Annotated in this window: 378 protein-coding genes, 1 tRNA gene, 3 pseudogenes and 3 riboswitches (1 of these 385 cut by a window edge); of the genes and pseudogenes, 155 read left to right on the forward strand and 227 right to left on the reverse strand. The window is 73.1% G+C overall.

Annotated features, from left to right (window positions below; genetic code table 11):
• A protein-coding gene (locus Mco01_RS00290) for an ABA4-like family protein (RefSeq protein WP_204054895.1) crosses the window boundary here: on the forward strand, positions 1-152 show its final stretch. It extends 304 nt beyond the left edge of the window; only the last 152 of its 456 coding nucleotides appear in the window; its start codon lies beyond the left edge, outside the window; the stop codon is at positions 150-152.
• A 124-nt stretch (positions 153-276) separates the two neighbouring features.
• On the opposite strand, the gene Mco01_RS00295 is transcribed toward Mco01_RS00290, so the two are convergent.
• From Mco01_RS00295 to pyrG, 9 genes are all read right to left on the reverse strand, one after another.
• Positions 277-1,374, reverse strand: a complete 1,098-nt coding sequence (locus tag Mco01_RS00295; protein WP_204054896.1) for a prephenate dehydrogenase — start codon at positions 1,372-1,374, stop codon at positions 277-279.
• Between the two features lie 97 nt (positions 1,375-1,471).
• Entirely contained in the window at positions 1,472-1,831 is a 360-nt protein-coding gene (gene aroH, locus Mco01_RS00300; RefSeq protein ID WP_204054897.1) for a chorismate mutase, read from the reverse strand.
• Between the two features lie 111 nt (positions 1,832-1,942).
• On the reverse strand, positions 1,943-3,832 hold the full coding sequence (locus tag Mco01_RS00305) for a pseudouridine synthase (protein ID WP_204054898.1): 1,890 nt from the start codon (positions 3,830-3,832) through the stop codon (positions 1,943-1,945).
• Complete coding sequence (scpB, locus tag Mco01_RS00310; protein WP_204054899.1) at positions 3,829-4,551, reverse strand: SMC-Scp complex subunit ScpB; 723 nt, start codon at positions 4,549-4,551, stop codon at positions 3,829-3,831. The genes Mco01_RS00305 and scpB overlap by 4 nt, the downstream gene beginning before the upstream one ends.
• Positions 4,552-4,638: 87 nt before the next feature.
• The gene (locus tag Mco01_RS00315; protein WP_204054900.1) at positions 4,639-5,541 is read right to left on the reverse strand and encodes a segregation and condensation protein A; all 903 of its coding nucleotides are present in this window, start codon (positions 5,539-5,541) and stop codon (positions 4,639-4,641) included.
• Positions 5,542-5,626: 85 nt separating this feature from the next.
• Positions 5,627-6,520: a ParA family protein gene (locus Mco01_RS00320; RefSeq protein WP_036321220.1), complete on the reverse strand. Its 894-nt coding sequence runs from the start codon at positions 6,518-6,520 to the stop codon at positions 5,627-5,629.
• A gap of 120 nt (positions 6,521-6,640) precedes the next feature.
• Entirely contained in the window at positions 6,641-7,627 is a 987-nt protein-coding gene (locus Mco01_RS00325; RefSeq protein ID WP_239103227.1) for a site-specific tyrosine recombinase XerD, read from the reverse strand.
• Positions 7,628-7,662: 35 nt separating this feature from the next.
• Positions 7,663-8,286 carry an NUDIX domain-containing protein gene (locus Mco01_RS00330; protein ID WP_239103228.1) on the reverse strand — a complete coding sequence of 208 codons (624 nt, stop codon included), beginning with the start codon at positions 8,284-8,286 and terminating at the stop codon, positions 7,663-7,665.
• Positions 8,283-9,953: a CTP synthase gene (gene pyrG / locus Mco01_RS00335; RefSeq protein WP_204054901.1), complete on the reverse strand. Its 1,671-nt coding sequence runs from the start codon at positions 9,951-9,953 to the stop codon at positions 8,283-8,285. The genes Mco01_RS00330 and pyrG overlap by 4 nt, the downstream gene beginning before the upstream one ends.
• A 156-nt stretch (positions 9,954-10,109) precedes the next feature.
• Between pyrG and Mco01_RS00340 the strand changes: the two genes are divergently transcribed.
• Positions 10,110-10,811 (forward strand): acyltransferase, encoded by a 702-nt coding sequence (locus Mco01_RS00340; RefSeq protein ID WP_204054902.1) that lies wholly within the window; start codon positions 10,110-10,112, stop codon positions 10,809-10,811.
• Positions 10,812-10,964: 153 nt separating this feature from the next.
• Positions 10,965-12,128, forward strand: coding sequence for an NAD(P)H-dependent flavin oxidoreductase (locus tag Mco01_RS00345; RefSeq protein ID WP_204054903.1), 1,164 nt, complete (start codon positions 10,965-10,967; stop codon positions 12,126-12,128).
• 167 nt (positions 12,129-12,295) lie between these two features.
• Here Mco01_RS00345 and Mco01_RS00350 read toward each other — a convergent pair whose 3' ends face one another.
• From Mco01_RS00350 to uvrB, 3 genes are all read right to left on the reverse strand, one after another.
• Complete coding sequence (locus Mco01_RS00350) at positions 12,296-12,910, reverse strand: DUF4126 domain-containing protein (RefSeq protein ID WP_204054904.1); 615 nt, start codon at positions 12,908-12,910, stop codon at positions 12,296-12,298.
• A 105-nt stretch (positions 12,911-13,015) separates the two neighbouring features.
• Positions 13,016-13,603, reverse strand: coding sequence for a hypothetical protein (locus tag Mco01_RS00355; protein WP_204054905.1), 588 nt, complete (start codon positions 13,601-13,603; stop codon positions 13,016-13,018).
• Positions 13,604-13,793: 190 nt separating this feature from the next.
• The gene (uvrB, locus tag Mco01_RS00360) at positions 13,794-15,905 is read right to left on the reverse strand and encodes an excinuclease ABC subunit UvrB (RefSeq protein ID WP_204054906.1); all 2,112 of its coding nucleotides are present in this window, start codon (positions 15,903-15,905) and stop codon (positions 13,794-13,796) included.
• 274 nt (positions 15,906-16,179) lie between these two features.
• Here uvrB and Mco01_RS00365 point away from each other — a divergent pair, with 274 nt between their 5' ends.
• From Mco01_RS00365 to Mco01_RS00375, 3 genes are read left to right on the forward strand one after another with little or no spacing between them, the layout of a single operon-like run.
• Positions 16,180-17,217, forward strand: coding sequence for a hypothetical protein (locus Mco01_RS00365; protein ID WP_204054907.1), 1,038 nt, complete (start codon positions 16,180-16,182; stop codon positions 17,215-17,217).
• A complete protein-coding gene (locus Mco01_RS00370; protein ID WP_204054908.1) occupies positions 17,214-17,867 on the forward strand; it encodes a hypothetical protein in 654 nt (217 codons plus the stop codon). The genes Mco01_RS00365 and Mco01_RS00370 overlap by 4 nt, the downstream gene beginning before the upstream one ends.
• Positions 17,840-18,685, forward strand: coding sequence for an inositol monophosphatase family protein (locus Mco01_RS00375; RefSeq protein ID WP_204054909.1), 846 nt, complete (start codon positions 17,840-17,842; stop codon positions 18,683-18,685). Before Mco01_RS00370 ends, Mco01_RS00375 begins: the two co-directional genes overlap by 28 nt.
• Positions 18,686-18,751: 66 nt before the next feature.
• On the opposite strand, the gene Mco01_RS00380 is transcribed toward Mco01_RS00375, so the two are convergent.
• On the reverse strand, positions 18,752-19,315 hold the full coding sequence (locus tag Mco01_RS00380; protein ID WP_204054910.1) for a TetR/AcrR family transcriptional regulator: 564 nt from the start codon (positions 19,313-19,315) through the stop codon (positions 18,752-18,754).
• 96 nt (positions 19,316-19,411) lie between these two features.
• Between Mco01_RS00380 and Mco01_RS00385 the strand changes: the two genes are divergently transcribed.
• Positions 19,412-20,308: a zinc-binding dehydrogenase gene (locus tag Mco01_RS00385; protein WP_239103229.1), complete on the forward strand. Its 897-nt coding sequence runs from the start codon at positions 19,412-19,414 to the stop codon at positions 20,306-20,308.
• A gap of 13 nt (positions 20,309-20,321) precedes the next feature.
• Here the strand turns inward: Mco01_RS00385 and Mco01_RS00390 are convergent, their stop codons facing one another.
• The gene (locus tag Mco01_RS00390) at positions 20,322-21,512 is read right to left on the reverse strand and encodes an ArsB/NhaD family transporter (protein WP_204054912.1); all 1,191 of its coding nucleotides are present in this window, start codon (positions 21,510-21,512) and stop codon (positions 20,322-20,324) included.
• A gap of 166 nt (positions 21,513-21,678) precedes the next feature.
• Here Mco01_RS00390 and Mco01_RS00395 point away from each other — a divergent pair, with 166 nt between their 5' ends.
• Positions 21,679-27,372, forward strand: coding sequence for a WD40 domain-containing protein (locus tag Mco01_RS00395; RefSeq protein WP_204054913.1), 5,694 nt, complete (start codon positions 21,679-21,681; stop codon positions 27,370-27,372).
• Between the two features lie 18 nt (positions 27,373-27,390).
• Here the strand turns inward: Mco01_RS00395 and coaE are convergent, their stop codons facing one another.
• The 4 genes from coaE to Mco01_RS00415 form a co-directional block, all read right to left on the reverse strand.
• Positions 27,391-27,984: a dephospho-CoA kinase gene (gene coaE / locus Mco01_RS00400; RefSeq protein ID WP_204054914.1), complete on the reverse strand. Its 594-nt coding sequence runs from the start codon at positions 27,982-27,984 to the stop codon at positions 27,391-27,393.
• Between the two features lie 66 nt (positions 27,985-28,050).
• Positions 28,051-28,509, reverse strand: a complete 459-nt coding sequence (locus Mco01_RS00405) for a GNAT family N-acetyltransferase (protein WP_239103230.1) — start codon at positions 28,507-28,509, stop codon at positions 28,051-28,053.
• 248 nt (positions 28,510-28,757) lie between these two features.
• The gene (gene rpsA / locus Mco01_RS00410; protein WP_204054915.1) at positions 28,758-30,221 is read right to left on the reverse strand and encodes a 30S ribosomal protein S1; all 1,464 of its coding nucleotides are present in this window, start codon (positions 30,219-30,221) and stop codon (positions 28,758-28,760) included.
• A gap of 217 nt (positions 30,222-30,438) precedes the next feature.
• Positions 30,439-31,488 carry a polysaccharide deacetylase family protein gene (locus Mco01_RS00415; protein ID WP_204054916.1) on the reverse strand — a complete coding sequence of 350 codons (1,050 nt, stop codon included), beginning with the start codon at positions 31,486-31,488 and terminating at the stop codon, positions 30,439-30,441.
• A 74-nt stretch (positions 31,489-31,562) separates the two neighbouring features.
• Between Mco01_RS00415 and Mco01_RS00420 the strand changes: the two genes are divergently transcribed.
• Positions 31,563-32,330 carry a DUF2127 domain-containing protein gene (locus Mco01_RS00420; protein ID WP_204054917.1) on the forward strand — a complete coding sequence of 256 codons (768 nt, stop codon included), beginning with the start codon at positions 31,563-31,565 and terminating at the stop codon, positions 32,328-32,330.
• 152 nt (positions 32,331-32,482) lie between these two features.
• Here the strand turns inward: Mco01_RS00420 and polA are convergent, their stop codons facing one another.
• Positions 32,483-35,164: a DNA polymerase I gene (polA, locus tag Mco01_RS00425; protein WP_204054918.1), complete on the reverse strand. Its 2,682-nt coding sequence runs from the start codon at positions 35,162-35,164 to the stop codon at positions 32,483-32,485.
• Positions 35,165-35,262: 98 nt separating this feature from the next.
• Here polA and Mco01_RS00430 point away from each other — a divergent pair, with 98 nt between their 5' ends.
• The 6 genes from Mco01_RS00430 (at position 35,263) to Mco01_RS00455 (ending at position 40,717) form a co-directional block, all read left to right on the forward strand.
• Positions 35,263-35,646 carry a hotdog fold thioesterase gene (locus tag Mco01_RS00430; RefSeq protein ID WP_204055192.1) on the forward strand — a complete coding sequence of 128 codons (384 nt, stop codon included), beginning with the start codon at positions 35,263-35,265 and terminating at the stop codon, positions 35,644-35,646.
• 411 nt (positions 35,647-36,057) lie between these two features.
• On the forward strand, positions 36,058-37,341 hold the full coding sequence (locus Mco01_RS00435; RefSeq protein ID WP_239103231.1) for a branched-chain amino acid ABC transporter permease: 1,284 nt from the start codon (positions 36,058-36,060) through the stop codon (positions 37,339-37,341).
• A gap of 12 nt (positions 37,342-37,353) precedes the next feature.
• Positions 37,354-38,346, forward strand: a complete 993-nt coding sequence (locus tag Mco01_RS00440) for a branched-chain amino acid ABC transporter permease (protein ID WP_036321259.1) — start codon at positions 37,354-37,356, stop codon at positions 38,344-38,346.
• Positions 38,336-39,259, forward strand: a complete 924-nt coding sequence (locus tag Mco01_RS00445) for an ABC transporter ATP-binding protein (RefSeq protein ID WP_036321261.1) — start codon at positions 38,336-38,338, stop codon at positions 39,257-39,259. The genes Mco01_RS00440 and Mco01_RS00445 overlap by 11 nt, the downstream gene beginning before the upstream one ends.
• Positions 39,256-40,095 carry an ABC transporter ATP-binding protein gene (locus Mco01_RS00450; RefSeq protein ID WP_084369506.1) on the forward strand — a complete coding sequence of 280 codons (840 nt, stop codon included), beginning with the start codon at positions 39,256-39,258 and terminating at the stop codon, positions 40,093-40,095. Before Mco01_RS00445 ends, Mco01_RS00450 begins: the two co-directional genes overlap by 4 nt.
• A 124-nt stretch (positions 40,096-40,219) precedes the next feature.
• Positions 40,220-40,717, forward strand: coding sequence for a hypothetical protein (locus tag Mco01_RS00455; protein WP_204054919.1), 498 nt, complete (start codon positions 40,220-40,222; stop codon positions 40,715-40,717).
• A 73-nt stretch (positions 40,718-40,790) separates the two neighbouring features.
• On the opposite strand, the gene Mco01_RS00460 is transcribed toward Mco01_RS00455, so the two are convergent.
• A complete protein-coding gene (locus Mco01_RS00460; protein WP_204054920.1) occupies positions 40,791-42,086 on the reverse strand; it encodes an ABC transporter substrate-binding protein in 1,296 nt (431 codons plus the stop codon).
• Between the two features lie 311 nt (positions 42,087-42,397).
• Positions 42,398-42,994 (reverse strand): ANTAR domain-containing response regulator, encoded by a 597-nt coding sequence (locus Mco01_RS00465; protein ID WP_269750553.1) that lies wholly within the window; start codon positions 42,992-42,994, stop codon positions 42,398-42,400.
• 118 nt (positions 42,995-43,112) lie between these two features.
• On the opposite strand from Mco01_RS00465, the gene Mco01_RS00470 reads away from it, so the two are divergent.
• The 3 genes from Mco01_RS00470 to Mco01_RS40045 all read left to right on the forward strand — a co-directional run bounded on the left by Mco01_RS00470 (position 43,113) and on the right by Mco01_RS40045 (position 44,013).
• Positions 43,113-43,186, forward strand: a tRNA-Leu gene (locus Mco01_RS00470).
• Between the two features lie 56 nt (positions 43,187-43,242).
• Entirely contained in the window at positions 43,243-43,728 is a 486-nt protein-coding gene (locus Mco01_RS40040) for a helix-turn-helix domain-containing protein (RefSeq protein ID WP_307825535.1), read from the forward strand.
• 33 nt (positions 43,729-43,761) lie between these two features.
• Positions 43,762-44,013 (forward strand): hypothetical protein, encoded by a 252-nt coding sequence (locus Mco01_RS40045; protein ID WP_307825536.1) that lies wholly within the window; start codon positions 43,762-43,764, stop codon positions 44,011-44,013.
• A 135-nt stretch (positions 44,014-44,148) separates the two neighbouring features.
• On the opposite strand, the gene Mco01_RS00480 is transcribed toward Mco01_RS40045, so the two are convergent.
• Positions 44,149-44,325, reverse strand: coding sequence for a helix-turn-helix domain-containing protein (locus Mco01_RS00480; protein WP_239103266.1), 177 nt, complete (start codon positions 44,323-44,325; stop codon positions 44,149-44,151).
• 44 nt (positions 44,326-44,369) lie between these two features.
• Between Mco01_RS00480 and Mco01_RS00485 the strand changes: the two genes are divergently transcribed.
• Complete coding sequence (locus Mco01_RS00485) at positions 44,370-44,513, forward strand: hypothetical protein (RefSeq protein WP_204054921.1); 144 nt, start codon at positions 44,370-44,372, stop codon at positions 44,511-44,513.
• A 27-nt stretch (positions 44,514-44,540) separates the two neighbouring features.
• Here Mco01_RS00485 and Mco01_RS00490 read toward each other — a convergent pair whose 3' ends face one another.
• From Mco01_RS00490 to pyk, 3 genes are all read right to left on the reverse strand, one after another.
• Positions 44,541-46,355, reverse strand: a complete 1,815-nt coding sequence (locus Mco01_RS00490; RefSeq protein WP_204054922.1) for an ABC transporter ATP-binding protein — start codon at positions 46,353-46,355, stop codon at positions 44,541-44,543.
• Entirely contained in the window at positions 46,352-48,127 is a 1,776-nt protein-coding gene (locus Mco01_RS00495) for an ABC transporter ATP-binding protein (RefSeq protein ID WP_204054923.1), read from the reverse strand. Before Mco01_RS00495 ends, Mco01_RS00490 begins: the two co-directional genes overlap by 4 nt.
• Before the next feature lie 199 nt (positions 48,128-48,326).
• Entirely contained in the window at positions 48,327-49,757 is a 1,431-nt protein-coding gene (pyk, locus tag Mco01_RS00500) for a pyruvate kinase (RefSeq protein ID WP_036321283.1), read from the reverse strand.
• Positions 49,758-49,967: 210 nt separating this feature from the next.
• On the opposite strand from pyk, the gene Mco01_RS00505 reads away from it, so the two are divergent.
• On the forward strand, positions 49,968-50,714 hold the full coding sequence (locus tag Mco01_RS00505) for a hypothetical protein (protein ID WP_204054924.1): 747 nt from the start codon (positions 49,968-49,970) through the stop codon (positions 50,712-50,714).
• Here the strand turns inward: Mco01_RS00505 and Mco01_RS00510 are convergent.
• The 4 genes from Mco01_RS00510 to gltB form a co-directional block, all read right to left on the reverse strand.
• Positions 50,641-51,054 (reverse strand): DUF2784 domain-containing protein, encoded by a 414-nt coding sequence (locus Mco01_RS00510; RefSeq protein WP_204054925.1) that lies wholly within the window; start codon positions 51,052-51,054, stop codon positions 50,641-50,643. The genes Mco01_RS00505 and Mco01_RS00510 overlap by 74 nt on opposite strands.
• Before the next feature lie 88 nt (positions 51,055-51,142).
• A complete protein-coding gene (locus Mco01_RS00515) occupies positions 51,143-52,825 on the reverse strand; it encodes a S8 family peptidase (protein WP_239103232.1) in 1,683 nt (560 codons plus the stop codon).
• Positions 52,826-52,977: 152 nt separating this feature from the next.
• Positions 52,978-54,462, reverse strand: a complete 1,485-nt coding sequence (locus Mco01_RS00520; protein ID WP_204054927.1) for a glutamate synthase subunit beta — start codon at positions 54,460-54,462, stop codon at positions 52,978-52,980.
• A gap of 15 nt (positions 54,463-54,477) precedes the next feature.
• The gene (gene gltB, locus Mco01_RS00525; RefSeq protein ID WP_204054928.1) at positions 54,478-59,004 is read right to left on the reverse strand and encodes a glutamate synthase large subunit; all 4,527 of its coding nucleotides are present in this window, start codon (positions 59,002-59,004) and stop codon (positions 54,478-54,480) included.
• A 428-nt stretch (positions 59,005-59,432) separates the two neighbouring features.
• On the opposite strand from gltB, the gene Mco01_RS00530 reads away from it, so the two are divergent.
• Positions 59,433-60,719, forward strand: coding sequence for a bis-aminopropyl spermidine synthase family protein (locus Mco01_RS00530; RefSeq protein ID WP_239103233.1), 1,287 nt, complete (start codon positions 59,433-59,435; stop codon positions 60,717-60,719).
• A 41-nt stretch (positions 60,720-60,760) separates the two neighbouring features.
• Here the strand turns inward: Mco01_RS00530 and Mco01_RS00535 are convergent, their stop codons facing one another.
• From Mco01_RS00535 to Mco01_RS00605, 15 genes are all read right to left on the reverse strand, one after another.
• Positions 60,761-61,495, reverse strand: a complete 735-nt coding sequence (locus Mco01_RS00535) for an SDR family NAD(P)-dependent oxidoreductase (RefSeq protein WP_204054929.1) — start codon at positions 61,493-61,495, stop codon at positions 60,761-60,763.
• Between the two features lie 212 nt (positions 61,496-61,707).
• Positions 61,708-62,631: a hypothetical protein gene (locus Mco01_RS00540; protein ID WP_204054930.1), complete on the reverse strand. Its 924-nt coding sequence runs from the start codon at positions 62,629-62,631 to the stop codon at positions 61,708-61,710.
• Entirely contained in the window at positions 62,628-63,347 is a 720-nt protein-coding gene (locus Mco01_RS00545) for a VIT1/CCC1 transporter family protein (protein ID WP_036321294.1), read from the reverse strand. The genes Mco01_RS00540 and Mco01_RS00545 overlap by 4 nt, the downstream gene beginning before the upstream one ends.
• On the reverse strand, positions 63,344-64,489 hold the full coding sequence (lgt, locus tag Mco01_RS00550; protein WP_204054931.1) for a prolipoprotein diacylglyceryl transferase: 1,146 nt from the start codon (positions 64,487-64,489) through the stop codon (positions 63,344-63,346). The genes Mco01_RS00545 and lgt overlap by 4 nt, the downstream gene beginning before the upstream one ends.
• A 181-nt stretch (positions 64,490-64,670) precedes the next feature.
• The gene (locus tag Mco01_RS00555) at positions 64,671-65,423 is read right to left on the reverse strand and encodes a DsbA family protein (protein WP_239103234.1); all 753 of its coding nucleotides are present in this window, start codon (positions 65,421-65,423) and stop codon (positions 64,671-64,673) included.
• A gap of 55 nt (positions 65,424-65,478) precedes the next feature.
• Entirely contained in the window at positions 65,479-66,144 is a 666-nt protein-coding gene (locus Mco01_RS00560; RefSeq protein WP_204054932.1) for a MauE/DoxX family redox-associated membrane protein, read from the reverse strand.
• Between the two features lie 136 nt (positions 66,145-66,280).
• Complete coding sequence (gene trpA, locus Mco01_RS00565) at positions 66,281-67,075, reverse strand: tryptophan synthase subunit alpha (RefSeq protein WP_204054933.1); 795 nt, start codon at positions 67,073-67,075, stop codon at positions 66,281-66,283.
• Between the two features lie 23 nt (positions 67,076-67,098).
• The gene (trpB, locus tag Mco01_RS00570) at positions 67,099-68,304 is read right to left on the reverse strand and encodes a tryptophan synthase subunit beta (protein WP_372444741.1); all 1,206 of its coding nucleotides are present in this window, start codon (positions 68,302-68,304) and stop codon (positions 67,099-67,101) included.
• A gap of 65 nt (positions 68,305-68,369) precedes the next feature.
• Positions 68,370-69,194 (reverse strand): indole-3-glycerol phosphate synthase TrpC, encoded by an 825-nt coding sequence (trpC, locus tag Mco01_RS00575; RefSeq protein WP_204054935.1) that lies wholly within the window; start codon positions 69,192-69,194, stop codon positions 68,370-68,372.
• A 144-nt stretch (positions 69,195-69,338) separates the two neighbouring features.
• Positions 69,339-69,770, reverse strand: coding sequence for a DUF2752 domain-containing protein (locus Mco01_RS00580; RefSeq protein ID WP_036321303.1), 432 nt, complete (start codon positions 69,768-69,770; stop codon positions 69,339-69,341).
• 4 nt (positions 69,771-69,774) lie between these two features.
• Positions 69,775-70,173 (reverse strand): CD225/dispanin family protein, encoded by a 399-nt coding sequence (locus Mco01_RS00585; RefSeq protein WP_036321305.1) that lies wholly within the window; start codon positions 70,171-70,173, stop codon positions 69,775-69,777.
• A gap of 148 nt (positions 70,174-70,321) precedes the next feature.
• Positions 70,322-71,008: a TIGR02234 family membrane protein gene (locus Mco01_RS00590; RefSeq protein WP_204054936.1), complete on the reverse strand. Its 687-nt coding sequence runs from the start codon at positions 71,006-71,008 to the stop codon at positions 70,322-70,324.
• Positions 71,005-71,367 carry a phosphoribosyl-AMP cyclohydrolase gene (gene hisI, locus Mco01_RS00595; RefSeq protein WP_204054937.1) on the reverse strand — a complete coding sequence of 121 codons (363 nt, stop codon included), beginning with the start codon at positions 71,365-71,367 and terminating at the stop codon, positions 71,005-71,007. The genes Mco01_RS00590 and hisI overlap by 4 nt, the downstream gene beginning before the upstream one ends.
• Positions 71,368-71,462: 95 nt before the next feature.
• Entirely contained in the window at positions 71,463-72,227 is a 765-nt protein-coding gene (locus Mco01_RS00600) for a cache domain-containing protein (protein ID WP_204054938.1), read from the reverse strand.
• A 5-nt stretch (positions 72,228-72,232) separates the two neighbouring features.
• Positions 72,233-72,982 (reverse strand): FadR/GntR family transcriptional regulator, encoded by a 750-nt coding sequence (locus Mco01_RS00605; RefSeq protein ID WP_239103268.1) that lies wholly within the window; start codon positions 72,980-72,982, stop codon positions 72,233-72,235.
• A gap of 124 nt (positions 72,983-73,106) precedes the next feature.
• Here Mco01_RS00605 and Mco01_RS00610 point away from each other — a divergent pair, with 124 nt between their 5' ends.
• The 4 genes from Mco01_RS00610 (at position 73,107) to Mco01_RS00625 (ending at position 77,189) form a co-directional block, all read left to right on the forward strand.
• Positions 73,107-74,165 (forward strand): ABC transporter ATP-binding protein, encoded by a 1,059-nt coding sequence (locus Mco01_RS00610; RefSeq protein ID WP_239103235.1) that lies wholly within the window; start codon positions 73,107-73,109, stop codon positions 74,163-74,165.
• A 58-nt stretch (positions 74,166-74,223) separates the two neighbouring features.
• Entirely contained in the window at positions 74,224-75,450 is a 1,227-nt protein-coding gene (locus Mco01_RS00615; RefSeq protein WP_204054941.1) for an ABC transporter substrate-binding protein, read from the forward strand.
• A gap of 61 nt (positions 75,451-75,511) precedes the next feature.
• Positions 75,512-76,372 carry an ABC transporter permease gene (locus tag Mco01_RS00620; RefSeq protein ID WP_204054942.1) on the forward strand — a complete coding sequence of 287 codons (861 nt, stop codon included), beginning with the start codon at positions 75,512-75,514 and terminating at the stop codon, positions 76,370-76,372.
• A gap of 10 nt (positions 76,373-76,382) precedes the next feature.
• Entirely contained in the window at positions 76,383-77,189 is an 807-nt protein-coding gene (locus tag Mco01_RS00625) for an ABC transporter permease (protein ID WP_204054943.1), read from the forward strand.
• A 292-nt stretch (positions 77,190-77,481) separates the two neighbouring features.
• On the opposite strand, the gene Mco01_RS00630 is transcribed toward Mco01_RS00625, so the two are convergent.
• Both Mco01_RS00630 and Mco01_RS00635 read right to left on the reverse strand, forming a co-directional pair.
• Positions 77,482-79,200: an ABC transporter ATP-binding protein gene (locus Mco01_RS00630; RefSeq protein WP_204055196.1), complete on the reverse strand. Its 1,719-nt coding sequence runs from the start codon at positions 79,198-79,200 to the stop codon at positions 77,482-77,484.
• Between the two features lie 71 nt (positions 79,201-79,271).
• A complete protein-coding gene (locus Mco01_RS00635) occupies positions 79,272-81,050 on the reverse strand; it encodes an ABC transporter ATP-binding protein (protein ID WP_204055197.1) in 1,779 nt (592 codons plus the stop codon).
• A 292-nt stretch (positions 81,051-81,342) separates the two neighbouring features.
• On the opposite strand from Mco01_RS00635, the gene Mco01_RS00640 reads away from it, so the two are divergent.
• The 4 genes from Mco01_RS00640 to Mco01_RS00655 all read left to right on the forward strand — a co-directional run bounded on the left by Mco01_RS00640 (position 81,343) and on the right by Mco01_RS00655 (position 84,163).
• Positions 81,343-81,978, forward strand: coding sequence for a TIGR03085 family metal-binding protein (locus Mco01_RS00640; protein WP_204054944.1), 636 nt, complete (start codon positions 81,343-81,345; stop codon positions 81,976-81,978).
• Positions 81,979-82,065: 87 nt separating this feature from the next.
• Entirely contained in the window at positions 82,066-82,230 is a 165-nt protein-coding gene (locus tag Mco01_RS00645) for a hypothetical protein (protein ID WP_198167017.1), read from the forward strand.
• A gap of 206 nt (positions 82,231-82,436) precedes the next feature.
• Positions 82,437-82,598: a hypothetical protein gene (locus tag Mco01_RS00650; protein WP_198167018.1), complete on the forward strand. Its 162-nt coding sequence runs from the start codon at positions 82,437-82,439 to the stop codon at positions 82,596-82,598.
• A gap of 161 nt (positions 82,599-82,759) precedes the next feature.
• Positions 82,760-84,163: a glutamine synthetase family protein gene (locus tag Mco01_RS00655; protein WP_204054945.1), complete on the forward strand. Its 1,404-nt coding sequence runs from the start codon at positions 82,760-82,762 to the stop codon at positions 84,161-84,163.
• 9 nt (positions 84,164-84,172) lie between these two features.
• Here the strand turns inward: Mco01_RS00655 and Mco01_RS00660 are convergent, their stop codons facing one another.
• Entirely contained in the window at positions 84,173-84,550 is a 378-nt protein-coding gene (locus tag Mco01_RS00660; RefSeq protein WP_204054946.1) for a DoxX family protein, read from the reverse strand.
• A gap of 103 nt (positions 84,551-84,653) precedes the next feature.
• Here Mco01_RS00660 and Mco01_RS00665 point away from each other — a divergent pair, with 103 nt between their 5' ends.
• Entirely contained in the window at positions 84,654-85,673 is a 1,020-nt protein-coding gene (locus Mco01_RS00665) for a LacI family DNA-binding transcriptional regulator (RefSeq protein WP_204054947.1), read from the forward strand.
• Here Mco01_RS00665 and Mco01_RS00670 read toward each other — a convergent pair.
• Both Mco01_RS00670 and Mco01_RS38830 read right to left on the reverse strand, forming a co-directional pair.
• Positions 85,670-86,617, reverse strand: coding sequence for a hypothetical protein (locus Mco01_RS00670; RefSeq protein ID WP_204054948.1), 948 nt, complete (start codon positions 86,615-86,617; stop codon positions 85,670-85,672). The genes Mco01_RS00665 and Mco01_RS00670 overlap by 4 nt on opposite strands.
• 122 nt (positions 86,618-86,739) lie before the next feature.
• On the reverse strand, positions 86,740-87,027 hold the full coding sequence (locus tag Mco01_RS38830) for a chorismate mutase (RefSeq protein ID WP_036323709.1): 288 nt from the start codon (positions 87,025-87,027) through the stop codon (positions 86,740-86,742).
• A 298-nt stretch (positions 87,028-87,325) separates the two neighbouring features.
• Here Mco01_RS38830 and Mco01_RS00680 point away from each other — a divergent pair, with 298 nt between their 5' ends.
• Positions 87,326-87,634: a hypothetical protein gene (locus tag Mco01_RS00680; protein ID WP_204054950.1), complete on the forward strand. Its 309-nt coding sequence runs from the start codon at positions 87,326-87,328 to the stop codon at positions 87,632-87,634.
• A gap of 49 nt (positions 87,635-87,683) precedes the next feature.
• Here the strand turns inward: Mco01_RS00680 and hisF are convergent, their stop codons facing one another.
• The 9 genes from hisF to hisD form a co-directional block, all read right to left on the reverse strand.
• Positions 87,684-88,454, reverse strand: coding sequence for an imidazole glycerol phosphate synthase subunit HisF (gene hisF / locus Mco01_RS00685; protein WP_204054951.1), 771 nt, complete (start codon positions 88,452-88,454; stop codon positions 87,684-87,686).
• Positions 88,451-88,894 carry a RidA family protein gene (locus Mco01_RS00690; protein ID WP_204054952.1) on the reverse strand — a complete coding sequence of 148 codons (444 nt, stop codon included), beginning with the start codon at positions 88,892-88,894 and terminating at the stop codon, positions 88,451-88,453. Before Mco01_RS00690 ends, hisF begins: the two co-directional genes overlap by 4 nt.
• On the reverse strand, positions 88,891-89,616 hold the full coding sequence (gene priA, locus Mco01_RS00695) for a bifunctional 1-(5-phosphoribosyl)-5-((5-phosphoribosylamino)methylideneamino)imidazole-4-carboxamide isomerase/phosphoribosylanthranilate isomerase PriA (RefSeq protein WP_036321331.1): 726 nt from the start codon (positions 89,614-89,616) through the stop codon (positions 88,891-88,893). Before priA ends, Mco01_RS00690 begins: the two co-directional genes overlap by 4 nt.
• A 5-nt stretch (positions 89,617-89,621) precedes the next feature.
• Entirely contained in the window at positions 89,622-89,960 is a 339-nt protein-coding gene (locus Mco01_RS00700; RefSeq protein WP_204054953.1) for a hypothetical protein, read from the reverse strand.
• A 176-nt stretch (positions 89,961-90,136) separates the two neighbouring features.
• The gene (gene hisH / locus Mco01_RS00705) at positions 90,137-90,775 is read right to left on the reverse strand and encodes an imidazole glycerol phosphate synthase subunit HisH (RefSeq protein ID WP_204054954.1); all 639 of its coding nucleotides are present in this window, start codon (positions 90,773-90,775) and stop codon (positions 90,137-90,139) included.
• Positions 90,766-90,918 (reverse strand): CG2302 family histidine operon protein, encoded by a 153-nt coding sequence (locus tag Mco01_RS00710; RefSeq protein ID WP_198167020.1) that lies wholly within the window; start codon positions 90,916-90,918, stop codon positions 90,766-90,768. The genes hisH and Mco01_RS00710 overlap by 10 nt, the downstream gene beginning before the upstream one ends.
• Positions 90,918-91,532: an imidazoleglycerol-phosphate dehydratase HisB gene (gene hisB, locus Mco01_RS00715; RefSeq protein ID WP_204054955.1), complete on the reverse strand. Its 615-nt coding sequence runs from the start codon at positions 91,530-91,532 to the stop codon at positions 90,918-90,920. Before hisB ends, Mco01_RS00710 begins: the two co-directional genes overlap by 1 nt.
• Positions 91,529-92,605 (reverse strand): histidinol-phosphate transaminase, encoded by a 1,077-nt coding sequence (locus Mco01_RS00720; protein ID WP_204054956.1) that lies wholly within the window; start codon positions 92,603-92,605, stop codon positions 91,529-91,531. Before Mco01_RS00720 ends, hisB begins: the two co-directional genes overlap by 4 nt.
• Positions 92,602-93,909: a histidinol dehydrogenase gene (gene hisD / locus Mco01_RS00725; RefSeq protein ID WP_204054957.1), complete on the reverse strand. Its 1,308-nt coding sequence runs from the start codon at positions 93,907-93,909 to the stop codon at positions 92,602-92,604. The genes Mco01_RS00720 and hisD overlap by 4 nt, the downstream gene beginning before the upstream one ends.
• A gap of 190 nt (positions 93,910-94,099) precedes the next feature.
• Here hisD and Mco01_RS00730 point away from each other — a divergent pair, with 190 nt between their 5' ends.
• Genes Mco01_RS00730 through Mco01_RS00745 form a run of 4 tightly spaced genes read left to right on the forward strand, consistent with a single transcriptional unit; the run spans position 94,100 to position 99,027 of the window.
• Positions 94,100-94,873, forward strand: a complete 774-nt coding sequence (locus Mco01_RS00730) for a DeoR/GlpR family DNA-binding transcription regulator (protein WP_372444733.1) — start codon at positions 94,100-94,102, stop codon at positions 94,871-94,873.
• 52 nt (positions 94,874-94,925) lie between these two features.
• Positions 94,926-96,380: an FGGY family carbohydrate kinase gene (locus tag Mco01_RS00735; protein WP_204054959.1), complete on the forward strand. Its 1,455-nt coding sequence runs from the start codon at positions 94,926-94,928 to the stop codon at positions 96,378-96,380.
• Positions 96,377-97,786: an NAD(P)/FAD-dependent oxidoreductase gene (locus tag Mco01_RS00740; protein ID WP_239103236.1), complete on the forward strand. Its 1,410-nt coding sequence runs from the start codon at positions 96,377-96,379 to the stop codon at positions 97,784-97,786. The genes Mco01_RS00735 and Mco01_RS00740 overlap by 4 nt, the downstream gene beginning before the upstream one ends.
• The gene (locus tag Mco01_RS00745; RefSeq protein ID WP_204054960.1) at positions 97,783-99,027 is read left to right on the forward strand and encodes an NAD(P)/FAD-dependent oxidoreductase; all 1,245 of its coding nucleotides are present in this window, start codon (positions 97,783-97,785) and stop codon (positions 99,025-99,027) included. Before Mco01_RS00740 ends, Mco01_RS00745 begins: the two co-directional genes overlap by 4 nt.
• Positions 99,028-99,044: 17 nt before the next feature.
• Here Mco01_RS00745 and Mco01_RS00750 read toward each other — a convergent pair whose 3' ends face one another.
• Together Mco01_RS00750 and Mco01_RS00755 are read right to left on the reverse strand one after the other, a co-directional pair.
• Positions 99,045-100,382 (reverse strand): ThuA domain-containing protein, encoded by a 1,338-nt coding sequence (locus Mco01_RS00750; RefSeq protein ID WP_204054961.1) that lies wholly within the window; start codon positions 100,380-100,382, stop codon positions 99,045-99,047.
• 175 nt (positions 100,383-100,557) lie between these two features.
• Complete coding sequence (locus Mco01_RS00755; protein WP_204054962.1) at positions 100,558-101,163, reverse strand: hypothetical protein; 606 nt, start codon at positions 101,161-101,163, stop codon at positions 100,558-100,560.
• A 154-nt stretch (positions 101,164-101,317) separates the two neighbouring features.
• Between Mco01_RS00755 and ybaK the strand changes: the two genes are divergently transcribed.
• Both ybaK and Mco01_RS00765 read left to right on the forward strand, forming a co-directional pair.
• Complete coding sequence (ybaK, locus tag Mco01_RS00760) at positions 101,318-101,815, forward strand: Cys-tRNA(Pro) deacylase (RefSeq protein WP_204054963.1); 498 nt, start codon at positions 101,318-101,320, stop codon at positions 101,813-101,815.
• A 96-nt stretch (positions 101,816-101,911) separates the two neighbouring features.
• Positions 101,912-103,300 carry an amidase gene (locus Mco01_RS00765; RefSeq protein ID WP_239103237.1) on the forward strand — a complete coding sequence of 463 codons (1,389 nt, stop codon included), beginning with the start codon at positions 101,912-101,914 and terminating at the stop codon, positions 103,298-103,300.
• Between the two features lie 13 nt (positions 103,301-103,313).
• Here Mco01_RS00765 and Mco01_RS00770 read toward each other — a convergent pair whose 3' ends face one another.
• Complete coding sequence (locus Mco01_RS00770; protein ID WP_204054965.1) at positions 103,314-103,799, reverse strand: hypothetical protein; 486 nt, start codon at positions 103,797-103,799, stop codon at positions 103,314-103,316.
• An 80-nt stretch (positions 103,800-103,879) separates the two neighbouring features.
• Between Mco01_RS00770 and murA the strand changes: the two genes are divergently transcribed.
• The 6 genes from murA to Mco01_RS00800 all read left to right on the forward strand — a co-directional run bounded on the left by murA (position 103,880) and on the right by Mco01_RS00800 (position 110,589).
• Entirely contained in the window at positions 103,880-105,184 is a 1,305-nt protein-coding gene (gene murA, locus Mco01_RS00775) for a UDP-N-acetylglucosamine 1-carboxyvinyltransferase (RefSeq protein WP_036321352.1), read from the forward strand.
• A gap of 52 nt (positions 105,185-105,236) precedes the next feature.
• Positions 105,237-107,825, forward strand: a complete 2,589-nt coding sequence (locus tag Mco01_RS00780; protein WP_239103238.1) for a transglycosylase domain-containing protein — start codon at positions 105,237-105,239, stop codon at positions 107,823-107,825.
• Positions 107,826-108,190: 365 nt separating this feature from the next.
• Positions 108,191-108,778 carry an LGFP repeat-containing protein gene (locus tag Mco01_RS00785; RefSeq protein ID WP_204054966.1) on the forward strand — a complete coding sequence of 196 codons (588 nt, stop codon included), beginning with the start codon at positions 108,191-108,193 and terminating at the stop codon, positions 108,776-108,778.
• A 66-nt stretch (positions 108,779-108,844) separates the two neighbouring features.
• The gene (locus tag Mco01_RS00790; protein ID WP_204054967.1) at positions 108,845-109,522 is read left to right on the forward strand and encodes a response regulator transcription factor; all 678 of its coding nucleotides are present in this window, start codon (positions 108,845-108,847) and stop codon (positions 109,520-109,522) included.
• Positions 109,497-110,177 (forward strand): response regulator transcription factor, encoded by a 681-nt coding sequence (locus Mco01_RS00795; protein WP_307825539.1) that lies wholly within the window; start codon positions 109,497-109,499, stop codon positions 110,175-110,177. The genes Mco01_RS00790 and Mco01_RS00795 overlap by 26 nt, the downstream gene beginning before the upstream one ends.
• 52 nt (positions 110,178-110,229) lie before the next feature.
• Positions 110,230-110,589: a response regulator transcription factor gene (locus tag Mco01_RS00800; RefSeq protein WP_204054968.1), complete on the forward strand. Its 360-nt coding sequence runs from the start codon at positions 110,230-110,232 to the stop codon at positions 110,587-110,589.
• On the opposite strand, the gene Mco01_RS00805 is transcribed toward Mco01_RS00800, so the two are convergent.
• Genes Mco01_RS00805 through Mco01_RS00825 form a run of 5 tightly spaced genes read right to left on the reverse strand, consistent with a single transcriptional unit; the run spans position 110,555 to position 118,371 of the window.
• Positions 110,555-111,991, reverse strand: a complete 1,437-nt coding sequence (locus Mco01_RS00805; RefSeq protein WP_204054969.1) for a phytoene desaturase family protein — start codon at positions 111,989-111,991, stop codon at positions 110,555-110,557. The genes Mco01_RS00800 and Mco01_RS00805 overlap by 35 nt on opposite strands.
• On the reverse strand, positions 111,984-113,879 hold the full coding sequence (locus Mco01_RS00810; protein WP_204054970.1) for a sensor histidine kinase: 1,896 nt from the start codon (positions 113,877-113,879) through the stop codon (positions 111,984-111,986). The genes Mco01_RS00805 and Mco01_RS00810 overlap by 8 nt, the downstream gene beginning before the upstream one ends.
• 2 nt (positions 113,880-113,881) lie before the next feature.
• Positions 113,882-116,320 (reverse strand): ABC transporter permease, encoded by a 2,439-nt coding sequence (locus tag Mco01_RS00815; RefSeq protein WP_204054971.1) that lies wholly within the window; start codon positions 116,318-116,320, stop codon positions 113,882-113,884.
• Between the two features lie 52 nt (positions 116,321-116,372).
• The gene (locus Mco01_RS00820) at positions 116,373-117,068 is read right to left on the reverse strand and encodes an ABC transporter ATP-binding protein (protein ID WP_204054972.1); all 696 of its coding nucleotides are present in this window, start codon (positions 117,066-117,068) and stop codon (positions 116,373-116,375) included.
• 1 nt (position 117,069) lies between these two features.
• Entirely contained in the window at positions 117,070-118,371 is a 1,302-nt protein-coding gene (locus tag Mco01_RS00825) for an adenylate/guanylate cyclase domain-containing protein (protein WP_204054973.1), read from the reverse strand.
• A gap of 131 nt (positions 118,372-118,502) precedes the next feature.
• Between Mco01_RS00825 and Mco01_RS00830 the strand changes: the two genes are divergently transcribed.
• A complete protein-coding gene (locus Mco01_RS00830) occupies positions 118,503-119,501 on the forward strand; it encodes a cyclic nucleotide-binding domain-containing protein (RefSeq protein WP_204054974.1) in 999 nt (332 codons plus the stop codon).
• On the forward strand, positions 119,498-120,271 hold the full coding sequence (locus Mco01_RS00835; RefSeq protein WP_204054975.1) for an MBL fold metallo-hydrolase: 774 nt from the start codon (positions 119,498-119,500) through the stop codon (positions 120,269-120,271). Before Mco01_RS00830 ends, Mco01_RS00835 begins: the two co-directional genes overlap by 4 nt.
• A gap of 12 nt (positions 120,272-120,283) precedes the next feature.
• Here Mco01_RS00835 and dnaE read toward each other — a convergent pair whose 3' ends face one another.
• Together dnaE and Mco01_RS40050 are read right to left on the reverse strand one after the other, a co-directional pair.
• Complete coding sequence (dnaE, locus tag Mco01_RS00840) at positions 120,284-123,802, reverse strand: DNA polymerase III subunit alpha (RefSeq protein WP_204054976.1); 3,519 nt, start codon at positions 123,800-123,802, stop codon at positions 120,284-120,286.
• An 87-nt stretch (positions 123,803-123,889) separates the two neighbouring features.
• Positions 123,890-124,828 carry a chorismate mutase gene (locus Mco01_RS40050; protein ID WP_204054977.1) on the reverse strand — a complete coding sequence of 313 codons (939 nt, stop codon included), beginning with the start codon at positions 124,826-124,828 and terminating at the stop codon, positions 123,890-123,892.
• 322 nt (positions 124,829-125,150) lie between these two features.
• On the opposite strand from Mco01_RS40050, the gene Mco01_RS00850 reads away from it, so the two are divergent.
• The gene (locus tag Mco01_RS00850) at positions 125,151-128,129 is read left to right on the forward strand and encodes a serine/threonine-protein kinase (protein WP_204054978.1); all 2,979 of its coding nucleotides are present in this window, start codon (positions 125,151-125,153) and stop codon (positions 128,127-128,129) included.
• A gap of 34 nt (positions 128,130-128,163) precedes the next feature.
• Here Mco01_RS00850 and Mco01_RS00855 read toward each other — a convergent pair whose 3' ends face one another.
• Positions 128,164-129,585: a M1 family metallopeptidase gene (locus Mco01_RS00855; protein ID WP_204054979.1), complete on the reverse strand. Its 1,422-nt coding sequence runs from the start codon at positions 129,583-129,585 to the stop codon at positions 128,164-128,166.
• A 67-nt stretch (positions 129,586-129,652) separates the two neighbouring features.
• Positions 129,653-132,418 (reverse strand): M14 family zinc carboxypeptidase, encoded by a 2,766-nt coding sequence (locus tag Mco01_RS00860; RefSeq protein WP_204054980.1) that lies wholly within the window; start codon positions 132,416-132,418, stop codon positions 129,653-129,655.
• 311 nt (positions 132,419-132,729) lie between these two features.
• On the opposite strand from Mco01_RS00860, the gene Mco01_RS00865 reads away from it, so the two are divergent.
• Complete coding sequence (locus tag Mco01_RS00865; RefSeq protein ID WP_204054981.1) at positions 132,730-134,469, forward strand: serine/threonine-protein kinase; 1,740 nt, start codon at positions 132,730-132,732, stop codon at positions 134,467-134,469.
• Between the two features lie 96 nt (positions 134,470-134,565).
• Positions 134,566-136,134 (forward strand): serine/threonine-protein kinase, encoded by a 1,569-nt coding sequence (locus Mco01_RS00870; protein WP_204054982.1) that lies wholly within the window; start codon positions 134,566-134,568, stop codon positions 136,132-136,134.
• Positions 136,135-136,348: 214 nt separating this feature from the next.
• Here the strand turns inward: Mco01_RS00870 and Mco01_RS00875 are convergent, their stop codons facing one another.
• From Mco01_RS00875 to Mco01_RS00885, 3 genes are read right to left on the reverse strand one after another with little or no spacing between them, the layout of a single operon-like run.
• Positions 136,349-137,278, reverse strand: coding sequence for an RluA family pseudouridine synthase (locus tag Mco01_RS00875; protein ID WP_036321385.1), 930 nt, complete (start codon positions 137,276-137,278; stop codon positions 136,349-136,351).
• A complete protein-coding gene (gene lspA / locus Mco01_RS00880) occupies positions 137,271-137,837 on the reverse strand; it encodes a signal peptidase II (protein ID WP_239103239.1) in 567 nt (188 codons plus the stop codon). The genes Mco01_RS00875 and lspA overlap by 8 nt, the downstream gene beginning before the upstream one ends.
• Positions 137,810-138,205 (reverse strand): TraR/DksA family transcriptional regulator, encoded by a 396-nt coding sequence (locus Mco01_RS00885; RefSeq protein WP_036321391.1) that lies wholly within the window; start codon positions 138,203-138,205, stop codon positions 137,810-137,812. The genes lspA and Mco01_RS00885 overlap by 28 nt, the downstream gene beginning before the upstream one ends.
• 678 nt (positions 138,206-138,883) lie before the next feature.
• Between Mco01_RS00885 and ileS the strand changes: the two genes are divergently transcribed.
• Positions 138,884-142,042 carry an isoleucine--tRNA ligase gene (gene ileS, locus Mco01_RS00890; protein ID WP_204054984.1) on the forward strand — a complete coding sequence of 1,053 codons (3,159 nt, stop codon included), beginning with the start codon at positions 138,884-138,886 and terminating at the stop codon, positions 142,040-142,042.
• Positions 142,043-142,145: 103 nt separating this feature from the next.
• Here the strand turns inward: ileS and Mco01_RS00895 are convergent, their stop codons facing one another.
• From Mco01_RS00895 to mraZ, 18 genes are all read right to left on the reverse strand, one after another.
• Positions 142,146-144,239: a hypothetical protein gene (locus tag Mco01_RS00895; RefSeq protein ID WP_204054985.1), complete on the reverse strand. Its 2,094-nt coding sequence runs from the start codon at positions 144,237-144,239 to the stop codon at positions 142,146-142,148.
• Between the two features lie 46 nt (positions 144,240-144,285).
• The gene (locus tag Mco01_RS00900; RefSeq protein WP_204054986.1) at positions 144,286-145,149 is read right to left on the reverse strand and encodes a DivIVA domain-containing protein; all 864 of its coding nucleotides are present in this window, start codon (positions 145,147-145,149) and stop codon (positions 144,286-144,288) included.
• A gap of 49 nt (positions 145,150-145,198) precedes the next feature.
• Complete coding sequence (locus Mco01_RS00905; RefSeq protein WP_036321398.1) at positions 145,199-145,486, reverse strand: YggT family protein; 288 nt, start codon at positions 145,484-145,486, stop codon at positions 145,199-145,201.
• 82 nt (positions 145,487-145,568) lie between these two features.
• The gene (locus Mco01_RS00910) at positions 145,569-146,096 is read right to left on the reverse strand and encodes a cell division protein SepF (protein ID WP_204054987.1); all 528 of its coding nucleotides are present in this window, start codon (positions 146,094-146,096) and stop codon (positions 145,569-145,571) included.
• 127 nt (positions 146,097-146,223) lie between these two features.
• Entirely contained in the window at positions 146,224-146,964 is a 741-nt protein-coding gene (locus Mco01_RS00915) for a YggS family pyridoxal phosphate-dependent enzyme (protein WP_204054988.1), read from the reverse strand.
• A 39-nt stretch (positions 146,965-147,003) separates the two neighbouring features.
• The gene (gene ftsZ / locus Mco01_RS00920; RefSeq protein ID WP_204054989.1) at positions 147,004-148,410 is read right to left on the reverse strand and encodes a cell division protein FtsZ; all 1,407 of its coding nucleotides are present in this window, start codon (positions 148,408-148,410) and stop codon (positions 147,004-147,006) included.
• Positions 148,411-148,686: 276 nt separating this feature from the next.
• Positions 148,687-149,358, reverse strand: a complete 672-nt coding sequence (locus tag Mco01_RS00925; protein WP_204054990.1) for a cell division protein FtsQ/DivIB — start codon at positions 149,356-149,358, stop codon at positions 148,687-148,689.
• 31 nt (positions 149,359-149,389) lie between these two features.
• Entirely contained in the window at positions 149,390-150,787 is a 1,398-nt protein-coding gene (gene murC / locus Mco01_RS00930) for a UDP-N-acetylmuramate--L-alanine ligase (protein WP_204054991.1), read from the reverse strand.
• On the reverse strand, positions 150,784-151,863 hold the full coding sequence (gene murG, locus Mco01_RS00935) for an undecaprenyldiphospho-muramoylpentapeptide beta-N-acetylglucosaminyltransferase (protein ID WP_204054992.1): 1,080 nt from the start codon (positions 151,861-151,863) through the stop codon (positions 150,784-150,786). Before murG ends, murC begins: the two co-directional genes overlap by 4 nt.
• A gap of 61 nt (positions 151,864-151,924) precedes the next feature.
• Positions 151,925-153,175, reverse strand: coding sequence for a putative lipid II flippase FtsW (gene ftsW, locus Mco01_RS00940; RefSeq protein WP_036321411.1), 1,251 nt, complete (start codon positions 153,173-153,175; stop codon positions 151,925-151,927).
• Positions 153,172-154,548 carry a UDP-N-acetylmuramoyl-L-alanine--D-glutamate ligase gene (gene murD / locus Mco01_RS00945; protein ID WP_204054993.1) on the reverse strand — a complete coding sequence of 459 codons (1,377 nt, stop codon included), beginning with the start codon at positions 154,546-154,548 and terminating at the stop codon, positions 153,172-153,174. The genes ftsW and murD overlap by 4 nt, the downstream gene beginning before the upstream one ends.
• The gene (mraY, locus tag Mco01_RS00950) at positions 154,530-155,603 is read right to left on the reverse strand and encodes a phospho-N-acetylmuramoyl-pentapeptide-transferase (RefSeq protein ID WP_204054994.1); all 1,074 of its coding nucleotides are present in this window, start codon (positions 155,601-155,603) and stop codon (positions 154,530-154,532) included. The genes murD and mraY overlap by 19 nt, the downstream gene beginning before the upstream one ends.
• Positions 155,600-156,967, reverse strand: coding sequence for a UDP-N-acetylmuramoyl-tripeptide--D-alanyl-D-alanine ligase (locus Mco01_RS00955; RefSeq protein ID WP_204054995.1), 1,368 nt, complete (start codon positions 156,965-156,967; stop codon positions 155,600-155,602). Before Mco01_RS00955 ends, mraY begins: the two co-directional genes overlap by 4 nt.
• A 75-nt stretch (positions 156,968-157,042) precedes the next feature.
• Positions 157,043-158,614: a UDP-N-acetylmuramoyl-L-alanyl-D-glutamate--2,6-diaminopimelate ligase gene (locus Mco01_RS00960; protein WP_204055201.1), complete on the reverse strand. Its 1,572-nt coding sequence runs from the start codon at positions 158,612-158,614 to the stop codon at positions 157,043-157,045.
• A 41-nt stretch (positions 158,615-158,655) separates the two neighbouring features.
• Positions 158,656-160,335, reverse strand: a complete 1,680-nt coding sequence (locus Mco01_RS00965; protein ID WP_204055202.1) for a peptidoglycan D,D-transpeptidase FtsI family protein — start codon at positions 160,333-160,335, stop codon at positions 158,656-158,658.
• 914 nt (positions 160,336-161,249) lie between these two features.
• A complete protein-coding gene (gene ftsL, locus Mco01_RS00970) occupies positions 161,250-162,098 on the reverse strand; it encodes a cell division protein FtsL (protein WP_204054996.1) in 849 nt (282 codons plus the stop codon).
• Positions 162,095-163,060, reverse strand: a complete 966-nt coding sequence (rsmH, locus tag Mco01_RS00975; protein ID WP_275410455.1) for a 16S rRNA (cytosine(1402)-N(4))-methyltransferase RsmH — start codon at positions 163,058-163,060, stop codon at positions 162,095-162,097. The genes ftsL and rsmH overlap by 4 nt, the downstream gene beginning before the upstream one ends.
• A 242-nt stretch (positions 163,061-163,302) precedes the next feature.
• Complete coding sequence (gene mraZ, locus Mco01_RS00980) at positions 163,303-163,734, reverse strand: division/cell wall cluster transcriptional repressor MraZ (protein ID WP_036323766.1); 432 nt, start codon at positions 163,732-163,734, stop codon at positions 163,303-163,305.
• A 414-nt stretch (positions 163,735-164,148) separates the two neighbouring features.
• On the opposite strand from mraZ, the gene Mco01_RS00985 reads away from it, so the two are divergent.
• Genes Mco01_RS00985 through Mco01_RS00995 form a run of 3 tightly spaced genes read left to right on the forward strand, consistent with a single transcriptional unit; the run spans position 164,149 to position 168,943 of the window.
• A complete protein-coding gene (locus Mco01_RS00985; protein ID WP_204054998.1) occupies positions 164,149-165,186 on the forward strand; it encodes an AAA family ATPase in 1,038 nt (345 codons plus the stop codon).
• A gap of 10 nt (positions 165,187-165,196) precedes the next feature.
• The gene (locus Mco01_RS00990) at positions 165,197-166,423 is read left to right on the forward strand and encodes a DUF58 domain-containing protein (protein ID WP_036321431.1); all 1,227 of its coding nucleotides are present in this window, start codon (positions 165,197-165,199) and stop codon (positions 166,421-166,423) included.
• A 36-nt stretch (positions 166,424-166,459) separates the two neighbouring features.
• Entirely contained in the window at positions 166,460-168,943 is a 2,484-nt protein-coding gene (locus Mco01_RS00995) for a transglutaminase TgpA family protein (protein WP_204054999.1), read from the forward strand.
• Positions 168,944-169,058: 115 nt separating this feature from the next.
• Here the strand turns inward: Mco01_RS00995 and Mco01_RS01000 are convergent, their stop codons facing one another.
• The 6 genes from Mco01_RS01000 to Mco01_RS01025 all read right to left on the reverse strand — a co-directional run bounded on the left by Mco01_RS01000 (position 169,059) and on the right by Mco01_RS01025 (position 173,753).
• Positions 169,059-169,442, reverse strand: a complete 384-nt coding sequence (locus Mco01_RS01000) for an SCO2097 family morphological protein (protein WP_036321436.1) — start codon at positions 169,440-169,442, stop codon at positions 169,059-169,061.
• A gap of 147 nt (positions 169,443-169,589) precedes the next feature.
• On the reverse strand, positions 169,590-170,831 hold the full coding sequence (locus Mco01_RS01005) for a DNA polymerase IV (protein ID WP_204055000.1): 1,242 nt from the start codon (positions 170,829-170,831) through the stop codon (positions 169,590-169,592).
• A 58-nt stretch (positions 170,832-170,889) separates the two neighbouring features.
• Entirely contained in the window at positions 170,890-171,609 is a 720-nt protein-coding gene (locus Mco01_RS01010; RefSeq protein ID WP_239103242.1) for a methyltransferase domain-containing protein, read from the reverse strand.
• A gap of 89 nt (positions 171,610-171,698) precedes the next feature.
• Positions 171,699-172,109, reverse strand: coding sequence for a transcription antitermination factor NusB (nusB, locus tag Mco01_RS01015; RefSeq protein ID WP_036321445.1), 411 nt, complete (start codon positions 172,107-172,109; stop codon positions 171,699-171,701).
• A 1-nt stretch (position 172,110) separates the two neighbouring features.
• Complete coding sequence (gene efp / locus Mco01_RS01020) at positions 172,111-172,671, reverse strand: elongation factor P (protein WP_204055002.1); 561 nt, start codon at positions 172,669-172,671, stop codon at positions 172,111-172,113.
• Positions 172,672-172,694: 23 nt separating this feature from the next.
• Positions 172,695-173,753, reverse strand: coding sequence for an aminopeptidase P family protein (locus tag Mco01_RS01025; RefSeq protein ID WP_204055003.1), 1,059 nt, complete (start codon positions 173,751-173,753; stop codon positions 172,695-172,697).
• Positions 173,754-173,933: 180 nt separating this feature from the next.
• Here Mco01_RS01025 and Mco01_RS01030 point away from each other — a divergent pair, with 180 nt between their 5' ends.
• Together Mco01_RS01030 and Mco01_RS01035 are read left to right on the forward strand one after the other, a co-directional pair.
• Positions 173,934-174,488 (forward strand): RNA polymerase sigma factor, encoded by a 555-nt coding sequence (locus Mco01_RS01030; RefSeq protein ID WP_036321452.1) that lies wholly within the window; start codon positions 173,934-173,936, stop codon positions 174,486-174,488.
• A 2-nt stretch (positions 174,489-174,490) separates the two neighbouring features.
• Positions 174,491-175,099, forward strand: a complete 609-nt coding sequence (locus tag Mco01_RS01035; protein ID WP_204055004.1) for a hypothetical protein — start codon at positions 174,491-174,493, stop codon at positions 175,097-175,099.
• A 145-nt stretch (positions 175,100-175,244) separates the two neighbouring features.
• Here the strand turns inward: Mco01_RS01035 and Mco01_RS01040 are convergent, their stop codons facing one another.
• The 6 genes from Mco01_RS01040 to Mco01_RS01065 form a co-directional block, all read right to left on the reverse strand.
• Positions 175,245-176,279 (reverse strand): LLM class F420-dependent oxidoreductase, encoded by a 1,035-nt coding sequence (locus Mco01_RS01040; protein ID WP_204055005.1) that lies wholly within the window; start codon positions 176,277-176,279, stop codon positions 175,245-175,247.
• A 91-nt stretch (positions 176,280-176,370) separates the two neighbouring features.
• Positions 176,371-177,174, reverse strand: a complete 804-nt coding sequence (locus Mco01_RS01045; protein ID WP_239103243.1) for an SAM-dependent methyltransferase — start codon at positions 177,172-177,174, stop codon at positions 176,371-176,373.
• 78 nt (positions 177,175-177,252) lie between these two features.
• Entirely contained in the window at positions 177,253-177,894 is a 642-nt protein-coding gene (locus Mco01_RS01050) for a nucleotidyltransferase family protein (RefSeq protein WP_204055007.1), read from the reverse strand.
• Entirely contained in the window at positions 177,891-179,021 is a 1,131-nt protein-coding gene (locus tag Mco01_RS01055) for an XdhC family protein (RefSeq protein ID WP_204055008.1), read from the reverse strand. The genes Mco01_RS01050 and Mco01_RS01055 overlap by 4 nt, the downstream gene beginning before the upstream one ends.
• Positions 179,014-180,198, reverse strand: a complete 1,185-nt coding sequence (locus tag Mco01_RS01060; RefSeq protein WP_204055009.1) for a vWA domain-containing protein — start codon at positions 180,196-180,198, stop codon at positions 179,014-179,016. Before Mco01_RS01060 ends, Mco01_RS01055 begins: the two co-directional genes overlap by 8 nt.
• Positions 180,191-181,126 (reverse strand): AAA family ATPase, encoded by a 936-nt coding sequence (locus Mco01_RS01065; protein ID WP_239103244.1) that lies wholly within the window; start codon positions 181,124-181,126, stop codon positions 180,191-180,193. The genes Mco01_RS01060 and Mco01_RS01065 overlap by 8 nt, the downstream gene beginning before the upstream one ends.
• Before the next feature lie 137 nt (positions 181,127-181,263).
• On the opposite strand from Mco01_RS01065, the gene Mco01_RS01070 reads away from it, so the two are divergent.
• Positions 181,264-181,887: an HD domain-containing protein gene (locus Mco01_RS01070; protein ID WP_204055010.1), complete on the forward strand. Its 624-nt coding sequence runs from the start codon at positions 181,264-181,266 to the stop codon at positions 181,885-181,887.
• Positions 181,888-181,905: 18 nt separating this feature from the next.
• Here the strand turns inward: Mco01_RS01070 and Mco01_RS01075 are convergent, their stop codons facing one another.
• Positions 181,906-182,169, reverse strand: a complete 264-nt coding sequence (locus Mco01_RS01075) for a DUF4031 domain-containing protein (RefSeq protein ID WP_204055011.1) — start codon at positions 182,167-182,169, stop codon at positions 181,906-181,908.
• 117 nt (positions 182,170-182,286) lie between these two features.
• Between Mco01_RS01075 and Mco01_RS01080 the strand changes: the two genes are divergently transcribed.
• Genes Mco01_RS01080 through Mco01_RS01095 form a run of 4 tightly spaced genes read left to right on the forward strand, consistent with a single transcriptional unit; the run spans position 182,287 to position 185,961 of the window.
• The gene (locus Mco01_RS01080; RefSeq protein WP_204055012.1) at positions 182,287-183,120 is read left to right on the forward strand and encodes an ABC transporter permease; all 834 of its coding nucleotides are present in this window, start codon (positions 182,287-182,289) and stop codon (positions 183,118-183,120) included.
• The gene (locus Mco01_RS01085; RefSeq protein ID WP_239103245.1) at positions 183,093-183,833 is read left to right on the forward strand and encodes an ABC transporter ATP-binding protein; all 741 of its coding nucleotides are present in this window, start codon (positions 183,093-183,095) and stop codon (positions 183,831-183,833) included. Before Mco01_RS01080 ends, Mco01_RS01085 begins: the two co-directional genes overlap by 28 nt.
• On the forward strand, positions 183,830-184,831 hold the full coding sequence (locus tag Mco01_RS01090; protein WP_204055013.1) for an ABC transporter substrate-binding protein: 1,002 nt from the start codon (positions 183,830-183,832) through the stop codon (positions 184,829-184,831). The genes Mco01_RS01085 and Mco01_RS01090 overlap by 4 nt, the downstream gene beginning before the upstream one ends.
• A complete protein-coding gene (locus tag Mco01_RS01095) occupies positions 184,828-185,961 on the forward strand; it encodes an LLM class flavin-dependent oxidoreductase (RefSeq protein WP_204055014.1) in 1,134 nt (377 codons plus the stop codon). Before Mco01_RS01090 ends, Mco01_RS01095 begins: the two co-directional genes overlap by 4 nt.
• A gap of 36 nt (positions 185,962-185,997) precedes the next feature.
• Here Mco01_RS01095 and Mco01_RS01100 read toward each other — a convergent pair whose 3' ends face one another.
• From Mco01_RS01100 to ribD, 6 genes are all read right to left on the reverse strand, one after another.
• Positions 185,998-186,420: a PH domain-containing protein gene (locus tag Mco01_RS01100; protein WP_239103246.1), complete on the reverse strand. Its 423-nt coding sequence runs from the start codon at positions 186,418-186,420 to the stop codon at positions 185,998-186,000.
• Positions 186,421-186,573: 153 nt separating this feature from the next.
• A complete protein-coding gene (gene ribH / locus Mco01_RS01105) occupies positions 186,574-187,044 on the reverse strand; it encodes a 6,7-dimethyl-8-ribityllumazine synthase (RefSeq protein WP_204055015.1) in 471 nt (156 codons plus the stop codon).
• A complete protein-coding gene (locus Mco01_RS01110) occupies positions 187,041-188,264 on the reverse strand; it encodes a bifunctional 3,4-dihydroxy-2-butanone-4-phosphate synthase/GTP cyclohydrolase II (protein WP_239103247.1) in 1,224 nt (407 codons plus the stop codon). The genes ribH and Mco01_RS01110 overlap by 4 nt, the downstream gene beginning before the upstream one ends.
• A complete protein-coding gene (locus Mco01_RS01115) occupies positions 188,261-188,899 on the reverse strand; it encodes a nicotinamide mononucleotide transporter family protein (protein ID WP_204055016.1) in 639 nt (212 codons plus the stop codon). Before Mco01_RS01115 ends, Mco01_RS01110 begins: the two co-directional genes overlap by 4 nt.
• On the reverse strand, positions 188,896-189,498 hold the full coding sequence (locus Mco01_RS01120; protein ID WP_204055017.1) for a riboflavin synthase: 603 nt from the start codon (positions 189,496-189,498) through the stop codon (positions 188,896-188,898). The genes Mco01_RS01115 and Mco01_RS01120 overlap by 4 nt, the downstream gene beginning before the upstream one ends.
• A 1-nt stretch (position 189,499) precedes the next feature.
• Positions 189,500-190,588, reverse strand: coding sequence for a bifunctional diaminohydroxyphosphoribosylaminopyrimidine deaminase/5-amino-6-(5-phosphoribosylamino)uracil reductase RibD (gene ribD / locus Mco01_RS01125; protein WP_344056224.1), 1,089 nt, complete (start codon positions 190,586-190,588; stop codon positions 189,500-189,502).
• Positions 190,589-190,707: 119 nt separating this feature from the next.
• A riboswitch (FMN riboswitch) is annotated at positions 190,708-190,856 on the reverse strand.
• A 340-nt stretch (positions 190,857-191,196) separates the two neighbouring features.
• Here ribD and Mco01_RS01130 point away from each other — a divergent pair.
• From Mco01_RS01130 to Mco01_RS01150, 5 genes are all read left to right on the forward strand, one after another.
• Positions 191,197-192,216 (forward strand): ABC transporter permease, encoded by a 1,020-nt coding sequence (locus tag Mco01_RS01130; protein ID WP_204055019.1) that lies wholly within the window; start codon positions 191,197-191,199, stop codon positions 192,214-192,216.
• Between the two features lie 30 nt (positions 192,217-192,246).
• Positions 192,247-194,040 carry an ABC transporter substrate-binding protein gene (locus Mco01_RS01135; protein WP_204055020.1) on the forward strand — a complete coding sequence of 598 codons (1,794 nt, stop codon included), beginning with the start codon at positions 192,247-192,249 and terminating at the stop codon, positions 194,038-194,040.
• Positions 194,041-194,127: 87 nt separating this feature from the next.
• The gene (locus Mco01_RS01140) at positions 194,128-195,108 is read left to right on the forward strand and encodes an ABC transporter permease (protein ID WP_204055021.1); all 981 of its coding nucleotides are present in this window, start codon (positions 194,128-194,130) and stop codon (positions 195,106-195,108) included.
• A gap of 41 nt (positions 195,109-195,149) precedes the next feature.
• Complete coding sequence (locus Mco01_RS01145) at positions 195,150-196,214, forward strand: ABC transporter ATP-binding protein (protein ID WP_204055022.1); 1,065 nt, start codon at positions 195,150-195,152, stop codon at positions 196,212-196,214.
• Positions 196,211-197,242, forward strand: a complete 1,032-nt coding sequence (locus Mco01_RS01150) for an ABC transporter ATP-binding protein (RefSeq protein ID WP_051457866.1) — start codon at positions 196,211-196,213, stop codon at positions 197,240-197,242. Before Mco01_RS01145 ends, Mco01_RS01150 begins: the two co-directional genes overlap by 4 nt.
• 66 nt (positions 197,243-197,308) lie before the next feature.
• On the opposite strand, the gene rpe is transcribed toward Mco01_RS01150, so the two are convergent.
• The 7 genes from rpe to Mco01_RS01185 are packed head-to-tail and all read right to left on the reverse strand — an operon-like array spanning position 197,309 to position 206,174.
• Complete coding sequence (rpe, locus tag Mco01_RS01155; RefSeq protein ID WP_204055023.1) at positions 197,309-197,968, reverse strand: ribulose-phosphate 3-epimerase; 660 nt, start codon at positions 197,966-197,968, stop codon at positions 197,309-197,311.
• Positions 197,969-198,016: 48 nt separating this feature from the next.
• Entirely contained in the window at positions 198,017-199,414 is a 1,398-nt protein-coding gene (locus tag Mco01_RS01160; RefSeq protein ID WP_204055024.1) for an RsmB/NOP family class I SAM-dependent RNA methyltransferase, read from the reverse strand.
• Positions 199,415-199,433: 19 nt separating this feature from the next.
• The gene (fmt, locus tag Mco01_RS01165) at positions 199,434-200,363 is read right to left on the reverse strand and encodes a methionyl-tRNA formyltransferase (protein ID WP_204055025.1); all 930 of its coding nucleotides are present in this window, start codon (positions 200,361-200,363) and stop codon (positions 199,434-199,436) included.
• Entirely contained in the window at positions 200,363-200,911 is a 549-nt protein-coding gene (gene def / locus Mco01_RS01170) for a peptide deformylase (RefSeq protein ID WP_036321499.1), read from the reverse strand. Before def ends, fmt begins: the two co-directional genes overlap by 1 nt.
• A gap of 43 nt (positions 200,912-200,954) precedes the next feature.
• Positions 200,955-202,169 (reverse strand): hypothetical protein, encoded by a 1,215-nt coding sequence (locus tag Mco01_RS01175; protein WP_204055026.1) that lies wholly within the window; start codon positions 202,167-202,169, stop codon positions 200,955-200,957.
• Positions 202,170-202,192: 23 nt separating this feature from the next.
• Positions 202,193-203,869 (reverse strand): hypothetical protein, encoded by a 1,677-nt coding sequence (locus tag Mco01_RS01180; RefSeq protein ID WP_239103248.1) that lies wholly within the window; start codon positions 203,867-203,869, stop codon positions 202,193-202,195.
• Between the two features lie 40 nt (positions 203,870-203,909).
• Positions 203,910-206,174, reverse strand: coding sequence for a primosomal protein N' (locus Mco01_RS01185; protein WP_204055027.1), 2,265 nt, complete (start codon positions 206,172-206,174; stop codon positions 203,910-203,912).
• Positions 206,175-206,255: 81 nt separating this feature from the next.
• On the opposite strand from Mco01_RS01185, the gene Mco01_RS01190 reads away from it, so the two are divergent.
• Positions 206,256-206,924 (forward strand): DUF1345 domain-containing protein, encoded by a 669-nt coding sequence (locus Mco01_RS01190; protein WP_204055028.1) that lies wholly within the window; start codon positions 206,256-206,258, stop codon positions 206,922-206,924.
• 77 nt (positions 206,925-207,001) lie between these two features.
• Here the strand turns inward: Mco01_RS01190 and metK are convergent, their stop codons facing one another.
• The 14 genes from metK to pyrR all read right to left on the reverse strand — a co-directional run bounded on the left by metK (position 207,002) and on the right by pyrR (position 221,424).
• On the reverse strand, positions 207,002-208,189 hold the full coding sequence (metK, locus tag Mco01_RS01195; RefSeq protein WP_204055029.1) for a methionine adenosyltransferase: 1,188 nt from the start codon (positions 208,187-208,189) through the stop codon (positions 207,002-207,004).
• Positions 208,190-208,369: 180 nt separating this feature from the next.
• A complete protein-coding gene (locus tag Mco01_RS01200; protein WP_036321516.1) occupies positions 208,370-208,738 on the reverse strand; it encodes a hypothetical protein in 369 nt (122 codons plus the stop codon).
• A gap of 79 nt (positions 208,739-208,817) precedes the next feature.
• Positions 208,818-210,029, reverse strand: a complete 1,212-nt coding sequence (gene coaBC, locus Mco01_RS01205) for a bifunctional phosphopantothenoylcysteine decarboxylase/phosphopantothenate--cysteine ligase CoaBC (protein ID WP_204055030.1) — start codon at positions 210,027-210,029, stop codon at positions 208,818-208,820.
• 60 nt (positions 210,030-210,089) lie between these two features.
• Complete coding sequence (gene rpoZ, locus Mco01_RS01210; protein ID WP_036321521.1) at positions 210,090-210,353, reverse strand: DNA-directed RNA polymerase subunit omega; 264 nt, start codon at positions 210,351-210,353, stop codon at positions 210,090-210,092.
• Between the two features lie 12 nt (positions 210,354-210,365).
• A complete protein-coding gene (gmk, locus tag Mco01_RS01215) occupies positions 210,366-210,911 on the reverse strand; it encodes a guanylate kinase (protein WP_051458076.1) in 546 nt (181 codons plus the stop codon).
• 138 nt (positions 210,912-211,049) lie between these two features.
• Positions 211,050-211,373, reverse strand: a complete 324-nt coding sequence (mihF, locus tag Mco01_RS01220) for an integration host factor, actinobacterial type (RefSeq protein ID WP_030450375.1) — start codon at positions 211,371-211,373, stop codon at positions 211,050-211,052.
• A gap of 219 nt (positions 211,374-211,592) precedes the next feature.
• The gene (pyrF, locus tag Mco01_RS01225) at positions 211,593-212,291 is read right to left on the reverse strand and encodes an orotidine-5'-phosphate decarboxylase (protein ID WP_204055031.1); all 699 of its coding nucleotides are present in this window, start codon (positions 212,289-212,291) and stop codon (positions 211,593-211,595) included.
• Complete coding sequence (locus tag Mco01_RS01230; protein ID WP_204055208.1) at positions 212,288-213,262, reverse strand: dihydroorotate dehydrogenase; 975 nt, start codon at positions 213,260-213,262, stop codon at positions 212,288-212,290. Before Mco01_RS01230 ends, pyrF begins: the two co-directional genes overlap by 4 nt.
• A 21-nt stretch (positions 213,263-213,283) precedes the next feature.
• The gene (locus Mco01_RS01235) at positions 213,284-214,141 is read right to left on the reverse strand and encodes a dihydroorotate dehydrogenase electron transfer subunit (protein ID WP_239103250.1); all 858 of its coding nucleotides are present in this window, start codon (positions 214,139-214,141) and stop codon (positions 213,284-213,286) included.
• A 64-nt stretch (positions 214,142-214,205) separates the two neighbouring features.
• Positions 214,206-217,484, reverse strand: coding sequence for a carbamoyl-phosphate synthase large subunit (gene carB / locus Mco01_RS01240; protein ID WP_204055032.1), 3,279 nt, complete (start codon positions 217,482-217,484; stop codon positions 214,206-214,208).
• Entirely contained in the window at positions 217,477-218,598 is a 1,122-nt protein-coding gene (carA, locus tag Mco01_RS01245; protein WP_036321543.1) for a glutamine-hydrolyzing carbamoyl-phosphate synthase small subunit, read from the reverse strand. The genes carB and carA overlap by 8 nt, the downstream gene beginning before the upstream one ends.
• Positions 218,595-219,899, reverse strand: a complete 1,305-nt coding sequence (locus Mco01_RS01250) for a dihydroorotase (RefSeq protein ID WP_204055033.1) — start codon at positions 219,897-219,899, stop codon at positions 218,595-218,597. The genes carA and Mco01_RS01250 overlap by 4 nt, the downstream gene beginning before the upstream one ends.
• Positions 219,896-220,870 (reverse strand): aspartate carbamoyltransferase catalytic subunit, encoded by a 975-nt coding sequence (locus tag Mco01_RS01255; RefSeq protein WP_204055034.1) that lies wholly within the window; start codon positions 220,868-220,870, stop codon positions 219,896-219,898. The genes Mco01_RS01250 and Mco01_RS01255 overlap by 4 nt, the downstream gene beginning before the upstream one ends.
• On the reverse strand, positions 220,867-221,424 hold the full coding sequence (gene pyrR / locus Mco01_RS01260; protein ID WP_204055035.1) for a bifunctional pyr operon transcriptional regulator/uracil phosphoribosyltransferase PyrR: 558 nt from the start codon (positions 221,422-221,424) through the stop codon (positions 220,867-220,869). Before pyrR ends, Mco01_RS01255 begins: the two co-directional genes overlap by 4 nt.
• A gap of 388 nt (positions 221,425-221,812) precedes the next feature.
• Here pyrR and bldD point away from each other — a divergent pair, with 388 nt between their 5' ends.
• From bldD to Mco01_RS01275, 3 genes are all read left to right on the forward strand, one after another.
• Positions 221,813-222,307, forward strand: a complete 495-nt coding sequence (gene bldD / locus Mco01_RS01265) for a transcriptional regulator BldD (protein ID WP_036321552.1) — start codon at positions 221,813-221,815, stop codon at positions 222,305-222,307.
• Positions 222,308-222,514: 207 nt separating this feature from the next.
• Positions 222,515-223,759, forward strand: coding sequence for an arginine deiminase (locus Mco01_RS01270; RefSeq protein WP_204055036.1), 1,245 nt, complete (start codon positions 222,515-222,517; stop codon positions 223,757-223,759).
• An 81-nt stretch (positions 223,760-223,840) separates the two neighbouring features.
• Entirely contained in the window at positions 223,841-224,143 is a 303-nt protein-coding gene (locus tag Mco01_RS01275) for a YciI family protein (RefSeq protein WP_204055037.1), read from the forward strand.
• A gap of 327 nt (positions 224,144-224,470) precedes the next feature.
• Here Mco01_RS01275 and Mco01_RS01280 read toward each other — a convergent pair whose 3' ends face one another.
• Positions 224,471-224,908: an SAV_6107 family HEPN domain-containing protein gene (locus Mco01_RS01280; protein WP_204055038.1), complete on the reverse strand. Its 438-nt coding sequence runs from the start codon at positions 224,906-224,908 to the stop codon at positions 224,471-224,473.
• A 478-nt stretch (positions 224,909-225,386) separates the two neighbouring features.
• Positions 225,387-226,187 (reverse strand): L,D-transpeptidase family protein, encoded by an 801-nt coding sequence (locus tag Mco01_RS01285; RefSeq protein WP_204055039.1) that lies wholly within the window; start codon positions 226,185-226,187, stop codon positions 225,387-225,389.
• Positions 226,188-226,305: 118 nt separating this feature from the next.
• Between Mco01_RS01285 and Mco01_RS01290 the strand changes: the two genes are divergently transcribed.
• Both Mco01_RS01290 and Mco01_RS01295 read left to right on the forward strand, forming a co-directional pair.
• Entirely contained in the window at positions 226,306-226,782 is a 477-nt protein-coding gene (locus Mco01_RS01290) for a YbaK/EbsC family protein (RefSeq protein WP_036321564.1), read from the forward strand.
• Between the two features lie 49 nt (positions 226,783-226,831).
• Positions 226,832-227,380, forward strand: coding sequence for a GNAT family N-acetyltransferase (locus tag Mco01_RS01295; protein ID WP_204055040.1), 549 nt, complete (start codon positions 226,832-226,834; stop codon positions 227,378-227,380).
• A gap of 39 nt (positions 227,381-227,419) precedes the next feature.
• Here Mco01_RS01295 and metF read toward each other — a convergent pair whose 3' ends face one another.
• Positions 227,420-228,349 carry a methylenetetrahydrofolate reductase [NAD(P)H] gene (metF, locus tag Mco01_RS01300; protein WP_204055041.1) on the reverse strand — a complete coding sequence of 310 codons (930 nt, stop codon included), beginning with the start codon at positions 228,347-228,349 and terminating at the stop codon, positions 227,420-227,422.
• A gap of 141 nt (positions 228,350-228,490) precedes the next feature.
• On the opposite strand from metF, the gene Mco01_RS01305 reads away from it, so the two are divergent.
• Positions 228,491-229,558 (forward strand): polyprenyl synthetase family protein, encoded by a 1,068-nt coding sequence (locus tag Mco01_RS01305; protein WP_204055042.1) that lies wholly within the window; start codon positions 228,491-228,493, stop codon positions 229,556-229,558.
• 42 nt (positions 229,559-229,600) lie between these two features.
• On the opposite strand, the gene thiE is transcribed toward Mco01_RS01305, so the two are convergent.
• The 3 genes from thiE to Mco01_RS01320 are packed head-to-tail and all read right to left on the reverse strand — an operon-like array spanning position 229,601 to position 231,875.
• Positions 229,601-230,254, reverse strand: a complete 654-nt coding sequence (gene thiE / locus Mco01_RS01310) for a thiamine phosphate synthase (RefSeq protein WP_204055043.1) — start codon at positions 230,252-230,254, stop codon at positions 229,601-229,603.
• 27 nt (positions 230,255-230,281) lie between these two features.
• Complete coding sequence (locus Mco01_RS01315; RefSeq protein ID WP_036321575.1) at positions 230,282-230,656, reverse strand: Rv2175c family DNA-binding protein; 375 nt, start codon at positions 230,654-230,656, stop codon at positions 230,282-230,284.
• Between the two features lie 43 nt (positions 230,657-230,699).
• Positions 230,700-231,875: an NAD(P)/FAD-dependent oxidoreductase gene (locus tag Mco01_RS01320; RefSeq protein WP_204055044.1), complete on the reverse strand. Its 1,176-nt coding sequence runs from the start codon at positions 231,873-231,875 to the stop codon at positions 230,700-230,702.
• A 129-nt stretch (positions 231,876-232,004) separates the two neighbouring features.
• A riboswitch (TPP riboswitch) is annotated at positions 232,005-232,115 on the forward strand.
• Between Mco01_RS01320 and thiO the strand changes: the two genes are divergently transcribed.
• The 4 genes from thiO to pknB all read left to right on the forward strand — a co-directional run bounded on the left by thiO (position 232,104) and on the right by pknB (position 236,417).
• On the forward strand, positions 232,104-233,267 hold the full coding sequence (gene thiO / locus Mco01_RS01325; protein WP_204055045.1) for a glycine oxidase ThiO: 1,164 nt from the start codon (positions 232,104-232,106) through the stop codon (positions 233,265-233,267). Its footprint overlaps the riboswitch before it by 12 nt.
• Complete coding sequence (thiS, locus tag Mco01_RS01330) at positions 233,264-233,464, forward strand: sulfur carrier protein ThiS (RefSeq protein WP_036321579.1); 201 nt, start codon at positions 233,264-233,266, stop codon at positions 233,462-233,464. Before thiO ends, thiS begins: the two co-directional genes overlap by 4 nt.
• A 2-nt stretch (positions 233,465-233,466) precedes the next feature.
• Positions 233,467-234,267 carry a thiazole synthase gene (locus Mco01_RS01335; RefSeq protein WP_204055046.1) on the forward strand — a complete coding sequence of 267 codons (801 nt, stop codon included), beginning with the start codon at positions 233,467-233,469 and terminating at the stop codon, positions 234,265-234,267.
• 170 nt (positions 234,268-234,437) lie between these two features.
• On the forward strand, positions 234,438-236,417 hold the full coding sequence (gene pknB, locus Mco01_RS01340; protein WP_204055047.1) for a Stk1 family PASTA domain-containing Ser/Thr kinase: 1,980 nt from the start codon (positions 234,438-234,440) through the stop codon (positions 236,415-236,417).
• Positions 236,418-236,498: 81 nt separating this feature from the next.
• On the opposite strand, the gene alc is transcribed toward pknB, so the two are convergent.
• From alc to uraD, 9 genes are all read right to left on the reverse strand, one after another.
• The gene (gene alc, locus Mco01_RS01345) at positions 236,499-237,464 is read right to left on the reverse strand and encodes an allantoicase (RefSeq protein WP_204055048.1); all 966 of its coding nucleotides are present in this window, start codon (positions 237,462-237,464) and stop codon (positions 236,499-236,501) included.
• Positions 237,461-238,774 (reverse strand): allantoinase AllB, encoded by a 1,314-nt coding sequence (gene allB / locus Mco01_RS01350; protein ID WP_204055049.1) that lies wholly within the window; start codon positions 238,772-238,774, stop codon positions 237,461-237,463. Before allB ends, alc begins: the two co-directional genes overlap by 4 nt.
• A 76-nt stretch (positions 238,775-238,850) precedes the next feature.
• Complete coding sequence (locus Mco01_RS01355) at positions 238,851-240,107, reverse strand: glycerate kinase (protein WP_204055050.1); 1,257 nt, start codon at positions 240,105-240,107, stop codon at positions 238,851-238,853.
• A gap of 111 nt (positions 240,108-240,218) precedes the next feature.
• A complete protein-coding gene (locus tag Mco01_RS01360) occupies positions 240,219-241,586 on the reverse strand; it encodes an 8-oxoguanine deaminase (RefSeq protein WP_239103251.1) in 1,368 nt (455 codons plus the stop codon).
• A 144-nt stretch (positions 241,587-241,730) separates the two neighbouring features.
• Positions 241,731-242,222, reverse strand: coding sequence for a (2Fe-2S)-binding protein (locus Mco01_RS01365; RefSeq protein WP_204055051.1), 492 nt, complete (start codon positions 242,220-242,222; stop codon positions 241,731-241,733).
• Positions 242,219-243,082 (reverse strand): FAD binding domain-containing protein, encoded by an 864-nt coding sequence (locus Mco01_RS01370; RefSeq protein WP_204055052.1) that lies wholly within the window; start codon positions 243,080-243,082, stop codon positions 242,219-242,221. The genes Mco01_RS01365 and Mco01_RS01370 overlap by 4 nt, the downstream gene beginning before the upstream one ends.
• A 2-nt stretch (positions 243,083-243,084) precedes the next feature.
• On the reverse strand, positions 243,085-243,969 hold the full coding sequence (gene pucL, locus Mco01_RS01375) for a factor-independent urate hydroxylase (RefSeq protein WP_204055053.1): 885 nt from the start codon (positions 243,967-243,969) through the stop codon (positions 243,085-243,087).
• Positions 243,970-243,971: 2 nt separating this feature from the next.
• Positions 243,972-244,319: a hydroxyisourate hydrolase gene (uraH, locus tag Mco01_RS01380; RefSeq protein WP_204055054.1), complete on the reverse strand. Its 348-nt coding sequence runs from the start codon at positions 244,317-244,319 to the stop codon at positions 243,972-243,974.
• On the reverse strand, positions 244,316-244,789 hold the full coding sequence (gene uraD / locus Mco01_RS01385) for a 2-oxo-4-hydroxy-4-carboxy-5-ureidoimidazoline decarboxylase (RefSeq protein ID WP_204055055.1): 474 nt from the start codon (positions 244,787-244,789) through the stop codon (positions 244,316-244,318). Before uraD ends, uraH begins: the two co-directional genes overlap by 4 nt.
• Before the next feature lie 124 nt (positions 244,790-244,913).
• Here uraD and Mco01_RS01390 point away from each other — a divergent pair, with 124 nt between their 5' ends.
• Complete coding sequence (locus tag Mco01_RS01390) at positions 244,914-245,753, forward strand: deoxyribonuclease IV (protein WP_204055056.1); 840 nt, start codon at positions 244,914-244,916, stop codon at positions 245,751-245,753.
• 610 nt (positions 245,754-246,363) lie between these two features.
• On the opposite strand, the gene Mco01_RS01395 is transcribed toward Mco01_RS01390, so the two are convergent.
• From Mco01_RS01395 to Mco01_RS01405, 3 genes are all read right to left on the reverse strand, one after another.
• Positions 246,364-247,101, reverse strand: a complete 738-nt coding sequence (locus Mco01_RS01395; RefSeq protein ID WP_204055057.1) for a LytR/AlgR family response regulator transcription factor — start codon at positions 247,099-247,101, stop codon at positions 246,364-246,366.
• A gap of 77 nt (positions 247,102-247,178) precedes the next feature.
• On the reverse strand, positions 247,179-248,300 hold the full coding sequence (locus tag Mco01_RS01400) for a sensor histidine kinase (RefSeq protein ID WP_204055058.1): 1,122 nt from the start codon (positions 248,298-248,300) through the stop codon (positions 247,179-247,181).
• Positions 248,301-248,327: 27 nt separating this feature from the next.
• Entirely contained in the window at positions 248,328-248,939 is a 612-nt protein-coding gene (locus Mco01_RS01405) for a molybdopterin-dependent oxidoreductase (RefSeq protein WP_204055059.1), read from the reverse strand.
• A gap of 257 nt (positions 248,940-249,196) precedes the next feature.
• Between Mco01_RS01405 and aroF the strand changes: the two genes are divergently transcribed.
• Complete coding sequence (aroF, locus tag Mco01_RS01410) at positions 249,197-250,237, forward strand: 3-deoxy-7-phosphoheptulonate synthase (RefSeq protein WP_204055060.1); 1,041 nt, start codon at positions 249,197-249,199, stop codon at positions 250,235-250,237.
• A 75-nt stretch (positions 250,238-250,312) separates the two neighbouring features.
• On the opposite strand, the gene thiI is transcribed toward aroF, so the two are convergent.
• The 4 genes from thiI to Mco01_RS01430 all read right to left on the reverse strand — a co-directional run bounded on the left by thiI (position 250,313) and on the right by Mco01_RS01430 (position 254,957).
• Complete coding sequence (thiI, locus tag Mco01_RS01415; protein ID WP_204055061.1) at positions 250,313-251,509, reverse strand: tRNA uracil 4-sulfurtransferase ThiI; 1,197 nt, start codon at positions 251,507-251,509, stop codon at positions 250,313-250,315.
• A gap of 277 nt (positions 251,510-251,786) precedes the next feature.
• Positions 251,787-252,425, reverse strand: a complete 639-nt coding sequence (locus Mco01_RS01420) for a response regulator (protein ID WP_204055211.1) — start codon at positions 252,423-252,425, stop codon at positions 251,787-251,789.
• A gap of 74 nt (positions 252,426-252,499) precedes the next feature.
• Positions 252,500-253,765 carry a MacS family sensor histidine kinase gene (gene macS, locus Mco01_RS01425; protein WP_204055062.1) on the reverse strand — a complete coding sequence of 422 codons (1,266 nt, stop codon included), beginning with the start codon at positions 253,763-253,765 and terminating at the stop codon, positions 252,500-252,502.
• A gap of 166 nt (positions 253,766-253,931) precedes the next feature.
• Entirely contained in the window at positions 253,932-254,957 is a 1,026-nt protein-coding gene (locus tag Mco01_RS01430; RefSeq protein WP_204055063.1) for a 6-phosphofructokinase, read from the reverse strand.
• Positions 254,958-255,228: 271 nt separating this feature from the next.
• On the opposite strand from Mco01_RS01430, the gene Mco01_RS01435 reads away from it, so the two are divergent.
• The 5 genes from Mco01_RS01435 to Mco01_RS38845 all read left to right on the forward strand — a co-directional run bounded on the left by Mco01_RS01435 (position 255,229) and on the right by Mco01_RS38845 (position 260,283).
• Entirely contained in the window at positions 255,229-256,137 is a 909-nt protein-coding gene (locus tag Mco01_RS01435) for a bifunctional helix-turn-helix transcriptional regulator/GNAT family N-acetyltransferase (protein ID WP_204055064.1), read from the forward strand.
• An 84-nt stretch (positions 256,138-256,221) separates the two neighbouring features.
• Complete coding sequence (locus Mco01_RS01440; protein ID WP_204055065.1) at positions 256,222-257,415, forward strand: LLM class flavin-dependent oxidoreductase; 1,194 nt, start codon at positions 256,222-256,224, stop codon at positions 257,413-257,415.
• A complete protein-coding gene (locus tag Mco01_RS01445; RefSeq protein ID WP_204055066.1) occupies positions 257,412-258,287 on the forward strand; it encodes an ABC transporter permease in 876 nt (291 codons plus the stop codon). Before Mco01_RS01440 ends, Mco01_RS01445 begins: the two co-directional genes overlap by 4 nt.
• Positions 258,288-258,302: 15 nt before the next feature.
• Entirely contained in the window at positions 258,303-259,361 is a 1,059-nt protein-coding gene (locus Mco01_RS01450; RefSeq protein ID WP_204055067.1) for a taurine ABC transporter substrate-binding protein, read from the forward strand.
• Positions 259,342-260,283, forward strand: a complete 942-nt coding sequence (locus Mco01_RS38845; RefSeq protein ID WP_239103252.1) for an ABC transporter ATP-binding protein — start codon at positions 259,342-259,344, stop codon at positions 260,281-260,283. The genes Mco01_RS01450 and Mco01_RS38845 overlap by 20 nt, the downstream gene beginning before the upstream one ends.
• 420 nt (positions 260,284-260,703) lie before the next feature.
• On the opposite strand, the pseudogene Mco01_RS39690 reads toward Mco01_RS38845, so the two are convergent.
• Positions 260,704-261,435, reverse strand: a pseudogene (locus tag Mco01_RS39690) (alkaline phosphatase PhoX); the annotation flags it as partial.
• A gap of 565 nt (positions 261,436-262,000) precedes the next feature.
• Here Mco01_RS39690 and Mco01_RS01460 point away from each other — a divergent pair.
• From Mco01_RS01460 to mmuM, 3 genes are all read left to right on the forward strand, one after another.
• On the forward strand, positions 262,001-262,981 hold the full coding sequence (locus Mco01_RS01460) for a helix-turn-helix domain-containing protein (RefSeq protein WP_204055069.1): 981 nt from the start codon (positions 262,001-262,003) through the stop codon (positions 262,979-262,981).
• On the forward strand, positions 262,978-265,542 hold the full coding sequence (locus Mco01_RS01465) for a VIT domain-containing protein (RefSeq protein ID WP_204055070.1): 2,565 nt from the start codon (positions 262,978-262,980) through the stop codon (positions 265,540-265,542). The genes Mco01_RS01460 and Mco01_RS01465 overlap by 4 nt, the downstream gene beginning before the upstream one ends.
• Before the next feature lie 603 nt (positions 265,543-266,145).
• On the forward strand, positions 266,146-267,036 hold the full coding sequence (gene mmuM, locus Mco01_RS01470; protein WP_204055071.1) for a homocysteine S-methyltransferase: 891 nt from the start codon (positions 266,146-266,148) through the stop codon (positions 267,034-267,036).
• A gap of 183 nt (positions 267,037-267,219) precedes the next feature.
• Here the strand turns inward: mmuM and Mco01_RS01475 are convergent, their stop codons facing one another.
• Positions 267,220-268,758, reverse strand: a complete 1,539-nt coding sequence (locus Mco01_RS01475) for an MDR family MFS transporter (protein WP_204055072.1) — start codon at positions 268,756-268,758, stop codon at positions 267,220-267,222.
• A 213-nt stretch (positions 268,759-268,971) separates the two neighbouring features.
• Positions 268,972-269,670 (reverse strand): lysophospholipid acyltransferase family protein, encoded by a 699-nt coding sequence (locus Mco01_RS01480; RefSeq protein ID WP_204055073.1) that lies wholly within the window; start codon positions 269,668-269,670, stop codon positions 268,972-268,974.
• 129 nt (positions 269,671-269,799) lie between these two features.
• Here Mco01_RS01480 and Mco01_RS01485 point away from each other — a divergent pair, with 129 nt between their 5' ends.
• Together Mco01_RS01485 and Mco01_RS01490 are read left to right on the forward strand one after the other, a co-directional pair.
• Entirely contained in the window at positions 269,800-270,564 is a 765-nt protein-coding gene (locus tag Mco01_RS01485; protein WP_204055074.1) for an alpha/beta hydrolase, read from the forward strand.
• Between the two features lie 12 nt (positions 270,565-270,576).
• Positions 270,577-271,026 (forward strand): hypothetical protein, encoded by a 450-nt coding sequence (locus Mco01_RS01490; RefSeq protein ID WP_204055075.1) that lies wholly within the window; start codon positions 270,577-270,579, stop codon positions 271,024-271,026.
• Positions 271,027-271,072: 46 nt separating this feature from the next.
• Here the strand turns inward: Mco01_RS01490 and Mco01_RS01495 are convergent, their stop codons facing one another.
• The 7 genes from Mco01_RS01495 to Mco01_RS01525 all read right to left on the reverse strand — a co-directional run bounded on the left by Mco01_RS01495 (position 271,073) and on the right by Mco01_RS01525 (position 277,002).
• On the reverse strand, positions 271,073-272,236 hold the full coding sequence (locus Mco01_RS01495; RefSeq protein ID WP_204055076.1) for a hypothetical protein: 1,164 nt from the start codon (positions 272,234-272,236) through the stop codon (positions 271,073-271,075).
• 165 nt (positions 272,237-272,401) lie between these two features.
• A complete protein-coding gene (locus Mco01_RS01500) occupies positions 272,402-273,100 on the reverse strand; it encodes an endonuclease/exonuclease/phosphatase family protein (RefSeq protein ID WP_204055077.1) in 699 nt (232 codons plus the stop codon).
• A 4-nt stretch (positions 273,101-273,104) separates the two neighbouring features.
• A complete protein-coding gene (locus Mco01_RS01505; protein ID WP_204055078.1) occupies positions 273,105-274,046 on the reverse strand; it encodes an ROK family glucokinase in 942 nt (313 codons plus the stop codon).
• 112 nt (positions 274,047-274,158) lie between these two features.
• Complete coding sequence (locus Mco01_RS01510) at positions 274,159-274,617, reverse strand: hypothetical protein (protein WP_204055079.1); 459 nt, start codon at positions 274,615-274,617, stop codon at positions 274,159-274,161.
• An 8-nt stretch (positions 274,618-274,625) separates the two neighbouring features.
• The gene (locus Mco01_RS01515) at positions 274,626-275,786 is read right to left on the reverse strand and encodes an ArsA family ATPase (protein WP_204055080.1); all 1,161 of its coding nucleotides are present in this window, start codon (positions 275,784-275,786) and stop codon (positions 274,626-274,628) included.
• Positions 275,783-276,220 carry an SRPBCC family protein gene (locus Mco01_RS01520; protein ID WP_204055081.1) on the reverse strand — a complete coding sequence of 146 codons (438 nt, stop codon included), beginning with the start codon at positions 276,218-276,220 and terminating at the stop codon, positions 275,783-275,785. The genes Mco01_RS01515 and Mco01_RS01520 overlap by 4 nt, the downstream gene beginning before the upstream one ends.
• A 14-nt stretch (positions 276,221-276,234) precedes the next feature.
• A complete protein-coding gene (locus Mco01_RS01525) occupies positions 276,235-277,002 on the reverse strand; it encodes a metallophosphoesterase family protein (protein ID WP_036321646.1) in 768 nt (255 codons plus the stop codon).
• Between the two features lie 244 nt (positions 277,003-277,246).
• Between Mco01_RS01525 and Mco01_RS01530 the strand changes: the two genes are divergently transcribed.
• The gene (locus tag Mco01_RS01530) at positions 277,247-279,031 is read left to right on the forward strand and encodes an AMP-dependent synthetase/ligase (protein ID WP_204055082.1); all 1,785 of its coding nucleotides are present in this window, start codon (positions 277,247-277,249) and stop codon (positions 279,029-279,031) included.
• A 95-nt stretch (positions 279,032-279,126) separates the two neighbouring features.
• Here the strand turns inward: Mco01_RS01530 and Mco01_RS01535 are convergent, their stop codons facing one another.
• Positions 279,127-279,852, reverse strand: coding sequence for a FadR/GntR family transcriptional regulator (locus Mco01_RS01535; protein WP_239103253.1), 726 nt, complete (start codon positions 279,850-279,852; stop codon positions 279,127-279,129).
• Positions 279,853-280,201: 349 nt separating this feature from the next.
• Here Mco01_RS01535 and Mco01_RS01540 point away from each other — a divergent pair, with 349 nt between their 5' ends.
• The 4 genes from Mco01_RS01540 (at position 280,202) to Mco01_RS01555 (ending at position 284,798) form a co-directional block, all read left to right on the forward strand.
• Positions 280,202-281,494: an ABC transporter substrate-binding protein gene (locus Mco01_RS01540; RefSeq protein WP_204055084.1), complete on the forward strand. Its 1,293-nt coding sequence runs from the start codon at positions 280,202-280,204 to the stop codon at positions 281,492-281,494.
• 152 nt (positions 281,495-281,646) lie between these two features.
• Positions 281,647-282,594, forward strand: coding sequence for a carbohydrate ABC transporter permease (locus tag Mco01_RS01545; protein WP_204055085.1), 948 nt, complete (start codon positions 281,647-281,649; stop codon positions 282,592-282,594).
• Positions 282,591-283,421 carry a carbohydrate ABC transporter permease gene (locus Mco01_RS01550; protein WP_036321653.1) on the forward strand — a complete coding sequence of 277 codons (831 nt, stop codon included), beginning with the start codon at positions 282,591-282,593 and terminating at the stop codon, positions 283,419-283,421. The genes Mco01_RS01545 and Mco01_RS01550 overlap by 4 nt, the downstream gene beginning before the upstream one ends.
• 36 nt (positions 283,422-283,457) lie before the next feature.
• Positions 283,458-284,798: a glycoside hydrolase family 36 protein gene (locus Mco01_RS01555; protein WP_204055086.1), complete on the forward strand. Its 1,341-nt coding sequence runs from the start codon at positions 283,458-283,460 to the stop codon at positions 284,796-284,798.
• Here the strand turns inward: Mco01_RS01555 and Mco01_RS01560 are convergent.
• From Mco01_RS01560 to Mco01_RS01580, 5 genes are all read right to left on the reverse strand, one after another.
• Positions 284,752-285,903: a glycosyltransferase family 4 protein gene (locus Mco01_RS01560; RefSeq protein ID WP_204055087.1), complete on the reverse strand. Its 1,152-nt coding sequence runs from the start codon at positions 285,901-285,903 to the stop codon at positions 284,752-284,754. The two genes, Mco01_RS01555 and Mco01_RS01560, sit on opposite strands and share 47 nt — an antisense overlap.
• Before the next feature lie 89 nt (positions 285,904-285,992).
• Complete coding sequence (locus tag Mco01_RS01565; protein ID WP_204055088.1) at positions 285,993-286,874, reverse strand: hypothetical protein; 882 nt, start codon at positions 286,872-286,874, stop codon at positions 285,993-285,995.
• 171 nt (positions 286,875-287,045) lie between these two features.
• A complete protein-coding gene (locus Mco01_RS01570; RefSeq protein WP_239103254.1) occupies positions 287,046-287,594 on the reverse strand; it encodes a C40 family peptidase in 549 nt (182 codons plus the stop codon).
• A 70-nt stretch (positions 287,595-287,664) separates the two neighbouring features.
• Positions 287,665-287,829: riboswitch (cyclic di-AMP (ydaO/yuaA leader) on the reverse strand.
• A gap of 317 nt (positions 287,830-288,146) precedes the next feature.
• On the reverse strand, positions 288,147-289,109 hold the full coding sequence (locus Mco01_RS01575; protein ID WP_036321659.1) for a C40 family peptidase: 963 nt from the start codon (positions 289,107-289,109) through the stop codon (positions 288,147-288,149).
• Positions 289,110-289,245: 136 nt separating this feature from the next.
• Positions 289,246-290,562: an NYN domain-containing protein gene (locus Mco01_RS01580; protein WP_204055089.1), complete on the reverse strand. Its 1,317-nt coding sequence runs from the start codon at positions 290,560-290,562 to the stop codon at positions 289,246-289,248.
• 173 nt (positions 290,563-290,735) lie between these two features.
• On the opposite strand from Mco01_RS01580, the gene Mco01_RS01585 reads away from it, so the two are divergent.
• Entirely contained in the window at positions 290,736-291,824 is a 1,089-nt protein-coding gene (locus Mco01_RS01585) for a phosphotransferase family protein (RefSeq protein ID WP_204055090.1), read from the forward strand.
• A 7-nt stretch (positions 291,825-291,831) separates the two neighbouring features.
• Here the strand turns inward: Mco01_RS01585 and Mco01_RS01590 are convergent, their stop codons facing one another.
• Both Mco01_RS01590 and Mco01_RS01595 read right to left on the reverse strand, forming a co-directional pair.
• Positions 291,832-292,512 (reverse strand): response regulator, encoded by a 681-nt coding sequence (locus Mco01_RS01590; protein ID WP_204055091.1) that lies wholly within the window; start codon positions 292,510-292,512, stop codon positions 291,832-291,834.
• On the reverse strand, positions 292,509-293,906 hold the full coding sequence (locus tag Mco01_RS01595; protein ID WP_239103255.1) for a sensor histidine kinase: 1,398 nt from the start codon (positions 293,904-293,906) through the stop codon (positions 292,509-292,511). The genes Mco01_RS01590 and Mco01_RS01595 overlap by 4 nt, the downstream gene beginning before the upstream one ends.
• 110 nt (positions 293,907-294,016) lie before the next feature.
• Here Mco01_RS01595 and Mco01_RS01600 point away from each other — a divergent pair, with 110 nt between their 5' ends.
• From Mco01_RS01600 to mtnB, 10 genes are all read left to right on the forward strand, one after another.
• Positions 294,017-294,274: a hypothetical protein gene (locus tag Mco01_RS01600; RefSeq protein ID WP_204055092.1), complete on the forward strand. Its 258-nt coding sequence runs from the start codon at positions 294,017-294,019 to the stop codon at positions 294,272-294,274.
• Between the two features lie 163 nt (positions 294,275-294,437).
• Positions 294,438-294,998 (forward strand): GNAT family N-acetyltransferase, encoded by a 561-nt coding sequence (locus tag Mco01_RS01605; protein ID WP_204055093.1) that lies wholly within the window; start codon positions 294,438-294,440, stop codon positions 294,996-294,998.
• Between the two features lie 117 nt (positions 294,999-295,115).
• Complete coding sequence (locus Mco01_RS01610; protein WP_204055094.1) at positions 295,116-296,159, forward strand: BMP family ABC transporter substrate-binding protein; 1,044 nt, start codon at positions 295,116-295,118, stop codon at positions 296,157-296,159.
• Between the two features lie 2 nt (positions 296,160-296,161).
• Positions 296,162-297,751 carry an ABC transporter ATP-binding protein gene (locus tag Mco01_RS01615; RefSeq protein WP_204055095.1) on the forward strand — a complete coding sequence of 530 codons (1,590 nt, stop codon included), beginning with the start codon at positions 296,162-296,164 and terminating at the stop codon, positions 297,749-297,751.
• Positions 297,748-298,863: an ABC transporter permease gene (locus Mco01_RS01620; RefSeq protein WP_204055096.1), complete on the forward strand. Its 1,116-nt coding sequence runs from the start codon at positions 297,748-297,750 to the stop codon at positions 298,861-298,863. Before Mco01_RS01615 ends, Mco01_RS01620 begins: the two co-directional genes overlap by 4 nt.
• Entirely contained in the window at positions 298,860-299,795 is a 936-nt protein-coding gene (locus tag Mco01_RS01625) for an ABC transporter permease (RefSeq protein WP_204055097.1), read from the forward strand. Before Mco01_RS01620 ends, Mco01_RS01625 begins: the two co-directional genes overlap by 4 nt.
• A complete protein-coding gene (locus Mco01_RS01630; protein ID WP_204055098.1) occupies positions 299,792-300,832 on the forward strand; it encodes a translation initiation factor eIF-2B alpha/beta/delta subunit family protein in 1,041 nt (346 codons plus the stop codon). The genes Mco01_RS01625 and Mco01_RS01630 overlap by 4 nt, the downstream gene beginning before the upstream one ends.
• Positions 300,829-301,785: a nucleoside hydrolase gene (locus Mco01_RS01635; protein ID WP_204055099.1), complete on the forward strand. Its 957-nt coding sequence runs from the start codon at positions 300,829-300,831 to the stop codon at positions 301,783-301,785. Before Mco01_RS01630 ends, Mco01_RS01635 begins: the two co-directional genes overlap by 4 nt.
• Positions 301,782-302,477, forward strand: a complete 696-nt coding sequence (gene mtnC, locus Mco01_RS01640) for an acireductone synthase (RefSeq protein WP_204055100.1) — start codon at positions 301,782-301,784, stop codon at positions 302,475-302,477. Before Mco01_RS01635 ends, mtnC begins: the two co-directional genes overlap by 4 nt.
• The gene (gene mtnB, locus Mco01_RS01645) at positions 302,477-303,112 is read left to right on the forward strand and encodes a methylthioribulose 1-phosphate dehydratase (protein ID WP_204055101.1); all 636 of its coding nucleotides are present in this window, start codon (positions 302,477-302,479) and stop codon (positions 303,110-303,112) included. The genes mtnC and mtnB overlap by 1 nt, the downstream gene beginning before the upstream one ends.
• 2 nt (positions 303,113-303,114) lie before the next feature.
• On the opposite strand, the gene mtnK is transcribed toward mtnB, so the two are convergent.
• From mtnK to Mco01_RS01665, 4 genes are read right to left on the reverse strand one after another with little or no spacing between them, the layout of a single operon-like run.
• Entirely contained in the window at positions 303,115-304,359 is a 1,245-nt protein-coding gene (gene mtnK, locus Mco01_RS01650) for an S-methyl-5-thioribose kinase (RefSeq protein ID WP_204055102.1), read from the reverse strand.
• Positions 304,356-305,387, reverse strand: a complete 1,032-nt coding sequence (locus Mco01_RS01655) for an ABC transporter permease (RefSeq protein ID WP_204055103.1) — start codon at positions 305,385-305,387, stop codon at positions 304,356-304,358. The genes mtnK and Mco01_RS01655 overlap by 4 nt, the downstream gene beginning before the upstream one ends.
• Entirely contained in the window at positions 305,384-306,895 is a 1,512-nt protein-coding gene (locus Mco01_RS01660) for a sugar ABC transporter ATP-binding protein (RefSeq protein ID WP_204055104.1), read from the reverse strand. Before Mco01_RS01660 ends, Mco01_RS01655 begins: the two co-directional genes overlap by 4 nt.
• A complete protein-coding gene (locus Mco01_RS01665; protein ID WP_204055105.1) occupies positions 306,892-307,971 on the reverse strand; it encodes a substrate-binding domain-containing protein in 1,080 nt (359 codons plus the stop codon). Before Mco01_RS01665 ends, Mco01_RS01660 begins: the two co-directional genes overlap by 4 nt.
• Positions 307,972-308,066: 95 nt before the next feature.
• On the opposite strand from Mco01_RS01665, the gene Mco01_RS01670 reads away from it, so the two are divergent.
• Positions 308,067-308,657 (forward strand): 1,2-dihydroxy-3-keto-5-methylthiopentene dioxygenase, encoded by a 591-nt coding sequence (locus Mco01_RS01670; protein WP_204055106.1) that lies wholly within the window; start codon positions 308,067-308,069, stop codon positions 308,655-308,657.
• On the opposite strand, the gene Mco01_RS01675 is transcribed toward Mco01_RS01670, so the two are convergent.
• The gene (locus Mco01_RS01675; RefSeq protein ID WP_204055107.1) at positions 308,658-309,851 is read right to left on the reverse strand and encodes an acyl-CoA dehydrogenase family protein; all 1,194 of its coding nucleotides are present in this window, start codon (positions 309,849-309,851) and stop codon (positions 308,658-308,660) included.
• A gap of 114 nt (positions 309,852-309,965) precedes the next feature.
• Here Mco01_RS01675 and Mco01_RS01680 point away from each other — a divergent pair, with 114 nt between their 5' ends.
• Together Mco01_RS01680 and Mco01_RS01685 are read left to right on the forward strand one after the other, a co-directional pair.
• Positions 309,966-311,687 (forward strand): DEDD exonuclease domain-containing protein, encoded by a 1,722-nt coding sequence (locus Mco01_RS01680; protein ID WP_204055108.1) that lies wholly within the window; start codon positions 309,966-309,968, stop codon positions 311,685-311,687.
• Between the two features lie 69 nt (positions 311,688-311,756).
• Positions 311,757-312,044 (forward strand): Lrp/AsnC family transcriptional regulator, encoded by a 288-nt coding sequence (locus Mco01_RS01685; protein ID WP_036321673.1) that lies wholly within the window; start codon positions 311,757-311,759, stop codon positions 312,042-312,044.
• Between the two features lie 216 nt (positions 312,045-312,260).
• Here Mco01_RS01685 and Mco01_RS01690 read toward each other — a convergent pair whose 3' ends face one another.
• The 3 genes from Mco01_RS01690 to Mco01_RS01700 all read right to left on the reverse strand — a co-directional run bounded on the left by Mco01_RS01690 (position 312,261) and on the right by Mco01_RS01700 (position 314,712).
• Positions 312,261-313,055: a sensor histidine kinase gene (locus Mco01_RS01690; protein ID WP_204055109.1), complete on the reverse strand. Its 795-nt coding sequence runs from the start codon at positions 313,053-313,055 to the stop codon at positions 312,261-312,263.
• Between the two features lie 141 nt (positions 313,056-313,196).
• Entirely contained in the window at positions 313,197-314,240 is a 1,044-nt protein-coding gene (trpD, locus tag Mco01_RS01695; RefSeq protein WP_204055110.1) for an anthranilate phosphoribosyltransferase, read from the reverse strand.
• Positions 314,241-314,316: 76 nt separating this feature from the next.
• Positions 314,317-314,712 carry a hypothetical protein gene (locus Mco01_RS01700; protein ID WP_036321676.1) on the reverse strand — a complete coding sequence of 132 codons (396 nt, stop codon included), beginning with the start codon at positions 314,710-314,712 and terminating at the stop codon, positions 314,317-314,319.
• A gap of 161 nt (positions 314,713-314,873) precedes the next feature.
• Between Mco01_RS01700 and ctaE the strand changes: the two genes are divergently transcribed.
• From ctaE to qcrB, 4 genes are read left to right on the forward strand one after another with little or no spacing between them, the layout of a single operon-like run.
• Complete coding sequence (ctaE, locus tag Mco01_RS01705; RefSeq protein ID WP_036321677.1) at positions 314,874-315,491, forward strand: aa3-type cytochrome oxidase subunit III; 618 nt, start codon at positions 314,874-314,876, stop codon at positions 315,489-315,491.
• Positions 315,492-315,508: 17 nt separating this feature from the next.
• A complete protein-coding gene (gene qcrC, locus Mco01_RS01710; RefSeq protein WP_204055111.1) occupies positions 315,509-316,321 on the forward strand; it encodes a cytochrome bc1 complex diheme cytochrome c subunit in 813 nt (270 codons plus the stop codon).
• Positions 316,318-317,391 (forward strand): cytochrome bc1 complex Rieske iron-sulfur subunit, encoded by a 1,074-nt coding sequence (qcrA, locus tag Mco01_RS01715; protein WP_204055112.1) that lies wholly within the window; start codon positions 316,318-316,320, stop codon positions 317,389-317,391. Before qcrC ends, qcrA begins: the two co-directional genes overlap by 4 nt.
• A complete protein-coding gene (gene qcrB, locus Mco01_RS01720) occupies positions 317,391-319,025 on the forward strand; it encodes a cytochrome bc1 complex cytochrome b subunit (protein WP_204055113.1) in 1,635 nt (544 codons plus the stop codon). The genes qcrA and qcrB overlap by 1 nt, the downstream gene beginning before the upstream one ends.
• Before the next feature lie 229 nt (positions 319,026-319,254).
• Here the strand turns inward: qcrB and Mco01_RS01725 are convergent, their stop codons facing one another.
• The 4 genes from Mco01_RS01725 to ctaC all read right to left on the reverse strand — a co-directional run bounded on the left by Mco01_RS01725 (position 319,255) and on the right by ctaC (position 323,475).
• Positions 319,255-320,430, reverse strand: coding sequence for a L,D-transpeptidase (locus Mco01_RS01725; protein WP_239103256.1), 1,176 nt, complete (start codon positions 320,428-320,430; stop codon positions 319,255-319,257).
• A 164-nt stretch (positions 320,431-320,594) separates the two neighbouring features.
• Positions 320,595-320,990, reverse strand: a complete 396-nt coding sequence (locus Mco01_RS01730) for a cytochrome c oxidase subunit 4 (RefSeq protein WP_204055114.1) — start codon at positions 320,988-320,990, stop codon at positions 320,595-320,597.
• Complete coding sequence (ctaD, locus tag Mco01_RS01735; protein WP_239103257.1) at positions 320,987-322,648, reverse strand: aa3-type cytochrome oxidase subunit I; 1,662 nt, start codon at positions 322,646-322,648, stop codon at positions 320,987-320,989. Before ctaD ends, Mco01_RS01730 begins: the two co-directional genes overlap by 4 nt.
• Positions 322,645-323,475: an aa3-type cytochrome oxidase subunit II gene (ctaC, locus tag Mco01_RS01740; protein ID WP_036321714.1), complete on the reverse strand. Its 831-nt coding sequence runs from the start codon at positions 323,473-323,475 to the stop codon at positions 322,645-322,647. The genes ctaD and ctaC overlap by 4 nt, the downstream gene beginning before the upstream one ends.
• Before the next feature lie 187 nt (positions 323,476-323,662).
• Here ctaC and Mco01_RS01745 point away from each other — a divergent pair, with 187 nt between their 5' ends.
• Positions 323,663-324,796 carry a cysteine desulfurase family protein gene (locus Mco01_RS01745; RefSeq protein WP_036321716.1) on the forward strand — a complete coding sequence of 378 codons (1,134 nt, stop codon included), beginning with the start codon at positions 323,663-323,665 and terminating at the stop codon, positions 324,794-324,796.
• Positions 324,796-325,101, forward strand: a complete 306-nt coding sequence (locus tag Mco01_RS38855; protein WP_204055116.1) for a sulfurtransferase TusA family protein — start codon at positions 324,796-324,798, stop codon at positions 325,099-325,101. The genes Mco01_RS01745 and Mco01_RS38855 overlap by 1 nt, the downstream gene beginning before the upstream one ends.
• A gap of 19 nt (positions 325,102-325,120) precedes the next feature.
• Here Mco01_RS38855 and Mco01_RS01755 read toward each other — a convergent pair whose 3' ends face one another.
• Together Mco01_RS01755 and erpA are read right to left on the reverse strand one after the other, a co-directional pair.
• Entirely contained in the window at positions 325,121-326,107 is a 987-nt protein-coding gene (locus Mco01_RS01755) for a carbohydrate kinase family protein (RefSeq protein WP_204055117.1), read from the reverse strand.
• Positions 326,108-326,372: 265 nt separating this feature from the next.
• Positions 326,373-326,726, reverse strand: coding sequence for an iron-sulfur cluster insertion protein ErpA (gene erpA, locus Mco01_RS01760; RefSeq protein WP_036321717.1), 354 nt, complete (start codon positions 326,724-326,726; stop codon positions 326,373-326,375).
• A gap of 244 nt (positions 326,727-326,970) precedes the next feature.
• On the opposite strand from erpA, the gene nadA reads away from it, so the two are divergent.
• The gene (gene nadA, locus Mco01_RS01765) at positions 326,971-328,125 is read left to right on the forward strand and encodes a quinolinate synthase NadA (protein WP_204055118.1); all 1,155 of its coding nucleotides are present in this window, start codon (positions 326,971-326,973) and stop codon (positions 328,123-328,125) included.
• 79 nt (positions 328,126-328,204) lie between these two features.
• Here the strand turns inward: nadA and Mco01_RS01770 are convergent, their stop codons facing one another.
• Genes Mco01_RS01770 through Mco01_RS01790 form a run of 5 tightly spaced genes read right to left on the reverse strand, consistent with a single transcriptional unit; the run spans position 328,205 to position 331,499 of the window.
• The gene (locus tag Mco01_RS01770) at positions 328,205-328,951 is read right to left on the reverse strand and encodes a maleylpyruvate isomerase family mycothiol-dependent enzyme (RefSeq protein ID WP_204055119.1); all 747 of its coding nucleotides are present in this window, start codon (positions 328,949-328,951) and stop codon (positions 328,205-328,207) included.
• A 31-nt stretch (positions 328,952-328,982) separates the two neighbouring features.
• A complete protein-coding gene (gene pspAB, locus Mco01_RS01775) occupies positions 328,983-329,531 on the reverse strand; it encodes a PspA-associated protein PspAB (protein ID WP_204055120.1) in 549 nt (182 codons plus the stop codon).
• On the reverse strand, positions 329,531-330,430 hold the full coding sequence (gene htpX, locus Mco01_RS01780) for a zinc metalloprotease HtpX (RefSeq protein WP_204055121.1): 900 nt from the start codon (positions 330,428-330,430) through the stop codon (positions 329,531-329,533). The genes pspAB and htpX overlap by 1 nt, the downstream gene beginning before the upstream one ends.
• Entirely contained in the window at positions 330,430-330,708 is a 279-nt protein-coding gene (gene pspAA / locus Mco01_RS01785) for a PspA-associated protein PspAA (protein ID WP_036321727.1), read from the reverse strand. Before pspAA ends, htpX begins: the two co-directional genes overlap by 1 nt.
• The gene (locus tag Mco01_RS01790) at positions 330,705-331,499 is read right to left on the reverse strand and encodes a PspA/IM30 family protein (RefSeq protein WP_204055122.1); all 795 of its coding nucleotides are present in this window, start codon (positions 331,497-331,499) and stop codon (positions 330,705-330,707) included. The genes pspAA and Mco01_RS01790 overlap by 4 nt, the downstream gene beginning before the upstream one ends.
• A 145-nt stretch (positions 331,500-331,644) precedes the next feature.
• On the opposite strand from Mco01_RS01790, the gene Mco01_RS01795 reads away from it, so the two are divergent.
• Positions 331,645-332,271: a DUF3043 domain-containing protein gene (locus tag Mco01_RS01795; protein ID WP_204055123.1), complete on the forward strand. Its 627-nt coding sequence runs from the start codon at positions 331,645-331,647 to the stop codon at positions 332,269-332,271.
• Between the two features lie 25 nt (positions 332,272-332,296).
• Here Mco01_RS01795 and Mco01_RS01800 read toward each other — a convergent pair whose 3' ends face one another.
• Positions 332,297-333,520 carry an SMI1/KNR4 family protein gene (locus Mco01_RS01800; protein ID WP_204055124.1) on the reverse strand — a complete coding sequence of 408 codons (1,224 nt, stop codon included), beginning with the start codon at positions 333,518-333,520 and terminating at the stop codon, positions 332,297-332,299.
• Between the two features lie 104 nt (positions 333,521-333,624).
• Here Mco01_RS01800 and Mco01_RS01805 point away from each other — a divergent pair, with 104 nt between their 5' ends.
• Positions 333,625-334,623 (forward strand): aldo/keto reductase family protein, encoded by a 999-nt coding sequence (locus tag Mco01_RS01805; protein ID WP_204055125.1) that lies wholly within the window; start codon positions 333,625-333,627, stop codon positions 334,621-334,623.
• Between the two features lie 282 nt (positions 334,624-334,905).
• On the opposite strand, the gene Mco01_RS01810 is transcribed toward Mco01_RS01805, so the two are convergent.
• Entirely contained in the window at positions 334,906-335,112 is a 207-nt protein-coding gene (locus Mco01_RS01810; protein WP_204055126.1) for a hypothetical protein, read from the reverse strand.
• 192 nt (positions 335,113-335,304) lie between these two features.
• On the opposite strand from Mco01_RS01810, the gene Mco01_RS01815 reads away from it, so the two are divergent.
• Complete coding sequence (locus tag Mco01_RS01815) at positions 335,305-336,369, forward strand: bifunctional adenosylcobinamide kinase/adenosylcobinamide-phosphate guanylyltransferase (RefSeq protein ID WP_204055215.1); 1,065 nt, start codon at positions 335,305-335,307, stop codon at positions 336,367-336,369.
• Positions 336,370-336,491: 122 nt separating this feature from the next.
• Entirely contained in the window at positions 336,492-337,325 is an 834-nt protein-coding gene (locus tag Mco01_RS01820) for an adenosylcobinamide-GDP ribazoletransferase (RefSeq protein ID WP_239103258.1), read from the forward strand.
• A 30-nt stretch (positions 337,326-337,355) separates the two neighbouring features.
• Here the strand turns inward: Mco01_RS01820 and Mco01_RS01825 are convergent, their stop codons facing one another.
• From Mco01_RS01825 to Mco01_RS01835, 3 genes are read right to left on the reverse strand one after another with little or no spacing between them, the layout of a single operon-like run.
• Positions 337,356-338,369, reverse strand: a complete 1,014-nt coding sequence (locus Mco01_RS01825) for a CPBP family intramembrane glutamic endopeptidase (RefSeq protein WP_239103259.1) — start codon at positions 338,367-338,369, stop codon at positions 337,356-337,358.
• Between the two features lie 13 nt (positions 338,370-338,382).
• On the reverse strand, positions 338,383-339,375 hold the full coding sequence (locus tag Mco01_RS01830) for an SdpI family protein (protein ID WP_204055127.1): 993 nt from the start codon (positions 339,373-339,375) through the stop codon (positions 338,383-338,385).
• Positions 339,372-339,719, reverse strand: coding sequence for a GntR family transcriptional regulator (locus tag Mco01_RS01835; protein ID WP_036321740.1), 348 nt, complete (start codon positions 339,717-339,719; stop codon positions 339,372-339,374). The genes Mco01_RS01830 and Mco01_RS01835 overlap by 4 nt, the downstream gene beginning before the upstream one ends.
• Before the next feature lie 136 nt (positions 339,720-339,855).
• On the opposite strand from Mco01_RS01835, the gene Mco01_RS01840 reads away from it, so the two are divergent.
• From Mco01_RS01840 to Mco01_RS01880, 9 genes are all read left to right on the forward strand, one after another.
• A complete protein-coding gene (locus Mco01_RS01840) occupies positions 339,856-341,364 on the forward strand; it encodes a leucyl aminopeptidase (RefSeq protein WP_204055128.1) in 1,509 nt (502 codons plus the stop codon).
• 144 nt (positions 341,365-341,508) lie between these two features.
• On the forward strand, positions 341,509-342,888 hold the full coding sequence (gene lpdA, locus Mco01_RS01845) for a dihydrolipoyl dehydrogenase (RefSeq protein WP_204055129.1): 1,380 nt from the start codon (positions 341,509-341,511) through the stop codon (positions 342,886-342,888).
• A 32-nt stretch (positions 342,889-342,920) separates the two neighbouring features.
• Positions 342,921-344,435, forward strand: a complete 1,515-nt coding sequence (sucB, locus tag Mco01_RS01850; RefSeq protein ID WP_204055130.1) for a 2-oxoglutarate dehydrogenase, E2 component, dihydrolipoamide succinyltransferase — start codon at positions 342,921-342,923, stop codon at positions 344,433-344,435.
• Positions 344,436-344,555: 120 nt separating this feature from the next.
• Positions 344,556-345,449: a TIGR01777 family oxidoreductase gene (locus Mco01_RS01855; protein WP_204055218.1), complete on the forward strand. Its 894-nt coding sequence runs from the start codon at positions 344,556-344,558 to the stop codon at positions 345,447-345,449.
• A gap of 31 nt (positions 345,450-345,480) precedes the next feature.
• Positions 345,481-346,227 carry a Type 1 glutamine amidotransferase-like domain-containing protein gene (locus Mco01_RS01860; RefSeq protein ID WP_204055131.1) on the forward strand — a complete coding sequence of 249 codons (747 nt, stop codon included), beginning with the start codon at positions 345,481-345,483 and terminating at the stop codon, positions 346,225-346,227.
• Positions 346,224-346,886, forward strand: a complete 663-nt coding sequence (lipB, locus tag Mco01_RS01865; protein ID WP_204055132.1) for a lipoyl(octanoyl) transferase LipB — start codon at positions 346,224-346,226, stop codon at positions 346,884-346,886. Before Mco01_RS01860 ends, lipB begins: the two co-directional genes overlap by 4 nt.
• Before the next feature lie 184 nt (positions 346,887-347,070).
• The gene (gene lipA / locus Mco01_RS01870; protein WP_204055133.1) at positions 347,071-348,012 is read left to right on the forward strand and encodes a lipoyl synthase; all 942 of its coding nucleotides are present in this window, start codon (positions 347,071-347,073) and stop codon (positions 348,010-348,012) included.
• 29 nt (positions 348,013-348,041) lie between these two features.
• Positions 348,042-348,713 carry a DUF4191 domain-containing protein gene (locus tag Mco01_RS01875; RefSeq protein WP_036321775.1) on the forward strand — a complete coding sequence of 224 codons (672 nt, stop codon included), beginning with the start codon at positions 348,042-348,044 and terminating at the stop codon, positions 348,711-348,713.
• A 6-nt stretch (positions 348,714-348,719) separates the two neighbouring features.
• The gene (locus tag Mco01_RS01880) at positions 348,720-349,511 is read left to right on the forward strand and encodes a class I SAM-dependent methyltransferase (RefSeq protein ID WP_204055134.1); all 792 of its coding nucleotides are present in this window, start codon (positions 348,720-348,722) and stop codon (positions 349,509-349,511) included.
• On the opposite strand, the gene Mco01_RS01885 is transcribed toward Mco01_RS01880, so the two are convergent.
• Complete coding sequence (locus Mco01_RS01885) at positions 349,501-349,962, reverse strand: RDD family protein (protein WP_036321779.1); 462 nt, start codon at positions 349,960-349,962, stop codon at positions 349,501-349,503. The genes Mco01_RS01880 and Mco01_RS01885 overlap by 11 nt on opposite strands.
• A 129-nt stretch (positions 349,963-350,091) precedes the next feature.
• Here Mco01_RS01885 and Mco01_RS01890 point away from each other — a divergent pair, with 129 nt between their 5' ends.
• Both Mco01_RS01890 and glnA read left to right on the forward strand, forming a co-directional pair.
• On the forward strand, positions 350,092-351,153 hold the full coding sequence (locus tag Mco01_RS01890) for a hypothetical protein (protein ID WP_204055135.1): 1,062 nt from the start codon (positions 350,092-350,094) through the stop codon (positions 351,151-351,153).
• Positions 351,154-351,358: 205 nt separating this feature from the next.
• Positions 351,359-352,783, forward strand: coding sequence for a type I glutamate--ammonia ligase (glnA, locus tag Mco01_RS01895; protein WP_204055136.1), 1,425 nt, complete (start codon positions 351,359-351,361; stop codon positions 352,781-352,783).
• Positions 352,784-352,810: 27 nt separating this feature from the next.
• Here glnA and Mco01_RS01900 read toward each other — a convergent pair.
• The 5 genes and pseudogenes from Mco01_RS01900 to Mco01_RS01920 all read right to left on the reverse strand — a co-directional run.
• Positions 352,811-353,080, reverse strand: a pseudogene (locus tag Mco01_RS01900) (tyrosine-type recombinase/integrase); the annotation flags it as partial.
• Between the two features lie 37 nt (positions 353,081-353,117).
• Entirely contained in the window at positions 353,118-353,297 is a 180-nt protein-coding gene (locus Mco01_RS01905; protein WP_204055138.1) for a hypothetical protein, read from the reverse strand.
• Between the two features lie 842 nt (positions 353,298-354,139).
• Positions 354,140-354,292, reverse strand: coding sequence for a hypothetical protein (locus Mco01_RS01910; RefSeq protein ID WP_204055139.1), 153 nt, complete (start codon positions 354,290-354,292; stop codon positions 354,140-354,142).
• Between the two features lie 263 nt (positions 354,293-354,555).
• Entirely contained in the window at positions 354,556-354,981 is a 426-nt protein-coding gene (locus Mco01_RS01915) for a type II toxin-antitoxin system VapC family toxin (RefSeq protein WP_182902976.1), read from the reverse strand.
• Positions 354,978-355,223, reverse strand: a complete 246-nt coding sequence (locus tag Mco01_RS01920; protein WP_169953045.1) for a hypothetical protein — start codon at positions 355,221-355,223, stop codon at positions 354,978-354,980. The genes Mco01_RS01915 and Mco01_RS01920 overlap by 4 nt, the downstream gene beginning before the upstream one ends.
• Positions 355,224-355,417: 194 nt before the next feature.
• Between Mco01_RS01920 and Mco01_RS01925 the strand changes: the two genes are divergently transcribed.
• From Mco01_RS01925 to Mco01_RS01955, 8 genes are all read left to right on the forward strand, one after another.
• Positions 355,418-355,654 (forward strand): S66 peptidase family protein, encoded by a 237-nt coding sequence (locus Mco01_RS01925; protein WP_307825545.1) that lies wholly within the window; start codon positions 355,418-355,420, stop codon positions 355,652-355,654.
• Between the two features lie 345 nt (positions 355,655-355,999).
• Positions 356,000-356,761 (forward strand): globin domain-containing protein, encoded by a 762-nt coding sequence (locus Mco01_RS01930; RefSeq protein WP_204055141.1) that lies wholly within the window; start codon positions 356,000-356,002, stop codon positions 356,759-356,761.
• Between the two features lie 302 nt (positions 356,762-357,063).
• Entirely contained in the window at positions 357,064-357,474 is a 411-nt protein-coding gene (locus tag Mco01_RS01935) for a dihydrofolate reductase family protein (RefSeq protein WP_239103261.1), read from the forward strand.
• The gene (locus Mco01_RS38860) at positions 357,474-357,638 is read left to right on the forward strand and encodes a dihydrofolate reductase family protein (RefSeq protein ID WP_239103271.1); all 165 of its coding nucleotides are present in this window, start codon (positions 357,474-357,476) and stop codon (positions 357,636-357,638) included. The genes Mco01_RS01935 and Mco01_RS38860 overlap by 1 nt, the downstream gene beginning before the upstream one ends.
• A 204-nt stretch (positions 357,639-357,842) precedes the next feature.
• Positions 357,843-359,396, forward strand: a complete 1,554-nt coding sequence (locus tag Mco01_RS01940; RefSeq protein WP_204055142.1) for an MFS transporter — start codon at positions 357,843-357,845, stop codon at positions 359,394-359,396.
• Between the two features lie 46 nt (positions 359,397-359,442).
• A complete protein-coding gene (locus Mco01_RS01945) occupies positions 359,443-359,772 on the forward strand; it encodes a YciI family protein (protein ID WP_204055143.1) in 330 nt (109 codons plus the stop codon).
• Positions 359,769-361,049 (forward strand): RNA polymerase sigma factor, encoded by a 1,281-nt coding sequence (locus tag Mco01_RS01950; protein ID WP_204055144.1) that lies wholly within the window; start codon positions 359,769-359,771, stop codon positions 361,047-361,049. The genes Mco01_RS01945 and Mco01_RS01950 overlap by 4 nt, the downstream gene beginning before the upstream one ends.
• Before the next feature lie 53 nt (positions 361,050-361,102).
• The gene (locus Mco01_RS01955) at positions 361,103-362,788 is read left to right on the forward strand and encodes a hypothetical protein (RefSeq protein WP_204055145.1); all 1,686 of its coding nucleotides are present in this window, start codon (positions 361,103-361,105) and stop codon (positions 362,786-362,788) included.
• Positions 362,789-362,842: 54 nt separating this feature from the next.
• Here Mco01_RS01955 and Mco01_RS01960 read toward each other — a convergent pair whose 3' ends face one another.
• The gene (locus Mco01_RS01960; protein WP_204055146.1) at positions 362,843-363,565 is read right to left on the reverse strand and encodes a VOC family protein; all 723 of its coding nucleotides are present in this window, start codon (positions 363,563-363,565) and stop codon (positions 362,843-362,845) included.
• 274 nt (positions 363,566-363,839) lie between these two features.
• On the opposite strand from Mco01_RS01960, the gene Mco01_RS01965 reads away from it, so the two are divergent.
• Positions 363,840-364,391 carry a hypothetical protein gene (locus tag Mco01_RS01965; RefSeq protein WP_204055147.1) on the forward strand — a complete coding sequence of 184 codons (552 nt, stop codon included), beginning with the start codon at positions 363,840-363,842 and terminating at the stop codon, positions 364,389-364,391.
• A 180-nt stretch (positions 364,392-364,571) separates the two neighbouring features.
• Entirely contained in the window at positions 364,572-365,099 is a 528-nt protein-coding gene (locus Mco01_RS01970) for an ester cyclase (protein ID WP_204055148.1), read from the forward strand.
• 54 nt (positions 365,100-365,153) lie between these two features.
• Here the strand turns inward: Mco01_RS01970 and Mco01_RS01975 are convergent, their stop codons facing one another.
• Entirely contained in the window at positions 365,154-365,813 is a 660-nt protein-coding gene (locus tag Mco01_RS01975) for a TMEM175 family protein (RefSeq protein WP_204055149.1), read from the reverse strand.
• 126 nt (positions 365,814-365,939) lie between these two features.
• Here Mco01_RS01975 and Mco01_RS01980 point away from each other — a divergent pair, with 126 nt between their 5' ends.
• Positions 365,940-366,467: a GNAT family N-acetyltransferase gene (locus Mco01_RS01980; RefSeq protein WP_204055150.1), complete on the forward strand. Its 528-nt coding sequence runs from the start codon at positions 365,940-365,942 to the stop codon at positions 366,465-366,467.
• On the opposite strand, the gene Mco01_RS01985 is transcribed toward Mco01_RS01980, so the two are convergent.
• A complete protein-coding gene (locus Mco01_RS01985; RefSeq protein WP_204055151.1) occupies positions 366,437-366,955 on the reverse strand; it encodes an SRPBCC domain-containing protein in 519 nt (172 codons plus the stop codon). The two genes, Mco01_RS01980 and Mco01_RS01985, sit on opposite strands and share 31 nt — an antisense overlap.
• A gap of 123 nt (positions 366,956-367,078) precedes the next feature.
• On the opposite strand from Mco01_RS01985, the gene Mco01_RS01990 reads away from it, so the two are divergent.
• Positions 367,079-367,720: a GNAT family N-acetyltransferase gene (locus Mco01_RS01990; protein ID WP_204055152.1), complete on the forward strand. Its 642-nt coding sequence runs from the start codon at positions 367,079-367,081 to the stop codon at positions 367,718-367,720.
• An 11-nt stretch (positions 367,721-367,731) separates the two neighbouring features.
• On the opposite strand, the gene Mco01_RS01995 is transcribed toward Mco01_RS01990, so the two are convergent.
• The 7 genes from Mco01_RS01995 to Mco01_RS02025 all read right to left on the reverse strand — a co-directional run bounded on the left by Mco01_RS01995 (position 367,732) and on the right by Mco01_RS02025 (position 378,992).
• Positions 367,732-367,935 (reverse strand): hypothetical protein, encoded by a 204-nt coding sequence (locus Mco01_RS01995; RefSeq protein ID WP_204055153.1) that lies wholly within the window; start codon positions 367,933-367,935, stop codon positions 367,732-367,734.
• A 168-nt stretch (positions 367,936-368,103) separates the two neighbouring features.
• Positions 368,104-369,336 carry a sensor histidine kinase gene (locus Mco01_RS02000; RefSeq protein ID WP_204055154.1) on the reverse strand — a complete coding sequence of 411 codons (1,233 nt, stop codon included), beginning with the start codon at positions 369,334-369,336 and terminating at the stop codon, positions 368,104-368,106.
• 256 nt (positions 369,337-369,592) lie between these two features.
• A complete protein-coding gene (locus Mco01_RS02005; protein WP_204055221.1) occupies positions 369,593-371,590 on the reverse strand; it encodes a hypothetical protein in 1,998 nt (665 codons plus the stop codon).
• A 99-nt stretch (positions 371,591-371,689) separates the two neighbouring features.
• On the reverse strand, positions 371,690-372,526 hold the full coding sequence (locus Mco01_RS02010) for a hypothetical protein (RefSeq protein ID WP_204055155.1): 837 nt from the start codon (positions 372,524-372,526) through the stop codon (positions 371,690-371,692).
• A gap of 375 nt (positions 372,527-372,901) precedes the next feature.
• Positions 372,902-374,791, reverse strand: a complete 1,890-nt coding sequence (locus Mco01_RS02015) for a sigma-70 family RNA polymerase sigma factor (protein WP_204055156.1) — start codon at positions 374,789-374,791, stop codon at positions 372,902-372,904.
• 187 nt (positions 374,792-374,978) lie between these two features.
• Complete coding sequence (locus Mco01_RS02020; RefSeq protein ID WP_204055157.1) at positions 374,979-377,978, reverse strand: bifunctional [glutamine synthetase] adenylyltransferase/[glutamine synthetase]-adenylyl-L-tyrosine phosphorylase; 3,000 nt, start codon at positions 377,976-377,978, stop codon at positions 374,979-374,981.
• A 315-nt stretch (positions 377,979-378,293) separates the two neighbouring features.
• Entirely contained in the window at positions 378,294-378,992 is a 699-nt protein-coding gene (locus Mco01_RS02025) for a type 1 glutamine amidotransferase (RefSeq protein ID WP_204055158.1), read from the reverse strand.
• Between the two features lie 68 nt (positions 378,993-379,060).
• Between Mco01_RS02025 and Mco01_RS02030 the strand changes: the two genes are divergently transcribed.
• Entirely contained in the window at positions 379,061-379,927 is an 867-nt protein-coding gene (locus Mco01_RS02030; RefSeq protein WP_204055159.1) for an alpha/beta fold hydrolase, read from the forward strand.
• Between the two features lie 10 nt (positions 379,928-379,937).
• On the opposite strand, the gene Mco01_RS02035 is transcribed toward Mco01_RS02030, so the two are convergent.
• Both Mco01_RS02035 and Mco01_RS02040 read right to left on the reverse strand, forming a co-directional pair.
• The gene (locus Mco01_RS02035; RefSeq protein ID WP_204055160.1) at positions 379,938-380,699 is read right to left on the reverse strand and encodes a hypothetical protein; all 762 of its coding nucleotides are present in this window, start codon (positions 380,697-380,699) and stop codon (positions 379,938-379,940) included.
• 179 nt (positions 380,700-380,878) lie between these two features.
• On the reverse strand, positions 380,879-381,487 hold the full coding sequence (locus Mco01_RS02040) for a TetR/AcrR family transcriptional regulator (protein WP_204055161.1): 609 nt from the start codon (positions 381,485-381,487) through the stop codon (positions 380,879-380,881).
• A gap of 66 nt (positions 381,488-381,553) precedes the next feature.
• Between Mco01_RS02040 and Mco01_RS02045 the strand changes: the two genes are divergently transcribed.
• The gene (locus Mco01_RS02045; RefSeq protein WP_204055162.1) at positions 381,554-382,354 is read left to right on the forward strand and encodes an SDR family NAD(P)-dependent oxidoreductase; all 801 of its coding nucleotides are present in this window, start codon (positions 381,554-381,556) and stop codon (positions 382,352-382,354) included.
• 532 nt (positions 382,355-382,886) lie between these two features.
• On the opposite strand, the gene Mco01_RS02050 is transcribed toward Mco01_RS02045, so the two are convergent.
• Positions 382,887-384,068: a S66 family peptidase gene (locus Mco01_RS02050; protein WP_307825546.1), complete on the reverse strand. Its 1,182-nt coding sequence runs from the start codon at positions 384,066-384,068 to the stop codon at positions 382,887-382,889.
• A 201-nt stretch (positions 384,069-384,269) separates the two neighbouring features.
• Here Mco01_RS02050 and Mco01_RS02055 point away from each other — a divergent pair, with 201 nt between their 5' ends.
• On the forward strand, positions 384,270-384,617 hold the full coding sequence (locus Mco01_RS02055; RefSeq protein WP_204055164.1) for a VOC family protein: 348 nt from the start codon (positions 384,270-384,272) through the stop codon (positions 384,615-384,617).
• 221 nt (positions 384,618-384,838) lie between these two features.
• A pseudogene (locus Mco01_RS02060) lies at positions 384,839-385,075 on the forward strand (IS5/IS1182 family transposase); the annotation flags it as partial.
• Positions 385,076-385,077: 2 nt separating this feature from the next.
• Here the strand turns inward: Mco01_RS02060 and Mco01_RS02065 are convergent.
• Positions 385,078-385,791, reverse strand: a complete 714-nt coding sequence (locus tag Mco01_RS02065; RefSeq protein WP_204055165.1) for an SDR family oxidoreductase — start codon at positions 385,789-385,791, stop codon at positions 385,078-385,080.
• A gap of 71 nt (positions 385,792-385,862) precedes the next feature.
• On the opposite strand from Mco01_RS02065, the gene Mco01_RS02070 reads away from it, so the two are divergent.
• On the forward strand, positions 385,863-386,678 hold the full coding sequence (locus tag Mco01_RS02070) for a helix-turn-helix transcriptional regulator (RefSeq protein WP_204055166.1): 816 nt from the start codon (positions 385,863-385,865) through the stop codon (positions 386,676-386,678).
• A gap of 490 nt (positions 386,679-387,168) precedes the next feature.
• Here the strand turns inward: Mco01_RS02070 and glnA2 are convergent, their stop codons facing one another.
• Positions 387,169-388,530, reverse strand: coding sequence for a gamma-glutamylpolyamine synthetase GlnA2 (gene glnA2 / locus Mco01_RS02075; protein ID WP_204055167.1), 1,362 nt, complete (start codon positions 388,528-388,530; stop codon positions 387,169-387,171).
• Between the two features lie 218 nt (positions 388,531-388,748).
• Between glnA2 and Mco01_RS02080 the strand changes: the two genes are divergently transcribed.
• The gene (locus Mco01_RS02080) at positions 388,749-391,004 is read left to right on the forward strand and encodes a sensor histidine kinase (RefSeq protein WP_204055168.1); all 2,256 of its coding nucleotides are present in this window, start codon (positions 388,749-388,751) and stop codon (positions 391,002-391,004) included.
• 7 nt (positions 391,005-391,011) lie between these two features.
• Here Mco01_RS02080 and Mco01_RS02085 read toward each other — a convergent pair whose 3' ends face one another.
• Complete coding sequence (locus tag Mco01_RS02085) at positions 391,012-391,974, reverse strand: ArsR/SmtB family transcription factor (RefSeq protein WP_239103262.1); 963 nt, start codon at positions 391,972-391,974, stop codon at positions 391,012-391,014.
• A 73-nt stretch (positions 391,975-392,047) separates the two neighbouring features.
• On the opposite strand from Mco01_RS02085, the gene Mco01_RS02090 reads away from it, so the two are divergent.
• From Mco01_RS02090 to Mco01_RS02105, 4 genes are all read left to right on the forward strand, one after another.
• The gene (locus tag Mco01_RS02090; protein ID WP_239103263.1) at positions 392,048-393,262 is read left to right on the forward strand and encodes an MDR family MFS transporter; all 1,215 of its coding nucleotides are present in this window, start codon (positions 392,048-392,050) and stop codon (positions 393,260-393,262) included.
• A gap of 53 nt (positions 393,263-393,315) precedes the next feature.
• Positions 393,316-395,349 (forward strand): sensor histidine kinase, encoded by a 2,034-nt coding sequence (locus Mco01_RS02095; RefSeq protein ID WP_204055170.1) that lies wholly within the window; start codon positions 393,316-393,318, stop codon positions 395,347-395,349.
• A gap of 88 nt (positions 395,350-395,437) precedes the next feature.
• Complete coding sequence (locus Mco01_RS02100) at positions 395,438-396,898, forward strand: BTAD domain-containing putative transcriptional regulator (RefSeq protein ID WP_204055171.1); 1,461 nt, start codon at positions 395,438-395,440, stop codon at positions 396,896-396,898.
• 191 nt (positions 396,899-397,089) lie between these two features.
• Complete coding sequence (locus tag Mco01_RS02105; RefSeq protein WP_204055172.1) at positions 397,090-398,841, forward strand: NAD+ synthase; 1,752 nt, start codon at positions 397,090-397,092, stop codon at positions 398,839-398,841.
• A 135-nt stretch (positions 398,842-398,976) separates the two neighbouring features.
• Here Mco01_RS02105 and Mco01_RS02110 read toward each other — a convergent pair whose 3' ends face one another.
• From Mco01_RS02110 to Mco01_RS02120, 3 genes are all read right to left on the reverse strand, one after another.
• Entirely contained in the window at positions 398,977-399,606 is a 630-nt protein-coding gene (locus tag Mco01_RS02110) for a TetR/AcrR family transcriptional regulator (protein ID WP_204055173.1), read from the reverse strand.
• A gap of 7 nt (positions 399,607-399,613) precedes the next feature.
• Positions 399,614-401,128: an MFS transporter gene (locus Mco01_RS02115; protein WP_239103264.1), complete on the reverse strand. Its 1,515-nt coding sequence runs from the start codon at positions 401,126-401,128 to the stop codon at positions 399,614-399,616.
• A gap of 301 nt (positions 401,129-401,429) precedes the next feature.
• Entirely contained in the window at positions 401,430-402,656 is a 1,227-nt protein-coding gene (locus Mco01_RS02120; RefSeq protein WP_204055175.1) for an MFS transporter, read from the reverse strand.
• A 157-nt stretch (positions 402,657-402,813) separates the two neighbouring features.
• Here Mco01_RS02120 and panB point away from each other — a divergent pair, with 157 nt between their 5' ends.
• Positions 402,814-403,677 carry a 3-methyl-2-oxobutanoate hydroxymethyltransferase gene (gene panB, locus Mco01_RS02125; RefSeq protein WP_036321890.1) on the forward strand — a complete coding sequence of 288 codons (864 nt, stop codon included), beginning with the start codon at positions 402,814-402,816 and terminating at the stop codon, positions 403,675-403,677.
• A 112-nt stretch (positions 403,678-403,789) separates the two neighbouring features.
• Here panB and Mco01_RS02130 read toward each other — a convergent pair whose 3' ends face one another.
• Positions 403,790-404,713 (reverse strand): serine/threonine dehydratase, encoded by a 924-nt coding sequence (locus Mco01_RS02130; RefSeq protein ID WP_204055176.1) that lies wholly within the window; start codon positions 404,711-404,713, stop codon positions 403,790-403,792.
• 44 nt (positions 404,714-404,757) lie between these two features.
• Positions 404,758-405,060: an ArsR/SmtB family transcription factor gene (locus Mco01_RS02135; RefSeq protein ID WP_157099347.1), complete on the reverse strand. Its 303-nt coding sequence runs from the start codon at positions 405,058-405,060 to the stop codon at positions 404,758-404,760.
• Between the two features lie 129 nt (positions 405,061-405,189).
• On the opposite strand from Mco01_RS02135, the gene Mco01_RS02140 reads away from it, so the two are divergent.
• Positions 405,190-406,041 (forward strand): expansin EXLX1 family cellulose-binding protein, encoded by an 852-nt coding sequence (locus tag Mco01_RS02140; protein WP_204055177.1) that lies wholly within the window; start codon positions 405,190-405,192, stop codon positions 406,039-406,041.
• Positions 406,042-406,065: 24 nt separating this feature from the next.
• On the opposite strand, the gene Mco01_RS02145 is transcribed toward Mco01_RS02140, so the two are convergent.
• Positions 406,066-407,247: a trans-sulfuration enzyme family protein gene (locus Mco01_RS02145; protein ID WP_204055178.1), complete on the reverse strand. Its 1,182-nt coding sequence runs from the start codon at positions 407,245-407,247 to the stop codon at positions 406,066-406,068.
• 114 nt (positions 407,248-407,361) lie between these two features.
• Here Mco01_RS02145 and Mco01_RS02150 point away from each other — a divergent pair, with 114 nt between their 5' ends.
• On the forward strand, positions 407,362-408,063 hold the full coding sequence (locus Mco01_RS02150; protein ID WP_239103265.1) for an alpha/beta hydrolase: 702 nt from the start codon (positions 407,362-407,364) through the stop codon (positions 408,061-408,063).
• Positions 408,064-408,127: 64 nt separating this feature from the next.
• Here the strand turns inward: Mco01_RS02150 and Mco01_RS02155 are convergent, their stop codons facing one another.
• The 3 genes from Mco01_RS02155 to Mco01_RS02165 all read right to left on the reverse strand — a co-directional run bounded on the left by Mco01_RS02155 (position 408,128) and on the right by Mco01_RS02165 (position 411,439).
• A complete protein-coding gene (locus tag Mco01_RS02155) occupies positions 408,128-409,423 on the reverse strand; it encodes an esterase-like activity of phytase family protein (RefSeq protein ID WP_204055179.1) in 1,296 nt (431 codons plus the stop codon).
• A gap of 86 nt (positions 409,424-409,509) precedes the next feature.
• On the reverse strand, positions 409,510-410,178 hold the full coding sequence (gene npdG / locus Mco01_RS02160) for an NADPH-dependent F420 reductase (RefSeq protein WP_204055180.1): 669 nt from the start codon (positions 410,176-410,178) through the stop codon (positions 409,510-409,512).
• 115 nt (positions 410,179-410,293) lie between these two features.
• Entirely contained in the window at positions 410,294-411,439 is a 1,146-nt protein-coding gene (locus Mco01_RS02165) for a lipase family protein (protein WP_204055181.1), read from the reverse strand.
• Positions 411,440-411,570: 131 nt separating this feature from the next.
• Between Mco01_RS02165 and Mco01_RS02170 the strand changes: the two genes are divergently transcribed.
• Positions 411,571-412,149 carry a hypothetical protein gene (locus Mco01_RS02170; protein WP_204055182.1) on the forward strand — a complete coding sequence of 193 codons (579 nt, stop codon included), beginning with the start codon at positions 411,571-411,573 and terminating at the stop codon, positions 412,147-412,149.
• Positions 412,150-412,177: 28 nt separating this feature from the next.
• Here Mco01_RS02170 and Mco01_RS02175 read toward each other — a convergent pair whose 3' ends face one another.
• Positions 412,178-413,134 (reverse strand): LysR family transcriptional regulator, encoded by a 957-nt coding sequence (locus tag Mco01_RS02175; protein WP_036321906.1) that lies wholly within the window; start codon positions 413,132-413,134, stop codon positions 412,178-412,180.
• A 103-nt stretch (positions 413,135-413,237) separates the two neighbouring features.
• Between Mco01_RS02175 and Mco01_RS02180 the strand changes: the two genes are divergently transcribed.
• Positions 413,238-413,696, forward strand: a complete 459-nt coding sequence (locus Mco01_RS02180; RefSeq protein WP_204055183.1) for a CBU_0592 family membrane protein — start codon at positions 413,238-413,240, stop codon at positions 413,694-413,696.
• Positions 413,697-413,729 lie beyond the last annotated feature (33 nt).

Consider the following 413,729-nt stretch of genomic DNA (forward strand, 5'->3'; position numbering starts at 1 on the left):
GCGAACGGGGCGTCCCGCCGCTGGTGACGAGCCCCATCCTGGTGGTGACGATCCTGCTGTCCCCCATCGGGACGCTGCTCTACCTGGCCGCCCGCCTGCTCGCCCCGGCCCGCGCCGACCGGGCGCGGGTGGTGAGCCTCCAGCGCGGCTGACCTCCCGCCGGGCCCGGCCACGTCGTCGCGGGCGTGACCGGGCCCGGACGGGCCGCTGCGGCATCGGATCGGGTCGCGGCTCGCGCCACCGGCCCAGCGGCAGAGACGGCAGGAGGCCCTGGCGTCAGCTGGTGGGCACCTGCCAGCCGCGCTCGCGCAGCCCCTCGGTGAGGGCCGCGGCCGCCTCCGGCTGGACGTACAGCTCGGCGGCGCCGACCGGCAGCCCGGGGGCGTGCTCCAGCCGGATGTCCTCGATGTTGACGCCGGTCTCGCCCGCGGCCTGGACGAGGCGGGCCAGCTCTCCCGGCCGGTCGCCGATGACCACCTGCACCACGGCGTACGTGCGGGCCGGGCCGCCGTGCTTGCCGGGGATCCGGCTGGTGCCGGCGACGCCCCGGGACAGCAGGTCGGTGACGTCCCCGACGGCGTTGCCGTCGCCGGCGAGCGCCCGCAGCGCCCGGGCCGCGGCGGACAGGTCGGCCACGACGGCCTCCAGCACCTCGGCGACCGGGATCGCGTTGCCGGACAGGATCCCGGTCCACAGCGCCGGGTCGCTCGCCGCGATCCGGGTGACGTCCCGCACCCCCTGGCCGGACAGGCCGAGCGCGGCGTCCGGCGCCTCCGCGAGCCGGGCCGCGACGGCGGCGGCGGTGACGTGCGGCGCGTGGGAGACCACCGCCACCGCGCGGTCGTGCTCGCCGGCGTCCACCCGCACGGCGTTGCCGCCGCACAGCGCGATCAGCCCCTCGACGGCCGCGACAGCCTCAGGGGCCGCCTCCGGCGTGGGGCAGTACGCCCAGGGACGCCCCAGGAACAGGTCGGCGCGGGCCGCGGCCGGCCCCGACCGCTCGCGCCCCGCCAGGGGGTGTCCCGCCACGTACGCCGTCAGGTCGCAGCCCAGCTGGGCCGCCTGGGCGAGCGGCAGCACCTTGACGCTGGCCACGTCGGTGTAGACCCGGGCGGCGTCCCTCTTCTGCAGGTCGAGCAGTTGCTGGGCGACGAACTGCGGGGGCACCGCGACGACGGCGAGGTCCGCCCTGCTGTCGCCCGTCCAGTCCTCCCCCGCGCCCAGCTCCCGGGCGAGCCGCACGGCCGCCGGGTCGCGGTCGGCCAGGAACACGCGCACGTCCCGCTGGCGCAGCGCCAGCGCGATCGAGGTGCCGATCAGGCCCGTGCCGACAACGACCACGCTGCCGATGGCGGCGTCCTCGATGGGAGTCATCGTGCTCTTCCTACATGCCGTACGGAGGCCGGCGCGGGACCGGCCCTGGTCGATGTGTCCCCCCGTCCCGCCGGGCGCCGGCCCGGCGGGGGCCGCCCTACTGGGCGATGTCCACGCGCAGCGCCACGGCGCCCCGCAGGTACACGTGCTGGATGTCCTGCCGCGGCTTGCCGGTCCACACGTGGGCCATCAGGCGGACCACGCGCGGCAGCGCGCCGGGAACGTCGATCTCCGACGCGCACAGCAGCGGGACGTCGTGGAAGCCCAGCTTGCGCGCGGCGAGCGCGGGGAACTCCGCGGTGAGGTCGGGGGTCGCGGTGAAGATGACGCTGATGACGTCGTCCGTGGTGAGGCCGTTGCGCTCCATCACCTCGGTCACCAGCTCGGTCGTCCCGGCCAGGATCGACTCCCGATCATTGCCGTCGACCTGGATCGCCCCTCGGATCGCCCGCACCATGTCGTTCCCCTCTCGCCCTCTGGCAGGGGACGGGCGGAACCGCACCCGTCCCCTATCGCGCATATGAGCAATTGTCCCCGGCTTGCGCGTTTCGCCTGCCAGGCGGCAAGGCTACAGGCCGACGGCCGAGTACAGATCGCCGACTTCCTGCACCGTCAGCGTCCTGACGGTCCCCGGCTTGAGCCTGCCGAGCTTGACGGGCCCGAACTCGATGCGCGCCAGGTCGATCACCCGGTGGCCGACCGCCTCCATCATCCGCCGGACGATGTGCTTGCGCCCCTCGTGCAGGACGATCTCGACCAGCGCCTGCTGGCCGTGCTCCTGCACGATGCGGAACTCGTCGACCTTGGCCAGGCCGTCCTCCAGCTCCACGCCCTTGCGCAGGACGCGGTGCAGGTCGCGCGGGATCGGGCCGGGCACCTTGGCCCAGTACTTCTTCTGCACGCCGTAGCTCGGGTGCGTCAGCCGGTGGGCGAGCTCGCCGTCGTTGGTGAACAGCAGCAGGCCCTCGGTCTCGGTGTCGAGCCGGCCGACGTGGAACAGCCGCGGCGCCAGGTCCTGGACGTAGTCGTGCAGGCACGGGCGGCCCTCGGGGTCGTCCATGGTGCTGACCACGCCGATCGGCTTGTTCAGCGCGTAGTACACGGTCTCCGAGGACGTCGGGACGCGCTTGCCGTCCACCCGGATGACCTGCTTCACGGGGTCGACGCGGGCGCCGAAGCGGCGGACCACCTGGCCGTCGACCGTGACCCGGCCGTCGCCGATCATCTCCTCGCAGGCCCGGCGGCTGGCGATGCCCGCCGCCGCGAGGACCTTCTGCAGCCGCTCGCCGCCCGGCACCTCGGTGGTGTCGCGCTCGTCGGTGTAGTTCTCGTCGTAGAAGTCGGGGTCGCGCAGCGGCTGGCGCGCGCTCTTGAACGGGTTGCCGCCCTGGGCACCCCGGCCCTGCCGGGTCCCGGCGCCGGAACGGCCGCCGGCCGCGGACGAGCGCCGCGGGCCGTCCGAGCCGAAACGGCCGCGGGAGGCGCCTGCGCCGCCGATCGTCTGCACCTCGTCGCGGTCGCTCCCGGTCCGGGCGCCGCCGCGCGCCGCGCGGAGGCCCGGTGCGCCCTCGCGGTCGCCCGCGGTACGCCCGTAGCGGCCGCGCGTGCCGCCGCCCTCGCCGCGGAAGGAGGCGCGCTCCCGATCTCCACGGCCCGCGGCGTCCCGGCCGCCGTCACGGCCGAAGTCGCGACCTCGCCCGGAATCGCGCCCGGCGTCACGGCCGGAGTCGCGGTCGCGGCCACCGGAACGGCCGGGCTCACGGTCGCTGGACCGGCCGAAGTCGCGGTCACGGTCGCGCCCGCCGCCCGTACGGCCCGCGTCACGGTCACGGCCGAAGTCCCGGCCACGGCCGGAATCGCGTCCGGACTCGCGGTCACTGGAACGGCCGAAGTCGCGATCACGCTCGCGCCCGCCGCCCGTACGGCCGGACTCGCGGTCACGGCCGAAGTCCCGGTCGCGTCCGCCGCCCGTACGGCCCGAGTCACGGTCACGGCCGAAGTCGCGGTCGCGGCCGGACTCACGGAAGGAGTCGCGGGAGCCGTCGCGGTCGCCTTCTGGGCGGCCGTAGCGGCCCCGGGAGCCGCCGCGCTCGGCCCGGAAGGCGGCGCGGTCGTCGCCGCGGGAGAACGCGCCGGAGAAGCCGCGCGACGGGCGGCCCTCGTCGCGCCGGTCGCCCCCGCTCCGGGGGCCCCGGTCGGCGTCGCGGTAGCGGTCGCCCCGCGCGCCGCCGTCGTCGCCCCTCGACGGGCGGGACGGCCTGGAGTCGGCCCGGAAGGGCCGGGAGTCGGAACCGTGTCCGGATCGGGAACCCGTGCCGCGGGAGCCGCCCCGCCGGTCGCCCTGGGAGCGGAACTCGCTCCCGGACCCGCCGCGGGATCCGCGGGGTCCCTCCTGCCGACCGGTGTTCCGGCTCCGACCGCGTCCCTCACCGGACGGGGTGCCACGCCTGCTGTTCACTGCTTCTCCTCAAGGGTTTCCACGTCGTCCGGGAGGAACGGGGCGAGCTCGGGAAGCTCGTCGAGGCTCTTGAGCCCCAGTTTCTCCAGGAAGTAACTCGTCGTCCGGTAGAGCACGGCCTGGCTCTCCGGGTCGGTGCCGGCCTCCTCGACCAGCCCGCGCGCGACCAGCGTCCGCATGACGCCGTCGCTGTTCACACCGCGTACCGCCGCCACCCGGGCCCGGCTGACCGGCTGCCGGTAGGCGACCACGGCGAGGGTCTCCAGCGCGGCCTGCGTGAGCCGCGCCTGCTGGCCGTCCCTGACGAACCGCTCCACCAGCGGGGCGCACTCCGCCCGCGTGTAGAAGCGCCAGCCTCCGGCCACCTCTCGAAGGTCGAAACCCCGTCCGGCGGCCGTGTATTCCGCCGACAGTTCGCGCAGGGCCTTCGCGATCTCGCCCGTGGGCCGTTCCAGGACCTGGGCGAGGGTGATCTCGGCCACCGGTTCGTCCACGACCATGAGGACGGCCTCCAGGGCCGCCCGCAGGCTCTGGACGCCGTCGGGACGCTCGCCGGAGGCCGCCGAGTCGTCCCCGGAGGCTGGGGCGTCGTCGGGGCTCGGGACGTCCGGCACGTCCACGGGGACGCCGGGGGATCCCGCGGCCGGGCCGGCCGCCGGGTCGTCCCGGTCGTCCGTACGGGCGGGGCCGGCCTCGCCGGTTCCCTCGCTGCGTTCCATCGCTCCTCGCTCGTCCTCGACAGGCGACCCGGGGCGGCGTGCGCCCCGCCGCGGCCCGGTCACCGGAATCCGTCCCGCCGGCCCCAGTCAGGAGCCCGGACGGGCGTCGCCGGGGGCGGGGTCGCCGCCGTCGTCACCGTCCGCGGGCCCGTCCCCGCCGGGCCGGCCGCCGCCCTCGTCGTAGTCGTCGCCGACCGTCACGTCGCCGTCCGCGGCGCCCGTCCAGGAGACGTACAGGTCGCCGAGCGGTTCGAGCTGCTCGAACGCGACGGCGGACTCCCTGAACAGCTCGAGGACGGCCAGGAAGCGGGCGACGACCTCGTACGTGCCCCCGCAGTCGGCGGTCAGCGCCCGGAAGGTCGCCTTCTGGAGCCGCCGCAGCCGCTCGACAAGGATAGCGGCTTGCTCGCGGACGCTGGCGAGCGGTTGGTAGATGTGGGAGACCGACACGGCCGGCGGGGCCTTCGGCGTGAACGCCCTCGCGGCGATCTTGGCGAGCTGCTCGGGGCCGATGCCCAGCACGAGCTCCGGCAGCAGGTCGGCGAACCGCTTCTCCATCGGCACCGAACGGGGGAAGCGCAGCGCCTCCTCGGCCATCCGGGCCGTGAAGATCTTGCCGACCTCCTTGTACGCCCGATATTGCAGGAGCCGGGCGAACAGCAGGTCGCGGGCCTCCAGCAGGGCGAGGTCCTCCTCGTCCTCCACCTCGCCGGTGGGCAGCAGCCGGGCCGCCTTGAGGTCGAGGAGGGTGGCGGCGACGAGCAGGAAGTGGCTGGTCTGGTCGAGGTCCCACTCGGGGCCGCGGGAGCGGATGTAGGCGATGAACTCGTCGGTGACCTTGTGCAGGGACACCTCGGTGATGTCCAGCTTGTGCTTGGAGATCAGGCCGAGCAGCAGGTCGAAGGGGCCCTCGAAGACATCCAGGTGGACCTGGAAGCCGCCCTGGGCACCCGGCTCCTGCTCGGTCGCCTGATCCGTCACGCCTGCCATTCTCGCTCACCCGCCGGGCCCGGCCGCCGCCCCGGCGGCGGCCGAACGGGACCGGGCCGGGACGGAGACGGGGGCGCTCCGGTGGTCAGACTCGGGCGGGCCACCGGGCGAGCAGCTCGCGGGCCAGCTCGCGGTAGGCCGTGGCGCCCATCGACGCCGGGTCGAACTGCGTGATCGGCTCCCCGGCCAGGGTGGCGTCGGGGAAGCGGACCGTGCGGTTGATGACCGTGTGGAAGACCTTGTCGCCGAAGCCCTGCATGATCGTCTGGAGCACTTCCCGGGCGTGCAGCGTGCGCGGGTCGTACATGGTAGCCAGCAGGCCGTCGATCTCCAGGCTCTTGTTCAGCCGCTCCTGGACCTTGGTGATCGACTCCATGAGGAGCGCGACGCCGCGCAGCGCGAAGAACTCGCACTCCAGCGGGATGATCACGCTGTGCGCGCAGGTGAGGGCGTTGACCGTGAGCAGGCCGAGGGACGGCTGGCAGTCGATCAGGCAGATGTCGTAGTGCGGCAGGAGGGGCTCCAGCACCCGCTGCAGCGCGTACTCCCTGGCCACCTCGTTGACGAGCCTGATCTCCGCGCCGGACAGGAAGATGTTACTCGGCAGCAGCTGCATGCCGTCGACCGTGGTGTCGAGCAGGACATCCTCCAGGGTGACGTCCGGCTCCTCCATGAGCAGGTCGTAGACCGTGGCCTCGAGCGGCCGGGGGTCGATGCCGAGGCCGACCGAGAGCGCGCCCTGGGGGTCGAAGTCGACGAGCAGGACCCGCTGGCCCACCTCGGCCAGCGCGGCGCCGAGGTTGATCGTGGTCGTCGTCTTGCCGACGCCGCCCTTCTGGTTGACCATGGCGACGATGCGCGCGGGCCCGTGGGTCTGCGGAGGTGTGGGATCGGGGAACACCGGGCGGGGACGGCCGGTGGGCCCGATCGCGCCGGCGGCGGCGCCCGCGGTCCACGTCCCCTCTGTGGTGGCAGTCACCTGTTGGTCCTCCCTGACGGCGTCGAACCTGATCGAATCTAAAGGGTCGGCACCCGTGCGGCAAGGCGGCGCGCCCATGCCGCGGCGATCGGGGCCGGTCCGGGGGCGGCGCGCGCCGCCTCAGTGCAGCGCGCGGGGGTGGGCCGCCGCGTAGACCTCCCTGAGCCTGTCGACCGTGACCAGGGTGTACACCTGCGTGGTGGTCACCGAGGCGTGGCCGAGCAACTCCTGGACAACCCTAACGTCGGCGCCGCCGTCCAGGAGGTGTGTTGCGAACGAATGCCGCAACATATGCGGTGAAACCCCAGAAAGTCCGGCCCGTTCCGCGGCCGCCTGGAGCACCTCCCAGGCGCCCTGCCGGGTCAGCCTGCCGCCCCGCGCGTTGAGGAACAGGGCGGGCGTACCCCGGCCGTGCGCGGCGAGCAGGGGACGGGCCCGGACGAGGTACGCGTCGAGCGCGCGGCGGGCGAAGCGGCCGAGCGGCACGATCCGGGTCCGGCCGCCCTTGCCGCGCAGGCGCACCTGGTCCTGGTCGGCGTCCCGCTCGCGTGGGGACGAAATGAACGACGGCACCGGCCAGTCCGGCGAGCCGGACGACGGGAGCGACGTGCCGGACGAGGTGGGCACGTCGTCCACGGCCAGCCCGACGGCCTCGGAGATCCGGGCGCCCGTCCCGTACAGGACCTCCAGCAGCGCGCGGTTGCGCAGGGCGAGAGGGGAGTCCGCCGGGCCGCACGCGGCGATGAGCCGCTCGACCTCGGCGACCGTGATGGCCTTGGGCAGCCGCCGCAGCTGCCGCGGCGGCCGCACCTCGTGCGCGGGGTCGTGCCCGGACACGCCCTCCCGCAGGGCGAACCGGTGCAGGCCGCGCACGGCGGACACGGCGCGCGCGGCCGAGCTGGCCACCAGGGCCGGGTGGTCGTCGTCCCCCTCGCGCAGAGCGGCGAGGAAGGCGACGACGTCCGACTCGGCGACCTGGGAGAGCGTGTCCAGCCCCCGGGCCCGGAGATGGTCGAGGTATCGACGCAGGTCACGGCGGTAGGACGCGAGCGTGTTGGCAGACAGCCCCCGCTCCACCGCCAGATGGGCGAGGTAGCTGGACAGCACCGCCTCGGCCTCGCTCAGGACGTCCCCCTACGGACTCATGCCTCCGGCGCGTCGGCGGGACGAAGGCCCTTGAAACCGTCGGCGGAAGCGGCGTACGCGGCGAGGATACCGGCGACGGCCGGAGAATTGTGGATCATTCCGTTCAGGGCGCGGTCGACCGCCGCTCCCAGGGGAATCCACTCCACCGGCATGTCGGTCTCCTCGTGCTGGCGGACGAACCCGTTCTCCTCGTCGGGGATCGGCTCGAGGTCACGCGCGAGGAAGACCCTGATCCGCTCGTTCGACATCCCGGGCGAGGTGTAGAGGTCCACCAGCGTGTGCCACGTCCGGGCGCGGTAGGACGCCTCCTCGGCCAGCTCGCGGGCGGCGCAGGAGACCAGGGGCTCGCCCGGCACGTCGCGGATCCCGGCCGGGAGCTCCCACAGCAGGCGCCGGCAGGGGTGGCGGTACTGCCGCAGCAGCAGCACCCGGTCCTCCCCGTCCAGCGCCAGCACCGCGACCGAGCCGGGGTGGACGACGTAGTCGCGGTCGGCCGTCACCGCGCCCGGCATCACCACGGTGTCGGTCCGTACGGTGATGACCCGCCCGGCGAACCGGTCGGCGGAGGCGACGACCGGCCACGACTCCTCGGTGTCCTGGATGTTCACCTCGGGGTTCACTTGGCCCGGCCCGCCTTCGCGGAGGTCTCCCGGGCGTCGGCGTACACCAGGGCGGCCTGGATCAGCCCCTTGAACAGGGGATGCGCCCGCGTCGGCCGCGACCGGAACTCGGGGTGGGCCTGGGTGCCGACGAAGAACGGGTGCTGCTCGGCCGCCAGCTCCGCGTACTCGACGAGCCGGCCGTCGGGCGACAGGCCGGAGAAGACCATGCCGACCTTCTCCAGCCGCTCCCGGAAGGAGTTGTTCACCTCGTACCGGTGGCGGTGCCGCTCCTCCACCTTGGCCTTGCCGTACAGCTGGCGGGCGAGGGTGCCCTCGGCCAGCTTGGCCGGGTAGAGGCCGAGGCGCATGGTGCCGCCCATGTCGCGCTCGCCCGCGACGACGTCCTCCTGGTCGGCCATCGTGGAGATCACCGGGTCGGGGGTCTTCGGGTCGAACTCGGTGCTGTCGGCGTCCGGGATGCCGGCCAGGTTGCGGGCCGCCTCGATCACCATGCACTGCATGCCGAGGCAGATGCCGAGCAGCGGCACCTTCCGCTCGCGGGCGTGCCGGACGGCGCCGACCTTGCCCTCGATGCCGCGCACGCCGAACCCGCCGGGGATCAGCACGCCGTCGACGCCGTCCAGCTCGCGGTCCGCGCCCTCGGGGGTCTCGCAGTCGTCGCTCTTGACCCACCGGATGTTGACCCGGGCGTCGTTGGCGAAGCCGCCCGCGCGCAGGGCCTCGGTGACCGACAGGTACGCGTCGGGCAGGTCGATGTACTTGCCGACCAGCGCGATCGTGACCTCGGTGGCCGGGCGGTGCACGCGGCGCAGGACCTGGTCCCACTCGGTCCAGTCCACGTCGCGGAACGGCAGGCCGAGCCGCCTGACGACGTACGCGTCGAGGCCCTCGGCGTGCAGCACCTTGGGGATGTCGTAGATCGAGGCGGCGTCGACGGCGGACACGACGGCGTCCTCGTCCACGTCGCACATCAGGCTGATCTTGCGCTTCAGCGACGTCGTGATCGGCCGGTCGGAGCGGCAGACGATGGCGTCGGGCTGGATGCCGATGCTGCGCAGCGCGGCCACCGAGTGCTGGGTCGGCTTGGTCTTCAGCTCGCCGCTCGGGCCGATGTACGGCAGCAGCGACACGTGCAGGAAGAACACGTTGTCACGGCCGACCTCGTGGCGGACCTGCCGGACAGCCTCCAGGAACGGCAGCGACTCGATGTCGCCGACGGTGCCGCCCACCTCGGTGATCACGACGTCGACCTCGGGACCCGCCATGCCGCGGATCCGGTCCTTGATCTCGTTGGTGATGTGCGGGATCACCTGGACGGTGTCGCCGAGGTACTCCCCGCGCCGCTCCTTGGCGATGACGTTGGAGTAGACCTGCCCGGTCGTGACGTTCGCGGACCCGTGCAGCTCGGTGTCGAGGAACCGCTCGTAGTGGCCGACGTCGAGGTCGGTCTCGGCCCCGTCGTCGGTGACGAACACCTCGCCGTGCTGGAACGGGTTCATGGTGCCGGGGTCGACGTTGAGGTAGGGGTCGAGTTTCTGCATCGTGACCCGGAGGCCGCGAAGCTTGAGGAGGCGCCCGAGGCTGGAGGCCGTGAGCCCCTTGCCCAAACTGGAGGCGACGCCGCCGGTGACGAACAGATGCTTGGTTTGTGCGGCGCTGCGCAAATAAGGCTCCCGTGGTCGTTGCCGATCCGGCCGCCCGGATCGGCGGTCGCGATGCCCACGGGCTCTCAGAATATCAAACGCTTGGCATAATCGGGCCCCCCACGTGCGCTGATCCGCCATAGCGGGTAAGCCGACCAACCGGTAGCTTGTCCGATTATGTCGATCGTGAAGCGAGCCGTCGGCCGGCTGGTCCACCGCGGGTGGGCCTACATGCGCGAAGCGGCCGCGATCAGCCCCGGCTCGACCGGCGGATATCGGTTCCGCAGCCTCGGCGAGGGCGCCTGCATCGCCTTCCCCGTCGGTGCGATCTTCGGTGAGGCGTGGATCGAGATCGGCGCCCACACGCTGGTCGGGGAGCGCGTCTCCATCTCCGCCGGGATGGGTCCCGGCGTGGACCTCGGCCCCGCCTCGATCGTGCGCATCGGCCGGGGCTGCTCGATCGGCCGGGGCAGCCACATCGTCGGCCACCAGTCCATCGACATCGGCGACGACGTCTTCACCGGCCCGTACGTCTACATCACCGACCAGAACCACGTGTACGACGATCCGGACACGCCCATCGGGCGGCAGTGGCCGCGCAACAAGCCGGTCGTCATCGGCTCGGGCTCCTGGCTGGGGACGGGGGCGATCATCCTGCCGGGGACGAGGATCGGCCGCCAGTCCGTGGTGGCGGGCGGTGCCGTGGTCCGTGGCGAGTTCCCCGACCACTCCGTCATCGCCGGCGTCCCGGCCAAGGTCGTCCGCACCCACTCCCCCGAGCTCGGCTGGCACAACCCGTCCGGCCTCCGGCTGTCCGGCCCCCTGACCGCGCCCCGCCCCCCGGCCGAGAGCCTGACCTGGACCGACCGGCTCTCGTAGCGCCCTCGCCCCGCAGCCCACGACCTGGACCGACCGGCTCTCGTCGCGTCCTCGTCCCGCAGCCTGCGAGTTGGACCCACCGGCTCTCGTCACGCCCTTGCCCCGGAAGCCCGCGACCTGGACCGACGGGCCTGCCGGACGTAGGTTCACGGCATGCGCACCCGACTCACGGAGCTGCTGGGCATCGAGTTCCCGCTGGTCGCCTTCAGCCACTGCCGCGACGTCGTCGCCGCCGTGACCAACGCGGGCGGCTTCGGCGTGCTCGGCGCGGTCGCCTACTCCCCCGCCCGCCTCGACCGCGAGCTGTCGTGGATCGACGAGCAGGTGCGCGGCCGGCCGTACGGCGTCGACGTACTGCTCCCGGGCCGGGTGGACGCGGCGGCCGCGGACCCGGCGGCCCGGCTGGGAGAGGCGATCCCCGACGCGCACCGCGACTTCGTCGCCCACCTCATGCGCAAGTACGACGTGGGCCGTCCCGACATCTGGCCCCCGGACGGCGGAGCCTGGGCGCCGCCCACGACGGCCGCCGGCCGCGCGGCGGACGAGGCCGGCCGGCGGGTGACCGCGGCGGGGGCGATGGGCCTCGTCGACGTGGCCCTCAAGCATCCCGTCCGGCTGATCGCGAGCGCGCTCGGCCCTCCCCCGCCGGAGATGGTGGACAGGGCCCGGTCGGCGGGGGTGCCCGTGGCGGCGCTCGTCGGCACGGTCGAGCACGCGCGGCGGCAGGTGGCCGCCGGGGCCGACGTCGTCGTGGCCCAGGGCACGGAGGCCGGCGGTCACACCGGGGAGATCTCCACGATGGTCCTGGTCCCCCAGGTGGTCGACGCGGTCGCGCCGGTGCCGGTGCTCGCCGCCGGCGGCGTCGCGTCCGGCCGCCAGATGGCCGCCGCGATCGCGCTCGGCGCCGAGGGCGTGTGGTGCGGGTCGGTCTGGCTGACGACCGAGGAGGCCGAGACGCCGCCGGTCGTCCGGGACAAGCTGCTCGCCGCCACGTCACTCGACACGGTCCGGTCCCGGTGCCGTACGGGCAAGCCGGCCCGCCAGCTGAAGTCCGCCTGGACCGAGGAGTGGGACGAGGCCACCGAGAGCCCCGGCCCCCTGCCGATGCCGCTGCAGATGCTGCTGGCCGAGCCGGCGCTCGCCCGGGTCGTACGGGCGGCGGAGGCGGGCGGCGAGGGCGCGCGGGACCTGGCGAACTACTTCGTCGGCCAGGTCGTCGGCCAGATGAACCAGGTCAGACCGGCCCGCGAGGTCGTCTACGCCATCGTCTCCGAGTACGTCGAGGCGGTGGCCCGGCTCAGCCGTCTGAGCGGCTAGCGACCTCGCCCGGGCGGGCATGGCCGGCCGTCAGGCCATGCGCCCCGATGCCCGGACCGCCCGTCATCGCACGCGTCGACAAGCTGGAGGCGTGAGCGGCGCCGGGCACGCCCGTATGGGCCACGCGGGCGGGCGGAATCCGTCAGGGCGGGCCGTGAACGGGGGCGTCAGGGCGCGCGCCCGGGATCGGCGGCGGCGCGGACCCGGCGGTTCTCGCGGTAGCGGCGCACCCGCCGGACCAGCCGCCACGCGACCACGGCGAGGACGACGAGCGCGACGATCACCAGCACCGGCACGAAGATCGCGATCAGGCTCATGCCGAGGGAGCTCACGTCCTCGACCGTGCTGACCACCGGCGCGCCCACCCCGGCCGTGGTGGCGTTCACCACGGGCCGCGCCCCGGCCTTGATCAGGTGGACGGTGAGGGCGACCACGATGCCCAGCACCCACCCCACCGCCGGGTGCTCAGCCATCCAGGCCGAGTTGTCCAGCTTGGCCGCTGCGGCCGTCGCGCTGAAGACCACGCCGCCCGCCGCGGGCCGCACGGCGGTCTGGATGATGTCGTTGACGTGGTCGACCACGGGAACCTTGTCGAGGACGAACTCCGCGACCAGCAGCACGGCGATGATCGCCAGCACCCAGCCGTTGGACAGCCACGCGTACTCGTGCGGCAGCCGTACGGCGTCGCTGAAGTTGGCGAGCAGGCCGACGACCATCAACGGGATGTACGCGTTGAGCCCGGCCGCGGTCGACAGTCCGAGCCCGGTCAGCGCCGCGAACATGAACCACCTCCTCCGCTACGCGAGACACCCTCGCGTTCACTCAACGGACGGGCGGCCTCGCGTGTCCCCGCTTACTACCTCGGATCGCGCGGCCGACACACGGATTCACGCCCCCGGCGCCTCGACCAGCGCGTCGAGGAAGCGGGTGATCTCTTCGGCACGGGCTCCTCTCTTGCCGAGGGCACTCATGCGCTGCGCCTGCTCGGTCGTCGGGAGGAACCCGACCAGCAGGGCCGGCAGGAACAGCCGCCGCATGAGCAGCTCGGGGGCCGACACGCCCTCGGGACGGCGGACGACCGAGACGTTCACCCGGACGGCGTGCTCGTTGCCCGGCGGCACCCCGGGACGGTCGGCCTCGATCGCCGCGTAGCGGAATCCGTGGGCGAGGTCGCAGCGCGGGCATCCGGCCCGGCGGCCGAGGGCGCCGCCGCACTCCCCGCACGTCAGCCGGTCGAGGGCGGCGTCCACCACCCGCCAGTCGTGCCGGTGCGGCTCGTCGGCCACCATCCCGGCGACGGCCCGTTCGTCGTCCGCCGACGGGCTGCCGAACTCCGCGAACAAGAACCCCCGCCAGCTCTCCTCCACGACGGCGTCCACCAGGGCGGCGCACCGCGGGCAGCCGGGTGCTCCCCCGTACTCCCAGCCCCCACAGGACAGGCATCGCCTCAGGGGTTCGCCGACCGCCGGTCGCATACCGGACCTCCTTCACCGCGAAACGGCCGCCGGGCGAGCGACGGACGTCGAATCCGGTCGCCGGATCGCGCGGGACGTGACGGTGACGGCGCGCCGGGGGCCGCCGCCGGCCGCAGGCTAACCGCCCGCGACCGGGCACAGCCACCCGTTTTCCCGGCCCTGCCGGCGGCTCCCGAGTGGCGGCGGGCGCCTACCGCACGCCGGCTTCGCGCATGTCCCGGACCTCGCGCTTGAGCTCCTTGATCTCGTCGCGCAGCCGGGCCGCCACCTCGAACTGGAGGTCGGCCGCCGCCGTGTGCATCTGCTCGGTGAGCGATTCGATCAGCGACTCCAGCTGGGCCCGCGGCATCTCGCCCGCGATGGCCTTGGCGTGCTGCCCCGCCGTACGGGACGCCACCCCCGGGACCGGAGCCTTGCCGCGCGACTGCTGCCGCCCGGCGCCGCCGAGGAGCTGCTCGGTGTCGGCGTCCTCCCGCGCCAGGCTGTCGAGGATGTCCGCGATCCGCTTGCGCAGCGGCTGCGGGTCGATGCCGTTGGCCTTGTTGTAGGCGATCTGCTTGGCCCGGCGCCGGTTGGTCTCGTCGATCGCCCGCTCCATGCTGGGCGTGACCTTGTCGGCGTACATGTGGACCTGGCCCGACACGTTGCGGGCCGCGCGGCCGATCGTCTGGATGAGCGAGGTCTCCGAGCGCAGGAAGCCCTCCTTGTCGGCGTCGAGGATCGACACCAGCGACACCTCGGGCAGGTCGAGGCCCTCGCGGAGCAGGTTGATGCCCACCAGCACGTCGAACTCGCCCATCCGCAGCTCGCGCAGCAGCTCGATCCGCCGCAGAGTGTCGACCTCGCTGTGCAGGTAGCGCACCCGGATGCCGTTCTCCAGCAGGTAGTCGGTCAGGTCCTCGGCCATCTTCTTGGTCAGCGTGGTGACCAGCACCCGCTCGTCCCGCTCGGCCCGCGCCCGGATCTCCTCCATGAGATCGTCGATCTGGCCCTTGGTCGGCTTGATGACGACCTCCGGGTCGACCAGGCCGGTGGGCCGGATGACCTGCTCGACCACGTCGCCCTTGCTCCGCCCCAGCTCGTACGGCCCGGGGGTGGCGGACAGGTACACGGTCTGGCCGATCCGCTCCAGGAACTCCTCCCACTTCAGCGGGCGGTTGTCCATGGCGGACGGCAGGCGGAAGCCGTGATCCACAAGGGTGCGCTTGCGGGAGGCGTCGCCCTCGTACATGGCGCCGATCTGCGGGACGGTCTGGTGCGACTCGTCGAGCACCAGCAGGAAGTCGTCCGGGAAGAAGTCGAGCAGGGTGTGGGGCGCGGTGCCCGCCTCGCGCCCGTCGATGTGGCGGGAGTAGTTCTCGATGCCGGCGCAGGTGCCGATCTGACGCATCATCTCGATGTCGTACGTCGTGCGCATGCGCAGGCGCTGGGCCTCCAGCAGCTTGCCCTGCCGCTCCAGCTCGGCCAGCCGGTCGACCAGCTCGGCCTCGATCCCGGCGATCGCCCGCTCCATCCGCTCCGGGCCCGCCACGTAGTGGGAGGCCGGGAAGATGTGCAGCTCGTCGTCCTCCCCGACGACCTCGCCGGTCAGCGGGTGGAGGGTGGCCAGCTTCTCGATCTCGTCGCCGAACATCTCGATGCGGACGGCCAGCTCCTGGTAGACCGGGATGACCTCGACCGTGTCGCCGCGCACCCGGAACGTGCCGCGGGTGAAGGCCAGGTCGTTGCGCGCGTACTGCATGTCGACGAGCTTGCGCAGCAGCTGGTCGCGGTCGATCCGCTGGCCGACCTTGAGCCCGACCATCCGGTCGACGTACTCCTGCGGGGTGCCCAGGCCGTAGATGCACGACACCGAGGCGACCACGACGACGTCGCGGCGCGACACCAGCGACCAGGTCGCCGAGTGGCGCAGCCGCTCCACCTCCTCGTTGATCGAGGAGTCCTTCTCGATGTAGGTGTCGCTCTGCGGGACGTACGCCTCGGGCTGGTAGTAGTCGTAGTACGACACGAAGTATTCGACGGCGTTGCCGGGCAGCATCTCCCGCAGCTCGTTGGCGAACTGCGCGGCCAGCGTCTTGTTCGGCTGCATGACCAGCGTCGGCCGCTGGACCCGCTCGATGAGCCAGGCCACGGTGGCCGTCTTGCCGGTGCCGGTCGCGCCCAGCAGGACGGTGTCCTTCTCCCCCGCCCTGACCCGGCGCTCCAGCTCCGCGATGGCGGCGGGCTGGTCGCCGGACGGCGTCATGTCGGTGACCACCTCGAACGGCGCCACCCTGCGCTGCAGATCCGCGATAGATGTCATCGCCCGCTCACCACTCCTCGCTCGTCTCGCGGTCGCCCCGTCCCCCGGCTGCCCCGCCGGACGCCGCGCCGCCGGCCGTGCCCTTCGGCGCCCCGGACCGGCTCTCACCGCACCTCACATAACCTACGCGCCGCCACCGACAATTCCGCCGCCCTCCAGCGGCGGCGCCCGGCGGAGGACCGGGACACGCGTCCCCGTCCGGGCCTTTGCCCGCGCGTGACCCGGTGGTTACGATGCGGGCGGGGGCCGACACCGGCGGATGCGGGGCTGACTCATGGCGGGGTTCAAGGAGGCCGCTGGCCGTTCCCTCTCATGGGCGGCGAAGAACGTCGACGGCGCGATCGCCCTGGTGCTCGCCGTCGCGGTGGGCGTGCTGGGCGTGCTGCCCGACTCCGTCCTTAAAGACACGGTGAAGTCCCAGCTCGTCAGCAGCAGCACCCTCGTCATCCTGGCGCTGGTCGCCACCGCCCTCCTGCGCGACCGCGTACGGCAGGAGCCGGTCGAGGAGGCGATGAACGCGACCTCGGCCGCGATCACCGGGCTCCCGGAGCGGCTGCGCCGCCTCGACGAGCTGGAGGCCCTGGTCGGCGACACCCGCCGGGCGCTGGAGGACATGTCGGTCGTGCGGGTGCTCGGCAGCCAGCACGAGATCGCCCAGGCCCACGCGGACGCGCGGCGCGGCACCGACCGGTGGACGTTCAAGGGCGGCACCGGCACCTACATCCGCGCCGTAACGCTCCCCGAGTGCGTCGCCGCCGCCCGCCGCGAGAAGCGGCACCTCACGATCCGGCTGGAGATCATCGACCCGGCCGACGAGGAGGTCTGCGAGAGCTACGCGCACTACCGCCGGTCGCTGTCCGACCGTCCCGACGGCACGGGCGAGGTGTGGACGACCGACCGGGCCAGGAAGGAGTCGTTCGCCACCGTGCTCGCGGCGTTCTGGCACCGCCAGCGGTACGGCCTGCTGGACATCGCGGTCGGCCTGTCGTCGGTGATGACGACGTTCCGCTGGGACCTGTCCAGCCACGCCGTGATCATGACGGTGGAGGACCCCAACCGCGCGATGACCGCCCTCGCCGGCACCTTCTACTACGAGAGCTGCGACACCGAGCTGCGCACCAGCCTCGAACAGGCCCGCCGGGTGCCGGTCGACCGGTACAAGACCGTGCCGCTCAGCGACGAGCCGACGGTCGAGGAGGTCCGCCGGCTCTTCGACCGGATCGACCTGCCCCTGCCCAAGTCGTTCACCGACCGGGACGTCGTCCAGATCACCCGGAAGGCACTGCGGGCGAAGGACCCGTACGGATCATGAGATACCAGGACGTGCTGGACACGATCGACGGCGGCCGCACCCGCAAGTGGGCGCTGGAGGTCCTCGGCGAGATCGCCGCGGGCGGGTCCGGCGTGCGCGCGGTCCGCCACCCCCTCGGGTTCCTCTGCCTGCCGGTCGAGCGGGCGGGCGAGTTCGGCGTGTGCGTGCACGTGTGGTCGGCCGGCGCCGCGCACGCGGTGAGCACGACGTCGCAGGTCCACTGCCACAGCTGGGACCTGGTCAGCCACGTGCTCTACGGCCAGGTCCGCAACGTCCACGCGGTGGTGGCCGACGCCGCCGACCACCCCACCCACCGCGTCTTCGAGGTCGTCAGCACGCCGGACGGCGACGTGATCAGGCCGACCGGCCGCACCGTCCGGTACGCCGCCGGGCGGGCCGAGCTGTTCGGCCCCGGCGACACCTACACGCTCGGGGCCGGCGCGTTCCACAGCAGCGTCATCCCCGAGGGCGGCGAGGCCGCGACCGTCGCGCTGGGCCGGGGCAGGCCCGGCCTCGGCGACCTGTCGCTCGGCCCGCTCGCCACGCCCCTCCACCACGTGAGGCGCGAACGCCTCGACGACGCCGAGACCGCCCGCGCCGCCGAGCTGGCCAGGAGGAGCATATGGACCTCGAACACGCGCGGCGGGTAGCCGTCGAGGCCGCGGAGGCCGCCGGGACCGCCCTCCGGGCGGGCGCCTCCGGTCCCGTCGGCGTCCACCCCAAGGGCCGGTCGGGGGACGTCGTGACCGACCTCGACCTCGCCGCCGAACGCATCCTCCTCGACCGCATCCGGGCCGCGTTCCCCACGCATCGGATCGTCGCCGAGGAGTCGGGCGTCCACGGCGGCGGCGACTGGACCTGGCTCATCGACCCGCTCGACGGGACCAACAACGTCGCCATCGGGCTGCCCGCCTACGTCGTGGGGCTCGCCCTGTGCTCCGGGGGGCGCCCGCTGCTCGGCGTCGTCCACGACCCCGTCACCGGGCACACCTGGTCGGCCGTGCGCGACGCGGGCGCGCTCGGCCCGTCCGGCCCGCTGTCCGGTCCCGCGCCGCGCGACCTGCCGCACGGCCCGGTCCTCGCGTGGACCCAGGGGTACGGCGTCGCCCGCGACGACCCGGCCGTACGGTCCCTGAAGATGACGATGGAGGTACGGGCCCGGCGGGTGCTCCAGCTGTGGGCGCCGCTGCTGTCGTGGGCCATGCTGGCCCGGGGGGACATCGACGGGATGATCGGCTACCGCGCCGAGGCCGTCGACCTGCCGGCCGGCGCGCTCATCGCGCAGGAGGCGGGCCTGGAGATCCGCGCCCTCGACGGCGGCCCGTTCGAGGAGGACGTCGACGGGCCCCGGGAGGACCGCAGCTTCGTGGCCGCCCGGCCCGAGCTGATCGGCGACCTGCTCGCGCTGGTCGCCGAGGCGCGCGTCCTCGCCGCCGCGCTCCCGCCCGCCCCGACCGCGCACGCCTGACGGCCCACGCCCAGCGCCCCGACCGCGCACGCCTGACGGCCCACGCCCCGGCGAACAGCCGGCCGGTCAGGGGCCGAGCAGGGCGACGGCGAGGTCGCGGACCGACCGCCTCAGCCGTTCCACGCCCCCGTCGGCCATGACGTGGCGCACCAGGTCGCCGTCGAAGAGCGCGAGCAGCGCGTGCGCGGCGAAGCCGGCGTCGAGGTCCGGGCGGATCTCCGCGACGAGGGCGGTCAGGTGGCCGTGCCAGCGGACGTACGTCGGGTCGGCGTACCGGTCCTCGGCGCACACCCGCTCGTGCGCGGCGAACAGGGCAACGTTCCGGCCGGCGAGCTCGGCGAGCTCACCGAGGAAGCCCAGCAGCCGGGAGCGCGGAGGGGCGCCGGGGCCGAGCGCCGTGCCCGGGGTCGCGACGGCCTCGGCGAGCCGGGCCGCCCTCTCGGCCAGCAGTTCCTGGAACAGGCCCGCCCTGCTCCCGAACCGCCGGAAGACCGTGCCCTTGCCGACGCCCGCCCTGGCGGCGACCTGGTCGAGGGAGAACCGCTCGGGGCCGTGCTCGGCCAGCAGCTCCTCCGTCGCCCGCAGGACGGCGAGGCGGTTGCGGGCGGCGTCGGCGCGTTCCCGGACCACTCGACCACTCCCTCTTGTAACCGGACCGGCGGTCCTCCTAGTATCCCATGGGAGGAATGCGGACCATTGGTCCGGATAATGACGGAAGGAAGTGGCGTGCGCGCGCTGATCGTCTCCCCCGGCGGACCCCTGCTCACCCAGGACGTGCCGGAGCCCGAGCCCCGCCCGGACGAGGCGCTGGTGGAGGTGCGGCACGCCTCCGCCAACTTCGGCGAGCTGCGCCACGCGGCGGGCCTGCCGCCGGGCACGGTGATGGGCTACGACGCCGCGGGCGTGGTCCTGCGGCCGGCATCCGACGGGAGCGGGCCGGGGGCGGGCGAACGGGTCGTCGCCTTCGGGGCGGGAGCCTGGGCCGAGCGGGCCGCGTTCCCCACCGGCTCGCTGGCCGTCGTGCCCGCGGGGGCGGACCTGGCCGAGGCGGCCGCGCTCCCCCTGGCCGGGCTCACGGCCCTGCGGACGATCCGGGCGGCCGGGCCGGTCCTCGGGCGGCGGCTGCTGGTCACCGGGGCGTCCGGCGGCGTCGGCCGCTACGCCGTCCAGCTGGCCAGGCGGGCCGGGGCGTACGTGATCGCCTCGGTCGGCGCGCCCGGACGCGGTGAGGGCCTGCGCGAGCTGGGGGCCGACGAGGTCGTCGTCGGCCTCGACGGCCTGGCGCCGGTCGACGTCGTGCTGGAACTGACCGGCGGCCCGGCGCTGGTGCGCTGCTGGGAGCTGCTGCGCCCGGGCGGCAGCCTGCAGAGCGTCGGGTGGGCCTCCGGCGAGCCGGCCGTCCTGCCGCCCGGGTGGAACTTCTCGCTCGGGCCGGCCCGGACGCTCAGCTCGTTCGGCGACGTGTCCGAGCCCGGCCCCGACCTGGCGTACCTCGCCGGCCTGCTGACGTCCGGCGGCCTGTCCGCCGAGGTGGCCTGGCGCGGGTCGTGGGAGCGGATCGGCGAGGCGTCCCGCGCGCTGCTCGGCCGGCGCCTGGCCGGGAAGATCGTCATGGACCTGTAGCGCCGGAGGCGGCTCAGGCGGTGGCGAGGAGGACGGCGACGGTCGCGGCGATGGCGGCCGCGGCGAGGCCGGCGCCCGTCAGCACGAACTTGACGAGCGGCACCCGCACCTCGCCGCGGCGGCACCACTCGAACCACAGCAGGGTGGCCAGCGACCCCCAGGGCGTGACGACCGGTCCCAGGTTGGTGCCGACGAGCAGCGACAGCAGCTGCGTGTGGTTCGCCGCGGGGATGACCTGCTCGCCCGCGACGTAGGCCGGCAGGTTGTTCACGACGTTGGACAGGCCCGCCCCGGCCGCCGCGGCCCGGTAGGCGCCGTCTCCGTCGCCGCCGGAGCCGACGATCGCGTGCATGACGTCCGCCAGCCCGAGCCTGCTGAGCGTCGGGACCACGAGGAACAGCCCGGTCACGAACACCAGCAGCCGCCACGGCAGCAGGCTCCAGACGAGCTTCGACCGGTCGCGCCACGCGAACGCCGCGACCACGGCCACCGCCGCGACCAGCGCCGCCACCCCGATCTGGACGCCCGCGAGGATGGCGGCGACGAACAGCACGCAGGCCACGCCCGCCACCCCGAACAGCACGCGGTCGGCCACGGCGACGGGGGGCGGCGGCTGGTAGCGGGCCTCCCCCCGCTCCCCGCGCCGCCAGTAGAACACCCACAGGAACGCCATCGTGACGACGATCGAGACCAGCGTCGGCGCCCACATCCGGGCCGCGAACGCCCGGGTGTCGAGGGCCACCCGGTTCATGGCGAGCAGGTTGGTCAGGTTGGAGACCGGCAGCAGCAGGCTGGCGGTGTTGGCCAGCCACGCCGTGGTCATCGCCAGCGGCAGCGGCGCGATCTTGGCGCGGGGGGCCAGCGCCAGCATGACCGGGGTGAGCAGCACGGCCGTGGTGTCCAGGTTGAGGACGATCGTCACGAGGGACGCGAACGCCGTGCAGAGGAGGAACAGCGCGAAGTAGCTGCCGCGGCCGACGATCGCGAGGCGGGTCGCGATGACGTCGAAGACCTGCGCCTCCTTCGTCAGCTCCGCCAGCACGATCACGGCGCCGAGGAACAGCAGCAGGGGCGCGATGCGGTCGATGCTGTCCCTGGCCGTCGCCGCGGGCAGCAGGCCGGTGGCCACGAACACGATCCCGGCTGCCAGCAGCCCGAACCGGATCCAGTCGAGAACGGACACCCGCCGAAGCCCACCCGCCACGGGGCACACCCTATATCGGTGTGATCGGCCCGGTACCACCGGAGATCGCGCAAGCCCTCCAAACCGTCGGTGAGAGCGGGGATACTGGCGTCATGACCCGTGGCGATCTCCCCCGTCGTCCCCGCCCCGCCGTCCCCGCCCCGGGAGCGGGCGCACGGGAGACGGCATGAACGGCCGCGAGGACGCCCGGACGGAGATCTTCATCAGCTACTCCCCCGCCGACGAGCGGTGGGCGACGTGGATCGCCTGGCAGCTGGAGGCCGCCGGCTACCGCACCATGCTCCAGGCGTGGGACTTCGTGCCCGGCACCAACTTCATCGACTTCATGGACCGCGGCGTCAGCGAGGCCGACCTCGTCGTCGCCGTGCTCACCCGCAACTACCTCCAGTCGCGGTACGGACGGCTGGAGTGGCAGGCCGCGCTGCGCGCCGATCCCGACAACCCCTCCAACAAGCTCGTCACCGTGCGGCTGGAGGACTGCCCGCTCGAGGGCCTGCTGTCGACGATCACCTGGGTCGACCTCCTCGGGGTGGCCGATCCCGACGAGGCCCGGCGGCTGCTGCTCACCCGGATCCGCCAGGCGCTCGCCGGGCGCGCCAAGCCCGCCGAGCAGCCCCACTTCCCGCCGGCGGCGGTCGCGGCGCGTCCCGGCCCGCCGGACGAGCCGCCCCGGGAGCCCGCCGTACGGGTGCCGCGGCCGCGGCGCACCCCCGCGACGGCTCCCGCCTTCCCCTCGGCGGCCCGCGCGGGCGGCGCGGCGACGGTCAGCATGCTGCACGTGGCCGGGCCGCGGTTCGGCCGCGGGCTCGCCGAGGCCGACGAGCCCATCGACGCGGGTGAGCTGCAGGCGAGCATCTGGGCCGACCTGACCCGGCTGGCGGACGCCGGGGTGCCCCGGCCCGACCTGCTGGTCGTCACCGGCGACCTCACCGAGTCGGGCAGCATCCGGGAGTGCGAGCAGGCGCTGACGTTCCTGACGGGGCTGCGCGTGCTGCTGGGCCTGGAGCCGGGCCGCCTGGTGGTCGTCCCCGGGCCGCGCGACGTCACCAGGGCCGCCTGCCGCGCCTACTTCGCCACCTGCGAGGCCGACGACGTGGCACCCCAGCCGCCGTACTGGCCGAAGTGGCGCCACTTCTCCACTCTCTTCAAGGAGATCTACCAGGGCCTCGACGGGCCGGCGTTCGACAGCGCGCAGCCGTGGACGCTTTTCGAGCTGCCCGAGCTGCGGACGGTGGTGGCCGGGCTCAACTCCACGATCGCGATGAGCCACCGCGAGGAGGACGACCACGGGTTCGTCGGCGAGGCCCAGGCGGCCTGGTTCGCCGAGCGGCTGCGGCAGTACGACGGCTGGCTGAAGGTGGGGGCCGTCGCGCACCCGCCGCCGGGCCTGCGCGACGCCGGCACGCTGGAGCGCCTGCTCGGCTCCCGCCTCGACCTCCTCCTGCACGGCCGCGACCCCCGCCGCGGCCCCGAGGACCTCTGGGAGCTCGACGGGCTGCCGTGCCTGCCCGCCCTCGCGCCGGGCCGCCACCAGATCGTCCAGCTCACCCCGGAGGGGCTGCGCCGGTGGCCGCGCGACCGGGCCGAGCTGGGCGGGCCCGAGGTCGTCCCGTACGCCTGGCGGCTGTGGCGGCCGCAGAGCCCGCCCGCGCCGGCCGAGCCCGGGCCGCCGCCCGAGCCCGACACCCAGGCCGGGCCGGCCGACCTGCTGCTCGACCGGATCGTCGAGGTGTGCGAGACGCGGTTCGAACGGGCCAAGATCCGCCGGGTCCCGGGCGACCCGCCGCACCTGCTCGTCACCCACCCCGAGGACGGCTTCGTCCGGCAGTTCCTCATCGGCGCCCACGCCGGGCCGCTCACCCGCGACCGGGTCGAGGCGTTCCTCGCCCACGTGCACGCCGCCGGGCTGGAGCACGGCTCGGAGCTGGTTTACCAGGGGCCGACCCCGGCCCAGGCGCTGCGGGACGACGCGCTGCGGCGCGGGCTGCGGCTGCGCAGCTTCACCGAGTTCCAGGGGCTGCTCGACCTGTCCGACCACGTGGCCGGGCAGACGGCCCGGCTGCGGAGCGACCGACGCTACCCGCCCGACCTGTACGTGCCGCAGCGGTTCCGGGAGCTCGACCGGGCCGGGGAGGGCGTCCGCGACGACCTGGCCGGGGAGCTGATGCGGCTGCTCGCCGCCGACCACGGCCGGTTCGTGCTCGTGCTCGGCGACTTCGGGCGGGGCAAGACCTTCGCCCTGCACGAGGTGGCCCGGCGCATCCCGTCCGAGCTGCCGCACCTCACGCCGATCCTGATCGAGCTGCGCGCCCTCGACAAGGCGCACTCGGTCGACGGTCTGGTCGCCGCCCACCTGGCCAACCACGGCGAGGAGCTGATCGACCTCAAGGCCTTCCACTACATGCTGCGCCAGGGCCGGATCGTGCTGCTGTTCGACGGCTTCGACGAGCTCGTCACCCGGGTCACGTACGAACGGGCGGCCGACCACCTCGACACCCTCCTGCAGGCCGCGGAGGACAAGGCGAAGATCGTGGTGGCCGGCCGCACCCAGCACTTCAAGTCCCGCAGCCAGGTGATGACCGCGCTCGGCGAGAAGGTCGGGCTGCTGCCCAACCGCCGGGTGCTGAGCATCGAGGAGTTCACCCAAGACCAGATCAGGGCGTACCTGGTCAACCGGTACGGCTCGCAGCGGGCGGCGGACGATCGCATGGACCTGCTGCGGGGAGTCGGCGACCTGCTCGGCCTCGCGCAGAACCCCCGGATGCTCAGCTTCATCGCCGACCTGCCCGAGGAGCGGCTGCGCGCCGTGGCGCAGGCGGGGGAGGCGATCAGCGCCGCCGGCCTGTACCAGGAGATCCTCGACACCTGGCTGGCGTTCGAGGAGAACCGCACCCGCGGCGTCGCCGGCTCGCCCGGCGGGCTGACCCGCGACGAGCTGTGGCGGGCCGCGACGACGCTCGCCCTGCGCCTGTGGGAGACCGGCGAGACCTACCTGCGCCCGTCGGAGCTCTCCGAGGTCGCCGACACGCTGACCGGCCTGACCGGTTCCGCGGACCGGCCTGGCGGGGCCGAGACCGAGCAGGAGGGCGCCGGGCGCGCCGCGGTGTCGGGCGACCGGCTGTCGCCCGGCCAGGCGGCGCACGCGGTGGGGGCCGGGAGCCTGCTGGTCCGCACCGACGAGGGGCTGTTCGGCTTCATCCACGCGTCGGTCGTGGAGTGGCTGGTCGCGCGCCACCTGTCGGGCTCGCTCGACGACCTGGCGCTGCGCCCGCTGTCGGCCCTCACCGTCGACTTCCTGTGCGACCTGGCCGACGCCGCCCGCCTGCAGTCGTGGGCCGCCCGCACGCTCGCCTCCCCGGCCTCCGGCGACGCGGCCAGGGCCAACGCGATCAAGGTGACGACCCGGCTGCGCACACCGGCGCGGACCGACCTGCGGGGCGCCCGCCTCAGCGGGGAGGACCTGTCGTACCGGGAGCTGTCGGGCGTCGACCTCACCGGCGCGGACCTCACCGACGCGCGGCTGGTCGGCGCCAACCTGGCGCACGCCGTGCTGCGCGACGCCACGCTCGCGGGCGCCCGGCTGGACGAGGCCGTGCTGGCGGGCGCCGACCTGCGCGGCGCCGACCTGTCGCGGGCCCGGCTCGCCCGGGCCGACCTGCGCGACGCGGCCGTCGAGGGCGGCACGTGGGACCGGGCCGCGTTGATCGACGCCGTGGGCGTCCCGGCCGACGCCCCCGAGCTCCGCGGCGCCGCCGTCGCGCCCGGCCGGCCCGTGACCGCCGAGCTCGCGCCCGCCCTCGTCGGCGTGCCGTACGGCTACCACTTCGAGAGCAGCCGGCTGCCCGAGCCCGTCGCGTACAGCCCCGACGGCGGGATGCTCGCGGTGGGCAGCGAGGACGGCGGCGTGCTCGTCTGCGACAGCGTGACCGGCTCCGCCCTGCGGACGCTCCAGGGCCACCGCGGGCGGGTCTACAAGGCCGTGTACGGCGCGACGGGACTGGTGACCGGCGCCGCCGACGGGACCGTCCGCGTCTGGGACACGGCGACCGGCGCCGCTCTCCACGTCCTGCAGGGCCACCCCCAGGGCGTCTGGCCGGTCGTGACGTCCGGCGACCTGATCGCCGCGGGCGGAGCCGACGGGGTGGTGCGGGTGTGGTCGGGCGGCGAGCCGCTGCTGGAGCTGCCCGGGCACGCTGCGCCCGTCTACACGGCCGTCTTCCTGCCGGGCCTGCTCGTCACCGGCGACTCGGCGGGGGCGATCCGCGTGTGGGACCTCGCCACCGGCCGGGTCCGCCACCACCTCCACGGCCACAGCGGCGCCGTCTACCGGCTCGTCCTCAGCCCCGACGGCACGCTGCTCGCCGCGGGCGACGGTCAGGGCGTGCTGCGGATCTGGGACCCCCGCACCGGCGAGCCGATCCACGAGCTGACCGGCCACCCCGGCCGGATCTACGCCATGGCGTTCCACCCCGGAGGCCACCTGCTCGCGTCCGGCGACACGACGGGAGCCGTGCGGCTGTGGGACCCGGTCGCGGGCACCCCGGCGGGCGACGTCCCCGGCCACCGGGGCGCCGTGTACCAGGTGCTGTTCAGCCCGTCCGGGGAGCTGCTGGCCACCGGCGACAGCGACGGCGTCGTACGGACCTGGGACACCGCGACGGCCCGGCCCCGAACCGAGCTGACCGGGCACCGCGGTTCGGTGTGGCCGTTCGCGTTCCGCCCGGACGGCCGGCAGCTCGTGACCAGCAGCAACGACGGCACGACCCGCCTGTGGGACCCGCTCACCGGGCAGTGCAGGCAGACGCTGCGGGGGCACGGCCGCCGGATCACCTCCGTGCGGTTCTCCGCCGACGGCAGCATGCTCGCCACCTGCGGCAACGACGGCTACGTGCGGCTGTGGGACCCCCGGACCGGCCGCCGGCACCGCTCCCTCACCGGCGCGGCCGACCGGCTGGTCTCGGCCGTCTTCAGCCCTGCCGGGCCGCTGCTGGCGACCGCCAGCAACGACGGCGGCGTCTACCTGTGGAACCCGGCCGCCGGGACGTACGAGCGCGAGCTCAACGTCGAGACCGACCACGTCTGGGCGGAGGCGCTGAGCCCGGACGGCGAGCTCCTCGCGACCGCGAACGACGACGACAGCGTCCGGCTGTGGTTCCGCACCACCGGACGGCAGGTGGTCAACCTGGCCGGCCACCGGGGCCGGGTGCGCTCGATCGCGTTCAGCCCGGACGGCCGCCTGCTCGCCACCGGCTGCGACGACCGGAAGGTCCGGCTGTGGGAGGTGCCCTCCGGGGCGTACGTCGCCACCCTGGACGGCCACGAGGACCGGGTGTACTCCGTGGTGTTCCACCCGGACGGCCGGTTGCTGGCGAGCGCGAGCAACGACGGCACCGCCCGGCTGTGGGACGTCACGAGCGGCCGATGCCGGCACGTGCTCGAACGCGGAGCCGGCCGGCTCTGGACCGCCGCGTTCAGCCCGTCAGGCGACCTGCTGGCCACGGCCGGCGACGACCTGACCGTGCGGCTGTGGGACCCGGTGTCGGGGGCGCACGTCCAGTCGCTGACCGGGCACACCCGCCGGGTCTGGTCGGTGGCGTTCCACCCCTCCGGCGACCTGCTCGCGAGCGCCGGCGACGACGGCGTGGTGATCCTGTGGGACGTGCCGGCCTGGACCCGGCGGGCCACCCTGCTCGGCCTGCCCGAGGGCTGGGCGGCGTTCGCGCCGGGCGGCCACTACAAGCTGGAGGGCGACGTGTCCGGCCAGTTCTGGTACGTCGTCGGCATGTGCCGCTTCGAGCCTGGCGAGCTCGACGAGTACCTCCCCGAGGTGCGCCGCCTGGCCCTCGACGAACCCTTCTGAGCGCCTTTACGTCGTAGATCAGCGACGGGTGGTCAGGTCGAGCCAGACCTTGTCGGCCTGGGCGTCGAGCGACTCGAGCGTGCCGCCGTTGTCGATCACGATGTCGGCGACGGCCAGCCGGTCCTCCCGGGTGGCCTGCGCCGCGATCCTGGCCCGCGCGTCGGCCTCGGCCATGCCGCGGAACGTGCGCAGCCGCTCGATCCTGACGTCGTCGGGCGCGTCGACCACGATCACGACGTCGTACAGGGGGGCGAGGCCGTTCTCGGCCAGGAGCGGGACGTCGTAGACGACGACGGCGTCCTCGGGGGCGGCCCGCTGGAGCTCCTCGACGCGGGCGCCGACCTTCGGGTGGACGATGCCATTGAGGATCTTCAGCTGGGCGGCGTCGGCGAACACGATCGACCCGAGCTTCTCGCGGTCGAGCGTCCCGTCGGGGCGGAGCACGCCCTCGCCGAACGCCTCGACCACCTCCGCCAGCCCCGGGGTTCCCGGTTCGACCACCTCTCGGGCGATCGTGTCGGCGTCGATCACGACCGCGCCGTGGGCCGCGAGCCTGCGCGACACCTCGCTCTTGCCCGACCCTATGCCGCCCGTGAGCCCGACCTTCAGCACGCCCGAAGCCTACCGGCCGCCGGGCCACCCACGGGAGGCCGGTCGCCCGTGGGCGCCGCGGTCGCCTCAGCCGAGGGCGCGACGGAGGTGGATGAGGGTCAGATGGTCCTGCAGTCGTTCGCGGTGGGTCTCGCGGTAGCCGAGGCGGCGGTACAGGCGCAGGTTCCCCTCGGACAGGTGCCCGGTGAACAGGTCGAACGCGGTCGCCTCGGGGACGGCCTCGTGCAGGGCGGCCAGCAGGGCGCCGCCGATCCCCTGGCCCTGCCGGTCGGGCGCCACCACGAGGCGGCCGACGAGGCAGGTCGTGCCGGACATCCGGCCGCGGACCGACCCGACGATCCGCCCGGCGTCGACGGCCTTGAGCACGATGCCGTTCTCGACCACGGCGCGGACCTGGTCGAGGGACTCGACGAGCGGGCCGATGAACGGGTCGCCGTACATCTGGGCCTCGGTGACATAGGCCGCCCGCTGGAGCGTGAGGATCTCCCCCGCGTCCTCAGGCCGCGCCCGCTCGATCTCCACCACGCGATCACCCTACCGGTGGCCGCCCCCGCCGCTTCGCGGCCGTCTGGAAAGCAGGACGCCGACATGCCGACCGGTGCGGCGCGGCCGCATGGCGCGGCCGCATGGCGTGGCCGAGGCGCGGGAGGCGCCGCCACGCGCCAGGAGTTGCCTGTCCGGCCGCTTGGCGAGGGCTGGGGACGCGGAAAGGCCCCGCCCGGAAGGGGCGGGGCCTTTCGCTCGGTCTTACCGCCGGCTGGGCCGGTGGGCGATCAGCTCTGGCCGCCGGCCAGCTTCTCGCGCAGGGCCGCGAGGGCCTCGTCGGAGGCGAGGGCGCCGCCGGTCTGGGCGTTGGTCTCGCCGCCGCCGCTGTAGGACGAGGGAGCGGCCTCGCTGGCCGCCGCCTCCTCCTGGCGGGCCTTCTCGATCTGCGAGCGGTGCGCCTCGAAGCGGGCCTGGGCCTCGGCGTACTGCCGCTCCCACTCCTCGCGCTGCTTGTCGAAGCCCTCGAGCCACTCGCCGGTCTCGGCGTCGAAGCCCTCGGGGTAGATGTAGTTGCCCGCGTCGTCGTAGGTCGCCGCCATGCCGTACAGCGTGGGGTCGAACTCGACCTCGGTGCCGACGCCCTCGTTGGCCTGCTTCAGCGACAGCGAGATCCGGCGGCGGTCCAGGTCGATGTCGATGATCTTGACGAAGATCTCGTCGCCGACCTGCACGACCTGCTCCGGGATCTCCACGTGGCGCTCGGCCAGCTCGGAGATGTGGACCAGGCCCTCGATGCCCTCCTCGACCCGGACGAACGCGCCGAACGGCACCAGCTTGGTGACCCGGCCGGGGACGACCTGGCCGATCTGGTGGGTCCGGGCGAACTGCTGCCACGGGTCCTCCTGCGTCGCCTTCAGCGACAGCGAGACCCGCTCGCGCTCCATGTCGACGTCGAGGACCTCGACCGTGACCTCCTGGCCGACCTCGACGACCTCGGACGGGTGGTCGATGTGCTTCCAGGACAGCTCGGACACGTGGACCAGGCCGTCGACGCCGCCGAGGTCCACGAACGCGCCGAAGTTGACGATCGAGGAGACGACGCCCTTGCGGACCTGACCCTTCTGCAGGGTGTTGAGGAAGGTCTGGCGGACCTCCGACTGCGTCTGCTCGAGCCACGCGCGGCGGGACAGGACCACGTTGTTGCGGTTCTTGTCCAGCTCTATGATCTTGGCCTCGAGCTCGCGGCCGACGTACGGCTGGAGGTCGCGGACACGGCGCATCTCGACCAGGGACGCCGGGAGGAAGCCGCGCAGGCCGATGTCGAGGATCAGACCGCCCTTGACGACCTCGATGACGGTGCCCGTGACGATGCCGTCCTCGTCCTTGATCTTCTCGATCGTGCCCCAGGCGCGCTCGTACTGGGCGCGCTTCTTGGACAGGATCAGGCGGCCTTCCTTGTCCTCCTTCTGGAGGACCAGGGCCTCGACGTGCTCTCCGACCTCGACGACCTCGGCCGGGTCGACATCGTGCTTGATCGAGAGCTCGCGGGACGGGATGACGCCCTCGGTCTTGTAGCCAATGTCGAGCAAGACCTCGTCTCGATCGACCTTGACAACGGTGCCTTCAACGATGTCGCCGTCGTTGAAGTACTTGATGGTCTCGTCGATCGCGGCGAGGAAGGCCTCCTCGGAACCGATGTCGTTGACCGCTACCTGCGGGGTGCTCGAGGTGGCCTCAGTGCTGCTCGTCATGTGTGGAATTGCTCCGAACCGGACAGATGTCGTTGTGACAGAAGCGCAGCGGGCCTGTTTTCGTTCACCGAAGTCTGATCTTTCCTGAACCTACGGATGACCGAGCGCGAGCCCGCTCCGTCCGTGACGCGCGCGAGCCCACAGCGCAGCGATCAGCATATGAGACCTGAAGGGCGGGGTCAATCCGGACCGGCCACAGAACCGCTCGCCCGCGCCTCTAGTACGCGATGACCGCTTTGGCCTCACTTGACCGGACCCGGCCCTTCAGTTTCCGCGGAACGGACACATGGGTGGGGTCCCCATCGGACGTATAGCGCTCCTGTGGGTGTTTGTCCAGCCAATCGAGCCAATAGGTCGTGCACCAGCGGCTGCAGTCACCGTGTTTTCCGTTGCTCTGGATCCTCGGTATCGCGTACCGCTGGAAGCTTTTCGCGTTGGGCGAAACCGCGGGCTCGGCCCCGGCGAGGAACACGCCGTCGAAGTGGTACTTCGTCCCGTCGTAGGAGCCGTCGTGCGCCGTGCCCGCCTTCTTCGGCTGCGACCCGTACGGCAGGGCGAACGTGGTGGACGAGGTCACCCCGAGCGTCTTGAGGAGCCGCTCCTGGCGGACGATCTGCTCGCGCACCTTCGCGCTGGGCAGGCGGTGCAGGTCGGGATGGGAATAGGTGTGGTTGGCCACCTCGAAGCCGTGGCCGAGCAGCCACTTCACCGCCTGCGCCTCGCTCGCCCTGTTCCGCACGCCGAACGGCTCCCGGTTGACGTAGAACGTGGCCACCGGCCGGAAGTCCGGGTGGCGGGCGGCGACCTCGTAGATGATCCCCACGGCCGTGTCGTTCCTCGGCATGCCGTTGGCGTCGACCGCGAAGTGCGAGGGGCTGCCGTCGTCGAACGTGAGGACGACCGGGTGCGACCCCGCGGGGATGTCGATCTTCCGGGAGACGAACTCGGCGGCGGTGACGGGGACGTAGTTGTCCTTGGCCAGCCGTTCGAGCTCGCCCCGCAGCTCGGCGGGTGTTCGGTCGATCGACGCGACGCGCCGGCGCAGCAGCCGGTGGTACATGATCACGGGCACCAGCCCGACCTCGTTCGCGCGCACCTTCTTCGCCGACTCCGCGGTCGCCTGGACCGGCTCCGCCGTCCGGGCGGGGGGCAGCGCGGCCTTCGGCGGCAGCGCCGTCCGCTCGGGCTCGGCACGCTCCACAGGAGGCAGCAGCACGAGCACGGCCAGACCGACGACGACCACGACGACGTTGGCGATGGCGGTCATCTGGGCAAGGCTTCGCACAGTTATTTGACCTTAGTGCCCGTCCTCACCCGATTCACATGTGTTGTGATTTCCCTGTGGACTGGAGTCTTCGCGCCTGCGGCCGGCATGGCCACGTCACGTATTCGCCGGACGAGGAGGCGCTGCGCTCGCGGCTGAGGGCCGAGACCGTTCTCGGCGAGGCGTGGCGCTGCCTGCGCTGCGGCGACTTCACGCTCGGGCCGCCGCGCGGGTCGGGCCCGGCGCGCGACGCCCCCGTCGTGCTGCGTGGGAACGCGCTCCGCGACGCCACGGTCCTGCGGCTGATCGCGGTCTTCCGCTGGCTGAAAGGCGTGCTCGTGCTCGCCGGCGCGTACGGCGTGTGGCGCTTCCGTGCGGAGCGGGACGCGGTGCAGCGGGCGTTCGACCAGGATCTGCCGCTGGTCAAGCCGATCACCGATCGGCTGGGCTGGAACCTCGAGGAGTCGGGGGTGGTCCACACGCTGCGGTCGGTGCTGGCGGCCAAGACCACGACGCTGACCGGGATCTCCGTCGGCCTCGTGGCCCTGGCGACCCTCATGATCGTCGAGGGCGTCGGCCTGTGGCTGCTCAAGCGGTGGGGCGAGTACTTCTCGGTGGTGGTGACCTCGGCCTTCATCCCCGTGGAGATCTACGAGATCACCGAGAAGGTCACCGCGCTGCGGATCGTCGTCCTGCTGATCAACATCGCGGCGGCGCTGTACATCGCCCTGAGCAAGCGGCTGTTCGGGCTGCGCGGCGGCCGGGCCGCCTACGACGCCGAACGGCACGAGGCGAGCATCCTGGAGGTGGAGGCGGCCGGTCTGGCCCCCTCCCGCCGCCCCTGACGCCAACCCTCCCGCCGCCCCTCAAGCCGGAGACCGACGCCGCCTCTCGACGCAGCCTCTGATGACGGCGGCGCCCCGGCCCCGGCCGGGGTCAGCGCCGGGCCCGTGCCCGGGGTCAACGCCCAGGCCAGCGCCGGGGGTCAGTGCCGGGATCAGTGGCCGGCGTCCTCCCAGGTGGGCCCGACGCCCACGCTCACCTCAAGGGGGACGCGCAGCTCGTAGGCGGCGCACATCTGCCGCCGCACGACGTCGGTGAGCTCCTCCAGCTCCCCGGGGGCCACCTCGAACACCAGCTCGTCGTGGACCTGCAGGAGCATCCGCGAGCGCATGCCCTCGACGGCCCTCTGGACGTCGAGCATGGCGACCTTGATGATGTCGGCGGCCGAGCCCTGGATCGGGGCGTTGAGCGCCATCCGCTCGGCCATCTCCCGCCGCTGCCGGTTGTCGCTGGTCAGGTCGGGCAGGTAACGCCGGCGGCCGAGGATGGTCTCGGTGTACCCGTCGGTGCGGGCCTGCGCGACGATGGCCTCCAGGTAGTCGCGGACGCCGCCGAACTCCTCGAAGTACTCCTCCTTGAGCGCCCGCGCCTCGGCGACCGGGATGTTGAGCTGCCCGGAGAGCCCGAAGTCGGACAGCCCGTAGGCCAGGCCGTAGTTCATGGCCTTGATCCGGGCCCGCAGGTCGCCGTCGACCTTCTCGGGCGGCAGGTCGAAGACGCGGGACGCGGTCGCCTGGTGGAAGTCGTGGCCGGACTCGAACGCCGCGATCAGCGACGCGTCCTGCGAGAGGTGGGCCATGATCCGCAGCTCGATCTGGCTGTAGTCGGCCGTGAGCAGGGTCTCGTAGCCCTCGCCCACGACGAAGCCCTTGCGGATGCGGCGGCCCTCGACCGTGCGGATCGGGATGTTCTGCAGGTTGGGCTTCTCGCTCGACAGCCGGCCGGTCGCGGCGACGATCTGGTTGAACGTGGTGTGGATCCGCCCGTCGTCGCCGATCTCCTTGATCAGCCCCTCGACCGTGGTGCGCAGCTTGGTCTGGTCGCGGTGGCGCAGCAGGATCGTCGGCAGCTCGTTGTCGGTCTGCAGGGCCAGCCAGGCGAGGGCGTCGGCGTCGGTCGTGTAGCCGGTCTTGATCCTCTTGGTCTTGGGCAGGCCGAGCTTGACGAACAGGATCTCCTGGAGCTGCTTGGGCGAGCCGAGGTTGAACTGCTCCCCCACGGCCTGGTGGGCGGCCTCCGTCGCGTGCTTCACGGCGGCGCCGAACTCCGCTTCCAGGGCCGCGAAGTACTGCCGGTCGGCGGCGATGCCGGCCCGCTCCATCTCGGCGAGCACCCGGACCAGCGGCAGCTCCACCTCGGTGACCAGGCGGGTGCCGCCCCGCTCGGACAGGTGCCCCTCCAGGGCGTCGGCCAGGTCGCGCACGGCCTGGGCCCGCAGCGCCAGGTCGCGGGCGGCGCTCACGTCGGCGTCGTCGAACAGCGAGCCCTGCCCGTCGGGCGCGGACTCGGCCCGCAGCTCGCGGTGCAGGTAGCGCAGGACCAGGTCGTCGAGCGGGAACGTCCGCTGCCCCGGCATGGCGAGATAGGCCGCCAGGGCCGTGTCGCAGGTGAGGCCGCGCAGGTCGTGGCCGTGCGCCCACAGCGCCAGCAGCGCGCCCTTGGCGTCGTGGACGGCCTTGGGCCGGGTCTCGTCGGCCAGCCAGGCACCCAGGGCCGCCTCGTCCTCCTCCGTGAGCCGGGAGGGGTCGAGGTAGGCCGCGCCGTCCGGCCCGGCCACCGCCACGCCGTCGAGCCTGCCGGTGCCGCTGCCGTACACGCCCTGGAACGCCAGGCCGGCCCTGCCCTCGGGGAGGGCGGCGAGCCAGGCGGCCACCTGGCCGGGCTCCAGCACGGCGACCTCCAGCTCGAAGCCCTCCTCGGCCTCCGGCTCGGTCGTGCCGAGGGTCTTGAACAGCCGCTCGCGCAGCTCGCCGCGGATCTGCAGGGCGTCGAGGAGCTTGTTGACCTCCTCGCGGTCCCACAGGCCCATCCGCAGGTCGGCCGTCTCGGCGTCGATCGCGACGTCGCGCTTCAGCTCGGTGAGCATGCGGTTGTGGATCACCTGGCCGAGGTGCTCGCGGAGCTTGTCGCCGACCTTGCCCTTCACCTCGTCGGCCCGCCGGACCAGCTCGTCGAGCGAGCCGAACTCGGCGATCCACTTCGTGGCGGTCTTCTCCCCCACGCTGGGGATGCTGGGGAGGTTGTCGCTCGGGTCGCCGCGCAGCGCCGCGAAGTCGGGGTACTGCGCCGGGGTGAGGCCGTACTTCTCGGCGACGGCCTCGGGCGTGAAGCGGGTCATGTCGCTGATGCCGCGCCGGGTCATGAGCACGGTGACGCTGTCGTCGACCAGCTGGAGCGCGTCGCGGTCGCCGGTGACGATGAGCACGTTCATCCCGTCGGCGGCGGCCCGGGTGGCGAGAGTGGCGATGAGGTCGTCGGCCTCGAACCCGGCCACCGACAGCCGGGGGACGCGCAGCGCGTCGAGCAGCTCGAAGATGAGCTGCATCTGGCCGCGGAAGTCCTCCGGGGTCTCCGCGCGGTTGGCCTTGTAGCCGTCGTAGGCCTCGTGCCGGAACGTGGGCTCGCTGCGGTCGAAGCAGACGGCGATGTGGCTCGGCTGCTCGTCCCGCAGGATGTTGGCCAGCATCGAGGTGAAGCCGTAGACCGCCTCCGTGTGCTGCCCGTCCGTCGTCATGAGGTTCGCGTCCTTCAGTGCGTAGAAGGCGCGGTAGGCGAGGGAGTGCCCGTCCAGCAGCAGCAGGCACGGACGGGTGGGGGTCGCTTCACTCTTCGGCACACCCGCAGCCTAGTCTCCCTCTACGACAGAAACCCCAGGCTCTTCCCACAGGAGGCGTCCCCTTGACCTTGACGAATCCGGAGGACCTCGTCGCGTCCATGAACGAGGCCGGGAAGGGCCACCTGCACGAGCGCATGGGCATCGAGATCCTCGAGGCGAGCGCCGAGCGGGTCGTCGCCCGCATGCCCGTGAAGGGCAACACCCAGCCGTACGGGCTGCTGCACGGCGGGGCGTCCTGCGTCCTGGCCGAGACGATCGGGTCGACCGGCGCCGCCCTGCACGCCGGCCCGGGGAAGATGGTGGTCGGCATCGAGATCAACGCCACCCACCACCGCTCCGCCACCTCCGGGGACGTGACCGCCGTCGCGACCCGGGTGCACGGCGGCCGCACGCTCGCGACGTACGTCATCGAGATCGCCGACGAGGAGGGGCGCGCGGTCTGCACGGCCCGGCTGACCTGCCTCATCAGGGACGCGTCCTGACGCCGCGGCGAGCCCCGCGGGCCGGTGAACACCACATTCACGGCCATACCGGAAAGGCTTACGACTCTCTTTGCACGGGAGCCCCAGGGGTCGCTACCGTTGTGGCTCCAGAGCCCGTGGGAGACCGAGTAGACAACGTGCGGAGCCGGGGAAGCTGTGTACGGTCCCAAAGGTCCACCGCGGGCTCGCCGCTGTCCAGAATCAGAAGTCACCGGACGCGCCGCCCGCAGCCGTCCTGACCTGGGAAGCTTGCTCACGCCAGTGACACACCCTGGTCACCGATTGGTGACGAACAGCCCTGAAACGGGCGACACGGGCTTATGCTCCGGCCACAACGTCGCAGACCCGTTGCGATGTTGCGTGTCCGAATGGGGGGACACCACCCCGCCATGACCTATAGAGGGAGCACCATTGCGCAGAGCCGTGATCGCGTTCACGGCCTTCCTGGGTGGACTCGTCTTTCTGCTCGCCTCCCCCGCCTGGGCGGACGGCGAGGCGCTGAAGGGCACACTCCAAAACCAAGGCCAGCCGGTGAACGGCGTCAAGATCAGCGTGGTGACGGAGGACGGACAACCCGTCAAGGAGGTCACCACGGGGGCCGACGGCAAGTGGGAGGTCCCGGTCCCGAAGGCCGGTAAGTACAAGGTCACTCTGGACCAGAAGACGCTCCCCAAGGGGGTGGCCCTCAAGTTCGCCAACCGTGCCACCCTCGACGTCCAGGTCTACGAGGAGAGCCAGCGCAACGTGCTGTTCGCCCTCGTCCCGGCCGGCGCTTCGGGCGCTCCCACCCCCTCGTCCTCCTCGGAGTCCTCGTTCTGGGACCGGGTGGCGCAGCTCACGTTCGAGGGCTTCAACCTCGGCCTCATCATCGCGCTCGCGGCAATGGGCCTGTCCCTGGTGTTCGGGACGACGGGCCTGACCAACTTCGCGCACGGCGAGCTCCTCACGCTCGGCGCCATGTCGGCGTACTTCTTCAACGTCGTCGTCGGCATCCCGCTCATCTGGGCCGCCGTGGCCGCGGTGGTCGTCGGCGGCGCCTTCGGCTGGCTGCAGGACGCGTTCTTCTGGAACAAGCTCCGCCGCAGGGGCAGCAGCCTGATCGCCATGATGATCATCTCGATCGGCCTGGCGCTGCTGATGCGCTACATCTTCCTCTTCGTGTTCGGCGGCGAGAGCTCGGCCTACCTCGACTACAACGCCCAGCCGGGCATCCAGGTCGGCCCGATCTCCGCGGCCCCCAAGAACTTCATCGCGATGGGCATCGAACTCGTCGTCCTGGTGATCGTCGGGCTCGCCCTGCTGCGGACCCGTGTCGGTAAGGCGGCCCGCGCCGTCGCCGACAACCCCGCGCTCGCCGCCTCGTCCGGCATCAACGTCGAGCAGGTCATCCGCATCATCTGGACCGTCGGCGGCGCCGTGGCGGCCCTGGCCGGCGTGATGCTCGGCCTCGCGCAGAACGTCAACTACCAGATGGGCTTCCAGATCCTGCTGCTCGTCTTCGCGGGCGTCACCCTCGGCGGCCTCGGCACCGCGTTCGGCGCCCTGGTCGGATCCATCGTCGTCGGCCTGTTCATCCAGCTCTCCACCCTCGTGGTGCCCACCGAGCTGAAGACCGTCGGCGCGCTGATGGTGCTCATCCTCGTCATGCTCTTCCGGCCGCAGGGCATCCTGGGCCGCCGCGAGCGCATCGGCTGATCGGAGACCCTCGTGGACTGGTACGCGATCTTCGTCACCACGGTCAAGGCGTCAATCGGCCTGGAGACCGTCGTCTACGCGCTCGCCGCCATCGGCGTCAACGTCCAGTTCGGCTACGCCGGGCTGCTCAACTTCGGCCAGGCGGCCTTCCTCGGCGTCGCGGCGTACGGCATGGCCGTCACCGTGGCCACCTTCCACCTGCCCTTCTGGCTCGGCATCGCGATCGGGCTGGTCGCCACGGTCATCCTGGCGTTCCTGCTCGGCATCCCGACACTGCGGCTGCGGGCCGACTACCTCGCGATCGTCACCATCGCCGCCGCCGAGATCGTCCGGCTGATCTTCCGATCGGTGAAGTTCAGCAGCGTCTTCGGCGGCTCGGACGGCCGGCAGAACTTCTCCGGCGACTTCTTCGCGATGAACCCCTACGCCCCCGGCACGTACGGCATCGGCCCGATCAGCTTCAACGAGCGGGTCAGCTGGGTGCTGACCGTCGGCTGGGTCCTCGTCGCGCTGTCCTGCGCGCTGGTGTACCTGCTCATGAAGAGCCCGTGGGGCCGCGTCCTCAAGGCCATCCGTGAGGACGAGGACGCGGTGCGCAGCCTCGGCAAGAACGTCTTCTCCTACAAGATGCAGGCCCTCGTCCTCGGCGGCGTCATCGGCTGCCTCGGCGGCTTCGTCTTCGCGCTCGGGCAGGCGTCGGTGCAGCCCGACCTGTTCAGCACCGAGTTCACGTTCTACGCGTACACGATCGTGATCCTCGGCGGCGCCGCCCGGGTCTTCAGCCCCGTCGTCGGAGCCGCGATCTTCTGGGTTCTGCTGGTCTTCGTCGGGAACACCTTGAGCGAGGCCGTCGGCGCCGGAGTCATCCCCGCTTCGATCATGACCGTCAACCAGGTCGGCGCGGTGCGCTTCATGCTCGTCGGACTCGGGCTGATGCTCCTGCTCATCTTCCGTCCCCAGGGCATCTTCGGCGACAAGAGGGAGATCGCGCTCGATGCACGCTGACACCACCACGACGCGGAAGGCGGCCGCGGCGGCCGTCTTCGAAGGACTCCCCACCGAACCCGGCGTCCCCAAGCCCGACCCGATCCTCGTCGTCGACAAGGTCGTGCGCAGGTTCGGCGGCCTCACCGCCGTCGACGTCGACCACCTGGAGATCCAGCGCGGCTCTATCACCGCCCTGATCGGCCCGAACGGCGCCGGCAAGACCACGTTCTTCAACCAGCTCACCGGCTTCGACACCGCCGACGCCGGCTCCTGGACCTTCAACGGCAACCAGCTCAAGGGCGTGCCCGCGCACCGCGTGGCGCGGCAGGGCATGGTGCGGACCTTCCAGCTCACCAAGGCCCTGTCGAAGCTCACCGTCATGGAGAACATGCGGCTCGGCGCCCAGAACCAGCGCGGCGAGAACTTCTTCCGCGCCCTCATCCCGGGCAGCTGGCGCCGCCAGGAGGACGAGATCACCGAGCGCGCCGAGGAGCTCCTCGAGCGCTTCAAGCTGGACGCGAAGCGCGACGACTTCGCCGGCTCCCTGTCCGGCGGCCAGCGCAAGCTGCTGGAGATGGCCCGCGCGCTGATGGTCGGCCCCGAGCTCGTCATGCTCGACGAGCCGATGGCCGGCGTGAACCCCGCCCTCACCCAGTCGCTGCTCGGCCACGTCAAGGCCCTGCGCGAGGAGGGCATGACCGTCCTGTTCGTCGAGCACGACATGGACATGGTCCGCGACATCAGCGACTGGGTCGTCGTCATGGCCCAGGGCAACGTCATCGCCGAGGGCCCGCCGGACACCATCATGTCCGACTCCCGGGTCGTCGACGCCTACCTCGGCGCCCACCACGACGCGCCGATGTCCGTCGAGGAGGCCGAGGAGCAGCTGCAGGAAGCAGAGGCCGAGCTGGAGATCGAGGAGAAGGCATGACCGCCGCCGAGCCGGACCCCACCCCGGCCGTGACCGACGAGGAGTCCGCGGAGACCGCGCCGGAGACCTCCGGCGCCGCCGTCACCGACCGGTCCGACCACCTCGCCGGCGCCGAGGACGCGCTGCTGCGGGCCGACGAGCTGTACGCCGGGTACATCCCGGGCGTCAACATCCTCAACGGCGCCGACCTGTACGTGAAGAAGGGCGAGCTGATCGGCATCATCGGCCCCAACGGCGCCGGCAAGTCGACCCTGCTCAAGAGCCTGTTCGGCCTGGTCACCATCCGCACCGGGACCGTGACCCTGAACGGCGAGGACATCACCAACCTCAAGGCCCACTCCCTCGTGGCCCGCGGGGTCGGCTACGTCCCCCAGACGAACAACGTCTTCCCCAGCCTCACGATCGAGGAGAACCTGGAGATGGGCGCCTTCCAGGTGCCCGGCAAGTTCAAGGAGCGGTTCGAGTTCGTCTGCGAGATCTTCCCCGCCCTCCGGGAGCGGCGCCGGCAGCGGGCCGGCTCGCTGTCGGGCGGCGAGCGGCAGATGGTCGCCATGGGCCGGGCCCTCATGACCGAGCCGTCCGTGCTGCTGCTGGACGAGCCGTCGGCCGGCCTGTCGCCCAAGCTGCAGGACCTGGTCTTCATCCAGGCCCAGCAGATCAACAAGGCGGGCGTGACCGTCATCATGGTCGAGCAGAACGCCCGGCGCTGCCTGCAGATCTGCCATCGCGGCTACGTCCTCGACCAGGGCCGCAACGCCTACATGGCGAGCGGGCGCGACCTGATCAACGACCCCAAGGTCATCGAGCTCTACCTGGGCACGCTCGCCCGGGCCTGAGAACGACCCCGAAGGCCCCGGCGGACCCCGCGTCCGCCGGGGCCTTCGGCGGTTGTGACCGTTCGCCGACCACATCGACGACAGACGACGACAGACGTCCACAGACGCGGCCACAATGGGCCGTATGACGCGAACCCCCCTCGTGGCGGCTCTGGCGGTCACAACGCTCGTCGCGGGCCTCACCGCCTGCCAGGGCCCCGCCGCCGGCCCGCCCTCCGCATCGGCGACCGGCCTCCGCTCCTCCGCCTCCTCCGGCTCCTCCGGCTCCCCCGGCGCCGACGGCGCCGTGTACGTCACCGGCGCCCGGGCCGGCGACGACGCCTGCGCCCGCGTGCTGTCCGCCATCGGCTACCTCGGGCTCTCGCTGCTGCCGTCCGGCCAGGAGGACGCCCAGCACTGGGACGGCGACGTCCGCGGCCGCTTCGGCTACCTGCGCGGCACGCTCGCCATGTACGGCCCCCACCTGCCGGCGTCCACCGTCGCGGCCACCGAGACGATCGACCGGGTCGCCGAGGTCCTGTCCCGGGCCGACACCCCCGGCGCCGTCCGGCCGTCCCTGCTGCGCCGCTACCGCTCGGCCTCCGGCGTCGTCACCGGCGCCTGCCACGGCGGCACGTCCTGACAGACCCGGCGCGGCGCCCGGACACGCGAGAGGGCCCGGTCCGTCGCGGACCGGGCCCTCAGGCGGCTTCAGGTCAGCCGGCGATCTTGCCGGTGTTGAAGGCGATGTTCTTGTTGGTGTTGTCGGCGCCGTACTGGTAGACGCCGATCGTGGCCTCGGCCGGGTCACCGGCGTCGTTGAACTCGATCGGACCGGACGCGCCGTCGAAGTCGATGTCCTTGCCCGCGTTCAGCAGGTCGGCGCAGGACTTGAAGTCCTTGCACTTCTCGCCGCCCGAGGAGACGTCCTTCAGCTTCGCCGCGATGTCCTTGCCGACGTCGCTCTTGGCCGCGATGGCCGCCAGCGCGGTGAGGATCGTCGCGTCGTACGACTCGGGGCCGTAGTTGAAGTCCTTCAGGTTCGGGTCGACCGACTTGAGCTTGGCCTTGAAGTCGTCCGACACCTGGGCGCCCGGCTGGGTGCCCTTCGCGCCGTCGAGCGTGCCCTTGGGGAAGCCGTCCTTGCCCGTGCCGTAGTTAGACAGGTTGCCGTCGACGAAGTAGTACTTCACCTTGTCGGCGGTCAGGCCCTGCTTCACCAGCTCGGGAACGATCTTCTTGGTCTCGTCGAAGCCGATCAGGGCGACGGCCTTGGGGTTCGCCTCCTTGATCTTCGCGACGTCCGCCGAGTAGTCGGCCGCCTTCGGGTCGTAGATGACCTTCTCGACGACCTGGCCGCCGCCGCCCTCGACCGCCTTCTGGACGTTGTCGGCGAGACCCGTGCCGTACGCGTCCTGCAGGGCGAGGATGCCGACCGTGTCGTTGCCGTCCGCGAGGATCAGGTCACCGAGGACGCGGCCCTGGAGAACGTCCGGCGGAGCCGTGCGGAAGTACAGGCCGTGGTCGTTGTACGTGGTGAACTGGTCCGACGTGTTCGCCGGCGAGATCTGCACCACACCCGCACCAGTGATCTTGTCGATGACCGACAGCGACACGGACGAGGAGGCGGCGCCCACGATGACGTCGGCCTTCTGCTGCAGCAACTTGTCAACCGACTGGGAGGCAATGTTGGTCGAGGTGTCACCCGAGTCGGTGTCGATCTCGGTCACCGGCTTGCCGAGCACGCCACCCGCGTCGTTGATCTCCTTGACCGCCAGCTTCACGCCCGCGAACTCCGGCGGGCCGAGGAAGGCGAGCGAGCCGGTCTGCGGCAGCAGGGTGCCGATGGTGAGGGTGCCGTCGCCCTGGGCGGCAGCGGCAGGCGCAGAGGAGGCGGCCGGCGCCGAGGACGCCGGCGCGGCGCTCTCCTCGCCACCGCCACAGGCCGTGAGGGCGAGACTGGCAGCCGCGGCGACGGCCAGCGCCCGCCCAAGGGGGGCAATGCGGATCATGAAGTATCTCCTTCATCCAGGCCCGGGAAACGTCAGCGCTGCCGACCCGTCCCGATCGATGGGTGAAAGGTACATAGGCCAAGGGGCCTCCGACCAGGCATGCGTCAGAACTGTCCACACTTGGATGCGGAGTCGTAATAACTCCTCAACCAAGTGCGCACACCCGTCCTGACCAGCGGCCTCTTCCTTCACCGCCCTCCCGGGCGCGCGTGAGACGGCCCTCCGGCCCCCTCTCCGCGACCCCGGGAACCCCGTCCCCGGGCCCCCCGACTCGGGCGGGGGGCCGCCGGCACCGGGGCGGACGGTTCGCCTCAGGCGGGGGGACGCTCCTCGCCGGCGTTCTCGCTGACCACGATCTGCGCCACCTGCCGCATGCTCATACGCCGGTCCATGGACGCCTTCTGGATCCACCGGAACGCCTGCGGCTCGGTCCACCCGTGCTGGGCCATGAGCAGGCCCTTCGCCCGCTCCACGAGCTTCCTCGTCTCCAGCCGCTCGGAGAGGGTGGAGACCTCCTTCTCCAGCGCCGCGATCTCCTCGTGGCGGCTCACCGCCATCTCGATCGCCGGCACCAGGTCGCCCTTCGTGAACGGCTTGACGAGGTAGGCCATCGCCCCCGCGTCCCTGGCCCGCTCGACCAGGTCGCGCTGCGAGAACGCGGTGAGGATGAGGCAGGGGGCGATCCGTTCCGAGACGATGCGCTCGGCCGCCGAGATCCCGTCGAGCACGGGCATCTTGACGTCGAGGATCACGAGATCGGGCCGTAGCTCCGTGGCCAGCTTCACCGCGGTCTCGCCGTCGCCGGCCTCGCCCACCACGGCGTAGCCGTCCTCTTCGAGCATCTCCTTCAGGTCGAGGCGGATCAGGGCCTCGTCTTCCGCGATCACCACTCGCCGCTGCGTACTCACGCACAAGAGGTTACCGACGTCCGCTAGATTAGGACCACGCGAGGGGCCGTGGCAGCCGATCTACGGGAAGATCGTCCATACGCTCCCAGCATTCGCAAATAGGACAAATCCCGAAATAGCCCCGATAGACCAATCGGCAGAGTCGATGGCCTCAAAATCCATTCAGTGTGGGTTCGAATCCCACTCGGGGCACTTTTACTGTTTGTACTCGCAGCGAAACTGTCAGTGCCGGTCGGCACGATGGGTGCGTGTACGACTCGTCCTTGCGCCGGCGCGCGATCCTGCTTCTCGGCTCCGGGCTCACAATCAGTGAGACCAGCCGCCGTCTTGGCGTCTCCCGCGCCGCCGTCACCGACTGGCGGGACAATCAGGGACGGGAGAGCCTGCGGCACGCCACGTGTCCCCGATGCCGCGACGTCCCCGGGCCGCCTGAGCCTCCCGAGGCCTACGCCTACCTGCTCGGGCTCTATCTCGGCGATGGCTGTATCAGCCCCGTCGGCGACGCGCCCAAGCGGGTCTGGTCGCTGCGGATAATGTGCGCCGATTCATGGCCGGGACTGCGTGACGAGTGCGTGCGGGCAATCAGGGCCGTCCGGCCGCTGAACAAGGTGCGCGTGCTGCAGAAGCAGGGCTGCACCGAGGTGAACAGCTACTCCAAGCACTGGCCGTGCCTGTTCCCGCAGCACGGGCCGGGAAAGAAGCACGAGCGGGCGATCGTGCTGGCGGACTGGTAGGAGGCGATCGCGGCGGAGCAACCGGGGCCGCTCGTGCGCGGGCTGATGCACTCGGACGGCTACCGGGGGGCGAACCGGGTCCGCAGGCCGGTGGGCGGCGAGGACAAGTGGTACGAGTATCCGCGTTACCTGTTCAAGAACGAGTCCGCGGACATCCTGCGGCTGTGCGGCGACGCGCTCGACCGGCTCGGGGTCGACTGGCGGCACAACAAACGCAACGAGATCTCGGTGGCCCGGCGGGCGGCCGTGGCGCGGCTCGACGAGTTCGTGGGGCCGAAGTACTGAGCCCCGGCTCGGCCGGCTTCCGCGCGGGCACGGGGGTCGTCTCGACGGCGCCCGGCAACGCCGGCCGCCGGGCCCGGGTCGCCTCCGCCGGAGGTTCCAGCGGGGTGCGGGGGGCGAAACGCGTTTTCCAGGAGCTCAGGGCTCGGGGTGGAGGCGGACGGCGTCGAGGGCGAGGGACAGCTCGACCAGGTCGCGGGGGCGGGACAGGGACCGGCCGGTCATCTGCTCGATCCGGCGGACGGGGTTGAAGACGGTGTTGCGGTGGCAGTAGAGCTCCCCCGCGGCCCGGACGGCCGAGCCCTCGCAGCGCAGCCAGGCCGTCGCAGTCGGGCTTCGAGGGCGGCCTCGGGACGCCGATGGACTTCACCGCCGTGGACAAGCCGTCGTCCCGCGCTTCGTACGTGGTCAAGCCCGACAAGACCGCGCTCGGCGGCTCGGTGATCTTCCGTCCGGCGGCGGTGTCCGGCCTGGCCGAGGGCTACCCCGTCCCGGTGGGCTGAGGCGCGGATCCCGGCGGGCGAGGCGGATCAGGCTAGGCTGTCGAGCCAGGCCCGGTGCAGGCGGGCGAAGCGGCCGGAGCCCGCGATCAGGCGGTCCGGCGGGCCGTCCTCGACGACGCGGCCGCCCTCCATCACGAGCACCCGGTCGGCGATCTCCACCGTCGACAGCCGGTGGGCGATGATCAGCGCGGTCCGGTCCGCCAGGACCGTGCGCAGGGCCCGCTGGACGAGCCGCTCGCTCGGTACGTCGAGGCTGCTGGTGGCCTCGTCGAGGATGAGCACGGCCGGGTCGGCGAGGAAGGCCCGCGCGAAGGCGACGAGCTGCCGCTGGCCCGCCGACATCCGGCCGCCCCGCTTGCCCACCTGCGTGCCGTACCCCTGCGGGAGCGACGCGATGTAGCCGTGCGCCCCGATGGCCTCGGCGGCCTCGGCGACCGCCGCCATCGGGGCGTCCGGCCTGCCGAACCGCACGTTGTCCTCGACGGTGCCGCTGAACAGGAAGTTCTCCTGGGTGACCATGACGACGTGGCGGCGCAGCGTGGCCTCGTCGAGGTCGCGCAGGTCGACCCCGTCGAGGAGCACGCGGCCCGCGACGGGGTCGTAGAACCGGGCGATGAGCTTGGCCAGCGTCGTCTTGCCGGCCCCGGTCGTGCCGACGACGGCCACCGTCTGCCCGGCGGGGATCTCCAGGTCGAAGGCCGGGAGCACCGGCGGGCCCGCGCCGTAGGCGAACTCCACGCGTTCGAACCGCAGGCCGCCGGCGGCGCGGGGCAGCGGCACGGGACGCGCGGGCTCGGGGACGCCGGGCCGCTCCTCCAGCACGCCGGAAAGCTTCTCCAGGGCCGCCCCGGCCGACTGCAGGGCGTTGTAGAACTGGGAGATCTCCTGCATGGGCTCGTAGAACTGCCGCAGGTAGAGCAGGAACGCGGCCAGCACGCCGACCGTCACCTCGCCGCGGAGCGCGAGCCATCCGCCGTACAGCAGGACGGCGGCGACCGTGACGTTGCCGATGAGCTTGATCCCGGGCATGAACACGGCGACGAGGCGGGAGCCGCGGGTGTTCGCGTCGCGGTAGTCGGCGTTGAGGCGCTGGAAGATCTCCTGGTTGCGCGGCTCCCTGCGGAACGCCTGCACGGCCCGGATGCCCGTCATCGACTCGACGAAGTGGACGATGACCAGCGCGACGGCCTCACGGGTGCGGCGGTAGGCGGCGCTCGACTCGCGCCGGAACCACCGGGTGAACAGCATCAGCACCGGCAGCGGGACCAGAGCGACCAGCCCCAGGTGCACGTCGAGCACGAGCAGCATGACGGCCGTGCCGCAGAGCGTGAGCACGGCCGTCACCAGGCCGTCGAAGCCCGAGTCGAGCAGCTCGGCGATGGCCTCGACGTCCGAGGTGAGCCGGGAGATCACCCGTCCCGAGGTGTACTTCTCGTGGAACGACAGCGACAGCCGCTGGAAGTGGTCGAAGACCCGGCGGCGCAGCTCCAGCAGCACGTCCTGGCCGATCCGCCCCGCCATGTACAGGAACGCCTGGCGGGTCAGGGCCTGGGTGAGCGCGGCGAGCAGGACGAGGCCCACGATCGTGAGCGCCAGCCCCGGCCCCTCGCCGCGCGCCATCGGCGGGATCCCGCTGTCGATGCCGGTCTTCACCAGGTACGGCATGGCCAGCCCGGCGGCGTTCGACACGACGATGACGGCGGTCAGCACCGCGATGGCCCGCCGGTGCGGCCGCAGCAGGCCGGCGAGCAGGCGGCGCGAGCGGGCCCGCAGCAGCAGGGAGACGCTCTCGGAGAGGTCGTCGCGGTTCTCGGCGGCCACGCCGCGCCAGGAGTCGCTCATCGGACGGCCTGCTCGGGGTCGAGGTCGGCGTCCTGGGCGAGCAGCGCGCGGTACTCCGGCACCTCCGACAGCAGGTCGGCGTGGCGGCCGACGTGGCTGACCGTGCCGTCCCGCAGCAGCGCGACCCGGTCGGCCAGCAGCACGGTCGAGGCGCGGTGGGCCACGACGAGGCCGGTGGCGTCGGCCAGCACCCGGCGCAGCGCCTCCTCCACGAGGGCCTCGGTCTCCACGTCGAGGGCCGACAGGGTGTCGTCCAGCACGAGGACGCGCGGCTTGCCGAGGATAGCGCGGGCCAGCGCGAGCCGCTGCCGCTGGCCGCCCGACAGCGACATGCCCTGCTCGCCGATCCGGGTGTCGAGCCCCCACGGCAGGTCGTACGCGAACGTCGCCTGGGCGATCTCCAGGGCCTCCCGGATCTCGGCGTCCCCGGCGTCGCGGTGGCCGAGCGCGAGGTTCTCCCTGACGCTCATCGAGAACAGCGTGGGCTCCTCGAACGCGGTGGCGACGACCGAGCGCAGCGACGTGAGCGACAGGTCGCGCACGTCGTGGCCGTCGATCGTGACGCGGCCGTCGGTCACGTCGCACAGCCGGGGCACCAGGGCGGTCAGCGTGGTCTTGCCCGAGCCGGTCGCGCCGACCACGGCGACGGTCTCCCCCGGGCGGACCTCCAGCCAGACGTCGCGCAGCACCGGCCGCTCTGCGCCGGGGAAGCGGAACCCGGCGCCCTCGAAGCGGACGTGGCCGCGCGGGCGCGGGATGACGGCGCTCCCGCCCACGATGTCCGGGACCGTGCCGAGCACCTCGACCACCCGGTCGGCCGAGCTCATCGCCTCCTGGCCCATGGCGAGGATGTAGCCCAGCGACGCCACCGGCCAGACCAGCTGGAGGACGAGCGTCGTGAACGCCACCAGCGTGCCGAGCGTGAGCGCGCCGGCCCCGACGGCGACCGCGCCGAGCAGGAGCACCATGGCGAGCGTGACGTTGGGGACGACCTCCAGGAACGTGAAGAACCGGGAGGCCAGGCGCACCTTCTCCAGCGACGTGCGGTGGATGTCCCTGGCGGTGCGGTCGAAGCCGTCGTACACGTGGGCCCGCCGGCCGAAGGCCTTGACGGTGCGGATGCCGACCGCGGCCTCCTCCGCCAGCGTCGCGAGGTCGCCCTGCTGGTCCTGCACCGTGCGGGAGATCCGGATGTAGCGCCTCTCGAACCGCAGGGACAGCGCGACCACGGGCGCCGCCGAGGCCGCGACGAGCAGCCCGAGCGGCCAGTACATCCGCAGCAGCACCACGGTCACCGCGGCGAGCTGCAGGATGTTCATGATCAGGAAGAGCACGCCGAAGCCGAGGAAGCGGCGGATCGTGGACAGGTCCGTGGTGGCCCGCGACAGCAGCTGACCCGACTGCCACTCGCCGTGGAAGCTCATCGGCAGGCGCTGCAGGTGCCGGTACAGGTCGTCGCGGATGGCCGTCTCCAGGCCGAGGACGGGGCCGGTCTGGGACCAGCGGCGCACGAAGATCAGCACGGCCTCGGAGACGCCCAGGCCGAGGGCGAGCAGGCCGAGCGGGAGCAGCGCCCCGCGGTCCCCGTGGGTCACCGGGCCGTCGACGATCTCCTTGCCGACCAGCGGGATCACGGTGCCCGCCGCGATGCCGAGCAGGGCGGCCACCCAGGAGACGACCAGCGCCGGTACGTACGGCCGCAGGTAGGAGCGCAGCCGCCACAGCGAGCGCCACGAGCCGCGGCCGGCGGGGGGACCTGACGGGTCTGCCATCGTCGGCGCAGCGCTCCTCACCGGGCGGTCGGACACGATCGGACGACTCGATCTGCCCATGCTCGGTCAGCGCGCCGCACTCCATCAACCGGTTTTCCGGCGGCTCCCGGTGCTCCAGCCGGCCGCGCCCGCCCCCGAAGCGCACGAAGGCCCGCACGCCCGGCGCGGAGCCGGGCCGTACGGGCCGTGACGGGCGGGCCTAGCGGGGGTGGGCCACCGCGGAGCCGATGGTGTGCACGCGCAGGGCGTTGGTGGAGCCCATGTTCCCGGGCGGGGAACCGGCCACGATGACGACCTTGTCGCCCTTCTCGCACACCCCGAGGGAAAGCAGCGAGGCCTCGACCTGGCGGACCATGTCGTCGGTGTGGTGCACGAACGGCACCTCGAAGGTCTCGACGCCCCAGGTGAGCGCGAGCTGGCCGCGCACCTTGGGGTTGGACGTGAACGCCAGCAGCGGGATCGGCGAGCGGTAGCGCGCCAGCCGCCGGGCGGTCTCGCCGGACATGGTGAACGCCACCAGGGCCTTGGCCTTGACGATCGCGCCGACCTCGGCGGCCGCGCGGGCGATGGCGCCGCCCGTGGTCTCCGGCAGGCGGTCCAGCGTGTGCTTGGCCTGGAGGGTCGTGCCCTCGGCGGCGACCGCGATGCGGGCCATGGTGGACACCGACTCGATCGGGTAGGTGCCGACCGAGGTCTCGCCGGACAGCATCACGGCGTCGGCGCCGTCCATCACGGCGTAGGCCACGTCGGACGCCTCGGCGCGGGTGGGCCGGGGGGCGCTCATCATCGAGTCGAGCATCTGGGTGGCCACGATGACCGGGTGCGCCTTCTCACGGCACAGCTCGATGATGCGGCGCTGGACGATCGGCACCTGCTCCAGCGGGAGCTCCACGCCGAGGTCGCCGCGGGCGACCATCACGCCGTCGAAGGCGTCGACGATCTCCTCGAGGCACTCCACCGCCTGCGGCTTCTCGATCTTGGCGAGGAGCGGCAGGTGGACGCCCTCCTCCTCCATGATCCCCCGGACGAGCGCGGCGTCGCCGGGCGAGCGGACGAACGACAGGGCGATCATGTCGAAGCCGCTCCGCAGCGCCCAGCGCAGGTCGGCCTCGTCCTTGTCGGTGAGGGCGGGGGCGGTGACGGCCACGCCCGGCAGGTTCAGGCCCTTGTTGTCGGAGATCATGCCGCCGATGACCACGCGGGTCACGACGCGGGGGCCCTCGACCGCGGTCACCTCGAGGTTGAGGCGGCCGTCGTCGACGAGGATCGTGTCGCCCGGGCTGACGTCGCCCGGCAGGCCCTCGTACGTGGTGGAGACCAGGTCGCGGTCGCCCGGCACGTCCTCCGTGGTGATCGTGAACACGTCCCCGTAGCCGAGCCGCACCGGCCCGGAGGCGAAGCGGCCGACCCGGATCTTGGGACCCTGCAGGTCGGCGAGGACGCCGACGGCGCACCCCAGCTCGTCGGCCGCGGCCCTGACCCGGTCGAGGATCTCCTTGTGCAGCTCGTGGCTGCCGTGGGACAGGTTGAAACGCGCCACGTTCATGCCGGCCGTGATGAGCTCGCGGAGGCGCTCCGGAGAGGAGGTGGCGGGTCCCAGGGTACAGACGATCTTTGCTCGACGACTCACATGCCCTACCCTAATTGGTACAGACCACTTGATGTGACGGCGCCCACAGCTGTCGCCTAATGTTCAGACTCTTCACGCGATCACGCCCATGGCCTAGCCTTGCCAGCCATGGGACGTACCCGCACATTGGGCGCGATAACAGCGCTGCTCACCGTGGCCGCCTGCGGTGGACAGGCTACCCAGTCCGAAGCGCCCCCGAAGGGCGTTTCCGTGACGCTCAACCAGTGGCGCAACGACGACCCCGCGCACGCCGTGGAGATCTCCGTCCGCAACGACACCACCACCCCGGTCCGGTTCGTGGACGTCCAGCTCGTCACCGACTCCCTGAAGACCCTGCCGCCCGAGCGGGTGGACAGCACGCTCGGGCGGACGCCGCGCACCGACCTGCGGATCCCGTACGGCGCGGCGCGCTGCGACCCCGTGAAAATCCCTCCGGTCAAGCCGGCGACGGTGGTCGCCCACGTCCAGGTCGGGAACGGCCCGGTGCGCCTGGCCCGGTTCCCGGTGCCGCACCCCGACCCCACCCTCGCCATGCTCGTCGCCAACGAGTGCGGGGCGTACATCCTGCGCCAGTCGGTGGACGTGACGTTCGAGGACGCCTGGGCCCACGTCGGCAAGACCCTGCACGGCACGCTCCTGGTCAGCAGGAAGGGCGGCGAGGACAGCCTGTCCGTGGACGACCTCGGGAACACCACGCACTTCAACCTCAGGCCGCTGTCGGGGCGGCGCCGGCCCGTGGTCGTGCTGCCGCCCGGGACGACCCGCCTGGAGATCCCGGTCGAGATCACCCCGGCCCGCTGCGACCCGCACGCGTTCGCCGAGGCGAAGAAGGCCTACCTGTTCCCCGTCTGGGCCACGGTGGGCAGCGGGCAGGAGCACTGGCTCATCGCGACGCCCCCGCCGCCGGTCCAGGCGACGTTCCTGTCGTACGCGGAGAAGACCTGCGGCGTCGGGTGACCACGGCGACGCCCGCCCACGACAGCAGGATGAGGACGACCACGCCGGCGCGCGCCTGCGTGAGGTACTCCCTCGGGTAGACCACGCCCGTGATGTAGGTGTCGATGAAGCCGCCCGGCGCGAGGCCGCGCTCCCCCGCGGCGCGGCGCCCCCAGTTCTCCAGGGCCGTCAGCGGGCACTCCACGAGGCCGGTGAGCTGCACGAGCGCCCACGCGCACGCCGCGAGGTGCGGCCAGATGAGCCGCGGCCACCGCCACGCGAGGAAGCCGCCCAGGCCGATGTACGCGATGACGAGGAAGTGCGACGCCATCGTGGCCTGCCACACGAGCTGATAGATCATGATCTGCCCTCCGCGCCCCCGAAGGTAGATCGGCTCCCGGCCCGCGGGCATCCGCCCGCGTACTCATTGTGCTACTCAGGCGGCGCGGTCAGGGGGTGAGCGAGGCCGCCTTCGAGGCGCTGGCCACGCCGTGGCCGAAGAAGCCGTTCTTCGCCGTGCCGCCCTCGCAGAGCTGGCCGCCGTCGGCGCCGCCGTACTGGTAGAGGCGGGGGGACGGGCAGGCCTTCGGGACGGCCGTGGCGTACAGCAGCTTCTCGACCCGGCGGGGGTCCATGTAGAGCCCGCCCTTGCCGGGCTTGCCGAAACGGCTGATGATGATCGCCGCGACGCCGGTGACGTGCGGCGCGGCCATCGAGGTGCCCTCCATGTACTGGTAGTAGGCGCACCTGCCGCCGTGGCAGTCGCGCACGACGGCGGAGGTCTTGGGCCGGCCCGACTTGTCGATCAGGCCCTGGGCCCGCAGCGCCGCCTCCGGCGCGGCGGCCAGGATCTGCCTGCTCTCGCCCCGCAGGGCGGTGCCGCCGTCGAAGACGTCGCCTCCGGGCGCAGCGATGTCGGTCTGCTCGGTCCCGTAGTCGGAGTAGCCGGCCTTGCGCCCGCTCGGGCCGACGGACGACACCGAGATCACGCCGGGGAGCTCGGCCGGGACGTCGATGCACGAGTTGTCGATGGTCCGCAGCCGCTCGGAGCCGGGCGGATAGTCGGGGCTGGCGGTGTCCTTCGTCGGCTTGCCGAGATCGTGGCCGCTGTTGCCGATCGCGCTGATCAGCGTGACCCCGCGCGCCCGGGCGTAGTTCACGGCCCGGCGCATGCCCTCGAGGATGGCCCGCTGCTCCAGCCGGGCCGCCCGCGAGTCCTGCGGGTTGTTCGGGCAGTTGTACGTCCAGGGGTCGACGTAGAAGCTCATGTTGACCACGTCCACGCCCACGTCGGCGGCGTACGTCAGGGCGTCCATGGTCGGCTTGAGGAAGAAGAAGCCGGAGTCGGTGCCGGCCCGGAGGTTGACCAGCGACACGCCGGGGGCGACCCCGCTCACGCCGATCCCGTTGATCGGGGAGCCGATCGTGCTGGCGACGTGGGTGCCGTGGCCGTCGTCGTCCTCGTCGGCCGGGTCCTTGCAGCCCGCGTGCTCGCAGGGGCCGTCGAGCTTCTTTCCGTTGGGGTCGTTCGGGGTGTCGGTGACGAAGTTGCGGCTGAGCGCGCGGTTGAAGTTGGGCGCGATGTCGGGGTGGCGCCCGTCCACGCCGGTGTCGATGATGCCGACCAGGACCTTGTGGCTCCCCCTGGCCGTGGCGTACGAGCCGGACGGGGTGGCGCCGATCATCCGCATGTCCCACTGCCGGTCCGACAGCGGGTCGCCGGCCCGGGCCCGGCGGGCGGTCTCCGCTCCGGACGTGCCCCTCGCCACGCTCGACGCGCCGCCCGCCGGCGCGGCGGCCCCGGCGGCCCCGGCGGCGGTGTCGTCGGCGGCCCTGCCGATCGCGCGGTCGGCGGTGACGCCCACGACCGAGGAGGAGGCGCCGAGGCGGTCGGGCGAGCCGGCCCTGACGATGAGGTAGCCGAGACGGTCGTCCCGGCCCTCCACCACACCTCCGGCGGCTATCACGTCGCGCGTGGCGGCGGCCCGGGCGCCGTCGGCGTAGAACACCAGGTAGTCGCGCAGAGGTCCGGCCGGGCTCCGTGACCCGGCCCCCGTGGCGGCCACGCCGCCGACTCCGGCCAGCAGCGCGAGCGCCGCGGCCGCCCCCGTGAGCCGCCCCCGTACGTTCAACGATCCTCCTCGATCCGGGATCAGCATCTTTCAGGGGGCCGGGTCGCGCGCGCAACCCAACCACCCAAATTCGGATATTCCCGATTTGTGCCACTATCGCCGCGGCGGGGTCCCCTTCCGCCGCGGCGACCGGCGTTCAGATCACGCGCCCGTCACACCAGCGGGCGGGCGGTCGGGGGGATGGCGACGGGCAGGGCCGTGCGGCCGGACAGGTACCGGTCCACGGCGGCCGCGGCCGAACGCCCCTCGGCGATGGCCCACACGATCAGCGACTGCCCGCGGCCCATGTCGCCGGCGGCGAAGACGCCCTCGACCGCCGTCTCGTAGGACTTCCCGCGGGCCACGTTGCCCCGCGGGTCGAAGAACGCGGCCGGGTCGCCGGCCAGCGCCGCGAGGCCGTCGAGCAGCGGGCCCCTCTCCGGGCCCAGGAAGCCCATGGCGAGCGTGACGAGACCGGCGGGGATCTCCCGCTCGGTGCCCGGGATCGGCCGGAACCCGTTCGCCGGGCCCTCGACCTCGACCAGGCGCAGCGCCCGGACGTTGCCCTCCTCGTCGCCGACGAACTCGGTGGTGGAGACCGCGTAGACCCGGTCGCCTCCCCCGGCCTCCAGCTCCTCGTGGGCGCTCTCCATCTTGAACAGCATCGGGTACGTCGGCCACGGCTGGGCGTCCGGGCGGGACTCCGGCGGCCTCGGCATGATCTCCAGCTGGGTCACGGTCAGCGCGCCCTGGCGGATCGCCGTGCCGATGCAGTCGGCGCCGGTGTCGCCGCCGCCGATCACGACGACGTGCTTGCCCTCGGCCGAGATCGCAGGCTCGGCCAGGTCGCCCTGCTGCACCCGGTTGGCCAGCGGGAGGTACTCCATGGCCTGGTGGACGCCCTTGAGCTCGCGGCCGGGCACCGGCAGGTCGCGCCAGGCGGTGGCGCCGCCCGCGAGCACGACGGCGTCGAACTCCTCGCGGAGCTGCGCCACCGTGACGTCCACCCCGACGTTCACAGAGGTGCGGAACTCGGTGCCCTCGGCCTCCATCTGGGCCAGGCGCCGGTCGACGTGCCGCTTCTCCATCTTGAACTCGGGGATGCCGTACCGCAGGAGGCCGCCGATCCGGTCGGCCCGCTCGAACACGACGACGTCGTGACCGGCCCGGGTGAGCTGCTGGGCGGCGGCCAGACCGGCCGGGCCCGAGCCCACCACGGCGACGCGGCGGCCCGTCCTGACGGCGGGCGGCTGCGGGGCCACCCAGCCCTCGGCGAAGGCGCGGTCGATGATCTCGACTTCGACCCGCTTGATCGCGACGGGGTCGGCGTTGATCCCGAGGACGCAGGCCGACTCGCACGGAGCCGGGCACAGGCGGCCGGTGAACTCGGGGAAGTTGTTGGTGGCGTGCAGCCGCTCGATCGCCTCGCGCCAGTCGTCGCGGTAGACGAGGTCGTTCCACTCGGGGATGAGGTTCCCGAGCGGGCAGCCGTTGTGGCAGAACGGGATGCCGCAGTCCATGCAGCGGGCCGCCTGCCTGGTCAGCGCCGGTCGCGGGAAGTCCTCGTAGACCTCCCGCCAGTCGCGGATGCGCACGTCGACGGGACGGCGTGCCGGCAGCTCGCGCCCGTGTGCCAGGAACCCCTTCGGGTCGGCCATCGGTGTACCCCCCTCTTATCCGTGCGCGGCGGCCATGACCGCCTCGTCGATGTCCCGGCCCTCGGCCTCGGCGGCGGCCCGCGCCAGCAGGACCCGCTTGTAGTCCGACGGCATGACCTTGGCGAACCTGGCGAGCGCGGCGTCCCACTCGGCGAGCAGCGCCTTGGCGACCGTCGAGCCCGTCTCGGTGAGGTGCCGGTCCACGATCTCGTGGAGGAACTCGGCGTCGTCCTCGGTGAGCGCCTCGATCTCGACCATCTCGCGGTTGACCCGCTCGGGCCGCAGGTCGAGCACGTACGCGACGCCGCCCGACATGCCGGCCGCGAAGTTGCGCCCGGTGGGGCCGAGCACGACCGCGCGGCCGCCGGTCATGTACTCGCAGCCGTGGTCGCCCACGCCCTCCACGACGGCGGTGGCGCCCGAGTTGCGGACGCAGAACCGCTCGCCCACGACGCCGCGGACGAACACCTCCCCGGAGGTGGCGCCGTACAGGCCGACGTTGCCCGAGATCACCTGCGTCTCCGCGGCGAACGGGGCGTCGGGGTGCGGCCGCACGACCAGGCGGCCGCCCGACAAGCCCTTGCCGAGGTAGTCGTTGGCGTCGCCGGTCAGCCGCAGCGTGACCCCGCGCGGCACGAACGCGCCGAACGAGTTGCCGGCCGAGCCGGTGAACGACACGTCGATCGTGTCGTCGGGCAGGCCCGCGCCGCCGTACCGCCGGGTCACCTCGTGGCCGAGCATGGTGCCGACCGTGCGGTTGACGTTGCGGATGGGCAGCTCAAGCGTGACCTGGTCGCCGAACTGCAGGGCGCCCTCGGCGAGCTGGATGAGCGTGTTGTCCAGGGCCCTGTCGAGGCCGTGGTCCTGCTCGACCACCTTGTGGCGCGGCGTGCCCTCGGGCAGCTCCGGCTGGTGGAGGATCGGCGTGAGGTCGAGGCCGGCGGCCTTCCAGTGCTCGACCGCCCGGTCGGTGTCGAGCAGGTCGGCGCGGCCGATGACCTCCTCCAGCGAGCGGTAGCCGAGCTCGGCCAGGTACTCCCTGACCTCCTGCGCGATGAACTCGAAGAAGTTGACCACGAACTCGGGCCGGCCGCTGAACCGCTTGCGCAGCTCGGGGTTCTGCGTCGCGACGCCCACCGGGCAGGTGTCGAGGTGGCAGACGCGCATCATGACGCAGCCGGACACCACCAGCGGGGCGGTCGCGAAGCCGTACTCCTCCGCGCCGAGCAGCGCCGCGATGACGACGTCGCGGCCGGTCTTGAGCTGGCCGTCCGCCTGCACGACGATCCGGTCCCGCAGGCCGTTGAGCAGCAGCGTCTGCTGGGTCTCGGCCAGGCCGAGCTCCCAGGGGGCGCCCGCGTGCTTGACCGAGGTCAGCGGGGAGGCGCCGGTGCCGCCGTCGTGCCCGGAGATCAGCACGACGTCGGCGTGGGCCTTGCTGACGCCCGCGGCCACGGTCCCGACCCCGACCTCGGCGACCAGCTTCACGTGGACGCGGGCGCGCGGGTTGGAGTTCTTCAGGTCGTGGATGAGCTGGGCCAGGTCCTCGATCGAGTAGATGTCGTGGTGAGGCGGCGGCGAGATGAGGCCGACGCCGGGCGTCGAGTGCCGGGTCTTGGCGATCCACGGGTACACCTTGTGGCCGGGCAGCTGGCCGCCCTCGCCGGGCTTGGCGCCCTGGGCCATCTTGATCTGCAGATCGTCGGCGTTGACGAGGTACTCGCTGGTCACGCCGAACCGGCCGGAGGCCACCTGCTTGATCGCGCTGCGCCGCTCCGGGTCGTAGAGCCGCTCGGGGTCCTCGCCGCCCTCGCCCGTGTTCGACTTGCCGCCGAGGCGGTTCATCGCGATGGCCAGCGTCTCGTGCGCCTCCATCGAGATCGACCCGTACGACATGGCGCCGGTGGAGAACCGCTTCACGATCGACTCGACCGGCTCGACCTCCTCGATCGGGACCGGCGGGCCGCCCGGGCGCAGCCGGAACAGGCCGCGCAGCGTCATCAGCCGCTCGGACTGCCCGTCGACGAGCGAGGTGTACTCCTTGAAGATCTCGTACCGGCGGGTGCGGGTCGAGTGCTGCAGCTTGAAGACCGTCACCGGGTTGAACAGGTGCGGCTCGCCCTCGCGGCGCCACTGGTACTCGCCGCCGACCTCCAGCCGGCGGTGCGGGTTCTCGGCCCGCGGGTAGGCCCGCTGGTGCCGTTCGATCGCCTCACGGGCCAGCACGTCGAAGCCGACGCCGCCGAGCCGGGAGGTCGTGCCGGTGAAGCACTGGTCGACGACCTCGGAACCCAGGCCGAGCGCCTCGAAGATCTGCGCGCCCGTGTACGAGGCGACCGTGGACACGCCCATCTTGGACATGACCTTCAGGACGCCCTTGCCGTACGCCTTGATGAGGTTGCGGACGGCCTTGCGCGGCTCCAGGTCGAGCGCGCCGGTGGCGATCATGTCCTCGGCCGTCTCCAGGGCGAGGTACGGGTTGATCGCGCTGGCGCCGTACCCGATGAGCAGGGCCATGTGGTGGCACTCGCGGGCCTCGCCGGTCTCGATCACGAGGCCGACCCGGGTACGCGACTTCTCCCGGATGAGGTGGTGGTGCACCGCGCCGGTGAGCAGCAGCGACGGGATCGGCGCCCGGTCGCGCGAGGAGCCGCGGTCGGACAGCACGATGATCCGCGCGCCGTCCGCGATCGCTCGGGACACCTCCTGGCGGATCTCCTCCAGGCGGGCGACCAGCGCCTCGCCGCCGCCGGCCACGTCGAACAGGCCGGACACGACGTACGGCTGGAAGCCGGGCAGCGCGCCCTCGTCGTTGATGTGGACGATCTTGGCCAGCTCGTCGTTGTCGATCACCGGGTACGGCAGCACGAGCCGGCGGCACGAGGCCGGTCCGGGCTCGAGCAGGTTGCCCTCGGGGCCGATCGTCGACTGCAGGGAGGTGACGAGCTCCTCGCGGATGGCGTCCAGCGGCGGGTTGGTGACCTGCGCGAACAGCTGGCTGAAGTAGTCGAACAGCAGCCGGGGCCGCTCGCTCAGCACGGCCACGGGCGTGTCGGTGCCCATCGAGCCGATCGGCTCGGCCGCGTTCTTCGCCATCGGCGCGAGGATGACCCGCAGCTCCTCCTCGGTGTAGCCGAAGGTCTGCTGCCGCTTGACCAGGGCCTCGTGCGTCGGGTGCTCGTGCTCGCGCTCGGGCAGCTCCTCGAAGCGGACCAGGCCCGCGTGCAGCCACTCGCCGTACGGCAGGGCCGCGGCGAGCTCCGCCTTGATCTCGTCGTCCTCGATGATCTTGCCGCGGGAGGTGTCGACCAGGAACATCCGGCCCGGCTGGAGGCGGCCCTTGCGGACGACCTTCTCCTGCGGGATGTCGGACAGCACACCCGCCTCGGAGGCGAGCACGACCAGGCCGTCGTCGGTCACCCAGAACCGGCCGGGCCGCAGCCCGTTGCGGTCGAGGACGGCGCCGACCAGCGTGCCGTCGGAGAACGTGATCGACGCCGGGCCGTCCCAGGCCTCCATCAGCGTCGAGTGGAACTCGTAGAACGCCCGGCGGGCGGGGTCCATCTCGGTGTGGTTCTCCCACGCCTCCGGGATCATCATCAGCACGGCGTGCGGGAGCGACCGGCCGCCGAGGTGGAGCAGCTCCAGCGTCTCGTCGAACGACGCGGTGTCCGACCCGTCCGGGTCGCAGATCGGGAACAGGCGCTCCAGGTCGCCGGGGATCAGGCCGGTGGCCAGCATGGCCTCGCGGGCCCGCATCCAGTTGCGGTTGCCGCGGACGGTGTTGATCTCGCCGTTGTGCGCGACGTACCGGTACGGGTGGGCCAGCGGCCACGAGGGGAACGTGTTGGTGGAGAACCGGGAGTGCACCAGCGCGATCGCGGTGACGTAGCGCTCGTCGCTCAGGTCGGGGAAGAACGGCTCGACCTGCAGCGAGGTCAGCATGCCCTTGTAGACGATCGTCCGCGACGACAGCGAGGCGAAGTAGACGTCGGCCTCGTGCTCGGCGCGCTTGCGGAAGCCGAAGATGATCCGGTCGAGGTCGACCCCGGTCTCGCCGCCGGGCGAGGAGACGAACAGCTGCCGGAAGAACGGCATGACGGCCCGCGCGCTCGCGCCGGGCAGGCCGGCGTCGACCGGGAGGTCGCGCCAGCCGAGGACCGTGACGTTCTCCTCGGCCGCGATCTCCTCGATCAGGCGGACGGCGGCCTCCCTGGCCTCCTCGTCGAGCGGGAGGAACGCGGTGCCCGCGGCGTACGAGCCCTCGGGCGGCAGGGGGAAGTCGACGACCGCGCGGAAGAAGGCGTCGGGGATCTGGGTGAGGATGCCCGCGCCGTCGCCGGTGTCGGGCTCGCTCCCGCTCGCGCCGCGGTGGTCGAGGTTACGCAGCGCCGTCAGCGCCTTGGCGATGATGTCGTAGCTCCGGCGGCCGGCGACGTCGGCCACCATGGCCACGCCACAGGCGTCGTGCTCGTTGGCGGGGTCGTAGAGTCCCTGGGGCCGCGGCAGGCCCCTGTGAAGGCCAAGGCGGGCAGCAGGCATGTAGTCACTCCCGTCGTCATCGTCTGCGCGTAACAGAGGGACGACGTTGGCCCTGCTGCGGTTGTGGTGAGTAGAGATTACCGCACCCTGCCGGAATAGTGCCCCCCCGGTCCACTTCGCGAACCTTCACTGGTTAACACCATGGATACAGTTGCCGCATGGCGGTTGGTGAGGCGATCGACGACGTGTTGGCCAAGGCCGGGGTGGACGGCCTCCGCCTCCGGGAAGCTCTGGCGCTTCTCGGCGACGGTCGCTGGTGGACCCTGCCCGACCTGGTGCGGGAGACCGCGACGTCGCGGCGATCGGTCGAGGCGCTGCTGCGTGCGCTCCCCCTTGAGCGTAGCGGCGACCGCGTCCGAATCCCTACCGATCAGGCTAAACGCTATAACACCCCCATCCAAGAGGATATTTCGGATCTAGGGAATCCGGTGGCCGGCCTGGTCCCCCGATACGCCGACGTCCTCGACCGGCTGGAGTCCCTGATCGCCCGGGCCCCGCGCGGGCGGTCGGCGCTCGACCACGTCTCCGCCACGGCCGAGACCGTCCTGCGGCGGGCCCTGCTGCTCGGCCGGCGCTTCTGGCTGCCCGGCGCCCGGCTGCTCTGCGTGGGCGACCACGACCTCACCTCACTGGCCGTCCGCATGGTCCACCCCGAGGTCGAGGTGGCGGTGGCCGACATCGACGACCGGATCCTCGCCTACATCGACGAGCAGGACCTCGGCGTCCGCACCCGCTGGGCCGACCTGCGGCTCGGCCTCCCGGTGTCGCTGCGCGGCTGGGCCGACCTCGCGGTGACCGACCCGCCGTACACGCCGGAGGGGGTCGGGCTGTTCGCCGCCCGCGCCGCCGAGGGGCTGCGCGACCGGGACGAGGGCCGCATCCTGCTGGCGTACGGCGCCTCCGAGCGCACGCCGATGCTCGCGCTCAAGGTGCAGAAGGCGCTGTCCGACCTCAACCTGCTGAACGAGGCGATCTTCCCGAACTTCAACCGCTACCACGGGGCGGAGGCGATCGGGAGCGCGGCCGACCTGTACGTGCTGCGGCCCACCACGAAGACCTGGCCGTCCGTGGCCGCCCGCCTCGACCGGCTCGCCACCGCCATCTACACGCAGGGGCCGCAGGCCGTGGAGGCCGCCCCGGCTCCTGCGCCGTCGGCGCCGTCGGCGCAGGAGCCGGGCGACCTGGCGGCGTTCGCTCCGGGCCTGCTCGTGGGCGACTGGCCGCGCGAGGTGCTGCCCTCGGTGCCCCGGGTCCGCCTCGCCACCTGGCTGGCCAAGCCGTACGCCGCCGACCCCGAACGGGTGGCGGTCGCCGTCCCTGCCGGGCTGGAGGCCGCGCTGCCGCGCCTGCTGCTCGCCACGCGGGCGCGCCGCGTGCGGGTCGTGCTGTCCGCGCCGGTCGGGCCGCCCGCGCCGCTGACGCCCGTGTACGACCTCACCGCGGAGGGCCAGGTGATCGACGCCGTACGGCTCCCGCTCCCGGACGGCCCGGCCGAGCGCGTCGTCCGGCGGATCCTGGACAACGCCCACGGAAAGGTCGCCAACGCCTGGCGGGAGGGGCTGACCGAGGCCGCCGGGCTCACGAAGAGGCAGGCCAGGGCCGCCGTCGAGGAGGTCGCGCCGTGGGCCGGCGACGTCTCCCCGCTGGAGCTCCCCCTGCACCGCCTCGCCGGCCTCCCCGCCGCCGTCGCCTGCACCCTGCGCCCCCCGGCCTGACACGGCCGGGGTCGCACCTGCCGTCAGCGGGCGGTGGGCCGTCAGCCGATGGCGGGGCGGCCGCCGGCCACCTCCAGGACGACCCCGGTGATGTAGCTCGCGCGAGGGGAGGCGAGGAAGACGACGGCCTCGGCCACCTCCTCGGGTTCGGCGACCCGGCGCAGGGCGGTCGTCGCCGCGATCGCCTCGAGCACGGCCGCGTCCATGTCGCCGGTCCCCGGTGTGCGCGTCGGGCCGGGGGCGACCGCGTTGACCCGGATGCCCTCCTCGGCGTACTCGGCGGCCCACACCCGGGTCAGCTGTTCGAGCGCGGCCTTGGAGGCGGCGTACATCCCGGCGCCCTTCGTGGGCACGGTGGCCGCCATCGTGCTGACGTTCACGATGGTGCCGCCTCCGCGCTCCGCCATGCCCGGCGCCAGCGCCCGGACCAGCAGGTACGGAGCCCGGGTGTTGAGGTCCATGTGCAGGGCGAACAACTCGTCCGTCATCTGCGAGGTCGGCAGGAACCGGTAGACGCCGGCGTTGTTGATCAGCACGTCGACGTCGCCCGCCTCCTGCGCCAGGCGCAGCACGTCGGCACTGTCGGTGAGGTCGGCCCCCGCGAAGCGCCCCCTTCTCCCCGCCTCCTCGGTCTCCCCGACCACGGCGGCGCCGCGCTCGGCGTCGCGTCCGTGGACGACGACCTCGGCGCCTTCCCCGGCGAGTCGAACGGCGACCGCCCTGCCGATCCCGGCCGTCGCGCCGGTGACGAGAGCGGTGAGCCCTGACATCTCCATGGCGATCCCCCTTCGCCCGAGACAGGCGGTCGTCTCACCGCCGCGCCGGCCCGCCCGCGGACCCCGCCGGAGTGGATCAGCGGGTTCGGCGCCGATCGGCGAGGACGGGGCCGGCGCCGGCTCAGCCGTCGTCCTCCCCCACATCGCGCCCGCTCACACGACGGATCCGGCTTCGCGTCCCTCGTCCGCGACCGTCCGGCCGTCCGGCGACCTCATTGCGGGGCGAGGCTCCCGGACGGGACGGCGCCCGACGGGGACGGGCTCGGCCCGGCGCCGGGCTCGCTGGGGGCGGCCTCGGACGGCTGGGCGGTGTCGTCCCCGGACCCGGGCTTCACGGGGGCGGTGGGCACCCCGGCGACGTCGACCACCCGGCGGTAGAGGGCCTTCTCGACCTCGCGGGCGGCCAGGCCGAGCATGACGAAGTCGTCCTTCTCCCCCGGCTCCGCGCCGTCGGACCTGCCGATCCACACCACCCCGGCGTAGTGGCCCATCGCCTGGCCGCTGCCCTCGGTGTACGCGCCGAAGGCGGCCTTCGGGGACTCCAGGGGGAGCGTCCAGCCGCCACGGTAGAGCGTCCCGAGGGACTGCACGAGGGTGTTGGCCGACTTCTCGTCGGCGAGGTTGAACATCGTGTACTCCGCGACATACGCCCCGTCCTGGGTGGCGTACAGGCCGCGCAGCGCCTGGGTGCACCCCGCCCCGTTGAGCGCGTCGACCACGTCGGCCCCCCAGACGGCCCCGGCGCAGCCGGAGTCCAGGTGGGCGGCGACCCTGCGCAGCGTGACCTTGCCGGCCGTCAGCGTCCGGGCGCCGAACACCTCCTGGGCCGTCAGCGGCCGCGCGTCGGCCCTGCGGTCGGCGATCGGCGCGAACTCCTTGACCGACGGCCATGCCTGGTACGCCGACGGACGGCCCTGGCCGATGACGCCGCCCCCGGACTCAGGGACCGGCGCCGCCTGGCCGCCCGCGAACACGTTGACCAGCAGCGTGAGGACGAGCGCCACGGCCAGGACGGCCACGACGGACCCGGTCCACACGAGGATCCGCTGATTCCGCTCGGACAGCCCCCATTCGGACAGCGCCGAGCCGGTCCAGCGCGGCGCCGGTGCGGAGGACCGGCGCTTGCGCTTGGTCATAGGCCGCCGGCCCCGATCAGCGAGCCGAGTCCCCAGGTGAGGGCGGCCGCGAGCGCGCCCACCAGCAGCTGCCGCAGTCCGCCGAACCACCAGCTGCGGGCAGTCACGCGGGAGACGACGGCCCCGGCGGCGAACAGCGCCACCATGGACACGATCGCCGAGATCCACAGCCCGCGGACGCCGAACAGGTAGGGCGCCAGCGGGACCACCGCGCCGACGCTGAAGGACAGGAACGAGGAGACCGCGGCCAGGACCGGCGACGGCAGGTCGTGCGGATCGACGCCCAGCTCGGCGCGGGCGTGCACGACGAGCGCCTGCTCGGGGTTGCGGGAGATCTGCCGGGCGACCTCCCGCGCCGTGGCCGGGTCGACGCCGCGCTGGACGTAGAGCTGGGCGAGCTCCTCCTCCTCGGCCTCGGGATTCCGCTCCAGCTCGCGACGCTCGATGTCGATCTCGGCCTGGGCCAGCTCGCTCTGGCTGGCGACCGAGACGTACTCGCCGCCCGCCATCGAGAAGGCCCCGGCCGCCAGACCGGCCACGCCCGCCAGAGCGATGATCTTCGTATCCGCCGTGCCTCCCGCCACGCCCGCGATCAGGGCGAAGTTGGACACCAGGCCGTCCATGGCACCGAAAACCGCGGGCCGTAACCAGCCTCCGTTGACATCGCGGTGCTGGTGGTGGATCTCGGCCCGCTCCCCCGAGTCCGCCTGGGTCATCGCCGGCCGGCCTCCCGATCGGAGGCGGCCCCCACCTCCGCGGCGGACGCGGAGGCGGTGTCGACGGCGGTGCCGGCAGCGGTGTCGGCGGCGGTCCCGGTGCCGGTGTCGGCAGGGGTGCCGGCAGAAAGGGCGGCCTCGTCCCGAGCGGTCCCGTCCGCGCCCTCCAGGGCGGCGGCCGGCCCGCCGGGATCGTCGCCGGAGGTGCGCTCTCCCCCGGGCGACGCCTCGTCGTGGTCGCGCAGGTCGGACTCGTCGGCCTGGTCCCTCTGGTGGGCCGGGTCGGCGTCGCCGTCGGCCGGGCCGCCCGCGGGCTCGGCGGTCACGCCCAGCGGCTCGTCCCCGGACTTGTCGCGGGTCACCCAGAAGTACGCCAGCGCGAGCAGGAAGATGACGATCGAGGTCCACTGGTTGAGCCGCAGGCCGAGGACGTGGTGGGCCGGGTCGACCCGCAGGCCCTCGATCCAGAACCGGCCAAGGGTGTAGCCCGCGACGTACAGGGCGAACAGCCGGCCATGGCGCAGCCCGAACCTGCGGCCGGCCAGCACGAGCACGCCCGCGAGGGCGAGGTCCCACAGCGACTCGTACAGGAAGGTGGGGTGGTAGGTCTCCACCCCCGGCACCGTGCCGGGACGGCCCGGATCGATGCGCAGCCCCCACGGCAGGTCGGTCGGTCCGCCGAACAGCTCCTGGTTGAAGTAGTTGCCCCACCGCCCGATGGCCTGGGCGACGGCGACGCCGGGGGCCAGGGTGTCGGCCACCGCGGTGAACGAAATTCTCCGGCGGCGGCAGCCGATGTAGACGCCGAGGGCGCCGAGGGCGATGGCGCCCCAGATGCCGAGGCCGCCCTCCCAGATGAAGAGCGCGTCGACCGGCCGCTTCGGGGCGTCGGCGCCGAAGTAGAGCTGCCAGTCGGTGATGACGTGGTAGAGGCGGCCGCCGACGAGGCCGAACGGCACGGCCCATACGGCCAGGTCGGTGACGGTCCCGGGCGCGCCGCCGCGGGCGCGCCAGCGGCGCTCGCCGATCCAGACGGCGACGATGACGCCGAGCACGATGCACAGCGCGTACGCCCGGATCGGGATCGGTCCGAGATTCCAGACCCCCTGGGACGGGCTGGGAATCGAGGCGAGGAGGGGCATGTCACGTGACGTTACCGCAAGAGGGGGTGCCCTCGGTGCGCGCCGTGGACGAACGTGCCCAGTCCGTCATCCGCCGTTCCGCCCGGCCTCCCCCCGCCTTCGCGGACCGCCCCCGGACGCCCCGATCCCGGGCAGCGGAAGAGCCGGGGACCGGTCCCCGGCTCTTCACGTCCCGTCGATTTCAGCCCTTGGAGGAGGCCTTGACCACGGCGTCGCGCAGGGCGCTCGGCACGAACGCCGTGCCCGTGTCGAGGCTCTGGCCGTTGAGCATGACCGTCGGCGTCCCGCTCAGCTTGAGGGACGACATGATCGTGCTGGTGTACTGCTCGTGGGCGGAGACGTTGCGCTGCTGCCGCACGCACGTCTCGAAGTCGGGCGCGGTGACGCCGGCCTCCTTGCCCCACTTCACGAGGTCGTCGGGACTGAACCCGGTCTCGGTCTCACTCGGCTGCCTCTGATAGAGCAGGTCGTGGAACTTCATGTACTGGGAGCCGTCGGTGACGCACCGGGCGGCGTTGGCGGCGCGCAGCGAGTTGGAGTGGGCCGGCTCGTCACTGAAGATCGTGATCATGTGATAGACGACCTTCGCCTTGCCCTCGGCCGCGAGGTTCTTCAGCGTCGAGCCGCTGGTCTCCTCAAGCTGCTTGCAGGCCGGGCACTGGTAGTCCTCGTACACGTCGACCACGGGCGCGGTCACGCCCGGCTTGGCCATGACGACCGAGCCGTCCTCCTGGATCGTGACGGGGGCGAGGCCGCCGGTGACCTTCTCCGACTCCCCCTGCCGCATCGACCACCAGCCGATCGCCACAGCGACCACGGCGATCACCACGACCGCGATGATCGTCGTCATGCGCTTGCGCTGCTCCTGCTTGCGCAGGGCCTCCCGCTGCGCCGCGATGCGCGCCCTGGCCGCCTCGCTCGTTCGCTTGCTCACCGAGCCTCCCCCCTGGCCGCGCCCACCGGCGCTCCCCCGCCTGCCTGTGGTGGCGTCACCGCCTCACGTCCTCGCCCCCGGACGGACTCCCGGACGCACCCTCGGACCGGGCCGCGGACCGGGCCTCGGACCGGGCCTCGGACGGGGCCTCGGAGCGGGCCTCGTGCAGGCCCTCGGACGGGGCGTCTTCCTCCCCCGCCTCCGGCGGCCCGGTGAGGCCGAGCGCGGAGTCGAGAGCCAGGCGGCCGGGCGGCCTGATCACCGTCCAGGCGGCGCAGGCGAACAGCCCGATGTCCCGCAGCAGTTCCCAGAAGTAGTTGGGATCCTGGCCCGCCGCGAGGCTGCCGTCGCCTCCGAAGCACCCGCAGTCGATGCGCAGGCCCCTGGCCCACGCCGACGCGATGCCGACGATGAACATCGCCATGAGGACGCCGCCCACCGCGGCGACCGGACGGGTCAGCAGTCCGACGACCAGCAGCAGGCCCAGGATGATCTCCAGTACCGGCAGCCCGTACCCGAAGGCCGTGGCGAGACCGTCCGGCAGCAGCTGGTAGGCCCGAACCGCCTGCACCGACAGGGCCGGGGCGCCGATCTTCATCGCCCCCGCGACGATGAGCACGCCGGCGAGCACCAGCCGCGCCGCCGTCGTCACCCAGGAGAGCGCCGGCTTCGCGGTTTGTAACCTCTCCGACACCGAGGTGCCGGACGCCAACTGAACCATAGTCTCCCCGCCCGGTAGGCAACTCCGACTGAACAGTACCGGGATCCAACCTCACCATGTGTTGGATAAGAGCATGGTAAGCCGTGCCGTACGGACCGGCGACGGCCGCATGGCCTGGTCAAACGACCCGAAGGGGTCAGCGACGGACACCCCGGGCGAGCTCCGCGGCGAGCTCCCGGACCGAGGCGAGCCCGGACGCCTCGTCGGGCGCGTCGAGCAGGCGCCGGATGAACGCCGAGCCGACGATCACGCCGTCGGCGTACGCGGCCACCTCGGCGGCCTGCGGGCCGGTGCCGACGCCGAGGCCGACGCAGACGGGCAGCGGCGTGTGCTCCCGCGTCCGCTTGACCAGCCCCTCGGCGGCCGCGCCGACGGTCGCCCTGGCGCCGGTGACGCCCATGAGCGAGGCGGCGTACACGAAGCCGGTGCAGCACCCGGCGACCCGGGCGATGCGCTCGTCGGGCGAGCTCGGCGCGACGAGGAAGACCGTGTCGATCCCGGCCTCCTTGCTCGCGGCGAGCCACGGCTCGGACTCCTCCGGCGTCAGGTCGGGCGTGATCGTGCCCACGCCGCCGGCCGAGGCGAGGTCGCGCGCGAACCGCTCGGCGCCGTACCGGTCGATCGGGTTCCAGTACGTCATGACGAGCGTGGCCGCGCCGGACCTCGCGACGCCCTCCACCGTGCGCAGCACGTCGGCGATGCGGGTGCCGTTGGTCAGCGACCGGTGCACCGCGTCCTGGATGGTCGGGCCGTCCATGAGCGGATCGGAGTACGGCAGGCCGATCTCGATCACGTCGCAGCCGGCCTCGACCATGGCGGTCGCCGCGGCGACCGCGCCGTCCTTGGTCGGGAAGCCGGCGGGCAGGTAGCCGACGAGCGCGGCCCTGTCCTCGGCCCGGGCCTTGTCGAACACCGCTTGGAGAGTCGTCATCGGGATGCCCTATCGGTGCCGGTTCAGAGGTTGAAGTACTTCATCGCGGTGCCCATGTCCTTGTCGCCGCGGCCCGACAGGTTCACCAGGATGGTCGCGTCCGGGCCGAGCTCGCGGCCGAGACGGAGGGCGCCCGCGAGCGCGTGCGAGGACTCGATGGCCGGGATGATGCCCTCGGTCCTGGCGAGCAGGGCGAACGCCTCCATGGCCTCCTCGTCGGTGACGCCGTGGTACGCGGCGCGGCCGGAGTCCTTCAGCCAGGCGTGCTCCGGGCCGACCCCGGGGTAGTCGAGGCCGGCCGAGATCGAGTGGGACTCGATCGTCTGGCCCTCCTCGTCCTGCAGGACGTAGGTGCGGGCGCCGTGCAGGACGCCCACGCTCCCCTCGGTCAGGGTGAGCGCGTGCTCGCCGGTCTCGACGCCGCGGCCCCCGGCCTCGTAGCCGTGGAGCTGGACGCCCGGGTCGTTGATGAACGCGTGGAAGATCCCGATCGCGTTGGACCCGCCGCCGACGGCGGCGGCGACCGCGTCGGGCAGCCGGCCGGTCAGCTCCAGCGTCTGGCGGCGGGCCTCCACCCCGATGATCCGCGCGAAGTCGCGCACGATCTCCGGGAACGGGTGCGGGCCGGCCACCGTGCCGAACAGGTAGTGGGTGTGGTCGACGTTGGTGACCCAGTCGCGGAACGCCTCGTTGATGGCGTCCTTGAGCGTCTGGCTGCCGTTGGTGACCGGGACGACGGTGGCGCCGAGCAGCTTCATGCGGGCCACGTTGAGCGCCTGGCGCTCGCAGTCGACGGCGCCCATGTAGATGACGCACTCCAGGCCCATGAGCGCCGCGGCGGTCGCGGTGGCCACGCCGTGCTGGCCCGCGCCCGTCTCGGCGATGACCCGGTTCTTGCCGAGCCGCTTGGTCAGCAGGGCCTGCCCGAGCACATTGTTGATCTTGTGGGCGCCGGTGTGGGTGAGGTCCTCGCGCTTGAGCAGGATGCGGGCGCCGCCCGCGTGCGCGGCGAAGCGCGGCACCTCGGTCAGCGTCGTGGGCCGCCCCGCGTAGGTCCGCAGCAGGTGGTCGAACTCCCGCAGGAACTCCGGGTCGCCCTTGGCCTTCTCGTACTCCGCGGCCACCTCGTCGAGCGCCGGGATGAGCGCCTCGGGCACGTACCGGCCACCGAAGATCCCGAACTTGCCGCGCACGTCGGGGTCGTCGCCGTACACGCCGTTGCCGGCCAGGTCGGCGGGGGTGAGCAGGGTGTCATCCGTCGCGGTCACACCGCCTCCTTCGTTGGCTCCGCGGTTCACGACTGCTTCTCGGACCCGCTGTCCTGCCGGGAGGCAGGGTGGGCGCCCGCGGTCACCAGGTCGTTGACCGCGGTCTTGGGGTCGCGGCCCGTCACCAGGCTCTCCCCGACGAGGACGGCGTCCGCCCCGGCCCTCGCGTACGCGAGCAGGTCGTGCGGCCCGCGCACCCCCGACTCCGCGATCTTCAGGATGCCGTCCGGCACCTTGGGCGCGAGCTTCGCGAACACCTCGCGGTCCACCTCGAGGGTCTTGAGGTTGCGGGCGTTCACCCCGATGATCCGGGCGCCGGCGTCGACCGCGCGGTCGAGCTCCTCCTCGGTGTGCACCTCGACGAGCGGGGCGAGGCCGATCGACTCCGCCCGCTCGATCAGGGACACGAGCGCCTGCTGGTCCAGGGCCGCCACGATCAGCAGCGCGAGGTCGGCGCCGTACGCGCGGGCCTCCCACAGCTGGTACGACGTGACGATGAAGTCCTTGCGCAGGATGGGGATGTCGACCGCGGCGCGCACGGCCGCCAGGTCGGCCAGCGTCCCGCCGAACCTGCGCCGCTCGGTCAGCACGCTGATGACGTGGGCCCCGCCCGCCTCGTAGTCGGCGGCCAGGGACGCGGGGTCGGCGATCGCGGCGAGCGCGCCCTTCGAGGGGCTCGACCGCTTCACCTCGGCGATCACCGAGACGCGGTCCCCGCCCAGCGCGGCGTACGCGTCGCGCGGCTCTGGGGCGCGGGAGGCCTTGCGCTTGAGCTCATCGATCGACACGGTGCGCTGCCGGTCTTCGAGATCCTCCCGTACGCCCAGGATGATGTCGTCGAGAACACTCACGCGCCCTCCTCGCCTTCGGCTCGGAGCTCGCGCGAAGTACCTGTCCGCTCGCTCACGCGTAGGGATCCCTCCGGTCGGCTGGTCTCGCTGTCCTGCCCTGCGATGGTATCGGCCCGTCTCGCGTCGAGCCGCCACCGGGTGGTGTCAGGGTGCGAGGAAATGTCCGTAAGACGTATTACGCGCCACCCAAAAAACGATCACGATCGCGAGGAGTCCCCAGAGGTACGCGGGGTGCGCGAGGCTCGTGCGCGCAGGCCGTCCCTGCCATGATCGTAGCGCCCAGCGGCCCCACCAGAACAGGAGGAACGGGACGGTCGCCACGGCGAGCGGGTTGAATCCGAGCGCTCCGGCGACGTCGGCGTGTCCCAGGGCGTGCATGGCGCGAAGGGTGCCGCAGCCCGGGCAGTACAGCCCCGTCAGGAACAGGAAGGGGCAGGTGGGGTAGTGCCCGGGCCGGTTGGGGTCGACGACCCCGACGTACACGAAGGCCGCGGCGGTCGCGGCCGCCACACCGAGCGGCGCGAGGACCGACCGGAGCCGGTCCGCCCCGCGCCGCCCGGGGACGATCGCCGCCATGGCCTCAGTATGACGAGCTCGAGGTGCTGAAGCTGAACACGCCGGCCACCACGACCAGAACGATGTACAGCACCAGGACCACGAGACCGGCCGCTAGGGAGGCGATCCACCACTTCTTCGCCGACTCGGAGGCCGCCACGGCGCCCTGGTAGTCGCCGGCGGTCCACTTCGAGTTGACCTGGCTGGCGAAGACGATCGAGACGATGCCCAGGGGCAGGCAGCAGAAGATCGTGGTGAGGATGGCCATCACCAGGTGGTTGTTGGGCGGCGTGGGGCCGGCCCCGTATCCCCCCGGAGGACCGTAGCCGCCGGGCGGCGGGTAGCCTCCGGGCGGTCCGTATCCCCCTCCGGGCGGCTGGGCCCCGTAGCCCCCCGTGTCGCCCGGCTGATTTCCGTAGCTCATTGGATACTCCTGTGAGATCACTGATTGCGGCGAGAGCTTAGCGACGGGCCCGCCATAAGGTCGGGATAAGTCCAGTTTGTGGACAAGTTGTGATCTGAGCCCGGCAACGATCGGCGTCAGGCCGCCGGCCCGGGGCCCTCACAGGGTGTCACGAGGAACGGTCCCGCGGAGGCTCGATCGTGGGATCCGCCCCCTCGTCGAGGGCGTCCCACATCGCGCGCTCGCTCCGCGGCGCCCGCTCGCGCCCCGGGGTGCGGGCGGGACCGCCTCCGGCGGGCCGGTCGTACCGGCTGGACATTCCCGGCCAGCGCCCTCCGGCCACGGCCGCGACGACGCCCGCCGCGACCAGGACCAGCCCGCCCGCCACGGCGGCGAGCGGCCACGCCCACGTCACGGAGTGCGCGACCGCTCCGCCCGAGGGCACCATCGCGGTCGAGGCGTGCTCCCGGGCCGTCCCGGCGATGGTCTCCGCCCGCGTGCCGCTCCAGGCCCCGGCCGCGGCCGCGAGCCCGCACAGGGAGATCACCGCCCCGATCACGCGGCGGGCGATCCCCCGCGTGGCCAGCACGGCGACCGCCGCGGCGAGCGCGGCCAGCACGGAGGGGGTCAGGGAGGCGACCAGCTCGCCCCCGGACAGGGAGACGCGGCCGGCCGACAGGGGGCCGGCCTGCGCGGAGAAGGTCACGGCCGCCCAGGTCCGTCCCGCGGCCAGCAGCGCGAGACCGCCTCCGGCCGCGCAGGCGGCGAGCCAGACGAGCAGCGACCGGCGGGCCGCCCGCGCGGGGTCGCGCGGCCCGGCCGCCGCCGCCGCGTCCGGCGCCCGCCCGCCGCTCATGCGCCGCCCGCGCCCGCCACGTGCGCGTCGAGCACGTCGGCGTCGAAGCACGTGCGGTCGCCGGTGTGGCAGGCCGCTCCCACCTGGTCGACCTTGAGCAGCACGGTGTCGCCGTCGCAGTCGAGCGCGACGTGCTTCACCCACTGGACGTGGCCGGAGGTGTCGCCCTTCACCCAGTACTCCCCGCGGCTGCGGGACCAGTAGGTCGCCCGGCCGGTCGTCAGCGTGCGGTGCAGGGCCTCGTCGTCCATCCAGGCGAGCATCAGCACCTCGCCGGTGTCGTGCTGCTGGACGATCGCGGGCACCAGGCCGTCCGGGGTCCGCCTGAGGCGGTCGGCGATCTTCTGGTCGAGGGCCATGGGCCAATTGTGCCGCAGCGGTCCCGTGCCCCCGCCGTGCCCCCGCCGTACCCCCGCCCGCCGTGCCCGCCTGGGCACGCGCGGGACCGCGGGCGTCAGGCGCCCGTGACGAGGGACAGGGGCAGCTCGCCCACCGGCCGCACCGTGTAGCCCTCGCCGCCCCGGTAGACGGAACCGGCGGTCCAGCGGGCGGTGTTGGAGGCGACCACGCGGCCCCCCGCGTTCACGAGGAACGCGGGCGCGGGGATCCCGCGCAGCGCGGGCAGCACGGCGCCCTCGAACCGGCGGACGAACACGTCGGCGGCCGCCACGCCCGCGAAGGCCCCCTCGACCGTCACGGGCACGGAGAGGGTGAGGCTGTACTCGTCGGTGCACAGGTAGTCGACGTACGGACCGCAGACGGTGAGCTCCGCGCCGGACAGCGGGCCTGTGTACCAGTCCCAGTGCGTGTAGTCGTAGAAGGCGCTGCTCGACGGGTCGAGGTCGCGCAGCAGTTGAACGGGGTCGCCGGCCGGGTTCTCCTGCCACCACTCCAGGTACCAGGGCGCGTCGGCAAGCAGGCCGGGGGCGGCGATGAAGCCGATCCCGGCGATCAGCGCGGGCAGCGCCGGGACGCGGCCGGCGTCGAGGCGGGACCACAGCAGCGGCCGCAGCGCCGCGAGGTCGGCGACGACGGGCCGGCGGCCGCCCGCCGGGCGCAGGGACGCGACGGTGGCGGCGCGCACCTCGCGCAGCGCCGCGAACACGCCCTCGGCCGCCTCGCGGACCCGCGCCACGGCCTCGGCGGCGTGGTCCCGGACGGCGGGCGCTTCCGGGACCGGGACGGGTACGGGGGCGGCCACAGGGGCGTTCGCGGTCATCTCGTCTACTCCTGAAGCAGCAGCCGAAGCTCGATGAGGTGTTCTGTCGCGTCGAGCACGTGCCGCTCGGCGACGGCCCTCGCGCGGTCGCCGTCGCCGTCCTCGATGGCGCCGGCGATGGCCCTGTGCTGTGCCGCCATCTCATCGTGCCCGCTCAGGGAGCGTCGCGGAAGCCAGAGCAACGGTCCGATGTCGGCCTGTAACCGGATCTCCTCCCGGGTGAGCCTGGCCGACTGCGAGGCGGCCGCCACCTCGATGTGGAACCGTCCGTCGAGCCGCCGCAGCAGCGCGTACGCCTCGGGGGCCGGCTCGCACCCGTCGCCGAGGGCGGCGGCCGCGGCGGCCATCTCGTCGAGGGAGCGCCGCAACGGCGCGACGTCGCCGGGCAGCGCGCGCCGGGCGGCGAGCCGGGCGGCCGAGCCCGCGATGGCCGCGTAGTGGTCGCCGAAGTCGCGGATCTCGTCGGCCGCGAGCGTCCGCAGCCGGATCCCGGGGTCGAGCTCGGGCGGCACCCGGACGAAGCTGCCGCCGCCGCGGCCGCGGCGGGTCTCCACCATCCCCCGCTGCCGCAGCGCCATCAGCGCCTCCCGCAGGGTGACCGTCGACACGCCGAGGCGGCCGGCGAGCTCGGCCTCGCTGGGCAGCTGCTCCCCGTCGGCGAGCAGGCCGACGGCGATGGCGTCGGCGAGACGGCGGACCACGGCGTCGACCCTCGCGGTGCTGTCCACCGGCGAGAAGACGGCCAGGCGTGCCATGTTCACGGGCGCCCCCGCTGTCGTCGGCTCGTCCGGGTCCCGCTCCGGCGCCGGGAGGAAAGTTAACACAGTGATACCGGGCGGACCCTTTACGAGAAACATTTAACTCCATATGTTTCCGTTCATGCCAGACCAAGCAGTCAGCCTCCGGGGCCTGCGCAAGAGCTTCGGCGCCGTGCAGGCCGTCGCGGGCGTCGACCTCGACGTGGCGGACGGGGAGTTCTTCGCCATGCTCGGGCCGTCGGGCTCGGGCAAGACGACCGTGCTGCGCATGATCGCCGGGTTCGAGGCGCCCACGGCGGGGACGGTCGAGCTGGGCGGCCGCGACGTCACCCGCCTCGCGCCGTTCGAGCGCGACGTGAACACCGTCTTCCAGGACTACGCCCTGTTCCCCCACATGAGCGTGCTGCAGAACGTCGAGTACGGCCTGCGGGTGAAGAAGGTCCCCCGGGGGCCGCGCCGCGAGCGGGCCCTCGACGCGCTGCGCTCGGTCCGGCTGGAGGGATTCGAGGGGCGCCGCCCGGCACAGCTGTCGGGGGGCCAGCGGCAGCGGGTGGCGCTCGCGCGCGCCCTCGTGAACCGGCCCCGGGTGCTCCTGCTGGACGAGCCGCTCGGCGCGCTCGACCTCAAGCTCCGCGAGGAGATGCAGGTCGAGCTGAAGGCCATCCAGCGGGAGGTCGGCATCACGTTCCTGTTCGTCACCCACGACCAGGAGGAGGCGCTCACCATGAGCGACCGGGTGGCGGTGTTCAACCAGGGCCGGATCGAGCAGGTCGGCACGCCCGCGGAGATCTACGAGCGGCCCGCGACGGCGTTCGTCGCCGGGTTCGTCGGCACCTCGAACCTGATCTCCGGCGAGGCCGCGGTCGCCGTGCTCGGCCGGGAGGGCACCTACAGCGTGCGCCCGGAGAAGCTGCGGGTCGTTCCGGGCGACGGGACGCCCGGGCCGGACGAGCACAGCGCCGCCGGGACGGTCCGCGAGGTGGTCTACGCCGGGCCGTCGACGCGGTTCGTGGTCGACCTCGACGCGGGCGGCCGGCTGATCGCCCTCCAGCAGAACCTGCAGGTCTCGTCCATGGACGTGATGGCCCTGCGGGGCGCCAGGGTCACGCTCGCCTGGCACCGCCGCCACGAGTTCCCCGTCGCCGCCCCCGATCCCGACCCCGTGGCCGCCGGCGGCTGACCGCCGGCGCCGCCCCCTCCGGCACCACCCGCACGCGCACAACCCCAAGGAGAACACGATGCGGTCCCCCCGCCCGCGCCTCGCGCGGCCCAGCCTCGTCGTCACCGCAGCGCTGGCGCTCGCCGCCGTCGCCGGCTGCGGCGGCTCGTCCACCACCACCGGATCGGCCCCCGCGGGGGCCGGCGGCGCCTTCACCCCGCCGAAGATCGAGGCGCTGAAGTCCCTCGGCGCAGGCGAGGGCCAGGTCAACCTCGTGGCCTGGGCCGGGTACGCCGAGGACGGCTCCAACGACCCCAAGGTCGACTGGGTCCACCCGTTCGAGAAGGCCACCGGCTGCACGGTCAACACCAAGACCGCCGGGACCTCCGACGAGATGGTCAACCTCATGAAGACCGGCGAGTACGACGCCGTCTCCGCCTCCGGCGACGCCTCGCTGCGCCTCATCGCGTCCGGGACGGTCGCCCCGGTCAACACCGACCTGATCCCGAACTACAAGGACGTGTTCGACGGCCTCAAGCTCAAGCCGTGGAACTCGGTCAACGGCGTCGCGTACGGCGTGCCGCACGGCCGGGGCGCCAACCTGCTGATGTGGCGGTCCGACAAGGTCAGCCCGGCGCCCGACTCGTGGAGCGTCGTCTTCGACCCCAACTCGCCGTACAAGGGGAAGGTCACGGCCTACGACTCGCCGATCTACATCGCCGACGCGGCCCTGTACCTGATGTCGGCCAAGCCCGAGCTCGGGATCAAGGACCCGTACGCGCTGGACGACAAGCAGCTCCAGGCCGCTGTCGACCTGCTCAAGCAGCAGAAGTCGATCATCGGCGAGTACTGGTCCGACTACACGAAGGCCGTGCAGTCGTTCAAGGGCGGCGACACGGTCGTGGGCACGACCTGGCAGGTCATCGCCAACCTCGTCAAGGCGGAGAAGGCCCCGGTCGACGTCACGCTGCCCAAGGAGGGCTCGACCGGCTGGTCGGACACCTGGATGGTGGCGGCGAAGGCCAAGCACCCCACCTGCGCGTACAAGTGGATGGACTGGATCATCTCCCCCAAGGCCAACGCCCAGGTGGCCGAGTGGTTCGGCGAGGCGCCGTCCAACTCCAAGGCGTGCCAGGAGACCTCCGACAAGTCGTTCTGCGACACCTACCACGCGACCGACGAGAGCTACTTCTCCAAGGTCCACTACTGGACCACGCCGATCGCCCAGTGCCTCGACGGCCGCACGGACGTGAAGTGCACGGACTACTCGCAGTGGACCCGCGCCTGGACCGAGATCAAGGGCTGACGCTCCCCCCGCCCGCCCGGGAGGCGGCTCCCGGGCGGGCGGCCGAACTGGAGGACCACCAATGACGACACCGGTCGTCGCCGCCGGGCCCCGGCGGCGGGCGGCGGCGTTCCTGCACCGGCACGCCGGCGTACGGCTGTCGCTGCTGCTGTCGGCCCCGCTGGCCTGGCTGGGCCTGGCGTACCTGGGCGCCCTCGCGGCCCTGTTCGTCACCGCGTTCTGGTCGACCGACGTCTTCACCGGCGACGTCGTGCGCGTCTTCACCTGGGCCAACTTCCACGACCTGGTCACCGGCGACGTCTACCGGACGGTGGCCCTGCGCTCGGTCGGGGTGGCGGTCGCGGTGACCGCGATCGACCTGGTGATCGCGTTCCCGATGGCGTTCGCGATGGCCAAGGTCGCCTCGCCCCGGGCGCAGCGGTGGCTGGTCATCCTGGTGCTCACCCCGCTGTGGGCGTCGTACCTGGTCAAGGCGTACGCCTGGCGGGTCATGCTGTCGTCGGACGGCGTCCTCGGCTGGGGGTACGGGCTGACGGCCACGATCCTGACCCTGTCGTACCTCTGGCTGCCGTACATGATCCTGCCGATCTACGCGGGCCTGGAGCGGCTGCCCGGGTCGCTGCTGGACGCGGCCGGGGACCTCGGCGCCCGGGGGTGGCGGACCTTCCGCACGGTCGTGTGGCCGCTGACGTTCCCGGCCGTCGTGGCCGGCTCGATCTTCACGTTCTCCCTGTCGCTGGGCGACTACATCACCGTGAAGATCGTGGGCGGCAAGTCCCAGCTCATCGGCAACGTGGTCTACGACAACATCGGCGCGGCCAACAACCTCCCGTTCGCGGCCGCCGTGGCGACCGTGCCAGTCGTGATCATGCTGGTGTACCTCGCGGCCGTGCGGCGCACCGGCGCCCTGGACAACCTCTGAAGGAGGCCCGGTGAACCTCTCCCGCACGGCCAGGATCGCGCTCCGGGCGGCGCTCGCGGCCGGCCTCGCCGTCGTCTACGTGCCGCTGGCCGTGGTGCTGCTCAACTCGTTCAACTCCGACCGGACGTTCGGGTGGCCGCCCGCCGGCCTCACGCTGCGCTGGTGGGGGACGGCCCTGGAGTCGGCGGGCCTGCGCGACGCGCTGTGGACCTCGGTCGAGGCGGGCCTCGGGGCGACGGCCGTCGCGCTCGTGCTCGGCACGATGGCGGCCTTCGCCGTGCAGCGGTACCGGTTCTTCGGCCGCGACACGGTCTCGCTGGTGATCGTCCTGCCGATCGCGCTGCCAGGCATCGTGACCGGCATCGCCCTCAGCAACACCTTCCACGCGGTGCTCGGCGTGCCCCTCGGCCTGCTGACCGTGATCGTCGGCCACGCCACCTTCTGCGTGGTGACCGTCTACAACAACGTGCTGGCCCGGCTGCGCCGCATGGGGCTGTCCCTGGAGGAGGCCTCGGCCGACCTGGGAGCCGACACGTTCACCACGTTCCGCCTGGTGACGTTCCCGATGATGCGCTCGGCGCTGCTCGCCGGGGGCCTGCTGGCCTTCGCCCTGTCGTTCGACGAGATCATCGTGACCACGTTCACGGCCGGCGCGGGCGTCCGCACGCTGCCGATCTGGATCTTCGAGAACCTCTTCCGGCCCAACCAGGCGCCCGTCGTCAACGTGGTCGCGGCCGCCCTCATCGTGCTGTCGGTGATCCCGATCTACCTGGCCCAGCGCCTGTCCGGCGACAACGCCCGCGTCCAGGGCGGGTAAGGGCAGCCGCTGACCGGCCCTCGCGCGCTTTGGCACGGCCGCGGAGGGCCGGGGCGCGAGGTCAGCTCTCGATGAACTGGTGGTCGGTTCTGATCCGGCCGTCCTCGCCCAGTGTGAGGAAGTCGAAACCGACCGAGTCCACCTCGCCGGAGGCGGTTCTCACCATCTCCCAGTGGAAGCGGAACGCCGCCGTGCCGGCGGCCGGGATGGCGGCGTTCCACCCCGGCGCCGGTCACGGTCACGACGCTGCCGCTTCGACTGTAGGCGCCGTTCCACGCCTGGCTGATCGCGCCTACGAGGTCACGGCGCTGGTCCAGGAGGCGTACAGGTCGGCGTAGACGCCGGGCTCCTCCACCAGGACGTCGTGCGGGCCGCGCTGCACGACGCGGCCGTGTTGGAAGACGAGGACCTCGTCGGCCGCCTGGGCGGTCGACAGGCGGTGGGCGATGGAGACGGCGGTGCGGCCGCGGGTGACGCCGTCGAGGGCGCGGGCCAGCCGCACCTCGGTGGCCGGGTCGACGGCGGAGGTGGCCTCGTCGAGCAGCAGCAGGTCCGGGTCGGCCAGGTAGGCCCGCGCGAGCGCGACGAGCTGGCGCTCGCCGGCCGACAGCGACTCGCCGCGCTGCCCGACCGGGGTGTCGAGGCCCGCGGGCAGGCCGTCGAGCCAGTCGGCCAGCCCCAGCTCGGTGAGCGCGAGCCGCACGTCGTCCAGGGTGGCCGAGGGCCGGCCGAACCGGATGTTGTCCGCCAGCGTGGAGTCGAACAGGAACCCGTCCTGGGGCACCATGACGATCCGCTCCCGCAGGGAGGAGAACCTGACCTTCCGCAGGTCGACGCCGTCGACCAGGACCCGGCCCGAGGTGGGGTCCATGAGCCGGGTCAGCAGCTTGGCGAACGTCGTCTTGCCCGAGCCGGTCTCCCCCACGATCGCCACCCGGGTGCGCGGCACGATCTCCTCCGACACCTCGTGCAGCACCGGGGCTCCCCCCGGGTAGGCGAACCCGACGTCCTCGAACCGCACGGAGATCGGGCCGCGCGGCAGCGTCACGCCCTCGCCGGCCGGGTCGGCCACGTCGGCCGGGGTGTCGAGCACGCCGAGGACGCGCCGCCAGCCCGCGATCGCGTTCTGGGCCTCGTTGAGCACCTCGGTCGCCGTCTGCAGCGGGCTGATGAACAGCGTGATCAGGAACAGGAACGCGATGAGCCGCCCGGCGCTGATCGACCCCGCCGCGCCCAGCCCGACGCCGGCGACGACCACGAGGGCCACCGCGATCGACGCGACCAGTTCTGTGACGGGGAACGTGAACCCGATGATCTTCTGCGCCCTGGTCTGGGCCGCCCGCTGCCCGTCGACGGCCCGGTCGATCCGCTCGGACGTGCGGTCCTCGGAGCCGTAGGCCCGGATCACCGCGCTGCCGACGACCGACTCGCTGACCGCGGCCAGCACGTCGCCGGTGCGCTCGCGCACCCGGATGTACGCCCGGGCCACGAGCCTCTGGAAGCGCGGCAGCGCCACCACCAGCGGCAGGAAGCACCCCCACACCAGCAGGGTGAGCTGCCAGGAGTAGACGGCCATCAGCACGGTCGCGACGAGGAGCTGGCCGAAAGCGACCACGATGACCAGGCCGCCCCACTGCATGAAGGCGCTGATCTGGTCGACGTCGCCGGTCACCCGCGAGACGAGCGCCCCGCGCCGCTCGCTGTTCTGGCTGAGCACCGACAGGTCGTGCACGTGCCGGAACGCCTTGCCCCGCAGGGTCGCCAGGCCCGACTCGGTCGAGCGGTAGAGCCGGACGTTCATGAGGTAGCCGCACAGGGCGGTCAGCAGGACGGCGAGGGCGCACAGGACGATGGCGTTCCGGATGAACGGCACGTCGGGGGCGCCGCCGCCCAGGCCCCGGTCGATCACCTGCTGCACCGCGATCGGCACGATGACCTTGCCGACGGTGGCCAGGACGGCCAGCGCCAGGGTCCCGGCGAGGCCGCGGCGGAACTCGGGCGACAGCCGCATGCCGTGCCTGATCGTCTCCACGGCCGTACGCTCGGCCGCCCGCAGGCCGGTGGTCTCCTCCGTCACGGCGGTCACGCCACGACCTCCTCGTCGCTGTCGAGCGCGGCGCGCTCGGCCTCCTCGCGTTCGTAGGCCGTCACCAGCCTGCGGTAGCCCTCGCAGCGGGCCAGCAGCCGCTCGTGGGTCCCGTGGTCGGCCACGGCGCCGTGCTCCAGGTAGACGACCTCGTCGGCCAGCGCAATCGTCGCCATCCGGTAGGCCACCACGATCACCGTGGAGTCCCCCGCGCCGTCCCGCAGGCCGTACAGGATCCGCTTCTCCACCTGCGGGTCCACGCTGGAGGTCGCGTCGTCCAGGATGAGCAGCCGGGGGCGGCGCACGAGCGCCCGGGCGAGCGCGACGCGCTGCCGCTGGCCGCCCGACAGGGTCGCGCCGCGCTCGCCGACCTTGGTGTCCAGGCCGGACGGCAGCGCGCTGACGAACCCGTCCGCCTGCGCCAGCCGGAGCGCCGCCCAGATCGTCTCGTCGGGGACGGCGAGGCCGAGCGCGATGTTGCCCCGCACGGTGTCGTCGAACAGGAACGTCTGCTGGGGCACCAGGGCCACGGAGGCGCTGACGGCGCCCTTGGCCGCCTCGCGCAGGTCGGTCCCGTCGATCCGGACCGCGCCGGAGCCGGGGTCGATGAGCCGGGCGAGGAGCTGGGTGAGCGTGGACTTGCCCGAGCCGGTGGGCCCGACGACGGCGACCGTCCGCCCGGGCGCCACGGAGAACGTCACGTCCGTGAGGACCGGCGCCCCCTCGGCGTAGGCGTAGGTCACCCCCTCGGCCTCGATCGCGGCCGGGCCGGTCCCGTCGAGCTCCGCCGTGCCGTACTCCATGGAGCCGGTGGCGTCGAGGACGTCCCGCACCCGGGTCCAGCCGACGACGCTGCGCGGCAGCTCCGCGAGGACCCAGCCCAGCGCGCGGATCGGGAACGCCAGCAGCGTGAAGAGGTAGGCGATCTGGATCAGCTCGCCGGCCGCGACGCCGCCCGACTCCAGCCGCACCGAGCCGACCAGCAGCACGGCCAGCACGCCCAGCGTGGGCAGCGCCTCCAGCAGCGGGTCGAACAGGCCGCGCACGCGGCCGACCGCGATGTTGGCGTCGCGCAGCTCGTCGGCCCGGGCGCGGAACCGCTCGGCCTCGTCGTCCTCGCGGCCGAGCGTCTTCACCACGAGCGCGCCGTCGAAGCTCTCGTGGGCGACCTCGCTCACCTCGGCCCGCAGCTGCTGCGCCCGCATCGCGAGCGGCGAGAGGCGGCGCTGGTAGACGAGGTTGAGCACGGCCACGGCCGGGAAGATCAGGAAGCCGACGACCGCGAGCACCGGGTCGACCAGCACGATGGCGGTGGCGGCGGTCACGAGCATCACGACGACGCCGACGGCCATCGGCAGCGGCGCGAGCGGCGCCCAGGCGGCCTCGACGTCGGCGTTGGCGTTCGACAGCAGCTGCCCGGTCGGGTGCCGGTGGTGCCAGCTCAGGGGCAGCTTCAGGTACTGGCGGGTGACCGCGCGGCGGGTGCGGGCCTGCATCCGGTACTGCATGACGCCGGCCAGGATGCGGCGCCCCATGATCCCGGCGGCCTTGAGGACGGCGACGCCGACGATCAGCAGCGCGGAGACCACGAGCGTGCTCCCGCCGATCCCGCCGCGGGCGAACGCGGGCAGGACGGCGTTGTCGGTCGCCCAGCCGAGCGCCCAGGACGACGCCACCGTCATCCCGCCGTACACGGCGCTCGCGAGCACGGCGGCGGTGAAGATCCGGGGTTCCGCCTTCACGGCCACGCCGATGACCCGCAGACCTCGGAGCATGACGGAGCTGTTCTCCCGCGCGGGGGACTCCTTGGTCGGCACGCGGAGCGTTCCTCTCGCTCGGGGACGGTATACGCATGGGACGGTACACAGGCCGGGGGCACCCGCGGATCGGCCGCCCGGCCGACGCGTTACCAAGCCTTTAGTCCTAGTTACTCCCTATCATCCCGATCAAGCGGATTATTCCGGCCACGTGCCCTGCTCCGGCGGACGCCCCGGCGCGGCCCCCGGACACAGCCGTCACGCGGCGGCGGAACGCGGGGGCGGGGAGCGCGGGGCATAGGGTGATCGCGTGACACACGTCCGGGCTGAGCGCGCCGCGCTCAGCGACCTGCTGGACCGGCTCGGTCCCGACGCGCCCACGCTCTGCGCGGGCTGGACGACCGCCGACCTCGCCGCCCACCTCGTGCTCCGCGAGCGCCGCCCCGACGCCGCCGCGGGCATCGCCCTGCCGTTCCTGGCCGGCCACACCCGCTCGGTGCAGGAGGGGCTCAAGCGCCGCCACTCCTACCCCGCGCTCGTGAGCCTCGTCCGGGAGGGCCCGCCCGCCTGGTCGCCGTACGGGCTGGTGCCCGGGCTCGACGCGGCCGTGAACACGCTGGAGCTGTTCGTCCACCACGAGGACGTCCGGAGGGCTCAGCCGGGCTGGGAGCCCCGGCGATTGCCCGCCGAGCAGGAGGACCTGTTCTGGGACCGCGTCAGGCGGGGGGCGCGGCTGTTCCTGCGCCGCTCACCGGTCGGGGTCGTGCTCCGCCGGCCCGACGGCACGCGGGCGCCCGGCAGGCGGGCGGAACCGGCCGTCGTGGTCACCGGGGAGCCCTCCGAGCTGCTGCTTTTCGCCTTCGGGCGGCAGGCCCACGCCAGGGTCGGCTACGACGGCGAGCCGGACGCCGTGGCCCGGCTGCGGGAGGCCCCGTTCGGCATGTGACGGCATAAGGGCGATCTCCCCGAATTCCGCACTTAAAGATTGGGCATGGGGCAGCATGAGGGCAGCGCACGATGTTTGGAGCTCCCCATGAACGTCAAAAAGGTGCTGACCTATCTGGTGGTGGCCTTCGTGATCTTCTATTTGTTCACGCAGCCCGCCAACGCCGCCGCGGCCGTGAAGAGCCTGTTCGGCGGCGTCAGCACGGGCGCCGAGCGCCTGTCGGCCTTCTTCACCTCGCTGGTCTCCGGCTGAGCCCCGGCGCCGGGTCGTCCGCGCTCCCGGCGGTCGGCGGCTGATCGGCGGGCGATCGGCCCGGGGCGGTGCGCACCCTTCTCAACCTGCGAGACGGCGCCCATACCAAGGTCGGGATGGAACGGGCTCATGGCTTCCCGGCTAGTTATGATCATTCCTGTCGCCGGGTACAAACGACCGGGAAACCGACCGCAGGAGGCCCCCCTATGCAGGTCAAGAAGGTTCTTACGTACGCGGCCATCGCGTTCGTGGTCTTCTACCTCTACAGCCAACCGCAGGCCGCCGCCGGTGCTGTGAAGGGCGTGTTCAGCACCGTCAACACGGGCGCGAGCCGCTTGGCGACCTTCTTCACGACGGTTCTGAGATGACCTGACGCCGCTGAGGAGCTGACGGGAGCCGCCCATCGCCCTGGCCGGCGCGAGCCGGCCGCTCTCCCCCACGGCACGCCGTACCGGCCGGGACGTCTCGCCCCCGGGACGGCGGCACGGCGGCTCTTCCATCGACGGCCTCGCCGTGTTACGCAGTCAGGATGACAGAGCGCCACAGCGTCGCCGACGCCCAGCGGCTCGACCCGGCCGCCCGGCGGATCCTCGAACGGGCCGAGATCGACGGCGTCGAGCTCGTCCGCTTCATCTACGCCGACCACGGAGGCGTGATCCGGGGCAAGTCGGCCGGGCGGCGCCGTCTCGCCGACCGGCTGGTCACGGGCATCGGCCACACGGTCGGCATGATGGCGATGTCCATGCTCGACCATCTCCAGCCGGTCGAGGGCATGGGCCCGGTGGGCGAGGTGCGCATCGTCCCCGACCCCGCGACGTACGTCCCGCTCCCCTATGCGAGCGGCGCGGCGGCCATGGTCTCCGACCTCCGCCGGGTCGACGGCGGCCCGTGGGAGGCCTGTCCCCGCACGTTCCTCAAGGACGCGGTCGCGGCGCTCGGCTCGGAGGGGTACGCCCTCGTCGCCGCGTTCGAGCCGGAGTTCACGCTCGGGCGGCGGCTGCCCGACCCGGCGGGCGGGCCCGACCGCCTCATCCCCCTCGACGACAGCCTGTGCTACGCCACCTCGGGCTTCGACCTCGCCCACGACTACACGATGCAGCTGATCCGGGCTTTGGAGGCCCAGGGGGTCGCGATCGAGCACTACTACCCCGAGCTCGGGGCCGGGCAGCAGGAGCTGTCCATCCGGCCCGCGACGGCCCTGCGGGCAGCCGACAACCAGGTGCTCTACCGGGAGACCGTGCGCGGCGTGGCCTTCCGGATGGCGATGTGGGCGAGCCTCGCCCCCAAACCGCTCCCCGACCAGGCCGGCAACGGCGCCCACCTGCACGTCTCGCTGTGGGACGAGCCCCTGGAGCGCAACCTGTTCGCCGACGGCGGGGGCGGGCTGTCGGACCTCGGGCGCCGCTTCATGGCCGGCGTCCTGCATCACCTGCCCGCCCTGGTGGCGCTCACCTGCGCGAGCGTGAACAGCTACCGCCGCCTCCAGCCGAGCATGTGGGCCGGGGCCTACGCCTGCCACGGCCTGGACAACCGCGAGGCGGCCGTCCGCGTCTGCTCGCCCATGGCCGGCAACGTCGAGGCCACGACCAACCTGGAGATCAAGCCGTCGGACTCCAGCGCCAACCCGTACCTGTCGCTCGGCGCGGTCATCCACGCCGGGCTCGACGGGATCCGCCGCGAACTCGACCCGGGGGAGCCCGTCGGCGTCGATCCGGCGACGCTGGACGACGAGGAGCGGGCCCGCCTCGGCTGCGCGCGGCTGCCCGCCTCCCTCGGGGAGGCGCTCGACGCGCTGGAGGCCGACGAGCTTCTGATGGAGGCCCTCGGCCCCCTGCGGCGCACCGCCTACCTCGCCGTCAAACGGTCGGAGGTGGCGGACTTCGCCGGTCAGGACGCGGCGTACGAGGCCTTCCACCACTTCCGGGTCTTCTGACCCGCCCGCTCAGAAGGCGTACGGGCCGAACCGCGCCCAGGCCACGACGGCGGCCAGGAGCAGCAGCACGACGTTGAACGCGATGGGCGGCCACTCCTTGCGGCGCCCGTGGGTGGCGGCCGCGCCGATCATGAGCAGGACGACGCCCACGGCCGCGAGCGGCGTGAGCACGGGCGCGATCCCGGTCAGCCCGGGGAGGACGAGGCCGAGCGCGGCCAGCACCTCCAGCGCCCCGATCGTCTTCAGCACCGGCGGGGAGAAGTCCTCCGCCCACGCCATGTTGGGGGTCGCGGCGAGGGCCTCCTTCGACTTGGCCAGCTTGCCCGCTCCCCCCACCAGGAAGGCGAGGGCGAGCAGCACCTGAATGATCCATATGGCGACGTTCACACGTGTCTCCTCAAAACTTGAAGCGTCAAGCAAAGGCTAGAGAGTAAGTATTTGACACGTCAAGTAGTTGCCGTACGGCGGGGGACGCGGGTGTAATCGCTTCGTGGCTCCCGTCAGCATCAGGGAGGTCGCCGCGCGTGCCGGGGTCTCCCCCGGGACGGTCTCCAACGTGCTGAACCGTCCCGAGAAGGTCGCGGCGGCGACCCGGGATCGGGTCGAGCGGGCCGTCCGCGAGCTGGGGTTCGTGCGCCACGGCTCGGCGTCGTCACTGCGCGCGGGCCGCACCAGGACGATCGGCCTGTCCGTCATCGACATCGGCAACCCCTTCTTCACCGAGGTCGCGGCCGGCGTGGAGGACGTGGCGAGCGAGCTCGGGTACGCCGTGATCCTCGGCAACTCCGCCGGCGACCCGGCCAAGGAGGAGCGCAACCTCCTGGTTCTGGCCGAGCAGCGGGTGCGCGGCGTGCTCATCACCCCCACCGGCGACGACCCCGCCCCCGTCGACCGGATCCGGGCGCGGGGCATCGACCTCGTCCTGGTGGACCACCCCGCCCACCGGCCCGACATGTGCTCGGTCGCGGTCGACGACGTCGCGGGCGGGTCGCTCGCGGCCGCCCACCTGCTGGACCGCGGCGCCCGCCGGATCGCGTACGTCGGCGGGCCGCCGTCGATCCGGCAGTGCCGCGACCGGCTGGAGGGCGCCCGCCGGGCCGTGCGGCGGGCCGGGACGGACCCCGTGCCTGCGCTCGCCGAGCTGGCGATGCCCGCCATGACCGGGCGGTGCGGGCAGGAGGCCGCCGAGGCGCTGCTCGCGGAGCGGCCGCTGCCGGACGCCGTGTTCTGCGCCAACGACCTGCTGGCGCTGGGGATGCTGCGCGGGCTGCTGCAGGCCGGGGTGCGGGTGCCCGGCGACGTGGCGCTGATCGGCTACGACGACATCGACTTCGCGGCCGCCTCGGCCGTGACGCTCACCTCGATCCGCCAGCCGACCCGCCGCCTCGGCCGGATCGCCACCCGGCTGCTGCTGGACGAGTGCGGCGACCCCGAGGGCCACGTCCACCAGCAGATCATGTTCCATCCCGAGCTGGTGGTGCGCGAGTCGACGTCCCGGCCGCCGGACTAGGGGGTGCCCGCCGCGCCCTTCCGGCGGCAGGCGGCCTCCCCGGGCGGCGCCGGCCCGTCGCCCCGGCCGTCCAGGTGACGGAAGGCCTCCGGCGCCGGATCCGCTCCGGCGCGCAGAGCCGCCTCCAGCCGCCCGGCCTCGGCGGCGAACGCGTCGATCCGCCCGGCCGCGCCTGCGCATCCGGCCGAGGCGGCCACCAGTTCCTCGTATCGGGGGATCAGGTCGCGCAGCCCCTCGATCTGCGCGCGGGCCGCGTAGGCGCGCTCGGCACCCGCCACGTGCCCCGCGTAACGCTCCAGCGCCTCGACACGGGCGGCGACGGCGGCCTCGGCGCGGCGAAGCGCCCTCTCCAGCGGCTCGGCCGCCGCGCGCACCTCCGGGGTGGTCCCGTCCGCGACCAGGGCGGCGTGCTCGGCCCGCAGCGCGGACAGCGCGGCGAGGATCCGGGCGACCTCCCACTCCTCGGCGGGCAGGGCGATCCGGTCGCGGACGTCGTCGAGCAGGCCGTCGGCGCCGACCCGGGAGGACAGCACCGTGCGGACGGCCCGCCGGGCGCGGCCGACCAGGGCCAGCGCCGGCCCGTCGAACTCCGGCGGCAGCAGGTAGCGGCCGTCGTAGCGGCGCGCGGCGGCGCGCACCCGGCCCCGGCGGGCGGCGGAGCGGGCGGCTCCGTAGAGGCCGGCGCCCGCCGGGGCCGCCACCAGGCCCGTGACGAGCGGGCCCGGGCGCGCCACGAGCAGGAGCAGGACGGTCAGCGCGAGCACCGGCCACAGGGCGGCGGCCAGGAGACGGCGGCCGCTGCGGCGGGCGGCCTCACCGGACCACAGGCGCGCCAGGAGGTCCTCATTGGCCCGCAGGAGCCCGGCCGCCGGGGCTGGCACGGCGGGGTCGACGACGACGCCCGGATGTCCCGGCTCCGATGCGACCTGCCCCGCCACTGCCACCCGCACTCCCCCGGCCGCGGTCTCCCCCCGGCCGCGGTGGGAAGATCATAACCGCGCGCCGCCTCCGGCTCCCCGTTGCACGCTCACCCGGGCGTGGCGGTGCTCAGCGGGCGTGGCGGCGGTCAGCGGGCGTGGCGGTGCTCGGCGAGCTCGTACTCGACGAAGGCGCCGATCATGGCCCGCCAGACGGCCTCGGCCACCTCCGGGGACAGCCCGGTGCGCGAGGCCCGCTCCCGGGCCGCGGCCAGCACGCGCTCCACCCGGTCCGGCGCCCGTACGGCCTGCTCGTCGCCCTTGAACGCGGCGGCGGCCCGGACCAGCCGCTGCCGGTCGGCGAGCAGCGTGGTCATGCGGGCGTCGAGTTCGTCGATGCGGCGGCGGACCTCCTCGAGCGAGGTGGGTTCGGACACGAAAGCCTCCCGGTTGCGCGTGATCACCGGCCACCCTACTGGGATCGCGGCGGGGTTCCGGCCCAGGCCGCGGCCCGCGGCGACGCCCCCGTACGGCGCCGGTAAGGGCCGGTGCAACGGCCGCCCGTCCCTGGGACCCCGTGGGAAAAGACAGGCGCCGGAGAGGGAAAGGGATCCCCCGGCGGCCGCCCCGCATGCGGTCGATCCGCCTGGACCGGCCCCGGCGCGCCAGCTCACGATGGAAGGGCCAATCCGGATCGCCGCACTCCGCGGCCGTGGATCGGACAGGAGGCACTCTATGCCCGCCAAGCGATTCCCGAGCATGCTCGGCCTCGCCGTCGTCACCGCCTTCGGCCTCGTGGCGCTGCAGTCGGGCGAGGGGTACGCCGCCCCCGCCGCCCCCTCGTCGTCCACCGGCCTCGCCGTCGTCGCCGTCCCGGCCGACTTCGTCCAGGGCGACGACGACACCGCGAGCGACGACTGGTCCGGCCACGGCTCCCAGGAGCAGAGGCAGCAGCAGGAGCAGGAGCAGAGCCAGTCGGGCGGCAGCTCTTCGGAGAGCTCGACCGACAGCGGCACCGGGAGCAGCTCCAGCGACGACGACTGACCGCCTTGGGTGGGGCGCGGCCCCGGGCCGCGCCCCCCTCACGAAGTGATCAGCGGACCGGGTGACCGGCCGCCCGGAGGGTCTCCTTGACGTCGTGGATCTTCAGCTGGCCGAAGTGGAACACCGACGCCGCCAGGACGGCGTCCGCCCCGGCCTCGACCGCGGGCGGGAAGTCCTCCAGCCGCCCGGCCCCGCCCGACGCGATCACCGGCACCGTGACGGCGGCGCGGACCGCGCGCAGCATCTCCAGGTCGTAGCCCGACCGGGTGCCGTCGCCGTCCATCGAGTTCAGCAGGATCTCCCCGACGCCGAGCTCTTCGCCGCGCCGGGCCCACCCGACCGCGTCGATGCCGGTGCCCCGCCTGCCGCCGTGGGTCGTCACCTCGAACCCGGACGGCGTGGGCGGGCCGTCGACGACCCGGCGGGCGTCCACGGACAGCACGACGCACTGCGACCCGAACCGCCGGGACGCCTCGGTCAGCAGCTCCGGCCGGGCGATGGCGGCCGTGTTGATCCCGACCTTGTCGGCCCCGGCCCGCAGCAGCCGGTCGACGTCCTCGACCGCCCGCACTCCCCCGCCGACCGTCAGCGGGATGAAGACCTGCTCGGCCGTGCGGCGGACCACGTCGAGCATGGTCTCCCGCTCACCGGACGAGGCCGTGATGTCGAGGAACGTCAGCTCGTCGGCCCCTTCGGCGTCGTAGCGCCTGGCCAGCTCGACGGGGTCGCCCGCGTCGCGCAGGTTCTCGAAGTTGACGCCCTTCACCACGCGCCCGGCGTCCACGTCGAGGCAGGGGATGACCCGCACCGCGACCGTCATGCCGTCACCTCCCCCGCGGGCTCACCGTCCCCATGGGCCCGGCCCCCCGCCCGGTACGCCTCGACCTCCACCTCTACCAGCATGCGCGCGTCCACCAGGCCGGCGACCTGGACGCTGGTGCAGGCCGGGCGGACCACGCCGAAGATCTCCCCGTGGGCCCGGCCCACGGCGTCGAAGTCGTCGGCGTTCACGACGAACAGGCGGGTGCGGACCACGTCGGCGAGCGACGTGCCGGCCTTCTCGACCGCGTCGAGCGCGATGGAGAACGCCGTGAGCGTCTGCCGGTAGGCGTCGCCCACGTGCTGCACCTCGCCGCCGACCGTGGCGGTGCACCCGGACACGAGCACGTGCGGCCCGGCCACGACGGCGCGGGCGTAGCCGTAGCGGTCCTCCCAGGGGCCGCCGGACGAGATGCGCCCGGGGGGCATGCTGCCGCTCATCCCGCGCTCACCGCCGCCAGTGCCTCCTCCAGCGTGAACGCCTGGGCGTACAGCGCCTTACCGACGATGGCGCCCTCGACGCCCTCGGGGACGAGCGTGGCCAGCGCCCGCAGGTCGTCGAGCGAGGAGACCCCGCCGCTGGCGACCACCGGCCTGTCGGTCCGCGCGCAGACCTGACGGAGCAGGTCGAGGTTGGGGCCCCGGAGCGTGCCGTCCTTGGTCACGTCGGTCACCACGTAGCGCGGGCAGCCCTCCGACTCCAGCCGGTCGAGCACCTCCCACAGGTCGCCGCCGTCCTGGGTCCAGCCGCGGGCGGCGAGGGTCGTGCCCCGCACGTCGAGGCCCACGGCGATGCGGTCGCCGTACTCGGCGATCGCCTTGGCGCACCACGCCGGGTCCTCCAGGGCGGCCGTGCCGATGTTCACCCGGCGGCAGCCGGTGGACAGCGCGGCCGTCAGCGAGGCGTCGTCGCGGATGCCGCCCGACAGCTCGACGTTCACGTCGAGCGTGCCGACGACGGAGGCCAGAAGCTCGCGGTTGGTGCCCCTGCCGAAGGCGGCGTCGAGATCGACCAGGTGGACCCACTCGGCGCCGGCCTCCTGCCAGGCGAGAGCCGCGGCCAAGGGGTCGCCGTACGACGTCTCCGTCCCCGCCTCCCCCTGGACCAGACGGACGGCCTGGCCGTCCGCTACATCGACGGCCGGGAGCAATACGAGCGACATTTCGGTCAGGACCTCCGGTCAAAGACGATGGTGACGAGCACCGGGACGAGCAGCAGCGACACGAGCAGCACGCCGAGCCGGGCCATCCAGGAGTCGAGCAGGATCCAGGCCAGCACCTGGACCAGGAACCAGAGCACGGCGAGCACACCGTTCTGGGTGCGGCGCCGGCGGGCCCGGTAGCCGCCCTGCCGGGCGACCCGCACAGGACGCGGGAGCACCGCGGTCACCCGGCCGCGCAGCTCGCGCCGCCTTGCCGCCCGCGCCTCCCGCTCGGCCCGCACGGCCGCCTCACGGGCGCGTTCGGCCTCGCGCTCCGCCCTGCGGCGGGCCCGCTCCCTGCTCATGCCACCTCCTCGCCTGACGGCTCGGAGCCGCATTCGCGAACGGCGCTGTGCCTACTGATTCGCTCGCTTCGCTCGCTCATGCCACCTCCTCGCCTGACGGCTCGGAGCCGCATCCGCGAATCGCGCAGTGCCTGTCGACTCGCTCGCTCATGCCGCCTCCCGGGCGGCGGGGCCGGTCACAGTGTGCTCAGCCAATTGGACAGCAGAACTGCTCCGGCGTCGCCGGATTTCTCGGGATGGAACTGGGTGGCCATCAAAGGGCCGTTCTCGACGGCCGCGACGAACGGGACGCCGTGCTCCGACCAGGTCACCAGCGGCGGGGTGAAGCCGTCGCCGGCCTCCAGCCTCCACTCACGCACGCCGTACGAGTGGACGAAGTAGAAGCGGGTGTCCGCGTCGAGCCCACGGAACAGCACACTGCCCTCGGGCACGGTGACCGTGTTCCACCCCATGTGAGGCAGGACGGGGGCGTCGAGGCGCTCGACCGTCCCCGGCCACTCGCCGCAGCCCTCGGTGTGGACGCCGTGCTCGACGCCCTTCTCGAACAGGATCTGCATGCCCACACAGATGCCGAGCACGGGACGGCCCCCGGCGAGGCGGCGGCCCACGATCTGGTCGCCGCGGACGGCCTTCAGCCCCTCCATGCAGGCCGCGAACGCGCCGACGCCGGGGACCACGAGGCCCTCGGCGTCGAGGGCGGCGTCGAAGTCGGCCGTCACGGTCACGTCGGCCCCGGCCCGGGCCAGCGCCCGCTCGGCCGAGCGCAGGTTGCCCGACCCGTAGTCGAGGACGACGACGCGCCTGCCTACTGCCACCACATCACCCCCGCCGTGATCGCCAGCGCGGCTCCGACACCGGCCAGCGCGGCCATCAGCTTCAGCCCCTGCCTGATGCCGGAGATGACGCCGCCGATCAGGAAGAGGCCCACGAAGATCATTCCGCCGGATGCGAACGTCATCAGAGCACGCCCTTGGTGCTGGGCACGCCGCTCGCCCGCGGGTCGCGCTCGCTCGCCTCGCGCAGCGCCCGCGCGAGGGCCTTGAACTGCGCCTCCACGATGTGGTGGGCGTTGCGCCCGTACGGCACGTGGACGTGGAGGCAGACCGCCGCCTGCGCGACGAACGACTCCAGGATGTGCCGGGTCATGGTGGTGTCGTAGTCGGGGCCGATCATCGGGGCCATGCCCTCGGGCTCGGTGTGCACGAGGTACGGCCGGCCGGACAGGTCGACCGTGACCTGGGCCAGGGACTCGTCCAGCGGGCAGGAGGCGCTGCCGAACCGCCGGATGCCGGACTTGTCGCCCAGGGCCTCCCGGAAGGCGGCGCCCAGCGCGATCGAGGTGTCCTCGATCGTGTGATGGGCGTCGATGTGCAGGTCGCCCTCGGTCTTCACGGTGAGGTCGAACAGCCCGTGCTTGCCGAGCTGGGCCAGCATGTGGTCGTAGAAGCCGACGCCGGTCGAGACGTCGACCACGCCGGTGCCGTCGAGGCCGATCTCTACGAGGACCGACGTCTCCTTGGTCGTGCGCTCGACACGGCCGCGCCGCCCGGCGGCCTCGTGGGTGCCGGTCATCCGAGGACCCCTTCCAGGGCGGCGCGGAAGGCCGCCATCTCGTCCCTTGTGCCGATCGACACGCGGAGCCACCCCGCGGGACCGGTCTCCCTGATCAGCACGCCGCGCTCCAGCAGCCCCTCCCAGACGGCGCGCCGGTCCGGGAACCTACCGAATAGCACGAAGTTGGCGTCGGAGTCAGCGGCCCGCAGGCCACGATGCCGTAGCCAGTCCACCGTGGCGTCCCGCTCGGCGCGCAGCGTGTCGACGGTGCCGAGCAGCTCCTCCCGGTGGGCCAGCGCCACCCGGGCGGCCGCCTGCGTCAGCGTCGACAGATGGTACGGCAGGCGGACCAGCAGCATCGCGTCCACGACGGCCGGGTCGGCCGCGAGGTACCCGAGGCGGGTGCCGGCCATCGCGAACGCCTTGGACATGGTCCGGGTCACGATCAGCCGGGGGTGACCGGGCAGCAGGGTCAGCGCCGACGGCGTCCCCTCCCGGGCGAACTCGGCGTACGCCTCGTCCACGACCACCATGCCGGGGGCGGCGGCCAGGACGCTCTCGATCACGTCCAGCGGCAGCGCCGTCCCGGTCGGGTTGTTCGGCGAGGTGAGGAACACCACGTCGGGGCGGTGCTCCTCGATCACCCGGACGGCGGCGGCGACGTCGAGCGAGAAGTCCTCCCCGCGGGCCCCCGCGATCCACCGGGTGTTCGTGCCGCCGGCGATGATCGGGTGCATCGAGTAGGACGGCTCGAACCCGATGGCCGACCGCCCCGGGCCGCCGAAGGCCTGCAGGATCTGCTGGATGATCTCGTTGGACCCGTTGGCGGCCCACAGCTGCCGGCCCGTCAGGCCGTGGCCCAGGTAGTCGGCGAGGTCCTTGCGCAGCTCCACCGCGTCGCGGTCGGGATAGCGGTTGAGGGTCGCCGCGCCGTGCCGGACGGCCAGGGCGAGGTCGTCGATGAGCGCCGCGGACGGCGGGTAGGGGTTCTCGTTGGTGTTGAGCTGCACGGGCACGTCGAGCTGCGGGGCGCCGTACGGCTGCTTGCCGCGCAGGTCGTCGCGGATGGGCAGGTCGCCGAGCGTGGTCATGAGGGCACTTCCCAGTCGAAGCGGGCGCGGACGGCCGCGCCGTGGGCGGGCAGGTCCTCGGCGTCGGCGAGCGCGCACACGAGCGGCGCGGCCTCGGCCAGCGCGTCCCTGCTGTAGTCGACGACGTGGATGCCGCGCAGGAACGTCTGCACGGACAGGCCGGAGGAGTGGCAGGCGCACCCTCCGGTCGGCAGCACGTGGTTGGAGCCGGCCATGTAGTCGCCCAGCGACACCGGGGCGTACGGCCCGACGAAGATCGCGCCGGCGTTGCGGACCCGGGCGGCCACGGCGTGCGGGTCGGCCGTCTGGATCTCCAGGTGCTCGGCGGCGTACGCGTCGACGACGCGCAGGCCGTCCTCCAGCGAGGACACGAACACGATGCCGGACTGGCGGCCGGACAGGGCCTCGGTGATCCGCTCGGAGTGGCGCGTGGCCGCCACCTGGCCGGGCAGCTCCTTGTCCACCGCGTCGGCCAGCCCGGGGCTGGTGGTGACCAGCACGGCGGCCGCGATCACGTCGTGCTCGGCCTGGCTGATCAGGTCGGCGGCGACGTGCACGGGGTCGGCGGTCTCGTCGGCCAGGATCGCGATCTCGGTGGGCCCGGCCTCGGAGTCGATGCCGATGAGGCCCTTGAGCAGCCGCTTGGCCGCGGCCACCCAGATGTTGCCGGGCCCCGTCACCATCGTGGCCCGAGGGCACTCCTCGGTGCCGTAGGCGAACATCGCCACGGCCTGGGCGCCGCCCACGGCGTAGACCTCGTCGACGCCGAGCAGCGCGCACGCGGCGAGGATCGACGGGTGCGGCAGCCCGCCGAACTCCTTCTGCGGCGGCGAGGCGACGGCCAGCGACCCGACCCCGGCCTCCTGGGCGGGCACGACGTTCATGACGACGCTGGAGGGGTAGACGGCGCGGCCTCCCGGCACGTACAGCCCGACCCGGTCGACCGGCACCCACCGCTCGGTGACCGTGCCACCGGGGACGACGTTCGTGGTGGTGTCGGTGCGCCGCTGGTCGCGGTGGACGAGCCGGGCCCGCCTGATCGACTCCTCCAGCGCCGCCCGCACGGCCGGGTCGAGCCCGTCGAGGGCGCGGGCGATCGCCTCGGCCGGGACGCGGGCCGACTCCAGCTCGACGCCGTCGAACCGCGCGGTCAGCTCCCGTACGGCCGCGGCGCCGCGATGGCGCACCTCCTCGCAGATGGGCCGCACCCTCTCCAGGGCGGCCTCGACGTCGAGCTCGGCGCGGGGCAGCACGTCGCGCAGGTCTCCAGGCAGGGACCCGCGCAGGTCGATACGGGAAATCACCGTCCCAGTCTACGGACGACCAGGGACCGATCCTCGTGTGTCCAGCATCCGGGACGTACGTTTCGGCCACCTCCGGGTGGCCCGGGAGCTGGGCGATCTTTCCGGAGGGCGGCTTTCCCGATCACCCTTGACAGGATTTCGGTCACCAATCCACACTTTCGGGCAACAACCGTCAGTTCCGGTCACAAGGATGGTCTCCGTGCTTCCCGCTCAGCGCCGTCAGCGGATCGTCGAGGCCCTCGCCCTGGCGGGGACGGTGCGCACGGAGGACCTGGCCGGGGCGCTCGGCGTCTCCCCCGAGACCGTCCGGCGTGACCTCGCGATCCTGGAGCGGCGGGCGCTGCTGGTGCGCGTGCACGGCGGAGCCGTCGCCGCCCCCTCGGCCGCCGGCGAGGAGCCGTCCCACCTGGAGCGCTCGACGGCCCAGGCCGAGGCCAAGGCCGTCATCGGGGCCCTGGCCGCCCGGCTCCCGCGGCCGGGGCAGACCGTCGTGATCGACGTCGGCACGACCGCCGTCCACGCGGCCCGCGCGCTGCCCGCGTCGTTCCGCGGCGTGGTGGCGACCTGCTCGCTGCTGGTCGCCGCGGAGCTCGCCGGCCGCCCGGGGGTCGAGGTGCTTGTCTCCGGCGGGCGGGTCCGGCAGGGGGACCTCGCCGTCTCCAACGCCCACACTCTGGCCTTCTTCGGGGACCTGCGGGCCGACGTCGCGCTGCTCGGCTCCGGCGGCGTGGACGCCCGGGCCGGGCTGACCGACCACCACCTCGACGAGGTCGCGACCAGGCGGGTGATCCTCGCGACCACGGCCAGGACCTACGTGCTCGCCGACACCACCAAGCACGGCCGGGTCGCCGCCCACCGGGTGTGCGGCCTGGACGGCTTCTCCGGTCTGGTGGCGGACGGACCACCTCCGCCCGCGCTCGCGTCCGCCCTGGTCAGGGCGGGTGCGGAGGTCATCGCGCCCTAGACCGGCCCGGACCCGCCTCTCCCCCGCTCCTCCCCCAGCCAGGAGACGATCCATGTCCGACCTTCCCGTCCTCGCGATCGACCAGGGCACCTCGGGGACCAAGGCCGTCGTCGCCGCCCCCGGCGGCGAGATCCTGGCCCTGGCCGAGGAGCCGGTCCGGCCGTCGTACCTGCCTGGAGGCCGGGTCGAGCAGGACCCCGCCGAACTGCTCGCCTCGGTGCTGACCGCCGGCCGCCGGGCCGTGGAGGCGGCGGGACGGCCCGTCGGGGCGGTGTCGCTGGCCAACCAGGGCGAGACCGTCCTCGCCTGGGACCCGGCGACCGGGCGGCCGCTGTCCACGGCCCTCGTCTGGCAGGATCGCAGGGCCGAGGACGTCTGCGCCGCCCTGGCCGGGCACGCGGACAGGGTCGCGGCGCTCACCGGGCTCGTGCTCGACCCCTACTTCTCCGCCCCCAAGATGGCCTGGCTGCGCCGCGAGGTCACGGCGGAGGGCGTGGTGACCACCAGCGACGCGTGGCTGGTCCACCGCCTCACCGGGGAGTTCGTCACCGACGCCGCGACCGCGAGCCGCTCGCTGCTGCTCGACGTCGACGCCGTGGAGTGGAGTCCGGAGCTGCTCGGGCTGTTCGGCCTGTCCGGGGAGCGCATGCCGCGGATCGCCGCGTGCGACGAGATCGTGGGCACGACCCGGGCCTTCGGCGGCGAGATCCCCGTGGGCGGGCTGATCGTGGACCAGCAGGCCGCGCTGCTCGCCGAGGGTTGCCTGCTGCCGGGTGAGGCGAAGTGCACGTACGGGACCGGGGCGTTCCTGCTGGCCAACACCGGGGACCGGGCCGTGCGCCCGGCCTCCGGGCTGACGTCCTCGGTGGCCTGGCGGGCCCGGGGCGCGACGGCGTACTGCGTCGACGGCCAGGTCTACACGGCCGCCTCCGCCGTGCGGTGGCTGGGCGAGCTGGGGCTCCTCGGCGGCGCGGGCGACCTCGACGCCGCGGCCGCGGTCGGCAGCGAGGGGACGCTGTTCGTGCCCGCCCTGGCGGGGCTCGCCGCGCCCTGGTGGCGGCCGGACGCCGCCGCCGCCTTCCTCGGCATGACGCTGTCCACCCGGCCCGGCCACCTGGTGCGGGCCGTGGTCGAGGGCGTCGCCGCCCAGGTGGCCGAGCTGGCCCGGGTGGTGGCCGGCGACCTCGGCGGCCCGCTGTCCCGGCTGCGCGCGGACGGCGGACTCACCCGCTCCGCCGCGCTCATGCAGGCGCAGGCCGACCTGCTGCAGATTCCCGTGGACGTCTACCCGTCGCCGCACGCGACCGCCCTCGGCGCCGCCGCGACGGCCCGCCTCGCGCTCGACCCCACCCTGGGCCTGGCCGACGCCGTGCCGGCCTGGGCACCGTCGAAGACGTACGAGCCGCGCTGGCCGGCCGACCGGGCCGGGGAGTTCCTCGCCCGCTGGCGGGCCGGCGTCGAGGCCGCGATCGGCACGGCCCGCGCCGCGACGGGAGGGAACGGATGAGCACGGACGGGATGCGGAACGGCCCGCTTCCGGTGGACAACGTGGACGTGGCCGTGATCGGCGCGGGCGTGGTCGGCGCGGCCGTCGCCCGCGAGCTGGCGGGGTACGACCTGTCGGTCGCCCTGGTCGAGGCGCGGTGCGACGTCGGCGACGGGACGAGCAAGGCCAACACCGCGATCCTGCACACCGGCTTCGACGCCACGCCGGGGACGCTGGAGTCCCGGCTGGTCCGCCGCGGCTACGACCTGCTCGGCGCGTACGCCGCCGCGACCGGCATCCCGGTCGAGCGGACGGGCGCCGTGCTGGTGGCCTGGACCGAGGAGGAGCTGGCCGCGCTGCCCGGACTGGCGGCGAAGGCGGCCGCCAACGGCTGCCGCGACTGCGCGGCCGCCGGTCCCGACGAGGTCTACGCGATGGTGCCCGCGCTCGGGCCGGGCGTGCTCGGCGGGCTCACGGTGCCCGGGGAGTCGATCGTCTGCCCGTGGACGACCACGCTCGCGTTCGCCACGGAGGCGCTCGCCCGGGGCGTCCACCTGCTGCTGAACGCCCGGGTGGAGGCGGTCGCGCGGGACGGCGGGCAGACCGTGCTGTCCACCTCCCGGGGGCCGCTGCGGGCCCGCTGGGTCGTCAACGCCGCCGGCCTCGGCTCCGACGTGGTCGACGGCCTGTTCGGGCACCGCCGGTTCACGATCACGCCCCGCCGGGGCGAGCTGCTCGTGTTCGACAAGGCGGCCCGGCCGCTCGCCGACCGCATCGTGCTGCCCGTGCCCGGCTCGCGCGGCAAGGGCGTGCTGATCAGCCCCACCGTCTACGGCAACGTGATGCTCGGGCCGACCGCCGAGGAGCTGGAGGACCGCACCGACACCTCCACCTCCGAGGACGGGTTCGCGTTCCTGGCCGGCAAGGGCCGCCGGCTGATGCCCGCGCTGCTGGAGGAGGAGGTCACCGCCGCCTACGCCGGGCTGCGGGCGGCCACCGAGCACGGCGACTACCAGGTGCACCTCGACCCCGCCGGGCGCTACCTCGTGCTCGGGGGCATCCGCTCGACCGGGCTGACCGCGTCCATGGCGCTCGCCGAGCACGCCGCCGGGCTGCTGGCCGGGGCGGGGCTCGCCCTCGAGCCCAGGGCGGGGCTGCCAGGGCCGCCGCGCATGCCGAACATCGGGGAGGCGTTCCCCCGGCCGTACCAGCGGGCGGACCTCGTCGAGCGCGACCCGGCGTACGGGACGGTCGTGTGCTTCTGCGAGCGGGTCACGGCCGGGGAGGTCAGGGACGCCCTGGCCGCGGCGCTGCCACCCGGCGACCTGGACGGGCTGCGCCGCCGGACGAGGGCCACGATGGGCCGCTGCCAGGGCTTCCACTGCGGGGCCGAGATCGACCGCCTGCTCCGGGAGGGCGCCCGATGAGCCGCACCGTCATCACCGCGGACGTGGCCGTCGCCGGGGCCGGGCCGTCCGGCCTGACCGCGGCGGGCGGGCTCGCGGCCGCCGGGCTGCGCGTCCTCGTGCTCGACCGGGAGCGGGAGGCGGGCGGGATCCCCCGGCACAGCGACCACACGGGCTACGGGATCCGCGACCTCGGCCGGATCATGACCGGCCCGGCGTACGCCCGGCTGCTCGCGGCCCGCGCGCGCGAGGCCGGCGCGGCGCTCCGCACCTCCGCCATGGTCACCGGCTGGGCCGGCGAGCGGGCCCTCGACGTCACGACCCCCCAGGGGCTCCTCCGGGTGGAGGCGGGCGCCGTGGTGCTCGCCACCGGGGCGCGGGAACGGCCCCGCACGGCCCGTATGGTCCCCGGCGACCGGCCGCCGGGCGTGCTGACCACCGGGCAGCTCCAGAACCTCGTCCACCTGCACGGGCGGGCGGTGGGCGGCCGCGCCGTCGTCGTGGGCGCCGAGCCGGTGAGCTGGTCGGCCGTGCTCACCCTCCGCCGGGCCGGCTGCCGCACGGTCCTGATGACCAGCGAGCACGCCCGCCCCGAGTCGTACGCGGCCTTCAGCGTGCCGGGGCGGGCCGTGCTCGGCGTGCCGGTGGCCACCGGGACCCGGGTCGTCCGCGTCGCCGGGCACGACGCCGTGGAGGCCGTCGAGGTGGAGGACCTGCGCACCGGCGCACGGCGTACGGTCCCCTGCGACACGGTCGTCTTCACCGGCGACTGGATCCCGGACGACGAGCTCGCCCGGGCGGCCGGGCTCGCGACGGACCCGGGGAGCCGCGCCCCGATGGTCGACAACACGCTCGCCACCAGCCGTCCCGGCGTCTTCGCCGTGGGCAACCTGGTCCACCCCGTGGACACGGCCGACGTCGCGGCCCTCGACGGCCGCCACGTCGTCCGGCACGTGCTGCGCCACCTCGGCGGCGGCACCCCGGCCGGGCGGGCGATCCCGCTGCTGGCCGGGGCGCCGTTCACCTGGGTGTCGCCGGGGCTGGCGCGGCCGGGCGCGGGGGCGCCGCCGCGCGGCCGGATCCTGCTGTGGCCGGCCGAGCACCGGGCGCTCGCCCGCGTCGTGGTGACGCAGGACGGCCGCGTGGTGGCCCGCCGGACGCTGCCGTGGCCGGTCTCCCCCGGCCGCGTCCTGCGGGTGCCGTCGTCGGCGCTGTCCGGCGCCGACCCCCGCGGCGGGCCGATCACGATCTCCCTGGCGTGAGCCCCGCCGGGGTCCGGTCAGGCCGGGGAGAGCCGGAACGACTGGGCCGCCCCGCCGTCGCACGTGCGCTGCACCAGCTGGACGCTGTCGGCCGCCGAGGAGCCGGCGCTCATGCACCTGCCGCTCAGCCTGCTCACGAAGTGGTAGTAGCCGCCGCCCTCGGCGACCGGCTGCCACTGCTGGTTGGAGCCCCCGCCGTACGCCCAGAGCTGCAGGGGGGCGCCGTCGGCGGTGGAGACGTCCTTCACGTCGATCACCTGGGCCGCGTTGTTGCGATTGCCGATCCGGGCGTAGCCGCCGCTGGTCGGCTGGATCTGGTACTGCTGCGCGTACGTGCCGTTGCAGGTGTACTGCTGGACGACCGTGCCGTTGGCGGTGGAGGCGGCCCGGGCGTCCACGCACGTCCCGTTGCCCTTGTTCACCAGCGCGTACCACGCCGTCGGGGAGATCGTGCCGGACGGCGAGGGCGAGGGGGACGGCGAGGGGCTGGGGCTGGTGGGCGTGGTGACGCCGCCGAGCCACAGCAGTCCGTCGATGACGAACCGGTTCTGCACCTCACTGCCGAACGTGGAGGACAACGTGGTGTTGGTGCCGTAGTCCATCGCGTTGTGCCCGAAGTTCGCGTACAGCATCCGGTAGTTCTTGTTGGTCCAGATGATCGGGTAGTAGCCGCTGTACCAGGTCTGGCTGGGGTCGGTGCCGACGGGGAAGCTCGACGGGTCGATCGACGCGAGGATCCTGATGTCCGGGTTGGTCCTCAGGTCGTTGGTCCAGCTGTACCACTCGCTCACCGACGAGGTGAACGTGGCGGGCAGCCGGGCCGTGGACGGGTGCGGGCCGCCCTCGACCCGCAGCGTCTCCGCGGTCGGGCCCCAGCTGTTGCTCCTGAAGGCGCCCGTGCCGAGGAACTCCTGGTGGTACCAGGGCCAGCTCCCCGGGTCGGTCGTGAACGCGGACACGTGGAAGCCCATCCAGGCGCCGCCGCCGCGCATGTACTGCTCGAACGCCGACCGCTGGGACGCGGTCTGCGGCAGGTCGTCGAGGAACAGCACGACCTGGTACTGGGCCAGCGTCGAGGCGTTCAGCTGGTCCCAGTTGTTGGTGGCCGTGTAGGAGAAGCCGTTGTCCGCCGCGGCCTGCGGGAACCACCGGTTGGCCTCCTGCACGAAGCTGATGTGCGCCGGGTCCCAGGTGCCGTTGTAGAAGGCGAGGACCTTGAACCGGGGGGCCGCCGCCGCCCGGGCACCGGCCTGGGCCGGCACGACCAGGCCTGCCACGACCGCGAGCAGGGCGGCCAGCCGCACCCACCTGCTCGTCCACACGGGCCTCGCGCCCGTCCTGCCGTCTCCGCGCATCCGCGTCGTCCTCTCGTCGGGGGGTGGGGGCGGTCGTCCGCTCTCCAGCCATATGCGGAGGGGACACCGCGCCCGCCTCCGGGCACGGTGGGACGACCGGCGTTCCGGGAGGTTTGGTGACGACTTGATTCAAGTAGTAGTCAGAGTAATTGTCAAGGTTCTTTACGATTATTGCTCACGTGGTCGCCGGGCTGACGTCCTGCTCGCGCCCCGGAGGCCCGGCGACCGGCGCGCGGGACGGCACGAGCGGGAGGACCCTGACCAGCAGCAGGCCGAAGCCGAGCTGGAACGTCGCCTCCCCGTGGATGAGCAGGCCGTCGGGCTGGAGCACGAAGACGGCCGCGAGGATCCCTCCGCCGAGCTGGACCAGCAGGAACGCGACGCCGAGCACGTCCCCGTGCGCCCAGGCGACCAGGCGCGTCCCCAGCACGAGCTGGAGCGCGAACAGGGCCGCCCCCAGCCCTCGGTGCGCCCAGTCGACAGCCCCGCCCAGGGTGTACGGGGTCAGCACGATCCCGATCAGCAGGGCCACGAAGACGTCGGCCATCCGCCGCACGTGCTCCGGAGCGGGGGTGGCGGCCGCCACGCCGCGCAGCCCCCTGCGGATGAACAGCGCCGCGCCCACGAGGGCCCCCACGTACGGCGTGACCGTCAGCCAGTGGACGCCGTAGTAGCTCATCCCGTTGTTCGCCGCGAGCCCCTCCGGCCGGAGCACCACGCAGAGCGCGATGCCTCCGAACAGACAGGCCTCTCCCCTGACGACGTCGCCGACCGCCCTCATCGACAGCCCTTCCCCCGGCCATCCTTATTGGACCGTTAAAGACCTTATAAAGCCATATTGTTCCCTTTAGATCATCAAGGAGGGGCCGCCGGTCGTCCACAGGCCCCGGGAACGCGGCGGAGTCGGCGGCCGGGCCGCCGTTAGGCTTGCGGACGTGAGCAGGACCAAGAGCAAGGGCGGCCAGGGCACTCCGGCGACGGTCGCCCTCACCCGGGCCGAGGCGGAGTTCACCCTCCACCCCTACGACCACGACCCGAACGCCCAGGCGTACGGCGAGGAGGCGGCCGACGCCCTCGGCGTGCCGTACGAGCGGATCTTCAAGACGCTGGTCGCCGAGACCGAGGGGGGTCTCGCGGTGGCGGTGGTGCCGGTCGCGGGCAAGCTGGACCTCAAGGCGTTCGCGGCCGCGCTGAAGGGCAAGCGGGCCGCGATGGCCGACGCGGCCAAGGTGGAGCGGGTCACCGGCTACGTGGTGGGCGGCATCAGCCCCCTCGGCCAGCGCAAGCGGCTGCCGACGGTGGTGGACGAGTCGGCGCTCGGGTTCGAGACGATCTACTTCTCGGCCGGCCGCCGCGGCCTGCAGATCGAGACGGCTCCGGCCACCCTCGTCCGGCTCACCGGGGCGGCGACCGCCCCCATCGCCAAGCTCTGAGCCTGTCGACAATTGCCATCGCCCGCGCCCGGCCCCGCCCCCGAGACTCGGGGGCGTGAGCCGGAGGCGCGAGCCGTACGCATGGGGGGCCGAGACGTGAGCGAGCTGGTGGACCTCACCGCCACCGAGATGTCGGCGCTGCTGCGCGACCGCCGGGTGAGCGCGGTCGAGCTGGTCGAGGCGCACCTGCGCCGGATCGGCGAGGCGAACGGCCGGGTCAACGCCATCGTGACGCTGACGGCCGAGCGGGCGCTGGAGGAGGCGAGACGCGCCGACGACGATCTCGCGCGCGGCCGCTGGCGGGGCCCGCTGCACGGCCTGCCGGTCGCCCACAAGGACCTGGCCGACACGGCCGGGGTCCGCACCACGTACGGCTCCCGCCTGTTCGCCGACCACGTGCCCGACCGGGACGACCCGCTGGTGCGGCGGATCCGCGAGGCCGGGGGCATCGCGCTCGGCAAGACCAACACCCCCGAGTTCGGCACCGGCTCCCACACGGTCAACGAGGTGTTCGGCGCCACCCGCAACCCGTACGACACCTCGCGCAGCGCGGGCGGCAGCAGCGGCGGGGCCGCGGCGGCGCTCGCGACCCGCATGGTCGCGCTGGCCGACGGCTCCGACATGGGGGGCTCGCTGCGCAATCCGGCGTCGTTCTGCAACGTGGCCGGGCTGCGGCCGACGCCCGGGCGGGTGCCGTCCCGCTCGGAGACGGCCGCGTGGTTCACGCTGTCGGTGCCGGGACCGATGGCCCGCACGGTCGCCGACCTGGCCCTGTTCATGTCGGCCGTCGCGGGCTTCGACCCGTCCTCGCCCTACTCCGTACGGGAGGACGGCTCGGTCTTCGCCGGGCCGCTCGACCTCGACCTGTCGGGGGTGCGGATCGCCTACAGCCCCGACCTCGGCGGCCTGCCGGTCGACCCGGAGACGGCGCGGGTGACGGCGGGGGCCGCCGGGGTGCTCGCGGGGCTCGGGGCCAAGGTCGAGCAGGTCGACCTCGACCTGTCCGGAGCCGACGAGGCGTTCCGCACGTACCGGTCGTGGTACTACGCGCTGGCCTTCGGCGACCTGCCCGAGGTCGGCCCCAACGTGGCGTGGAACGTCGAGCGGGGGCGCGAGGTGACCGGCGCCGACCTCGCCCGCGCCGAGCGGCTGCGGACCGCGCTGTTCCACCGGATGGGCGCGTTCTTCGATGAGCACGACTTCCTCGTCGCCCCGGTCAGCCAGGTGCCGCCGTTCCCCGTCGAGCAGCCGTACGTCACGGAGGTCGCGGGGGTGGCGATGCCCGACTACCTGGCCTGGATGCGCTCGTGCTACTGGATCAGCGTGCTGCACGCGCCCGCGATGTCGGTGCCCTGCGGGTTCACCTCCGGCGGCCTGCCGGTGGGGGTCCAGATCGTCGGCAGGCCCTGGGCCGACTTCGACGTCCTGCGGCTGGGGCACGCCTTCGAGCGGGCGACCGGCCACTGGCGGACCGCGCCGGCCTGAGTCCCCGCCCGGGTCACTCCCCCCGATGGCGGTAGCTCGCCACGAACTCGACGACCCAGAACACGCCGGTGGCCAGCAGCGGCCAGGCGAACATCACGCCGTGGGCGGTGACGGTGAGCGACGAGGTGGCGGTGAGCCCGGCGGGCCCGGCCGCGTGGGCGGTCCCCTTGGCCGTGCGGCCGACCAGCAGGGCGACGTACCCGGCGAGCAGGCCGCCGCCGGCCAGCGCCACCAGGGCCTCGACCGGCCGGCGTCGCGACAGGACGTACGCGCCGGCGCCGCTGAGCAGCCCGGCCGCCCCGGTCACGACCGCGAACCAGCCGTCCGCGTCGATCAGCGTCTGCGTCTCCGGGTCGGCGAGCTGCGGGCCGCCGTCGATCAGCACGTACCGCGTGGCGGGCGCCAGGGCGGACCACACGAGGCCCGCGACCGCGCCGAGCAGGGCCAGAACCAGCACGGTCACGGCGATCGCCGCCAGATTGACCCGGAGATGCCGCACCGTCCAGATGGTACCCACACGGTGATCGCACCCGGTCCCGTTAGTCTTGCTCAGAACGAGCGGCAGCCGAGGAGAGCAGCGTGACTGAAGAGGTATGGCAGATCGACCCGTCGGGCCCGCTGCGCGGGGACGTCGAGGTCCGCGGATCGAAGAACGCGGTGTCCAAGCACATGGTCGCCGCCATGCTCGGCACGGGCCCCAGCACGCTGCACAACGCGCCCGAGGTCGGCGAGGTGGGCCTCACCGCCGCCATGCTGGAGGCGCTCGGCATCCACGTGGACATCACTCCCGGCGAGATCACCATCGAGCGCGGCCCGGAGATCCGCCCCCGGGTGCCCGAGGAGTACACCGGGCTCAACCGGATCCCGATCCTCATGCTCGGCCCACTGCTCCACCTGGCGGGCGAGGCGTTCGTCCCGCTGGTCGGCGGCGACCCCATCGGGCGGCGGCCGGTCAACTTCCACGTCGAGGCGCTGCAGTCGATGGGCGCCGAGATCGAGGTCGGCGAGAGCGGCATAACGGCCAAGGCGACCCGGCTGCGCGGCAGCCGCATCACGCTGCCCTACCCGAGCGTCGGCGCCACCGAGACCATCCTGATGACGGCCGTGCTCGCCGAGGGCAAGACGGTCATCAAGGGCGCCGCCATGGAGCCGGAGGTCGTCGAGCTCGCGCTGTTCCTCCAGCGGATGGGCGCGATGATCGAGCTCAGCCCCGACCGCCGCATCGTCATCGAGGGCGTCGAGCGCCTGCACGGGGCCTCCACCTGGCTCGCGGGCGACCGCATCGAGGCGTTCTCCTACCTCGTGGCCGGGCTCGTGACGGGCGGCGAGGTGCGGGTGCACGGCTGCCCGCAGGACCGGCTCGTCACCGCGATCACCACGCTCGCCCGGATGGGCGCCAGGTTCGAGATCACCGACGACTGGCTGACCGCGTCGGCCCCCGACGGCCTGCGGGCGGCGGCCGTGCAGACCGACACCCACCCCGGCTTCATGACCGACTGGCAGACCCCGCTGATGGTGCTGTTCACCCGGGCCGAGGGCATGTCGGTGCTGCACGAGACCGTCTTCGAGAACCGGCTCGTGTACGTCCCCGCGCTGCAGAAGATGGGCTGCGAGATCGAGGTGTTCGCGCAGTGCCTGGGCGGGCCCGCCTGCCGCTACCACGACACCAACGCCAAGCACTCGGCCGTCGTCCGCGGCGTGTCCAACCTGCGCGGGGCCGACGTCACGCTGCCCGACATCCGCGCCGGCTTCTCCGCCGTCCTCGCGGCCGCGGTCGCCGAGGGCACCTCGACGCTGCGCGGCGTCAACCACATCGAACGGGGCTACCACCGGCCGTACGACCAGTTCACCTCGCTCGGGCTGAAGATCAACAGGCTTACGTAAAGCTTTGGGGGCCGCGCGTTTGGGAAGGGGTCGCGGGCCGCACTGATATCCCGTGACCTCTCGTCTCCTCAGCGCCGCGGCCGTGCTGGGCCTGTGCGGCGCCGCCGGGGGGCTGCTGGTCGCCGGGCTGGTCATGCCGATGGTGAGCGGGGCCGGCCTGGCCGCCAAGGGCGCCGCGTCGACGTTCACCGAGCTGCCTCCGCCGCCCCGCGAGGACCCGCTGCCCGAGATGACCCGGCTGCTCGACCGCGACGGCAGGCAGATCGCCCAGTTCTACTACCAGAACCGCCAGTCGGTGCCGCTGCGCGAGGTCGCCCCCGTCATGCGGCAGGCCATCGTCGCGATCGAGGACTCCCGGTTCTACGAGCACGGCGGGCTCGACATCAAGGGCACACTGCGGGCCCTGGTCGCCAACACCCAGGCGGGCGGCATCCGGCAGGGCGGCTCGTCGATCAGCCAGCAGCTCGTGAAGAACATCATGGTCAACCAGGCCGAGTCGGACCAGGAGCGGGCCCTCGCCCGGGTGCGCAACGTCCGGCGAAAGCTCGACGAGCTGCGGTACGCGCTCGCGCTGGAGAGGAAGTACACCAAGGACCAGATCCTGGAGCGCTACCTCAACATCGCCTACTTCGGCGCGGGGGCCTTCGGCGTCCAGTCGGCGGCGCAGCGGTTCTTCGGGGTCGACGCCGGCCGCCTCGACCTGATCCAGGCGGCCACGCTCGCGGGCGCCGTCCGCACGCCGTACGACACCGACCCGTCCCTCGGGGACGCCCAGCGGGAACGGCTGAGGGCGCGGCGCGACCTCGTGCTGAACCGCATGGCCGAGCTGAGGGTGATCACGCCCGAGGCGGCGAAGGCCGCCACGGCGAGGCCGCTGGGGCTGCGCATGCGCCCCGAGCCGGGCGGCTGCTCGGGCAGCGCCTACCCGTTCTTCTGCGTGTACGTCGAGCACGAGGTGCTGACGAACCCGGCGTTCGGCTACACCAGGGCCGACCGGGAGCGCCGCCTCCAGCGGGGCGGGCTCACGATCTGGACCACGGTCGACCCGGCGGCGCAGCGGGCCGCCGAGCGGGCCATCGCGGCCCGGGTGAACCCGCGGGACGACCAGGTGGCGGCCGAGACCATGGTCGAGCCGGGCACCGGGCTCATCAGGGCGATGGCCACCAGCAAGCACTACGGCCGCAACCCGCACGACCGCGACATCGGGCCGAACACCACCTACAACCTGGCGGCCGACACCGCGCACGGCGGCGGGCTCGGCCTGCAGGCCGGGTCGACGTTCAAGGCGTTCACGCTGGCCACGGCCCTGTCGGAGGGGATGCGGTTCGGCGACGGCTTCCAGACGCCCGGGTCGTTCGTGCCCGGCAGCGGCTACCGCGACTGCGCGGGCCGCGCGGTCAACGCCCCCCGGACGACCATCTACAACGCGAGCGGCGAGGGCCGCGGCGGGCCGTACAGCCTGGAGCTCGGCACCTGGAAGTCGGTCAACATCTTCTACATGAAGCTGGAGCGTCAGGTCGGCCTGTGCAATGTCGTCCGGACGGCGCGGGCGCTCGGCATCCGGCGGGCGGACGGCGAGCCGCTGCACGAGGTGCCGACGTTCACGCTCGGCGTCAACGAGATGGACCCCACCACGGTCGCCGCCGCCTTCGCCTCGTTCGCCTCCCGCGGGCGGTACTGCCGGCCGCTGGCGATCACCGCGATCGTGGAGCGGGACGGCACCCGCACCGACGTGCCCCCGGCCTGCGTGACCGCGCTCGACCCGGCCATCGCCGACGCCGTCAACCACGTCCTGTCCGGGGTCTTCACCAAGGGCACGATGCGGGGCCAGTCGATCGGGCGTCCGTCGGCCGGCAAGACCGGCACGAACAACGGCTACACGTCGGCCTGGTTCGCCGGGTACACCCCGAACCTGGCCGCCGCGGTCAGCCTCGGCGACATCCGCGGCTCCTACCGCTACCCCCTTAGGGGCGTGACGATCGGCGGCCGCTACTACGGCGCCGTCCAGGGGGCCTCGCTCCCCGGCCCCATCTGGGTCGACTCCATGCGGGCGGCGCTGCGCCGCACCCCCGCCACCCGGTTCGCGCCGCCCGACATGTCGCGGTTCGGCGGCGGCTTCACCCCGGGCCTGAAGGAGGCCCTGGAGAAGGAGCGGAAGAAGAACAAGAAGAAGAAGGAAGAGCGGGAGAAGCGGGACCACGCGAACTCCGGCGACGACGTCTCGGCGGGAGGGCAGGACGCCGGGCCGGGCCAGCTCGCCACCGGGCAGCCGGCGACGGCCACCGGGGACGACGTGCCCCGCGTCGAGGTCCCGGCCGTCCACGTCACCCACCTGGCCGAGCCCCGCGCCGCCGCGCCGGCGCCGCCCCGCACGGGCGTCCACAGCGGGGACGACCGGAGCGCCGCGAAGGCGCGCGCCGGGCACCACCGGCACCGGTGGACCCCCACGGGCCGCCGCGCGGAGGCTCCGCGTGGCGGTCACGCCCAGCACGCCCAGCACGCCCAGCATGCCCCGCACGCCGCGGCCGCCGCCATGGCCCCCCGCCACGGGCGCGGCGCCCATCCGCGCGGCGCTGCGGGCTCGGGCGGCCGGCACCCCGCCGAACACCGCCACGGCGGCGGGCCCCGCCGTCACCGCTGAACCGTCCCCGCCCCACCGCCCCACCGTCCCGCCGTGCCACCGTGCCACCGTGCCACCGTGCCACCGTGCCACCGTGCCACCGTGCCACCGCGCCACCGCGCCACCGCGCCACCGCGCCACCGCGCCACCGTGCCACCGCGCCACCGCGCCACCGCGCCACCGGGCCGCCGCGCCACCGGGCCGCCGTGCTGCCGTACCGCCCCGCCGCCGCGCCACCGTGCCGCCGGCTCGTCGCCTCGGACCGTGGCAGGAGACTCGCGGGAACGACAGGGAAATCCCTGAGATCGTCGAAGGGGTGCCCAGGAGGTGGCGGGCGGGCCCTCCGGCGCATCGTGGACCCATCGAAAACGACGAAGGAGACCACGATGACTCGCACCGCCAGCGCCCTTCTCCTCGGCGCCGCCGCCCTCGCCACCGTCCTCCCGGCCGCCTCGCCCGCGCAGGCCGCCACCGCGTGCTCCATCAAGCCGTACGGCCTGATCGGCGACTACTGGACCGCCATGGGGGGCGCGAACGGCGTCTTCGGCTGCCCCACCTCGGCCGAGTACAGCCTGCCGAACAAGAACGGCCGCAAGCAGCGCTTCACCAACGGCCAGATCGCCTGGTCCCCCGACCAGGGCCCCAACATGATCGTCGCGGCGTACGAGGCCAACGGCAAGGCGGTGTTCCGCTGGGGTCCCACCACCCCGTTCAACTACGACTACTGGCGGGTCTACTGGACCGCGGACCCCACGCAGAACCTGCCCTCCTCCCTGGCCCTCATCTACCCCACGTACACGGTCAAGAGCGGCTCGCGCACCAGCGGGAAGGTGACCCACTCCCGGCCCAGCGGCGTGACCAACAGCAACGGCTACGCCTCGACCTACACGTTCTGGGTCAAGGGATGCGACAGCAAGGTCCTCGGCGACACCTGCCGCCAGGGCTACACGCTGCCCGTCTCGGTGAACGTCTGACCGCCCCGGCCGGCCGCCCGCGGAGGCCGGGGCCCGATCCCCGCCGGCCGTGCCACACTGGCTCCCATGCGCGTGGTGATCTGCGACGACTCGGCCCTGTTCCGCAAGGGCCTGGCGCTCCTGCTCGACCACGTCGGCGTCACCGTCGTGGCGCAGGCCGGCGACACCGCCGAGCTCGCGTCCATGCTGGAGACCCGGCCCGCGGACGCCGCCGTCCTCGACGTGCGGATGCCGCCCACCTTCACCGACGAGGGGCTGGTGGCGGCCGTGGAACTGAAGAAGCGGTACCCCGCCCTCGGCGTGCTCGTCCTGTCGACGTACGCCGAGGGCGCTTTCGCCGCGCGGCTGCTCGAGGCGAGCCCGCGCGGCGTCGGCTATCTGCTGAAGGACCGGGTCGACGACGCGGCCGCGCTGCGGGACGCGCTGGAGCGGGTGGCGTCCGGCGGCGTCGCGGTCGACCCCGAGATCGTGGGCCAGCTGTTCGAGCTGCGCCGGGCGGAGGCGATGGCCGACCGGCTCACGCCGCGGGAGCGCGACGTGCTGCGCCTGATGGCCGAGGGCAGGTCCAACGCGGCGATCGCGCGGACGCTGTTCCTCGGCGCGAAGACGGTCGAGGCGCACATCGCGGCGGTGCTGAACAAGCTTGACCTGAGCCAGACCCCCGACGACAACCGCCGCGTCCTCGCGGTGCTCACGTGGCTGCGCATGGAGGGGACCGGTGCCCATCAGAATCGTGATCGCTGAGGACTCGATGCTCGTCCGCGAGGGCGTGCGGCGGGTCCTCGACCTGCAGCCCGACCTGCGGGTGGTCGCGACCTGCGCCGATCTGCCCCAGCTCATGGCGGCGGTGGACGAGCACGACCCCGACGTGGTGGTCACCGACATCCGGATGCCGCCCCTGTCGTCCGACGAGGGGATCAGGGCGGCCACCGAGCTGCGCGCGTCCCGGCCGGGGGTCGGCGTGGTCGTGCTGTCCCAGTACGCCGAGCCCGCGTACGCGACGCCGCTGCTGGCCGGGGGGAGCAGCGGCCGGGCGTACCTGCTGAAGGAGCGGGTGAGCGACCCGCACCAGCTCATCGAGGCGGTGCGGACGGTGGCCCGGGGCGGCTCCGTGATCGACCCGGCCGTGGTGGAGGCCCTGGTGGCCGACTCCGCGCACACCCGGTCGTCGCCGCTGGGCCGGCTGACGACGCGTGAGCGCGAGGTGCTGGGGCAGATCGCGCAGGGGAAGAGCAACGCCGCCGTGGGGTCCGCGCTCTTCCTCACCGAGCGGGCCGTGGAGAAGCACATCAACACGTTGTTCGCCAAGCTCGGGCTGGGCACGGAGCCGGACGTGAACCGGCGGGTGATGGCGGTGCTGATGTACCTGGCCGACCACGGTGGTGCTAGCACGCGGTGACCGTGGTGGTCCCGCCCTTGGACGGGAGACGGCGTTCCGGGAGGCTGGAGGTATGACAGGGGTCGACGTGCTCATCGTGGACGACCAGGCGCCGTTCCGGTCGGTCGCCCGCGCGCTGATCCGGCTGCTGCCGGGGTGGCGCGTGGTGGGCGAGGCCGTGACCGGCGAGGACGCCCTGACCCTGGCTCTCGGCGACCGGCCGTCGATGATCCTGATGGACATCAACCTGCCCGGGATGAGCGGCATCGAGGCGACGCGCCGCATCCTGGCCGAGGCCCCCGACATGAAGATCGTGCTGGTGTCCACGTACGCCGTGGAGGACCTGCCGCCTGACGCTGTCAGCTGCGGCGCGCTCGCCTACGTCCGCAAGGACGACCTCACTCCGGCGCTGCTGCGCGGGCTTCCCGTCTGAGGGCCAGGCGGGCGGCCTGCCACCCGCCCATGCCGTGCACGCCCGGGCCGGGCGGGGTGCTCGCGGAGCAGATGTACAGGCCGGGCACCGGGGTGGCCCACGGGTGCGGGGAGTGGACGGGACGGCCCACGAACTGGCCCAGGTCACCCGACCCGCCGCCGATGTCGCCGCCCACCAGGTTCGCGTTGCGGGCCTCCAGGGCCGTCGTGTCCATGACCCGGCGGGCCAGGACGAGGTCGCGGAAGCCGGGGGCGAACCGCTCGACCTGCGCCTCGACCGCCTCGGTCATGTCCACGGCCGAGCCGTTCGGCACGTGGCAGTACGCCCACAGGACGTGCCGTCCGGCCGGGGCGCGGGAGGGGTCGGCCACACAGGGCTGGACGAGGAGCACGTAGGGCCGTTCCGGATGGCGTCCCCGGGCGACCTCGGCCTCGCCGTGCGCGATCTCCTCCAGGTCGCCGCCGAGGTGCACCGTCGCGGCCTCCCCCACCGCGGGGTCGGTCCACGGCACCGGGCCCGACAACGCCCAGTCGAGCTTGAACACCCCGGGGCCGTACCGGAACCGGGTCAGCCTCCTCCGGTAGCCGGGGGGCAGCCTGTCGCCGGCGACGGCCAGAACCTGGCGCGGCGTGAGGTCCAGCAGGATCGTCCGGGCCCGGGGCACCTCCCCGAGGTCGCGGACGCGGTGGCCGGTCACCGCCTCGCCGCCGAGCTCCCTGAGCCGCCCGACCAGCGCGTCGGCGAGCCGCTGGGAGCCGCCGCGCACCACCGGCCACCCCACGTGGTGGGCGAGCGCGGCCAGCATCAGGCCGTAGCCGCCGGTGATCGGGGCGCGCAGGTCGAGCATCGAGTGCGCGGCCATCCCCGCGAGCGCGGCCCGCGCCGGCGCCGTGCGGAACGCCGTACGGGCGAGCACGGTCGCGGGGAGGACGGCGAGCGCGCCGAACCGGGCGGCCCGCAGCGGCGCGCGCGGCACCGACAGCGGGGCGAGCAGCGTGTCGACCAGCGGGTCTCCCCCGCGGGCGGTCGCGCCCACGGTGGCGCGCCAGGCGGCGGCGTCCCGGCCGAGCCCCAGCGCGGTCTCCTCCGCCGACCGGTGGACCAGCACCGCCGGCCGCTTGTCGAGCGGGTGGGCGGCCTGCACGCGGGGGTGGGCCCAGGTGACGCCCAGCTCCCCGGTGATGCGGCGGAACGCGGGCGAGGCCCGCGCGAGCGGCAGCACGGTGGCGCACACGTCGTGCCGGAAGCCGGGCAGCGTCAGCTCCTCGGTGCGCAGGCCGCCGCCGAACGCGCCGGCGGCCTCCAGCAGCAGGACGCGCCGGCCGGCCTCGGCCATCGTGACGGCCGCCACCAGCCCGTTCGGGCCCGAGCCGACCACAACCGCGTCGAAGCCGTCAGCCATCGACGGGCACCTCTCCCCTGATCGTCGTTCCGGCGCCGGGCGCCGACTCGACGAACAGCCGTCCGCCGAGCGCGCCGAGCCGGTCGGTCATGTTGACGAACCCGTGCCCCTGCCCGCCGCCCGGGTCGAAGCCCCTCCCGTCGTCGGCGACGCTGAAGCGCAGCACGCCGTCGTCGGCGGCGATGCGGACCTCCACCGAAGCGCCCTGCCCGGCGTGCTTGCCCGCGTTCTGGATCGCCTCCAGGCAGCAGAAGTAGACGGCGGCCTCGACCTGCTCCGGATAGCGCCGGGTCAGGCCCACCTCCACGGTGTACGGCAGGCGGACGCGCCGGGTGACCGAGCGCAGCGCCTCGCCGAGCCCGTGGTCGCGCAGCAGCGGCGGGTAGATGCCGTGGGCCAGCTCGCGGAACGCGGCGTTGGTCTGCTGCACGTCGCTGCGCAGCTCCTCCAGGAGCTCGGCGGCCATGGCCGCGTCCTCCTTGAGGATCTCCCGCGCGAGGCCGAGCTTGACCGAGAGGGCCACGAGATGCTGCTGGGCGCCGTCGTGCAGGTCGCGCTCGATCGCCCGGCGTGAGGCGTCGGCGGCCGTGACGATGCGCAGCCGGGAGGCCTGCAGCTCCTCGTTGCGCTGCCGCAGCTCCTCCAGGGAGGCCTGCAGGGCGGAGTCCAGCCGCATGTTGTGCAGGGCCAGGCCGACCTGGCGGGCCAGCTCGATGAGCACGCGGTCGTCCTCGTCGGAGAACTCGACGCCCTCGCGCGGCCGCCGGACGACCAGCAGGCCGAGCAGGTCGCCCAGGTGGGCGGTGGGCGCCACCCGGATGGGGGCCTCCCGGTCCTCGACGAGGGCGGGCAGCCAGACCGACAGCCAGGCCGTGCCGCCGATGCGGGTCCGGCCGACGACCAGGCGCTCCTTGTCGTTCAGGGTCAGCACGGCCGGGGGGCGCTCCGGGACGCTGACCGTCCGGTGGAGCACGCCGTCGGTGCCGACCCACACCTCGGCGCCCGCCTGCCCGAGCGCCGCGCGCAGCGACTCCACGAGCTGGAGCAGCAGCTCGTCGAACGGCACCGCGCGGCTCATCCGCGCGCCGAACGAGGCGAGCGCCTCCTCCGGCGTCTGCCCGCGCCTGCCGAGCAGCGAGACGCCGAGCGAGACGAGCCGGAAGCGCACGGGCAGGGCGAGCACGACCGCGGTGAGGGCGGCGACCACGCTGGCCAGCAGCACCTCGCGCTCGGCCCCGACGGGCTCGCGGGCCAGGCCGACGACCACGACCAGGTAGACGGCCACCACCAGCAGCGCGAGCCCCGCGACGACCACGGCCTCGACGAGCGCCCGCTCGGCCAGCCGGGCCGTGCCGGACGCCTGCGCCAGGGCGAGCCCGGCCGGGAGCACCGCCATCGCGAGCAGCGCCCACGGGAGCACGTTCTCGGGCATGCCGAGCAGCAGATGCACGGCGTAGATCACGATCTGGGCGGCGGACGTCACGACTCCGGCCGCGGCGATCCACTGGAGCGTCCGGCGGCGGGGCGCCGGGGCGCTCGGGCAGCGCGCGAGGACCGCGACCAGCGCCACCGTCGCGCCCCCCACGGTGGCGGCGACCACGGCCGGCGGCGTCACCGGCAGCCGGACGGCCCAGGCCGCCGCCCCCAGCCAGGCCAGTCCGGCGATCGAACGGCGGGGCGCGGTGCGAAGCTCTCCGTCAGGCAGCGACAGACCACAGGTCAGCCACGCGGCGACGGCGAGCGGCGCGAGGACGGGCCACACGGTGGCAGCTGCCTGCGCGGCCGCGACCAGGATCGCGGCGCGGGCGAGGCCCGGCCTGTCGCCGAGCAGCGCCGCCACCGCCGCCAGGATCCAGACGGCGACGACGACGACGGATGCGGCGATCACGGTCACTCCGCCCGCAGCACGTGGGCGACCCGCAGCCGGGCGGCCATCGTGCCCGGCCACGCGGCCAGCGCGTTGGCCGTCAGAAGTGTCAGCGGCCACACGAGCAGCACGGCGCCCAGGGCGAGCGGCGCGACGTACAGCAGGGGGAACACGTCCGCGAGGAGCCGCCACAGCGTCCGCCCGAGCGCCACCCCGAGGGGAACGCCGAACAGCAGCCCGACGGCCGCGACCAGGCTGGCCTGGGTGACGACGGTCCAGCGCGCCTGCCAGCGGGTCATCCCGAGCGCCCGCAGCACGGCCATCTCGTGCCTTCGCCGCCGTACGGCCGTGGCGAGCGCGTGCCCGACGGCCCCCGTGGCCAGCAGCCCGAGGAAGCCGGCGAGCAGCGTGGGCAGCTCCTCCACGTCCCGGATCTGCGGCACCTCGAGCAGCGGGCTGGGCGGCGCGAACGTGATGAACCCGCCCCCGGCGTCCTTGGCCGCGGCGTTCAGCCGGGGGGCGACCGCCTTCGGATCGGCATCCGGCCGCAGGGCGGCCAGGGCGCCGTGGAACTTGAACGAGTAGTGCGCCCCGCTGTACAGGACCTTGTGCCCCTCGGGGGTGATCCAGCCGCCGTCGGTGCGCTCGTTGTGAGGTCCGGCGGGCACGAACCCGATCCCGGTGACGGTCATCCGCACCGGCGCCGTCCCGCCCCGGAGCTCGACCTGACCGCCGACCTCCGCCCCCAGGTCGCGGGCGCTGAAGGGCGCGAGCACGATCTCGCCGGCCTTCGCCGGGAGCCTGCCCTCCGTGAGCACGACCGGGAAGGCCGCGCCGCCCACCGGCGCGTAGGTGTAGGTCGTGACGGAGACCGTCTTCTGCCCGGGCCTCTGATTGGCGGACTCGGCCACGGCGCTGACGGCGTCCTCGATCGCCTGGACGGCCGGATCGCGGGCCACCGCGCCGAGCGCCGCCGTGACCGCCGCCGCGGACCCGAAGTCCTGCCCGTTCATGCCTATGTACGCTTCCAGCTGATGGGTCCGTCCGAACCTGACCGGGTTGGCGGCGGCGTCCTTCACGCCGGCGGAGAACGTGAAGGCCGCCAGCACGCCGAGCACCCCCGCGACCGCTCCGACGAGCGCGGGCCGCACCGGCACCGCGCTGCCACCGCGGCCCGGCTCCAGCGCGAACCGCGCTCCGACCACCATCGGCACAGGCAGGCCCATGCGCGACGCGAGCAGGGCGACGGCGGAGCGCCGGCCTGTGCTGTCGCCTCCGGACAGGAAGACCGCGGCCGCGGCCGCCGACCCCGCGAGGACGAGGGCCGGGGTCACGAGCCAGCCCGTGCCGAGCACGAGCCAGTCGACGTCGAACCCCGGATCGGGCTCGCGCAGCGCCGCCGCCCCGATGGGCATCCAGATGGAGGCGACCGCCGCTCCGGCCACGCCGATCGTCGTCCCCACGAGGGCGGCCACGAACGGCCCCGCCGCCGCCGAGGCCAGGGCCTGGCGGGGCGTGAGCCCCACCGCGCGCAGCGTGCGCAGGTCACTCGCCGTCGCCGCGGCGTACCTGGCGACCGACTGACCGATCAGGACGATCGCGGCGGTGAGCGCGGCCAGCCCGAACGCGAGCAGGGCCACCGCCTCGAAGCTCACGAGCCGGCGGGCGGGCCCGCCGAACTTCTCGGCGTTGTCCCATATCTGGATGTCGCTGCGCCCGGTGAGACGTGTCAGATCCCCGCGGAACGCCGCCTCGTCCAGCGATCCGCGCTTGAGGCGGACCAGGGCGTTGATGTACCCCACGTCGGGGTCGAGGAAGTTCCTCGGGTAGGTCCGATAGAGAGCGGGGGTACAGAGGATGCCCGGCGCCTCGCCGATGTTCTCGGAGTACCACGCGGATCGGATGATCCCGACGATGGTGGCCCGGACGCGAGGCCCCGTGGGTTCCTGGGTCGTGGGGTCGAAGTCTTCGCTCGCCGCCTGCTCGACCGACATGAGCTTGAGGACGACCTGGTCGCCGACACCCTTGCCGTACACGGCGGGGAATCGGGAGCTGACCACGACCTCGTCGACGCGGCGCGGGTCGGGGAGCCGCCCCTCCAGGACCTTCGGCACCTCGATGGTGCGCAGGCCCTCGTCGTCGGCCGGAGGGAAACCCCCGCCGTTGTCGGCCAGCGGGACGCCCTCGACGGCGAAGCCGGACACGGGGAAGGTGGTCAGCGCGGCGACCTCGGGGAGCGCGCGCACCTTGTCCCAGTCGAAGTGCGGCTGGTTGGGCAGGACCGCGAGCGTCGCGGGCAGCGTCTCGGCGTACAGGCGGTCGACGGCCGTGGCGCCGCGGCGCGCGCCCGCGACGGCGGTGAGGACGGTCGCGGTGGCGAACGCCACGAGCAGCGCCAGCACGGCGAGCGACCGCCATCGCCGGCGCAGCTCCAGGCGGAGCCAGGTCAGCACCACGCCCATGCGTCCTCCTCGGCGGCGCGCCCGCGGCCGCGCGAGCGGTACTCCGGCTCGGTCATGCCGACTCGACCCTCCCGTCGCGCATGCGCACGGCGCGGTCCGCGCCCGCGGCGACGTCGGGAGAGTGGGTCACCATGATGATCGTCTGCCCGTCGTCGTGCAGCCTGCGGAACAGTTCGAGCACCTCCAGGCCCCCCTCGCTGTCGAGCGCGCCGGTCGGCTCGTCGGCCAGCAGCAGCGTCGGCTCGTTCACCAGGGCGCGGGCGATGGCCAGCCGCTGCCGCTGACCGCCGGACAGCACCGCCGGCACCTGGTCGGCGCGGTCGGCCAGGCCGAGCAGGTCGAGCAGGTCGCGGGCGCGGGTCTCGGCGGCGCGCCGCTTCATGCCGCCCAGCACCCCTGGCATGACCAGGTTGTCCAGCGCGGACACCCCGTCGAGCAGGTTGAAGAACTGGAACACGAACCCGATGTGGTGCCTGCGGAACCGGGCCAGCCAATCCTCGTCGCGGCCGTCGACCCGCTCCCCCGCCACCTCCACGGTGCCCTCGTCCACCTGCTCCAGCCCGGCGATCACGTTGAGCAGCGTCGACTTGCCGCACCCCGAGGGGCCCATGACGGCGACGAACTCCCCGCGCCGCACGTCGAGGTCCACGCCGCGCAGCGCGCGCACCGGGGCGAGCTCCGCGGCGAACGTCCGCCTGGCCCCTCTGATCTGGACTGCGACGGTCGTGGTCACGTCTGTGGCGGGCATCTCACATCACCTCGAGGTGGTAGGCGGTCACGGGGGTGGCGCGGCCCTTGACGAGCCGCGGGCCGAGCGGGCGCCAGGCCCACCCGCCCGCCGCCGCCCGGACCGTCGCGTCGGAGGCCACGACGCCGGCCGGCCGGGCCAGGTCCTGCATGCGCTGCGCAAGGTTCACGGTGTCTCCGACGAGGGTGTACTCCACCCGTTCATCGCTTCCGAGTAGGGCCGCCGCTACCTCCCCCGTGGAAAGTCCGATGCCGAGTGTGAAGGGCGTGCGTCCCTGCGCCGCCCACTCGGCGTCGAGGCGGCGTTGCCGCACGTGCATCTCGCGGGCCGCGTGGACGGCCCTCGCGGCGTGGTCGGGGGCCGGGTCGGGCGCGCCGAAGACGGCCATCACGGCGTCGCCCACGTACTGCATGACCGTGCCCCCCGCGGTGAGGATCGCCGCGTTCATGGCCCGCCGGTGGGCGTTGAGCTGGCCGGCGAGGACGGCCGGGTCGGTGGCCTCGGCGATGGCCGAGTAGCCCCGCACGTCGGACATGAGCACGGTCACGACCAGCCGGTCGGTGCGGTCGACGGCGCCCCGGTCGCGCAGCAGCTTGTCGGCCAGGCCGCCCGGGAGCAGCCGCGACAGCGTCTCGCCCTGCTCGTCGCGGCGCAGGATCGCGGTGTGCAGCATCCGCAGGCGGCGCAGCGCGCCCTGCCGCCCCGCGCTCGCGCCCTTGGCGAGCGTCAGGAACAGCTGCTCGATCGCGGCGTTGACGGCCTCGGGCGGCTCCCCCCGGGACACGGCGATCGCCTTCACCGTACGGCCCGCCGCCACCTGGCCGAGCAGGTCCTCCTCGCCGGGCGACAGCTGGCCCTCGTCCCGGGCCGGCGCCACCAGCTCCTGGACGATCAGGGGGTCGATGAGCGAGCCGCCCACGGCGACCTCGCGGATCGCCCTGCCGAGCAGGCCCGCGTCGGCGACCCGGTCCTTGAGGAGGTAGGCGTACCCGGCGGCGCCCTCGCCGAGCAGCCGGATCGCGTAGTCGGGGTCGTCGTACTGGCTGAGCACCACCACGCCGGTGCCGGGCAGGCGCTTGCGCACCTCGCGCGCCGCCTCGATCCCCTCGTCCTGGTAGGTCGGGGGCATCCTGATGTCCGTGACGACGACCTGCGGGCGCAGCCGCGTGGCGCCCGCCACCAGTTCGGCGTAGTCGGCGGCCAGCCCCACGATCTCCAGGGCGGGGTCGCGGCCGAGCAGCGCGCGCACGCCCTCGCGGACGATGAGGTTGTCGTCCGCGAGCACCACCGTGATGCGTTCCACGAGCTGCATTACATCCTGGCCTGAAGCTTCCAGGAAGGGTGCCAGGACGACGGACGGGGGGTGCTGGCACCACCACCGGTCCGCAAGGTGACGCCCTCGCCCGGAGCGGCCGGGATTCCTACGTTCAGAGCATGCGAGTCGAATCGACGATCACCTCGATCTCCTGGATCCCGTCCGAGGCCGTCGGGGGCTACACGAAGCCGGCCTTCACCGTGGGCCTGACGCACTACGACGATCCGCCGCCCGACGCGATAAACGACCTGGACGCGCTGCGGGACGCCGACCGGTTCCGGTTCGCCAACCGGCTCACGGTGTGGGCCGAGTTCGACGGCGACCGGGTGACCGGCCACGGCGCCGGCGGCGGCCTGGTCATGGGCGCCACCACCGTGCGGCTGGGCCCGCTGGGCGTGACGTTCGCCGCGCTCGGCCTTCCCGACCTGCGGCCGGAGCCCCAAATGGGCGACGGGTGGATCAGGTTCACGCAGACCGCCGGGGGCCGGACGGCGTTGCCGTTCCCGCGCCGCATCGCGCGGCCGCCCTATCTGCGGCTGCAGTCGCCGCTGGTGTGGACGACGCTCTCGGTGACCCTGTACGCGGACGGCCGGGCGGAGGCCATGCTGGAGGGCGCCAGCCCGTTCCCCCGGCACTGGGTCTACGGCCCGGACCACCGCCTGACGATGAAGGCCGGTCTCACCGACTTCGCGGCCTGGGCGACCCAGGAGGGACCCGCCCGGACGCCCTGGGGCGACGAGGACTCCCCCGTGCTGGTCACCGCCGCCGAGACCGCGCTGGAGCGGGAGCTGTCCCTGCTCATCATGCGCGGCGGCGCCCGGCCACTGATCCGCTCGCTGCCCGCCGGCTCCTGCCTGGTGCGGCAGGGCGAGCCGGGCTCCTCCCTGTTCCTGCTGCTCGACGGCGTCCTCGGCGTGGACGTGGACGGCCGTTCCCTGCCGGAGCTCGGCCCGGGCGCGATCCTGGGCGAGCGCGCCGTGCTGGAGGGCGGCACCCGCACCGCGACCCTGACCGCGCTCACGCCGATCAGGGTGGCGGAGGCCCCGGCGGAGTCGGTCGACCGGGAGGCGCTGACCCGGCTCGCCCAGGGACACCACCGAGAGGACCAGCTGACGTGAGGCTCGCGATGCTCGGCGTCCGCGGCTCGACCCCGGCGCCGGGCTCAGCCTTCACCCGGTACGGCGGCAACACCAGTTGCGTCGCCGTGCTGCCCGGCGACGGCGACGCCCCCGCCCTGGTCCTCGACGCGGGCACCGGCCTGCGGGGGCTCGGCGGGCTGCTCGGCGACGCGGCGTTCCACGGGTCGATCGTGCTCACCCACCTGCACTGGGACCACGTGCAGGGCCTGCCCTTCTGCCCGGCGCTCGACCGCCCCGACGCCCGGGTCGACCTGTACCTGCCGTCGCCGCGGCCGCTGGAGACGCTGACACGGGTCATGTCGCCGCCGCACTTCCCGATCACGCCGGACGGCCTGGGCGGCGCCTGGCGGTTCCTGACGTCGGCCTCCCGCACGATCGAGGGCTTCGACGTCACGGTCGCCGAGATCTCCCACAAGGGCGGCGTCACCCTCGGCGTCCGCGTCGAGCGCGACGGCCGGTCGGTCGCGTACCTGCCCGACCACTGCCCGCAGGCGGGATGCGAGGCCGCGGCCGAGCTGGCCGCCGGCGTGGACCTGCTGCTCCACGACGGCCAGTTCCTGCCCGGGGAGCAGGCCATGGCCGACGCCTACGGCCACGCCACGACCGCGGACGCGGCCGCCTTCGCCGCGCGCTGCGGCGTCCGCCGGCTCGTCCTCACCCACCACGCCCCCACACGGACGGACGACGCGCTGGACGTGCTGGCCAAGGAGTTCGAGGTCGCCCGCGAGGGCGACGTCCTCGTCCCCTGAGCCCGGTGGGGGTCAGGCGAGGCAGGCGGGCCCGAGGAGCTGCTTCAGGTCGCCCATCAGGGCCGGCGACGGGGTCACCCGGAGCCGGTCGTCGAGGCGCATGACCGTGGTGCGCGGCCCGTTGTGCACCTGGAGGTGCACCTCGGTCGTACCGGGGTGCGTGGTCAGCACCTCCTTGAGCCGTCCCACGACCGGCGGCGTGCACCGGGCGATCGGCATGCTCACCACGAGCGGGCCGCCCGACTCGGCCGTGAGGTCCGGCGCCGTCACCTCCATGGCGATGACCTTGGCCACGTCCTCGCGCTTGTCGAGACGCCCCTTCACGAAGACGATCGCGTCCTCGGCGAGGATCGTGGCGCACAGCTGGTACGCCGACGGGAAGATCATCACCTCGATGGAGCCCTCCAGGTCCTCCAAGGTGGTGAGGACCCAGGTGTCGCCCTTCTTGGTGACCTTGCGCTGCACGCCCGACAGGATGCCGCCGACCGTGACGACCTGGCCGTCCGGGCGGCTGTCGTCCTGGAGGGCGGCGATCGAGCAGTCGGCGCCGGAGGCGAGGATGTGCTCGACGCCCAGCAGCGGGTGGTCGGACACGTACAGCCCGAGCATCTCCCGCTCGAACTGCAGCAGCGTCGTCTTGTCCCACTCCCCCGGCGGGATCTGCACGTCGAAGGTCTGGTCCTCCGCGCCGTCGATCGCGCCGAACAGCGAGTCCTGCCCGATGGCCTCGTTCTTCTTGATGTCGATGATCGCGTCGACCGCCTGCTCGTGCACCATCAGCAGGCCCTTGCGGACGTGGCCGAACGAGTCGAACGCCCCCGACTTGATCAGCGACTCGATGACCCGCTTGTTGCACACGATGGCGGGCACCTTGCGCAGGAAGTCCTTGAAGTCGGAGAATCGGCCCTTCTCCTTGCGGGCCGCGATCACGCCGTCGACGACGTTGGCGCCGACGTTGCGGACGGCCGACAGGCCGAATCGGATGTCGCTGCCACGCGGGGTGAAGTCGAAGTCGGAGTCGTTGACGTCCGGCGGGAGCACCTTGATGCCCATGCGGCGGCACTCGTTGAGGTAGAGGGCCGACTTGTCCTTGTCGTCCTTGACCGAGGTCAGCAGGGCCGCCATGTACTCGGCCGGGTAGTTGGCCTTGAGGTAGGCCGTCCAGTAGGAGACCAGGCCGTACCCGGCGGTGTGGGCCTTGTTGAAGGCGTAGTCGGAGAACGGCAGCAGGATGTCCCACAGCGCCTTGATGGCGGCCGCGGAGTAGCCGTTCTCCTTCATGCCCTTCTCGAAGAACTCGAACTGCTTGTCCAGCTCGGACTTCTTCTTCTTGCCCATGGCGCGGCGGAGCAGGTCGGCGCCGCCGAGGGTGTAGTTGGCCACCTTCTGGGCGATGGCCATGACCTGCTCCTGATACACGATCAGGCCGTGCGTCGTGTCGAGGATGTCCCGCAGGGGCTCCTCGAGCTCGGGGTGGATCGGCGTGATCTCCTGCTGCCGGTTCTTGCGCAGCGCGTAGTTGGTGTGCGAGTTCGCGCCCATCGGGCCGGGCCGGTAGAGCGCGAGGGCCGCGGAGATGTCCTCGAAGTTGTCGGGCTTCATCAGCCGCAGCAGCGTGCGCATGCCGCCGCCGTCCAGCTGGAAGATGCCGAGGGTGTCGCCCTTGGCCAGCAGTTCGTACGTCGTGCCGTCGTCGAGCGGCAGGTCGAGCAGCTCGATCCTGTTGCCGGTGTTGCCCTCGATCATCTTGAGGCAGTCGTCGATGATCGTGAGGTTGCGCAGGCCCAGGAAGTCCATCTTCAGCAGGCCGAGCGTCTCGCAGGTCGGGTAGTCGAACTGCGTGATGATCGCGCCGTCGGAGTCGCGGCGCATGATCGGGATGTGGTCGGTCAGCGGCTCGGCGGACATGATGACGCCGGCCGCGTGCACGCCGGTCTGCCGGATCAGGCCCTCCAGGCCGCGCCCGAGGTCGATCGTCGACTTGACGTCGACGTCCTCCTCGTACAGCTTGCGCAGCTCGCCGGCCTCGTTGTACCGGGGGTGGTCGGAGTCGAAGATGCCCGACAGCGGGATGTCCTTGCCCATCACCGCCGGGGGGAACGCCTTGGAGACGCGGTCGCCCAGCGCGTACGGGTAGCCGAGGACGCGGCCCGCGTCCTTCACGGCCGCCTTCGCCTTGATGGTGCCGAACGTCGCGATCATGGCGACCTTGTCGGCGCCCCACTTGTCGGTCACGTAGCGGATCACGTCGGCGCGCCGGCGCTCGTCGAAGTCGATGTCGATGTCGGGCATCGAGACGCGCTCGGGGTTGAGGAAGCGCTCGAAGATCAGGCCGTGCGGGATCGGGTCGAGGTCGGTGATCCCCAGCGCGTACGCGACCAGCGAGCCGGCGGCCGAGCCGCGGCCCGGGCCGACGCGGATGCCGTTGGTCTTGGCCCACATGATGAAGTCGGCGACCACGAGGAAGTAGCTCGGGAAGCCCATCTGCAGGATGACGGAGATCTCGTTCTCGACCCAGGTGCGGTGCTCGTCGTCCACACCCTCAGGGAAGCGGCGCCGCATGCCCTCCCAGACCTGCTCCCGGAAGTACGCCTCCTCGGTCATGCCCTCCGGGATGGGGTAGGTGGGCATCAGGTTCTTGTACGGGAAGAACCCCTCGGGATCGACCTTCTCCGCCACGAGCAGGGTGTTGCGGCAACCCTCCTGCCACAGGTCGGAGGAGTCGACGGCGCGCATCTCGTCGGCCGACTTGAGGTAGTAGCCGGTGCCGTCGAACCGGAACCGGTCCGGGTCGCTGAGCTGCTTGCCGGTCTGGATGCACAGGAGGGCGTCGTGGCCGGCGGCGTCCGACTCGTACGTGTAGTGGGAGTCGTTGGTGACGACAGGCGGGATGTCCAGCTCCCGGCTGATCCGGGTGAGCCCGTCGCGGACCCGCCGCTCGATGTCGAGACCGTGGTCCATGATCTCCAGGAAGTAGTTGTCCTTCCCGAAGATGTCCTGGTACTTCGCGGCGGCCTTGAGCGCCGCGTCGTACTGGCCGAGCCGCAGGCGGGTCTGCACCTCTCCCGACGGGCAGCCGGTGGTGGCCATGAGCCCCTCGGCGTGCTCGGCGAGCAGGTCGTCGTCCATCCGGGCCCACTTGCGGACGAAGCCCTCGGTGTAGGCGCGGGAGCTCAGCTTCATGAGGTTCTGCAGCCCGGTCCTGTTGCGGGCCCAGATCGTCATGTGGGTGTAGTAGCCGCCGGCCGACACGTCGTCGCTCTTCTGGTGCGGCTCGCCCCACAGCACCGGCTTCTTGTGCAGCCGCGACTCCGGTGCGACGTACGCCTCGATGCCGAGGATCGGCTTGACGCCGGCGGCGCTCGCCTGCTTGAAGAAGTCGTACGCGCCGTGCATGTTGCCGTGGTCGGTGATCGCGATCGCGGGCATGCCGAGCTCGCCCACGAGTTTGAACATCTGCTTCAGCCGGGCGGCGCCGTCGAGCATCGAGTACTCGGTGTGGACGTGCAGATGCACAAACGAATCACCCATGAGACCCCCAACATCGCCGCCGCTGCCCAGGTGCGGATCAGAGCCTACGCGCGATCCCGTACCCGTGGGACTCAGGTGATTCAGATCCTATCCGTCCCCGCGGCGGCCCAGGTCAGGGCCGCCTCGCTCCTCCTCGGCCAGGCGGAGGCCCGCTTCGATCACGGCGTTCATGACGGGCCGCAGCAGCTCCTCGCCGAGGCGCGGCGCCCGGCGGGCCATGGCGGCGACGAGGCGGCGCTCGCGGTCCATGTCGCGTCCGCGGAAGCCGCCCACGGGCTTGAGCCGCTGCACGGTCCCGGCGAGGGCCGCGCGCCGGTCGAGCAGCGTCGCGAGGGCCGCGTCGACGCGGTCGATCGCGCCCCGGGCGGCGTCCAGGCAGCCGGGCTCCTCACGCCGGACGAGCGGCGCGAGCACGGTCGCCGCCTCGCGGGCCTCGTCCGCCGCCGCCGCGGTCCCCGCCGTCCCCGGGCCGAGCATCAGGCCGTCGGCGCCCGCCGCCACGGCCGCGGCGGCGAGCGAGCCGTCCTCGCCGAGCGCCGCGAGGACCGGGCGGCCCGACCGCTCCCGCGCGGCCCGCAGCAGGGCGAGGTCGAGCGTCACCCCGCCCAGGTGGGTACGGCTGCCCGACTCGCAGAGCGCCACGCGGTCGTTGCCCTCGGCCCGGCAGTACTCGGCCACGGCCAGCCACTCCTCCAGCGTGGCGGCCTGGCCGCGCTGCACGACGACCGGCAGCCCGAGCCGCGCCGCCGCGCGGACCAGCGCGAAGTCCTGCATCCAGGCCGCTCCGATCACCACGCCGTCGGCGTGCCCGGCGATCGCCGGCAGGTCGGCGGCCGAGAACGGCTCCACGAGCAGCGGGCCCGCCCACTCGGTCCGGGCCTTGGCGATCGCCTCGTCCGCGGCGACCCGGCCGTGCGCCTCCCGCAGGCTCAGCCACCGCGCGTCGTCGCCGCCGATCACCCCGACGGGGTGTCCGTGTCCGACGGTCAACGTCCCGATCCGTACGGCACAGGGGTCTTCGGTCATCTCGGCTCCTCGATAGGCCGGTCGCCCGGAACCGGCTCGTCTGACAACGACACTCGTCTGACAACGAAAAAGGCAGAGGCGTCGCGCCTCTGCCCTCAGCCGGCTCCGGATCCTGTCGCTAGCTCACCGTCGAGCGACCGGCCCTCCCGGAGCCGGCCACGTAAAGGTGAAATACCGAGCCATGCGTCCGACCTTAGCAAACGCTCCAGCCGATCCGGGATGGCCTGTCTCATATTTCGGAATTGGGGTAGAGGGCACGGCGCGGTCAGGTTGATCCCTTTGCCATCCATGGGACGATTCATGCGTCCAGGAAGGGGTTCGTGTGGCGCGTGCGGAAGGCCGGCTCGTCGGAGGCCGGTACCAGTTGATGGAGCCGATCGGCCGTGGCGGCATGGGCGTGGTCTGGCGCGCGCATGACCGGCTGCTCGACCGCGCGGTGGCGGTCAAGGAGGTCCGCTACGACAGCGCGATGGGCGACGAGCTCAGCGACCTCAACCGCAGGACCATGCGCGAGGCCCGGGCCGCCGGCCGGCTCACGCACCCCAACGTGGTCGTCGTCCACGACGTGATCGAGGAGGACGAGCGCCCCTGGATCATCATGCAGCTCGTCCAGTCCCGGTCCCTCGGCCAGGTGATCAGAGAGGACGGCCCGCTCTCCCCGGAGCGGACGATCGAGATCGGGCTGCAGATCCTCGACGCGCTGCGCGCCGCCCACCGGCAGGGCGTACTCCACCGGGACGTCAAGCCGGAGAACGTGCTGCTCACCGACGACGGGCGGGTCGTGCTGACCGACTTCGGCATCGCCCGCCTGGAGGCAGACTCCACGATGACCCGGACGGGCCTGGTCGGCACGCCCGCGTTCATCGCCCCCGAACGGCTGCGGGGAGAGCCCGCCCAGCGGGAGTCGGATCTGTGGTCTCTGGGCGCGACCCTGTACACGGCCGTGGAGGGCAGGCCGCCCCACGACCGGGGCATGGCCATGGCCACGATGCACGCCGTGCTGAACGAGGACCCCGCCCCCGCCGCCCGCGCCGGGCGGCTCGGGCCCGTCCTGATGCGGATGCTGGCGAAGGAGCCCGCCGACCGTCCCGGGTACGACGAGCTCGCCCGGCTGCTCAAGCAGGCGCTGCGCGAGGCGGCCCTCCCCACGACCAAGCCCCTGCCGGCCGCCCCCGCGGAGGACGCGAGGCCGTCGGCGGGCAGGCAGCCGTACGCGTCGCCGGGCGAGCCCCCCTCCACCGGGTCCCGGGCGGGGAGCCCCTCGCGTCCGGCCGCGCCCTCACGCGACGCCGCGGGTGCCGCCGGAGGCGCGGGAGCGGCCGGTGGTGCGCGTGGTCCGGGCTCCCGCAAGACGCCGACAGGACCCTCCTCCTCGGACGGCCCGGCCTCGGGCGCCGACGACAAGGCTGCGGGCGGAGCCCCGGCGAAGGGCCGTCCGGCAGCCGGCGCGGGCGACGACCGCCCTGAAAGCGCAGCCGCCGGAGCGACAGGCGGTGCCGCAGGCGGGACCGCCGGAGACGCGGCGGCCGGGCCTCGGGCCGGGACCGCCTCTGGGACCGGGACCGCGGCCGGCGAGACAGACGGCGCGGCCGCCCGGGGGGCCGGCGCGGCCCGCACGCGGGCGGCGACCACAGCAGGCGCAGGCTCGACGGGCGCCGCGTCCGGCAGAGGGGCGAGCGCGTCCGGCACGGGGGGCACGGCCGCGTCCGGCGCGGGCGCGGCGGTCGCTCAGGAACGGTCGGGCGACGCCGGCGAGGACAGGCCCCCAGCCGGTCCTGAGCCGTCCGGCGCCTCCCAGGCCGCGACGGGCGCCTCCGGCTCTTCGCGCGTCACCGGGGACGAGGACGTGCCCGGCCCGGCCGAGGTGACCTCGCCGATCCCCGTCGTCCAGGAGGATGTGCCGGAAGCGACGTCCGGGCCTGTCGCGGACGACGACACCGGTTCGGCCGGTCCGTCGTCATCCGGCGAGGAGGCTCCGGGCGTCGACGAGGGCCCGGCGGACGCGCCCGCCCGCGACGGCGCCACCCGGATCGCCCCCGCGGTGGGCCGTACCGGCGGCCAGGAGGGCCGCCCGGGCACCGGCGACCGGTCCGGGGCCGCGAAGGGCGCGGCCCCGGCGGCGCTCTCCGGGACGGCGGCGGGCTCGGGCAGCCGCGCGGAGCCTCCGGACGGCGCAGCCGGGGCGGGCGGCAGCGGGAAGGCGGATGCCGCGGGCGACGCGGCCCAGGCGAGCATCGGCCGCCGCGAGACCGCCCCCGGCGCTGGCCGGGCGGGCACCACGGGCGGCGCCACTGCCGACGCCGGCCGAGACACACACGGAGACCTGGGCGACGCAAGCCGGGCGGGCACCAGCGGCAGCGGTGCGGCACGCGGCGCGACGCCCGACGCCGGGCGGGCGGGCACGGCGGACCGGGCGGCCGCGAGCCGCGCCGTCGGCGACCTGGGCGCGGAGGGCGCCTTCCACCAGGGCGGCCGGTTGGCGCCGGACCCCGGGAACGGGGCGGGGGCGGCCGTGCCCACCCAGCGCGGCAGGGTCTGGAGCGGCGACTCGGCGACCGGGCCGGTCCGCCAGAGCCGCGCCCCCATGCTCAAGATCGCGCTGGTCCTCGTCCCGGCGCTGCTCGCCATCGCGGCCGTGGCCGGCTACCTCGGGCTGCGGGAAGGCGAGCGCAGTTCGGGCCAGGCGACCGGCCCCGCCACCACGGGCGGGCCGACCCACAAGGCCACGAACGGCGCCTCGCAGGCCCCGCCGTCCCCGGCCTCGTCGGCCCCGCCGTCCGCCTCGGCGTCGCCGAGCGACGAGGGCACGCCGTCCCCCTCCGCCACGTCCTCCCCCAGTCCCACGGCCTCGAAGCCGGCGGACGCGCCCGACGGCTGGCACCGGTACAAGGACTCGACGGGCTTCTCGATCGCCCTCCCCAAGGGCTGGAGCGCCTACAAGCGCAGCGGGACGGCGGTCTACTTCCACGGTCCCGGCACCTCCGGCTTCCTCCTGATCGACCAGACGAGCAGTCCCCGCAAGGACGCCAAGAAGGACTGGGAGAACCAGGAACGCGCGCGGCGGTCCACGTTCGCCGACTACAAGCGCGTGAAGATCGAGTCGGTGGACTACTGGGACGAGGCGGCCGACTGGGAGTTCACGTTCGCGTCGGGCTCGGGCCGCCAGCACGTGGTGAACCGGGGGTTCGTCACGGACAAGCACCACGGTTACGCCATCTACTGGAGCACCCCGAGCAGCAGCTGGGACGAGGACCACCACTACTTCGAGACCTTCACCGCCACCTTCAAGCCGGCGAAGTGAGGCGGGCCCCCGGGAGCCGGGGGCCCGCGACGCTTCACCAGGAGGCGGGCTTGCCCTTCTGGTACAGCCAGACGTCGAAGAACGCGGTGAGGTCCATGCCCGACGCCTTCTGCGCCGCGTCGACGAACTCGGCGGTGCTCGCGTTGCCGTACCGGTGCCCGGCGACCCAGTCCTTGATCAGCTTGAAGAAGACGGCGTCGCCGATCTTGCCACGGAGGGCGTGGAGGGTCATCGCGCCCCGGTTGTAGGGGACGTTGCCGAACATGTCCTCAGGTCCGGGGTCGGCCGTGACGACCTGCCAGAACGACGAGGTCGCCGCCCGCCCGTAGTTGCTGGAACTCGCGAACGTCTGCTGCGCCGTCGCTCCGCCCGTGTGCTCGGTCCACAGCCAGGTGGCGTACGTGGCGAAGCCCTCGTTCAGCCAGATGTCCGACCAGCGGGCCGGGCTGACCGCGTCCCCGTACCACTGGTGGGCGAGCTCGTGGGCCATGGTCCCCACGCTGGGCGCGCTGGAGAAGATCGGCTTGGTCTGGCTCTCCAGCGCGTAGCCGACGTCCGGCGCGCGGTCGACGATCGCCCCGGCGGAGCCGAACGGGTACGGCCCGAAGATCGAGCTGAAGTACTCGAGGATGTCCGGGATCCTGGCCACGGCCGCGGCCGACTGGGTCGCCAGGCGGGGGTCGACGGCCGTGTAGACGGGGACCCCGCCCGGCGTGACCGACTCGGCGACGGTGAACGTCCCGAGGGTCACGGTGGCCAGGTAGGTCGCCATCGGCTCGGCCTGGTCCCAGACGAACGTGGTCCGGCCGCCGGCGGTGGTCTTCGACACGAGCCGCCCGTTGCCCACGGCCGTGACACCGTCGGGCACGGTGACGTGGAACGTGAACGTGGCCTTGTCGGTCGGGTGGTCGTCGCCGGGGAACCAGGCGGGCGCGCCCTGCGGCTCGCCGGGCACGAACGCGCCGTCGTCGGTGGGCACCCAGCCCTCGATGGAGCCGTCCGGGTCGGTGATCACGGGCGGGGTCCCGGCGTACGACGCGACCACGGTGAACGTCTGACCCGCCTTGAGCTTGGGCCGCGGGCTCACGACGAGCTCCTGCCCGGCGCGGGTGAACGACGCCTTGTGCCCGTTCACGGTGAGGGACGTGACGTCCGGCCCGCGGAAGTCGAGGTCGAACGCGTCCATGTCCTGCGTGGCGGCCGCCGTGATCGTCGTCGTGGCGTCCATGTACCGCGTGGCCGGGTCGTAGGAGAGGGCGATGTCGTAGTGCCGCACGTCGTACCCGCCGTTGCCCTGGTCGGGGAAGTACGGGTCGCCGGCGCTGGGGGCGCCCGCCGTGTACCGCGGCTCGCCCGGGTTGCCCGGGGCCGCCAGGGCGGGGGCGGCCGCCGGGACGCCCGCCAGGGCGCCCAGGACGGTCGCGAGGGCCGTGCCGATGATCCGGCGCGATCTCATGTGGTTCCTTTCGGCGGGTCCGGCCGGCCGCGACCGGCCGGACCCTCGTGTTTCTCGGTTGGTGCGATCAGGCCACGACGGACCGGAGCGGGACTCCCGTCTCGCGCAGGTCACTGATCAGGTCACGGAGGAACGGATGCTCGTCCGCCGCGAGGCCCTGGGGGTTGGGGATCGTGATGTACGACGACCCGCCGGCGCTCGCCGTCCGCGCGGTGCCGGTGTACTTCGCGACCACGGCCTGCGCCCGGGCGAGGTCGGCGTCGGCCACCTGGATGGTGATGGGCCGCCACTCCCCGCCGAGGTCGTCGGGCTCCGGCGCCTTCTCCGCGGCCGCGCGCCGGGCGTCCGCGCCGGGCGTCGGGGCCGCCGCCCGCTGCTGCGGCGCCTGCTGCGCGGGCGCGAGCAGCGCGTTGGCGACCAGGTGGATGCCGTTCTCGTTGTAGGCGCGGAACAGGGGGTTGTACGCGAACAGGACGGCGTGTCCGGCGCCGGCGGGCTCGTCGACGAGCGCGGTCGTTCCCTTGAGCGCGTCGGCCCCCACCGTGTAGCCGTTGGACCAGAACGTGCCGTCCGCCGGGTAGGTGAGGACGTTCACACCGGTCGTGCTGGGGTTGAGGATCGGGTCGCCGTTGTTGAACTGGAAGTCCTCCGCCGGCCGGCCGAGACCGATCGGACTGCCGGCGGCCACGTCCACGCGGAAGTGGGATCCGATGACCTGGTAGCCGGTCGGCTTCGCCTTCTCCGTGGTGGAGGTGAGCCCGGCGGCGCGGGCGACCCGGGTGCCCTCGTTGCGCAGCCCGACGTACGTGCCGCCTGCGGCCACCCACGCCTTGAGGTTCGCCAGGCCCTGGGCGTCCAGGCCGCCGGTGGCGCTGCTGCCGTCGGGGACGACCAGGACGGTGCGCCGGGTGAAGGCGGGGGTGTTGCCGTTGACGTCGGCCGCCGTCACCGGGGTGAGGGTCAGCCCCCACCGCGCGCCGAGCACGTACCGCGCCTCGCCGTACGAGCCGGAGGTGGTCGAGATTCCGGTCCCGGCGAACAGGCCGACGTCGGGGGTGCGCAGGGCGGTCCCCGCCGCCGGGCGCGCGGCGCCCTCGACGGTCACGCCGGACGAGTTGGCCAGCCTGTCCAGCGCGTCCAGGCCGACGGCGGAGGCGGGCAGGCTCACCACGCCGGTCGTGAGGTCGCGGGTGACGGGCACGCCCATCCCGAGGAGACGGAAGGTCAGCTCGGAGGCCGCCGCCGAGTCCATCGGGTAGGAGTAGGAGCCGCCGCGGGGCGCGGGCCCGGTCACGCCGCCGTCGCCGTCCTTCACGAGCTCGGCCTTCGGCTGCAGCGCGTCGCCGGTGTAGACGGTGTCCACGCCCATCAGCAGCGGGTTGCTCCACGACGAGACGTCGTAGAAGTACGGGAACGGGACGTACGGGTCCTCCCCCAGCAGCGCCTGGATCCAGTGCTTCTGCGGCTGGTCCATCGGGATCCAGTACGCGCCCTCGGGGACGGTCAGGTCATGGGCGGAGCGGCCGCCGAAGATCCGCGCGTTCGGCACGGTGAGGGCCTTCTTGACGCGGTAGACCTCGACGTCCATGCCGCGCAGCCGGTCGACCAGCCGCCGTACGTCGCCGATCTGCCGGTCGGGGAGCAGGAAGTACGACCGGACCGTCACGTCCGGCACGGGGAACTGCACCGTGTTGGCCGGCTGGACGACCTGGTTGGGCTCGAGCGCGCCCCGCGCCCCCTCGTCGAGGGCCGTCCGCCAGATGTCGTAGTAGCCCTGGAGGACCTCCCGCTTGTTGGCGGCGGCCCAGCCGGTCGTGGCCCACTGGGTGTTGAACTGCTGCTGGACGCGGTCCTCGTCGGCCGAGGCGCTCCCCTTCTCGAACGTCATGCCGGCCGCGCCGAACCCGGTGGACGGGACGGTGTCGCCGTATCCCATGTAGAACAGGTCGTAGGTGGCGTAGTTGAAGAAGCACTCGGTGGTGACCGTGGCGGTGCAGGCGCCGTTGTAGCCGAAGCCCGCCGCGTTGGCGGCGCCGATGCGGTTGATCCAGTCCACCGGCTGGTCGGCGATCTCGTGGTGGATCGGGTCGGCGTTGGGCGGGAAGAAGTACTGGCGGCCGCCCATCTCGTGGGCGTCGACGAACACCTGCGGCGGGTAGTCGCGCAGCATGTCGATCTTGCCGTCGGTCTCCGGCTGGGTGCGGGCGAACCAGTCGCGGTTGAGGTCGAACCCGTAGGCGTTCTGGCGGCGGCCCGCGTCCCGGCCGTCCGGGTTCTGGGTCGGCACGATGACGGTCACCAGGTCGTCGTTGCGCAGGGCCACGTCGCAGGACAGGCCGGAGGCCAGCTCGTAGAGGGTCTTGAGCGCGGCGTCGGCCCCGCTCTTCTCGCCTCCGTGGACGTTGCCCGCGATCCACACGATCGCCGGGGTGTCCGCGGCGATGCGGGCGGCCTTGTCCGGCCGGAGAGACCGGGGATCCCGCAGCGACCTCACCTGATCGGCGATCTTGCGCAGCTGTCCCGGGGCCATGTTGTGCTCACTCGACACGATGGCGTACGGGAGGGCCTGGCCCGTCACGCTGTGGGCCACGGTGCCCGTGACCACCCTGCGGGACGCGCGTCCCACCGCGTCCACGTATTTGCCGATCTCCTCCGTCGTGACCACCCGGGGCTGGCCCTTCCCCAGGGGGAAGCCGAGAACGGACTCGGGGGTCGGCACCTCGCTGAGATGGGCGTTCTGATCCTGGACGCACCCCGGCTTCGCCGGGTTCGCGTGGGCGGGCGCGCTCATGGGCAGGACGAGCGCGGCGAGCGCCGTGACCGCGATTCCCACCGCCTTTCCGTACCTGGGTTTTCCGCACGTCGCTGTGCCTGGCCGCATGCTGTTCCTCTCGGGGAGCGGGGAAGACGACACCGGCGAAAGCCGAACGAAGCGTATAAGTTTGTAATAAAGCGGGCAATAGTGTCGATTGTTAAATCTGGTGCATCCGATACGCGGGTGGACGACATCGCCCTCACAAAGGAAATTCGGCTCCGGTGAGAATCACTCCTCACGAGCCCTCACGCGCACACGCTTTGTGGCGCTTCCGCCAGCCGCCGCGCCTCTGAACTGTGGGACGATTCAGGGGTTTCGAGGAGGGACAGGTGGACGAGGGGCGTCGGGTGGCGGGCAGGTACCACCTGCTCGAACCCATCGGGCGAGGGGGCATGGGCGTGGTCTGGCGCGCCCACGACGACCTGCTCGACCGCGCCGTGGCCGTCAAGGAGGTCCTGTACCACCCGACGAGCGAGGAGGACCGCGAGGCCTTCACCCGGCGCACGATCCGGGAGGCGCGGGCCGCCGGGCGCATCACCCATCCCAACGTCGTGGTCGTCCACGACGTCATCGAGGAGGACGGCCGGCCCTGGATCGTCATGCAGCTGGTCCGGGCGCGCTCGCTCGGCCAGGTGCTGCGCGAGCACGGCCCGCTGGTGCCCGAACGAGTGGCCTCGATCGGCCTGCAGGTCCTCGACGCGCTCTGCACCGCGCACGCCGCCGGGGTGCTCCACCGCGACGTGAAGCCCGAGAACGTCCTGCTGAGCGGGGACAACCGGGTGGTGCTCACCGACTTCGGCATCGCGACGATGCCGGAGGAGACCGGGTTCACCATGACCGGCGCCATCACCGGGACCCCCGCGTTCCTGCCGCCCGAGCGCCTGAACGGCCTGCCCGCGACCCCGGAGTCCGACCTGTGGTCGCTCGGGGCGACCCTGTACGCCGCGGTGGAGGGCCGCCCGCCCTTCGACCGGAACTCCCCCATCGCGACGATGGCGGCCGTGCTCAACGACGAGCCGGAGCCGCCCCTGCGGGCGGGGCCGCTGACTCCGGTCCTGGACGGGCTGCTGCGGAAGGACCCCGACCGGCGGATGGACGCGGTCGAGGTCTCCGAACTGCTCGAGGCCGTGATCGCCGGGCGCGGCCGGGACGTCCCGGACCCCCGCTCCGCGTGGGAGCGGGCCGCCGCCGCCGGGCCCCACGGCAGGACCGGCGGCGCCCCGGCCCTGAACGGCCGCACGGCGCACGACACCCCTGAACGGCAGGACACCCGCGGGCAGGCGGTCGCCGCCGGCCGGCCGTACGGACCCGCGGACCCGCGCCTCCACGGGCACGGCGCCGCGACCACCCACCCCGGGCCGCGGCAGGGGGACACGTACGCGGACGGGCGGGCCGCTCCCCTCTCGCCGGGCGGGCCCGGCGGACGGGTGGAGCGGCCGCGGCGGAGGACCCCTCTTCTGCTGCTCGTGCTCATCCCCGTCCTGGTCGCGGCGGCCGGCCTCGGCGGCTGGTACGGCTACCGCACGCTGGCCTCGGGGTCGTCCGGCGGCCCGGCCGGCTCCTCCTCGTCCGCCGGCCCGTCACAGGAGCCCGGCACGCCGACGCCCACGCCCTCCCCCTCGCCGACCCTGCCGAACGGCTGGACGACGCACGACGACCCCCTCGGCTTCACGATCGCGCTGCCCGGGAACTGGACCGAGTTCGGCCGGGAGGCCACCCGCGTCCGGTTCCACGGGCCCACCGGCCGCGACTACCTCCAGGTCGACGTCACGCCGTGGACCGACGACGACCCGGTCGCGGCGCTCGCCACCGTCGAGAAGACGTCGACCGGCAAGGGCTACCTGCCGGGCTACGAGCGGATCCGCATCGACTCCCGGCGCTACCTCGGCGTCCCGGCGGCCGACTGGGAGTTCACCTACCGGCCGAGCTACGGCAAGGTCCGCGTCGTCGACCGCGCGTTCAAGCTCCCGGACGGCCGGTGCTTCACGCTCTACTGGCAGGTCGCGGACGCCCGCTGGACGTCTGGTTTGTCCTACTTTCAGCGATTCACGAGCACGTTCCAGCCTTGATAACGATTTGATGAAGATGCGCAGGTGAGAGGCACTTTGGTCTACGATGCGTGACTCCCTCGCATGCAATTGCATTGGGCGGGTAGCGCGATCACCATGGCTGAAGCGCAGACCTCCGAACGTGTCGTGGCGGGACGCTATCGCCTGATCGAGCCACTCGGGCGGGGCGGTATGGGCACCGTCTGGCGGGCCCTCGACCGGGTGCTGGAACGCGAGGTCGCGGTGAAGGAGCTGCTCGCGTCCAGGGAGATGACGGAGCCGGAGCGGGAGGTCTTCACGATCCGGACCTTCCGGGAGGCCCGGGCCGCGGGGCGGCTCAGCCATCCGAGCGTGGCCGCGGTGTACGACGCCTTCGAGGAGAACGGCCATCCGTGGATCGTCCTCGAACTCGTGCCGTCCCGGACGCTCGGCTCGGTGATCCGCGAGGAGGGCCCGCTGTCACCCAGGCGGGCGGCGGAGATCGGCTCCCAGGTGCTCGCCGCGCTGCGGGTCGCCCACGCGGCCGGCGTGCTGCACCGGGACGTGAAGCCGGACAACGTGCTGCTGGCCCACGACGGCCGCGCCGTGCTCACCGACTTCGGGATCGCCGCCATGGAGGACGACTCGCCCGTCACCCGTACGGGGATGCTGGTCGGGACGCCCGCGTTCATCGCCCCGGAACGGGCGGCCGGGGCCCAGGCGCAGCGGGCCTCGGACCTGTGGTCCCTCGGCGTGACGCTGTTCATGGCGGTCGAGGGCCGGTCGCCGTTCCACCGGGGGCACGCGCTGGCGACGCTGGCCGCGGTGATGTACGAGGAGCCGGGCCCGCTGCGCCTGGCCGGCCCGCTCGCCCCCGTGATCGAGGGCCTGCTCGTCAAGGACCCCGCCCTGCGGATGACGGCCGAGCAGGCGGCGCAGCACCTGCACGCGGTGGCCACCGGGATGGTCACGGGCGCCTCGATGGTCCCGCCCCCGCGCCGGCCTCCGCGGTTCGCCCGGCCGCGCCCGGCCGTGATTGAGGAGACGGCGCCGACGCCCGTGCCGACTCCGGCGCTCGCGCGGACACCCACGCCGACGCCCGTCGCGGCCACGGCCGCCGCCCCGGTCCGGCCGCGCCGCTCCGCCCTGGCCATCGCGCTGGGGTCGGGCGCCCTCGTCGCGTTCGTCGGCCTGGCGGCGGGCGGCGCCGCGTTCCTGTCCGCCCGTCTGCCCGGCGCCGACGCGAGGGCCACAGTGGTGAGCACCCCGACCGTCACCGTGTTCGCGACCAGGACGGCCCCGCCGTCGGAGGGCAGGCCCTCCGGCACCCCCGCCACCGCCGAGCCGGTGGCGAACCGCAGGAGCGGACAGCCGTCCGGCTCGAACGGCGGCCACGACCGGGCGACCCAGCGGCCGCGCACCCACGGACCGCGCACCCACGGACCGAGCGCGAAGGCCACGCCGAAGGCTCCCCGCAAGACCCCGTCCCACAAGCCGACCACCTCGAAGAAGCCGTCGAGCGGCGGCGAAGGGGGGTCGGTCGAGCCCTCCGACGCCGGAGGGCAGGGCAACGGGAAGGGCCCCGGACCAGGTCACGGGAAGGGGCCCAAGGGGACGAACACGGCGAAGATCAAGGGCGGCAAGAAGGGGAAGAACGCCGCCCACCTGACGACCCCGGCGAGCGACGTCGCGGGCTGGGACGTCTGACCCGCCCCGCCCTCCCGGACGGGGATCGCGGGGTGATCAGTCCTGGGAGGAGCGCAGTTCGACGCAGCACTGGGCGTCGCCACCGTGGTGCGGGTGCTGGTGACCGCGCTCGGCCTCGGCGGCTGACCCGCCCTCCCGAGGCCCCGGAAACGCCGTCCCGGACGGGCCGGAGGCGCCGTCGTCCCGGGCGGGCCGGAAACGCCGTCCGGACCGTTCAGCTCTCGTCGCGGGCGATCTCCAGGGCCCGGGCCAGGTCGGCCGGGTAGTCGCTGGTGAACGTCATCCACTCCCCCGTGGCCGGGTGCTCGAAGGCGAGCGAGACCGCGTGCAGCCACTGCCGGGTCAGCCCGAGCCGGGCGGCGAGGGTCGGGTCGGCGCCGTAGAGGAGGTCGCCGGCGCAGGGGTGCCGCAGCGCGGACATGTGCACCCGGATCTGGTGGGTCCTGCCGGTCTCCAGCTTGACGTCGAGCAGCGACGCCGCCCGGAACGCCTCGATCGTGTCGTAGTGCGTGACCGAGTCCTTGCCGCCCGCGACGACGGCGAAGCGCCCGTCGCCGGACGGGTGCCTGTCGATGGGGGCGTCGACCGTGCCGCGCAGCGGGTCCATGTGGCCCTGCACGAGCGCGTGGTAGCGCTTGTCGACCGTGCGCTCCTTGAAGGCCCGCTTGAGCGCGGAGTAGGCCCCCTCGCTCTTGGCGACGACCATCGCGCCCGTGGTGTTGGCGTCGAGGCGGTGGACGATGCCCTGGCGCTCGGAGGCGCCGCTGGTGGACACGCGGTGCCCGGTGCCGAGCAGGCCGCCGATCACGGTCGGGCCGGTCCACCCGACGGTCGGGTGGGCCGCGACCCCGATCGGCTTGTCCACCACCACGATGTCGTCGTCCTCATAGATGATCGACATGCCGGGGACGGGCTCGGCCACGGGCGCCGGGGCGGCCGGGGGCGGCGGGATCGTCACGTCGAGCCAGGCGCCCGCGTGGACGCGGTCCGACTTGGCGGGGACCGAGCCGTCCACGAGCACCTCGCCCGCGGCGATCAGCTCGGCGGCGCGGGTGCGGGAGAACCCGAAGAGCCGGGCGAGGGCGGCGTCGAGCCGCTCACCCTCCAGGCCGTCGGGCACGGGAAGGGTCCTGCGGTCACCCATCGACGGGCTCCTCGGACTGCCGCGAACCGTCGATCTGGTAGCCCCGCCATGCGAGGAACACCGCGAGCACGCCACCGCAGACGATCGCCGAGTCGGCCAGGTTGAACACCGGGAACCCGGTCACCGGGAACACCTGGATGAAGTCGACCACGTGGCCCTGCAGCGGCGCCGGCGAGCGGAAGATCCGGTCGGTCAGATTGCCGACGGCGCCCCCGAGCAGCAGGCCCAGCGTGACCGCCCAGGGCAGGCTGCGCAGCTGCCGCGCCGTACGGAGGATGGCGACGACGACCACGACGGCGATCAGCGTGAAGACGATCGTCATCCCGGTCCCGATGCTGAACGCGGCCCCGGGATTGCGGATCACGTTCAGCACCAGCGCGCCGGGGACGAGGGTGACGGGCTCCTTGTGCTCGAGGAACCGCACCACGAGGAACTTGCTGACGACGTCGAGCGCGTAGACCAGCGCCGCGACCGTGACCAGCAGCGCGACCCTGCGGGCGCGAGGGGGCCGGGGAGCGGCGTCCCCGCCGCTCAGCGGCGCTCCTCCCGCTGCTTGCACGCCACGCACAGCGTCGCCCTCGGGAACGCCCGCAGGCGTTCCTTGCCTATCGGCTTGTGGCACGATTCGCACTCCCCATACGTCCCTGCGTCGACACGGGCGATCGCCCGCTCGTTCTGCGCGAGCAGGTCGCGCGCATTCAGGGTAAGGGCGATCTCACGCTCGCGCTCATAGGTCTTGGCCCCGGCGTCGGCCGGATCGTCCCCCGCTCCCTGGCTGACGTCGCCGGAGGCGAGTTGCGCCTCGGCCCGGGTGATGTCGGCGCGGAGCTCCTCGATCTCGTGCAGCAGCCGCTCGCGGACCTCGGCGAGCTCCTCGTCGGACCAGATGTCGTCGCTGGTGGCGGTTCTCGCCGCGCGCGTGGCCATTGCGGGCCTCCCCTTTTTTCAGGAGCGATGGTCGAGCACATGAGCAAGTCCGGGCAGCATAGGTCGCTCGTCACCCCCCGGCAACGACCCCGCCGAGGGTTTTACCCCACCCCTACCGGGATGGGATGTACGGCCAGATCCTCCTCATAGCCCCGTTATCAATGGCTTTGTCGCGGCTTGTCCCGCCCGAGACAGGATGCACAGCGCCCCGCCGTACACCGGAGGCCGGGACGACGGCCTCAGAGGACCGCCGATCCCGCCCCTCCGCCGACCGCGGGGGCGCATGTCCTCACAACAATCGCGTCGTCCCCGTATGTTCCTCCCACGTATTCCCGGATGGCGCCGAGTCTCACCTTGAACCTCACGCCGATATCGGGAAGCCCTCGCCTCCGGTCTGCGTTATCGTCGTAGTCTGCAAGGCGTTGATGGGGACGAGTACCTCCGCATCCGCCCGCTCAGCGACCCGGGGACGGTGTGAGCCCGGGGCGGGCCGCGGCGAGAAGATCACCCCGGAGCCGCCGGAAGAAAGGCCTTCGGGCCGAGTAGAGCCGGCAGCGGAAGCAAAACGAGAGGGCGTCCCCAGGCGCGGGGCGTCAAGAAGGGTGGTACCGCGGAGCCGCACGCCGGCTTCGTCCCTTCACGCCATGACCGACCCCAGCGTGGAGGGCCCGCCCGACGATGTCTTCTCACTACTTCCGCTCGCTCCCGGCACAGGTCGATTTGCCGGCCCTCGAACGCGAGGTGCTCGAGCGCTGGCGAGACGGGAAGGTCTTCGAGCGCTCGATCGAGCAGAACGCCGACGGCCCCTCCTGGGTGTTCTACGAGGGCCCGCCGACGGCCAACGGCATGCCCGGCGTCCACCACGTCGAGGCCCGCGTCTTCAAGGACGTCTTCCCCCGCTACAAGTCGATGCGCGGCTACCACGTGGCCCGCAAGGCCGGCTGGGACTGCCACGGCCTGCCCGTCGAGGTCGCGGTCGAGAAGGAGCTCGGCCTGTCGGGCAAGCCCGAGATCGAGGCGTACGGGATCGCGGAGTTCAACGCGCGCTGCCGCGAGTCGGTGCTGCGGCACGTCGACGCGTTCGAAGAGATGACCCAGCGGATGGGCTACTGGATCGACCTGTCCCAGGCCTACCGCACGATGGACCCGCAGTACGTCGAGGCCGTCTGGTGGTCGCTGAAGCGGATCTGGGAGAAGGACCTGCTGTTCCGCGACTTCCGGATCACGCCGTACTGCCCGCGCTGCGGCACCGGGCTGTCGGACCACGAGCTGGGCCAGCCGGGCGGCTACGAGACGGTCTCCAGCCCCTCGGTGTACGTCCGCATGCCCGCGACCTCCGGACGCCTGGCCGAGCTGGGCGCGTCGCTGCTCATCTGGACCACCACGCCCTGGACGCTGGTCTCCAACACAGCGGTCGCCGTCCACCCCGACGTGACCTACGTCGCGGCGCGGCACGGCGACGAGGTGCTGGTGGTGGCCGAGCCGCTGCTGGCCCAGGTGCTGGGCGACGACGCCGAGGTGCTGGCGACCTTCTCCGGCGAGGAGTTGGAGCACACCACCTACTCCCGGCCGTTCGACCTGGTCGACATCCCGGGCGCGCACTACGTCGTGCTCGGCACCTACGTCACGGTCGAGGACGGCACCGGCCTGGTCCACCAGGCGCCGGCCTTCGGCGCCGACGACATGGCGGTGTGCAAGCGGTACGGCATGCCGGTGGTCAACCCGATCGGCCCCGACGGGCGGTTCCTCCAGGACGTCCCGCTGGTCGGCGGGACGTTCTTCAAGGACGCCGACGAGCCGCTGACCGCGAACCTGCGCGAGCGCGGCCTGCTGTTCCGTGGCGGCCACTTCGAGCACAGCTACCCGCACTGCTGGCGCTGCCACACGCCGCTGCTGTACTACGCGCTCCCGTCCTGGTACATCAGGACCACCGCGGTCAAGGACGCGATGCTCGCGGAGAACGAGCGCACCACCTGGTACCCCGAGACGATCAAGCACGGCCGGTACGGCGAGTGGCTACGCAACAACGTCGACTGGGCGCTGTCGCGGTCGCGCTACTGGGGCACCCCGCTGCCGCTGTGGGTCTGCACGGCCGACGACTCCCACATCACGTGCGTTGGGTCGCTGAAGGAGCTGGGCGAGCTCGCGGGCGCCGACCTGTCGGCCCTCGACCCCCACCGGCCGTACGTCGACGACGTCACCTTCCCGTGCCCCACCTGCTCGGCCGAGGCGCGCCGGGTGCCGGACGTCATCGACGCCTGGTACGACTCGGGGTCGATGCCGTTCGCCCAGTGGGGCGCCCCCCACGTCAACCGGGACGTGTTCGAGAAGGCCTACCCCGCCCAGTTCATCTGCGAGGCCATCGACCAGACCCGCGGCTGGTTCTACTCGCTGATGGCCGTCGGCACGCTCGTGTTCGGCCGGTCGTCGTACGAGAACGTGCTGTGCCTGGGCCTGATCCTCGCCGAGGACGGCCGGAAGATGAGCAAGCACCTGGGCAACGTCCTCCAGCCGATCCCGCTGATGGACCGGCACGGCGCCGACTCCCTGCGCTGGTTCATGGCCACGTCCGGGTCGCCCTGGGCGCCGCGCCGCATCGGGCACGCCGCGCTGGAGGAGATCGTCCGGAAGGTTCTTCTGACCTACTGGAACACGGCGTCGTTCTTCACGCTGTACGCCAACGCGGAGTCGTGGTCGCCGGACCGTCTCGCGGAGGCCCCGGCGCGGGAGGAGCGGCCGCTCATCGACCGGTGGGCGCTGGCCGAGCTGCACCGGACGGTCGCCGAGGTCACCGCGGCCCTGGACGACTTCGACACCACCCGGGCGGGACGGCGGCTCACCGAGTTCCTCGACGACCTGTCCAACTGGTACGTCCGCCGGTCGCGCCGCCGCTTCTGGTCGGGCGAGGCCGCGGCCTTCGCGACGCTGTACGAGTGCCTGGAGACCGTCACCCGGCTGATGGCCCCGCTGGTGCCGTTCCTCACCGACTACGTGTGGGACGTGCTCCGCGACGCCGACGCCCCCGCCTCGGTCCACCTGACCGCCTGGCCGGAGGTGAACGAGGCGCTGCTCGACCCGGTCCTGTCGGAGCGGATGGCCCTGGTCCGCCGCCTCGTCGAGCTGGGCCGCTCCGCCCGCGCCTCGTCGTCGGTCAAGACCCGCCAGCCGCTCGGCCGGGCGCTGGTCGGCGCCCCCGGCTGGGCCGCGCTCCCCGACGAACTGCGCGAGCTGATCGCCGACGAGCTGAACGTCCAGCGTCTCGAGGACCTGTCCGGGTTCTCGGCCGACCTGGTGACGTTCACGGTCAAGCCGAACTTCCGGGCGCTGGGCAAGCGGTTCGGGTCCCAGACCAAGACCGCCGCCGCGGCGATCTCCGCCGCCGACCCCGCGTCGCTCGCCAGGGCCCTGCGGTCCGGTACGGCGCCCACCGTGGACGCCGGGGAGCTCGGCGTGCTCGAGCTGGGCCCGGACGACGTGATCGTCACCGAGCAGCCCCGCACCGGCTGGGCCGTGGAGACCGGCGCGATCGACACGGGCACCGGCGAGACGATCGCGCTCGACCTGACGATCACCGACGAACTGCGCCGGGCCGGGCTGGTCCGCGAGGTCGTCCGCCTCGTGCAGGACGCCCGCAAGGCGAGCGGTCTGTCCATCACCGACAGGATCGACCTGTGGTGGTCGGCGGACGGCGAGCTGGCCGAGGCCCTGCGGCACGGCGGCCGCGCGGTGGCCGACGAGGTGCTGGCCGCGAGCCTCACCGAGGGCTCCCCGGCCGAGGGCTCGCCCCGGTTCGAGGACGCCGACCTCGGTCTCTCCTTCGGGCTCCGCAAGGCCTGATCGCATGCGAAAGCGCCCGGGCGGATGCCGCCCGGGCGCTTTCGCGTACCGAATCGATCAGGAGGGATCGGCGGCGCCTGGAAGGCCGCGCGGAGTCGCGGGGTCAGCCGCCCTGGCAGACCGAGCAGGGGGTCAAACCGGCCTCCTCGGCATCGGCACGGGTCATGACCTCGATGCCGCCGTCGTCCATGCCGCTGATGAGCGGGCACTCCCCGCTGTGGAAGCGCCGGGTGCCGACCATGACCTTCACCGAGCCCGCGGGCGGGTCACCGGCCGCCGGCGTTCCCGGGCGGGCCGCCTGGACGGTCCGGTCGCCCGCGTCGTCGGCGTCGTCGGCGCCGGGCTCACCGGTGGACGTGGAGGCGGACACGCCCGTGTCGGAGCCCGACCCACCGGTCTCGGAGCCGGACTCACCGGTCGCGGAGGCCGACGCGCCGGAGCCTGCGGGCGTCCGGTCGGTGGAAGGCTCGTCGTCCGCGGCCTCGTCCTCGCCGGCGGACGAGGCGGGCGCCGAGCTGCGCTCGGCGGGCTCGTGGGAGGCGCCTCGGGGGGTGGCCGAGCCCACCCGGAGGGCGGCCACCTGCTCGGTCACGTCCCGGGTGTCGCCGTCGTCCAGGTCCTCGCCCGTGTCCGGACCTGTGTCCTCATCGGCGTCCCCGGCCGTGGTCGCGGCTGCGCCCGAGGTCCCGGAAGCGTCCGCCGCGCCGGGCGCGGGCCGTTCGTCGCGGGACGCGGCGTCCTTTCGTGCGGGAGCGGAGCCGGAGGTGGAGCCCGCGGAGACCGGCGACCCGGCGCGCCCGGGTCGCGTGGTCTCGGCCGGCTCCACCGGCTCCTCGCCCGCCGGCGTCGTGCCCGGCTCGCCCACGAGGCCGGCCCGCCCGGCGTCCCCGGTGGGGGCGGCGGGCTCCGCCTCGGCCGCGTCGGGCGCCGGCGGCTCGCCCTTCGCGGTGCCGGATCTGTCCGTGCCCGATTCGTCCGTGCCGGACGTCGCGGCGCCGGAGGCGTCGTCGGCGTCTCCCCCGGCGGATCCCGGGACGGGGGCGGCGGTGTCGCGCCGCGCGGCCCCTCCCGGCTTGAACCAGTCGTGGGCGCGGCCCGTTCCCGCGTCCTCGGAACCGGAGCCGTCGCGGGCGTCGGCGGCCGTTCCCGTGCCGGAGGAGGTCGCGGACGCCGACGTCCAGGACGGCGCGGACGGCGCGCCCCAGCCGGTCGGGGTCCAGGAGGACGGGGCCGCCGCGGACGCGCCCTGCTCCACCTGCTCGCTCGACGCGGCCGGGCGGAACGCGTCACGGCTGAACCAGTCGCGCGGGCTCCCCGGGGACGGCTCCGGCTCGGCGGCGTCCTCCGGCTCCGCGACCTCGCCGGTCTTCGCGGGTTCCGCGGGTTCGGCAGGCTCGGCGGGTTCAGGCGACTCGGCGGCGGACTCCGCGAGCTCCTCGAGTGCGGGGGCGGGCGCGGGGATGAGGGGTTCGGGGGCCGGCTCGTGGCCGGCGGCGGGGCGGGACCGGTCGGGCTCGGCCGAGCCCGGTGTCCCGGAGGCCGGAGCAGTCGTGGGACCGGCCTCGGCGCGGGCGCCGTCGCGGCGCTCCGCGGCCTCCTCGGGCTCCGCCGCGGTGCGGGCGGTCAGCTCCGGGAGGCAGGTGGTGCAGGGGGTGAAGCCCTCGTCGCGGGCCTCTTCGTACGTGAGCTCCTCGACGTCCCGCCCCACGAGCTGGCGGCAGGTCGCCGTGTGGAACCGCCTGCGGCCGGGGATCACCAGGACGATCGCGTCAGGGTCGAGGCCGCGGCCGCCCGTCGCGGGCGGCCGGGTGACCGGGGCGGTCGCCTGGAGACGTGTGGGGAAGGACTGCGGCGGCAGTGCCCCGGGGTGCGTGACCGGGGGTGCCGCCACCATCGGCGTCGCCACCGGATGCGCCGGCGCCCCACTGAACGCCGCGCCGTACGCGCCGGTGACGGCGCCTGCGTGGGCGAGCTGCGGGACGGGCGAACCCGGGGGGGTGTGAGCCGGCCCGTCGGCGGCACGCCCGCCGGCGGGGAACAGCTCGTGGCGCCTCAGCAGTGCCCCGATCAGCAGGCAGACCGCGGACAGGACGCTGACCACGATCGACCACATCACGAGGGGCGGCGTCGCCAGCACCACGCCCGCGATGAGCAGGACGATGGCGGCGAGGACCAGGGCGGCACTGATGAGGATCACTGGGGGTTCTCCGAGCTACACGGGCCGAGGGGACCCGTTCAGGTGCTTACCGGCGGTCGTTGTGGGGGCCGTCGGGGCCGGGGAACGCGCCAGAGTGCTGGGGGGGCTCCTGGGCGAAGGGGTTGGGGGCCGCGGTCATCTGCTGGGGACCGGGGGCGACCGCGTGCGCCATCGCGGGCGCGCCGCCGACGATCGGGAAGGCGCCGCTGCCCTCGGCGGAGACGTTCAGCTCGGCCAGCTGGTTCTCCAGGTACAGCTTGAGGCGGCTGCGGTACTCCCTCTCGAAGCTGCGCAGCTCCTCGACCTTGCGCTCGAGCTCGTCGCGGGTCTGCACCAGCGAGCCCATGGCCTGGCGGTGCCGCTCCTGCGCGTCGCGCTCCAGCGTCTCGGCCCGGGCGCGGGCGTCGCCGATGATCTGCTCGGCCTGGCGGCGAGCCTTGCCGAGGATGTCGTCGGCCTCGCGGCGCGCGCGGGTGACCGTCTCGTCCGCCTCGCGGCGCGCGTCGGCGATCGCCTGGTCGGCCGTCTGCTGGGCGAGGGCCAGCACGCGGGCCGCGGTGTCCATGTTGTCCTCGGCGGGCGGCAGGCCCATGCCGACAGGAACGGGCTCGGGGCGCACCGGCTCCGGGGGCTTGATCGGCTCAGGCTGAGGCGCCATCATCTCCGGCTTCGGCTCCGCCACGGGGGCCGGCGCCATCTGCATCGGGTTCCCCATGCCCATGCCGCCGGGGACCTTGCCCCTCAGGCACTCGGCCAGCTTCGCACGGAGCTCCTCGTTCTCCTGAATGAGGCGGTCGAGCTCTGCCTCGACCTCGTCGAGGAAGGCGTCGACCTCCTCCTCGTCGTACCCCGGCCTGAGCCGGGTGGTACTGAACTGCTTGTTCCGCACATCAGCGGGCGTCAACGGCATTTGGGTCTCCTTGGCGCGCTTGGAGTCTGTCCGGCGAGACGGTGCCCGATCAACGAAGCGCGTTCACAACTTGGATCAAGAGCAAGACCACAATGAACAGCACTGTGAAGCTCAGGTCAAAGGCCACCGTACCCAACCTGAGGGGCGGAATGAAACGGCGGAGGAACTTGAGAGGGGGATCGGTCACCGTGTAGATGACCTCCGCCAGCACCAGGACGAGCCCGGAGGGCCGCCATGCGCGGGCGAACGCCTGCACCGTGTCTATGATCATTCTGCCGATCAGCAGGATCAGGAAGATGAAGAGGAGGAAGACCAAGATCTCACTAATGATCCCCACGGTCGAGCCCCGCCTCCATCTGATCCTGCCGCCTCGGGTACACGCGGGTACCGCTCAGCCGGTCACTGTTCATGATGGAACTCTAGCTCTGGTTGAAGAAGCCGCGTTCCGCGATTCGAGCCTTGTCCTCGGCGGTCACCTCAACGTTGGCGGGGGACAACAGGAACACCTTGTTGGTAACACGTTCGATGCTTCCGTGTAGCCCAAAGACGAGACCTGCCGCGAAATCGACAAGCCGTTTTGCGTCGCTGTCGACCATCTCGGTCAGATTCATGATGACCGGAGTGCCCTCGCGGAAGTGCTCGCCGATCGTGCGCGCCTCGTTGTACGTGCGGGGGTGAAGGGTCGTTATCCGCGCCAGATCGGTCGTACGGCGCTCCATGACGGCCGCCGGGGACCGGGGGGCGGGGACGGGGGCGTCGCCCTCCTCGTCGCGCTCGTGGCCCGCGGCGTGGACCACCGGAGGAGCGGCGAACCCCCGCCGCTGCGACTCGTAGTCCTCGTCGCCGTAGTCCTCGTCGGTGCCGTACTCGGCCGCGTACCTGTCTTCGTAGCGGTCGTCCTCCACGAGACCGAGGTAGACCGCCATCTTGCGCATCGCGCCGGCCATCGCTCGTCGTCCTCCGTGTTACTGGTGCCTGCAAGGTCCCTGGGCAGGGCGGTGGCCGTACCCCCTTGGAGCGCACCGCTGGTCAACCTCTACCTGAGCGCGGACGTCAAGGTCCACTTGGGGGACATTACCTGACGAAGGGCGTCCGGCGGCCGAGCAACGCCGTACCGACGCGCAGGTGTGTCGCGCCGTGCGCTATCGCCTGCGTCATATCTCCGCTCATGCCGGCCGATATCACCCTGGCGGAGGGGTGGTCCTCGCGCAATCGCTCCGCGACGGACCGCAACCGGCCGAACGCCTCCGAGGGCTCGGCGCCCAGAGGGGCGACGGCCATCACCCCGTCGAGCCTGAGCCCCCCGGCCCGGGCGACGGCGTCGGCGAGGGCCGGGACGTCGGCGGGGGCGGCCCCGCCGCGGCCGCCCGGCCCCCCGGCCGAACCGGCCCCCGGGGCCCCGGCGAGCGAGACCTGGATGAGGCAGCCGATCTCCCGGCCGGCCCGGACGGCCTCCCGGGACAGCGCGTCCACCAGCCGCGTCCGGTCGACCGAGTGGATCACGTCGGCGAACGCGACGACCTGCCGGGCCTTGTTGGTCTGTAACTGCCCGATGAAGTGCCACCGCAGGCCCAGCCCGGTGCACTCGGCCGCCTTGGCCGCGGCCTCCTGGTCGCGGTTCTCCCCGATGTCGGTCACCCCGAGCGCGGCCAGCAGCCGTACGTCGGAGGCCGGGTACGTCTTGGTCACGGCGATGACCGTGACCTCCGACCGGGGCCTGCCGGCGGCCCGGCAGGCGTCCTCCACGCGCCGCCCGACCACGGCCAGGGCCGCCGCCAGCTCCTCGCGGCGCCGGTCGGCCGGAGCCTCAGCCACGGGCGGCCCGGGTCGTGCGGGTCGTGCGGGAACGGTCGGTCACTTGAGGAAGTCCGGCACGTCGAGCTCCTCCTCCTGCTCCTCGAACACCACGGGGCGCCGGGGGCCGGGCTGGCTGACGCGCGAGGTGATCGGGGTCGGAGGCTCGGGCGCGGGCCGCGGGATCGACAGCGGCCCGGTCGTCGGGCCCTGATCCGCGCGGCCGGCGCCGTCGGCCGACGGCTCCCGGCCGAACGCGGTCGCCGGCTCCGCCGCCGGGGCCGGCTGGCTCACCTGCTGGACCGGCGGCACGGCGGGCTGGACCGGCTGCTGAGGCGTCGCCGGGACCGGCGGGACCGCCGGGGTGGCGGGCGCCGAGGCCGTGCCCATGACCGGCCGGGCCGGCTGCTCGGCCTGCGGCTCCGGCTTCGCCGGCGCCTGAGGCGCGGCGGGCCGAGCCGCGGCGGCCGGGCGGGCCTGCTGCGGCCGCGTCAGCGGCGCGGCGACCGGCTTGGCCGGGGCCGGCTCGTCGAAGCCGGCCGCGATCACCGTCACCCGGACCTCGTCGCCGAGGGCGTCGTCGATGACCGTGCCGAAGATGATGTTGGCGTCCGAGGCCGCGGCGTTGGACACCAGCTGGGCGGCCTCATTGATCTCGAACAGGCCCAGGTCGGAGCCGCCCGCGATGGACAGCAGCACGCCGTGGGCGCCGTCGATGCTCGCCTCCAGCAGCGGGCTGGAGACCGCCATCTCCGCGGCGGCGACCGACCGGTCGTCGCCCCTGGCGTGGCCGATGCCCATGAGGGCCGAGCCCGCGCCGGACATGACCGACTTCACATCGGCGAAGTCCAGGTTGATCAGACCGGGCGTGGTGATGAGGTCGGTGATGCCCTGCACACCGGACAGCAGCACCTGGTCGGCGGCCTTGAACGCGTCGAGCACGCTCACCTGGCGATCGGAGATCGACAGCAGCCGGTCGTTCGGAATGACGATCAGCGTGTCGACCTCCTCGCGGAGGGTCTCGATGCCGGCCTCGGCCTGCATGGCCCGGCGCTTGCCCTCGAAGCTGAAGGGCCGGGTGACCACGCCGATCGTCAGCGCGCCGAGCGAGCGGGCGATGCTGGCCACGACCGGCGCGCCGCCGGTTCCGGTGCCGCCACCCTCGCCCGCGGTCACGAAGACCATGTCGGCGCCCTTGATGACCTCTTCGATCTCCTCCCGGTGGTCCTCGGCGGCCTTGCGGCCCACCTCCGGGTTGGCGCCCGCGCCGAGGCCCCGCGTGAGCTCGCGCCCCACGTCGAGCTTCACGTCGGCGTCACTCATCAGCAGCGCCTGGGCGTCAGTGTTTATGGCGATGAACTCGACGCCCTTGAGTCCCTCCTCGATCATCCGGTTGACGGCGTTCACTCCGCCGCCGCCGATGCCGACGACCTTGATGACCGCGAGGTAGTTCTGCGGTGCTGCCACGACGAGGGGCCTTTCCGCTCGTTTGCGTTTCATGCGGGCAGGGCCCGCCGTCTTCGTTTGGAACTCTCACCCTCAAGTTGAGATTCAGAGTTATGTCAACCTGAGGATTGATACGGACAGTAGGGTTGCGCCTCCCCCAGGGTCAACTAACCGCGCCGGAAGGCCGTCCGGCGTGTCGCGGGCCGTCCGATTCGCACGATGCCTCGCGAACCGGCCTCGCGCGGCCTTTCCCGCGCATGTCGCGGTGACGTTTCTCACTTCTGCTTCGCAACGCCCTCACCGCACCGTCACCACTCGGGGGGAGCTCACGTCGTACGTCTTCCCGGGCTTGGGGAGCACGGCGACCAGCACACGGGCCTTCTCGGCCGCGCGCCCGGCGTCGCCCCACACGACCGTGCGGCCGTCCGTCAGCCGCAGCGTTATGGAGTCGGGAGACGGGGCCCGCACCTCCCTCAGCCGGTCGAGCAGGTCGGCGGGGAGGGCCCGCAGGACGGCGAGGGCCGACCGGGTGGCCGGGTCGTCGGCGGCCGCCCGCTGCACCCGCAGCACGGGCAGCCGGGGCGGGGCGACCGGGACCTGCTCCAGCACCACGCCGTACCGGTCGATCACGTCGGTGAGGGCGCCCGCCGGGACGGCGGCGGCGGGGACGCGCTCGACCACGTCGATCCGCAGCGTGCCGGGCCAGCCCCGCGCCACGCGGGCCGACTCCACGGCCCGCAGGGCGCTCACGCGCCCCTCCACCGCGCCCAGGTCGACGGTGGCGAGCGGGGTGCCGGTCCGCACCCCCGCCGCGGCCCGCACCTGCTCGGCGGGGATGCGCGTGTTGCCGGTGACCTCCACCTCGCGGACGCCGAGGACGGGCGAGAAGAACACCACCCAGGTGGCGGCGCCGACGACCCCGCCGCTCAGCAGGACCGCCAGGGCCGTGCGCCGGACGGCCCGCCTCACGGGCGCCTCACCGCCGCCCTCGCCGCCGGCCTCACCGCGCGGACAGCTCCGCGACGATGCGGGGGCCGAGTTCCGTCACGTCGCCCGCGCCCATGGTGAGGACGATGTCGCCGGGGCGGGCGCGGCCGGCCACGAGGCCGGGCACGGCGCCCCGGTCGGGCGCGTACACCACCTGTTCGGCGGGCAGCGGCACCTTCCCTGCGACCAGCGCGCCGGAGACCCCGGGCTCGGGGTCCTCACGGGCCCCGTACACGTCGAGGACCACGACCTCGTCGGCCAGCCCGAGCGCCGTGCCGAACTCGTCGGCGAAGAACCGGGTGCGCGAGTAGAGGTGGGGCTGGAAGACCGCGATGACCCGGCCGTCGCCGTTGACCACGTCGCGGGCGGCCCGCAGGTCGGCGGTGAGCTCGGTCGGGTGGTGGGCGTAGCTGTCGAACACCGTCACCCCCGCGGCCTCGCCCTTGGCCTCGAACCGGCGCTTCGCCCCGGTGAAGGCCGACAGACCCTCCCTGATCTCGGCGAACGGCAGGCCCAGCTCCAGGGCGACGGCGATGACGGCGGTGGCGTTGACCGCGTTGTGGCGGCCGGGCACGACCAGGCGCACCGACCCGTGGCCCGCCACGCCGAACTCCACCCCGAGGCCGCGCGGCTCGATGCCGACCGTCCGCACGTCGGCGTCCGGGGACTCGCCGTACGTCACGACGCGCAGGCCGCGGGCGCGGGCGAGGGGGGCGAGCGCGACGGCGCCCGGATCGTCGGCGCACACCACGAGCAGCGACCCGACGCGCTCGACGAAGCGGGCGAAGCTGTCGTGGACGGCCTGGGGGTCGCCGTAGTTGTCCAGGTGGTCGGCCTCGACGTTGGTGACCACGGCGATGCGCGGCGCGAGCATGAGGAACGAGCCGTCGCTCTCGTCGGCCTCGGCCACGAACACGTCGCCGGCGCCGTCGTCGGCCCCGAGGCCGGTGGTGACGAGCTGGCCGCCCACGCAGTAGGACGGGTCCTCGCCGCACTTCTGCAGGGCCACCGTGAGCATGGAGGTGGTCGTGGTCTTGCCGTGGGTGCCGGCGACGGCGATCCCCGTGCGGCCGGCCATCACCGCGGCGAGCGCGGCGGCCCGCGGGATGACCCGCAGGTTCTGCCGCAGCGCCTCCCCCAGCTCGGGGTTGGAGTCGCGGATGGCCGTGGAGACCACGACCGTGTCGACGTCCTTGATGTGGGAGGCGGCGTGCCCGACGTGGATGGCCGCGCCCAGCTCGCGCAGCTCGTGCAGCATGTCGGACGGGCGAGCGTCGCTGCCCGACACCGGGACGCCCCGCTTCAGGAGGATGCGGGCGATGCCGGACATGCCGGCGCCGCCGATGCCGATGAAGTGCACCCGTCCCAGGTCTGCGGCCGGCACGGGGTCCACGAGCTTGACCAGACTCATCGCGAAGCGATCTCCAGCACCTTGCGGGCGAGCGTCACGTCGGCGTCCTTGCGGCCCATCCGTGAGGCGGCCTCGGACATGGCGACCACGCGCTCGGGGTCGTTGAGGATCGGCAGCAGCGTCTCCACGATCCACCTCGCGGACAGCTGCGCGTCGTCGATCATGATCCCGCCTCCCGCCTGCACGATCGGCTGGGCGTTGAGGCTCTGCTCGCCGTTGCCGTGCGGGAGCGGCACGTACGCCGCGGGCAGCCCCACGGCGGTCAGCTCCGCGCAGGTCATGGCGCCGGCCCGGCACAACACCAGGTCGGCGGCGGCGTAGGCGAGGTCCATGCGGTCGACGTACGGGAGGATCACGTACTGCGGGTCGCCCGGCGGGGGCTCCACCGCGACCTCGTTCTTGGGCCCGATCACGTGCAGCACCTGGACGCCGGCCGCCCGCAGGTAGGGGGCCGCCTCCAGCGCGGCGTTGTTGACCGAGCGGGCGCCCTGGGAGCCGCCGAACACCAGCAGCGTGACGCGGTCGGACTCCAGCCCGAAGTACGACCGGGCCTTGTCGCCCAGCGACAGGCGGTCCATCTGGGCGATCTGGCGGCGCAGCGGGATGCCGACGTACTCCGCGTTGGGGAGCGAGGCCTCCGGGTGACCGGTGAAGACGTGATCGGTCAGCCGGGCGCCGAGCCGGTTGGCCAGGCCCGGGCGAGGGTTGGCCTCGTGGACGACGATCGGGACGCCGCGGCGGCGGGCGCCGAGGTAGCCGGGGGTGGCCACGTAGCCGCCGAACCCCACCAGCACGTCGGCCTGGACCTGGTCCAGGATGCCGGCGGCCGCGCCGATCGCCCCGGCGAGGCGGCCGGGCACCGTGAGCAACTGGGGTGTGATCGAGCGGGGCAGCGGCACAGCCGGCACCAGGGCCAGCTCGTATCCCCGTGCGGGCACCAGCCGGGTCTCCAGGCCCCGCTCGGTGCCGAGGCAGGTGATGCCGATCGACGGGTCCTGCTCGCGAAGCGCGTCGGCCAAGGCGAGCGCCGGCTCGATATGGCCGGCCGTCCCGCCGCCGGCGAGGACCACCCTCATGTCACTCCCTGTTCCCACGTCGTTCCGTCTCGTCGCGCGCTGCCGCGCCGCCGCTCCCCCGTCACCGCCTGGCGCGGCCGTTCAGGCCAAGCCAGCTTAGAGCCCGCGCGGCCGGTCCGGGGCCACGGGCCGCCAGCGCCTCGGCCGCGCCCGGCTCGCGTTTGGCGAACGACAGCAACATGCCCAGCGCGCCGAGCGTCGGCAACAGGGCCGACCCGCCGTACGACACGAGCGGGAGCGGGATGCCGGTGATGGGGAAGACGCCGATCACCGCGCCGATGTTGACGATGGCCTGCCCGACGATCCAGGCGACCGACGCGGCGGCCGACAGCCGGATGAACGGGTCGCGGGCCCGGGAGGCGATGCGCAGCCCGGCGTACCCGAGCAGGCCGAACAGCGCGATCACCACCAGCGTCCCCATCAGGCCGAGCTCCTCCCCGAGGATCGAGAAGATGAAGTCGCTCTCGGCGTGGGGCACCCAGTCCCACTTCTGCCGGCTGCTGCCGAGCCCGAGGCCGAACCACCCGCCCGAGCCGATCGCCATCAGCCCCTGGACGGCCTGGAACCCCGTCCCCTGGGCGTTCTCCCACGGGCGCAGGTAGCCCGTCAGGCGGCCCAGTCGGTACGGCTCGACGATGATCATCACCACGGTCGCCATCGCGAGCAGTCCGAGGATGCCGCCGAACAGGCGCACCGGGGCGCCCACCACCCACAGCAGGGCGAGGAAGATCAGCATCAGCACGATCGTCGTGCCGAGGTCGCGGCCGAGCATGACGAGGACCGCGATGATCGCGGTGCCGGGCATCAGCGGGATCAGCAGGTGCCGCCACTCGATCCGGCCGCCCCGCGCCTTCCTGGCGAGCAGGTCGGCCCCCCACAGCACCAGCCCCAGCTTGGCGGGCTCGGACGGCTGCACCGAGATGGGCCCGATCGCGATCCACCGCTGGGCGCCGAGCAGCTCCTGGCCGATGAAGATCACCATCAGCAGGCCGATGATCGACACGGCCATCAGGGGGTAACCGGCGAGGCGGAAGAACCGCTGCGGCATGCGCGAGCACACCCACATCAGGGGGATGCCCAGCGCGACCGACATCGACTGCTTCATGAACCAGTAGAACGGGTTGCCCGTCTTCTGCAGCGCCTCGATGCTGGACGCCGACAGCACCATCATCAGGCCCAGGGCGAGCAGCAGCGCGCTGCAGCCGAGGACCAGGTAGTACGACGTCAGCGGACGGCCGAGCAGCTCCCTGAGCGACGCGAGCTGCGCGCGGGCCCAGCCGCCGGGGGCGGCCGCGGCCGGCTGCGCCGTCACGACTCCGCCAGGCGCTGGACGGCCCGGGCGAAGGCGTCCCCCCGCGCCCCGTAACTGGCGAACATGTCCAGCGAGGCCCCCGCGGGGGCGAGCAGCACGGTGTCGCCCGGGGAGGCGAGCCGGGCGGCTTCTGCGACGACACGGTCCATGACCCCAGTGTCTTGCCCCGGCACGTCCACCACGGGGACGTTCGCGGCGTGTCGCGCCAGCGCCCGGCGGATCGTCTCGCGGTCGGTCCCGAGGAGGACGGCGCCGCGCAGGCGGGGGGCGGCACGCCGGACCAGGTCGTCCACGTCGGCGCCCTTGAGCTGGCCGCCGGCGATCCACACCACCGACGGGTACGCCGCCAGGGACGCGGCGGCCGCGTGCGGGTTGGTGGCCTTGGAGTCGTCCACGTAGTCGACCTCGCCGATCGTGGCCACGTGGGCGATCCGGTGCGGGTCGGGCGTGAACTCGGCCAGACCGCGCCGCACGGCCTCCGGGGGGACGCCGTACGCGCGGGCGAGCGCGGCGGCGGCGAGCGCGTTGGCCACGTTGTGCGGGGCGAACGGCCGGACGTCGGCCAGCTCGCACAGCTCCTCGGCCGAGGCGACCGGGTCGGGGGTGAACGCCCTGTCGACGAGCAGGTCCTCCACCACGCCGAGCTGGCCGGGGCGCGGCACGCCCAGCGTGAAGCCCACCCGCGACCCGTACGGCGCGGCCAGCCGGGTCGACCACTCATCGTCGGCGTTGTACACCACGACCCCGGCGTTGGCGAAGATCCGGGCCTTGGCCGCGGCGTACTCCTCCATCGAGCCGTGCCAGTCGATGTGGTCGGGGGCGACGTTCAGCACGGCCGCCGCGAGCGGCGCGATCGACGACGACCAGTGGAGCTGGAAGCTCGACAGCTCCACCGCCAGCACGTCGTACGGCTCGGCCACGGCCTCCACGATGGGGACGCCGACGTTGCCGACGGCGAGAGCCTTGCGCCCGGCGGCCGACAGCATCGAGGCGAGCATCCGCACGGCGGTCGTCTTGCCGTTGGTGCCGGTGAGCGCGAGCCAGGGGGCGGATCCCTCGCCGCGCAGCCGCCAGGCCAGCTCGACCTCGCCGATCACCTCGACCCCGGCCCGGGCGGCGGCGGTCAGGAGCGGGTGGCCGGGACGCCACCCCGGGGAGGTGACGACGATCTCAGCCCTTTCGGGAAGGGCGGGCTCGCCGAACCGCACCTCGACGCCGAGCGGCGCGAGCTCGGCGGCCACGGCGCGCTGCCGCTCCCCCTCCGCGGCCTCCAGGACGACGACGCGCTCGCCGCCCCGAGCCAGGGCGCGCGCGGCCGCCGCGCCCGAGATCCCGAGACCCGCGACGACGACGCTCACTGCTTGGGCATCCATTCCAGGTAGAACAGGCCGAGCCCGGCGGCGACGCAGAGCGCGGCGATGAGCCAGAAGCGGACGACGATGGTCGTCTCGGCCCAGCCCGACAGCTCGAAGTGATGCTGGAGCGGGGCCATCCGGAACACGCGTCTCCTGGTCATCTTGAAGAAGCCGACCTGGATGATCACCGACATCGTGATGATCGCGAACAGGCCGCCGAGGATGGGCAGCAGGAGCTGGGTCCGGGTGGTGAAGGCGAGACCGGCGATCACGCCGCCGAGCGCGAGCGAGCCGGTGTCGCCCATGAAGATCTTCGCGGGCGGGGCGTTCCACCACAGGAACCCGAAGCAGGCGCCGAGCACCGCCGCGGCGACCACGGCGAGATCGAGCGGATCCCGCACCGAGTAGCAGTTGGGGCCCAGCAGCATCGTGCAGCTGTTGCGCAGCTGCCAGTTGCCGATCAGCACGTACGCGGCGAGGACGAGGCAGGTGGCGCCGGAGGCGAGGCCGTCGAGGCCGTCGGTGAGGTTCACCGCGTTGGAGAAGCCGACGATGAAGAACAGCACCCACAGCGTGAAGCCGAACAGGCCGATCGAGGGCCCGAAGTCGCGCAGGAACGACAGCTTCGTCTCGGCCGGGGTGAGGTCGTAGCCGTTCGGGAACCGCACGATCAGGATCGCGAAGATCGCGCCGACGACGAGCTGCCCGGCCGCCTTGGCGCCGCTGCGCAGGCCGAGGCTGCGCTGCTTGTAGATCTTGATGAAGTCGTCGAGGAAGCCGACCGCGCCGAGGCCGGTCATCAGGAACAGCACGAGCAGGCCCGAGACCGTCGGCGGGTCGGTGACCGCCGACAGCAGGGTCGTGAGGTGGGCCGTGAAGTAGCCGATCAGCGACGCGATGACGATCACCGTGCCGCCCATCGTCGGGGTGCCCTTCTTGTCGTAGTGCCCCGACGGCCCCTCCTCGCGGATGTTCTGGCCGTACCCCCTCCGGGCGAACAGCCGGATCGCCAGCGGCGTGCCGACCATGGAGAGCAGCAGCGATACCGCGGCCGCGATGAGGATGTTCCTCACCGGGCGTCACCTCCGAGGATCGCCGCGGCGACCCGCTCGAGCCCGGCCGCACGCGGCCCCTTCACCAGCACGACGTCGCCCGGCCGCAGACGGCCGGCCAGCTCCGCCGCCGCCGCGCCGACGTCGGGGACGTGGATCGCGCCGGGGGCGCCGGCCAGGACCGGCCCGGCGTCCTCCCCCACCACGACCAGCGCCTCCAGACCGGCGCCGGCGGCGAGCCGCCCGACGCCCTCGTTCAGCTCCGCCGAGTCCTCGCCCAGCTCGCGCAGCGCGGCGATCACGGCGAACCTGCGCCGCCCCTCCCCGATCGCGGCCAGGCTGCCGAAGGCGGCCCGCATGGAGTCGGGGTTGGCGTTGTACGCGTCGTTGATCACCGTCACGCCGTCCGGACGGTCGGTGACCTCCATCCGCCACCGGCTGCGCGGCTCGGCGTTGGACAGCTCGTCGGCGATCGTCGCGACGGGCAGGCCCAGCTCGTACGCCGCGGCGGCGGCGGCCAGCGCGTTGTCGACCGCGTGGGCGCCGTGCAGGCGCAGCCGGACCGGCGCGGCGCCCGACGGCGTGCGCAGCGTGAACGCGGCCCGGCTGCGCTCGTCGACGGTCTCGTCCTCGGCCCGCACGTGCGCCCCGGGCGACCGCCCGAAGTAGGTGACCCTGGCCTCCGTACGGCTCGCCATGGCCGACACGAGGGGGTCGTCGGCGTTGAGCACGGCCACGCCGTCGGACGGCAGCGCCTCGACCAGCTCGCCCTTCGCCCGGGCGATGGCCTCCTTGCCGCCGAACACGCCGAGGTGGGCGGTGCCGACGTTGAGGACGACGCCGATGCGCGGCGGGGCGATCCGCGTGAGGTAGGCGATGTGGCCGACGTTGCGGGCGCTCAGCTCCAGCACGAGGAACCGGGTGGACTCGTCGGCCTTGAGGACGGTCAGCGGGTGGCCGATCTCGTTGTTGTACGACCCGACCGGGGCGATCGTCGGGCCGATGCGGGCGGCGAGCCCGGCCAGCAGGTCCTTGGTGGTGGTCTTGCCCGCGGAGCCGGTCACGCCGACCACGGTCGCGGCGGGGAGCCCGGCCGCGACGGCGGTCGCGAGGTCGGCCAGCGCGGCCACGACGTCGCTCACGATCACGGCGGGGGCCTCGACGGCCCGGGAGGCGAGCACGGCCGTGGCGCCGGCCTCGCAGGCCTGGCGGGCGAAGTCGTGCCCGTCGGCCCGCTCCCCCTTGATCGCCACGAACAGCGAGCCGGGGACGGCGGCCCGCGAGTCGATCACGACGGGCCCGCGGACCACGGCTCCGGGGTCGGCCAGGCCGGTCAGCGCCCCCGACGTGATCTCGGCGACCCGGGCCAGCGGCAACGGGATCATCGGTGTTTCCTGCTCTCTTTCGCGTCGGTCGGCCGGCGGCCGGGCCCCGCGCCCGGCGCCGCCTGGGATGTCGGCTCAGGCACCCGCGGCCCCCTCGCCCGCGCGGGCGGCCCGCTCGCGCCTCGCGACGGCCCGCGCGGCCACCTCGCGGTCGTCGAAGGGGACCACCTCGCCTCGGACATACTGCCCTTGCTCGTGTCCCTTGCCGGCCACAACTACCACATCTCCGGGCGCGGCACCGGAAATCGCCAGATCGATGGCGGCCGCCCGGTCCGGCTCGACGACCACGTGCGCCCGCTCGTCCTCGGGCACAAGCAGGGCGCCCTCCAGCATCGCGGCGAGGATCGCCAGGGGGTCCTCCGTGCGGGGGTTGTCACTGGTCAGGACGGCCACGTCGGCCAGGCGCGCGGCGGCCTCGCCCATCATCGGCCGCTTGCCGCGGTCGCGGTCGCCGCCGCAGCCGAGCACGATCGTCAGGCGCCCGCCGGGCCCGTCGTCCAGCACGGCGCGCAGCGACCGGAGGACCGACTCGACCGCGCCCGGCTTGTGGGCGTAGTCGACGATCACCTGGACGTCGCCCGCCCCGGGCACCCGCTCCATCCGCCCGGGGACGCCCGGGAAGGACGCGACGCCGGCCACGGCCGTCTGGAGCGGGACCCCGGCCTCCACCAGCGCGACCAGCGCGCCGAGCGTGTTGTCCACGTTGAACGGCCCGGGGAGCGCGACCACCGCGTCGGCCTCGACCCCGCCCGGCCCGACGACGCGGAAGGCGCTGCCGTCGCCGCCCAGCCGCACGTTCTCGGCCCGCCAGTCGGCCTCGGGGGCGCCGGAGGCGGAGAACGTGGTGATCGGGATCTTCGCCAGGCCGGTCAGCTCGCGGCCGTGCCGGTCGTCGACGTTCACCACGCCCAGCCGCGACAGCTCCGGCGTGAACAGCCGCTGCTTGGCCGCGAAGTAGTCGTCGAGGTCGCGGTGGAAGTCGAGGTGGTCCTGCGACAGGTTCGTGAAGATCGACACCTCGTAGAACAGTCCGTCGACCCGGCCGAGGGCCAGGGCGTGGCTGGAGACCTCCATCGCCGCGGCCGTGACCTCCTGCTCGCGCATCAGCGCGAACAGGCCCTGCAGGTCGCTCGCCTCCGGCGTGGTGAGCTCCGCCGGGAAGCAGGTGTCGCCCGCCCGGATCTCCACGCCGCCGATCAGGCCGGTCCGGTGGCCGGCCGCCCGCAGCCCCGCGTCGAGCAGGAACGTCGAGGTGGACTTGCCACTCGTGCCGGTGACGCCGATCAGCGTCACGCCGGCCGCCGGGTTCCCGTACACCCAGGAGGCCACGCGGCCGAGCAGCGCCCGCGCGTCGGGAACGACGAGCACCGGCAGCCCGGTCGCCACGGCCCGGTCCCTGCCCTCCTCGTCGGTGAGGATCGCCGCGGCTCCCGCCGCCAGCGCGGCCCCGGAGAACTCCGCGCCGTGGGCCCGGTTGCCCGGCAGGGCCACGTACAGGTCGCCACGCAGCACCCGCCGCGAGTCGATGGTGATGCCGGTGACGGCGCCCCTGACCGCCCTGGCGCCGGGCGAGGGGACGGCCGAGACCGTGCCGAGGAGGGCCGCAAGCCCGGACAGCGGGCGGGCCGGCACGGAGGCGGGACGCATGGAGGACGGGGGACGCACGGCGGAGAGCGTACCTTCCCCTGTCACCCTTGGGTGCGAAGGACGACGTCGGGCGCCTTCGTACCCGTCGGCGGGATCTTCCTGCTCTTCAACGCGAATGTCATGACGTCCTTGAACACCGGGGCGGCGACCATGCCGCCGAAGTGGCCTTTCTTCGGATCCTGGATCACGGCCAGCGCCATCAGCCGGGGCGCGTCCGCGGGCGTGAAGCCGACGAACGTGGCCGTGTACCCGCAGTATCCCCCGCACTTCTCGTCGTACCGCATGGCGGTGCCGGTCTTGCCCGCGACCCGGTAGCCGGAGATCGACGCGGCCGTGCCCGTGCCGTCGTGACCGACGGCGGCCTCCAGCATCTGGGAGATCTGCTGCGCGGTCCGCTCGCTGATCACCCGCGTCCGCCTGGGCGCCGGGGACGGCACGAGCCTGCCGTGCTCGTCGGTGGTGCCCGCGACGATCGTGGGGGTCACCCGCACTCCTCCGTTGGCGATCGTCTGGTAGACGCTGGCCATCTGCAGCGCGGTCACCGAGATGCCCTGGCCGTAGGCGATCGTACAGCGCTGGCTGCCCGACCAGTCCTGCCAGGCGGGCAGCAGGCCGTCCTGCTCGCCGGGGAGCCCCGACCCGCTGCGGGCGCCGAACCCGAACGCCCGGAACATGTCGTACAGCCGCTGGCTGGGCAGGCTCTGCGCCGCCATGATCGTGCCGACGTTGCTCGACTCGGCGATGACGCCCGTGAACGTGAGCGGCTCCACCTTGTGCGGCTCCGCGTCCTTGATCTGCCGGTCGGCGCACTGGATGTGGTCGGGCACCCGCAGCACGGTCTCGGGGGTGACCGCCCCCGCCTCCAGCGCCGCGGCCGCCGTGATGACCTTGTTCGTGCTGCCCGGTTCGAAGATCTCCGACACCGCCCGGTTGCCCCGGTCGTCCACCGGGGCGTCCTGCCAGTCGTTCAGGTCGAGCTGCGGGGCGTTGGCCATCGCGACGATCTGGCCGGTCCGCACGTCCATGACGATCACGCTGCCGCTGCGCGCCCGCGTCGCCGCGACCTGCTTGGCGATCGCCTGCTCGGCGGCCCACTGGATGTCCCTGTCGATCGTGAGCCGCACGTCGCGGCCGGGCACCGGCGACCGCCGGGTGCTGCGCGTCATCGGGATGCGCTGCCCGTCGCGGCCGATCTCGATGCTCTGCTGGCCGTCACGGCCCGCCAGGAGCTTGTCGTAGGCGCTCTCCAGCCCCTCCAGGCCGGTCCCGTCCACGCCGACGAAGCCGATCAGCCCGGCCGCGAGCGAGCCGCCCGGGTAGAGGCGGCGGTAGGTCTGCTTGGACCCCACGCCCTTGAACCCGTAGCTCATGATCTGCTTGGCGCGCAGCGGGTCGACGTCGCGGGAGATCGGGATGTACCGCTGGCCCGTCTTGGCCAGCTTGGCGTCGATCTCGGGGCGGGGCCGGTTGAGCTGGGCGGCCAGCATCGCCGCGACCTGGTCCCGTTTGGCCGGGTCGACGTCCTTGGGGTCGATGTAGATCTCGCGGGCGTCGACCGTCACGGCGAGCTCGTGCCCGCCGAAGTCCTTGATCGAGCCGCGCCTGGCCGGCAGCACCTCGGGCTGCACCCGCTGCTGCGCGGCCCTGGCCTGTAGGACCTTCGAGTCGAGCCCCTGGAGCTGCACGAGCCGCCCCGCGAACAGCGACAGCACGAACGCCATCGCGACCAGGGCGGCGTTGAGCCGCCGGCCCGGGTTGCCCAGCCGCAGGACGGCGGGCGGGCGCGGCGGGGCCGGGGGGCGCGGCGGGCCCGGCGGACCGGACCTGCGCCCGTTCGGCCCTCCGGGCCGCGCGCCGGGGACACGGGGGCCGGCCGGGCTACCAGGGCCACCGGCGCCGCCGGGGCCGCCGGGCCTCTGCCGCTCGGCGGTCCGGCCGGCGGCCGGCGCCGTGACGTCCGCCGGTCCACGCCGGGAGGGACGGGATGAGGGGGCGTCGGATGCCGTCCCCCGGCCGCCCGCCCCGGCGGGGTCGCCGGAGGCCCGGCGCGGCCGCCCGGCAGTCCCGGGCTCCGAGCGTGAGGCGCCGTCGCCGGGCGGGGTCCGGCGCGGCCGGGCCGCCGCCCCCGCCTCGGAACGCGACGCCACGTCACGCTCCTCCGGAGTACGGCGAGGCCGCCCGGGCGTCCCGGGCTCCGAGCGTGAGCCCGCGTCGCCGGGCGGGGTGCGCCGGGCGCGCGGCGGCGGGGCGTCGCCCGCCGCGCCACGGTCCGCGCCCTTCGAGCCACGCCCCGTGCCGTTCGCGCCGCGGGCCGCGCCGTTCGCGCCGCCGTTCGTGCCGTTCGCGCCGCGGTCGGCGGCGTTCGGGTGCTGGGCGCGGCGCGGGGGCGTGGCGGGGCCGCGGCGGGGCTCCTCCTGCGGGTGGGGCCCGCCGCCGTTCCTGCGGACGCCGCGCTGGTCCGCCGGGTCGTCACGACCCGGTGGGAGGGGGTGGTCGGGACGTCCGGGCCGCGGCGGTCCGTCCAGGCGGGACGGCCTGCCCGCGGAGCCCGTGCTCCTCTTGCCGCCGCCCGGACCCTGACCGCCTCGCCCGCCGGGACCGCCGCGGCCGGGGCCGGGGTTCCGGCCGCCTTCTCTCACCGGACCGCGCCCTCCCCCTGGGGGGCCGCGGGGGTCGCCTCGCCGGACGGGGCCGCCGAGGGACCCGTCGTGACGAACTGCGGCGCCGACTTGTTGTCGTCTTTCAGGTACCCCCTGGCCGCCTCGGACAGCGCGTTGGGCTGGCTCCACACGCGGAGCTGGTTCTCCTGGGCCGCGGCCTGCTGGTGCAGCTCGTCGATGCTCGACCGCAGGTCGCTCAGCTTGAAGGAGTCCTGCGCGAGCACCGTGTTGAGCAGCAGCAGCGTGACCAGGCCGCCGCACATGAGACCGGCCACGAGCAGCACGAACGGCGCGCGCGGCGGCCTGCGGAACGCCCGCCGGACGGCTGGGACCCCGGGCGCCGCCGACGGGGCCGGTGAGGCCGGCGGGGCGTCGGGCTGGGCCGTGCCGGCGCGCGCGGGCTCGGGGCGCCTTGCGGGAGCCGTGCGCGGGCGCGCCGGAGCGGCCGTCCGGGCTCGCGGACCCGTCGACTCGGGGGCGGCCGCCTCGGGGGCGGTCGCACGGGAACGAGCCGGGGCGGCTGACCTGCGGGCGTCGGGGCGAGCCGTCGCGTCGCGGCCGTCGGGGACGGGGGCGGACGCGCGCGGACGCACGCCGTTCAGGGGGGCCTCGGGCGCCCGGCGCGTGCGGGCGGCGCCGAGCGGCTCGCGCGTCTCGGGGACGCGCGGGGCCTGCGGGTCGCGCCGGCGCCGGGGGGCGGGGACGGCCTGGGCCTCCGCCTCGATCGGGCCGTCGGGCGTGACGGCCCCGCCCGACCGGCCCGCCGTACGCGGGGCCGCGGCCGGGCGCGCGGCCGCCCTCCTGGTCTCCTGCTCTGTCCTCATCCCTGGCGGATCCTCTCTGCCGCCCGCAACCGGGCAGAGGCCGCCCGCGGGTTGCGGGCCACCTCGTCGTCGTCCGGGAGCTCTGCTCCCCTCGTCAGTAGGCGGAACCGGGGCTGGTGGGCCTCAAGGGGGACCGGGAGCCCCCGAGGGCTCGTGTCCGTGGTTCGCGCCGCGAGGACCTGCTTGGTGAGCCGGTCCTCCAAGGAGTGGTAGGCGAGCACGACCACGCGCCCGCCCACGGCCAGCGCGTCGAGGGCCGCGGGCAGCGCGCGCTCCAGCGCGCCGAGCTCCTGGTTCACCTCGATGCGCAACGCCTGGAACGTTCTCTTCGCCGGGTTGCCCCCGGTCCGTCTGGTGGCGGCGGGGATGGCCGCCCGGACGAGGTCGGCGAGGCGCTTGGTCGTGCCGATGGGGTCCTTGGCGCGCTCCCGGGCGATGAGGCTCGCGATGCGCGCCGCGAAGCGCTCCTCGCCGTAGTCGCGCAGGATGCGGGTGAGCTCCGCGACGGAGTAGGTGTTCACCACGTGCTCTGCGGTGAGCTCCTGCTCGCGGTCCATCCGCATGTCGAGGGGGGCGTCGTAGGAGTAGGCGAAGCCGCGGCCGGCCTCGTCCAACTGGGGAGAGGAGACGCCGAGGTCGAACAGGGCGGCGTGCACGACGGGACGCCCGGCCCGTTCGAGGACCTCGGGAAGCTCGTCGGAGACCGCCCGCACGATGGTCACCCGGTCCGCGTAGGGCGCGAGCCGCTCGGTGGACCGCTCGATGGCGGTGGGGTCCCGGTCGATGCCGACGAGATGAAGGGACGGGTGGGCCGCGAGAAGCGCCTCGGCGTGCCCGCCGAGGCCGAGGTTGGCGTCGACCGCGACCGGGTCGGGCCCGGCGAGAGCGGGAGCCAGCAACTCCAGCACGCGACCGAGCATGACCGGAACGTGACCGCCCGACTGCGCGGGATCATGCGACAACGCTTACAACCCCCATATCGCCGCTACTGTGCTCGCGGATGCGCGGCTGCCGCCGGTGACTACCCAACGGGTCCCCACCCATGCCGGCCCCTCTGGCGGGGCCGACCCGTCCGGCCAGGTCCCCATCCGCGTCGCCGCCGTGGCGCCTGACACCGGGGAAGGTGCATCAGATGCCACTGGGAGCGGGTGGAGACCTCGCCGAACGTCACCGACGGGTCATTCGATCAGATGGATCAACGAATTCACAGGATTCCCGGCAGCACCTCCTCGGAAAGGTCGGAGAAGGCCTGCTCCTGGGCCTCCAGGTACGTGTCCCACGCCTGGGCGTCCCAGATCTCCAGCCGCGTGTTGGCGCCGATCACGACGCAGTCACGTTCCAGCCCCGCGTACTGCCTGAGGCTCTGCGGAATGGTGATCCGCCCCTGCTTGTCCGGCGTCTCGTCGGACGCGCTGGCGAAGAAGACGCGGCTGTAGTCGCGGACCGCCTTGGCCGTGACCGGTGCGGTGCGCAGGGCCTCGGTGATGCGCTGGAACTCCTCTACGGGGAAGACGTAGAGGCAGCGCTCCTGGCCTTTGGTGATCACAAGACCCTCCGCCAGCTCCTCGCGATACTTCGCCGGCAGGAACAGCCGTCCTTTGTCGTCAAGGCGCGGTTGGTGGGTGCCGAGGAACAGCGGATCCACCTCCCGTGCCTTGCGGAGCGCTCAGCGCTGTAGCCTCTGCCCTCCACTGCGCACCACCATACTCCACTTCTCCCCACCGTCAACTGATTCAAGCCGTGTCGGCATTGGAATTCGGCCGCGTTTTCGCAGGTAAATCGGGGTGATGCGGAGTGGGGCGCGGCGGCCCCCCGGCCGGCCGGCTGGGCGTGTCGGAACCCCCGGCGCGGACGGGGAAGCCGTACGGCGCGGGGATTTCCGCCGCCGCCCCGCACGGGTGGAGGAAAGTGGAGGGGACTTTGTCACGGGATTCGCACGAACGCGGGACCTGAGCGAGAACACATCGGACGACACTGTGGGCTACCGCGCCCCGGGATTACTGGACAAAGTCGCTCGGGAACCACAGGAGACATAGGGTCAGTACACAGAATGGAAAAAGGAACGTATAACGCCCCATTCTCGGGGACGCACCCTCATGGAGGCCTGGTGGCAGCAACCCCCGACGTCACCGATGCGGAAACCCGGCTCGAGGATCTGGTCGACACGGCTCGCCGGATCCGCGACGCCATCGAATCCGTGATCGAGGGCAAGAGCGACGTCGTCCGCCTGACACTCACCGTGCTCCTGGCGGAGGGCCACCTTCTTATAGAGGACGTGCCGGGGGTGGGCAAGACCATGCTCGCCAAGGCCCTCGCGCGCTCCATCGACTGCCCCGTCAAGCGGGTCCAGTTCACTCCCGACCTGCTGCCCAGCGACATCACCGGCGTCAGCGCCTACAACCAGCAGAGCCGGGAGTTCGAGTTCAAGCCGGGCCCGGTGTTCGCGAACATCGTGGTCGGCGACGAGATCAACCGCGCCTCCCCGAAGACCCAGTCGGCCCTCCTGGAGTGCATGGAGGAGCACCAGGTCACGGTGGACGGCGTCACCTATCGCCTCGAGTCGCCGTTCATGGTCATCGCGACGCAGAACCCGATCGAGATGGAGGGCACCTATCCCCTCCCGGAGGCGCAGCGCGACCGCTTCACCGCGAGGATCGCGATGGGCTACCCCGAGGCGGCCGCCGAGCTGGAGATGCTCGACGTGCACGGCGCCTCGCAGCCGCTGGACAAGCTCGACCCGGTCGCCACGACGGCCCAGGTGCACGCGCTGATCAGCGCCGTGCGGGCCGTATACGTGTCACAGCCGGTGAAGCGGTACGCCGTGGACCTGGTGGCGGCCACCCGCAGCTCCCCCGACCTGCGCCTCGGCGCCTCCCCCCGGGCCACGCTGCACCTGGTGCGGTGCGCCCGGGCGCACGCCGCGCTGTCCGGCCGCGACTACGTGATCCCGGACGATCTGCAGGACCTGGCCGTGCCCGTGCTGGCGCACCGGCTGCTGCCGAGCATGGAGGCGCAGGGCCAGCGCCGCCATCCGGAGCAGGTGATCACCGAGCTGGTCCGCCGTGTCCCGGTCCCGGACACGAGGTGACGGAGGACCGATGACGGGGTTCAAGGCCCTGACCTCCCGGGGACGGTCGTTCATCGCCTCGGGCGTCGCGGCCATGCTGTGCGCGTTCTTCCTCGGGGAGGGCGACCTGCTCAGGGTCGCCGTACTGATCATCGCGATGCCGCTGCTCGCCTCGATGGTGGTGGCGCGCACGCGGTACCGGCTGAGCAGCGTCCGCCGTCTCGACCCGGCCCGGGTGGAGGTCGGCGCCGACAGCACGGTCACCCTGCGGCTGGAGAACGTCACCCGGCTGCCGACCGGCCTGCTGCTGGTCGAGGACACCCTCCAGTACGCCCTGGGCACCCGGCCGCGGTTCGTCCTCGACCGGGTCGAGGCCAGGGGCGTGCGGGAGATCGACTACAAGGTGCGCTCCGACCTGCGCGGGCGCTTCCCCATCGGGCCGCTGTCGGTCCGGATCACCGACCCGTTCGGCCTGGTCGAGCTGGCCAGGTCCTTCACGATCACCGACACGCTCGTCGTCATCCCCGAGGTCGTCCCGCTGCCGCCGGTGCGCCTGTCGGGCGAGTGGACGGGCGGCGGCGACAGCCGTACGCGGTCGGTGGCCGCGGCGGGCGACGACGACGTCGCGCCGCGCGAGTACCGCCAGGGCGACGACCTGCGGCGGGTCCACTGGCGGTCCACGGCGCGGCACGGCGAGCTCATGGTGCGGCGCGAGGAGCAGCAGTGGCAGAGCAGGGGCGCGCTCCTGCTCGACACCCGCAGGCACGCCCACCGGGGCGACGGGCCGCGGTCGTCGTTCGAGGCGGCGGTGTCGGCGGCGGCCTCGATCGGCGTCCACCTGTCCCACGAGGGCCTCGGCCTGCGGCTGGTCACCGACCAGGGCGCCCAGCACCTGTCCGACACCGGCCAGTCGTGGTCGCTGCTCGACGCGCTGTCCGTGGTGCGGCAGAGCTCGGCCCGGTCGCTGGAGCACGGCATCGCGGCGCTGCGGCAGGGCACGGGCGAGGGCCTGGTCATCGCGGTGCTCGGGTCGGTCGACGTGGAGGACGCGCGGGCCCTGGCCCAGCTCCGGCACGGCGGGATGAACGGGGTGGCGGTCCTGCTCGACGTGGAGGGCTGGGACGGCATGACCGACGAGACGGCGGAGCCGGCGCGCGCGGTGCTGACGGCGAGCGGCTGGCGGGTGCTGGTGCTCCCGGCCGGGGGCTCGCTCGCGGCTCTCTGGCCGCAGGCCGCGTACAAGCGCAGCGCCGCCTGAGGGCGCCTCCAGGACGGAACGAGGAGTGGACGACCGATGAAACTGCCGGTAGCCGCGGGTCTGTCCACCGCGGCCGTCGCGATCACGCTGTACCCGCTGTTCGACGGCGGCGCCTGGTTCTGGGCGAGCATGGGCGCGATCCTCGTGGTGACCGTGGTCGGCGTGGTGGCCGGCCGCCTCGGCGCGCGCCCCTGGGTCACGCCGGTCGCCGCGCCGTTCGCCCTGCTGGTGTACCTGACGGCGGTGTTCACGCACGACCTGGCCTGGCTCGGCGTGGTCCCGACGAAGGACTCGCTGCCGCTGCTGGCCGAGCTGGTGTCCACCGGGTTCGACGACATCCAGCGGTACGCCGCCCCGGTGCCGGCCAACCCGGGCATCACGCTGCTCACGGCCGGCGGCGTCGGGCTCATCGCGCTGCTGGTCGACCTGTTCGCGGTGCGGCTGCGCCGGGCCGCGCTGGCCGGGCTGCCGCTGCTGGCCCTGTTCACCGTCCCGGCCGCGGTGATCACCGATCCCATCGGCTGGCCGGCGTTCGTGATCGGCGCGTTCGGGTACGTCGGGCTGCTGGTGGCCGACGGCCGGGAGCGGCTGAGCCACTGGGGCCGGGCCGTGGTGGTGCGGCGCTCCCGCACGCTGACCGGCGGCGGGTCCCCCGACACCGGGCGGCTCGCCCTGTCGGGCAAGCGCATCGGAGTGACGGCGATCGCGCTGTCCATCCTGCTGCCCGCGCTGCTGCCGGCCCTGTCCCCCGATCCGCTGTTCGGGTTCGGCGTGGGGAACGGCCTCGGGTCCGGCGGTGGCACGATCGCCATCCCGGACGCCATCGCCAAGCTGAGCGGGCAGCTCAGCCAGCAGAACAACGACACCGTGCTCACCTACACCAGCAGCGACGACCAGCCGCGCTACATGCGGATCTACGCCCTCGACCTGTTCGACGGGACGAAGTTCACCCCGAGCGGCCTGCGGGGGCGGCCGGAGGACCGGGTGTCCGAGGGCCCGCTGCCCCCGGCCCCGGGGCTCGGCCCGGCGGTCACGGTCAAGAGGGCCGAGACCCGCATCTCGATCAGTGAGGACATCGGCCGTCTCACCTTCCTCCCGCTGCCGTACCCGGCCGTTCAGGTCGAGGCCGACGGCGACTGGCGGGCCGATGAGTCGACGCTGACCGTGTTCTCCACCAAGGACGAGGCGGCGGGGCTCGCCTACCGGGTCGTGACCGGCGAGCCCGAGCCCACCACCACGCAGCTCGACACGGCGCTGCCGCAGCCGGAGGGCGAGGCGCGGTACGTGTCCCTGCCCTCCGGGCTCGACCCGCGGATCGCGGCGCTCGCCAAGCGGGTCACCAGCGGCGCCACCACCCAGTACCAGCGGGCGGTCAAGCTCCAGAACTGGTTCACCCACACCGGGAAGTTCACCTACAACATCCGGGCGTCCGGGTCGGGGCGGCAGGCGCTGTCCCACTTCCTGTTCGACGAGCGGTCGGGCTACTGCGAGCAGTTCGCCAGCGCGATGGCCGTGATGGCGCGGATGCTCAACATCCCGGCCCGGGTGGCCATCGGGTACACGGGCGGGACGAAGATCGGCGACAAGTGGACCGTGCGTGTCCACGACGCCCACGCCTGGCCGGAGCTGTACTTCGCGGGCGTCGGGTGGCTGCGGTTCGAGCCGACCCCGGCCGGCGCCGCCGGTCAGGGGACGGCCGAGGCGCCGCAGTACACGCTGCCCGTCACGCCGAGCGCCGGTCCCAGCGCCGGCCCGTCGTCAGGCCCGGCCACCGGGACGGACGACTCGGACACGCTGGGCAGGCCCTCGCGTCCCAACCCCCGGCAGATCGACCGGGACCTCGGCGCCGTGCCGCTGGCGCCCGCACCCGGCATGCCGGTGATCGCCAAGGTGGGCGTCGGCGCCGCCGTCGTGCTGCTGCTCGCCCTGATCCCGGCCGCCGCCCGGCTGCTGTCGCGGTCGCGGCGCGGCCGCGTGCTGGGCCGTACGGCGCCGCCCGCCGGGGCGGTGCCGGCGAGGGCCGCGACGGCCGGCGGGGACGACCGGGCCGGGCGGCGGCCGCCGGCGGACGCGGCCTGGCTGGAGCTGTGCGACACGCTCACCGACCTCGGGATGCCCCGGCGGCGTGACGAGAGCCCGCGGGCGCTCGGCCGGCGGATCACCGAGCGGTACGAGCTCGACGCGGAGTCGGCGGCGTCGCTGGCGCGGATCGTCTCGGCGGAGGAGCGGCTCCGGTACGCCCGCACGCCGGCGGCCGCCGGGCCGGGCAGGGCCGACGTGCGCAGGGTCAGGCGCGCGCTGGCCGGGAACGTGTCGCGGTGGCGCCGCCTGGGAGCCGTGGTGGCCCCGATGTCGACGCTGCTGCGGATCAGGGCGGTGGGCGAGCGCGCGCTCGACCTGTTCGACCTGCTGGAGGGTGTCCGGCTGCGGTCAGGTCCCGGCCCCGCCGCCGGGTCCGTCCAGGCGGACCGGTCGTACGAGGCGCCGAGGGAGACGACCCTCACCGGCTCCCGGCGCTGACCCCGGGCCCGGTCGGGGGCGACCGGCGGCTCGGGCGACGACGGATCGGGTCAGAGGTGACCTGGCACCACGACACCGCCCGCCCGGGACACGGGCGGGCGGCGGGGTGCGATCGTCAGCGCTCGTCGTGGCGGCGGCGCCAGCGCTCCTCCATGCGCTCCATGAAGGTCTGGCGCTGGGGGCGGCGCCCACGGCCGCGGGCCGGGGAGGAGGAGTCCCCGCCGAAGCCGTTCATGCGCTTCCAGCTCGACAGGCCCCACAGGCAGCTCAGCAGCATGACCACGAAACCGGCGGCGCCGAGGAGGATCTGCGGCACAATGGCGCCGACCATCAGCAGGACCACGCCGAGTGCGAAGCAGACGGAGGCTCGCACCAGGCGGCGCTTGTAGTGGCTGCGCGGATCGCTGATCCGTACGGTATTGGCCCACTTCGGGTCCTCGGCGTAGAGGGCCTGCTCGATCTGGTCGAGCAAGCGCTGCTCGTGCTCAGACAGCGGCACGGCGCCTCCCAAGGACGGCCCCACTCAGGGGAAGACGGCAACGGACGACACGGGGTGTCCGAACCTCGCGGTCGGTTATCCCCAGAATACGAGCCTGTAGACGTAGGCGAAAGAAAACGTCCAACGCGGTCCAAACCGGAGGTGACGTCATGGACCCATTGGACCAAACGGACGACGAACGAGCGAGCCCGGGACCACCGCGTCGGGGCCGAACCTCCGGGCGGCCCTGTCCATGGCCTGTTCGGCCTCCCGCCAGCCCGTCTCCCGTTCGCCCAGGCCGAGCTGCCGGGTCGCGGTGGCGGCGGGAGCGAGGTTCTCCACACGGACGCCGACCAGCCGGAGACGCACCCGCTCCAGCCCGGCGGCTTCGTACAGCTCGCACGATGTGTCGTAAATCTCCTTCGCGACGTCGGTCGCCTCGCGGAGCGTCCGCGAGCGGGTGATCGTGGTGAAGTCGGAGCGGCGCAGCTTCACGCTGACGGTCCTGCCGACGTGGCCGGCCGCCCGCAGCCGGGCCGCGACCCGCTCCGACAGCCGCAGCAGCTCGCGGCGGATCACCTCCGGGTCGTCCACGTCCTGGGAGAACGTCTCCTCGTTGCCGACGCTCTTGTCGGGCGCGTGCGGCACGACCCGGCGCTCGTCGCGCCCCCACGCGAGGGCCGCCAGGTGGGCGCCGACGGCCCCGAACTCCCGCTGGAGCGTCGCGACCGGGACGTGGGCCAGGTCGCCCACGGTCCTGATGCCGAGCCGCACGAGCGCCTGCTCGGTCCGCTCCCCCACGCCCCACAGGGCGGCGACCGGCAGCGGGTGAAGGAACTCCACGACCCCGTCGGCGGGGACGACCAGCAGGCCGTCCGGCTTGCACTGCCGGGACGCGAGCTTCGCCACGAACTTGCTGCTCGCCACCCCCACCGAGCAGGTGATCCCATACCGGTCGGCCACCTGCTCGCGGATCGTGCGGGCGATGGCCGCGGGGCTGCCGAGCCGCCGCCGGGCGCCGCCGACGTCGAGGAACGCCTCGTCCGAGGCGATCGGCTCGACCTCCGGCGTGATCGCCTTGAAGATCTCCATGACGCCCCGGGACACCTCGGCGTACACGCCGTGGCGGGGCGGGATGACGGTCGCCTGGGGGCACAGGCGGCGGGCCCGGGTCATCGGCATGGCCGAGTGGACGCCGAAGCGGCGGGCCTCGTAGGTCGCGCTGAGCACGACGCCGCGCGCCCCGGTCGCGCCGACGATGACGGGGGTGCCGCGCAGCTCGGGCCGGTCCAGCAGTTCGACGCTCGCGTAGAAGGCGTCCATGTCGACGTGGAGGATAGGGCAGCCGCTGTCGTCGGCCGGGCCGTCCGGCGGCGTCGGATCCCGGGGCAGCAGCTGGTTCCGCGACACACCGCCACCTTACCCGAACACGGTTTCTATTCGGAGCCCGGCGCGTGTCCGGATCGGGTCAGCGGTGGGCGAGCACGTGGAGGAGCGTCGCGATGTCCCGCAGGACGGGATGGGCGGCGGCCTCCTTCTCCAGCGCGATCAGCCCGTCCGGGTCGCCCTCGGCCAGCATGCCCGGCACGAGGTCGGCGAAGATCCGCACGCCGTGCACGTCGCCGACCGTGAACCCCGCCCGGCCCAGCAGGGCGGTCAGGGCGTCGCGGGAGAACCGGCGCGGGGTGGGATCGCGGTCGCCCCAGCGCCCGTCCGGGTCGGACAGCACCCGCCGCGCCTCGTCGAAGTGCCCGGCGAGCGAGCGGTGGACGGCCGCGGCGACCGAGTTGGCGGCGAGCACGCTGACCACGCCGCCCGGGCGCAGCACCCCGGCGACCGCGCCGAGCGCCCCCGCCGGGTCCTCCACGTACTCCAGCACACTGTGGCACAGAACGAGGTCGGCGCTGCCCGGCGCGATCAGGTCGCCGAGGTCGGCCGCGTCGCCCTGCAGGCCCTTGACGCCGACCCCGGTCTCCGCGGCCCGCCGCTCCAGCGCGGCGAGGGAGTCGGGGGTGGGATCGACGACCGTCACCACGTGGCCCAGCTTCGCCAGCGGCACGGCGAAGCCTCCGGTGCCGCCTCCGGCGTCGACGATGTCGAGCGACTCGCGCCCGGTGGCCGCGGCCCGCTCGGAGAGGACCGCGCGCAGCGCCTCCCAGACGACCGCCTGCCGCGTGGCGTCACGCACTTCGGCCTCCCTTGTCCCGCCCCCCGCGGGCGGTGCTTGCTTCGCCACGCCTTCCGGCGCGGCCGGCTCGGGGCGCCCGAGGCCCCCTCCTAGAGCGACAGCGACGGCTTGAGCTGCTTGAACCGGGCCAGCAGGCCGTTGACGAACTGCGGCGACTCCTCGGTCGACAGCTCGGCGGCGAGGTGGACCCACTCGCTGATGACCACGCCCTCCGGGACCTCGTCCGACCAGAGCATCTCGTAGGTGCCGCCCCGCAGGACGTTGCGGTCGACGGCCGGCATGCGCTCCAGCGTCCAGCCCTCGGAGTAGGTCGAGATCAGCTCGTCGATCCGGTCCAGGTGCTGCACCACGCCCTCGACCAGGAAGGAGGTGTACTCGTTGACGGGCGGGTCCGCACGCTCCACCCGCTCGGCGAGCACGTCGAGCGGGCTCAGCCTTCTGGCCTCGGCCTCGAAGAGGATGTCCAGCGCGCGGCGGCGGGCCTTGCCCCGAGCCGACACGTCAGGCCCGACCGAGGTACTCGCCGGTGCGAGTGTCGACCTTGACCTTCTCTCCGGTGGTGATGAAGAGCGGCACCTTGATCTCGGCGCCGGTCTCCAGGGTGGCGGGCTTGGTGCCGCCGGTCGAGCGGTCGCCCTGCAGGCCCGGCTCGGTGTGCGCGATCGTCAGCTCCGCGGCCGCCGGCAGGTCGACGTAGAGGGGGTTGCCCTCGTTGAAGGCGATGGTCGCCAGCGTGTTCTCCAGCATGTAGTTGGCGGCGTCGCCGACCACCGACCGCTCCACGTTGACCATGTCGTAGGTCTCGGTGTCCATGAACACGAAGTCGTCGCCGTCGAGGTAGGAGTACTGCATCTCGCGCTTGTCGACGTTGGCCACGTCGACCTTCACGCCGGCGTTGAACGTCTTGTCCACGACCTTGCCGGACAGGATGTTCTTCAGCTTGGTGCGGACGAACGCGCCGCCCTTGCCGGGCTTGACGTGCTGGAACTCAACGACGGTCCACAGCTCACCGCCGTCGAGCTTGAGCACCAGTCCGTTCTTCAGGTCGTTCGTCGTCGCCACGTGCGTCTCCCGCGTCGGCTGCCCTACAGGACGAGCAGCTCCTTCGTCGTCAGTGTGAGAAGCTCCGGCCCGTCGTCACGCGTCACCAGCGTGTCCTCGATGCGCACACCGCCCCTGCCCGGAAGGTAAACCCCCGGCTCGACGGTGATCGGAACTCGATCCTCTAGTCTACCGGTCCTGCCAGGGCCCAGGAACGGCTGCTCGTGGATCTCCAGGCCCACTCCGTGGCCGAGCCCGTGGCCGAAGTGCCCGGCGTGCCCCGCCTCGGCGATCAGTTCGCGGGCCGCGGCGTCCACCTCGTCCGCCGTCGCCCCCACCCGTACGGCGTGGCGGCCGGCCCGCTGGGCAAGCCGCACGAGGTCGTAGAGGTCCCGCTGCCAGGCGGCGGGCCGGCCGACGGCCACGGTGCGGGTCATGTCGGCGTGGTAGCCCTCGTAGAGCGCGCCGAAGTCCATCGTGACCAGGTCGCCGCGCTCCACCGCCCGGTCGGAGGGGCTGTGGTGCGGGATCGACCCGTTCGGGCCGGAGGCCACGATCGCGTCGAACGCCGGCTTGTCCGCGCCGAGCTCGATCATGGCGATCGCGAGCCGGCGGGCGATCTCGCGCTCGGTCGTCCCGGGCGCGATCGCCTCGACGACGCGGGCGAACGCCTCGTCGGTGATCGTGCAGGCCCGGCGCAGCGAGGCGAGCTCGCCCTCGTCCTTGACCGCGCGCACGGTCTCCACGATCCCCTCGACGGGCGCGAGCGGGTGCGCGCCGGCGAGGTCGCGGAACGTCCCCACCGGCATGCGCCCGGCCTCGACGGCGACCGGCCCGGCGTCTCCCGCCCGCGACAGCAGCGCGCCCGCCACGTCGCGGTCCTCGATCACCTCCACGCCGGCGCAGCGCTCCCGGGCCGTCTCGGCGTACCGGGAGTCGGTGGCCAGCAGGGCCTCGCTCCCCGCGGTGAGGAGCAGGGCCGCGTTGCTGCTGTCGAGACCGGTCAGGTAGCGCACGTTGACGGCGGCGGTGACGAGGACGGCGGCGACCTCGTGTCCGGGCAGCGCCGCGGCCACCCGCGCGCGGCGTGAGGCGTGAATCACGAACGGGACTCTACGCCCGGCCTGACCCGCCGGCGGCCCGGAGCCGGGAGGTCGCCTTGTCCTCCGCTCGACCTTTCCGGGCGGTTGCCGCGGTTTCTGACGTCGTGCCCGGCGAATGAAGCGTTTCGGCCCGGCGCGGTAAGTACGGGTGACCGCGCTCGCCGAGAAAGGCCGACATGCATGACGTCACAAGTCGATGCCGATGACGCGACCCTCATCGGACGGTCCCTGGACGATCCGGAGGTCTTCGCCGCCCTGTTCGACCGGCACGCCCCGCTCCTGCACCGCTACGCGGCCAGGCGTCTCGGACCGAGTGAGGCCGAGGACGTGGTGGCCGACACGTTCCTGGCCGCCTTCCAGCGCCGGGGCGATTACGACAGGGGCCGCCCCGACGCCCGTCCATGGCTGTACGGCATCGCCTCCAACCTGATCGGCAAACGGCGGCGCGCCGAGACGGCCCTCTACCGCGCGTACATCCGCAGCGGCGTGCACCCGGCGGAGATACCAGGCGCGCAAGTGGAGGACCGGCTCGACACCCTGGCCGTCAACCGGCCGCTGGCGCGGGCCCTGCTGGCGCTCAAACCGGCCGATCGCGACGTGCTGCTCCTCGTCGCCTGGGCCGAACTGAGCTACCAGGAGGTCGCCGCCGCGCTCGCGATCCCGCCGGGCACCGTCGCCTCGCGACTCAACCGAGCCCGCATCCAGATCCGTCACGCGCTGGAAGAAGGAGACTGACAGTGGACGCACTGAAAGCCATGTGGGAGACCGTCCCGCCGGCCACTCCGGACGATCTCGCGAGAGCGAGACGCCGCCTGATCGAGGAGATGGGCGGACGGCGGCGGCTGATCACCGTTCCCCGGCTGCTGGTCGCCGCCGCTGCGGCAGCGGCCGTCGTCATACCGCTGATCAACGGCCTCGGCACGCCCGCGTACGCGGTGACCAAGAACCCGGACGGGACGATCACCGTAACCGTCAACGAACTGCGCGACCCCGCGGGGCTGGAGGCCGAGCTGAGGTCGGTCGGCATCAAGGCCGACGTGTCGTTCCTCGCGCCGCACACGCGATGCGCGGGACCGCGGTTCGCCGGCGTGGATCCCTCGTACGGGACGCGGCCGCACACGGAGGCGGAACTGAAGTGGGGCGCCGAGCACTGGCGGTCGCTCCAGGTCATCAAGGCGATCCCGGCAGGCCACCGGATCGGGATCCACCCGGAGTACATCCGGCCGGACGAGACACTCGTGCTGGAGATCCGCGACGACCAGAACCCGAAGGTGCTTTGGACACTCGGCGCATGGCTGGCCGAGGCCGGCACCCCTGTGAAGCCCTGCACACCCGTCAAGGACTGAGGCGGGCACGTCCGCCGGTCCTCGCCACGCGGCCCCGGCGGACCTCCGTCCCACCGGCGACGTCACGGCGGTCGCGCCGTACGCCCTGACGCCGATGTCCCGCCCCTGACCGCGCCGGGTCCCGGCGCGGCCAGGGGGACGGGGATCAGGCGGCGATGTCGCGGATCCGCTCGACGAGCCGCACCCGCTCCTCGTGCGTACGGGCGAAGGGGGCGACGTTGAGCGTGGTGACGCCGGCCTCCCGCAGGGCGGCGACCCGCTCCCTGATGTGGCCCTCGGGGCCGACCAGGGACATCTTCTCCAGCAGCTCGCGCGGCACCTGGGCGGCCGCCTCCTCCTTCTTGCCGTCGAGATAGAGGTCCTGGATGAGCGCGGCCTCCTTCTCGAAGCCGTACCGGCGGGCCAGGTCGTTGTAGAAGTTCCTGCCGCGGGCGCCCATGCCGCCGATGTAGAGGGCGGCCATCGGGCGTCCGAGCTCCAGGACGTCGTCCACGTCGTCGCCGATGGCCAGCACGGCCTGCGCGATCACGTCCAGCTCGCCGAGCTCCGGGTCCCTGCGGGCCTTCCCGGCGGCCAGCGACGGACCCCACACCTCGGCGGCCTTCTCCGGCATGAAGAAGATCGGCTCCCAGCCCTCGGCCAGCTCGGCCGTCAGCTCGACGTTCTTGGGCCCGATGGCCGCGACGACGATCGGGATGCGCTCCCGCACCGGGTGGTTGATCAGCTTGAGCGGCTTGCCCAGGCCGGTGCCGCCCTCCAGGGGCAGCGTGTAGTGCTTCCCGGCGTACTCGAGCCGCTCCCGCCTCCAGACCTTGCGGCAGATCTCGATCACCTCGCGGGTGCGGCCCAGCGGCGCGGTGTACGGCACACCGTGGAAGCCCTCGATCACCTGCGGCCCTGAGGCGCCGAGGCCGAGCGTGAAGCGCCCGTCGGAGACGTAGTCGAGGCCCGCCGCGGTCATGGCCAGCAGAGCCGGGGTGCGGGAGTAGATCGGCAGGATGCCCGAGGCGATCTGCAGCCGCTCGGTCCGCGCCGCGATGTAGCCCATCTGGCTGACCGCGTCGAAGCTGTACGCCTCGGCCACGAACACGATGTCGAGCCCGGCCTTCTCGTAGTCGGCCAGCTCGGCCACGGTCTCCTTGAAGCCCCCGGCGTAGTTGAGGGCCATCCCGATCCGCATCCGCTTCGTCCTTCCGCGTGCCCGCCGGTAACCGAATGTTGTTCCGTTCGTCGGCTCCCAAGGCTAACGACAGGACGGGCGGCGGTCGACCTCAGGGCCGCCGGGCGACGCCGCCGAGCACCGGCAGGAACGCCGTGCGCAGCGGCGGGGTGTGCGGGTCGGGCCGCCACTCGTGCAACTGCACGAGACCGGGCTCCACCAGCTCGAACCCGTCGAAGAACCGGGCGATGGCCTCGCGGGGGCGGGCGTCGAAGGGGGCGTTGGCGGCGCCGTACACCCCGCCGGCGGCCGCCATCACGGCGGGCAGCGGGTCGGAGGTGACGTGCGACACCACGATGTGGCTGCCGGGGGGCAGGGCGTCTCGGTACTGGGCGACGATCCCGGCCGGGTCCTCCTCGTCGGAGACGAAGTGCAGGCAGGCCAGCATCAGCAGCGCGACCGGCTCGTCGCCGGGGCCGAAGTCGGCGGGCAGGGCGGCCAGCACGTCGCCGGGCCGCCGCAGGTCGGCCTCCAGGAACTCCACGCGCGGGTCCCCGGCCAGCAGCGCCCGCCCGTGGACGGCCACCACCGGGTCGTTGTCCACGTAGACGACCCGGGCGTCCGGGGCGGCGGCGAGGGCGATCTCGTGCACGTTGCCCTGCGTCGGCAGGCCGGCTCCGAGGTCGACGAAGCGCCGGATGCCGCACTCCCCCGCCAGGTGGAGGACGGCACGGCCGAGGAATGCCCGGTTCTCCCGCACGGCCTCCCTGACGTGGCCCCGGGACAGCTCGATGACCTTCTCGGCGGCGGCGCGGTCGGCCGGGAAGTGGTTCTTGCCGCCGAGGTAGTAGTCGTACATCCGGGCCACGTTCGGCCGGGTGACGTCCAGCCCCCCGGGGGCCTGCCGCTCTCCCACCGCCGTCTCCCGCCTGCCGTGACGAATCCCCGTGATCATAGTGGGTGTCCCGGCAGCCGGACAGCCTGGTCTCGGAATTCAGGACGCCGGGCGGCCGGGGTCCTTCTGCTCCAGCGAGAGGAGGTCCTCGGCCGTGTCCACGTCGGCGGGGTCCCCCACGTCGTCGCAGGGGACCAGGGTCACCAGATCCGGGCGGGACCGCAGGAACGGCCGCGCGCCCGCATCCGCGACGGCCAGCGCGGCCACTTCGGCGACGTGCTCCCGGGCGATCAGGACGGGATTGCGGGGCGCGCCGCCGTAGGAGGCGGCGGCCACGGAGGCTCCCGCGGCGAACGCCCCGATCAGCCGCCGTACGGCCGCGGGGCCGACCAGCGGCTGGTCGGCGAGGGCGACGACCACGGCCCCGGCCCGGCCGGGCAGCGCGCGGAGACCGGCCCGGAGAGACGAGCCCATGCCGGTCGCCCAATCGGGGTTGGCCACGACCTCGGCTTCCGGGACGGGGACGAGGGCCGCGCCAAGCACCACGATCACGGGGTCGCATCCGCCGTCCGCGAGCAGCCGCACCCCGCGGTCGACCAGCCGCTCGCCGCGGAACTCCACGAGGGCCTTGGGCGTCCCGAGACGGCTCCCGGCCCCCGCGGCGAGCAGCAGCCCGGCTACAGCCGCGCCGCCCGCCCGCTCCGCCGGGTCCGCCCGCCCGCCGCTCGCCTGCCGTGTCACAGCGCGCCCCCGGGGTCGCCGTCGCCCGGGGCGGGGTCGCCGTGGATGCGGCCCGTCGTCTCGGTCAGCGGCAGGCCGCTGCCGCCCCAGCGGAGCCCGATCAGCTCGGCCGCGATCGACACCGCCGTCTCCTCCGGCGTGCGGGCCCCGAGGTCGAGACCGATCGGGGAGCGCAGCCGGGCGATCGCGGCCTCCGGCAGGCCGGCCTCGCGCAGCCGCGCCAGCCGGTCGGCGTGCGTGCGGCGCGAACCCATCGCCCCCACGTACGCCGCCGGGGTGCGCAGGGCCACCTCCAGCAGCGGGACGTCGAACTTGGGGTCGTGGGTGAGCACGCAGATCACGGTCCGCCCGTCGACCTCGGTGGCGGACAGGTAGTCGTGCGGCCACTTCACCACGACCTCGTCGGCGTCGGGGAACCGCTTGGCCGTGGCGAAGACCGGCCGGGCGTCGCAGACGACCACGTGGTAGCCGAGGAACTTGCCGATCCGCGCGACCGCCGCCGCGAAGTCGATCGCGCCGAAGACGAGCATCCTGGGCGCCGGCGCGAACGACTGGACGAAGACCTGCAGGTCGTCGAGGCGCCGCTCCCCCTCCGGGCCGTACCGGCGGACGCCTGTGAGGCCCTGCGCGAGCATGCCGCGGACGTCGTCGTCCACCGCGTCGTCGAGCCGCGCGGAGCCGAGCGACCCCGACGCGTGGGAGGGCCAGATGACGCGGCGGGCCCCCACCGGCCCCGGGCCCGCCACGATCGTCGCGACGGCGACCGGGCGGCGCGCCGCGATCGAGGCGGCGATCTCACCCAGCTCCGGGTACGCCTCCCGCGACACCGCCTCCACGAACACGTCGATGATTCCGCCGCAGGTCAGGCCGACGGAGAACGCCTCGTCGTCGCTCACGCCGTACCGCTGGAGGACCGGCGGCTCCCCCTCGGCCACCTCGCGGGCCAGTTCGTAGACCGCCCCCTCGACGCAGCCGCCCGACACGCTGCCGACGGCCTCGCCGTCCCGTACGGCCATGGACGCGCCGGGCGGGCGGGGCGCGCTGCGGAACGTGCCGACGACGGTGGCCAGCCCGAACCGCTCCCCCGTCTCCCACCAGCGCGTGATCTGGTCGAGCACGTCACGCATCCGCGCCGCCTCCCTCCGGCCCGCGGGCGCGGGCCCCGGCCAGCAGGGCGGCCAGGTCCTCGAACGCCGCGAGGCTGTGCCCGGCCACGAAGTCCGACACGTACGGCAGGGCCGCGCGGATCCCGGCGGTCAGCGGGCGGTACTCGGGGTCGCCCTTGTGCGGGTTCACCCAGATCACCCGGTGGGCCGTGCGGGAGAGCCGGGCCATCTGGGCGCCCAGCAGCTCCGCCGGGCCCCTCTCCCAGCCGTCCGAGGCGATCACGACGATCGCGCCCCGGGGGTCGGGCAGCCGCAGCAGCTCCTTGATCTCCTCCCCCAGCCGGGTGCCGCCGCTCCAGTCGGGGATGGCGGCCGAGCAGGCGGCCATCGCCCGGTCGGGGTCGCGGTGGCGCAGCTCGGCGGTGATCCGGGTGAGCCGCGTCCCGGCGCTGAACACCTCGGTGGCCGCCGGCTGGGCGCGCACGAGCGCGTGCGCGAAGCGCAGCAGCGTGTCGGAGTAGGCGGCCATCGAGCCGCTGACGTCCACGGCCATGACCACTCTGCGGGGCCGGTCGCGGTGTGCCCGCAGCAGCAGCCGTGCGGGGTCCCCGCCGTGCCGGACCGCCTCCCGGACCGTGCGCCGCCCGTCGAGCCGGCCGCGGGCGGCCGGGCGGAACCGCCGGGACCGGCGCCGCTCCCGCGCCCCGTCGAGCAGGGCGAGCAGGGCGCCCACCTCGCGCCGTTCTGCCTCGCTCATCCGGGCGACGTCCCGGTGCCGCAGCACCTCGATCCGGCTCGCGGTGGCCGGGAGCGCGCCGGCCTCTCCCGTCCCCTCAGGCTCCGCCCCGTACGGCAGGGCGGTGGGACGGGTCACGGTCACGGAGGTGGCGGCGCGGTCCGGGCGCGGGCGCAGGCCGGAGAAGTAGGCGGCGAAGCACCGGTCGTACCGGGGGATGTCGCCGGGCACGGCGCACAGCGTGAGGCGGCCGGCCCAGTAGACGTCCCGCTCCCGGGCGGCGTCGAGGTGGCCGAGCGCGGCCAGGAAGCTCTGCGTGCGCTCGTGGTCGGCCCCCACCCCGGCGGCCCGCAACGTCCGGGCGAAGCCGGTCAGGGTGGCCGCGAGGGCCTCCCGGGGCGTCCCGGGGCCTGGGGGCGCGGAACGGCCCGTGCCGGGGTGGCCTCCCGCGCTGTCAGCCACGGCCGCGGGTCCCGTCACTGGAGTCCCGGACCGGAGCTGCCGGGGCCGCCAGCAGGCGGCGGGCCCGGACGGTCTCCTGGTCCTCCCGATACTTGAGCACCGCTCCGAGCGTCACGGCGGCCAGGTCCGGGTTCAGCTCGGCGGCGCCGAGCGTGAGCAGCGCCTCGGCCCAGTCGAGGGTCTCCGCGATGCCGGGCGGCTTAACGAGGTCGGCCGCCCGCAGCCGCCCCGCGGCCCGGGCCACGTCCGACGCGAGCCGCTCGGTGCAGCCGGGCAGGCGCCGCAGCAGGATCGCCACCTCGAGGTCGAAGCCGGGGTGCTCCAGCCAGTGGTAGAGGCAGCGGCGCTTGAGCGCGTCGTGCACCTCGCGGGTGCGGTTGGAGGTCACGACGACGACGGGAGGCGTGACCGCGCTGATCGTGCCCAGCTCGGGGATGGTGATGGTGAAGTCGGACAGCACCTCCAGCAGGAACGCCTCGAACTCGTCGTCCGCCCGGTCGACCTCGTCCACCAGCAGGACGCTGGGCTGCGTCTCCAGGGCCCGCAGCAGCGGCCGGGCGATCAGGAACCTGCGGTCGTAGATCTCGCCCTCGAGAGCGCCCGCGTCGGCCGCGCCCGCCGCCTCCGCGGCCTTGAGGTGCAGGAGCTGGCGGGCGAAGTCCCAGTCGTAGAGGGCCTGGGCGGCGTCGAGCCCCTCGTAGCACTGCAGCCGGATGAGCGGGGCGCCGAGGATCGCGGCCAGCGTCTTGGCCAGCTCGGTCTTGCCGACCCCGGCCTCACCCTCAAGGAAGAGCGGCCGGCCCATCCGCACCGCGAGGTACGCCGCCGTCGCCAGCCCCTCGTCCGCCAGGTAGTCGTGGTGGTCGAGCAGCTCCGCCAGCGTCGCGGGCGAGTCGATGTCCGGCACCGTGGTTGTCCGCCGCAGCACAGGGTCAGGCTACGCGCCACGGATTCCCCCCGCTCTGGCCGATTCCGCCAAACAGCGGCGGCCCCCGCCCCGGCGATTGCCACGATCGCACAGCCCCCGGCCCGCACGAGCGCGGCGGGCGGTCTAGGGTCGTGGCCGTGGAGCTCTCGCCCGCCTCGCCGGTCCCGCCCGCGCCGCCGGAGCTCGCGGGCTCCCCCGCGGGCAGGGCGCTCGCCGCCGAGCTCGCGGCCCGCTGGGCCGAGCCGCACCGCCGCTACCACACCACGGCCCACCTCCGCGCCGTCCTCGCCGCGATCGAGCCGCTCGCCGGCCTCGCCCGCGACCCCGCGGCCGTACGGCTGGCCGCCTGGTTCCATGACGCCGTGTACGAGGGCCTCGCGGGACGGGACGAGGAGCGCAGCGCCCAGCTCTCCCTGGCGCGGCTGCCGGCCTGCGGCCTCGCGCCGGAGCGGGTGCGGGAGGTGGCCAGGCTGGTGCGGGTCACGGCCGGGCACGCGTACGAGCCGGGCGACGCCGACGCGGCCGTGCTGTGCGACGCCGACCTCGCCGTCCTGGGCGGGACCCCCGAGGAGTACGACGCGTACGCCCGGGCCGTGCGGGAGGAGTACGGCCACGTCCCCGGCGACCTGTTCCGGGCGGGGCGGGCCGCCGTCCTGCGCGGCCTGCTGGCGAACGGGCGCCTCTACGGCACCCCGCTGGGGCGCGACCTGTGGGAGGCGCGGGCCAGGGACAACCTGGCCCGGGAGCTCGCCCGCCTCTGACGCCCCTCCGCGGGCGGCCTAGCGGGACTTGCGGCGGCGCAGGCCGGCGTCCCGCAGGCGGCGCACCAGCTCGCCGCTGGACACCGCCTCCGCGCCGAGGGCCAGCGCCCGGTCGTACACCGTCTCCGGCACGTCATAGTGGTCGCGGTCGAAGGCCCGCTCGGGCACTCCGAGGGCGCGGGCGAAGGCGTGCAGCTCCTCGTACGACCCGTCGCTGACGAGGTGGGACCAGAGCAGACCGCGGGGGCCCGGCCAGTTGGGCCGGTCGATCAGCACGGCCATCGGCCCTCCCGCCTCTCCGAACGTCTCAGGGCAACCCTAATGGCGATATACCTATTGACCCGATAGGAAATATAGACAATCCTGTGGGCAACGTCCGCTCCACCTGCGAGGTGATCCATGTCCGTCCTCGAACTGGAGACGGAGGTCCGGGCCGGCGCACGGCCGGGTCCCCGTCCCCAGAGCCGGCGGTTGCCCGGCAGATCCTGGCATCGCTGGATCAGCCCGCTGGTCCTGGTCGTCGCGTGGCAGATCGCGAGCGCGACCGGGCTGCTGCCCACCCGGCTCCTGGCCGCGCCGTCCACGATCGCGGCGACCGCGCTCGACCTCGTCCGCGACGGGACGCTGCCGACGGCGATCGCCGTGTCCCTGCAGCGCGTGCTCGCCGGCTTCGCCGCCGGCGCCGTCGCGGGGGTCGGGACGGCGCTGGTGGCCGGCCTGAGCCGGGCCGGTGAGAACGCGGTCGACCCGATCATGCAGATGCTCCGCGCGCTGCCGTTCTTCGGGCTGATCCCGCTGTTCATCCTGTGGTTCGGCATCGGCGAGACGCCGAAGGTGCTGCTGGTGGCCCTCGCGGTGTCGTTCCCGCTCTACCTCAACACGTTCGCCGGCATCCGAGGCGTGGACGGCAAGCTCGCCGAGGTCGCGCGGACGCTCAAGCTGGGCAGGGCCCAGCTCGTGCGGCACATCGTGCTGCCCGGCGCGCTGCCCCAGACGCTGGTGGGACTCCGGCAGAGCCTCGGCGTCGCCTGGCTCGCGCTGATCGTGGCCGAGCAGATCAACGCCGACGCGGGGCTCGGCTACATGATCAACGACGCCCGGGAGTTCCTGCGCACCGACGTGATCGTCGTCGGCCTGCTCGTCTACAGCGCGCTCGGCCTGCTGACCGACGCCCTCGTCCGGCTGCTCGAAAGGAGGGCGCTGACGTGGCGGCGCGAGTTCCTGTCCAGGTGAGCCCGCCCGAGGTGGCGGCGTCGGTCCGGGCGCTCACCCGGCGCTTCGGCGACCGGACCGTCCTCGACGACCTCGACCTGGAGATCGCGAGGGGCGAGTTCGTGGCGCTGCTCGGCCGCAGCGGCTCGGGCAAGTCGACGCTGCTGCGGGCGCTCGCCGGGCTGGACGACGAGGTGGAGGGCGGTCTCGCGGTCGGCGAGTCGGTCGCCGTGGCCTTCCAGGAGCCCCGCCTCGTGCCGTGGAAGCGGGTGCGGGCCAACGTCGCGCTGGGCCTCGCCCGCGGCGACGCCCGCGCCAGGGCCGAGGCCGCCCTCGCCGAGGTCGGCCTCACCGAGCGGGCGGACGCCTGGCCGCTCACGCTGTCGGGCGGCGAGGCACAGCGGGCCAGCCTGGCCCGGGCCCTCGTCCGCGAGCCCGGCCTGCTGCTGCTCGACGAGCCGTTCTCCGCGCTCGACGCGCTGACCAGGATCACCATGCACAGGCTGGTCCTGGAGCTGTGGTCGGCCCACCGGCCGGCCGTCCTGCTCGTCACCCACGACGTGGACGAGGCGCTGCTGCTGGCCGACCGCGTCCTCGTGCTCGACGAGGGCCGCATCGCCCACGAGACGGCGATCTCCCTGCCCCGGCCGCGCCACCGCGACCACCCCGACCTCGTGTCCCTGCGCACCACCCTGCTGGCCGCTCTCGGCGTCTCCCCAGAAGGAACAGCATGAACAGGAAACTCCTCGCCGCCGTCCTGCTCGCCGTCTCCGTCGCGACCGCGTGCTCCTCCACCGGCTCCTCCGGCGGCTCCTCCACCGGGGGCGCCAAGGGCTCCTCCGGCTCGGGCGTGACGCTGCGCGTCGGCGACCAGAAGGCCGGGTCCCAGGCGCTCCTGGAGGCCGCCGGGCTGCTCGACGGCACCCCGTACACGATCACCTGGTCCCAGTTCACGTCGGGGCCCCCGCTGCTGGAGGCGGTGAACGCGGGGGCCGTCGACATCGGCGGCGTGGGCAACACCCCGCCCGTCTTCGCCGCGGCCTCCGGCTCGAAGATCAAGGTGGTGGCCGCGTACCGGCAGAACCTGGCGGCGGCGGCCATCCTCGTGCCGCAGAACTCGACGATCACCTCGCCCGCCCAGCTGAAGGGCAAGAAGGTCGCGGTGGCCAAGGGCAGCTCGGCCCACTACCACCTGCTGGCCGTGCTCCAGAAGCAGGGCCTGTCCTTCAAGGACGTCCAGCCGCAGTACCTCCAGCCCGCGGACGCGCTCGCCGCGTTCTCCTCGGGCACGGTCGACGCCTGGGCCATCTGGGACCCCTTCACCTCCCAGGCCCGCATCCAGAACAAGGCCCGGCTGCTGGTCGACGGCACCGGATACGTCAACGGCCTCAACTTCCAGGTCGCGGCCCCCGCCGCCCTGGAGGACGGCGCCAAGCAGGCCGCCATCCGCGACTTCCTCACCCGGCTCGCCAAGGCCCGCAACTGGGCCGAGTCCCACCAGGCCGAGTGGGCCAAGGTCTGGGCCAAGGAGACGGGCCTGCCGGTAGAGGTGGCGAACTCCGCGGTCGCCAACGCGGTCGCCGCGCCGATCGTCATCGACGACGCGGTGGTGACGTCCGAGCAGCAGATGGCGGACGCGTTCTCGGCCGAGGGCCTGATCCCCGGCAGCGTCAAATTCTCCGATTTCGTGGATGAGCGGTTCAACGACGTCGTCGCGAAGGCACAGCAATGAGATTCCACTGGTTCCTGCCCACCACGGGCGACAGCAGGGCGATCGTCGGCGGCGGCCACGGCCTCCACCGCGGCCACGGCCACCCCACGGCCTCGGTCTACCGGCCGCCCTCCATCGACTACCTCGGGCAGATCGCTCGGTCGGCCGAGCAGCTCGGCTTCGAGGCCGTGCTCACCCCCACGGGCACCTTCTGCGAGGACGCCTGGCTGGTGACCGCGGCGCTGACGCAGGTGACGACCCGGCTGAAGTTCCTGGTGGCGTTCCGGCCCGGGTTCCTGTCGCCGACGCTGGCCGCCCAGATGGCCGCCACGTACCAGCGGATCTCGGGCGGGCGGCTGCTGCTCAACGTGGTCACGGGCGGCGAGGCGACCGAGCAGAAGCGGTTCGGCGACCACCTGTCGAAGGACGAGCGGTACGCCAGGACCGACGAGTTCCTCACCGTGGTCCGCGGCGCGTGGGACGGCCCGTTCGACTTCGCGGGCGAGCACTACCAGGTCGAGGGCGCGATGGTCGCCGAGCGGCCCTCCCCCGTGCCCGAGCTGTACTTCGGAGGGTCGTCGCCGGCGGCCGGGCCGGTCGCCGCCCGGCACGTGAACGTCTACCTGACGTGGGGCGAGCCGCCGTCGCAGGTGGCCGCCAAGCTCGGCTGGATCCGGGAGCTGGCCGCGGCGGAGGGCCGCACGCTGCGGTTCGGCATCCGGCTGCATGTGATCACCCGCGACACCTCGCAGGAGGCGTGGGCGGAGGCGGACCGGCTGCTCGACCGGATCGACCCGGAGGACATCGCGTCGGCCCGGACGATCCTCGGCCGCAGCGAGTCGGTCGGGCAGCAGCGGATGCTCGCGCTGCACGAGGGCTTCCGCGGCGGCCGGGCCCGCGACCTGGAGATCCATCCGGGCCTGTGGGCGGGCGTCGGGCTCGTCCGCGGCGGCGCGGGAACGGCCCTCGTCGGCAGCCACGCCGAGGTGGCCGACCTCGTGGAGGAGTACGCCTCGCTCGGGATCGAGGAGTTCGTGCTGTCCGGCTACCCCCACCTGGAGGAGGCCTACTGGTTCGGCGAGGGCGTGCTGCCGGAGCTGCGGCGCCGGGGCGCGCTCGACCGCTCTCCCGCCGTACGGCTCACCGCCTGAGGCACCCGGCCCGAGGCGGGCGCGGCGGGCTCGTCCCTACACCCGGTCGGGGGCCTCGCCGCGCTCGCGGATCAGCGCGCTGAGCTCCGACACGGCCCGGCGCGATCGCTCCCGCTCGGTGCTCTGGATGCCCATCGCGCCGAGGCTCAGCCCGTTGGCCAGGTCGAGCTTCGGCCACGGGTCGCCCTCGACCATGGTGACGTCCAGCAGCTCGGGCCACTCGTAGTGGTGGACCCGCAGGGGGTTCACCACCGTGACGCCCCGCTCGTCGGCGCTCACGCGGAGCCGGCCGAGCAGGTGGAGGAGGGCCGCCACGAGGAGGCCGAAGACCACGATGCCGATCCGGTCCGGCACGCCGAACATGGGCGGCAGGACCACCGCGAGCAGGACGGAGCCCCCGATCATCACGGCGGCCAGGCCGTACGCGATGATCGGGGCGCGTCGCGGGCGCCAGGTCACGGGCAACCGCGGAGGCGTCGCCTCAGACACGGCGAGCCGCCGGGAGGTCGCGCACGGCGTCAGCGGGGACGGCTCGTGCGGGCTTGTGCGTGATCACTGATGGTTTTCCCAGCTCGGACGGGCGGGATGCGTCATCCCTGGTGGGTCTGCGGCTCAGGTCGCCAGGCGGCGGAGGGTGAGGGCCGTCTCGAGGGCGGCCATCGTCGCCTCGTAGCCCTTGTCCTCCTTGCTGCCCGGCAGCCCGGACCGCTCGACCGCTTGATCAAGCGTGTCACATGTGAGGACCCCGTTGCCCACCGGGGTCGACTCGTCGAGCGCGATCCTGGTCAACCCCGCCGTCACCGAGTCGCAGACGTAGTCGAAGTGGGCCGTGTCGCCGCGGATCACCGCGCCGAGGGCCACGACCGCGTCGCACCGGCGGGCGAGCGCCTGGACCACGACCGGGATCTCCAGCGAGCCCGCCACCCGGACGGTGAGCGCCTCGGCCCCGCTGTCCTCGGCCGCCCGCAGCGCCCGCGCCACCAGCTGGTCGGTGATCTTCTCGTGCCACCGGGCCGCGACGACGCCCACGGTCAGCCCGCTCGCGTCGACCGGGGAGGCCCCGGGACGTCCCTCGCCGCTCATTCGTCCTCCGTCTCAGGGATGTCGTGGCCCAGCCGGTCGCGCTTGGCCGCCAGGTACCTCTCGTTGTACGGGTTCATCGCCACGGGCATCGGCTCGCGGCCGAGGACCTTGATGCCGTATCCGTCCATGCCGCGCATCTTGGCCGGGTTGTTCGTCAGCAGCCGGACCGACTTCACGCCGAGGTCGGCCAGCATCTGGCCGGCGTTGGAGAACTCCCGCGCGTCCACCGGGAGCCCCAGCTCCAGGTTGGCGTCCACGGTGTCGCTGCCGTTGTCCTGGAGGCTGTAGGCCCGCAGCTTGGCCAGCAGGCCGATGCCCCGGCCCTCGTGGCCGCGCAGGTAGACGATCACCCCGCGGCCCTGCTCGGCGATCGTCCGCATGGCGCTGTCGAGCTGCACGCCGCAGTCGCAGCGCAGCGAGCCGAGCACGTCGCCGGTCAGGCACTCGGAGTGCGCCCGCACCAGCACGTTCTCGCCGTCGCCGAGGTCGCCGTAGACCAGGGCCACGTGCTCGCCGCCGTCGAGCGCGCTGGCGTACCCGTAGGCCCGCCACTCGCCGTACCGGTTGGGGATGCGGGTCTCGGCGACGCGAGTGACCATCCGCTCGGAACGGCGGCGGTGCTCGACGAGCTGCTCGATCGTGACGAGCGCGAGGTCGTGCTCGTCGGCGAACTCCCGCAGCCGGGGCAGCCGGGCCATCGTGCCGTCGTCGTTGACGATCTCGGCGAGCGCGCCCGCGGCCGACAGCCCGGCCAGCCGGGCGAGGTCGACGGCCGCCTCGGTGTGGCCCTGGCGGACCAGCACGCCGCCCTCGCGGTAGCGCAGGGGGAAGATGTGGCCGGGGCGGACCAGCTCGTACGGCTCGGTGGCCGAGTCGCACAGCGTCCGGATCGTCTTGGCCCGGTCGGCCGCCGAGATGCCTGTCGTCACGCCGTCCCGGGCGTCCACGCTGATCGTGTAGGCCGTCCGGAGGTGCTCGCGGTTGTCGGTGACCATCAGCGGCAGCCCGAGCCGGTCGAGCTCGGCGCCCTCCATCGCGACGCAGACGACGCCACTGGTGTACCGGATCATGAACGCGACCAGCTCCGGGGTGGCCTTCGCCGCCGCGAAGATGAGGTCGCCCTCGTTCTCCCTGTTCTCGTTGTCGACCACCACGACCGGCCGGCCGTCGCGGATGTCGGCGATGGCGCGGTCGACCGGGTCGAGCCTGATCTCCTTCACACCGTCACCGCCTCGGGCCGCGGGGCGCGCGACTGGCGCAGCCAGTCCCGGAACCCGATGAGGACCATCACGAAGAACAATCCGTAAACGAGCCCCGAGACCACCAGGCCCGAGCGGACCGCCAGCGGCACGCCGACGACGTCCACGGCCACCCAGATCATCCAGAAGTCGACCAGGGCCCTTCCCTGCGCCCAGGTCGCGACCGCGCTGCCGACGAAGATGTACGCGTCGGGCCACGGCGCCCAGGAGATGTTCAGCCCCCGGGAGTTGAGGTAGGTGAACAGCAGCGCGACGGCGACGGTCCCCGCCGCCATCACCGCGATGAGCCACGTCCGCTCGCGCCGGGTCGCGGGCCGGATCGGCAGCTGCGCGCCGTCCCGCGTGCCGCGCGACCACCGCACCCAGCCGTAGACCGCCAGCAGGCCGAACAGCGCCTGCTTGAGGGCGTTGCCCGTGATGTGCGCGCTGATCGAGGCCGTGAACAGCAGGACGGAGCCGACCAGCTGCACCGGCCAGGTCCAGATCGTCTTCTTGATGGCGAGCCAGACCGTGGTCAGCGCGGCCGCGTTGCCCACCAGGTCGGTCCACAGGACGTGCTGCCCCAGCACGTCGAATCCCGCGTCGGTCCAGCTCATGCCCGGGCTCCCGCGGTCAGCTTCTCGACGTACTTGGCGATCACGTCCACCTCCAGGTTGACCGGGTCACCCGGCTGCTTGTGTCCGAGCGTGGTGAGCTCGAGGGTCGTGGGGATCAGGCTGACGGTGAAGCTCCCGGCGTCGGCGGCGACCACGGTGAGGCTGACGCCGTCCACCGCGATCGACCCCTTCTCCACCACGTACCGCTCCAGGCCGGGCGGGAGGGAGATCCGCACGACCTCCCAGTGCTCGGCCGGCTCGCGGGAGACGACGGCGCCGGTGCCGTCCACGTGGCCCTGCACGATGTGGCCGCCGAGCCGCTGGTCGGCCCGTACGGCGCGCTCCAGGTTGACGGGGGATCCGGGCCGCAGCGCGCCCAGCGACGACCGGTCGAGGGTCTCCTTCATCACGTCGGCCGTGAACGCGTCGCCGTCCACGGCCGCCACCGTGAGGCACACGCCGTTGACCGCGATCGAGTCGCCGTGCCGGGCGTCGCCGGTGACGACCTTCCCGCGGACGGTCAGCCGCGCCGACCGGCCGGCGTCCAGCTCCTCCACCGCGACGACCTCGCCGAGCTCCTCGACGATTCCGGTGAACATCTCAGCTCTCCTTAGGGGATTGCGGCCGGAGGACGATCCTGAGATCCGGCCCGACGGGGGTGACTTCCTCGAACTCCAGGCGATGCGCCTCGGCGATCGTCTCGACGCCCGCGGGGCCGAGCGCGGCCGCGCCCGCGCCCAGCAACGCCGGCGCGAGATAGCCGACGACCCGGTCGACCAGTCCCTCCCTGAGGAACGAGCCGGCCAGGGTCGGGCCGCCCTCAAGCAGCACGCTCACGATCTGCCTCCCGTGCAGCTCAGCCATGAGGGCGCGGAGATGTATTCCGCCGTCCGCGCGCGGGAGCCGTACGGCTCCGGCCAGGTGCGGGGGCACGACGGCGTCGTCGGCGACGGCGACCAGGGTGGGGGCGGCGTCGTCGAGGACGCGGGCGGAGGCGGGGGTGCGGGCGCCGGGGTCGGCCACCACGCGCAGCACGGGCCGCGCGCGCAGGGGCTCGGGGACCCGGGCGGTGAGGCTGGGGTCGTCGGCCAGCACGGTGCCGACGCCCACGAGGACGGCGTCGCTCTCGGCCCGCAGGCGGTGCACCTCGGCCCGCGCCTCCGGGGAGGTGATCCACTGGCTGGTGCCGTCCCGCGCCGCCGAGCGCCCGTCCAGGGTCGCGGCGAACTTCCAGGTCACGTACGGCCGGCGGGACCGGGCGAAGGTGAGCCAGGCCGCGTTGACGCGCTCGGCCTCCTCGGCGAGCAGCCCGGCCTCCACGCGGACGCCGCGGCTCGCGAGGGTCTCGGCGCCGCCCGCCGCCACGGGGTTGGGGTCGGCCACGGCGACGACGACCCGGGCCACCCCGGCCTCCAGGAGGGCGCCCGCGCAGGGGCCCGTCCTGCCGGTGTGGTTGCAGGGCTCCAGGGTCACGTACGCCGTGCCGCCCCTGGCCCGCTCCCCCGCCTCCCGCAGGGCCACGACCTCGGCGTGCGGGCCGCCCGCGTACGCGTGGAAGCCCTCCCCCGCGACCTCGCCCGACGCGTCGAGCACGACGCACCCGACCACCGGATTGGGACTGGTGCCGCCCTGTCCCCGGGCGGCGAGCGCGACCGCGCGCCTCATGTGTTGGATGTCCCGAGAGGTCACCCCGGACCCTTCCTCTCGCCTGTCGCTTCTGCGCCGGCAAGGCGGGCCCCGGGGGTGTGGGACGCGGTCGCACGACCACGTCAGCGGGCGCGCCGGTGCCTCACGGCACGGACGCCCGCTCGCGCGCTTCCTCCCATCCGGACTTTCACCGTCGGTCCTGGAATCACACCAGGTCCACCGGCCGATGGCTTCGGCCGGGTCGCGGACTGCCGCCCCGGGCAGGGGCGTCACCGCCGGTTCGGAATTTCACCGACCCCGGAGCACGCTTGCTCTGTCCCCACCAGTGTGCCATGCCCGGGACGTTGGCGCTTGTGCGCGATTGCGGTGATCAGCAAGGATCATCCGGGGTTGTGATGAGTGTCTGGACCCCGTCCGAGTTGTGTCACAAAACCGTGACACAAAACTCTTTATGTAATATGCAGTGTTGCCTGGCGCATCTTCCAAGGTCAACCGGGTTCCAGGACACAAGCTGATTTACTTTGGACAACGAAGCAAGCAAGAAGCGCATCGCCCGCGTCAAGTGATTGACCCCTGCATAATTAGTTGCCAGGGTTCCCTATAGTCGGATCTCTTCCGATCGTTAATGGTCCTTCCGGGAGCACCGCACCATGACGTTCCCCTCCTCGGCCACGACCGACGCCGTGGCGGACGCAGCGGCGTCCGCCGAGCCGGCCGGTTCCGGCCCCGCCATCGTCGGCCGATCGCCCGGCCAGCTCATGTGGCGCCGGTTCCGGCGCGACAGGACGGGTGTCGTCTCGGCCGTCATCGTCCTCGGGTTCTTCCTGGTCGCCATCCTCGCCCCGGTGATCTCGATGCTGTACGGCAAGGACCCGTACAGCACCTACGGGCAGGACCGGCCCGGGCTGCTGAACCCTTACGGCTACCCCATCGCGCCCAACGGCGGGATGAGCGGCGAGTTCTGGTTCGGCCTCGAGCCGGGCCTCGGCCGCGACGTCTTCATGCAGCTCGTCTACGGCATCAGGACCTCGCTGAGCATCGCCGTGATCGTGACCGTCCTGTCGACGATCATCGGCGTCGTGCTCGGCATCACCTCCGGCTACATCGGCGGCAAGACCGACTACGTGATCGGCCGGGTCATCGACACGCTCCTGGCCTTCCCCTCGCAGCTGTTCCTGATCGTCTTCCTGCCCGTCGTCGAGGCGGCCATCGTGCTGCCCGAGGAGGAGACGCCGACCTGGCTGCGGTACGTGTCCATCTGCCTGGTGCTGACCGTGCTCGGGTGGGCCACGATCGCGCGCCTGTTGCGCGCCCAGGTCCTGTCGCTGCGGACCCGCGAGTTCGTCGAGGCGGCCCGCGTGACGGGCGCCTCGCCCGGCCGGGTCGTCTTCAAGGAGCTCCTGCCCAACCTGTGGACCCCGATCATCATCCAGGCGACCCTCGCGCTCCCGCTGTACGTGGGGGCCGAGGCGGGCCTCGGCTTCCTCGGGGTCGGCATGACCGAGCCGACCCCCGACTGGGGCCGCATGTTCCAGGTGGGCGCCAACGTCTACCACTCCGACGTGACGTACCTGATCTTCCCCGGTGTGTCGATGCTGATCTTCGTGGTCGCGTTCAACCTTCTCGGCGACTCGATCCGCGACGCTTTCGACCCCAAGACGAAGCGCTGACGAGGCGCTCTCCCCCATAGGAAGGACCACATGAGATCGCACAGCAGGCGATACGCCTCGGTGACGGCCGTCCTCGCCATCGGCGCGCTGGCCCTGGCGGGCTGCGCCAAGGGTGGCGGCGGCGGCGCCCCCGACACCGCCGCGGGCGGCTCCCAGAAGCCGCTGGAGAACAAGGCGGTCAGCGCGATCGCGGTCGGCACGGCCGATGACTCCAAGGGCCCCGCCCCGGAGATCCCCGGCGCCAAGTCCGGCGGCACCGTCTACATGATCGACCGTGACGACTTCAGCCACCTGGACCCGGGCCGTGTCTACCTGAACTACAACTCCTCGGTCTCGGAGCTGTTCACCCGCCGGCTCACGGCGTACAAGCACGACGACTCGGGCAACATCAAGCTCGTCGGCGACCTGGCCACCGACGCCGGCACCACCACCGACGGCGGCAAGACCTGGAAGTTCACGCTGAAGGACGGCGTGAAGTGGGAGGACGGCACCCCGATCACCTCGGGTGACATCAAGTACAGCTTCGAGCGCCTGTTCGCGGACTTCATCACCGAGGGCCCGGACTACGCCGAGAGCTGGCTCGTCCCCGACGCCAAGAAGCCGTTCCGGGACCAGTACAAGGGCCCGTACGACGGCAAGGAGCTCGACACGATCGAGACTCCGGACGACAAGACGGTGGTCTTCCACCTCAACGGCCTCCACCCCGACTTCAACTTCACCGTGGCCATGACCGGCTACGGCGCGGTGCCGAAGGCGCACGACACCAAGCAGAAGTACGACAAGCAGCCCTTCTCGGCCGGCCCGTACAAGATCGTGAGCCACGTCACCGACAAGTCGCTGGACCTGGAGCGCAACCCGAACTGGGACAAGAACACCGACTCCATCCGGCACGCCTACCCGGACAAGTTCCACATGGAGTTCGGCGTGCAGGCCCAGCAGACGACCGAGCGGTTCCTCGCCGACACCGGCAACGACAAGAACGCGTTCACCTTCCACAACGCGGTCGCCGCCGAGCGCGTGCAGGAGGTGCTGGGCAACGCCGAGGCGATGAAGCGCTCGGTGCAGGGCCTGACGCCGTTCACGACGTTCTACAACATCAACACCAAGCGGATCCCCGACGTCAACGTCCGCAAGGCCATCATCACCGCCTGGCCCGCCAAGCAGATCCAGCAGATCGAGGGCGGCGAGATCAACACCGGTAAGATCGCCACCACGGTCATGAGCCCCACGGTCCTCGGCTACGAGCCGTTCGACCTGTACGGCAAGCTCAAGAAGCCGGAGGGCGACCCCGACGCCGCCAAGCAGCTGCTGCAGCAGGCCGGCAAGGTGAACCAGACCCTCGTCTACGCGTACAACCAGACGCCGACGCAGGAGAAGATCACGGTCGCCATCAAGGAGGCCCTGACCAAGGCCGGCTTCAACGTCGTGGCCAAGCCGCTCAACCCGGCGACGTACTATGACGCGATCGGCCCGGTGGACAACAAGTACGACGTCTACTGGGGCGGCTGGGCGGCCGACTGGCCGACCGGCTCGACCGCGATCCAGCCGCAGTTCGACGGCCGTCTCATCACGGACAACTCGCCGAACTACACGCACCTGAACGACCCGGCGATCAACGACGCCATCGACAAGGCCAACGCCATCACCGACGCCGCGGCGGCCGGTAAGGCGTGGGCCGCGATCGACCGGCAGATCATGGAGCAGGCGGCGATCGTCCCCGAGTACTACCAGACCTACTTCGGCCTCTACGGCTCCGGCCTCGGCGGCGTGAAGATGGACCCGATCGAGGGCGAGCAGTCCGCGCTCGACATCTGGGTCAAGTAGCAGTCCTCCGGGTCCGCCGCCTCCGCCCCCTCGGGGCGGGGCGGCGGGCCCCCGGCCCGTTCCGCCCGCTGGAGCAAGTGCGACGCCATGACCGGTTTTCTGGTACGCCGAATCCTCGGCGCCCTGGTGATCCTCCTGATCATCAGTGCCGTCACGTTCTACCTCTTCTACGCCATCCCTCGCGACCCGGCGCGGGCGTTCTGCGGCAAGATCTGCCGTCCTGAGACGCTCACACTGATCCGGCACAACCTGGGGATGGACGAGCCGCTGTTCGTGCAGTACTGGCACTGGCTGGTGGGCATCTTCGCCGGGCGGGACTTCGTCCAGTTCGGCGCCTGCCCGGCGCCCTGCCTGGGCTACTCCTTCGCCACGCAGGAGCCGGTGTTCGGCGCGATCGTCGACCGCTTCCCGGTGACGCTGTCGCTCACCATCGGCGCCTCGGCGGTGATCCTCTCCTTCGGCATCCTGACCGGCATGCTCGCGGCCTGGAAGGTCGGCCAGCCGCTCGACAAGATCGCCAGCGCCTCGTCCGTCGTCGGCGCGTCGCTGCAGATCTACTTCGTCGGCCCGCTGCTCGCCTTCTACCTCGTGGACACGGCGGGCCTGCTGCCGCGCCCCTCGTACGTGGCCTTCACCGAGGACCCGCTGGGCTGGTTCACCCATCTGCTGCTGCCGTGGGTCGTGCTGTCGATCATCTTCACCGCCAACTACACCCGCATGACGCGCTCCCAGATGGTCGAGCAGCTCGCCGAGGACTACGTCCGGACGGCGCGGGCCAAGGGCATGTCGAGCCGGTCGGTGTTCTTCCGGTTCGCCTGGCGGGGCGCGATGATCCCCATCATCACGATCTTCGGCGTCGACCTCGCCACGCTCCTGGGCGGCGCGATCATCACCGAGCAGACGTTCAGCCTCCACGGCATCGGCGAGCTCGCCGTACGGGCCGTGCAGAACACCGACCTGCCGATGCTGCTCGGCGTGACGATCGTGGGCGCGGCGGCCATCGTGGTGCTGAACATCGTGGTGGACGTCCTGTACGCCGTCATCGACCCGCGCGTGCGGATCGGCTGAGGCCGGGCCATGCACCACAGAACGAGGAACAGGAGCAGCAAGTGACCACCGTGTCGTGGAGCGGCGAGCAGGGCACCTCGCGCGGCCCCGGGCCGTTCCTGTCCGTCCGCGACCTCAGCGTCGAGTTCAGCACCGAGGACGGCGTCGTCCACGCCGTGGACGGCCTCTCCTTCGACGTGGAGAAGGGCACCACCCTCGGCATCGTCGGCGAGTCCGGGTCGGGCAAGTCGGTCACCAACCTCGCCATCCTCGGCCTGCACGACCCCGCGCACACGAAGATCGCCGGTGAGATCTGGCTGGAGGACCAGGAGCTGCTGTCGGCCGGCCGCGGGACGATGGAGCGGCTGCGCGGCGACCGGGTCGCCATGATCTTCCAGGACCCGCTGACCTCGCTGTCGCCCTTCCACACCATCGGCCGGCAGATCGGCGAGGTCTACCGCAAGCACAAGGGCGCGAGCAAGAAGGAGGCCCGCGAGCGGGCCGTCGAGATGCTCGACCGCGTCGGCATCCCGCAGCCGAAGACGCGGGTGGACCACTACCCGCACGAGTTCTCCGGCGGTATGCGCCAGCGCGCGATGATCGCGATGGCCCTCGTCTGCGACCCCGACCTGCTGATCGCCGACGAGCCGACGACCGCGCTCGACGTGACCGTCCAGGCCCAGATCCTCGACCTGCTGAAGGACCTCCAGCAGCAGTTCGGGACGGCGATCATCCTGATCACCCACGACCTCGGCGTCGTCGCCAACACCGCCGACAACGTGCTGGTCATGTACGCCGGGCGGGCCGCCGAGCGCGGCACGGTCCGCGAGGTGCTCCGGGAGCCCCGCCACCCCTACACGTGGGGCCTGCTCTCGTCGATGCCCCGCCTGAACGCGGCCGTCGACGAGCCGCTGCACCCGGTGCGCGGCACGCCCCCGAGCCTGCTCACCCCGCCGCCCGGGTGCCCGTTCCACCCCCGCTGCGACTACCCGCAACTGGCCGGCCCGGAGCTGTGCTTCCACCAGCGCCCCGACATCTCGCCCGAGTCGGGTCACGGCGACGCCTGCTACCTCACCCTCCAGCAGAAGAAGGACATCCGTACCGCCCAGATCGAGGAACCGGCATGAACGAGACCCTCCTGGAGCTCCAGGGGCTGGTGAAGCACTTCCCCATCCGCGGCGGCGTACTGGTCAAGCACCAGGTCGGGGCCGTCCACGCCGTGGACGGGATCGACCTCACGGTGGCGGAGGGCGAGACGGTCGGCCTCGTGGGCGAGTCGGGCTGCGGCAAGTCCACCACCGGACGGCTGGCCGCCCGGCTCCTCGAACCCACCGGGGGCAAGGTCCTCTACCGCGGCCGTGACATCAGCCACAGCTCGCGCCGGGAGCTCAAGCCGATCCGGCCCGAGATCCAGATGATCTTCCAGGACCCGTACAGCTCGCTCAACCCGCGCCAGACGGTCGGCACGATCATCCGCGGCCCGATGGACATCAACGGGATCAACCCCGCCGGCGGGCGGCACAAGCGCGTCCAGGAGCTTCTGGAGATCGTCGGCCTCAACCCCGAGCACTACAACCGGTTCCCCCACGAGTTCTCCGGAGGACAGCGGCAGCGCATCGGCATCGCCCGCGCGCTGGCGCTCGACCCCAAGCTGATCGTGGCGGACGAGCCGGTGTCGGCCCTCGACGTGTCGATCCAGGCCCAGGTCGTCAACCTGCTGCAGCAACTGCAGCGGGACCTCGGCATCGCGTTCCTGTTCATCGCGCACGACCTGGCCGTGGTGCGGCACTTCTCGCAGCGGGTCGCCGTGATGTACCTCGGGAAGATCATGGAGGTCGGCGACCGCCAGTCGATCTACGAGCGGCCCCGGCACCCGTACACGCACGCCCTGCTGTCGGCCGTGCCCGAGCCGGACGTGGCGGCCGAGCCCCGCGAGCGGATCCGCCTGGCCGGCGACGTGCCCTCGCCGATCGACCCGCCGTCCGGCTGCCGGTTCCGCACCCGCTGCTGGAAGGCGCAGGACAAGTGCGCCCAGGAGGTGCCGCCGCTGGTCCGGCTCAGCGGCAACCGGGAGGGCCACCTGACGGCCTGCCACTTCCCCGAGGCCCCCACCGTCCACGGCGAGGACGTCGTCCTCGACCCGGCCCTGGCCTGAGGCCTTCCGTGAGGGGGCGCCGGCCGATCGGCGCCCCCGCCGGCCTCTGCCAGGCGTGAGGGCCGGTCAGGCGTTCTCGGCCAGCGCCCGCAGCGCGCGTACGGCGGCGGCGGGGTCGTCGGCGCCGTAGACGGCGTTGCCGGCCACGAAGACGTCGGCGCCGGCCTCGGCGCACCGCTCGATGGTCTCGTCCGACACGCCGCCGTCGACCTGGAGCCAGACCTGGCCGCCGTGCTTGTCGATGAGCGAACGGGCCCGGGACACCTTGGGCAGCACCATGTCGAGGAACCGCTGCCCGCCGAACCCGGGCTCCACGGTCATCACGAGCAGCATGTCGATCTCGGGCAGCAGGTCCTCGTAGCCGTCCACGGCCGTCGCCGGGTTCAGCGCGAGCCCGGCCCTGGCCCCGGCCGCCCGGATGGTCCGCAGCGTCCGTACGGCCGCCTTGGCGGCCTCCGCGTGGATGGTCACGCTGGCCGCGCCCGCCTCCGCGTACCCCGGGGCCCAGCGGTCGGGGTCGTCGATCATGAGGTGGCAGTCGATCGGCGTCGAGGTGGCCTTCAGCAGCGCCTCGACGACCGGCAGGCCGAGCGTCAAATTAGGCACGAAGTGGTAGTCCATGACGTCCACGTGGAGCCAGTCGGCGACGCCCTCCACCCGGGCGGCCTCGTCGGCGAGGCGGGCGAAGTCGGCGGACAGGATGCTGGGCGAGATCTGTACGGCCATAGTGCCTGCAGTCTATTCAGACCGGCGCGTCCGCCGGGAGCGACGGGGTCAGCGCCGGCGCAGGAGCGCGAGGAACATGGCGTCGGTCCCGTGCCGGTGCGGCCAGAACTGGACGTACGGCCCGTCGCCGAGATCGGGCACCTCGGGGAGGTACTCCCGCGCGTCCAGCGTCTCGGCCCGGTCGCCCAGGTCCCCCACCACGGCGCGGGTCTCGTCGAGGTGCGGGGAGCAGGTGACGTACGCCACGACGCCGCCGGGCCGCACCGCGTCCAGCGCCGAGACCAGCAGGTGGCGCTGCAGCCGCGTCAGCTCAGGGACGCTGCGGGGGTCGCGCCGCCACCGGGCCTCCGGCCGCCTGCGCAGCGCGCCGAGGCCGGTGCAGGGGGCGTCGAGCATGACCCGGTCGAACGCCCCGGGGCGCCAGGCGGGCTCGGTGCCGTCGGCGGTGACGACCGCCGCCTCGCGGGTGGCGTTCCACACCAGCCGGGCGCGGTGGTACTGCACGTCGGACGCGAGCAGCCGCGCCTCCCGCTGCGTCGCGAGGGCGTCGAGGAGCCCGGCCTTGCCGCCCGGGCCGGCGCACATGTCGAGCCAGCTCCGGTCGCGCTCCAGCGGCACGCGGGCGAGGGCCAGCGCGACCAGCTGGCTCGCCTCGTCCTGCACGGCCGCCCTGGCCTCGCCGACGGCCCGGATCGAGCCCGGGTCCCCCTCCGGCAGATAGGCCGCGTACGGCGAGTAGGCGGCCGGCTCGGCCCCTGCCTCGACGAGCTCGTCGAGCGTGGCGCGGCCCGGGCGGGCCACCAGGGCGACGCGCGGCCGCTCGTTGTCGGCCTCCAGCAGGGCGGCCGTCTCGCCGAGGTCGCCGCCGAGGGCGTCGCGCATGGCCGACACGATCCAGCGGGGGTGGCTGTGGGTCACGGCGAGGTTGCCGATCGGGTCCTCGTCGGCGGGCGGGGCGACGATCTCCAGCCACTGCTCCAGCGTCCGCCCGGCGACCTTGCGCAGCACCGCGTTGGCGTACCGGGACGGCCCGGGGCCGACGCGGAGCCTGACCAGGTCGATGGTGGCGCTCACCGCCGCGTGGGGCGGGATGCGGGTGCGCAGCAACTGGTGGACGCCGAGCCGGATCGCGTCGAGCAGCGGCGGGTCGACGTCCTCCGGGGCGCGGTCGCTGCACGCGGCGATGACCTCGTCGTAGGTGCCCAGCCCGCGCAGCGTGCCGTAGGCGAGCTCGGTGGCGAGGGCGGCGTCGCGTCCGGAGATCCGGCGCTGCCTGAGCAGGGTCGGCATCAGCAGGTTGGCGTACGCGTCGCGCTCGTCCACCGCGCGCATGAGGTCGTACGCGGCGTTGCGGGCCTCGTCCCTGCGCGGCCGCGCGCGTCCCTGGGCGGCCGGCGGACGGCCTCCCGGCCCGCGTCCGGTGCCCCTGTCACCCCGCCTGGTCATGCCGCCCGCTCCCACCGGGTCACGCGAAGCTCTCCCCGCCGGTGAAGCGGACGCCCCGGGCCCACTCGGCGGCGTCCATGACGCGCTTGCCCTGCGGCTGGACCTCGGTCAGCTCGACGGGGTGGGTGCCGGTGCCGACGCGGACGGCGCTCCTGGTGGCGGCGATCTCGCCGGGCGCGAGCTTGTCCGCCTCGGGGGCGGGCCGCACCGGGCCGATCTTGACCCGCTGGCCGTGGAGCTCGGTCCAGGCCCCGGGCGCGGGGGTGCACGCGCGGACCAGGCGGTCCACCCGCATGGCGGGGGCGCCCCAGTCGATCCGGGCGTCGTCGACCTCGATCTTGGGCGCCAGGCTGACGCCCTCGGCGGGCTGCGGCCGGGCCTCGAGCGTGCCGTCCTCGATGCCGTCGAGCGTGCCGACCAGGAGCCCCGCCCCGGCGTCGGCGAGCCGCGCGAGCAGGATGCCGCTCGTGTCGTCGGGCCGCACGGCCTCGGTCAGCACCCCGAACACCGGGCCCGCGTCCAGCTCCTTCACGATCCGGAACGTCGAGGCGCCGGTGATCTCGTCGCCGTGCAGGACCGCGTGCTGCACGGGGGCCGCGCCCCGCCAGGCGGGCAGCAGCGAGAAGTGCAGGTTGACCCAGCCGTGGCGCGGGATGTCGAGGGCCGCCTGGGGGAGCAGGGCGCCGTACGCGACGACCGGGCAGCAGTCGGGCGCGATCGCCCGCAGCCGGTCGAGGAACTCCGGATCTCCGGCCTTCGGCGGCTTGAGCACCTCGATGCCCGACTCCTCGGCCAGCTGGGCCACCGGGCTGGGGTGGACCTTCCGCCCCCGGCCGGACTGCGCGTCCGGCCGGGTGACGACGGCGGCCACCTCGTGGCGGGGCGAGTCCAGCAGGGCGCGCAGCGACGGCAGCGCGGTCTCGGGAGTGCCGGCGAAGACCAGGCGCACTACAGGGCCCTCCCACCCGTGACGTGCGGGGACACCTTGACGACGGGGGCCGACAGGCCACTCCACTCGGCCTCGCGGATGGCCTTCATCGCGAGCTTGCGCTGCGCGGAGTCCATGCGGTCGATGAACAGCACGCCGTCGAGGTGGTCGGTCTCGTGCTGGAAGCACCGCGCCATGAGGTCGGTGCCCTCGAGCGTGATCGGCTCGCCGTACATGGTGAAGCCCTTGGCCACGGCGCGGATCGCCCGGGGCGTGGGATAGGTCAGCCCGGGGAACGACAGGCAGCCCTCCTCGCCCTCGGTGTCCAGCTCGTCGGACAGGTCGAGGTCGGGGTTGATCAGGTGACCGAGCTGATCGTCGACGTAGTAGGTGAAGACCCGCAGCCCGACGCCGATCTGGGGGGCGGCCAGGCCGGCGCCCGGCGCGTCCATCATCGTGTCGGTCAGGTCCTTGACGAGCTTGCGCAGCTCCTTGTCGAAGTCGACCACCGGCGCCGCCGGTGTGCGAAGCACGGGGTCGCCGAACAGTCGGATCGGCTGGATGGCCAACGGCGGGCTCCGTTCACGTCACGTTCTGCGGGATCACCACAGTCTACGGGCGTGAACGGGCCTTCATCGCCGTCTTCCTCGCCGTCTTGGCGATCAGGGGGTCGGGGTGGTGCCGTCCGAGCAGCTCCAGCACGGCGAGGGCGTCGGGATGGTCGACCCGGCCCATGTCGGGCACCAGCGTGAGCAGGTCCTCGCCGAGGATGTCGAAGTGGGCGACCGAGTCCACCGGCGCGCCCAGGTAGAGCAGGGCGGCGAGCGTGTCGACCGCCACCCAGGCGCCGTCGCCCTCACCGAGGGCCGGCGCCTCCAGGTCGCGCACGCCCAGCCAGGCCGCGGCGTAGCGCCACATCATCGGCTCGTCGAGCGCCTCGCGCACCGCCTGCTCCGCCTCCGGGCCGAGCTCCTCAAGGACGGTCCCCGCGGTGCCGCGCTGGGCGGCGTTGCCGGACGCGGCGATCTTGATGAGCTCGCGGGCCGCGTCCTCGGGCATGCGCCGCTCCAGCCACAGCGTGGCGGCGCTGGCGGACGCCTTCCCGGCGAGCATGGCGTCGATCAGCTCGGCCGCGCCCTGCTGGGCGAAGGCGGCGACCTCCCGCAGCGACGGCGCGTCGTGGCCCTCGCGGAGGAGGTCGCGGCGGACGGCCCACACGCCCGGCCCGGTCAGCCGGACGAAGTCGCCCGACACCTCGATCAGGCCGCAGTACTCCAGCAGCCGCATGGCCTCGGCCAGCTCGGCGGGCAGGGTCATCCGCAGCCGCCGCAGCTCGGGCTGGCGGGCCTCGCAGCCGATCTCGTGGGCCTGCAGGATGCCCCCGGCCAGGGCGGCCAGCGGCATGCCCTCCTTCACGCTGTAGATCGTGGCGAGGATCTCGGTGAGGTGCTCGTCGACCACGGCGGAGCCGGTCAGTCCCTCCTCCGTACGGTCGAGGACGTCCATCACCACGCCGTCCCAGAACTCCAGCGGGTCGGGCACGCCCGGCCCCGGACGGGCGCCGTGGCGGGTGACCTCGACGAGGCGCCCGTTGACCGCGACGACCCACAGCAGGCGCAGCCGGCTCGCCTCCAGGCCCAGCTCGCCCACGGCCGCCGCGGCGTCGCCGTCGGTCAGCAGCCCGTGCTCGTCGACCTCGCGCTCGCCGGTCCACGCGGCCAGGCGCTCGGCGTCCCGGACGAGCGGGACCGTCCGCACCACCCGGACGATCTCCTCCTCGGGGGCGAGCTCGACCGGCGGGAATGTGAGCACGTCGCTGTCGGCCATTCCAGCAACTTACTCCACAGCAGTCACCGAATGCCCCGCGAACGTGCCTTGAAGGCGGCTTTCCGGGCGGCCTTCGCGGCGGCCCGGTCGGGCAGCGTGTTGCCCAGCAGTTCCAGAACCTCGACCACGTCGGGGTGCTCGACGCGCCACATGTCCTCGATCAGGTGGGCGGGCGGCCCGGAGGCCGCGATGTTCTCCGCGAAGCCCTCCGGGTCGGCCTCGGCCGCCGGCAGCGCGAGCGCCAGCATGTCGACGCTGACCCACAGCACCTCCTCCGGGGTCAGGGCCGGCGCGTCGAGCCCGCGCGACGACAGCCAGTGGATGGCGTGCGGGCGCAGCTCCGCGTCGTCCAGGTACGACCGGACCACCTCGGCGGCCTCGGGGCCCAGCCGGTCGACGATGGTCACGGCGATCCCCCGCACCTCGGCGGGGGCGCCGGCCACCGCGGCCAGCAGCTCGGCGGCCGCCTGCTCCGGCGCCCGGCGCGACAGCCAGGAGACGATCTCCCGCTCGGCGGCGTCGGCCGGCAGGCCGTCGGTGATGAGCCCGGCGATCAGACCGCTCGCGTCGCCCTCCGCCAGCTCGGGGGCGAGCGGGGCCTCCATGCCCATCCCGGTGTACAGCTCGCGCAGCCCCCACAGGCCGTGGGGGGTGAGGCACAGGCCGTCCTCGCTCCACTGGACCGTTCCCGTGTACGTGAGCCCGGTCAGCGCCTCGTCCAGCGGCCCCACCGGCCGGTCGGGCGCCACCTCGCGGAGGTAGTCGGCCAGCGCCTCGACGGGCACCGGCGACTGGAGCCGGTAGAGCAGGTCGTGGATCGAGGACATCCCCCCGTCCACCACGTCCTCCCCGGTGAGGGCCGCCTGCCCCTCGATCAGGAACTCCAGGGTGCCCGCCCACAGGTCGAGCAGCTCCTCGTCCGCCCGGGCGTCCAGCGGGCGAAAGCCCTCGGCCGCGGCGACGGCCGTGCCGTCCAGCCGGGCCAGCCCGAGCTCGACGGCGAGCCGCCACACCAGGGCGGGCCGCCCGATGCCCAGCTCCTCGGCGATCACCCGGGCGTCGCGCACCCGCAGGGCCCGCCTGACCGTGGTCGTGCGGCCGCCCTCGGCCATCCACGTCACCACCCGGTGGGCGTCCAGCAGCAGCGGCACCTCCCGCACGGCGCGGACGACCTCCTCCCGCGCCGGGAGCCGTACGGCGGGCAGCGGCGCGCAGCCGGGGCAGTCGCAGCCGGGCCCGTCCTCGCCGCCGGACTCCCCCGTCCCGGTCCTGGACGACGGGCCGGGCAGGTCCAGGGAGTCGGGACCGATCGCGCTGAACAGGCTCTTGGCCATGCCGAACTTCGTCGTGTCGGCCAGCGCCCGCGGCATCTCGGGCTCGATCTCGTCGATGGTCGCCCGCATCCGCTCGGCCGTCTTGCTGCCGATCTCGCCCGTCTCCAGCAGGAACTCGACCAGCGTGCGGGCCGCGGCCACGGTCTCGGGGGCGCTCTCCGGCGGGGCGATGACCTTCCGCGGGTAGATCTCGAGCAGGAGCTCCTCGAACGTGCCAGGCCGGAAATCGCCCAGCTCGTTCACCTCGAGGTAGTCGCTGGCGTAGTCGCAGAGCAGACGCACCTCGTCGACGTCGACCTCGACGTCCTTGTCCCGCCCCCACGCGCGAAGGCCGTCGATGGCCCGGTTCACCCATTCGATCGACACAGGGAGACGCTAACGGGTTACTTTCGGCATCGCGAATCGGTCAGATGAGGTCGAGCGGATCAATGCTCACTCGCACCACGTCAGCCGCCTTCCGCGCCGACCGCACCCCGCTCGCCCCCTTCAGCGCGCCGGCCAGGGCCGACCCCCGGTGCCGGGACACCCGGACCATGGCGCGCTCCAGCCCGCCCTCGACCGGGACGGGCCCGAGCACCTGGGCGCCGCCGGGCAGCGCGGTGTCGTCCAGCATCTCGCGGACAGCCGGCCCCGTACCGGTCAGCGTGGCCATCCGCACGGCCGGCGGGAAGCCCAGCTCCGCCCGCTCGTCGAGCTCGCGCTCGGCGAAGGTGACCGGGTCCCAGCGCAGCAGCGCCTGCACGACCGGGATCCGGCCGTCGGCCAGCACCACGACCTCGGCGCCCGGCCGTGCCAGGGCGGCGGCGTTCATCCACCGCCGCAGCGCCTCCTCGGCCACCCGCAGGTCGGGGCGGCCGAGCAGCGCCCACCCGTCGAGCAGGACGACGGCCGCGTAGCCGCCGTCCGGCACCGGCTCGGCCCCGGGCGTCGCCACGACGAGCGCCGGCGCGGCCCCCACCGTGGCCAGCACGCCGTCCCTGCCGGACGTCCGCACGGCCACCGAGGGGAACGCCCGGCCGAGCTCCTCCGCCGTGCGCCGGGCCCCCACGATCACCGCGCGCACCCGGGGGCTCCCGCAGTGCGGGCAGCGCCAGTCGCCGGCGATCCGCCCGCACCAGCGGCAGTACGGCACGGCGTGCCCGCCGCGCAGCGCCAGAGGACCCGAGCACACCGGCCCGGGGGTCTCCCCACCGTCGTCGCGGCCCGCGGCTCCGGGGAGCCGCGCCCTGGCCCCCGTACGGCGGCCTGAGGAGGCGTCGAGGCTGATCGGGGGCGAGCCGGAGCACCGGGCGGGGGCGCGGCAGTGCTGGCAGGCCAGGGCGGGCAGGTAGCCCCGGCGCGGCACCTGCACGAGCACCGGGCCGCGCTCCAGGCCCTGGCGCAGGGCCCGCCAGGCGAGGCTGGGCAGCCGGGCGGCCCGGGCGGCCTCGTCGCGGGCCAGCTCCATGTCGTCGCCGATCGGGCGCACCCGCGGCAGGCTCGCCCGCAGCTCGTCGTGGCCGGGCAGCAGCGGCGCGGCCCATCCGGTGGCGATGAGCAGCGCGGCCTCGGCCGTCTGCGCGAACCCCCCGACGAGCATGGCCGCGTCGGCCCGCTGCGCCCGGATCCCGAGGACCTCGCGCGCGTGCGGGTACGGCGCGTGCCGCTCGGCGTGCAGGTCGTCGCCGTCGTCCCAGATCACGGCCAGCCCGAGGTCGCGCACCGGGGCGAAGGCGGCGGGGCGGTTGCCGACGACGATCCTGGCCTCTCCGCGCAGGGCCTTGAGCCACCGGCGGTACCGCTCGGCCGGGCCGAGGTCGGCCGTGACGGCGACGTGGGGGGTGTCGCCCAGCGCGTCGACGACCAGCGCCACGTCCTTGCCGTCGGGGACCACGACCACGGCGCCGCGGCCGCCCGCCGCGGTCGCGCGCACAGCCGCCGCCACCGCGTGCGGCCAGGTCGCCCCCTCCGGGCCGACGCCGGGGATGGCGGTCCAGACGGCCCGCGGCGAGCGGCCCTCGGCCAGCGCCGACAGGAACGACGCGCCCGTGGGGTAGCCGTCCCAGGCGCCGCCCCCGACGGCCTGCCGGTACAGCCCCCAGGACTCGGCGTCGGGGCCGTGGCGCACGGGCTCGTCGCCCTCCTCCTCCGCTTCGCCGTCCGCGTCCGGGCCCGTTCCGGGCTCGGACGGGCGGGCGTCCGCGCGGCGGACCAGGGAGCGCCCCTCGGCCTCCACGCGGGCGTGGCGGGGCGGCACGGCCAGGCGCAGGACGTCGGACATCGTCCCGGCGTACCGGTCGGCCACGGCCCGTGCCAGTCCGGCGATCTCCGGGGTGAGGACCGGCTCCGGCGAGACGACCCGGTCGAGGAACGCCAGCCGCCCCGTGTGCTCGCTCGCCTCGGCCCGCTCCAGCAGGAACCCGTCGGCGAGCTGCCCCGCGAAGCGGACCCGGACCCGGCAGCCGGGGACGGCCTCGGCGTCCATCGAGGCGGGCACGAGGTAGTCGAACGGGCGGTCGAGGTGGGGCAGCGGGGTGTCGACCACGACCCGGGCGACCGGCAGCCGCTCGGCGGCCTCCCGCGCCCCCCTGGCGGCGCGCGCCCGGGGACGGCCGGGAGCGGGCGCGGGGGCCTGCTCCGGCACCGGGAGGAGCGCCTCCTGCGGGTAGGGTGCGCTGGTCGGCTCGGTCACGTCTACGTCCTACCAGACCCGGCCGACCGCGAGGGCACGGGAACCGGTTGGCGGTGGACGGACGATGGACGGTCGAGGGAGATGACGGGCGGCGAGGTGCCCGTCTGGCTGCGGGAGACCGAGGCGGAGGGACGGTGGACGGCCGCGGGCGCCGTCATCCTGGTGATCCTCATCCACATCTGGCTGCCGGACACGCTCGACGTCCAGCCGCCCTGGCTGATGCCGGTCCTGGAGTCCGCCCTGCTGGTCGGCCTGGTCGCGGCCAACCCGATCACGCTGACGCGGGAGAGCCGCCTGACCCGGACGGCCAGCCTCACGCTCATCGGCGCGATCAGCGCGGCCAACGCCTGGATCATCCTCCGCGAGGTCGTCCGCCTGGTGAACGGCGTGGAGCACGACGCGATGCGGCTGCTCACCACGGGGGCGGCCGTGTGGACGGTCAACGTGCTGCTGTTCGCGCTGTGGTACTGGGAGCTCGACCGGGGCGGCCCGGTCGCCAGGGCCAAGGGCAGGGGGCTCTACCCCGCGTTCCTGTTCCCACAGATGGACGAGCAGACCCTCGCCCGGCCGGGGTGGCGGGCGACCTTCGTCGACTACCTGTACCTGGCCTTCACGAACGCGACCGCCTTCAGCCCCACCGACGTGATGCCGCTCACCCGATGGGCCAAGATCATGATGATGCTGCAGTCGGCGCTGTCGCTGGTCGTCGTGGCCCTGGTGATCGCCCGGGCCATCAATGTCCTCGGCTAGAGGCCGGCCGCCGGGAACGGCGGACGGCGCCCGCCGCGGGGGCGGGCGCCGTCCGGCGCCGCGAGGAGTGCTCTGACTCAGAGGCCGGCGGCCTGGCGCAGGGCGTCGGCCCGGTCCACCGACTCCCAGGAGAAGCCCTCGCGGCCGAAGTGGCCGTACGCGGCGGTCTCCGAGTAGATGGGCCGGAGCAGGTCGAGGTCGCGGATGATCGCGGCCGGCCGCAGGTCGAAGACCTGGAGCACGGCGTCCTGGATCTGCTCGATGGCGACCTTCTCGGTGCCGAAGGTCTCGACGAACAGGCCGACCGGCTGGGCCTTGCCGATGGCGTAGGCGACCTGGACCTCGCAGCGGTCGGCGAGACCGGCCGCGACGACGTTCTTGGCGACCCAGCGCATGGCGTAGGCGGCCGAGCGGTCCACCTTGGACGGGTCCTTGCCAGAGAAGGCGCCGCCGCCGTGGCGGGCCATGCCACCGTACGTGTCGATGATGATCTTGCGGCCGGTGAGGCCGGCGTCGCCCATCGGGCCGCCGATCTCGAAGCGGCCGGTCGGGTTCACCAGCAGGCGGTAGCCGTCGGTGTCGATGGACAGCTCGGCCAGCACGGGCTCGACCACGTGCTCGCGGATGTCGGGGGTCAGCATCTCCTTGAGGTCGATCTCCGGAGCGTGCTGGGTGGAGACGACGACCGTGTCGAGGCGGACCGGCTGGTCGCCGTCGTACTCGATCGTGACCTGGGTCTTGCCGTCGGGGCGCAGGTACGGCACGGTGCCGTTCTTGCGGACCTCGCTCAGCCGCCGGGCCATGCGGTGCGCGAGCGTGATCGGCAGCGGCATCAGCTCGGGGGTCTCGCGGCAGGCGTACCCGAACATCAGGCCCTGGTCGCCGGCGCCCTGGCGGTCGAAGTCGTCGGCGCCCTCGCCCTCGCGGTGCTCGTAGGCGTCGTCGACGCCCTGGGCGATGTCCGGCGACTGCGCGCCGATCGAGACCGAGACGCCGCAGGAGGCGCCGTCGAAGCCCTTGTGCGAGGCGTCGTAGCCGATCTCCAGGATCTTCTCGCGGATCAGGGCGGGGATGTCGACGTAGGTCTCCGTCGTCACCTCGCCGGCGACGTGGACCTGGCCAGTGGTGATCAGCGTCTCGACGGCGACCCGGCTCTTCGGGTCGTCCTTGAGCATGGCGTCGAGAATCGCGTCACTGATCTGGTCGGCGATCTTGTCCGGGTGGCCCTCGGTGACCGACTCGGAGGTGAACAGGCGACGGGACAACTCAGGGCTCCTCATGCAGCGGCTGCTGACGTGTCGAGAGTGGCGGCGATATGCCCTATCGCGGCCACTCCCATGCTCAGGCGAGTGTAGCCTCACCGGCTGCGGCGGGGCGAAGCCGTCCGCATTGCGGCGCGACGTTGAGCAACCTGGGAGTGCGGCAATCGGGGATTGCGGACGCCCTCACAGGTCCGGTAAGGGGTCCCTCGGGAGGTCGCCCGGCGAGAACGCCTCCGCGTCGGCCGCGGCGATCACCGCGATGTACTCGTCGTCCACCTCGAACACCATCCCGCCGAGCTCGATCCGCGGCCCGGCGCCGAACTCGATCGGGCCCAGCCGCGTACGGCGGGGGTAGGTGGCCCAAACCCCGGACGGCTCGTCGCGCCGGAACATCTTCGTCGACAGCAGCGTGATCGAACGGTCGGTCACCACGACCAGGAACCCGATCGTCGCGGGGGGCGGCAGCGACAGGGCGGGGAAGACGTAGCGGATGTCCTCACCCGGGCCCAGCATCGCCCGGCAGCGCTCCCTGATCGCGGCGGACACCGGCATGGCGATCGCTCCCTCGCAAAAGCCCGACCCGTGATGGCGGGCGGCGGCCCGCCGAGAACCGTGCGGGGAGACGCGGGGATCAGGCGAGGCGCTCGGCCACCAGGTCCCACACTACGTCGGCGAGATCCTCTTTGGGACCCCGTGGAACCTCCACGCTCCCGCCCCCGGCCAGGAGCACCACGGCCGCGTTGTCGGGCGTGCCGAAGGCGAGCCCCTCCCCCACCTGGTTGACCACGAGCAGGTCGCAGCCCTTGCGCTCCAGCTTGGCCCGCCCGTTGGCGAGGACGTCGTCGGTCTCCGCCGCGAACCCGGCGATCACCCGCGGGTACGGCCCGCTCTCCGCCGCCCGCCGCTCCCGGCGGACCTCGCCGAGCTCGGCCAGCACGTCGGGGTTCTTCGCCAGGCGGATGGGGTCGGGCTCGGCCGCCGACTTCTTGATCTTCGTGTCGCTCGCCCGCACGGGCCGGAAGTCGGCGACGGCGGCGGCCATCACCACCGCGTCGGCGTGGTCGGCCGCGGCCAGCACGGCGTCGCGGAGAGCGCGGGCCGACTCGACCCTGACGACCTTCGCGCCCGCCGGGTCGGGCAGCGCGACGTTGGCCGACACCAGCGTCACCTCGGCCCCCCGGGCCACGGCGGTGCGGGCCAGGGCGTACCCCTGCAGGCCGGACGAGCGGTTGCCGATGAACCTGACCGGGTCGATCGCCTCCCGGGTGCCGCCCGCGGAGATCACCACGTGCCTGCCGGCGAGGTCGGCGGGACGCCCGGCGAGCACGCGACGGCAGACCTCGAAGATCTCGGCTGGGTCGGGCAGCCGCCCCGGGCCGGAGTCGGCGCCGGTGAGCCGGCCGACGGCGGGGTCGAGCACGATCGCGCCGCGCTCGCGCAGCGTCGCGACGTTGGCGCGGGTGGCCGGGTGCTCCCACATCTCGGTGTGCATGGCCGGCGCGAACACGACCGGGCAGCGCGCCGTCAGCAGCGTGTTCGTGAGCAGGTCGTTCGCCAGGCCGTGGGCGGCCCGCGCGAGCACGTCGGCGGTGGCGGGCGCGACGACGACGAGGTCGGCGTGCTGCCCGATGCGCACGTGCGGCACCTCGTGGACCGACTCCCAGACCTCGGTGGTCACCGGGTTGCCGGACAGCGCCGCCCACGTGGGCTCGCCGACGAACCGCAGCGCGTCCCTCGTGGGCACCACGCGGACGTCGTGGCCGGACTCCGTGAACAGGCGCAGCAGCTCGCAGGACTTGTAGACCGCGATGCCCGCGCTGACCCCCAGCACGACGGACGTCATCGCAACGAATCCCTCACCGGTTCACACACGGCCCCGACCGGCCGTCTCCAACGAACGGGGTCAGCCCTCGATGGGCTCGGAGGTGAGCAGGCCCTCGGCCACCTCGCGCAGCGCGATGGACAGCGGCTTCTCCTGCGCGTGGGTCTCGACGAGCGGGCCGACGTACTCGAGCAGGCCCTCGCCGAGCTGGGAGTAGTAGGCGTTGATCTGGCGCGCCCGCTTCGCACCCATGATCACGAGGCTGTACTTGCTGTCGACGATGTCGAGAAGCGTGTCGATAGGCGGGTTGGTGATGCCTTCCGCGTAAGCGGAGCTGCTTGCCACGTCGTGATTCCCCTAGCTAGGTGAGTTTCCCATCAAGGTTATCAGCCGGCGGCACACGTCCTTGACGGAAGTGTTGACCAGGGTGAGGTCGAATTCCTTTTCCGCCGCCATCTCGTCGCGGCCGACCTCCAGCCGGCGGGCGATGACGTCGGGCGGCTCGGTGCCCCGGCCGCGCAGCCGCCGCTCCAGCTCCTCCCAGCTCGGGGGGGCCAGGAAGACGAGCAGCGCCTCGGGCATGGTGGCACGCACCTGCCGCGCGCCCTGGAGGTCGATCTCCAGCAGCGTCGGCGTCCCGGCGGCCAGCATCTCCAGCACCGGGCGGCGGGGAGTGCCGTACCGGTTGCCGGCGAACTCGGCCCACTCCAGAAGCTCTCCCGAGGAGATCAGCCGGTCGAACTCGGCGTCGTCGGCGAAGAAGTACTCCACGCCGTGCGTCTCCCCCGGGCGGGGCTTCCGGGTTGTCACCGAGACCGACAGCCACACCTCGGGGTGGGACCGCCGGAGCTCGGCGACGACCGTGGACTTCCCGACGCCCGACGGACCGGACAGGACCGTCAGGCGCCGGCTGGGGGGCGAGGGGTCACCGCCCGCCGCCCGGGATCCGCTGGTAGCGGCTGCCTCGTGGGCCCGATCGCCAGCGGACCAGGACGTGTCGGTCACTCTCTACCCCCGTGGAACGTTCGTGCTTTGCCGAGATCAGCTCTCGGCGCCGCCGAACTCGCGCTCCAGGGAGGCGCGCTGGTTGGCGCCGAGACCCCGCACACGGCGGGATTCGGCGATACCAAGGCGCTCCATGAGCTGCTTGGCGCGGACCTTGCCGACGCCAGGGAGCGACTCCAGCAGAGCCGAGACCTTCATCTTGCCGATGACGTCGTCGGTCTGCCCATCCTTCAGCACCTCAGCCAGAGAAACCGCGCCGTGCTTGAGCCGGTTCTTGACCTCGGCACGCTCCTTGCGTGCCTTGGCAGCCTTCTCAAGAGCTGCGGCGCGCTGCTCGGGGGTCAGGGGAGGAAGAGCCACGCCGGGTCACCTCGAATTTCTTGTCGATGTACTCGGACGGGAGGGGAAACTAGCTGGTCCATGCCCCGTCCGGCAACGTCAAGGCACGTTTCTCTGACTACAAAATTGATTTTACTACTTTTGGTAATGGAAAAGTTACTCCTTGTCGATCAAAACGGCCTCATCAGCGGCTCGACCACATGACGCTTGGTAACCGGCCGAGAGCGCGTCCCCGGCGGGTCAGGGGCTCACGCGCCGCAGGGCCGCGGCGATCCCGGCCGCGGCGGCGCCGGGATCGGGGGAGCCGGTGATCGGCCGGCCGATCACGAGAAGATCGGCCCCGTGCGCGATCGCCTCCTCCGGAGTCGCTACCCTTGCCTGGTCCTGGGAGTCGGCGCCGACCGGCCGCACGCCCGGGGTGATGAGCGTCACGCCGGGGCCCACCTCCGCCCGCACGGCGGCCACCTCGCGGGGCGAGCACACCAGCGCCTGCGCGCCCGCCCCCACGGCCACGGCGGCCATACGGCGCACCGCGTCGGCCGGGGGTCCCTGGATGCCGATCCCGGCGAGATCGGCCTCCGACAGCGACGTCAGGAGCGTCACGGCCGCGATTTTCGCGTTCGGGGCCGCGTCGACGGCCGCCCGGATCATCGCGGGACCGCCCGCCGCGTGCACGGTCAGGATCGTCGGCTTGAGCCGCGCCACCGCGCGGGCGGCGGCGGACACGGTGTTCGGGATGTCGTGGAGCTTCAGGTCGAGGAACACGTTCACGCCGCTGGCGCCGCGCACCGACGCGATCACGTCCGGTCCGTACCGGAGGTAGAGCTCCAGCCCCACCTTGACCGTGGAGACGTGGGGCGTCACCAGGCCGGCCCAGCGGGCCGCGGTCTCCAGGTCGGGCGCGTCCAGGGCGACGGCGATGGGAGCGGGCGTGGTCACAGGGAACTCTCCTCGAGATCGGTTCTGGTGCGCGGCTGCGCCCCCGCGGGCCTGTGAGCCAGTCCCACGGCGTCGGCGAGCCGGTCGAAGCCGCGCTCCTGCAGGAGCTCCTCGAGCTCCCTCAGGACGCGCTGGCACGCGTACGGGTCGTGGAACAGGGCGGTGCCCACGGCGACGGCGCAGGCGCCCGCGAGGACGAGCTCCAGCGCGTCCCTGCCGGACGTCACGCCGCCCATGCCGACGAGGGGGACGCCGGGGAGGGCCGCGTGCACCTGCCACACGCAGCGGACCGCCAGGGGCCGCACGGCGGGCCCCGACAGGCCGCCGGTGCCGGCGGCGAGTGCGGGGCGCATCGTGTCCACGTCGATGCTCATCCCCACGGGGGTGTTGATCATGGCGAGGGCGTCGGCGCCGCCGTCCACGCACGCCCGGGCGACCGCCACGACGTCGGCCACGTCCGGGGACAGCTTGGCGATCACCGGCACGTCGTACCGGGTGGCGGCGCGCACGGACGCGACCACCTCGGCAGCGGCCGACCCGTCCCGGGCGAACACCCGGCCCCGGTCCTCGACGTTAGGGCAGGACAGGTTGACCTCGACGGCCGTGATGCCGGTCTCGGCGGCCAGGCGGCGGGCCAGCGCGGTGTACTCCGCGACCGTGCCGCCGCCGATCGACACGACGGTCCGCGCGCCGCGCTCGGCCAGCCAGGGCAGCTCCCGCTCCAGGAACGCCTCGACCCCGGGGCCCTGGAGCCCCACGGCGTTCAGCAGGCCGGAGGGCGTCTCGGCCATCCTCGGCGTGGGCCGGCCGGCCCGCGGCGCCATCGTGACGGACCGCGTGGTGAACGCGCCGAGCCGCGCCACGTCGGCGAACTGCGCGAGCTCCCGCCCGGTCCCCCCGCAGCCGCTCGCGGTCAGCACGGGGTTGGGCAGCTCCACGTGTGCCAGGTAGGTCCGGAGGTCGGCCGCTATCGCCGCTCACCCCGCTCAGGGTCAGGCATGCCGTCCCCCCGGCGCCCCGAAGGCGTCGAACGGGATCGTCCCGACGTCGTCGAAGCGGACCCGCTCCCCACGGAAGACCGGGCCCTCCACGCAGGCCCGGACCATCCGGGTCACGCCGTCGTCGCCGATCACGGGGACCACGCACGTCATGCAGACGCCGATTCCGCAGGCCATGGCCTCCTCGACCGCGACCTGCACCGGGATGCCGAACTCCGCGGCCACGGCGGTGACGCCGCGCAGCATCGGCATCGGCCCGCACGCGTAGACCACGTCGGCCCGCGCGTCGGCGATCACCCCGGGCAGCACGTCGGTCACCGTGCCGCGCATGCCCAGCGAGCCGTCCTCGGTGGTGAGCGTCGTGGTCTCGCCCATCCGGCGGGCGCGCAGCGCCCCGAACACGCGGTCGGCGCTCGGCGCGCCCAGCACGAAGTCGATCCGGCAGCCCCGCTGCTGCAGGGCGTCCGCCAGCGCGAACAGCGACGCGGAGCCGTACTCCCCGCCGACGAGCACGCAGGTGCAGGGGTCGCGCGGCAGCGGGAACGGCCGGCCGAGCGGGCCCACCAGGTCGAGCGTGTCCCGCGCGCGCAGGTCGGCCAGCCAGGCCGTGCCCCTGCCGCGCACGCCGAAGACCAGCTCCACCGTGCCACCGTAGTCGGGCTTGACGTCGTGCACGGCGAAGGCCCGCCGGGCGAGCATCGAGGTGGTCGGCCCCCCGACGGCGACCGTGACGAAGTGGCCGGGCCTGGACCGGTCGGCGATGGCCGGCGCGACGACGGTGAGCGCGTGGTAGGCGTCCACGCGGCGCGTCGTCAGCACCGTTCCCGTCACCTGAACCGGACTCCCGGCCACTCCCTTCCTCCTTGCTCGATGGCGCCCCGGCCGGCGGGCGCGCCGTCGGCGCGCCCGCCGACGCTCAGCTTCGCAGCATCCGGGCGTGTTCCTGGAGCGAACGTACGCCAATATCGCCCCGGACGATGTGCTGGATGCCCTGGACGGCGGCCGCGAGCCCCTGGACGGTGGTGATGCAGGCGATGCCCCGCAGGACGGCGGCGGTGCGGATCTCGTACCCGTCGAGGCGCGGGCCCGACTGCCCGGGGCTGCCGAACGGCGTGTTCACGATGAGGTCCACCTCGCCGTCGAGGATGCGCCGCACGATCGTCGGCTCCCCGTCGGGACCGGCGCCGTCGCTGTGCTTGCGCACGATCTTGGCATGGACGCCGTTGCGGCGCAGCACCTCCGCCGTGCCCTCGGTCGCGAGGATCTCGAACCCGAGGTCGGCCAGCGCCTTGACCGGGAAGACGGCCGCCCGCTTGTCCTTGTTCGCGATCGACACGAACGCCCGGCCCTTGGTCGGCAGCGGGCCGTACGCCGCGGCCTGCGACTTGGCGTAGGCGGTCCCGAAGAACTCGTCGATGCCCATCACCTCGCCGGTGGAGCGCATCTCCGGCCCGAGGACGGTGTCCACCCCCCGGAACCGGTTGAACGGCAGCACGGCCTCCTTGACCGCGAGGGGCGCGTCCAGCGGGAGCGTGCCGCCGTCGTAGTCCGCCGGCAGCATGCCCTCGGCCCGCAGCTCGGCGATCGTCGCGCCGAGCATGAGGCGGGCCGCGGCCTTGGCGAGCGGCACCGCCGTCGCCTTGGACACGAACGGCACGGTGCGGCTGGCCCTGGGGTTGGCCTCCAGGACGTAGAGGACCCCGGCGGCCAGGGCGTACTGGACGTTGAGCAGGCCGCGCACGCCGACGCCCCGGGCGATGGCCTCGGTGGCCGCGCGGATCCGCTTGATGTCGAAGCCGCCCAGCGTGATCGGCGGCAGCGCGCACGCCGAGTCGCCGGAGTGGATGCCGGCCTCCTCGATGTGCTCCATGACGCCGCCGAGGTAGAGCTCCTCCCCGTCGAACAGGGCGTCCACGTCGATCTCGATGGCGTCGTCGAGGAACCGGTCGACCAGCACCGGGTGCTCGGACGCCGCCCTGGCCATGTACGTGTCGAGGGTGTCCTCGTCGTACACGATGGCCATGCCGGCGCCGCCGAGGACGTACGACGGCCGGACGAGCACCGGGAAGCCGATCTCCGCGGCCACCGCGCGCGCCTCGGCGACGGTGCGGGCGGTGCCGTGCTTGGGCGCGGGCAGCCCGGCCTCGGCGAGGACCCGGCCGAACGCGCCGCGCTCCTCGGCGAGGTGGATCGACTCGGGCGAGGTGCCGACCACGGGCACCCCGGCGTCCTTGAGGGCCTGGGCGAGGCCGAGCGGCGTCTGGCCGCCGAGTTGCACGATCACCCCCACCACCGGGCCGGCCTGCTGCTCGGCGTGGACGACCTCAAGGACGTCCTCCAGCGTGAGCGGCTCGAAGTAGAGCCGGTCGGAGGTGTCGTAGTCGGTCGAGACGGTCTCCGGGTTGCAGTTGACCATGACGGTCTCGTAACCGGCGCGCGCGAGCTCGAACGACGCGTGCACGCAGGCGTAGTCGAACTCGATGCCCTGGCCGATCCGGTTGGGCCCGCTGCCGAGGATGATCACCTTGGGCCGGTCGCCCGGCGGCACCTCGGTCTCCTCGTCGTAGGTCGAGTAAAGGTACGGCGTGCGGGCGGCGAACTCGGCGGCGCAGGTGTCCACGGTGTTGTAGACCGGCCGCACGCCGAGGTTGTGCCGCGCCTCGCGGACCCGGCCCTCGCCGACGCCGAGGATCTCGGCGATCTGGACGTCGCTGAACCCGTACCGCTTGGCCGCGGCGAGGCTCGGCCCGTCGAGCGCCGTGATCGAGCGGGCGGCCTCGTCGATCGCGAACAGCTGGTCGACGAACCACGGGTCGATCGAGGTGGCCTCGTGGAGCTGCTCCGGCGTCGCCCCGGCCCGGATCGCCTGCTGCATCGTGCGCAGCCGGCCGTCGTGCGGGGTGCGGCAGGCCCTGAGCAGCTCGGAGAGGTCTCCCGGCTCCCCCGCCCAGGTGAAGGAGGATTCCTTCTTCTCCATGGATCTGAGGGCCTTCTGGAGAGCCTCGGGGAACGACCGGCCGATGGCCATGGCCTCGCCGACCGACTTCATGTGCGTCGTCAGCGTGCGGTCGGCCCCGGCGAACTTCTCGAAGGCGAACCGCGGCACCTTGACCACGATGTAGTCGAGCGACGGCTCGAACGACGCCGGGGTCTCCTTCGTGATGTCGTTGGGGATCTCGTCGAGCGTGTACCCGATGGCGAGCTTGGCCGCGATCTTGGCGATCGGGAAGCCGGTGGCCTTCGACGCCAGGGCCGAGGACCGGGACACCCGCGGGTTCATCTCGATGACGACCATCCGGCCGGTCGCCGGGTCGACGGCGAACTGGATGTTGCAGCCGCCGGTGTCCACGCCCACCTCGCGGATCACCGCGATCGCGACGTCCCGCATGTTCTGGTACTCGCGGTCGGTCAGGGTCAGCGCGGGGGCCACGGTCACGCTGTCGCCCGTGTGGACGCCCATCGGGTCGATGTTCTCGATCGAGCAGACGATCACGACGTTGTCCGCCCGGTCCCGCATGACCTCGAGCTCGTACTCCTTCCAGCCGAGGATCGACTCCTCCAGGAGCACCTCGGTCGTGGGCGACGCGTCGAGCCCCGCGCCGGCGATGCGCCGCAGGCCCTCCTCGTCGTGGGCGAAGCCGGAGCCGGCGCCGCCCATCGTGAAGCTCGGCCGGACGACGAGCGGGTAGCCCAGCTCGCCGGCCGCGCGCAGGCACTCGTCCATCGTGTGGCAGATCACGCTGCGGGCCGACTCGGCGTTCAGGCCGCGCTCCGCGGCGACCTTGGTCACGATCTCCTTGAACCGCTCGCGGTTCTCGCCCGCCTGGATGGCGTCGATGTTCGCGCCGATCAGCTCCACGCCGTACCGGTCGAGCACGCCGGCCTCGTGCAGCGCGACCGCAGTGTTGAGGGCCGTCTGGCCGCCGAGTGTGGGCAGCAGCGCGTCGGGCCGCTCCCTCGCGATGATCTTCTCGACGATGTCCGGGGTGATGGGCTCGACGTACGTGGCGTCGGCGAACTCCGGGTCCGTCATGATCGTCGCCGGGTTGCTGTTGACCAGGATCACCCGGAAGCCCTCGCTGCGCAGGACGCGGCAGGCCTGGGTGCCGGAGTAGTCGAACTCGCACGCCTGCCCGATCACGATCGGGCCGGAGCCGATCACCATGACGGACCTGATGTCCGTACGCTTAGGCACCCTTCCCCCCCTTTGTCTCCATCAGCTCGCAGAACTCGTCGAACAGGTACGCCGCGTCGTGCGGGCCGGCCGCGGCCTCCGGGTGGTACTGGACGCTGAACGCCGGCCGGTCCAGCAGCCGCAGCCCCTCGACGCAGTCGTCGTTGAGGTTGACGTGGCTGACCTCGGCCCGGCCGTACGGCGTCTCGAACGGGCCGTCGAGCGGCGCCGCGACGGCGAAGCCGTGGTTGTGCGCGGAGATCTCGACCTTGCCGGTCCTGCGGTCCTGGACCGGCTGGTTGACCCCGCGGTGGCCGTACCGCAGCTTGTACGTGCCGAGGCCGAGCGCCCGCCCGAGGATCTGGTTGCCGAAGCAGATGCCGAAGAACGGGCGGCCCTCGGCGAGCACCCCGCGCAGGGCCTCGACCGCGTAGTCGGCCGTCGCCGGGTCGCCCGGGCCGTTCGAGAAGAACACGCCGTCCGGCTCGACGGCGAGGATGTCCGCCGCGGTCGCGCCGGCCGGCAGGACGTGCACCTCGCAGCCGCGCTCGGCCATCCGCTGCGGCGTCATGGCCTTGATGCCGAGGTCGACCGCCGCCACCGTGAAGCGCCTGCGGCCCACGGCCGGCACGACGTACGGCTCGGCCGTGCTCACCTCGCGCGCGAGGTCGGCGCCCTCCATCCCGGGCGAGCGGCGCACCCGCTCGACCAGGTCCTCCACCGGGCCCGCGGCGTCGCCCGAGAAGATCCCGGCCCGCATGGCGCCGCGCTCGCGCAGATGGCGGGTGAGCGCGCGGGTGCCGGGCATCGCGATGCCGACGACGCCCTGGTCGCGCAGGTAGTCGTCAAGCGTGCGGGTGGACCGCCAGTTGGAGGGGACGCGCGCGGGCTCGCGCACCACGTAGCCGGCGACCCACACGCGCCGCGACTCCGGGTCCTCCTCGTTGACGCCGGTGTTGCCGATGTGCGGCGCCGTCATCGCGACGATCTGGCGGTGGTACGAGGGGTCGGTGAGGGTCTCCTGGTAGCCGGTCATGCCGGTGTTGAAGACCATCTCGCCGAGCGTCTCGCCCACGGCGCCGTACGGCGTCCCCTCGAAGACGCGGCCGTCCTCGAGCACGAGCAGGGCTGTCATACGAGCTTCCCTTCCAGAACGGTGGGGCGGCCGCGCAGGAACGTGGCCACGACCCGGCCGGGCAGGGCCATCCCCTCGTACGGCGTGTTGCGGCTGCGCGACGCCATCGAGGAGGGGTCCACCGGGAGCCGGACGGACGGGTCGTACAGGGTGATGTTGGCCGGGGCGCCGGGCTCGATCGGGCGGCCGTGCCCGGGGAGGCGCCCGATCGTCGCGGGCCTGGCGGACATCCGGTCGGCGACGCCGGCCCAGTCGAGCAGCCCGGTGTCGACCATGGCCTCCTGGACCACGGACAGCGCCGTCTCCAGCCCGATCATGCCCATCGCCGCGGCCGCCCACTCGGTCTCCTTGTCCTCGACCGGGTGGGGGGCGTGGTCGGTGGCCACGCAGTCGATCGTGCCGTCCGCGAGGGCCTCGCGCAGCGCGCGCACGTCCTCCGCGGTCCGCAGCGGCGGGTTGACCTTGTAGATCGGGTTGTACGGCCCGAGCGGCGAGCGCTCCGCGCAGGAGTCGGTCAGCAGCAGGTGGTGCGGGGTGACCTCGGCGGTCACGTCCCAGCCCTTCGACTTGGCCCAGCGGATGATCTCCACCGAGCCCGCGGTCGAGACGTGGCACACGTGCAGCCGGGAGCCGACATGCGCCGCGAGCAGGCAGTCGCGGGCGATGATCGCCTCCTCGGCCACCGCCGGCCAGCCCGTGAGGCCGAGCCGCGCCGACACCTCGCCCTCGTTGAGCTGGGCGCCCTCGGTCAGCCGGGGCTCCTGGGCGTGCTGGGCCACCACGCCGTCGAACGCCTTGACGTACTCCAGCGCCCGGCGCATCAGCACCGCGTCGGACACGCACCTGCCGTCGTCGGAGAAGACCCGCACCCGGGCCGCGGAGTCGGCCATCGCCCCGAGCTCGGCGAGCTGCCTGCCCTCCAGCCCGGACGTCACCGCGCCGACCGGCTGCACGTCGCAGTGGCCGTATTCCTGGCCGAGCCGCCAGACCTGTTCCACCACGCCGGCGGTGTCGGCCACCGGGGAGGTGTTGGCCATCGCGTGGACGGCCGTGTAGCCGCCCCGCGCCGCCGCCTGGGTGCCGGTCTCGACGGTCTCGGCGTCCTCCCGGCCGGGCTCGCGCAGGTGGGTGTGCAGGTCGACCAGGCCGGGCAGGGCGATCAGGCCGCCGGCCTCGACCGTCTGGCCGGCGGCCGTGCCGGCCAGGTCGCCGACCTCGGCGACGACGCCGTCGCGGACGAGGATGTCGCGCGGCCCGCCTCCGAGGATCCGGGCGCCGGTGATGAGGATGGTCGTGCTCACAGCTCTCCCCCGGGGACGGTCTGGACGGCGGGGTCGGCGGCGCTCGTCCCGATCGCGGGCTCCGAGCCGCCGAGCAGCAGGTAGAGGACGGCCATCCGGACCGTCACGCCGTTGGCGACCTGCTCGGTGATGGTGGAGCGCGGCGAGTCGGCGACCTCCGCGGAGATCTCCATGCCGCGGTTCATCGGGCCGGGGTGCATGACGATGGCGTCGTCGTGCAGCCGGCCGAAGCGGGCGCGGTCGAGGCCGTACCGGCGGCTGTACTCGCGGGCCGACGGGAAGTAGGCCGCGTTCATCCGCTCCAGCTGGACGCGCAGCATCATCACCACGTCCGACTTCGGCAGCACGGCGTCGAGGTCGTACGACACCTGGCAGGGCCACGTCTCGACGGCGACCGGCAGCAGGGTCGGCGGCGCGACCAGCGTGACCTCAGCGCCCAGCGTGCCGAGCAGCAGGACGTTGGACCGGGCGACCCGGCTGTGCAGCACGTCGCCGACGATGGCGACCTTCAGTCCCTCCAGCCTGCCGAGGCGCCGGCGCATGCTGAACGCGTCGAGCAGCGCCTGGGTGGGGTGCTCGTGGGTGCCGTCGCCGGCGTTCACGACGCTCCCCCGCACCCAGGTGGCGAGGCGGTGCGGCGCGCCCGAGGCGGCGTGCCGGATCACCACGGCGTCGGCGCCCATGGCCTCCAGCGTGAGCGCGGTGTCCTTGAGCGACTCGCCCTTGGACACGCTCGACCCCTTGGCCGAGAAGTTGATGACGTCCGCCGACAGGCGCTTGGCCGCCGCCTCGAACGAGATGCGGGTGCGCGTGGAGTCCTCGAAGAAGAGGTTGACGACCGTGCGTCCGCGCAGCGTGGGGAGCTTCTTGATGGATCGTTCCGAGACCCTCGCCAGCTCCTCGGCGGTGTCCAGGATGAGCAGGGCGTCGTCGCGGGACAGGTCGCCGGCCGAGATCAGGTGCCGCTTCACCGGGCGTCCTCCTTGATGAGCAGGACGGCGTCGCGCCCGTCGGTCTCCTGCAGGTAGACCTTGACCTTCTCGGCCTTCGCGGTCGGGAGGTTCTTGCCGACGTAGTCGGCGCGGATCGGCAGCTCGCGGTGGCCCCGGTCGACCAGCGTGGCGAGCTGGACGGCGCGGGGACGGCCCACGTCGTTCAGCGCGTCGAGCGCCGCGCGGACCGTCCGGCCGGAGAAGAGCACGTCGTCGACCAGCACAACGGTGCGGCCGTCGACCCCCTCCGCGGGAAGCTCGGTGCGGCCGAGCGGGCGGGCGGGACGCAGGCGCAGGTCGTCGCGGTACATCGTGATGTCGATCGCGCCGACGGGGACCTTGACCCCCTCGAACTGCGCGATGCGCTCGGCGAGCCGGCGGGCGAGCGTGGCGCCGCGGGTGGGGATGCCGAGCAGGACGACGCTTTCCGCGCCCTTGGTGCGCTCGAGGATCTCGTGTGCGATCCGGGTCAGCGCCCGGTGGATGTCAGGGCCTTCCAGGACCGCGCGGGCCTGATTTCGGGCATCAGACATGGAAAAGTCACCACCTTTCCCGCCTCACGGGACGGGTCTTAAAAGGGTGTGCAGCCGCTCAAGCGTATCAGCAGGGCCGGGCACCCCCTCCCGCCAGCGGCGATGCCGGGGCGAGACCCCCGCGAGGGGTAGGGAAGCCGCATCCCAGGGGGTGTCGGTGATTTCGGGGAGAGCACTGTTTGACGCTCTTTTTTCCAATCAGCTTGACCTTTGGGAGTGACGGCTTTACCGTCACTGTCCGTAACCACAACACGCGACCTTCCTGGGTAAAACCCGACGCAGTGGTCACCGAAGGTGCCTGTCGGGGCGCCAACCCCGGTGTTCGGAACACTTAGGACAAGGACGCACAATCAGGTGAGAAGAGACATAGAAAGCCGGGGGCCACACGATGCCGTCTGACTACGCCAAGTCGCTGGGCGCACGCCTGCGCGCGATCCGGACCCAGCAGGGGCTGTCCCTGCACGGTGTCGAAGAGAAGTCGCGGGGCCGGTGGAAGGCCGTCGTCGTGGGCTCCTACGAGCGTGGCGACCGCGCCGTGACCGTGCAGAAGCTCGCCGAGCTGGCCGATTTCTACGGGGTGCCGGTGTCGGAGCTCCTCCCGGGCGGAGCCGCCCCCAGCCCGCTCGCCCCCGCCCCGAAGCTTGTCATCGACCTGGAGCGGCTGTCCCAGCTGCCCAAGGACAAGGCCGGCCCGCTGGCCCGCTACGCGGCCACCATCCAGAGCCAGCGCGGCGACTACAACGGCAAGGTGCTGTCGATCCGCCAGGAGGACCTGCGTTCCCTGGCCGTGATCTACGACAAGTCGCCGGTGGAGCTGACCGAGGAGTTCATCAGCTGGGGCGTGCTCGACGCGGAGGCCCGCCGCGCCGTCGAGTCCTTCTGATCCGGCCACGCCTTTCTCGCCCGCGTCCGTCCCGGTCCGTTCCGTTCCGGGCCCGTCCCGCGTCCGTTCTGCGTCCGTTCCGGGCTCGTGCCCGTGTCCGCCCCGGGCCGGGCTCGCCCCCCGCACACGCGTGCCGGCGAGCCCGGCCCGGCCGGCGGTGAACGTGAGATGCGCGACTGAATCCTGCTATGTGGGGATATGCAGGAGATGACGTTCTACGTGGGATCCGAGGTGGGCCGGCTTCGCCAGGTCCTGGTTCACGTCCCCGAGCTGGCGCTCAAGCGGCTCACCCCGAGCAACAAGGACGACCTGCTCTTCGACGACGTGCTGTGGGTGCACCGCGCGCTCGAGGAGCACCAGGAGTGGCGGCAGACCCTGGCCGCCCACGGAGTCCGGGTCCATCTGCTGGGCGACCTGCTGGAGGAGACGATCGCCGTCCCCGAGGCCAGGAAGCACATCCTCGACGGGACCGTCGACGAGCACTGGTTCGGCCCGGTGGCGGCCGACGCGATCAGGAACACCCTCGACTCTCTCGACGGCGCGGAGCTCGCCCCGCTGCTGACCGGCGGGGTCACCAAGCGCGAGATCATGGAGCTGGGCTGCGCCCCCGACTCGGTCACCATGCACACGCTCGGCCTGGACGACTTCGTCCTCCCCCCGCTGCCCAACCACCTGTACTCCCGCGACACCTCCTGCTGGGTGTACGACGGGGTGTCCATCAACGCGATGCGCAAGAAGGCCCGGCGGCGCGAGACCGTCAACTACGAGGCCGTGTACCGGTGGCACCCCCTTTTCGCCTCGGGGTACGACCGTCCCGCCGACGGCGGCTTCAACGTCTGGTACCGGGGCACGCAGATGGCCCCCGCCACGATCGAGGGCGGCGACGTCCTCGTCCTGGGGGGCGGCGCGGTCCTGGTCGGGATGAGCGAGCGCACCCAGCCGCAGGCCGTCGAGATGCTCGCGATGAACCTGTTCCGGGCCGGCTCCGCCACCCGGATCGTCGCGCTCGACATGCCGAAGGCCCGGGCGTTCATGCACCTCGACACGGTGATGACCAACGTCGACGTCGGCGTGTTCACCAAGTACGCCGGTCTCGGCATGCTGCCGTCGTACACGATCGAGCCCGGCGACACCGAGAAGGAGCTGAAGGTCACCGACCACCCGCCGGAGGACATGCACAAGACCATCGCCCGCGCTCTGGGCCTCGACGACATCAAGGTCCTCACCCCGACCCAGGACGTGCACGCGGCGGAGCGCGAGCAGTGGGACGACGGCTGCAACGTGCTGGCGCTGGAGCCCGGCGTCGTGATCGCCTACGAGCGCAACACGACGACCAACAACCACCTGCGGCGGCACGGGATCGAGGTCGTCACCGTCCGCGGGAGCGAGCTCGGGCGGGGCCGCGGCGGCCCCCGCTGCATGAGCTGCCCCCTCGAACGCGACCCCGTCTGATCCTCACGAGATCCCCCACCCCACCCCCGGCGGGTGGCGGGCGGGACACCTTTCCCGGCGGGCGTCCGGTAAGGTGCCGCTGTGGCGATCTTCCTCGTCGGGCTCACCCGTACCGGCCCGCTGTGGGACTCCTCGCGGCCGATGGAGGAGCAGGCGGACTGGTCGGCGCACGCCTCGTACATGGACGGGCTCGTCGACGCCGGCTTCGTGATCCTGGGCGGCCCGCTGGCCGACGAGATCCGCGTCGTGCTCGCCGTGGAGGCCGGGTCGGCCGACGAGGTGCGCGCCACCTTGGGACGCGACCCCTGGAGCGGGACGCATCTGGTCGTCGACACGATCGAGCCCTGGACCATCCGCCTCGACGCCCGCGAGGCGCGCAGGTGACGCCGAACGGCGATCGACCCGGCCGGCGAGCGACGTGGATGGCACGCGCCTCAGGCACAGGGCGACCCGGGCGGCGAACGACCTGGATCGCGGCGAGCCGGCCGGCGGGCGGTGCGAGTGGCAGGATCCGGTGCGCGGGAGCGGGCGCACGGGGTCTGACCACGGCCATTTCATGACCGGGGTCGCCGGAGCGTCGACCATGCCCGGCCTGATCCGGCCGGCGGGCGAGATCGGCGGTTCGGCCGGCGTCCGTCCGGTCTCGGCGGGACGCGGGGCGGGATCCGGCGCGCCTCCCGTGGGGCGGGCTGGTCCGGGGGGAGGGCGGCCTCAGCCGGCCATGGGAAGCGTCGGCTTTCCGGGGACGCCGAGGATGGACTCGACCTCGCCCACGAACTTGTCGGCCTCGGCGATCAGTTCCTCGGCGTCGGTGGGGGTGACGACGCGCACCATGCCGGCCTCGGCCGCCGCGCGCTTGGTCGCGCTGACCGCGAAGTAGGCCGCCCAGTCGGCCAGCTTCGGCTCGGCCTCGGGCAGCAACTCCCACGCGCTGCGCAGCCGGCGCCTGCGCCCGTCCATCGGACGCGGCCGGGCCGCGAGGATCCCGGCCGCCGCGCGAAGCGCCGCCAGATGGGCCGACACGTACCGGTCGGCGGGGGTCGGCCCCATCGACGCGTCCGCGAGGCACGCCCTGGCGTCCGCGAGATGCGCCAGGACCGTCTGCGAGAGCCGTGGCCCGTTCCGCTGCTCTCCGCTCTGTTCCGTCATGCCCGCCTCCTCGAGTCGTGGCATCCGGCGAGGCTCGCCGGTGACATCACAGTCGCAGACCCCACCGACAATTCCGCCGGACGGACGATCCCGTGGTGCCGGCGAGGGACCGCCCGATGCTTCAGGCTCCCGTGGGCGGCCGGACGAGGAGCTTCCCCTCTCCCCGTCCGGCCCACGCCGCGGGCCGTGCCGCGTTCGTCTCCGCCGACGACGAGGGCACGGTTCCAACGGGGTGGGCGCAGGCCGCGAGTCCCACGCCCACTGCATCGAACATAGATTCGATCATGCCTCACTGTCAAGACTGTCAACGAACAAGGGTTCGAGGACCGGCCCCAAGAACGGTCCCGGAACAGCCGAAACCCCCGCACGACGAATCGTGCGGGGGTCTCACGACGACTCCCGGCCAGGGGCCCCTCGGGCGTTCTACGCCATCCCGGGGTCGCGGCGCGGCCTCAGGCCACCCCCGGCGCCGTACGGGTCAGCGGACGAACCGGCCGCGGACGTGGACGGGGACCCCGGTCCCGAGCAGGCCGGGCAGGATCTCCGCCACGTGCATCGGCAGCCGGACGCAGCCGTGCGACGCCGGGTAGAGCGGCACCGACAGCGCGCCGTGCAGGGCGATGCCGCCGTTGAAGAAGATCGGGTTGTAGAGCTGGCCCAGGTAGGAGCGGTGCCAGCCGCTGACCCGCCAAGTGGTCTTGAAGTCGCCGGTGGGCGTGCGGGCGCTGCCGCTGAACTGCTGCCGCTTGCCGTTCCACATCGCGTACTCGGTGTACGGGATGCCGCTGCCGCTGGAGATGTGGCTGATCAGGCGGGGCACGCCGTTCCGGTAGAGGACCATGACCTGCTTGGTCAGGTTCACCTCCACGCGGTCGGGCTTGCCGCGCGGGACCAGGACCGCGGGCGCCTTCGGGTTCTCCAGCGCCTTCCAGGTCCTCTTGGCCACGGTGCTCGTCGGCGTGATGCCCTGGACCTTCTGGAAGGCCCACACGGCCGTCAGCGTGGCGCCGCCATACCGGCCGTCGATCGAGCCCGGTACGTACCCGAGCTGCTTCAGGCGGGTCTGCAGCGCCTTCACCGCCGAGCCCTTGGCGCCCAGCTTCAGCGTCTTGTACGGCGCGGTGAACGGCGGGTAGGCCGCCGATACGGCGGACGACACCGGGACGGCGCCCGTGCGGACCTGCGTGCTCGCCTGCGCGGCCTCCGGGACCCCTGCCGTGGCGAGGGCCAGTGCCCCCGCCATCACGAGCGCGGCGACCGCCTGCCGTCGACCCCCCATCGTGACCAACCCCTCATTCTTCCCAAGCGCGAATCAAAGGACCTTAGCGTACGGCCCTCGTGGCCGAGGAGAAGGCAATTGACCGGCCTCGTCCTCGCCATCCGTTTAGAGTGTCCGCGTGCCGGAAAAGTTGCATCCCAACATCGCCCGGGTGGAGGCGGCCCTGCGCGCGCAGGGCGTGACGGGCGAGATCGTCGTGCTCGACGAGGCCACGCCGACGGCGGCGACGGCGGCCGCGCGGCTCGGCTGCGAGATCGGGGCGATCGCCAACAGCCTGATCTTCGACGCCGACGGCGCCCCGCTGCTCGTGCTGACCAGCGGCGCCCACCGGGTGGACACGGCCCTGGTGGCGCGGCTCGTCGGCGTCGCGAAGGTCAGGCGCGCCACCCCGGAGTTCGTGCGCGAGCACACCGGCCAGCCCATCGGCGGCGTCGCCCCGGTGGGCCACCCCGCCCCGGTCCGGACATTGGTGGACGCCTGGCTCGGCAAGCACGAGGTCGTGTGGGCGGCCGCGGGACATCCGCACTCGGTCTTCCCCACCAGCTTCGACGAACTGGTGCGGATCACCGGCGGTACGCCGGCCGAGGTGGAGTGAACCTCCGGTGGCCGCCTCGCCTCCGGAACGCTTTGCTAGTCTCCGATGAGTGATCCAGCTGCGACGCGTGGGGCCAGACACGTTCATCACCGTCATCGACACGGTGCTGGACATCTACACCGAGGCCATGCGCCCGCCGACGGACCAGCTCACCGGTCGTTTGGCGATAATGCGCAACCACGCGACGCATCCCGACTTCGTCTGCCTGCTCGCGGAGTCGCCCGACATCGTCGGGTTCGCGTACGGCTTCCACGGCGCGCCCGGGCAGTGGTGGCATGACGTGGTCCGCCGCGCCCTGCAGGACCAGGCGGGGCCGGGGGCAGCGCAGAGGTGGTTCGGCGACGCCCTGGAGATCGCGGAGGTCCACGTTCGGCCCGACTACCAGGGCAAGGGCATCGGGCGCAGCCTGATCCACGCCATCTGCGAGGGCCGCCCGGAGCGGACGGCCGTGCTGTCGACCCACGACGCCCCGACGGCGGCCCGCCACCTCTACGGGGACATCGGGTTCGTCGACCTCCTGACGCGGTTCGTGTTCCCCGGCGGCTACGAGAACTACGTCATCGCGGGCGTCCCGCTGCCGCTGCCGCCGCAGCGGTGAGCCCCCGATCCCCGCGCCGCCGAGAGGCCCGCGGTCCTTTCAGGAGCCCGCGGGCGCCGGCGCCTGCTGCAGCGCCTGGAACACCTCGCGCGTCGCGCTCGACCGGTTGAACGTGATGAAGTGGATGCCGGGCGCGCCCTCCTCGAGGAGGGCGCGGCACATGTCCACGGCGTGCTCGATGCCCAGGCGCCGCACGGCGACGGGGTCGTCGGCGACCGCCTCGAAGCGGGCCGCGACCTCCGGCGGGAACGGCGCCCCCGACAGCTGCTCGGACCGGGCGATCGTGCTCATCTGGGTGACCGGCATGACGCCCGGGATGATCGGGGTGTCGCAGCCCTTGGCCGCCACCCGGTCCCGCAGGCGCAGGTAGTCGTCCGCGCGGAAGAACATCTGGGTGATCGCGTAGTCGGCGCCCGCCCGGCACTTCTGCACGAAGAACTCGGTGTCCGACTCGATGGACGGCGAGCGCGGATGCTTGTAGGGGAAGGCCGCGACCCCCACGCAGAAGTCGCCGGCCTGCCGGATGAGCCGCACCAGCTCCTCCGCGTACAGGACGCCCTCGGGGTGCTTGATCCAATCGTCGAGGGGGTCGCCCCCGCGGGGGTCGCCGCGGACCGCGAGGATGTTGCGCACGCCGGCGTCGGCGAACCTGCCGACCAGGTGGCGCAGCTCGCGGATCGAGTGGTCGACCGCGGTGAAGTGGGCGACCGGCGTGAGCGTCGTCTCGTGGGCGAGGCGCTCGACGATCTGGACGGTGCGGTCGCGGGTGGAGCCGCCGGCGCCGTACGTGACGGAGACGAACGTCGGGCGGAGTGCCTCGAGCTCGCGGATGGCGCGCCAGAGCTGACGCTCGCCCTCGTCGGTCTTGGGCGGGAAGAACTCGAAGGAGAACGACCGCTCGCCCGCCGCCAGGAGCTCGCGAACGGTGGGGACGCGATCGGGGCGGCGTGAGGGCAGACCGAGAGCCATGGTCACAAGGGTACAGGGCCGATCCTTTTCGCCGAAGTCCGAGATCTCAACATGTGGACGTCAAGCGGTCCACATGGCGATCGCGAAGCTGGGGCCCCTTCCCCCATCGGCGGCGGGATCACCGCCCCGTAAGCTCAAGACATGACCACTTCCGTCGCCCCGCTCGACCTCGTCCGCCAGGAGGTGGACCGCTCGCTCCGGGAGTTCCTGGACCGGCAGCGCCCGATGTTCGGCGACCCCCACCTGGCCGCGCTGCTGTCGGCCGCGACGGACTTCCTGGCCGGCGGCAAACGGCTGCGCCCCGCCTTCTGCTACTGGGGCTGGCGCGCGGCGGGAGGCGGCGAGGAGCCGGGCCTGTACGCCGCGGCGGCCTCGCTCGAACTGCTGCAGGCGAGCGCGCTGGTCCACGACGACGTGATGGACGCGAGCGACGTGCGGCGCGGGATGCCCTCGGCGCACCGGCGGTTCGAGCGGATGCACGCCGACGCCGGCTGGCACGGGTCGGCCGGGCAGTTCGGCGAGGGAGCCGCGGTCCTGCTGGGCAACCTGCTGCTGGTGTGGTCGGGCCAGATGTGGCGCGGCAGCGGGCTCGACCCGCGGGCCCTGGCGGCGGCCCAGCCCGTGCACGACCACATGCTGACCGAGCTGATGTGCGGCCAGTACCTCGACCTGCTGGAGCAGGCGCGGGGTGAGAACACCTTCGACAGCGCCCTGCGGGTCGCCCTGTACAAGAGCGGGAAGTACTCGGTGGAGCAGCCGCTGCGGCTGGGGCTCGTCCTCGCCGCCCGCAGCCGCGACCCGTGGATCGACCGGCTCTGCGCCCAGTACGGCCAGCAGGTGGGCATCGCCTTCCAGCTGCGCGACGACGTCCTGGGGGTGTTCGGCGACCCGGCCGAGACCGGCAAGCCGGCCGGGGACGACCTGCGCGAGGGCAAGCGCACCATGCTCATCGCCCGGACGCTCGCCGAGGCGTCGCCCGCCCAGGCCGCCGCCGTACGCGACCTGCTGGGCGACCCCGCCCTCGATGAGCAGGGGGTCGAGCGGCTCCGGACGGTCATCGAGGAGACGGGCGCGCTGGCGGCGTGCGAAGGAATGATCAAGCGGTACCTCGAGGAGGCCCTGGCCGCCCTCGACCAAGCCCCGATCGAGGAGACGGCCCGCGCCGCCCTGGCCGCCCTGGCCGTGGCCGCCACCGCCCGCCGCACCTGACCCGCAGGAGGGGTCGGGCGCGGCGCCTGACCCGCAGGAGGGTCAGAGCGGGACGGCGGCGAGGCGGGCCTTGAGCTCGGCGGCGGCGGCGCCGGGGTCCGGCGCCTCGGTGACGGCGCGCACGACCACCACGCGGCGGGCGCCGTGCGCGACGACCTGGTCGAGCGTGCCGAGGTCGACGCCGCCGATGGCGAACCAGGGCCGTCCCGAGCCGAGGCGGGCGGCGTGCTCCAGCAGGGGCGTCCCGGGCGCGGGACGCCCGGGCTTGGTCGGCGTCGGCCAGACGGGGCCGCAGCAGAAGTAGTCGACGCCCGGCTCCCCGGCGGCTGTCGTCGCCTCGGCCTCGGCATGCGTCGACCTGCCGATGAGCACGTCGGGGCCGAGGATCTCCCGGGCCACGGACACCGGGAGGTCGTCCTGACCGAGGTGGAGGACGTCGGGGCGGGCCGCGTACGCCACGTCGGCCCGGTCGTTGACGGCCAGCAGGGCGCCGTGCCTGTCGCAGGCCGCGCGGAAGACCTCGAGGAGCTCCAGCTCCTCGCGGGCCTCCAGGCCCTTCTCCCGCAGCTGGACGATGTCCACACCGCCGGCGAGGACCGCGTCGAGGAATTTCTCCAGGTCGCCGCGGTCCCGCCTGCCGTCCGTGCAGAGGTAGAGCCTGGCACGCGCCAGTCGCTGTCGCCGGGTGTCGCTCACCCGACCACAATGCCATGCGCCCGCGGCTCAGAAGCCCAGGGCCTGCGCCCTGCGCTTGACCTCGGTGTGCCGACCGGCGGCGATGGCGTCGATCGGCGATCCGGGGAGCGAGTCGTCGGCCGTGAACAGCCAGCGGATCGACTCGACCTCGTCGTATCCGGCGTCCGCCAGGACGGTGAGCGTGCCCGGGAGCCCCTTCAGCACGTCGCCGCCGGCGATGAACACCGCGGGGATCTGGGGCTCGCCGCCGCCGCGGCGGACGCCGACGAGCTTCTTGTCCTTGAGGAGCTGCTTGACCCGCCCGATACTGATCTCCAGCCTCTTGGCGGCCTCCGAGATGGGGAGCCATTCCCCTACGAGCTGGTCGGTGTCCCGGTCGATCTGCGCAACAGTAAGCGTCACGGATCCACCATTACCACAGGCGAGCAGCCGGGAAACACCTCGATTACGCCATAATGCAGTCGCGGAGCGGCACGGCCGGGTCGGTCAGGCGGGCCGGGTCGAGCCGGTGCCCGGCCTCGACGATCCGCCGCCCCTGCACCACGTCGCGCGGCCGGTCGACGGTCAGGATGGCCGCGAGCCGGTCGCCGGCCGTGAGCCAGCAGGCCGCCCACTTCCCCTCGCCCCGCGGGTCGCCGCGCAGCAGCACCCGCTCCGCCGCCGGGTGGTGCCCCGCGAACTGGACCATGTGGCCGAACTGCTCCGACCAGAAGTACGGCACCGGGTCGTAGACGGCGTCCTCGCCCAGCAGGGCCGCGGCGGCCGTGTCGGGCGCCTGCAGGGCGGTGTCCCAGTGCTCGACCCGCAGCCGCGTGCCGAACCTGCGCGACCACCAGCTGGCGCAGTCGCCGACCGCGACGACGCCGGGCAGGCGGGTGCGCAGGTGCTCGTCGACCACGACCCCGTTGTCCACCTCGACGGCCGAGCCCTTCAGCCACTCGACCGCGGGCCGCACGCCGACGCCGGTGACCACGACGTCCGCCTTCACCCGGGCGCCCGACATGAGCGTGAGCCCGTCGGCGTCGATCGTGCCGACCTTCGCCCCAAGTCGCAGCTCAACGCCCGCCTGGGCGTACCAGGGGATGGTGTGCCCGCCGACCGCCCCCAGCGCGGCGGCCAGCGGGGTCTCGCCCGCCTCGACCACGGTGACCGCGCAGCCGGCGCGGGCGGCCGCGGTGGCGACCTCGGCGCCGATCCAGCCCGCGCCGATCACGGCGACCCGGGCCCCGGGGACCAGCCGCTCGCGCAGCGCGAGCGCGTCGTCGATCGTGCGCAGCACGTGCTGGCGGCCCTCGCCGCGCAACCGCACCGGCGTCGCGCCGGTCGCGATCACCAGGCCGTCGTACTCCAGCTCGCCCTCGGTCGTCTCCAGCACGCCCTCGCGCAGGCCCTTGGCCGCGGCGCCCAGGCACAGCCGTACGTCGAGGGCGTCGAGGTCGGAGTCGACCACCGTGGAGTCGGTCTCGCCGAGCAGCACCGCCTTCGACAGCGGCGGCCTGTCGTAGGGGCGATGACGTTCCTCGCCGATCAGCGTGATCCGGCCCGCGAAACCGTGGGCCCGCAGAGCCTCGACACTTCGCACGCCGGCCAGGCCGGCCCCCACCACCACGACGTGATCCACCACCTGACCATAGATTGTCCACCGGGCATGCCGCCAATGCAGGTGCCATAACGACTTGGGCAACTACTGCGCACACCGGCCGTGCCGCCCGTTGTGCGTGACGCGCGGCCGCAGGGCTAGGCTGAGGGGCGTAAGACGCGCGGGAGCCCGGCGGCCGGGCTGAGAGGAGAGCGGAGGCTCTCGACCGCCAGACGACCTGATCCGGGTAATGCCGGCGAAGGGAGCGCTGTGTCAGATCCGCACGGAGCCCGTGCCGACCTCGTCTGCGACGTCGTGGTCGTCGGCGGAGGGGTCGCGGGACTGTCCGTCGCCTGGCGGACGGCCAGGCAGGGCATGTCCGTGGTCGTCGTCGACCCGGCCCCCGGCACCGGCGCGACCCACGCCTCCGCGGGGATGCTGGCGCCGGTCAGCGAGGTGACCTACACCGAGGAGCCGCTGCTGCGGCTCGGCCTCGCCTCCCTCGCCGCCTGGCCGGGCTTCCGGGCGGAGCTCGACGACGAGAGCGGCGTGGAGGTCGACCACCGGCGCGAGGGCACGCTGGAGATCGCCTACAGCTCCGACGACATGGCGTACTTCGACCGGCTCGCCGCTTTCGAGGAGACGCTCGGGCTGCGGGTCGAGCGGCTGACCGGGCGGGAGTGCCGCGCCCTGGAGCCGATGCTCTCCCCCGCGGTCAGAGGGGGCCTGCTCGCCCGCGACGACGCCTGGATCAACCCCCGCAGGCTGGTGCGGGCCCTGCTGGCCGCCGTCCAGCGTTGGGACGGCGAGATCCTGTACGACCGCGCGACCGAGATCGTCCCCCTGGGCGTGGGCGTGGGCGGCGGCGTGGGCGTGGGCGGCGGCGTGGGCGTGCGGCTGGGCTCGGGCGAGTTCCTGAGCGCCGGGCACGTCGTCGTGGCGGCCGGCTCGTGGTCGCCGTCGCTGCTTCCCGGCCTGCCCGTACGGCCGGTCAAGGGGCAGATCCTCCGGCTGCGCGGGCCGCAGGGGTTTCTCACCCGGTGCGTGCGGGGCCTGGTCCACGGGTCGCCGGTGTACCTCGTCCCGCGCGGCGACGGCGAGATCACGCTGGGCGCGACCGTGGAGGAGCTGGCGTTCGACGCCCGGGTGACGGCCGGCGGCGTCTACGAGCTGCTGCGCGACGCCCGGGAGCTGGTCCCCGGCATCAGCGAGCTGGAGCTGGCCGAGACCACCGTGGGCTTCCGCCCGGGCACGCCCGACAACCTGCCGCTGATCGGGCCGGCAGGCCCGCCCGGCGTGCTCGCGGCGACCGGGCACCACCGCGCGGGCGTCCTGCTGGCCCCCGTCACGGCCGAGGCCGTCGTCGCCCTCGTCACGGGCGCCGGCGCTCCGGAGGTCGTGAAGTCCTGCGATCCTGGGAGATTCAGCCGATGAAGGTTGTGATCAACGGCACGGCCGTCGAGCTGCCCGACGGGGCCACCGCCGGCCACGCCGTACGCGCCCTGACGCCGCTCACGTCAGGCGTCGCGGTGGCGGTGAACGGCGAGGTGGTCAGCCGGGGCAGCTGGGAGTCGACCCCGCTGGCGGGCGGCGACACGGTCGAGGTGCTGACGGCGGTGCAGGGAGGATGACGATGCGGGACACCGCGGTGAGCGTGGCGGCGCCGGACGACGACACGTTCCTGCTGGGCGGCGAGAAGTTCTCCTCGCGCCTGATCATGGGGACGGGCGGCGCGCCCTCCCTGGAGGTGCTCGACGAGGCCCTGGAGGCGTCCGGCACCGAGCTGACCACGGTCGCCATGCGCCGGCTCGATCCGTCCGCGGGCGGCTCGGTCCTCGACGTGCTGCGCCGCAGAGGCATCAGGGTGCTGCCGAACACGGCGGGCTGCTTCACGGCCGGCGAAGCGGTGCTGACGGCCCGGCTGGCCCGGGAGGCCCTGGAGACCGACTGGGTGAAGCTGGAGGTCATCGCCGACGAGCGGACGCTGCTGCCCGACCCCGTCGAGACGTTCGACGCGGCCGAGCGCCTGGTGGCGGACGGCTTCGTCGTCCTCCCCTACATCGGCGACGACCCGGCGCTGGCCCGGCGGCTCGAACAGGCCGGCTGCGCGGCGGTGATGCCGCTCGGCGCGCCCATCGGCTCCGGCCTCGGCATCCGCAACCCGCACAGCATCGAGCTGATCGTGGAGGCCGCCGGGGTCCCGGTCATCCTCGACGCCGGGCTGGGCACGGCCAGCGACGCCGCGCTCGCCATGGAGCTCGGGTGCGACGCCGTACTGCTGGCCAGCGCGGTGACCCGCGCCCAGCGACCCGGGCTGATGGCCGCCGCGATGCGGTCGGCCGTGACGGCGGGCCGGCAGGCGCGGCTGGCCGGACGCATCCCGCGCCGCCGGTACGCCGAGGCGTCCTCCCCCGGCCGTCCGACCACGGCGTGACCCCGGCGGTCCGACCGCGGCCGCTGCGGTGAAACCGGAATGGCGGCATCCGGTAGCTCCGGTTATCGGATTCCGTAGGGCATTCCGATGGTACGGAAAGCTCCGCGAATAGGTCTCGGTTTGGGATTCCGTAACACTGCGGGTGGCAAATCACCCGTAAACTCGGGCGAGTGGACACGACGCTAACCGATCCGCTCGTAGGGCAGGTGCTCGACGGGCGCTATCGCGTCGAGTCCCGGATCGCCCGGGGCGGCATGGCCTCCGTCTACCTGGCTCTGGACGTCCGGCTCGACCGCACGGTCGCCGTCAAGGTGATGCACCGCTCGCTCGCCGAGGACCCGCAGTTCGTCCGGCGCTTCATCGGCGAGGCCAAGTCCGTGGCCAGCCTCTCCCACCCCAACATCGTCCATGTCTTCGACCAGGGCACCGACGGGGCGCACGTCTACCTCTCGATGGAGTACGTGCCGGGCAAGACCCTGCGGGACGTCCTGCGCCTGCGCGGCCGGCTCCCGGCCCGCGAGGCGCTGGAGATGGTCATCCCGGTGCTCGCCGCGCTCGGCGCGGCCCACCAGGCGGGGATGGTCCACCGGGACGTCAAGCCGGAGAACGTGCTACTCACCGACGACGGCCGGGTCAAGGTCGTGGACTTCGGCCTCGCCAGGGCCGTCGAGGCCACCAACCAGACCAAGACCGGCATGATGATCGGCACGATCGGCTACATGTCGCCCGAGCAGGTCACGACCGGCACGGCCGACGTCCGCAGCGACGTCTACGCCACCGGCATCATGCTGTTCGAGCTGCTCACGGGACGCCAGCCGTACGCGGGCGAGACCCCGATGTCGGTCGCGTACCGGCACGTGCACGAGACCGTCCCGGCGCCGTCCTCAGTCGTGCCGGACATCCCGCCGTCGATCGACGCGCTGGTGGCGGCGGCCACGGACAAGGACCCGGCCCGCCGCCCGGCCGACGCGACCGCCATGCTGGTCGCCGCCGTCGAGGCCCACCGGTCGCTGCCGAGGACCGGCGCCACGGGCTCCTACACCGGGCCGACCGGCCTGCAGCCCGGGGCGCTCACCGGCCCCACCGCTCCCCCGCCGGCCGCCGCCGCCGGGACGGCCCCGCCGTACGGGACGGGGCAGTACCTGTCGCCGGGCGCGCAGCCGGGGGCGTCGCACACGATGATCCAGCCGCGGTCGGACCTGCCGATCGGGCACGACGGCGAGCCCGCGGCCCGGCGCCGCCGCTTCCGGCCCAACTGGCTGGTGCTCGGCCTCGCCCTCGTGATGGTGGCCGGCGTCGCCCTCACCGGGTGGTGGTTCTCCCAGGGGCGGTACGTGAAGGTGCCCGACCTGGTCGGCCGGAACGTCAAGGTGGCCAGGCAGCAGGCGCAGCAGGCCGGGTTCGAGGTGCGGATCGGCAAGGCCCGTTTCGACGACAAGGCCGCGAAGGACACGGTGCTCGACACCGACCCCGGGGCGGGCGCCGAGATCGCCCGGGGGTCGGTGGTGACGCTGATCCCGTCGGCGGGCCCGGAGACCATCCCGGTGCCCAAGGTCGAGGGCCTCACCGAGGCCGACGCGCGGGCCCAGGTCGCCGAGGTCGGGCTGGTCGTCGGCCGGGTGAGCAAGAGCGCGAGCGACACGGTGCCGCGCGGCCAGGTCATCCGCACCAGCCCGATGGTGGGCAAGCGGATCAAGAAGGGCGGCACGGTCAACCTCGTCATCAGCGCCGGCCTGCTCATGCCGGACGTGACGCAGATGATGCGCGACCAGGCCGAGAAGTTCCTGCGGGACAAGGGGTTCAACGTCCAGATCGACGAGACGGCCGACAACACCCCGCCCGGCACCGTCATCGCGCAGGACCCGTCGGGCGGCTCCGAGGTGGCGGCCGGTGCGGTCGTCCACCTGACCGTCTCGAAGGGGCCCGACACGGGCTGGCACTGGCCGTGGGAGAACGACAACTCCGAGGCCCCGCCGGACTTCGTGGTCGTCCCCGACGTCCGGTTCAAAGACGTGAACGACGCGGTCAGCGAGCTGAAGGCCGCCGGGTTCCAGGTCAAGGTCCGCAACCTGGTCGGCACCCGGCGGGTGGTCGGGGAGAACCCGCTCGGCCAGCAGCCCATGGGCACCCGCATCACCATCTGGCACTGAACCGACGGGCACCGAACCGACTGGCACCGAACCGTCCGAGCGGGCCTCCGCGCGGGCCGGGGCCGGGTCGCCCCGCGCCGCTCAGGTGGTGAGCCTGCCCAGCAGGCGCAGCCGGGCCATGCCGCCGTCCGGGTAGACGTCGAGCCGGGCGTGGGTGACCGTACGGTCCGAGTCGAGCCGGAACCGGTGCCGGGTGTCGGGCTGCAGTCGCGTCCGCGGCAGCAGCGGGAACCAGGCGTCCCGGTCGTCCGGCGACGCCTTCCTCGCGTCGACGCCGCTGACCGCGGCCCAGCCGGGGGCGTTGAACAGCAGGTTCGAGGTGTCCAGCTCCGCCACCGCGACCGTGCCCGGCCCGGCGAGGGCCACCACGAGCCAGTCGTTGCCGCCGTCCCGCCGCCGGGCGGTCTCCCAGCCCTCCGACTGGTTGCGCGCCGGCCCGGGGGCGATGACGTTGTTCGGCGAGGAGTAGAACTCATTGGAGCAGGCGACCACCAGCCCCCCGTTCTCCAGGGCGGCGAGGTCGACGGTGAGCCCGTCCAGGAACGCCGGGTCGGGGACGACCTCCCCGTGGACGCGCAGCCGGGCCACGCCGCCGTCGGGGAAGATGTTGAGCCGCACATGCGTGAACCGCCGCTCGCCGGTCACGGCGAACTCGTGCGCCGCGTCCCCGGAGAGCGGGCTCCTCGGCACGATCTCCACCCAGCCGTCCAGCTCGTCCGGCGCCGGGTGCCCCTCGGCCTCGCACGCCTCCACGGACGCGTACGGCGGGTAGTTGCCCTTGAACCACGCCGTGTCGACGACCACGCCCCGGATCACCCCGGGCAGGCCCAGCCGCACGATCGCCCAGTCGTGGCCGGGCTCGCGCCGCCGCCGGGTCTCCCAGCCGTCGTACACCTGGCCCTTCGCGCCGAAGGTATGCGGGCGGAACTCGGGGGGCCCGGGCCGGATGAGGGCCTCCCGCTCGGCGAACGACTCGTCGTTGGCCGCCACGACCGAGCCGCCGTACGTGCGCAGGGCCAGGTCGGGCAGACGGGTGAACGCGCTCATCGGGACGCTCCTTTCAGCAGCCGCCCCCGGGGGGTGGCGAAGTCGACCGGGACGCCCCGCAGCCAGGTGGTCCGGACGACGCCCGTCAGGGCGTGCCCGTCGTACGGCGAGACCGGGTTGCGGTGGTGCAGGGCGGCCACGTCGACGGTGAACCCGGCGTCCGGGTCGAAGGCCACCAGGTCGGCGTCGGCGCCCTCCCTGATCACCCCCTTGTACGGCAGGCCGGCCAGCCGGGCCGGGCCCGCGGCCATCCACCGCACCACGTCGGCCAGGCCGTGCCCGCGCTCCCTGGCGGCCGTCCAGACCGCGGGCAGCCCGAGCTGGAGCGAGGAGATCCCGCCCCAGGCCGCGGCGAAGTCGGGCACCTTGAGATCGGGCGTCGAGGGCGAATGGTCGGAGACCACGCCGATGAGCACCCCCTCCGCGAGGGCCCGCCACAGGGCGTCGCGGTTGGCCGCCTCCCTGATCGGCGGGCAGCACTTGTACGCCGGGCCGCGCACCTCCTCCGCGCTCAGCGTGAGGTAGTGGGGGCAGGTCTCGGCCGTGACGCGCACCCCGTCGCGCTGGGCGCGCCGCAGCGGCTCCAGGCAGGCGGCGGCCGACACGTGCACGATGTGGGCGCGCGCACCGGTCTCCGCGGCCAGCTCGACGACCTGCTCGACGGCCCGCCGCTCGGCGTCCTGCGGCCGGGACCGCAGGAACTCGGCGTACGTCGGACCGGCGGGCTCGGCCAGCAGACCCGGGTCCTCCGCGTGCGCGATCAGCAGGCCGTCGAACGAGGCCACCTCTGCCAGCGCCGCCCGCAGCCCCTCCCGGTCGAGCGCCGGGAACTCGTCCACCCCCGACGGCGACAGGAAGCACTTCACGCCGATCACACCGGCCTCGTGCAGCGGACGCAGGTCCGCCAGGTTGCCGGGGATCGCGCCGCCCCAGAACGCCACGTCGACGTGGCACTGGCCCTCGGCGGCCCGGCGCTTGGTCTCCAGCGCGGCGACCGAGACCGTCGGGGGCAGCGAGTTGAGCGGCATGTCCACGATCGCCGTCACGCCGCCGGCCGCCGCCGCCCGGGTGGCCGAGGCGAACCCCTCCCAGTGGGTGCGGCCCGGCTCGTTCACGTGGACGTGGGTGTCCACCAGGCCCGGCAGCAGCGCGAGGTCGCCGAGGTCGACGGTCTCCAGGGCGGGCAGGGGGTCGTCGTACGCGCCGACCTCCGCGATCCTCCCGTCCCGCACGGCCACGGCCGCCGGCCGCTCGCCCTCGGGCGTCACCGCGCGCCGCGACCGCACCACCAGCTCGTACGGCGAGCTCATGCCACCTCCTCGCCTGACGGCTCGGAGCCGCATTCGCGAAACGCACAGTGCCTACTGATTCGCTCGCTCCGCTCGCTCATGCCGCACCGCCGGGGGCGGGGGGCGGCAGGTGCGCGGCGGCGACCCGGCGGGCCAGCCGTTCGAGCAGCGGCCCGGCCTCCGCCATGCACCGCCGGACGTCGGGCTCGATGTCGGTCAGCGCGTACGCCGCCTCGATCCCGGCCGCCCGCAGGTCGTCGTCGCCGATCTCGCGCCGCCCGCACACGGCGACCACCGGCACGCCGTGCTTGGCCGCCGCCGTCGCCACCCCGACCGGGGCCTTGCCGCGCAGGGACTGCTCGTCGAGCGACCCCTCCCCCGTGATCACCAGCCGGGCTCCCTCGGCGTGCCGGTCGAAGTCCTGCAGCTCAAGGAGGTACTCGATGCCCGAGCGAATCTCGGCGTGGAGGAAGGCGAGCGCGGCGAAGCCCACGCCGCCCGCCGCGCCGGCCCCCGGCGTCCCGGCCACGCCCATGCTCCGGACCACCCCGTCGTGCTCGGCCGCCCCGGCCAGGCCGTGGGTGTGCGCCGCGACCGCGGCCAGCCGGGCCAGCCCCGCCTCCAGCACCGCCACGTCGTCGGGGGCCGCGCCCTTCTGCGGGCCGTACACGGCCGCCGCGCCGTACGGGCCGAGCAGCGGGTTGTCCACGTCGCTCGCGACGATCACCTCGGCCCCCCGCAGCACGCCCGAGGCGTCGATCTTGTCGAGCGCGCGCAGGGCGGCGCCGCCGTGCGGCAGGTCGGCCCCGCCGGCGTCGAGCAGCCGCGCCCCGAGGGCCTGGGCCATGCCCGCGCCGCCGTCGGTGCAGGCGCTGCCGCCGAGCCCCAGGACGACCCGGGTCGCCCCGTGCCGAACGGCATGGGCGATCAGCTCACCGGTGCCATAGCTGGTCGCCGTGAGCGGGGCCGGCCCCTCGCCCTCCGGCAGCCTCCGCAGCCCGGACGCCTCGGCCAGCTCGACCACGGCCACACGGCCGCCGCCCGGCTCGTCGCGCACCGCGTAGGAGGCGCGGACCGGCAGGCCCGTCGGCCCGGTGACCTCGACCTCCACCCGGGTGAAGCCGCAGGCGACGACCGCGTCGACGGTACCGTCCCCGCCGTCGGCCACCGGGAGCCGCACGACCGGGACGTCCCCGAGCCCGGCGGCCACGTGCTCGACCACCTCCGGCGAGGTGAGCGAGCCGCGGAACTTGTCCGGCGCGATGACCACGTGCCCGGACGCGTGCCCGGACGCCGGCGCGGACGCGTGGCCGGCCGTCTCCCTGGCGACGTGACCGGACGCCTGCCCGCTCATGCCCGCTCCCCGCCCGCCGGCCGGGCGCCGCGTCCGCGCGTCGCCCCCCGCCTCGTCATGGGCTGCCTGTCCATGTCCCGTCCCTCCGTGCCGCGACCACGACCCTGTCGTCTAGAAATGATCGCTGGCCAGGAGACGGCGGTGGGCACGGGCCCCCGCTTCAGCGGCGGCCTGGTCGGAGACGGTGCGCAGCTCGCCGTCCGCGACGACGGTACGGCCGCCGACGAGCAGCCGGGCCAGCGGCGGGGTCTGGCCGTAGGCGAACGCGACGACCGGGTCGTCGACGCCGTCGTAGTAGCCGCCGAGCCGCCACAGGGCGACGTCGGCCAGCTTCCCCGGCTCCAGCGAGCCGATCTCCCCCTCCCGTCCGAGGCAGCGGGCGCCGCCGAGGGTGGCCATCTCCAGCGCCTGGCGGGCCGTGAGGGCGCGGGGGCCGTACCGGGCGCGCTGCATGAGCATCGCCATCCGGATCTCCCCGGCGAGCGGGGTCATCTCGCTGGAGGCGGCGCCGTCGACGCCGAGCCCGACCGGCGCGCCGGCCCGCAGCAGGTCGCTGACGCGGGCGATGCCGGCCCCGAGGCGGCCGTTGGACGAGGGGCAGTGGGCGGTCCCGGTCCCGGTGTCCGCGAAGCGGCGCACGTCCTTGTCGGTCAGGTGCACGCAGTGGGCGAGCCACACGTCGGGACCGAGCCAGCCGAGCCGGTCCAGGTACTCCACGGGGAGCATGCCGAACTGCTCCCGGCAGTGCTCGTCCTCGTCGGCCGTCTCGGCCACGTGCGTGTGCAGGCGGACGCCGAGAGACCGGGCCAGCTCCGCCGACCTGACCATCAGGTCTCCCGTGACCGAGAACGGCGAGCACGGCGCCACCGCGATCCGCAGCATCGATCCGAACGACGGGTCGTGATATTTCCGGACGGCCTCCTCGGTGGCCCGGAGGATCTCGTCGGCCTCCTCCACCACTTCGTCCGGCGGGAGGCCGCCCCCAGACCGGCCCCGGTCCATCGACCCCCGGCAGGGGTGGAACCGCAGGCCCACCTGCCGGGCCGCCTCGATCTCCGCCTCGAACAGGTCGCCCCTGCCCTTGGGGAAGACGTAATGGTGGTCGGTCGAGGTCGTGCAGCCTGAGCGGGCCAGCCAGGCGAGCCCGGCGGTGGCGGCGCCCCCGACGACCTCGGCGTCCATCCGCGCCCACAGCCGGTAGCTGGCCACCAGCCACTCGAACAGCGTGCCGTCCGGGGTCACCCCCTGGGAGGCCCACTGGTAGAGGTGGTGATGGGTGTTGACGAGCCCGGGGGTGGCCAGGCAGCCGGCGCCGTCGACCCGCTCCGCGCCCTCCGGCGCGGACGGCGCGGGCCCGGGGCCGACCGCGGTGATCCGGTCCCCCTCGATCACGATGTGCCCGGACGGGATCTCCTCCCCCGCCACCGGCACGATGTAGGCGTTCTCGATGACCACGGGCGGGGTCGTCGCATCAGGCACGGAAGCCTCCGGAGCGGGCGCGGGCGGCCGGGGTGCGGGGACGGGCGTTCACGCCCACGGCCCGGGGGACGGCGCGGCCGTGCGGCGGTCCCCCGGCGCGGGAACAGGCGCCATTCACGGCGGGACCGTGCGGCGGTCCCCCGTTCACGCCGACGATCCGGGGGAGGGCGCGACCGCGCGGGCGGCGGCCAGGCGCACGGCGTCGAGGATCTTCTCGTATCCCGTGCAGCGGCAGAGGTTGCCCGCGAGGGCCTCGCGGATCTCGGCGTCGCCCGGAACCCCGTCCGCGGCGGCGATCAGCGCGTGCGCCTGGACGACGAGGCCCGGCGTGCAGAACCCGCACTGCACGGCGCCCGCCTCCACGAACGCCCGCTGCACCTCGTCGAGGTCGTCCCCGGACGCCAGGCCCTCGACCGTGACGACCTCCCGGCCCTCGGCCTGCCCGGCCGCGACGAGACAGGCGCACACCGGGGTGCCGTCCAGGTAGACCGTGCAGGAGCCGCACTCGCCCTGTTCGCAGGCGTTCTTCGCGCCGGGCAGGCCGAGCCGCTCCCGCAGGACGTAGAGCAGGCTCTCCCCCTCCCAGACGTCGTCGGCCGCGGCCGGGCGGCCGTTGACCGTGAGGCTCACCCTCATGCCGCTGCCCTCCCCGTGTAGTCGTTCCAGGCCCAGCCGAGCGTCCGGCGGGCCATGACGGCCAGGGCGTGCAGGCGGTAGTCCGCCCGGCCCCGGACGTCGTCGATGGGCGACGCGGCGCCGGCCACGAGCTCGCCGAAGCGGCGGGCGAGGCCGGGGTCGAGCGGCCCGCGGCCCTCCCAGTCGAGCCCCCCGGCCAGCAGTTCCTCGGCCTCGGCGGCCCGCCGGGGCGTGGGCGCGGCCGAGCCGATGCCGGTCCCCGCCCGCCGTTCCCCAGGGTGCAGCGCGACCGCGAACGAGCACACCGCGATCACCATCGCGTTCCTCGTACCGATCTTGGAGAAGTACTGCGGGCCGGCGGCGACGGGGACGCGCACCGCGCGGATCAGCTCGTCGGGGGCCAGCGCGTTGCGCTTCACGCCGGTGTAGAACGCGTCGATCGGGATCGTGCGCGTGCCGCGGACCGACGCCGCCTCGACGACGGCGCCGGAGGCGAGCAGCGGCGGGTGGCTGTCCCCGGCCGGGCTGGCCGCCCCGAGGTTGCCGGCGACGGTGCCGCGGTTGCGGATCTGCGGCGAGCCCACGGTGCGGGACGCCTGGGCCAGCCCCGGCAACTCGGCCCCCAGCTCGGCGATCAGCCGCGCGTACGTGAGCCCGGCGCCCAGGCGCACCTCGCCGCCCTCGCGGGTCCAGTCGTCCAGGCCGGGCACGGCGGTGAGGTCGAGCAGCGCGGCGGGCCGCCCCTTGTCCAGGTTGATCTCCACCATGACGTCGGTGCCGCCCTGGATGGGCGTCGCGTCGGGCCGCTCGGCCTTGAAGGCGAGCGCCTCGTCCCAGGTGCGGGGGCGGAGGAAGTCCATGGTCACTCCCAGGCCGGTCCGGCGTCGGGCGCGTCCTCGCGCAGCACGGTCCCCTCGATGAGCCCGTACGGCCGGTCGGCGGCGAGGTAGACCTCGCCGTCGTTGTCGAGGCCGAAGGGCGTCAGGTCCACCACGAAGTGGTGCTTGTTGGGCAGCGAGAGCCGCACCTCGCAGACGCCGGGGCAGTCCCCGAGCACCCGGCTGCCCATGGCGTACAGGGTCTGCTGCAGCGAGAGGCTGTAGGTCTCGGCGAAGGCGGCGAGCAGGGCCTGCCTGGCCCTGTCGTACGCCTTGTCCCAGTCGCCCGAGGGCCACGCCTCGGACGGGCCTGCGGGGGCGTCGTGCCGCCAGGACGCGTTGACGGCGGTGGCGAGCATGCGGTCGCGGGTCTCGGGCAGCGTCGTGTACTCGTCCTTGATGTAGCCCCAGAACTCCGAGTTCGTGGTGTTGAGCACCACGAGGTCGCGCAGCCCGGAGACCACGTGCGCCCGTTCGCCGTCGTAGTGGGCGACGCACGTGCGCACCTCTCCTCCCGCGCGGACGAACGAGTGCCCGGACGCGCCGTTGCGCTCCCAGGCGTACTCCTCGATCGCCACCCTGGCGTGGTGGACGGTGGGCTGGGAGTCCGCGAAGTGGCGGGCGAGCAGCAGCGCGAAGTCCTCGATCGCCCCGATCCCGTGCCGCCTGGCCAGCGCGTAGACCGCGTTCTTCTGGCTGTCTGTGGGGAGCACCGCGGAGTTGTCGCCGCTGAGGTGGACCTCGTCCATGTCCCCGGACAGCGCCGTGCTGACGTTGAGGTCCTTCACGCGATGGGCGTCCCCGTGCCGGGTGACGCGGACGATCCTGGTCTCGGCCTTGCCGTATCTGTTGGGTCCGAGGACGACCACTGCTAGCTCCCCCGGTAGGTCGAGTAGGCGAACGGGCTCAGCAGCAGGGGCACGTGGTGGTGCTCCCCCGCCGCGCGGACGGTGAAGACGACGCTGACCTCGGGGAAGAACGCCTCGTCCCCGAGGTAGGCGGCGGTGTCGAAGACGAGCCGGTAGGTGCCCGGGCGCGGGTCCTCCTCCGCGATCCACTCCCGGCCCAGCGGCGTCCAGTCGCGGATGCGGCCGTCGTCGTCGGTGCGGCCCTCGGCCACCGGCACGAAGCCGTGCGCGGCCCGGCGCGACAGGCGGACGAACACGTCCGCGGCCGGCCGCCCCGCCGCGGTGTCCAGCACGTGCGTCGACAGGCTCACCGGCCCTCCCACAGCTTGGCCAGGCGCAGTGCCACGATCTTCGCGAGCTCCTCGCGGACGACCCCGCGCTCGGTCTCGTCGTCGTTGTCCAGCCGGGCGCGCAGCAGCGCGAGCATCTCCCCGGCGCCGCGCCCGGTGGCGCACACGAGGTAGACGTGGCCGAACCTCGCCTCGTAGGCGGCGTTGCCCTCGCGGATCGCGTCCAGGACGGCGGTGTCGGCCCCGGCGGCGCCCGACTGCTCCGACCGCGACCAGGCGCCCTCCCTGCCGCCGCCCGCCGGCCGCTCGCCGATGCGGGGGTGCGCCGCCAGGGCCTCCTCCACGTCGGCCCAGCCGAGCCCCGCGAGCGCCGTCCGCCCCGCGTCCAGCAGCGCGCCGAGGTCCGGGTACGGCCCCCGCGCGGCCACCGCGTCCGCCCAGGCGGCGGACGCGCAGCAGGCGCGCAGGTCCTCCCGGCCGAGTTCTCGCATGCCCGCCAGTCAACCCCCGGCCGTACGGCGAGGTCTATCAGCGCGAGGTCCGAACCGCGCGCGTCCGGCGCCGCGCCGGTTTGTACGTTGGCACAAAGGGCGGCCAACTACTCTGGAGGTCACCATGACTCCTTCCACTCTCGTCGGCGGCCACGTGTTCGTCGCGGGCGGCCTGGCCAAGGGCGGCCTGAAGTACGCCGGGGACATCGGCGCCGAGGTGATCCAGGTCTTCGTGACCAACCCGCGGGGCTGGGCGCTGAGCGCGGGCGACCCGTCCGAGGACGCGAAGCTGCGGGAGTCGGGCGTGCCCGTCTTCCTGCACGCCGCCTATTTGGTGAACTTCGGCTCGCCCACGGCGGCCACGCTGGACAACTCGGTGGCCGTCGTCCGCCACACCCTGCGCCGGGGTGTGGAGACCGGGGCGCGCGGGGTCGTCGTCCACACCGGCTCGGCCGTGAGCCAGCCCCGGGAGGACGCGCTGCGCCAGGTTCGGGAGCACGTGCTGCCGCTGCTCGACGAGCTTCCCGACGACGGGCCCGACCTGCTGCTGGAGCCGATGGCCGGGCAGGGCCAGATGCTGTGCGCGACCGTCCAGGAGCTCGGCCCGTACCTGGAGGCGCTGGAGGGTCATCCGAAGGTCGGCGTGTGCCTGGACACCTGCCACGCCTTCTCCGCCGGGCACGACCTCGCGTCGCCGGAGGGCGTGCGGGAGACGTTCGACGCGCTGGGCGAGCTCGCGCCGGGCCGGCTGAAGCTGATCCACGCCAACGACTCGAAGGACGCGTGCGGCTCGAAGAAGGACCGGCACGAGAACATCGGCTCCGGCCACATCGGCGCCCAGGCGTTCGGAGAGATCATGCGGCACCCGGTCGCGGCCGGGGTGCCGGTCTGCATCGAGACGCCCGGCAAGGTGGAGGCCCACCGCCAGGACATCGAGACCCTCAAGAAGCTGCGCGGCGCCTGAGGCCGGCGTCGCCCCTCGGGACGCCGGGGGTCCGCGGCGATCCGGCGCCCCCGTTCGGCCGGATCGCTCCGCGGACTCCCCCGTCACGCGGGGCGGGGCCCTTCCCCCCCGAGAGGGCCCCGCCCCGGTAACCCTGAGGTGAGACTGTGCTCACCTTCGAGGCTACCCCGCGTGTCTTGCGACGGGCCAAACACTACGAGGAGTAATCGCGGGGGCGGATGGGGCTTCGGACGAGCGGTCCCTAGTTAGCGCCATGCGGACCGCTCCGGCGCGATGAGCGGGGCGTGGACGCCGACGAACGGTCGCCCGGGGGGCACACCGGCCCGCGGGGGCGGTTCCCGCGGGCGGTCCGGGCGCGCCGCACGCCCGTCCGGCGGCCGGCATCCGGCCGGTCCCGTGATCACGAAGAGTGACCGTCCGGCCCTCGTACGGCGTCCTGGGCGGCCGTCGCCTCCCGCCTGCCCCCGAGGAGCCGGTCCGCCCCTCCCGTCGCCGCAGCGGCGCGTACAGCGTGCGCCACGGGCCCCGTGGCACGACGGGCGAACGCTCCCGCCGCCGGATCGCCCTCAGGCGGGCGGTTCAAGGCAGGAGAGGCGGCCCGGGACGGGGGTCAGGCGCCCGGGGCGCGGAACTGGCGCACCAGCTGCTCGCGCACCTGACGGGTGTGCCGGCGGCTCACCGGCAGCGTCTCGGTCCCGACCTGGAGGACGACGCGACCGGCGTCGAACCTGAGCTCGCTCACGTGGCGGGCGTTCACGAGCGTGCTGCGGTGGGCCCGGATGAAGCCCGAGCCGCCCCAGCGGCGCTCCAGCGCGGCCAGGGACATCCGCACGAGGTAGGCGGCGTCGACCGTGTGCAGGCGGACGTAGTCGCCCTGGGCCTCGGCGTACCGGACGTCCTGCTGGGCCACGAACTTGGTGCGGCCCCCCAGCTCGACCGGGATGACGTCCTCGTCCTCCTCGGCGGAGGCGGGGGCGACGGCCGCGGAGAGCCTGCGCACGGCCTCGGCGAGGCGTTCGGGACGGACGGGCTTGAGCAGGTAGTCGACCGCCTCCAGCTCGAACGCCTGGACCGCGCAGTCGTGCGCGCTGACGAAGACGAGCCGGGGCGGCGCGGGGAAGCCGCCGATCAGCCGGGCGAGGTCGAGCCCGTCCAGCCCGGGCATCCGGATGTCGAGGAACACCCCGTCGAGCCGCTCGCCGTCGGCGATCATCTGCACCATGTCGTGCAGGGCGGCCCCGCCGTCCGAGGCCGTGCTCACGTGCTCGACCCGGGAGTCCTGCCGCAGCAGGTAGGCGAGCTCTGACAGGGCGGGGACCTCGTCGTCGACGGCAAGGACGCGCAGCATGGTCACCACCGTGCCGCGCGTCCCCCCGGCGGCGCAAGAGTCGGGACCACGAAGAGTGCCCGATCAGGCACCCACGGTCACATCGGATCGAGCTCGGGACGGACCTTCGGCACGCGGAGGCGGATCCGGGTGCCCTTGCCCGGCGCGGTCTCCACGGCGAGCCCGTAGGCCTGCCCGTAGAGGTGGCGCATCCGCGTGTCGACGTTGCTCAGCCCGATCCCCGCCTTGGGCTCCTCGCCCAGGACGGCCCTGAGGTGATCGGGGTCCATGCCGATCCCGTCGTCCTCGACCGAGATGTGCGCCTCGGGCCCGGCGTCCTCGATCACCACCCGCACCTCTCCCGGCATGCCGTGCTTGATCGCGTTCTCGACCAGCGGCTGCAGGCACAGGAACGGCACGTTCACCCGCAGGACCTCCGGCGCGACCTGCACGGTGAACCGCAGCCGGTCGCCGAACCGCGCCCGCTCCAGCAGCAGGTAGCGGTCGACGCAGCTCAGCTCGTCGGCCAGGGTGGTGAAGTCGCGGGCCCGGCGCAGGGCGTAGCGCGTGTAGTCGGCGAAGTCGAGCAGCAGCTCGCGGGCCCGCTCGGGGTCGGTCCGGACGAACGACGCGATCGTGGTGAGCGAGTTGTAGACGAAATGGGGGGAGATCTGCGCCCGCAGGGCCCGCGTCTCCGCCTCCAGGGTGCGCCTGCGGGAGGAGTCCAGCTCGGCGAGCTCCAGCTGCCCGGAGACCCAGCGGCCCACCTCGGCCGCCGTCCGCACCCGGGACGCGCTGACCTCCGGGTCGTACGCCGCGAGCGTGCCGACGACGCGGCCGTCCACGGTCAGCGGGACGATCACGCCACCGGGCTCGCCGGCCACGAGATGGGTCCGGCCGCCGGACATGACGGGCCGCACCTGGCCGAGGAGGGCCTCCTCCCCCGGCAGTCCGTCGCCGTCCCGGGCCAGGACCCGGTCGGCGGAGGTGACGGCGAGCCCGGACGTGCCGAGCAGCGTCCGCAGGTGCCGTACGGCCCGGCGGGCGGAGTCCCTGGTCAGGCCCGCGCGCAGGGAGGGCGCGGCGAGACCCGCGATGTGCAGGGCGAGGTAGGTCGTCTCACCCGGCGGCGCGCCGCGGCAGGGGCGCGTCCGGCGGGCCAGCGCGTACCCCAGGGCTCCGCAGAGCCCGCAGAGCGTCACCCATACGGCTGCAGACACGCCGGAAACCGTAGCCGCTGCGCGGCCTCACGGCGGGCCGTCGCCGGGGTCCTCCTGATATGAGTAGCGCTGCTCCTTCCAGGGGTCGGCGACGTTGTGGTAGCCGCGCTCCTCCCAGAAGCCGCGCCGGTCCTCCAGCATGTACTCCACGCCGCGGACCCACTTCACGCTCTTCCACGCGTACAGGTGGGGGACGACGAGCCGGAGGGGGTGCCCGCGCTCGGGCGACAGCGGCTTGTCGTCGAGGTGGGTGGCGAACAGCGTCGTGGGCCGGTCGAAGTCGCCGATCCGCAGGTTGGCGCTGTAGCCGTACTCGGCGTAGATCATGACGTGCCGCACGCCGGGGGCGGGCGGGACCCGGTCGAGCAGCGCCGCGGCCGGCACGCCCTCCCATTCGTTGCCCATGATGGAGAACTTGGTGACGCAGTGGAAGTCGGCGACGACGGTGCCGCGGGGCAGCCCGGAGAACTCCTCCCACCCGAACTCCTCTGCCCGGCCGGAGGCGGTGGCGCCGAACACCTGGAACCGCCAGGTCTGGGGGCGGAACGCCGGCACCCTGCCGTAATGGATGATGGGCCGTCCTCGCGGGATGTACTGCCCGGGGGGCAGGCGGTTCTCCTCCTCAGGAATCTCCGGCACGCCGCCATCCTGCCACCCGCCACGCGGCCGGCACCCACCGGTACCCGGAGCCGGCGGTGCCCGCGATGCGCTATATTTCGGACCATGCGCACCGCGTACGTGTTTTGGTACGGCGACGGACCCGTGAGGACCGTTCGCCTCCACGCGCTGCGCTGACAGCCACGGCGAACGAAGGCCCCGGGTCCACACGGACCCGGGGCCTTCGTCGTTTCCGGGACCGGCCGCCGGCGGGGCGGCCGGCCAGCGAAGGAGTTGACATGGTCATCGTCATGGCCCCGGAGGCCACGCAGGACGACGTCGAGGCGATCGTCGCCCTCGTCGCGACGGCGGGCGGGGAGGCGTTCGCCAGCCGCGGCGTGAGCCGCACGATCATCGGACTGATCGGCGACGTGGAGCAGTTCGCCGCGCTCAACCTGCGCGGCATGCGCGGGGTGGCGGACGTGGTGCGCGTGTCGACGCCGTACAAGCTCGTGAGCCGGGACAACCATCCCGAGCGGTCCACGGTGACGGTGCGCGGGGTGCCGATCGGGCCGGACACGGTGACGCTGATCGCCGGACCGTGCGCCGTCGAGACGCCCCGGCAGACGCTGGAGGCGGCCGAGATGGCGAAGGCCGCCGGGGCGACCCTGCTGCGCGGCGGCGCCTACAAGCCGCGCACCTCGCCGTACGCGTTCCAGGGGCTGGGCGAGGAGGGGCTGCGCATCCTCGCGGACGTGCGCGAGCAGACCGGGCTGCCGGTCGTGACCGAGGTGGTGGACGCCCACGACGTGGCGCTCGTCGCGTCGTACGCCGACATGCTCCAGGTGGGCACCCGCAACGCGCAGAACTTCGCGCTGCTGCAGGCCGTCGGCGCCGCGGGCAAGCCGGTCATGCTCAAGCGCGGCATGACCGCCACGATCGAGGAGTGGCTGATGGCGGCCGAGTACATCGCGCAGCGCGGCAACCTCGACATCGTCCTGTGCGAGCGCGGCATCCGGACCTACGAGACCGCCACCAGGAACACCCTGGACATCTCCGCCGTGCCGGTCGCGCAGCGGCTGTCGCACCTCCCGGTGATCGTCGACCCCTCGCACTCCGGCGGCCGGCGGGACCTGGTCCTCCCGCTGAGCCGGGCGGCGGTCGCCGTCGGCGCCGACGGCGTGATCGTCGACGTGCACCCCAACCCGGAGCAGGCCCTGTGCGACGGGCCGCAGGCGCTCGTGGACGGCGACCTCGAGGCGCTCGCAGCCGTCATGCGGGACTTCCCTCCGCTGCTCGGCCGCACGCTCACCCGGCCCGCCCCGGCCGCCCTCGCCTGACCCCGCCGTCCGGGTCCGGCCCGGACTCGGCACGGTTCCGGTACGGCCGCGCGTCCGTCGCGCGGCCGTACCGGATCAGGCGTCGAGCTTGTACGGGCGGATCGAGTCGGCGAGCTGGGCCGCCAGGTCCTCCGCGTCGAGCCGCCGTTCGATCTGCTTGAGGTCCTCGATCTTCGCGCGGGTCTCGGCCGACCGGGGGGCGAGGAGCGTGCAGCAGTCCTCGTCCGGGAGCTCGGAGATCTCCAGCGTGCCGATCCGGCGGGCCTCGGCGATGATCTCGGTCTTGTCCAGGCCGATCAGCGGGCGCAGGACCGGCAGGTCCACGGCGTGGTCCTGCGCGGTGATGTTGGTGAGCGTCTGGGACGACACCTGGCCCAGCGAGTCGCCGGTGACGAGCGCCTCGGCGTGGATCCGGTGCGCGACCTCCTCGGCGGTCTTCAGCATGAGCCGCCGCTGGGCGATGACCGCGAGCCGGTCCTGGCCGGAGTTCCTGATCGACTGCTGGGCCTTGCCGAACGGCACGACCCACAGCCGCGACTTGCCCTGGAACCGGTCGAGGTTGCGGACCAGCGCGTACGCCTTATAGATCGACTCGGAGGTGGTGTACGGGATGCCGGAGAAGTGGAGGAAGTCGACGCGCAGGCCGCGCCGCATCATCCGGTAGGCCGCGACCGGGGAGTCGATGCCGCCCGACAGCAGGGCCAGCGCCCGGCCGCTCGACCCGACCGGCAGCCCGCCCTGGCCGGGCCGCCCGCCGGTGAACAGGAACGCCTCGTCCTTGTCGATCTCGATGTTCACGGTCAGCTCGGGACGGCTGAGGTCGACCGGCAGGCCGTAGGTGTCGTTGATGGCGCCGCCCACGAGGCGGTCGAGCTCGTTCGAGCGCAGGGGGAACCGCTTGTCCCTGCGCCGCGACCGGACCGCGAAGCGGGCCCCGCGGGCCACCTCCGGGGTGTCCTTGACGAGCTCGACGGCGGCCTTGGTGATCGTCTCCGGGTCCTTGGGCACCCGCCACGCGAGGTGGACCAGCACCAGGCCCGGCACGTCGGCCACCCGCGCGGCGATCACCTCGGCCTCCTCGACCGCGGTGCCCGCGGGCAGGAACAGGGCGATCACGCCGTGCCGCTGGCGGATGTCGACCCGGTGGTCCTTGAGCGCGCTCTTGATGTTGGCCCGCAGCCGCATCTCGAAGACCTCGCGGTTCCTGCCTTTCAGGACCACCTCGCCTAACTTGAGCAGCACGCAGGGCTCGCCGAGGGCGGTCATGGTCATCGGTGGAACCTCCGGAAGCGGACACGGGGCTGCGTCGCGCGGCTGGGCCGCCGCGTCGCCGCGCCACCACGAACACAACGCGCGGGCGCGGCGCGAACTTCCCCACTGTAGTCCCGCCGCCGCCCGTCCTGCCGCTGCGGTCCCGCCGCCGCCGTCCCCCGCCGCTGTCCTCCCGCCGCCGTCCTGCCGCTGCGGTCCCGCCGCCGTTCCCCCGCCGCGGTTTCCGCCTCTGCGGTCCCGCACCTGGACGGGGAGGCGCTCGCCTCCGCCCTCGTCGTCAGTCGAGCTCGGCGAGGCCGTTCTCGATCGCGTACCGCACCAGCTCGACCCGGTTGTGCAGCTGGAGTTTGCTCAGCGTGTTCTGCACGTGGTTCTGGACCGTCCGGTGCGACAGCACGAGCCGCTCGGCGATCTGACGGTAGGTCAGTCCCTTGGCGACCATCCGCAGCACCTCCGTCTCCCGCTCGGTCAGGCGCGGCCCGTCGCCGGGAGCCTCCGGCGTCCGGTGGGCGAGCCTGCGGTACTCCCCCAGCACGAGACCGGCCAGGCCCGGCGTGAAGACCGCGTCACCCTCGGCCGTCCGCCGTACGGCGTCGAGGAACTCCTCGCGGCTCGCCGACTTGACCAGGTAACCGGAGGCGCCGGCCTTGACCGCCTCCAGCACGTCGTCCTCCTCCGCGCTGGCGGACAACACGAGGACGCGCGGCGGGCTGCCGGACGCGCCCAGTCCCCGGGCCACCTCGACCCCGGCCAGGTCGGGCAGCCGCAGGTCCAGCACGACGACGTCCGGGCGCACGGCGGCGGCGATCCTGAGGGCCTGCCGGCCCTCGCCGGTGGTCGCCACCACGTCGTACCCGGCGTCCGCGAGGTCCCGGGCGACCCCGTCGCGCCACATCGGGTGGTCGTCCACCACCATCACCCGGACGCCGCCCACGTCCCCCCGGTCACCCACCGGCTCCCGCACCGGGCCACCCGCCGCCTCGTGGCCGTTCACCGCGCCCTCCTTCCGGCCGCCGGTCCCGGGACCGGCACGGCCATCTCGACCTCCGTGCCGGTGCCCGACGAGGTGATCGTCACCGTGCCGCCGAGCTCGGCCACCCTCCCCCTGATCGACCGGGCCACGCCCATCCGGCCGACGGCCGCGGCCTCCTCCAGCCGCCCCTCGGGGATGCCCGGGCCGTCGTCGCGCACCGTCACGATCACCCTCCCGTCGTCCTCCTCCACGAGGATCCACGCCCGCGCCCCGTCCGGGCAGTGCCGGGCCACGTTGTCGAGGGCGGCGCCGACGGCCGCCCGGACCTCCCCCGCCGTCCCCGGGGGCAGCGGCAGGGGCGTCGCGGGGACGGAGAGGGTGACCCGGGCGCCGCCGTACGGCCGGAGCAGCTCGCGCAGGTCGACGGGCGGCTCGGGCGCGCCGCCGTCAGCGCCCGCCGCACCCCGGTCCCGGCCGCCGCCTCCGCCTCGGTCACGGTCACGCCCACCGCCTCCGCCAGGGTGCCGGCCGCCGGCCGTGCCGGCCCGGGTCCTGGCGGCCGCCTCCTGATCGGACGGCGCCTGGACCAGAGCGCGCAGCGCGGCCTCCTGCTCCCCCGCGAGCCTGCCGAGCCCGGCAGCCTCCCCGCCGATCTCCGCGCCCCTGCGCTGCACGAGTGCGAGCACCTGGAGGACGGAGTCGTGGATCCCCCGGGCCAGCCGCTCCCGCTCGCGCCCCGCGGCCTCCAGCTCGACGGCCCGCTGCACGCGCTCCTCGGCCTCCCGTGCGAGCTGGGCGACGTGCCCCACCACGACGCCCGCCATGAACATGAGGACGGCGCCGTTCACCGGGAGCGAGGCGAGGTCCAGCCCGCCCCTGCCGCGCAGCCACAGGTCGGCCACGGACACCAGCGCGGCGGCGACGGCGCCCGCGCGGCGGCCGCGGGCCACGCCCCAGGCCAGCACCGGGCCCGCCACCCAGGTCGCCGTCAGCGGCATCGCGCCCGACTGCGCGGCGGCGTCCGTCTGCGCGTACGGCGTGGCCAGCAGGCACGCGGACGTGACCGCGAGGTCGGCGGCGAGCAGGACCCATCCGCGGAGACCGGGGCGGGCCGGGTAGAGGACGGCGGCGGCCGCCGTCCAGGCCGTCATCACGCCCAGCACGGCCCACGACACGACGGGCACGGCGTAGCCCCCGGCCCTGACCAGAAGGAGGGCCGCGTACGCGAGCGAGGCGGCGCGGAAGACGGCGAGCGCCCGCCAGAACGGCCCCTCGATCCCCATCGCGCGCCCCCGCCTCTCTCCCGCGCCGGCGCCGACCGCACGCGCGCACGGCTCCCGCACGCGCACGAGGCCCGGACGTGCTCACGGCTGTGGGCCGCGCCGCCCCCGGACACGCGAACGGCTCCCGCGCACATGATCGCGGGAGCCGTACGGCGGGTAAAGGCCTTTAGCCGAAGAAGACCTCGGCCTCCTCGTAGCGGGAGACCGGCACGGTCTTCAGCTGCGCCGTGGCCTCGTCGAGGCCGGCGCGGACGATGTCGGTGCCGCGCAGCGCCACCATCTTGCCGTAGTCGCCCTCGTGCACGGCGTCGATCGCGCCGAGGCCGAACCGGGTGGCCAGCACGCGGTCGTAGGCGGTCGGCGTGCCGCCGCGCTGGATGTGGCCGAGGACCGTGGTGCGGGCCTCCTTGCCGGTCCGCTTCTCGATCTCCTGGGCCAGCACCTCGCCGATGCCGCCGAGGCGGACGTGGCCGAAGGCGTCCAGCTCGCCGGCCTGCAGCGCCATCTGCCCCTCCATCGGGTGGGCGCCCTCCGCGACGACGATGATCGGCGCGTAGCGGGTCTTGAACCGCGACTCCACGTAGGAGCAGACGCGGTCGATGTCGAACGGCTTCTCCGGGATGAGGATGACGTTCGCCCCGGCGGCCATGCCGGCGTGCAGGGCGATCCAGCCGGCGTGGCGGCCCATGACCTCGCAGATCAGGGCGCGGTGGTGCGACTCGGCGGTGGTGTGCAGCCGGTCGATCGCCTCCATGGCGATGTTGACGGCGGTGTCGAAGCCGAAGGTGTAGTCGGTCGCGTTGAGGTCGTTGTCGATCGTCTTGGGGACGCCGACGACCTTGACGCCGCGGTCGTACAGCTGCTTGGCGACGCCGAGGGTGTCCTCGCCGCCGATGGCGATGAGGGCGTCGACGCCGTAGGAGACGAGGTTCTCCTTGATGCGCTCGACACCGTTCTCGATCTTGATCGGGTTGGTGCGCGAGGAGCCGAGGAGGGTGCCGCCGCGCGGCAGGATCCCCCGGACGGCCTCGATGTCAAGCGGCATGGTGTCGCCCTCGAGCGGGCCGCGCCAGCCGTCGCGGAATCCGACGAACTCGTGCCCGTACACGCCGACGCCCTTGCGGACGACGGCGCGGATCACCGCGTTGAGGCCGGGGCAGTCGCCGCCTCCGGTAAGGACTCCAATACGCATGACGGGTTCCTCCATAGGGATGCGTGCAGGTGGGACGCGGGGCCGGACCGAGCGCACGCGGGCGCCTCACCGAACGGCAATTGTGCCCCAGCCGAGGGCAATGGTCTAGACCAACAGCTGAGGCTACGCGACCGAGCCGACCACGGACAACACAGTCTCCCACGCCGAGATCCCGGTGGTGCTCACGACGGTCCCGGTCGAACCCCTTCCGCGCCGATCACCGCGAGAGTATGTTTGACGCAGTCAAACGATTCTTTGAGGTGAGCAAGCGATGGACATGGTGACCGAGGTCAGGGCGTTCAACCGCTTCTACACGGAGGTGATCGGGGTCCTGGGAGCCGGGATGCACGACTCGCCCTACTCCCTCACGGAGGCCAGGGTGCTGTTCGAGCTGGGCAGCCGTCCCTCGGCCGAGGTGGCCGACGTACGCGAGCTGCTGGGCCTCGACCCCGGCTACCTCAGCAGGATCCTGTCCAGGTTCGAGGCGGACGGGCTGGCCGCCCGCGAGCGGTCGCCCGAGGACGGCCGCCGCCAGGTCGTCGCCCTCACCGACCGGGGGCGGGAGACGTACCGGATGCTCGACGAGCGCGCGGCCGAGTCGGTGGGGGCGATGCTCTCCGCGCTCTCCGCCGAGGACCGGCGCCGCCTCGTCGGGGCCATGGCCGCGATCAGGGGACTGCTCGACCCCGGCGAGCGGCGGGAGGCGTACGTCATCCGCCCGCCGCGGCCCGGCGAGCTCGGCTGGGTGGTGCACCGGCACGGCGTGCTCTACGCCGAGGAGTACGGCTGGGGCGAGGAGTTCGAGGCGCTGGTCGCCCGGATCGTCGCCGACTACGCGGGCGACCACGACCCCAAGCGGGAGGCGCTCTGGATCGCCGAGGCCGGAGGCGTCCCGGCCGGGTGCGTGTTCTGCGTGCGCAAGGACGACGAGACGGCCCAGCTCCGCCTGCTCCTCGTGGAGCCGTCCGCGCGCGGGATGGGCATCGGACGCCACCTGGTCGACGAGTGCCTGAACTTCGCGCGGCAGGCCGGCTACCGGAGGATCATCCTGTGGACCCGCGACCCGCTGACGGCCGCCCGGCGCATCTACCTGGGGGCCGGGTTCGAGCTGGTCGAGGAGCAGCCCGGGGAGGAGTCGGGCATCCCGCTCACCAACCAGATCTACGCCCGCGACCTCTGACCGCCGAATTCCCACTATTCCTGATAGGGATTATGGAATAACATCCGTGCAGCCACTCCTCCAGAGAACAAGGCGGCGCGGTCCATGCGGTTCCACTGGTTCCTCCCCACGTCCGGTGACGGGCACTTCGTCCGGCCCGCGACCACCACGGTCGCGGCCGGGCGGGCGGCGTCCCGGGCTCCCTCGCTCGCGTACCTCACCCAGGTCGCCTCGGCAGCCGAGGCGGCCGGGTTCGACGCGGCGCTCACGCCGGTCGGCGCCGGCTGCCCCCACCCCCTCGTGCTCTGCGCCGCCGTGGCGGCCCGGACCGAGCGGCTGCGGCTCCTCGTGGCGTTCCGGCCCGGCTTCACGCTGCCGACCCTGCTCGCGCAGCAGGCGCAGGCGTTCCAGGAGATCAGCGGCGGCCGGATGCTGCTCAACGTGGTCACCGGCGGCGACCCGCAGGAGCAGCGGGCGTACGGCGACTTCCTCGGCCACGACGAGCGATACGCGCGGACGGCCGAGTACCTCCACGTGCTGCGGCGCGCCTGGGAGGGCGTGCCGTTCGACTTCGCGGGCGACCACTACCGGGTGGAGGGCGGCGGCCTCGCGACGCCGCTGGCCGATCCGCCCGAGATCTACTTCGGCGGCGCCTCCCCCGCGGCCGAGCGCGTCGCGGCCGGGCACGCCGACGTCCACCTGATGTGGGGCGAGCCGCCGGCCATGGTCGCCGAGCGGCTCGGCCGGATGCGCGCCCTCGCCGCGGAGACCGGCCGCACCCTCCGGTACGGCATCCGGCTGCACATCATCGCCCGCGACACCTCCGAGGAGGCGTGGGCGCACGCCCGGCGGCTGCTCGACGGGATGGACCCGGAGCGGATCGCCGCCGTGCAGGCCCGGTTCGCCCGGATGGACTCGGTCGGCCAGCGGCGGATGACCGGCCTGCACGGCGGGTCGGCCGACCGGCTGGAGATCTCCCCCAACCTGTGGGCCGGCGTCGGGCTCGTCCGCGAGGGCGCGGGCACCGCGCTGGTCGGCAGCTACGACGAGGTGGCCGAGCGGATCAGGGAGTACGCCGCGCTCGGGCTGGAGGAGTTCATCGTCTCCGGGTGGCCGCACCTGGAGGAGGCGCTGCGGGTCGGCGACTTCGTCCTGCCCCGCCTCACGGCGTCGCCGTCCGGGACCGGCGCGTCCACGACCGCCTCGCCCGATGGTCCCTCCCGTGCCGGCGCGGCGCCCGCTGCCGGGACCGCGGCGGCGGGAGCCGGGACCGGCGCCCCGGTCACCTCGGCGGCATGAGCGCCGTCTCCCCGGGCCGCGCCCCGTCACCGGGTCGCTCCCTGTCCCCGGACGGCCACGGCGTCTCCCCGGCCGGCCGCGTCGCCTCCCCCGGCGGCCGTACGCGGACGGTGCGGCCCGCCCTGCTCACGCTGGCGTCGGTGGCCGTGCTCGTCGGGGTGTGGCAGGTCGTCGCCATGGCCCGGATCTGGCCGCCGGTGTTCGTGCCCGAGCCGGCCGACGTGTGGCGGCAGCTCATCCGGACCTCCACGCAGGGCTACAGCGGCTACACCCTCGCCGAGCACCTGCTGGCCAGCCTCCGGCGCATCCTGCTCGGCTGCCTGTACGGCGTGGGCGGCGGCGTCGTCCTCGGCCTGCTGATCGGCCTGGTCCCGACGATCCGGGCGCTGGTCGGCCCATTGGTGACGTTCGTCCGCACGCTGCCCCCGCTCGCGTACCTGAGCCTGCTGGTCATCTGGTTCGGCATCGACGAGCAGCCGAAGATCTGGCTGCTCCTGCTCGCGGCGCTGCCGCCGGTGGCCGTGGCGACCGCCGAGGCGGTCCGCGGCGTCCATGAGGACTACCTGAACGCCGCCCGGTCGCTCGGCGCCGGCCCGTGGGAGCTGCCCTGGCGGGTGGTGCTGCCGAGCGCCCTCCCCGAGATCATCACGGGCGTCCGGGTGGCCGTGGGCGTGGCGTACACGACCGTGGTCGCCGCGGAGACCGTGAACGGCGTGCCCGGCATCGGCGGGATGGTCAGGGACGCCCAGCGCTACAACCAGACCGACGTGGTGATCCTCGGCATCGTCGTGATCGGCCTGTCCGGCCTGCTCATCGACGTCCTCCTGCAAGCGCTCGACCGCCGCCTCGTGCCCTGGCGCGGACGCGGCTGACAAGGGAACCCCACCATGAGAAACGCACTGAAGCGCCTCGCCGCGGGCATCGCGGCCGCCTCCCTCTCCCTCGCGGTGTCGGCCTGCGGCGGCTCGGACGCCTCCGGCGGGTCCGCCGGCTCCGGCGGCGACGGCGTCCCGGCGACGCTCCGCATCGGCTACCAGCTCATCCCGAACGGTGACCTGATCGTCAAGGACCAGAAGTGGCTGGAGCAGGCCCTGCCGAACACGAAGATCGTGTGGAGCAAGTTCGACTCCGGCGGCGACGTGAACACCGCGATGATCGCCGGGGCGATCGACATCGGCCTGGCCGGCAGCAGCCCGGTCACCAAGGGGCTGTCCGCCCCGCTGAACATCCCGTACCGGGTGCCGTGGATCTTCGACGTGATCGGCGACAACGAGGCGCTGGTGGTCAGGAACGGCGTCGCCGACCTGAAGGGCCTCGCCGGGAAGCGGGTGGCCACCCCCTTCAGCTCGACGTCGCACTACAGCCTGCTGGCGGCGCTCGCCGAGGCCGGCCTGTCGGAGTCGCAGGTGAAGATCCTCGACATGGAGCCCCCGGACATCCAGGCCGCCTGGCAGCGGGGCGACATCGACGGCGCGTACGTCTGGACGCCCGTGCTGGCCGAGCTGCAGAAGAGCGGCAAGACGCTGGTGACCAGCCGGGAGCTGGCCCAGCGCGGCAAGCTGACGGCCGACCTGGCCGTGGTGCGCGACGAGTTCGCCGACCGGTATCCCGCGGCGCTGAAGACGTGGCTGCAGCAGGAGGACCGGGCCGTCAAGCTCGTCCGCTCCGACAAGAACGCGGCGGCCGCCGCCGTCGCCCGCCAGCTGAACCTCACCCCGGACGAGGCGGCGCGCCAGATCGACCAGCTCGTGCTGCTCGACGGGACGCAGCAGCAGTCGGCCGACTACCTCGGCACGCCCTCTGCCCCCGGCAAGCTGGCGGACAACCTGCACAGCGCCGCGGAGTTCCTCAAGACCCAGCAGAAGATCGACGCGGTGCCCGATCTGCCGGCCTTCCAGAAGGGCCTGGCGACCAAGGACCTCGCGAATGCCTTCGCGGCCGGCTGACCCCGAGCCCGTACGGGAGGGCGCCGCGGGCGCGCCCGAGGCGGAGGGCGAGGTGACGGCGATCGAGGTGCGCGGCGTGTCGCACGCCTACCGGGGGCGGCCCGCCCTCGGGCCGGTCGACCTGGCCGTCGCCACCGGGGAGTTCGTCTCCGTGGTCGGCCCATCGGGCTGCGGCAAGAGCACGCTGCTCCGCCTGATCGCCGGGTTCGCGGCGCCCTCGACCGGCTCGGTCGCCGAGTCGGGGCGGCCCGTCCGCGGCCCCGGCCCCTCCCGGGGCGTGGTCTTCCAGCAGCCGCGGCTGTTCCCGTGGCTGTCGGTCGCGGCCAACGTGGGATTCGGGCTGCGGCGTCAGCCCGCGGCCGTCCGCCGCGCCCGGGTCGCGGAACTGCTCGACCTGACCGGCCTGTCCGAGGCCGGGCGGCTCCGGCCGTACGAGCTGTCGGGCGGCATGCAGCAGCGCGCGGCGATCGCGCGGGCGCTCGCGCCGCGTCCCCGGGTGCTGCTGATGGACGAGCCGTTCGCGGCGCTCGACGCGTTCACCCGCGAACGCATGCAGGACGAGATCCGGGACCTGTGGCGGCGGACCGGCACGACCGTGCTGTTCATCACCCACAGCGTCGACGAGGCGGTGTACCTGGGCACCAGGATCGTCGCGCTCAGCGGCGCGCCCGGCCAGGTGATCTTCGACGAGCGCTCCGACCTGCCGGGCCGCGCGCACCCCAGGGCCGACCCGGGGTTCGGACGGCTCAGGGAGCGGCTCTCAGAGGTGGTGCGGGCCGCCGCGTCAGGCCCGGGCGAGGCTCCCGGAACGCCCGCGGAGCCGCTCGCCGAACGGCCCGGCGACCTCGTAGGTGACGCCGGCCTCGGCCGGACCGGTGCCGCGCTGGAACGAGAAGCGCTCGGAGGGCAGCCGCCGCGTTGAGAAGTACAGGCGGTCTCCGCCGGGCGCGAACGCCGGCCCGCTGATCAGCACGTCGTCCTGGCCCACCAGGCGCAGGAACGGCCAGACGCCGCCGGTCGGCCCGATCACGCTGATCATCGGCGGGCCGGCGTCCTCCGCCAGGAAGAGGTAGGGCGCCTCGCCGCTCTCGCCCGTCCCGTACGGGTGCCCCTCGGCCGGGCTGCCCCCGTGCCCGGCCGGGCCGTCCGTCGCGGCGAGCCCGCCCTCGCGCACCACCCGGATCCGCTCGGAGGCCGGGTCGTACGCCCAGACGCGGCCGTCCCCCCGGGTCACCAGATGGCAGACGCCGCCGGAGTAGTGACAGCCCTCGCCGACGTCGAACCGCCGGGCGCCCTTCACCTGCTCGCGCGTCGGCTCCTCGAACGCCGCGGGCGTCGGCACCCGGGCCCAGGTCACGTCCTCACGGCCGGGCGCGCCGACCATGACCTCCAGGACGCCCGTGGTGAGGTCGCCCCAGTCGTCGGGGCGGAAGCGGTAGAAACACCCGTCGGGTTCCCCCTCCGTCAGATAGACGACCCGCCCGACCGGGTCGCAGGCGATGCCGTGGTGCCGGAACAGGCCCATGACCAGCCGGGGCATGGGGGCCCGCTCGCCGTACGGGTCGCATTCGAACACCTGGCCCTGCGGGGTCTGCTCGCACGACAGCCAGGTGTTCCAGGGGGTCGCCACGCCGGCGCGGTTGAGGTCGGTGCCGGACAGGATGCGGTAGCCGCTGCGGACGCCGCTGTCGGGGGCGAACCGCAGGGCCGTGACGCCGCCGAGCAGCGGGATGCCCGCGTTCGACGCGTAGATCCAGCCGTCGCCGTCGGCGAAGCAGGCCCCGCCGTCGGGGGCGGCGTGCCAGGCGACGCCTCCCACCCGTTCGCCGGACCTGGCCACCACCCTGCTCGCGAACCCCTCCGGCAGCGCGACGCCGTTCTCGTCGGGCAGTCCCACGTCGCCGTACGGGCCGGGCCCCTCCGGGGGCGGCCCGCCATCGGGCGCCGCGAAGAGCGAGCGCCACAGCGAGCCCGAGAGCGTCGACAGAGCCCCCGACCGGACGAACGTACCGCGCACCGCGACCGCCTCCTCGACCTGCCCCTGATCAGCCTGTTCTCGCCACACCCCGGCCATGCGCCGCCGTTCCCGGCCACGGCGACCGGTCCCGACAGGCCGGCCCGCGCCGACCGGTTGCCCGTCTGCCGGCCGCCGGCCGACTGTTGCCCCGCCGGCCTGCCGCTCCGCCCGCACGTTGCTGCGCCGTCCGGTTCCAGCCACCGGGCCGGCGGACCACCTCCAGGCCGCCGTCACGTCCGCCGGGCCACACGAGGCGCGGATCCGCGCCCGGTGATCCGGACGGCTCGCCGCCACGCCGTCCCTCGTGCCGCACTCTTACTTTGCTACGCGCTCGTTCCCGGGAGCGTTCCGCGGGGGTGCTCCCCAGGCGACCGGCGCCGCGCGTGGTCCACCCCGCCGGCGTTCCGCCGCCCGCTCTCCTTACCCCGTTCCGCCACATATGACCGGGCTTTCGGGGTTCGCGACCGGCTCCTCGTCCAGGAGAACCCGTCCGCCGCCCGCCAAGTCGACCCGAGACGCGTGAACGGCGAGGGAAGCGACACGGCTCATGGGGGCGAACTTTTCGAGAACCGGGCGAGGAGCGGGATTGACACTGTCACGATGACAGTGTCATCGTGGAGGTATGAGCGAGACGTGGACGATCGGCGAGCTGGCGGAGCGGGCGGCGGCCCTGCTCGGCGCCGAGCCGCCCGTCAACGGCCGCGTGCGCGAGGTGCCGAACGAGCGGCTCATCCGGTGGTATGCGACGATCGGGCTGCTCGACCCGCCCCTCGCGCGCAGGGGCCGGATCGCGCTGTACGGGCGGCGGCACCTGCTCCAGCTCGTGGCGGTGAAACGGCGCCAGGCGGAGGGGCTGCCGCTCGCCGCGATCCAGGCCGAGCTGGCGGGTGCCACCGACGCCATGTTGCAACGCGTCGCCCGGCTTCCCGAGCCGCTGTTGTCCAGCGGCGGCCATCGGCCTCATGCTGCCGATCCGCCCTCCGCCGGCAGCCCCGTCCCCACCGGCAGCCCGGACTTCGACTGCAGCCCGGACTTCGGCGGCGACCCAGCCCTTCCGGACAGCCCGACCCCTCTGGGCCGTCCGATGCCCACCGACAGCCCAGCCCCTGCCGGCGGCCCGACCCCCCCGGGCAACCCGATGCCCACGGGCAGCCCGGACTTCGGCGGCGGCCCAGGCCCTCACGGCAGCTCTCCCGGCGGCAGCGCGGTCGCCTCCGACGGCTTCCCCAGCGGGCCGGATGCCCCCTCACCCGGCACGGGCACGCCCGACGTCTCCTCCCGGGGACGCTTCTGGACCCGCCCGCCCGAGCCCCTGCCGTCGGCCCTCGCCCGGCCGGCGAATCCGGCCCGGTTCGACGGGATCCCACCGGCCCCGGCGGCCACCGCGCCGCCGGACGTCGTCCATGGGGTGCGGCTGGCTCCCGGAGTGACCGTCCTGCTCGACCTCCCCGGCCGCGTGCCGACGGCCGACGACGTGGCCGCGCTGCGGGCCGCGGGCGAGCCGCTGCTGGCGGCTCTCTCCGCCCTCGGGCTGTCGGCGCCCGCTCCCGGCCGACCCGCACGTCCGGACCAGTCCGACCACGCTGAAGGGATGACGCCATGACCGTTCCCATCACGCCACTGCGGCCGGAGGAGTACCGGCCCCTGCCGGACGCCGGGCTCGGGGCCCTGGAGACGGAGAAGGGCAACCTGCCCCTGGAGAGCGTCGGCGTCACCGCCCGGATCACCGGGCTGGTCGCGGGCGTCGAGGTCGTGCAGGGCTTCCGCAACCCCTTCGACGTGTCGCTGGAGGCCACCTACGTCTTCCCGCTGCCGCCCCGGGCGGCCGTCACGGCCTTCCGCATGGAGGCGGACGACCGGGTGATCGACGGCGTCCTCAAGGAACGCGGCCGGGCCAGGGCCGACTACGAGCGGGCCCTCGCAGAGGGCAGGCGGGCGGCCATCGCGGAGGAGGACCGGCCTGACGTCTTCACGATCCGGGTGGGCAACATCGTCCCCGGTGAGAGGGTGACGGTGCGGCTCACGCTGAGCCAGCCGCTCCCCTACGAGGACGGCGCCGCCGAGTTCCGGTTCCCGCTCGTGGTCGCCCCGCGGTACGTCCCCGGCGTCCCGATCTCCAGCCCTCCGGCCGGCGGGGGAGTCTCGCCGGACACCGACGCCGTCCCCGACGCCTCGCGGATCACGCCGCCGGTCCTGCTGCCCGGGTTCCCCGACCCCGTACGGCTGTCGCTGTCGGCCGTCGTCGACCCCGCCGGTCTCGACCTGCGGGAGATCCGGTCCAGCCTGCACGAGGTCGTGCGCGAGGGCGACACGATCAGCCTGCGGCCAGGAGAGCGGCTCGACCGCGACTTCATCCTGAGGCTCGCGTTCGCGGCCTCCAGCGGTCTCGCCCTCGTGCCCGACGCGCCCCCGTCCACGACCGGGCCGAAGACCACGGCGGCGGACCAGGCGGGTGCCGCCGGCGAGGGCGCCGGCGACGCCGCGAGCCCCGGCGACGCGGAGGGCACGTTCGTGCTGACCGTGGTCCCGCCGTCCGGCGCGGAGGCCCTCCCCGCTCCCCGTGACGTGGTCCTCGTGCTCGACCGGTCGGGCAGCATGAGCGGCTGGAAGATGGTGGCGGCCCGCCGGGCGGCGGCGCGGATCGTCGACACGCTGACCGCCCGCGACCGCTTCGCCGTCCTCTCGTTCGACTCGGTCGTGGAGCGCGCCTTCCCCGACGGGCTGGTGGAGGCGACCGACCGCAACCGCTACCGGGCGGTGGAGCACCTGTCCAGGCTGGAGGCCCGCGGCGGCACCGAGATGCTGGCGCCCCTGGAGGAGGCGCTGCGTCTGCTGGCTGCCGACGGCTCGCAGGGCCGGGACGACCCGCCGGCCGGACACGAGGCCCCGGCCGACCGGGTGCTCGTCCTCGTCACGGACGGCCAGGTGGGCAACGAGGACGAGATCCTCGAACGGGCGGGCTCCCGGCTCGGCGACGTCCGCGTGCACACCGTCGGCATCGACCGGGCCGTGAACGCCGGGTTCCTCGGCCGGTTAGCCCTGCTCGGCACGGGCCGCTGCGAGCTCGTCGAGTCGGAGGACCGGCTCGACGAGGCGATGGAGCACATCCACCGAAGGATCGGCTCCCCACTCGTGACCGACCTCTCCCTCAAGCCGGAGGGGCTCGACCTCGTCCCCCACACCACGACGCACGTCGGGTCGCTCTACCCCGGCGTGCCGCTCACCGTGACCGGACGCTACCGAGGACGGCCCTCGGGCGCCCTGACCGTGCGCGGGCAGACCGTCGACGGACGGCCCTGGGAGACCCGGCTCGACGGCCACCCGGCGACCGACACGGCCGCGCGGGCCGTCTGGGCGCGCGCCCACCTGCGCCATCTGGAGGATCGGTACGCCGTGGGCGACCGCTCGCTGGAGCAGCGCATCGTGGACACCTCGCTCAGGTTCGGAGTGCTGTGCCGGTTCACGGCCTTCGTCGCGGTCGACACCCGCGTGACCGGAGACGGCGCTCCGCGGCACCACGTGATCCAGCCGGTCGAGATCCCGAGCGGCTGGGAGATGCCGGCCGCCGTGCCGATGATGGTCGCGGGCGCGCCGATGATGGCCAAGATGGCCTCATTCAGCCAGGCCGAGACGGGCGGCGACGCCACCGCGGGCGCCGAGTCGTACGGCACGTCTCCTGACGCGCCGCTGCAGGTTCCGCCGGGCGCCGGCGGGCCCTTCGCCGCCCCTCCCCCGTCCGCGCCGGCCGCCCCGGCTCCGCGCAGGCGCGCGGTGGGCAGGGCGTTCTCGGTCGACGCGCTCCTGCCCCATCCGGGCCGGGACCGGGCGAGTGAGACGGACCTCGCCGGAGTCCGGCCGCTGCTGGCGGAGGAGCTCACCCGCCTCCGAGCGGCCGAGTCCCTTCCCGAGCGCGACAGGCGGCGATACCTGGCCGACCTGGCGAGCCGGCTGCGGGTCGTCGTCCAGATGCTCGGCGACCACGCGGACCTGGCCGCCCTCGCCGCCGACCTGGAGACGGCGGAGCGGTCCGACCGGTCACTCGACGACCTGTGGCGGCGTGCCGTGGACCTGCTCGAACGGCTCACCGGCGGCGCCGGGGGCGCCGGTCCCTCCGGGTCGGGCGAGCGCGACAGGGGCCGCCGGGCCTTCTGGAAGCGCTCCTGACCCCCCGCACCGCTTCAGGCCCGGCGCTGGATGCCGCTGGTCGGTGCCGGCAGCGGATGCCGGCCGTGTAGGCCCACGCTGAGGTGCCCACGCTGAGGTGCCCACGCTGAGGTGCCCACGCTGAGGTGCCCACGGTGGTGCCAGGGGCTGCGGTGCGAGCGGTGAATGCCGGCGGCGGGTACGGGCTGTGGCGGCCCACGCTGGTGGTGCCGGCTGCGGGTGCCAGCCATGGTGCCCGGCAGTGGAGGCCCACGGTGGTGCCGGCGCTGGGCGGCTGCGTGGCGGTGGCGGGTGCCGGCCCTGGAGGCCCAGGTCTCGCCGACGCTGGGGGCAGGCCATGGAGCCCGGGCCGGGGCAGAGTTGCGCCCCGGGCCGGGCGGATCAGGCCGACTGCCGTCCTGAGACAGGCGGGCGGGCCTTACGAGGGTTCCGGTAGGCGAATGACATCGGACGGCGGGGTGGGCGTGGGACGCCGCGGCTCCCGTACCCCTCCCGTGTCGGGCCGGTCGTCGCGTCCACCTGCGGGGACGGGAGAACGGCGGCGTAGCAACCGTGTGACGAGCCTCTTAAGCCCCATAGGCAGACAACGCATAGGGTTGCGGAGTGAGTTCCATTGTCCTGGACGGCGGTCTCGCCACCCATCTCGAGGCCCTCGGCTGCGATCTGAGCGACGAGCTGTGGTCGGCGAAGCTGCTGGTGGAGGATCCGGCGGTCATCCGGCGGGCCCATCTCGACTACTTCGCCGCCGGCGCCGACGTCGCCACGACCGCGAGCTACCAGGCGAGCGTCCCCGGTTTCGTCAGGCGCGGCCTCACGCCACGGGAGGCCCGTGAGCTCATCCGCTCGTCGGTGACGCTCGCCCTGCAGGCGAGGGACGAGGCGGGCCACGGCATGGTGGCCGCCAGCGTCGGGCCGTACGGCGCCTACCTGGCGAACGGGGCGGAGTACACCGGCGACTACGACCTCGACGAGGACGGCCTCGTCGACTGGCATCGCGAGCGGTTCGAGATCCTGGCCGGGTCCGGGGCCGACCTGCTGGCCTGCGAGACCATCCCGTCGCTCGCCGAGGGCAGGGCCCTGGCCGCGCTCCTGCGCGAGGCGCCGGATGTGCGGGCGTGGGTGAGCTTCTCCTGCCGGGACGGCGAGCACGTCAACGACGGCACCTCCTTCGAGAAGTGCGCCGCCCTGTTCGACGACCTGCCGCAGGTGGTCGCCGTGGGTGTCAACTGCACGGCGCCCCGGCACGTCCCGAGCCTGATCGGGCGGGGCGCGACGCTCGCCTACCCCAACTCCGGGGAGACCTGGGACGCGGCGGGCCGCAGATGGCTCGGCCTCGCCGACCCCGTCGAGTACGGCAAGGCCGCGGCCGAGTGGAACGCCCTCGGCGCCCGCTACATCGGCGGCTGCTGCCGGACCACCCCCGAGCACATCCGGCAGATCCGCGCGCACCTCGACGCGACCACTCCGCCCGCCTCCGCCGCCACCCCGGCCTGATCACCCACGCGAACCGCCGAACCGCCGTCCCCGCCTGACGACCCACGCGTGAACCGGGACCCCGCCTGGCCACCTATGCCAACCGCGGAACCGCGGAACCGCCGGCCCTGGCCGCGGCGATGGACGCAGCACGACGCCCGGGCCTCCCCGTCAGGGAGACCCGGGCGTCCGAGGCGGGACCGGTCAGCCCATGGCGGGCTCGCTGCTCGCGCGGGTGGCGAGCGGGATCTCCTTGAGGAAGAACGCCACCACGAGCGCCAGCACCACGAACGGGAGGCTGGCGAGGAACACGTCGTCGATGGCGCTGGTGAACGCCACCAGCACGTGCTCCTTCACCTGCGGCGGCAGCTGCTGGATGGCCTGGACGTTGTTGGCGTCGACCCGCCCGGTGGGCGCCCGGCCGCCGAACTCCACCGACAGGTAGTGGGCGAGGCGGTTGGTGAGGACGGCGCCCATGATGGCCGTGCCGATCGCGGCGCCCATCATGCGGAAGAACGTCGCCGAGCTCGTGGCCACGCCCATGTCACGCCGGTCCACGGCGTTCTGGATGGCCGTGACGACGGTCTGCATCGTGAACCCGAGGCCCGCGCCGAAGAGGTAGGCGTAGATCGCGACCTGCCAGTACGGCGTGTCCACCTTGATCGTCGACAGCAGCCAGAGGGCCAGCAGCAGGATGGCCGCCCCGACGATCGGGAAGATCTTGTAGCGGCCGGTGCGGCTGATGACCTGGCCCGAGGAGATGGACGTCGAGAAGATGCCGAGGACGGCGGGCAGCAGGGCCAGGCCCGACACGGTCGGCGACATCCCCTGAACGGCCTGGAGGTACACCGGCAGGAAGATCATCCCGCCGAACATCGCGAGACCGGCCAGGAAGTTGTAGGCGTTGCCGACGCTGAAGATCGCGTTGCGGAACAGCCGCATCGGCAGGATGGGCTCGGCCGCCCGCAGCTCCACCAGCACGAACAGGGCCGCCAGCGCGACGAACCCGGCCAGCAGCGCCAGCGCCCCCGGGGCGGTCCAGCCGAGCTCGTTGCCCGCCCAGTCCAGGTAGAGCAGGAAGCACGTCACGCCCGCGATGATCAGGGCGGCGCCGAGGTAGTCGACGCGGTGCTGCCGGCGGACCACCGGGATCCGCAGCGCGACCGAGGTGACGACCAGCGACACGACTCCGATGGGCAGGTTGATCCAGAAGATCCACCGCCAGCCGGGGCCGTCGGTGAAGAAGCCGCCGAGCAGCGGGCCCGCGACGCTGGAGACGCCCCAGACGGCGCCGAAGTAGCCCTGGTAGCGGCCGCGCTCGCGCGGCGGGATGACGTCGCCGATGATGCTGAACGCCAGCGCCATGAGGCCGCCGCCGCCGAGCCCCTGCAGCGCCCGGAACGCGATCAGCTCGCCGATGTTCTGGCTCAGCCCGGCCAGCGTCGAGCCGAGCAGGAAGATCGCGATGGCGGTCTGGAAGATGAGCCGCCGGCCGTACAGGTCGGAGATCTTGCCCCACAGCGGGGTGGCGGCGGTGGAGGTGAGCAGGTAGGCCGTGACGACCCACGACAGCTTGTCGAGGCCGCCCAGCTCGCTGACGATGCGCGGCAGGGCCGTGCCGACGATGCTCTGGTCGAGGGCGGCCAGCAGCATGCCGGCCGCCACGCCTGAGAGCACGATGAGGATCTGGCGGTGGGGGAGGTATCCGGAGGTCTCGACCTCCTGCTCCTGGCTGACGCTCATCGGCGCGCCTCCGGCGCCTGCGCCCCGGGGACGCCTCGGCCCCGGGCGCGGTCACCGAGGGACGCGTCTCGCCGGCGATCGCGGCCACCGGGCCGCTCGCCGGCGGCGGCCCGGCTTCGTACGCTCCGCTCGCTCATATGTCTTCCGTTCTGGGTTACGCGCGACCGACCTCCGCAACGCTACCCTTCCGGTCCGACAGTATTTGCGGCCCTCTCAGGACTTGTCGCGGGCGGCCCTGCTGAGCTCGGCTTTCGCCGCCGCGGCGTACTTGTCGACGTACTCCTGGCCGGACAGCTCCATGAGCGCGTACATGATCTCGTCGGTGACCGCGCGCAGGACGAGGCGGTCGTTCTCCATGCCGTAGTAGCGGGAGAAGTCGAGCGGCTTGCCGTACCGGACGCCGGGGCGGATGCCGAGCTTCGGGAACGGCCGGCCGGGCGGCATCATCTCGAACGTGTTGACCATCGCCCACGGGATGACGGGGGCGCGGGACTCCAGCGCGAGGCGGGCGACGCCGGTCTTGCCCTTGTAGAGGCGGCCGTCCGGGGAGCGGGTGCCCTCCGGGTAGATGCCGAGCACACTGTTCTCGCGCAGGATGCGCAGGCCGGTGCGGAGCGCGGCCTCGCTCGCCTTGCCGCCGGAGCGGTCGATGGGGACGGTGCCGACGCCCGAGAAGAAGGCACGGCTGAACAGGCCCTTCAGCCCCTGGCCCGTGAAGTACTCCGCCTTGCCGAGCGAGATGACCTTGCGCGGCAGGAACAGGGCGCCGAAGAAGTGGTCGGCGAACGAGAGGTGGTTGCCCGCCAGGATGACCGGCCCCTCCTTCGGCACGTTGTCCACGCCCTCGGCCCACGGGCGGAACACGAAGTGGAGGAACGGCCAGAGGATGGCCTTGACCACCCAGTAGAACACGCAGGCACCCCCTCGATGCGGACGTGAAGTCATCTTCGCACGCGCAGCCCTCTCGCACTAACGATGACTTACGTGCGAGTATCGGGCGGAATAATCCACTGGTTCGCCCTCGTGTCGCGGAGGTTTCCCATGCCAGTGCTGCCGGGCGCGGAGCCCTTCCACCACGAGGGCGGGGAGATCGGGGTCCTGCTGTGCCACGGGTTCACCGGGTCGCCGCAGTCCCTGCGCCCGTGGGGTGAGCACCTGGCCCGCGCCGGGCTGACCGTCTCCCTCCCCCGCCTCCCCGGACACGGCACGACCTGGCAGGAGATGAGCCGCACCCGGTGGGAGGACTGGTACGCCGAGCTCGACAAGGCCCTCGCGGACCTGCGCGCGCGGTGCTCCGAGGCGTTCGTGATGGGGCTGTCCCTCGGCGGCTGCATGGCGCTGCGGCTGGCCGAGGTGCACGGGGACGCCGTCCAGGGGGTCGTGGCCGTCAACCCCTCGGTGGTGAACGACACCCCGATCCTGACGCTGGCGCCCGCCCTCAAGTGGGTGGTGTCCTCGGTCCCCGGCGTCGCCGGCGACATCAAGAAGGAGGGGGCGAGCGAGCTGGGCTACACGCGGACCCCGGTGCGGGCGGCCGCCACCCTGCCCCGGCTGTGGAAGCTCGTCCAGTCCGACATCGGCAAGGTCACCCAGCCGGTGCTCGTCTTCCGCAGCCGCGACGACCATGTCGTCAAACCCGCAAGTGTCACGTTCCTCCAGTCGCGGATGGGGGACAATCTGGAGGTCAGGGAACTGACCGACAGCTATCACGTCGCGACCCTCGACAACGACGCACCCCGGATCTTCGAGGGGAGCCTGGAGTTCATCCGCTCGCACGCCTCGGTACCCTTGGCGAAGGACTTGTGACCTGGGATCGCCGTGACGCCGCAAAGTGACGAGGACGAGGTCTGGCGCCAGATCGTCGCCTCGTTCAATGAGACAGCCGAGGACGCCTCGGCCGAACAGCCATGGCCCGACCGCGAGAACGTCTCGGACGAGGCCACCGAGGAGGGCGACGGGGAGCCCGGGGGCGACGCCTCCGAGCCGGCCTCCGAGCAGGCGGGGACGGCGTCCGAGGACGACGACCACTACGTTCCGCCTCCTCCTCCGCCGCTGCCCAGGGGCGACGCCATCACCCGGGCCTCGTGGGTCGCGCTGTTCGGCGGCCCCGCCTACCTCTTACTGGCCGCGCTGCTGACCTGGCCGATGGAGGGGTGGATCGTCTTCACCGCCGTGGCCGCGTTCATCGCGGGCTTCGTCACGCTCGTCGTCCGGATGGGCGACGGCCCGCCGCCCGACTCCGGGTGGGACGACGGCGCCGTGATCTGAGCGGCCCGCTCCCCGGCGAAGACCGCGCACTGATCAGGCAGGTTGATCACGGGGCGGGCGGCGGCCCGAAGCGCTCCACGAGGTCGGTGTAGTGGTTCTTGTCGTCCAGCGCGTGCCCGACGCCGATGGTCAGGTCGCCGACGTGGGCGACCGCCTGCAGCCGCACGGTCCGGTCCTGGGTGGACGCCTCGCCGCGCAGCGTCGTCCAGTGTGATCCGTCGTAGCGCAGGACGAAGCTCTCGGACGCGTGCGACGGGTCGTACCCGGAGATCCAGTAGGTGCCGTCGCCGTCGCCGGTCACGCCGTACAGCTCGGCCTTGCGCACCGGAGGCCGGTCCCGCTTCCAGCGCTTGCCGTCCCAGGTCAGGACGAGCGGCACGATCGAGCCGTCCGCGTCGTAGACGCCGCCGATGGCGATCGCCCGCTTGCGTCCGTCGGCGTAGACGTCCCGCAGGAAGCCGTCGTCGATCTTCGGCACGCCGGGGGCCGGCTTCCATCCGCTGTCCGACAGGCGCAGGACCAGGGGCTCGGTCCCGGAGTCGCCGACCGCCCAGCCGTCGGCCTTGCCCATGAGGGCCACGCCGTACAGGGCGCCGTCGGGCCCGTCGGTCGTCGTCCAGGTGGCGCCCTTGCCCGGGCCGGCGCTCGCGGCCATCAGCGCGTGGCCGTCCCGGCTCCCGACCGCGACGACGCGGCCGGCGGTCGCCGCCACGCCGCCGAGCCAGTCCCCCGGGCGGAACTGCGGCACGCCGATCCGGTCGAACCCGTTGCGCGACCCCTTCGCCACGTACGGCAGCCCGTCGTGGCCGTCGCCGACCGCCCAGATCTCGTCGGCGGAGGGCGCGGACACCGACCGCAGGTGGCCGGCGCCGGTGGTGTCGCCCCGCATGGCGACCTCCGTCCAGGAGGAGCCGTCCCAGTGTGTGATCACACCGCGGTTGCGCCACAGGTCCCAGGCGTTCTGCTGGCCGACGGCCCACACGTCCGACTCCGACAGGGCCGCGACGTCGGAGAGCGAGCCGTCCGCCGCCAGCCGTCCGGTCGGCCCGGCCGGGGCGACCTCGTCGCCCGGGTCCGCGGGGGCCGACGGCTCCGCCACCGGAGGCCGCACGACCGCGGCGGGAGCGGGGGCTGCGTGCGCGTGCGCGACCGATGTGACGCGCAGGAAATGCCCGGCGAGCAGGCCGGCGACGAGCACACACAACGGCACCGCACGCCGTATCGGACGGCGGGTCATGAACCGATCGTACGGGGGACTGATCCACCCCCGTCGCCAAGGTGGGGATTCCGAGCCCGAAGCGATGCTCGGATGTGACCGTAAGGTCCTATACGTACCAACCGGAACCTGGCCGTGAGAATCGGCCGTCCGCGCAGGTCAGAGGGGGTGCGACGGGCGCAGCTCGGCGACCACCGGGCGGTGGTCGCTCGCGGCGGCGAGGTCGGCCGGGGCGGCGCCCGCGTCGCCGCAGGACAGCACCTCGACGCCGCGGCCCGCGAAGACGGCGTCGATGCGCGCCCCGGGACGGGCGGAGGGGAACGTCCGGCCGTCGCCGCGGGGCGCGACCGTGAAGCAGTCGGCGTACCGGCGGGCCAGGTGGCCCCACGCCGGGCCGTCCGGCCGCTCGTTGACGTCACACCCGAGCACCGGCAAGGCGCGGGAGCCGCGGGCCGCCTCCTCCAGGAACGCCACCGCCTCGACCGCGTGCCGGAGCCGGGCCCCGGCCACCAGGTCGAGGTGGGCCGAGGCCACGGCGTACCGGTCGCCGTCCTTCTCGACCACGGCAAGGGCGACGGCGCGCCACTCCAGGCCGGCGTACCAGCGCAGCCGGAGGGAGCGCGCCCGCAGGACCCGTACGGCGGGCCCGGCGAGGACCGCGACGCCGCCGACGCGGCCGCCCGCCGCCACCGTCATGCCGAGCCGTGCCGCGAGGTCGCGCCGCCGGCGCCGCCAGCCGGCGAAGCGGGGGGCCTCCTGCAGGCACAGCACGTCGGGGCGCATCGCGGCGACCACCCTGACCAGCGCCTCCTGGTCGTCCCTCAGTGACCGGACGTTGTAGGTCGCGACCCTCAGCACCCGTTCAGCGGAGGCGGGCGAGGTCGGCGGCGCCGACGACTCCCGCGGCCGGGCCGAGCTCGGCGACCCGGATCTCGGCCAGCGGGCGGTGCCCCCGGCCGGTCAGCCGCGCGGCGAACTCGTCGCGCACGCCGTCGAGGAACAGGTCGGCCGCCCCGGAGACGCCGCCGCCGAGGATGAAGCAGCCGGGGTCGAGGATCGCCGCGATGTCGGCGAGACCCTGGCCGAGCCAGCCCGCGAGGCTGGCGAACGCCGCCAGCGAGGCGGCGTCGCCGCGCCGGGCCGCCTCCGTGACGTGCTCGCCCTTGATGCCCTCGACCGAGCCCGCCAGCTCCAGCAGACGGACGGCGGACGAGGGGTCGGCCTGGGCGTTCTCCTTCGCGTCGACCAGCAGCGCGCTCCCGCTGGCGTACTTCTCCCAGCAGCCCTGGTTGCCGCAGCCGCAGGCCCGGCCGCCCGGCACCGCCTGCGTGTGGCCCAGTTCGGCGCCCATCCCCCACCGGCCGCGGTACAGGTCGCCGGCCAGGACGATGCCGCCGCCGATGCCGGTGCCGACCGTCACGCACACCACGTGGCTCTCGCCGCGGCCGGCGCCGAACCGGTACTCGCCCCAGGCCATGGCGTTGGCGTCGTTCTCCACCACGACGGGCAGGTCGACGAGCTCGCTCACCTTCTTGCGCAGCGGCTCCTCCCGCCACGCCAGGTTGGGGGCGAAGCGGACGACGGACCGCGTCTCGTCGATGAACCCGGCGGCGCCGATGCCCACGGCCTCGACCTCGTGCCGCCCGGCCAGGTCGGTCACCGCCTCGGCGATCGTGAGGGCCATCTTCTCCGGGCTCCCGGCGGGGCTGTGGCGCACGCCGCTCTCCAGGATGCGCCCCTCCTCGTCGACGACACCCGACGCGATCTTGGTACCGCCCACGTCGACGCCGATGGTCAGCCCCATGCTGTCTCCCTCTCCGTCCGCCCGGCCCCGAGTCCGGAGCCCGGGCCGATTGAAGCGGATCAAAGCGGTATAGGCAACGTGACCGGGATGAGTCTCGACTTATCTCACCAGATCAGCCCAAATCGATGCGCTCCACCCCGGGTCCGTCCGGAGGCCGGTGCCCGGACGGACGCGACGGCCGCTGCAGGGCGTCCACCGCCTGGCGGAACGCCGCGAACAGCTCGCCGCCCGCCGCGATCAGATGGTCGGCGACGTCCCCGCCGGCATCCCGCCGCGCCGCGATCACCCTGCATACCGGGCAGGCCCGGCAGATGTACTCGTCGCCGTGGCCCTCCGCGACGGCCTCGCCCCAGACGTCCACGGTACGGCCGCCGCCGGTCCCGCCGAACGCCGAGCCGATCCCGCTCATGCCGCCTTTGACCAGGCCCTTGCCGAACTCGCGGCCCACCCGCTGCTGCAGCGCGTCGAGCAGCTTCATCGCCTCTTCGCCCGCCGACCCGAGCGGGTCGGGACGCCGCTGGCCGGAGCCCTGACGGTCCGCGCCGGCAGGGCCGCTTCCGTTGGTTTCCATAGGTTCGGTCATTTCGCCCCTCCTGCCTCGAACCGTACCCGGAGGCGGCCGTCGCGGAGCGCCGCCGCCGAGATCGTCCTGCGGGCGAGGGCGGCGGGCAGGGCGATCACCCGGCGGTACGGCCCGGCGGTGACGATCAGCTCGTCGCCCTTGCGGGCCAGGTCGACGTCGTCGCGGTCGGCGAGCGGCAGGGCGAGGGTGAGCTCGTCGGCGGTGATCCGCATCGGCGGCTCGACGGTGGGAGGGGCGAAGGGGTCGACGCCGGCGTAGACGTGCTCGGCGACCTCGGCGAGCGCCTCGGGGCCGACCGGCTCCGCCGGGAGGTAGGGGATCGTGAGGACCGGCAGCGGGGCGAACGAGGCGTGGACCTCCTCCATCCGCCGTGCCTGGGCCTCCACCCAGCCGCGGCGCCACTCGTCGGCGCCCCCGGCGGGGAAGACCCGGTTGGCGACGACCGCGTCGACGCGGTAGCCGTACAGGCTGAGGGAGGTGAGCGTGCGGCGGGCCTCGGCCACGACCACGGCCTCGGGGGTGAGCACGAGCCGTACGGAGGCCTGGTCACCGGTGAGGAGCCGGCGCACGTCCATGAGACCGCGATGCAGCCGCTCTCCCGCGGAGATCACCTGGCCCTCGGGCGCGCTCACCCTGGCGACGTGCCGGATCACCGGGGACAGCGCCCCGAGGAGCCGCCTGCCGACGGGAAGGAGGCGGTTGACGTGCCAGTCGAGGGCCTCGGGGAGCGCCAGCAGCCGCAGCGTCTCGGCCGTGGGGGCGCAGTCGACGACGACGACGTCCCAGCGGCCGGTGCGCGCCTGCTCCCGTAACTCGAGCAGGGCGATGACCTCCTCGGCCCCCGGGAGGACCGTGACCTCCTCGGACGTGATCTCGTCGAGGCCGAGCTCGGCGAACACGCCGGCGGCGTAGTCGCGCAGCTCGCCCCAGTGCCGTTCGAGGGACCTCTGGGTGTCCACCTGCTGGAGATAGAGGCCGGGCGCGGCCTCGACCGGCTCGTCGGAGTGCGGCACGGCCAGGGCGTCGGCCAGCGAGTGGGCCGTGTCGGTGGACACGACCAGCGTCTTCAGGCTCCTGCGGGCGGCGAGCGTGGCGGTCGCGGCGGCGGCCGTGGTCTTGCCGACCCCGCCCTTCCCGGTGAAGAGGAGGACCCTCATCGGCCCTCGACGCGCCGTTTGAGCCCCTTCAGCGCGGTGTCGATGATGACCTTCTCGGCCTTGCGCTTGATCATGCCGATCATCGGGACCTTGAGGTCCACGGCCAGCTCGTAGGTCACCTCGGTGCCGCCGGGGGCGCCGTCGAGGCGGTAGCTGCCGGTCAGCCCGGAGACCATCCGCCCGGCGTCGACCAGGCGCCAGCTCACCGCGTCGTCGCCGTCCCACTCGTAGCCGAGGACGTAGTCGTCGCTGATCACGCCGGCGTCGAGGACGAAGCGGACGCGCGACGGCCGGCCGTCCTCCCCCGTCTCCAGGACGTCGGCCGCCTTCACCTGGCCGGCCCACTCGGGATAGGAGGGGAAGTCGGCGATGACGGCCATGATTGTCGACCGGTCGGCGCCGATCGTGATGCTCGACGAGGTGCGATCAGCCATGCGCTAACCGTACTTCACCATTCCAGGGCGAAAGGCGTGCCGCGGCCGCGGAAATGGCCGACGTTGACGCACTCCGTACGGCCGACGCGCGTCCTGTTCACCAGTGGTTGGTGGACATGGCCGAACAGGGCGAACCGCGGCTGGGTCCGCCGGATGGCCTCCAGCGTGGCCTCGCTCCCCCGCTCGAAGCGCCGGGCCACCGTGTCGTACAGCAGGTCGGGGATGGCGGGCGGGATGTGGCAGCACAGCACGTCGACCTGGCCGACCGCCTCGACCTTGCGGGCGAACTCCTCGTCGTCGATCTCGTTGGGGGTGCGGTAGCGGGTGCGCAGCCCGCCGCCGACGAAGCCGAACGTGAGGCCGCCGATCTCCACGGTCGCCCCGTCCAGCACCCGCTGGCCCGGCCGCAGGTAGTCCTCCCAGTAGCGGGGCACGTCCACGTTGCCGTACGTGAGGTAGGCGGGCGTCGGCATCGCCGCGAAGATCTGCTCGTACTGCCGGCGGACGGCGGCCTCGAGGTGCTCGCGCGGGTCGCCTCCGAGCCCGGCCCACAGCTCGGCCGACATGGCCCGCGCCTCGTCGAACCGCCCGGCGGTGCGCAGGCCGATGAACCGCGTGGCCCGCTCCGCGCCGAACAGCTCGGCGAAGATCCCCTGGGAGTGGTCGGCGTAGTCGACGAAGAGGATGAGGTCGCCGAGGCACACCAGCGCGTCGGCGCCGTCGCCGGCTCGGGCCAGGGCGTCCACCCGGCCGTGGACGTCGCTGACGACGTGGATTCGCATGGCGACATCGTAAGCTCGGCGTGACGGTTGCCAACCAAACGCTTGTGCGAATCCGCGTGTTGGGACGGCCCCGGGAGGGGAGACTGATAGCGTGCGGGTTGGCCCGGATAACGCCTGGGTGACGGACCTACCCACGCGTAACATCGCACGGTAGCGTCCGGTGAGACACAAAGAGTGATGCTCCGCTGATGTGGCTCCGGCCCCCTCGTCCCGGAGCCCGACGGGGCTGGGCGAAGGAGTGACCGTGCGCGAGTTCAGCGTTCCCGTGCTGGTGGACGTCCCCCTGTCGGCGAACTGCACCGACGTGGTGTTCCAGCGCGGCGTGGACGAGCCGGCCGCCGTGGTGATCCGCCGCAAGGAGGGCGAGGCCCCCGGCGCCCCCTGGACGCCGGTGACCGCGGCCGAGTTCCGCGACCAGGTGGCGGGGGTCGCCAAGGGGCTGATCGCCGCCGGGGTCGAGCCGGGCGACCGGGTCGCGCTGATGTCGCGCACACGGTACGAGTGGACGGTCGCCGACTACGCCATCTGGGCGGCCGGCGGGGTCGGGGTGCCCATCTACGAGACCTCCTCCGCCGACCAGGTGAAGTGGATCCTGTCCGACAGCGGCGCCAAGGCCGCCGTCGTCGAGCTCGCCTCCCACGAGGACGCGGTCCGCGAGGCGATGCCCGGCCTCGGGCCGGTGTGGCGCATCGAGGGCGGCGGCCTCGACGAGCTCACCCGGCTGGGCGCCGAGGTGACCGGCGACACTCTGGCCGAGCGCCGCTCCAGCCGGGGCGGCCGCGACCTCGCCACGATCATCTACACCTCCGGCACGACCGGCATGCCGAAGGGGTGCCGCCTCACCCACGACAACCTGCTGTTCACCGCGCGCAACGTCTCCAGGGGCCCGCTGGAGTCGCTCTTCGACGTCGACGGCAGGGCCGCGCTGCTGTTCCTGCCGCTCGCGCACAGCTTCGCCCGGCTCATCCAGATCGTGCTGATCGAGACCGGGACGGTCCTCGCGCACACCCCCAACATGAAGAACGTGGCCCCCGACCTGCAGGCGTTCAAGCCCACGTTCCTCCTCGGCGTGCCGCGGGTCTTCGAGAAGGTGTACAACGCGGCCGAGCAGAAGGCGACGTCCGAGGGCAAGGGCAAGATCTTCCACGCGGCCGTGGACGCGGCGATCGCCTGGAGCAGGGCGGAGAGCACGGGCGGCGCCGGCCTCGGCGTCCGGCTCAAGCACGCGATGTTCGACAGGCTCGTGTACGGCAAGCTGCGCGCCGCCACCGGGGGCGCGCTGAGCGCCGCCGTCTCGGGCGGCTCGGCCCTGGGCGAGCGGCTCGGCCACTTCTTCCGCGGCGTCGGGATCGAGGTGTTCGAGGGCTGGGGGCTCACCGAGACCAGCGCGCCCTCCACGGTGAACATCCCGGGCGCCAACAAGATCGGCACGGTCGGCAAGCCGTTCCCCGGCGTGGGCGTCCGCATCGCCGACGACGGGGAGGTCCTGGTGCGGGGCCGGCACGTCTTCGACGGCTACTGGAACAACGAGCGCGCCACCAAGGAGGCGATCGACCCCGAGGGCTGGTTCCACACGGGGGACGTCGGGCAGCTCGACGACGACGGCTACCTGCGCATCACCGGCCGCAAGAAGGAGATCCTGGTCACCGCGGGCGGCAAGAACGTCGCGCCGGCGCCCCTGGAGGACGCCATCCGCGCCCACCGCCTGATCAGCCAGGTGATGGTGGTCGGCGACGACCGGCCGTTCATCGGGGCGCTGGTCACGCTCGACCCCGAGGCGCTGGAGCAGTGGAAGCAGGCCAACGGCAAGGCCGAGGTGTCCACGAGCGACCCGGCGATCGTGGCCGAGGTGCAGAGCGCGGTGGACGACGCCAACCGGACGGTCTCCAAGGCCGAGCAGATCAAGAAGTTCCTCATCCTGGAGGGCGACCTCACCGAGGAGAGCGGCCACCTGACGCCGTCGCTGAAGGTGAAGCGCAACGTCGTGATGCGCGACTTCGCCAAGCAGATCGACGAGCTGTACGGCTGACGCCGCCCCGCCGGGCGGCCCCGCCCGGCGCTCAGGCCCGGCGGCCCCGCCTGGCGGTCGGGCCGGGCGGTCGGGCCGGGCGCCCGGCCCGGCGGTCAGCCGAGGTCGGCCTGGGTGCCCAGCCAGTCCTCGACGGCCGCGACGTGGATCGCGGCCGCCGTGCGCGCGCTCTCGGGGTCGCGCTCGACGAGGGACCGGTAGATGCGGTCGTGCTCGGCGAAGGTGCGCTCGAACACGCCTTCCACCCGGTAGCCGCGCCAGACCCGCGCGCGGAAGGTGCGGCTGGACAGGCCGTCGAGGATCGCGGACAGCACGGGGTTGCCCGCCGCCTCGATGATCAGCCGGTGGAACTCCAGGTCGTGGCTGACGATCTCCTCGGCCGTCCCGCCCTGCTCCATGGCCGTCATCTCGGCGCGCAGGCGGGCCAGGACCTCGTCGTCGATGCGGGCCGCCGCCGTGGCCGTGGCGGCCGGCTCAAGGATCTTCCTGACCTGCACGAGGTGGAGCAGCGTGTCGCCGCGGGAGATCTCGGCCACCACCCCGAACGTGTCGAGGAGGTCGCGCGGCTCCAGCGCGGTGACGTAGACCCCGGCGCCGTGCCGGGACTCCAGCACGCCGAGCACGGTCAGCGCCCGGATGGCCTCCCGCATCGAGCTCCGGGACAGGCCGAGGTCGGCGGCGAACTCCCGCTCGGTCGGCAGCCGCTGGCCCGGCAGCAGCGCCCCTCCGGAGATCATGTCCATGATCCTGCGCATGGCCCGCTCGGTGACCGTGGTGCGGGCGCCGGACGTCCCGCGCTCCTCGGTGATTGGCCGCTTCACTCCGCGCTCTTCCTCGGCTGGCATGTGGTCCTACCAATTCTGCCATCCCGCCCGCACCGGTCCGGGAATTGTGCCGCGCGGACCGACCAGTGGTCGGACCTTCGACACGGACGCCACCAGGGTGCGCCGGCCGCCCGCCCAGAGGCCGCCGCCACGTCACACCTCGGTATCGGCCGGGGCGCCGGGGCCCGGCCATCTTGACATGGTACGGAGCTCATAGGTAAGCACTGGTCGTACCAATCAGCTACAACAGGCGGGCCTCTCCCCGAAATATCCGGTGTTTCGGCGCGGAGTGGTCCGATGAGTAGGGTCGTCGACTCGCTGCGGTACCGGCGAGGAAGGTGGCAGTATGAGAAGGATCCTGGTGCTCGGCACAGCTCTCACGGTCGCCGGCGGCCTGAGCGCCTGCTCGGTCGGCGACCAGACCGGGGGCGGCGGTCAGAGCGGCGGCTCCGGCGCCTCGGGGAGCAAGGAGATCACGTTCCTGGTCTTCGAGACCGACAACCTCACCCCCAAGTTCTGGGACGACAACATCGCGAGGGTCAGCAAGAAGGTCGGGGTGACGGTCAAGAAGATCGTCGCTCCCGGCGACCGCACGGCGTACGCCAAGCAGCTCCTCGCGTCGGGCCAGTTCCCCGACGTGCAGATCGGCCTGCAGGACCTGCCCTCGTTCGACAACGGCGGCAACCTCGCCACCTTCGGCGACAGCGAGCTGTCCCAGTTCCTGTGCCCGAAGTGCAGCGCCATCAAGGGCAGGACGGTCCAGCTCCCGGCCAACACGCAGACCTGGCAGGTCTTCTACCGCAAGAGCCTGTTCCAGAAGGCGGGCATCTCCGCGCCGCCGAAGACGTACGCGGAGCTGCTCGCCGACGCGGCCGCGCTGAAGGGCAAGGGAATCCAGCCGTTCGTGATCGGCGGCAACCCGAGCTGGGGCTCCTCACTGCCCTGGACCGGCACGCTGACCACCGACCTGTACGCGGCCGACCCCGAGTGGATGCACCAGCGCCGCGAGGGGTCGACGAAGTTCGACTCGCCCGAGTTCCTCAAGGCCACCCAGAAGTTCGCGGACCTGGCGGCCAAGGGCTACCTCAACAAGAAGGACCTCGGCCAGAGCTACGACGCCTCTCAAGCCGCCTTCCTCGACGGCAAGGGCGCGATGTACCCGATGGGCAGCTGGTTCGCGGCGGCGAGCGACGCGTCCAAGGCGAAGGACGACATCGGCATCTTCGCCTGGCCGGCGGACGACGGGTCGTTCCACCTCCCCTCGTTCACCGGCGGCGGCCTGTCGGTCAACGCGAAGTCCCCCAACGTCGACCTCGCCAAGAAGTTCGCCCTGGCGTGGCAGACCGACAAGGACTACCTCGACACCTCGGCGGTGGCCGACGCCCTGTTCCCCGCGATCAAGGGCTACACGCTCCCCGCCAAGGACGGCACGGTGTTCAAGGCGGTGTACGACCTGTACCGCGAGGCCGTGGACCAGAAGGCCACCGTCCCCGCCTTCGGGTGGGAACAGGGCGACGACGGGATGATCGCCGGCATGCCGGACAAGTGGAACCTCACCGCGCAGGACATCATCACCGGCAAGAAGACGCCCAAGCAGGCGGCGGGCTACCTCGACACCGAGTGGGATAAATCATCCTGATCGAAAAGTGCGGTCCGTGAGCGCTCACGGGACTCACGGGCCGCCATCCGGGCAGGTCAGCGAACCGGCCCGGGGAACGGCACCTCCGCGAGGATCCGCGCCGGGCCACCGCCCGGCGCGGACCTCACCCAAGGCAAGGACTGAAGGAATCCATGGTCTCCGACGTGGCCACCCGGCCTCGTGCGCCCCGGGCCGCCGGCCGGACGCGCCATCGACGATCCCGCGGCGTCTGGCCCCGGGTCTGGCACTTCCTGAGCTTCGGCGCCCCCGGCGTGCTCATCTACGTCTGCTTCGTGCTCGTGCCGATCGCGGTGAGCTTCGGCTACAGCCTCACCAACTACAACCCGTTCAACCCGCCGACCAGGTTCGTCGGGCTGCGCAACTACCAGCTCATGCTGCAGGACGACGCGTTCCTGACCTCGCTGCGCATCACCACGATCCTGACCGCGATCGTGGTGATCGTCCCGAACGTGCTGGGTCTCGGCATCGCAGTGCTGCTCGACCGCAGGGGGTGGCTCTACAACGCCCTGCGCGGCGTCTTCTTCACGCCGATGGTGCTCAGCTCGGTGGTCATCAGCGTGATCTGGACCCGGATGCTGCAGGACGACGGCCCGGTCAACCAGGTGCTGCGCGCCCTCGGCGTGCAGGACCCGCCGGGCTGGCTGTCGGACCCCGACATCGCGCTCTACTCCCTGGCCACCGTGCTGTGCTGGCAGATGCTCGGCTTCTGCGTGGTCATCTACCTCGCCGGCCTGTCCGGCGTGCCGAAGGAGCTGATGGAGGCGGCCGCCATCGACGGCGCCGGCCCGGTCCGGCGGTTCTGGCGGGTCACCTGGCCGATGCTGGCCCCAGCCCTGACCGTCAACACCGTGGTGCTGCTGATCTCGGCCTTCAAGATCTTCGACCACGTGCAGGTCATGACGCAGGGCGGCCCCGGCACCGGCTCGACCGCCACGATCGCCTTCCTCGCCATCCAGACCGCGTTCGTGGACAACCACCAGGGATACGCCTCGGCCGAGGCCGTCGCGATGCTCGTCGTGATCGCCGCGCTCACCGCGGTCTCGCTCGCGGTGCTGCGCAGAAGGGAGATCGACCAGTGAGGGACACCGCTCCCCCGTGGGCGCGCCCGCTCGCCGCCCTCGCCGTCGGCGCCTTCTTCTTCGTGCCGCTGTACGTCGGCGTGATCAACACGTTCAAGAGCCCCGACCAGATCCGGACGGACCCGATCGGCGCGCCCCACCCGTTCACGCTGCGCAACCTGAGCACGCTGCTGACCCGGCCGGACAACCTCTATTGGGCGAGCGTGACCAACAGCATCCTGGTCACCGGGCTGTCGGTCATGGTGCTGACCGTGCTGTCGGCCACCCTCGGCCACTACCTCGCCCGTTCGCCGAGCCGGTGGGGCCGCGGCCTGATGCTGCTGCTCCTGTGCGGGCTCATGATCCCGCCGCAGGTGATCCTCGCGCCGGTGACGTACGTGCTGCGCGCGGTGGGGCTGATGGGCACCCTGCCCGGCCTCGTGCTGTTCAACGTGGGCTACTACGTCCCGTTCGGGGTGTTCGTGTTCACCGGGTTCATGCGGTCGGTGCCGCGGGACCTGGAGGAGGCGGCCGCCATCGACGGCGCCACCCGCGGCCAGATCTTCTGGCGGATCGTGTTCCCGCTGCTGCGGCCGGCCACCGCGAGCGTGCTGATCTTCCTCGGGGTCTGGATCTGGAACGACTTCATCGATCCGCTGATCATCCTCGGGCCGAGCCAGGGCACCACGATCACCACCGGCATCTTCCGCTCGGTCGGGGTCTGGCGGACCGACTACGGAACCATCTTCTCCCTCATGTTCATGGGGACCATCCCGGTCCTCGTCTTCTACCTGTTCCTGCAGAAGCACTTCGTGAAGGGCCTCACCGGCGGCGCCACCAAGGGCTGACCCTCACCACCACATCCGATCCCCCAGGAGGGGTGCATGTACGAACTGATCGAGGTCCTTCCCGTCGACCCGGCCGCGGCTCGCGTGTACGAGCACGGCTGGCAGTCGTGGAGCCCCTCGACCGACCATCCGGCGACGGCCACCGGAGCCCGGCCGGTGCGGCCCGTGACCCAGATCATGAGCTACCGGCCCGGCCGGCCGGGACCCTCGCGCGGCTTCCAGGGCGAGGGCCTCCTCGCGGTCGAGCCGGGCGACGGCACCACCGTGGTCTACGGCTGCGCCGACGGCCTCACCGGCGTGGCGTCGATCCGGGCCGAGCCCGACGGCGACCGCCTGGTCATCAGCGCCGAGGGCCCGGTGACGGCGCGGACCCACCCGGGACCGCTGTACGACGCGCTGTCCGCCTGGGCCGACGGCTTCGCCCTGCGCGCCGGAGCCGGGCCCATCCGGCCCGCCCCGACCGTCTGGTGCTCCTGGTACCACTACTTCGAGCACGTGACCGAGGCCGACGTCGACGAGAACCTGCGGGCCGTGGTGGACGCGGCGCTTCCCGTGGACGTACTGCAGATCGACGACGGCTGGGAGGCCGAGATCGGCGACTGGCTCGACCTGTCGGACCGGTTCGCCTCGCTGGAGGGGCTGGCCAAGCGCATCCGCGACGCGGGGATGCGGCCGGGCATCTGGGTGGCGCCGTTCCTCGCCGGCGCCCGCAGCCGGGTGGTCCGGGAGCACCCCGAGTGGCTCATCCGGGCGGACGGCGGGCACGCCGGCGCCGGGCACAACTGGGACCAGGACCTCGCCGGGCTCGACGTCACCCACCCGGGCGCCGCCGCGTACCTGCGGGAGACCTTCGGGACCCTGCGGGCCGCCGGCTTCGACTACTTCAAGATCGATTTCCTCTACGCGGGGGCGCTCGACGGACCGCGGCATTCGGGAGCCGGCCCGCTCGAGGCGTACCGCGAGGGGCTGCGCCTGATCAGGCAGACCATCGGGCCGGAGGCGTACCTGCTGGGCTGCGGCGCGCCGATCCTGCCCAGCGTCGGGCTGTTCGACGCGATGCGGGTCTCCGCCGACACCGCCCCGCAGTACGAGCCCTGGTACGGCGACCCGGCGCTGCCCGGCCAGCGGGGCGCGGTCCTGTCCACGGTCGGGCGGGCCTGGCAGCACGGCAGGTTCTGGGTGAACGACCCCGACTGCCTGATCGTGCGTCCCGAGGTCGAGCGGCGCGAGGAGTGGGCCGAGGTCGTCGAGCGGTACGGCGGCCTGCGGGCGTCGTCGGACCGCATCGCGGCGCTCGACGCGTGGGGCCTGGAGACGACCCGCAGGCTCCTCAGCGACGTTCCGCCGCCGGTCCCGTTCCCCGCGCCGGCGAGCTGAGCAGGCCGGCGAAGCGGGCGGAGACCAGGTCCCACCGCCACTCCTCCTCGATCCAGGCCCGGCCCCGCTCGCCCATCGCGCGGGCCCGGGCCGGGTCGGCCAGCAGCCCGGCGAGCGCGGCGGCGACGTCGTCCCGGGAGGCGCCGTCGACGACCAGGCCCGTCTCGCCGGGCCGTACGGCGTCGGGGGCGCCCCCCGAGGAGCCCGCGACCACCGGCAGCCCGGTGGCCGACGCCTCCAGGTAGACGATTCCGAGCCCCTCCACGTCGATCCCGGCGAGCCTGCTGCGGCACGGCATGGCGAACACGTCGCCCGCGTCGTAGTGGGCCGGGAGGGCGGCCCACGGGACCGACCCGGTGAACACGACCGAGCGCGCGACGCCGTACCGGGCGGCGGCGCGCTCCAGCGCGCGGCGGGAGGGGCCGCCGCCGACCAGCAGCAGGACCGCGTCCGGGACGCGGCGCAGCACCAGCGGCCACGCCCGGATCAGCACGTCCTGGCCCTTGCGCGGCACGAGGCGGGACACGCAGACCGCCACCGGCCGGTCGCCCAGTCCGAGCGAGGCCCGCACGCGCTCACCGCCCGCTCCCGGGCGGAACGTCGCGGTGTCCACCCCCGGCGCGAGCCTGACCAGCTTCCGCGCGGGGACGACGGGGGCGAGGCGGCGGCGGGTGTACTCGCCCAGGTAGGTGACGACGTCCGCGCCCTCGCCGATGCGGCGCAGCAGACGCCGCGAACCGGGGAGGCGCGCCCACGACGCCTCGTGACCGTGCGTGAGCATGACCACCCGGGCCGCCCCGGCCCTGCGCAGCGCGGGCGCGAGCAGGCCGAGCGGCGCCGCCGCGCCGAAGACCACGGTCGCGCCGTCCTCGACCAGCCCGGCGGCCGTCCGGGCGACCGACCGCGTCGGGAGCATGAGCGATGAGGGGTGGCGCACCACCTCGTACGGCTGCCGAGCGTCGAATTCCTCGCAGCCCCGCCACCTCGGGGCGTACACCACCACCGAGCCGGGCGGGCGGCGCGAGGCGAGCCCGTGCACGAACGCCTGGATTCCGCCGGGGCGGGGCGGGAAGTCGTTCGTGACGATCAGCGTCCTCTTCCCCATGCCCGCCCCTTCGATCCCCTGCGCGCGGCGCCGGCCCTCCGCATACCCGGGAGGCGCCGCGTCATGACCGGCATTCTCGCAGCACGGGCTCACGGCGGGCCCGGCGCCAGCTCCGCCCGCACGTACGCCCGCCACCGCAGGGTCAGCTCGGAGATCGTGAGGCCGAGCGTGTCGCGCAGGGCCCGGTCGAGCCCCTCCCGGAGGGCCGCCCGGTAGAGGGCGACCAGGGCCCGCTCGCCGAAGCCCTCGGCGACGTACCGGCAGGCCAGCCACGCCCCCTCGTACGCCTCGGGCGGCCGGGCCGCGAAGTCGTCCGGTCCGGGCAGCGCGGCGGGCGCCCGTCCGGAGGCGCGGACGGCGGCGGCCAGTTCGGCGGCGACCGCCGCGACCGGCAGTCCGCTGTCCTTGTATCCCACGTAGTCGGCGAAGCCCTCGACCAGCCAGGCCGGCACGCCGGCGTGGACGGCCGCCCCGGTCGCGACATGGGTGAGCTCGTGGGTGAGCACGATCTGACGGCCGGCGCGCGACAGCCGGGCGAAGCCGGACGGCTCCACGATCACGCGGGCCGCCCCGGCGAGCGCCGCCAGCCCCTCGACCCGGGCCGGCGCGGCCAGCGCGGCCGCGTCCGCGTCGGTGGCGGGGACCAGGACCACCGCGTCGACCGGCCGCCCCCATACCCGGGCGACCGCGCGGCTCCCCCGGTCGGCCAGCACGGCGAGGCCGGCGACGAGGGCCTCCGGGCGGCCGACGACGACCGCGTGCTCGCCGCGGGCGACCGAGGCGCCGGTCCACATGGCGGGGTGTTCCCGGACGATCGAACGGGCCAGCGGGAGCAGCGGGTCCGCGGGTGCGGCCGCGGCCGTGAGCCCGGCCAGCGCGACGGCGGCCGTCCCCGCGAGGAGTGCCCGGACCCCGCCCCGCCGCGCAGCCGCCCGTCCGGACGGTCGAAGGCGGTGGTGGGGTGGGCGCATGGCGAGCATCGTAGTGAGCCGGCCCGGCGACCCCTGGCCCGGCGACCCCCGGCCCCGCAACCCCCGGACATGCCGCGGCCCCTGTCGTGGTGAGCCGACGCGGCGACGCCTGGACATGCCGCGGCCCCGCCCACCCGGGGGTGGACGGGGCCGGGGCATGGACGCCTGAGGTCAGGCGCCCGGACGGACGGCGCCCGCGAAGGTGCGCCTGCGGTAGGAATCGAGCTTGTCGATCCTGACCCGCGCTCCGGTGTGCGGCGCGTGGATCATCTTGCCGTGCCCGACGTACATGCCCACGTGCCCGCCGCCGCTGCTGAAGATGAGGTCGCCGGGCTTGAAGTGCCCCCACGCGACCTTCTTCTTCACGGCGCCGCGGATGGACCACGTCGTGCGCGGCAGCCGTACGCCCGCCTTGCGCCAGGCGTACTGGACGAGGCCGGAGCAGTCGAACGCGCGCGGGCCGGTGGCTCCCCACCGGTACGGCGCGCCGATGTGGCTCTCGGCCGCACTCACCGCTCGCCGAGCCTTGGTCCGCTGGAGGGCGGCCCTGCTCAGCTTCACCTTCCTCTTCGAGACGGCCTTCGCGGCGGAGGCCGTCTTCGTCGAGGCCGTTCTGGAGACGGCCGTGGCGGACGTCTCCGTGGCCACCTTGGTGACCGTCACTGTCACCGAGTCCGCCGCCGCCGGCTGGGTGCCGACGGCCCCCACGGACGCCGTCAAGGCGACGCCTCCAAGGGTGATGCGGGCAAGACGGGACAGACTAGCGGGGGTGGTAGACAGGATCTCTCCTCGGTTCTTCCGCTTGCGCCTACCGGGTTAGCTGACGGATTCGGGCGGGGAAGTCGCCCTACGGCGCTGGAACGCGCCGATTCACCCCGTGACCCTCCACACCGGAAGGTCGAGTGGTTCCCCGGCTCCGTGCCTCCTGACTGCACGGACTCGGCAGGTCACCGCGCCCAGGGGCCCCTGCATGGGGTTGTAGGCGTTGGCGGCGGTGACGGATCGATTCGGCGGAGATCGGCTGGACGGCCGATGCCCGCCGTGGCGGCGTTTCGTGCTCGCCGCGGCCCAGAAGCTACCGAGGGGTTCCGGCGTTCGGCAAAGCCCGGACGCCGAACGAAGATCGAAATAACGGAACGGCAAAGAGAAAACCGCAGGATACCCACGTCACATTTACATAAATGTGACACTGCTCACATTTGCCGAATCAGACCCTGAAAACGGTCACAAGAGTCACATACGTACCACTGATATTTGATCTTTCCGGCCCGCCTACGGGCGGACGGCACCGATCGGGTGGTACTCGGCGAGTGTGACAATCTTCACAACGTCGCCGGTCTGCGGGGCGTGGACGACCTTCCCGTCCCCCGCGTACATGCCCACGTGGCCGAAGCCCGCGTGGAAGAGGAGATCGCCCGGCTGGAGGTCGTCGAGCGGCACCCGCCGGCTCGCGCCCCACGCCCACTGCTCGTAGCTGGTGCGGGGCAGGCTCACCCCGGCGGCGGCCCAGGACGCCTGGACGAGGCCGGAGCAGTCCCAGGAGCCCGGGCCGGTGCCCCCGTAGCGGTAGGGCTTGCCGACCTGCTTGTAGGCGAACTGCAGGGCCGCGAGCGCGTCGCCGGACGCGGGCCCCCGGTAGGAGACGCCGGCGCTGTTCGGATCGCCCACGTTGTACGCGCCCAGCGAGCGCAGCAGCTTGGTCTGCTCGCTGACGAGCCGCTCGACCTTGTCCTTCTGGTCGCGCAGGTCGGTCTTCACCTGGGCGGCCTGGTCGTACAGCGTCTTCTTCCGGTCGCGCTGCTGCTTGAGGCCCTTGATCGCGTCCTCGTACTCCTCGAGCCGCTTGGCCCGCTCCTGGGAGATCTGGTCGAGGGCGGCCAGGCTGCTGAGCATCGACTCCGGGTCGGGGCTGTACAACACGTTGCCCCACGAGCCCATGTCGCCGACCTGGTAGGTGTTGACCGCCAGGGAGACCAGGCCGCTGCGCAGGGCCTCGACCCGGCTGTTCTGCTTCTTGTAGTCGTCGTTCAGCGCGGCGTACTGCTTCCTGGCCTTCTTCCACTTCTCGTCGGCCGCGTTGTACCGGTCCACGAGCTGGTCGGCCTGGTCGTTCAGCTTCTTCAGCTTCGCCTTCGCCTGCGCGACGGTGGGCTTCGGATCCGCCTGCGCGCCCGTCACCGGCAGCAGCAGAACCACGGCGGCCAGGCCCGCGGCCACCGGTACACGCCCTCGCACTCAGGCCCCCTGGGGAATAGACCTAAACCTGCGGCGCGACTCTATCCAGGCGATCTTGTAGCTTCAACCTATTCGCAGGTATTCGCGGCAATCATCACGTTCCGCGAGCGGAACGTCACGATCCGCCGGTATGCGGTCAGCCGCGGCCGAGGCGGCGCAGCAACAGCAGCGACGGAACCGGTCGCGCGCCCATGCGGCGGACCGAGTCGGCCACCTCGCGGTCGGAGGACACGACCGCGATGGCGCGGCCGGGCGGCTCGGCCCGCACGAGGGTCCGGATCAAATCGTCGGCGATCTCGCCGGGGGCGCTGAACATCACCCGGACGCCGCGCGGGGCCGACACCTGCACCGGTCCGTTCAGCTCGGCGCCGTCGAAGACGCAGGTGACCTCCACGCGTGCCTGGACGGCGAGGCCGCCGAGCCCTGTGAGCAGCCGGGCGCGCTGGTCGGCCAGCGTGAGGGTGGGGTAGCCGGTCTTGGTGACGTTGTACCCGTCGATGATCAGATGGAGGTTGGGGATCGCCAGGAGCTGGTCGAGCAGCTGGGGGTCGTCGTTGGCGAGGGCCCGCGCGGGCACGGCCGACACGCTCGGCTCCCCCGGCGCGACGGCGGTGACGTAGTCGGCCGGCCTGCTGATCGTCGTGGGCAGGGCGAGCTCCTTGCGCAGCCCGGCCGCGGCGTCCTGCAGGGCGTCCATGAGCACCCGGATCCGGGCGTCCTCGACGCTGCGCCCCTCGCGGGCGGCCCGGCGGCTCGCCTCCAGCTGGCGCTCGGCGTCGGCCAGCCGCTCCTTGAGCCGGCGCAGCTCGGTCTCGGCCGCGCCGTTCGCGCTCGCCGCCCGGGACCTCGCCTCGGACGTCTCGGCCTCCAGCGCGGCCGCCCGCTCCTCGGCCGCCTTCACCCGCTCGCGCACGTCGTGCAGCTTGCGGCGCAGGTCGGCGTTCTCCGCGCGGGCCGCCCGCAGCTGCTCGCGTACCCGGTCGACCTCCTCCTTCGCGGAGGCGCGCTGGGCCGCGAGCTGCTCGCGCAGCCGCGACTCCGCCTGCTCGCGCTGGGTGTCGACCGACGCCGACCGCTCCAGGTCCGCCCGCGCCTGCTCGACCAGGTCCGGCCAGCCGGGGGGACGGGTGAGGTAGGCGGCCGCCGCGACCAGCACGGGGTCGGCCGCCGGGGGGACCGTGCCCTCCGCGAGGCTCGCCACCAGCTCGGGCCAGGCCGTCTCCAGCGACTCGGCCACCAGCTCGCGGAACTTCTTGTCGGTCTCCAGCTGGGCCGCGATCGGCGTGCCCCCGAGGCGGGCCCGCTTGCGCGGGTCGAACCTGGCGATGCCGCGCAACGGCGGCGGCACCGCGGCCGCCGCCATGGAGCCCAGGACCTGGGCCGCGACCTCCACGACATGTAACCGGACCTGCTCGGGCAACGGACGAGACAGGCCCTCTCCGGCTGAACTCATCTCGTCGCTCCTCGTAGGTGTCCTCAATCAAGAGTACGGCTGTCGTACCCGTGTCCGAGTCGGCTCCGCGATCTCCGGCCTTTGCCCTCACATGAATCCGGCATGAACGGAACCTGGACAGCGGATGGCCCGGGATATACGAAAAGTCCGGGGGGCTACGCGATGGAGGCGCCATGAGCGGGCTCGACGAGGAGAGCCGGGAGGCCGCCCGTATGCGGACCTCGACCCGGGACACCGCGGAGCTGCGCGGGCGGATCGAGGCCTGGCTGCGGGACAGGGTCGACGCCCGGGCCGCGGTCTCCGGCCTGTCCACCCCGGAGACGAACGGCCTGTCGAGCGAGACGCTGCTGTTCGACGCGTCCTGGGACGGCCGGACGGTCGCGTGCGTCGCGCGGATGGCGCCGTCGGCTGACGCGGTCCCGGTCTTCCCCGACTACGACCTCGGCCGGCAGGTCGAGGTGATGCGGGTGGCCCGCGAGCGGGCGGGCGTCCCCGCGCCCCGCGTGCTCTGGTTCGAGCCCGACCCCGGTCCGCTCGGGACGCCGTTCTTCGTGATGGAGCGCGCGAGCGGGCTCGTGCCGCCGGACGTCATGCCGTACACGTTCGAGGGGTGGCTCCTCGACGCCGCGCCGGCGGACCGGGCGCGGCTGCGGGACCGGACCGTGGAGATCCTCGCGCGGCTGCACCGGGTGGGGCCCGCGCAGGTGCCGTCCGTCGCCGCGGCCGGACGCGGGCTGCGCCGCCACGTGGACGGGCAGCGGGCCTACTACGAGTGGGCCCACGCCGACCTGCGGATCCCCCTCCTGGAGCGGGCCTTCGGGTGGCTGGAGGACCACTGGCCCGCCGACCCCGGCCCGGACGTGCTCAACTGGGGCGACGCCCGCATCGGCAACGTGATGTACGCCGACTTCGAGCCGGTCGCCGTGCTCGACTGGGAGATGGCCGCCGTCGCCCCGCCCGAGGTCGACCTCGGGTGGATGATCTTCCTGCACCGCTTCTTCCAGGACGTCACCGAGGTCATGGGCCTGCCGGGGCTGCCGGACTTCATGACCCGCGCCGACGTCTGCCGGGTCTACCGGGAGCTGAGCGGCCACGAGCCCCGCGACATGGACTTCTACGAGACGTACGCGGCCCTGCGGCACGGCGTGATCATGGCGAGGGTGTGGCGGCGGCGCATCCACTTCGGCGAGCAGCCGATGCCCGCCGACCCGGACGACCTCGTGATGCACCGCGCCCGGCTGGAGCACATGATCTCGGGGTAGGCGCTGGTCAGCCGAGGTGCCCGGCGTCGTGGACGAGCAGGGCGATCTGCACGCGGTTGTTCAGGCCGAGCTTGGTGAGCATCCGCGACACGTGCGCCTTGACGGTCGCGACGCTCATGTGCAGCTCCCCGGCGATCTCCGCGTTGGACCTGCCCCGGCCGACGGCCACGGCGACCTCGCGCTCGCGGTCGCTCAGCAGGGCCAGCCGCTCCCGGGCGCGGTCCCGCCCGCCGTCGCCGTCCGCGGCGGCCACGTGCGCGATGAGCTGCCGCGTCACCGCGGGCGACAGGATCGGCTCGCCCCGCGCGGCCATGCGGACCGCGGCCACGAGCTCGCCCGGAGGGGTGTCCTTGAGCAGGAACCCCGCCGCCCCCGCACGCAGCGCCCGCAGCACCTGGGCGTCGGCGTGGAACGTGGTCAGCACCACCACCTCGGGCGGCGAGGGGGCGGCGCGCAGCCGCTCGGTCGCGGTCAGGCCGTCGACCCCGGGCATGCGGATGTCCATCAGGACCAGGTCGGGACGGTGCTCGGCGACCAGGGGCGGCACCCGCGCCCCGTCGTCCGCCTCGGCGACGATCCGGATGTCCCCGGCCCCGCCGAGGATCATGGCGAGACCGGCGCGCACGAGCGGGTCGTCGTCCACGACCAGCACACGGATCTCGCCGTCCGCCGGGGGCACGCCGTTCATGCCGGCCAGGGTAGCCAGGCGCGCAGCCGGAACCCGCCGCCGTCCGCCGGGCCGTGGTCGAGCCGGCCGCCGGTCAGGCTCGCCCGCTCGGCCAGTCCGATCAGCCCGGTGCCGCTGCCCGGCAGCCCGGCCGCGGCCGGCACGGCGACGACCGGCGGAGCCGCGTCCGGCACGGCGACGGCCGAGCCACGTGCGGCAGCGGAGCGGCCCGGAGCCGGAGACACACCGCCGGGCAGGGCACCGCCATCGCCAAGGCCCGGAGCCGGGGCCGCCCCACCGCGCGGGACGGCGGTCGCCGTATGCCTGACCCCCTTGGTGGCGGCCCGGGCGCCCGCCGCCACCGGACGCGCGGGCCCGGCGTTCGCGACGTCCACGACCAGGCCCTCCCCCGGCCCTCCCGAAACCGTCACGCGGACCGCCGATCCCGGCGCGTGCTTGCGGGCGTTGGTAAGGCCCTCCTGGATGATCCGGTACGCGTTGCGCCCGAGGCCGCCCGGGGGCTCGGCCGCCGGCTCCGGCATGGCGAGCTCGATCTCCATGCCGGCCCGCCGGCACTCCGCGACGAGCTCCGGCACGTCGGTGAGGGTCGGCTGGGGACGCTCGGGGACCGCGTCCTCCGGGCCCCCGCGCAGCACGCCGATCACCTCGCGCAGGTCCTCCAGGGCCTGGTGGGCGCTGGAACGGATGGCTCCGGCCGCCCGGCTGATGTCCGCGGCGGGTGCGTCCGGGCGGAACTCCAGCCCTCCGGCGTACAGGCTGAGCAGCGAGATGCGGTGGGCGAGCACGTCGTGCATCTCCCTGGCGATGCGCTCCCGCTCGGCGCCGCGCGCCCGCTCCTCCCGCAGCGCGGCCTCGACCTCCGCCCGCCGTACCCGCTCCCGGAGCGAGAGCACGAGCTGCCGCCTCGCCCGCACGAACAGCCCCCACGCCACCACCAGGGCGTACACCAGCACCGACACCAGCACGCTCGCCCAGAACGACAGGTCAGGGTCGGGGCGCAGCAGCGTGTACGGCAGGATCGCCAGCAGGTGGAGCCCCACCACGGGCGCGGCGATCGGGAACCGGCGATGCACCACGACCGTGAAGACCGCGACCAGGCCCGCGGCCGCCACCAGCATGCTGAACGTCGAGAGCGCGGCCAGCGCGAGCGCGAGGCCGACCGGCCACCTGCGCCGCAGCCACAGGGCCGCGCACGCCAGGCCGCCGAGGACCTGGTCCAGCATCGCCATCGGCGGCGACAGGGCCGGATCGGTCCACACCAGCATCGACAGCAGCAGCGTGACGACCGCCGCCAGCAGGAACAGCAGCGTGTCCACGGCCCAGTCGCGCATGGACCGCCGGACCCGGCCGCGCTCGGCGAACGGGTCCGCGAGAGGCGGCGGACGCTCCGTCATGGCTCCCGAGCGTAGATCGCCCGGGGGCCGCTCGACAGCGACCAAAGTAGACATCCTCCTGCACTTCCGGCGGACGCGCCCGGGTGGCACCGGCCGCCAGGCTGGTGCCCGTGCGGAAACTGGTCTCGATCGCCGGCGTGCTGCTGGCGATCCAGGGGATTCACGGCCTCGCCGCGCTCGTGCTCACCGGGCACGCGCGGTCGTTCCTGACCCGGCGGGTGCCGGCCTTCGCAGGCAACGAGGTGTTCGTGAGCATCATCGCCCTCGTCCTCGGCGTCGCCCTGGTCGTGGCCGCCGAGGCGGTCGCCACGGCGGGACGCGAGGCGCCGGAGGACACGCGGGAGGACGACGAGAAGGGGCACGAATGACGCCCGGCACGGGCGGGCGCCTCTCGGCCGGCGCCTGTCGGGCGGGTGCGGAGGACACCCGGCACGAGGTGGGCGCCTCTCGGTGGGCGCGGACGACGGGGGCGCCCTCAGTGGGCGGAATAAGGCTTGGCACCGGGACGCGGGGCGCTCCTAAGCTGGCCGCGTGCTCGCCCCCTCGTACCCCATCACCACGCCCCGGCTGACGTTGCGCGCCTTCACCGAGGACGACCTCGACGACCTGTACGCCTTCCACTCGCTGCCCGAGGTCGCGCGGTACCTCTACTGGGAGGCCCGCACCCGTGAGGAGACCGAGGCGGCGCTGGAGGAGAAGATCGGCCGGGCGGAGATCCGCAGTGACGGCGACGCCCTGTCCGTGGCCGTCGAACTGCGGGAGACCGGCAGGGTCGTCGGGGACCTCACGCTGTTCTGGCGCAGCGAGGAGAACCGGCAGGGCGAGATCGGGTATGTGTTCAACCCCGCCTGCCACGGCCGCGGCCTGGCCACCGAGGCCGCGCGGGAACTGCTGCGCCTCGGCTTCGACGGGCTCGGCGTGCACCGCCTGTACGGCCGCTGCGACGCCCGCAACATCCCGTCGTACCGCCTGATGGAGCGGCTGGGCATGCGCCGGGAGGCCCACCTGGTGGAGAACGAGTTCTTCGAGGGCGAGTGGAGCGACGAGCTCGTCTACGCGATGCTCGCCCGCGAGTGGCGGGCCCAGGCCTGACCCCTCATCTCACTCCCCATTTTCAGGTTGTCTTGGTAGGAAATGTCTAGATATGCTGCCCCGAGTTGAGCCGGGCATATCGCCCGGACGGCGGCACTAAGGAACAAGACGACCACCATGCTCCACACTCGTGAACTCGCCGTACTCGCGTCGGCCGCCACCGTCCTGTCGCTCTCGCTCGCCGCGTGCGGCGGCGGGGGCTCCCCGTCCGCCTCTGGCACGGCCCCCTCCGGCAAGACGATCATCCTGATCACGCCCAACCCGGTGGGGACCGACAGCTTCCTCCAGCTGGGCGTGAAGGGAGCGGAGGCCGCCGCCAAGGAGATCGGGGCGTCGTTCAAGCTCTATGAGAGCAAGGACCCGTCGAGCATCGCCCAGAACGTCGACGCCGCGGTGCGGGCGAAGCCGACCGTCGTCGTGGGCATCAGCTTCTCCTTCGACGACGTCTTCAGCACCGTCCCCAAGCAGCACGCGGACCAGCGCTTCCTGGAGATCGACTCCTGCCCGAAGGCCCAACCCTCGAACCTGACCTGCGTGTCGTTCAAGGAGCACGAGGCGGCCTACCTCGCGGGCGTGGAGGCGGGACTGCTGTCGAAGAGCGGCTCGCTCGGGGTGGTCGCCGCGCTGGACTCGCCGTTCATCCACCGCTGGATCGACCCGTTCTTCGCCGGAGCCAAGTCGGTGAACCCGTCCTCCACCGGTACCCCGCTGTACGTGGGCGGCAGCAACCCGTTCAGCGACCCCGCACGGGCCAAGTCCCAGGCCCAGACGCTCATCGGCCGGGGCGCCGACGTGGTCGCCGCGGCGGCCTCCGGCGGCAACCCCGGGGTTTTCGAGGCCGCGGCGGCGGGCGGGGCGAAGTCGTTCGGCGTGGACGTGAACCAGTGCGCGCTGAGCCCGGGGAATGTGATCGACAACGTCATCAAGCACGTGGACGTGGCCGAGAGCGCGGCCATCCGGGACATCGCGGCCGGCAAGGCCGGCGGCGTGAAGGTGTACGGCCTGGCCGAAGGGGGCGTGGGTGTGAACGCCCTGGACGCCGACGTCGCGTCCTCCGGCTGCACGGTGGCGGCGAGTCCCGAGGTGATCGCCAAGGTCAAGCAGGTCAGGGACGACATCGTGGCCGGCAGGGTCACGGTCGCCGACCCCCTGGCGGGCTAGGCATGCCGACCGGGGACGGCGCCGTGCCCCCGGCCGCCGAGCTCGTCGGCGTGACCAAGAGGTTCGGCGACGTGGTGGCCAACGACGGGATCGACCTCGCGATCGCGCGGGGCGAGGTCCACGGCGTGGTGGGCGAGAACGGGGCCGGCAAGTCCACCCTCATGTCCATCCTGTACGGCCTGCACCGACCGGACGCCGGGCACGTGCTGCGCGACGGGAGACGGGTGCGGCTGCGGTCGCCCGCCGACGCGATCGCCCACGGGCTCGGCATGGTGCACCAGCGGTTCCGGCTCTTCCCGGAGCTGAGCGTGGCCGAGAACGTGGTGATCGGCGCCGAGCCGACCCGCCGGGGGATGCTCGACCTCGCCGCGGCCGGGCGCGAGGTCGAGCGGCTCGGCGAGCTCTACGGGCTGCGCGCCGATCCACGTGCCCGCGTCGGGCGGCTGCCTGTCGGCGTGCGCCAGCGGGTGGAGATCCTCAAGGCCCTCTACCGGGGCGCCCGGGTGCTGATCCTCGACGAGCCGACGGCGGTCCTCACGCCCGGCGAGGCGGCGCGGCTGTTCGAGGTGCTGCGCACGGTCACCCGGAGCGGCGTCTCCGTCGTGCTGGTGACGCACAAGCTGGGCGAGGTCCTCACGGCCACCGACCGGGTGACGGTGCTGCGGGGGGGCCGGGTCACCGGGCGCTTCACCACCTCGGGCACGACGGCGGCGGAGCTCGTCGTCGCCATGATCGGACGCTCGCCGGCCGCCGCACCCGCCCGGCGCTCCCCCACCGCGGAGCGGGCTCCGTACGCGCTGGAGGTGGACGGGCTGACGGTCCGCGACCGCGACGGGGTGGTGCGCCTGGCCGGCGTGTCGTTCGGCGTGCGGCCGGGCGAGATCGTCGGCCTCGCGGGAGTGGCGGGCAGCGGCCAGCGGGAGCTGGTGGACGCCGTCACCGGCCTGCGGACCCCGGGTCCCGGCGATTCGGGGCGGGTGCTGCTGTCCGGGCGGACGGTACGCGGCGGGCGGGAGCCCGATGTCGCGTACGTCCCCGAGGACCGGCACGGCCGGGGCACCGCCGCCGCCATGTCCCTGCGGGAGAACCTCGTGATGGGCGACCAGCGGAGCTCCGCCCTGCGCGGCCGGTTCGGCCTGTCCTCCTCCGCCGTACGGGACCGGGCGCGAGCACTGGTGGAGAGCTTCGGCATCCGGGCGGCTTCGGTGGACGCCCCGATCTCCACGCTGTCCGGAGGGAACGCGCAGAAGGCCGTGCTCGCCCGGGAGCTGTCCCGGCCGGTCGGCGTGATCGTGGTGGAGGAGCCCACGCAGGGCGTCGACGTGGGCGCCCAGGAGATGATCCACGGCCTGCTCGCCGAGGCCCGCGACCGAGGGCGGGCCGTCCTCCTGCAGTCGAGCGAGCTGACGGAGCTGCGCGCGCTGTCGGACCGGGTCCTGGTCCTGTACGAGGGACGGCTGGTGGCCGAGGTGCCCGGCGACGAGGCGACCGACGAGCGGCTGGGAGCCGCCATGACCGGAGCGCCGGCGTCGGCTGACGCCCCGCGGACGCCGCCCGCCGATGACACCTCCGTCGCCGGGGTGGAGCCGTGAACGCCGGCCCGGGCGGCGCCGGACGGAGGGCGGCGCGACGGCTCGCGCCCGCCGCGCCGGCCGCGCTCGCGGTGGCCGGGGCCCTCGGCCTCACCACGGTCGTGATGGTCCTGGCCGGCATCGACCCCGCGCGGGCGTACCCGGCCCTCGTCAACGGCGCGCTGGGCGACGGGAACCTCGAGTACACCGTCGGCGCCTTCGTCCCGACCCTCGGCATGGCCCTGGCGTTCGCGATCCCGCTGCGCGCCGGGGAGTTCAACCTGGGCGGGGACGGCCAGATGGCGCTGGGCGGGATCACGGCCGCGGCGCTGACGCTGGCGGCTCCGCTGCCGGCGGTCGCCGGGGTCGCGCTCCCGCTGACCGCGGCGGCACTGGCCGGGGCGCTCGCCGCCGGGATCTCCGCGCCGCTGCACACCCGGCTCGGCATTCCCGCGATCGTCACGACGCTGCTGATCAGCACCCCGGCGGTGTCACTCGCGTCCTACCTCGTCCGCTTCCCGCTGGCCGAGCGCGGCACCGGCATCGCCGAGACTCCCGTGCTGCCGGACGCCGCCCACCTGCCGTCGATCGGCGACAGCGGGTACGTGACCATCGGGCTCCCGCTGGTCCTCTTCCTGACCGCCGCATGGCTGTACCTCGACGGGCGGACCGTCATCGGGTACGAGACGCGGGCGACCGGCCTCAACCGCGAGTTCGCGCGGTACGGCGGGGTGCGGGTGGACCGGCTGGCCCTGACCGCACTCGCGGGCGGCGGCGCCTGCGCCGGCCTCGTGGGAGGCCTGATCGTGCTCGGCCCGCCGTACCGGTTCGTCGACGGGGCGCTCACGGCCCCCGGCTACACGTTCACCGCCATCGCGGCCGTGCTGCTGGCCACGGGAAGGCCCCCGGCCGTGCCTTTCACGGCCGCCCTGATGACGATCCTCCAGGTCGGCGGGGAGGGCATGGAGCGCGACGCCGGTGTGCCCGGCCAGCTCACCCAGATCGTGCAGGGGCTCGTCATCGTGATCGTCGCGGTCATGGCGACCGTGCGGCACCTCCGCGTCAGACGGTCGCGCCCCGGGGGCCGCGGGCGGGACGGCGTGGCGCCGCAGGCCCGGGAGGCGGGCGCGTGAACGTCCTCGACCCGGCCTTCGCGGCGTCGGTCCTCACCGCGACCGCGCCTGTCGTCCTCGCGGCGCTCGGCGGGCTGATCTGCTCGGTCTCCGGGGTGTTCAACATGGCGCTGGAGGGCACCCTGCTGTGGGGCGCCTTCGTCGCCGTGGTCGCGAGCCACCTGACGGGAAGCGCCTGGTGGGGGGTGGCGGCGGCCGTGGTCGCGGGCGTGCTGTACTCCGCCGTCCTGTCCGTCCTCACGGTGACCCTGCGGGCCGACGCGGTGGTGGTCGCGGTGGGGCTCAACCTGCTGGCGCTCGGGCTGACGGCGTTCCTGATGCGCGAGATCCTGGGCGTGGGCGGCACGTACACCTCCCCCGATCTGCGCGGCCTGCCCACGCTGGCCGCCGCCCTCGGCCGCGTCCCCCTGCTCGGCCCCGTGCTCGGGCCGCAGTCGCCCCTGGTCCCCGTGGCGTTCGCGCTGGTGGTCGCCGCCGCGTGGTGGCTGCGCCGGACCCGCTCCGGGCTGCGGCTGCGCGGGGCCGGCCAGCACCCGGAGGCGGCCGCGTCCCTCGGCCTGAGGGTCGCGGCGTACCGGCACGGCGCCGTGATGGCGGCGGGAGCGCTGTGCGGGCTCGCCGGGGCGCAGCTCGCCCTGGGCAACGTCACTCTGTTCAGCGAGGGGATGAGCGCGGGCCGCGGCTGGGTGGCCGTCGTGGCGGTCATGCTGGGCGGCGTCCGGCCCTACCGGGTGGCCGCCGCGTGCCTGCTGTTCGGGGTGGCCGAGGCGCTGGGATTCCGGCTCCAGGGGGCCGGGCTGCCGCAGCAGCTCGCGGACGCCGCCCCCTACCTGATCACGCTCGTCGCGCTGGTCCTCGCCGCGTCGGCGGGCAGGCGCCGCCGGGCCGGAGGGGGCGTCGTGATCGCGCGGAAAGATCGGGGGGGACGATGAGCACGCAGCCCGGCCGTCCGGTGCTGGCGGACTCGGTCCGCCTCACGCCGGACGGCGTGGAGATCCTCGACCGGCGGGTCTACCCGTTCGAGGTCCGGTGGGTCAGGTGCGGCACGAGCGAGGAGGTCGCCGTGGCCGTGGAGCGCATGGTCACGCAGAGCTCCGGGCCGCTGTTCGCGACCACGGCGGGCATGGTCCTCGCCGCCAGGGAGGCCCGGGGCGAGCCCCCGGACCGGGCAGCCGAGCGGCTGCGGGCCGCCGGGCGGCGCCTCGTCGCCACCCGTCCGACGAACAACCACATCCGGGACGCGGTCCTGGCCGTCCTGTCCGGCACGGTGGACGGTCCTCTGCCCGGCCTCGCCGGGGACGAGCTGGTCGCGGCCGTCGAGGACGCGGCGGCCCGGCACGACGCGGCCTATTGGGCGCGCAGCGAGGCCCTCGGCGCGAACGCCGCCTCACTGCTGGCCGACGGCGCCCGGGTGCTCACCCACTGCTGGGCCGACGCCTACCTGATCACCTCGGTCGAGGCGGCCCGGCGGGCCGGCAAGCGGCTGGAGTTCGTCTGCACGGAGACCCGGCCATACCTGCAGGGCGCCCGGCTGACCGCCGCCACGCTGGTCGAGATGGGCTACCGTCCCACGGTGATCACCGACGGGATGGTCGCCGCGGCGCTGGCCGACGGGCTGGCCGACGTCGCGCTGGTCGCGGCCGACCGGGTCACGCTCGACGGACACGTGGTCAACAAGGTCGGCACACTCGGCGTCGCGCTGGCCGCCCGTGCCTTCGAGGTCCCGTTCTACGCGCTGGTCCAGGCGCCCGACCCGCTCGCGCCCACCGTCGGCGACGTGGTGATCGAGCGCCGCGACGGGGACGAGGTCCTCCACCTCCTCGGCGCGCGCACCGCGGCGGAGGGCACCACCGGCTACTACCCCGCCTTCGACGCCACCCCGCCCCACCTGGTGACGCGGATCGTCACCGAACGAGGCGTCTACCCGCCGGAACAGGTGTCCCGGCACTTCGACGAGGAGAGTTCATGAGCCAGGTCCGCCGTGTCGTCGTGGACACCGATACCGGCATCGACGATGCCCACACGCTGCTGTATCTCGCCGGCCGCCCCGACGCCGAGATCGTCGCGATCAGCTCCGTGTTCGGGAACTGCCTCGAGGAGGACGCGACCAGGAACATCGGCTACGTGACCCGGCTGCTCGGCCTGGAGGTGCCGATCGCGCGGGGCGCCGCCGAGCCCATCGCCGGAGTCGCGCACATCGCCGGGTACGTCCACGGCAAGGACGGCCTGGGCGACCGCGGCTACGACCGTCCCCTTCCCGAGGTGACCGGAGAGAGCGGGGCGGAGCTGCTGGTGCGGCTGGCGCACGAGCGGCCGGGCGAGCTCGACCTGCTCGCGCTCGGCCCGCTGACCAACCTCGGCCTCGCCCTGCGCATCGACCCCGAGCTGTTCACCCGGTACCGCTCGGTCGTGCTGATGGGCGGCTCCGGGCCGTACGCCGAGCCCGGCACGCTGCTGATGATCGACGCGAACGTCAACAACGACCCGGAGGCGGCACGGGCGGTCTTCGCGGCCCCGCGGAACGAGCTCGTGATGGTGGGGGTGAACGTCACAGCCGGGACCATCCTCGACGAGCGGGCCATCGCGGCGCTGCGCGCCGCCCCCGGATCGAGAGCCCGGTTCGCCGTCGAGATCCTGGAGACGTACCTGGACTTCTACCAGAACGAGTGGGGGCGCCGGATCATCCCGCTGCACGACCCCCTGGCCGCCGGGATCCTGCTCGACCCAGCCTTCGCGACGGCGTGGACGGACGGGCCGGTCAACGTCGTCACGGACGGATTCCTCGCGCGGGCCCGCCTGATGCGGACCGTGGACGGCCTGCCGCCCGCCTTCCCCCACGAGCCGGCGCCGCCCACCCGGGTGGTCACGAACGTGGACGCGACCCGGTTCGTCGCCGACTTCGTGGAGGTGCTGTCCCGATGACCGTCTCCTGGATCGTCCTCGACATCGAGGGCACGACGAGTTCCACCGCGTCCGTGCACGTGGGCCTGTACGCCTACGCCCGCCCACGGCTCGGCCCGTGGATCGACGGCCACCGCGGCGACCCCGAGGTGCGGGAGGCGGTGGCGCAGGTGGAGCGGGAGGCCGGCCTGCCCCATGGGGCGGCGACCGTCGATGTCGTGAAGGTCCTGCACGGCTGGATGGACGGCGACGTCAAGGCGACACCGCTCAAGACCCTCCAAGGGCAGGTGTGGGCCGCGGGCTTCGCGGCGGGCGAGCTCACCGCGCACGTCTTCCCCGACGTCGCCCCCGCGCTGCGCCGGTGGCACGCCACCGGGACGCGACTGGCCGTCTTCTCCTCGGGAGCGGTCTCCAGCCAGCGCCCCTGGTTCCGGCACACGGCGGACGGCGACCTGTCGGTTCTGCTGGACCGGCACTTCGACACGGTGAACGCGGGCCCGAAGCGGGAGACCGCCTCCTACGAGCGGATCGCGAAGGCGCTCGGCAGCCCGGGAGGGCGGGTGCTGTTCCTGTCCGACGTGCCGGCCGAGCTCGACGCGGCGGCCGCGGCGGGCTGGCGCACGACCGGCGTCCGCCGCCCCGGCGAGCCGAGCGAGGGCGCCGGCTTCGGGACACATCCGGTCGTCTCGTCGTTCGAGGAGGTGGAGGTCTGATGGGCACGCAGGACCGGCTCACGGCCGGCCGCGTTTTCGAGGCCGGGGGACGGCTGGCGGTGGAATCGGCCAGGTTCACCGCGTTCGGGTGGATGCGCGGCACGTCGGGCAACCTGTCCGAGGTCGTCTCCCGCGACCCGCTGCGGCTGGCGGTCACCGCGAGCGGCCTGGACAAGGGCGAGCTGACCGCCTCCGACGTGGCCGTGGTGGACGAGGCGGGCGACGTCGTCCCCGTGGAGGGCGTGGCGCCGCTGACGCCGTCCGCCGAGGCTGGGCTGCACGCCCGGGTGGCGGCGTTGACCGGCGCGGGGGCGGTCGTCCACGTGCACGCGCTGAACGCCGTCGTCGCCGGTCACCGATGGCCGGACGGCGTGCTCCTGCGGGACGTCGAGACGCTGAAGGGCATCGGCCGCCTGGCCCACGACGACGAGGTGATCGTCCCGGTGATCCGCAACAGCCAGGACATGACGGAGCTGGGCGACCGGTTCGAGTCGGCCTACGACCCGCGGACGCCCGCCGTGATCGTGGCCTCCCACGGCCTGTACGCCTGGGGCTCGGATCTCACGCGGGCCAGGCACGTCACCGAGTGCGTGGAGTGGCTCCTGGCGTACGCCCTCGCCGTCACCCCCGCCTGACGTCAGGCGGGGGTGACGGCGCCGGCCAGCAGGTCGCCGAGACGGTCGAACAGCACGGCCGGCTCCGGCAGTGCCGCGCCCTCCACGAGCAGCAGCCTGGCCGCCCGCAGCACACCGCGGATGGCCCTGACCCGCTCGTCCTCCGGCAGGGTCTCGATGTCGGTGACGCGCGAGAAGCCGATGACCCGGCGGGCGGCTTTGGCCGCGCCCGCCGCCGCGGCGTCGCCGTACACCTTGGCGAGGTAGCCCTCCAGCACGCCGTCGCCGAAGACCCGCGGGTCGGCCCGCCCCGGCCACAGCGCCGCGAACTCCTCTCGGAACGCCGCCCACGTCTGCGCCGCCAGGCCGAGCACCCAGGAGGCGTGGCCCTCGTCGCCGAGCGCCAGGGCGCGGGCGGCCGCCAGGACGTAGTTGCCCCACAGGGCGCCGATGTCGAACCCGACCGGCCCGTAGAAGGCGAACTCGACGTCGAAGGCCCGGGTGGAGCGCGGGGCGCCGGCGGTCTCGGCCCGGACCAGCACCGACCCCGTGTGGAGGTCGCCATGGATCAGCGCCTCGGCGTGGGTCATGAACGCGAGTTTGGCCGCCCCGATGGCCGCCCGCACGTCCGGGTCCCCGGCGTAGGCCGCGACGTCGTCCTCGTTGGCCGGCAGGATCCGGTTGTGCTCGTGCCGGATGTAGGGCTCGGTGAAGACCAGGTCCTCGGTGATCTCGCACAGGTCCGGGTTGACGGACGCGGCGACCGCCGCCTTGTGACCCTTGGCCCCGAGGCCGAACACCGAGGTGCCGAAGGCCACGCGGGCGACGTACCGCCCGAGGTCCCCGGCCGCGCCCTCGTGGCGCAGCCCCTCGTTGAGCGCGCCGCGCCACACCCGGTGGTCGGACAGGTCCTCCATCGCCACCACGTGGCGGGCGGGGTCCTCGTCGTAGATCTCGGGCACCAGGCCGGGCGCGACCGCGTTGTGGACCCGCAGCGCGGCGGCCTCGTAGCGGTTGCGCTCCGGCGTGATCGGCCAGGTGGGGTCCACCCTGACGTACGGCAGGGACTGCTTGAGCACCAGTCCCCGGCCCCCGGCCGTCTCCACCACGAAGACCAGGTTGAGGTTGCCGTCGCCCACCTCGCGTACGGAGGTCAGGGCGGCCGGGTCGGCCAGGCGGCGCAGCGCGGGCCGGGACGCGAGGTAGCCGGGGACGGCGCCGACCGTGAGGATCTCGTAGGACGCGGCGGCGTCGACGGTCGCTGTCACGTGGACTTCCTTTCTCCTCGCCCGGTGTAACTGACCACGAGCGAGCCGATGAGCAGCGCCCCCTGCACGAAGGTCTGCGCGTAGTAGGGCGCGTTGAGCATGGTCAGACCGTTGATCACGACGCCGATGAACAGTGCCCCCACGACGGTTCCCACGGCGTTGGGGCGGTCGGCCCCCAGCACGGCGAACCCGATGAGGGCCGCCGCCACCGACTGCAGCAGGTACGGGTCGCCCGCGCCGACGTCCCCTCTGCCGAGGCGGGCGGACAGCAGGATCCCGCCCACGGCGGCGCACAGCCCGGAGACGGCGTAGGCCGCCGCGCGGTAGCGGGCGACCCTGATACCCGCGAGCCGGGCGGCCTCGGCGTTGCCGCCGATGGCGTAGAGCGCGCGGCCCCACCGGGTATGGACGAGGAACACGTGGACGGCGACCGCCAGCAGGGCGAACACGACAACCGGGACCGGGATGGACGCCACGGTGCCGCCGCCGAGCCAGGCGAAGCCCTCGGTGTAGCGGCCGGGCGCGGGGGCGCCGTCCACCGTCATCCCCGCCGAAACCGACTGGCCCGACGTGACGATCAGGGCGAGCCCCTGGAACAGGAACATGGTGCCGAGCGTGGCGACCAGGTCGGGAACCTTCGCCACCACCGTCAGCAGGACGTTGACTCCCGCCACGACCAGCCCGGCCGCCAGGCCCGCCACGACCGCCGTGCCTCCGGTCAAGTTGAAGCGGACCATCGTCGTCGCCGTGATCATGACCACGAAGCCCACGCAGGCGCCGGCCGACAGGTCGAAGCCGCCCGTCGTCATAGACACCGTGACCCCGAGCGCGACCACGCCGACGACCGCCACCGACTGCAGCACGATCAGGGCGTTGCCGTACGTCGCGAAGGCCGGGGCGAGCAGGGCGAACAGCGGCAGCAGCAGAGCCAGGAGGACGACCAGGCCGTAGCGGCGCACCGCCGCCGCCCCCTGCCGGCTCCGGCGCCGCTCGCGGGGCTCCGAGGGCGCGTCCCGAACGGCGGTCACGCCGCCCGTCCCGACATGAGGGCGGCGAGCCGCGCGGTCGTGGCGCCGGCGGCGTCGATCTCCCCGGCCGGGTCGCCGTCGTGCAGGACGAGGATCCGCCCCGCCAGGTCGAGGACCTCCTGCGGGTCCGACGAGGCCACGACGACGCCCATGCCGGCGGCGTGCCCGGCGAGCGTGCGGCCGATGTCGGCCCGCGCGCCCACATCCACACCCCGGAACGGCTCGTCGAGCAGCAGGAGCCGGGGCACGGCCTCCAGCCAGCGGCCGACCACGACCTTCTGCTGGTTGCCGCCCGAGAGCGTCCCGATCGGGGCGTCCGGGCCGGAGGCGCGGACGCCGAACCGGCGCATCACCGCGGCGGCCGAGTCCTGCTCGGACCGGCGGCGCAGCAGGCCCGCCCGGCTGTGGGCCGCCAGGCGGGGCAGGGTCACGTGGGCGCGGACCGACCACCCCGGCACGATCGCCTGGGCGGAGCGCTCCTCGGCGGCGAACGCGACGCCCGCCCGGACCGCGTCATGCGGGTCGCGCGGACGGTACGGCCGGCCGTCCAGGCGCAGGTCCCCGGTCGCGGGGCGCAGGCCGTAGAGCTGTTCGAGCAGTTCCGTCTTGCCGGAGCCCACGAGGCCGACCACCCCGAGGATCTCCCCCGGCCGCACCTCCAGGTCGAACGGCCGGGCGCCGGGGCGGGTGCGGATCCCGGTCGCCCTCAGGACCGGGACCGCGGGTCCCTCCGGCGCTTCCCGCGGCCCGGCGGCCCGGGGCGTCGCGGCAAGGTCGCCGAGCATCGCCTCGACGACGGCCGCGCGGTCCACCGGAGCGGGCAGCGTCCGCCGCACCTCGCCGTCGCGCAGGACCACCACGCGGTGGCAGACGTCCTCCACCTCCGCCAAGCGGTGCGAGACGTACAGCACCGCCACGCCGGAGGCGGCCATGTCCCGCACCGTCTCCAGCAGCACGCCGGCCTCGACGAAGGAGAGCGTCGAGGTGGGCTCGTCGAGGATCAGCAGACGGGGCCGCCGCGCCACCGCCCGCGCGATGACGATCCGCTGGCGCTCGCTCGCGGGCAGCGCCTCCACCGGGGCGTCGAGCGGCGCGTCGAGGCCGACGGCGGCGGCGATCTCCCGGGCCCGCGCCCGGGTGCGGGCCCGGGTGGTGAACCACCCGGAGCCGCCGCGGGCGAGCACGTCGAGCGTCAGGTTGTCGGCCACCGTGGTGCCGAAGACGATCCCGTCGTCGATGTTCTGGTGGACCGTCTGCACGCCGGCCGCGATGGCGTCGAGGGGGGCGCCCGGCCTGAACTCGCGACCGCCGAGCCGGACCGTCCCGGCCGTGGGCCGGGTCGCGCCGGACAGGACCCTGATGAGGGTCGACTTGCCCGCCCCGTTGGTCCCGATCAGCCCGACGACCTCCCCGGGACGGATCTCCACGGTGACGTCACGTAGGGCCCAGGTGGCGCCGTACCTCTTGGCCAGGCCTGAGACGGACACCACCGGCTCGGCCTGGATCACGAGGCGGCCCAGGGCACCCGGGCGACGTCGGGGGTGATCAGGGCCGGCAGGGCCGCGGTCAGCTGCTGGACGTTGGCGATGCCGGCGTCACGCAGCCGCTTCTGCGTGATGAGCGCGGGGGGCACCTTCAGCGCGTGGTCCACCGGCCGCCCGGCGACCAGCAGGGCGGCGGCGCGCACGGCGATCCGCCCGACGTTGGAGGCGTCGGCCGCCGAGGTGGCGACCCAGGGGCTGCCCGGCTCGGTCATCACGCCGATGTCCGCGGTGGAGACGTCCGCGCCGTAGACCTTCACCTTGTCCTGCAGGCCCAGCTCCTTGACCGCGAGCGTCGCCCCCTTGGCGAACTCGTCGTACGGGGCGAAGATCGCCTTGACGCCGGGGTTGGCCGTGAGCGCGGCCTTGGCCTGGTCGGCGACCGCCGAGGCGGTGGAGTTGTTGACCACGCCGAACTGGGCGACCTGCTTGATGCCCGGGTTGTCCTTCTTGAACTGGGTCCAGACCTCGTTGCGGCGGTCGAGCGGGGCGAAACCGGCGACGTACACGTAGGCCACGTCACCGGTCCCGCCTGTGTCGGCCTTGAGCGCGCCCAGTGCCTGCTCCGCGATCTGCCGGTCGTCCTGGGTGATGGCGACCGCGTCCGGCGACCCGGGGTCGACGTCGTACGCCACCAGGGGAATGCCCTCGGCGACCGCCTTCTTGATGGCCGGCTGGACGGTCTCGGCGAAGCCGTGGTCGACGATGATGGCGGCGGGCCGGCGGCCGATCGCCTGCTCGATGTCGAGCGCCTGCTTGTCGTTGTTGCCGTCGCCGCTGGAGACGTCGAGCGTCACGTTCAGGGCGGACGCCTCGGCCCGGGCTCCCGCGAGCCACTGCTCGAAGTAGTCGCCTGAGGACAACTGGCGGACGAGGGATATCTCCACCTTCCCCGTCGAGAACGGGGTGGGGACCGGTTCAGCGGCGGACGAGGCGGAGGCGGGGGCGGCGGAGCCGGCGGCCGTGGTGCTGGTGGTTCCCTGGGAGCAGCCGGCGAGGACGAGCACACCGGCGACCACTCCGAGGAGTCGTGCCTGGATCACACGGGCAGGATAGGCAGCGCCGCCGACTTTGTCCACTTTTCATGCATGAATAGGCGGGATTGCCGGAACAGGGCTTCCCGACGCAGAATCGGGACATGACATTCCTGACCGTTTACACCGATCACGACAGCTCCGAAACCCTCCTGGAGACAGAGGACCCCGAGGAGATCGCCCGCGCCCTCAAGGAGATCGACGTCCGGCTGCGGCACTGGCCGGTCCTCGACGAGCTGAGGGGCGGGGCCGACCAGGAGCGGGTCCTGGAGGCCTACCGCGACGAGGTGGCGAGGATCGTCGAGGAGGAGGGCTACACGTTCGTGGACGTGGCGCAGCTCCACCCCGACGACGCCCCCGACTGGGCGGAGCGGGCCCGGGCCGCCCGGGAGAAGTTCCTGTCCGAGCACACCCACGACGACGACGAGGTGCGCTTCTTCGTCGGCGGCTCCGGGATCTTCTACCTGCACGTGGACGGCAGGGTCCATGCGATCCTGTGCGAGGCGGGCGACCTTCTGAGTGTCCCGAAGGACACCACGCACTGGTTCGACATGGGCACCGACCCCGAGTTCACCGCGATCCGCTTCTTCCACGACGACGACGGCTGGGTGGGGAACTTCACCGGGAACCCCATCGCGTCCCGGATCCCCGACTTCGACGCCATCGCCGCCCGCCGCGCGTCGCTGCGGTCCTGATCAGCTGTACGGCCCGGGCGTGGGCAGCCTCCCGTTCAGCGCGTGGTCGCCCACCTCGCGCAACTTGTAGGCGATCGGGTCGTGGAGGGTGTGGGTGCGGGCGTCGCGCCAGTAGCGGTCGAACCCCGCCCCCGCCGCGGTGGCACGCGCCCCCATGACCTCGAAGATCGTGGCGGTCACGTCCAGGACGGCGCGCTGCGCCACGACCTTGGCGGCGGACACGGCGAGCGCCGCCTCCCCGCGCTCCCGGGCCGTCAGGTCGCGCCCGCGCGCCACCGCCCGGCCGAAGGCCGCCCGCGCCCGCTCCGCGAGAGCGTCCGCCGCCGCCACCTGGGCGGCCATGTCACCGTATGTCTCCAGCACGTACGGATCGAGGGACGCCGACTCCACCCCGCTGCCCGTCCACGGGCGGGACCTCGTCCGCGTGTACTCGGCGGCGGCGGCCAGAGCCCCCTGGGCGATGCCGGTGTACAGATGCACGAAGACGGCCTGGAACCCCGGCACCACGAGGCTCTGGTCCGGCCGGGCCGACTCCTCGTCCGGCGGCACCCGCCCCACCACCCACCCGGCCGGCACCCGGGCGTCCTCGAAGGCCACGCTCCCACTGGCGGACCTGCGCACGCCGAGGGCGTCCCAGTCGTCGGCGTGGCGGACCCCGGCGTCCCTGCCGTCCACGACCACCATGACCTTGCCGCCCCCGGCGTCCCCGCTCACCACGATCCGGTCGGCCACCTGTGCTCCCGTCGCGAACCCCTTCCGCCCACGGACCCGGTACCCGTCGCCGTCCGGGACCAGGGTCAGCCCGGGGTCGCGGGGGTTGCTGGCGCCGCCCCAGAACCAGCCCTCCCGGGCCGTGCCGCGGGCGGCCCGCTCCGCGAGGTCCGCGTTGCCGTAGTGACCCAGCCGCCACAGGTGCAGGTGGTGGTAGCCGAGCAGCATCGCCGCCGACGCGTCGGCGGCAGCGAGGACGCGGACGGCGGACAGGACCGTCTCCCAGCTCTCCCCCGCACCGCCGAGCTCCCTCGGGACCAGCAGGGCCAGCAGTCCGGACTCCCGGAGCAGCGCGACCTCCGCGAGCGGGGCGGACCCGGCCGCGTCGCGGGCGGCCGCGTCCCGGGCGAGCGCGGAGGCGACCTCCCGCGCCGCCGCGAGCGGATCACCAGGACCCGGACGGCCGGTGGGCGACGTCGTCATTGGAAGCTCACTTTCTACACAAGACCTACCTGAAGAGGGCGAATATAGCGAAGACGGGCGGTGGCCGGCCGGGGGCGCGTCTCATTTGTCGGTGGGGATCTCTATGGTCGTGGCGTGGACGCGGTACAGGGCACCCTCGACGAGCTCGGCACCCCCCTCCGCGAGGTGACGTTCGTCGTCTTCGACCTGGAGACGACCGGCGGCTCGGCCGCGGAGCACGCCATCACCGAGATCGGCGCGGTCAAGGTGCGCGGCGGCGAGATCCTCGGCGAGTTCGCCACGCTGGTCGACCCCGGCAGCCCCATCCCGCCGTTCATCTCCGTGCTCACCGGCATCACCGACGCGATGGTGGTGGCCGCCCCGAAGTTCTCCGAGGTGCTGCCCAGCTTCCTGGAGTTCGTCCAAGGGGCGGCGCTGGTGGCGCACAACGCGCCGTTCGACCTGTCGTTCATCCGGGCCGCCTGCGCGGCGAACGGCTACCCACCGCCGGTCAACCCCGTCGTCGACACGGCCGACCTCGCGCGGCGGGTCCTCACCCGTGACGAGACGCCCAACTGCAAGCTGGGCACGCTCGCCCGGCTGTTCCGCAGTGCCACCGAGCCGTGCCACCGGGCGCTGGCCGACGCCCGGGCGACCGTCGACGTGCTCCACGGCCTCATCGGGCGGGTCGGCTCGCTCGGCGTCCACACCCTGGAGGACCTGCGTGGCTTCGTCCGCGCCCCCACGCCTGAGCAGCAGCGCAAGCGCCACCTGGCCGAGGGCGTGCCCGGCGCTCCCGGCGTCTACGTCTTCGAGGACGCCAAGGGCGAGGCGCTCTACATCGGCAAGAGCACCAACCTGCGCAACCGGGTGCGCAGCTACTTCACGGCGAGTGAGACCCGCTCGCGCATCCGGGAGATGGTCGGCATCGCCGAGCGGGTGCGCACGATCGTCTGCGCGACCGCGCTGGAGGCGGAGATCCGCGAGCTCCGGATGATCGGGTCGACCAAGCCCCGCTACAACCGCCGGTCGCGCTTCCCCGAGCGGGTGGTGTGGCTGAAACTGACCGACGAGCCGTTCCCCAGGCTCAGCATCGTGCGGGAGGTGAAGGACGACGGCGGCGCCTACCTCGGACCGTTCGGCAGCAGCCGGACCGCCGACGACGCCCGCACCGCCATGCACGAGGCGCTGCCGCTGCGCCAGTGCACCGAGCGGCTGTCCCCGCGCGTCCGGCGGGCCGCCTGCGCGCTCGCCGAGATCGGCCGCTGCGGCGCGCCCTGCGAGGGGCGGGAGAGCCAGGAGGCCTACGACCGGCACGTGCGCGGCGCCCGGCACGCGATGGAGCACGACGCCGAGATCGTCTTCTCCGCCATGGAGGCGCGGATGCGCCGCCTGTCGGCCGAGCAGCGCTACGAGGAGGCCGCCGTCGACCGCGACCGGCTCGCCGCCTACGTCCGCACCGCCGCCCGCATGCAGCGGCTGCGCTCCCTCACCCGCATCCCGCAGATGGTCGCCGCCAGCCCGGCCTTCGACGGCGGCTGGGACATCCACGTCGTCCGGTACGGCAGGCTGGCGGCGGCCGGGGTGATGCCCCGCGGCGCCCACCCCGTGCCGTACGTGGACGCGCTGGTGGCGACGGCCGAGACGGTCGTCCCCGGGCCGGGGCCCACCCCCGCCGCCAGCGCCGAGGAGACCGAGTGCGTGCTGCGCTGGCTCGACTCCCCCGGCGTCCGCCTCGTCCGCGTCGAGGGCGACTGGGCCCTGCCCGCCCGCGGCGCGGGCCGCCTGACCGAGCGGATCGAGCGGGCCTACCAGGGCCTGCGGAGCGACCGCCGTGAAGGGCGGCCGCTGCGGTGACGCTAATGTCTGGGACAGCAAGTAAAGGGGCCGAACGAGCCGAAACCACGACCGAGCAGGAGAGCCCGAATGGTCACCGCGATCGTGCACATCAAGGCGGATGTCGACCGGATCCCGGAGGTCGCCCAGGCGATCGCGGAGATCGACGGCGTCAGCGAGGTGTACTCGATCACCGGGGAGTTCGACCTGCTGGCCATGATCCGCGTCCAGAGGTACGAGGAGGTCGCCGAGGTCGTCCCGGGGCGGCTCAACAAGGTCGCGGGGGTGCGTCACACCGAGACGCACATCGCCTTCCGCACCTACTCGCGTCACGACCTGGAGGCCGCCTTCTCCCTCGGCCTCCCCGACGCCGACTGACCCCGGCTGACCCCGGCTGACCCCGACTGACGCCGACTGACGCCGACTGACGCGGCCCGCCGCTGACCGGCGCCGGCTCATGCTGCCCCCCGCCGGACCGGGCCGCGGCACGCCCCGCCGCCGACTCGCGCCGACCTGCGCCGATTCACACTGCCCCGCCACGGGACCGGGCCGCAGCCTGCCTCGGTCAGGTCCCTCCTTATGCGGCGTCGGCCCTCAGGCCGGGCGGAGGAGGCGGACGCGGACCTCGTAGCCGCCGGGCACGGCGTGGGCCGCCACCGACCCGCCGAACAGGGAGGCCCGCTCCCACACGCCGACCAGGCGGTCGTGCCCGGGGCCCCGGTCGCGCGGCAGCCCGTCGTCCCGCACGGCGATCTCCAGCAGCGCGGGCAGCCAGCGCAGCGTGACCTCGGCGGAGCGGGCCCGGCCGTGGCGTGCCGCGTCGGTGAGGGCCTCCTCCACGATGCGGTAGGACGACAATTCCAGGGCCGCCCCGGCGTCCCGGGGTCCGAGCTCGCGCAGCGCGACCCGCAGCCCGGCCGCGCGGAACGCCTCCACCAGGGCCGGAAGCTCGTCGAGGCAGGGCTGCGGCCCGCGCGCGGCGCCGTCCGTGCGGAACAGGCCCACCATCCGCCGCAGATCGGTCAGCACCCGGCGGCCGGACTCCTCGGCGTCGCGGAACGTCTGCCGCGCCCGCTCCGGGTCCTTGTCCATGATCACCCGGCCCGCTCCGACGCCCAGCGTCATCACGCTCAGGTCGTGCGCCACCACGTCGTGGAGCTCCCAGGCGATCCGCAGGCGCTCCCGCGCCACCCTGTCGTCCTCGGGAGCGGGCGGGCCCGTACGACGCCCCACCGGCCCGTACGGCCCTCGCCGCCCCGGCGGCCGGGGCGCGGCCGTGCGACGCGGCGGCGGCGTGCGACGCGGCGGCGGCGTGCGACGCGGCGGGAACACGAGCAGGGCGGCCCACCGGCGGGCGAGCACGACCCATCGGGCGAACAGGCACGTCATGCCGGGAACGGTACGGCCGGCGGAGCGGCCGGCGCGTCCCCACGAAGGCGGATCCGGACTCCGTCCCGGGGCGGACGGCCCCGGCAGGCCGGGATCAGCCCCACAGCGAGCGGCCGTCGTGGGCGGCGGGACGTGGCGGACTCAGCCCTGCAGGGAGCGGCTGACCGCGACCCAGCGCTCCAGCGTGGCGGCGGCGCGGCCGGTGTCGACCGCCTCGGCGGCCCGGGCCAGGGCGGAGCCGAGATCGCCGATCAGGTCGTCCCCCGGTCCGTCGAGGGCGACGAGCGCGGCCGCGGCGTTCAGCAGCACGGCGTCGCGCACCGGGCCGGTCTTGCCGCGCAGCAGGTCGTGCACGGCGCCGGCGTTGAACTGCACGTCGCCGCCGCGCAGGTCGCCCGGCTGCGAGCGCGGGATGCCGATGTCGGTGGGGTCGAAGTGCTGCTGGGTGGCGGTGCCGTCCCTGACCACGAAGACGGTGGAGGGCGCGGCGGTGGACAGCTCGTCGAGGCCGTCGTCGCCGCGGAACACCAGCGCCCGCACGCCGCGCTCCGCGAACACCCCGGCGACCACGGGCAGCATGCGCGCGTCGTACACGCCGATGGCCTGCGCCGCGGGACGGGCGGGGTTGGTGAGCGGGCCGAGGAAGTTGAAGATCGTCGGGACGCCGATCTCCTTGCGGGTGGGCCCGGCGAACCGCAGCGCCGGGTGGTAGACCGGCGCGAAGCAGAAGGCGATGCCCGCCTCCTCCGCGACCCGGGCCGTGGCCTCCGGCGACAGGTCGAGGACGACGCCGAGGTGCTCCAGGACGTCGGCGGCGCCGCACAGCGACGAGGCCGCCCGGTTGCCGTGCTTGACGACCCGGGCCCCGGCGGCCGCGGCGACGACGGCCGCCATGGTGGAGACGTTGACGGTGTGGGCCCGGTCGCCGCCGGTGCCGACGATGTCGACCACCGGACCCTCGACGGTGAGCGGGGTCGCGATGTCGAGCATGGTCCGGGCCAGGCCGGTGACCTCGGCGACCGTCTCGCCCTTGGCGCGCAGCGCCACGACGAAGGCGGTGATCTGCGACGGCGTCGCGGCGCCCGACATGATCTCCGCCATGGCCCAGGCCGCCTCGTCGGTCGTGAGGTGCTCACCCGAGAGCAGGGCGTTCAGCAGCGAGGGCCATGTGGTGCGCGTGTCCATGAGGGCTCCGCGGAGGTCGGTGTCGGAAGGCGAACGGCTAAGGACGGACGGTCGGAAACGAAGGCGGAGGGTGCGGTCAGGCGGTCGGGGCGACGCTGAGCCGGCGGCGCATCAGGCCGGCGACGGTCTCGGCCAGGACGACCGGGTCGAGCGGGTACGCGACGACGGCGTCGGCGCGGGACCAGTTGGCGAGCCAGCGGTCGTCGCGGCGGCCGATCAGCAGCAGGATCGGCGGGCAGTTGTGGACCTCGTCCTTGGCCTGCCTGCTGATCCCCATGCCCCCGGCGGGCACGGCCTCGCCGTCGAGGATCGCCACGTCGATGTCGCCGGCGTCGAGCCGCTTCACCACGGCCGGCTGGGTCGCGCACTCGACGATCTCGACAAGGGGCACGTCCGCGGCGGGACGCCGCCCGATGGCCAGTCGCACCTTCTCCCGGGTGCCTGCGTCGTCGCTGTAGACGAGAACCCTCATGTCACGCTCACTGTCGAATCGCGGGGTATGGTCATCGTGATGCTACCGGCGCGGACGCCGGACGCGTAGCCCGGGGCGATTGCCATGTCGTGCCCCATTCATGGACGATGCGGGGCGCTAGCGGGGGGTCGTGGGGCGACCCGACCTGGAGAGCCGCAATAATGCTGGGCGTGGCGACAGCATCCGCAATTACTACGACGACGAGACCGCATGGGTCCAGCCGCCCGAACCTGGTTCAGGTGGGGACCATCGTGTGGTTGTCCTCTGAGCTCATGTTCTTCGCGGCGCTGTTCGCGATGTACTTCACCATCCGGTCGGTCAGCCTCGGCCAGCATCAGCCCTGGCCCGAGGCGGACCTCAACGTCCCGTTCGCGACCTTCAACACGACCGTTCTGGTCCTGTCGAGTGTCACGTGCCAGCTGGGCGTGTGGGCCGTGGAGAAGGGCCAGGTCAGGAGGCTGCGCTTTTGGTATGTCATAAGCTTCCTGATGGGCGCCTTTTTCGTGGGCGGGCAGCTCTGGGAGTACGGGAACCTCGCGAAGGAGGGTCATGTCCTCTCGCACTCCCCGTACGACTCGGTGTTCTATCTGACCACGGGCTTCCACGGCATGCACGTGACGGGTGGTCTGATCGCGTTCCTCTTCATCCTGGGACGCACGTACGCCGCGAAGCGCTTGACGTATGAGCAGCAGACCAGCGCGATCGTCGTGTCCTACTACTGGCACTTCGTCGACGTGGTCTGGATCGGCCTTTTCGCGACCATCTACATCATCAAATGATCGGAACGGGGATTTCGGTGAACTCCATCACCGCCCGTCGGCGCCATCCCCTCGCGCGAGTCGCCGTCGTGGCGCTCGCGCTGGGCCTGCTCGGCGGCGGATACGCACTCGCCGCGCCCAACGGCAGCACGGCGGACGCCGCGATCGCGTCCGGCAAGGCCGACGACGTGGCGCAGGGCAAGAGCCTCTTCGTTGCCCACTGCGCGAGCTGCCACGGCCTCAACGCCGAGGGCACGAGCAAGGCTCCCACCTTGGTGGGCGTGGGCGCGGCGGCCGTGGACTTCCAGGTCAGCAGCGGCCGCATGCCGGCCGCCGACGCCGGCCCCCAGGCGCCGCGCAAGCCGCGCGCCGAGTGGGTGACCGACGACGCGGTGCGCGACCTCGCCGCGTACGTGCAGTCGCTGGGCGGCGGCCCGACCGTGCCGTCGGCCGAGCAGGTGGACGCCGCGAAGGGCGACCCGGCCAAGGGCGGCGAGCTGTTCCGCGCCAACTGCATCCAGTGCCACAACTTCGTCGGCGCCGGCGGCGCGCTCACCTACGGCAAGTACGCCCCGCCGCTCAACCCGGCGACTCCGACGCAGATCTACGAGGCGATGGTCACCGGCCCGCAGGCGATGCCGGTCTTCAACGACTCCACGATCACGCCGGAGCAGAAGCGCGACATGATCGCCTACATCACCCACGTGCGGTCGCAGGTCGACCCGGGCGGATCCGGCCTCGGCCGGATCGGACCCGTCACCGAGGGCCTTGTAGGGTGGATCGTGGGTCTCAGCCTCCTGATCCTGGCCTCCATCTGGATCACTGCGAAGAAGCGACGGGCGCAGGCATGACAGAGCACAACGAGAACCCCGAGAGCCGCGTGCCGACGCGTGTCATCGGCACGCCGCCCACCGACGGCCCGATCGTCGACAACGACCCGATCCACGTCCCCGCCGACGTTCCCGGCGTCGTCCCGCAGGACCCGGTCAAGGTCCGCAAGGCCGAGCGGCTGGTGGCGTTCCTGTTCCTGATCACCTTCCTGGCCGGCGTGGCGTTCATCGCCTCGTACGTGATCTTCCAGGTGGGCACGATCGACAAGACCGCCGCCTCCAACTACGCGCTGGGCGGCTCGCTCGCCGTCGCGCTGCTCTCGCTGGCCGTCGGCATCACGGTCTGGGTCCGCCAGATCATGCCGAAGTACAACCTCGTCCAGGAGCGCCACTCGATGGCCTCCGACGAGGACACCCGCGAGTACGTCAAGGAGACGTTCCTCCAGGGCGCCGACGAGAGCGGCTTCGTCAAGCACCGGCTGCTGCGCCGCACGCTCCTGCTGGCCGCCGCGCCGCTCGGCCTGGCCCCGCTGTTCCTGCTCAAGGACCTCGGCCCGCTGCCCGGCACCTCGCTGCGGCACACGGTCTGGGGCGAGCCCACCAAGAACGGCAAGCCGCGCCGGCTCGTCGTGGAGGGCACCGGCCAGCCGATCAGGGCCGCCGACTTCAACTCGCCCGGCGGCATCCTCTCCGTGGTCCCCCAGGGCTACGAGGAGGACCTGGACGCCCTGGCCAAGGCCACGCTGATCCTGCTCAAGTTCCGCCCGGAGGAGCTCAAGTCCGGCACGAACCTGAACTGGACGCACGACGGCATCGTGGCGTACTCGAAGATCTGCACCCACGTCGGCTGTCCCGCAGCGCTGTACGAGCAGACGACGCACCACATCCTCTGCCCGTGCCACCAGTCGACCTTCGACGCCGCCGACGGCGCGAAGGTCGTCTTCGGTCCCGCCGCACGGCCGCTGCCGCAGCTCCCCATCGGCATCGACGAGGAGGGCTACCTCGTCGCCAAGTCCGACTTCAAGGTCCCCGTCGGTCCCAGCTTCTGGGAGCGCGGCGACGCCGAAGCCCAAGTAAGGGAGAACGCGTGATGGACGCTCCTCCGAAGGCCATCGTGGGTCCGTCGACCTTCGTGGACGACAGGCTCGGCGCGGGCACCTTCCTCAAGCGCAACCTGAGGAAGATCTTCCCCGACCACTGGTCGTTCCTCCTGGGGGAGATCGCGCTCTACTCGTTCGTCATCCTGCTGCTGACCGGTACGTTCCTGACGTTCTGGTTCAAGCCGAGCATGGGCGAGGTGACGTACACCGGCACCTACGCGCCGCTGTACGGCGTGAAGATGTCGGAGGCCTACCAGTCGGCGCTGCACATCAGCTTCGACGTCCGCGGCGGCCTGCTGATCCGGCAGATCCACCACTGGGCGGCGCTGCTGTTCGTCGGCGGCATGATGGCGCACGCGCTGCGCATCTTCTTCACCGGCGCCTACCGCAAGCCGCGTGAGATCAACTGGCTCATCGGCATCATCCTGCTGACGCTGGCGCTGCTCGAGGGCCTCACCGGCTACTCGCTCCCCGACGACCTGCTGTCGGGCGCGGGCCTGCGGATCACCGAGGGCGTCATGCTGTCGATCCCGGTGATCGGCACCTACCTCGCGTTCTTCCTGTTCGGCGGGGAGTACCCGGGGCACGACGTCATCTCGCGGTTCTACACGATCCACATCCTGCTGATCCCGGGCATCCTGCTCGCGCTCATCACCGCCCACATGATCATCATGTGGGTGCAGAAGCACACGCAGATGGCGGGCAAGGGCCGCACCGAGCACAACGTGGTGGGCGCGCCGTTCTACCCGGCCTTCATGGCCAAGTCGGGCGCGTTCTTCCTGTTCACGTTCGCGGTCATCGCCCTGCTCGGGACGTTCGCGCAGATCAACCCGATCTGGCTGTTCGGTCCGTACAACCCGGCGAACATCTCGGCGGCCTCGCAGCCCGACTGGTACATGGGCTTCCTCGAGGGCGCGCTGCGCATCATGCCGTCGTGGGAGATCAACCTCTTCGACCACACGATCCCGCTCAGCGTGCTGATCCCGGCCCTGGTGCCGCTGGGCCTCGTGATGACCGGCATGGCGCTGTACCCGTTCATCGAGCAGTGGGTGACCGGCGACCGGAGCGAGCACCACATCGCCGAGCGGCCGCGCAACAACCCGCACCGCACGGCGATCGGCATCTCCGCCATCACGTTCTACGGCATCCTCTGGCTGCTGGGCGCGAACGACGTGATCTCGGCCAACTTCAAGATCGACCTGTACACGACCACCTGGATCGGGCGGTTCGCCATCTTCATCGGCCCGGCGATCGCGTACTTCATCGCCTACCGGATGTGCATCGGTCTGCAGCGCAAGGACGCCGAGGTGCTGTCCCACGGCGTCGAATCCGGCGTCATCAAGCGGATGCCGAACGGCCAGTACATCGAGGTCCACACGCCCGCGGCGGAGGACATCGCCGAGCACATCCGCGGCAAGCAGGAGATCCCGGTGCTCACCGGCGCGCCGGACGGCGAGGGCATCCCGCCCAAGAGCGCCCGCACGGCGCTCGGCCGCCTGCGCACCCGGATGAGCGAGGCGTACGGCACGGACCGCGTCCCGCTGGGGAACGGCCACGCGCACGACGAGGAGCACGAGGAGGAGCACGCCGCAGTGGGCGCGGGAGACCGCAAGCAGCTCCACTGAGCGTGCACCGAGGCACTGTCGCCACGAGAACGGCCCGGGAGGGGATGCCCCTCCCGGGCCGTTCCGCTTCCCGCGGCCGAATCCTCACCCATATGGCGGCGGCCACACGGCCGACAGGGCGGCCTCAGGCGCGCGAAAGGCCCCGGTCAGCCCCCAGCGGTTACGCGGGCCCTGAGGCGCGCGAAAGGCCCGGTCCAGCCCCTCCCAGGCGGTAGTGGCCCACCGGCGGCTACAGCGGGTCGGAGGGGGCATCCCGCAGGCGGCTCCACTTGAGCCACTGCGGCCAGGACTCCTGCCAGTGCCCCCAGCCGTTCGTGGGCTCCAGCTCCCGCTTCGTGCCGGTGACGACGATGGGGTCGCCGATGAGCGTGTTGTTCTTGAACCACTTCGCGCGCTCCGGGCTGAGGTTCACGCAGCCGTGGCTGACGTTGGAGTTGCCCTGGTCCCCCACCGACCACGGAGCCCCGTGCACGTACTCGCCGCTGTTGGAGATGCGGACGGTGTCGTAGACGGTGGTCTGGTAGTAGCCGGCCTGTCCGGGCCCCGCGTCCGGCGACGTCATGACCGTGACGTCCTCCCGCGACATGGCCAGGTGGATGCCGCTGGTCGTGGTGTGGCGGTACACGTCGGCCATCCCGGCGCTGATCGGCCAGTTGTGGATCTGCTTGCCGTCCTGCTCGATCGTCATGTAGTGGGTCTGCGTGTTGGCCACGCTGATCTGCGAGCGGCCGATCTCGAACTCGCGGACGTAGTCCTGCTTGCCGTACACGCCGTCGGCGCCGCGGATGCCGGCCAGGCGGGCGATGAACTTCACCTTGGTGTACGCCGGCCAGTACTGCTTCGGGCGGAAGACGACGTTCTTGGCGTCGTACCAGTGCCAGGCCCCGTCGATGGGCTTGGAGGCCTCCACGATGAGGTTGCGCTCCACGGAGACCCGGTCGGTGATCGGCTGGCTGAAGGTGATCATGATGGGCATGCCCACACCCACCTTGAGACCCGTGTCCTGCTTGCTCGGCAGCAGCGTGTCGATGGCGAACGTCTTCGCGGCCGCCCTGGTGGTGAAGCGCACGGTCCGGTCCGCCGCGCCGCTGGGACCGGTGGCGTGCGCCACGACCTCGTACGACAGCCCAGGGGCCATGCACCGCTGGCTGCGCCACTGGGTGTGGTCGGGGCTGAAGAGGCCGGGAACGGGCTGTCCCCCGGCCCGCACGGTGACGCTCGTCAGCTTCCCGTCGACGGCCCCCACCGTGATGGGCAGCTCGGGAGGCATGTCGCGGGCGCCGTCCAGCGGGGTGACGGTGATCGCCGTCCGCCGTGACGTCCCGCCGTCGTCGGACCCGCCCGACAGGGCGGCACATCCGGTGGTCAGCACCAGGAGGGCCAGCGCCCCCGCACCAGCTCGCACGTCGCTCTCCCTCTGCCGGATCGGTTTCCGGGGGTTATTCCCCGATCACGCTCCGTCCTGGCACCCGACGGGCCGAATGAAGGCAAAGAAGCGGGGGCTCCCGGAACGCGCGACGGCCGGCCGGCGAGGATCGCCGACCGGCCGCGGGATGCCGGGTGCCGGGGTCAGTGCGAGAAGTTGCCCCGGTAGTACTGGAACACGAAGCCGATGGCGCTCATGATCGTGCAGAACAGGCCGATGAAGAACAGCCACCAGCCGATCGTGAAGCCGAAGAACGTCAGCGCGGCCGACAGGCAGACGAACAGCGGCCACCAGCTGTGCGGGCTGAAGAAGCCGATCTCGCCCGCGCCGTCGCTGATGTCGGCCTCCTTGTTGTCCTCCGGCTGGTCGCCGATGCGGCGGGCCGTGAACAGCAGGTAGTAGCCGATCATGAAGGCGAGGCCGACGGAGATGGCCATGGCCGTGGTGCCGGTCGGCTCCTTGGCCCAGAACCAGTACACGACGTCGGCCGCGGCGAAGAAGACGCCGCAGAGCAGGAACATCCAGCCCTGAATCTTCATGAGCCCTCCTCCAGGGCGGGCTTGGCCGCGAGGTGCGGGTACTTGAGGTCGAACGCGGGACGCTCGGAGCGGATGCGCGGCAGCGAGACGAAGTTGTGCCGCGGCGGCGGGCAGGAGGTCGCCCACTCGAGCGAGCCGCCGTACCCCCACGGGTCGTCGACCGTGACCTTGGGCGCGTGCCGCCAGGTCTGCCACACGTTGTACAGGAACGGCAGCGTGGAGGCGCCCAGCAGGAACGCGCCGGCCGACGAGATCATGTTGAGGTCCGTGAAGCCGTCGGCGGCCGAGTAGTCGGCGTACCGGCGGGGGAAGCCGATGACCCCGAGCCAGTGCTGCACCAGGAAGGTGAGGTGGAACCCGAAGAACAGCATCCAGAAGTGGACCTTGCCGAGCTTGTCGTTCAGCATCCGCCCGGTGAACTTGGGCCACCAGAAGTAGAAGCCGGCGAACATCGCGAACACCACGGTGCCGAACACCACGTAGTGGAAGTGGGCGACGACGAAGTAGGTGTCGCTGATGTGGAAGTCGAGGGGCGGCGAGGCCAGGATGATGCCGGTCAGCCCGCCGAACAGGAAGGTCACCAGGAAGCCGACCGCGAACAGCATCGGTGTCTCGAACGACAGGTGTCCCCGCCACATCGTGCCGATCCAGTTGAAGAACTTCACCCCGGTCGGTACCGCGATGAGGAACGTCATGAAGGAGAAGAACGGCAGCAGCACCTGGCCGGTGACGAACATGTGGTGCGCCCACACCGTCACCGACAGGCCGGCGATGGCGATCGTCGCGCCCACGAGGCCGATGTAGCCGAAGATCGGCTTACGGCTGAAGACCGGCAGGACCTCGGTGATGATTCCGAAGAACGGCAGCGCGATGATGTACACCTCGGGGTGGCCGAAGAACCAGAACAGGTGCTGCCACAGCATCGGGCCGCCCGTGGGCGAGTCGAAGATGTGGGCGCCGAGTTTCCGGTCGGCCTCCAAGGCGAGCAGCGCCGCCGCCAGCACCGGGAAGGCCAGCAGCACCAGGATGCTGGTGAGCAGGATGTTCCAGGTGAAGATCGGCATGCGGAACATCGTCATGCCGGGGGCGCGCATCGTGATGATCGTGGTGACGAAGTTGACGGCGCCGAGGATGGTGCCGAGACCCGACATCGCCAGGCCCATCACCCACATGTCGCTGCCGACGCCCGGCGAGGTCACCGCGTTCGACAGCGGCGCGTAGGCGGTCCAGCCGAACGAGGCGGACCCGCCCGGGGTGAGGAAGCCGGCGACGGCGATCGTGCTGCCGAACAGGTAGAGCCAGTAGCTCACCATGTTCAGCCGGGGGAAGGCCACGTCGGGGGCGCCGATCTGCAGCGGCATCAGCTCGTTGGCGAAGCCCGCGAACAGCGGCGTCGCGAACATCAGCAGCATGATCGTGCCGTGCATCGTGAACAGCTGGTTGAACTGGTCGTTCGAGACGAACTGCAGGCCCGGCCGGGCCAGCTCGGCACGCATGACCAGCGCCATGACGCCGCCGATCATGAAGAAGACGAACGACGTGATCAGGTAGAGGTGCCCGATCACCTTGTGGTCGGTCGAGGACAGCCACTTGGCGATGACCGTGCCCTTGGTGTACGGCCGCGCTGCGATGCCGGCCGGCTCCTGGATGGCGGTCACTGCGCACTCCCCGCCTGGCTCTTGATGTACTGGTCGAACTCGGCCTGCGGCACGAGCTTCACGGAGAACAGCATCTTGCTGTGGTCGGTACCGCAGAGCTCGGCGCATCGGCCGAAGAAGACGCCCGTCCGGTCGAGCGTCGTGATCTGGAAGTGGTTGCGGACGTTGCCCGGGAACACGTCCTGCTTGAACAGGAACGCGGGGACCCAGAACGAGTGGATCACGTCATCGGAGTGCAGCTCGAACTGCACCTGCGTGTTGACCGGCAGCACCAGCTGCGGCCCCTGAGGGGTCTGCAGGCTCTGCTTGCTCAGGTCCACCGGCACGCCCGCCGTGACGACCTTCTCGCCCTGGTACTCGGTGCTGAAACGCCAGCTCCACTGGTACCCCTCGACCGCCACCTTGATCGGCGCGGACTGGGTGATCCGGGTGATCTCGGTCTCGTCCCGGGCCGTGAAGTAGAAGAAGACCGCCACCATGATGACCGGGATCACCGTGTAGAGGATCTCGATCGGCAGGTTGTAGCGCACCTGCGGAGGCAGCTGATCGGGCGCGTTCTTCTTCTTGCGGTGGAAGATGCACGCCCAAAGGATCAGTCCCCAGACGACCACGCCCGTGGCGAGAGCCGCGATCCAGCTCCCGTTCCAGAGCGTCTGGACGATGCCGGCCTGCTTGGTGACACCTTCCGGCATGCCCCCACGGGACCACTGATCGATCGCCTGGTTGCTACACGCCGTTCCGGACGCCACCAGCAGCACCACGGCGGCGGCGCCGGGCAACCGGCGGCGTGCCCACGGTCGCCGTGTCGTACGGCGGGTCGGACTCACGGATCGCCTACCCCACAGATGAAGCCCAAGGGTTCCTCCCTTGGGCGGTTTTTCCAATTTGACGCTTGGGAGCAACCGGCACGAAGTTCTCGCCGGTGCACCCTTTACTTGGTTGATTTCACGCTGGGGGACACATTAGCGCGGACCGGCCCCGCCCCCCTGAGCAGCCCCCGTTAATGTCCTAACTGTGGCCTACCTGGACGCGGCGTCGACCGAACCTCTCCATCCCGCGGCCCGTGACGCTCTGCTGGCGGCGATCGACGCCGGTTGGGCCGATCCCGCCCGCCTCTACGGCACGGCGCGACGCGCCCAGATGTTACTGGAGCATTCGCGCGGAGAGGTAGCCGAGCTCCTGGGCGCCCGCCCCGACGAGGTGTCGTTCACCTCCTCCGGCACGCAGGCCGTCCACCTGGGCGTTCTCGGCACGCTGCGGGGACGCCGGCGGGCCGGCCGGCACCTGGTGACGAGCGCCGTGGAGCACTCCGCGGTCCTGCACGCCGCCGAGACCCACGAGGCCGACGGCGGCACGGCCGAGGTCGTGGGGGTCGACATCCTGGGACGCGTCGACGCCGCGGCGTTCGCCGAGGCCGTCGCCCGCCCTGGCACGGCCCTGGCCTGCCTGCAGACGGCCAACCACGAGGTGGGCACGCTGCAGCCGGTCGAGGAGGCCGCCGAGGCGTGCGCGGCGGCCGGGGTGCCGCTGCTGGTGGACGCGGCCCAGTCCGCGGGCCGCCTGCCGATCCCCGCCGGCTGGTCGGTGCTGACGGCGAGCGCGCACAAGTGGGGCGGCCCGGCCGGGGTCGGCGTGCTCGCCATCCGCAAGGGCACCCGCTGGCGGTCGCCGTACCCGGAGGACGAGCGGGAGCGCCGCCGGGTGCCGGGGTTCGAGAACGTGCCGGCCGTCGCGGCGGCCGCCGCCGCGCTGCGCGCCCGCGCGGCCGAGGAGGCCGCCGAGGGGGCCCGGCTGTCCGCCCTGGTCGACCGCATCCGCACCGAGGTGCCCCGGCTCGTCCCGGACGTCGAGGTCATCGGCGACCCGGTCCGCCGGCTGCCGCACATCGTGACGTTCTCGTGCCTGTACGTCGAGGGCGAGGCGCTGCTGACCGAGCTCGACAAGGCCGGTTTCGCCATATCGTCCGGGAGCTCCTGTACGGCGAGTACGCTTCGGCCATCACATGTTCTGGAGGCCATGGGCGTGCTTACGCACGGGAATGTCCGGGTATCGCTGCCCCGTGGCGTGTCCGAGGGCGACGTCGATCGCTTCCTCGCGGTGCTCCCGGACATCGTGCGGCGGATCCGGGCGAGCTTGGGGGTTCACTGATGTGGCGCAGACGGACGGGCGGCGGCGACGCTCGGGAGGCCGCGCCGCCGGTCGAGGCCGCCGGGCCCCAGGAACGGCCCGCCCTGACGATCGACGCGCTGGGGCGCAAGTGCCCGATCCCGATCATCATGCTGGCCGAGCGCATCAACGAGGTGCCGATGCGCGACGTGGTCGCCGTCCTCGCCGACGACCCCGCCGCGTTCACCGACATCCCGGCCTGGTGCCGGCTCAAGTCGCACGAGCACGTGGCCAGCTACGAGCTGCCCCAGGGCGGCTGGTCGATCCACGTGCGCCGCAACTACTGACGTCCCCCGGGCGCCGCCCTCAGGCGTAGTGGCACTTCGCGTGCGCGGCCACCTCGTCGGCCGCCGACCGGCCGTACGCCGCCGCGAAGCGCTCGACGAAGGCCCGCTGGCCGAGCTCGTACTCCTGGCCGCCGACGCGCTCCAGCACGTGGGTCGCGGTGAGGTTGCCGATCTGCCCGCAGCGCTCCGGCGACAGGCCCCAGGCGAGCCCGGCCAGGAACCCGGCGCGGAAGGCGTCGCCGACGCCGGTCGGGTCGGCCTTGCCCAGCTCGGGCGCCGGCGAGATGTGCAGCGACGGCTCGCCCTTGCGGTCGATCCTCGCGCCCTTGGGGCCGAGCGTGGTGACGCGGACGCCGACCCGGTCCAGGATCTCCTCGTCCGACCAGCCGGTCTTCTGCTCGATCAGCCCGAGCTCGTAGTCGTTGCTGAACAGGTACGCGGCGCCCTCGACGAGCATGCGGATCTCATGGTCGGGCATCCGGGCCAGCTGCTGCGACGGGTCGGCGGCGAAGGGGATGCCGCGGGTGCGGGCCTCGTCGGTGTGGCGGAGCATGGCGGCCGGGTCGTTCGGGCTGATCAGGACGAGGTCGAGGCCGCCCACGCGATCGGCGACCGGGCCGAGCTCGATCTCGCGGGCCTCGGCCATGGCGCCCGTGTAGAACGACGCGATCTGGTTGTGGTCCTCGTCGGTGGTGCACAGGAACCGGGCCGTGTGGTGCAGCTGGGAGACGTACACGGAGTCGCAGTCGACGCCGTGCCGCTCCAGCCACGACCGGTAGTCGGCGAAGTCGGTGCCGACGGCGCCGACGAGGACCGGGGTGAGGCCGAGGCAGGCCATCCCGAACGCGATGTTGGCCGCGCAGCCGCCGCGGCGGATCTGCAGGTCGTCGACCAGGAATGACAGCGACACCCGGTCGAGCTGCTCGGCGATCAGCTGGTCGCCGAAGCGGCCGGGGAAGGTCATGAGGTGGTCGGTGGCGATGGAGCCGGTGACGGCGATGCGCACGGGGTTCTTCTCCTCGTTGTCAGCATCAGGGGTGATGGGGATCCGGCCGGCCCTCATCCCGTAGGGCGCTCATGCGGTGGCCTCGTGCGGCGCCCCTCATGAGACGGCCTACGCGACGCGCCGTGCGAATCCTGGCGAACCTGTCGAGCGTACCGTCTCGGACATCACGACGCCCCGCGCGGCGGGATCCGCGCGGGGCGTCGACGGCTCCGCTGAGCCGCTCATGCGTCAGGGCCGGCCCTCGAGGCCGGTCGGGCGAGCCGTCCTAGTTGAACGAGTCGCCGCAGGCGCACGACCCCGTGGCGTTGGGGTTGTCGATCGTGAAGCCCTGCTTCTCGATCGTGTCCACGAAGTCGACCGTCGCGCCGACCAGGTAGGGGGCGCTCATCCGGTCGGTGACCACGTTCACGCCGCCGAAGGTGGACACGACGTCGCCGTCCATGGAACGGTCGTCGAAGAAGAGCTGGTAGCGCAGTCCGGAACAGCCACCCGGCTGCACGGCCACACGCAGCTGCAGCCCCTCCTCGCCCTGCTGCTCGAGCAGGCTCTTGACCTTGGCGGCGGCCGCGTCAGTCAGGATCAGGCCCTGCTGCGTGGTCTCGCTGCTCTCAACCGTCATGTGCTGACTCCCGCGTCTGCGCCAACCGCTCACCCGGAGCGGTCGATTGGTTCTGACGTCCTACTAGACGCTACCAACACCCGCCGATCGCTACACATTCCACCGGCCCGCCCCGCGATCGCCCCCGCGCGGAGCTGCGCATACGGCTCCGATCCGGACGATGCCGACCCCCGGCACGAAAAGGACGGCGGATGTGCGATGATTAGTCGTCAGTTCGACGATAAGTCCCCGAGGGGGTGTGGTCGTGACGATCACCGAGACCGGCCTTCCGCTCTTCATCCTGGGCACAGGCGCCGACGCGCACAGTGAGCGCGGCGTCGACTGCCCGGGCGAGCTCCCGCCGGCGTCCGATCCGACGCTGGTGGAGCGCGCACGCGCGGCCAAGGAGCGGCTGGGCGACCGGCTCTTCGTGCTCGGGCACCACTACCAGCGGGACGAGGTCATCCAGTTCGCGGACGTGACGGGTGACTCGTTCAAGCTGGCCCGCGAGGCCGCCGCGCGGCCCGAGGCCGAGTACGTCGTGTTCTGCGGCGTCCACTTCATGGCCGAGTCGGCCGACATCCTCACCGGCGACGCGCAGAAGGTCGTGCTCCCCGACCTCGCCGCCGGGTGCTCGATGGCCGACATGGCGACGTTCACCCAGGTCGAGGAGTGCTGGGACGCCCTGGAGGACGCGGGCGTCGCCGACCGGGTGGTCCCGATCACGTACATGAACTCCAGCGCCGACATCAAGGCGTTCTGCGGCAGGCACGGCGGCGCGGTCTGCACCTCCTCCAACGCGAGGCGGGCCCTGGAGTGGGCGTTCGAGCGCGGGGAGAAGGTCCTGTTCCTCCCCGACCAGCACCTCGGGCGCAACACGGCCGTGCTGGAGATGGGCATGTCCCTGGACGACTGCGTGGTCTACGACCCGCACCGCCCGGACGGCGGGCTCACGCCGGAGCGGTTCGAGAAGGCCAAGATGATCCTCTGGAAGGGCCACTGCTCCGTGCACGGGCGGTTCAGCGCCCAGTGCGTGGACGACGTGCGGGCCCGCATCCCGGGGGTGAACGTCCTGGTCCACCCGGAGTGCCGCCACGAGGTGGTGACCAAGGCCGATCACGTCGGGTCGACCGAGTACATCATCCGGACGCTGGAGCAGGCGCCGGCGGGGTCCGCGTGGGCCGTGGGCACCGAGCTCAACCTGGTGCGCCGGCTGGGGGCGATGTTCCCCGGCAAGTCCATCACGTTCCTCGACCGGACCGTGTGCTACTGCTCGACGATGAACCGCATCGACCTGCCGCACCTGGTCTGGGCCCTGGAGTCCCTGGCCGAGGGCGAGGTGGTCAACCGGATCACGGTCGACCCCGACACCGCCCACTGGGCCCGGGTCGCCCTCGACCGCATGCTGGCGCTGCCCTAGGGAGCCGTCCCGTCGCCGTCCCGGCCCGGTCGTCCTGAGGGACGCGCCGGGGCCGGGGCGGCGGGCGGGTGTGCCGGCCTCAGATCATGGCGCGCTCGGCCCACCAGCGGAGCAGGGTCTCGTCGCCCTCGACCGCCGCGGGCTCGCGCCGCCGCCACGCGATCAGCAGGAGCTCCGCGGCCGTCTCGGCGCGTACGGTGACGTCGCCCGCCGCGCCCGACCGCTCCCAGGTGTAGCCGTCGGGGGTGAGCGTGACGAGCCAGCCCGCGCCCGTTCCGGCCTGCCACGACAGGGTGCGGCCGTCGCCGCGCAGCTCGGCGAGCAGGGGCCGCCACCGCGCGTACGGCAGCACGTCGAGGAACTCCTCCACGCCGTCGGCCGCCACGTCCTCGTCGACGTCCGGGGCGCGCCCCGCGGCGAGGTCCACGTCGGCCCGGTGGACCACCGTCTCGTGGAGCTGGCGGCGCGACCAGAACCGGGCGTGCCGGTCCCCCGCCCAGCCCCACATCTCCGTGTCGGGGTCGCGGGACGTGAGCGCGTCCGTGAGCAGGGCGGCCCCCTCCTCCAGCCACTCCGGCCACCCGGCCGGGTCGCGGGGGAACCGGTGGTCCATGGCGTCCCGGTCGTACCGCTTGGGCGCGGCGTCCCTGACCATCGCGGCCGCCCAGCGGTGGACGGCGCCGGTGTGCGCGACCAGACCGGCGAGGTCCCACTCCGGGCAGGACGGAACCGGCGTCGCGGGGTCGAGCCCCCGGACCGCGCCGGCCATCCGGCGGATCTCGGCCGCCGCAGCCTCGGTGTGCCGCAGATGCGTCCAGGACCTCACGGTGCCTCCGGGGTGAAGAAAGGACCAGGGATCACAGACCGGGCGCGCCCCAGACGGGGAACCAGCTCGACAGGTCGGGCTCGATCTTGAGCTCGCCTTCCAGGACGCCGCGTACCTGGAGCTCTAGGGCGTTGTCCCGCCGGGTGTCGCCGATTGGGGCGAACGGGTAGAACGTGCCGCGCTTGTAGAGGTAGACGATCGCCAGCCGCCGTCCGCCGGGGTCGGCGAACGTCACGAGGGAGCACAGCAGCGACGGCCCGAAGCCCGCCGACTCCAGCGACGAGTTGGCCGCGTGGAGGTCGGTGACAAGGGCCGAGACGTCGGGGTTGCGCACCAGCAGCCAGGTGTAGCCGTACGAGTCGTGGGAGACCTCGGTGCGGCCCATGAGGGCCTCGATGTCGCTCTCCAGCTGGGCGAACGCGCCGCCCTCCGCGGCCCGGAACGACACCGAGCCCGTGCCCGCCGGGACGAACCCGGTCGCGGCCTGCAGGGTGACGGCCGCGGACGGGAGCGCGAACAGGGCGTCGAGGTCCGGCTTGGCCGGCTTGCTGCGGCCGAGCAGCGCGTCGAACCAGCCCATCAGCGGCCCAGCGCGGCGGAGATCCTGGCGAGCTGCTCCAGGCGGCGCTCCAGCGGCGGGTGGGTCGACAGCAGCGTCGCGACGCTCTGCCCGGACAGGGCGGGCGCGAAGTAGAAGGCGTTGAACGGCTGCGCCTCGCGCAGGTCCCGGGTGGGGATCCGGGCGATGTCGCCGCTCACCTTGGTCAGCGCGCTGGCCAGCGCGGACGGCCGCTGCGTCAGCAGCGCCCCGGCGCGGTCGGCCGCGAGCTCGCGGTACCGCGACAGCGCCCTCGTCAGCAGGAAGCTGACGCAGTAGACCAGGCCGGAGACCAGGAAGATGATCAGACCGATCGGCGGGCCGTTGTTGTTGTCGCGCCGCCCTCCCCCGGCGAGGCCGCTGTAGAGGGCGAACCTCGTCATCAGCCCGGCGACGATGCCCAGGAAGGAGGCGATCGTCATCACGGCGACGTCGCGGTGGGCGACGTGCGACAGCTCGTGCGCGATCACGCCCTCCAGCTCCTGCGCGTCGAGACGGCGCAGGATGCCGGTGGTCACGCAGACCACGGCGTTCTTCTGGTTGCGCCCGGTGGCGAACGCGTTGGGGATGTCGGAGTCGGCGATGGCGACCCGGGGCTTGGGCATGCCGCCGAGCGCGCTCAGCCGGTCGATGATGCCGTGGAGCTCGGGGGCCTCCTCCGGCGAGACCTCGCGCCCGTGCATCGCGAACAGCGCGATCTTGTCGGACAGGAAGTACTGCGCCAGCAGGAGGCCCGCGGCGATCACCAGCACCGTGACGGCACGGGCGCCGGCGGCGATCAGGACGGCCGTGAACGCCACGTACAGGAGCCCGAGCAGGAACATCGTCACGGCCATCCGCACGGAGAGGCCGCGATCAGGGGCGAATCGCGTGGCGGCCATCAGCCGGGGATGAGCCCGGAGTCCCCGAGCATCTCCCGCACCTCCTCGATGGAGGCGTCGGCCGGCGGCAGGATCAGTTCGGACGGCTCCAGGGAGTCGTCGGGGAGCGTCTGCCCGACCTCGCGGACCTTGTCGAGCAGCGCGTGCAGCTTGGAACGGAAGACCGCCTCGTCGCCGGACTCGATGGCCGCCTCGAGCTCGCTGTCGAGGGCGTTCAGGACGTCGATCTCGGCGGAGCCGATCTCGACCTGCCCCTCACCCATGATCCGGACGATCACAGGCCCTCCCCCGGCTGGCGCAGCTGCTGGGTCTGCTGACCCTGGGCGGCCTGCCCCTGCTGACCGGCCTCGATCGCGGTCTTCTGCGCCGGGCCCTGGCCCAGCTCGGCCTTCATCCGCGCGAGCTCCAGCTCGACGTCCTGGCCGCCGCCCATGCGGTCGAGCTCGGCCTGGATGTCGTCGCGCTGCCCGGTGAAGTCGTCGAGCGCGCCGCTCGCCAGCAGCTCGTCGATCGCGCCCGCGCGCGCCTGCATCTGCGCCGTCTTGTCCTCGGCGCGCTGGATGGCCAGGCCGACGTCGCCCATCTCCTCGGAGATGCCGGAGAACGCCTCGTTGATGCGCGTCTGCGCCTCGGCGGCCGTGTAGGTGGCCTTGATGGTCTCCTTCTTCGTGCGGAAGGAGTCGACCTTGGCCTGGAGACGCTGGCTGGCGAGGGTGAGCTTCTCCTCCTCGCCCTGCAGGTTGTTGTACTGGATGCGCAGGTCGGCGATCTGGGCGTTGAGGCCGTTGCGGCGGGTGAGCGCCTCCCGCGCGAGGTCCTCGCGACCGGCCCCGAGGGCCTGGCGGCTCTGGTTCTCCAGCTTGCTCGCCTGACCTTCAAGCTGGTTGATCTGCAGCTCCACCCGCTTGCGGCTGGTGGCGACGTCGGCCACGCCCCTGCGGACCTTCTGGAGCAGCTCCAGCTGCCGCTGGTACGAATAGTCCAGGGTCTCCCGCGGATCCTCCATCTTGTCCAAGGCCTTGTTGGCCTTGGACTTGAAGATCATGGAAAGTCTCTTCATCACGCTCATGCGCGTCGGCCGTCCCCTTCTCAAGGTTGTGCGTGGGTAACCCCAGCCGTCTCAGCCCCTCAACAAGCGGCGGAGCCGCCTGGGTTCACCCTACGCATAACGCGCGAGGGCGTCACTAAGTTGCACTCCCGGTAGGCTGGGCGACGTGTTCCGACGTCGTACCCAGACCTCTACGGACGACTCCCCCGTCCCTGTAGACGATCCTAAGGCCCAGGGGACTCCGGGCAAGGGCCGTCCCACTCCCAAGCGGAGCGAGGCGCAGGGCCGCCGCCGCTCGCCCGTCACGGCGCCGGCCAACCGCAAGGAGGCCTACCGGTTGCAGCGCGAGCGCGACCGGTCTCTGCGCACGCGCCAGCGCGAGGCCATGCTGCGCGGCGACGAGAAGGCCCTGCCGGTGCGCGACCGGGGCCCGGTGCGCAAGTTCGCCCGCGACTGGGTCGACTCGCGGCGGCTGCCGGGGCAGTACTTCCTGCCGGCGGTCCTCGTGATCATGCTGCTGTCGATGGTGCCGTTCCCCCTGCCCGTGCGCCAGGTCGTGCTGCTCGTCTACACGATGTCGCTGCCCGTGGTGATGGTCCTGGTGCTCGCCAGCTCCTTCTACGTCGCCGGGCGGGTGAAGAAGGAGGCGGCGGCCAAGTTCCCCAACGAGGAGATGCGCGGCGTCGGCTTCTACGCGGCCATGCGCTCGTCGCAGATCCGGCGGCTGCGCTTCCCCAAGCCGGCCGTGCGGCCGGGCGGCGCCCCCGTCACCACCGCCGCCGCCAGGCGCTGACGCCGCGGCCCGGCCCTGGTCGCGGTCAGCGGGACCGCGACCAGCGCAGCCTGCCGTGGGAGACGACCGGCGTCCGGCCGCCGAGCGGCCGGCCGGTCTCGAGCGCGTCGGCGACGGCCTTCAGCATGGCGTAGTACGACGTCCAGGACGCCGTCGCGGGCGTCTCCGACGGCGCCGGCGCGACGGCGCCCGACACCGGCTCGAGCATGAGGTGGCCCGGCGGCCCGGCCGACGCGCCCACCGGGACGAGACCGGGGTCGGCCGGGCAGGTCGCCCGCCACACGGCGACGATCCCCCGGGCGCTCAGCAGCCGGTAGGACGGCGGCAGCGGCAGCTCGCCCCCGTCGTGGCGCAGCAGCGAGGCCCGCAGCGACCCGGGCAGACGGACGCCGAGGCGCTGCTCGGCCCTGGCCACGAGCCGGGGGCTCGCCGGGCGGCCCAGCCGGGTCGCCGGGGCGTGGGCCGTCAGCCACCGCTCCACCCGCCGCCACTGCCGGTTCACCGCGTCCGTGACGCGGCGGCTCACCGGCCGCGGCGTCGCTCGTCCCTGCGAGGCGTCCCCGGGCGCGCAACGCGAAGGAGCCGCGGGTGGCGCCGACGGGCCGTCGGTCCGCGCGGTGTCGCTCTGCGGGGAGACCGGATCGCCGTACGACGAGTCCTGCGAGGTCACCGTCAGGCCGCCGTCCTGCCCCGCGCCGTACGGCCGGTCGCCGGGCTCGACGATCCTCACGTGGGCGATCCCCTTTTCGGCTACGGGATCCCCGCAGAGCCCGGGAGGACAGGGTGACGGCGGGAGACCGGCGTCGCCGTCGTTCCCGACGCCCCACACCGCGCTCGCGCGGTCGGGCGGGAAGGTGACCGCCTCCAGCGCCTCCGAGACGGCGAACATCAGCCCGAGCACGGCCAGCGCGGCGACCACGCGGCCGCGCCCTGCCAGGGCCGCCCGAAACGACCGCGGCACGTCGGCGGCCGCCAGGCGGGCGATCAGCGCGCCGCCCTCCGGCCGGTCGTACCGCCGCAGGTCCTCCTCCGTGGGCCGGCCGAGGATCGGCTCGGGACCCGGTAGCTCGGCCGCCTCCCGCCCCGGCGCTCCGTCCAGGCTCCGGAACGTCACGGCGGGCGGCGGGACGCGCCGGACACGACGGACACGGCGGCGGCGCGCCAGGACGACGAGACCGGTCACGGCGCCGGCGACGATCACCGCCGCCAGGGCCAGCCGTACGGGACGAGAGTCGATCAACCGCCGCACGCCGGGCACCTTACCGCGAAGCGCCGGGATCACCGGTCCCGGCGAGTCAGGACCGGGCGGGGCGGCTGATCGGCGACGCCGGAACCTGTCCTAGTGTCAGGGGCATGGAATATCGCCATCTCGGCCGAAGCGGCCTCATGGTCAGCGAGATCAGCTACGGCAACTGGATCACCCACGGCTCCCAGGTGGAGGAGGACGCCGCCGTCGAGTGCGTGCGGGCGGCCCTGGACGAGGGCGTCACCACGTTCGACACCGCGGACGTCTACGCCGGCACCAGGGCGGAGGAGGTGCTCGGACGGGCGCTGAAGGGCGTCCGCCGGGAGTCCCTGGAGATCTTCACCAAGGTCTACTGGCCCACCGGCTCCGGCAAGAACGACCGCGGGCTGTCCCGCAAGCACATCGTCGAGTCCGTCAACGGCTCCCTGCGCCGCCTCCAGACCGACTACGTGGACCTTTACCAGGCCCACCGGTTCGACGTGGAGACGCCCCTCGAGGAGACGCTGCGCGCCTTCGACGACCTCGTACGGCAGGGCAAGGTGCTCTACGTGGGCGTCAGCGAGTGGACGGCCGACCAGATCGCCCGCGCCCTGAAGATCGCCGACGACATGGGCTTCGACCGGCTGGTGTCCAACCAGCCGCAGTACTCGATGCTCTGGCGGGTCATCGAGGCCGAGGTCGTGCCGCTGAGCGAGAAGGAGGGGCTGGGACAGGTCGTCTTCTCCCCCATCGCCCAGGGCGTCCTCACCGGCAAGTACCTGCCGGGGCAGCCGCCGCCGTCCGGGTCGCGCGCCACGGACCCCAGCGGGTCCGGCTTCATCAGCCGCCTGCTGGAGGACGAGGTCCTGCGGCGGGTCCAGGACCTCAAGCCGATCGCGGCCGACCTGGGGCTCACGATGGCCCAGCTCGCCGTGGCCTGGGTCCTGCAGAACCCCAACGTGTCGTCGGCCATCGTCGGCGCCACCCGTCCCGAGCAGGTGCGGGACAACGTCAAGGCGTCGGGCGTCCGGCTCGACGAGGAGATCCTGCGCAAGATCGACGACGTGCTCGGTCCCGTGGTCGAGCGCGACCCGGCCAAGACCGTCAGCCCGGCGCAGCGCCCCTGACCCCACCGCTCCCCGAGAGCGTGTGGGTGAGCCGGTCGAACCCCGGCCGGGACCGGTTCCTGGTCGTCTGGCCGGCCGGCGCGGCCGTGAGCCGGTCGCCGTCGAGATCAGGTGAAACCGTCCGGTCCGCCGTGCGGCGCCCACACCGGCGCCGCACGGCGTCCGGCCGCCGTCGGTGCGGTCAGCCCGGCCGGGCGCTCGATCGCCGGCGCCTCGATCGTCGGGGGCTCAATCGTCGGGGGCTCGGGCCGGCGAATCCTCGTGGGCCCTGGGTCGTGCGGGTCATTCCGGCCGCAGCGACATCCCCGAGTACTCGACGCGCTCGTCCTCCAGAAGCGTGACCTGCTCGACACCGGCCTCGAGCAGGTCACGCCAGGTCTCGCCCAGCCACGACTCGGCGTCGCCCTGGCTGGAGAAGATCTCCCGCGGCAGGGGCTGGTCGGTCACCTCGCCGCCGTTCGCGTCCTCGTAGCGCCACCGCCAGATCATCGCCACACGCTCCTTCTGACCACGTCCCCGTGGTTCCAGTCGACTACGACCGGCCGTCCGGGGCAGCCGTTGTGCGGACCCTATCTCCTCCCCCGCCCGGCGCGATCATGCCTGCCCTTCCCCCGGCGGCTACCCTCGGTCTTTCCCGAGCGGAACCGGAGCGGAACGGACGGAGGGGACGGCGTGGAGCTCATGCTCGAAGGGACCGGAGGCCCGGAGGGCTGGCCCGTCCCCGGCTGCGGCTGCGCGTCCTGCGGCCGCCTGGCCGACGGCCACCGCCGCCCGGCGTCGATCCTGCTCGACGGCCGCGTACGGCTCCCGCCCCCGCCCTGGGACGCGCGGGCCCTGCCGGCGCTTCCCGGGCACCGGTTCCACCTCGGTCCGGACGGCCTGGAGATCACCGGCCCGGACGGCGAGCGCGTCCTGTGCACCGCGCCGGCACTCGGGGGCACCCCGGGAGACGCGACGGGCGACCCCTTCGACCTGGTGCTCGCCGATCTCCTGGACCGGCCCGGGCATCTGGGCGACCTGCGGCACCGGGGGCGGGTGACCGCCGCGACCGCAGTGATCGCGGTGCTCCTCGACCATCGCGTTCCCGGGGAGAACGAACTGAACCGCAGGCTGGCCTTCTGGGGGGCCGGCGCCGCCCCGGACGGCACGGTGATCCGGGTGCCCCACGCCGTCCCCGAGGCGTACCGGCCGCGCCGCAGCCTGCTGCTGGGCGGTTCGCGTTCGGGCAAGTCGGAGGAGGCCGAGCTCCGCCTGGCGGCGGACGCCGCCGTGACCTACGTGGCCACCGGCCCTTCGGGCGACGGCGACCCCTCCTGGAGCGCCAGAGTCCGGGCGCACCGGGACCGCCGCCCGGCCCACTGGCGGACCGTGGAGACGACCGGCCTCGCCGCGCTCCTCGCCGCCCCGCCGCCGGGATCCCTGTTGATCGACGGCCTCGGGACCTGGCTGGCCGCCGTCTTCGACGAGTACGGCGCCTGGCCCGGCGGAGACGGCGGGACGGACGCTGACGGGGGTGCGGAGGCCGCCGTCGCCGAGCGGTGCGACGAACTGGTGGCGGCGTGGCGGGGGACGCGCGCGGCGACGGTGGTGGCGGTCAGCGACGAGGTCGGGCTCGGAGTGATCCCGGCGACCCCCGCCGGACGCCTGTTCCGCGACGCCCTCGGGCGCCTCAACCAGCGCCTCGCGCGCGAGTCCGAGGACGTGACCCTCGTCGTCGCCGGCCGCGTCCTGCCCCTCCCGATCTGACCCGGGCACCCGCCGCGTCCGACCTGGCCGAAGCCGCGCTTGGGGGCGGCCCCGGACTTCGCGGCCCACTGGTCGCGGGTGGCACGGCGGGATCGCGCCCGGGGTGGCTACGATCGCGCATCGTGTCAGGGACAGCGTCAGGGACATCCGGCGAGCCCTCGCCCGGTGCGGCGTGGTGGTTCGCCTTCGGGACGTTCACCGTCCTCCCGGTCAGGGCCGCGGCCGTCGACCGGGAGGTGGCGGGCCGGGGCATGGCGGCGGCCCCGGCAGTCGGGGTCGTGCTCGGACTGGCGGCCGCCGCCGTCCTGCTGGCCGCCGGCGCGCTGTCCGGCTCGCGCCTGCTGGCCGCCGTGCTCGCCGTCGGCACGCTCGCCTGGCTGACCCGGGCGCTCCACCTGGACGGGCTGGCCGACCTGGCCGACGGCCTCGGCAGCGGCAGGCCGCCCGGCCAGGCCCTCGACGTCATGAAACGGTCGGACATCGGCCCCTTCGGCGTCGTCACGCTCGTCGTCGCGCTGCTCGTGCAGGTGGCGGCGCTCTCGGCGCTCCCGGGCGCTCCGGCCGTCGCCGCCCTGGTGGCGGCCTGCGCGAGCGGACGGCTGGCCGTCACCTGGGCCTGCCGTGAGGGCGTCCCCGCCGCCCGGCCTGGCGGGCTCGGCGCGTTCGTCGCCGGAACGGTGGGCCGGGGCCCGGCCCTGGTCTCCACCGCCGCCGCGGCGCTCGCCGTCGCCGCGGTCGCGGCGCTGTCCGCGCTCCTGCCCGCCGCCCTCGGGACCTCCGTCCCCCCGGCGTGGCCGATCCTCCGCGCGCTGGGGGCGATGGCGGCGGGGCTGGCGGCCGCGTGGCTGCTGCGCCGCCGTGCCGTACGGCGGCTGGGCGGGATCACCGGCGACGTGCTGGGCGCCCTGGTGGAGACCGCCACGACGGCGGCGCTGCTGGCCTTCTGCCTCCTCTGACCGGCCGGCGCGACGTCCCCCGGCTCTCACTCAGGACGGCGCGCCCTCCCGCTCGGCCGGGGCGGAGGGGAACCGGCCCGCCCGCAGCGCGACCAGGGCCGTCACCGCGAGAACGGCCAGTCCGGGCAGGCCCATGACGCCCGCCAGGGCCGGGTTCGGCGGGTGGGCCGCGTCGCCGAGCAGGAGCGGGACGGCCGCCGTCGCGTTGAGCGCGCCGTGGCCGATCGCGGCCGGCCACACGCTGCCGGAACGCAGCCGCAGCCAGCCGAGCACCACTCCGAACAGCACGCAGAAGCCGACGAAGTACGGCGCGGCCCACGGCCCGAGCGACGGATAGTCGTACCCCCGCAGGGTCAGCGGCGCGTGCCACAACCCCCAGATGACGCCCGACAGCAGCAGCGCCCGCACCAGGCGCCCCCGATCCCCGCCCCCGCCGCCCACAGGCCCCGGCGCGGACGGGCCCATCCCCGGGCCTTCCTCGCCGCGGGCCGCACCGGAACCGGCGCCGCCGGGGCCGCTCAGGAGCCGGGGCAGCAGCCAGCCTCGCCAGCCCCACTCCTCCCCCAGCGCCGGGACGGCGTTGATCAGCGGGGCGATCACCACGGCTTCGACGACCTGGAGGGCCAGCAGCACTCTCGGGTCGACGGGCGCCTTCGCCAGCGCCTGCCCGGCCTCGCGGCGGAGCAGGCTGAGCCCGGCGAGGTCCAGGTGGAGCGTGCCGGCGGCGACGCCGACCGCGGCGGCCACCGCCACGAGCGCGGGGACGCCCAGCCAGGCCACGACCAGCAGCCGCGCCGTCGCCGGGCGGTCGGGCCCGAGCGTGAGGCCCGTCTCCCGGGCCCAGGAGCGGAACGGCGTGCCGCGGCGGCACAGCCGCCAGACGGCCAGCACACCGAGGGACGGGGTCAGCATCATCACCAGGCCCGTCACCAGGACGGCCGGGGACCCGAGAGGCGCGCCCGACAGCCACAGGGGGATCGCGGCCGCCCACGACGCCCCGAAGGCGACGAGGAGGAACAGCAGGAGATCGCGGGAGGATCGCACGGGAGGCTCCTGATCAGGGACGGGGGGCCGAGACGAGGGCGTTCAGCAGGGCAGCCCCGGTGGCGGCGTCGTCGACGCTGATCCCGAGCTGGCCGCCGGAGGTGTACCGCACCACCAGGCACTCCCCGCCGCGGATCATGATGGTGGCCATGCCCGGCAGGCCGCGGAACCCCCAGCCGCCGACGTCGGCGGGCCGCCGGTCCTCGACCCAGGCCCGCTCGATCCTGTCCAGCGGCACATGCCGGGACGGCCACCGGAGCGGCCCGAACGACACCCTCAGGCCCTCCGGCCCCACCTTCACGGAGACGGTCGAGAGGGCGAGCCCGGCCAGGCCGACGACCGCGAGCACGACGGACGTGGCCCAGGGCGTCGGGGACAGACCCGCGAGCGTGGCGGCGGCGAGCGAGACGGCGGCGACCAGGGCGGCGATCCCCAGCCACAGTCCGAGCGGCGCGGAGACCGACGACACCCACACCGTCCGGCGCCCGGGCGGCAGGGCGATGTCCGACCTGGGCGCCGGCGCCGGCGGCCGCTCGTCGGGGCCACGCCTGGCCAGGGCGCGCGCCAGGAGGCCGGCGGCGAACGCGGCGAGGACGACCGGGACGATCCACCAGGCCACCGGGGAGGCGTCCTGCCATCGGGCCCTGCCGAGGTTGGCGGTGACGGTCACGACCTGCAGTCCCAGGAAGAAGACGCCGCACCACGCCAGGGCGGCCGCGGTCCAGGCGCGCACGATCGCGCGGTTGAGGGCGCGCCGCCGCATCGCGAGGCCCAGCGAGACCAGCGCGAACACCACCCACATGCAGGCCGGGCGGACGGCCGCGGCGGCGATCGGCATGGCCCTGTCCGAGGCGCCCGAGGCCCCCCAGTGCGTGGCCATCGGATCCGGCAGCCGCCCGGCCAGCGCCAGGGGGAGGGCGGCCACCGCGGCGGCGACCAGGACGGTCCAGACGGCGGCGGCCAGGAGGAAGGGGGTGCGGGGCTCGCCCCGCGGCGCAGTGGTCATGACATGTCCTTGATGAGGTCGACGACCTCGTCGGGCCCGAGTCCATACCTCGCGGCCTCGTCGAGAAGATCCCGCGCCCGTTCCCTGAGCGCCTCGCGGGGGTCGGGGCGGCGCAGCACGGACACGCCCCGTCCGCGCCGGAACTCCAGCAGCCCCTCGTCCCGGAGGTCGCGCAGCGAGCGCAGGACGGTGTTGGCGTTGACGCCCATCGCGTCGGCCAGGTCCCGGGCGGGCGGGAGCCGGTCGCCCGGGGCCACGTCCCCCTGCGCGATGGCGCGCCGGATCGCCGCGGTGACCTGCTCGTGCAGGGGCCGCGGATCGTTGAGATCGAGCGTGAGCAGCATGATGCTAGTGACATTAGCACCATCAACCCGAAGGATCCATATGGTGCTAGCACAATCAGCATCATTTGAACTACCGATAGGTAGGATCAACCCTCGTTTATGCGTAGCGGAGTAAGCCCAGCTAGCATCGGCTCACGTGACCACAGTGCGCGTCAATGCATCTGACACGGTCTCCATCGAGACCGGTGCTCTCATAGTCGGGGTCCATCGAACCTCCGACGGCCTCCGTACGGCGCCCGGCGCCGAGGGCCTCGACCAGGCTCTCAACGGCCGGTTCGCCGACACCCTCAGCGCGGTCGGGTTCACCGGCAGGCCTGAGGAGATCGCGAAGATCCCGACGTTCGGCGCGCTGCCCGCGCCGATCGTGGTGGCCGTGGGCCTCGGCGACGAGCCCTCGGGCGCGTACGACCCGGAGCTGCTGCGCCGCGCCGCGGGAGCGGCCGCCCGCTCCCTGGCAGGCACGGCCGACGCGGCCTCCGCCCTTCCCGCCACCACCGCCCAGCAGGTCGAGGCCGTCGCCGTCGGCGCCCTGCTCGGCGCGTACGCCTTCACGCGCTACCGCACGAACGGCGAGCAGCGGCCCCCGCTGGCCGAGCTCGTCGTGCTCTCGGAGGCCGAGGGCGCGGATGAGGCGCTGCGGCACGCGGCCACGGTCGCCGAGTCGGTCACGCTCGTGCGCGACCTGGTCAACACCCCGCCCTCCGACCTGTGGCCGGCCCGCTTCGCGGAGATCGCGCAGGAGACCGGCGGCAAGGCGGGCCTGTCGGTCGAGGTGCTCGACGAGGTCCAGCTCAAGAACGAGGGCTACGGCGGCATCGTCGGCGTCGGCCAGGGCTCGGCCAACCCGCCGCGCCTGGTCCGCCTCGGCTACTCCCACCCCGAGGCCCGCCGGACCGTCGCGTTCGTCGGCAAGGGCATCACGTTCGACTCCGGCGGCCTGTCGCTCAAGCCGGCGGCGTCCATGGACTGGATGAAGTCCGACATGGGCGGCGCGGGGGCGGTCCTGGGCACGCTGCTCGCCGTGGCGCGGCTCGGCCTGCCGGTGAACGCGGTCGGCTACCTGTGCCTGGCCGAGAACATGCCGTCCGGCAGCGCGCAGCGCCCGAGCGACGTCCTGCACACCTTCAGCGGCAAGACGGTCGAGGTCCTCGACACCGACGCCGAGGGCCGCCTCGTGCTGATCGACGGCATCGCCCGCGCCGCGCAGGACGACCCCGACCTGATCGTGGACGTCGCCACGCTGACCGGCGCCCAGATCGTCGCGCTCGGCTGGCGCACGGCCGGGGTCATGGCCAACGACGACGCGCTCCGCGAGGAGGTCGTGGAGATCGCCGGGGCCCAGGGCGAGGGCGCCTGGGGCATGCCGCTCCCCGAGGAGCTGCGCAAGGGCCTCGACTCCCCCGTCGCCGACATCGCCAACCTGCAGCCGGAGCGCTGGGGCAGCATGCTCGCCGCGGGCATCTTCCTGCGCGAGTTCGTGCCCGACGGCGTCCGCTGGGCGCACATCGACATGGCCGGCCCGGCCTTCAACAAGGGCGAGCCGCACGGCTACACGCCCAAGGGCGGCACCGGCGCGATCACCCGCACGCTCATCGGCATCGCCGAGCGCTACGCCGCGAACGGCGAGGACCGGCACACCCTCTGACGGGAACGTCCGGGGCCGCCCCGGCGGCCCGGGCACCCGCCCACGATCTTCCGGGACAAGTGAAAAGATGCTGTCGGGACCACCCGGCGGCGCGCGCGTCCAAGCGAAGCGTATTCAACAGCGTATTCAACAAGGAGCATTCCAGTGGCTGATGGCAGCGGCCCCTACGACATCGTCGTCCTAGGTGGCGGTAGCGGTGGTTACGCCTGTGCGCTGCGGGCGGCCGAGCTCGGCATGAACGTCGTCCTCATCGAGAAGGACAAGGTCGGGGGCACCTGCCTGCACCGCGGCTGCATTCCCACCAAGGCGCTGCTGCACGCGGCGGAGCTGGCCGACCAGGCCCGCGAGGGCGAGTCGTTCGGCGTGCGCACCCGTCTCGAGGGCATCGACGTCCCGGCCGTCCACTCGTACAAGGACAAGGTCGTCAGCGGGCTCTGGAAGGGCCTCGCCGGGCTCATCAAGAGCAAGAAGATCACCGTCGTGGAGGGCGAGGGCCGCCTGGCCGGCCCGAACCGGGTGACGGTCGGCGACCAGGTCTTCGAGGGCCGCCACGTCGTGCTGGCGACCGGCTCGGTGCCGAAGTCGCTGCCCGGCCTGGACATCGACGGCGAGAAGGTCATCAGCAGCGACCACGCGCTGGTCCTCGACCGCGTGCCGACCTCGGTCGTCATCCTGGGCGGCGGCGTGATCGGCGTCGAGTTCGCCAGCGTGTGGCGCTCGTTCGGCGCCGAGGTGACGATCGTCGAGGCGCTGCCCCACCTGCTCCCGCTCGAGGACGAGTCCAACTCGAAGCTGCTGGAGCGCGCCTTCCGCCGCCGCGGCATCAAGTACGAGCTGGGCGCGCGGTTCGAGAGCGTCAAGACCGCCGACACCGGCGTGGTCGTCTCCCTGGAGAACGGCAAGACCCTCGACGCGGAGCTCATGCTCGTCGCGGTGGGCCGCGGCCCGGTCTCGGCCGGTCTCGGCTACGAGGAGGCGGGCGTCACCGTCGACCGCGGCTACGTGCCGGTCAACGAGTACTGCCAGACCAACGTCCCGGGCGTGTACGCGGTCGGCGACCTCATCCCGACCCTGCAGCTCGCCCACGTGGGCTTCGCCGAGGGCATCCTGGTCGCCGAGCACATCGCCGGGCTGAATCCGGTCCCGATCGACTACGACGGCGTGCCGCGGATCACCTACTCCGAGCCCGAGGTCGCGTCCGTCGGCATCAGCACGGCCGTGGCGCGCGAGCGCGGCCACGACGTCGTCGAGCTGTCGTACAACCTCGCGGGGAACGGCAGGAGCAAGATCCTGCAGACCCAGGGCGAGGTCAAGGTCGTCGCCGAGCGCGACGGGCGGGTCCTCGGCGTGCACATGGTGGGCAGCCGCGTCGGCGAGCTCATCGCGGAGGCTCAGCTGATCTTCAACTGGGAGGCGACGCCCACCGACGTCGCCCAGCTGATCCACCCGCACCCCACCCAGTCCGAGGCCCTCGGCGAGGCGATGCTGGCCCTGGCCGGCAAGCCGCTCCACGTCCACAACTAAGCCCTCCTAGCGAACGCGAGAGAAGACACACCATGCCGGTCTCCGTAACCATGCCCCAGCTCGGCGAGAGCGTTACCGAGGGCACCGTCACCCGTTGGCTGAAGAAGGAAGGCGACCGCGTCGAGGCCGACGAGCCGCTGCTTGAGGTGTCGACCGACAAGGTCGACACCGAGATCCCGTCGCCCTCCGCCGGATACCTGACGAAGATCATCGTCGCCGAGGACGAGACGGTCGAGGTCGGCGCCGAGCTGGCCCTCATCGACTCCAACGGCGCCGCCGCGGCTCCGGCCGCGGCCGAGGCCCCCGCGCCCGCCCCGGAGCCCGAGCCCCAGCCGGAGCCCGAGCCCGCCCCGGCCCAGGCCGCCGCGCCGGCTCCGAGCCCGGCTCCCGAGCCCGCCCCGGCGCCGCCGATCTCGTCGATCCCGCAGCCCGCGCCGTCCGTCGTGACGCCGCAGCCCGTGCCGCCGGCGCCGCCCGCCCAGCCGCAGGCTCAGCCGCAGGTCCAGGCCCAGCCGCAGGCTCCGGCCCAGCCCGCCGCGCCGACCCCGCTGCCGTCCGCCGGCGGCGAGGGCCCGTACGTGACGCCGCTGGTGCGCAAGCTCGCGGCCGAGCACGGCGTGGACCTCGACTCGCTCACCGGCACCGGTGTCGGCGGACGGATCCGCAAGCAGGACGTCATCGAGGCGGCCCGGGTGCAGCGCGAGCGCGCCGCGGCCGCCGCCGCGCAGCCGGCCGCCCAGCCCGCGGCTCCGGCCGCCCCGGCCCAGCCCGCGGTGGCCGCCCCCGTCGCGGCCGCGCCCGAGCCGGTCCAGGTGGACACGACGCTGCGCGGCACGACCGCCAAGATGTCGCGGCTGCGCAAGGTCATCGCCGACCGGATGATGGAGTCGCTGCACACCACGGCCCAGCTCACGACCGTGGTCGAGGTCGACGTGACCCGGATCGCCTCGTTGCGGGCCCGGGCCAAGAGCGCCTTCGAGGCCCGCGAGGGCGTGAAGCTGTCCTTCATGCCGTTCTTCGCGCTGGCGGCGGTCGAGGCCCTCAAGGTCCACCCGAAGCTCAACGCGGTGATCAACGACGAGACCAACGAGGTCACCTACCACGACGTCGAGAACCTCGGCATCGCGGTGGACACCGAGCGCGGCCTCATCGTCCCGGTGATCAAGAACGCGGGCGACCTCAACATCGCCGGCCTCTCGCGCAAGATCGCCGACCTGGCGGAGCGCACCCGGACCAACAAGATCGGTCCGGACGAGCTGACCGGCGGCACGTTCACGCTGACCAACACCGGCAGCCGGGGCGCGCTGTTCGACACGCCGATCCTGAACAAGCCGCAGGTCGGCATGCTCGGCACCGGCGCCGTCGTGAAGCGCCCGGTCGTCGTGGACACCCCCGAGGGCGAGGTCATCGCGGTCCGCTCCACCGTCTACCTGGCGCTGACCTACGACCACCGCCTGGTCGACGGCGCGGACGCCGCCCGCTTCCTGACGACGGTCAAGCGTCGCCTTGAGGAGGGCCGCTTCGACAGCCAGCTCGGCCTCGCGTAGCCGTCCCGACGCACGGGCGAAGCCGGTCCGGTCCACAGACGAAGCCGGTCCCGGCGCATCGGCGAAGCCGTCCCGCATCCCGCGGGGCGGCTTCCGCCGTATACAGGGACTGTGGAGACGATGACGATCGCGGTGACGGGCTCCTCCGGGCTGCTGGGATCGGCCCTGGTGCGGGCCCTGCGGGCCGAGGGGCACGAGGTGCGCCGGCTCGTACGGCGGGAGCCCGCGGAGCCCGACGAGCGCTTCTGGGACCCGATAAGGGGCCTTGTGGACCCGGCGTGCCTCGAGGGCGTGGACGCCGTCGTCCACCTGGCCGGCGCCGGGATCGGCGACCGCCGGTGGAACGAGGCGTACAAGCGGGAGCTGGTGGACAGCCGGGTGACGGGCACGCGCACGCTCGCGGGGGCGCTGGCCGCGCTCGACGGCGGCCCGGCCGCGTTGCTGTCCTCCTCCGCGATCGGTTTCTACGGGGACACGGGCGACCGGCCGGTGGACGAGTCGGCGCCGGCGGGCACCGGATTCCTGGCCGGCCTGGCGCGGCGGTGGGAGGAGGCGACGGCCCCCGCCGAGGAGGCGGGCCTGCGCGTCGTCCGGCTCCGCACGGGGGTCGTGCTGAGCGGCGAGGGCGGCGCGCTGGCCAAGGTCCTGCCGATCTTCAAGATGGGCGCGGGCGCGGCCCTCGGGACGGGGAGGCAGTACGTCTCGTGGATCTCGCTGCCCGACTGGGTGGGGGCCGTCCGGTTCCTGCTGGATCGCGACGACCTGTCGGGGCCGGTCAACGTCACGGCCCCCGAGCCGGTGACCAACGCCGAGTACACCGCGGCCATCGCCCGGGCGCTGCACCGGCCCACGATGCCGCTCACCACCCCGCGGCTCGCGCTGCGCCTGGCGCTCGGGGAGTTCGCGGAGGAGGCCGTGCTCGCCGGCCAGCGGGTGATCCCCCGGCGGCTCCTGGACGCGGGGTACGGGTTCGCCCATCCCACCGTCGGCGACGCGCTGGCCGCCGTACTCTAGTGTGTCTGTCGACCTGACACGGGAGTGGGGAATGAGCCGGATCGGGCAGTCGCACATCGTCGCCATCGGGGGCCGATCGTTCCGGCAGACGGAGCGTTACGGGTTCATCGAGCCCACTCCCCTGTTGCGCTACGTGCTCGACCTGACCGGCCAGGACCGTCCCAAGCTCGGCCTGCTCGCCACGGCCACCGGCGACGACGCCGACTGGCTGCTCAAGATGTACGGCGCGTTCAGCAGCTGGGACGTCGAGGTGAGCCATCTCACGGTGTTCCCCATGCCCAACGTGGCCGACCCCCGCGAGTGGATCCTGGAGCAGGACGCGATCTACGTGAGCGGCGGCAGCGTCGCCAACCTCGCGGCCCTGTGGCGGCTCCACGGGCTCGATGAGGCGTTCGCCGAGGCGTGGCGGGCGGGCGTCGTGCTGTCCGGGCAGAGCGCCGGCGCGCTGTGCTGGCACGTCGGCGGCAACACCGACTCGTTCGGGCCCACCCTGCGCCCCTGGGCGGAGGGGCTGGCCCTGCTCCCCTACTCCTGCGGCGTCCACTACAACTCCGACCCGCAGCGGCGGGCCCTGCTCCAGGAGTCGGTGGCCTCCGGCGAGCTGCCCGAGGGGTACGCCGCCGACGAGGGCGTGGCGCTCCACTACGTGGGCACCGAGTTCATCCAGGCGGTCAGCGTCGACCCCGAGGGGTACGCCTACCGCCTGGAGCGGGACGGCACCGGAGTCAAGGAGTTCCGTATCGAACCCCGCCCGCTCACGTCTACCCTGGACGAGTGAAGGGTCTGGCCATCGTCCGCCTGGGCGTCGACGTTCCGTACGAGCAGGCGTGGACCCTGCAGCGGCGGCTCCACGCGCGGCGGGCGGCGGGCGAGATCTCCGACCTGTGCCTGATGCTCGAGCACGCCCCGGTCTACACGGCGGGCAAGCGCACGCTGCCCCAGGACCGTCCGGTCGACGGCACTCCCGTCATCGACGTCGACCGCGGTGGCCAGATCACCTGGCACGGTCCCGGTCAGCTCGTCGGGTACCCCATCCTCAGGATCGACGACGTCGCCGGCTACGTGCGGACGCTCGAGGAGGTCCTCATCCAGGTCTGCGCCGACTTCGGGCTGACCGCCCGCCGGGTCGAGGGCCACGGCGGGGTCTGGGTGCCCGGCGACGCCGGCCACGGGCTGCCCGACCGCCGGATCGGCACGATCGGCATCCGGGTGTCCCGCGGCGTGACCATGCACGGCTTCGCGCTCAACTGCGTCAACGACCTGAGCTGGTACACCCGGATCATGCGGGGCGACGTCGGCGACGCGGGGGTCACCTCGCTGTCCGCCGAGACCGGGCGGCGCATCACGGTCGACGAGGTGATCCCGTTCGCCGAGAAGCGCCTGGCCGAGGCCCTCGGCGCCGAGCCGTACGACCTGTACGAGGAAGACCTCGCCTGAGCCGCGCCACCTCCCCCGCCTGGGACGGGAGCTGTCTCAAGTCGCGTGAAGGCAGGTAATAAGCTGGGGTGGTGAACGAGCGAGCCGACGAGTTCGGCGGCCTGGACGTGGGACCGATCCCCGGGTCTCCGCTCGTACCTGAGGCCCGCGGATCGATGCCGCGGGGTGCCGCGAAGGATGTCGCATGACGGTCGCACCGGAAGGTCGCAAGCTCCTCCGCCTGGAGGTGCGCAACAGCCAGACCCCCATAGAGAAGAAGCCGCCGTGGATCAAGACGCGGCTGCACAACGGTCCCAACTACAACGAGATCAAATCGCTCGTCCGGGGCGCGGGGCTGCACACGGTCTGCCAGGAGGCGGGCTGTCCCAACATCTCCGAGTGCTGGGAGGACCGGGAGGCCACGTTCCTCATCGGCGGCGACCAGTGCACCCGGCGCTGCGACTTCTGCCAGATCGACACCGGCAAGCCCGCCGAGTACGACAGGGACGAGCCGCGCCGCGTCGCGGAGTCGGTGCTCCAGATGGGGCTCCGGTACGCCACGGTGACCGGCGTCGCCCGTGACGACCTGCCCGACGGCGGCTCCTGGCTGTACGCCGAGACCGCGCGGCAGATCCACGCGGCCGTCCCCGGCTGCGGCGTCGAGCTCCTCGTGCCCGACTTCAACGGCCACCGCGACCAGTTGGAGGAGGTCTTCTCCTCCCGGCCCGAGGTGTTCGCCCACAACATCGAGACCGTGCCGCGGATCTTCAAGCGGATCCGTCCCGCGTTCCGCTACGAGCGCTCCCTCCAGGTCATCACGATGGCCCGCGAGGCCGGGCTCGTCACCAAGTCGAACCTCATCCTCGGCATGGGCGAGGAGCGCGAGGAGATCGGCCAGGCCCTGCGCGACCTGTACGACGCGGGCTGCGACCTGGTCACGATCACGCAGTACCTGCGGCCGAGCCCGCGCCACCACCCCGTTGACCGGTGGGTGAAGCCCGAGGAGTTCGTCGAGCTCAAGCAGGAGGCCGAGGAGATCGGCTTCGCCGGCGTGATGTCCGGGCCGCTCGTGCGGTCGTCCTACCGTGCCGGGCGCCTGTACCAGCAGGCGGTCGCCGCCCGCGTGGGCGAGTCTCGTTTTCATTAAGCCCGTCAGGGATTTGTATCCTTCACACCATGGCGAAAGACGCAGCGGCTCCGGGGCGGCTCAAGCAGCTCCGGATGGTCGCCCAGATCATCAAGCAGGCTAACCCCAAGGGCATGCCGATCGTCTACGCGTCGGCACTGGCCACGCTCGTCCTCTTCGTCGTCCTCGGGCTGATCTTCAGCTGGACGTGGATCGTCTTCGGCGTCTTCGCCGCCGTGCTGGTCGGGATGCTCGTCTTCAGCCGGTTCGCGCAGACCGCGCAGTACAGCATGCTGCACGGCCAGCCGGGGGCGGCGTACGCGATCCTGCAGGGCATGCGCGGGACGTGGCACGTCGAGGAGAAGCCGGTGGCCGTCAACCGCGACCAGGACCTGGTGTTCCGCGTCGTCGGCTACCCCGGGGTCATCCTGGTCTCCGAGGGGCCGCCGAGCCGTGTCCAGCGGATGCTGGTGGCGGAGAAGAAGCGCGTGCAGCGCGTGGCGGTCGACGTCCCCGTGTACGACGTGCAGTGCGGCGACGCGGAGGGCCAGATCCCGCTGGCCAAGTTGCAGCGGCATCTGATGAAGCTGCCGCGCAACCTCAAGAAGGGCGCCGTCTCCGAGGTCAACAACCGCATGCGGGCGCTGACCCCGGCCGTGCCGATGCCGAAGGGCCCGCTGCCGAAGGGCGTGCGGATGCCCCGCGGCCCGAAGATGCGCTGAGGCCCGATGGACGTGGGCCGGCGGGCGGTCTCCCGCACGGAGACCGCCCGGGCCAACCGGGGCTGGTGGGACGGCGCCGCCGACGACTATCAGTCCGAGCACGGGGACTTCCTGCGGGACGACGGGTTCGTGTGGTGCCCCGAGGGGCTCGACGAGGCCGACGCCCGGCTGCTCGGCCAGGTGTCGGGCCTGCGGATCCTCGAGGTCGGCTGCGGCGCCGGGCAGTGCGGCCGCTGGCTCGCCGGCGAGGGCGCCGCGGTGGTCGGGGTCGACCTGTCCTACCGGCAGCTCCAGCACTCCCGGCGCATCGACCTGGACACGGGCTCGGCGCTGCCGGTCGCGCAGGCCGACGCCGAGGCCCTGCCGTTCCGCGACGCCTCGTTCGACCTCGCCTGCTCGGCCTTCGGGGCGCTGCCGTTCGTCGCCGACGCGGGCGCCGCGCTCCGGGAGGTCCGCCGGGTCCTGCGGCCCGGCGGGCGGTTCGTGTTCTCGGTCAGCCACCCCATCCGGTGGGCCTTCCCCGACGACCCGGGCGAGCGCGGGCTGACCGCCGACCGCCCCTACTTCGACCGCTCGCCGTACGTCGAGTTCTCCGAGGACGGGACGCCGTCGTACGTCGAACACCACCGCACGATGGGCGACTGGGTCGGCCTGATCCACGCGGCGGGGTTCACGCTCGCCGGCCTCGTGGAGCCGGAGTGGCCGGAGGGCCACGACCGGACCTGGGGCGGGTGGAGCCCGCTGCGCGGCCGGCTGCTCCCCGGCACCGCGATCTTCCAGTGCCTCGCTAGAGGTTGACCACCACGGTCGCTGCCGCGCGATCGTGCAGCCCGCGGCGGTCGCGATCCCAGATCACCGCCGGCACGGCGAGGCACAGCAGCAGCGTGCGGACCAGCACGGCCAGGAACGGCGGCCGTCCGCCGTCGAGGGCCGCCACACGGATGCCGAACAGCCGCATGCCGAGGGTCATGCCGAGCGTGCCGACCAGCACGACGTACTCCGCGGCGAAGATCCCGAGCCCGGCGAAGCTCTGGTCGCTGCCGTGCAGGTGCAGCAGCCCGCCCGCGATGGCCCAGGTGCACAGGACCCAGTCGACGACGACGGCGCCGAGGCGGCGGCCCCAGCTCGCGACGGCTCCGGGGCCCGCCTGCGGCAGGCCGAGCCGCTCACCCGGGTAGCCGAGATCGGTTCCCGTGGCCCGGGTGCCGCCGAGCCACGTCTGCGTCCATCGCGGCTGCCGGTCACTCATGGTTCATCAGCGTATCGGGGGCGGTGACCGGTCTGGCATTCGGAGGCGCGGCGCTTCATGATTGGGCACGCCATGGCTTGTTTTGTCCTCTATCGTTAGACGCTTCGGACCTAGCGCTGGGAGTGATCGGTGCGGCCGGCGGATCCTGATGACATCGACGCCCGTTTCGAGGCGTTGATCGCCCAGTTCGACGAGGACGAGATCCGGCGGATCACCGCCGAGGCCGAGCGCGGGCTCGGCCCGGGCGGCCGCCGGGCGCGGGCCCCCGTCGTGGTCCTCGCGCTGGCCGCGCTGGTCGTGGCCGTCGGGCTGGTGATCAGTCTGCGCCCCGACGTGCTCGGCAAGCTGGGCTCGCTGCGGTCGGCGGCCGCCGGCGGGGAGCCGGCGCACCAGCCGCACTTCGGCCCCGCGGTCGCGCGGCCCGGCCCCGTGCTCACGCCGATCAGCGACGATGACGACGCGTTCCTCGAAGGCGGCGGCGTGGCCTCGGCGCTGCCGCCCGTCGACCCGTTCGCCGGCTCCCGGGCCGCCGGTTTCGCCGACGGCGTGAAGGGGGTCGTGCTCCCCCGGGCCCGGGCGCTCGGCGGGCTGAGCCGCAAGCAGGTGGCCAAGGCGCTCCGGCGCGTACGGCGCCTGCTGGCGGCGGCCCGGCTCGACCCGGCCGCGATCAGGGGCGGCAGGCCGTCCGCGCTCGCCAAGCTGCTGGACCCGGAGCAGCGGGCGTACTTCCTCAAGCACCTCGACAAGGGCCGCGCCTCCAACACCCGCGCCTGGGCGTTCAGCCTCGCGCCGGGGAGCGCCGATCTGACGACGGACACCGTGAAGGTCGACGGCGCGACCACGACGGCCAGGCGGCGGTCGAAGGACGGCCGCGGCGGGATCACGATCACGGCCGACTACCTGCTCGTGTACGCCGTGAACCGGCCAGGCGACCGGGCCTCCGCCCGGCGGCTCGTGGACCATTACCGCGCGCGTTTCTCCGCCTGGGAGGAGGACGGGGACGTCGTCGTCTGGCTCGACCAGACGTCGTCGGGAACGGCCGGCGCGAGTTGCGATTTCGACGACGGATTCGTCCATCCGCATTTCGACGGCGAGTCGCAGCGGGTGCAGCCGTCCGGCCCGCCCGCCGATCCGTACAACCGGGGACACGACGTGGCGCGCGGCGGGTGCCAGGCGACGACGAGGACCTGATCCGTGCGTAGGATGGGGCTCTGACCTGCGCCGACTCGGCAACCGGGGGGTGATCTCCGAGGGCGCGGGCGCGCCGCGGGACAGCGGGTCCCAGCGGTGCTGTTGAGGCGTTTCCATTAACACGCGCGAAACAAACGAGACATGGCGCGGAAACGGCGCGCGCCTATTTTCGGGTTGCTAGCCCATGCCCCTGGGAGGTTCGAGAGTGTTCAACTCCGCCGACGACGTCCTCAAGTTCATCCGGGACGAGGGTGTGCAGTTCGTTGACGTCAGGTTCACGGACCTGCCGGGCACGACGCACCACTTCACCTTCCCGTCCGAGAACTTCGGGCCGAATGTCTTCTCCGACGGCCTGATGTTCGACGGCTCGTCCATTCGCGGTTTCCAGGCCATCCACGAGTCGGACATGCTCCTGCTGCCCGACCCGAGCACGGCCGTGCTCGACCCGTTCCGTCAGCACAAGACGCTGAACATCAACTTCTTCGTGCACGACCCGCTGACGGGCGAGGCCTACAGCCGGGACCCCCGCAACGTCGCCCGTAAGGCCGAGGAGTACCTCAAGGGCACGGGCATCGCGGACACCGTCTACTTCGGCCCCGAGGCCGAGTTCTACATCTTCGACGACGTCCGCTTCGAGACGCGTCAGAACGCGGGCTACTACTACATCGACTCCATCGAGGGCGCCTGGAACACCGGCAAGGCCTCCGAGGGCGGCAACCTGGGCTACAAGCCGCGCTACAAGGGCGGCTACTTCCCCGTCCCGCCGATGGACCACTTCACCGACCTGCGCTCCGAGATGGTCCGCAACCTCATCGACGCGGGCATCGAGACCGAGATGCAGCACCACGAGGTGGGCACCGCCGGCCAGGCCGAGATCGACTTCAGGTTCGGCACACTGCTCAAGACGGCCGACAACCTGATGCTGTACAAGTACATCATCAAGAGCACCGCCATCCAGGCCGGCCGCACCGTCACGTTCATGCCCAAGCCGATCTTCGGTGACAACGGCTCCGGCATGCACTGCCACCAGTCGCTCTGGAAGGACGGCGAGCCCCTCTTCTACGACGAGGTCGGCTACGCCGGGCTGTCGGACACCGCGCGTTACTACATCGGCGGCCTGCTCAAGCACGCCCCGTCGCTGCTCGCCTTCACGAACCCGACGGTGAACTCCTACCACCGTCTGGTGCCGGGCTACGAGGCCCCGGTCAACCTGGTCTACTCCCAGCGCAACCGGTCGGCCTGCGTCCGCATCCCGATCACGGGCTCCAACCCGAAGGCCAAGCGCATCGAGTTCCGCGTCCCGGACCCGTCCTGCAACCCGTACTTCGCCTTCGCCGCGATGCTGATGGCGGGCCTGGACGGCATCCGCAACAAGATCGAGCCGCCGGAGCCGGTCGACAAGGACCTCTACGAGCTCCCGCCGGAGGAGGCCCGCAACATCCCGCAGGTGCCGGGCTCGCTGCCCGCCGTCCTCGACGCGCTCGAGGCCGACCACGACTACCTGCTCGAGGGCGGCGTCTTCACGCCCGACCTCATCGAGACCTGGGTGGCCTACAAGCGCGAGAACGAGGTCGACCCGATCCGCCTCCGCCCGCACCCGCACGAGTTCGAGCTCTACTACGACGTGTGACCGGCGACCGCGCGGTGACGTGCATGTTCATCGCGCGGTGTCCGGCTGGTTCCGCCTCGGTTCCGTCCGAGCGGCGAGCACCGCATCCATGGCGGCCCGGGTCGACTCGTCAGAGTCGGGCCCCAGGTGGCCGTAGGTGTCGAGCGTGGTCTTGGCGCCGGCATGGCGGAGACGGGCCTGGACGACCTTGACGTCAGCGCCAGAGGAGATCAGGAGCGACGCGAGGTAGTGCCGCACGTCGTGGAATCGGAAGCCCGTGGGAAGGTCCTGCACCTTGCCGCGGGCTTTCCGCATTGCGCGCTCAAGCGTCCAGGGACCGACCTGAGCGCCGCTGTCATCCCGATTCCCGGTCCTCGGCGCTCAAATGGTCGGCCCGGCGCACCCGCTCGCCCGGCGCGATGCCGCCATGGTGCTTCAGCACCGTGAAGACCGACCCCGGGGGCTTGCCCAGTGCCCGGGAGATCACGCTGATGGAGTCACCGGCGCGCCACCGCCGCCACAAGTCTTCTTTCATCGCGTCCGACATTCCCGGCCGACCCATCCGAGCCACAGTCCATCCATCCACTGGCAGCGTTGCGTTGATCGTCTGAATCTAAGACGGCTTTCTTCGTGCGGGAGACCGGTGAGCGTGGACCCGTTCATCGAGGCGGAGAAGCGGGACGGGGGCAACTACCCGTTCAGGGCTGCAGCTTTCTCGTGTACCTTCGGCTCGTGCCTCACCCGGGTCCCGCCGACAAGGCGGAAGCTGGAATCGGCACCGGGTGCGCGACCATACTTGTACTCTTCAGTCTTCTTTTGTCATCTTCGGCATCGGATGGCTTGGGCCTGCCCCACAGGCAGCAAATGATGATGGAATCCGCGGCACGTTGACGATCGAGACAAGCGACTGTCGCAAGGCATGCGGCTGGACCGGCGAGTCTGTTTCAAGCGACGGGCGGCTCCGAGTCCCCCGATGTGGACACCGACGACCTGAACCCCAAGACACACGTCGGGGACCGTGTCCCCGTCATCTACGTAGACGGCAGGGCATGTTGGCCTGACGGCTCAACTGAGTGGCTCAAGACCATCGCACTCATTCTCTTCGGTCTGGTGATCATCGGGTGCGCGATCCGGCAAAGGCGATTCGCCGGACCCCGCTGAGTAGGGCCGGGACAGCCGGCACGCCGACCTTCGCGTACCCGCAAGATGCAGCAGCGGCGCCTATGAAATCAGCAGGTACAGCGGCGATCTACGCCTCCAGCGGGGGCACTCTGGCTCCGGGGTGACCGCCAAGGGCCTGATCATCGTGGCGCTGGCTGAGGCAAGGGCGGGAGGCGCGAGGCCTCGTGCTCTCTATGCTGCGATACAGCATAATGATCAGAGAAAGGCCGGGACGTGTCCGAGCGAATCACCTGGACCATGCACCACTTCTCCCCGGCGAACCCGAAGGGCCATCAGCAAGGAGATGTACCGGCGCTTCTCCGTAGGGTCGCGGACAGCATCGAGGACCTTGGAGACGTCGAGGTCCATGACCTGATCATGCATACAGAGATCACAGCCGAAGGCCCTTGGCCGAGCCTCACCGTGTACTTCGACTACAAGGCCGACCAGCCTTAACCTGCGTCCCTGCTCCTGCCGTCGTGCAATCAGCGTGCGATGAGACAGGGGAACGAGGGGGCAACCACGGTCACTCGTGACCGGTCCTAGACCCAGGTCAGCGGCCCGACAAGACGTGATCAACGCCTTTCCCGAGCTGACAGCGCGGGTTCGATTCCCGTCGCCCGCTCCAAGATCTAAGCGAGCACTTCCGGCAGCAGCCTGAACGCCGCCACATGCCGCGGCCGGATCAGGCCGAAATCACGCCGGTCGATCGTCGCGATCTGTGTGATTCCCAGACGCTCGGCGATTGCGACCACGGACACATCGGCAGGGTCGAGACGAGCATCTTTGTAAAGCCGGACGAGTTCGGCCATACGTCGTACGTCAGCGGCAAGCAGATCGACCAGCTCGAACTCCTCCGTGACGAGATCAAGGAACTGCGCATGTACGACCGGTCCCATATGCCTGTTGATCGTCCAACCGGCCTCGATAAGGATGGTCGAAGGAAGGAGCAACGGCCCTTCCAACTGCTCAAGGAGACGCACACACGAGGCATGGTGCTTGTCATCGCGATCGACAACGGCGATCAGCGGCCCTGTGTCCAGGAGCGTAGCGGTCACACCGACCGATTGAATCGCTCCGCCAGCAGATCTTCGACCCGTTCCGACAGATCGCCCTCTCCGGACGCGCCAATCCCCGCGATCGACAGCCGGCGGCGCCGCACCGGTTCCGACAGATCTTCGTTCGCGGCCTCAGCAAGTTCCGGGTCTGTCTTGACCAACCGCAGCAACCGACCCGCCTGGTCCGGCGACAGCCGGTCAACCAGGTGATGAAGCTCCTCATGCGCATGCCCGGCGCTCATGCCCCGAGTCTACGCTCGCGATATCGCTAGCGGCAGGAACACGGTGGCGTGCCCGTTGCGTGCCCGTTCGGTCGGCGATCAGCGGGAACAATCGGGGACTCACGGTGACTCGACCGCCACACATGCAGGTCGATGTTCTCCCAACTCATGGAAAATGATCTTGAAAGGCAAGGCTGACAGCGCGGGTTCGATGGATGCGGATGGCCGGATTCTTCACCAACGCCATGCTCGTCGGCCGCACCCGGGCCCCGGGCATCGACTCGCTCACCCAGCATGAGGCGGTGCTCGACGCACTCGGCGGCCTCGCCGTACCGATCATCGCTGACGTCGAGTGTGGCCATGTCCCGCCGTACATGCCTCTGGTCAACGGCGCTCACGGCCACGTGGTGTACACCGAACACCGCAACGAACTCACACAGGCACTCACGTAGAGCCTGCGCGGTCCCGCGCATTCCCAAGATGGCCAGGATCGGGGCGCGATCAACAGTTCAGGCCCTCAGTTCCGTCTCTGTTCCGCCGGAACACAAGAGAGGTGACCAAGGGACGCGGCGAGGCTACGGGTATCGACGCCGTCTGCGAGGAGCACGCTCGCGACGCCTGGCAGGAACCCCGACATCGGGTCCGAGTTCGCACACCGGAAATGGCAGAGCACCTTCGGTGCGCCCGTTCACTTATGGCAGAAGGCTCGGTCAGCGCGTGGATTACTTGATTACAAACATGGCAGGATGGCCGAGATCTGACAGGGAAGTCGTGTCGAAGCCCGGAGTTGATCACTGGTGATCGTCGAGTACATCCGCTACCGCATTCCCGGCGAGCGGAGCGAGGACTTCGAGGCGGCCTATCACAAGGCCGCCGACTGTCTGTCACGCGCTCCGCAGTGTGCCGACTACGAGCTCGCCCGCAGCGTCGAACAGCCCGAGTCCTACATTCTGCGGATCACGTGGACATCGGCGAAGGATCACCTGGAAGGGTTTCGCCGCAGCGATCTGTTCCAGGAGTTCTTCGCCGCCATCGGTCCGTTCGTGCACGACATCGAGGAGATGAGCCACTACGAACGCACAGCGGTGCGCGGTACGGGCGGTTCGATTCCCTCGCTGTACGACTGGGCGGGCGGCGCCGAGGCGCTCGAACGGCTCACGGAGAGGTTCTACGATCTCGTCGCGGTCGATGACCTGATCGGGCCCCTGTTCAAGCACATGAATCCTGATCACCCGCGCTTTGTGGCGATGTGGCTGGGAGAGGTCTTCGGAGGGCCGGCCCGTTACACCCACGAGCGGGGCGGCTACCGGCACATGCTCTCCATGCACCTCGGCAAGGCCATCACCGAACCCATGCGGCGCCGGTGGGTCAGCCTGCTGATGGACGCGGCCGACGAGGTCGGACTGCCCGCCGATCCTGAGTTCCGCGCCGCGTTCACGGGCTACATCGAGTGGGGGACGCGTCTGGCACTGGCGAATTCACAGCCGGGTGCGGAGCCCGTGCGCGAGGCTCCCGTACCGCATTGGGGCTGGGGTGTGGCCCCTCCCTACAGCGGCTGAGCACAACGCCAGGCCGGCGCCTTCCGGTGGTCTCAGCGGAGGATCCGCAAGGGTGCATGTAATGCAGTCGCAGACCCTCTCGATCGTTGAAGCATGACCGAATGACATCCCTCATCGCTCATACCAGCGTCGACTGCCTCGACGCCTACACCTTGTCGACCTTCGCAGCCAGGCCGAAGATTGGTGGAACCGGAAGCCCGTGGGAAGGTCTCGAACCTTGCCACGGGCTTTCTTGCACCGCAGGCTCGCCGTCCGACGTCACGCGGCCGTACTGTCGAACGCATTGACGAAGGAGGACTCCGATGCGCAGCGTGACGTACTCGATGAGCGTCTCACTTGACGGCTACATCGTCGGGCCGGACGGCGACTTCGAATGGACGGCGCCCGACGAGGACGTCTTTCGCCTCGCCACCGACCAGATACGAGAGGTCGGCGTGCACCTGATGGGACGGCGGCTGTACGAGACGATGCTGTACTGGGAGACCGCCGACCAGGATCCATCCCTCGACGCCTTGATGCTCGAGTGGGCGGCGATCTGGAAGCGGCTCCCGAAGGTGGTGTTCTCCACCACGCTGCCGGCGGTGCAGGGCAATGCCCGCCTGGCCTCCGGCGGCCTGGCGGAGGAGATCGAGCGGTTGCGAGCCGAGCCGGGGCGGGCGACATCGCGATCGGCGGCGCGACTCTCGCCGCCGAGGCGGCCGCGTCGGGACTGATCGACGAGTACCGGGCCCGCGTCTACCCGGTGCTGGTCGGCGGTGGCATTCCGTTCTTCCCCCAGCGCGAGCGACGGGTGGATCTCGAACTCGTCGAGACCCGCACCTTCAGCTCGAAAGTCGTCTATCTCCGCTACCACGTGGCGCGCCAGGCCGTGTCGTAGAACGCCACCCCCCAGCGTGCCGCGGTTTTCCGCGTCGCCCGGAGGGCGGCGAACGATCCTCTCCGTGACGCAGGTCACATCCGGACCGCGTGAGGCGGCTGTCGATTTCCGGGGTGTCCGCACGACGACGTTCTGAGGCAGGACGCCACCGCCCACGCGGCGGACGGGCGCCGGCCCTACGGAACGCGGGAGAGGACACCGAGCATGAGCAGTGACGAGGGACGCGCACAACGGGCCGGCACCCGGGAGTGGGTCGGACTGGCCGTCCTGGCCCTGCCCACCCTGCTGGTGTCGCTGGACATGTTCGTGATGCTGCTGGCCCTGCCGCACCTCAGCCGCGCGCTGCACGCCACCGGCGTCCAACAGCTGTGGATCATGGACGTGTACGGGTTCATGGTGGCCGGATTAATGGTCACCATGGGCGCCCTCGGCGACCGCATCGGCCGGCGGCGGCTCCTGCTCGCGGCCGCCCTCGTGTTCGGCCTCGCCTCCGTTGGTGCCGCCTGGTCCACCAGCCCGCTCATGCTGATCGCTCTGCGGGCGCTGCTGGGCATCGCGGGGGCCGCGCTCACGCCGTCGACGCTGGCGTTGATCAGCCACCTGTTCCGGGATCCGCGGCAGAAGGCCGGCGCCATCGGGATCTGGGCGGGATGCTTCACGGTGGGCGCGATCATCGGGCCGATCGTGGGCGGGGCGATGCTGGAGCGCTTCTGGTGGGGGTCGGTGTTCCTGCTGGGAGTGCCGGCGATGGCGCTGCTGCTGGCCGTCGGGCCGGCGCTGGTCCCCGAGTACCGCGACGAAGCGGCGGGCCGGCTGGACCTGCGCAGCGTCGTGCTGTCCCTAGCCGCCGTCCTCCCCGCGATCCAGGGTGTGAAGTCCTTCGCCCGGGACGGCTGGGGGGTGACCCCGGCCCTGCTGCTGGCGGCCGGACTCGCGTTCGGTGCGCTGTTCGTGCGGCGCCAGCGCCGGCTCGCCGACCCGCTGGTGGACCTGCGGCTGTTCGCGAGCCGTACCTTCAGCGCCACGCTGGGCAGCATGCTCGCGTACTCGACGCTGTCCGGCGGCACGATGGTGCTGGTCGCGCAGTACTTCCAGCTCGTGGACGGCCTGCCCCCACTGCGGGCCGGCCTCGCGCTGGCGCCGGGCATGGCAGCCTCCGTGGCCGGGTTTCAGATCGCGCCGCTGCTGGCCCGCCGGGTCCGGCCCGCGTTCCTGATCGCCGGGGGGATCCTCATCACGGTCACCGGCCTCCTCGTGATGACCCGGTCCGACACCTCCGGCGCCTGGGTGCTGATCGTCGGCTTCCTGGTGAGCTGCCTGGGCACCGCTCCGCTGGTCACGCTGGGCACCAACCTGATCGTCGGCGCCGCGCCACCCGAGCGGGCCGGGTCCGCCGCGGCCCTGGGGCAGACGGCCGGAGAGTTCGGGTACGCGCTGGGCGTCGCGGTGCTCGGCAGCGTCCTGACCGTGGTGTACCGTTCCCGCATCCCGGCCGGTGCGCCACCGGCCGCCCGGGACAGCATCGCCGGTGCCACGCAGGCGGCATCCCACCTGCCGGCGCCCGCCGGCCGCGCCCTGCTGTCCGCGGCGCACGAGGCGTTCGTGGCCGGGCTGCACACCGCGGCCGGGCTCAGCGCCGCGATCCTCTTCGCGACGGCGGTCCTGCTGGCCGTGGTCCTGCGGCACCTGCCGCCGCTCGGGCAGCCGCCCTCCGATCCCGCGCCGGCCGAAGCGGCGCTCGCGGAATCCGTCCAATAGCTCCCCGAATCCATCCAGTAAGAAGTCCAGTACGAAAGGAACTGACATGACCCAGTACGCGATCCTGCTGTACGCGCCTGCTCCGGCGGACGTCGCCGACATGCCGGCCGAGGAGATGGAGGCCCACATGCGCCACTCCGACGACGTCGAGGAACTCGGCGGCCACATCGTGAGCGGGTACGCCCTGCACTCGAGTGCCATGGCTACCTCGGTACGCGGGGACACGGTCACCGACGGGCCGTTCATCGAGGCCAAGGAGGTCATCGCGGGCTTCTACATCCTGGAGGCGCGGGACCTGGACCACGCGTTGGAGATCAGCAGACGGAACCCGGCGACCTGGCGCGGCGGCGTCGAGATCCGCCCGCTGCTGGGATGACCGACGCCGGTACGGGCGGGGTCCACCGGGCCGTCGGGGACGCGCACCGGGACCACTGGGCGCTGATACTCGCCGCGACGACCCGGGTCACCCGCGACCTCGACCTGGCGGAGGAGTGCGTCCAGGAGGCGTTCGCGCAGGCCGTGGCCGGGTGGGCCCGCGACGGCACCCCGGACAACCCGGCGGCCTGGCTGGTCACCACCGCCCGGCGCCGGGCCCTGGACGCGATCCGCCGGGAGCAGGTGTTGCGGGCGAAGCTGCCGCTGCTCGCAATGCCGGACGAGACCGGCGGTGCCGCCGCGGATCCCGGCGACCACATCCCGGACGACCGGCTGCGCCTCGTGTTCACCTGCTGCCATCCGGCGCTGGCCCCGGACGCACGGGTGGCGCTCACGCTCCGGCTGGTCTGCGGGGTCGGCACCGGCGACGTCGCGCGCGCGTTCCTGGTCTCCGAGGCGACCATGGCGGCCCGGATCACCCGCGCCAAGAAGAAGATCGCGGCGGCGCGGATCCCGTTCCGGGTGCCGAAGGCGAAGGACCTGCCGGAGCGGCTCGACGCGGTCCTGTCGGCCGTCCACCTGCTCTACACGACCGGGCACACCGCGCCCTCCGGCGACCGGCTGCTGCGCGACGACCTGGTGGAGCGGGCGGTGCGTCTGTGCCGGACGCTGCACGCGCTGATGCCCGACGAGCCGGAGGTGTCCGGGCTGCTCGCGCTCGTGCTGCTCACCGACGCCCGGCGGGCCACCCGTACCGACGCGAGCGGCCGGCTCCTGCTCCTGGAGGAGCAGGACCGTACCCGCTGGGACCGCGCCGCCATCGCGGAGGGGCGGGAGCTGGTGCTGCGCGGCATGCGGCTGGGCCGTCCCGGCCGCTACCTCCTGCAGGCCGCGATCGCCGCGCTGCACGCCGAGGCGGCCCGGTACGACGACACCGACTGGCCGCAGATCGTCACCCTGTACGACGCGCTGCGTCAGGTGTGGCCGTCCCCGGTCGTCGAGCTGAACCGGGCGGTGGCACTGGCCATGGCGACGGACGCGGCCACCGGGCTGCGGGAGGTGGCGGCGCTGGAGGGCGACCCGCGGCTGGCCCGGTACCACTACCTCGCGGCGATCAAGGCGGACCTGCTGCGCCGGCTGGGCCGGTACGACGAGGCCGTGGCCGCATACCGTACGGCCCTGGAGCTGACCGGCAACGCCGCGGAACGGGAGTACCTGGCCGGCCGGCTCGCCGAGCTGTCCGACGCCGGGGACCCGCGCGGCGATCAGCCGGAGTGAGGGGCGTGGTAATTCGATTGACACCGGGGAGGGGCGGTCTGGAGGGTGGACCGGTGTTCGACGATCTGCCGCCGGATGTGCGCGCGGCCTTCGGGGTCACATCGGGGCCGGCGAGGCGGCTACCCGGAGGAGGTGGCACCAGCTGGCAGGCCGGTGGCCTGGTCCTCAAGCCCGCCCGGCATCCCGGTGTGGCGTCGTGGCTGGCGGAGGTCTTCGCCGATCTGCGCGGTCCCGGGTTCCGGGTGCCGCGGCCGGTGCGGGCGGCCGACGGCTCATGGGTCGCCGGCGGGTGGGCGGCGTGGACCGCGGTCGAGGGCACGCCGGAGCCGGTGGCGCGGTGGCCGGACCTCGTCGCGGCCAGCCGGGCCTTCCACGCCGCCCTGGCCGGTGTCCCCGCGCCTCGCTGGCTGGGACGCGGCCGGAGCCGTTGGGAGGTCGCCGAGCGGGTGGCGTGGGATCAGGCCGAGGTCGAGCTGGCGCCGGAGCTGTCGGATCTGGTGGACGAGTTGCGGGCCGCCACCCGGCCGGTGCGGTTGCCCGACCAGCTCGTGCACAGTGACATCGCGGGCAACGTGCTGTTCGCGCCCGGTCAGCCACCGGCGGTGATCGACTTCTCACCGAGCCGGCGGCCCGCGGGGTATGCGCTGGCGGTCGCCGCCGTGGACCTGCTGGCCTGGTCCGGGGCGTCGCCCGGCATCCTGGACGAACTCGCCGGCGAGGACGACATCGACCAACTGTTGCTGCGCGCCCTGATATGGCGCCTGGTCACCGAGTCGCTCGGGCGTCCCGACCCGGACAGCAGGCAGGCGGTCCGCCAGGCCAACGAATGGGTGGCCGAACTGCTGCTGTCGCGCGTGTCCGGCCGGCCCGCGGCCACAGGGCCGTCGACGGACGCCGAGATCGCCGAGATGGCCGGCCGCGCACTCGGCTGCGAGATCGCCGGGTTGCGGCCGGTCGCGGGCGGGCACAGCAGATCTCAGGCGCGGATCGCCGACCGGGCCGGGGGCGGTTCGGTCTTCGTCAAGGTGGGCGGGATCGCCGCCGAGCTCGGCACGGAGCTCGCGGTGTACGAGGCGCTGGGCGACCGGCCGTTCCTGCCGCGGCTGCTGGCGAGCACACGCGAACCGCTGCCGATGCTCGTCCTGGAGACGCTGGAGCCGGAGCACTGGCTCCGCGAGTGGACCCCCGGCCTCGTCGCGGCCACCCGGGAGCTCCTCCACGAGGTGCACACGCTGCCCGCGCCGCCCGGCGTGCCGGTGCTGCGGGCGAGGCCCAACCCCTGGGAGGCCGTCGCCGCCGACCCCGCACGCCTGCTGCGCATGCACGTCTGCTCCCGGCGATGGCTGGACGACCACCTGGACACGCTGCACGCCGCGGCCGCAGAGGCGCCCGTTGAAGGGGACCGCCTGATCCACCGCGATGTGCGCGCCGCGAACGTGTGGTGCCACGGCGGCCGGCTGGTGCTGGCCGACTGGGCGTCGGCGGCGATCGGCGATCCTTGGCTCGACCACCACCTGTGGCTCGTCGCCCTGCACGCCGAAGGCGGCCCCGCGCCGGACGCCGGCCAGGGACCGCACGCGGCCGGCCATGCCGCCCTGATCGCCGGGCAACAGCCCCTGCTCACCCCGGCGCGCGACGCGGACCCGATCCTGTTCGAGCAACGCCGGCGCCGCCTCACCGCCGCCCTGTCCTGGGCCGCCGGGCTCCTGGACATCCCGCCCCCGCAGCCGGCCGGTTGAGCCGCGACGCCACTCACGCCGGCCCCAGCGCGTCCGCCGGCTCCCCGGGATCCGTTATCGCGAGGTCAGGACGCAGAACTCGTGGCCGTCGGGATCGGCCATGACCACCCACTCGACGTCGCCCTGACCGATGTCGACGCGCGTCGCCCCGAGGGAGAGGAGACGCTCGACCTCCGCCTGCTGATCACCGCCGGCGGGTGGGGCGAGGTCGAAATGCAGCCGGTACTTCCCGGTCTTCGGCGCGAACGGCGGACCACCCCAGGTGATCTTCGGTCCACCGTGCGGCGAGCGGATCGCGGTCTCCTGGTCCTGGTCCCAGACCAGCGGCCAGCCCAGCGCCTTGCTCCAGAAGTACCCGGTCTCCTGCGAACCGTCGCAGGAGACCGCCCCGATGAACGGGCAGTCGGCCAGGAACGCGTTGCCGGGCTCGGTGACGCAGAACTCGTTGCCCTCGGGATCGGCGAGCACGACGTGCCCCTCCTCCGGACGCTGGCCGATATCGATGTGCCGGGCTCCGAGCCCGATCGCTCTCGCCACCGTCCGCTGCTGGTCCTCAAGGGACGTGCTCGTGAGATCGAAGTGCATCTGGTTCTGGCCGGTCTTCTGCTCCTGGGACGGAAGGAAGCGGATCCGGAACCCGGTGTCGTCGTCCGGCACGAGCGCGACGCCGTCCTGCGGGTCGCCGCTCATCTCCCAGCCCAGGACGCCGGCCCAGAAGCCCGCGAGGCCGAGGGGGTCGTGCGCGTCGAAGCAGAGTGCCCGAAGGTGACACGTCATTTCGCTCCGCACCTCCGATCTGCTGATTCGCCGCCGTGAAAAGGGCACACCCCGCGCCCAGGGAGAAAGCTAACTCCACGCGCGCGGGACCCGCCACGGAATATGGGCGGCACCCGGTCAGGCCGGCAGGCGGACGACCGGCCGGGCGGCGCCCCCTTCGCCCGCGGAAGCCGCTCCCGGGTACCGCGCCCGCTCCGCGCGCGGTTCGCGACGTTCGGACCTACGCTGGTCGTACCAGCCGTCCGGATCGCGATGCGGAGCGAACATGGCCGTCATGGAGGTCGCGAGATCGTACGCGGCAGCCGAGGATAACCGGACCATCCGTGAAGATCATTATGTCCTCGCCGTTCTGAACGAGGACGAGCAGGCCCGGCGCATGCTCACGGGGTGCGGTTTCATCCCGCCGGAGCCCGTACGGCACGACCCCCACGGGACCTTCACCATCGCCCCGACGCTCACGCACCACCTCCACTGGACCGACGGGCTGTACCTGGGGCTCGGCGAGACCGTCAACCGCAACCTCTGCTTCCTGCTGAGCTGCCTGATCGGCCCGGGCGGGCTCTACCGGTGGCTCCGTAGGAACGGCGCCGACTGCGACGCGCTGTGCCGTGACCTGACCGCCGAGCTCGGGCTGGACGAGTCCCTCCGCACCCGGATCGTCCACTGGTCCGACGAGGTGCTCCACCTCGACGCCGCGGAGGGCGCGGCGCTCATGAGAGAGCTGCGCTCACAGGGCCGCCGCTTCATGATGAACAGGAAGGACGACGGAACCTTCGTGGTGATCCCTGAAGCCGTCCGGCCCGAGACCGGGAACGGGCCCGCCTGACGGCGGAGCCGGCGGGCCGGCCGGACGTCCCGGCAGTTGGGCGGGAGGACAGCCGCACATGGCCCAAAAGGGAAGCAGCCGGCGGCTTTTGGGCGGCGTGAGACCCCGGCGGGACCGGCCGATGGCACTGCGCTGGGTAGAGTCGGAGGAACTGTCGGTTCCGAGCGCCGAAGGCATCCCATGACCACTTATTGGGATCTCAAGCACCGGTTGGGCGACGCGATCAACGCTCATGACATCCAGGGTGTGCTCGACTGCTACAGCCCGGACGCCGTCTACGTGGCGCCGTCGGGCGTGGCGGAAGGACACGAGCAGATCGCCTGGTTCTACGAGCAGTTCTTCACGGCCTTCGCGGACTTCCACGCGACGGCCTGGTTCGAGCTCGGCGACTGCGACAACCCCGCGGTCACCGAGTGGACGTACACCGGCACCCACACGGGGCCCATCCTCCTGCCGGACGGGCGGGAGATAGGGCCGACGGGACGCCACGTGAGTCTCCGCGCCACCTGCTCCACCTATGTCGAGAACGGCAAGATCACCACGCATCGTGAGTACTTCGACCAGCTGGAGCTCTACACCCAGCTCGGCTTCGGCCTGACCGACCTCAAGCAGGAGACGGTGGACGAGACGCCTCCGGCCGGACCGGCGCATCCCCCGTTCCACTCCACCCCGCGCCGCAAGACGCTGGGCATCTTCGGCAGACGTTGACTTCTCCGGCGCCGCCGCCCGCGCGGGCGGCGGCATGGCTCCCGGCGAACGGCGTCAGGCGGCGCGGCGCGTGAGCAGGCGGTTCGAGATGGCCGGGGCGACGATCGTGAGCAGCCAGAAGTACTTGGCCCACGACGTGCTGACGAAGCTCACCGGGATCGAGAGCAGGAACACCGCCGCCGCCGTGCCCGCGCCCACCAGCAACCGCCTCATGGCGTGCGGAGGCGCCTCCGGGCGCATGAGATGCGCGCGGATCGCGTGCCGCGCCATCAGGACCAGGAGCGACGCGATCCCGCTGATGACGACGGCGTACAGGACGGGACCCAGGACGAAGCGGCCGTCCTCGTTGTCCACCCGGGTGGCGAACGGCACGATCACGATCAGGAACAGCCAGCCGAGGTTGTACCGCCGCAGCGCCGCGTCCACCACGTGGATCTTCCGGAAGTACTGGTGGTGGGCGAGCCAGAACGCGGCGATGACGGCGAAGCTGATCACGAAGTTCAGGTACTCGTCGGGCAGCAACTCCACGAACCGGCGCCAGACCTCGGTGTTCGTCTCGCCGTGCGGCACCGGCAGTTCCAGCGCGAGCAGCGTCATCGCGATGGCGATCACGGCGTCGGAGAAGAAGACCAGCCGTTCCCGGACGTGCTGCCGGTCCTCTTCGTCCATGAAGTGAGGGTTCTCCTGGACGTCGGTCCTGTCCTGATCCACCACGCGTCGTAGTGTGCCACGGACACGGGCGGCGCTCATGGGCCCGGAGTCAGCCCGATGCCGACCGGGCCTGTTGGACACGGGGATATCCGCTGGACGGCGGGACACGGGAACAGGTAGGACACAGCGATGGTCATCCGACGCGCCGAACCGGCGGACGCCGAGGCGATCGCCGTCGTCCACGTCCGCTCGTGGCAGGCCGCCTACGCCGGCCTGATGCCCCAGGATCATCTGGACGGCCTGACCCCCGCCATGCGCCTCCCGCTGTGGGAGCGGTTGCTCCGGGAGCCCTCCTGGCCGCGTACGGGCTTCCTGGTGGCGGAGCGGGACGGCTCCGTGGCGGGATTCGCCGGGTTCGGCCCGGGACGGGACGCGGACGTCGCCCCCGAGACCACGGCGGAGATCACCACGATCTACCTTCTGCCCGAGATGTGGGGTGCCGGGCTCGGCTCCCGCCTGATGACGGCGGCGGTGGACGCGATGTCCGCCGCGGGGTACGAGCAGGCGACCCTCTGGGTCGTCGACGCCAATGCGCGCGCCCGCCGGTTCTACGAGCGCACCGGCTGGCGTCCGGACGGGGCGGTCCAGCGGGACGACTCGGACGGCTTCCCGCTGACCGAGATCCGCTACCGACGGGCGCTGGAGCCGCGCGGCTGACGCTGCACGGCGGCCGCGAGGTCGTTCAGCCAGCGCTCGTGGTTGGCCCTCAGGCGGGCCGGGCCGTACAGGAGGGGCAGGAACGGCCCGGCGAGCGACTCCTCGACCGTCACCCTCGTCCGCCCGCCGGGAAGGGGCTCCAGGACATGCCGGTCCACCGCCCGGTACACCAGGAACGTCCCGGTCCAGATCAGTTCGCGCTCCGGCTCCACCACGGCGAACCGCGAGCGCAGCGCGATCCCGTTCAGCCGCCAGCGGAACCGCTCCCCCGGCCGCACCTCGCCCGCTTCCAGGACGCGGATCCCCGTGGCCCAGCCGGCCCACGAGGCGAGATCCGTCATGACGGCCCACACGCGCGCCGGGGACGCGTCCACGACGAGGCTGGACGACGACACGAGCGGCGCCCGGTCGTCGATCCGGCCGCGACCGGCGTACGCGTCGTGCAGAACGGCCAGGGACGGCCCGGTGTAGAGCAGCTTGCCCGTCATCATCGCTCCTCGATGGAATCATCGCTCTCTTGCAAGAGCGATGCTCTCTCTTCATTCGCGGCACGTCAAGGGGCGGCGTAAAACGGATTGCTCCGGACGGGAGGCGAGGCGCCAGAATGCCTCATGCTGATCGACCACTGGCCCCTGCTCGGGCTGCGCCTGAGGACCGGCCGCCTCGAACTGCGACTGCCCGATGAGGAGGAGTTGGCCGAGCTGGCCGACGTGGCCGCGAAGGGGGTCCATGAGCCGGACCGGCGGCCGTTCCTGCGGCCCTGGAGCGACCTGCCTCCGGCGGAGCGGGCGCGTGAGGTGGTGCAGCGCCACTGGCGCCGTCGCGGTTCGTGGACGCCTCGGGACTGGTCGCTCGACCTGACGGTCTTCGAGGACGGCCATCCGGTGGGGATCCAGCAGGTCGGGGCGCAGGACTTCGGGATACTCCGGGAGGTGCGGACGGGGTCGTGGCTCGGCCTGGAGCATCAGGGCCGGGGCATCGGGCGGTCCATGCGGTCGGCCGTCCTGCATCTCGCCTTCGCCGGCCTCGGGGCCTCGGAGGCGACCACCATGTCGTTCGCGGACAACCCCGCCCCGCTGCGGATCTCCCGGCGGCTCGGCTACCGCCCCGACGGCATCGCCCGGGACATCGTGGATGGTGAGGCAGTCGTCACCGAGCGGCTGCGCCTGACCCGCTCGGACTGGGAGCTCACGGACCGGCCGGAGGTCTCGGTCGCCGGGCTCGGCCCCTGCCTGGCGCTCTTCGGCGCCTGAGGGGCCGCAGGTTAGACCTCGCAGGGGGAGGGGACGTTCCGGGCCTCGTCGACGGGCTGGGGGGCGGGGGCACTCGGGTGGCGCCTTCCCAGGTGACGGTCGGCGGGGCGGTAGCGGACCATGGCCAGCGCGAGGATCGCCAGCCAGAGGAGGACGCCCCCGACCGCCACCACGATCGCCGCCGGTTCCAGAACCACTATGTCGTACACGTCCATGGTGTCCTCCGCTTCCCTCGGCCGCGGGGGCCGCGACCATCCGTCTGGTAATTGTCCAGGGAAGTATCAGACTACTTAACGACTCCTTTTCTTGAAAGCTTCCAGACAGGGTGCGTCACTACCTTGTATGGAGACCAAGGAATGGTCAAGAAAAGGTAATGCCGATAATCACCAGCACGGTCCGGACGGATCGGCGAGGCCGGCCCGGAGCCGGGTCTCCTCGTCCCGACGGGACCCGCACGGAATGAACGCCGACAGCGAGAAGCCGCCCTCCCGGGTGGGAGCGGCCTCCACCCTGCCGCCCACGAGGCCGACCCGCTCACGCAGGCCGCCGAGCCCATAGCCGGACTCGACGTAGTGGGCCGGGCGACCGGCGGCCTCCTGCGCCGGCGCGCCCCTGCCGTTGACCACCCTCACCGCCACCTCGCCGTTCCGCAGGCCGCAGCTGACGTGGACGTCGGCGCCCGGGGCGTGCTTGCGCACGTTGTTGAGCCCCTCCTGGACGACCCGGTAGCTCGCGTGCTGGACCGACCGGGACAGCGCCTCCTCCGGAACGTCGAGCCGCAGGCCCACGCGCAGGCCCGTGGCCCGGGCCTCGGACACCAGGGTCTCGATGGCCGCCACGCCGGCGGCCGAGGCCGGCACCTCGTCGCTGCGCAGCACGGTGAGCAGCTCGCGCAGCTCGGTGAGGGCCTGGACGGCCTTGTCCTCGATGGTCCCGGCGAGCCGGCGGATCTCCCGCCGGTCGTCGGTGTCGGGAATGATCCCGGCGTTGAGCGCCATGGAGGTCACGGCGTGCGTCACGGTGTCGTGGAGCTCCCCGGCGATCCGCCGGCGCTCCCGCCAGGCGGCGCACTCCTCCCGCGCCCGCACGCCGGCCCGCAGCTCCTGGACCATGCCCCGGTAGCGGCACACCCACGTGCCGACGAGCGCGGGGAGGACCACGGGCATCAGCCCGCGGATCAGGCACAAATAGAGGTTCTCGTCGGTGTACGGGTTCACGTAGTCGACGGCCACGTACACGACGAGCATGCCGGCCGCCACCCACTGCCAGCGGCGGACCGTGTTGTACGCGGTCATGGAGTACGCCGCCAGGGTGAGCGGCACGACCACGCCCGTGACGCAGGCGCAGACGACCCCTGCGACGATCATCGGCCAGGCCAGGCGGCGGCGGAGCGGCATGGTCGCGGCCGTGACCACGCCCAGGACGATCTCGATGGGGTCGGGGACCGGCCCCCACAGCGAGAAGGTCCGGCCGATCAGCGCCGTGGGGATGACGGACGCGAGGACCGCCGCCACCAGGAGGAGGTCGCCGATCTCACCGGAGCCCCACCCGATGAACTTGGGGGACTTCTCCTTCACCGACGGCCACAGCCGTCGCGCGGGCGGACTGCCGGCCACCAGAGAGGACAAACCTTGGACATAGGGGGTCAGGGACCTCGCTCCGGGGCGGATCCTGACCAGGGGTTCGCTGATTCCGGAAAGACGCACGTTTCAGATTAAGTCGATCATATCCAGGCATTACAGCACCGGTAGGAAAATATGCATTTCCTTGGGGACTTCTTTGCGCCCGGCTAACTTTGTTTACGTATTTCCCGCGCTGACGTCAGCGTACGCCTTTCCTGGGGGAATCGGATGACGGGTGGCGGTTCTCCCCTCAACTGCTCGTGGTGCCGCTCGTGCGGGACCTGATCCCGCTGACGCGGCGCAGGATGTCCCACCAGAACGGCGCGCCGAACAGCAGGGCGATCAGCGTGACGAGGAAGCCCGGCCAGTGGCCCGGCGCCGACAGGCGGCTCCACCAGTCGCCCGCCTTCCACTGCCATGAGGGGGTGCCGTCGGTGCTCATGGTGACGCTGACCGGGGCGTGCGTGAAGATCTTGACGAACGCCGGGGTGCTGAGCACGTCGGTCACGCAGGCGTAGGCGTCCTGCTCGGGGGCGCACTGCTCCCGCAGTGGGGCCAGGGCCTGCGGACCCGACTGGGCGAAGGCCGTCACCTCGCTGCGGTAGGCGTTGTCCGTCAGCAGCGTCTTGCCGTACTCCAGGGCGTCCATGCTGAAGACGAGGGTCACGATGAGACCCAGCGCGACGACGACCCAGCGGACGTAACGCCGGTAGAGGAGGCTGAGGCGCTCCATCTCCCCGTCGAACCACTCCTCGATGCCCCGCCGTAACGCCTCCATGTCGTCGCTGGCCCTGTCGAGGACCGCCTTGAGGGGGCGGTAGAAGGGGCTCTTCAGGCTGTCGAGGTCGCGCATGAGCGCCTCGACCCCGCCGTACTCGGTCGCGATCTCCATGACGGCGACGGCGAAGCGGGCCGGCGGGATCTGGGCGATGCTCGTCTTCCCCCGCTTGGCATGGTCGATCTCCTGCAGCCGCTCGTAGAGCAACTCGGCCATCGACTTGCCCAGGCCCGGAGGCACGACCCGCGGCGCGACGTCCGCCGCCGCGTCGGGCGCGGCTGTCGCGGGCGATGCGACCCCGGCCTCCTGGGCGTCCGCCTGCCCGGCGGGCTGGGCCGGATCGGCGGCGCCGTCCGACGTGGCGGCCCCGGCGGCTGTCGCGGCCGTCGCGGCCGCGGCAGTTGTCGCGGGCGTCGCGGCCGTCGCGGCCCCGCCTGCTGCGGCGGCACCAGCGTCCGTGGTCGCTCCGGTGGCGGCGCCCGTGGTGTCGGTCAGCGACGAAGCCGGGACGGGCTCGGCCGGCCGCGGGAACTCCACGGCGTCCGCCTGCTCGGCCGAGTGCGCCGGGTCGAGATCGGCGCCGTCGACCGACGACATCACGACCCGCCCGTCCGTTGCCGCGAACTCCACGCCGTCCGCCTGCTCGGCCGTGTGCGCGGGGTCGAGGTCGCCCTCCCCCGCCGAGTCGCCCTCCCCCGCCGACAGGACGGGGACGCGGCCGGCCGCCGCTCCGAACTCGACCCCGTCCGCCCGCTCCGCCACGTGCCCGGGATCCGCCGCGACGCCGGTGGGGGCGTCGGCGGGGAGCGAGGCGGTGACGCGGGAGGACGGGCCGCCGCTCTCGGCAGGCACGGTCCGGGGCTCCGCGGGGCTCGCGGACGCCGACGGGTCTGGGGCGCCAGCAGGCGGAGTGGGGGACGCAGGCTCGCCGGGGCTCGCGGACGCCGACGGGTCCGTGGCGGAGGCCGGCGGAGTGGGGGGCGCGGGCTCCGCGGACGCAGTGGAGGGTTCGCCGGCCGGGGGGTCGCCCGCGGCCATCCGCTCGGCGGCGACCGAGTCCGGCGCGGGGGCGAGCGGAGGACTCTCCACGGGCGGCGGCTGCGGGTTGAACCGCGGCCGCGGATCCTTGCCGAACGGCAGCCTCGCGAAGACGCCGAGCACGGTCGCAGGAAGCCGGGACCGGCCCTCGGCGGGGGGCGGCAGCAGGTCCATCAGGGGCGCCCGGAGCCGGCGGCCCAGCCCCTTCAGCGCCCCGAGCACACGGTCGAGCACGCGCAGCGGTGCGGCCACCTTGTCGGCCGTCTCAGCCCCGTCCAGGGTGTCGCGCAGGTACGCCCAGAGGAACTTGCTGCGGATGCCGAGCAGCCGGACGATGCCCTCGTTGAGGCCGCTCACCAGAAGCGACAACAGGAGGAAGGCCAGGATCAGACCGATGGCGAGGTCCGCGTAGTACGAGATCAATGAGATCACCCGCACCGTTGATACACCGTCACTGATCGCGATGGCAACGCTTCGGACAATCACGGTCTCCTCCTCTCCCGGCATCCGGCGCAGCAGGGACGAACGGGGTCAGAACACCCGGCCCACGATGAAGCGTTGGGCGCCTCCGCGTGACACCTCATAGCGGAGCGACAGTCCGACCGGCTCCCTGACGGAGGGATCCGAGCCTGCGGGCCGGGCCTCGGCCGCGGCGATGTCGGCCGCCGTCACGGTCAGCTCCGCCGGCACCGCGCGGCTCCCCCGCCCGGGGTAACAGGCCACATCCGTGAACAGGCGGGTGACGAGAACCTGGGCCAGCCCGTGCAGGACGTGCGTCCACCACGCGGCCTCGCCGGCCTTCGGCCCCAGGCCGCCCGGCTCGCCGACGCGCAGTTCGGGGACCCCGAGGCGGGCCAGGCCCAGTGTGCGGAGGCCCAGCCCGTCTCGCTCGCCGGAGGCCTCCACCCGGATCCACCGCGCGACCCCGAAGTCGCCCACGGCGGCGAGCGGCGGCGGTCGCCAGGGGTCCGGCAGGAGGCGGGCGGCGTCGACGTCGACCCGGACACCTCCGCTGACGGCCGCCACCGCGTCGACCGCGTGCGACCCGGCCCACAGATGCAGCGGCGGCCAGCCCGGAGGAGCCGCGCAGGTGACCAGCAGGTGGGACGAACGGCCGGACAGAAGGGGGAACAACGGCTCCAGCTCCGGCGAGCATTCACCGCAGCAGACGATCTCCAGCACGGGCGCGAGGGCGGGATCGTCGGCCCCCGTCTCCCTGATCCTCAGGCCGACCGGAGGCGGCTCGTCGGGCCAGGGCAGGGAGGACCACCGATCCTCCACCAGGGCCGTGGGATCGGCGGGGATGCGTGCGGGCGCGGCCACCAGGTAGGCGGCCTCCAGGACCGTGGGAACGGGCAGCAGGATCACGTCCGAGACGGTGCCAGCCGGCCGTGTCTCCTCACCGACCCGAACCCGGTTCTGGGGACAACCGGCTGCGCCGGACCGATTCGCGTGCATACGGGCCCCGGCCCCGGGTAGTGCGCAGCCCGGTGGGGAACGCGTCCCCGGGGGACAGACGGGGACGCTCCTCGGGAGCCGCCCGGGCAGCCGTCGCGGGCGGCTCCCGGACTACCCGGCCGCCGCCCAGCGAACCCGGCCCCGACCGCCGTCACTCCACCCGCCGCCCTCCCGACCGGCCGCCCTCCCGCACGCCGGCGTCGGGCCGCCCGACCGGCGTATCCGCCGCAGCCACATCTCCCGTCGCCGGACGACGGGCAACGTGAGCGGCGAGAGGCCGACGCGTCAGGGGGCGGCCCGGAAGGCCCGGCCGGCGGGGGTGGGGGTGCCGTCGTCGCGGAAGAGGCCGCTGTTCGGCCGCGAGCCCGTGGCCGGCAGGCCGAACCACGCGTACCGGTGCACGTACGGCAGGGTGGCCAGCATCTTCGTCGAGGCGGTGACGAAGGCGGCCTGGCGCGTCTCCGTCGGAAAGCGGGTGCCGTGCGAGAAGTCGATCAGGGCGTACTCGGTCAGCCAGATCGGCTTGTGATACCGCCGGTACACCGCCTGGAGGTAGGACTTCAGCCGCCCGACCGCGACCTCGGTCCGGAAGTCGCCGCCGTACCAGTGCAGCGCCACGAAGTCCACGCGGTATCCCCGCTTGGCCGCGCCCCTCATGAACCGGTCGAGCCAGCCCCCGGGGGTGTCCGCGCCGTACGCGACGGCGGGGCTCCCGATGACCCGTCCCGCCGCCATGAGCTTCGGCCACAGCGCGAGGGCCTTCTCGACGGTCATGTTCGCCTGGGCCGCCATGTCCGGCTCGTTGAACCCCAGCAGGTACGGCCCGGCACTCCTCGCCTTGGCCAGGTTGTCGCGGGTGACCGAGGCCGGACCCCAGACCATGGGGACGAACCGAACCCCCTTCGGCGTGACGACCCCGTCGTGCCCGGCGGCCCAGGTGTAGTACCAGCTCGCGCGCGAGCGGGCGAGAGCCGTGCCGACGCCGGGCATCTTCCACACGCCGACCCCCTTCCTGCCGGACGGCGGGGCGGGGGTCCGAGAGGGCGCCGCGGGCAGGCGGTGAGCGCTCGAAGCGGTCGAATGCCGCTTCGGGGCTGGAGCGGGCCGCGCCGAGGGCGTACGGGAGACGGCGGGCGCCGACCGGGCGGTCAGCCGCTCGGCAGGCGGCGCGGACAGGTGTCCCGTCACGGCGGCGCCGCCCACGACCACGGCCGCGACCCCCGTCACGGCGACGGACCCCGCCAGAGGCAGGCGCGGCCGCCGCGGCCGCGGGAGGTGCCTCCGCGCGCGCCCGCCGGGTGAGCCGCCGGGTCGATGCGCGGGCCCATGCGGGGCCGCCACGGACGGCTCCGGCGCGAGGCCGCGGTGGACGGCGGCGATCAGGCGCTCCAGGGCGAACCCGGCCGGGACGGGGAGCAGCGGCAGACCGCCCAGCAACCGGTCGACCGGCAGCAGGCCCCGTCCGCGCGGCTCGCACTCGGCGCAGCCGCGCACATGCCGGGCGAAGCGCTTGCGCCACAACGGCCCGGGCACGCCGTTCCAGTCCCGGGCCGCGACGGCCAGCGCCGGACAACCGGGATCGGCGGCCAGGGCCCTGACGACGGTCCGGGCGGTGTCGAGCTGCTCCTTCATCCGCTGCACGCGGACGGCGGCGTGCCGGCCGGACAGGCCGAGGGCGCCCGCGAGGTCCGATCGCCGCAGCTCGCCCGTCTCCTCCAGCCACCACAGGGCGAGCAGCGACCGGTCCGCGGGGTCGAGCCAGCGGGTGGCCTCGGCGACCTCGCGCCGCTGGTCGGTGAGCCCGAGCCGCAGGATGGTCACCCCCGCGAAGTCGGCGGCCGGATCCTGGACCTCGGCGACGGCGTCCAGGTCGGCCCTCCGGTCGAGCGCCGCCCGGCGGTCCCGCTCGCGATCGCGCACCTGCCGTACGGCGATGGCGACGAGCCACGACCGGTACGACTCGGGCTCGCGGAGGGCGGGCAGCCCCCGGACCACCCGGAGAAGGGTCTCCTGGACCACGTCGTCGACGTCGGCGTGCCCGTTCAGGGCCCGTCCGACGATGTTGTAGACGAGCGGCAGCGAGTCGGCCACCAGGGCGTCCAGCGCCCTCCTGTCCCCGTCCCGCGCAGCGGCCACCATCGCGGTGTCCGGTCCGTCCCTCCCGGTTCGGGCCATCGCGCATCGCTCCCTGTAGGTCGTCCGGGCCACCGGCCGGCCGGTGGCGCGGACAAGTCTCTCGAACTGGACATTGGTCTGTCCTCGTCACAGGAGACCCGGAGCCGCGCATGCGGACAACGAAAATCCGGCCCCGACTTCTCGCCGGCCGCCGCGGCCATAGGCGGCAGGAGCGAGACCCGCCGGATCAGCCGTCGTAGAAGACCCGTTCGGCCACGGCCCTGGCCCGGCGCGTCATCCGCCGGTAGTCGTCGACGAAGTCCTCCGAGCCGTCCGGCGGGTATCCGAGGGCCCGCGCGATCAGCGCCCGCTCCTTGACCACGCCGGGGATGCTGTCGGCCGCCCGGCCGCGCACCAGCATGATCGCGTCCCGGATCCGGGAGGCGAACAGCCACGCCTCGGACAGCACCGCCTCGTCGGCCGGGTCGAGCAGGCCCTCCGCCGCGGCGGCGCGCAGGGCGTCGAGCGTCCGGGTCGTCCGCAGGGCCGGTACGGCTCCCGCGTGCCGGAGCTGGAGGAGCTGCGCCACCCACTCCACGTCGGCGAGGCCGCCGCGGCCGAGCTTGGTGTGCAGGGTCGGGTCGGCGCCGCGCGGCAGCCGCTCGGCCTCCATCCTGGCCTTGAGCCTGCGGATCTCCAGCACGGCGTCGTCGGAGATGCCGTCCGCCGGGTACCGCAGCGGGTCGACCATGTCCGTGAACGCCCGGCCGAGCTCGGCGTCCCCGGCGCAGAACCGGGCCCGCAGCAGCGCCTGGGCCTCCCAGTGGGACGACCACCGGTCGTAGTACGCCTTGTAGGACGCGATCGTCCGCACGAGCGGGCCCTGCCTGCCCTCGGGCCGGAGCCCGGCGTCCACCTGCAGCGGCGGGTCGGGGGCGGGCAGCGAGAGCAGCCGCCGGGTCTGCTCGGCCACCGCGTGCGCCGCGTCGGTCGCCTCCCGCTCCGGCACGCCGGGCAGCGGGGCGTGCACGAACATCACGTCGGCGTCGCTGGCGTAGGAGCTCTCCAGCCCGCCCAGCCGGCCCATCGCGATGACGGCCATCCGCGTCGGGAACGGGCGGCCGGCCGAGACCTTGTTCACGGCGGCGTCCAGGGCGGCCTGGATCGTCACGTCGTTCAGCGTCGCGAGGGCCTGGCCGACCTCTTCGATGTCGATGAGGCCGGACAGGTCGGCGCAGGCCGTGCGGAACAGCTCCCGGCGGCGCAGGGCGCGCACGGCCGCGACCGCCGTCTCGGCGTTCTCGCCGTGCCGGGTCACGGCCGCCGCCGCCTCGGCCACGAGCGTCGCGGGCGGCCGTACGGCGAGCTCGGCGGGCGAGCCGAGCATCGCGACGGCGTCCGGCGCGTGCAGCAGTAAACCGGTCACGTAGCGGCTCGTGCCGAGCAGCCGGGCCAGCAGCTCGGCGACCGCGGTCTCGTCGCGCAGCAGCCGCAGGTACCAGGGTGTGGAGCCGAGCTTGTCGCTCACCTGGCGGAAGCCGAGCAGGCCCGCGTCCGGGTCGGGGGCGTCGGCGAACCAGGCGAGCATCACCGGCAGCAGCGTCCGCTGGATCGCCGCACGCCGGGACACTCCGCTGGTCAGCGCCGCGATGTGGCGCAGCGCGCCCTCGGGGTCGGTGTAGCCGAGCGCCTCCAGCCGGGCCGTGGCCGCGGCCGCCGACAGCCGCGCCTCGGTCTCGGGGAGCCGGGCGACCGCCTGGAGCAGCGGCCGGTAGAACAGCTTCTCGTGGAGCCGCCGCACCTCCAGGGCGTGGCGCTTCCACGTCGTGGTGAACTCGCCCACCGGGTCGGTCGTCATGCCGAGCCCCCGGCCGATCCGGCGCAGGTCGGCCGTGTCCGACGGCACCACGTGCGTACGGCGGAGCCGGTGCAGCTGGATCATGTGCTCGACCTGGCGCAGGAACGTGTAGGCCTCGGCCAGCGCCTTGGCGTCGTCCCGGCCGACGTACCCGCCGCGGGACAGGGCGGCCAGCGCCGACAGGGTCGCCCGCCGCCGCAGGAGCGGGTCGGAGCGCCCGTGCACGAGCTGGAGGAGCTGCACGGCGAACTCGATGTCGCGCAGCCCGCCCGGCCCGAGCTTGATCTGCCGGTCGGCCTCGCCCGCGGGGACGTGGGCCTCGACGCGGCGGCGCATCGCCTGGACGTCCTCGACGAAGTTGGGCCGGGCCGCCGCCTGCCAGACCAGCTCGTTGACGGCCGAGGCGTACTCCCGGGCGAGCTCCTGGTCGCCCGCGACCGGGCGCGCCTTCAGCAGCGCCTGGAACTCCCACGTCTTGGCCCAGCGGCGGTAGTAGGCGATGTGGCTCTCCAGCGTCCGCACGAGCGGGCCCATCTTGCCCTCGGGCCGGAGGTTGGCGTCCACCTCCCACAGGGACCCCTCGGGCGTGCTGGTGGAGCAGGCCCGCATCATGCCCTGGGCGAGGCGGGTCGCCGTCTGCAGCGCCTTGGTCTCGTCGACCCCGTCACGCGGCTCCGCCACGAAGACCACGTCGACGTCGGAGATGTAGTTGAGCTCGCGGGCGCCGCACTTGCCCATGCCGATGACGGCGAGGCGGACGTTACCGGCGTCGGCGGTCTCCGCGCGGCTGATCGCGAGGGCCGCCTCCAGCGCGGCGCCGGCGAGGTCGGCCAGCGCGGCCGCGGTCTCGGCGAGGGTGGCCTCGCCGGTGACGTCGCGCCCGGCGAGCTGGAGCAGCCGTCCGCGGTAGGCGACGCGCAGCGCCTCCGTCGCCGGGCCGGCCGCCGCGGGCTCGGCCGTCTCCAGCGACGCGCCGCCCGCCACCGGCTCGGCCGCGTCCGGGTCGGCGCCGACGGCGAGCAGCAGCTCCTCGCGCATCTCCCGGTCGGTCGGCCGTGCGGCCGGCTGGAGCAGCTGCAGGCATTCGGGGTGCCGGACGACGTGGTCGCCCAGCGCGACGCTCAGCCCGAAGACGCCGAGCAGCCGCCCGCGCAGGGCGGGGTCGGCGCGGAACGCCCCGAGCACGCTCGGGTCACGCTCGACGAGGCGGTTCAGCGACGTGAGCGCGAGGTCGGGGTCGGCGGCGCGGACGAGGTCGTCGAGCAGGGCGAAGTCGCCGACCGCCTCGGGCCCGAGCTCGTCGAGGAGCCGCTCCGCCCGGGCGCCGTCGGCGAACCCGAGTGCCGCCAGGCGTCCTGCCGTCGTCTGTATCCGAGGCGCGGCGTTCACCGTTCCTTCCTCCACCCCGACGTCGATCACGTCGGCCCCCCGAGACAGGCCTTCCCAGTAACGGTACACATGGGATGAAAGCCTCCTCGCTGAGATCGGCTCCCGACGGGGCCGCTCCTCCGGGTCGCTGCCGGACCCACCGCCGTCGACCTGGTGTGCCCCCCGGGCGCCCGCATGGGGTCGGGCGCGCCGGTGGAGCACATCGCACACGGTAACTCGCGGCCCTGTGCGCGTCCTTAGCGGTTTCTCAGCGTAATCGGCCCATCACGCGGATTGCCCGCGCACCTCGCGCGTCTCCCCGGCGTGGCGTCCCGTTCACTCCATGGCCACCTGGGCGGCGAACGCCTCCGCGAAGGGCCGCCAGGTGGCCTCGAGCTCCGGCTCCGCCTCCCGCACCCGCGCGTCCAGGTCGGCGACCCGGAGCGGGTCCATGTCGCTCGTGCCCGTCCAGGACGCGAAGATCCCCGCGGACGCCTCGGGGTGGAACTGGACGGCCCAGGCCCGCTCCCCCAGCCGGTACGCCTGGTTGGGGTACTGGGAACCGGTCGCCAGCCGCACCGCCCCCGCGGGCAGCGCGGTCATCGCGTCGTAGTGGTACTGCACGGCCCGCCACGGCCCGGCCGGCAGCGCCGAGAACAGGGGGTCGTCCGCGGCCTCCGGCAGCGGCTCGATCGCCCCGGCGCCGATCTCCAGTCCGGCCGTCCCGCGCTCGACCGTCCCGCCGCAGGCGATGGTCATGAGCTGGGCCCCCAGGCAGATCCCCAGGGTCGGGACGCCGGACTCCACCGAACGCGCCATCAGCGCCCGGGTCGCCGGCAGCCAGCCGTACCCCTCGTCGTCCCAGGCGGACGCCGCCCCGCCGAGGACGAGCAGCCCGTCCCCTGCCCGCTCGGGCACCGGCTCACCCTTGTACGGCCGGACGACCTCGCACCGGACGCCCGCCCCCTCCAGCCATCCGGCGAAGAACCCGAGCCCGGCCTCGGCCTCGTGCTCGATGACGATGAGTTCATGCATGATCCGAGCTTAGGGACACATATCCAGATGAGACATCCCTGGGCGGGTCGTACCGTACAGTCCGAATCATGAAATTCGATGAGGTGGCCGTCCCCGGCGGGCGGCTCCGGATCGCCCTCTTCGGCGAGGGCCCGCGCCTGGTCATCGCGGCGCACGGCATCACCGGCTCACACGTGTCCTGGGGCGCGGTCGCCGACGCCCTTCCCCCGGGATGGACGCTGGTCGCCCCCGACCTGCGCGGACGCGGTCACAGCGCCGGCGTCTCCGGCCCGTACGGGCTGGACCGCCACGCGGAGGACCTCGACCTGGTCGCCCGGCACGTGGGCGCGGACGAGACGAGCGTGCTCACCGGCCACTCCATGGGCGCCTATGTGGCCGCCCTGCACGGCGCCGCCCGGCGCTACGCCCGGGTCGTGCTGATCGACGGCGGCCTGCCGCTGCCGATGCCCCCGGGCGCCGACCCCGACGAGGTGCTGACGCTGACCCTGGGGCCGGCGATCCAGCGGCTGAGCATGACGTACCCGAGCGTGGACGCCTACGTGGACTTCTTCCGGGCGCACCCGGCGCTCGGCGAGGGCTGGTCGCCGCTGGTCGAGGAGTACGTCCGCTACGACGCGACCGGCGCCGAGAGCGCCGTCCGCTCCCGCGCCCGTGAGGACGCCGTACGGCAGGACGGGCGCTGGCTGCTGACCGAGACCGAGGCCATCGCCGCGGCGCTCAAGGCGGTCGAGGCGCCGCTGTCGCTGCTGCGCGCCCCGCGGGGACTGCTCAACCAGCCCGTCGGCATGCTGCCCGACGACCTCGCGGCGGAGTGGGCCACGCGGCTGCCGTCGCTGCGCCAGGAGGTCGTGGACGACTGCAACCACTACACGATCGTGTTCGACCCGCGCTGCGCCCGTCTCGTCGCGAGCCGGCTGACGGAGCCGTCCCCCTGAGGGACGGCGGTCAGGCGCAGTCGGCGACCGGGCGCGGCGTGATCCAGGTGGCCGCGGCGGCCGCGACCAGCGTGCCGTCCAGCTCGTAGACCGCGCTCACGCCGAACAGCTTGCGGCCCTCGCGCCGGACCGGGCGGGCCACGACCGAGTAGCGGCCCATCGGGTACACGCGCCGGTAGACCTGGCCGGTCAGCCGTCCCAGCAGGGCCGACTCGACCGGCTGGGAGGCGGCGCCGGAGCAGTGGTGCGCCCATCCGGTGGCGCAGTCGAGGGCCGCCCACACGATCGACTCGGGGACCACGCCGTGCTCGTCGGTCACGCCCACCGGCACCCGCCACCCGGCGGCCACCAGGTCGGTGCCCTCGACCGGCCCGGGGAAGATCCGCAGGCCGTCGCCAGGCTCCCGTACGCCGCAGGCGAAGCACCCCGCGATCGCGTGGCCGCCCAGGCCGGGGAAGCCCGCCTCGGCGCGGGCCGCGTCCGTGAACGACACGAACGGCGGCGGGGTGAGGGTCTCCGCGACGGGGATGGCCTCCACGAGGTGGCTGTCGTCCCGGCACAGCGCGACGGCGTTGCCGACGTGCTCGACCGCGAGCTCCGTCTCCAGCGGGACAGGTTTGTGGAGGGTGACCTCCACCGGGGACTCGTTGCCCGCCCCGCGCAGCACGCCCGCCAGCGTGCCGGCGATCCAGCCGCCGTTCGCGGTGCCCTCCGGCCCACGGAAGCGCTTGGGCACGGTCAACACGGTCTGCAGCCCCACAGCCGCCGTCATTGGGTTACGCCCTCCCCAGGTCCCTGAAACGGTTCATCCGTAAAAGTCGTAACAACGAAACCGATTTTACTGTTCCGGCCTGAGATCCAGAAAAACATGCGGCGGTGTCAGGATCATTAGCAGCCTGTAACACCTCCATGACCGGCGGGGGCGGAGGTCCCCGCGCGCGCCGGGCCCGCTCACGGCCCGGCGCCATCCGGTGGCGGGTCGACCAGCATACGCATCAGCTCTCGCAGCCGTACGGCGAGGGACTCCTCGTCCATGCCGGCGAGCGCGGGGGTCGCGACGACCTTGCGCATCAGCCACACCCCGGCGATCAGGGACAGCAGCAACTCCGCCCGCGCCTCCGCGTCCGTCCCGGACAGCAGACCGGTGAGGTGCCCCCCCACGTGCCTCTCGATGCCCGCCCGGATGATCTCCGCGGCTCGCGGATTCGCCGCCGACCGGAGCATCAGCAGGAACGGGTCCAGGTCGTCGGCGTACGGCGCGGTCCGCCTGGCCACGGCCTTCGCCGTCTGCTCGCTCAGCGCGTCCGGGTCGTCGCCCACCACCGTTCGCGGCGCGAAGGAGCGGTCGACCGCCTCCGCGAAGAGCTGTTCCTTCGACCCGAAGTAGCGGTTGACCAGCATGGCGGTCACTCCCGCGTTGCCGGCCACCTCCCGTACTCCGGCGCCGTCGTAGCCGGCGCGGGTGAACGCCTCCACCGCCGAGATCAGGATCGCCTCACGGGTCGCGCCGGCGTCGCGCCGCCGTGAGCCGTCAGCCGGTCCACGCGTGTCCTCCACCATGTCTACGAGTGTAGACTCATGTCGAGGTCTACAGCTGTAGACACACAGTGCGAACGGGGGAATTCCATGAACCTGAACCTGGCCGGCAAGCGTGCTCTGGTCACCGGTTCGAGCTCCGGCCTGGGCGAGGCGACGGTGCGCCTGCTCGCCGCCGAAGGCGCCGCGGTCGTGGTGCACGGACGCGACGAACAGCGCACCCAGGCGGTGGCCGAGGCGATCCGTGCGAACGGCGGGAAGGCCGACATCGCCATCGGCGACCTGACCGGCGACGACGGCGCGGACGCGGTGGCGTCGGCGGCGCTGGCCGGCGGGCCCGTCGACATCCTGGTCAACAACGCGGGCGCCTACAGGCACCTCTCCTGGGCGGACGCGACGCCGGACACCTGGCGCGACACCTACGAGGGCAACGTCATCTCCGGCGTGCGGATGATCCAGCGGCTGGTGCCCTTCATGCGCGAGCGCGGATGGGGTCGCGTCATCACCATCGGCGGCGGCCTCGCCGTCCAGCCGATGCACCAGCACCCGCAGTACAACGCCACCCTCGCCGCCCGCCACAACCTGGCGGTGTCGCTCGCGCGCGAGTTGCGGGGCACCGGCGTGACCTCCAACGTCGTCGCGCCCGGCGCGATCCTCGTCGAAGCCGTCAAGGACCTGCTGACCGAAATCGCCCCCGCTCGCGGCTGGGGCGAGAGCTGGGAACAGATCGAACAGGACGCGACGAACGAACTGGTGCCCAACGACATCGAGCGCCTGGGCCGGCCGGAGGAGATCGCCACCGCCGTGGCCTTCCTCGCCAGCCCTTTGTCCGGCTACATCAGCGGCGCCACTCTCCGCGTCGACGGCGGCCACATCCGCGGCGTCGCCTAAGGTCCCAATGGTGGCCGGATGCGCCCGTCCCCGGACCGATGGCGCCTCGGTCGGACCACAGTATGATCACGACCGCGACGCGGCGGCGCCAGTCGGGCGCCCCGGCCGTTCGCGCTGCGCCCGGGGGTGCTCTACCACGCGTTCGGTCACCAGGGGCGAGGCGATGACGAAGTCAACACCGACTACGTCAGCTTCTCAGCGGAGAGCGTGGCCACGCTCACCCCGGGGTCGGTGCTGGTCCAGCGTTACGACGAGAGACGGTCGCCGGCGCCCGACTGGGTCGACGTCGTGATCACACGGGACGACTTCGATCGTCAAGGCCGCAATCACGACTGCCGATGACCGCTCCGGCCACGGAGCGGTCATCGGCAGGTCAGAGCATGGGCAGGAAGCGGTGCGATGAAGCGGCAGTACGCGCACCACCGTGGCGTGCGGGTCTCGGCAAGGACCCGCGAGAATTACAGCGGGGCACGACCGCCACCACGGGTGCATGCCGGTTCGCACCTCCGGCGTCGCCCGCCCGCGCGCGGCTCTATGTGAGTGTCTGTGTGAGTTCGTTGCGGTGTTCGGTGTACACCACGTGGCCGTGAGCGCCGTTGACCAGAGGCATGTACGGCGGGACATGGCCACACTCGACGTCAGCGATGATCGGTACGGCGAGGCCGCCGAGTGCGTCGAGCACCGCCTCATGCTGGGTGAGCGAGTCGATGCCCGGGGCCCGGGTGCGGCCGACGAGCACGGCGTTGGCGTTGGTGAAGAATCCGGCCATCCGCATCCCGTGCAGGTTTCTGCAGATCGTCGCCGCGTCGTCGTCGGACGCCTCGACGTAGACGAGCAGCCCTTCGGGCGCCGTGGTCGCTGCGAAGGACGCGATGTCGCCATACGGCGTACCGGTGAGGTTGCACAAGGTCTCGATGCACCCTCCGATCAGCCGGCCCTCGGCCCGCACGTCACCGTCGCCGTCCAGCCGCGTCCACCGTCCCGGCGTGTCGAGCGTGAACTCGCTCACGTCCGGAGTGGTTCTGTAGTTGTCCCATCCTTGTGCTCGGTAGCGGTTCGGCGGACTCTGCGTGAAAGTCGTTCCCGGCTCCATCAGCGTCACGTCCAGCCAGGTGAGCAGTCCTTCCGGCGCGCGGTACGGCGTGTCCATCAGGTTGTTGCCATGGATCGTCGCGATCCCGGTCATGAGAGTGAGCGGAGTGATGATCGTGGACATGTCGGAGAAGCCGACGATCCATGTCGGGTCGGCCTCACGCAGTTGGTCCCAGTCGAGCAGGGGCAACAGGTCGATCGCGGTCACCCCGCCCCATGGCGGTACGACGGCCCTGATGCGCGGGTCGAGGAGCATGTCCATCAGTTCGCGTGCCCGTGCGGCGGCCGGCGCGCTGACGTGTCCGGTGCCGTCCATGCACTCCCCGACCACCACCTCGTATCCGCGCGCCTCCACGGTACGGACGGCTGCCTGGAGGCGATCTCGCAGGCTCTCGTCCACTCCACTGGAGGGGGCGGTGACACCGACACGGTCGCCAGGACGCAACGGGGAGGGGAATCGCACCTTCATGCCCATGATCTTGCCGGAATACTCAGCCGGGTAGCCACGGATTCGCCTGCCGCGACCCCAAAGCAGAAGGAAGGCCCTGTCCGCCCCGTGTGCCATCGACCCGCCGCGGAGCGGCAGCGGGCCGGTGACGGAGGGGCAAGCCCGGCTTGACATGTCCCCGGCGCCGGGTGCCCGGGGGAGTGGAGGATCACCCCTTCCGGTGAGCCTTCCCCAGTCACTGGGTGACGCTCACCGGAAGTCCATTTCGGCAAGACGCAGGGGGTCGATTGATCATGGTGTCATGCCCTGGGTGTGCGCCCTCCGGTCCGGCGATATAGATCGACAACGTCGCTGTCTTTCTGGCAGGGTGCATGCATGACGATGGAACTGCTCTTTGCGGGAGTAGCGGTCGAGGCCTTTCCCGGCGCTGTTGAGTGGTACAGCCGGTTGTTTGGCAGGGCCGCCGATGTCGTCGTGACCGACCAGGAGATCATGTGGCGAATTGCCGACACCGCGTGGCTGTACGTCATAGAAGACGCCGGACGCGCTGGCCGGAGCCTGGTCACCATCTCGGTGTCGGATCTGGATCAAACAGTGGCCGATCTGGACGCGCGAGGCATCAGCAGTGGCCGCATCGAGACGGTCGGCGACGCCGGCCGCAAGGCCACTGTGACCGACCCCGAAGGCAACTCGATCGCGTTCATCCAGGTCGCCGCTGCGTAACCGAACGGTGGGCTGGACGCTGCACCTCGGTTGTCACTCAGTTGGTCCCGCATACCGGCCTCCGGTAGCGCCAGGAATCGTGTTGCAGCGCTTGCTGCAATACGGCTCTCAGCACCTCCTACTGACTTCCGACGTTTTACGGCCTTGGGCGGAACCAGAGCGGAACTGAGGCGCGCGGACCGACGACGGAGACGTAAGCCAGGGCTGACGTTAAGAGGCACGGCCGCATCGCGCACAAGGGGGAGAAAGCGCCCATCCAGGCCAGCCGGCGGTGGCACGTGGAGCGCACCCACGCCTGGCAGAACGCCTTCTCCCGGCTCGCTCGCTGCTACGAGCGGCGCGCCACCGTCATCGACGCATTCTTCGACCTCGCCGACACCATCATCACCGTCCGTAGCCTGATCCGCCGAGCCCGGACCACCCACCGCTGGGACACCCGTCCTCGACGCCGCCCATGACTTCACCAGGGCACGGGCGTTCCGTCCCAGGAGAAGAAGCCACCGGTGGGCCCGTCGTCCGGCAGCAGGGCCAGGCGGAGGGCACCCAGCGCGGCCTCGGCCGGGTCGCCGCCGGCAGCGGCGGCCCGGGGGTTGAGATCGGTGGCCCGCAGGCCGGGGGCGAGCGCGTTGACCTTGAAGCCGTCCTCGGCCAGCGTCTGGGCGTAGAGGACGGTGAGGGCGTTGAGGGCGGCCTTGGACGACCGGTAGGCGGCGGCGCCGCTTCCCGGGGTGAACTGGGGGTTGGGAGTGGTGCTCCAGGTCAGCGACGCGGTGCCACTGGAGATGTTGACTATGCGCGGGCGCGGAGACCGGCGCAGGGCGGGCAGGAAGGCATTGGTCACCGCCACTACCCCGAACACATTGGTCTCGTATGTGCGCCGGTACTCCTCGACGCCGGTGTCGGTCGGCGGGGCGAGCGACGGCGAGATTCCGGCGTTGTTGACCAGCACGTCCAAGCGGTCCACCTGAGCCGCGGCCTGTGCGACGCCGTCGGGGTCTGTCACGTCGAGGACCAGCAGACGGGCCCCGGCTCCGATCTCCTCGACAGCCCGCTGCCCGCGCCCGGGGTCACGGGAGCCCACGTACACGGCGAGGCCCTCGGCGGCGAGCAGCCGGGCGATATGCTTGCCGATGCCCTTGTTGGCACCGGTGACCAGAGCTGTGCGTTCGTTCATGGCAACCACGCTTCCCTGGTCGTGGGCGCTCTGCCAGGGACAGCCTGTACCAGGCAGTGGGAGGAGGCGACGTGGCGCGGCAGGAGCTGGCCCACTACCTGCGGGACCGCCGGGCGGCCCTGCGTCCGCACGAGATCGGCCTGGCGGCGACGGGCACCGACCGCCGCACACCGGGTCTGCGCCGCGAAGAGGTGGCGGAGCTCGCCCACATGTCGGTCGACTACTACACGCGGCTGGAGCAGGCCCGGGGGCCGCGGCCATCGGCCCGGATCCTGGACGCGCTGGCCCGCGCGCTGCGGCTCACGCCGGCCGAACGCAGCCATCTGTTCCGCCTGGCGGGTTCGAGCGCGCCGCCCGGCATCAGCGCCGTGCGGCGGGTGCGCCCGCACGTGGCCCGGATGCTGGAGCGGCTGCCGGAGACCGGTGCCATCGTCACTGACGCGGCGTACGACGTCGTCGCCTGGAACCCCCTGGCCCGGGCACTGCTCGGCGCCGACCTTGGAGGCGGGACGACGAACCTGGCCCGGCGCCGCTTCCTGGGCCAGGGGCGGATGTACGAGAGCTCCAGCGCCGAGGAATTCGGGCACATCGTGGTGGCGCGGCTGCGCCGGGCCGCGGACCGCTACCCGCATGATCCGCAGTTGGCCGAACTTCTGGCCGAACTGCACGCCGGCAGTGAGGAGTTCCGGCAGATCTGGGAGGCGCGTCCGGTCCACGCTCCCGGGCACCGCACCAAGACCCTGGACCATCCGGAGGCCGGTGCGCTGCGGTTGAACTGCGACGTCCTTCTCGTGCCCGAGGATGACCAGGAGGTTGTCCTGATGACGGCCGACCCCGGATCACCTGCCGTGCGGGCCCTGCGCAGGCTAGCCACGCAGGCGGCCTGAAACTAAGGATGCGCTCGGTCATGATCCGTGCTGAGCCGGTGGCCGCCGCGATGCTGAGGGCCTCCGCGCCGACTGTCGCGGCCTGCTCGGGCTCGCTCGCTCCAGCGTAGGCAGTCGACTCACGCGCCAGGTACACACCTCGGTCTCGGTGGTATCCGGGCGGAAGTGCGGTGATCGCGGTGCGGAAGCCTGTGGCTGCTGCCTCGTGGTCCCCGAGAGCGGCGAGACCCCCGGCTCGGTGCACCTCTGGTGTCGACATCGTGATTGTGGCGGAGTATCTGGGGCACAGTGACCCGGCCTTCACGCTGCGGACCTACACACACCTGATGCCCAGCGCGATAGTGCGGGCACGGCGGGCCATGGACGCCTTTTTCAACGACGGCGCGTATGCCCTGGATGTGCCCTGATCTTCGATGCCTGGAGGATCGCCCCTTCCGGTGAGCCTTCCCCAGTCGCTGGGTGACGCTCACCGGAAGTCCGTTTCGGCAGGTCAGAGCACCGGGAGGTAGCGGCCGAGCTCGTACTCGGTGACCTGGCGGCGGTACTCCTGCCACTCGGTCCGCTTGTTACGCAGGAAGTAGTCGAAGACGTGCTCCCCGAGCGTCTCGGCGACCAGCTCGCTGTGCTCCATGGCCGCGATCGCCTCGTCGAGCGACTGAGGCAGCGGGGCGATGCCGAGCGCCCGCCGCTCCCCGCTGGTCAGCGCCCACACGTCGTCCTCGGCGCCGGGGGGCATCTCGTACCCCTCCTCGATGCCCTTCAGGCCGGCGGCAAGGATGACCGCGAACGCCAGGTAGGGGTTGCAGGAGGAGTCGAGCGAGCGGAACTCGATCCGGGTCGAGCCGCTCTTGTGCGGCTTGTACATCGGCACCCGCACCAGCGCGGAGCGGTTGTTGTGGCCCCAGCAGATGTACGCGGGGGCCTCTCCGCCGGCCCCGGCGATCGCCTCGGCGCCGCCCCACAGCCGCTTGTAGGAGTTCACCCACTGGTTGCACACCGCGGTGATCTCGGCCGCGTGCCGCAGCAGCCCGCCGATGAACGAGCGGCCGATCTTGGAGAGCTGGTACTCCGCGCCCGGCTCGTAGAAGGCGTTGCGGTCGCCCTCGAACAGCGACATGTGCGTGTGCATGCCGGAGCCCGGGAAGTCGGTGAACGGCTTGGGCATGAACGAGGCCCACACGCCCTGCTCCAGCGCGACCTCCTTCATGACCAGGCGGAACGTCATGATGTTGTCGGCCGTGGTGAGCGCGTCGGCGTACCGCAGGTCGATCTCCTGCTGGCCCGGGGCGCCCTCGTGGTGGCTGAACTCCACGGAGATGCCCATGGACTCCAGCATCATGATCGCGTTGCGCCGGAAATCGTGGCCCGCGCTGTGCGGCGTGTGGTCGAAGTAGCCGCCCTCGTCGATCGGCTCCGGCCGCTGCCCCTTCTCCGGGCGGCTGCGCAGCAGGAAGAACTCGACCTCGGGGTGGGTGTAGAAGGTGAAGCCCATGTCGGCCGCCTTGGCGAGCGTCCGCTTCAGGACCCACCGGGGGTCGGCGTGCGACGGCGAGCCGTCCGGCATGAGGATGTCGCAGAACATGCGGGCCGCGCCCGGCGACTCGCTGCGCCACGGGAGGATCTGGAACGTCGACGGGTCGGGCTTGGCGAGCATGTCCGACTCGTAGACCCGGGAGAAGCCCTCGATGGACGAGCCGTCGAACCCGATGCCCTCGGCGAAGGCGCCCTCGAGTTCGGCGGGGGCGATCGCCACCGACTTCAGGAAACCGAGCACGTCGGTGAACCACAGCCGGATGAACCGGATGTCACGCTCCTCGAGCGTGCGGAGGACGAATTCCTGCTGGCGGTCCAAGGCGTACCTCTCGGAAATTACACGTCAGGTCTCGTACCAGTGTGCCCCTTGTGTGTTTCACAGGGGTTACGGGGGGGTGTGAGGGCGCGACCGGAGACCGTGCGACTTCGCACCGCCGGAGGAGGGCGGCGTCCCCCGCCGTCCCGGGGACGAACCCGACGGGGCCGGGTTGATCCGGTGTTGATTCGGTGTCGACCGGGCCGGGCTAACGTCCGGCCATGCCGGTGCCCCAGACGAAGGAGTGCCCGGTCGTGCCAGAGCCCTCGCGCGACCGCTCCCACCCCGCCAATCCCGTCGATCCCGTCGATCCCGTCGGCAGCGCCGACCCCGGCCTCCGCGAGCCCGGCGAGTTCCCGTACGACGACGACCTCGCCGGGGACGCCTCCGGCGACGAGCACGGGCGGCGGGACCTCGTCCGGGCTCTGGGACCGGCCGTCGGCGTCGCCATCGCGGCCGCGTCCATCTGCCTCGAGATCGCCGACATCTGGGTGACGGCCCAGATTCCGCCCGCCGACTACACGCCGCTGCCGTTCGCGCCCGAGGACATGGCGGGCACCGCGTTCCCCGTCTTCGGGGCGCTGCTGGTGATGTCGCGGCCGCGGCTGCTGCTCGGGTGGCTGCTGTGTCTCGGCGGCCTCGGCTCTGCCGCGAACATCCTCGCCGCCAACGTGGCGGCCCTGCTCGTACTGCACGGGGGCCATCCGCTGGTCCATCCGCTCTGGATCTTCGCCGACGGGGTGTGGAACCTCACGACGTACGCCCTCGGGATCCTGCTGCCGCTGCTCTACCCGACCGGCCGGATCCTGTCCAAGCGCTGGTGCGTGCCCGGGGCGTTCGCGGCCTGCGCCCTCGCCCTCGACTGGCTGTGCTCGGTCGTCGCGCCGTCCGGCACCAGGACCGGCGACAACCCGCTGGAGGTGGCGGCCTTCGCCCCGTACTACGCGGGCACCCGGCAGGTGCTGCACGCGGCGGTCGCGGTGGGCATGGCGCTGGCGTTCTCCTCGCTGGTCGTGCGGTTCCACCGCGCGGGACCGGTGGAACGCCGCCAGATCCTCTGGCCCCTGGTGGCGATCGCGGGGCTGGTCGTGCCGTGGGTGATCGGGTACCCGGTCTGGTGGGTCGCGTCGCTGACCATCCCCTTCGTGCCGGCCGCCATCGCCGTCGCCGTGCTGCGCTACCGCCTGTACGGCATCGACACGCTGATCAGCCGCGCCATCGTCGGCGCCGGCCTGGTCGGCGTGGTCGTGGGCGTGTACGTGCTGGCGGGCGCGGCGTCGAGCCTGGTCCTGTCGGAGGTCGACCGGTTCGCCGGGCTGGCCGCCGCCCTGTTCGCCGGGGCGTTCTTCCAGCCGATCCGGCGCGGGCTGCAGCGGCTCGTCGACCGGGCGCTGTACGGCTCGCGCGGCGACCCCACGGCGCTCGCGGCCGCGCTGCGGCGGCGGCTGCAGCACGCCGACCCGGCCCACGCCCTGCTTGCGTCGCTGGAGGTGCTGCGCGAGGGCCTGTCCGTGACCGGCATCAGGGTCGAGGTCGACGGCGCGGCCACCACCAGCGGCGAGGCGGAGCGGGTCGCCCGGGAGATCCCCCTGGTCTGGCACGGCGAGCCGGTGGGCGTGATGCTGATCGGCCCGCCCGGCAGGCGCCGGTTCCCCGCCGCCCATGACGAGCGGGTCATCTCCGTGCTCACGCCGTACGTCGCGGACGCCGCGCACACGGTGCTGCTGACGAGGGCGCTGCAGCGCTCGCGGGAGCGGATCCTGACGGCCAGGGAGGAGGAGCGCCGCCGGCTCCGCCGCGATCTGCACGACGGGCTGGGGCAGACGCTGTCGTCGATGGCGATGACGCTGTCGATGGCCCGCGTCAGCCTGGAACGGTCCCCCAGGACGGCGGACGAGCTGCTCGGCCAGCTGCGCGGCTGCATGGACGACGTGTCCGCCGACGTCCGCGAGCTCGTGTACGGCCTGCGGCCCCCGGCCCTCGACGACCTCGGGCTGGCGGGAGCCGTACGGGCCCTGGCGGAGGAGGCGCGGCCCGGCCTGCTCGCGGGCGCGGCGGTCGCCGGGGACGCCGAGGCAAGCGCTGAGGCAGGCGCCGGGGCGGACGCCGGCGCGGGAGCCGGCGCGAGCGTGCCGCCGGCGGCGGCGGTGGACGTCGACGTGCGAGGCGACCTGGACGGACTGCCGGCCGCCGTGGAGGTGGCGGCCTACCGGATCGTGCAGGAGGCGCTGACCAACGTCCGCAAGCACGCCCGCGCCCGCCGCGTGCGGGTCAGCCTGCGGCGGGACGGCGAGCTGCGGGTGGTGGTGGCCGACGACGGGGTGGGCCTGCCCGCGAGCAGGAGGCCGGGAGTGGGGCTGGTCAGCATGGCCGAGCGAGCCGCCGAGGTCGGTGGCACCTGCGCCGTCGCCTCCGGCCGGGACGGCGGCACCACGGTCGTCGCCCGCCTGCCCGCCGGCTGGCGCGACGCCGGTTAGCGGCCGGTCAGGAGCCGCAGGCCAGGGAGTCGCCGATGGGGGTGCGCCGGTAGAGGACCTGGCGGCCGAGCCGCCTGCCCGTCACGAGCCCGCCGTCCGAGAGCACGGTCAGGTGCTGGCTGACCGCGCCCGGCGTGAGGTCGAGCCGCCGGGCCAGGGAGGTCGTGGAGCCCGGCTCCTCCAGCGCCGTCAGGATCTGGGCCCGGGTGCGGCCGAGCAGCGCCGACAGCGCCTTCGGCGTGCAGGGCGCCCCCGACGACCACAGCGTGCCGACGCCCCTGGCGGGGTAGCTCAGCATCGGCCGGTACGGCTCGTACATCACCGAGACGTCGGGCCAGCCGAACGCGCTCGGCACGAGCACGAGCCCGTCGCCCGCGACGTCGCCCTCGTAGACGCACTGCTTGGCCGTGACCAGCCGGTCGCCGTGCCAAGCCACGGAGGAGTGGAGGTCGGCGAACAGCTCCCGCACCCCGCCCGCGGCCAGCCGGCGGGACCGCCACATGACGTCGTTCTCCAGCAGGCCGTGGATCCGCGGCCAGAACTCCTCGAACGCCGCGGACCAGTACTCCCCCAGCCGCTCGGTCACCCGCCGCATGCCCGCCTCCGGGTCCTCCTGGAACCGGGCCACTGCCGCGGGATCGGCCGTCGGAACCCAGGCGACCTCCTCGTACGCCGTGTCGGGACGGGTGGCGCGCACCCGTTCCAGCTCCTCGGCGAAGTCGGGCAGCGGGGTATCGGGCGGCGGGGTCAGGAAGTCGGCCACGTACCCGGTCACCGGGACGATCGCGAACAGCTCGGTCAGGTCGAGCCCGCGCAGCCGGGGCCGTACGGCTCGCAGCCACGGCAGGTGCAGCGAGTGGCGGGCGGGCGCGCGCAGCACCCGGAGACTCGCGACGAGCTCCCACATCGGGGAGAAGGCGAAGCGCAGCCGCGCCACGTCGTCGGGCGTGAACCGCCACTCCACCGGCACGGCGTCTCCTCCATCTTTTAGCGACGCCTAAAAGATTGGCATGGCGGCCACGCACTGTCCAAGGGTTGACCGTGTGACGACGGTGACGACGAGGCGGGATTTCCTGCGATCAAGGGTGGGCGGGCTGCCGCGCGCGTTCTGGGTGCTGTTCGCCGGGACGTTCGTGAACCGCCTCGGCACGATGGTGGAGCCGTTCATCGGCGTCTACCTCACGCAGGCCCGCGGGATGTCGCTGGCCGCGGCCGGGCTGGTGATGACGATGTTCGGGGCCGGGTCGCTGCTGTCGCAGCCGGTGGCCGGCTGGGCCTCCGACCGCTTCGGCCGCCGGGTGACGCTGACCGGCGGCATGACGGCCACCGCCGTGACCATGGTCGCGCTCGGCTACACCACGAGCCTGCCGGGGATCGTCGCGGCCATGCTCGTGCTCGGGGTGGTCGTCGACGCCTACCGCCCGGCCTCCCAGGCGCTCGTCGCCGACCTGGTGTCGCCGCAGGACCGCCCCCGGGCGTACGGGCTGCTGTTCTGGGCGATCAACCTCGGCTTCTCGATCGCGATGGTCGCCGGCGGGTGGCTCGCCGGGTCGGGCTTCACGGTCCTGTTCTGGGTGGACGCGGTCACCTGCCTGATCTTCGGGATCCTGGTCTGGCGGGCGATCCCGGAGACCCGGCCGGTGCGGGCGGCCCAGGAGGGCGGGAGCTTCACCGACGTGCTCCGCGACCGGCTCATGGTGGCGTTCGTGCTGATCAACTTCGCGTACGCGCTGGTCTACCTGCAGGCCTACAGCACGCTACCGCTGGCGATGACCGGGGTCGCCGGCCTGCCCGCCAGCGCGTACGGCGTCGCGATGGCGGTCAACGGCCTGGTGATCGTGGTCGTGCAGCCGGTGACGAACTCCTGGCTGGCGAGGTACGACCCGTCCAAGGTGCTCGCGGCCGGATTCGTCCTGGTGGGCGCCGGGTTCGCGTTGACCGCCGCGGTGGCCTCGACGCCCGGGTACGCCCTGAGCGTCGCCGTGTGGACGATCGGGGAGGTGCTGACGGCCGGCATCCCGGGGGCGATCGTCGCCGCCCTCGCCCCTGCCCACCTGCGCGGACGCTACTCCGGCCTGTACGGCCTGTCCTGGTCCGCCGGGACCCTGCTCGCGCCCCTCACCGGGACCCGGCTGCTGGAGGCGTCCCCCACGCTGGCGTGGCTCATCCTGGGCGGCCTCGGCCTCCTCGCGGCCGCCGGCCAGATCGCCATCGGCCGCGCCGTCCGCCGCCGCACCGCCCTCACCCGGCTGCCCTGAGGCGGCCGTTCGCTGGTCATCGGGGATGAGGGCGGACATAATCCTTGTCCAGCATGGACGAAAAACCGCCGGCATCCCCGGGGCGGACGGCCGCATGGGTCATGGCGGCCGTGGCGCTTGCCCTCACCGCGGCCGGCCTGCTGATCCAGGTCCGGACCCCCGCGGAGTGGCGCGCCGGGACGCCCGTGACCCCGGATCTCGGCGTGGCGCTGACGTTCCCCGCCGTGGGAGCGTTCCTGGTCGCGCAGCGGCCCCGGCTCAGCGTGGCCTGGCTCATGTGCGCGGGCGGCCTGCTGGCGTCCGGCAACGTCTTCTTCACGGCGGTGTCGTTCGGCGAGGCCTCGCGGGGGGCGTTCGCCGCCGCCAACGCGGCCCGCTGGCTGGACGTCGCCTGCTGGGCGCTCGCCGGGCTGATGCTCGCGATCCTGCTCCCCCTGCTGTCCCCCACCGGGCGACTGCCCTCGCGCCGCTGGGTGCCGGTCGTCGTGCTGGGGTCCCTCGCGACCGCCGGGGAGATCATTTTGGCGCTGGTGCGTCCCGACCCCGACCCGGCGACGTACGCCTGGCCGGTCGTGATCCACAACCCGCTCGAGATCCGGGCCGTCGTCCCCTACTACTCCACCCTCTGGACGGTCCTGGGATACGCGATCCAGGCCTGCGTCGTGGCCGCGCTGGCGTCGCTCGCCCTGCGGCTGCGGCGGGCCGACCCGGCGACCCGGCGCCAGATCGCCTGGCCGCTCAGCGCGTTCACCGGGTACGTGGTGTTCTACCTGCTCGGCGACTCGATGGGGCCGGCGGCGACGGCGTGGACGGCCGTCATCCCGTTCGCCATCCTGTTCTCGGCCCTGCGCTACCGGCTGTACGGCATCGACACCGTGATCAGCCGGGCCATCGTCGCGGCCGGGCTGCTCGCCGTGGTCAGCGCCGTCTACTTCGGCGCCGGCGCGATCGCGGGTCTCGTCGTCTCGGGGTACCACCAGGTCGCCGGGCTGGCCGCGGCGCTGTTCGCCGGAGCGTTCTTCCAGCCGTTGCGGCGGCTCCTCCAGCGGGCGGTCGACCGGGCGATGTACGGCCGGGTGGGCGACCCGGCGCTGCTCGCCCAGCGGCTGACCCAGGAGGTGCGGCGGGCCGACCCGGCCGACGCGCTGGCCTCCGTCGTGACCGTCGTGCGGGACGGCCTGGCGGTCGACGGCGCGGCGGTCGAGGTCGCCGACGGCCGGCCGCGGTACGTCGAGAGCGGCGACGTCGGCCCCGCCCCGAGGCCCATCCCCCTCGTCTGGCACGGCGAGCCGGTCGGGCGGCTGCTCGTCGGCAGACCCGGCGCCCGCCGGTTCGCGGCCGCGCACGACGAGCGCGTGCTCGCCACGCTGCTCCCCTACGTCGCGGACGTCGCCCACGCCGTGCGGATGGCCGCCGACCTGCAGCGGTCGCGTGAGCGCATCCTGGCCGCCCGCGAGGAGGAACGCCGCCGCCTGCGCCGCGACCTGCACGACGGCCTCGGCCAGACGCTGGGAGCGATGGCCATGACGATCAACATGGCCCGGATCAGCCTGTCGCGCTCCCCCGCCACCGCCGACAGCCTCCTGCAGGACCTGCGCGTCGGCATGGACGCCGTGGCCGGAGACATCCGCGAGCTCGTGTACGGCCTGCGGCCCCCGGCGCTCGACGACCTCGGGCTCGCAGGGGCCGTACGGGCCCTGGCCGACGAGACGCCGCCCTCCGACGACGGCGACGGGTCCGCCGTGGCCGTCCGCGTGGACGGCGACCTGACCGGGCTGCCGGCCGCCGTCGAGGTGGCGGTCTACCGCATCGTGCAGGAGGCGCTGACGAACGTCCGCCGGCACGCCGGCGCGACCCGGGCGCGGGTCGAGTTGGAGCGGTCCGGTACGCCGGGGCCCGACGGGGGCGGCGGGGAGCTGCGCGTGCGGGTGGCCGACGACGGCGCGGGCCTGCCCGCGCGCCTGCGCGCCGGGGTCGGCCTGTCGTCCATGCGGGAACGGGCGGCCGAGGTCGGCGGCAGCTGCGTCGTCACCTCCCCCGAGACCGGCGGGACGCTCGTCGAGGCGCGCTTCCCCCTGCCCGCCTGACCGGACGTCCCCGGCCCGTGGCTCGTGACGCAACGGAGACTGGTCGCCGCGTTCCAGGGCGGCCCGTGGCTCTACGCTTACCGGTGCGATGGTGATATTCCGTGCTCTCGGGCCGTTCGAGGCCGTATCCGATGGCGAGACGCTGGATCTCGGCGGGCAGCGGCAGCAGGCGGTGCTCGCCCGGCTGCTCGTGGCCGGAGGGCGCGCCGTACCCGTGACCGTCCTGATCGACGAGCTGTGGCCCGGCGGGCCGCCGGCGCAGGCCCTGTCGACCATCCAGGGGTACGTCTCGCGGCTGCGGCGGGCGCTCGAACCGAACCGGGCGCCCCGCGAGGAGGCCGGCGTCCTCGTGTCGGCACCTCCCGGCTACGCGCTGCGCGCGTCCGTGGACGAGGTCGACGCGTGGCGGTTCGAGGGCCTGGTCAAGGCCGAGGACGGCGACGCCGCGGGGACGCTGGAGCGGATGGAGACGGCGCTGGGGCTGTGGCGAGGCCCGGCCCTCGCCGAGTTCCAGGACCTGCCGTGGGCGCAGGCCGAGGCCGCCCGGCTCGACGAGCTGCGGCTGGTCGCCGTGGAACGACGTGGTGACGCCGCGGTGCGCCTGGGCCGTACGGGCGCGTTGATCCCCGACCTGGAGGCCCACGCGTCGGCCCACCCCCTGCGGGAGGAGGCCTGGCGGCTGCTCGCGCTCGCGCTCTACCGCGCGGGCCGGCAGGGCGACGCGCTGGGCGCGCTGCGCCGGGCCAGAGAGGCGTTGCGCGAGGAGCTGGGGCTCGACCTCGGGCCCACGCTGCAACGCCTGGAGCAGGACATCCTCACCCAGGCCCCCCACCTGGACGGCCAGGCCCCGCCACCGGCCCACCCGGCCGCCACGTCCTCCGCCGCGCGCCCGGCGGGCACGCTGCGCGTGCTGATCGCCGACGACCAGGCCCTGGTCCGCACCGGGCTCAAGGTGATCCTCGACAGCGAGCCGGGGCTCGACCTCGTGGGCGAGGCCGAGAACGGCGAGCAGGCGATCACGCTGGCCCGGGCCGCGCGGCCCGACGTGGTGCTCATGGACATCCAGATGCCCCACCTGGACGGCCTGGCCGCCGCCCGGCGCATCCTCGCGTCCGACGCCCCGCCCAAGGTCGTCATGATGACCACGTTCGGGACCGACGAGAACCTGTACGCGGCCCTGCGCGCCGGGGTGAGCGGGTTCGTGCTGAAGACCTCGGCGCCCGAGCAGCTGATCGCGGCGATCCGGGCGGCCGTCGCCGGGGACGCGCTGCTCGACCCGGCCGTGACCACGCACCTCATCGCGGCGTTCGCCGGGCGCCGGCACCCCTCGGCCCCGGAGGGGCTGTCGGACTCCGACGTCGACCTGGTCAAGCTGGTGGCCCGGGGCTTCACCAACCGTCAGATCGCGGTGACGCTCGACGTCCCCGAGCATGAGGTGGCCGACGAGGTGTCCGGGCTCCTGCGGCGGCTGGGCCTCGTGGACCGGGCGCAGCTCGTGGTGATGGCCTACGAGAGAGGCCTGGTCAGCCCCGGCTCGCCCGGCGCCTGACCGATATGCCCGGCTGCTGAGCCGGCGGCCGGGCCCGCCATGCCCATCCGCTGAGCCCGCCCGTGCCCGCGGCGTCCGCGTGTCCCGCCTTGACGTTCGGCCCGGCGTGGGGAATCCGGTCGGGCCGTTCCGGCGGTTGAGGGCTTATCGTCGCTTTGACGACAACGATCGGGACGCTTTAGGGTGGTCTCGTGCCACAACTGCGTATCGCCCTCGCCCAGACCGACCCGGTGGTCGGTGACATCGCCGGCAACGCCGAGATGCTCGTGGAGTGGACCCGCCGGGCCGCCGAGCGGGGCGCCCACCTCGTCGTGTTCCCCGAGCTCTTCCTGACCGGTTACCCGGCGGAGGACCTGGTGCTGCGCTCGTCGTTCGTGGAGGCGTCGGTGGCGACGCTGTCCGCGACGGCGGCGCGCCTGGCCGACGAGGGGCTCGGCGAGCTGCCGGTCGTGGTGGGCTACCTCGACCGGGCCGACCTCGCCCCGCGGGTCGGGCAGCCGAAGGGCGCCCCCCTGGACGCCGCCGCCCTCCTCTATCGCGGCGAGGTCGTGACCAGGTCGGCCAAGCACCACCTGCCCAACTACGGCGTGTTCGACGAGTACCGCTACTTCGTGCGGGGCGACCGGCTGCCGATCTTCCGGCTGCACGGGGTCGACGTGGCCGTCGCCATCTGTGAGGACCTCTGGCAGGAGGGCGGCCCGGTCTCGGTCGTCGCCGAGGCCGGCGCCGGGCTGCTGGTGGTGCCCAACGGCTCGCCGTACGAGACGAACAAGGACGACGTACGGCTGGAGCTGTGCGCCCGCCGGGCCAGGGAGGCGGGCTGCGCGCTCGCCTACGTGAACATGCTCGGCGGTCAGGACGAGCTGGTCTTCGACGGCGACTCGCTCATCGTGGACGCCTCGGGCGGGCTGGTGGCCCGCGCCGCCCAGTTCAAGGAGGAGCTGCTCGTCACCGACCTCGACCTGCCCGCGGCCTCCGGCGAGCCGGGCGAGCTCGCGGTGGACGCCCATGACGGGACGTCCATCACGGTCGAGCGGCTGGTGCTGTCCGGAACGCCGGTCGAGCCGTACGAGCCGGAGCCCCCGGTCGTGGCCGAGCGGCTCGACGACCTGGCCGAGGTCTACCAGGCGCTGGTCCTCGGCGTGCGGGACTACGTCGCCAAGAACGGCTTCCGCTCGGTGATCCTGGGGCTGTCGGGCGGGATCGACTCGGCCCTGACGGCCACCATCGCGGCCGACGCGATCGGGCCGGAGAAGGTCCATGTGGTGCTGATGCCGTCGCGCTACTCCTCCGACCACTCGATCACCGACGCCGAGGAACTGGTGCGCCGGCAGGGGCTGAACAGCCAGGTCGCCCCGATCGCCGACATCGTGTCGGCCTTCGAGAAGGAGATCGAGCTGCACGGCCTGGCCGCGGAGAACCTCCAGGCCCGCGTGCGCGGGATGCTGCTGATGAGCCTGTCGAACGAGCACGGCCACCTGGTCCTCACGACCGGCAACAAGAGCGAGCTCGCGACGGGCTACTCCACCCTGTACGGCGACTCGGCCGGCGGGTTCGCGCCCATCAAGGACGTCCTGAAGAGCCTCGTGTGGAGGCTGTCGGAGTGGCGCAACGCCCAGCCGGGGCACCCGCCCATCCCGGAGAACTCGATCACCAAGGAGCCGAGCGCCGAGCTGCGGCCGGACCAGCGCGACACCGACTCCCTCCCGCCGTACCACGTGCTCGACCCGCTGCTGCGCGACTACGTCGAGCGGGACATGGGACGCGACGAGCTGATCGCGGCCGGGCACGACCCGGAGCTGGTGACCAAGGTGATACGGCTGGTGGACCTGGCCGAGTACAAGCGCCGCCAGTACCCGCCGGGCCCGAAGATCACGCCGAAGAACTTCGGCCGCGACCGCCGGCTGCCCATCACCAACCGCTGGCGCGAGAAGCTGGGCTGAGGCGGCCCGGATGTCCGCCGGGGCAGGCCTGTCCCGGCGGAGTCCGGGTGCCCCGGGGGCGGAAAACGCGAGGAGCGGGGCGGCCGTCCGCCCCGCTCCTCATGTCCCGCTTCCGAAGCGTCCCGACCCGGCCCGTCAGTCCTCGCCGGGGCGCGGGCGGAAGCCCTTGAGCGCCTCGTCGACGATCCGCTCGGCCAGGTCGTCGGACGGCTGCCGGTCCTGGTGGGCCCACTTCATGTGCCACATCATGGTCCCGCTGAGGATGGCCATGGCCATCTCGGCGTCGAGGTCCGGACGCAGCTCGCCGGTCTCGATCCCCCGCTGGATGACCGCGGCGACGGCCCTGCGGCGCGGCTCGACCGCGATCTCCCGGAACCGCTCCGCCAGGCGGGGATGCCGCTCGGCGTCGCTCATGGCGATGTTCATGATGCAGCGCGTCCGCACCTGGCTGGACTCGTCGCGGATGACCCGGAGGTAGGTCACCAGCGCGTCGCGGACCGACGCGCCCTGCTCGGGGAGCGGGATCGGCGGCTTGAGCGACGCCATGGCGTCGACGACGAGATCCTCCTTGTTGGACCAGCGGCGGTAGATCGTGGTCTTGCCCACGCCGGCCCGCGCGGCGATCGCCTCGATGGACAGCTCCGCGACTCCGATGCCCTCTCCGATCAGGTCGAGGGTGGCGTCGATGATCGCCTTCTCCGCCTTCTCGCTGCGCGGGCGGCCCGCCGGACGGGCCACTCCTTCAGCCGTCTGCTGCATCTTCATCGCCCGTTCACACTACCGCTGCTTCCTTCTCCAGTTCGGACTTCTCGACCTGAACGGTGACCGCGGACCGGCCCGGCATCCAGCGGGCCACCACCACGGCGCCGATCAGGGCCACGAAGGCCGAACCGAGGGCGGCCCAGTGGATGCCGGCGACGAAGGCGTCGTCGGCCGCGCTCATCAGCGCCGCGCCGCGCGGGCCGAGGTGGGCGGCGACGCCGGCCGCGCCGGAGATGGACTCGGTCACCACGGTGCGGATCTGCTCCGGCAGCGCGCCGACCTTGCCCTCCATCCCGTTCCGGTAGCTGGCGGACAGGACCGCGCCGAGGATCGCGATGCCGAGGGTGCCGCCGACCTGGCGGACGACGTTGCTCATGGACGAGCCGACGCCGGCCTTCTCCCTGGGCAGCGCGTTCATGATCGCTGTGGTCGCCGGGGGCATGATGTTCGCCATCGCCGCGCCCTGGACGAAGCCGAGCGCCAGGATGATCCACACCGGGGTGTCCACGTCGATCACCGAGTAGGCCGCGAGGGCCGCCGTGATGACGAGCATCGCGACCGTGCCCACGGCCTTCGCGCCGTACCGCTGCACCATCCGGGCGCTCCGCGGGGCGAAGATCAGCTGCGCCGCGGCGAACGGCAGGACCAGCGCGCCCGACTGGAGCGGGGAGTAGCCGCGGACGATCTGCCAGTAGAAGGCGAGGAAGAACATCACGCCCATGGCCGCGAAGAACACCAGGCCGACGCTGGCGATGGCCGTGGAGAAACCGGCGTTGCGGAAGTTGCGGACGTCGAAGGCGGGGTGGTCGGTGCGCCGCTCCCACCAGACGAAGATCGCGAGGATCGCCAGGCCCACGAGCGAGGGGACGACGACGGACACGTCGGCGAACGTGCCGAGGTCACTGACCTTGACGATGCCGTAGACGAGGCTGACCAGACCGGCGATGGACAGCAGGACGCCGATCGGGTCGAGGGCCGACCTGTTCGGGTCCTTCGAGTCGGGCACGAGCGACCCGATCAGGATGAGGCTGAGCAGCACGATCGGGACGTTGACCAGGAAGACCGAGCCCCACCAGAAGTGCTCGAGCAGCAGGCCTCCGGTGATCGGGCCGATGGCGACCGCGATGCCGACGCCGCCGGCCCAGATGCCGATCGCCTTGCCGCGCTCGTGGATCGGGAACACGTTGGAGATGATCGCCAGGGTGGCCGGCATGATGGCCGCGCCGCCGAAGCCCATCAGCGCCCGCGCCGCGATGAGCTGCGTCGGGTCCTGCGAGTAGGCGCTGGCCAGGGACGCCAGGCCGAACAGCAGCATGCCCGCCATGAGCATCCGCTTGCGCCCGTAGCGGTCGCCGAGCACCCCGAAGGTGAACAGCAGACCGGCGAAGACAAGGGTGTAGGAGTTCATCGCCCACTCGAGCTGGCTCTGGGTGGCGCCCAGGCCGTGGACGGGGTCGGCGATCGTCTTGATCGCGACGTTGAGAATGGTGTTGTCGAGCACGACGGCCAACAGGCTGAACACCATCACGCCGAGGATCTGCCAGCGGCGTGGGTGACCGGTATGCGCTTCCACGGACCCCCCAGTGATTTCGATACGCTTGAGTTTCGCAACGCTAGCGTATCGCTTGTTATTCCTATACGCAACGGTAGCGTTTCATATTCTGGGCGGGCTGCGGCCTCGGGTGCCGGGCCAGGTCACCGGCCCACCGCGCGTACAACCCGGACGGGCCGCGTCTTGTTCCAGGCCCCTGCGCCTGACTTTCGCGCCGGATCGGGCCCCTCACGTTCCTACGGCCGGGCGGCGGCCGGCGGTCGCACCGGAGGCGTCACGCGGCCAGCTCGGCGGGCGCCGCGGGCCCCGCCTGCGCGTCCGGCGCCTGCGCCGGGGCGTCGCGCCAGAACGGCGCGATCAGCAGGACGAGGACGACCCCGAGCGCGCCGGTCAGCGCGAACGCCCAGGCGGGGCCGTACGCGTCCACCACCCAGCCGGCCACCGGGCCCGCCAGGGCCACGCCGACCGTGAGCGAGGTGCCGTGCAGGCCCATCGCCTCGCCCCGGGAGGCCGCCGGCACCCGCCGGTTCACCGCGTCGAGCGTGGACGACAGCGACGGGGCGCACAGCAGGCCGCACGGCACGAGCGCGAGGGCGAGCCACCACCATCCGCCGCCGGCGAGGCCGGCGAGGCCGACCGGCGCCGTCAGCGCGCACAGCGCGCCGATCAGCGGCGGGGGCGGCAGCCGCCGGGACAGGCCGCCGTAGACGAAGCCGCCGGCCATGGAGTATCCGCCCCACAGGGCGACGACGAGGCCCGTCCACTCGGTCGCGGCCCCGTCCTTCAGCACCGCGACGATGGACAGCTCGGTGGCGGTCAGCGTGAACGTGAGGGCCGAGGCCATCGCGAGGAGGACGAACAGGCCGGGCCGGAGCCACTGCCGCCGCGGGACGGCCTGCGCGGGGGCCGCGGCCTCCTCCGCCGACCTGGTGGGCGGGTCGAGGAGGTACAGCGCGACGCCGGAGCCCACCAGCCCGATCCCCACGCCGTACATGGTGGCCGTGCTCCCGAACGCGGTCACGGACGCGACCGCGAGGGCGGGCCCGACCATGTACGACAGCTCCACGCCCATCGCGTCGAGCGCGAACCCCGTCTGGTGCTGCGCCGGCGGGACCATCGCGGCGACGCACTGGCGGACCGCGCCGAACACCGGCTGGCTGAACACCCCGGCGACGAGCGCCCCGGCGAGCAGCGCCCCGTACGGCAGGGCGGGGGCGGCGCACCAGAACACGAGCTGGACGACCGTCGTCACCGCGATCACCGGCCGCAGGCCGCGCCTGTCGACGAACCGCCCGGCGAGCGGGGACCCCGCCGCGGTGCCGATCATGATGACCGCGCCCACCACGCCCGCCTGGAGGAAGCCGAGCTTCATGTCGCTGACCACATGGAGGGTCAGCGTCATGCCGGTGGCGGTCAGCGGGATCCGCGCGACCATCCCGACCAGCAGGAGCGCCCGGACGCCCGGAATGGCCAGAACGCGCCGGTAAGGTTCAATTGCCATCGTCGTTACTTACCTCCGCACCGCATTGTGCACGGTGCCACCGACACTTCCGCCACCGGATTACCTCTCTGGGGCGGGGTGTTCCAACCTGAGGCGACATGCAATGATCTGACTGTCCGGGGACGCCACAGGGGCGCCACGAGGCCTGGAGGTAGCCATGTCCTCTGTTTCCGCTGTTTCCAGCACGTCCGCATCCGCCTCCCCCGCCCTGTACGGCGGGAGGTCCGGCCGCCGCGTCACCGTGCGCGACATCGCGGCCGCCAAGGATCGGCACGAGAAGTGGCCGATGGTCACGGCGTACGACGCCATGACCGCGAGGGTCTTCGACGAGGCGGGCATCCCCGTCATGCTCGTGGGCGACTCGGCCGCCATGGTCGTGTACGGCTACGACTCGACGCTGCCGGTCACGGTCGACGACCTGATCCCGCTGACCGCGGCGGTCGTCCGGGGGTCGTCCCGGGCGATGGTCGTGGCCGACCTGCCGTTCGGCTCCTACCAGGCCTCGCCCCAGCAGGCCCTGGAGACCGCGGCCCGCTTCATGAAGGAGGGCGGCGCCCACGCCGTCAAGCTGGAGGGCGGCCACCGCGTCCTCCCCCAGGTGGAGATGCTCGTGTCGGCCGGCATCCCGGTCATGGCCCACCTCGGGCTGACCCCGCAGTCGGTCAACGCCCTCGGCGGCTACCGCGTCCAGGGACGCGGCCAGGCGGGCGACGAGCTCATGTCCGACGCCAAGGCACTGGAGCACGCGGGCGCGTTCGCCGTGGTGCTCGAGTGCGTGCCGAGCGACCTGGCCCAGCGGGTGACGACGTCGCTCAGCATCCCCACGATCGGGATCGGCGCGGGCCCGTACACCGACGCCCAGGTCCTCGTCTGGCAGGACATGATGGGCCTCACGCCACACCCGGCGAAGTTCGTGAAGAAGTACTTCGACCTGGCCGGCGAGATGGACCGCGCGGTCCGCGCCTACGCCGACGAGGTCGTCGCCGGCGTCTTCCCCACCCCCGAGCACAGCTACCGCTGACCCGCCTCGGGAGGCGTGCCGGCGAAACCGCCGGCACCGCCCGCGCCACCCGCGCCGCCGGATCCGCACGATCCGGCGGCGCCGGCGTGAACGGGGGGACCGGACGGGCGGCTCAGTCCGCGAGCGTCGCGGGATCGGTGTTGGCGCCGCAGACGACGACGGCGACGCGCTCGCCGTCACGGGCGGCGTACACCCCCGAGCGCAGCGCGGCCAGCGCGGCCGCCCCGGCGTACTCGGCCGCCACCCGGTGCTCCCGCCACAGGGCGCGCCTGGCCTCCACGATCGCGTCGTCCGTCACCAGCACGCTGGAGACCCGCCCGGCGACCGTGTCGAGGGCGATCCGGCCGGCGACGCTCGCGCCGAGGGCGTCCGCGCCCACGCCGCCCACCTCGACCCGGACTGGCTCCCCCGCCTCCAGCGCCCGGTGCAGCGTCGGGATGCGCTCGGGCTCGACGGCCACGACCGACGCCCGCCCGTCCACCGCCGCGACGATCCCGGCGACCAGGCCCCCGCCGCCGACCGCGACGAGGACGGTGTCGACGCCGCCCGGGATCTGGTCGAGCAGTTCGGCGCCCACCGTGCCCTGACCGGCCGCGACGTCGGCCTGGTCGTACGCGTGGATCTCCAGCGCGCCGGTGTCTGCGGCCCGCTTGCGGGAGGCCTCGTACGCCTCGGCGTAGATGGCTCCGGTCACGGTGACGTCGGCGCCGAGCCGGCGCAGGCCCTCGATCTTGACGGGCGCGCACACCTCGGGGACGAAGATCTCGGCGCGGATCCCCAGGGAGCGGGCCGCGTACGCCACCGCGAGCCCGTGGTTGCCGCCGCTGGCCGCGATGACGCCGCTGGCGGGCAGTGCGCCGTCCTCGGCCGCGCCCAGGATGCGGTTGAACGCGCCCCGCACCTTGAAGGACCCGGAGTGCTGCGTCCCCTCCAGCTTGAGGAACAGGCCGCGCTCCACCTCGGCCACGGGAGTGCGGCGGACGTGCCCGCGGATCCGGGCGGCCGCCCTCTCGACATCGTCACGGCGCAGGGCCATCACCACTCCTCACGTCGGTGCGCCCCCGCCCTCGCGGGAGCCCGTCACAGGTCGCTCTCCAGCGACCGCTTGATCTGCGCGATGCGCTCCTCGTCGCGGCGGTAGAACACCCACTGCCGCACGCGTCGTGCCCGGACCAGCCCGGCACGCTCGAGGATCTTCAGGTGACCCGTGGCGCTCGGCTGGGTCAGGCCGAGCTTGGTGGCGATGAAGACGGAGCAGACGCCGTCCTCGACGAGATCGCCGTCGGTCTGCGGCGGGAAGTGCGCCACAGGATCCTTGAGCCACTCCAGGATCAGCAGGCGCCTCTCGCTGGCGAGCGCCCGCATCACGTCGACAGGGATCACTTAGGCAGTTTCCTAATTCCCGAAGAGACCGTCAAGACCTGCGCGGATCAGGTGATCAAATTTCGGGACATAGTGGGACGGTTTTCGCTAGCGTCACACCTGCCCCACCCGTCTCAAAAGGAGACGACCGTGCCCCCCGCGCCCTCCCTCTCCCCTCGCCCGCGTGCGCTCGCCGCGAACCGAGCCCCCACCGCGCGCTCTCCATTCGCCGCGCTCTCCGTGCTCGCCGCGCTCTCCGTGCTCTCTGTGTTCTCCGCGCTCGCCGCCGCGCTCGTCCCCGCCGTCCCCGCGGACGCGTCCGCGTCCACGGAGGCGGCGCCGGCCGCGACCGGCACGGCCGTCACGACCCCCCGTACGGCCGCCGCGGCCGCCCTGCCCGACCTCAGGCGGACGACCAGTGGCACGGCGACCTTCTACGCGCTGAGATCCGGGGGCGGCAACTGCTCCTACCCCGCGCCGCCGGCCGGCGGGCTCTACGTCGCCCTGTCCCCGGCCGAGTACGCCAAGGGGGCCCGCTGCGGCGGCTACCTCACCGTCGCGGGCCCCAAGGGCACGGTCCGGGTCAAGATCGTTGACCAGTGCCCGCCCTGCCGGACCGGTCAGCTCGACCTCAGCCGTGCGGCCTTCGCCCGCATCGCCGACCCGGCCAGGGGCACCGCCGCCGTCCGCTACCGCCTGGCCGCCGATCCCCGGCCGATCGGGCGGCTCGCCTTCCGGGTGAAGGAGGGATCCAGCCAGTGGTGGCTGGCACTGCTGGTCATGGACCACGGCAACCCGCTGGCCTCGGTCGAGGTCGGCCAGGGCGGCCGGTGGCGGCCCCTCGTCCGCACCGAGTACAACTACTGGGTCGCGCAGGACCCGGGCGCAGGGCCCGGGCCCTTCACGATCCGCGTCACCGACGTCCGCGGCCACCGGGTCACCGTCCGGAAGGTCCGCCTCTCGGTCGGCGCCCTGCAGCGCAGCCGCGTCCGCCTCTACTGATCTCCGCTGGTCTCTGCTCGGTCCCTACTCGGTCCCCGCGAGGGCCTGGGCGAAGTCGGCCCACAGGTCCTCCGGGTGCTCGATGCCCACGGCCACCCTGATCGTGCCCTCGCCGATCCCGGCGGCGGCGAGCCCGGCCGCGTCCACCGACCGGTGCGACGTGGTGGCCGGGTGCAGGATGAGCGTCTCCACGCCGCCGAGGGAGGGCGCGAGCAGGGCCAGCCGCACGTTGCGCATGAACGCCTCGCCCGCGGCGCGCCCCCCGGCCAGGTCGAAGGAGAAGACACCCCCGAAGTCGGGCATCAGCTTGCCGGCCAGCTCGTACGACGGGTGGGACGGCAGGCCGGGCCAGTGCACGGCCGTCACGGCGGGGTGCCCGGCGAGCCGCGTGGCCAGGAGCCGGGTGTTCGCGCAGTGGCGCTCCATCCGCAGCGAGAGCGTCTGCAGGCCGCGCAGCGTGAGCCACGCCGCGAACGGGTCGGCCGTCGCCCCCAGCTCCAGCGCGTACGACCACACCTTGCGGTGCAGCTCGGCCGAGGCGAAGACGGCGACGCCGCCGATGACGTCGGTGTGCCCGGACAGGTACTTGGTGGCCGAGTGGACCACGATGTCGGCGCCGTGCTCGATCGGGCGGCACAGGATGGGCGAGGCGAACGTGTTGTCCACCACCGAGACGATCCCGGCCTCGCGGGCGGCGGCGCACATCCCGGGCAGGTCGGCGACCTGGGTCATCGGGTTGGCGATCGTCTCCAGGTAGAGCAGCCGGGTCGACGGCCGGACGGCGGCGCGTACGGCGGCCGGGTCCGCCTCCGGCACGTACGTGACCTCGACGCCGAAGCGGGCCGTGAGGTCGGCGAGCATGTGGGCGGTGCCGCCGTAGAGCGCGGCCTGCGCGATCACGTGGTCTCCCGGCTTGAGCAGGCCGAGGAGCACAGAGTTGATCGCGCCCATGCCCGACCCGGTCGCGACCGCGGCCACGCCGCCCTCCAGCCCCGCGACCGCCTCCTCCAGCGACCGGACGGTGGGGTTGGAGAGCCGTCCGTAGACGTACGCGCCGTCGGGGCGTCCCATCCCGTCGGCGAAGACCGCGGGGTCGTCGAAGACGAACCCGGACGTCTGGTAGATCGGCACGGAGATCGGGGTGCTGCCGTTCAGCACCGGCTTCGGCAGGTGGACGACCCGGCTGTCGGGATGAAGGGAGCTCATGCCGACCAGAATGACCCAGAAAGTCGGTACTTGTCAGATCTGTCCACGCTTCGGCGATTACGCGGGCAGCGGAGCCGCGACCGCCGGCGGGCCGCCGTGGCCAGGATGGGGGCCATGGACGTCAGCTTCCTCCTCGTGCACAGCCCGTCGGTCGGTCCCACGACGTGGCGTCCCGTGGCCGAGGCCCTGCGGGCGCGGGGTCACACGGCCGTCGTGCCGCCCCTGACCGACGTGGCCGCCGGTCCTCCGCCGTACTGGCCGAGGGTGGTGGACGAGGTGGCGGCGGGCGCCCCGCGCGGGCAGCTCGCGGTCGTCGCGCACAGCAACGCCGGGCTCTTCGTGCCGCTCGTCGTGCAGGCGCTGGCCGGGCAGATCACCGCGTGCCTGTTCGTCGACGCCGCCCTGCCCCCGCGACGGGAGGGGACGGTCACGGCGGCCGAGCCGGAGTTCCTGCCGTTCCTGCGCTCCCTGGCCGACGAGTCGGGGGTGCTCCCTCGCTGGACGAGCTGGTGGCCGGAGGAGGACGTCGCGGCGCTGCTGCCCGATCCCCGCGTCCGCGAGGTCGTCGTGGCCGAGCAGCCGCGCCTGCCGCTGTCGTACTACCTGGAGCCCATCCCCGTGCCTGCCCGCTGGGACCACGTGCGAAGCGGCTACCTGTGGTTCGCCGAGGCGTACGCCGCCCAGGCCAAGGAGGCCGAGGAGCGCGGATGGCCGGTCAGCCGGATACCCGGCGAGCACCTGCACCAGCTCGTCGCGCCGGAGGCGGTCGCCGACTGGCTGCTCGCCACGGCCACCGAACACGAACGGCGGCCCTGAGGCCCCGGGTGCGAAGTCCCGGCCGGGACGGCCACGCCGATGTGGCCGTCCCGGCCTGTCGTGGTCAGCGCCCGGCGAGGGGCGTGGCGAGCCTGATGATCACCAGGCGACTCGGCACGCCGCTGTCGATCAGCTTGCCGTCGGCGTCGAAGTCGCCGAGGCCGAAGTCGTTGTCGTTGGCCACGGCGACCGTGCGGCGGTCGAGGACGGCCAGGCCCTCGATCTTGCCGGGCAGCGACGGCACCAGCGCGTTCGGCTCCAGGACCAGCGACTTGGCCGGCAGCCTGACCTTGGACAGGTCGGTCAGCGCCTCAAGGGAGGGCGTGGTGGCCGGGTCGTCGTACGGGCCGCCGAGCAGGTTGGCCGCCCGGGTCAGGTCGATCTGGTAGATCCGCGTCACGTTGTCCGTGCGCTCGTCCACCAGCAGGCGGCCGGGGCCCACGTAGGCGAGGCCGGAGATCTTCATCTCGCTCTGGTCGCCCTTCACCTTCGGGTCGAAGGCCGTGACGTCCTCGAACTGGTACGCGTACTCGCCCGTGACCACCCGCCGGCGGAGGTCGAACGTGAGGATCCGCCCGATGCGCGACTTCTTGGCGGTCGTCTTGTCCGGGTTCGCCAGGGGGCTCTGGACGGCGAGGAACAGCGTCCGCTGGTCGGACGAGATCGCCAGGCCCTCGAACCCGCGGTTCTGCTGACGACTCGCCAGGATCGCGGGCAGCGTCTCACTGACCGGGTAGTCGGCGCCGGTCAGCTTGAGGCCGCGCGGCACGTACCGCTCCAGCACCCGCCCGGTGCGGGAGACGTGGACGAGCGAGGGGCTGTACTCGTCCACCAGCCAGAAGCCGCCGTCGCGGGTGCGGACCAGGTCCTCGAGGTCGACCCCGCTCGGGTTGAACTGCAGGAGCGTCCTGCCGTCCCAGGCGTACGGCGCCTCGTCGTGAACCTGCTGGTTAGACAGGCCCGTCACCGGCCTGCCCGACGCGCCGACGAGCGGCAGGTACTTCTTGATCTTCGCCGCGCCGTGCTTCACCGAGACCTGGAGGATGGCCGGGGCGAAGTCGGGCACCGGGAACGTCCGGCGCTTCTCGCCGTCGACCGTCGGCTGGCCGTTCGGGCCGCGGTCGGTGACCATCCAGAACTCGCCCGGCCTGTCACCGGGGAACAGGCCGCTGCCGACCCCGCCCAGCTTGACGCCGTGATCGTCGGCGATGGACGGCTGGATCGCCTTGAGGGCGGGGGCGGGGATCGTCACGTCGGTCACGACGGACGGCCCCGGAGCGGGGGCGGCGGAGGCCGTGCCGGGGACGGACACGGCGAGCGCGGCGGCGAGCGCCAGGCCGGCGAAGACGGGACGTAGCACGTGGGACCTTTCAGACAGTGACAACAGCGCCTGAAGGTAATGAACGCCGGCGTCTCCCCGGTGACGATCAGGTGAAGCGGCGGTGCCTACACGTCGGTGACCCGGATCCCCGCGTGGGCCTTGTACCGGCGGTTGATCGAGATGAGGTTCGCCGTCATCGCCTCGACCTGGTGGGCGTTGCGCAGCCGTCCGGCGTACACGCCACGGGCGCCGGGGATGCGGGCCGCGAGCGCCTGGACGGTGCCGGTGGCCTCGCGGTCGTCGCCGAGGACGAGCACGTCGAGGTCGATCTCCGCCACGGACGGGTCGAGCAGCAGCACCGCGGACACGTGGTGGAAGGCCGCGACCACGCGGCTGCCGGTCAGGACGGCGGCCGCCTGCTGGGCCGCGCTGCCCTCCTCCACCGGCAGGGCGTACGCCCCCTGCTTGTCGAAGCCGAGCGGGTTCACGCAGTCGACCACGATCTTCCCGGCGAGGGGCTCGCGCAACGACTCCAGGAGATCCTTGTGCCCCTCCCACGGCACCGCGACGATCACGATGTCCGCCTCGGCCGCCACGGCGGCGTTCTCCGCGCCGCGCACGCCGATGCTCTCCGCCGCGTCGCGGGCCCGTTCCTCGCTGCGCGACCCGATCAGGACGGTGTGGCCGGCCAGCGAGAACCGCCGGGCCAGCCCCTTGCCCTGGTCGCCGGTGCCGCCGAGGATGCCGATGGACAGTCCCGAGACGTCGGGCAGGTCAGTCGTGTGGTCAGCCATGCGAGAGATGATGCCAGCCGGCGACCCGCGTCCGGCCCCCGGGGCGTCCGGGCGGGGACGTCCCGAGGAGGCCGGAACGGGGTCCGCGGGTACCCGGCGGTCGCCGATCGCGGGGTCAGCAGTTGCCGATCGCGGGCAGGCCGAGGAGCCGCGAGGCCAGCCAGGCCACAGCGAGCGGCCCGCCCTCCACCGCGCCGAGCACGTGGCTGCCGGCCGGCACGCCCGTCCACAGCACGTTCACGCCGCGGGCGCAGTACTCGTCGCGCAGCGTCCTCCCCACGGCGTACGGGATGATCTCGTCGCCCTTGGCGTGGTACAGGAACATCGGCACGCGGGGGGACGAGGCGCCGAGGCGGTTCTCCGTGAGGCGCGTCTGCCAGTCGGGGCGGTGCATGACGTCGCTCGTCGTGTAGTCGGACAGGCGGTGGCCCGCGAACTTCGACCGCAGGTCCGCCACGCAGTCGTCGGCGGCGTCCGCGAACAGCGCCGCCCCCTGCGGGGTCAGGTAGCTCGACAGATGGAGCTCCGGGTAGGCGGCGTCGAAGCCGATGCCGGCCGCGGCGGCGAGGCCGAAGTCGGCGGTCCCGTCGAGGTGGTCGGCCACGGCCTGCAGGTCGGCCGGCACGCCGCCCGCCGCGACGCCCCTCAGCCGCAGCTCGGGCGCGTACGACGGCTGGAGCTGCGCCGCCCACGCCGCCGACGAGCCGCCCTGTGAGTAGCCCATGACGAGGACGGGGGCGTCGGAGGACAGGTTCGCCTCGGGCACGCGCGCCGCCGCCCTGATCGAGTCGAGGACGGCGTGGCCCTGCGACACGCCCGCCATGTACGTGTGCTCCCCGGGCGTCCCCAGCCCCTCGTAGTCGGTCACCGCCACGGCCCAGCCCTTGAGCAGCATCAGGCTCATGAGCGCGAGCTCGGCCTCGGTGCCGTTCGCCATCGACGCCGACGGCGCGCACTGGTCGCCCAGCCCGTGAGTGCCCACGGCGTACCCGGCGATCGGCCGCCTGCCCAAATAGGACGACTTGGGCACGAGCAGCGTGCCCGAGACGATGTTCGACGCGCCGGTCGCCGAGGTGGACCGGTAGCGCAGGTGCCAGGCGTTCACGGGCACCTCAAGCAGCTTCCCGGGGGCGAGGTAGACCGTGGTCGGCGTCGACTCGACGACGTCGCCGGCCGTGACCGCCCGTACGGGCCCGCTCAGCGCGGGGAGCAGGAGGAACGCCCCGACAATGGACATGGTGGCGCGAACACGGAGGTTCATGAAGCCGCCTTCCGGCAATTGGACCACTTTCCAACGACGGCGCCGTGGGCTGATCGTTACCCCGAGGTAACGATGTGTCAAGAACTCGATTGCCGCGACCTCACCCGCCCCTGTCAGGCACCATTGCGGGCATGGACGCCGCATCGGTGAACCTGCTCCGCGAGGCGCTCGCCTCCACGGGATGGCTCGAACGCACCCGTGAGCTCGGCCTGGCCCTCAGGACCACCCGCTCCCCCGGAGGGCTGCTCGTGGTCGGCGCCCCGGACGACGAGCCCTGGCATGTGACCGCCCACCTGGCCGACGAGGCCCGGCTGTCGGGGCTGGCGCAGCTGACCCCCACGCTGGTGCGCTGGTCGCCGCCCCCGGACGCACCCGCCCATCTGCGGGTCGGGGTCGACCGGCTCAGGGGCGCCGCGCGCGGGGAGACGCTCTTCGTGGTCGCCGAGCGCCGGGCGCCCGCGCCGCTGCTGGAGAGGGTGGACGACGCCCGGCGTACGGGGGCCACCATCCTCGCCCTCGACGGCGGCGACCCGGAGCTGGAGTCCCTGGCCCACGACGCGATAGCCGTACCGGCGGAGGGGTCGCTGCTGAGCTTCGACGCGGCGCAGCACCTGGTGAGCAGCGCGGCCGGGGAGATCGGACGGCCCGGCCTGCGCGAGCGCCTCGCCCGCCTCGCCGAGCGCATCACCGGCCCCCGTGTCAGCGACTGAGTCGCGGCTGGACGCGGGGTGCCGGCGGTCAGGTCGCCGGGGCCTCGGCGGAGCCGCTGAGCTCGCGCACCCGCCGCGCCACACCCTCGGCCGCCTCGCGCAGCATCTCGATCATGACCGCCTGGACGGGGTCGGGCTCTCCCGAGGTCGTACGGCTCACCCGGGTCAGCGCCTCGATCCGGCGGGACCCCACGCCGTGGATGGCGGTGACCGCCACCTCCCCGGGAGGCACGTCGAGCAGGGCCAGCGAGGGCACGACGGCCACGCCGTGCCCGGCCGCGACGAGCGCCAGGACAGGCGGGAACTCGGCGAGCACGTGCACCCGGCGCGGCGCGAAACCGTGCAGCTGCGCCAGCCGTTCGAGCGCCTGCCCGCAGGCCTGGTCGGGGACGCCGGCGACCCACGGCAGGTCCACCAGGTCGGCCACGGTCTCCGGCACGGACGTCCAGCCGGGCGGGGCGACGATGCGGTACTCGTCGTCGTAGAGCCGGTGGCGGGACATCGACGGCAGCGACGCGGCCGGCTGGCTCATGTCCCGTTCGGTGACGACGAGGTCCACCCCGCCCAGCCTCAGCTCCGTCACCGCGCCGGGCCCGAACAGCTCGCGGATCACCGGCGTGATCCTCGGATGCCGTACGGCCAGCTCGCGCAGGGCCGGGACGAGCAGGTGGCGGATCACCGTGGGGAACGCCGCGATCGTGACGGGACCGGAGAGGCGCTCGGTGAAGCGGTTGAGCTCGTGCCTCGCCTCGACGAGCTGTTCCTCGATCCGCTCGGCGTAGGCGGCGAGGACCCGGCCGGCCGGAGTCAGCGTGACCCGTCGCTGGGAACGGTCGATCAGGGCGAGGCCCACCTCCCGTTCCAGCTGGGCCAGCTGCTGGGAGACGGCGGACGGCGTCAGGTGCAGCGCCTCGGCGGCCTTCATGACGCCGCCCCTGCGGGACACCTCGTGGAGGATCCGGAGGCGCCGGGGGTCGATCTCCATACAGCTGAGCTTACGCTGGACTTAAGAAAGCTTCACTTGCCCTTCATCCCTCACAGGCGGGATCATCGGATCATGATTTCCCCTGCCGGCGGTGAGTAGCCGCATGTCCACGTTCGTCACGATCATCGGAACCATCGGGGCCGTCGTTCTCCTGTACGGCTACGCCATGGTGTCGGCCGGCAGGATGTCCGGGGACGGGCTCACCTACCAGGTGCTCAACTTCGCCGGGGCGGCCACGCTCATGGTCAACAGCGCCTACCACGCGGCCTGGCCGTCGGCGATCCTCAACATGGTGTGGAGCGGCATCGGCGTCGTGACGCTGAGCCGCCTGGTCGCCCGGCAGGCGTCGCGGCGCTCCGGCCGGGCCGCCGGGCCTGCCGGGGTGGAGGGGGACACGACGCCGGAACCGTTCGACGCCGGCCCGTTCGCGACCGAGCCCGCGAACGGCGGCACGGTGCGCATGAGCCTCAAGCCCCTGGAGCCCGGGCCCGCCGTTGCCGCGCACGGCGACGCCGCCGACACGACGGCCCTCGCCTGCACCGCCGGCCCGGACCGGGGATAGGCCCGGAGCGGCGGCAAGTCAGCCCGGGACACG

The sequence above is a fragment of the Microbispora corallina genome (assembly GCF_016863035.1).
GTDB lineage: Bacteria > Actinomycetota > Actinomycetes > Streptosporangiales > Streptosporangiaceae > Microbispora > Microbispora corallina.

Excerpts from the sequence above, each read along its gene's own strand:
- Mco01_RS00295 (WP_204054896.1), bottom strand. The coding sequence starts at position 1,374 with ATGACTCCCATCGAGGACGCCGCCATCGGCAGCGTGGTCGTTGTCGGC.
- aroH (WP_204054897.1), bottom strand. The coding sequence starts at position 1,831 with ATGGTGCGGGCGATCCGAGGGGCGATCCAGGTCGACGGCAATGATCGG.
- scpB (WP_204054899.1), bottom strand. The coding sequence starts at position 4,551 with ATGGAACGCAGCGAGGGAACCGGCGAGGCCGGCCCCGCCCGTACGGAC.
- Mco01_RS00315 (WP_204054900.1), bottom strand. The coding sequence starts at position 5,541 with ATGGCAGGCGTGACGGATCAGGCGACCGAGCAGGAGCCGGGTGCCCAG.
- Mco01_RS00340 (WP_204054902.1), top strand. The coding sequence starts at position 10,110 with ATGTCGATCGTGAAGCGAGCCGTCGGCCGGCTGGTCCACCGCGGGTGG.
- Mco01_RS00345 (WP_204054903.1), top strand. The coding sequence starts at position 10,965 with ATGCGCACCCGACTCACGGAGCTGCTGGGCATCGAGTTCCCGCTGGTC.
- Mco01_RS00350 (WP_204054904.1), bottom strand. The coding sequence starts at position 12,910 with ATGTTCGCGGCGCTGACCGGGCTCGGACTGTCGACCGCGGCCGGGCTC.
- Mco01_RS00355 (WP_204054905.1), bottom strand. The coding sequence starts at position 13,603 with ATGCGACCGGCGGTCGGCGAACCCCTGAGGCGATGCCTGTCCTGTGGG.
- uvrB (WP_204054906.1), bottom strand. The coding sequence starts at position 15,905 with ATGACATCTATCGCGGATCTGCAGCGCAGGGTGGCGCCGTTCGAGGTG.
- Mco01_RS00365 (WP_204054907.1), top strand. The coding sequence starts at position 16,180 with ATGGCGGGGTTCAAGGAGGCCGCTGGCCGTTCCCTCTCATGGGCGGCG.
- Mco01_RS00370 (WP_204054908.1), top strand. The coding sequence starts at position 17,214 with ATGAGATACCAGGACGTGCTGGACACGATCGACGGCGGCCGCACCCGC.
- Mco01_RS00375 (WP_204054909.1), top strand. The coding sequence starts at position 17,840 with ATGGACCTCGAACACGCGCGGCGGGTAGCCGTCGAGGCCGCGGAGGCC.
- Mco01_RS00395 (WP_204054913.1), top strand. The coding sequence starts at position 21,679 with ATGAACGGCCGCGAGGACGCCCGGACGGAGATCTTCATCAGCTACTCC.
- rpsA (WP_204054915.1), bottom strand. The coding sequence starts at position 30,221 with ATGACGAGCAGCACTGAGGCCACCTCGAGCACCCCGCAGGTAGCGGTC.
- Mco01_RS00415 (WP_204054916.1), bottom strand. The coding sequence starts at position 31,488 with ATGACCGCCATCGCCAACGTCGTCGTGGTCGTCGTCGGTCTGGCCGTG.
- Mco01_RS00430 (WP_204055192.1), top strand. The coding sequence starts at position 35,263 with ATGAACGAGGCCGGGAAGGGCCACCTGCACGAGCGCATGGGCATCGAG.
- Mco01_RS00445 (WP_036321261.1), top strand. The coding sequence starts at position 38,336 with ATGCACGCTGACACCACCACGACGCGGAAGGCGGCCGCGGCGGCCGTC.
- Mco01_RS00450 (WP_084369506.1), top strand. The coding sequence starts at position 39,256 with ATGACCGCCGCCGAGCCGGACCCCACCCCGGCCGTGACCGACGAGGAG.
- Mco01_RS00455 (WP_204054919.1), top strand. The coding sequence starts at position 40,220 with ATGACGCGAACCCCCCTCGTGGCGGCTCTGGCGGTCACAACGCTCGTC.
- Mco01_RS00460 (WP_204054920.1), bottom strand. The coding sequence starts at position 42,086 with ATGATCCGCATTGCCCCCCTTGGGCGGGCGCTGGCCGTCGCCGCGGCT.
- Mco01_RS00485 (WP_204054921.1), top strand. The coding sequence starts at position 44,370 with ATGGACTTCACCGCCGTGGACAAGCCGTCGTCCCGCGCTTCGTACGTG.
- Mco01_RS00490 (WP_204054922.1), bottom strand. The coding sequence starts at position 46,355 with ATGAGCGACTCCTGGCGCGGCGTGGCCGCCGAGAACCGCGACGACCTC.
- Mco01_RS00495 (WP_204054923.1), bottom strand. The coding sequence starts at position 48,127 with ATGGCAGACCCGTCAGGTCCCCCCGCCGGCCGCGGCTCGTGGCGCTCG.
- Mco01_RS00510 (WP_204054925.1), bottom strand. The coding sequence starts at position 51,054 with ATGATCTATCAGCTCGTGTGGCAGGCCACGATGGCGTCGCACTTCCTC.
- Mco01_RS00520 (WP_204054927.1), bottom strand. The coding sequence starts at position 54,462 with ATGGCCGACCCGAAGGGGTTCCTGGCACACGGGCGCGAGCTGCCGGCA.
- gltB (WP_204054928.1), bottom strand. The coding sequence starts at position 59,004 with ATGCCTGCTGCCCGCCTTGGCCTTCACAGGGGCCTGCCGCGGCCCCAG.
- Mco01_RS00535 (WP_204054929.1), bottom strand. The coding sequence starts at position 61,495 with ATGGAGATGTCAGGGCTCACCGCTCTCGTCACCGGCGCGACGGCCGGG.
- Mco01_RS00540 (WP_204054930.1), bottom strand. The coding sequence starts at position 62,631 with ATGACCAAGCGCAAGCGCCGGTCCTCCGCACCGGCGCCGCGCTGGACC.
- Mco01_RS00545 (WP_036321294.1), bottom strand. The coding sequence starts at position 63,347 with ATGACCCAGGCGGACTCGGGGGAGCGGGCCGAGATCCACCACCAGCAC.
- lgt (WP_204054931.1), bottom strand. The coding sequence starts at position 64,489 with ATGCCCCTCCTCGCCTCGATTCCCAGCCCGTCCCAGGGGGTCTGGAAT.
- Mco01_RS00560 (WP_204054932.1), bottom strand. The coding sequence starts at position 66,144 with ATGGTTCAGTTGGCGTCCGGCACCTCGGTGTCGGAGAGGTTACAAACC.
- trpA (WP_204054933.1), bottom strand. The coding sequence starts at position 67,075 with ATGACGACTCTCCAAGCGGTGTTCGACAAGGCCCGGGCCGAGGACAGG.
- Mco01_RS00580 (WP_036321303.1), bottom strand. The coding sequence starts at position 69,770 with ATGGCGGCGATCGTCCCCGGGCGGCGCGGGGCGGACCGGCTCCGGTCG.
- Mco01_RS00585 (WP_036321305.1), bottom strand. The coding sequence starts at position 70,173 with ATGAGCTACGGAAATCAGCCGGGCGACACGGGGGGCTACGGGGCCCAG.
- Mco01_RS00590 (WP_204054936.1), bottom strand. The coding sequence starts at position 71,008 with ATGAGCGGCGGGCGGGCGCCGGACGCGGCGGCGGCGGCCGGGCCGCGC.
- hisI (WP_204054937.1), bottom strand. The coding sequence starts at position 71,367 with ATGGCCCTCGACCAGAAGATCGCCGACCGCCTCAGGCGGACCCCGGAC.
- Mco01_RS00600 (WP_204054938.1), bottom strand. The coding sequence starts at position 72,227 with ATGACCGCGAACGCCCCTGTGGCCGCCCCCGTACCCGTCCCGGTCCCG.
- Mco01_RS00605 (WP_239103268.1), bottom strand. The coding sequence starts at position 72,982 with ATGGCACGCCTGGCCGTCTTCTCGCCGGTGGACAGCACCGCGAGGGTC.
- Mco01_RS00610 (WP_239103235.1), top strand. The coding sequence starts at position 73,107 with ATGCCAGACCAAGCAGTCAGCCTCCGGGGCCTGCGCAAGAGCTTCGGC.
- Mco01_RS00615 (WP_204054941.1), top strand. The coding sequence starts at position 74,224 with ATGCGGTCCCCCCGCCCGCGCCTCGCGCGGCCCAGCCTCGTCGTCACC.
- Mco01_RS00620 (WP_204054942.1), top strand. The coding sequence starts at position 75,512 with ATGACGACACCGGTCGTCGCCGCCGGGCCCCGGCGGCGGGCGGCGGCG.
- Mco01_RS00630 (WP_204055196.1), bottom strand. The coding sequence starts at position 79,200 with ATGCGGCTGTCGCCCGAGTTCCGCCGCGGCCTCGCCGGGACCCTGGCG.
- Mco01_RS00635 (WP_204055197.1), bottom strand. The coding sequence starts at position 81,050 with ATGCTCCGAGGTCTGCGGGTCATCGGCGTGGCCGTGAAGGCGGAACCC.
- Mco01_RS00645 (WP_198167017.1), top strand. The coding sequence starts at position 82,066 with ATGAACGTCAAAAAGGTGCTGACCTATCTGGTGGTGGCCTTCGTGATC.
- Mco01_RS00650 (WP_198167018.1), top strand. The coding sequence starts at position 82,437 with ATGCAGGTCAAGAAGGTTCTTACGTACGCGGCCATCGCGTTCGTGGTC.
- Mco01_RS00655 (WP_204054945.1), top strand. The coding sequence starts at position 82,760 with ATGACAGAGCGCCACAGCGTCGCCGACGCCCAGCGGCTCGACCCGGCC.
- Mco01_RS00680 (WP_204054950.1), top strand. The coding sequence starts at position 87,326 with ATGCCCGCCAAGCGATTCCCGAGCATGCTCGGCCTCGCCGTCGTCACC.
- hisF (WP_204054951.1), bottom strand. The coding sequence starts at position 88,454 with ATGACGGTCGCGGTGCGGGTCATCCCCTGCCTCGACGTGGACGCCGGG.
- Mco01_RS00690 (WP_204054952.1), bottom strand. The coding sequence starts at position 88,894 with ATGAGCGGCAGCATGCCCCCCGGGCGCATCTCGTCCGGCGGCCCCTGG.
- priA (WP_036321331.1), bottom strand. The coding sequence starts at position 89,616 with ATGTCGCTCGTATTGCTCCCGGCCGTCGATGTAGCGGACGGCCAGGCC.
- Mco01_RS00700 (WP_204054953.1), bottom strand. The coding sequence starts at position 89,960 with ATGAGCAGGGAGCGGGCCCGCCGCAGGGCGGAGCGCGAGGCCGAACGC.
- Mco01_RS00710 (WP_198167020.1), bottom strand. The coding sequence starts at position 90,918 with ATGACGTTCGCATCCGGCGGAATGATCTTCGTGGGCCTCTTCCTGATC.
- hisB (WP_204054955.1), bottom strand. The coding sequence starts at position 91,532 with ATGACCGGCACCCACGAGGCCGCCGGGCGGCGCGGCCGTGTCGAGCGC.
- Mco01_RS00720 (WP_204054956.1), bottom strand. The coding sequence starts at position 92,605 with ATGACCACGCTCGGCGACCTGCCCATCCGCGACGACCTGCGCGGCAAG.
- Mco01_RS00730 (WP_372444733.1), top strand. The coding sequence starts at position 94,100 with ATGGTCTCCGTGCTTCCCGCTCAGCGCCGTCAGCGGATCGTCGAGGCC.
- Mco01_RS00735 (WP_204054959.1), top strand. The coding sequence starts at position 94,926 with ATGTCCGACCTTCCCGTCCTCGCGATCGACCAGGGCACCTCGGGGACC.
- Mco01_RS00740 (WP_239103236.1), top strand. The coding sequence starts at position 96,377 with ATGAGCACGGACGGGATGCGGAACGGCCCGCTTCCGGTGGACAACGTG.
- Mco01_RS00745 (WP_204054960.1), top strand. The coding sequence starts at position 97,783 with ATGAGCCGCACCGTCATCACCGCGGACGTGGCCGTCGCCGGGGCCGGG.
- Mco01_RS00750 (WP_204054961.1), bottom strand. The coding sequence starts at position 100,382 with ATGCGCGGAGACGGCAGGACGGGCGCGAGGCCCGTGTGGACGAGCAGG.
- Mco01_RS00755 (WP_204054962.1), bottom strand. The coding sequence starts at position 101,163 with ATGAGGGCGGTCGGCGACGTCGTCAGGGGAGAGGCCTGTCTGTTCGGA.
- Mco01_RS00785 (WP_204054966.1), top strand. The coding sequence starts at position 108,191 with ATGACTCGCACCGCCAGCGCCCTTCTCCTCGGCGCCGCCGCCCTCGCC.
- Mco01_RS00790 (WP_204054967.1), top strand. The coding sequence starts at position 108,845 with ATGCGCGTGGTGATCTGCGACGACTCGGCCCTGTTCCGCAAGGGCCTG.
- Mco01_RS00800 (WP_204054968.1), top strand. The coding sequence starts at position 110,230 with ATGACAGGGGTCGACGTGCTCATCGTGGACGACCAGGCGCCGTTCCGG.
- Mco01_RS00805 (WP_204054969.1), bottom strand. The coding sequence starts at position 111,991 with ATGGCTGACGGCTTCGACGCGGTTGTGGTCGGCTCGGGCCCGAACGGG.
- Mco01_RS00815 (WP_204054971.1), bottom strand. The coding sequence starts at position 116,320 with ATGGGCGTGGTGCTGACCTGGCTCCGCCTGGAGCTGCGCCGGCGATGG.
- Mco01_RS00820 (WP_204054972.1), bottom strand. The coding sequence starts at position 117,068 with ATGCCCGCCACAGACGTGACCACGACCGTCGCAGTCCAGATCAGAGGG.
- Mco01_RS00830 (WP_204054974.1), top strand. The coding sequence starts at position 118,503 with ATGCGAGTCGAATCGACGATCACCTCGATCTCCTGGATCCCGTCCGAG.
- dnaE (WP_204054976.1), bottom strand. The coding sequence starts at position 123,802 with ATGGGTGATTCGTTTGTGCATCTGCACGTCCACACCGAGTACTCGATG.
- Mco01_RS40050 (WP_204054977.1), bottom strand. The coding sequence starts at position 124,828 with ATGACCGAAGACCCCTGTGCCGTACGGATCGGGACGTTGACCGTCGGA.
- Mco01_RS00855 (WP_204054979.1), bottom strand. The coding sequence starts at position 129,585 with ATGAGATCGCGCCGGATCATCGGCACGGCCCTCGCGACCGTCCTGGGC.
- Mco01_RS00870 (WP_204054982.1), top strand. The coding sequence starts at position 134,566 with ATGGCTGAAGCGCAGACCTCCGAACGTGTCGTGGCGGGACGCTATCGC.
- Mco01_RS00875 (WP_036321385.1), bottom strand. The coding sequence starts at position 137,278 with ATGGGTGACCGCAGGACCCTTCCCGTGCCCGACGGCCTGGAGGGTGAG.
- Mco01_RS00885 (WP_036321391.1), bottom strand. The coding sequence starts at position 138,205 with ATGGCCACGCGCGCGGCGAGAACCGCCACCAGCGACGACATCTGGTCC.
- ileS (WP_204054984.1), top strand. The coding sequence starts at position 138,884 with ATGTCTTCTCACTACTTCCGCTCGCTCCCGGCACAGGTCGATTTGCCG.
- Mco01_RS00900 (WP_204054986.1), bottom strand. The coding sequence starts at position 145,149 with ATGCCGTTGACGCCCGCTGATGTGCGGAACAAGCAGTTCAGTACCACC.
- Mco01_RS00910 (WP_204054987.1), bottom strand. The coding sequence starts at position 146,096 with ATGGCCGGCGCGATGCGCAAGATGGCGGTCTACCTCGGTCTCGTGGAG.
- murC (WP_204054991.1), bottom strand. The coding sequence starts at position 150,787 with ATGAGTCTGGTCAAGCTCGTGGACCCCGTGCCGGCCGCAGACCTGGGA.
- murG (WP_204054992.1), bottom strand. The coding sequence starts at position 151,863 with ATGAGGGTGGTCCTCGCCGGCGGCGGGACGGCCGGCCATATCGAGCCG.
- murD (WP_204054993.1), bottom strand. The coding sequence starts at position 154,548 with ATGGATGCCCAAGCAGTGAGCGTCGTCGTCGCGGGTCTCGGGATCTCG.
- Mco01_RS00955 (WP_204054995.1), bottom strand. The coding sequence starts at position 156,967 with ATGATCCCGTTGCCGCTGGCCCGGGTCGCCGAGATCACGTCGGGGGCG.
- Mco01_RS00960 (WP_204055201.1), bottom strand. The coding sequence starts at position 158,614 with ATGCGTCCCGCCTCCGTGCCGGCCCGCCCGCTGTCCGGGCTTGCGGCC.
- Mco01_RS00965 (WP_204055202.1), bottom strand. The coding sequence starts at position 160,335 with ATGGCGTTCGTGCTGTCGCTGTTCGCGGGGCGGCTCGTGCAGCTCCAG.
- ftsL (WP_204054996.1), bottom strand. The coding sequence starts at position 162,098 with ATGAGGACAGAGCAGGAGACCAGGAGGGCGGCCGCGCGCCCGGCCGCG.
- Mco01_RS00985 (WP_204054998.1), top strand. The coding sequence starts at position 164,149 with ATGGAAAAAGGAACGTATAACGCCCCATTCTCGGGGACGCACCCTCAT.
- Mco01_RS00990 (WP_036321431.1), top strand. The coding sequence starts at position 165,197 with ATGACGGGGTTCAAGGCCCTGACCTCCCGGGGACGGTCGTTCATCGCC.
- Mco01_RS00995 (WP_204054999.1), top strand. The coding sequence starts at position 166,460 with ATGAAACTGCCGGTAGCCGCGGGTCTGTCCACCGCGGCCGTCGCGATC.
- Mco01_RS01030 (WP_036321452.1), top strand. The coding sequence starts at position 173,934 with ATGACGTCACAAGTCGATGCCGATGACGCGACCCTCATCGGACGGTCC.
- Mco01_RS01040 (WP_204055005.1), bottom strand. The coding sequence starts at position 176,279 with ATGCGGATCGGGATGGCCCTCAACTACGCCGGGGGCTTCAAGGAGACC.
- Mco01_RS01055 (WP_204055008.1), bottom strand. The coding sequence starts at position 179,021 with ATGCGTGACGTGCTCGACCAGATCACGCGCTGGTGGGAGACGGGGGAG.
- Mco01_RS01075 (WP_204055011.1), bottom strand. The coding sequence starts at position 182,169 with ATGGCCGTGCTGATCGACCGGCCCAACTGGCCGGGCCCCCGCGGTCTG.
- Mco01_RS01080 (WP_204055012.1), top strand. The coding sequence starts at position 182,287 with ATGTCCGTCCTCGAACTGGAGACGGAGGTCCGGGCCGGCGCACGGCCG.
- Mco01_RS01090 (WP_204055013.1), top strand. The coding sequence starts at position 183,830 with ATGAACAGGAAACTCCTCGCCGCCGTCCTGCTCGCCGTCTCCGTCGCG.
- Mco01_RS01095 (WP_204055014.1), top strand. The coding sequence starts at position 184,828 with ATGAGATTCCACTGGTTCCTGCCCACCACGGGCGACAGCAGGGCGATC.
- ribH (WP_204055015.1), bottom strand. The coding sequence starts at position 187,044 with ATGAGCGGCGAGGGACGTCCCGGGGCCTCCCCGGTCGACGCGAGCGGG.
- Mco01_RS01115 (WP_204055016.1), bottom strand. The coding sequence starts at position 188,899 with ATGAGCTGGACCGACGCGGGATTCGACGTGCTGGGGCAGCACGTCCTG.
- Mco01_RS01120 (WP_204055017.1), bottom strand. The coding sequence starts at position 189,498 with ATGTTCACCGGAATCGTCGAGGAGCTCGGCGAGGTCGTCGCGGTGGAG.
- Mco01_RS01130 (WP_204055019.1), top strand. The coding sequence starts at position 191,197 with ATGACGTTCCCCTCCTCGGCCACGACCGACGCCGTGGCGGACGCAGCG.
- Mco01_RS01135 (WP_204055020.1), top strand. The coding sequence starts at position 192,247 with ATGAGATCGCACAGCAGGCGATACGCCTCGGTGACGGCCGTCCTCGCC.
- Mco01_RS01140 (WP_204055021.1), top strand. The coding sequence starts at position 194,128 with ATGACCGGTTTTCTGGTACGCCGAATCCTCGGCGCCCTGGTGATCCTC.
- Mco01_RS01150 (WP_051457866.1), top strand. The coding sequence starts at position 196,211 with ATGAACGAGACCCTCCTGGAGCTCCAGGGGCTGGTGAAGCACTTCCCC.
- rpe (WP_204055023.1), bottom strand. The coding sequence starts at position 197,968 with ATGGCCGTACAGATCTCGCCCAGCATCCTGTCCGCCGACTTCGCCCGC.
- Mco01_RS01160 (WP_204055024.1), bottom strand. The coding sequence starts at position 199,414 with ATGACCAGGCGGGGTGACAGGGGCACCGGACGCGGGCCGGGAGGCCGT.
- Mco01_RS01175 (WP_204055026.1), bottom strand. The coding sequence starts at position 202,169 with ATGGCCGACAGCGACGTGCTCACATTCCCGCCGGTCGAGCTCGCCCCC.
- Mco01_RS01190 (WP_204055028.1), top strand. The coding sequence starts at position 206,256 with ATGACGGGCGGCGAGGTGCCCGTCTGGCTGCGGGAGACCGAGGCGGAG.
- Mco01_RS01200 (WP_036321516.1), bottom strand. The coding sequence starts at position 208,738 with ATGCCGGTGTCCGCCGCGATCAGGGAGCGCTGCCGGGCGATGCTGGGC.
- coaBC (WP_204055030.1), bottom strand. The coding sequence starts at position 210,029 with ATGACGTCCGTCGTGCTGGGGGTCAGCGCGGGCATCGCGGTCTACAAG.
- carA (WP_036321543.1), bottom strand. The coding sequence starts at position 218,598 with ATGACAGCCCTGCTCGTGCTCGAGGACGGCCGCGTCTTCGAGGGGACG.
- pyrR (WP_204055035.1), bottom strand. The coding sequence starts at position 221,424 with ATGTCTGATGCCCGAAATCAGGCCCGCGCGGTCCTGGAAGGCCCTGAC.
- bldD (WP_036321552.1), top strand. The coding sequence starts at position 221,813 with ATGCCGTCTGACTACGCCAAGTCGCTGGGCGCACGCCTGCGCGCGATC.
- Mco01_RS01270 (WP_204055036.1), top strand. The coding sequence starts at position 222,515 with ATGACGTTCTACGTGGGATCCGAGGTGGGCCGGCTTCGCCAGGTCCTG.
- Mco01_RS01280 (WP_204055038.1), bottom strand. The coding sequence starts at position 224,908 with ATGACGGAACAGAGCGGAGAGCAGCGGAACGGGCCACGGCTCTCGCAG.
- Mco01_RS01285 (WP_204055039.1), bottom strand. The coding sequence starts at position 226,187 with ATGGGGGGTCGACGGCAGGCGGTCGCCGCGCTCGTGATGGCGGGGGCA.
- metF (WP_204055041.1), bottom strand. The coding sequence starts at position 228,349 with ATGGCTCTCGGTCTGCCCTCACGCCGCCCCGATCGCGTCCCCACCGTT.
- Mco01_RS01305 (WP_204055042.1), top strand. The coding sequence starts at position 228,491 with ATGACCACTTCCGTCGCCCCGCTCGACCTCGTCCGCCAGGAGGTGGAC.
- thiS (WP_036321579.1), top strand. The coding sequence starts at position 233,264 with ATGAAGGTTGTGATCAACGGCACGGCCGTCGAGCTGCCCGACGGGGCC.
- Mco01_RS01335 (WP_204055046.1), top strand. The coding sequence starts at position 233,467 with ATGCGGGACACCGCGGTGAGCGTGGCGGCGCCGGACGACGACACGTTC.
- alc (WP_204055048.1), bottom strand. The coding sequence starts at position 237,464 with ATGAGCGCGTTCACCCGTCTGCCCGACCTGGCCCTGCGCACGTACGGC.
- allB (WP_204055049.1), bottom strand. The coding sequence starts at position 238,774 with ATGAGCTCGCCGTACGAGCTGGTGGTGCGGTCGCGGCGCGCGGTGACG.
- Mco01_RS01355 (WP_204055050.1), bottom strand. The coding sequence starts at position 240,107 with ATGAGCGGGCAGGCGTCCGGTCACGTCGCCAGGGAGACGGCCGGCCAC.
- Mco01_RS01365 (WP_204055051.1), bottom strand. The coding sequence starts at position 242,222 with ATGAGGGTGAGCCTCACGGTCAACGGCCGCCCGGCCGCGGCCGACGAC.
- Mco01_RS01370 (WP_204055052.1), bottom strand. The coding sequence starts at position 243,082 with ATGGACTTCCTCCGCCCCCGCACCTGGGACGAGGCGCTCGCCTTCAAG.
- uraD (WP_204055055.1), bottom strand. The coding sequence starts at position 244,789 with ATGCGAGAACTCGGCCGGGAGGACCTGCGCGCCTGCTGCGCGTCCGCC.
- Mco01_RS01390 (WP_204055056.1), top strand. The coding sequence starts at position 244,914 with ATGACTCCTTCCACTCTCGTCGGCGGCCACGTGTTCGTCGCGGGCGGC.
- Mco01_RS01395 (WP_204055057.1), bottom strand. The coding sequence starts at position 247,101 with ATGCTGCGCGTCCTTGCCGTCGACGACGAGGTCCCCGCCCTGTCAGAG.
- aroF (WP_204055060.1), top strand. The coding sequence starts at position 249,197 with ATGGTCATCGTCATGGCCCCGGAGGCCACGCAGGACGACGTCGAGGCG.
- thiI (WP_204055061.1), bottom strand. The coding sequence starts at position 251,509 with ATGACCATGACCGCCCTCGGCGAGCCCTGCGTGCTGCTCAAGTTAGGC.
- Mco01_RS01420 (WP_204055211.1), bottom strand. The coding sequence starts at position 252,425 with ATGGTGGTGGACGACCACCCGATGTGGCGCGACGGGGTCGCCCGGGAC.
- macS (WP_204055062.1), bottom strand. The coding sequence starts at position 253,765 with ATGGGGATCGAGGGGCCGTTCTGGCGGGCGCTCGCCGTCTTCCGCGCC.
- Mco01_RS01430 (WP_204055063.1), bottom strand. The coding sequence starts at position 254,957 with ATGCGTATTGGAGTCCTTACCGGAGGCGGCGACTGCCCCGGCCTCAAC.
- Mco01_RS01435 (WP_204055064.1), top strand. The coding sequence starts at position 255,229 with ATGGACATGGTGACCGAGGTCAGGGCGTTCAACCGCTTCTACACGGAG.
- Mco01_RS01440 (WP_204055065.1), top strand. The coding sequence starts at position 256,222 with ATGCGGTTCCACTGGTTCCTCCCCACGTCCGGTGACGGGCACTTCGTC.
- Mco01_RS01445 (WP_204055066.1), top strand. The coding sequence starts at position 257,412 with ATGAGCGCCGTCTCCCCGGGCCGCGCCCCGTCACCGGGTCGCTCCCTG.
- Mco01_RS01450 (WP_204055067.1), top strand. The coding sequence starts at position 258,303 with ATGAGAAACGCACTGAAGCGCCTCGCCGCGGGCATCGCGGCCGCCTCC.
- Mco01_RS38845 (WP_239103252.1), top strand. The coding sequence starts at position 259,342 with ATGCCTTCGCGGCCGGCTGACCCCGAGCCCGTACGGGAGGGCGCCGCG.
- Mco01_RS01460 (WP_204055069.1), top strand. The coding sequence starts at position 262,001 with ATGAGCGAGACGTGGACGATCGGCGAGCTGGCGGAGCGGGCGGCGGCC.
- Mco01_RS01465 (WP_204055070.1), top strand. The coding sequence starts at position 262,978 with ATGACCGTTCCCATCACGCCACTGCGGCCGGAGGAGTACCGGCCCCTG.
- Mco01_RS01475 (WP_204055072.1), bottom strand. The coding sequence starts at position 268,758 with ATGAGCGTCAGCCAGGAGCAGGAGGTCGAGACCTCCGGATACCTCCCC.
- Mco01_RS01485 (WP_204055074.1), top strand. The coding sequence starts at position 269,800 with ATGCCAGTGCTGCCGGGCGCGGAGCCCTTCCACCACGAGGGCGGGGAG.
- Mco01_RS01505 (WP_204055078.1), bottom strand. The coding sequence starts at position 274,046 with ATGGGGCTGACCATCGGCGTCGACGTGGGCGGTACCAAGATCGCGTCG.
- Mco01_RS01510 (WP_204055079.1), bottom strand. The coding sequence starts at position 274,617 with ATGGAAACCAACGGAAGCGGCCCTGCCGGCGCGGACCGTCAGGGCTCC.
- Mco01_RS01515 (WP_204055080.1), bottom strand. The coding sequence starts at position 275,786 with ATGAGGGTCCTCCTCTTCACCGGGAAGGGCGGGGTCGGCAAGACCACG.
- Mco01_RS01520 (WP_204055081.1), bottom strand. The coding sequence starts at position 276,220 with ATGGCTGATCGCACCTCGTCGAGCATCACGATCGGCGCCGACCGGTCG.
- Mco01_RS01525 (WP_036321646.1), bottom strand. The coding sequence starts at position 277,002 with ATGCGAATCCACGTCGTCAGCGACGTCCACGGCCGGGTGGACGCCCTG.
- Mco01_RS01540 (WP_204055084.1), top strand. The coding sequence starts at position 280,202 with ATGAGAAGGATCCTGGTGCTCGGCACAGCTCTCACGGTCGCCGGCGGC.
- Mco01_RS01545 (WP_204055085.1), top strand. The coding sequence starts at position 281,647 with ATGGTCTCCGACGTGGCCACCCGGCCTCGTGCGCCCCGGGCCGCCGGC.
- Mco01_RS01555 (WP_204055086.1), top strand. The coding sequence starts at position 283,458 with ATGTACGAACTGATCGAGGTCCTTCCCGTCGACCCGGCCGCGGCTCGC.
- Mco01_RS01560 (WP_204055087.1), bottom strand. The coding sequence starts at position 285,903 with ATGGGGAAGAGGACGCTGATCGTCACGAACGACTTCCCGCCCCGCCCC.
- Mco01_RS01565 (WP_204055088.1), bottom strand. The coding sequence starts at position 286,874 with ATGCGCCCACCCCACCACCGCCTTCGACCGTCCGGACGGGCGGCTGCG.
- Mco01_RS01580 (WP_204055089.1), bottom strand. The coding sequence starts at position 290,562 with ATGAGTTCAGCCGGAGAGGGCCTGTCTCGTCCGTTGCCCGAGCAGGTC.
- Mco01_RS01585 (WP_204055090.1), top strand. The coding sequence starts at position 290,736 with ATGAGCGGGCTCGACGAGGAGAGCCGGGAGGCCGCCCGTATGCGGACC.
- Mco01_RS01590 (WP_204055091.1), bottom strand. The coding sequence starts at position 292,512 with ATGAACGGCGTGCCCCCGGCGGACGGCGAGATCCGTGTGCTGGTCGTG.
- Mco01_RS01595 (WP_239103255.1), bottom strand. The coding sequence starts at position 293,906 with ATGACGGAGCGTCCGCCGCCTCTCGCGGACCCGTTCGCCGAGCGCGGC.
- Mco01_RS01610 (WP_204055094.1), top strand. The coding sequence starts at position 295,116 with ATGCTCCACACTCGTGAACTCGCCGTACTCGCGTCGGCCGCCACCGTC.
- Mco01_RS01615 (WP_204055095.1), top strand. The coding sequence starts at position 296,162 with ATGCCGACCGGGGACGGCGCCGTGCCCCCGGCCGCCGAGCTCGTCGGC.
- Mco01_RS01630 (WP_204055098.1), top strand. The coding sequence starts at position 299,792 with ATGAGCACGCAGCCCGGCCGTCCGGTGCTGGCGGACTCGGTCCGCCTC.
- Mco01_RS01635 (WP_204055099.1), top strand. The coding sequence starts at position 300,829 with ATGAGCCAGGTCCGCCGTGTCGTCGTGGACACCGATACCGGCATCGAC.
- mtnC (WP_204055100.1), top strand. The coding sequence starts at position 301,782 with ATGACCGTCTCCTGGATCGTCCTCGACATCGAGGGCACGACGAGTTCC.
- mtnB (WP_204055101.1), top strand. The coding sequence starts at position 302,477 with ATGGGCACGCAGGACCGGCTCACGGCCGGCCGCGTTTTCGAGGCCGGG.
- Mco01_RS01670 (WP_204055106.1), top strand. The coding sequence starts at position 308,067 with ATGACATTCCTGACCGTTTACACCGATCACGACAGCTCCGAAACCCTC.
- Mco01_RS01675 (WP_204055107.1), bottom strand. The coding sequence starts at position 309,851 with ATGACGACGTCGCCCACCGGCCGTCCGGGTCCTGGTGATCCGCTCGCG.
- Mco01_RS01685 (WP_036321673.1), top strand. The coding sequence starts at position 311,757 with ATGGTCACCGCGATCGTGCACATCAAGGCGGATGTCGACCGGATCCCG.
- Mco01_RS01690 (WP_204055109.1), bottom strand. The coding sequence starts at position 313,055 with ATGACGTGCCTGTTCGCCCGATGGGTCGTGCTCGCCCGCCGGTGGGCC.
- trpD (WP_204055110.1), bottom strand. The coding sequence starts at position 314,240 with ATGGACACGCGCACCACATGGCCCTCGCTGCTGAACGCCCTGCTCTCG.
- Mco01_RS01700 (WP_036321676.1), bottom strand. The coding sequence starts at position 314,712 with ATGAGGGTTCTCGTCTACAGCGACGACGCAGGCACCCGGGAGAAGGTG.
- ctaE (WP_036321677.1), top strand. The coding sequence starts at position 314,874 with ATGCTGGGCGTGGCGACAGCATCCGCAATTACTACGACGACGAGACCG.
- qcrA (WP_204055112.1), top strand. The coding sequence starts at position 316,318 with ATGACAGAGCACAACGAGAACCCCGAGAGCCGCGTGCCGACGCGTGTC.
- qcrB (WP_204055113.1), top strand. The coding sequence starts at position 317,391 with ATGGACGCTCCTCCGAAGGCCATCGTGGGTCCGTCGACCTTCGTGGAC.
- Mco01_RS01730 (WP_204055114.1), bottom strand. The coding sequence starts at position 320,990 with ATGAAGATTCAGGGCTGGATGTTCCTGCTCTGCGGCGTCTTCTTCGCC.
- Mco01_RS38855 (WP_204055116.1), top strand. The coding sequence starts at position 324,796 with ATGTGGCGCAGACGGACGGGCGGCGGCGACGCTCGGGAGGCCGCGCCG.
- erpA (WP_036321717.1), bottom strand. The coding sequence starts at position 326,726 with ATGACGGTTGAGAGCAGCGAGACCACGCAGCAGGGCCTGATCCTGACT.
- pspAB (WP_204055120.1), bottom strand. The coding sequence starts at position 329,531 with ATGGGCTGGTTCGACGCGCTGCTCGGCCGCAGCAAGCCGGCCAAGCCG.
- htpX (WP_204055121.1), bottom strand. The coding sequence starts at position 330,430 with ATGGCCGCCACGCGATTCGCCCCTGATCGCGGCCTCTCCGTGCGGATG.
- Mco01_RS01790 (WP_204055122.1), bottom strand. The coding sequence starts at position 331,499 with ATGAGCGTGATGAAGAGACTTTCCATGATCTTCAAGTCCAAGGCCAAC.
- Mco01_RS01805 (WP_204055125.1), top strand. The coding sequence starts at position 333,625 with ATGGAATATCGCCATCTCGGCCGAAGCGGCCTCATGGTCAGCGAGATC.
- Mco01_RS01810 (WP_204055126.1), bottom strand. The coding sequence starts at position 335,112 with ATGATCTGGCGGTGGCGCTACGAGGACGCGAACGGCGGCGAGGTGACC.
- Mco01_RS01815 (WP_204055215.1), top strand. The coding sequence starts at position 335,305 with ATGCTCGAAGGGACCGGAGGCCCGGAGGGCTGGCCCGTCCCCGGCTGC.
- Mco01_RS01830 (WP_204055127.1), bottom strand. The coding sequence starts at position 339,375 with ATGACCACTGCGCCGCGGGGCGAGCCCCGCACCCCCTTCCTCCTGGCC.
- Mco01_RS01835 (WP_036321740.1), bottom strand. The coding sequence starts at position 339,719 with ATGCTGCTCACGCTCGATCTCAACGATCCGCGGCCCCTGCACGAGCAG.
- sucB (WP_204055130.1), top strand. The coding sequence starts at position 342,921 with ATGCCGGTCTCCGTAACCATGCCCCAGCTCGGCGAGAGCGTTACCGAG.
- Mco01_RS01855 (WP_204055218.1), top strand. The coding sequence starts at position 344,556 with ATGACGATCGCGGTGACGGGCTCCTCCGGGCTGCTGGGATCGGCCCTG.
- Mco01_RS01860 (WP_204055131.1), top strand. The coding sequence starts at position 345,481 with ATGAGCCGGATCGGGCAGTCGCACATCGTCGCCATCGGGGGCCGATCG.
- lipA (WP_204055133.1), top strand. The coding sequence starts at position 347,071 with ATGACGGTCGCACCGGAAGGTCGCAAGCTCCTCCGCCTGGAGGTGCGC.
- Mco01_RS01875 (WP_036321775.1), top strand. The coding sequence starts at position 348,042 with ATGGCGAAAGACGCAGCGGCTCCGGGGCGGCTCAAGCAGCTCCGGATG.
- Mco01_RS01880 (WP_204055134.1), top strand. The coding sequence starts at position 348,720 with ATGGACGTGGGCCGGCGGGCGGTCTCCCGCACGGAGACCGCCCGGGCC.
- Mco01_RS01885 (WP_036321779.1), bottom strand. The coding sequence starts at position 349,962 with ATGAGTGACCGGCAGCCGCGATGGACGCAGACGTGGCTCGGCGGCACC.
- Mco01_RS01905 (WP_204055138.1), bottom strand. The coding sequence starts at position 353,297 with ATGAAAGAAGACTTGTGGCGGCGGTGGCGCGCCGGTGACTCCATCAGC.
- Mco01_RS01910 (WP_204055139.1), bottom strand. The coding sequence starts at position 354,292 with ATGGACCTCGACGTCTCCAAGGTCCTCGATGCTGTCCGCGACCCTACG.
- Mco01_RS01920 (WP_169953045.1), bottom strand. The coding sequence starts at position 355,223 with ATGAGCGCCGGGCATGCGCATGAGGAGCTTCATCACCTGGTTGACCGG.
- Mco01_RS01925 (WP_307825545.1), top strand. The coding sequence starts at position 355,418 with ATGCGGATGGCCGGATTCTTCACCAACGCCATGCTCGTCGGCCGCACC.
- Mco01_RS01935 (WP_239103261.1), top strand. The coding sequence starts at position 357,064 with ATGCGCAGCGTGACGTACTCGATGAGCGTCTCACTTGACGGCTACATC.
- Mco01_RS01940 (WP_204055142.1), top strand. The coding sequence starts at position 357,843 with ATGAGCAGTGACGAGGGACGCGCACAACGGGCCGGCACCCGGGAGTGG.
- Mco01_RS01945 (WP_204055143.1), top strand. The coding sequence starts at position 359,443 with ATGACCCAGTACGCGATCCTGCTGTACGCGCCTGCTCCGGCGGACGTC.
- Mco01_RS01950 (WP_204055144.1), top strand. The coding sequence starts at position 359,769 with ATGACCGACGCCGGTACGGGCGGGGTCCACCGGGCCGTCGGGGACGCG.
- Mco01_RS01960 (WP_204055146.1), bottom strand. The coding sequence starts at position 363,565 with ATGACGTGTCACCTTCGGGCACTCTGCTTCGACGCGCACGACCCCCTC.
- Mco01_RS01965 (WP_204055147.1), top strand. The coding sequence starts at position 363,840 with ATGGAGGTCGCGAGATCGTACGCGGCAGCCGAGGATAACCGGACCATC.
- Mco01_RS01970 (WP_204055148.1), top strand. The coding sequence starts at position 364,572 with ATGACCACTTATTGGGATCTCAAGCACCGGTTGGGCGACGCGATCAAC.
- Mco01_RS01980 (WP_204055150.1), top strand. The coding sequence starts at position 365,940 with ATGGTCATCCGACGCGCCGAACCGGCGGACGCCGAGGCGATCGCCGTC.
- Mco01_RS01985 (WP_204055151.1), bottom strand. The coding sequence starts at position 366,955 with ATGACGGGCAAGCTGCTCTACACCGGGCCGTCCCTGGCCGTTCTGCAC.
- Mco01_RS01990 (WP_204055152.1), top strand. The coding sequence starts at position 367,079 with ATGCTGATCGACCACTGGCCCCTGCTCGGGCTGCGCCTGAGGACCGGC.
- Mco01_RS01995 (WP_204055153.1), bottom strand. The coding sequence starts at position 367,935 with ATGGACGTGTACGACATAGTGGTTCTGGAACCGGCGGCGATCGTGGTG.
- Mco01_RS02015 (WP_204055156.1), bottom strand. The coding sequence starts at position 374,791 with ATGGCCCGAACCGGGAGGGACGGACCGGACACCGCGATGGTGGCCGCT.
- Mco01_RS02025 (WP_204055158.1), bottom strand. The coding sequence starts at position 378,992 with ATGCATGAACTCATCGTCATCGAGCACGAGGCCGAGGCCGGGCTCGGG.
- Mco01_RS02030 (WP_204055159.1), top strand. The coding sequence starts at position 379,061 with ATGAAATTCGATGAGGTGGCCGTCCCCGGCGGGCGGCTCCGGATCGCC.
- Mco01_RS02035 (WP_204055160.1), bottom strand. The coding sequence starts at position 380,699 with ATGACGGCGGCTGTGGGGCTGCAGACCGTGTTGACCGTGCCCAAGCGC.
- Mco01_RS02040 (WP_204055161.1), bottom strand. The coding sequence starts at position 381,487 with ATGGTGGAGGACACGCGTGGACCGGCTGACGGCTCACGGCGGCGCGAC.
- Mco01_RS02045 (WP_204055162.1), top strand. The coding sequence starts at position 381,554 with ATGAACCTGAACCTGGCCGGCAAGCGTGCTCTGGTCACCGGTTCGAGC.
- Mco01_RS02050 (WP_307825546.1), bottom strand. The coding sequence starts at position 384,068 with ATGTCAAGCCGGGCTTGCCCCTCCGTCACCGGCCCGCTGCCGCTCCGC.
- Mco01_RS02055 (WP_204055164.1), top strand. The coding sequence starts at position 384,270 with ATGACGATGGAACTGCTCTTTGCGGGAGTAGCGGTCGAGGCCTTTCCC.
- Mco01_RS02065 (WP_204055165.1), bottom strand. The coding sequence starts at position 385,791 with ATGAACGAACGCACAGCTCTGGTCACCGGTGCCAACAAGGGCATCGGC.
- Mco01_RS02080 (WP_204055168.1), top strand. The coding sequence starts at position 388,749 with ATGCCGGTGCCCCAGACGAAGGAGTGCCCGGTCGTGCCAGAGCCCTCG.
- Mco01_RS02095 (WP_204055170.1), top strand. The coding sequence starts at position 393,316 with ATGGACGAAAAACCGCCGGCATCCCCGGGGCGGACGGCCGCATGGGTC.
- Mco01_RS02100 (WP_204055171.1), top strand. The coding sequence starts at position 395,438 with ATGGTGATATTCCGTGCTCTCGGGCCGTTCGAGGCCGTATCCGATGGC.
- Mco01_RS02110 (WP_204055173.1), bottom strand. The coding sequence starts at position 399,606 with ATGAAGATGCAGCAGACGGCTGAAGGAGTGGCCCGTCCGGCGGGCCGC.
- Mco01_RS02115 (WP_239103264.1), bottom strand. The coding sequence starts at position 401,128 with ATGGTGTTCAGCCTGTTGGCCGTCGTGCTCGACAACACCATTCTCAAC.
- Mco01_RS02120 (WP_204055175.1), bottom strand. The coding sequence starts at position 402,656 with ATGGCAATTGAACCTTACCGGCGCGTTCTGGCCATTCCGGGCGTCCGG.
- panB (WP_036321890.1), top strand. The coding sequence starts at position 402,814 with ATGTCCTCTGTTTCCGCTGTTTCCAGCACGTCCGCATCCGCCTCCCCC.
- Mco01_RS02130 (WP_204055176.1), bottom strand. The coding sequence starts at position 404,713 with ATGGCCCTGCGCCGTGACGATGTCGAGAGGGCGGCCGCCCGGATCCGC.
- Mco01_RS02145 (WP_204055178.1), bottom strand. The coding sequence starts at position 407,247 with ATGAGCTCCCTTCATCCCGACAGCCGGGTCGTCCACCTGCCGAAGCCG.
- Mco01_RS02150 (WP_239103265.1), top strand. The coding sequence starts at position 407,362 with ATGGACGTCAGCTTCCTCCTCGTGCACAGCCCGTCGGTCGGTCCCACG.
- npdG (WP_204055180.1), bottom strand. The coding sequence starts at position 410,178 with ATGGCTGACCACACGACTGACCTGCCCGACGTCTCGGGACTGTCCATC.
- Mco01_RS02165 (WP_204055181.1), bottom strand. The coding sequence starts at position 411,439 with ATGAACCTCCGTGTTCGCGCCACCATGTCCATTGTCGGGGCGTTCCTC.
- Mco01_RS02170 (WP_204055182.1), top strand. The coding sequence starts at position 411,571 with ATGGACGCCGCATCGGTGAACCTGCTCCGCGAGGCGCTCGCCTCCACG.
- Mco01_RS02175 (WP_036321906.1), bottom strand. The coding sequence starts at position 413,134 with ATGGAGATCGACCCCCGGCGCCTCCGGATCCTCCACGAGGTGTCCCGC.
- Mco01_RS02180 (WP_204055183.1), top strand. The coding sequence starts at position 413,238 with ATGTCCACGTTCGTCACGATCATCGGAACCATCGGGGCCGTCGTTCTC.